At 50.2% G+C, this 461,373-nt stretch carries 391 protein-coding genes, 4 pseudogenes and 1 other annotated feature (1 of these 396 cut by a window edge); of the genes and pseudogenes, 72 read left to right on the forward strand and 323 right to left on the reverse strand.

What is annotated here, in order from left to right; genetic code table 11:
* The 3 genes from NNL21_RS01295 to NNL21_RS01305 form a co-directional block, all read right to left on the reverse strand.
* Window positions 1-329, reverse strand: the start of a protein-coding gene (locus tag NNL21_RS01295; protein WP_204815594.1) for a phosphotransferase enzyme family protein. Its footprint begins 679 nt before the window's first position; only the first 329 of its 1,008 coding nucleotides appear in the window; the start codon lies at window positions 327-329; its stop codon lies beyond the left edge, outside the window.
* Window positions 330-579: 250 nt separating this feature from the next.
* Window positions 580-2,421 carry an ABC transporter ATP-binding protein gene (locus NNL21_RS01300; protein WP_204815595.1) on the reverse strand — a complete coding sequence of 614 codons (1,842 nt, stop codon included), beginning with the start codon at window positions 2,419-2,421 and terminating at the stop codon, window positions 580-582.
* 73 nt (window positions 2,422-2,494) lie between these two features.
* Window positions 2,495-4,276 (reverse strand): ATP-binding cassette domain-containing protein, encoded by a 1,782-nt coding sequence (locus NNL21_RS01305; RefSeq protein ID WP_204815596.1) that lies wholly within the window; start codon window positions 4,274-4,276, stop codon window positions 2,495-2,497.
* A 724-nt stretch (window positions 4,277-5,000) separates the two neighbouring features.
* Here NNL21_RS01305 and NNL21_RS01310 point away from each other — a divergent pair.
* On the forward strand, window positions 5,001-5,768 hold the full coding sequence (locus tag NNL21_RS01310; protein WP_204815597.1) for a class I SAM-dependent methyltransferase: 768 nt from the start codon (window positions 5,001-5,003) through the stop codon (window positions 5,766-5,768).
* 8 nt (window positions 5,769-5,776) lie between these two features.
* Here the strand turns inward: NNL21_RS01310 and NNL21_RS01315 are convergent, their stop codons facing one another.
* Entirely contained in the window at window positions 5,777-6,667 is an 891-nt protein-coding gene (locus tag NNL21_RS01315; protein ID WP_204815598.1) for a LysR family transcriptional regulator, read from the reverse strand.
* A 119-nt stretch (window positions 6,668-6,786) separates the two neighbouring features.
* Here NNL21_RS01315 and NNL21_RS01320 point away from each other — a divergent pair, with 119 nt between their 5' ends.
* The 6 genes from NNL21_RS01320 to spoVB all read left to right on the forward strand — a co-directional run bounded on the left by NNL21_RS01320 (window position 6,787) and on the right by spoVB (window position 12,850).
* A complete protein-coding gene (locus NNL21_RS01320; RefSeq protein WP_204815599.1) occupies window positions 6,787-7,671 on the forward strand; it encodes a 3-hydroxyacyl-CoA dehydrogenase family protein in 885 nt (294 codons plus the stop codon).
* Window positions 7,672-7,679: 8 nt separating this feature from the next.
* The gene (locus NNL21_RS01325; RefSeq protein WP_204816717.1) at window positions 7,680-8,882 is read left to right on the forward strand and encodes an acetyl-CoA C-acetyltransferase; all 1,203 of its coding nucleotides are present in this window, start codon (window positions 7,680-7,682) and stop codon (window positions 8,880-8,882) included.
* A 38-nt stretch (window positions 8,883-8,920) separates the two neighbouring features.
* Window positions 8,921-9,610: a CoA transferase subunit A gene (locus tag NNL21_RS01330; RefSeq protein ID WP_204815600.1), complete on the forward strand. Its 690-nt coding sequence runs from the start codon at window positions 8,921-8,923 to the stop codon at window positions 9,608-9,610.
* 24 nt (window positions 9,611-9,634) lie between these two features.
* Window positions 9,635-10,300 carry a CoA transferase subunit B gene (locus NNL21_RS01335; protein WP_204815601.1) on the forward strand — a complete coding sequence of 222 codons (666 nt, stop codon included), beginning with the start codon at window positions 9,635-9,637 and terminating at the stop codon, window positions 10,298-10,300.
* Window positions 10,300-11,088, forward strand: a complete 789-nt coding sequence (locus NNL21_RS01340; protein WP_204815602.1) for a 3-hydroxybutyrate dehydrogenase — start codon at window positions 10,300-10,302, stop codon at window positions 11,086-11,088. The genes NNL21_RS01335 and NNL21_RS01340 overlap by 1 nt, the downstream gene beginning before the upstream one ends.
* A gap of 205 nt (window positions 11,089-11,293) precedes the next feature.
* Entirely contained in the window at window positions 11,294-12,850 is a 1,557-nt protein-coding gene (spoVB, locus tag NNL21_RS01345) for a stage V sporulation protein B (RefSeq protein WP_204815603.1), read from the forward strand.
* A gap of 51 nt (window positions 12,851-12,901) precedes the next feature.
* Here the strand turns inward: spoVB and NNL21_RS01350 are convergent, their stop codons facing one another.
* Both NNL21_RS01350 and NNL21_RS01355 read right to left on the reverse strand, forming a co-directional pair.
* Window positions 12,902-13,372: an SIS domain-containing protein gene (locus NNL21_RS01350; RefSeq protein ID WP_204815604.1), complete on the reverse strand. Its 471-nt coding sequence runs from the start codon at window positions 13,370-13,372 to the stop codon at window positions 12,902-12,904.
* Between the two features lie 173 nt (window positions 13,373-13,545).
* Window positions 13,546-15,378 (reverse strand): glycoside hydrolase family 127 protein, encoded by a 1,833-nt coding sequence (locus tag NNL21_RS01355; protein WP_256554998.1) that lies wholly within the window; start codon window positions 15,376-15,378, stop codon window positions 13,546-13,548.
* Between the two features lie 182 nt (window positions 15,379-15,560).
* On the opposite strand from NNL21_RS01355, the gene NNL21_RS01360 reads away from it, so the two are divergent.
* A complete protein-coding gene (locus NNL21_RS01360; protein WP_204815605.1) occupies window positions 15,561-16,457 on the forward strand; it encodes an AraC family transcriptional regulator in 897 nt (298 codons plus the stop codon).
* A gap of 244 nt (window positions 16,458-16,701) precedes the next feature.
* Here NNL21_RS01360 and NNL21_RS01365 read toward each other — a convergent pair whose 3' ends face one another.
* Together NNL21_RS01365 and NNL21_RS01370 are read right to left on the reverse strand one after the other, a co-directional pair.
* Window positions 16,702-16,827 carry a hypothetical protein gene (locus NNL21_RS01365; protein ID WP_256554999.1) on the reverse strand — a complete coding sequence of 42 codons (126 nt, stop codon included), beginning with the start codon at window positions 16,825-16,827 and terminating at the stop codon, window positions 16,702-16,704.
* Window positions 16,828-18,156: 1,329 nt separating this feature from the next.
* Entirely contained in the window at window positions 18,157-19,089 is a 933-nt protein-coding gene (locus NNL21_RS01370) for a DMT family transporter (protein ID WP_204815606.1), read from the reverse strand.
* A 245-nt stretch (window positions 19,090-19,334) separates the two neighbouring features.
* Here NNL21_RS01370 and NNL21_RS01375 point away from each other — a divergent pair, with 245 nt between their 5' ends.
* The gene (locus NNL21_RS01375) at window positions 19,335-19,808 is read left to right on the forward strand and encodes an oligosaccharide flippase family protein (RefSeq protein ID WP_256555083.1); all 474 of its coding nucleotides are present in this window, start codon (window positions 19,335-19,337) and stop codon (window positions 19,806-19,808) included.
* Between the two features lie 63 nt (window positions 19,809-19,871).
* On the opposite strand, the gene NNL21_RS01380 is transcribed toward NNL21_RS01375, so the two are convergent.
* Window positions 19,872-20,093, reverse strand: a complete 222-nt coding sequence (locus NNL21_RS01380; RefSeq protein WP_256555100.1) for a hypothetical protein — start codon at window positions 20,091-20,093, stop codon at window positions 19,872-19,874.
* Here NNL21_RS01380 and NNL21_RS01385 point away from each other — a divergent pair.
* Window positions 19,986-20,702, forward strand: coding sequence for an MATE family efflux transporter (locus NNL21_RS01385; RefSeq protein WP_256555084.1), 717 nt, complete (start codon window positions 19,986-19,988; stop codon window positions 20,700-20,702). The two genes, NNL21_RS01380 and NNL21_RS01385, sit on opposite strands and share 108 nt — an antisense overlap.
* Here NNL21_RS01385 and NNL21_RS01390 read toward each other — a convergent pair.
* The 3 genes from NNL21_RS01390 to NNL21_RS01400 all read right to left on the reverse strand — a co-directional run bounded on the left by NNL21_RS01390 (window position 20,686) and on the right by NNL21_RS01400 (window position 24,111).
* Window positions 20,686-22,155, reverse strand: a complete 1,470-nt coding sequence (locus tag NNL21_RS01390; RefSeq protein ID WP_204815607.1) for a hypothetical protein — start codon at window positions 22,153-22,155, stop codon at window positions 20,686-20,688. The genes NNL21_RS01385 and NNL21_RS01390 overlap by 17 nt on opposite strands.
* Window positions 22,156-22,220: 65 nt before the next feature.
* Window positions 22,221-23,126 (reverse strand): GNAT family N-acetyltransferase, encoded by a 906-nt coding sequence (locus NNL21_RS01395; RefSeq protein WP_204815608.1) that lies wholly within the window; start codon window positions 23,124-23,126, stop codon window positions 22,221-22,223.
* Between the two features lie 121 nt (window positions 23,127-23,247).
* The gene (locus tag NNL21_RS01400; RefSeq protein ID WP_204815609.1) at window positions 23,248-24,111 is read right to left on the reverse strand and encodes a phytanoyl-CoA dioxygenase family protein; all 864 of its coding nucleotides are present in this window, start codon (window positions 24,109-24,111) and stop codon (window positions 23,248-23,250) included.
* Window positions 24,112-24,284: 173 nt separating this feature from the next.
* On the opposite strand from NNL21_RS01400, the gene NNL21_RS01405 reads away from it, so the two are divergent.
* Window positions 24,285-25,178: an AraC family transcriptional regulator gene (locus tag NNL21_RS01405; RefSeq protein WP_204815610.1), complete on the forward strand. Its 894-nt coding sequence runs from the start codon at window positions 24,285-24,287 to the stop codon at window positions 25,176-25,178.
* Here the strand turns inward: NNL21_RS01405 and NNL21_RS01410 are convergent.
* The 18 genes from NNL21_RS01410 to NNL21_RS01495 all read right to left on the reverse strand — a co-directional run bounded on the left by NNL21_RS01410 (window position 25,162) and on the right by NNL21_RS01495 (window position 48,311).
* Complete coding sequence (locus NNL21_RS01410) at window positions 25,162-25,320, reverse strand: hypothetical protein (protein WP_204815611.1); 159 nt, start codon at window positions 25,318-25,320, stop codon at window positions 25,162-25,164. The two genes, NNL21_RS01405 and NNL21_RS01410, sit on opposite strands and share 17 nt — an antisense overlap.
* A 142-nt stretch (window positions 25,321-25,462) precedes the next feature.
* Entirely contained in the window at window positions 25,463-26,248 is a 786-nt protein-coding gene (locus NNL21_RS01415; RefSeq protein ID WP_204815612.1) for an endonuclease/exonuclease/phosphatase family protein, read from the reverse strand.
* Between the two features lie 39 nt (window positions 26,249-26,287).
* Entirely contained in the window at window positions 26,288-26,665 is a 378-nt protein-coding gene (locus NNL21_RS01420; RefSeq protein ID WP_204815613.1) for a VOC family protein, read from the reverse strand.
* Window positions 26,666-26,682: 17 nt separating this feature from the next.
* Entirely contained in the window at window positions 26,683-27,270 is a 588-nt protein-coding gene (locus NNL21_RS01425; protein ID WP_256555000.1) for an effector binding domain-containing protein, read from the reverse strand.
* A 13-nt stretch (window positions 27,271-27,283) separates the two neighbouring features.
* Window positions 27,284-28,234, reverse strand: a complete 951-nt coding sequence (locus NNL21_RS01430; protein ID WP_204815614.1) for a VOC family protein — start codon at window positions 28,232-28,234, stop codon at window positions 27,284-27,286.
* A gap of 15 nt (window positions 28,235-28,249) precedes the next feature.
* Entirely contained in the window at window positions 28,250-28,624 is a 375-nt protein-coding gene (locus NNL21_RS01435) for a GyrI-like domain-containing protein (protein ID WP_204815615.1), read from the reverse strand.
* A 33-nt stretch (window positions 28,625-28,657) separates the two neighbouring features.
* Window positions 28,658-29,593 carry a helix-turn-helix domain-containing protein gene (locus tag NNL21_RS01440; protein ID WP_204815616.1) on the reverse strand — a complete coding sequence of 312 codons (936 nt, stop codon included), beginning with the start codon at window positions 29,591-29,593 and terminating at the stop codon, window positions 28,658-28,660.
* Between the two features lie 126 nt (window positions 29,594-29,719).
* Window positions 29,720-30,793, reverse strand: coding sequence for a VOC family protein (locus tag NNL21_RS01445; RefSeq protein ID WP_204815617.1), 1,074 nt, complete (start codon window positions 30,791-30,793; stop codon window positions 29,720-29,722).
* Window positions 30,794-31,377: 584 nt separating this feature from the next.
* Window positions 31,378-31,893, reverse strand: coding sequence for a GNAT family N-acetyltransferase (locus tag NNL21_RS01450; RefSeq protein ID WP_204815618.1), 516 nt, complete (start codon window positions 31,891-31,893; stop codon window positions 31,378-31,380).
* A gap of 70 nt (window positions 31,894-31,963) precedes the next feature.
* On the reverse strand, window positions 31,964-34,285 hold the full coding sequence (locus NNL21_RS01455; RefSeq protein WP_204815619.1) for an AraC family transcriptional regulator: 2,322 nt from the start codon (window positions 34,283-34,285) through the stop codon (window positions 31,964-31,966).
* Between the two features lie 158 nt (window positions 34,286-34,443).
* Window positions 34,444-39,999 (reverse strand): NPCBM/NEW2 domain-containing protein, encoded by a 5,556-nt coding sequence (locus NNL21_RS01460; RefSeq protein ID WP_204815620.1) that lies wholly within the window; start codon window positions 39,997-39,999, stop codon window positions 34,444-34,446.
* Window positions 40,000-40,058: 59 nt separating this feature from the next.
* A complete protein-coding gene (locus NNL21_RS01465; RefSeq protein WP_204815621.1) occupies window positions 40,059-41,627 on the reverse strand; it encodes an ABC transporter substrate-binding protein in 1,569 nt (522 codons plus the stop codon).
* Between the two features lie 64 nt (window positions 41,628-41,691).
* Window positions 41,692-42,570 carry a carbohydrate ABC transporter permease gene (locus NNL21_RS01470; protein WP_204815622.1) on the reverse strand — a complete coding sequence of 293 codons (879 nt, stop codon included), beginning with the start codon at window positions 42,568-42,570 and terminating at the stop codon, window positions 41,692-41,694.
* 87 nt (window positions 42,571-42,657) lie between these two features.
* Window positions 42,658-43,572 (reverse strand): ABC transporter permease, encoded by a 915-nt coding sequence (locus NNL21_RS01475; RefSeq protein WP_204815623.1) that lies wholly within the window; start codon window positions 43,570-43,572, stop codon window positions 42,658-42,660.
* Between the two features lie 267 nt (window positions 43,573-43,839).
* Window positions 43,840-44,853, reverse strand: a complete 1,014-nt coding sequence (locus tag NNL21_RS01480) for a S66 family peptidase (RefSeq protein ID WP_204815624.1) — start codon at window positions 44,851-44,853, stop codon at window positions 43,840-43,842.
* A 16-nt stretch (window positions 44,854-44,869) separates the two neighbouring features.
* A complete protein-coding gene (locus NNL21_RS01485; protein ID WP_256555001.1) occupies window positions 44,870-45,346 on the reverse strand; it encodes a GNAT family N-acetyltransferase in 477 nt (158 codons plus the stop codon).
* 125 nt (window positions 45,347-45,471) lie between these two features.
* Window positions 45,472-46,476: a phosphotransferase enzyme family protein gene (locus NNL21_RS01490; RefSeq protein WP_204815625.1), complete on the reverse strand. Its 1,005-nt coding sequence runs from the start codon at window positions 46,474-46,476 to the stop codon at window positions 45,472-45,474.
* A 362-nt stretch (window positions 46,477-46,838) separates the two neighbouring features.
* The gene (locus NNL21_RS01495; RefSeq protein ID WP_204815626.1) at window positions 46,839-48,311 is read right to left on the reverse strand and encodes a DUF6298 domain-containing protein; all 1,473 of its coding nucleotides are present in this window, start codon (window positions 48,309-48,311) and stop codon (window positions 46,839-46,841) included.
* A gap of 285 nt (window positions 48,312-48,596) precedes the next feature.
* Here NNL21_RS01495 and NNL21_RS01500 point away from each other — a divergent pair, with 285 nt between their 5' ends.
* The gene (locus tag NNL21_RS01500; RefSeq protein ID WP_204815627.1) at window positions 48,597-49,466 is read left to right on the forward strand and encodes an AraC family transcriptional regulator; all 870 of its coding nucleotides are present in this window, start codon (window positions 48,597-48,599) and stop codon (window positions 49,464-49,466) included.
* A 14-nt stretch (window positions 49,467-49,480) separates the two neighbouring features.
* Here NNL21_RS01500 and NNL21_RS01505 read toward each other — a convergent pair whose 3' ends face one another.
* The 5 genes from NNL21_RS01505 to NNL21_RS01525 all read right to left on the reverse strand — a co-directional run bounded on the left by NNL21_RS01505 (window position 49,481) and on the right by NNL21_RS01525 (window position 53,541).
* On the reverse strand, window positions 49,481-50,020 hold the full coding sequence (locus NNL21_RS01505) for an AAA family ATPase (RefSeq protein ID WP_204815628.1): 540 nt from the start codon (window positions 50,018-50,020) through the stop codon (window positions 49,481-49,483).
* 21 nt (window positions 50,021-50,041) lie between these two features.
* A complete protein-coding gene (locus tag NNL21_RS01510; protein ID WP_204815629.1) occupies window positions 50,042-50,440 on the reverse strand; it encodes a VOC family protein in 399 nt (132 codons plus the stop codon).
* Window positions 50,441-50,474: 34 nt separating this feature from the next.
* Window positions 50,475-50,837, reverse strand: coding sequence for a VOC family protein (locus tag NNL21_RS01515; RefSeq protein WP_204815630.1), 363 nt, complete (start codon window positions 50,835-50,837; stop codon window positions 50,475-50,477).
* Window positions 50,838-50,862: 25 nt separating this feature from the next.
* Entirely contained in the window at window positions 50,863-51,717 is an 855-nt protein-coding gene (locus tag NNL21_RS01520) for a VOC family protein (protein WP_204815631.1), read from the reverse strand.
* 597 nt (window positions 51,718-52,314) lie between these two features.
* Window positions 52,315-53,541 (reverse strand): cellulase family glycosylhydrolase, encoded by a 1,227-nt coding sequence (locus tag NNL21_RS01525; protein ID WP_204815632.1) that lies wholly within the window; start codon window positions 53,539-53,541, stop codon window positions 52,315-52,317.
* Between the two features lie 273 nt (window positions 53,542-53,814).
* Between NNL21_RS01525 and NNL21_RS01530 the strand changes: the two genes are divergently transcribed.
* The gene (locus NNL21_RS01530; RefSeq protein ID WP_204815633.1) at window positions 53,815-54,843 is read left to right on the forward strand and encodes a LacI family DNA-binding transcriptional regulator; all 1,029 of its coding nucleotides are present in this window, start codon (window positions 53,815-53,817) and stop codon (window positions 54,841-54,843) included.
* Between the two features lie 135 nt (window positions 54,844-54,978).
* On the opposite strand, the gene NNL21_RS37000 is transcribed toward NNL21_RS01530, so the two are convergent.
* A complete protein-coding gene (locus NNL21_RS37000) occupies window positions 54,979-55,185 on the reverse strand; it encodes an AlkZ-related protein (protein WP_444875336.1) in 207 nt (68 codons plus the stop codon).
* A gap of 34 nt (window positions 55,186-55,219) precedes the next feature.
* Window positions 55,220-55,636: an AlkZ-related protein gene (locus NNL21_RS01535; protein WP_204815634.1), complete on the reverse strand. Its 417-nt coding sequence runs from the start codon at window positions 55,634-55,636 to the stop codon at window positions 55,220-55,222.
* Window positions 55,637-55,978: 342 nt separating this feature from the next.
* On the opposite strand from NNL21_RS01535, the gene NNL21_RS01540 reads away from it, so the two are divergent.
* Window positions 55,979-56,962: a cation diffusion facilitator family transporter gene (locus NNL21_RS01540; protein WP_204815635.1), complete on the forward strand. Its 984-nt coding sequence runs from the start codon at window positions 55,979-55,981 to the stop codon at window positions 56,960-56,962.
* Between the two features lie 87 nt (window positions 56,963-57,049).
* Here NNL21_RS01540 and ribF read toward each other — a convergent pair whose 3' ends face one another.
* Together ribF and NNL21_RS01550 are read right to left on the reverse strand one after the other, a co-directional pair.
* Entirely contained in the window at window positions 57,050-58,027 is a 978-nt protein-coding gene (ribF, locus tag NNL21_RS01545; protein ID WP_204815636.1) for a riboflavin biosynthesis protein RibF, read from the reverse strand.
* Between the two features lie 69 nt (window positions 58,028-58,096).
* Window positions 58,097-58,450: a HesB/IscA family protein gene (locus NNL21_RS01550; RefSeq protein WP_204815637.1), complete on the reverse strand. Its 354-nt coding sequence runs from the start codon at window positions 58,448-58,450 to the stop codon at window positions 58,097-58,099.
* Between the two features lie 305 nt (window positions 58,451-58,755).
* Here NNL21_RS01550 and NNL21_RS01555 point away from each other — a divergent pair, with 305 nt between their 5' ends.
* Window positions 58,756-60,135 carry an MFS transporter gene (locus NNL21_RS01555; RefSeq protein ID WP_204815638.1) on the forward strand — a complete coding sequence of 460 codons (1,380 nt, stop codon included), beginning with the start codon at window positions 58,756-58,758 and terminating at the stop codon, window positions 60,133-60,135.
* A gap of 102 nt (window positions 60,136-60,237) precedes the next feature.
* On the opposite strand, the gene NNL21_RS01560 is transcribed toward NNL21_RS01555, so the two are convergent.
* Window positions 60,238-60,654: a VOC family protein gene (locus tag NNL21_RS01560; protein ID WP_204815639.1), complete on the reverse strand. Its 417-nt coding sequence runs from the start codon at window positions 60,652-60,654 to the stop codon at window positions 60,238-60,240.
* A 196-nt stretch (window positions 60,655-60,850) separates the two neighbouring features.
* Between NNL21_RS01560 and NNL21_RS01565 the strand changes: the two genes are divergently transcribed.
* Window positions 60,851-61,705, forward strand: a complete 855-nt coding sequence (locus tag NNL21_RS01565) for a phytanoyl-CoA dioxygenase family protein (protein WP_204815640.1) — start codon at window positions 60,851-60,853, stop codon at window positions 61,703-61,705.
* A gap of 142 nt (window positions 61,706-61,847) precedes the next feature.
* Here the strand turns inward: NNL21_RS01565 and NNL21_RS01570 are convergent, their stop codons facing one another.
* From NNL21_RS01570 to NNL21_RS01585, 4 genes are all read right to left on the reverse strand, one after another.
* Window positions 61,848-66,458 carry a glycerophosphodiester phosphodiesterase family protein gene (locus tag NNL21_RS01570; protein WP_204815641.1) on the reverse strand — a complete coding sequence of 1,537 codons (4,611 nt, stop codon included), beginning with the start codon at window positions 66,456-66,458 and terminating at the stop codon, window positions 61,848-61,850.
* A gap of 409 nt (window positions 66,459-66,867) precedes the next feature.
* The gene (locus NNL21_RS01575) at window positions 66,868-67,206 is read right to left on the reverse strand and encodes a thioredoxin family protein (protein ID WP_204815642.1); all 339 of its coding nucleotides are present in this window, start codon (window positions 67,204-67,206) and stop codon (window positions 66,868-66,870) included.
* Window positions 67,207-67,221: 15 nt separating this feature from the next.
* Window positions 67,222-67,587: a MerR family transcriptional regulator gene (locus NNL21_RS01580; RefSeq protein ID WP_204815643.1), complete on the reverse strand. Its 366-nt coding sequence runs from the start codon at window positions 67,585-67,587 to the stop codon at window positions 67,222-67,224.
* Window positions 67,588-67,728: 141 nt separating this feature from the next.
* On the reverse strand, window positions 67,729-68,640 hold the full coding sequence (locus tag NNL21_RS01585; protein ID WP_256555002.1) for a L,D-transpeptidase family protein: 912 nt from the start codon (window positions 68,638-68,640) through the stop codon (window positions 67,729-67,731).
* A gap of 310 nt (window positions 68,641-68,950) precedes the next feature.
* Between NNL21_RS01585 and NNL21_RS01590 the strand changes: the two genes are divergently transcribed.
* Together NNL21_RS01590 and NNL21_RS01595 are read left to right on the forward strand one after the other, a co-directional pair.
* Entirely contained in the window at window positions 68,951-69,871 is a 921-nt protein-coding gene (locus NNL21_RS01590) for an AraC family transcriptional regulator (RefSeq protein ID WP_204815644.1), read from the forward strand.
* Window positions 69,872-70,007: 136 nt separating this feature from the next.
* Complete coding sequence (locus tag NNL21_RS01595) at window positions 70,008-70,817, forward strand: phytanoyl-CoA dioxygenase family protein (RefSeq protein WP_204815645.1); 810 nt, start codon at window positions 70,008-70,010, stop codon at window positions 70,815-70,817.
* A gap of 381 nt (window positions 70,818-71,198) precedes the next feature.
* Here NNL21_RS01595 and NNL21_RS01600 read toward each other — a convergent pair whose 3' ends face one another.
* The 11 genes from NNL21_RS01600 to NNL21_RS01650 form a co-directional block, all read right to left on the reverse strand.
* Window positions 71,199-72,281: a Gfo/Idh/MocA family protein gene (locus tag NNL21_RS01600; RefSeq protein WP_204815646.1), complete on the reverse strand. Its 1,083-nt coding sequence runs from the start codon at window positions 72,279-72,281 to the stop codon at window positions 71,199-71,201.
* Window positions 72,282-72,440: 159 nt separating this feature from the next.
* Window positions 72,441-73,274: a carbohydrate ABC transporter permease gene (locus NNL21_RS01605; protein ID WP_204815647.1), complete on the reverse strand. Its 834-nt coding sequence runs from the start codon at window positions 73,272-73,274 to the stop codon at window positions 72,441-72,443.
* 22 nt (window positions 73,275-73,296) lie between these two features.
* Window positions 73,297-74,124, reverse strand: coding sequence for a carbohydrate ABC transporter permease (locus tag NNL21_RS01610; protein ID WP_373567530.1), 828 nt, complete (start codon window positions 74,122-74,124; stop codon window positions 73,297-73,299).
* Window positions 74,125-74,351: 227 nt separating this feature from the next.
* Entirely contained in the window at window positions 74,352-75,701 is a 1,350-nt protein-coding gene (locus NNL21_RS01615; protein ID WP_204815649.1) for an ABC transporter substrate-binding protein, read from the reverse strand.
* A 211-nt stretch (window positions 75,702-75,912) separates the two neighbouring features.
* Window positions 75,913-77,484 (reverse strand): response regulator, encoded by a 1,572-nt coding sequence (locus tag NNL21_RS01620; protein ID WP_204815650.1) that lies wholly within the window; start codon window positions 77,482-77,484, stop codon window positions 75,913-75,915.
* On the reverse strand, window positions 77,462-79,234 hold the full coding sequence (locus NNL21_RS01625) for a sensor histidine kinase (protein WP_204815651.1): 1,773 nt from the start codon (window positions 79,232-79,234) through the stop codon (window positions 77,462-77,464). Before NNL21_RS01625 ends, NNL21_RS01620 begins: the two co-directional genes overlap by 23 nt.
* A 273-nt stretch (window positions 79,235-79,507) precedes the next feature.
* Entirely contained in the window at window positions 79,508-80,887 is a 1,380-nt protein-coding gene (locus tag NNL21_RS01630) for an ABC transporter substrate-binding protein (protein WP_204816722.1), read from the reverse strand.
* A 41-nt stretch (window positions 80,888-80,928) separates the two neighbouring features.
* Window positions 80,929-81,798: a carbohydrate ABC transporter permease gene (locus tag NNL21_RS01635; protein WP_204815652.1), complete on the reverse strand. Its 870-nt coding sequence runs from the start codon at window positions 81,796-81,798 to the stop codon at window positions 80,929-80,931.
* 159 nt (window positions 81,799-81,957) lie between these two features.
* A complete protein-coding gene (locus NNL21_RS01640; protein WP_373567531.1) occupies window positions 81,958-82,905 on the reverse strand; it encodes a carbohydrate ABC transporter permease in 948 nt (315 codons plus the stop codon).
* 247 nt (window positions 82,906-83,152) lie between these two features.
* The gene (locus tag NNL21_RS01645) at window positions 83,153-84,718 is read right to left on the reverse strand and encodes a response regulator (RefSeq protein ID WP_204815653.1); all 1,566 of its coding nucleotides are present in this window, start codon (window positions 84,716-84,718) and stop codon (window positions 83,153-83,155) included.
* Window positions 84,715-86,454: a sensor histidine kinase gene (locus NNL21_RS01650; RefSeq protein WP_204815654.1), complete on the reverse strand. Its 1,740-nt coding sequence runs from the start codon at window positions 86,452-86,454 to the stop codon at window positions 84,715-84,717. The genes NNL21_RS01645 and NNL21_RS01650 overlap by 4 nt, the downstream gene beginning before the upstream one ends.
* Before the next feature lie 359 nt (window positions 86,455-86,813).
* Between NNL21_RS01650 and NNL21_RS01655 the strand changes: the two genes are divergently transcribed.
* The 5 genes from NNL21_RS01655 to NNL21_RS01675 all read left to right on the forward strand — a co-directional run bounded on the left by NNL21_RS01655 (window position 86,814) and on the right by NNL21_RS01675 (window position 91,938).
* Complete coding sequence (locus NNL21_RS01655; protein WP_204815655.1) at window positions 86,814-87,491, forward strand: hypothetical protein; 678 nt, start codon at window positions 86,814-86,816, stop codon at window positions 87,489-87,491.
* A gap of 290 nt (window positions 87,492-87,781) precedes the next feature.
* On the forward strand, window positions 87,782-89,368 hold the full coding sequence (locus tag NNL21_RS01660) for a spore germination protein (RefSeq protein WP_204815656.1): 1,587 nt from the start codon (window positions 87,782-87,784) through the stop codon (window positions 89,366-89,368).
* Window positions 89,369-89,371: 3 nt separating this feature from the next.
* Window positions 89,372-90,574, forward strand: a complete 1,203-nt coding sequence (locus NNL21_RS01665; RefSeq protein WP_204815657.1) for a Ger(x)C family spore germination protein — start codon at window positions 89,372-89,374, stop codon at window positions 90,572-90,574.
* Window positions 90,575-90,579: 5 nt separating this feature from the next.
* Window positions 90,580-90,813: a hypothetical protein gene (locus tag NNL21_RS01670; RefSeq protein WP_204815658.1), complete on the forward strand. Its 234-nt coding sequence runs from the start codon at window positions 90,580-90,582 to the stop codon at window positions 90,811-90,813.
* Window positions 90,814-90,855: 42 nt separating this feature from the next.
* On the forward strand, window positions 90,856-91,938 hold the full coding sequence (locus tag NNL21_RS01675; protein ID WP_204815659.1) for a GerAB/ArcD/ProY family transporter: 1,083 nt from the start codon (window positions 90,856-90,858) through the stop codon (window positions 91,936-91,938).
* A gap of 189 nt (window positions 91,939-92,127) precedes the next feature.
* Here the strand turns inward: NNL21_RS01675 and NNL21_RS01680 are convergent, their stop codons facing one another.
* The 7 genes and pseudogenes from NNL21_RS01680 to NNL21_RS01710 form a co-directional block, all read right to left on the reverse strand.
* Complete coding sequence (locus tag NNL21_RS01680; RefSeq protein WP_204815660.1) at window positions 92,128-93,027, reverse strand: amidohydrolase family protein; 900 nt, start codon at window positions 93,025-93,027, stop codon at window positions 92,128-92,130.
* A 360-nt stretch (window positions 93,028-93,387) separates the two neighbouring features.
* Window positions 93,388-93,777: a VOC family protein gene (locus NNL21_RS01685; RefSeq protein WP_204815661.1), complete on the reverse strand. Its 390-nt coding sequence runs from the start codon at window positions 93,775-93,777 to the stop codon at window positions 93,388-93,390.
* Window positions 93,778-93,803: 26 nt separating this feature from the next.
* Window positions 93,804-95,297 (reverse strand): annotated as a pseudogene (locus NNL21_RS01690) (UDP-N-acetylmuramoyl-L-alanyl-D-glutamate--2,6-diaminopimelate ligase).
* Between the two features lie 487 nt (window positions 95,298-95,784).
* Window positions 95,785-96,135, reverse strand: coding sequence for a stage V sporulation protein AE (spoVAE, locus tag NNL21_RS01695; protein ID WP_204816724.1), 351 nt, complete (start codon window positions 96,133-96,135; stop codon window positions 95,785-95,787).
* The gene (spoVAD, locus tag NNL21_RS01700) at window positions 96,135-97,148 is read right to left on the reverse strand and encodes a stage V sporulation protein AD (RefSeq protein WP_204815662.1); all 1,014 of its coding nucleotides are present in this window, start codon (window positions 97,146-97,148) and stop codon (window positions 96,135-96,137) included. Before spoVAD ends, spoVAE begins: the two co-directional genes overlap by 1 nt.
* Window positions 97,149-97,150: 2 nt before the next feature.
* Window positions 97,151-97,636 (reverse strand): stage V sporulation protein AC, encoded by a 486-nt coding sequence (gene spoVAC, locus NNL21_RS01705; RefSeq protein WP_204815663.1) that lies wholly within the window; start codon window positions 97,634-97,636, stop codon window positions 97,151-97,153.
* 14 nt (window positions 97,637-97,650) lie between these two features.
* A complete protein-coding gene (locus tag NNL21_RS01710; RefSeq protein ID WP_204815664.1) occupies window positions 97,651-98,511 on the reverse strand; it encodes a DUF421 domain-containing protein in 861 nt (286 codons plus the stop codon).
* A gap of 214 nt (window positions 98,512-98,725) precedes the next feature.
* Between NNL21_RS01710 and NNL21_RS01715 the strand changes: the two genes are divergently transcribed.
* Window positions 98,726-98,932, forward strand: coding sequence for a DUF1657 domain-containing protein (locus tag NNL21_RS01715; protein ID WP_204815665.1), 207 nt, complete (start codon window positions 98,726-98,728; stop codon window positions 98,930-98,932).
* A gap of 75 nt (window positions 98,933-99,007) precedes the next feature.
* Here the strand turns inward: NNL21_RS01715 and NNL21_RS01720 are convergent, their stop codons facing one another.
* The 7 genes from NNL21_RS01720 to NNL21_RS01750 form a co-directional block, all read right to left on the reverse strand.
* Window positions 99,008-99,379 (reverse strand): VWA-like domain-containing protein, encoded by a 372-nt coding sequence (locus tag NNL21_RS01720; RefSeq protein ID WP_256555085.1) that lies wholly within the window; start codon window positions 99,377-99,379, stop codon window positions 99,008-99,010.
* A gap of 54 nt (window positions 99,380-99,433) precedes the next feature.
* On the reverse strand, window positions 99,434-100,813 hold the full coding sequence (locus tag NNL21_RS01725; RefSeq protein WP_256555005.1) for a vWA domain-containing protein: 1,380 nt from the start codon (window positions 100,811-100,813) through the stop codon (window positions 99,434-99,436).
* A gap of 1 nt (window position 100,814) precedes the next feature.
* Window positions 100,815-101,873, reverse strand: coding sequence for an AAA family ATPase (locus NNL21_RS01730; protein WP_204815666.1), 1,059 nt, complete (start codon window positions 101,871-101,873; stop codon window positions 100,815-100,817).
* 174 nt (window positions 101,874-102,047) lie between these two features.
* The gene (locus NNL21_RS36420; RefSeq protein WP_204815667.1) at window positions 102,048-102,455 is read right to left on the reverse strand and encodes a pentapeptide repeat-containing protein; all 408 of its coding nucleotides are present in this window, start codon (window positions 102,453-102,455) and stop codon (window positions 102,048-102,050) included.
* A gap of 27 nt (window positions 102,456-102,482) precedes the next feature.
* The gene (locus NNL21_RS01740; RefSeq protein ID WP_204815668.1) at window positions 102,483-103,121 is read right to left on the reverse strand and encodes a zinc dependent phospholipase C family protein; all 639 of its coding nucleotides are present in this window, start codon (window positions 103,119-103,121) and stop codon (window positions 102,483-102,485) included.
* Between the two features lie 42 nt (window positions 103,122-103,163).
* Entirely contained in the window at window positions 103,164-104,126 is a 963-nt protein-coding gene (locus NNL21_RS01745; protein WP_204815670.1) for a ComEC/Rec2 family competence protein, read from the reverse strand.
* A 205-nt stretch (window positions 104,127-104,331) separates the two neighbouring features.
* Window positions 104,332-104,757, reverse strand: coding sequence for a hypothetical protein (locus NNL21_RS01750; RefSeq protein WP_204815671.1), 426 nt, complete (start codon window positions 104,755-104,757; stop codon window positions 104,332-104,334).
* 124 nt (window positions 104,758-104,881) lie between these two features.
* Between NNL21_RS01750 and NNL21_RS01755 the strand changes: the two genes are divergently transcribed.
* Window positions 104,882-105,043 carry a hypothetical protein gene (locus NNL21_RS01755; RefSeq protein WP_204815673.1) on the forward strand — a complete coding sequence of 54 codons (162 nt, stop codon included), beginning with the start codon at window positions 104,882-104,884 and terminating at the stop codon, window positions 105,041-105,043.
* A 64-nt stretch (window positions 105,044-105,107) separates the two neighbouring features.
* Here the strand turns inward: NNL21_RS01755 and NNL21_RS01760 are convergent, their stop codons facing one another.
* From NNL21_RS01760 to NNL21_RS01845, 18 genes and pseudogenes are all read right to left on the reverse strand, one after another.
* Window positions 105,108-105,317 carry a hypothetical protein gene (locus tag NNL21_RS01760; protein ID WP_204815674.1) on the reverse strand — a complete coding sequence of 70 codons (210 nt, stop codon included), beginning with the start codon at window positions 105,315-105,317 and terminating at the stop codon, window positions 105,108-105,110.
* A 25-nt stretch (window positions 105,318-105,342) separates the two neighbouring features.
* Complete coding sequence (locus NNL21_RS01765; RefSeq protein WP_204815675.1) at window positions 105,343-106,539, reverse strand: MFS transporter; 1,197 nt, start codon at window positions 106,537-106,539, stop codon at window positions 105,343-105,345.
* A gap of 150 nt (window positions 106,540-106,689) precedes the next feature.
* Entirely contained in the window at window positions 106,690-108,054 is a 1,365-nt protein-coding gene (locus tag NNL21_RS36425; protein ID WP_204815676.1) for a PDZ domain-containing protein, read from the reverse strand.
* Between the two features lie 187 nt (window positions 108,055-108,241).
* Window positions 108,242-109,060 carry an SPL family radical SAM protein gene (locus tag NNL21_RS01775; RefSeq protein ID WP_204815680.1) on the reverse strand — a complete coding sequence of 273 codons (819 nt, stop codon included), beginning with the start codon at window positions 109,058-109,060 and terminating at the stop codon, window positions 108,242-108,244.
* A gap of 50 nt (window positions 109,061-109,110) precedes the next feature.
* A pseudogene (locus tag NNL21_RS01780) lies at window positions 109,111-109,823 on the reverse strand (2OG-Fe(II) oxygenase).
* Between the two features lie 441 nt (window positions 109,824-110,264).
* The gene (gene allD, locus NNL21_RS01785; RefSeq protein WP_256555006.1) at window positions 110,265-111,278 is read right to left on the reverse strand and encodes an ureidoglycolate dehydrogenase; all 1,014 of its coding nucleotides are present in this window, start codon (window positions 111,276-111,278) and stop codon (window positions 110,265-110,267) included.
* Window positions 111,279-111,473: 195 nt separating this feature from the next.
* Window positions 111,474-112,256 carry an MBL fold metallo-hydrolase gene (locus tag NNL21_RS01790; RefSeq protein WP_204815683.1) on the reverse strand — a complete coding sequence of 261 codons (783 nt, stop codon included), beginning with the start codon at window positions 112,254-112,256 and terminating at the stop codon, window positions 111,474-111,476.
* Window positions 112,257-112,271: 15 nt separating this feature from the next.
* Window positions 112,272-113,039: an SDR family NAD(P)-dependent oxidoreductase gene (locus tag NNL21_RS01795; protein WP_204815684.1), complete on the reverse strand. Its 768-nt coding sequence runs from the start codon at window positions 113,037-113,039 to the stop codon at window positions 112,272-112,274.
* 39 nt (window positions 113,040-113,078) lie between these two features.
* A complete protein-coding gene (locus NNL21_RS01800) occupies window positions 113,079-114,020 on the reverse strand; it encodes an aldose epimerase family protein (RefSeq protein ID WP_204815685.1) in 942 nt (313 codons plus the stop codon).
* Between the two features lie 76 nt (window positions 114,021-114,096).
* A complete protein-coding gene (locus NNL21_RS01805; RefSeq protein ID WP_204815687.1) occupies window positions 114,097-114,879 on the reverse strand; it encodes an SDR family NAD(P)-dependent oxidoreductase in 783 nt (260 codons plus the stop codon).
* A gap of 61 nt (window positions 114,880-114,940) precedes the next feature.
* Window positions 114,941-115,561 (reverse strand): GH36 C-terminal domain-containing protein, encoded by a 621-nt coding sequence (locus NNL21_RS01810; RefSeq protein WP_256555086.1) that lies wholly within the window; start codon window positions 115,559-115,561, stop codon window positions 114,941-114,943.
* Window positions 115,561-115,824, reverse strand: coding sequence for a hypothetical protein (locus tag NNL21_RS01815; protein WP_204815691.1), 264 nt, complete (start codon window positions 115,822-115,824; stop codon window positions 115,561-115,563). Before NNL21_RS01815 ends, NNL21_RS01810 begins: the two co-directional genes overlap by 1 nt.
* Window positions 115,825-115,878: 54 nt before the next feature.
* A complete protein-coding gene (locus NNL21_RS01820; RefSeq protein WP_204815695.1) occupies window positions 115,879-116,898 on the reverse strand; it encodes a zinc-dependent alcohol dehydrogenase in 1,020 nt (339 codons plus the stop codon).
* A gap of 362 nt (window positions 116,899-117,260) precedes the next feature.
* Complete coding sequence (locus NNL21_RS01825) at window positions 117,261-117,746, reverse strand: GlcG/HbpS family heme-binding protein (RefSeq protein ID WP_204815696.1); 486 nt, start codon at window positions 117,744-117,746, stop codon at window positions 117,261-117,263.
* An 89-nt stretch (window positions 117,747-117,835) separates the two neighbouring features.
* Entirely contained in the window at window positions 117,836-119,056 is a 1,221-nt protein-coding gene (locus tag NNL21_RS01830; RefSeq protein WP_204816725.1) for an MFS transporter, read from the reverse strand.
* Window positions 119,057-119,204: 148 nt separating this feature from the next.
* Window positions 119,205-119,396: a hypothetical protein gene (locus tag NNL21_RS01835; RefSeq protein ID WP_204815697.1), complete on the reverse strand. Its 192-nt coding sequence runs from the start codon at window positions 119,394-119,396 to the stop codon at window positions 119,205-119,207.
* A gap of 87 nt (window positions 119,397-119,483) precedes the next feature.
* Window positions 119,484-119,930, reverse strand: a complete 447-nt coding sequence (locus NNL21_RS01840; RefSeq protein ID WP_204815710.1) for a GyrI-like domain-containing protein — start codon at window positions 119,928-119,930, stop codon at window positions 119,484-119,486.
* A gap of 81 nt (window positions 119,931-120,011) precedes the next feature.
* The gene (locus tag NNL21_RS01845; RefSeq protein ID WP_204815712.1) at window positions 120,012-120,959 is read right to left on the reverse strand and encodes a DMT family transporter; all 948 of its coding nucleotides are present in this window, start codon (window positions 120,957-120,959) and stop codon (window positions 120,012-120,014) included.
* A gap of 176 nt (window positions 120,960-121,135) precedes the next feature.
* Between NNL21_RS01845 and NNL21_RS01850 the strand changes: the two genes are divergently transcribed.
* A complete protein-coding gene (locus NNL21_RS01850; protein ID WP_204815714.1) occupies window positions 121,136-122,023 on the forward strand; it encodes a LysR family transcriptional regulator in 888 nt (295 codons plus the stop codon).
* Window positions 122,024-122,097: 74 nt separating this feature from the next.
* Here NNL21_RS01850 and NNL21_RS01855 read toward each other — a convergent pair whose 3' ends face one another.
* From NNL21_RS01855 to NNL21_RS01900, 10 genes are all read right to left on the reverse strand, one after another.
* On the reverse strand, window positions 122,098-122,844 hold the full coding sequence (locus tag NNL21_RS01855; RefSeq protein WP_204815716.1) for an SDR family NAD(P)-dependent oxidoreductase: 747 nt from the start codon (window positions 122,842-122,844) through the stop codon (window positions 122,098-122,100).
* Window positions 122,845-123,177: 333 nt separating this feature from the next.
* The gene (locus NNL21_RS01860; protein ID WP_204815726.1) at window positions 123,178-123,561 is read right to left on the reverse strand and encodes a VOC family protein; all 384 of its coding nucleotides are present in this window, start codon (window positions 123,559-123,561) and stop codon (window positions 123,178-123,180) included.
* A gap of 453 nt (window positions 123,562-124,014) precedes the next feature.
* Complete coding sequence (locus NNL21_RS01865; RefSeq protein ID WP_256555007.1) at window positions 124,015-124,143, reverse strand: hypothetical protein; 129 nt, start codon at window positions 124,141-124,143, stop codon at window positions 124,015-124,017.
* 223 nt (window positions 124,144-124,366) lie between these two features.
* Complete coding sequence (locus NNL21_RS01870) at window positions 124,367-126,856, reverse strand: glycosyl hydrolase family 28 protein (protein ID WP_204815728.1); 2,490 nt, start codon at window positions 126,854-126,856, stop codon at window positions 124,367-124,369.
* A 140-nt stretch (window positions 126,857-126,996) separates the two neighbouring features.
* The gene (locus NNL21_RS01875; protein WP_204815730.1) at window positions 126,997-128,454 is read right to left on the reverse strand and encodes a glycosyl hydrolase family 28 protein; all 1,458 of its coding nucleotides are present in this window, start codon (window positions 128,452-128,454) and stop codon (window positions 126,997-126,999) included.
* Window positions 128,455-128,479: 25 nt separating this feature from the next.
* Window positions 128,480-131,347: a sensor histidine kinase gene (locus tag NNL21_RS01880; RefSeq protein WP_204815732.1), complete on the reverse strand. Its 2,868-nt coding sequence runs from the start codon at window positions 131,345-131,347 to the stop codon at window positions 128,480-128,482.
* 3 nt (window positions 131,348-131,350) lie between these two features.
* Window positions 131,351-132,706 carry a response regulator transcription factor gene (locus tag NNL21_RS01885; RefSeq protein ID WP_204815733.1) on the reverse strand — a complete coding sequence of 452 codons (1,356 nt, stop codon included), beginning with the start codon at window positions 132,704-132,706 and terminating at the stop codon, window positions 131,351-131,353.
* A gap of 6 nt (window positions 132,707-132,712) precedes the next feature.
* Entirely contained in the window at window positions 132,713-133,555 is an 843-nt protein-coding gene (locus NNL21_RS01890) for a carbohydrate ABC transporter permease (RefSeq protein WP_204815736.1), read from the reverse strand.
* A gap of 1 nt (window position 133,556) precedes the next feature.
* Window positions 133,557-134,531, reverse strand: a complete 975-nt coding sequence (locus tag NNL21_RS01895; RefSeq protein WP_204815738.1) for a carbohydrate ABC transporter permease — start codon at window positions 134,529-134,531, stop codon at window positions 133,557-133,559.
* A gap of 82 nt (window positions 134,532-134,613) precedes the next feature.
* On the reverse strand, window positions 134,614-136,041 hold the full coding sequence (locus NNL21_RS01900) for an ABC transporter substrate-binding protein (protein ID WP_204815746.1): 1,428 nt from the start codon (window positions 136,039-136,041) through the stop codon (window positions 134,614-134,616).
* 307 nt (window positions 136,042-136,348) lie between these two features.
* On the opposite strand from NNL21_RS01900, the gene NNL21_RS01905 reads away from it, so the two are divergent.
* The gene (locus tag NNL21_RS01905) at window positions 136,349-136,594 is read left to right on the forward strand and encodes a hypothetical protein (protein ID WP_204815748.1); all 246 of its coding nucleotides are present in this window, start codon (window positions 136,349-136,351) and stop codon (window positions 136,592-136,594) included.
* Window positions 136,595-136,659: 65 nt separating this feature from the next.
* On the opposite strand, the gene tatA is transcribed toward NNL21_RS01905, so the two are convergent.
* The 7 genes from tatA to NNL21_RS01940 all read right to left on the reverse strand — a co-directional run bounded on the left by tatA (window position 136,660) and on the right by NNL21_RS01940 (window position 142,281).
* The gene (gene tatA, locus NNL21_RS01910) at window positions 136,660-136,848 is read right to left on the reverse strand and encodes a twin-arginine translocase TatA/TatE family subunit (protein ID WP_204815750.1); all 189 of its coding nucleotides are present in this window, start codon (window positions 136,846-136,848) and stop codon (window positions 136,660-136,662) included.
* Window positions 136,849-136,873: 25 nt separating this feature from the next.
* On the reverse strand, window positions 136,874-138,061 hold the full coding sequence (locus NNL21_RS01915; RefSeq protein WP_204815752.1) for a ZIP family metal transporter: 1,188 nt from the start codon (window positions 138,059-138,061) through the stop codon (window positions 136,874-136,876).
* Window positions 138,062-138,076: 15 nt separating this feature from the next.
* Window positions 138,077-139,117: a multicopper oxidase domain-containing protein gene (locus NNL21_RS01920; protein ID WP_204815760.1), complete on the reverse strand. Its 1,041-nt coding sequence runs from the start codon at window positions 139,115-139,117 to the stop codon at window positions 138,077-138,079.
* A 248-nt stretch (window positions 139,118-139,365) separates the two neighbouring features.
* Window positions 139,366-139,713, reverse strand: coding sequence for a DUF2512 family protein (locus NNL21_RS01925; RefSeq protein WP_204815762.1), 348 nt, complete (start codon window positions 139,711-139,713; stop codon window positions 139,366-139,368).
* A gap of 113 nt (window positions 139,714-139,826) precedes the next feature.
* Window positions 139,827-140,105 (reverse strand): hypothetical protein, encoded by a 279-nt coding sequence (locus tag NNL21_RS01930; protein ID WP_204815764.1) that lies wholly within the window; start codon window positions 140,103-140,105, stop codon window positions 139,827-139,829.
* A 238-nt stretch (window positions 140,106-140,343) separates the two neighbouring features.
* Entirely contained in the window at window positions 140,344-141,159 is an 816-nt protein-coding gene (locus NNL21_RS01935) for a nucleotidyltransferase domain-containing protein (RefSeq protein WP_204815769.1), read from the reverse strand.
* Between the two features lie 204 nt (window positions 141,160-141,363).
* Window positions 141,364-142,281 carry an AraC family transcriptional regulator gene (locus NNL21_RS01940; RefSeq protein ID WP_204815770.1) on the reverse strand — a complete coding sequence of 306 codons (918 nt, stop codon included), beginning with the start codon at window positions 142,279-142,281 and terminating at the stop codon, window positions 141,364-141,366.
* A 148-nt stretch (window positions 142,282-142,429) separates the two neighbouring features.
* On the opposite strand from NNL21_RS01940, the gene NNL21_RS01945 reads away from it, so the two are divergent.
* Complete coding sequence (locus NNL21_RS01945; protein ID WP_204815771.1) at window positions 142,430-143,854, forward strand: hypothetical protein; 1,425 nt, start codon at window positions 142,430-142,432, stop codon at window positions 143,852-143,854.
* Window positions 143,855-144,066: 212 nt separating this feature from the next.
* Here NNL21_RS01945 and NNL21_RS01950 read toward each other — a convergent pair whose 3' ends face one another.
* The 12 genes from NNL21_RS01950 to NNL21_RS02005 form a co-directional block, all read right to left on the reverse strand.
* Entirely contained in the window at window positions 144,067-145,656 is a 1,590-nt protein-coding gene (locus NNL21_RS01950) for a right-handed parallel beta-helix repeat-containing protein (protein ID WP_204815772.1), read from the reverse strand.
* 121 nt (window positions 145,657-145,777) lie between these two features.
* Window positions 145,778-150,478 (reverse strand): sugar-binding protein, encoded by a 4,701-nt coding sequence (locus NNL21_RS01955; protein WP_204815773.1) that lies wholly within the window; start codon window positions 150,476-150,478, stop codon window positions 145,778-145,780.
* 89 nt (window positions 150,479-150,567) lie between these two features.
* Complete coding sequence (locus NNL21_RS01960; RefSeq protein ID WP_204815774.1) at window positions 150,568-153,390, reverse strand: fibronectin type III domain-containing protein; 2,823 nt, start codon at window positions 153,388-153,390, stop codon at window positions 150,568-150,570.
* On the reverse strand, window positions 153,353-154,336 hold the full coding sequence (locus NNL21_RS01965; protein ID WP_204815775.1) for a carbohydrate ABC transporter permease: 984 nt from the start codon (window positions 154,334-154,336) through the stop codon (window positions 153,353-153,355). The genes NNL21_RS01960 and NNL21_RS01965 overlap by 38 nt, the downstream gene beginning before the upstream one ends.
* Window positions 154,336-155,244 carry a carbohydrate ABC transporter permease gene (locus NNL21_RS01970; protein ID WP_256555008.1) on the reverse strand — a complete coding sequence of 303 codons (909 nt, stop codon included), beginning with the start codon at window positions 155,242-155,244 and terminating at the stop codon, window positions 154,336-154,338. The genes NNL21_RS01965 and NNL21_RS01970 overlap by 1 nt, the downstream gene beginning before the upstream one ends.
* On the reverse strand, window positions 155,241-157,463 hold the full coding sequence (locus NNL21_RS01975) for a DUF5696 domain-containing protein (protein ID WP_204815776.1): 2,223 nt from the start codon (window positions 157,461-157,463) through the stop codon (window positions 155,241-155,243). Before NNL21_RS01975 ends, NNL21_RS01970 begins: the two co-directional genes overlap by 4 nt.
* Window positions 157,456-159,579: a YIP1 family protein gene (locus NNL21_RS01980; protein ID WP_204815777.1), complete on the reverse strand. Its 2,124-nt coding sequence runs from the start codon at window positions 159,577-159,579 to the stop codon at window positions 157,456-157,458. Before NNL21_RS01980 ends, NNL21_RS01975 begins: the two co-directional genes overlap by 8 nt.
* Window positions 159,580-159,706: 127 nt before the next feature.
* On the reverse strand, window positions 159,707-161,116 hold the full coding sequence (locus tag NNL21_RS01985; protein ID WP_204815778.1) for an ABC transporter substrate-binding protein: 1,410 nt from the start codon (window positions 161,114-161,116) through the stop codon (window positions 159,707-159,709).
* Between the two features lie 113 nt (window positions 161,117-161,229).
* Window positions 161,230-162,087 (reverse strand): carbohydrate ABC transporter permease, encoded by an 858-nt coding sequence (locus NNL21_RS01990; protein WP_256555009.1) that lies wholly within the window; start codon window positions 162,085-162,087, stop codon window positions 161,230-161,232.
* A gap of 2 nt (window positions 162,088-162,089) precedes the next feature.
* Window positions 162,090-163,058 (reverse strand): carbohydrate ABC transporter permease, encoded by a 969-nt coding sequence (locus tag NNL21_RS01995; RefSeq protein ID WP_204815779.1) that lies wholly within the window; start codon window positions 163,056-163,058, stop codon window positions 162,090-162,092.
* The gene (locus NNL21_RS02000) at window positions 163,030-166,002 is read right to left on the reverse strand and encodes an extracellular solute-binding protein (protein ID WP_204815780.1); all 2,973 of its coding nucleotides are present in this window, start codon (window positions 166,000-166,002) and stop codon (window positions 163,030-163,032) included. Before NNL21_RS02000 ends, NNL21_RS01995 begins: the two co-directional genes overlap by 29 nt.
* Window positions 165,999-167,132, reverse strand: a complete 1,134-nt coding sequence (locus NNL21_RS02005; protein WP_204815781.1) for an ABC transporter ATP-binding protein — start codon at window positions 167,130-167,132, stop codon at window positions 165,999-166,001. The genes NNL21_RS02000 and NNL21_RS02005 overlap by 4 nt, the downstream gene beginning before the upstream one ends.
* Before the next feature lie 613 nt (window positions 167,133-167,745).
* On the opposite strand from NNL21_RS02005, the pseudogene NNL21_RS36145 reads away from it, so the two are divergent.
* Together NNL21_RS36145 and aspS are read left to right on the forward strand one after the other, a co-directional pair.
* Window positions 167,746-168,073, forward strand: a pseudogene (locus NNL21_RS36145) (sensor histidine kinase); the annotation flags it as partial.
* Between the two features lie 153 nt (window positions 168,074-168,226).
* Window positions 168,227-168,466, forward strand: a binding site (T-box leader).
* Window positions 168,467-168,669: 203 nt separating this feature from the next.
* Window positions 168,670-169,977, forward strand: coding sequence for an aspartate--tRNA(Asn) ligase (aspS, locus tag NNL21_RS02015; RefSeq protein WP_204815782.1), 1,308 nt, complete (start codon window positions 168,670-168,672; stop codon window positions 169,975-169,977).
* Window positions 169,978-170,125: 148 nt separating this feature from the next.
* On the opposite strand, the gene NNL21_RS02020 is transcribed toward aspS, so the two are convergent.
* The 3 genes from NNL21_RS02020 to NNL21_RS02030 are packed head-to-tail and all read right to left on the reverse strand — an operon-like array spanning window position 170,126 to window position 173,282.
* Window positions 170,126-171,103: a sugar phosphate isomerase/epimerase family protein gene (locus NNL21_RS02020; RefSeq protein ID WP_204815783.1), complete on the reverse strand. Its 978-nt coding sequence runs from the start codon at window positions 171,101-171,103 to the stop codon at window positions 170,126-170,128.
* 44 nt (window positions 171,104-171,147) lie between these two features.
* A complete protein-coding gene (locus NNL21_RS02025; protein ID WP_204815784.1) occupies window positions 171,148-172,218 on the reverse strand; it encodes a Gfo/Idh/MocA family protein in 1,071 nt (356 codons plus the stop codon).
* A 38-nt stretch (window positions 172,219-172,256) separates the two neighbouring features.
* On the reverse strand, window positions 172,257-173,282 hold the full coding sequence (locus NNL21_RS02030) for a LacI family DNA-binding transcriptional regulator (RefSeq protein ID WP_204815785.1): 1,026 nt from the start codon (window positions 173,280-173,282) through the stop codon (window positions 172,257-172,259).
* Window positions 173,283-173,736: 454 nt separating this feature from the next.
* Here NNL21_RS02030 and NNL21_RS02035 point away from each other — a divergent pair, with 454 nt between their 5' ends.
* Complete coding sequence (locus tag NNL21_RS02035) at window positions 173,737-174,525, forward strand: IclR family transcriptional regulator (RefSeq protein ID WP_204815786.1); 789 nt, start codon at window positions 173,737-173,739, stop codon at window positions 174,523-174,525.
* Between the two features lie 74 nt (window positions 174,526-174,599).
* On the opposite strand, the gene NNL21_RS02040 is transcribed toward NNL21_RS02035, so the two are convergent.
* The 5 genes from NNL21_RS02040 to NNL21_RS02060 all read right to left on the reverse strand — a co-directional run bounded on the left by NNL21_RS02040 (window position 174,600) and on the right by NNL21_RS02060 (window position 181,128).
* Window positions 174,600-176,159, reverse strand: coding sequence for a glycosyl hydrolase family 28-related protein (locus NNL21_RS02040; RefSeq protein WP_204815787.1), 1,560 nt, complete (start codon window positions 176,157-176,159; stop codon window positions 174,600-174,602).
* A gap of 135 nt (window positions 176,160-176,294) precedes the next feature.
* The gene (locus NNL21_RS02045; protein WP_204815788.1) at window positions 176,295-178,124 is read right to left on the reverse strand and encodes a hypothetical protein; all 1,830 of its coding nucleotides are present in this window, start codon (window positions 178,122-178,124) and stop codon (window positions 176,295-176,297) included.
* 4 nt (window positions 178,125-178,128) lie between these two features.
* The gene (locus NNL21_RS02050; RefSeq protein WP_204815789.1) at window positions 178,129-179,295 is read right to left on the reverse strand and encodes a Gfo/Idh/MocA family protein; all 1,167 of its coding nucleotides are present in this window, start codon (window positions 179,293-179,295) and stop codon (window positions 178,129-178,131) included.
* A gap of 310 nt (window positions 179,296-179,605) precedes the next feature.
* Complete coding sequence (locus tag NNL21_RS02055; RefSeq protein WP_204815790.1) at window positions 179,606-180,121, reverse strand: GrpB family protein; 516 nt, start codon at window positions 180,119-180,121, stop codon at window positions 179,606-179,608.
* A gap of 59 nt (window positions 180,122-180,180) precedes the next feature.
* The gene (locus tag NNL21_RS02060) at window positions 180,181-181,128 is read right to left on the reverse strand and encodes a helix-turn-helix transcriptional regulator (RefSeq protein WP_204815791.1); all 948 of its coding nucleotides are present in this window, start codon (window positions 181,126-181,128) and stop codon (window positions 180,181-180,183) included.
* Window positions 181,129-181,237: 109 nt separating this feature from the next.
* Between NNL21_RS02060 and NNL21_RS02065 the strand changes: the two genes are divergently transcribed.
* The gene (locus NNL21_RS02065) at window positions 181,238-182,422 is read left to right on the forward strand and encodes an MFS transporter (protein WP_204815792.1); all 1,185 of its coding nucleotides are present in this window, start codon (window positions 181,238-181,240) and stop codon (window positions 182,420-182,422) included.
* A 108-nt stretch (window positions 182,423-182,530) separates the two neighbouring features.
* Here NNL21_RS02065 and NNL21_RS02070 read toward each other — a convergent pair whose 3' ends face one another.
* The 6 genes from NNL21_RS02070 to NNL21_RS02095 all read right to left on the reverse strand — a co-directional run bounded on the left by NNL21_RS02070 (window position 182,531) and on the right by NNL21_RS02095 (window position 187,967).
* Window positions 182,531-183,439, reverse strand: coding sequence for a sensor histidine kinase (locus tag NNL21_RS02070; protein WP_256555010.1), 909 nt, complete (start codon window positions 183,437-183,439; stop codon window positions 182,531-182,533).
* 23 nt (window positions 183,440-183,462) lie between these two features.
* Complete coding sequence (locus NNL21_RS02075) at window positions 183,463-184,221, reverse strand: ABC transporter permease (RefSeq protein WP_204815793.1); 759 nt, start codon at window positions 184,219-184,221, stop codon at window positions 183,463-183,465.
* Window positions 184,221-185,138 carry an ABC transporter ATP-binding protein gene (locus tag NNL21_RS02080; protein ID WP_204815794.1) on the reverse strand — a complete coding sequence of 306 codons (918 nt, stop codon included), beginning with the start codon at window positions 185,136-185,138 and terminating at the stop codon, window positions 184,221-184,223. Before NNL21_RS02080 ends, NNL21_RS02075 begins: the two co-directional genes overlap by 1 nt.
* A 90-nt stretch (window positions 185,139-185,228) precedes the next feature.
* Window positions 185,229-185,918 (reverse strand): response regulator transcription factor, encoded by a 690-nt coding sequence (locus NNL21_RS02085; protein ID WP_204815795.1) that lies wholly within the window; start codon window positions 185,916-185,918, stop codon window positions 185,229-185,231.
* A gap of 165 nt (window positions 185,919-186,083) precedes the next feature.
* The gene (locus tag NNL21_RS02090) at window positions 186,084-187,028 is read right to left on the reverse strand and encodes an aldo/keto reductase (RefSeq protein WP_204815796.1); all 945 of its coding nucleotides are present in this window, start codon (window positions 187,026-187,028) and stop codon (window positions 186,084-186,086) included.
* Window positions 187,029-187,130: 102 nt separating this feature from the next.
* Window positions 187,131-187,967, reverse strand: a complete 837-nt coding sequence (locus NNL21_RS02095) for a helix-turn-helix domain-containing protein (RefSeq protein ID WP_204815797.1) — start codon at window positions 187,965-187,967, stop codon at window positions 187,131-187,133.
* Window positions 187,968-188,117: 150 nt separating this feature from the next.
* Here NNL21_RS02095 and NNL21_RS02100 point away from each other — a divergent pair, with 150 nt between their 5' ends.
* Entirely contained in the window at window positions 188,118-189,539 is a 1,422-nt protein-coding gene (locus NNL21_RS02100; RefSeq protein ID WP_204815798.1) for an endo-alpha-N-acetylgalactosaminidase family protein, read from the forward strand.
* A 111-nt stretch (window positions 189,540-189,650) separates the two neighbouring features.
* On the opposite strand, the gene NNL21_RS02105 is transcribed toward NNL21_RS02100, so the two are convergent.
* From NNL21_RS02105 to NNL21_RS02115, 3 genes are all read right to left on the reverse strand, one after another.
* Complete coding sequence (locus tag NNL21_RS02105; RefSeq protein ID WP_204815799.1) at window positions 189,651-191,312, reverse strand: extracellular solute-binding protein; 1,662 nt, start codon at window positions 191,310-191,312, stop codon at window positions 189,651-189,653.
* 61 nt (window positions 191,313-191,373) lie between these two features.
* The gene (locus tag NNL21_RS02110) at window positions 191,374-192,261 is read right to left on the reverse strand and encodes a carbohydrate ABC transporter permease (RefSeq protein WP_256555011.1); all 888 of its coding nucleotides are present in this window, start codon (window positions 192,259-192,261) and stop codon (window positions 191,374-191,376) included.
* A 14-nt stretch (window positions 192,262-192,275) separates the two neighbouring features.
* A complete protein-coding gene (locus NNL21_RS02115) occupies window positions 192,276-193,205 on the reverse strand; it encodes an ABC transporter permease (protein ID WP_373567514.1) in 930 nt (309 codons plus the stop codon).
* 337 nt (window positions 193,206-193,542) lie between these two features.
* Here NNL21_RS02115 and NNL21_RS02120 point away from each other — a divergent pair, with 337 nt between their 5' ends.
* Window positions 193,543-195,705, forward strand: a complete 2,163-nt coding sequence (locus NNL21_RS02120) for an AraC family transcriptional regulator (protein ID WP_204815800.1) — start codon at window positions 193,543-193,545, stop codon at window positions 195,703-195,705.
* Between the two features lie 111 nt (window positions 195,706-195,816).
* On the opposite strand, the gene NNL21_RS02125 is transcribed toward NNL21_RS02120, so the two are convergent.
* From NNL21_RS02125 to NNL21_RS02180, 12 genes are all read right to left on the reverse strand, one after another.
* The gene (locus NNL21_RS02125) at window positions 195,817-196,698 is read right to left on the reverse strand and encodes a hypothetical protein (RefSeq protein ID WP_204815801.1); all 882 of its coding nucleotides are present in this window, start codon (window positions 196,696-196,698) and stop codon (window positions 195,817-195,819) included.
* 82 nt (window positions 196,699-196,780) lie between these two features.
* Window positions 196,781-197,692 (reverse strand): DMT family transporter, encoded by a 912-nt coding sequence (locus tag NNL21_RS02130; protein WP_204815802.1) that lies wholly within the window; start codon window positions 197,690-197,692, stop codon window positions 196,781-196,783.
* A 91-nt stretch (window positions 197,693-197,783) separates the two neighbouring features.
* Window positions 197,784-198,644 (reverse strand): NAD-dependent epimerase/dehydratase family protein, encoded by an 861-nt coding sequence (locus NNL21_RS02135; protein ID WP_256555013.1) that lies wholly within the window; start codon window positions 198,642-198,644, stop codon window positions 197,784-197,786.
* A 468-nt stretch (window positions 198,645-199,112) separates the two neighbouring features.
* Window positions 199,113-199,520 carry a hypothetical protein gene (locus tag NNL21_RS02140; RefSeq protein ID WP_204815803.1) on the reverse strand — a complete coding sequence of 136 codons (408 nt, stop codon included), beginning with the start codon at window positions 199,518-199,520 and terminating at the stop codon, window positions 199,113-199,115.
* Window positions 199,521-199,537: 17 nt separating this feature from the next.
* Window positions 199,538-207,112, reverse strand: coding sequence for a SpvB/TcaC N-terminal domain-containing protein (locus NNL21_RS02145; RefSeq protein ID WP_204815804.1), 7,575 nt, complete (start codon window positions 207,110-207,112; stop codon window positions 199,538-199,540).
* 33 nt (window positions 207,113-207,145) lie between these two features.
* A complete protein-coding gene (locus NNL21_RS02150; protein ID WP_204815805.1) occupies window positions 207,146-207,484 on the reverse strand; it encodes a nucleotidyltransferase domain-containing protein in 339 nt (112 codons plus the stop codon).
* 108 nt (window positions 207,485-207,592) lie between these two features.
* A complete protein-coding gene (locus tag NNL21_RS02155; RefSeq protein ID WP_204815806.1) occupies window positions 207,593-218,194 on the reverse strand; it encodes a Tc toxin subunit A-related protein in 10,602 nt (3,533 codons plus the stop codon).
* 525 nt (window positions 218,195-218,719) lie between these two features.
* On the reverse strand, window positions 218,720-220,828 hold the full coding sequence (locus NNL21_RS02160; protein ID WP_204815807.1) for a hypothetical protein: 2,109 nt from the start codon (window positions 220,826-220,828) through the stop codon (window positions 218,720-218,722).
* A 176-nt stretch (window positions 220,829-221,004) separates the two neighbouring features.
* Complete coding sequence (locus NNL21_RS02165; RefSeq protein ID WP_204815808.1) at window positions 221,005-222,855, reverse strand: ABC transporter ATP-binding protein; 1,851 nt, start codon at window positions 222,853-222,855, stop codon at window positions 221,005-221,007.
* Window positions 222,836-224,581, reverse strand: a complete 1,746-nt coding sequence (locus tag NNL21_RS02170) for an ABC transporter ATP-binding protein (RefSeq protein ID WP_256555014.1) — start codon at window positions 224,579-224,581, stop codon at window positions 222,836-222,838. Before NNL21_RS02170 ends, NNL21_RS02165 begins: the two co-directional genes overlap by 20 nt.
* Window positions 224,582-224,860: 279 nt before the next feature.
* The gene (locus NNL21_RS02175; protein ID WP_204815810.1) at window positions 224,861-226,015 is read right to left on the reverse strand and encodes a DUF3626 domain-containing protein; all 1,155 of its coding nucleotides are present in this window, start codon (window positions 226,013-226,015) and stop codon (window positions 224,861-224,863) included.
* Between the two features lie 158 nt (window positions 226,016-226,173).
* The gene (locus tag NNL21_RS02180; RefSeq protein ID WP_204815811.1) at window positions 226,174-226,710 is read right to left on the reverse strand and encodes a hypothetical protein; all 537 of its coding nucleotides are present in this window, start codon (window positions 226,708-226,710) and stop codon (window positions 226,174-226,176) included.
* A 156-nt stretch (window positions 226,711-226,866) separates the two neighbouring features.
* On the opposite strand from NNL21_RS02180, the gene NNL21_RS02185 reads away from it, so the two are divergent.
* Window positions 226,867-227,382, forward strand: a complete 516-nt coding sequence (locus NNL21_RS02185) for a Crp/Fnr family transcriptional regulator (RefSeq protein WP_204815812.1) — start codon at window positions 226,867-226,869, stop codon at window positions 227,380-227,382.
* Between the two features lie 33 nt (window positions 227,383-227,415).
* Here the strand turns inward: NNL21_RS02185 and hmpA are convergent, their stop codons facing one another.
* The 18 genes from hmpA to NNL21_RS02275 all read right to left on the reverse strand — a co-directional run bounded on the left by hmpA (window position 227,416) and on the right by NNL21_RS02275 (window position 247,983).
* A complete protein-coding gene (gene hmpA, locus NNL21_RS02190; RefSeq protein WP_204815813.1) occupies window positions 227,416-228,633 on the reverse strand; it encodes an NO-inducible flavohemoprotein in 1,218 nt (405 codons plus the stop codon).
* Between the two features lie 1,180 nt (window positions 228,634-229,813).
* Window positions 229,814-230,155 carry a hypothetical protein gene (locus NNL21_RS02195; protein WP_204815814.1) on the reverse strand — a complete coding sequence of 114 codons (342 nt, stop codon included), beginning with the start codon at window positions 230,153-230,155 and terminating at the stop codon, window positions 229,814-229,816.
* A 77-nt stretch (window positions 230,156-230,232) separates the two neighbouring features.
* On the reverse strand, window positions 230,233-230,931 hold the full coding sequence (locus NNL21_RS02200; RefSeq protein ID WP_204815815.1) for a DUF4274 domain-containing protein: 699 nt from the start codon (window positions 230,929-230,931) through the stop codon (window positions 230,233-230,235).
* A 196-nt stretch (window positions 230,932-231,127) separates the two neighbouring features.
* Window positions 231,128-231,856 carry a DUF6081 family protein gene (locus tag NNL21_RS02205; RefSeq protein WP_204815816.1) on the reverse strand — a complete coding sequence of 243 codons (729 nt, stop codon included), beginning with the start codon at window positions 231,854-231,856 and terminating at the stop codon, window positions 231,128-231,130.
* Between the two features lie 64 nt (window positions 231,857-231,920).
* Window positions 231,921-232,838, reverse strand: coding sequence for a prenyltransferase (locus tag NNL21_RS02210; protein ID WP_204815817.1), 918 nt, complete (start codon window positions 232,836-232,838; stop codon window positions 231,921-231,923).
* Between the two features lie 255 nt (window positions 232,839-233,093).
* Window positions 233,094-234,473, reverse strand: a complete 1,380-nt coding sequence (locus tag NNL21_RS02215) for a Glu/Leu/Phe/Val family dehydrogenase (protein ID WP_204815818.1) — start codon at window positions 234,471-234,473, stop codon at window positions 233,094-233,096.
* Between the two features lie 215 nt (window positions 234,474-234,688).
* Window positions 234,689-237,817 carry a copper amine oxidase N-terminal domain-containing protein gene (locus tag NNL21_RS02220; RefSeq protein ID WP_204815819.1) on the reverse strand — a complete coding sequence of 1,043 codons (3,129 nt, stop codon included), beginning with the start codon at window positions 237,815-237,817 and terminating at the stop codon, window positions 234,689-234,691.
* Between the two features lie 199 nt (window positions 237,818-238,016).
* Window positions 238,017-238,592 (reverse strand): DUF3267 domain-containing protein, encoded by a 576-nt coding sequence (locus NNL21_RS02225; RefSeq protein WP_204815820.1) that lies wholly within the window; start codon window positions 238,590-238,592, stop codon window positions 238,017-238,019.
* 29 nt (window positions 238,593-238,621) lie between these two features.
* Window positions 238,622-238,915, reverse strand: a complete 294-nt coding sequence (locus NNL21_RS02230) for a hypothetical protein (RefSeq protein WP_204815821.1) — start codon at window positions 238,913-238,915, stop codon at window positions 238,622-238,624.
* Window positions 238,916-238,957: 42 nt separating this feature from the next.
* Entirely contained in the window at window positions 238,958-240,055 is a 1,098-nt protein-coding gene (locus tag NNL21_RS02235) for an NAD(P)H-dependent flavin oxidoreductase (protein WP_204815822.1), read from the reverse strand.
* A gap of 216 nt (window positions 240,056-240,271) precedes the next feature.
* A complete protein-coding gene (locus NNL21_RS02240; RefSeq protein WP_204815823.1) occupies window positions 240,272-241,009 on the reverse strand; it encodes a glycerophosphodiester phosphodiesterase in 738 nt (245 codons plus the stop codon).
* A 24-nt stretch (window positions 241,010-241,033) separates the two neighbouring features.
* Entirely contained in the window at window positions 241,034-241,894 is an 861-nt protein-coding gene (locus NNL21_RS02245; protein WP_204816732.1) for a carbohydrate ABC transporter permease, read from the reverse strand.
* A 75-nt stretch (window positions 241,895-241,969) separates the two neighbouring features.
* On the reverse strand, window positions 241,970-242,842 hold the full coding sequence (locus NNL21_RS02250; protein ID WP_204815824.1) for a carbohydrate ABC transporter permease: 873 nt from the start codon (window positions 242,840-242,842) through the stop codon (window positions 241,970-241,972).
* Window position 242,843: 1 nt separating this feature from the next.
* Window positions 242,844-243,914: an ABC transporter ATP-binding protein gene (locus NNL21_RS02255; RefSeq protein ID WP_204815825.1), complete on the reverse strand. Its 1,071-nt coding sequence runs from the start codon at window positions 243,912-243,914 to the stop codon at window positions 242,844-242,846.
* A 44-nt stretch (window positions 243,915-243,958) separates the two neighbouring features.
* Window positions 243,959-244,858 carry an HAD family hydrolase gene (locus NNL21_RS02260; protein WP_204815826.1) on the reverse strand — a complete coding sequence of 300 codons (900 nt, stop codon included), beginning with the start codon at window positions 244,856-244,858 and terminating at the stop codon, window positions 243,959-243,961.
* 79 nt (window positions 244,859-244,937) lie between these two features.
* Complete coding sequence (locus NNL21_RS02265) at window positions 244,938-246,275, reverse strand: ABC transporter substrate-binding protein (RefSeq protein ID WP_204815827.1); 1,338 nt, start codon at window positions 246,273-246,275, stop codon at window positions 244,938-244,940.
* A 213-nt stretch (window positions 246,276-246,488) separates the two neighbouring features.
* Entirely contained in the window at window positions 246,489-247,130 is a 642-nt protein-coding gene (locus NNL21_RS02270) for a glycerol-3-phosphate responsive antiterminator (protein WP_204815828.1), read from the reverse strand.
* A gap of 10 nt (window positions 247,131-247,140) precedes the next feature.
* Window positions 247,141-247,983, reverse strand: a complete 843-nt coding sequence (locus NNL21_RS02275) for a metallophosphoesterase family protein (protein ID WP_204815829.1) — start codon at window positions 247,981-247,983, stop codon at window positions 247,141-247,143.
* Window positions 247,984-248,307: 324 nt separating this feature from the next.
* Between NNL21_RS02275 and NNL21_RS02280 the strand changes: the two genes are divergently transcribed.
* Window positions 248,308-249,684 (forward strand): ABC transporter substrate-binding protein, encoded by a 1,377-nt coding sequence (locus NNL21_RS02280; protein ID WP_204815830.1) that lies wholly within the window; start codon window positions 248,308-248,310, stop codon window positions 249,682-249,684.
* 47 nt (window positions 249,685-249,731) lie between these two features.
* Here the strand turns inward: NNL21_RS02280 and NNL21_RS02285 are convergent, their stop codons facing one another.
* Window positions 249,732-250,220, reverse strand: coding sequence for a hypothetical protein (locus NNL21_RS02285; RefSeq protein WP_204815831.1), 489 nt, complete (start codon window positions 250,218-250,220; stop codon window positions 249,732-249,734).
* A gap of 171 nt (window positions 250,221-250,391) precedes the next feature.
* Here NNL21_RS02285 and NNL21_RS02290 point away from each other — a divergent pair, with 171 nt between their 5' ends.
* From NNL21_RS02290 to NNL21_RS02305, 4 genes are all read left to right on the forward strand, one after another.
* On the forward strand, window positions 250,392-250,982 hold the full coding sequence (locus tag NNL21_RS02290; protein ID WP_204815832.1) for a class I SAM-dependent methyltransferase: 591 nt from the start codon (window positions 250,392-250,394) through the stop codon (window positions 250,980-250,982).
* A complete protein-coding gene (locus tag NNL21_RS02295; RefSeq protein WP_204815833.1) occupies window positions 250,979-251,665 on the forward strand; it encodes a phosphatase PAP2 family protein in 687 nt (228 codons plus the stop codon). Before NNL21_RS02290 ends, NNL21_RS02295 begins: the two co-directional genes overlap by 4 nt.
* Before the next feature lie 178 nt (window positions 251,666-251,843).
* Window positions 251,844-252,539, forward strand: coding sequence for a response regulator transcription factor (locus tag NNL21_RS02300; protein ID WP_204815834.1), 696 nt, complete (start codon window positions 251,844-251,846; stop codon window positions 252,537-252,539).
* Window positions 252,529-253,620, forward strand: a complete 1,092-nt coding sequence (locus NNL21_RS02305) for a sensor histidine kinase (protein ID WP_204815835.1) — start codon at window positions 252,529-252,531, stop codon at window positions 253,618-253,620. The genes NNL21_RS02300 and NNL21_RS02305 overlap by 11 nt, the downstream gene beginning before the upstream one ends.
* Here NNL21_RS02305 and NNL21_RS02310 read toward each other — a convergent pair.
* From NNL21_RS02310 to NNL21_RS02405, 20 genes are all read right to left on the reverse strand, one after another.
* On the reverse strand, window positions 253,591-254,181 hold the full coding sequence (locus NNL21_RS02310) for a GNAT family N-acetyltransferase (RefSeq protein WP_204815836.1): 591 nt from the start codon (window positions 254,179-254,181) through the stop codon (window positions 253,591-253,593). The two genes, NNL21_RS02305 and NNL21_RS02310, sit on opposite strands and share 30 nt — an antisense overlap.
* A gap of 163 nt (window positions 254,182-254,344) precedes the next feature.
* Window positions 254,345-255,727, reverse strand: a complete 1,383-nt coding sequence (locus NNL21_RS02315) for a sialate O-acetylesterase (protein WP_204815837.1) — start codon at window positions 255,725-255,727, stop codon at window positions 254,345-254,347.
* A 146-nt stretch (window positions 255,728-255,873) separates the two neighbouring features.
* Window positions 255,874-256,935: a M15 family metallopeptidase gene (locus tag NNL21_RS02320; RefSeq protein WP_256555015.1), complete on the reverse strand. Its 1,062-nt coding sequence runs from the start codon at window positions 256,933-256,935 to the stop codon at window positions 255,874-255,876.
* 53 nt (window positions 256,936-256,988) lie between these two features.
* Entirely contained in the window at window positions 256,989-257,693 is a 705-nt protein-coding gene (locus tag NNL21_RS02325) for a histidine phosphatase family protein (protein WP_204815839.1), read from the reverse strand.
* A gap of 215 nt (window positions 257,694-257,908) precedes the next feature.
* A complete protein-coding gene (locus tag NNL21_RS02330) occupies window positions 257,909-259,129 on the reverse strand; it encodes a GNAT family N-acetyltransferase (RefSeq protein WP_204815840.1) in 1,221 nt (406 codons plus the stop codon).
* Between the two features lie 60 nt (window positions 259,130-259,189).
* Window positions 259,190-260,701, reverse strand: a complete 1,512-nt coding sequence (locus NNL21_RS02335; RefSeq protein ID WP_204815841.1) for a glycoside hydrolase family protein — start codon at window positions 260,699-260,701, stop codon at window positions 259,190-259,192.
* A 169-nt stretch (window positions 260,702-260,870) separates the two neighbouring features.
* A complete protein-coding gene (locus tag NNL21_RS02340) occupies window positions 260,871-262,631 on the reverse strand; it encodes an ABC transporter ATP-binding protein (protein ID WP_204815842.1) in 1,761 nt (586 codons plus the stop codon).
* Window positions 262,624-264,378: an ABC transporter ATP-binding protein gene (locus NNL21_RS02345; protein WP_204815843.1), complete on the reverse strand. Its 1,755-nt coding sequence runs from the start codon at window positions 264,376-264,378 to the stop codon at window positions 262,624-262,626. The genes NNL21_RS02340 and NNL21_RS02345 overlap by 8 nt, the downstream gene beginning before the upstream one ends.
* Before the next feature lie 262 nt (window positions 264,379-264,640).
* A complete protein-coding gene (locus NNL21_RS02350; RefSeq protein WP_204815844.1) occupies window positions 264,641-266,866 on the reverse strand; it encodes an ABC transporter ATP-binding protein in 2,226 nt (741 codons plus the stop codon).
* 40 nt (window positions 266,867-266,906) lie between these two features.
* Complete coding sequence (locus NNL21_RS02355) at window positions 266,907-267,461, reverse strand: DUF1854 domain-containing protein (RefSeq protein WP_256555016.1); 555 nt, start codon at window positions 267,459-267,461, stop codon at window positions 266,907-266,909.
* Window positions 267,458-269,755 carry an ABC transporter ATP-binding protein gene (locus NNL21_RS02360; RefSeq protein WP_204815845.1) on the reverse strand — a complete coding sequence of 766 codons (2,298 nt, stop codon included), beginning with the start codon at window positions 269,753-269,755 and terminating at the stop codon, window positions 267,458-267,460. Before NNL21_RS02360 ends, NNL21_RS02355 begins: the two co-directional genes overlap by 4 nt.
* A gap of 346 nt (window positions 269,756-270,101) precedes the next feature.
* Complete coding sequence (locus tag NNL21_RS02365; RefSeq protein ID WP_204815846.1) at window positions 270,102-270,698, reverse strand: AAA family ATPase; 597 nt, start codon at window positions 270,696-270,698, stop codon at window positions 270,102-270,104.
* Window positions 270,699-270,845: 147 nt separating this feature from the next.
* Window positions 270,846-271,034 carry a hypothetical protein gene (locus tag NNL21_RS02370; RefSeq protein ID WP_256555017.1) on the reverse strand — a complete coding sequence of 63 codons (189 nt, stop codon included), beginning with the start codon at window positions 271,032-271,034 and terminating at the stop codon, window positions 270,846-270,848.
* Window positions 271,035-271,203: 169 nt separating this feature from the next.
* The gene (locus NNL21_RS02375) at window positions 271,204-272,172 is read right to left on the reverse strand and encodes a 2-hydroxyacid dehydrogenase (RefSeq protein WP_204815847.1); all 969 of its coding nucleotides are present in this window, start codon (window positions 272,170-272,172) and stop codon (window positions 271,204-271,206) included.
* A 174-nt stretch (window positions 272,173-272,346) separates the two neighbouring features.
* Complete coding sequence (locus NNL21_RS02380; protein ID WP_204815848.1) at window positions 272,347-272,964, reverse strand: hypothetical protein; 618 nt, start codon at window positions 272,962-272,964, stop codon at window positions 272,347-272,349.
* Between the two features lie 175 nt (window positions 272,965-273,139).
* Complete coding sequence (locus NNL21_RS02385) at window positions 273,140-273,934, reverse strand: SDR family oxidoreductase (protein WP_204815849.1); 795 nt, start codon at window positions 273,932-273,934, stop codon at window positions 273,140-273,142.
* Window positions 273,935-274,426: 492 nt separating this feature from the next.
* Entirely contained in the window at window positions 274,427-275,257 is an 831-nt protein-coding gene (locus NNL21_RS02390) for a sugar phosphate isomerase/epimerase family protein (protein WP_204815850.1), read from the reverse strand.
* Between the two features lie 94 nt (window positions 275,258-275,351).
* Window positions 275,352-276,338 (reverse strand): zinc-dependent alcohol dehydrogenase family protein, encoded by a 987-nt coding sequence (locus NNL21_RS02395; RefSeq protein ID WP_204815851.1) that lies wholly within the window; start codon window positions 276,336-276,338, stop codon window positions 275,352-275,354.
* 21 nt (window positions 276,339-276,359) lie between these two features.
* Complete coding sequence (locus tag NNL21_RS02400; RefSeq protein ID WP_204815852.1) at window positions 276,360-276,812, reverse strand: GNAT family N-acetyltransferase; 453 nt, start codon at window positions 276,810-276,812, stop codon at window positions 276,360-276,362.
* Window positions 276,813-277,023: 211 nt separating this feature from the next.
* Window positions 277,024-277,803 (reverse strand): squalene/phytoene synthase family protein, encoded by a 780-nt coding sequence (locus tag NNL21_RS02405; protein ID WP_204815853.1) that lies wholly within the window; start codon window positions 277,801-277,803, stop codon window positions 277,024-277,026.
* A 242-nt stretch (window positions 277,804-278,045) separates the two neighbouring features.
* On the opposite strand from NNL21_RS02405, the gene NNL21_RS02410 reads away from it, so the two are divergent.
* Window positions 278,046-279,119, forward strand: coding sequence for a M42 family metallopeptidase (locus tag NNL21_RS02410; protein ID WP_204815854.1), 1,074 nt, complete (start codon window positions 278,046-278,048; stop codon window positions 279,117-279,119).
* Window positions 279,120-279,211: 92 nt separating this feature from the next.
* On the opposite strand, the gene NNL21_RS02415 is transcribed toward NNL21_RS02410, so the two are convergent.
* The 9 genes from NNL21_RS02415 to NNL21_RS02455 form a co-directional block, all read right to left on the reverse strand.
* The gene (locus tag NNL21_RS02415) at window positions 279,212-280,576 is read right to left on the reverse strand and encodes a UDP-N-acetylmuramoyl-tripeptide--D-alanyl-D-alanine ligase (protein WP_204815855.1); all 1,365 of its coding nucleotides are present in this window, start codon (window positions 280,574-280,576) and stop codon (window positions 279,212-279,214) included.
* Between the two features lie 40 nt (window positions 280,577-280,616).
* Window positions 280,617-281,558 (reverse strand): phosphotransferase family protein, encoded by a 942-nt coding sequence (locus NNL21_RS02420; RefSeq protein ID WP_256555018.1) that lies wholly within the window; start codon window positions 281,556-281,558, stop codon window positions 280,617-280,619.
* 54 nt (window positions 281,559-281,612) lie between these two features.
* Window positions 281,613-283,067, reverse strand: coding sequence for a serine hydrolase domain-containing protein (locus tag NNL21_RS02425; RefSeq protein WP_204815856.1), 1,455 nt, complete (start codon window positions 283,065-283,067; stop codon window positions 281,613-281,615).
* A 182-nt stretch (window positions 283,068-283,249) separates the two neighbouring features.
* Window positions 283,250-283,519 carry a CD3324 family protein gene (locus tag NNL21_RS02430; protein ID WP_204815857.1) on the reverse strand — a complete coding sequence of 90 codons (270 nt, stop codon included), beginning with the start codon at window positions 283,517-283,519 and terminating at the stop codon, window positions 283,250-283,252.
* A gap of 340 nt (window positions 283,520-283,859) precedes the next feature.
* A complete protein-coding gene (locus NNL21_RS02435; RefSeq protein WP_256555019.1) occupies window positions 283,860-284,060 on the reverse strand; it encodes a hypothetical protein in 201 nt (66 codons plus the stop codon).
* A gap of 513 nt (window positions 284,061-284,573) precedes the next feature.
* Complete coding sequence (locus NNL21_RS02440) at window positions 284,574-285,263, reverse strand: DUF4367 domain-containing protein (RefSeq protein ID WP_204815858.1); 690 nt, start codon at window positions 285,261-285,263, stop codon at window positions 284,574-284,576.
* Window positions 285,244-285,807, reverse strand: coding sequence for a sigma-70 family RNA polymerase sigma factor (locus NNL21_RS02445; protein WP_256555020.1), 564 nt, complete (start codon window positions 285,805-285,807; stop codon window positions 285,244-285,246). The genes NNL21_RS02440 and NNL21_RS02445 overlap by 20 nt, the downstream gene beginning before the upstream one ends.
* A 260-nt stretch (window positions 285,808-286,067) precedes the next feature.
* The gene (locus NNL21_RS02450) at window positions 286,068-286,214 is read right to left on the reverse strand and encodes a hypothetical protein (protein WP_204815859.1); all 147 of its coding nucleotides are present in this window, start codon (window positions 286,212-286,214) and stop codon (window positions 286,068-286,070) included.
* Window positions 286,215-286,297: 83 nt separating this feature from the next.
* Window positions 286,298-286,909 carry a serine/threonine protein kinase gene (locus tag NNL21_RS02455; RefSeq protein ID WP_204815860.1) on the reverse strand — a complete coding sequence of 204 codons (612 nt, stop codon included), beginning with the start codon at window positions 286,907-286,909 and terminating at the stop codon, window positions 286,298-286,300.
* A 328-nt stretch (window positions 286,910-287,237) separates the two neighbouring features.
* Between NNL21_RS02455 and NNL21_RS36730 the strand changes: the two genes are divergently transcribed.
* Window positions 287,238-287,618 (forward strand): LysR family transcriptional regulator substrate-binding protein, encoded by a 381-nt coding sequence (locus NNL21_RS36730; protein ID WP_373567532.1) that lies wholly within the window; start codon window positions 287,238-287,240, stop codon window positions 287,616-287,618.
* A 187-nt stretch (window positions 287,619-287,805) separates the two neighbouring features.
* Here NNL21_RS36730 and NNL21_RS02460 read toward each other — a convergent pair whose 3' ends face one another.
* From NNL21_RS02460 to NNL21_RS02485, 6 genes and pseudogenes are all read right to left on the reverse strand, one after another.
* Window positions 287,806-288,375 (reverse strand): SF0329 family protein, encoded by a 570-nt coding sequence (locus NNL21_RS02460; protein ID WP_204815862.1) that lies wholly within the window; start codon window positions 288,373-288,375, stop codon window positions 287,806-287,808.
* Between the two features lie 548 nt (window positions 288,376-288,923).
* A complete protein-coding gene (locus tag NNL21_RS02465; protein ID WP_204815863.1) occupies window positions 288,924-290,090 on the reverse strand; it encodes a DUF4317 domain-containing protein in 1,167 nt (388 codons plus the stop codon).
* Between the two features lie 229 nt (window positions 290,091-290,319).
* Window positions 290,320-290,843, reverse strand: a pseudogene (locus NNL21_RS02470) (VOC family protein).
* 28 nt (window positions 290,844-290,871) lie between these two features.
* Window positions 290,872-291,498, reverse strand: a complete 627-nt coding sequence (locus NNL21_RS02475; RefSeq protein ID WP_204815864.1) for a type 1 glutamine amidotransferase family protein — start codon at window positions 291,496-291,498, stop codon at window positions 290,872-290,874.
* 113 nt (window positions 291,499-291,611) lie between these two features.
* Window positions 291,612-292,574, reverse strand: coding sequence for a helix-turn-helix transcriptional regulator (locus tag NNL21_RS02480; protein ID WP_204815865.1), 963 nt, complete (start codon window positions 292,572-292,574; stop codon window positions 291,612-291,614).
* Between the two features lie 205 nt (window positions 292,575-292,779).
* A complete protein-coding gene (locus NNL21_RS02485) occupies window positions 292,780-293,097 on the reverse strand; it encodes a hypothetical protein (protein ID WP_204815866.1) in 318 nt (105 codons plus the stop codon).
* 423 nt (window positions 293,098-293,520) lie between these two features.
* Between NNL21_RS02485 and NNL21_RS02490 the strand changes: the two genes are divergently transcribed.
* Window positions 293,521-294,879, forward strand: coding sequence for an MFS transporter (locus tag NNL21_RS02490; protein WP_204815867.1), 1,359 nt, complete (start codon window positions 293,521-293,523; stop codon window positions 294,877-294,879).
* A gap of 546 nt (window positions 294,880-295,425) precedes the next feature.
* Here the strand turns inward: NNL21_RS02490 and mnmH are convergent.
* The 5 genes from mnmH to gap all read right to left on the reverse strand — a co-directional run bounded on the left by mnmH (window position 295,426) and on the right by gap (window position 301,137).
* The gene (gene mnmH, locus NNL21_RS02495; RefSeq protein ID WP_204815868.1) at window positions 295,426-296,460 is read right to left on the reverse strand and encodes a tRNA 2-selenouridine(34) synthase MnmH; all 1,035 of its coding nucleotides are present in this window, start codon (window positions 296,458-296,460) and stop codon (window positions 295,426-295,428) included.
* A gap of 26 nt (window positions 296,461-296,486) precedes the next feature.
* A complete protein-coding gene (gene selD / locus NNL21_RS02500) occupies window positions 296,487-297,539 on the reverse strand; it encodes a selenide, water dikinase SelD (protein WP_204815869.1) in 1,053 nt (350 codons plus the stop codon).
* A gap of 135 nt (window positions 297,540-297,674) precedes the next feature.
* The gene (locus NNL21_RS02505) at window positions 297,675-298,751 is read right to left on the reverse strand and encodes a hypothetical protein (RefSeq protein WP_204815870.1); all 1,077 of its coding nucleotides are present in this window, start codon (window positions 298,749-298,751) and stop codon (window positions 297,675-297,677) included.
* Window positions 298,752-298,851: 100 nt separating this feature from the next.
* The gene (gene aroC, locus NNL21_RS02510) at window positions 298,852-299,910 is read right to left on the reverse strand and encodes a chorismate synthase (protein ID WP_204815871.1); all 1,059 of its coding nucleotides are present in this window, start codon (window positions 299,908-299,910) and stop codon (window positions 298,852-298,854) included.
* 198 nt (window positions 299,911-300,108) lie between these two features.
* On the reverse strand, window positions 300,109-301,137 hold the full coding sequence (gene gap / locus NNL21_RS02515) for a type I glyceraldehyde-3-phosphate dehydrogenase (RefSeq protein ID WP_204815872.1): 1,029 nt from the start codon (window positions 301,135-301,137) through the stop codon (window positions 300,109-300,111).
* A 322-nt stretch (window positions 301,138-301,459) separates the two neighbouring features.
* Here gap and NNL21_RS02520 point away from each other — a divergent pair, with 322 nt between their 5' ends.
* Window positions 301,460-302,086, forward strand: a complete 627-nt coding sequence (locus NNL21_RS02520; protein ID WP_204815873.1) for a DedA family protein — start codon at window positions 301,460-301,462, stop codon at window positions 302,084-302,086.
* 103 nt (window positions 302,087-302,189) lie between these two features.
* Here NNL21_RS02520 and NNL21_RS02525 read toward each other — a convergent pair whose 3' ends face one another.
* Window positions 302,190-302,489 carry a hypothetical protein gene (locus tag NNL21_RS02525; RefSeq protein WP_204815874.1) on the reverse strand — a complete coding sequence of 100 codons (300 nt, stop codon included), beginning with the start codon at window positions 302,487-302,489 and terminating at the stop codon, window positions 302,190-302,192.
* Between the two features lie 124 nt (window positions 302,490-302,613).
* On the opposite strand from NNL21_RS02525, the gene NNL21_RS02530 reads away from it, so the two are divergent.
* Complete coding sequence (locus NNL21_RS02530) at window positions 302,614-303,717, forward strand: PRK06851 family protein (protein WP_373567515.1); 1,104 nt, start codon at window positions 302,614-302,616, stop codon at window positions 303,715-303,717.
* Window positions 303,718-303,798: 81 nt separating this feature from the next.
* Here the strand turns inward: NNL21_RS02530 and NNL21_RS02535 are convergent, their stop codons facing one another.
* A complete protein-coding gene (locus tag NNL21_RS02535; protein ID WP_204815876.1) occupies window positions 303,799-304,230 on the reverse strand; it encodes a CBS domain-containing protein in 432 nt (143 codons plus the stop codon).
* 130 nt (window positions 304,231-304,360) lie between these two features.
* On the opposite strand from NNL21_RS02535, the gene NNL21_RS02540 reads away from it, so the two are divergent.
* Window positions 304,361-306,034, forward strand: coding sequence for a ribonuclease J (locus tag NNL21_RS02540; RefSeq protein WP_204815877.1), 1,674 nt, complete (start codon window positions 304,361-304,363; stop codon window positions 306,032-306,034).
* A gap of 834 nt (window positions 306,035-306,868) precedes the next feature.
* On the opposite strand, the gene NNL21_RS02545 is transcribed toward NNL21_RS02540, so the two are convergent.
* Window positions 306,869-307,834 (reverse strand): ribose-phosphate diphosphokinase, encoded by a 966-nt coding sequence (locus NNL21_RS02545; protein WP_373567516.1) that lies wholly within the window; start codon window positions 307,832-307,834, stop codon window positions 306,869-306,871.
* A gap of 291 nt (window positions 307,835-308,125) precedes the next feature.
* Between NNL21_RS02545 and NNL21_RS02550 the strand changes: the two genes are divergently transcribed.
* Window positions 308,126-308,788, forward strand: coding sequence for a phosphatase PAP2 family protein (locus NNL21_RS02550; RefSeq protein ID WP_204815878.1), 663 nt, complete (start codon window positions 308,126-308,128; stop codon window positions 308,786-308,788).
* Window positions 308,789-308,818: 30 nt separating this feature from the next.
* Here the strand turns inward: NNL21_RS02550 and NNL21_RS02555 are convergent, their stop codons facing one another.
* The 13 genes from NNL21_RS02555 to NNL21_RS02615 form a co-directional block, all read right to left on the reverse strand.
* On the reverse strand, window positions 308,819-311,011 hold the full coding sequence (locus NNL21_RS02555) for a heparinase II/III family protein (protein WP_204815879.1): 2,193 nt from the start codon (window positions 311,009-311,011) through the stop codon (window positions 308,819-308,821).
* A 92-nt stretch (window positions 311,012-311,103) separates the two neighbouring features.
* Window positions 311,104-312,771: a type 2 periplasmic-binding domain-containing protein gene (locus NNL21_RS02560; protein ID WP_204815880.1), complete on the reverse strand. Its 1,668-nt coding sequence runs from the start codon at window positions 312,769-312,771 to the stop codon at window positions 311,104-311,106.
* Window positions 312,772-312,886: 115 nt separating this feature from the next.
* The gene (locus NNL21_RS02565) at window positions 312,887-313,804 is read right to left on the reverse strand and encodes a carbohydrate ABC transporter permease (protein WP_204815881.1); all 918 of its coding nucleotides are present in this window, start codon (window positions 313,802-313,804) and stop codon (window positions 312,887-312,889) included.
* Window positions 313,805-313,986: 182 nt separating this feature from the next.
* Window positions 313,987-314,955: an ABC transporter permease gene (locus NNL21_RS02570; RefSeq protein WP_256555021.1), complete on the reverse strand. Its 969-nt coding sequence runs from the start codon at window positions 314,953-314,955 to the stop codon at window positions 313,987-313,989.
* A gap of 95 nt (window positions 314,956-315,050) precedes the next feature.
* Window positions 315,051-316,208, reverse strand: a complete 1,158-nt coding sequence (locus NNL21_RS02575; RefSeq protein WP_204815882.1) for a trans-sulfuration enzyme family protein — start codon at window positions 316,206-316,208, stop codon at window positions 315,051-315,053.
* A 108-nt stretch (window positions 316,209-316,316) separates the two neighbouring features.
* A complete protein-coding gene (locus NNL21_RS02580; RefSeq protein WP_204815883.1) occupies window positions 316,317-318,194 on the reverse strand; it encodes a heparinase II/III domain-containing protein in 1,878 nt (625 codons plus the stop codon).
* A 28-nt stretch (window positions 318,195-318,222) separates the two neighbouring features.
* On the reverse strand, window positions 318,223-319,299 hold the full coding sequence (gene bglB / locus NNL21_RS02585; protein ID WP_204815884.1) for a beta-galactosidase BglB: 1,077 nt from the start codon (window positions 319,297-319,299) through the stop codon (window positions 318,223-318,225).
* A gap of 146 nt (window positions 319,300-319,445) precedes the next feature.
* A complete protein-coding gene (locus tag NNL21_RS02590; protein WP_204815885.1) occupies window positions 319,446-321,230 on the reverse strand; it encodes a sensor histidine kinase in 1,785 nt (594 codons plus the stop codon).
* A gap of 32 nt (window positions 321,231-321,262) precedes the next feature.
* Complete coding sequence (locus tag NNL21_RS02595) at window positions 321,263-322,339, reverse strand: glycoside hydrolase family 88/105 protein (RefSeq protein WP_204815886.1); 1,077 nt, start codon at window positions 322,337-322,339, stop codon at window positions 321,263-321,265.
* A 127-nt stretch (window positions 322,340-322,466) separates the two neighbouring features.
* Window positions 322,467-324,113, reverse strand: coding sequence for a response regulator transcription factor (locus NNL21_RS02600; protein WP_204815887.1), 1,647 nt, complete (start codon window positions 324,111-324,113; stop codon window positions 322,467-322,469).
* A gap of 209 nt (window positions 324,114-324,322) precedes the next feature.
* The gene (locus tag NNL21_RS02605) at window positions 324,323-324,574 is read right to left on the reverse strand and encodes a YolD-like family protein (protein WP_204815888.1); all 252 of its coding nucleotides are present in this window, start codon (window positions 324,572-324,574) and stop codon (window positions 324,323-324,325) included.
* Between the two features lie 116 nt (window positions 324,575-324,690).
* Complete coding sequence (locus tag NNL21_RS02610; protein WP_204815889.1) at window positions 324,691-325,311, reverse strand: class I SAM-dependent methyltransferase; 621 nt, start codon at window positions 325,309-325,311, stop codon at window positions 324,691-324,693.
* A 139-nt stretch (window positions 325,312-325,450) separates the two neighbouring features.
* The gene (locus NNL21_RS02615) at window positions 325,451-326,509 is read right to left on the reverse strand and encodes an LCP family protein (protein WP_204815890.1); all 1,059 of its coding nucleotides are present in this window, start codon (window positions 326,507-326,509) and stop codon (window positions 325,451-325,453) included.
* A gap of 218 nt (window positions 326,510-326,727) precedes the next feature.
* Between NNL21_RS02615 and NNL21_RS02620 the strand changes: the two genes are divergently transcribed.
* Window positions 326,728-327,915: an AI-2E family transporter gene (locus tag NNL21_RS02620; RefSeq protein WP_204815891.1), complete on the forward strand. Its 1,188-nt coding sequence runs from the start codon at window positions 326,728-326,730 to the stop codon at window positions 327,913-327,915.
* Between the two features lie 85 nt (window positions 327,916-328,000).
* Here the strand turns inward: NNL21_RS02620 and NNL21_RS02625 are convergent, their stop codons facing one another.
* From NNL21_RS02625 to NNL21_RS02640, 4 genes are all read right to left on the reverse strand, one after another.
* Window positions 328,001-329,425, reverse strand: a complete 1,425-nt coding sequence (locus NNL21_RS02625) for a glycosyl hydrolase family 28-related protein (protein WP_204815892.1) — start codon at window positions 329,423-329,425, stop codon at window positions 328,001-328,003.
* 308 nt (window positions 329,426-329,733) lie between these two features.
* Window positions 329,734-330,060 (reverse strand): AzlD domain-containing protein, encoded by a 327-nt coding sequence (locus NNL21_RS02630; protein ID WP_204815893.1) that lies wholly within the window; start codon window positions 330,058-330,060, stop codon window positions 329,734-329,736.
* Window positions 330,051-330,785: an AzlC family ABC transporter permease gene (locus NNL21_RS02635; RefSeq protein ID WP_204815894.1), complete on the reverse strand. Its 735-nt coding sequence runs from the start codon at window positions 330,783-330,785 to the stop codon at window positions 330,051-330,053. Before NNL21_RS02635 ends, NNL21_RS02630 begins: the two co-directional genes overlap by 10 nt.
* 226 nt (window positions 330,786-331,011) lie before the next feature.
* A complete protein-coding gene (locus NNL21_RS02640) occupies window positions 331,012-331,551 on the reverse strand; it encodes a GNAT family N-acetyltransferase (protein WP_256555022.1) in 540 nt (179 codons plus the stop codon).
* Window positions 331,552-331,858: 307 nt separating this feature from the next.
* On the opposite strand from NNL21_RS02640, the gene NNL21_RS02645 reads away from it, so the two are divergent.
* The 5 genes from NNL21_RS02645 (at window position 331,859) to NNL21_RS02665 (ending at window position 337,781) form a co-directional block, all read left to right on the forward strand.
* Entirely contained in the window at window positions 331,859-332,431 is a 573-nt protein-coding gene (locus NNL21_RS02645) for a response regulator transcription factor (RefSeq protein WP_204815895.1), read from the forward strand.
* Between the two features lie 39 nt (window positions 332,432-332,470).
* Window positions 332,471-333,898: a sensor histidine kinase gene (locus tag NNL21_RS02650; RefSeq protein WP_204815896.1), complete on the forward strand. Its 1,428-nt coding sequence runs from the start codon at window positions 332,471-332,473 to the stop codon at window positions 333,896-333,898.
* Window positions 333,899-334,242: 344 nt separating this feature from the next.
* Entirely contained in the window at window positions 334,243-334,830 is a 588-nt protein-coding gene (locus NNL21_RS02655; RefSeq protein WP_204815897.1) for a hypothetical protein, read from the forward strand.
* Between the two features lie 72 nt (window positions 334,831-334,902).
* On the forward strand, window positions 334,903-336,336 hold the full coding sequence (locus NNL21_RS02660) for a sensor histidine kinase (RefSeq protein WP_204815898.1): 1,434 nt from the start codon (window positions 334,903-334,905) through the stop codon (window positions 336,334-336,336).
* Window positions 336,337-336,581: 245 nt separating this feature from the next.
* Complete coding sequence (locus NNL21_RS02665) at window positions 336,582-337,781, forward strand: right-handed parallel beta-helix repeat-containing protein (RefSeq protein ID WP_204815899.1); 1,200 nt, start codon at window positions 336,582-336,584, stop codon at window positions 337,779-337,781.
* Window positions 337,782-338,130: 349 nt separating this feature from the next.
* On the opposite strand, the gene NNL21_RS02670 is transcribed toward NNL21_RS02665, so the two are convergent.
* The 5 genes from NNL21_RS02670 to NNL21_RS02690 form a co-directional block, all read right to left on the reverse strand.
* Complete coding sequence (locus tag NNL21_RS02670) at window positions 338,131-339,255, reverse strand: aminotransferase class V-fold PLP-dependent enzyme (protein ID WP_204815900.1); 1,125 nt, start codon at window positions 339,253-339,255, stop codon at window positions 338,131-338,133.
* A gap of 27 nt (window positions 339,256-339,282) precedes the next feature.
* On the reverse strand, window positions 339,283-340,185 hold the full coding sequence (locus NNL21_RS02675) for a carbohydrate ABC transporter permease (RefSeq protein WP_204815901.1): 903 nt from the start codon (window positions 340,183-340,185) through the stop codon (window positions 339,283-339,285).
* A 13-nt stretch (window positions 340,186-340,198) separates the two neighbouring features.
* The gene (locus NNL21_RS02680) at window positions 340,199-341,134 is read right to left on the reverse strand and encodes an ABC transporter permease (RefSeq protein WP_256555023.1); all 936 of its coding nucleotides are present in this window, start codon (window positions 341,132-341,134) and stop codon (window positions 340,199-340,201) included.
* Window positions 341,135-341,281: 147 nt separating this feature from the next.
* Window positions 341,282-342,913 (reverse strand): type 2 periplasmic-binding domain-containing protein, encoded by a 1,632-nt coding sequence (locus tag NNL21_RS02685; protein WP_204815902.1) that lies wholly within the window; start codon window positions 342,911-342,913, stop codon window positions 341,282-341,284.
* A 228-nt stretch (window positions 342,914-343,141) separates the two neighbouring features.
* Window positions 343,142-343,900 (reverse strand): DeoR/GlpR family DNA-binding transcription regulator, encoded by a 759-nt coding sequence (locus tag NNL21_RS02690; protein WP_204815903.1) that lies wholly within the window; start codon window positions 343,898-343,900, stop codon window positions 343,142-343,144.
* Window positions 343,901-344,219: 319 nt separating this feature from the next.
* Here NNL21_RS02690 and NNL21_RS02695 point away from each other — a divergent pair, with 319 nt between their 5' ends.
* From NNL21_RS02695 to NNL21_RS02705, 3 genes are all read left to right on the forward strand, one after another.
* Window positions 344,220-345,080 carry a phytanoyl-CoA dioxygenase family protein gene (locus tag NNL21_RS02695; protein ID WP_204815904.1) on the forward strand — a complete coding sequence of 287 codons (861 nt, stop codon included), beginning with the start codon at window positions 344,220-344,222 and terminating at the stop codon, window positions 345,078-345,080.
* Entirely contained in the window at window positions 345,077-346,201 is a 1,125-nt protein-coding gene (locus tag NNL21_RS02700) for an amidohydrolase/deacetylase family metallohydrolase (protein WP_204815905.1), read from the forward strand. Before NNL21_RS02695 ends, NNL21_RS02700 begins: the two co-directional genes overlap by 4 nt.
* 181 nt (window positions 346,202-346,382) lie before the next feature.
* The gene (locus NNL21_RS02705; protein ID WP_204815906.1) at window positions 346,383-347,426 is read left to right on the forward strand and encodes an alpha/beta hydrolase family protein; all 1,044 of its coding nucleotides are present in this window, start codon (window positions 346,383-346,385) and stop codon (window positions 347,424-347,426) included.
* Between the two features lie 71 nt (window positions 347,427-347,497).
* Here NNL21_RS02705 and NNL21_RS02710 read toward each other — a convergent pair whose 3' ends face one another.
* The 7 genes from NNL21_RS02710 to NNL21_RS02740 all read right to left on the reverse strand — a co-directional run bounded on the left by NNL21_RS02710 (window position 347,498) and on the right by NNL21_RS02740 (window position 357,501).
* Window positions 347,498-347,827 carry a four-helix bundle copper-binding protein gene (locus NNL21_RS02710; protein ID WP_204815907.1) on the reverse strand — a complete coding sequence of 110 codons (330 nt, stop codon included), beginning with the start codon at window positions 347,825-347,827 and terminating at the stop codon, window positions 347,498-347,500.
* A 90-nt stretch (window positions 347,828-347,917) separates the two neighbouring features.
* The gene (locus NNL21_RS02715; RefSeq protein WP_204815908.1) at window positions 347,918-351,580 is read right to left on the reverse strand and encodes an S-layer homology domain-containing protein; all 3,663 of its coding nucleotides are present in this window, start codon (window positions 351,578-351,580) and stop codon (window positions 347,918-347,920) included.
* A 163-nt stretch (window positions 351,581-351,743) separates the two neighbouring features.
* Complete coding sequence (locus NNL21_RS02720; protein WP_204815909.1) at window positions 351,744-353,015, reverse strand: Gfo/Idh/MocA family protein; 1,272 nt, start codon at window positions 353,013-353,015, stop codon at window positions 351,744-351,746.
* 68 nt (window positions 353,016-353,083) lie between these two features.
* Window positions 353,084-353,932, reverse strand: a complete 849-nt coding sequence (locus NNL21_RS02725) for a carbohydrate ABC transporter permease (protein WP_204815910.1) — start codon at window positions 353,930-353,932, stop codon at window positions 353,084-353,086.
* A 21-nt stretch (window positions 353,933-353,953) separates the two neighbouring features.
* Entirely contained in the window at window positions 353,954-354,916 is a 963-nt protein-coding gene (locus tag NNL21_RS02730; RefSeq protein ID WP_204815911.1) for a carbohydrate ABC transporter permease, read from the reverse strand.
* A gap of 28 nt (window positions 354,917-354,944) precedes the next feature.
* A complete protein-coding gene (locus NNL21_RS02735) occupies window positions 354,945-356,333 on the reverse strand; it encodes an ABC transporter substrate-binding protein (protein ID WP_204815912.1) in 1,389 nt (462 codons plus the stop codon).
* A 268-nt stretch (window positions 356,334-356,601) separates the two neighbouring features.
* Entirely contained in the window at window positions 356,602-357,501 is a 900-nt protein-coding gene (locus tag NNL21_RS02740; protein WP_204815913.1) for a nucleoside hydrolase, read from the reverse strand.
* 138 nt (window positions 357,502-357,639) lie between these two features.
* Here NNL21_RS02740 and NNL21_RS02745 point away from each other — a divergent pair, with 138 nt between their 5' ends.
* Window positions 357,640-358,518 (forward strand): AraC family transcriptional regulator, encoded by an 879-nt coding sequence (locus NNL21_RS02745; RefSeq protein ID WP_204815914.1) that lies wholly within the window; start codon window positions 357,640-357,642, stop codon window positions 358,516-358,518.
* Window positions 358,519-358,716: 198 nt separating this feature from the next.
* Here NNL21_RS02745 and NNL21_RS02750 read toward each other — a convergent pair whose 3' ends face one another.
* Window positions 358,717-359,424: a hypothetical protein gene (locus tag NNL21_RS02750; protein ID WP_204815915.1), complete on the reverse strand. Its 708-nt coding sequence runs from the start codon at window positions 359,422-359,424 to the stop codon at window positions 358,717-358,719.
* A 133-nt stretch (window positions 359,425-359,557) separates the two neighbouring features.
* Here NNL21_RS02750 and NNL21_RS02755 point away from each other — a divergent pair, with 133 nt between their 5' ends.
* The 4 genes from NNL21_RS02755 (at window position 359,558) to NNL21_RS02770 (ending at window position 362,791) form a co-directional block, all read left to right on the forward strand.
* On the forward strand, window positions 359,558-360,538 hold the full coding sequence (locus NNL21_RS02755; protein WP_256555024.1) for an ABC transporter ATP-binding protein: 981 nt from the start codon (window positions 359,558-359,560) through the stop codon (window positions 360,536-360,538).
* Complete coding sequence (locus tag NNL21_RS02760) at window positions 360,535-361,338, forward strand: ABC transporter permease (protein ID WP_204815917.1); 804 nt, start codon at window positions 360,535-360,537, stop codon at window positions 361,336-361,338. Before NNL21_RS02755 ends, NNL21_RS02760 begins: the two co-directional genes overlap by 4 nt.
* Before the next feature lie 5 nt (window positions 361,339-361,343).
* The gene (locus NNL21_RS02765; protein WP_204815918.1) at window positions 361,344-362,126 is read left to right on the forward strand and encodes an ABC transporter permease; all 783 of its coding nucleotides are present in this window, start codon (window positions 361,344-361,346) and stop codon (window positions 362,124-362,126) included.
* A 140-nt stretch (window positions 362,127-362,266) separates the two neighbouring features.
* On the forward strand, window positions 362,267-362,791 hold the full coding sequence (locus NNL21_RS02770; protein ID WP_204815919.1) for a DUF420 domain-containing protein: 525 nt from the start codon (window positions 362,267-362,269) through the stop codon (window positions 362,789-362,791).
* Window positions 362,792-362,899: 108 nt separating this feature from the next.
* Here the strand turns inward: NNL21_RS02770 and NNL21_RS02775 are convergent, their stop codons facing one another.
* From NNL21_RS02775 to NNL21_RS02835, 13 genes are all read right to left on the reverse strand, one after another.
* Complete coding sequence (locus NNL21_RS02775; protein ID WP_204815920.1) at window positions 362,900-364,027, reverse strand: cytochrome P450; 1,128 nt, start codon at window positions 364,025-364,027, stop codon at window positions 362,900-362,902.
* A 41-nt stretch (window positions 364,028-364,068) separates the two neighbouring features.
* Window positions 364,069-364,644 (reverse strand): TetR/AcrR family transcriptional regulator, encoded by a 576-nt coding sequence (locus NNL21_RS02780; RefSeq protein ID WP_204815921.1) that lies wholly within the window; start codon window positions 364,642-364,644, stop codon window positions 364,069-364,071.
* A gap of 60 nt (window positions 364,645-364,704) precedes the next feature.
* A complete protein-coding gene (locus tag NNL21_RS02785) occupies window positions 364,705-365,346 on the reverse strand; it encodes a TVP38/TMEM64 family protein (protein WP_256555088.1) in 642 nt (213 codons plus the stop codon).
* Between the two features lie 222 nt (window positions 365,347-365,568).
* Window positions 365,569-366,318 (reverse strand): nucleoside phosphorylase, encoded by a 750-nt coding sequence (locus NNL21_RS02790; protein WP_204815923.1) that lies wholly within the window; start codon window positions 366,316-366,318, stop codon window positions 365,569-365,571.
* A gap of 1 nt (window position 366,319) precedes the next feature.
* On the reverse strand, window positions 366,320-366,991 hold the full coding sequence (locus NNL21_RS02795; RefSeq protein WP_204815924.1) for a sulfite oxidase-like oxidoreductase: 672 nt from the start codon (window positions 366,989-366,991) through the stop codon (window positions 366,320-366,322).
* Window positions 366,992-367,011: 20 nt separating this feature from the next.
* Window positions 367,012-367,929, reverse strand: a complete 918-nt coding sequence (locus NNL21_RS02800; RefSeq protein WP_204815925.1) for an ABC transporter permease — start codon at window positions 367,927-367,929, stop codon at window positions 367,012-367,014.
* The gene (locus NNL21_RS02805; RefSeq protein WP_204815926.1) at window positions 367,913-368,983 is read right to left on the reverse strand and encodes an ABC transporter permease; all 1,071 of its coding nucleotides are present in this window, start codon (window positions 368,981-368,983) and stop codon (window positions 367,913-367,915) included. Before NNL21_RS02805 ends, NNL21_RS02800 begins: the two co-directional genes overlap by 17 nt.
* The gene (locus NNL21_RS02810; RefSeq protein WP_204816741.1) at window positions 368,970-370,478 is read right to left on the reverse strand and encodes an ABC transporter ATP-binding protein; all 1,509 of its coding nucleotides are present in this window, start codon (window positions 370,476-370,478) and stop codon (window positions 368,970-368,972) included. Before NNL21_RS02810 ends, NNL21_RS02805 begins: the two co-directional genes overlap by 14 nt.
* A 106-nt stretch (window positions 370,479-370,584) precedes the next feature.
* Window positions 370,585-371,649: a BMP family lipoprotein gene (locus NNL21_RS02815; RefSeq protein WP_204815927.1), complete on the reverse strand. Its 1,065-nt coding sequence runs from the start codon at window positions 371,647-371,649 to the stop codon at window positions 370,585-370,587.
* Window positions 371,650-371,852: 203 nt separating this feature from the next.
* Window positions 371,853-372,797 carry a VanW family protein gene (locus tag NNL21_RS02820; RefSeq protein ID WP_204815928.1) on the reverse strand — a complete coding sequence of 315 codons (945 nt, stop codon included), beginning with the start codon at window positions 372,795-372,797 and terminating at the stop codon, window positions 371,853-371,855.
* Window positions 372,798-372,842: 45 nt separating this feature from the next.
* Window positions 372,843-373,946 (reverse strand): hypothetical protein, encoded by a 1,104-nt coding sequence (locus NNL21_RS02825; RefSeq protein WP_204815929.1) that lies wholly within the window; start codon window positions 373,944-373,946, stop codon window positions 372,843-372,845.
* 137 nt (window positions 373,947-374,083) lie between these two features.
* Complete coding sequence (locus NNL21_RS02830; protein ID WP_204815930.1) at window positions 374,084-374,278, reverse strand: hypothetical protein; 195 nt, start codon at window positions 374,276-374,278, stop codon at window positions 374,084-374,086.
* Window positions 374,279-374,328: 50 nt separating this feature from the next.
* Window positions 374,329-375,615: a hemolysin family protein gene (locus NNL21_RS02835; RefSeq protein ID WP_204815931.1), complete on the reverse strand. Its 1,287-nt coding sequence runs from the start codon at window positions 375,613-375,615 to the stop codon at window positions 374,329-374,331.
* 246 nt (window positions 375,616-375,861) lie between these two features.
* Here NNL21_RS02835 and NNL21_RS02840 point away from each other — a divergent pair, with 246 nt between their 5' ends.
* A complete protein-coding gene (locus NNL21_RS02840; protein WP_204815932.1) occupies window positions 375,862-376,608 on the forward strand; it encodes a DUF1836 domain-containing protein in 747 nt (248 codons plus the stop codon).
* A gap of 97 nt (window positions 376,609-376,705) precedes the next feature.
* On the opposite strand, the gene abc-f is transcribed toward NNL21_RS02840, so the two are convergent.
* From abc-f to NNL21_RS02945, 21 genes are all read right to left on the reverse strand, one after another.
* Window positions 376,706-378,457 (reverse strand): ribosomal protection-like ABC-F family protein, encoded by a 1,752-nt coding sequence (abc-f, locus tag NNL21_RS02845; RefSeq protein WP_204815933.1) that lies wholly within the window; start codon window positions 378,455-378,457, stop codon window positions 376,706-376,708.
* Window positions 378,458-378,940: 483 nt separating this feature from the next.
* Window positions 378,941-379,399, reverse strand: a complete 459-nt coding sequence (locus tag NNL21_RS02850; RefSeq protein ID WP_204815934.1) for a hypothetical protein — start codon at window positions 379,397-379,399, stop codon at window positions 378,941-378,943.
* Between the two features lie 225 nt (window positions 379,400-379,624).
* Complete coding sequence (locus NNL21_RS02855; RefSeq protein WP_204815935.1) at window positions 379,625-380,686, reverse strand: LacI family DNA-binding transcriptional regulator; 1,062 nt, start codon at window positions 380,684-380,686, stop codon at window positions 379,625-379,627.
* A gap of 307 nt (window positions 380,687-380,993) precedes the next feature.
* Window positions 380,994-381,908, reverse strand: a complete 915-nt coding sequence (locus NNL21_RS02860; RefSeq protein ID WP_204815936.1) for an aldo/keto reductase — start codon at window positions 381,906-381,908, stop codon at window positions 380,994-380,996.
* A gap of 57 nt (window positions 381,909-381,965) precedes the next feature.
* Window positions 381,966-382,865, reverse strand: a complete 900-nt coding sequence (locus tag NNL21_RS02865; RefSeq protein WP_204815937.1) for a dihydrodipicolinate synthase family protein — start codon at window positions 382,863-382,865, stop codon at window positions 381,966-381,968.
* Between the two features lie 46 nt (window positions 382,866-382,911).
* Window positions 382,912-383,901, reverse strand: coding sequence for a 2-hydroxyacid dehydrogenase (locus NNL21_RS02870; RefSeq protein WP_204815938.1), 990 nt, complete (start codon window positions 383,899-383,901; stop codon window positions 382,912-382,914).
* A gap of 40 nt (window positions 383,902-383,941) precedes the next feature.
* Window positions 383,942-385,234 carry an aspartate aminotransferase family protein gene (locus NNL21_RS02875; protein ID WP_256555025.1) on the reverse strand — a complete coding sequence of 431 codons (1,293 nt, stop codon included), beginning with the start codon at window positions 385,232-385,234 and terminating at the stop codon, window positions 383,942-383,944.
* Window positions 385,235-385,286: 52 nt separating this feature from the next.
* Window positions 385,287-386,276 carry an aldose 1-epimerase gene (locus NNL21_RS02880; RefSeq protein ID WP_204815939.1) on the reverse strand — a complete coding sequence of 330 codons (990 nt, stop codon included), beginning with the start codon at window positions 386,274-386,276 and terminating at the stop codon, window positions 385,287-385,289.
* 127 nt (window positions 386,277-386,403) lie between these two features.
* Window positions 386,404-388,125, reverse strand: coding sequence for a dihydroxy-acid dehydratase (locus tag NNL21_RS02885; RefSeq protein ID WP_204815940.1), 1,722 nt, complete (start codon window positions 388,123-388,125; stop codon window positions 386,404-386,406).
* A 51-nt stretch (window positions 388,126-388,176) separates the two neighbouring features.
* Window positions 388,177-388,950, reverse strand: a complete 774-nt coding sequence (locus tag NNL21_RS02890; protein ID WP_204815941.1) for an SDR family NAD(P)-dependent oxidoreductase — start codon at window positions 388,948-388,950, stop codon at window positions 388,177-388,179.
* 38 nt (window positions 388,951-388,988) lie between these two features.
* Window positions 388,989-391,037, reverse strand: coding sequence for a hypothetical protein (locus NNL21_RS02895; protein ID WP_204815942.1), 2,049 nt, complete (start codon window positions 391,035-391,037; stop codon window positions 388,989-388,991).
* Window positions 391,038-391,101: 64 nt separating this feature from the next.
* Window positions 391,102-392,853: a sialidase family protein gene (locus NNL21_RS02900; RefSeq protein ID WP_204815943.1), complete on the reverse strand. Its 1,752-nt coding sequence runs from the start codon at window positions 392,851-392,853 to the stop codon at window positions 391,102-391,104.
* A 13-nt stretch (window positions 392,854-392,866) separates the two neighbouring features.
* Window positions 392,867-394,357 (reverse strand): sialate O-acetylesterase, encoded by a 1,491-nt coding sequence (locus NNL21_RS02905; RefSeq protein ID WP_204815944.1) that lies wholly within the window; start codon window positions 394,355-394,357, stop codon window positions 392,867-392,869.
* 83 nt (window positions 394,358-394,440) lie between these two features.
* Window positions 394,441-395,688, reverse strand: a complete 1,248-nt coding sequence (locus NNL21_RS02910; protein WP_204815945.1) for a DegT/DnrJ/EryC1/StrS family aminotransferase — start codon at window positions 395,686-395,688, stop codon at window positions 394,441-394,443.
* Between the two features lie 112 nt (window positions 395,689-395,800).
* The gene (locus tag NNL21_RS02915; protein WP_204815946.1) at window positions 395,801-397,009 is read right to left on the reverse strand and encodes an exo-alpha-sialidase; all 1,209 of its coding nucleotides are present in this window, start codon (window positions 397,007-397,009) and stop codon (window positions 395,801-395,803) included.
* Window positions 397,010-397,052: 43 nt separating this feature from the next.
* Complete coding sequence (locus NNL21_RS02920) at window positions 397,053-398,840, reverse strand: type 2 periplasmic-binding domain-containing protein (RefSeq protein ID WP_204815947.1); 1,788 nt, start codon at window positions 398,838-398,840, stop codon at window positions 397,053-397,055.
* Window positions 398,841-399,016: 176 nt separating this feature from the next.
* Window positions 399,017-399,961 (reverse strand): carbohydrate ABC transporter permease, encoded by a 945-nt coding sequence (locus tag NNL21_RS02925; RefSeq protein WP_204815948.1) that lies wholly within the window; start codon window positions 399,959-399,961, stop codon window positions 399,017-399,019.
* 55 nt (window positions 399,962-400,016) lie between these two features.
* The gene (locus NNL21_RS02930; RefSeq protein WP_204815949.1) at window positions 400,017-400,943 is read right to left on the reverse strand and encodes an ABC transporter permease; all 927 of its coding nucleotides are present in this window, start codon (window positions 400,941-400,943) and stop codon (window positions 400,017-400,019) included.
* A gap of 444 nt (window positions 400,944-401,387) precedes the next feature.
* Window positions 401,388-401,804, reverse strand: a complete 417-nt coding sequence (locus NNL21_RS02935; protein ID WP_204815950.1) for a GNAT family N-acetyltransferase — start codon at window positions 401,802-401,804, stop codon at window positions 401,388-401,390.
* A 28-nt stretch (window positions 401,805-401,832) separates the two neighbouring features.
* Window positions 401,833-402,345 carry a DUF6886 family protein gene (locus NNL21_RS02940; protein WP_204815951.1) on the reverse strand — a complete coding sequence of 171 codons (513 nt, stop codon included), beginning with the start codon at window positions 402,343-402,345 and terminating at the stop codon, window positions 401,833-401,835.
* A 31-nt stretch (window positions 402,346-402,376) separates the two neighbouring features.
* The gene (locus NNL21_RS02945; RefSeq protein ID WP_204815952.1) at window positions 402,377-403,240 is read right to left on the reverse strand and encodes a helix-turn-helix transcriptional regulator; all 864 of its coding nucleotides are present in this window, start codon (window positions 403,238-403,240) and stop codon (window positions 402,377-402,379) included.
* Window positions 403,241-403,392: 152 nt separating this feature from the next.
* On the opposite strand from NNL21_RS02945, the gene NNL21_RS02950 reads away from it, so the two are divergent.
* Window positions 403,393-404,223 (forward strand): phytanoyl-CoA dioxygenase family protein, encoded by an 831-nt coding sequence (locus tag NNL21_RS02950; RefSeq protein ID WP_204815953.1) that lies wholly within the window; start codon window positions 403,393-403,395, stop codon window positions 404,221-404,223.
* Window positions 404,224-404,260: 37 nt separating this feature from the next.
* Here NNL21_RS02950 and NNL21_RS02955 read toward each other — a convergent pair whose 3' ends face one another.
* A complete protein-coding gene (locus tag NNL21_RS02955; protein WP_204815954.1) occupies window positions 404,261-404,854 on the reverse strand; it encodes a DUF4269 domain-containing protein in 594 nt (197 codons plus the stop codon).
* A gap of 276 nt (window positions 404,855-405,130) precedes the next feature.
* Here NNL21_RS02955 and NNL21_RS02960 point away from each other — a divergent pair, with 276 nt between their 5' ends.
* The gene (locus tag NNL21_RS02960; RefSeq protein WP_256555026.1) at window positions 405,131-406,084 is read left to right on the forward strand and encodes a hypothetical protein; all 954 of its coding nucleotides are present in this window, start codon (window positions 405,131-405,133) and stop codon (window positions 406,082-406,084) included.
* 71 nt (window positions 406,085-406,155) lie between these two features.
* Here the strand turns inward: NNL21_RS02960 and hprK are convergent, their stop codons facing one another.
* The 12 genes from hprK to NNL21_RS03020 form a co-directional block, all read right to left on the reverse strand.
* On the reverse strand, window positions 406,156-407,064 hold the full coding sequence (gene hprK, locus NNL21_RS02965; RefSeq protein ID WP_204815955.1) for an HPr(Ser) kinase/phosphatase: 909 nt from the start codon (window positions 407,062-407,064) through the stop codon (window positions 406,156-406,158).
* Between the two features lie 94 nt (window positions 407,065-407,158).
* On the reverse strand, window positions 407,159-408,559 hold the full coding sequence (locus NNL21_RS02970) for an MFS transporter (RefSeq protein WP_204815956.1): 1,401 nt from the start codon (window positions 408,557-408,559) through the stop codon (window positions 407,159-407,161).
* Between the two features lie 251 nt (window positions 408,560-408,810).
* Window positions 408,811-409,104 carry an NUDIX hydrolase gene (locus tag NNL21_RS02975; RefSeq protein ID WP_204815957.1) on the reverse strand — a complete coding sequence of 98 codons (294 nt, stop codon included), beginning with the start codon at window positions 409,102-409,104 and terminating at the stop codon, window positions 408,811-408,813.
* A 44-nt stretch (window positions 409,105-409,148) separates the two neighbouring features.
* Window positions 409,149-409,751, reverse strand: a complete 603-nt coding sequence (locus NNL21_RS02980) for a hypothetical protein (RefSeq protein ID WP_204815958.1) — start codon at window positions 409,749-409,751, stop codon at window positions 409,149-409,151.
* A 36-nt stretch (window positions 409,752-409,787) separates the two neighbouring features.
* On the reverse strand, window positions 409,788-410,057 hold the full coding sequence (locus NNL21_RS02985; RefSeq protein ID WP_204815959.1) for a hypothetical protein: 270 nt from the start codon (window positions 410,055-410,057) through the stop codon (window positions 409,788-409,790).
* Between the two features lie 20 nt (window positions 410,058-410,077).
* Window positions 410,078-410,524, reverse strand: a complete 447-nt coding sequence (locus tag NNL21_RS02990; protein ID WP_204815960.1) for a GNAT family N-acetyltransferase — start codon at window positions 410,522-410,524, stop codon at window positions 410,078-410,080.
* Window positions 410,525-410,726: 202 nt separating this feature from the next.
* Complete coding sequence (locus NNL21_RS02995; protein ID WP_204815961.1) at window positions 410,727-411,275, reverse strand: DNA topology modulation protein; 549 nt, start codon at window positions 411,273-411,275, stop codon at window positions 410,727-410,729.
* A 23-nt stretch (window positions 411,276-411,298) separates the two neighbouring features.
* On the reverse strand, window positions 411,299-411,826 hold the full coding sequence (locus NNL21_RS03000) for a GNAT family N-acetyltransferase (protein ID WP_204815962.1): 528 nt from the start codon (window positions 411,824-411,826) through the stop codon (window positions 411,299-411,301).
* A gap of 149 nt (window positions 411,827-411,975) precedes the next feature.
* The gene (locus NNL21_RS03005; protein WP_204815963.1) at window positions 411,976-412,410 is read right to left on the reverse strand and encodes a GNAT family N-acetyltransferase; all 435 of its coding nucleotides are present in this window, start codon (window positions 412,408-412,410) and stop codon (window positions 411,976-411,978) included.
* A 26-nt stretch (window positions 412,411-412,436) separates the two neighbouring features.
* On the reverse strand, window positions 412,437-413,135 hold the full coding sequence (locus tag NNL21_RS03010; RefSeq protein WP_204815964.1) for an HAD family hydrolase: 699 nt from the start codon (window positions 413,133-413,135) through the stop codon (window positions 412,437-412,439).
* A gap of 45 nt (window positions 413,136-413,180) precedes the next feature.
* Window positions 413,181-413,603 (reverse strand): GNAT family N-acetyltransferase, encoded by a 423-nt coding sequence (locus NNL21_RS03015; RefSeq protein ID WP_256555027.1) that lies wholly within the window; start codon window positions 413,601-413,603, stop codon window positions 413,181-413,183.
* A 429-nt stretch (window positions 413,604-414,032) separates the two neighbouring features.
* On the reverse strand, window positions 414,033-414,503 hold the full coding sequence (locus NNL21_RS03020; protein ID WP_204815965.1) for a DUF4362 domain-containing protein: 471 nt from the start codon (window positions 414,501-414,503) through the stop codon (window positions 414,033-414,035).
* 119 nt (window positions 414,504-414,622) lie between these two features.
* Between NNL21_RS03020 and NNL21_RS03025 the strand changes: the two genes are divergently transcribed.
* Window positions 414,623-414,826 (forward strand): hypothetical protein, encoded by a 204-nt coding sequence (locus tag NNL21_RS03025; protein ID WP_204815966.1) that lies wholly within the window; start codon window positions 414,623-414,625, stop codon window positions 414,824-414,826.
* A 75-nt stretch (window positions 414,827-414,901) separates the two neighbouring features.
* On the opposite strand, the gene NNL21_RS03030 is transcribed toward NNL21_RS03025, so the two are convergent.
* Entirely contained in the window at window positions 414,902-415,393 is a 492-nt protein-coding gene (locus NNL21_RS03030; protein ID WP_204815967.1) for a GNAT family N-acetyltransferase, read from the reverse strand.
* A gap of 211 nt (window positions 415,394-415,604) precedes the next feature.
* Window positions 415,605-417,758, reverse strand: coding sequence for a transglycosylase domain-containing protein (locus NNL21_RS03035; protein WP_204815968.1), 2,154 nt, complete (start codon window positions 417,756-417,758; stop codon window positions 415,605-415,607).
* Between the two features lie 297 nt (window positions 417,759-418,055).
* On the opposite strand from NNL21_RS03035, the gene NNL21_RS03040 reads away from it, so the two are divergent.
* Complete coding sequence (locus NNL21_RS03040; RefSeq protein WP_204815969.1) at window positions 418,056-418,700, forward strand: metal-dependent hydrolase; 645 nt, start codon at window positions 418,056-418,058, stop codon at window positions 418,698-418,700.
* Window positions 418,701-418,826: 126 nt separating this feature from the next.
* On the opposite strand, the gene NNL21_RS36430 is transcribed toward NNL21_RS03040, so the two are convergent.
* The 5 genes from NNL21_RS36430 to trhA form a co-directional block, all read right to left on the reverse strand.
* Window positions 418,827-421,589: a cohesin domain-containing protein gene (locus tag NNL21_RS36430; RefSeq protein WP_204815970.1), complete on the reverse strand. Its 2,763-nt coding sequence runs from the start codon at window positions 421,587-421,589 to the stop codon at window positions 418,827-418,829.
* 33 nt (window positions 421,590-421,622) lie between these two features.
* The gene (locus tag NNL21_RS36435; RefSeq protein ID WP_204815971.1) at window positions 421,623-422,825 is read right to left on the reverse strand and encodes a beta-galactosidase; all 1,203 of its coding nucleotides are present in this window, start codon (window positions 422,823-422,825) and stop codon (window positions 421,623-421,625) included.
* Between the two features lie 97 nt (window positions 422,826-422,922).
* Window positions 422,923-424,332, reverse strand: coding sequence for an extracellular solute-binding protein (locus NNL21_RS03055; protein WP_204815972.1), 1,410 nt, complete (start codon window positions 424,330-424,332; stop codon window positions 422,923-422,925).
* 29 nt (window positions 424,333-424,361) lie between these two features.
* On the reverse strand, window positions 424,362-425,363 hold the full coding sequence (locus NNL21_RS03060) for an N-acetylglucosamine kinase (RefSeq protein ID WP_204815973.1): 1,002 nt from the start codon (window positions 425,361-425,363) through the stop codon (window positions 424,362-424,364).
* A 407-nt stretch (window positions 425,364-425,770) separates the two neighbouring features.
* Window positions 425,771-426,415: a PAQR family membrane homeostasis protein TrhA gene (trhA, locus tag NNL21_RS03065; RefSeq protein WP_204815974.1), complete on the reverse strand. Its 645-nt coding sequence runs from the start codon at window positions 426,413-426,415 to the stop codon at window positions 425,771-425,773.
* 133 nt (window positions 426,416-426,548) lie between these two features.
* Between trhA and NNL21_RS03070 the strand changes: the two genes are divergently transcribed.
* Window positions 426,549-427,034 (forward strand): hypothetical protein, encoded by a 486-nt coding sequence (locus tag NNL21_RS03070; protein WP_204815975.1) that lies wholly within the window; start codon window positions 426,549-426,551, stop codon window positions 427,032-427,034.
* Between the two features lie 107 nt (window positions 427,035-427,141).
* Here the strand turns inward: NNL21_RS03070 and NNL21_RS03075 are convergent, their stop codons facing one another.
* From NNL21_RS03075 to NNL21_RS03100, 6 genes are all read right to left on the reverse strand, one after another.
* The gene (locus NNL21_RS03075) at window positions 427,142-427,720 is read right to left on the reverse strand and encodes a peroxiredoxin (protein WP_204815976.1); all 579 of its coding nucleotides are present in this window, start codon (window positions 427,718-427,720) and stop codon (window positions 427,142-427,144) included.
* Window positions 427,721-427,758: 38 nt separating this feature from the next.
* Complete coding sequence (locus NNL21_RS03080; RefSeq protein ID WP_204815977.1) at window positions 427,759-428,007, reverse strand: glutaredoxin family protein; 249 nt, start codon at window positions 428,005-428,007, stop codon at window positions 427,759-427,761.
* A gap of 40 nt (window positions 428,008-428,047) precedes the next feature.
* Complete coding sequence (gene trxB, locus NNL21_RS03085) at window positions 428,048-428,992, reverse strand: thioredoxin-disulfide reductase (RefSeq protein WP_204815978.1); 945 nt, start codon at window positions 428,990-428,992, stop codon at window positions 428,048-428,050.
* Window positions 428,993-429,201: 209 nt separating this feature from the next.
* Entirely contained in the window at window positions 429,202-429,972 is a 771-nt protein-coding gene (locus NNL21_RS03090; RefSeq protein ID WP_204815979.1) for a winged helix-turn-helix transcriptional regulator, read from the reverse strand.
* Window positions 429,942-430,346: a Fur family transcriptional regulator gene (locus NNL21_RS03095; RefSeq protein ID WP_204815980.1), complete on the reverse strand. Its 405-nt coding sequence runs from the start codon at window positions 430,344-430,346 to the stop codon at window positions 429,942-429,944. The genes NNL21_RS03090 and NNL21_RS03095 overlap by 31 nt, the downstream gene beginning before the upstream one ends.
* A gap of 183 nt (window positions 430,347-430,529) precedes the next feature.
* A complete protein-coding gene (locus tag NNL21_RS03100) occupies window positions 430,530-431,423 on the reverse strand; it encodes a helix-turn-helix domain-containing protein (RefSeq protein ID WP_204815981.1) in 894 nt (297 codons plus the stop codon).
* A 160-nt stretch (window positions 431,424-431,583) separates the two neighbouring features.
* Here NNL21_RS03100 and NNL21_RS03105 point away from each other — a divergent pair, with 160 nt between their 5' ends.
* Window positions 431,584-431,922: a L,D-transpeptidase gene (locus tag NNL21_RS03105; protein WP_204815982.1), complete on the forward strand. Its 339-nt coding sequence runs from the start codon at window positions 431,584-431,586 to the stop codon at window positions 431,920-431,922.
* A gap of 88 nt (window positions 431,923-432,010) precedes the next feature.
* Here the strand turns inward: NNL21_RS03105 and NNL21_RS03110 are convergent, their stop codons facing one another.
* From NNL21_RS03110 to NNL21_RS03215, 22 genes are all read right to left on the reverse strand, one after another.
* Window positions 432,011-432,955, reverse strand: a complete 945-nt coding sequence (locus NNL21_RS03110; RefSeq protein WP_204815983.1) for a DUF4871 domain-containing protein — start codon at window positions 432,953-432,955, stop codon at window positions 432,011-432,013.
* Between the two features lie 4 nt (window positions 432,956-432,959).
* Window positions 432,960-433,508, reverse strand: a complete 549-nt coding sequence (locus NNL21_RS03115) for an RNA polymerase sigma factor (protein ID WP_256555028.1) — start codon at window positions 433,506-433,508, stop codon at window positions 432,960-432,962.
* A 254-nt stretch (window positions 433,509-433,762) separates the two neighbouring features.
* Window positions 433,763-434,065, reverse strand: a complete 303-nt coding sequence (locus NNL21_RS03120) for a Dabb family protein (RefSeq protein ID WP_256555029.1) — start codon at window positions 434,063-434,065, stop codon at window positions 433,763-433,765.
* A gap of 245 nt (window positions 434,066-434,310) precedes the next feature.
* A complete protein-coding gene (locus NNL21_RS03125; protein WP_204815985.1) occupies window positions 434,311-434,961 on the reverse strand; it encodes an amino acid ABC transporter permease in 651 nt (216 codons plus the stop codon).
* Between the two features lie 23 nt (window positions 434,962-434,984).
* Window positions 434,985-435,638: an amino acid ABC transporter permease gene (locus tag NNL21_RS03130; RefSeq protein ID WP_204815986.1), complete on the reverse strand. Its 654-nt coding sequence runs from the start codon at window positions 435,636-435,638 to the stop codon at window positions 434,985-434,987.
* A gap of 6 nt (window positions 435,639-435,644) precedes the next feature.
* Complete coding sequence (locus tag NNL21_RS03135; protein WP_204815987.1) at window positions 435,645-436,529, reverse strand: transporter substrate-binding domain-containing protein; 885 nt, start codon at window positions 436,527-436,529, stop codon at window positions 435,645-435,647.
* Between the two features lie 18 nt (window positions 436,530-436,547).
* Entirely contained in the window at window positions 436,548-437,276 is a 729-nt protein-coding gene (locus tag NNL21_RS03140) for an amino acid ABC transporter ATP-binding protein (RefSeq protein WP_204815988.1), read from the reverse strand.
* A gap of 232 nt (window positions 437,277-437,508) precedes the next feature.
* The gene (locus NNL21_RS03145) at window positions 437,509-439,650 is read right to left on the reverse strand and encodes an Ig-like domain-containing protein (RefSeq protein WP_204815989.1); all 2,142 of its coding nucleotides are present in this window, start codon (window positions 439,648-439,650) and stop codon (window positions 437,509-437,511) included.
* A gap of 171 nt (window positions 439,651-439,821) precedes the next feature.
* Complete coding sequence (ytxJ, locus tag NNL21_RS03150; RefSeq protein WP_204815990.1) at window positions 439,822-440,157, reverse strand: bacillithiol system redox-active protein YtxJ; 336 nt, start codon at window positions 440,155-440,157, stop codon at window positions 439,822-439,824.
* Window positions 440,158-440,305: 148 nt separating this feature from the next.
* Window positions 440,306-440,620, reverse strand: coding sequence for a cold-inducible protein YdjO-related protein (locus NNL21_RS03155; protein ID WP_204815991.1), 315 nt, complete (start codon window positions 440,618-440,620; stop codon window positions 440,306-440,308).
* Window positions 440,621-440,774: 154 nt separating this feature from the next.
* Entirely contained in the window at window positions 440,775-442,040 is a 1,266-nt protein-coding gene (odhB, locus tag NNL21_RS03160) for a 2-oxoglutarate dehydrogenase complex dihydrolipoyllysine-residue succinyltransferase (protein ID WP_204815992.1), read from the reverse strand.
* Window positions 442,041-442,083: 43 nt separating this feature from the next.
* Window positions 442,084-444,945, reverse strand: coding sequence for a 2-oxoglutarate dehydrogenase E1 component (locus NNL21_RS03165; protein ID WP_204815993.1), 2,862 nt, complete (start codon window positions 444,943-444,945; stop codon window positions 442,084-442,086).
* A 354-nt stretch (window positions 444,946-445,299) separates the two neighbouring features.
* Window positions 445,300-445,902, reverse strand: coding sequence for a nitroreductase family protein (locus NNL21_RS03170; protein WP_204815994.1), 603 nt, complete (start codon window positions 445,900-445,902; stop codon window positions 445,300-445,302).
* A 209-nt stretch (window positions 445,903-446,111) separates the two neighbouring features.
* Entirely contained in the window at window positions 446,112-447,563 is a 1,452-nt protein-coding gene (locus NNL21_RS03175; protein WP_204815995.1) for an immunoglobulin-like domain-containing protein, read from the reverse strand.
* A gap of 94 nt (window positions 447,564-447,657) precedes the next feature.
* The gene (locus NNL21_RS36440; protein ID WP_204815996.1) at window positions 447,658-448,869 is read right to left on the reverse strand and encodes a DUF4362 domain-containing protein; all 1,212 of its coding nucleotides are present in this window, start codon (window positions 448,867-448,869) and stop codon (window positions 447,658-447,660) included.
* 170 nt (window positions 448,870-449,039) lie between these two features.
* Window positions 449,040-449,693 carry a spore cortex-lytic enzyme gene (gene sleB, locus NNL21_RS03185; RefSeq protein WP_204815997.1) on the reverse strand — a complete coding sequence of 218 codons (654 nt, stop codon included), beginning with the start codon at window positions 449,691-449,693 and terminating at the stop codon, window positions 449,040-449,042.
* 149 nt (window positions 449,694-449,842) lie between these two features.
* Window positions 449,843-450,064 carry a hypothetical protein gene (locus NNL21_RS03190; protein ID WP_204815998.1) on the reverse strand — a complete coding sequence of 74 codons (222 nt, stop codon included), beginning with the start codon at window positions 450,062-450,064 and terminating at the stop codon, window positions 449,843-449,845.
* A 28-nt stretch (window positions 450,065-450,092) separates the two neighbouring features.
* Complete coding sequence (locus NNL21_RS03195) at window positions 450,093-450,524, reverse strand: GNAT family N-acetyltransferase (protein ID WP_204815999.1); 432 nt, start codon at window positions 450,522-450,524, stop codon at window positions 450,093-450,095.
* A 46-nt stretch (window positions 450,525-450,570) separates the two neighbouring features.
* Window positions 450,571-451,092: a GNAT family N-acetyltransferase gene (locus NNL21_RS03200; protein WP_204816000.1), complete on the reverse strand. Its 522-nt coding sequence runs from the start codon at window positions 451,090-451,092 to the stop codon at window positions 450,571-450,573.
* Between the two features lie 5 nt (window positions 451,093-451,097).
* Complete coding sequence (locus NNL21_RS03205) at window positions 451,098-452,270, reverse strand: FAD-dependent monooxygenase (protein ID WP_204816001.1); 1,173 nt, start codon at window positions 452,268-452,270, stop codon at window positions 451,098-451,100.
* 73 nt (window positions 452,271-452,343) lie between these two features.
* Complete coding sequence (locus tag NNL21_RS03210) at window positions 452,344-453,138, reverse strand: hypothetical protein (protein ID WP_256555030.1); 795 nt, start codon at window positions 453,136-453,138, stop codon at window positions 452,344-452,346.
* A gap of 215 nt (window positions 453,139-453,353) precedes the next feature.
* Window positions 453,354-453,752 carry a hypothetical protein gene (locus NNL21_RS03215; protein ID WP_204816002.1) on the reverse strand — a complete coding sequence of 133 codons (399 nt, stop codon included), beginning with the start codon at window positions 453,750-453,752 and terminating at the stop codon, window positions 453,354-453,356.
* A gap of 171 nt (window positions 453,753-453,923) precedes the next feature.
* On the opposite strand from NNL21_RS03215, the gene NNL21_RS03220 reads away from it, so the two are divergent.
* The 3 genes from NNL21_RS03220 to xerS all read left to right on the forward strand — a co-directional run bounded on the left by NNL21_RS03220 (window position 453,924) and on the right by xerS (window position 455,783).
* A complete protein-coding gene (locus NNL21_RS03220) occupies window positions 453,924-454,163 on the forward strand; it encodes a DUF3951 domain-containing protein (protein WP_204816003.1) in 240 nt (79 codons plus the stop codon).
* 101 nt (window positions 454,164-454,264) lie between these two features.
* Complete coding sequence (locus tag NNL21_RS03225) at window positions 454,265-454,399, forward strand: DUF4023 domain-containing protein (RefSeq protein ID WP_204816004.1); 135 nt, start codon at window positions 454,265-454,267, stop codon at window positions 454,397-454,399.
* A 301-nt stretch (window positions 454,400-454,700) separates the two neighbouring features.
* Window positions 454,701-455,783 (forward strand): tyrosine recombinase XerS, encoded by a 1,083-nt coding sequence (gene xerS, locus NNL21_RS03230; protein WP_204816005.1) that lies wholly within the window; start codon window positions 454,701-454,703, stop codon window positions 455,781-455,783.
* Between the two features lie 56 nt (window positions 455,784-455,839).
* Here the strand turns inward: xerS and NNL21_RS03235 are convergent, their stop codons facing one another.
* Window positions 455,840-456,589: an SDR family NAD(P)-dependent oxidoreductase gene (locus NNL21_RS03235; RefSeq protein ID WP_204816006.1), complete on the reverse strand. Its 750-nt coding sequence runs from the start codon at window positions 456,587-456,589 to the stop codon at window positions 455,840-455,842.
* A gap of 22 nt (window positions 456,590-456,611) precedes the next feature.
* Entirely contained in the window at window positions 456,612-458,324 is a 1,713-nt protein-coding gene (locus NNL21_RS03240; protein WP_204816007.1) for a proline--tRNA ligase, read from the reverse strand.
* Window positions 458,325-458,787: 463 nt separating this feature from the next.
* On the opposite strand from NNL21_RS03240, the gene NNL21_RS03245 reads away from it, so the two are divergent.
* On the forward strand, window positions 458,788-459,078 hold the full coding sequence (locus tag NNL21_RS03245) for a DUF3817 domain-containing protein (protein ID WP_204816008.1): 291 nt from the start codon (window positions 458,788-458,790) through the stop codon (window positions 459,076-459,078).
* Window positions 459,079-459,144: 66 nt separating this feature from the next.
* On the opposite strand, the gene NNL21_RS03250 is transcribed toward NNL21_RS03245, so the two are convergent.
* Complete coding sequence (locus tag NNL21_RS03250) at window positions 459,145-460,023, reverse strand: NAD-dependent epimerase/dehydratase family protein (protein ID WP_204816009.1); 879 nt, start codon at window positions 460,021-460,023, stop codon at window positions 459,145-459,147.
* A gap of 135 nt (window positions 460,024-460,158) precedes the next feature.
* On the reverse strand, window positions 460,159-460,989 hold the full coding sequence (locus NNL21_RS03255; protein ID WP_204816010.1) for a TrmH family RNA methyltransferase: 831 nt from the start codon (window positions 460,987-460,989) through the stop codon (window positions 460,159-460,161).
* Window positions 460,990-461,373: the final 384 nt, after the last annotated feature.

Raw genomic sequence — 461,373 nt, forward strand, 5'->3', positions numbered from 1 at the left:
CCCGACTCTGATTGCAAAATGAATTCACCACCGTTGCTCCAGACGTTCGGACAGACCTTCACCTCTTCATGGAGCACCTGTTGAAAGAATAGCGAGCGTCCAATTCTTGTTCGACGGAGCGGGTCAGACAGGTTATACCGTTTGGGATGGTAGCATTTGACGAATAGCTCATGCCTATCTGTCGATATAGACCACTTCAAATTGTACAATCCCAAGAAATTCGGTGAATGACGGTGAACATGTATACCGAAGGTATTATGTATGTGAGTAAATATGTCTTCACGAACCATCGCATCGTCTGTATAGCGCACTTCTTTATGAACGGTCAAATAAATTCACCTGTTTCTCTATGTGAAGTTTGGAATAGATTATTCATTCTTCTTATGTATAGAAGGCCGAAGATTGGATAGGCAGCGAATCGATCTTTAACTTTTCCATATAGGATGGCATCAGCTCCCTCATCATTCAGGACGATCCCGCCGTTCATAAAGTTGCAATTTTATTCCATTTATTGAATAAAATAATCAGACAACTTTAGGGGCCGCCCACTAGCAGCCCCTTATCCTTATTAATCCAATATCAGCTTATTTCCGTTGTCGTAACGGGGCCGCTGTACCACTCCGCTTGTGTGCGAAACATGTCGGCATACTCACCGCCGGCTGCTAGCAGCGATTCGTGAGACCCTTCCTCTACGATCCGTCCTTTCCGCATCACGATGATCCGATCCGCATATCTCGCCCAACCAAGACGATGGGATACGAATAATGTCGTACGGCTTTGCGCTAGCTCACGGAAAGACCGGTACAGCTCAATCTCATGCTGCGGATCAAGAGCGGCCGTCGGCTCATCAAGCACGAGCAGTCTTGGACTGCGCACCGCTGCCCGGGCGATAGCAAGACGCTGCCATTGGCCTCCGCTGAGCTCCCTTCCACCTTCGGTCAGCAGCCCAACAGGTGCATCCAGTCCGCCGCACTGCGCTTCCAGATCAGCAGCTCCTCCAGCCCTCATGGCGCTGCGTATGAAGCTGTCATTGCCGATCTCCTCCTGCTGTCCGAAGCCGATATTATCCCGCAGCGACGTCTCATAGCGCACAAAATCTTGAAATACAGCAGACATGCTGCTGCGCAGCTGTTCTTGGTTTATTTCTCTCAGGTCGGTTCCATCCCATGTAATACGCCCGGCCGTCGGCTGGTACAGCCCCAGCAGCAGACGGACCAGCGTCGATTTCCCCGCTCCGTTCTCCCCGACAAGCGCCACCGTCTCACCAGGGTTCAGTGTCAATTGGATGCTATGCAGCACGGGCCCATGCTCGTCGGAATACTGATAAGTTACATCGTCAAACTCGATCCTGCATGTTGTACCCGGAGGCGGTAGCTCTGGGGCAGTCTGTTCGTTGTCAGTCGTTTCACGCTCTGGCGTTTCTCTCAAAAAATCGGCCAAATCCATGATTTTGGTGCTCTGAATATAGATTTTGCTAATAGGGTGAGCCATTCTTCCAGATATGCTGTAGGCTTGCCTCATAGCCAGAAATACGATAACCAGCGTACCGGCTGTAATTCCGCTTGAATTCAAGTTGAACACCATCCACGCGATCGCGCCGAACAACCCTGTAATTTGCAAGGCTGACACGACGATTCCGCGCCTGATTTCCCTTCTTCTTGCATTCATCCGCAGCGAAAGGGAATGCCGCATGGTTTCATGCCATTTGTGAATCAAGTAATCCATCGATCCGAATATGCGCATTTCCTTCACCGTCTCCGGTCGTGTCACCACATCGCGCAAATAATCGGATTCCCGTCCTGATCTCGTCAGGTCTCGATTCAAACGGCGTACAACAATATCGGATTCCACACGGATGATGAACGATATGGCAAAGACAATGATCAACAATATACAAACAATGGGATGAGCTAATGAGACCACGGTTAGAAGACCGAACAACTCGAACAGAAGGATCAGAAATCCGATTACATTCTGCAGAATGCCGCAAACATCCGTGCTTGCAGCAGCCTCTGCTCTCTGCAGCCGGTCATAGTATTCGGATTGATCCATCCGTTCTAACGGTACCTTAATTGCCCGCTGATGCACCTCGGACTGAAGCAGCATCGATGACCGGTCCCGCAATCTGGGATCAGCTAGATTCTGACAAGCAGTGAGCAGAACCCGAAGGAGCGCAATGACAGAAAAAATAACAAGCGGCGGCCATGCAGCCCTGAGCATGGCTTCCCAATCACGCTCCTCCGTTCCCCCCACGAATAAATCCAGCAGATCCTTCTGAGCCGTATAGCTCGGTATGATTAGTACACCAAGCAACAATGGAATACCGAGCCAGACCAACGTCAGCATAGGCATCGCTCTTGATATTCGGTAAATCAGCATTCCAATGCTGCGAACTGTCGAAGTACGTGCATTATTGTTCATCCGTTCACCCCAGCGCTTCGTATTCGATTGCGGAAGCTCCTCAAACCTCCACCCTTTCCGTGGGCAAGGTCATTCACCCATACCAAGATGCCTGCAGCTGGAACATTCGGCTGTATTCACCCTGTTGCGCTATTAACTCGTTGTGGGTCCCTTGCTCCACAAGCCGGCCATCCTTCAGAACGAAAATCACATCCGCCAGCTTCGCGGCCCCAAGCCGGTGTGTAACGAGCAGTGCCGAACGTCCTTCCGTCACACGCAAGAACAGATCGAATGCTTTCTTCTCGGCTAGAGGATCCAAGGCTGCCGTCGGTTCATCGAAAAACACGAAGCTTGCATTACGCAGCAGCGCTCGAGCAGTCGCGATTTGCTGCCACTGCCCGCCGGAAGGCTCAATCCCGTCAAAAGGCGAACCGATCTGCATCTCCAAGTCGGAAAGCCTGCTTCCCGCAGCGCGAAGCGAGTTTTGCAGCTCCGAATCCTGATCCATCGCCGCCAGGTTGCCAAGTGCCACGTTCTCCCGAAGGGTTACATATAAACGGGTAAAATCTTGAAACACCGCGGATAGATGCCCTTCCGCGGAATCCGCTGCGGGGATCCTCTCCCCCTCACGGCTCCAGATGATTTCGCCGCAACCCGGCATATACATCCCGGTTAACAGCTTGACCAGTGTCGATTTTCCGGAGCCGTTCTCGCCGACTACCGCAGCTCGGCAGCCGCTCGGGATCGACAGGCTGATATCCTTCAGCGTATCGCATACGGCACCAGGATAACGGTAATGAAGCTTGCGAACTTCCAGCTTCATGCCACCCGGCGCCGCAATGGATCGACTGCCGTCAGCGTTACCTTCACTGATTCTATCCATCACCACCGAAGTATCATCCTTCACAACCTTGGATGTTTCCTGTCGTCCTGCACGTGGATCATCTTCTAGATTCATATAGGTGCGAAAATCTGCCCATCTCATGTATTGCGTACGCATAGAGACTGCACGGTGGATTAGACCCTGAAGCTGCGATAATAACATCGTCAAGACCATAAATAATAGCGTGAATTCTCCAGCTGTCAGTTTGTTTGCTCCTGGCTGAAGCACCAGGAGCGAGACCAGTAATCCGCCGATCAGAACCATCAGCAGCTCTGGACCTATTTTTCGCAGCTCAGACGAACGGGCGATATCCCACTTTTCTTTGGATTGGCTTCTATACAATGCCGACCAGCGCGCGGCCAGCAGTTGACCGAAGCAGAACAAGCGGATTTCCTTGGCTGCTTCCCGCTTCGTCATCAGTCCGGCATAATGCCGGAGCAGTCTGCTGCTTGGTGTCTGCTTACGGTTAAGCCGTTCGAGACTTGCTGCCGATTTACTCATGACGTAAGTTTGGAGGAGTGCTGCCGCGCAGATCGCGACAACGGGAAGCCACTGGCCATATGCCAGCATTACGATAATCAATACGGCCGACTGCAGAGAGCCCTGCATGAAATGACTGCCTGTATCGTAGATGGCATATAGGGAGACTTGAAGGGCTCGTTCCCGGAGTTCCTTGATTCGAGGCGCTTCGACCAACGTGAGAGGAAGCCTTGATGTTTTGTGCATCACCAGCCGTTGTTCCTCTAGCGTGCCAATCTCGTTCAAGCGTGTCATGGCTAACGGAACCGGAACAAAGCCAATATTGTTCATAATCAATAGAGCGGCTAACCATGCTGCAGCTGCAAGTATGGAATCGATTGGATCCGGAGTAATCCATGCCTGGATGCGGTCGACAAGTGTTTTGACCAGCCAGAGCTCTGCAGGCATGATGAATACAGCTAGAAACAGCATGACGGACAAGACCGTAATTGGCCATCGTTCCACCCGAAACATGATGGATGACGCGTCCCAGAAGCAACGAGCATATTTGTTAATATTCCATCCCCCTCCAACCCATCGATAGGATTACGTAATCGCAATAGATGTTGTGCTTCAGCTTATCTCAGAACAGTTATTTGACCGGTATGACTTAGAATATAGAATTTTTTTCCACAAGTATAGACTTATAATCATCCGCCGTTTATAATACGATTATAGGGAGCGAGGATACGTGCCCTTAATTTAAAATCACCCAAAAACAGCTCCACACCGATGAGGTGTTTTTTTATTTCCTTCAAACGGATAAGAAGAGCTCCAGAAGTGAATTCTGGAGCTCTTCTTATTAGATGGAATAAACCTCATAGGACATATATTGCGTTCTGTCTGTATACCTTGACCTCGCTTAAACAGCCCTGCCTTTGATTCCAATGCTGCTTCGATGCATACTTTGATAAATCTATGACAGCAGGATGAGCCATCACTTCAGCTGGGGATAGGTGTCATTCATGATCAGTACGCCGCCAACAGATAAAGATGCTGAATTCGCCACCCCACATCATCCCTCTTCAATACTACAAATGGTTTATACTTCTAGTTTAATCATGATGATGTTTGATCTATACCTATAACGATTTGGAGTCCATCGCAGCCTTCGCTTATAGGGCATGCTGTTTTTTATGTTGCTAATCTAATATATGAACTATACTTAGGGGTATATCAAAAGATAGGAGTGAGAGGCATGAGCGACTCCGTTCTAACCTTCTATGATGAACTTGCAGAAGACTATCATCTCATATACGCGGATTGGAATCATGCGATTTCAAGGCAAGGCGAGGTACTCCATAAAGTCATCCAATCCAAACTGAACTCTGCACCGAGCAACATCTCACTGCTGGATTGTTCGTGCGGTATTGGAACGCAAGCCATCGGATTGGCGAAATATGGGTATAACGTCCGTGCGACAGATCTAAGTCCTGAATCCGTTCGAAGAGCTGGCCATGAAGCCTCATCCATCGGTGTTCAGATCGATTTTGGAGTAGCTGATTTCCGCTCGCTGGATACCGATGTACCAGGATCATTCGATATCGTGCTATCGGCGGATAATGCGATCCCACATCTCCTTACAGATGAGGATTTAGATAAAGCTCTTCTAAATATACATGCAAAACTAAATCAGGATGGCCTGCTGATGTTTACGATAAGAGACTACGATACGCTGGTACATGAGAAGCCCTCCTCCACACAACCGCGTGTGTTCGATGAGGGCAAGCGGATTGTTTTTCAGGTATGGGATTGGCCGGAAGATGGCACAACCTATACGGTAAACCAATTTATCGTGCAAGAAATCAATGGCGCCTGGGATACAAAGCATTATAAAACCGTGTACAGAGCACTTCTTCGGGAGGAACTTAGCGCAGCATTACATGCGAATGGTTTCTCCGAGATAAAGTGGCATCTGCCCGTGGATACCGGCTATTACCAGCCTATTGTAACGGCGCAGAAATAAGATCAGCATCAATTGCGATTCGTAAACACGCCCTTAGCGAACTCAATCCAGCCTTGCGCCGCATGGGAAACATAGCCGCCCTTCTTCCAGATGATGGCCAAATCCCAGTGGATGCTTGGCTCGATGAGTCGTACGACACGAACCTTCTCCGGATCAAGCCTCGCGCAGATCGTCTCCGGAAGCAGGGATATCCCTTGGTTGGCGCAAATCAATTCATAGATGAAATCCCACTGTGTGCTTTCATACGCTACCCGCGGCTCAAACCCTTCACGAATACAAGCTTCCTTCACACGATCATGCAAATTAAATTCCTGGCGGAACAAAATGAATGGCTCGTCCCTCAGATCCGTGAGCCGAACCTTGCTGCTATGCTGCATCGGGTGTGTGAGCGGCAATACGAGATTCAGATGCCGCTTCACAATCGGTACGGCCTCGAATAGTTGTTCATCTACTGGAAGAACGATAACGCCGAGATTGATTTTTCCCTCGATCAGCAGCTGTTCAATCCGTTTGCCCCCCTCCTCCACGATTTGAATCTCGATGTCCGGATGCAGCTGATGAAAATCTGCGATAACCCTCGGGAAGAAGCTTGCTCCGATTACGGGAGGCAGCCCGAGCGTAAATTGCCCCTTCCTCATCTCTTTCAAATCCACTACTGCCGCCAGCAGCTGCTGCTGGGCATTAATAACGGCTTGGGCATGCGTTTGAACCAGCTTGCCCGCTTCCGTCAACACTACTTTGCGCGTGGAGCGATCCAGCAGTACAACGCCCAGTTCATCCTCCAGGCTTTTGACCATTTTACTCAAGGTAGGCTGTGAGAGATGAATGGACTGGCTGGCCTTGGAGAAGCTGGCGTGCTGAGCGACCTCTAGAAAGTAGCTTAATTGCCGCAAATCCATCGTCTTGTCATCACCCTTATATATAGATAATTAGAATATATAGTATTCGATATATGTATTTTACTCATAGATATCCCGTATGTACAATGAAATTAATGATTCGTCTAAGGGGGCTTCATATGATTACAGCCATTACCGTTCTAGGAGCTGGAACAATGGGGCTGGGAATCGCCCAGCTGTTTGCTGAACATGGCTGTCAGGTGACTTTGTATGATCCGAAACTCCAATCACTCAACGAGCGATCGCTTGACGCAGCCGCATCACCATCCATCGTGTTCATGAGTGATTTCGAGAAAGCGGTTACAACGGCGGATCTAATCGTCGAAGCCGTTCCGGAACAGTTGGATGTCAAACGGGACGTGTATGCCAGGCTTGAACCTCTCATTAAACCGCAGGCCATTATCGCCTCCAACACCTCTACCTTCGCTCTGCGGGAGCTGGCTGCAAATTTATCGTTCGAGGATCGTATGATTGTCACTCATTTCTTCAATCCGGCGAAGCATGTTCCATTAGTCGAGATTGTTGGTTTGCCGTCAACTTCCCCAGCCATCTTGAATGAGGTGATATCTTTACTGCAGCATTGCGGCAAATCGCCCGTTGTATTAAACAAAGACATTCCTGGATTTATCGCCAACCGGCTGCAAGCCGCGTTAATGAGAGAAGCCTGTTACCTGTTGGAGAACGGAGTGGCCGATGCCAGGCAGATCGATACTGTCGTAAGTGATGGACTCGGCTTGCGCTGGGCGCTTAAGGGTCCGTTCGAGATCGCGGATCTTGGCGGATTGGACATCTGGGCGAAGGTAACCGGCCACCTCTTCCCGGAGCTCTCCAGAAGCTCCGAAGCACCGCAATCCATTCTGGAAAGAGCGGGCAGCGGCGAGCTTGGCGTTAAGAGCGGACGGGGCTTCTATGAGTATGAGGACGGCCCACATGCCTCCGAGCAGCTGAGCGACCGCATGAAGCAATTGGTATCATTCAGAACGAAACTCGATCAGGAGGATTGATGGCCTTGATGAACAGCAGCGCTGCTGCGACGAACAATGTAGTGATTGCCAGTGCAGTTCGTACACCCATTGGGAGCTTTAACGGAATGTTTAAAGAGGTCACCGCCATTCGGCTAGGCTCCATCGCCATCGCCGAGGCGATCAGTCGTGCGGGCATCGATGCCAAGCAAGTTGACGAGGTCATTATGGGCAACGTCCTTCAGGCCGGCCTCGGTCAGAATCCTGCTCGGCAAGCCGCCCTTGCCGCAGGTCTATCGGTCGACATCCCTGCATTGACTATTAATCATGTATGCGGTTCCGGTATGAAGGCGGTTAGTATGGCATACAACGCCATCCGATCCGGGGATTGCGAAATTATCGTAGCGGGCGGTATGGAAAATATGTCACTTGCCCCCTATCTACTGCAGGGTGCCCGCTCCGGTTACCGCATGGGACATCAGACCATGGTGGACACGATGATCCAAGACGGACTATGGTGCGCAGCGAATAATTACCACATGGGCATGACTGCCGAGAACATTGGGGATCATTATGGCTTTACGCGCCAGCAGCTTGATCAATTTGCTTGGCAGAGCCAACAGAAAGCAAAAGCCGCCGTCGATGCCGGAAGATTCGACGATGAATTGATTTCCGTGAGCATCCCCCAGAAGAAAGGCGAAGCGCTCCTTGTAACGAAGGATGAGTATCCGCGTCCCGATACAACACTAGAAGCTCTAGCCAGATTGCGCCCTGCATTCAAGCATGACGGCATTGTGACGGCCGGCAACGCCTCTGGCATTAATGACGGAGCAGCCGCGCTGGTCATCCTGTCTGAACGGCGGGCAGTCTCACTTGGCCTTAAACCGCTAGCCATCCTTCGTTCCCATGCATCGGCAGGTGTGGAGCCGTCGATGATGGGGATCGGCCCAATCCCCGCTACGGAGCGAGCCTTGGCGAAGGCCGGTCTGGCCATGAATGAAATCGATCTGCTTGAAGTGAATGAAGCCTTCGCGGCACAAGCACTCGCATACGGCAAGCATTTTGACTATGATCCCGGGATATTCAACGTCAATGGCGGAGCCATAGCGCTCGGCCACCCGATCGGCGCCAGTGGAGCGCGGGTGCTCGTCACCCTGCTGCATGAGATGCGGCGCCAAAGCTCTCGTCTAGGACTGGCTTCCTTATGTATCGGCGGCGGGCAAGGTATTGCAACGATCGTAGAAGGCGCGTGACGAAGCTAGCAAACCAATAAGGAAAGGAGACTACTCCTATGAAGGAAATATTGAATTCGTTTGCCGATGCGGTCAAGATCATTCCCGATGGCGCAACGCTCATGGTAGGCGGGTTCGGTCTCGTTGGCATCCCTGAGCAGCTGATCGCCGCATTGGCTGACAGTGGAGTCCGCAACCTCACCGTCATCTCCAACAACTGCGGTGTTGACGATTGGGGTCTAGGCCTGCTGCTCAGAAACAAGCAAATCTCCAAAATCATCGCCTCCTACGTCGGTGAGAACAAAGAGTTCGAGCGTCAGGTACTCAGTGGGGAGATCGAGGCGCAGCTAGTGCCGCAAGGTACGCTTGCCGAACGTATCAGGTCTGGCGGTGCAGGCATCCCTGCTTTCTATACGCCGGCCGGAGTTGGAACCCCGCTAGCCGAAGGACGGGAGACGCGTCTTTTTGACGGGAAGGCCTATATTCTTGAGCATGCTTTAACTGCCGACTTCAGCTTAATCCGCGCAGCTCGCGGGGATCGGATGGGAAATTTGGTGTATAACAAGACCGCCCGCAATTTCAACCCGATGATGGCAAGCGCAGGCAAAGTGACGATTGCAGAAATCGAGGAGCTCGTAGAGATCGGCGACATCGATCCAGAAGCTGTCGACACCCCGGGGATTTTTGTGCAGAAGCTCATTGTGGGTGCGCAAGAGAAACGAATTGAGCGGCTTACGACACAAGCCTAATACGCTGGAGAGGAGATCGATATAATGAGTGAACAATTGGGGATTCGGGAACGTATAGCCATGCGTGCAGAGAAAGAAGTGCAGGACGGTTACTATGTCAATCTTGGTATCGGGATTCCCACGCTGGTAGCCAATTACATCTCCCCTGCCAAGCAGGTCGTGCTGCAGTCGGAGAATGGTCTGCTCGGGATAGGTCCCTATCCCACACCCGACCGGGTCGACCCCGATCTGATTAACGCCGGTAAGGAAACGGTGACTGCCATCCCGGGCGCTTCCTATTTCAACAGTGCGGATTCCTTCGCTATGATACGAGGCGGACATATCGATCTGGCGATCTTGGGCGGCATGGAAGTATCTGAAGCCGGAGATTTGGCCAATTGGATGATACCCGGCAAGATGGTCAAAGGGATGGGCGGCGCAATGGATCTGGTGCATGGGGCAAAGAGGATCGTCGTCATCATGGACCATGTCAATAAAGCCGGACAACCGAAAATATTGAATACCTGCAGCCTGCCCTTGACGGGCAAGAACGTGGTTAACCGTATTATTACGGATCGAGCAGTGATCGATATTACAGGTGAAGGCCTGCTTCTGGTCGAAGTTGCCGAAGGGTATACAGTTGACGAAATCCGCCATGCAACCGAACCTCCCCTACTAGTATCTGATCGCGTGCAGATGGGAGCTTATTAATGGACAGCACTTCGTTCGCGGGTCGCGTTGTCATCGTGACAGGTTCTGCACAGGGCATTGGTTTTCATATCGCCGAATCCTTCGCCCAGCATGGCGCAAACGTCGTCTTATCGGATAACAATGGCACGAAATTGGAAGAAGCTCTGCAGCGGCTCGTTCGTTCCGGCGGCAAGGCTGCTGCCATACAAGCAGACGTAACATTGGAATCGGACATCGCCCGGCTTATCACCCAGACCGCCCAGCGTTTCGGTCGTTTGGACGTTCTGATCAACAATGCAGGCATCCAGCATGTTGCTCCTATTGAGGATTTTCCGACCGAGAAATTCGAGCTGATGCTCAAGATCATGCTCACCGCCCCCTTCATCGCTATGAAGCATGCACTGCCTCATATGAAGCAGCAGGGCTATGGCCGAATTCTTAATCTCTCTTCCATTAACGGATTGGTCGGCTTTGCAGGGAAAGCCGCTTATAATAGCGCAAAGCATGGCGTGATCGGCTTAACGAAGGTCGCCGCATTGGAAGCCGCCCCCTTCGGCATTACCGTTAATGCGCTATGTCCGGGATATGTGGATACGCCTTTAGTTAGAGGGCAGCTGCAAGAACTGGCTCGGACACGTCAAGTCCCGCTGGAGAAGGTATTGGAAGAAGTCATCTTCCCCCTTGTCCCTCAACGCCGCTTGCTGGAGACGAATGAAGTCGCCGACTATGCCCTGTTTCTCGCAAGCGATCGGGCCAAAGGCGTGACAGGGCAAGCCGTCGTACTTGACGGAGGCTATACCGCACAATAAGGAAGATTCACGCTTAATCTCAGGCCCTTGACACAAGGGTCTTTTTTATATGGAGTACATCATTCATCCTCCGTTCCTTAGAACATTCAGGTCTTAGTCGAAGAGCTCTTCATTCGTTCGCTGCTAGAATTACTGTGACAGGTTGTACATGTATAGCTTTCTTACGCGTATATATAAGTAGTAAGAAAGCGAGATGATCGTCGCCATGCAGAAACAATCTTTTATACGAGGAACATTCATACTCACGAGCGCGGCATTCATTAGCCGGATTCTTGGCTTTATGAATGGAATCATTTTGGCTCGTATTCTGGGGACAGAGGGCGTCGGCTTGCTAATGATGGCACAGCCGCTGGTTCCGCTTGTCATTACACTTACCAGTCTCGGTTTACCGGTTGCCATTTCGAAATTAGTCGCAGAGGCCGAAGCCCAGGGTCAGCATCATAAGGTGAAAAAGATTCTAATCGTGTCCCTCACCGTGACGGCAGCGTTAAGCCTATTCCTGACACTTCTCACCTTTATTGGTGCGAAGCTCATATCCCATCATCTCTTAACCGATCAAAGAGCCTACTACGCCATGCTCGCGATTACACCGATTGCACCGATCGTGGCGATCTCTTCCGTTCTGAAAGGCTACTTTAGAGGCAGACTGAATATGAAGCCGCTCGCTTTCTCGCAAGTCATTGAACAACTCGTGCGGATCGGCTTCATCATCGCATTAGTCCATACCCTGCTGCCTTATGGGATTGAATTTGCAGCAGCAGGCGCTATGGCGAGCAGTGTGATCGGCGAGGGCGTTTCGTTGCTGTACTTGATTTCTATGTTTAAGCTGTATCGAAGGAAGAAACCATCCGGCGAGAAGTGGAAGCACAATCTACAGCATGGGAGAAAGACCCTTCATGAGCTGCTGCGAATCGGACTGCCAACCACCGGTAATGGGATCATCGATTCTATCTATAGAGCTTTCCAACCTATCTTGATCACACAAAGCTTAATCGTGTCCGGGACAAGCACCGTCATGGCGACCAAAATGTATGGACTGCTGGCAGGCTATACGTTTCCGCTGTTGTTTCTGCCCAGCTTTATTACCCAATCGATTTCAACGGCTTTACTTCCAGCGATTAGTGAAGCCAAGGCCCAGAATAATCAAGTATTGATTCACCATCGAATCGAACAAGCCCTTCGAATATCCCTTATTGTTGGAGCACCTAGCACGGTCATCCTTTTCATATGGGCCGATCCCCTGACTACCGTTCTCTATCATGCTCCTGAAGCAGGGAAGCTTCTGCGGATGATCGCTCCTATATTTATTCTCCATTACTTCGAGGGTCCGCTCCATGCCGTGCTGCTCGGATTAGGAAAAGCAAAAACAACGATGGTGAACTTCATTGTTTCAACACTGATCAAAATAGGATGCATTATCCTCTTCGGAACCAAGCTGGGTATTGCCGGCGTCATTCTTGGCATCAATATTGGTATTTGTTTGCTGACCCTCTTTAATTTCTACTCGGTATCCCGTTCGATTGGTTTGTATGTCAATACTCGAATCTTGGTTAAAGTAGGATTCTGTACGCTATTCATGGCGATCAGCGGGCACTATTCATTGCTGTATATGCAGCAATCAGCCTACCCCCTCCTACTAACGTTAACCGTTACAATAAGTCTCTCTTTACTCGTGTATCTAGCAGGGTTATTCGCGACTAGCCTTATCAAGAAAACCGATCTCCACAGAGTTCCCCTCCTGCGTCGCATCACGCCGAAGTAACCATGAGAAACTGCCGCAGCTCCCTATCGTTCATACGCAAATAGTGGTTGGTCAGGATTGCCGCTCCGATGACGGCTCGCTACCGTTTCCGAATGACGTCAGCGCGACGACTTTCACGCCGCGCTCGCGGGCCCACAGCGCCATCTCCACCGGGACGTCGTTGCGGCCGGAAACCGAAGCGATGACGAGCACGTCGGATTCGCGGATCGGCGCTTCGGACAGCACCGCTTCAGCGATGCCCGGTATCCGCTCAAACTTCGACGTGCGGGTCGCCGGCGGCGTCTCCAGCGTCATGCCGGGCAAAAAAATCGGATTCATCAGCAGAAAGCCGCCGGCCCGGTAAAATACCTCTTGGGCGAATATGTTCGAATGGCTGCAGCCGGTTAGCAGATCGTTCTCATCCACGATAAGCCGGTCGAGATAATACTCTCCGATGTCAAGCGCGGAAAACGCATGTTGCTCCGAATTTTTCACCAGCTTGTCAGCCGATATCCGGTAGAGGGCAAAGCTGACGTACAGCATTGGGATGACCGTAGGATCGTAGTCAGAATAAAAAATTTACTGCGGATCTTTTTTAAACTAAACAGCTCAAAAAGGATGTGCATCGCTGCATGCCTCCCAACAGCCTCATCACCCTAATAGAAAGAACTAACTCCACCGCTTCAAAGGGAAAGGGTGGAGTTTTCTTGGTACGCTTACCTATATAAATCGCTGCTTCTTTCACGCTCCGTCAGCCATACAGCCATGCCGCCAGGTTGGCGGTTATCCCAAGCATAATAGGGAATCGCCGTAATTCCGCCTTGCCCGTTAACGTCCTGTCCGTGAAGGATGACGGCTCCTTCCAGTACATGTTGATGACGCTCAGCCAGGAACATCGTGTGCGCGTCGATCGATATCGATTCGAGCGGAGCAAGCTGATCGGTTTCTTCTAGGCAGTACACGACGGGCCCTCGCTGCAGCGCTACTTTGCCCACGTTCTCCCCGACTTTCGGATGAGCCTTCACCCGCTCTACCGGCATATCCAGCTGCAGCGAGACGATATCGCCGGCCTTCCAGACCCGATTCAGGCGTATGTAGCCTTTTTCGATTTCAAAATTCTCCTGCGGTTCGCCATTGACAGAAAGAACGGCACCTTTGCACCAGCCCGGGTAGCGCAGAAGAATCTCAAATTCCCCGCTTCTCTCCGGATTCACCGTTATCGCAACGTTTCCGTTCCACGGATATTCCGTTTGCTGCGTCAGTCCAACCGCGCCTGATGCTATTGGAATCGTGCCTGATCCCTGCATGTACATGTTGACTACAACTCCTCGTTCTGAAGCCGCATATACATAGTTCCCGATAGACGGCAAGAACCGCGCGATTTGCGATGGACAGCAAGAACAATCAAACCATTCTACACGGTGATGATGTCCTTGGGAAGCTAGCGGATTCACATAAAAGAACTTGTCACCGCTCAATGATACGCCGGCTATGGCCCCGTTGTACATCACTCTCTCTACGATATCCGCATATTTGCTGTCTCCATGCAGCAAATTCATTCTGTGGTTCCACAGCACCATGCCCACCGCTGCGCAAGTTTCACAGTAAGCCTCTTCGTTCGGCAGATCGTAATCCACTGTAAAACCTTCATTATGCTTGGAAGGACCGATGCCCCCGGTAATATACATATTGCGCTGCACGACGCTTTCCCACAATCGGTCCAGAGCAGCTTTGTATCCGAGATCCCCGGTCACCGTAACGACATCCGCCATCGCCGTGTACAGATACATCGCGCGAACGGCATGACCGCTCACATCGGTCATATCCCGAACCGGTTTATCATCCTGGCAGTACTTCGGCCCAAATTCTTCTTTATCCCAAATCGTGCCGACGCCGTGATCGTGCCCCCGCTCCTCAAGCAGCCAATGGGCAAGCTTCCAGTAGCGTTCCTCCCCGGTTTCATGATACAGCTTGATCAAGGCAAGCTCGATTTCCTCATGACCATCCACCCAGTGGCGCTTACCAGGACCGAAAATCGCGTCATAATGATCGGCTAGCTTGCAGGCCACATTCAGCAGCTTATCTTTACCCGTCGCCTGCTTGTAAGCCACCGCCGCCTCGATCAAATGTCCGCCGCAGTACATTTCGTGCTTTTCCATATCGGACCACTTTTTATCAGGGGCCGCCAAGGTGAAATAAGTCATCAAGTAACCGTCTTCCTCTTGAGCCGCAGCGATCAGATCGATAATCGCGTCCACGCGCTCTTCCAATTCTGTATCGGGGTGCGTCATTAATGAATAAGCGGCTCCTTCCAATACTTTATATACATCCGAATCGTTAAAAAATATGCCTTCAAATTCACCTTCCGTCAAACTTGCGGCCTTGGCAAAATTCGAAATTCTGCCCGTCTGTTCACACTTATCCAGGCAAACTGGAAGTGTGACGGACTTATGCGCCCGCAGCCGCGGCACCCAGAAAGCATCATTCATTGCCACCTGCGTAAATGGAACGGGAGTAAATCTTTGAAACGCTTTTGCAACGGATCCCACCGCTTAACAACTCCTTCTCAATCATTCATTTACCATACAATTCCATACAACTTTTGCATAAGATAGATTGTGAGAATTAACCTTTCTAAGCCAAATATACATGCTACAATAAAAGAAAAACAGGCAGCTTTCGCACCTGTTTATCATACGATTTGAACTTTTTGATAAGGAGAACTCATGTGATGGCCAACTTCCGTTTTATAGCCCCGCCGCTGCCTCATTATATTGTGGGAGGTGAAGATACCTACGAAATCGGACAAGTCCACCCGAATCGCAGCAGCATTTCCGTCTTCGACATGGTTATCGTCACCAAGGGGGCTCTCTTTTTCCAAGAAGAAGACCGGCAATGGAGCGTGAAGCCGGGAGAAGCGTTGATTTTGCATCCGGATCGCCGCCATTTCGCCTATCATCCTTGCACCGCAACTACTCATTTTTATTGGATTCACTTCCAAAGCACAGGGGAATGGACAGAGGTTTCCGAAATCGTCCCGGATATGAATAAGCGCACCAAGCAATTGTATCAGAGAATAGAAGAATTCCCCATCCATCTCCCGCGGTTTTGCAGCTTTACGAGTCCCGCGAGCGCTTACGAGAAATTGAAAACACTGCTGCAGTTGGAAGGAAATCCGAGCACGGATTCCAAATGGCGGCAGCAAGCCGTGTTTCAGAGTTTGCTGTTTGATATGAACGAAAAGCAAAAGCAGCAGGCTTCGCCTATCGAGCGGCTTGCGGAAGCGGTGGAAACGTACCTTCGCCAAAATTACCGCAATCGCGTCTGCTATGACGATTTTCGAAATCGGCTGCATTTCCATCCTACCTATATCACCCGTTGCATGAAACAGATATATGGCTGCACGCCCCTGGAATATTTAACCCGCTACCGCGTCGAACAATCCAAGCTGCTGCTCGTAAATACGGATATGTCGATTTACACCATCGCCCAAGAAGTCGGCTTTAGCACCTCCACGTACTACATACGCTGCTTCGTCAAAATCGAAACCGTTACGCCGAAGCATTACAGGCAGCGTTTCCGCAACATCAAAGCAGCAGCGTCGAAAGAAGTCGTGCATCCGGAGTGAAACAAAAAAGTTGACATTGTGATTGAATGTACAGGCTGGCGCTTCAGTTCAGCCACGGTAACCAAGCTCCGATATTATGATTAAGAGCGCAAAACTTGTGCTCATTGGAGTAACGGAGGAGCTTGGACCGATCAATACGAGAGATGTTTTAAAAAAGAGCCTTGCTCTCATCGGCAGCAGCCGCAGCTCGATTCCGGATTATCCTCCATAGTGGGAGCTATGAGAAACCCTGATTTTCAAGGAGCTATCCAAAGGCTGCTTCCGTCTCAAGCAATGAGCATTCATTCCATTGCCCATTGCCGACCTGCGGATGGTTTTCGATGAAGCGGCCGAACATCGCGGCTGGAAAAAGACGCTTCTCAACTTTCATTGGCAAAGTCCAATTCCAGGAGTTGGTGCGAAAAAAAGATTATCCCGAATGCTTCTCTTGCGAGCTTGAGCGGGATAATCTTTTTTGATTACACAATATTAAAATGAGATCGGACTTCTGAAGCAGCCGCAGCACATTGCAGCTACCTCAGCTCTTGATATAGGACCATCACTTGCTCCCGATGAGTTTATCATTCGGGCGTACGGTACCATCTTCAAAACCACCGATCAGGCGGTACGAATATGCCGTTCTGATCCGTAAGTATGGCTTACGGACAGAGAATCGTTATTTGGAGAAATTCCAGCACAATTGATTTTCTGCCGGCGCTCTCTTACGGTTCGATTACCATCTTCGGTGCCATCTGGACTGCGCGATCACGTATAGCTGGGATACTTAACGGGCGAAACTTTCCATCCCCCTTGGGTATCTTTTTGCATCTGGCTAGCAACGGATGTTACGTACCCGTAATCAATTGTTCACGAATTTCTTCGACGAATCGTTCTTCTCCATATTCATTTACAATATGATCGATGGTGACTCCATCGATCCCTCCACTACCTCAGTTTACTCTCACCTGTCTCCATGCTTCCAGATTTGTGAAATTCAAATAGCACCTCCGTCATTATGGGTGCGAACTCGGTGTTAAAAGTTACAGGAAATAATGATGATGATTTTAAACTTAACGAAAACGGGAAATTGCTGAATAGTAACTCTAATACAATAGTTTTTGTATGGCTTTGAATGGGACCATTTTTTTGTCACTGAACAGAAAAGATACCCCCGACGTCGGATGGAACGAACTCACCGAATGAATCGGATAAGCCTTTCTACAATTGCTAAACAAGCAACTTAATCCTATTTTGAAGGCTACCGAATAAGTAACAAAGAAAACAGCTGATCTCCATACCCGAAGATCGTCTGTTTTCAGTATTTCATACTTCCAGGCTTGTGCAATCAAGGGAGCAATCACACTCAACATATATGTTATGGTACGGGTGTGGTTTAGAGGGTTTTGAATCGAACTCAGGCCGAGGTTCTACTTGAAATAATCCCGTAACGATAGCAAGACCGGCCTCCACCCCTTGGACAGGCGTAACGAAGGAATGAGAGGGCAATGACCCGTTGAGACATGGGAGTGAGAACCTCCAGGGGCGGCGTGGAGAATGCGTGCAGCAGTTGGAAGGATATGGGGCTTGCAACCTCCCCCTCTATTTCCTCGGGTCTTCATATTGTCCTGGTCTTCAATTAGGGTTCTTTAGCTATCTTTCCGCATTCTGGCAAGGGTGAAATCCTGCGAATAAGCGAGCATTCGTGAGAAAACTGAATTTTTTACCTTTCATCACTGGTTAATAGCATTTTCCTTTTAGTACCTTTAACGGTTTTCTTTCTTTGAATAGATGTAAATAAAATACCGAGGCAGATACAAACAGCACCAATTAGAATATTACTGGTGATCTTCTCATCTAATTGAAGCCAGCCAAAAATCAATCCGAGTATTGGAACCGTCATTAAAGAGATTGATGCAATAGATGCTTGAATTTTACCCAATACCCAATTCCATCCTACAAATGCTACTGCTGTTCCCAAAACACCATTATATAACAAAGCAAGTATAGATGAAGTAGATAATGTCATCTGAGAAATAGCTTCATGTTCACTTCCTAAAGAAATAATAAGGATTAAACTACCACCCATTAATAATTGCCACAAGGTCATTTTCAATTTGTCATGAGATTGTCCAATTTTTTTTGTATAGATACTTGCACAAGCCCAGAAGAAGGCAGAAGCTAAAATAATAATCTCACCTAACAACGAGTCATTCCAAGATAGATGCTTTATCGTTGGACCTAAGATGAATAAAAGACCAATTGCTCCAACAGTGAGACCAATAACTTTATTTAGAGTTAAATATTCATTTAAGAAGAAATGTGCTAACACACTAATAATAATAGGCATCGTATAAACAAGTACAGACGATAGGCCTGAATCTACAAATTGCAATCCATAAGTGGATAGAGCATAATAACCAACACACATAAATAAGCTTAGATAAAAAAATGGAAGCCATTCTTTTTTATTTGGTAAGATTTTTTGTCTTTTTGCTAATAAAAGTAAAAATAAGGTTGTTGCTCCTATTAAAAGCCTTGATGCTGAAAATAGAAAAGGAGGGATATCCTCTAGCCCCATTTTAGCTGTAACCCATAAATAACCCCATATTAAACTAATAAGTGTAATCACACTAACAACTTTTAATTGATTCATTCTTAATTCGATCCTTTATAATTTATTATTAGATTCTTTTGATAAACCAATTTTTTCGAAATTGTATATAAGGATTAAAGCCGTTCTCTGGTCATATGTACAAAAGACAGATTTATAAGGTAGCGCGACAAAGCATTTATTGCGGTTGTACATGACTTACTTACCGGCGCCGCATTCATCAGCCGTGTTCTCGGCTTCATGAATGGATTATTCTGGATCGAATGCTTGAGGACGTCGGCTTGTTAATGATGGCCCAGCCGCTAATACCGCTTGTCATTACACTCACCTGTCTTGGCCTGCCGGTCGCTATATCGAAATTAGTCGCAGAAGCCGAAGCTCAAGGGCAGCATCATAAGGTGAAAAAGATTCTTATCGTATCCCTTACCGTGACGGCAACGCTCAGCCTATTCCTGACCTTACTAACCTTTATTGGTGCAAAGCTGATTTCCCAGTATCTATTAACCGATCAAAGAGCGTATTATGCCATGCTCGCAATCACGCCGATAGCACCGATTGTTGTAGCGATTTCTTCCGTTCTGAAAGGCTACTTTAGAGGCAGACAGAATATGAATCCGCTCTCCTTCTCGCAAATCATTGAACAGCTTGTGCGGATAGGCTTCATCAACGTTTTAGTCCACATCCTGCTGCCTTATGGGATCGAGTTTGCCGCTGCAGGCGCTATGGCAAGCATATTCAGCATGGGAGAAAGACTCTCATGATTTGCTGCGAATCGGATTGCCGACCACCGGGAATGGTATCATCGATTCCATCTACAGAGCGTTTCAACCCATCTTGATCACACAGAGCTTAATCGTGTCCGGGACAAGCACGGTCATGATATCACGGCTTTGCTCCCCGCGATTAGTGAAGCCAAGGCCCAGAATAATCAGGTGTTGATTCATCATCGAATCGAACAAGCCCTTCGAATCTCGCTTATTGTTGGAGCACCGAGCACGGTCATCCTCTTCATATGGGCCGATCTTCTGACTACTGTACTCTATCATGCTCCTGAGGCAGGGAAGCTTCTTCAGATGATCGCTCCAATCTTTATTCTCCATTACTTCGAGGGGCCGCTGCATGCCGTGCTGCTCGGAATCGGAAAAGCAAAAACTACGATGGTTAATTTCATTGTTTCAACGCTGATTAAGATAGGGTGCATCATCCTCTTCGGAACCAAGCTGGGTATTGCCGGCGTCATTCTTGGCATCAATATTGGGATATGTTTGCTGACCCTCTTTAATTTCTACTCGGTTTCCCGTTCGCTTGGATTGTACGTCAATACTCGAATTTTGGTTAAGGTAGGATGCTGTACGCTATTCATGGCGGTCTGCGGGTACTTTTCATTGCTGTATATGCAGCAATGCGCGTATCCCATTCTGCTAACGATAGCCGTTACAATAAGTCTCTCATTACTTGAGTATCTTACTGGATTATTCACGATGAATCTCATAAAAAAAAAACGATCTCCACAGAGTTCCCCTCCTGCGCCGCATCACGCCGAAGTAAAGATGCAAAATTCCAGCAGCTCCTGGCATCCATACACAAATAATGGTTGGTCAGGTTTACCCTCCTGCCCAACCACTATTTCATTCCTCGTTATTCATTCCCCATAAGACCATGGATCGTTTCGGATATATGATCAGCTAACACCTGACCGCTCTCGGGTCCGAGGTTATTGCTGGCCGGCACGGAACCATAGCCGCCGCCGGCTACCGATCTGGGGCTCGGAAGATAGGTTCCGGCTCCCGCAAGCTGAACGATAAAGGTTTGCTTAGCGGAGCTGCGCACCTTAATTTGACTGCCAAAGTCAAGGTACAGTTCATAGGGGACGGTGGCGTATGCTACTTCTCCCAATCGCAGAACATGGATCTCCGCAGGAAGAGTGCTGCATGTTCTCTGCTGCTCATACCGGGTTCCCACATTCAAATACCAATGCCGTCTGCGGTACAGGTAACTCGCATGCACATACCAGCGGGCTTGCTTGCGCAGCTCCGGGTTCTCGTCGAGACGGCGCTGTTCCTGTTCAAATTCGGCCAGCAGCTTCTCCGCCTCTTGATTGGCATCGCGGACATCTTCCTCGGTCAGCTTATTCGCCGGCAAATCCAATTGGACGGAATGCAGCTGAATGACCGGATTAGAATCGCGCGTAGAGGCGATATAGGGGAGTATGTCCCCGACCGCATCGGCGATCTGGCATGCAATCTCCTCCCGCATCGTCCGGCCTTTGAGCATCAGCATTCGCTCATAGGCTTCGCGGTCGAGCATCTGATGTGGTGATAGATCCCCGGCAGCACTGCACTGCGGAAGAATATAGAGATGCTCACCGAAGCGGCTGCGAAGCTGCTGGCGGGTTTCGCACCACCAGTCCGCACTCACTTCATACAACATCTCGCTTGCTTGGGAAGGACAGGGGAGATTAATAATTAGCCCGGTTAGCTCCCCTTCCGAATCGTACGTCGCCATCAGGTTTAAGCTGTGATCCTCATATCCTTCTATATGCCGGAATGGACTGCTGATGGATGTATCCAAATTGTACATGATCGAATGGCCTGCGGCATCGACCCACCGACGGTTGCGGCCGATTACCGCATTCCCCCAGCCATACGCAACGGCGCCAGCCGCTCTAGAAGCCCATGCCTGCGAGACCGCATCCGCAATCCGCTCTATGGCGAATGCATTATATGCCTCGACCGGCATCGAGTCCAGCTCAACGCCCGACCCCCGGCTTGCCATATGTTCAATCGTCTGTGTTGAAGTACGAATCTCAGGCGCTGTATGGGTATGAGTTGCATTAATAATGACTTTATGCGGATTTAATCCGATTACTTGCTGCCGAACCCGTTCACGAACCGCATCGCGAAATTCATCGGGAATGGAGACAAGATCGCAGCAGACGAAGACTGCCTGCTCCTCTCCCGATTCAATCGCCCAGACGGTTACCGACAATGGATCCAGCACACCCTCTGACAGCCTCGTATGGAATTGTCCTGCAAGCGAAACCGGCTGCTCAGGCGTTATATCCGCTTGAGCCCAGCCTTGTAGGAATTTCGTCGTATCCTTGTCCAATAAAGACGCCCCCAATTCATAGTCATAGTCATGCACACACCGTTATAACGACACGGGAGATGCGGCTAGAAGTCCAGAACCATCATGTGTTCAGCGAACACGGTTTGGAACCCCGCTTCGCGCAATGCTTCCATCGCAAGAACATTGCTCTCCCTTAAATAATGAACTCGACGGGTGTACGGTCCGGAGAGCGGCGTGAAGACTTCACCCAGCATAAACCGCACGATATCACCCGCATCACTGCGCATCGGATCAGCTTCGCAATGAGTAAGCATGACACTCTCCACTGTCCCGTCCGCTCTGCAGCTCTTACTGTACAACACATACCCGACGGTCGTGCTATTGCGGTCTAACACAATAGCAGCTTCATGGCCTTGAGCATTGAACCACTCGGTTGTCCAGGATTTTGGCGTGTCGGCATAGAATGCCAGTCTGCCGACAATGTCCGGGGTAACCGGGAACATACGATAATCCGTGCTGTAGCTTCTCAGGAAGGGTAAGCTCGTGAATGCGCCCTCTCTGCGCATCACCTGAAGGGTTTCTCTAATCGTGAATCCGACACTAAGATAAGAGCGAATCGCACGATCGTTATCCGTCCGCGTTTCCAGGGACAGCGATTCCGCCCCGGCGGCTTGTGTTCGCCGAATAGCCTCCTGCAGCAGCAGCTTGCTAAGCGAACGTCCGCGGAATTCCGGGTTGACTCCCGTCCCCCCGTTCCATGCCTGTTTACGTCCGCCGACATGCGCTATGCCGATCATCACGAAGCCCGCGGGAATCCCATCGATATACCCCGCAACCGATAATTCCGGGTGAATGTTCAATCTCCCTAACCGAATATTCATATTCTCGATTGATAGATTCATATCGTTAAAATAAGCTAGAAAACCGGTGTTCCATTGTTCTGTAATTTCACGAATTGTACAATCGCCTAGCGAACGTATTTCGAGCTGCCGCTCCAATTTCACTTCCATTTGGTTCACCTCATCACGTTGCGCACACAATGGAAGCGCATACTTCTGCCATTCTGCGGAACGAATTACAATCATACCCATTATACTTGGAACACAACGCGGCTTCCATAATAATCGGCAATTATGAATCGGAGCTGCTTATCCACTGCCGGTTTATGCCCAAATATTTCTCGACCAACGGTTTCACTTCATCCGAACAGGAATCTATGAACCGCTGCGCCGACTCCGGCAGCGGCCAGGTCTGCTCGGCTTCATAGCTCCTCGGACAGAAACTCATACCGCAGCTCAATCTCGTCATGGATCCGCGGTGGGCGTATACGCCGTGATACGTTCTTTCTGCGAAGATAATCAGATCACCGGGATCTGCAATAACCGGTATAGCTCCTGGTACATCCTCCATTTGGCCATGGGCGATCGGATCGCTGCCCTTTCTATGAAACGAACCTCTTCTAGCGGTAAATTCGAAGCCGTCCGGAGCAGCCCAGTTTTCCGTATGGGAGTCGGGAATAATGGCCAGCCCGCCTCGAACGGAGTCAATTCCGTTCAAATAGAACCACATGGAGGAAGCGCCGGAATTATTCAGAATCGCATCGGCTCCATATGGATGCTCCAGAGGGCCCCAATCGGTATGCCACTGCATCGGACCAGCACCGGGCTTCTTATAGATGGCTGCTGAACGATTCAAGGTCATCGGCACATGATGATGAAGCTCGCGGGCAATGCTCATGAACGGCTCGTGCGTCATCAGTGAAGCGAAGACCGGTGAAACTTCAATAAAGTTAATGGAAACATGAGTTGCATCGTTCGAAGCTTTGGCCTGGTCCTCCAAGACGCGGCGGACCTCAGCCTTTAACATCTCAATCATTCCGAGCGGCAGCAGCTGTTTCACAATGGCAAATCCATGCTGCTCAACGCACGCCCTAATCTCCGGCAGTTCAGTCTGGTTAAACTCATAACGGTAAGGTAGAATGGATGTGTTCAACATATTCAATGCCCCTTTTCCGAATTTTGAATAACCTCATATTACGGTCTATCTGCCATAGAAACAATAACAGTAACGTCCGAATTATTCCCAGAAACGGCTATTTCCTGAGCAACGCCACAGAGCTTGATCCCTGCTTGATCAAGCAAGTAATCTCTACTAAGAAGGTGCTCTTCGTGAATATCATACAGCTCGTTGAAGCCATCCATATCAACCATAGCACGAATCCGGAAACAGGGATCGCACTCGTTCCATGGACACTTGCGACCATTCCGGAGATTCCCCATTGGCATTATGCATTGGAAATTTGCTACTGTCTGTCCGGGCGGGGGGCCTTCTATTTCAAAGACAGGGAATATGAGATTCGTCCGGGAGATCTCATTATCGTGAACAACGTAGAGAGACATACGTCCAAGTCCTACCGGGGGGAAACATGCTCCAATTTGTTTCTATTCTTCAATGCCTCTACCCTGGAACAAACGGACTTCAATCTCCTACGCCCCTTTTTCTTCGACCGTAATCAGTTTAGCCACAAAATATCGGCCGACCTCCCGGTTGCCCGGCAAATCGGACGTCTGATCCAGGATATGCAGGATGAACTTGCAGGCCAGAAGGCTGCATACGGTCAAATTGTAAAAAGCCTGCTGTTTCACATTTGTTCCTTGCTGCTGCGGCATTACCACGTCGAAGGCGATGCCGCGTGGCATCGTATGTATAACAAATACACAACGCTCAAGTCAGGTTTGAACTATATCCAGACCCACTATCAGGAGAACATTAGTCTGGATGATGTTTCCAAAGCCATGTCTCTTAGCTCATCGCGAGCGCGGCATCTATTTACCGAGGTGATGGGGGAAGGCTACAAAACGTACTTGACCCAATTCCGTGTTCAGGCTGCTCAACGAATGCTGACGCAAACCGAGCTGACGGTCACAGAAATCTATGAGCAATGCGGATTTCAGAGCTCCTCTTCCTTTTACCGGGATTTTCAACGACTAACCAATCTGACACCTCTGCAGTATATCAAAAAGTATAGCCCCAAGCGGAACCATACTAGCGATCCTCTATGATGCTCGAAGCTTGATCGTGATGGCTGCTCACCTTTTTGACGAAACGGCATCCGGTCACTTCATAACCTAATTCGATATAGAACCGGTGAGCTTCGTCGCTTCGTCCAAAGCCGCTTATCGGATAGACTCGTAACTGTAACACAGCTCTCAACCATCTGAATCCTGTTCTTCACATCTTCTTGTGAGATCGGACTGCCGCTTAACAAAAAGAGAACCATGATCGATCTTTCAACAGATGAAAGATGATCATGGTTCTCTTCGTGAACGCAGCATTGTCCCGGGTATTAGGTTAGCGTCACGGATACAGCAATGGAATAGTGATCGGACGGATATTTTCCATTACGCAGCTTTCGATCTACTAGGGTATCTGTCAGCTTGACATCCGATGTTGCGAATATGTAATCAATGGGCTGACCTTCCACACCGCCTTCGAAATTATGGAATGTGCGGCCCACAGGCTCGCTCAAGATCGAATAGGCATCGGACAATTGCTCCCGAAGTAACTTAATCGCGTCATTGTCCGGATGCGCGTTAAGATCACCCATCAGCATAGCAGGGAGATGCTCTTCCTCGCGTAATTGCCGGATGCGAGCGATAATCAGCTTGGCGCTTTCTTCCCGAGCCTGTTGTCCCATATGATCAAAATGCGTATTGAAGGTATAGAAGCGGGTTCCAGGCCGCTGTTTAAGTTCAAAGCAAATCCACGTGCAAATTCTTGGCAGGCTGCTATCCCAGCTCTTACTCCCGGGCACTTCTGGAGTCTCCGATAGCCAAAATTGGCCATGTCTAATAACGGTCAACTCCGCATGCTTATAATAGATGGCGCATAATTCATCCGACTGCGATTGGCCGCTCTCCAAGCCTAGACGCCCTTCGCCGATTCGGCTGTATGCGGGCAGCAAGCCATCCAAGTCATTGAGCATGCCGTACGAGCCTTCTTGTGTTCCCAGTATAACCGGGTTCGATTCTTGAATCAGATCCGCAACAGCATGCACGCGGTGTGGCCATGCGTTGTCGCCGTCGCTTGGAACATGAATGCGTAAATTCAACGTCATCACAGACATTTTCATAACGGAAAATCTCCTTACTTGGTTTATTGTATAATCCCCTTAGCTCTGATTGGCTAAACTCCATATCTCGATAAAGTTCCCATCCGGATCATAGACGGAAAAGGATTTTCCTTGATAGTCAAAAAACTCGCCGACTTTAACACCTTGACCTATTAAATAATTATAGGCCGATTCAGCATAAGACACAAGGAACCCGTAAGAGGATTGAACCGCCCCACCCGGATAGATGAAATGAGAATGCAGGTTATGATCATTTTGCTGGAATAGAATTCGAATTCCGGAATCGCTTATCAATTCAAGATAATTAGGATCCTCTGTAATGAGCTTGAATCCGAAGTGTTCTCCATACCACTGCGCAGACCGCTTCAGATTGCTAACCGGTATCGTAAGGTAAGTGCTGTTCAGTTGAATACCCACTGGACTTGTCCCCTGTCTCATTGTGAAGTAGAAGAAGATTGAATCGGAAGCGAGTATCGGGCGAAGCCCTCCCCTTCATAATTGTACCGCTCACAGATGATGTACTTCCTGTCTTCAGCGTCTACGATCAAGTCGTTATCCCGAATATATTGGTCAACTTCGCCGCTGGCCGCATCAAAATTACCGTCCTTGTTCGAGACGACTACACAGTTCTGCGGCGGCAATATGGTCTTGAAATACCATTCTGGAATATTGTCGAAGGATTCCACCTCTACACATAGGATATAGGCATGCATCTCCGATTGCTCCTGCGTCGGAACCTGAGGCCAGATGCCGAACTGTACGGAAGCATTCTTCACGGATGGAAGATGCTTCGCCGATGACAGCAGCGCCTCCTTTGCATGATGGTATTTCCCTCCCATATCGTTCAAGCTAATGCATGGAATGCCAATTAACTTTAACTCTTCGTGTTCCACAATGTAAGGCTTCATATCCTCGATGACCATAGCTTTCACCTCTCTTATCAGTTGTTGCTGCTGAATCATTCTCAACACCTGAGGGATTCGGATCGGTCGATATCCTTCCCGATTGGCCTGCTGTCCCATTATTATTCCTCCGTCAATAATCGCAGTAGCTGCGATCCTGATTAACCCAGATGTAATGCCCGTCCGGCGTATACAGCTTGAGATAGCCGCCGCACCCGGTGAACTCGAGCTCTTCCTTCATACTGCCGCCCCTTGCGATCACCTGTTCCTTCAATGCCCCAATGTTCTTCGAATGAAGCTCCAAGGCATGCTTCGGCTGGCCATCCAGCATCCAGTGCATGAATAAAGGGTGATCTGGATCCGCTGCTTGCACCAATCGAATCATCGGCTGATTGACCTCGCCGCTATTCACCTGCATATAGATGGCATCCATATGGGAGGCAACTCTAGCAAATCCCAGCGCATCCTCGTGGAAGGCTGCCGCTTCCAACGGATCTCTAACGTGCATCTGAACATGCCGAAAGCCGGTCATATTGGATTCGAACCGATCCTTCATCTCAGAGTCTGACCGTTCATAGGCTCCGATGAGATGCCCCTCAGGGTCAAAGAAGGACATGTAGCCCGCTTCGGGTTCCGTTACAATCTCAGCTCCCGCTTGCTGCAGCCGACTTCGAAGCCGATCCAGACTTTGAATGTATAGTGCAGCGTATTCTTCAAGAACACCATTCACGCTGCCATGCAGATGCCTGAATTCTGAATCCGGAGTTTCCAGAATATGCAGCCCTGGTCCTATCCGCGGCACCGTCTGTAAGAACGCATGGCTTTCAATCGGCCGCTCAGGATATTCCAGCCCCATTCCCACTACTTCAACATAGAAGGCAACTGCTCGCCTAAGGTCGCTGGCAGGCAGCTGAACCAGAGTCATCCGATCAATTCCCGACTCAAGTCCGTTCGAGAGACTTGCTGGCTGATTGTGTCCAGGTTCGGATGACACGCCTTCATGTCCCTTAATTACTTTTAATGCGTTGGTAACGTAGTTTGGTTTGAAATTCTCATCGCCGATCCATCTAGCGGACTTATTCAATATGGACCACACTCCTTATTTCACTGGAATATAAATTTTCACAAGGGTGTCCCGCTCAATATTCATGCCGTCAAATGTGTGATATTCCGCGAACCATTGCCGCTCTTCATCCAGCTCATAGCTATTGTTTGTCGTTATCCAGCGGTGCATCTTATCCAGTACGCCAGACAACAACCCATAGGTCTTGGAGACGCAGCAGGCATACGATCCCGCACCGATTGGCTTCTGTTCCAAACCTGCAAGCTTCGAAGCCTCGGGTACGCGAGTGACAATACCATTCTCCCACCAATATTCCTCGGAATCCTGACACCCATAATGGAAGGACATGTAGTACTTCCCTTGTTCAACGATCCGGCTTGAGTCAGAGCTGCTTCTGAACCATTCAATCAATCCCTGTTCGGCTGCTACTTGAGCCCGAGGACCTTATCCCCGGCAGAAGAAGGCTTGTACTTCAGGCAGCTCCACGACTTCAATCGGTTCATTGCGGTACTTTCGCTGCACAGGCAGGAACAGGTTCATTCTCGTTACTTTACCGTTGTACGCGATGAATTCCTCGATGCAAGGATGTGGGCCAATCTCGAAGGTGCTTTTCGGCAGCCATTCAGACAGGAGCCGGTTCCATCCCTCCTGAACAACCTCTGGCGGTGAAGCGGCGATTTTTCTTACAGCATACAATCCTCCAATGAATGGCTCCTCGACAAAAGAATCCGGATCGATCCATTCTTCACCACCTGCAATCAGCATCCGATACCCAAATCGGGACTCTCCTTCTTCATCCAGGAGATCTACGTTATACCCAAAGATCCGCAGCTTCGGCTTCATTCCTCTTGCCGCCTGATGTAGACCGAGTTTCTCATATACCATCCGGAAGGCCTCGAGCTCTATGCCCGCTTCTTGGCTGCTCATGTGGAGGTAGGCATGCATCTTGACAGGCAGGAACCGGATGACTTTGACATCTGGAAACAGCTCTGCTTGCTCCTTGTCTTCCTTGTAGGCTACTTGCTCATGCAGGCGGATCGGTTCGAAGCTGAAATAGAAATCGGCGCTGCGATAGGCAGCGGGAGTCACGCCTACGATCTTCTTGAACACTTTGGCAAACGAATGATATGACTCAAACCCGCTGCTCCATGCCAGCTCCTCCACGGAATAATTGGCGTTCCTTAGGTGATTGGCCGCGACGCTCATCCTTCTCTTCCGGATGTACTCTTTGACGGGATGTCCGGTGAGCGCGTAGAACACCCGGTACAATTGGGCGACCGAAATATAAGCCTCCTCTGCAATGCTGGAGAGATCCAGCTCTTCCTCCAGATGCTCCTCAATGTAGTCAATAGCCCTTTGCACGGATTCGATATAGCTCATTCACTCACCTATTCTTGATGACGTCTTGCTAATCATTATAACAGCGTGACATGGGCCAGCTTTGTTCAAAATTATCAGAAATAAGCACGTCAAGCCGTACGTGCTATCGGAACATTACCAGAGAATTCAAAATATGCTAGGCCCTTCCCGAAAATCTATGTCTACCGCCCATTGCGGATATTGCTTGCCAAACTGCTCCAGTGCTGCCACTAGCTCATTCAAGCCTTCGGGATCGGATTCACGAATAAAAGCCGTGTCCAGAATCTGAAGACGTTTATGTCTGGAGCCAGGAGCGCCCTCGATCATTTTTTGTACAAACTCGTCCATCCCGACATGGAAACAGCAATTGAAGAATGCAAATCGATCCTTCCAGTCCGGGCTGTTTGATTGATCGGGGATATGAACGACCATCGTCTGCAGATCCCATATATCCAACTTATTGCCATCCGGATCATAGAGCTGGAACTGGTAACCGCAGCCTTCCCGATCCAGAATTTCTTCCTGCACCCGCTGTCTACTGTCGATCATCCGTCGATGGAACGCTTCAACTCCGTTCATCTGCACCATAGCGATCGCCATATGCTGAATTTCTCCAGCACCCGTATAGAAATTTAAGGTTCGTCCTGGCTCAATGGATCGATAGAAATGAAACTCCTGCCCTAAACTCGTCATGGGCTGTCCTGAAACACTCCTTTCAATCCCAAGAAAATCTGTATACCAACTATAGGTAACTGCTCGATCCTTAACAGGAAAGAATAACGCGGCCACCCCGATTAAAGCCGGCACACCTTCACGTAGCGGTTGTGTTTGCGTATCAGAGCGCTGCCACACTTGAAACTTGTTACCTTGCGGATCGGTATAAACAAACATAAGTCCCGACTTGTCCACATCATGAAGAGGTTCCAATTTCACATGAGCAGCCGACAGACGTTCATATAACTCTTCTATTGCATCCGTTTCGAAGCGGACAGCAAACATTTCATAAGTTTCACCAGGAATCCATTCATCCGTCCAGAAATTGCAGGTCAATCCTTTCTCTTGGGTCGTCTCCCAGAACAGAGACAGGTTTCGCGCACTTGCAGAATTGAAATATTTCTCGTACCACTGGCAGATCTCATTGCCGTTATCGACCGGCAAGTAAAGGCTTCCGATATTGTTGAATATCGTTTGGGTCGTTACGGATTGTATGGATTCACTCATTTTCAATTCGCTCCTATTATCTGGATTAAGATGCTTCGTCACCAACTACATTACCATATTTAGTCATTTACTGGGATATTTTCTTGTATCAGCTAGATGATTCATAAGATCCGCTTTATATCGAGCTCGCTCTTCTTTGCAGGTCTCAATACTTTCCAGGAGATCAGCTTTATACGCTGCCTACAGTGGATGCTGACAAACCTATTTATCGATCATGATTATGGGGGATGTGTCTCCTTACGGTTGCTGTTGGAATCGTGAAATTGGGATTAAGTAAACTCGCGTCAAGGAGATTTCACGATTCCAAAGGCAAACGCTGTCGCTCCTACAGAAGATACATCCTCTCATTTCTTTATCGATATAATGAGAAAAGAAAAATGATGGTACAGGAATAGTTCCCTGCACCACCATTACTCCAATTGAGGCGGATACCTATGGCGTGTTGCCTGTTCAAACCCGTATGCTATTTTGAACAACGTCGGCTCACTATAGGCTTTGCCTGAGAAGCCAACGCCAATCGGACCTTTTATAACATGGAGAGAATGATTATAGTCATTTGGAGATCAATCTAGCCCTGCGGTTATTCAAACACGCTTCAGATAGAAATAGATCAAGTCATCTCGCAGCTCGACTTCCCTTTGAAATCCGAGCTGGTTCATGAGATGTATGGATCGCTCATTCTCGGGTTCAACCGTTGCATCGATAACATCCAGCTTCATCCCCGTAAAACCAAATTCAATAACGGTTTGCATGGCCTCACGCATGAATCCATTGCCCCAGTAGAGCTTAGACAAATCAAAGCCGACCTCTGCAGTAAACGCGTCATTCGTATTTCTCAGATAATGGAAGCCGCATGTACCCAGGAAGGTATGATTCATCTTGTCATACAGCCCCCATCGGCATCCAGCATCATCCAGATGATATTGGATAATTTCTTCGGCTTCCTTCCTATCCTTACATGGTTCAATATCCATATACCGCGTCACTTCGCTGTCCGAGAAATGATGATAGACCTTTTCTGAATCTGCGAGAGTTAGCAGCCTTAACCGGATTCGCTTTGTCTCTAATTCAGGAAACGCTATTTTTCTATTGCTTGACATGATATAACCCCATTTTTCCAAAATAAGTCAAGTTGTCTGATCTTAATCATGTGTACGACTACCAGTTCCTCTACGAGGATTTCCTTTTCATCTGCCGGTATTGATTCGGAGACGAACCGCAGTTTTTTTTGAATACCGTTATAAAATATGAGCTGTTCACGAACCCGATCCGTTCTCCGATTTCCTTGATGTTCAAATTCGTTGCAAGCAGCAGATTCTCCGCTTTCTTCATGCGCAGACATGTCACATAATGGGTGAATGAAACGCCTAAATTCTCATTAAACAGCTTACTGAAGTACGGGGCGGTAATCCCAATCTGTGCGGCGACTGAATCGGCTGAGAGATCGCTGTCCGTGTAATGCTGTCCGATATATTCACAGGCTTGATTGACCAAGACACTCGTATCCCTGTGGCGATCGTTCCTTAACAGCGCAATGATGAAATCGACAAGCTCGGTATAGAACGACTCGACTCGTTCCAGTCGCAGAAGAGTGCTCACGACACCTTCAAGTGTGCGTTTGTCATAGCTCTCCAGCAGCGGCGTGAAGTCTACTAACCCCCGAAACTCGTTCTCGAATCGGAAGGCGGATTGATGCAGCGCACCGCGAATATCGGCTACCGAATACTTCGTCATCTCATCGAACCATTCACGCAGGATCCGGTGTGCCGCTGTCACATCATTCAGCTTAATCACATCAAAGAGCGCCCGTTCCATCCTAGCCGGGTAAAGGTATGGAACCTTAATCCGATCCTGGATAGAGTCGTAGTCATACAGACTGAGGCCGGGCTGGACAAATTCATAAGAAAGGGCTTCCTTGGCTGAAGCCAACGAGTCAGACAACTTATGAAGAGTCTCCGCACGACAACCGATTCCGATCTTCATGTGAATCCCCATCATCCGTTCTACCTGCTGAATGAAACTATTCATCAATTCACTCGGCGCATGCTCCTGAAGATCATGCATAATGAGGACGAATGAGTGGTGGCCGATATCGACCTTCTCCATGCCGTCATACTCATGGAATACCCGGAGTGCAAGCTCAAACACGGCTTCCGTGACCAGCTTCAGCCGTTCGTCCGGCTCCTCCTCCCCGCTTCGTTCGCTCCCTTCCAGCGCCATTACAAAGACGCGCAGCGGATGGTGGCCGAGCCGGACGCCGTGCCGTTCAAGCAATTGCGGCAAATCACGGTGATCCCCCATTGTTCCTTGATCCATGAGCAGATCCTTCAATACGCCTTCCTTCAAACGCTTCCGGTCTTCGGATGTCGTGTCCTCGAGCGAAGTGACTCTACCGATTAAACTCTTGAATACGCCGCTCAAATATTCGGCATCGTCTGCTTCTCCGGGCGGGCTTTGAAGCGGAGCCGTCCCCTTCACCATCTGAATGACATTGCCGATCGGTCCATATATTCTTCTATTCATGAAAACGGTTGCAATTAAACAAACAAGCAGCACAAGCAGAGACACGACAACAATATTGCGTTGAAGAATAAAGCTGTCCTTGGTTAGATACGCATAGCGGGTCGCATTCGCCAAATACCAATCCAGCTTATCATTATAGATGTAGGTGACCAGCGATTTCGAGCCGTTCATCGTATCGTCCACGAAACTATCACTTAATTCGCCATCCTGTATGACCTTCTCTACAAAGGATTGGCTCGCCGTGGAATCCAGGAAGGCATTCGGCTGGTCGCTGCGGGCAATGACGACTCCGTTCTTATCTGCAATCATGAAGCTCGAATCCGGTGATTGACCCATTCGATCGAACAAATCCTGCAGGGAAGTCAATTTTAAGTTAATAAAGATTGCATATTCCGACTTGGAATCCGACTCGGTAAAAATAAGCGACAGGATTGGATTTTCATAGCGCTTGCCGGAATAGACATACTCCTGTTTGTGAGGGAGAAAGATCATTTTGCCTAACTGGTTCCGGATCTGTACCAGGCGGCTGGCCTCCGGATCGATAACTGAGATGTCGACGTCCTGCGGAATCGTATGAATGAACCGCTTCGTCGTTCCATTGTATAGATAGACGGAATTGATGAATTCATTCGCGTTTACAACATCGCGGAGCTTGCGGTCCAGCGTGAGGGAGTCGCTTGGATCGAGTCCGGTGGAATACAGCCCTTTGATCACATCCTTGTCATTGAGCAGCTGCTCGCCGATCTGAAACACTCGTTCATATAACGTTTCAATGTTGGTATCGGTTTGATAGAGCAGCTTCTGGTGCGCTTCCGATATTTGCTTCTCGCTGATCATGTTCGTAAACGTATAGTTTACCGCAGCAAGAATGAACAAACATAATACAAAAACCACGGTATTCGCCGCAATTAATCGAAACAAGTAACTGCCTTTTGGCAATGAAGGCTTCAGCTTCAATAATTTCAACATACCTTCACCTCCCTGGTCATCGAGTCTCTTCCTATTTGACATCGATCCGTGAATTTCCTTCTTATCGAAAGATACTGTTACGGTAAATAAGGCCCGGTCCTCCTCTGAACGAAGAAGACCGGGCATTACAAGCTGCATCATCATGTATCAAATTCCTATTATCTATGCGATTTCAGGAGCTTTGCGTCAGCCCAGTCAGCATGGTCGCTTGCTTGGCCGTCTCCGGCATCCAAGGCGACGAGCTTCAACTCACTTCTGCCGGAAAGACTGACATCGACTTGTTTTGCCGGCGTTTTGTTGCTCATGATTCCGCTGTCAAACAGCTTGACGCCATCTGCCCAAACCTGGAACACGACACTTCCTCCGGAGTTCTCCTGATCGACGCCAACGGTTGCGGTGAACCGTTTATACCCTTTCCCGCCAATCGCGTACTTGATTTCCGACTGCGCATGGGTGCCGATGCCTTTGTCATACGAATGGCTGCCCTTACCGTCATACAGAGTCAGCACATTGCCGCCGATACTCAAGTCTTTCCTCACCCTGCCCCAGCCCGTTGTTGCGCTGGACCATTCCAGATCGCTCACGTATTGAGGTGCATCGACGTACTCGAAATCGAAATCATCGCGGTCCGTCATTTTCATGCGAACCGTACCCGTATAGCCGGAATTGACTATTATCGGCTTCTGAACGGGATTCGCTTCCACCCACCCTGGAAACCCTGCCGGATGGGACCAATTGTTACGAATGCTGAATCGTACCGTTCCGTCCGCGTTCAGCGAAGCCTTGACTGAGCCTGTTCCGTCGCCTTGAGCGGTAATACGGTTGCCCGTCTTCCCATTGATCAGCGAGGCGTAATAGAAATTCGTCTTGGAGGAGCGGAAATCGGTCGTTCCCAAGCCGCTGCGCTCATCTTCGATCCAAGACCATGTAGGCTCGATTCCGTACTGCTCCACACCCTTGGCACGATTCTTGTAAGCTGTACCCGCATTTCGACCAAGTTGATTATCCGGATAATAGGACCAGGTTCCATCGCGATCCCATGTCATTCGGTCGGCACCTGCCGCTGCGTCGAAGGAGACGCCTACGGCATCATAGGATGACGGCGGGTTCGTTAGGGTATACGTTGTCGTAATGAGCCCTTTACCGTCTATACTGACCTTGAACGTTACGCTTGTTTGGCCATAGTTCCCGGAGATCGTTACAACGGCCTCTTTATCTGTCCGGGTATGGCTGATTCCTGACAATACCCATGGATCAAGCTTCGAGGTGTATCCCATATCCAGATAAGGCCCTCCGGTTATAACCGTCTTCCCTTCAAACTCGCCCTTCCGGATCATGCCTGTGGTCTTGTTGAAGATAACGTTGAAGTCTTTACCGGTTATCTTGATTTCACTTCCGTTATCATCCACCTTAGGCGCTTTCCCTTTAACTTCCCAAGCTTCCACTGTTTTTTGGCCAATCGTCAGCACATATTCGTCCACTAATGGATTCGCTACTGTACCGTCATTCCGTTTAATCTTCAATCGAATCGAATCTCCGTCTTTCCAATTCCTCGCTGGGAGCGTGAATTGGCCTTTGCTCATCGGCTCGATGGAAGGACCCTTGATCGTCCCTTTGTTCTTGCCGACGCTCCATTCGATTGTGATCTCGCTGAGATTCGTATGATTGTAGCGATTCTCGATCGGTATCGTCAGCGGCTTGTTCGAACCTGGATTCGGCAATGCTTCAATGTTGATACGGACCGGTGAATAGCCCTTCTTGACGTTCCAGTATTCCGGCTTCTCCCGATTCCATTCGTCGATAATGCCCCAGCTGACCACGAAGCCCTGCCAGATACCGTTCGGGCCATAGAAGCGCAAATCCCTGGAGTGCCAGATGGCACCGCCCAATACACCCGGCGTCTCGTACAAGTCGTTCCACAAACGGTTGATCGCAACGCCATAGAAATCTCTGTAGGCTGGATCGGCATCCATCCAGTCGCCATAATAGGTATAATCATGCGCATATTCGTCATACAGCTCAGGTTTGTCATGAGTGCCGAATAGATGGCCGAACGGCGTGTAATGGGTACTGAACAGATCCGTATAGCCGGCTGGAGCATTGAATCCCCAGCTGAACTTGACCGGTCTTGTCGGATCAATCGCCTTGACATAATCATGGCTGGCCGTCAGATTGCTGCCCCAAGCACTTTCATTACCGATCGACCAGATCGCGATACTCGGATGACTGCGATCCTTCTCGATCGTCTCCGATAATTGCCCCATATAGTTGTTCAAATATTTGGGATCACTGGCGCGCGAGTCGCTCACGAACATGATGGAGTTCTCCTGTTCGACATAGAAGCCGAGCTCATCCGCGATATCCAGCACGTATTCGTACTGCGGCCAATGGGCAGCCCGAATATAGTTCACATTCGCTTCTTTCAGCTTGATCAGCGATTCGCGATCATGCTCCGGGTCGGCTGCAATTCCGATCAGCGGTGAGGATTGATGCCAATTCACGCCGCGCAGCTTAACTTCCTTCCCGTTGACGAGCATTTTATTCCCCTCAACCTTGATCGAACGGAAACCAACCTTCCGAATGACAGACTCTCCTGCAATTCCATTGACCTTGGTGGTCGCCTTGAGCGTATACAGCCTTGGATGCTCGGCATCCCATTTTGCAGGCTGCTCTACCGGAATGTTAACCGTCACCTCAGGAGCTTCCTTCGACAAGGAAATAACTGAAGGCTGGATGGAAACCGGCTTGCCGTTGGGATCAGTTAGCTTTAGTTCCACATTAGCCTGATTCGCTTCACCGAGCTCCATACCAACGGTCACGCTCAAAGTGGCATTCGTATAAGTCGCGTCAAATTCAGTATTCGTATGCAGGCGTGTCACATGATCGACCGGCAGTGCAAATAGCTTCACTTGTCCGACCAATCCCCGAACATGCTGATACTCGACAAATCCCGTCTCTGCAGTCAGGCCGACCGTGATTATTGCGGTCTCGCCTGGCACCACATAATCCGTGATGTCGGCGTCGAAGGTCGTAAAGCCTCCCCGATGCTGACGGACTAAGTGGCCGTTCACCCATACACGGGAATAACTGAAGGCCGCTTCAAACCGCAGCATCACCTTGTTCCCGTCGAAGCTTTCCGGAATGAGAACCGATTTCTGATAGGCATTCTCGATATTGCGAACCGGGAACCAGTCTCCGCCTTGCGGTCCGCGGATATCGAATCCGAGCACCTCCAGATTGGCGGGTACCTTAACATCAGACCAATCTGACGTACTCGCGCCTTCCTTCCAGAAACCCTGCGCGGGACTTTGCTTAAACTTCCACGTTCCGTCCAAGCTGACGATCGGCTTGACTACACCGTTCACCGTTGAAGGAAGCGGCACGATAACCGGTCTAGGCCAGCCGTTCGTTTCAGGACCGACCGGAACTTGAGGCATCGGCTCATTCGGAGCGCCCCAAATATTGAACTCACGGATGCCAGCCTTGGTTCCCGGCTCCAGACCCGTAACGGATATGCGCACATAACGCCTTGCCGTCTCGAGGAATCGGTCTCTGCGTACTTGCTGACGCCCGACAACGTCTGTCCGATCCGCTGCCAAATACCAATGAAGGGCATCGGAGGACACTTCCACTTTATATTTGTAATTCTTTGCTTCATTCCAGGTTATCTGCGTTCCTGTCAGCTCATAATCGCCGCCCAGGTCAATTTGCAGCCAGTTGTTGGCTTCTCCGTTGCCGGCTAACCATGCGCTGTTCGTCTCCCCGTCAACCGCGCTTGCAGGCGGCTTTGAAGCTTCCGATGACGATGCGGTCGCCGTTTTATTCAACGCTGCATTCGTCTCATCCCGCAGAATGAAGTACGAGATTGCAACGGAATCACTCGTCTTGATTCCATCAGTAACATATGCACGAATCTCCGTGTCATCCGTTATTACAATCGGATTCGCATAGGGAAGCTTGGTCGGCGATGTTTGCGGATCGGTGCCATCCAGCGTATAGCTGATTGCAGCGCCTTGCATGCTGCTTGCTAAAGTAACAGCTGTCCCCTGCTCAATGTCACCGCCTGGAGGTGTGGCCGACAGCGGAACGACTTGATACGCGAATGCCCGCACCTCGCTATTTTCTTTGCCTTCCAATGCGGCATAAGCTTGCAGCTTAACTGTCGTACCGATGGCATTACTATGAAGAATAACTGGACCCTCATAAGCAGCCTTCGTCTCCGACGTTATCGGATCGGTGCCATCTGTCGTGTAATAGATCGTTGCACCCGGCTGTTCGCCGAACAGCTCGACAGCCGTTCCATCCAGCACAGTCCCCGGCTGCACGCCGGCGTCCACCGGCAGCGCCACCGCCGAGTTGTACAGCTCGAACTCCCAGATCGCCGTGGCGATCCCGACCTTCTCCAGCTGATGCAGTCTCACGTAGCGGGCTTTCGTTGGCGTGAAGCCGTAAACTTGATCCTTCAAGTCGTCATTGGCCGTTTCCTCCGCCACCGTTGTCCAGTTCTGTGCATCATCCGAGACGTCGATCGTAAATCGGCTCATGTAATTGACATGATCCGGGTTTTTACGAAGCACGGCATAGTTGACCGGCTGACTGGACCCCAGATCAACGATCAAATCCCATAATACATTCTGCTCCGGCTGTGCGTAAGTCCACGCATTGCCATCAATAGCGCGTCCGGCTACATTGCCCCAGCCGGCTGCTGCGGTCATCGTCGCGGTAGCGCCAAGTGCCAGATTGGGATACTCAGAGAAGTCTTCTTGCGGCATGCGGTATGTGTACGTGCCTGCCTCACTTAAGCCGCCTCCCCTTTCATCAATCGCAACGGCCTTGATTTCGGTATCGGAATCGATCACGATCGGATCGGCATACTTGACCCGAGTCGGTGACGTTACCGGATCCGAACCATCCTTCGTATAATAAATCGCAGATGTGCCAGGCGAGCTGCTAAGCGTTACTTGCGTACCCGGCAGTATTGTTCCTGAGCCTGGAACTGCTGACAGAACAGGAATAATTTCAGCTTGCGCGAACAGCTCCAATTCACTGATTCTAACTGCCGGCCAATCTACCCCTTCAGCCGTTTTCTTCGTGACATGCACCCGAACGTATCTAGCCTGAATTTCACTGGCCAGAATACGGTCCGTTATGGTATCCGTGTTACCGATGACTGTATCCGCCGTTTCCCAAGGACCATTCCCGTCACCGGTGCTGTATTCCAAGGTAAAATCCTTCGTCGCCCAAGTTCCGGTTGACCCATGATAGACCGTCCAGCGCTTTACGGTTTGAACGGTGCCAAGATCGACCATCGCCCATTCATCCGTAATCGGGCTGCTCTGCCAGCCGGTATCGCTCGTCGACCACATCCGGTTCAGCTGACCGTCGGTTAGATAGGAAGGCAGATGCTGCGGCAGCGAGCTGCTGGCCGTAACCGGTTTGCCCAATGCTAAGTTCGAAGAGGATGCAGCAACAACCGCTGTGCCTGAATCGGACCCTATGACAGGCTCCACTTGCACCGTGGACGGTTCGCCTGCCGGCGGCTCTGTCGCTTCCTGCAGCTCTTCCATAGGCAGCACAGCGGTTCCGGTCGCAGCCGCTGTCCCTGTCCCTTCATTGCCATAAGCCGTATTGGCCGAAAGCGGCATGTAAGCCATCTGGCTGATCAGTACTACCGCGCATAGCACGGGAAGTATGACGGACTTGATCTTGCGCATACTTTAGATCCCTCCTTGATATTCGAGTTTCGTATCCTTTCATCTAACCTCGCTTTTGTTTATTTCTTAGCTGCCAGAAATTCATCCAATTGCTTCTGCATCTCTGCAATGACCTTATCGATGCCAGCCGATTTCAGCTTGCTTTGGAATTTAGGGAAGAATTGATCGTAATCCGTGAATCCCGCATAGGCCGAATCGACATATTCCTTCTCGACCGCGCTGATTTGGGCGATCTCGGCTTTAACAGGGTCCGCATTGAAGCGGAATCCGAGTGTCGGCGCTTCGGCCGCTCCGTCATCCCACTTCTGCAGTGTCTCAACAAACTCCGGACTGATATGCTTGCTGAAGTGCTTCAAACGGATATCATCCCATGCCCAATATACCTGATTGTAGGATTGCTGCTCGCCAATGCCCTCGACCGAGATGGCGCTGCCATCCATAATATAGTTGACGTCCTTGACCCCATAAGAGAACAAATCATAATTCTCTTGGTTGCTGCGGAACCAGTTGATGAATGCGACCGCACCCTCGGGATTCTTGCTTGTTGCGAAGACAGACAGCAGATTCGATGCCGCATCGAAGACATACTTCGGCTTATCCGGATTCAGGAATACATCTTCCAGCGTTCCGTCCGGGAGCGTTTTCTTGAAGGCGTCTATACGTTCAGTCGTCTTGAGCACGTTGGACCATATGGCTCCGAGCTTGCCATTGTTCAGTGCGGCTTCTGGATCTTTGATTTCTTGTGCATCCTTCGGCATCCAGCCGTTCACATACCATTTTCTCTTCGTATTCACAATGTTTTTGAAAATGTCGGAGTCGTAGAAATTACGAACCTTCAGCTCCGGATCGGCCGGATCAATATATCCCGGTCCGGCTCCCATGTCGCCAAGCGGCAGGTACACGTTACCGAATTCCCGCAGCAGCGCCCGGCTGCCGTCGTTAGCGATCGGTACCATACCCTTCTCGTTCTTCTTAATGGCATCCAGGTAGGCTTCGAAATCAGCCAACGTCTGAATTTCCGGCAGATTGTACTTCTTCCGCAAATCCCCGCGAATCGCGAAGAAGTTATTATTCTCGGCTGTCGGAACGAGCGTCGGAATGCCATAGATCTTGTTATCAATGGAGGAACTCGACCAATTGGCAGATGGAATGCTCTCCTTCAGTTCCTTGCCATTCGTCTCAAGCCAATCGTCCAGCGGCGCTACCACATGCTTCGAGACGATTTGAGAGAGCCAGCTCACATGTGTCCAAGCCAGATCATATTTTTCTCCCGAGGCAGCGATCAGATTAAGCTTGTTGTTGTATTGATCCCACGGAAAGTACGTGAATTCAAGATTAAGATCCAAACCATCTGCATGCATCTTATCTTCGATGGCCTTCTTCACATTCTCCAAATCCTTCGGAGCATCGCCGGGAAGCACCACCTTGACGGTTCCGCTAACCTTCTCTTCTTTTCCTGCAGATTCGCCTTTATTCTCTTCTTTTCCTGCAGAATTCCCTTTGTTCTCTTCTTTCTGCGTGTCATTCTTCTTATCCGGCGTGTTCTCTTCTTTGCTCGAGCATGCCGCAAGCAGCCCGGTCAACATAAGAGCCAAGATAAGAAGCGATACCATTGTCTTTCTTCTCACTGATCATAAACCTCCCTTTTGATGGTTAAATCTGTATGTTGAACCGTCCTGGGACGGAGACAACCTATCCTTTGACTGCTCCGATCATGATGCCCTTCACGAAATATTTCTGAATGAACGGATAAACAAGCATGATGGGTCCAATCGTGATAAGCACCATTGCCATCTGTGCCGTTTCCGAGGGCAGCGTCTGACTGCCGGAAACCATATTCCCACTCGAGCTCATAAAGTTGATCATGGACTGAATCTTAAACAGCATGAACTGCAGCGGATACAATTCCCGGCTGTCGATCAGCCACAAGGCGAGTCCCCAGTCATTCCAGTAAGCAAGGGAAATGAACAAAGCGACTGTAGCGATGATCGGCCCCGAGAGCGGGAGCAGAATTCTCGTGAAGGTGTAGAACGGGCCTGCACCCTCGATCTCCGCCGATTCCAGCAAGGCAGGAGGCAGCGATTTGAAGTAATTCCGAATGAGAAACACATTGAACGGATTGATCAGCATCGGCAGAATTAAAGCCGCAATCGTGTCCTTCAGATGCAGATATTTGGTAATGAAGATATACCACGGGACCAGGCCTGCATTGAAGATCATCGTAATGAAAATAAATAGGGCAATGCCGTTGCGGTACTTCACTTTTGGCATAGCCATGGCATTGGCCAGCATGGCGCTTATTAACAGCCCAAGAACTGTTCCGCTCAGCGTCACGATAATGGAAATCAGGTAACCGTTCCAAATTTCGTCGCCGGAGAATATAAGCCGGTAAGCGTCTAAAGAGAAGGTCTCGGGAAAGAGGGAATACCCGTTCTTGAATACCGAGGACTCACCTGAAATCGATACCATGACCGTAAGCAGAAACGGAATCGTCGTAAACGCACAGAATGCAATGAAGATCGTATGGAAGATCGCTTGCGAGATGGAAACTCTTTTTTTTGGGGCTGTCATAGGACCCTCCGCTATGAAAGTTGTTGTTGTACCAGGTTCGGGCTTCTCAAACAACGAACCTGATACGTTCTCTTGTTCACCGCTATATTAGAACAGCGCATTGTCGTTATTGACCTTCTTGACCGCCCAGTTACAGGCGAGAACGAAGAGGAATCCGCATAACGACTGGTATAATCCGACGGCTGCCGGCATGCTGATGTCACCGACATTCTTAACGGCCCGGAACACGTAAGTGTCGATCACGTCGGTCGTTTCAAACAGCAAACCATTATCGCCTACAATGGAGTAGATCGTCTGGAAGTCACCGTAAAAGATTTTACCGGCGGCGAGCAGCGTCACAATAATGACGGTCGGTACAAGCAGCGGCAGTGTAATATAGCGGATTTTCTGCCACCGGTTCACACCATCCAGTGCCGCCGCTTCATATAATTCATCGTCGATGCCGACGATTGTGGCCAAATAAAGAATAACGGCATACCCCGTATTTTTCCATATGAAAACACCGACGAGAATGGTCACCCAATAGCCGGCTGCGGAGTACCAATCAATCGCAGCTTGATTCATCATCTGCAGAAGCTGATTAAACATGCCGTATTTGGAGCTGAAAATTAAGTAGACGAAATTACCCACGACGATTGCCGAGAAGAAATACGGCAGGAACATCAGACTTTGATACATTCTGCGAAAGAAGCTCTTTCTAATTTCATTCAATAAGATGGCGAATGCCACAGCTACGATCGTGCCAAAAACAATGTAGTTGGCGTTGATGAATAGCGTATTGAACGTTGTTCGCCACGCGTAATCGCCTTGAAAGTAGAACGCGAAGTTCTGCAGCCCGACCCATCTGCTCCCGAATATGCCATCCGCAAAGTTATAATCTTTGAATGCAATCAGAATGCCCGGCAGCGGCAAATAGCAGAATACCAGGAAGAATAACAGACCCGGCAGCGCCATGAGGTAATACCATTTGTTTCTTCGCAGTTCTTCGAACATGCCGTTCATACCATTGAATCGCTCCCCTGAATTACGTTTGTTGTGTAAGCGTTGTCACCTTTCAAATCATATAGGCTGCGCCCGAAAAATGGAATTTCAGTTTGTTAAGATGATATTAAATTATTAAGAAACCCGTGTTTGAACTGTTCATTTCATATCAAAATCTTTTGATCCCGCTGTTGACCAAGCCCAGCCGCCGTGTACAGAAACAAGAAAACCGGCCCCCTTGCTTAAAGGGAACCGGCTTGCCGTTCACTTTCTTATAGCAGATGACTGCTAACTAAAGTGTTGTATAATCGTTCCTTTACCATCCTCCACATGAACTTTGGCATATGCGCCATTAATCAATGTGATTTGCGGTGGAACATGACCGCAATCGATGTCATAGACGATCGGGACTTGAAGCTCATCCGTCAGATCATGATAAACATCTTCAGCCGTATAGCCATTGACCGCTTGATTGGCACCGCTTCTGCCGATCAGAATACCGGAGCATTGCTCGAACCATCCGGCCAACTTCATTTGAACGAATGATCTGCGCAGATCCGTTGTCGTTAATTCGCAATTCTCGAAATACCAGATCACGGGATCACCACTGACGAATTGTTCTCTGAATTCGCGGACATCGCCATACGGCGTACCGATCAGATGCCGGATCACGTCCACACATCCGCCAAGCAATCGCCCCTCCATCCTCACTTCCCTGTTGGTTACGGATTGCCAGCAGGTTGGTTCAGTCAGATGAAAGACACAAGGCGACGGGTCATGATGATCCCATTCCTTCTGATATTTCGTTGAGGAATGTTGAACGATCGATCCGTCGGCTTCAGTAGACAGCACATTCTGCCACATAGCTGTCGTAGCATCCTGATACTCTCCCCGCATGTCAATCAAGTTTACTCCATGCGCAGTGGCGATACCCGTTCGCAGGGTGATCGCGAGCAGCAGCAAGCTGATATCCGAATAACCCAAGATCCATTTTGCGCTCATATGTTCAAACTCCAGCGCTTCCAATATCTCAATCAATAGCTCCCCGCCCCAAGGCGGAATAATGGCATGCACATCTTGGTTTCGCATCATTTCATTAAATTCGTCTGCGCGCATTCTGGCTGGTGCAGATTTGGCTTTGCTTTGCGTCCAGACTGTATCGCCATAAGCGATCCGATATCCCTTATTTTCCATGCGGCTGCATGCAAGCTTTAACAGCGGATGCAATTCATCCGGCAATCCGGACGAAGGGGCTGTCACTCCGATCGTGGCTCCTCTTGATAGCAACGGGTATCGAATCATATTCATTTCTCCTCTATTATACCGACGTAAACTCCTGTACGATTGTCGTATCTTCTACCTTATCAGTGAACTTGCCCTCCGTAAACGATGAAATGACCGATCGCCAGAACGTTTGAGCCGGGTAGTTTCTCTCCACTTGAACCACACGCCATCTGCCGGGAAATGAATGAAACATCTTGAGCGCCGCCTGTTTGCCGATACCCTTTCGGCGATATTTGCGAACGATGAAAAACTCGGCAATGGAGTGAATCGGCCCCAGATCCGAATCAACGGTTCTAACCAGGACGAATCCGGCCAGCTTATCCGACACTTTAATCAGAAATGGATGCCGGCCCGGCTCTGTCCAGTACAAATCCAAGTATGGATAACCATATAAGCCATTCTCATCTAAGTCGAACTCCAAATATTCCGAGAAATCATGCATATATAACTCAAACATACGTAGAAGGAGTATCTTGTCCTGCGGTTGTACCCGATATATGTCGATAATCATATGCAATCCTCCTGTAAGATTATAGATATCACTCCATACATCCCTCAGTTACCAGCTGCGTTTATCGAAGCTGCCCTTGTGCTTCATCATACACCAACAGGCTGCCCTGCGGCAGCCTGTTATCATCAAGATGGATCAGGAATGAATGACAGCTTCGTCCCAAACGCCAAGGCGTCTTTCTGCAAGCCAGCAGCCCATCTTTCCCTTAATTGTTGCAGCCATTCCGGCTCATTCTCCCATTGTTCGGCAGAGGATCGGACCAAGCGGGCATAGCCGTATAACGCGGCGAATCGCTTGCATGCCGGCATGATCGACTGCATATCGTCGGATATCTCGTATTCTGTAAGATAGCCATCCATAAAGTGCCGCTTCTTATGCTCATATTGTTCCGCAGGAATGCAGTCTTGCAAGCTATCCAATGCCTGCACAATATCCATCACGTACCAGTGGTACATGGCATCGTCGAAGTCTATCACATGGCAGCTATCGTTTTCTTCATCATAGAACACATTGTCGTATTCGAAGTCGTAGTGGATCAGTCCGTAATTATCCGAGGTGACCGGAATTGACGAGAAATAATCCTGCAGCAGCCGGACTTCCGCAAGCGCCGCAGCTTCAAGCGGAAAAGTAGCAAGCGTATTTTGCACCCACTGTAAAGCATCCGTATAGGCCCATCTCTTGTACTTGCCGGATTCGTAGCGACTGGATAGCTGATGCAGCTTTCCCAATGCTTGACCATGACGGCGCACAATCGAATCGCTAAAGTCCGTATCGTTCATCGGTATACCCGATACTCGCTTAAATACGGTGGCGTAGTATGCCCCCCACGGCGTCTTTGCCTCGACCAGCTCAGTCCCCTTCTTGGATATTACCGGTTCTAATGCGTTATACCGGTTCGCTCGCAGATAGCCAATAAAGTCGAGCTCCGCTAATAGATGCTCGCTCTCTTTCTCCGAGGCCGGGGCAAATCGCAGCAGCTCGGTTTTACTTTCGAATTGGAACGGATATACCGCATTCGAGGATATGCGATAATATTGAAACAAATCTAGCGATTTCGGATCATACTCCCAATTACTCAACAGCATCTCGGCTAAATCAGTATTATTAAACAGATATTTCAGCTTCAACATGGGCATGCAGCTCCTCTTTGGGGTGAGTTAGGTCTATTATTGCGCGCAAAAAGACCGCAAGGCTATGCACCTGCGGTCCATGTCATTCTAGTGTAGAGGTTCGCAAGGCAAACAAGATCCCTCCGGAATGATAAGCAGCGATATCCTATTGAAATAACAGGCTCAGCAAGCCTGCCAGCGGTATTCAGTTCATATTCACCTTAATCGTAACAATCGCAAAAATAGCCCGGCGTTTCATGCCAATCACCCCTTCAGCAGAAGATATATACATGCTACATCAGATTACAGCTGGAAGCAAACGACAAAATAACTATAATGGTTTTTGACCACAACGCATTGATTCGAAGGTCGAGATGAACGGCTCACGGGGTCCTAGCCGTCAGTGTAAGCCGAACAAGCAGGTCATGCTGAAACTCTGGCAAATCAAGAATCAGGTCCCCGCCCCCTACCGTCACTGCCGGAGAATACAATCCAGATACCGGTGAATAGAAGACCATCGAATACTCGTTCTGAGGCAGCGTCAAGGCAAGCTTGCCGCCTTGAACCGGTTCACCGGCTCCCTCATTCAGTTCACGTTCGTCCGCCAAGTAGATCGCGATGTCATCTCCTTCAACACCAAACACAGCTTCCAATATATGCTCGGGAACACCTGTAACAAGAGATCTTAACGGACGAGCGTTCACGAGATCGAAAGAATGAACGAAGACCGAAAGATTGCGCATCCACGAGCGGAGATGCTGCTGCGATTGAGGTGTACCCGCCGGACAGTAATTGATGATGGAGAAATCAATTACATCGTAATGCGCACCGCTGAGCAGCGCTGTCCATGCGCGCTTGCGATGAATCGTCCAGCCATCTAGATCCTTATACTGGCTGGCAATGTTGTCCTCGTCCATATTCAGAGGCTTGCGCTCGCCGTAAACAGCCAAGCAGTAGTCCCGAAACGGACGCAGCTTGAGCTGCTTGGACATAAACTCGCCCATATGATAGTCTTTGCCGCCATATGTCGTATTGGGCAATGGATGAATATTAACGGTATCGAACAGTTCTCCGCGGAAGGACAGGTCCGATGATTGCTCCCAAGGGGTATATGTAAACGCCTCCTGCCCTACGATGAGATGCTTGTTCGGCAGCCCGGCCTCCGTATCGCGGATCGTTCGCGCAATCGCAGCCTGCCACTCGTTAACCTCGGACGGAACGGGAAAACGGGCATCGGCTGCGACAGCCCCACCGGGCTCGTTGCAAATCTCATAAATCAAATTATCGTATTTGTTCGTCTCCTCTACGATCTTACGAACATGATCCAGCTGCCTTCTGCGTAATTGGGGATGCCGCAATGACATATAATCCGGCCATTCGATCTCCTCTGTACCATTAATATTGTTTTTCGCGTTTAGCGGATTTAATGCCCACACATCGGGCCCGTAAGTATTGCTTAGCAGGACAAGCTCCACGACGATGCCGTATTCCGATGCCATCGACATAAACCCGTGCAAGCGATCGAAGAACTCCGGGTTCCATTGATCAAGATCGTATAGAGGCTGCCCATCCAAGGCCTTTCCTTGGCCGGTCCGGGCGAAGGGCGCAATATAATCGGGGGATTCCGGTTTGCAGGTCGAGTATGGATTCATTGCGCTCTGCAACTCGCGAAACAGGACAAACAGCCGGGTCAACGTTTGTTGTTTGTCACGGGCGTCCTTCAAATAGCTTGCATAATCAAACGGGCGATTCATAACCGCACCGTAGTGCTCCGTCGCACAGAGCAATACGAGCGGCTTGTCGCGAAATTCAAATAGTTTGGAATTGTCCGGATGAATTCGAATAGGCGTAGACATGATTGCAGTTGCTCCTCTCGTCTTCGTTTAATCGGTACGTTTGAGCTCAAACACCTTATATGCCGATGCCCAACTGCCTGGAGTCCAGAAGCTGCACCTCAACCACTCAGAACGTATGGCCCCGCGCAATGCCAGATGGCGATACAAAGTATGGACGTTTTACCTAGAATTGTAGAATCACTTAGAAGTGATATACTTCTATTGTAAGGCTTATACATCCATTGTCATTTACATCATCTTACCTTAAATATACGAAATATGACTTTATAGGAGGCGCCGGTTCATATGAAGACGAGATACCACTTCGATAATATTGAAGAGCCTATCATTATTCCATTTACGCCGCTGTCCGTCTCCAGTAAACTGCCCTATCAGTTATGCACGATCGGGAATGTGCATTTTGCCAAAGACTTCTATACTGAGCGGGAAGGACAAAAAAACTACCAGATCATCTACACAGATGCAGGCAGCGGAATCCTCACGTATAAAGGAAAGAGATACACGCTCGAGAAAAATCAGGTTATCCTGATCGACTGCAACGAACAACATCATTACTGCACAGGTCCAGCGGGGGAGTGGAAGTTTCGCTTCCTGCATATTAAAGGAGCCGGTTGTCCGGCTTTCTACGATACGATCAATTCGAACGGCTTGACGCCCGCATTGCTCGTTCATTCAACTGAATTTAACTACTGTTTTGATCAAATAATTAGTCATGTCGAAGAGGGAAACCATCGAAGTGACCTGGTCATCCCCGTTCACATTATGCGTATTCTGACCGAGCTCGCCTTGAATCGGAACAACCCGCATACCCGCAAATCGGAATATCATCGGCAGGTCATTGATGACGCCGTTCGATTCATGGAAAATCAAATGTGCCGCGCTGACTTCAGCGTCACGGAAATCGCGCGGCATGCAGGATTCAATGAAAACTACTTCTCCCGATTGTTTAAACGGATCACGGGTACGTCGGCGCAAGAATACCTCATCCGACTTCGCATCGACCGTTCTAAGCACTTGTTGAAGAAGTCTGCGAAGCAGGTCACTGAAGTCGCTTTCGAAGTCGGATTCGAGAACGTCAACGTCTATATTCGGGATTTCAAGAAGCTGACAGGTGTTACACCCCTGAAATATCGATTGTATGCGGAAGGTGTCTAATATTCTAGACCCAGCTAAGCGAGTCTTGCCTCTTCCAGTCGCTTCATTATTTCTTGAACGGTTTGTTCCGGCGTCCAGGCCGATGAATCGAGCCACAACCCAAGAGGTGGAGTCTCATTGCGGAGCACATCGTCCAAGGCGGACACCGTCCAGGAACCGTATCCTTTCTTGGCACGGTTCGCTTCCCTCTCGGCAACGGCAGCCGTATTAGGGCATAGAACAACGACATAGAATGGCCGGCTCTGAATAAAAGACACAAAATCATTCAGCATCTTACCGATTACAACGTCCTGAACAATGACCGTAAATCCGGCTTTCCTGTACGTATCTGCAGCTTGGGCGGCTAATCGGTACCGTAACCGCAATTGTTCAAGAACATGATCATCTGCATCCGGCTCTACTTCTTTGCGATTATTGACAATCATTCTCCGAAACAGATCACCGCGCAAATGCACCGACTGCTCGAACTGCTCGGCTAATAATTGTGCTACAGTAGATTTGCCGCTCGCCATGATCCCAGTAACAAGAATAATCCCAGGGTCATCTAGTAACATAATTATCCTCCAATTGGGATTTTAATAGATATCTGCACCTTCCCTGATCGGCCCCCCGAAGCAGAGCCGGTATCCATAGAGGTCCTCTATCAATAGATCCCGCATATTGTAATCCATATTCATCGGTCCGAAAATAATATTGGCGCCCTTGCTCCTTAACTCCGCATAGATTGCATCCACGTCATTAACCCATATGTAGGTGTCCAGAACCACATCTATGTGTGAATTCGGACGAACAGCTCCCACGGACCGGTTCTCTTTGAATAGAAAATGAACGCCGTCCCGCCTCACAAAATCGCCATCGATGGTGAACCCCAGTACATCCCTGTAATATTGCTGAGCTTCTGATAGATCCTTAACAACCAGCACTTGCGATGCGTACTTCAAGTTACTGTGAATCAGAGCAATCGGTTCTTTCACGGAAGACACCTCCAGGTGAAATAAGAAGCGCGAATTACAATTGAATCACACTGATCATGTTGCCATTCACATCTGTGAGATCAAACCGCTTGGGCTCGCCATGTCTTAGCTCTGAGACCGTAACCCCTCTGTCTATTAATCTCGTTCTCACCTGTTCAACATCTTGAACGACAAAGTTAAATGGCGTGTATTGATGAATCGGCTGAAAATCAGAAATTTGCACCAGATGGAAACCGCAATTAGGAGCAATGGCAAGGCCGCCCATTCTTTCGTTCTTCCAGCGCAACTCAAAACCGAATACCTCCTGATACCACGACAGCGATTCTTGAAGGTTTCGAACGGGCAGGAAAACAGCATCGATACGTTCGATAAATTTATCTACAACTTGTCCACTCATACTTTACACCGCCTCATATGTTTATTTAACAATGACTGATATCGAATCGATTGCCATCTGGATCATAGACATGGAAGTATACTCTTCCGCGCAACACGTATCCGCCCATCTCTGAAACAAGATTCCCGCTGTCCTTCAGGAATTGATAGTAGTTAAAGAATGCCTCTCGATCCGCGATAAAACTCCGTGTACGAAATAATCCATCGAGCGGGCCATGATCGGTCCAATTCGAGTCTTCCGCAAGCATCCATATGTACCGGCCTTCAGGGTGGTGGTTGATTCCCAGCGTCATCTCACAATAGGAATTCATAGCAGGCTCCGCAGAGACTGCCATGCCCAGGTATTGTTTATACCATTCTATGGATTGGCGCAAATGCTTGACCTTGATCCGGGTTACATTAGAATCGGAGAATACATCTCCATCTAATGAAGGATCTTCAATAGCCGATAACCACGTTCCGGAATTCATAAACCGGAAGTTAAAAACTTCATTACCCGCATGATCCGTATAGTTCTCTGAAGTCTGTACGCCCTGGCGATGGAGTTCTTGTTTCGTCGATCGTAAATTTCGAGTGCGCCAATACCATAGGATTGTAGAATCGAGAGGTTCACGAACCACTGCTGGTGCAGGGGTTCCATCCGCCGCTCTGCCGGATTCTATCCACAATCCCATACCCATATGGGTCATCTTACCGATGACTGCGTCCGGGCCCGGAGTCCAATTTTCCTGTTGGGTGATCTGGAGCCCCAGTACGCGTTGACACCATTCGATTGCTTCTTCATGCTCTTCCATCCTCACATTGATCGTACCACCATCGAACAGAACGGCGGGAATGGTATAGGAGTCATCCTGCTCGACTTTCTTAAGGAACCCACTCATCGACTGTCTCCTCCTTAGGTTCGACAACTCCGTTATGAAATTCATTAATAGAATACCGCACACATGTTCGTTTTTCAAGAAATATTTTCCATATTACTGCATGCCCTGTCACCATTGTGCAGCCGAAACGGCTATATGCAGTCGCTCACGACCACGGATTCCAGCGGCAGCCGGCAGATCTCAGGCGCAAACCCTTACTGGCTGTTTGTGGAGAACGAATCAGACCTATCGCGTACCGGCTATTACAAAAAGTATTATAAGGCCAAAACCGGCGGGGGCGTAAAGCAAGCGATCGCCTGGGCTTCAATTTATAAAGAGAGCTCCATATGGGTCGGTCTAACCGATACCGTAAGTGGACATACGACGCATGCCCGCTCAATGGATAATGCCTTCTCGCTCTTGCCGCATAATTTACTAATCGGGCGCTGGAATTACCTTAGACCCGCAAGGGGCAGTAGCATTGTAACTCTTCGAGACCTGCTTGCAAGGATTAGAACGCAACAAAGGAACCCGCCACGGACGGCGGGTTCCTTTGTTCGAATATTAGACTCCTATAGCTCATCCCAATAGCATAATAACATCACGGAATGGCTATCCTTAATGCCCGTGATGCCCGCTTCCAGGTGATTCATTGATTTCCTGGATCCGATCCAGCTGATAGGATCTATTGTTCGTAGGCGTGATCGTATTGGTAGGCTGGTTGGACAAGTCGAACACCCACACAGCTGCGAGAGGCACCTTCGCTTCATCGATCGCTGTAATTAATCGCTCGAAGCTTTGTTGTGCTGCTTCATGTCCTTGGTCTTCACCTGCACCGAACTCCCCGACAAACAATGGCTTCTTCGCCTTCTTCGAAACCTTCATTAATTTATTCAGCAGCTCTTCTACGGGAACAGTTCTGGAGAAGCGTGTTTCTTCCTTATCATAAATATGGACACTGATCGTATTCATCGGATTCGGGTTATCCTTATTCAGCATTTCGGCGAATTGTTCTTCCGTATCCTGCTCCCATGACAAGTACTGCTCTTGATGCCACTCAGAAGCCCGCGGAATGCTGTTTCCGGATATGATGATTCGATTTGGATCATATTTACGAACCTCTTTGGCAAATTCCGTGAATGCCGTCCGAATCATGGAATGCGTCAACTCATCCTCTGCACTGCGCGAAGTTGGGGTACCCAGCTCGGGAATCACCGGAGGACGCCAGTCGCTTGCATTCGGCAGATCAGAGGATAGATTGTATTCATTCCCGAATTCCCAGCCCCAGATAGCCGGCGAATCTTTGTAGCGAGTTACGACCTCGCGAACATACGTCTTCATGAATTGATGGAGATTACTGCTCGGGATGCCCCAGCGGTTCATAGGATCTCCCGCCAAATCCGCAGCGGCGAAAGACCAGAAGAACGACGGGATCAGACCGACATGATTATCCTCTGCCGATTGGACGACATCATCGAGAATTTGAAAATAACGCTCTTTGTCTTCTTTGTACATTTTCCATTGAATCGGCCAGTAGCCCCCTACTGAGAAACGTGCGAAAGGAATGTCATACTCCCCCAGCGCTTGAAAACCCTCGCGGTAACTTGTGGTGTTCGGATCATCTAAAGCCCGGATGAAAGCATCGAAAAAATTGACGCCAATACCTCTGTAAGGCTTGCCGTCCTTAATCAATATCCCGCCTTCGTTAACCTGCAGGCCCAGCTGCTTCTGACCAGGCTTGCCGCCTGATGATGCATAACTGACGCCTTGCACGAGGATCAGCATGACGAGTGCCAAGGCAAGTGTAAACAACATCGTTTTCTTCGTTTTCTTCGTTTTCTTCATTTTCAATTTCCTCCTCCACTTATGAATGTCTGAGTGATTCCATGATGTCATGTTACCTTTCAGACCCAATAACCACCTTCTCAGCATCACCTCCTGTCTGTTAATATTTTAGTTAATAAAATTTATTTTATTAATGTTACTTCGTTAATATTTTATTACCTCCCACCTTTCGTGTCAATTACATTATCAGGTCTAGACTCGTGAAATATTGATTAATTTCCTTTGGAATGTTAACATAAATTAATCTGAAGCGGATTGGAAAAGGAGTTCGAGATGAAGAAAAAGGTCACACTGCGGGATTTATCGGAGAAACTCGGACTATCGACAGCAGCTGTCTCAAAAGCGCTTCGCGGCCACCAAGGCGTGAGTGAAGCGACACGGAAGCTTGTCATGGAAACGGCTGCCTCAATGAAGTACGGAGGCTTATCCGAACCAGTCAAGAAGGAGCAGCGGGGAACAGATGCTTTCATAATCGTAGACCGCCGTGAATTGACGGAGCCCCACACGATGTCAACTTATTTTTTCATCGATAATGCGATGAAGGCGCATGGGTTGGAGGTTGCTATACATGGAGTTCCAATGGACGGAGACGACCGTGCCATCTTCAGATTAATTGAAAGTGCGAATCCGTCTGCGCTCTTTCTATTCGGAAGATTCTCCCAGAAGTTTGCCGAAGAGCTGAAGGCAACCGGCAAGATTACGATCGTCATTGATTACGATTACCCCGCTTTGAACGTCGATGTCGTGCTTCCCAACGATTATCAGGGCGCATATACGGCCGTGCAGCACTTGGTTCATGCGGGCCATCATCGAATCGGCTTTATCGGCGACAAGAGGCTGTCTCCCGGATTTCACGATCGATACAATGGCTTTATCGATGCATTGGAATACTGGGGGTTGGAGGCCAATTCGAAGCATATCTACGATATGAAGTTTAAAGATGCCTTTGGAGCTATCAATTTCAACCCGATAATACGTCAAATCGACTATGATGACTTGCCGACCGCCTTCTTCTGTGCCAATGACCCCATTGCCTTCGTATTAAACAACAGCTTGAATGCGAGAGGCTTCAAAACTCCCGATGACGTATCCATTGTCGGCTTCGACAATTTGGATTCCTCCCAGTGGCAATATCCTCCGCTGACTTCAGTTAATTATCCGCGGGAGCATATCGCCAGGAAAGCGGTGGACCTGATGCTGTGGCGCTTGGAGGATCGCGATTCCCCATGCAACAAAATATTAGTCCAGCCCGCGCTGGTCGTCAGGCAGTCGGTTGCCACGCCGAGGAAGATGAGTAACTAGATCATGTGAGCGAAACAATAAAGAAGCGGACTGAATAAGATTCATTCCGCTTCTTTATTGTTTATCAATAGGTATCGAAGAAACAGCGACCCGACCTGCGGGCCTTCGGCTCTACCTCCATCTTCATCTATGAGGTTATATGCCTAACTTCTTAGCAAAGTACTTGTAAGCCGGGCTTGAGCATGTCTTCGTTAATTCTTCTCTCATTATATCCTTGGCTTCCTCCATGGAGAGGGCCTGTCCACTCTTTCCGTTCGAATTCAACCATTGTTCCGATAATTCGTAGCACATGCTGCTCCAACCGGAATTCGTATCATTCTCTTTCGCGCCCGTAATAACCACATCACCCTGATTTTGCAGCTCAACTAATGACTTATCATACTCTGTTTTTTTCTTCTTTGGAATCTAGTCCCGACAGCATGCGTAAATGGCGTGAATCCACATTTCCCTGCTCCATTAAGATCTTATACATATGATAAGCGGTTGCAGACATCATTCCATCCTGATACCTTTCTTCTGCGCTGCGATCGGAAGTAAGAATCGACTTGACGACAGGGAATAGATCGACATGGATGAATGATAGCTTGCTGCCGAAAAATTTGCCGTAGGCAGCTACGCCGTCCTGAACAATTCGCAGCCGCCATAACCATGGATCCGTGTCTGTCCCGGTATGCCAGTCGTTATGGGATGCTGCAGTGGTAAGAGCCGGATATTCGGGAACAAAATCCGAGAAAGGCAGAATTCTGTACGCCTCCGCCAATTGAACAAATTCTTGATAATGAATCGGTTTCAATCTGATACCCCTTTCTAATGGAACCGCTCTCGTCATATAGCGGCTATAATCGTACCTTCTAATGGACGACCCCTCCGGTTGTGAATCAACTATGGGTCTAATGATAAGCTTACACTACCCCATAGCGATTATCCATTATAAGGTAAGCCCTCTCTACAGACTGTGCATCATATATGTATTGACTAACGATATCTTCAGATGTACTTCGAAAAAGACCATAACTATTATGAAAGCTCAACATATGAATCGCAACCGTTATGTGCATAATGAATATTGATTGTTTTATTTTTCGCATGATAAAATTACAGGTAAAAATTGTATTGCGGAGGTAGTATCAAACCAATGGAAGCAGAACCCCAGAAAGATTCATTCAGAAGCCTACTCAAAAAAGGAAATACCTCTTCCGCTGCCGCGGCGATCGGAAATACGTTTATATCGATCCTCAAAGGAATCGCGTATTTCTTCACCGGGAATGGAGCCATGTTCGCTTCTATGATGCACTCGATCGCAGACGCCGTCAACCAAGGCTTCGTATTTGCGGGGAGCGTACTTGCAGAGAAGAAGCCGACACGCAAATTTCCGACCGGATTCGGGCGGGTCATTAACATCTTCTGTATGATTGCCGTCCTCGTGGTTACGGTGATGGCCTATGAAACCATTCGAGAAGGGCTGCATCTCATTGCCCATCCAGCTGAATCTCATGGCTTTTGGTTAAATCTAATCGTCCTGCTCGCCTCTATTGTGGTCGATGGCATCATCTTGTTAAAAGCTATGAAAGAAGTCGTTCACGAAGCGCGGGCGGAAGCCAAAGGATTTGGTGTCATTCCCGGTGCGTTTCGGAATGTTGGGCGAGCCGCTCCCCCAACCCGATTGGTGTTCTACGAAGATCTTGTTGCCACGACAGGTGCTTTCCTGGCCCTAGTAGCCGTCGTATTCACGGCGCTTACCAATTTCAAGGCACTCGACGGCATTGTCTCGTTATTGATCGGCTCCCTCATGGTAGTTGTCGCCTTCAGAGTCGGCTACGATAACATGGTTGGGCTTATCGGTGTAGCTGCTCCCCGCGACGTAGAGGATAAGGTAGCCAATGTGATCCTGTCCGATCCTTCCGTAACCGATATCTATCAGATGCGCGTTCTTCAGGAGGGACGTTATTATCATATAGAAGGACTCATCGAGTTGAAGAAGGGTCTCTCGCTCGCAGATGCGGACGATATCAAGTTTAAGCTGCGGGATCGCCTGCTGCAGAATCCGGACATTACGGATGTAACGCTGGGGATCATTGAAGATGACGAGATAAAGAGCTGGAATCCTGACACTCGTTAGACGAATGCAGGGCAAACGCAAATAATGGATAGAGCCATCAGAAACCATCTGATTCTCTATCCATTATTTATTTCACGGCGACCTGTCTCATAATGGGCTATCAACAGGAACGCTTCTAGTTGTCGGCATGCCGAAGGCTTCTCTGGCTTTGCGTTCATCCTCGTGCATCTGCACAATTAGGGCATCGAGTGAAGGAAACCGGATTTCACCCCGCAGCCGCTCTACGAAGCTTACCGATATCGTTTGACCGTACAAATCTCCGGAGTAATCAAGTAAATAAGCTTCCACCTTATATGTCTTGCCGCCGACGGTCGGACGATAGCCTGCACTGATCAGACATTTCCAAGATTCCATGCGATCATTCTTCGAATCATATATTTCAGTCATTCCCATGTATACGCCTGGTGAAGGCTCGACATAATCGTCGATGTGATCCAAGTTCGCAGTTGGAAATCCGAGTGTTCGCCCAATTTTATTCCCATGCGCAACAATCCCTTGGATCGTATAATGACGTCCCAATAGTTCATTGGCAAGGCCGACTTGACCCGCTTTGACCTGTTCACGAATGGTAGTGCTGCTGATTGCTCTACCGTCATACTTGATAGCGGGAACTACGGTGACGGGCGTCCCAATCTGATTGCACAGTTGCTGCAGCATCTCAACACTGGAAGCAGATTCGTTACCCACACAAAAAGTTTCGCCTACCACGATCTGTCTGACATTGAGTAATGCTGCTTGTTCCAGAACGAAGGTTTCCAGTGAAAACTCAGCAGGGTCTATGAAGGATGGACCTTCGTAAAGCTTCTTCACGCCATAGCTAACGAGCAGGTTTCTCCTCTCCGCTACCGGAGTCAGCAAGGACAGACCGATCTTATCCTCTTCCTTCATAACGGGCGGGTGGAGATTGAAGGACCATACAGCGAGTGTATCGTCAAGCTCCAACAACTGGCGAGCTTGCTCCAATAGATATTGATGACCCCTGTGCAGCCCGTCAAATTGGCCAAGGCATAATACAAGAGGCTCCTTATTCACGGGCGGCAGGTTTGTAATGTTGATAACTTCCATGTCTTTCACCTCTTACTTGACTCATGGTTGCCGTTGAACCACTGCGCTGTAATCCCATACTTCCGATGATCAACATTTTTGGGCTTTACCCCGATAGGTCGCCGTTCGAAAGCTTGCCCCGCAGCCGCAGCTTGCTTTCACATTAGGGTTATCCATCGTGAATCCACCCGTCATTCCCTGCGCTTTGTAATCAATTTTCAAGCCTCTTAAGTATTCTTCACTGCTGGAATCAACCAAGACTTTAAGACCGTCGATCTCGTATATAAGATCCTCCGCGGACTGGCTGTCGTCAAATCGCAAATCGTAGGACAACCCGCTGCAGCCGCCGTCTACGACCCCAACTCGCAGGAAGAGGTCGGGGATATCATGATGACGGAGCATCTCATGGATCTGGGATGATGCCATTTCACTTATTTCAATCATGCTTAGCACCTCGAATTCGTAACCAGTCTTGGCATCGAGTCGTTCGATGGCAAGCTGGGCACGCTAGTTTTCAATTTATCGTTGCGACTTTACAAACCAATATGTTTGTAATGCTCAAGATCATTGTAATCCTGCTTGTGTACTTAGTCAATAATAGTATATAAAATGTATGTTATCTTCACCTTGCTCATGTCCACACAGAACCTCCACTGAGGAAAATCATTGCATTTCGTCTATAGCCATGATATATTTCGATAACAATCGAAATTAAGAAATTCAGAAATGAAAGTGAAATGAGGTCTATCATGTCCAACGTTGCCAGCACTGCCCTTCCATTACGTGAACAAATTCAACTCAGGGAAGGTCTGGTCACACTGCTGCTCGGTTTCTCGATCGTACTTGTTGTGATGAACACGATGATGTTCAATTTGGCACTCCCTGATGTCTCGCGTGAATTCTCGATTTCGCCTGCTTCAGTTTCTTGGATCGTTACGGGCTACTCGATTCTCTTCGCCATCTCATCCATAACATACAGCCGATTGTCGGATTTCATTCCAATCCGCAGATTGTTTATTACAGGTCTTCTATCCTTCGGAGCAGCGGCCATTATGGGTTTCTTCAGCAACAGCTTCATCCCCCTTCTGATCGCGCGTCTGCTTCAAGCTTCGGGAGCCGGCTCTCTGCCTGCCTTATCCCTCGTCTTGATAACCCGGTACGTCCCGATTGAAAGACGTGGTAAAGCAATGGCGATGATCATGTCCGCATCTGCGCTTGGATTAGGACTTGGACCCGTGGCGGGAGGTGTGATCGTCCAATACCTCGGTTGGCATTATCTGTTTGCCGTTACTTCGCTCACCTTGCTCTTAATTCCATTCTTTCTCACCTTTCTTCCACGGGAAAAACCGACACCGGGTTCATTCGATGTTCTCGGCGCTTTGTTCGCAGGCGTAGGGATCACCGGGCTTCTGCTGTTTTTAACCAACCAGAATTGGTTGGCCTGCTTGGTAGGCCTTGCTGCGCTATGCCTGTTCGTATTCCGAATTCGAATGGCTAGAGATCCTTTTGTTCAACCGGCTCTATTCCGAAACGGCCCTTTCTTGGTGCTCAGCGCCGTCGGAATCACCGCTTACTTATGCAGCGTCGCGACGCTGTTCATCATGCCGCAGGTGCTCATGCAGCAGTTCGGTCTTAGCGCAAGCATGTCCGGTCTCATTATTTTCCCGGGCTCCTTGCTTGCGATGTTCCTTTCCCGTGTTGTAGGGAAGATCATCGACCGCTACGGAAACCAAGCTATTATCCGGTATGCCCCCCTGCTTCTGCTGCTTTCGGTCGTCATGTTTGCCTTATTAGTCGGTACGTCTCCCGTGTCGATTCTGCTGATCTATATACTGGTGAGTGTCGGCTTTACGTTTCTGTCAAGCAGCGTATCTAACGAGCTCTCACGTATTCTTCCGGATTCGCAGATTGGATCGGGGCTCGGCTTATTCCAGCTGCTTCAATTCTTTAGCGGGGCTTTCGGTGTTGCGGCTATCGCGACTTCGCTCGTCTGGCAGCAGAAGCTGCCGCTTGCGTCCGCGTATGGCAATATTTTTTGGGGATTGGCCGTATTCGTACTCGCTTCAATCGGCTGTGCCTACCTATATAACCGGACAGCACAACAGATTCGGCATTCCTTTCATGCTTGATGAAGGGCTGTCCGCTCGTGCCTGGCAGGACCCAACCAACGGACACAAATAAACAAGAAGGCTTATCGCCATCGCGATAAGCCTCCTTGTTTATTCACACTCTTAACCTTGATCAGCGGCACTTTCATCCATATACATGATCTCCCATAGGTGACCGTCGATATCCTGGAAGCTCCAAGCATACATAAAACCATGATCTGCCGGATCATTAGAAGCCTTTCCTCCAGCTGCCAAAGCCTTATGTACCAGCTCATCGACCGCTTCCCTGCTATTGGCAGACAGCGCAAGAATCACTTCAGTCGTCTTGGTTGAATCCGAAATCGCCTTTTTGGTAAAGGTTTGGAAGAAGTCCTCGACAAGCAGCATCACGAAGATATGCTCGCTAATAACCATACATGTTGCATTATCATCCGTATATTGGGCATTGAATTCAAACCCTAGTGCAGTAAAAAAATCAATGGATTTTTTCAAATCTTTCACCGGTAAATTAACAAAAATCTTGTCCGCCTGTGTTCCCATTCCTCATTCACCTCATAGATAAAAGTTGGTCTTCATTATTCCCTCTCAGTATACCATGCTCCTCTCCTATTGAATTCTTATCGATTGCTATCTTCCCGTCCTAAAAAATAGTACTTGTACCTCCGTACTTCTATAGTATAATCAGGGTGTCTTCATAAAACTAGAAAAAACGATACCTATTGGAGGGTTTTCTAAAATGGAACATTTCCAAGTAACAAGTCAACAAAAGGCATTCTTCGACACCTTCGGCTATCTCATTTTTCGCGGACTCATGAAGGATCGGATCATGGAAATTACCGAAGAGTTTAATGCCGTATTCAACAAAATGGGCGGTAACTTCAACGGCAAGGAGCATGATTTCAAGAAGACGTCCACCATTGTCGCGTTTCTCGGCCACAGCGAGAAATTAGCTTCTCTGCTGGATGACGCAAGAGTAGTAGAAATTTGTTCGACGTTGTTAGGTGAAGACTATAATTACTTAACCAGTGCTGGCAATAAATATGTTGGCGAGACGGGCTGGCATTCAGACACCTCCATGGACAAAACATGGCCGGGCAACCTGAAGAGCATCAATCTCTCCTTTTATTTGGATCCGGTAACGAAGGACACCGGCGCGCTGCGCGTTCTGCCAGGGAGTCAATTTATCGGTGATCAGTATACCGAAATCTTGAAGGAACAAATCCACACGCCTCACATGATGGAGCAATGGGGGGTTGCCCGAGAAGAACTACCGGCGATCCCGCTGGATATTCGTCCGGGAGACTTGCTCGTGTTTAACAACTACTTGAAGCATGCTTCCTTCGGGGGCGGTAATAACCGCAGAGTTCTTCTTGTTAATTTCTCGAGACATTACACCGAGGAACATATGGATGAATTGCAGCAATACGTCAGCACGTTTGCACCCTACTGGGTGGAAGAGCTTCATGGTGAAGCTGTGCTGAAGAATGCTAGTCCGGAGCGTATGAAGCATCTTCGCCAAATTCAAGAGAATCAAGCGCATTTACCGGAATTAGCCCGCAAAGCGAAGGAAGCCGCTCTGAAGAAGATGTAATCGGTCTAACGGACAGTAGATAACAAAGCGAACAAGAGGTCGTCCGTTCTATCGGGTCGGCCTCTTTTCTTGTAAGCCCTTCCACGCAAGCCAGCAAAAGAAGCCTCCGCGGTATCAAACCGCGGAAGCTTCTGCTTACAAGCTATCTTCTGCCCAGGTTGTTCTTGACGACAGCCACATCGTGTTTGTCAATGTCTCCATCTTTGTCCGTATCATAGCGGACTCTGTCGCCTTCCGGCTGCTTACCAACGACTTTCGCGATGGCAGCAATGTCCAATAAATCGACGCGGCCATTGCGGTTGAAGTCTCCCACATACATGGTCATCGGCTTTACAGTTACAATGGTTTCTTTCTTGCCGGGAACGACATGACGCTCGCTCTTCACATATGAATTCGCATGGATTTCAACGGTGTACGCATGTCTTTCTTCGAACGGAATCGTATATTTCCCCTGTACATCGGTCACCGTCTCCGCAACGACCTGTTTCCCCTTCTTCAATCGAACCGTAAACCCGCTAAGATCATTCAGCTTATGAAGCTTCGGTACGACGACGGATCCTTGAAGCGTATATCTAGCCTCCGGCTCCTTCTCTTGAATCTCGATTGCGACCGGCTGCGTGTAAAGATCATAGCTGTTGCCCAGATCTGTTGTGAACGAATACCTTAGCAGGACATGCGCCGTGCCAGGCTTAACCGCCGTTACCCGATTACCGTCAATAGTCGCGAGATCCGCTCCATCGATCGCTAGGACCGTTGGTGTTACTTCGTTCTGATCGCCCTTGTACGTCTTTGTGATGGCGGTCAAATCGGCACTTTCGCCTACCTTCAATTGAATGCTCTCTTGTTTGGCCGCGATATCGGAAGCCCAGTTCGAAGCCCAATTCGCATAATCGGTCGTGAGTCCGTACGTGCCTAGCTGATAATATTGCACGAAGGTTCCTTGATCACGGTATGTCCATGGCCATATCGTAATCCCGCGATGTTTGGAGGCCTCCATAAAGTTCTTGCCGAGTCCAGGATAGCTCGTATTGAATGTCGCGTTAAGCGGCTGGATCGCCTGCAGCGTCGTTCGCAGGGATTTGCTGATATTCGCTTCATTCGCATAGCCGCCAGTCAGGTATCCGACCGACATGCCAGGCATCTTCTGACCAAGCAGCTTCAGCTGCTCGCCATTGAATGAAATGACAACGACCTGATCCTCGACTCCTTTCTCATTAATGAGCTGCACGAGTGCATCAATGATTTCTGGCTTATAGCTCTTGATTTCCACGAAATGAAGTAAATCCTTGCCTTTATACGTATCGAAAAATTCAGCAAGCGTCGGAATCTGTGCATTCGGATATTGAGCCGGGAATTGCTTATTCGCTTTCAACAGCTTCAACTCAGCCATCGTGTAATCCTCGATGTTGCCCGTTCCATTCGTCGTTCTCTCCAACGTAGGATCATGCATGATGACAATTTGATTATCTTTTGTCAGATAAATATCGTTCTCGACGACATCCGCGCCGTAATCATAGGCAAGGCTCGCACCTTCCAGCGTATTCTCCGGTGCAATTGCCGGAATTCCGCGATGGCCGATCATAAGCGGCTTGCGAATCAGTGTAGTCTGATTATCATATACGCTGAGGGCATTCTTCGCCATAGCCGGCCGATCGGTAACGATCCCGTTCGTACCTGCTGTAATGAGCTGATGAAGCTCCAGCGAACCGTCTGCTTGACCGGTAGTTTTCGCCCACACGGTTATTAACCGTTCCTGCAAATACGCCGTGTTCTCACGTGACACCGCGTCCGCAGGAAGTAATGCGATCTTGGCCAAGCTGGCATTGGTCGTACGACGAATATCCATCAATGCCTCATGACTGAGCGTGCCTGCCGATTGAAAATCGACAATGCCGCGAAGGATCGGATACGCCAATCTCGCCTTCTTCACGAGCTCGCCCTGGCTGGAGACAATGAACGCATCCTCCAGCTGCTGTGCCTTCATCCACGCGACCACTGCGTCAACCGCAGCTTCATCTTTCACGTAGAAAGCCGGGATGATTCGGCCGCTGATGATATCGACGACATCGGATACGGTACCAATGACATCGTTACCGGTTGAATCCGTTACATTCAGCGCAGCATCCACGTGCAGCATAACCGTAGCAGGTGTTGCATCACCCGTCAATTGGGCTAATTCAGCAGCACTATTAACCGCAGCGACGATTGAAGGCGCGAGCGAGATGGATGTCTGCGGCTCCATCACATTGACGAACCGTTCAGCGGGCAGTGGCGGCAATGAATTCAACTGAAGCGTTACCTTCACATTGTCCACTTTCATCTGGCTGCCGTTCGCTTGCAGTCCGATTGTACCTGAAGCATAAGCGGTTGCCGCTTCCGAATCGATCAGAACGGTACCGTCGATCGACTGCTGAACACGGTTTCCTTTTGCGATGACTTGATAATGATACATTTTTGCCGCTTGGATGGCTTCCGAATACGAAGCGGTCTCCATGACGTTCCAGCCATTGGCTGGTGTACGCTCAGCAAACTCCGTTCCATTGGCCGTGGTTGCATTCTGTCTAACGGCCATTTGATAGTAAGGATAATCGTTATTCTGGATGCGGTACATGATGGAGTTCCACCGCGACGAGTCGTTCACCGCCGCATGCGTAATGTCCGCTTCAATCCGGTAATCTCCGAACAAGCCCAAATAATCAGGCAGCGTAAGACGTGACGGATTATCCGGGCTTGTCCGCGCATCGAGCTCCAGCACGCCGCCGTTTACCGCTGCTTTGGCAGCTGTCGTTCCTTCAATTCGGGTCCATCCCTCCGGGAGAGTCCCATTCGGTACTGCGTCGAAATTCTCCTCGTACAAGACATATTCTTCATCGTCAGTATTTTTCGCCACGACGATCAATTGGGCGTTCGCTCCATCCTTCTCGGCTTTCACCTTGAAGATACCGGCCCGTTCTGTACTGGTTAGCATGCCATCAACGATGTCGACACCTTCATCGATCGCGGTCCACGTAAGAGCGTCGCCGCTTAGCTCCGCTGTCGTTAGATCGTTCATCTCTGCAGAGAAGACGAGTGCTTGCAGATCGATCGTTTCGCCTGCATTTGCCAATAGATAGCCTTTGTCATGCGCCAGCTTGACGACCTTCGCCCCCCCGGTAGTAGAAGGCGTTACTACGATCGTGGATTCTGCTGTCGCATTGCCGTAAACCGCCTTCACCTGAGCTTCCCCTTCACGGACCGGTACGATCTGGTTGTTTACGATCCGGATGACACTCTCGTCCGATGAGTACAGCTTCACCCGGTTAGCGGGGACGGATTCGTTAATGCCATCCGAGTACAAGGCTTGGAAGCTCACCGGCGCAGCTCCGCTCAATGCTTCGAGCGTATCCGCTGCGGTCATATCGAATTGGGTTACGGTTATCCGCGTTACCTTCACATTATCGAAGGCCACCTTGCTCTGATCGGCTTGCAGACCGACTTTCCCGCGGGAGAGTAAATTAAGATCTAAGATGTTCTCTGTCAGCAGCGTATAGGCTGGGTCAGATGCCGCTTTAATGTATTCCTTAACATTGTTGTCATACACTCTCAGTTTGAACGAGTACGCGGTATTCATGACAAGCGGGGTGCCCCAGGAACCCTTCACAGGAACGATCCAGCTGTTCTCCGGTGTTCGGTATGCAATCTCATAGCTTCCATTCTGCCTGACTGCCATTTGGTTGTAAGGGTGCTTGCCATTCGAAGGAACCCGGAACATCACCCCTGCCCATCTAGCGGAATCCAGCGCTTCCTGGAAAGTAACGTCTGCTTCCACCGTATAATTATCCCATTGCACGGGTGCGGTAATCCGGGCTTGCTTGCCGGCGCTGCTGCCGTCAAACACGAGCTGTCCGCCCTCCCCGTTTGCCCCCTGCACGACGGACATGGGCAGGCTGCCTGCATTGACATCGGATATCCATCCGAATGGCGTTTCTCCGTCAGCATATCCATCGAAGTTCTCATCCAGCAGAAGGTCGCTGACCGGACCGTCGACAGGACTGGACTCGTCCAGCAGCAGAGTGCCGTATCCGCTGGTATCATTCCAGAAGGTGTTGATCATGTTGTAATTGCTCCACATACTGCTCACAGCCGGCGTTTCTTCCGTATCGCGGTCGGTTACGCCGATCTGCATACCGAGCTCCTTCCGCTGTACCGGATCGAAGTCGAGCATGTCCCACGGTATCGCAATTTCAGCCGACCAGCCGCTGGCTGTCGTCTGAATCGCGCGCAGAATCTTCTTCTCGTCCTTGCCTGCGTGATTAGGTGCCGCACCGAAATAGAAGGCCGGAGTCGTCGTATCCGGCTGGTAGACGAGCCCGATCTGCATATCATTTGCGATGAACGGTGCCGATTGATGCAGCGTTGGATCGAAGAATAGTCCGATATGATCCTGATCGAACCAGTATCCGCCGCCATCGTGAATCAGCGCGTCATCCTCTATATTTACAGCTATGTATAGATAAGAATAGTCCCACATCATCCCGAAAGACGATGGCTGAACCGCGCCAGTGCCGATTTGAATCGGCATAGGTTGTGTTGCGTCCCACATGGATTCGTTTAACTGCCCATCGATTATCGGTGCTGTGAGCGTCTTCTGGATGTTCAGCGAGGTCCGCTCCGGATCGGCACTTACTTCGGCGGCAGCCATCGAGCCCGCGTCTAAAAACATAGAGCACAACAAAGACACCATTAATAAGGTCGCTATTATTTTCCTGCTCATTCTTCATATTCCTCCATTGTTCGTCGATTTGGCACAAATAGGCGGATTCGTTGCAAGGCTGTCTAGCCGTGATTTAATCCTGTTCACCCCCTTCATTCAAAAGCACCCTAAATTCACCACAAACTGGCATGAAAGGGGCTATTTACCGACAATTTCTCTATAAAAGACAAATGTCCTCCTTCTGTTCTGACATTCGACGAAACTTCCAATATCTTGTCTAGATCCTACTTTTGTCGACATCAGGAATGATAGATTCTAGCTGCAAGGACTTGGCAAGCTGGATGTCACGTCTACTCTATGAACATGACAGGAAACCGAAAAAAACGCTAGTTATGATTAAGTAAAGAACCCTTCATCATAACCACCGTTTTATTCAACATTCCTCGCAAGGAGGCTATTCCCTGTTCGATTAGCTGAGGCGGGCCGATCCGCTCACGTATTTCTCCAGCACAGCTTGATATTGAGATTTCGGCCGCAGCCCTACGAGCTTCTCAACGGCCTGCCCTTCGTGATACACAATAACCGTCGGTGTTCCCATAATACCTGCGTCTACTGCGGATTCAGGCAACTGCTCGCAATCCACTTTTACGATTCGCACCCTTCCTGTCATTTCCTCATCGATTTCTTCTAAGATCGGGAGCAAGGTTTTGCAGGGCGGGCACCATGCAGTGACGTAATCGACAAGAACGACACCCTCACGCACGATCTCTTTCAACCTCTCATTGCTTTCTGCTTGCATAAGCGCCATATTCCGTATCATCTCCTATTCTGTATTCAGATTCGCCTCCAATTGAACAAAAGCCATACGATCCAATAAATTGGCTCTAATTTGATTCAACTCCACGATTTGCCGCTCGATCTCGGCCAGCTTCTGCCGGTAAATCGGCATGACTTCTAAGCAGAATGCCTCTTTATTTTGAAGCACACAGGTTAGAAAACCTGCAATCTGCTCTGTGGATAGTCCAAGATTCAAATACAGCTTGATTGTTTTCACCGTATGAACAGTAAGAGGACTATAGTCGCGGTACCCATTGGTGAGGCGTTCGGGCGTAATTAACCCCTGCTTCTCGTAATAACGCAAGGATCGGATGCTAACACCCGTTAAAGTTGAAAGTTTACCGATCTTCATAATAATCCCCCGGGTCTATGAGAGTGGCTTATTGCTATAATAAACGCTGACATTAGTGTCAGAGTCAAGTGCAATTATACAGACACCAAAAAAAGCTTGATTGCTCAAGCTTCTCAGGTATCTGCATCACGAATCTAATCCTTAAGGATTGAGCGTATCCGCCGCCGCATTGGATGTGAGATGAATCGAATTGGTCGCTCCATCCCATTGTACGCCATACTGCGATAAGGCTGAAATATCCCTCAGCGGCAGCATGACCGTATTACCTACAAAGCGTGATGCTGTCATGCTCATGAGGTCTCCGTTGACGATCGCCTCGCTCGTCAGCGGCTTATGAATAATGATTCGATCGCCGACGAATGCCGTAACCGTCATGGTCTTGTTATCCCAATTCACTGTTGCGCCAAGCAGCTCGAATAATTCCCTCATCGGAACGAATATCCTTGAATCCGCCATAATGGGCGTGCTTTTCAACTGCTGCTCGATCCCGTTTACGTATACCGTTCCTTGGAACAGCTTCGGTCCGACGAGATAGCCATTCTTCTCCGCGATTTGTTCAAACGTCTCATCCGATGAAGTTACGATAGCATAGGAATTGATTTTGATTCGATCAAATAACCAATGGACGGAATCATTATGCATGCGGATACAGCCCGCGCTCACATACTTACCGATAGAGCGCTCATTGTTATTTCCGTGTATCGCATAGGTCGTGCCTTTCGTCCCATTAACGTCCAATCCGATCCAGCGGTCGCCCAGCGGGTTACTCGGATCTCCCCCGGGTATTTTTTCTTTATAATACGGTCGATTCTTAATTTTATTGACGATTTTAAATTTTCCTTCCGGCGTCAGCTTCGGCGTCTTTCCTGTAGCTACCTTGAATGTTTTGACCAGCTCACCATCTTCAAAGAAGGCAAGCTGATTCGTTTTCTTATTGACGATGATCAACTGATGTTCACTCGTCGCCGCACTTACAGATCCGGCCAATAAACCGATACTCGACAACAATAGAGCAAGCGTCAGCATGACACCGCGTTTCCATGTCTTCCCCAACTACAGCACCCCTCGTCCTGTTCATCCATGCATTTCACCGTAATATTCTATGATCACGGTACCCCCATATGACATAAAAACCGTTAAACCGCACCACCTTTAGTGAAATTTAAAGTATTGGAAGCTCGATACGAATCTGCTCACCTTCCATAAACTTATAAAATCAACGTTCTCCATGAGCATAAAGTTGCAGGTACCAGCCTCCCAATTGAAAATGTGTTGATGCGGAAGATGGTTTCTGCTTAGAATGGAGGTAATTCATGCAAACCTATCATATTATGAATCTATCAAATGGGAGCATTCCAATATCATGAGCAGCATTCATCCTTTGTCGATGGCATCGCCTTACATCCGAATCGCCCATGACTTTCATACGGAAGAGAATATGCGGATTGGACCGACCCGTATTGTCGATCATGCGCTCCATTATTTTAAAGAAGGAGACGGTGTATACACCGTAGGCAACAGGCCAACGACCATTAAAGCGGGATCCCTCTTCTTGATCCGGCCTGGGGTTCCATTCTCGTTCTCCGCTAGTCCCGGGACCCGGTTTCATATGTACAACCTTCACTTCGACCTTATCGAGCAGGAAGATAGCGCTGCTATAACCTTTCCATACCCCAAACAGGGGGAGCCGCAGCGTGTACCTCTGCCCTGCTGCCTGCCGGATGAACAAGAGATGCCCGTATCAGGTCTTCCATCTTCCGTGCCCTTGGTCGAAACCGCCACCTATGAGCAGCTGTTCTTCCGCATCCTGCAGCGATTCGGACAGCCTAACACGATCGCGCTGCTGCAATCCAAATCCGCCATGCTGGAACTGCTGGCGCTTCTCTTGCGGCAAACCGAGAATCAGCATGCTTCTTCCACATCTGACGGAACGTATGAGACCCATCTGTCCCATGCGGTCGCCTTCATTCAGTCCAGGCTGCATGAACCCATCTCTCTGGACGATATCGCGAAGGCCGCCCAAATGAGCAAATCGTATTTACTCAAATGCTTTCGGAATATATATCGGTTGTCGCCGATTAAATTTGTAATGAAGCAGCGAATTGAACGCGCCAAGTGCGAACTCCTGTACACAAGCAAGCCGATCAAGACGATCGCAGGCGAGACCGGCTTCGATAGCATCCATTCCTTCTACCATACGTTTCAACGTGAGGTCGGCACTTCCCCGGGCGCATACCGCGCGCTTGCCCATTCAACTGCGCTTCAGCAGGAGGAACCTGAATAAGCCGGTGTTTGTGCAGCTTTTGAATCATTTTGGACAAAAGCTGGATAGTTTGAAACAAAGAATTTATGCGCCTTCCCCGGTATCCTTAACCTATGGCAGATAAACATGATCATGTCCTGAAGGAGGAGAACAAGCGATGAATGAGATTGAACAATATGAGTTTGACCGATCGGGATACCTGATCATTAAGAACTTGATTACTCCGGAGCAAGTAGCAGCTATTGCTGAGGTAGTGGATCGATTGGAAGCGCATGCAGCTGAGCATGTTCACCTGCCCCCGCGCAAGCAGAGCTGCTGGGGCTCGGAACACCATTACAATGAAGAGCTGAGCTATCACGCATATGGGGAACAGGCAATAGGCAAAACGCTGGTCATCGAAGACTTTTTCAATACGGATCCCGTGTTTGATTGTCTGGTGGACCACGAGCCGACGATGGCTTACATCCGCCGAATCGTGCAAGGACCGATCCGTATTAACAACTCGGAAATCCGGATCCGCTACACAGGCAATGCATCAGGCACTCACATGGGCGGCCCTATCGACCACAAGTACCGATACAATTTTAATCAGAACGGGATCGACTGCATGATGGTGCGCATGGTTTATTTTCTACAGCCGGTTACGAACGATCAAGGCGCCTTCTGTGTCGTTCCCGGAACCCACAAGACGAACTGGCGCTCGCCTTACGGCAGCAACCCGGATGCGGAGCCGGGCATGATCGGGCTTGAGGTGGAAGCAGGTGACGCGATCTTATTCACGGAGCATCTGCGTCACGGCGGGTTAACCAATCATTCGGAACAGACCCGGAAGACGCTTCATGTCGGCTATGGGCCTGCATGGATGATGTCGCAGAACATCGCCACGATGGACGAACCGCAATTCATCACCGATACAGCACTCTCCCGTTATACCGAAGCTCAGCGCAAGCTGTTTCGCATTATGTAAACACTAAAAAAGACTTTCTCATTTATTCAATCAAGGTGAGGAGATGTATCTCCTTCCGGTTGCTGTTGGAATCGTGAAATTGGAATAGTTAAACTCGCAGCAAGGAGATTTCACGATTCCAAAGGCAAACGCTGACGCTCCTACAGGAGATACACTCTCTCTTTTTATCGATAAAGTTGTAACAGAACATGCCTTTCAAAAAAAGAAAAATGGTAGTTCAGGCCCTCGAGACCTGAACTGCCATTTTTGCTTAATTAATCTATTTCCGCATGAAGGTTTTAGCCAAACGGAGAGGGCGAATGATCGGAAACAACAGCGATCGGAACAACATTCGCATCACCGTATTTTGCTTAACCGTCATCCGAGCTTCACTGCTCTGCTCTACCTGCGGACTTGCGGAACATCCAGCCAGACATTGCCTCTTTCGACGGCTTCCTGTGCCAGGATCCCAGGCAGTGTATATTCGATTGCCCGGTAGACATCGATAGGCGGTGCAGCCGAACGGTTCAAGCTATCGATAAAATCACGGATCAGATAATACTCCGACGTCCCGTGCCCGCCTCTCGTCGCTTCTCTCGGCGCATTCGGATCGGTAATCGGACAAGGGAGCCGCACAGCACCTCTCTCATAGGCGGGATCTCCTTCAATATACTTCCATCCTTCGCTATCATAGCCCGTGCGGCCGTTCTCCATCTGGCCCTTCGAGCCATACACCACGTAATGTCCGATTGCCGGCAATCTTGATGCGACCGAGCTGCGAAGCAGTTTGATCGTCGTGCCCTTGGCCGTCTCGAATAAGGCTGCTTGCATATCGATGCAACCTGGTCCCCCATGCGGGATAATCGTTTGCGAATTGCCCGCGCCGGTTGCACGCACGATTCGGTCGCCGGTCATCTCAAGAATAGGACCAAGCGAATGGGAACAATAGTGAAGCGGCGGACGCTGGTTGCGCCAATAGAACGCTCCAGTATGAGGGTTTAGGATTCGATCCCGAATTTCATGCACGTATTCGCATTCCGCATGAAAGATCGTTCCCAGCTCACCGCTTCGAACCGACTTGATCCAATCCTGGATGAAATGAAAATAGACCGTATTCTCCGCCATCATATAGGTTAATCCCGTTCGTTCCACCGCATCGATGATACGAAAGCAATCTTCGACAGTGGAAGCCGCGGTCACCTCACTTAACACATGCTTGCCCGCTTCCAAGGCATCAATAGTCTGCTGCGCGTGGAAGGGAACCGGAGAACCGATCATCACGAAGTCCGTATCCGCATTCAAGAAATCCGCGTAGCTCTCGTAACGCGCATGATCCGGTATATGGAGTTCATCTCCGATCTTGCCCAGCACCTCAGCATCAGGATCACACAGCGCCGTCACGTTAATTTGGGAATGATGCATGTATGCGGCAGATCGATGGGAGCCTCCCAGCCCAACGAGACCCATTTTCCAAATCTTATCCACTTCTATCACATCTCCTCTTCCACTATCGAATCCCAAGACTTATAGATAATTCCATATTATAGCAGGATCTATATGATTACAATTACCTACAATTCTAGTGGAACGACTACAAAAAAGGAGACCTCTACGGTCTCCTTATGCTAGAAGCTGCTGCAGAATTTACCCTTTAATACCCGATAGCGTTACGCCTTCGATAATATAGCGCTGCCCGATGATATACACAATCAGCACGGGAATAAGCGCAATCGAAGCCCCGGCCATCATTAGCGTCCAGTCCGTCGCATACATGCCTCTGTAGAGGTTGAGCATCATCGGAACGGTAAACTGCTCCGGGGTATTGAGGAAGATAAGCGGATAGAAGAAGCTGTTCCACATGCCGAGAAAGGTGAATATTCCGAGTGCGGACAGCGCAGGTTTGATGAGCGGCAGCATGATACGCGTATAGATCGTAAAGCGCCCCGCGCCGTCTACGATGGCAGCCTCCTCCATCTCCTTGGGTATGCCTCTGAAAAACTGCCGGAGCAGAAACACGCCGAACGCATTCAAGAGCGACGCCGGCACAATGATCGCCAGATGCGAATCGAGCCAGCCGATATTTTTCATCATCAGGTAGAGCGGGATAATGGTCACTTGACCGGGAACCATCATCGTTGCCAGAAACATGACAAAGATTGGCTCGCGGAATGGAAATCGGATCTTGGCGAACGCATAAGCCGCCATCGAGCATGTGATGAGCTGCGAGAGAACGACGATAATATTAATGTAGAAGCTGTTGAAATAAGCGCGGCCGAACGGCAGTGCCGTCAGCGAATCTTTAAAGTTGGACCATACGAACGGTTTGGGAATCCATTGTGGCGGCACGATGAACACCTGCGATAAATCCTTCATCGCGCTCAGAGCCATCCAGACGAACGGTACCGCCATGATACAGGCCCCGATGATCAGTACGATATGCAGTGCAATCGTGGCTGGATTTATTTTTCTTGTACGCATCGGTTCTTCCCCTTCCCATTCATCATTGATCTTCGTAATGCACCCAACGCTTGGACATCTTCATCTGGAACAATGTAACGGTCAATATCATAATAAATAGGATGACGGCGGATGCCGTACTCTTGCCGAACGTGAAATCAACGAATGCCGTCTCGTAAATATGGAAGACGATGGTATAGCTTGCCTTAGCCGGTCCTCCCGATGTCATGACGAAGGACTGGTCGAAGACTTGGAACGACCCAATGATGGACATAATCGTAACAAAGAACGTTGTCGGCGACAGAAGCGGGACGGTGATATGCCTCATTTGCTGCCATTTGGTCGCCCCGTCGATTTGGGCGGCTTCATAATAGGAGGAGGATATGCCCTGCAGCCCGGCGAGAAACAGCACCATATTGGTTCCAAGCCCCATCCATATGCTAAGTAAAGCGATGGAAGGCATGACGATCCGCGTATCGGTCAGCCACTTCGGACCTTGAATACCGAACCATTCCTTCAAGTAGAGGTTAATCAAGCCAAAATCGGCGTTGAACAGCCACATGAAAACGACGGCTACGGCAACTGACATCGTAATGGTGGGCATGAAATAGATTAAACGATAGATGACTTTTCCCTTTACTTTATTTAAGCCAACCGCCACCAGCATCGCCAGAAGAATGCCGGTTGGAACCGTGAGCACAGTATAGTACAGCGTGTTTACGATCGCAGTGCGGAACTCCTCGTCTTTGAATTGCGAGACGAAATTGTCAAAGCCTGCAAATGTCTTCTCGCCGAAGCCGTCCCAATTCATCATGCTAATCGCGAACGCCATGATGAGCGGTATCAATGAAAAGATGATCAGCCCAACCATCTGGGGCAGAATGAAAAATGCTCCCCAAAGGGCGTCCGTTTTCTTCGTGTTCAGATAGTTCCTCTTCGGTTCTTCCTGGTGTAGAGCGGGAGCAGTCCCCACACGATCGGATAGTTTCCTATTCATAGCGACCCGCCTTTCCTCGTTCATCGTAAATGGGAAGGGCATTCGACCTTGCGAAGCCCTTCCCTTCTCAGACTTCTTGTGGTGCCTGTCCTGCGGATCGCTTATTTGCTCTTGTATTCGTCAATCTTCTTATTAGCCAAATCTTGAATCTCCTTGATGGTCTTATCCAGATCCTCGTTCTTCAGCCAGAGCGCCTCGAACCGGGAGTCAATGTCCTTGCTGAGGCCAGGAATGCCTGCTTCGAACGGCGTTAGCGCATACCCGACTTCGCGCGCATCGAGGAACAGCTGCGCGTGCTCCGGCAGATTGCCTTCCTTGACTACTTCGTCCACGCCTGCGATCGACGGAACGGCGTTACCGCCCCCTTGCAGACGGTACGTCTGTCCTTCCTTGCTTACGAATTCGGAGAGGAAGGTATAGGCTGCTTGCTTCTGCTTCGATGCTTTGTTAAGCACCATGTACGCCGTCGGGATGCCGGCCGGTTCAATCTTGTTGCCCGTATTGGTAGGCCAGGAAACGACATCGAATTCGAGTGATTCATTCTTCTTGAATAAAGGCAGGTACCAACGTCCGGCTCCTACGAAGCCGACTTGATTAGACATGAACATCGCATCGCCGCCTTGTCCTTTCGGGAGCGTGCCGGAGAACGTGAAGTTCTTCTTCTGGACATTGTCGTACAAGAAACGGAACGTCTCCATCGCTTTTTGATCGGTGTAAGCGACGTATTTTCCATTCTCGTCGTATACCTTACCGCCGTTCGAGGATACCCAGCTGTGGGTGCTGGCCCAACCATTATCCAGTACATAACCGTACTTGCCGCTTGCTTTGATTTTATCCGTTATCATCTGGAACGCTTCCCACGTCCATTCGCCTTTCATTTGCAATTCCGCCGGCATCTCGGTAATGCCCGCATCCTTCAGTACTTTCTTGTTATACCAGAGAACCATCGGGTTGCAGTCGACCATCACGCCATAAATTTGGCCATCGCGCTGCGCTGCTCCCCACAAGCCTTGGAAGAAATCATCCTTCTTGATGACGCTTCCCCCGCTATCCATCAGCGGAGTGAGCTCCTCGATGCTGCCGTTCTCGATCAGCTTGACGATGGTGGCATCGCCAGCATAGAAAATATCGGGCGCGGTTCCGCCACTCAACTGCGTCAATATTTTTTGCTCGTATTCGCCAGGAATCGGAATGAGCTCCGCTTCGATATCAGGATGCTTCGCGTTGAAATCCTTCGTGAATTCTTGAAATCGGGTCAACTCCCCCGGGTTGCCCCAGGTTGCCCATTTGATCTTTACTTTCTCCCCTTTTGTTCCGGTGCTGCCGCCTTCCCCCCCGGTTGATGTTTCTTTGTTACCTTCACCGTTGCCGTTGCCGCTCGACCCGCAAGCTTGAAGCAATGCCGCGGCAACCAATACCAGGACAAGCAAGGACCATTTAAGCTTCTTCATGTTCTCTTTTCCTCCTCAGATTGTAGTGTACCGCTTACGCTCCAACCGGTTTGAATTCGAACAACTTCCTGCGAAGCACAAGCTTAGTGGATATTTCCCATCTTGCTGCACATCTTGTAAACGCTTTAATTATAGAATTTACGAAATGTGTCTGAGTAGGGATTATGTTCCGAAAGGGTGTTTTGTTTTCGGCATTCTTGAGAAGGGGTCGTTATTTTCGCCACATGCCTTGATATTCAGCGGGCGAGAGCCCGGCGATTTTCTTGAATTGCTTACTGAAATGCTTGACATCATTGAAACCGGACTGCTCCGCCACCTCATATACCCGGAGCGATGAAGCTTGAAGAAGCTCCTTAGCACGTTTCACGCGCAGAGCGATAACATAATCGATAAAGTTCTGTCCGGTAACGCGTTTGAACATTTCACTGAAATAATTACGGCTGACATTCACTTCATCAGCCACCTGCTGCAGACTGATCGCCTCCGTATAATGAGCCTCCATAAAGTGAATCGCTTGCTTGACGATTCGCTGATGCAGCGTCGTATCCGGCTTCTGATACTCTTCTCCAACCCGGAGCTCCTCGAAGCATTCCAACACATGACGGATAACATCCTCGGCATAACGAAACTTGTCGGACCGACGGATTCGTCGAACATTCGCCGCGCTGACATCCTTACAGAGCAGGAATAGCGTAAATAGCTCCTCCGCCTCCTGCAGAACTTCAACTTTCGTACGATATCTAGGACTCCAATGGCCCACAATGATCCTAAGCTGTTCTTCCGCCTTGGAATGATAGCCCATTGTCAACGATTCCTTCAGTTCATTCAACGCCGCGGCATAGTTGTAATTCAGCGCAGATGGACAATCAGCTGCGGCAGTGTCAATCGCGGATAATTTACTGCCTGGTCCGCTGAAGAATACATGATCCAGCGCGCGCTTCGCTTCTAAGCAGGATTCCTGGATATCGGCGAACCCTTCACAATAGCCGCTGATACCAATCGAGATATGAATGAGCTCCGGATTGGAACCCGTTCGGAGACCGCTGAGCCATTCATTCAACTCTTCCGTATGGCACTCATGCGGTGTTCGTGCTGGGAGTACGGCCATAACCAGATCCGGACGATGCAGCGCGGCAACGTACGAACGGCAATTGTCGTACAGCTGCGTCTGGATAATTTCGGTCTGCTCGATCAGCAGCTCGGCTTTGTCAGTATCAGACTCCGCGAAGACATCCACACCGATGGCGACGAACCGGTATTTCTCATCCGGATAGGCGAGCTTCAGCCGTCCGATTGCATCCCGGTCTCCTCGCAGCGCTTTGCTGAATGTCTTCTCCAGCTCTTTCCGTTTGCTTGCGTGCAGATGATCCTTGAACAGCTCGACGATTTGCCGGTTCTCCCGCTCTTCTTCCTGTTTGCGGCGCATCTGATGCAGCACGGTCAAGAGTGATTCAGCATTAAGCGTGGGCTTCAGAATATAATCCGATGCGCCGAGGCGGATACCCTCCCGTACATATTCGAAATCATTATGACAGCTGAGCAGCAGCACTTTGATGAAAGGACACAGCTCTTTGGCTTTGCGGGTAAGCTCAAGACCATCCATAACCGGCATGGCGATGTCGGTAATCAGAATATCGACTTGCTGATCGCGAATCCAGTGCATGGCCTTCTCTCCGTTGGAGGCTTCACCAACCAGCTCGAACCCGTTAGTCTCCCAGTCCAGTACGGCACGCATCCCCATTCTCGCCATCTTCTCATCGTCAACCAGCAGCACTTTGCACATGTTGATCCCCCTTCTGCTTCGAGATGGTGATTTGAATTCGCGTTCCTTTCCCTGGCTCACTCTCCACGCTGACGCCGTAATTTGGTCCGTAGTACAGTTTGATAGTCTGGTGAACGTGATTAAGGCCGATATTGGTCATACCCCGGTTATTGCAGTCCCGGTCGAAAGCAAGCAGACCTTCGATTCGGCTTAATTCGATTCCGATCCCATCGTCCGTAATCGTAATCATCATATCCGCTCCTTGCTGCACGACTTCAAGATCGATTACACCATCAGCGTCTTTCGGCGCGATACCGTGAAAGATCGCATTCTCGACGATCGGCTGCAGCAGCATACGGGGGATCTTCACGCGGCTTAATTCATCCGGACAACGGATGTTCAAGCGGATCTGATTGTCGTACCGGTATTCCTGAATAATCATATATTTCCGAAGCAGCTCCAACTCATCGCCAAGCTGGATAAACACGCCATTGCGCTCTATGCTTCCCTCTAACAGATGAACAAGCGTGGTGACAGCGTTGTCCACGTCATGCGTACGGTTCAATTTAGCCATCCAACGGATCGAGTTCAAGGTATTGTACAGAAAATGCGGATTGATTTGATAGCGAAGCGCTCGAATCTCAGCCTTCTTCTTTTCTTTCTCCTCCTCCGCGATCCGATAAATCAGCAAATCGATCTGCTCGATCATTTTATTGAAACTTCGCCCCAGCTGGCCGATCTCGTTCCGGCCGACATTCCGGCTCCGGACATTCAAGTCGCCGGCTTCGCCCTTGCGCATGAGCCGACTCAATTGAACGAGCGGATTGCCGATTTTACGGGTCACGTAATAGCCCATTCCGATTGCCAGAATGATGCAGCAGAGCGCGATCCACATTGTGAAATTACGGATGCTGGCAGAATCAGCGGTCAGTTCAGCCAGCGGTACCACACCGACGACATGCCAGCCATTGTCCAGCCGCTCGGGAATCATAAGCGTGCTCTTGGATCCAATCTGAATCTCCGAGGTCCGTTCAGGGAGAGGTACCTCGGAAAGTACCCCGTATTGAAGCGGACTTGGATGATAGAAATAACGGTTATCGTCATTGACGACATACATGTAGCCGGTATCGCCGAATTGGACACGGTTAAGCTCCTGAATTAACGCGTCGCCCACGATTTCGAAAAACATGACACCGATGGTTTCGCCCGTATCCCAGCTGCGGATCGCGCGGCCCAGACCGAAAATGGGAAACCCCGTATCCGTTTTCTTCACGTAAGAGCTGCCGGACATGCCGAACCAGACCGTGTTGCCATTGGCGTCCGCAATTTTTTTGTACCAGTCGGAATCCCATTGATCGAGAACCGACATCAGCGAATCCGAGCTTAGAAGCGAATATTTTCGGTTGACGTCGAGGATATAGATATCGAGAATTTCCGGCGAATTGATCATGATGGAGGTCAGCATATCCTGACCCTCCTGCACCTTGAGCTCCTTATTGTATTCGTTCTTATCCCCTTCTTCCAATATTTCGCGAACGACCTTGCTGTTCAGCACCATCATGGAGGAATCATCCAGCTTTTTGAAATAAAGATTCAGCTTGTCACTCACTTGCGTAATGGTGAGTGAAGCGACTTTACTGACCTGCTCCTCGACGATGGTCGATGATTTGTTGTAGGACAGCAGGCCCATGACAAGCACGGGCAGCGTCATCCCAATAAAACAGAGTAAGAACAGCTGTACAACGATGGAATGAAATCGGCGAAAGCGCATGGTCGTTTCTCCTCTCGGTAGTGGGCTGGTTCCAGGGCTGATGCTATCATCATTGTAGCCAATGAATGTTAGCGCTTTCAATTAGATGTATTCGAAATCATAACATACACCGACATTTCGGAAAATAACACACCATTACTTTCCTAACATACTCCAAAGAGCAATAAGCCCGTTGAAGATGCCGCAACGACAAAATAGGAAGAATTGTGCATTACAGCCCGGCACAATTCTTCCTATTTAAGATTTTAGACGAGCAGGTCGTTTATGTTCCGATCACTTCAGGTTTGCCGTCCACTTCTCGGCCCGCTCCTGCAGATCATCCAGGAAGGTAGGAATATCCGGCGGACTGCCTGCGGCCGCTTTGCTAATAAACCCATTGATGGCCGGGGTAATGTCGCTCATGAAGAACGGATTGGCCTCATCCATCAGCTCCGAGTGGCCCACTGCGGCAATGTCGAGCGCCATCTTCACGAACTTGTCTTCCTTATCTACGAAATCAGCCTTGCTTAATGTCGGTGTATTCGCGTAATTCTCATACATATACTTCTGCGTCTCATAGCCGGTTAAAAATTTGAGCACTTCCCATGAAGCCTTCACATCATTGGCATCTTTTGACATAACAAAAGGATCAACAGCCACCCAGCCTTCGCCTTCGGGACCCACATTCATGACCGGTTCGAACCGGCTGAGCAGCGCTTCGTCTTTTTTTGTCCGGTATTCGCTCATCGTCGAGCCGCCGTTCTGGTCGATCCCGATCGCGATATTATTTTTGTCCAACCCGAAATTCTCGGCACCCTGTCCGGTTATAAATCCTTTGGGCGGAAGAAGTGAAGCCTTCTTCAACCATTCCATTACCTTGACCATCTCAGGCGTATTGAGCTTCCACTTGATGTTCTTGACATCGTTCAAGCTGCCCTCCGCACCCTTTGCACCGAATGCCAGCGTCAGCGCAACGAAGGTTGAGCCGTTCAGCGAATTGCCGCTCCAATGGAGACCATAGTTTTGCTCGCCCGTTTTCGGGTTCTTGCCCGTCATCTTCTCCCCTTTCTCCAAAATCTCTTCCGCCGTCGGCTTCTTGGCTAGAGGCTCCACTCCCCAGTCTTCGAACAATTTGGTATCATACACGATCATCCGGCGACCCAACGCGACTGGAATACCGAATTGTTTTGAGCCGTCCGGGGACTTCGTGCTGTAAGAGTTGTTCATGATCCCGGGTAGATAAATATTGGGATCGAATGAGGCATCCACCTCGATGAGATCGTCCAAATCACGGAGCAGGCCTTCCTGATACCATTGCGAGGCGAAGGCACCACCGGTATACAACACGTCGACATCCTTGGAGAGCAGCATTGCCGACTGCTTCGCTTTGGCGTTCTCCCATGGAATTTGATAGACTTCCAGCTTGATGTTCGGGTACATCTTATTGAACGTCGCTTTCAAATAATCGTTGAGCCCAATGGTTTCGTTACCGGTCAGCGGATCTATGCCGTTCTCCAGCTTCCAGCCTGCTAATGCCACCCGTACCGTCCCTTTCATATCCGATACTTTCTCTACATTAGAGCCTCCGGTAATTTCATTCTCCGTATTCGACGAACAAGCGATCAGCGTAAACACCAAAGCAAAGGATAGAATAAGCAGCAGCCATCTTCTCATCATATAACCCCTTTCCTATGGACCCCTGTTTTTTTGAAAACTTATTGCTTGATACCCGATAACGCGATGCTCTCGATGATATACCGCTGGAGAAAAAGATAGACGACGACGATAGGAATGAGACTGACAGTCGTAGCGGCCATAATAATAGCTGGCTGCTGGTTGATCCCGTTATTGTAAGTGAACATCGCAAGTCCAATCTGAATGGTGTACTTGGAAGCTGATTTCAATGCCAGAAGCGGCCAGAGCATATCGTTCCAAACGCCCAGGAATAACAAGATAATCATGGTGGCGATGATTGGCATGCACAAGGGCAGATAGATTCGCCAGAACACGCTGAGCTCTCGCGCCCCGTCGATAACCGCTGCTTCCCGCAGCGCCGAAGGCAGCTGGTCGATAAAAGCCTTGGCCAAGAATGTGCCGAAGGCATAATTGAGCGCTGGCAGGTAGAACGCCCAGTATGAATCAATTAAACCGATTTTGCTGAACAGCAAGTACTGCGGAATCATCGTCATTTCGAACGGAATCATCATTGTACTCAAAGCGAGCAGCAGAACCGCATTCGAGCCCTTGAATCGGAGCTTGGACAACGCATAGCCGGATAGAAGCGCTGATAGTGCGCTCACCAGAATAACGCCGACACTAATGAACAAGGAGTTGAAAATATACTTCGTCATTGGAATGTTCGTGAACGCTGCCCGGTATGGTTTCAGTGAAGGTTCTTCGGGCCATAGCTTAGGTGGAAACGAGATGTTCAGCCGGGCTCCCCAATCGAAGCTAGTCATGACCATCCACAGGAAAGGAATGATCATGACGAGAGAACCGGCCAAGAGGATCATAGCGATGAGCCATTGTCCGGCCGATCCTCTTCTCTTCCCCGGAACAGCAGCGAGCGCGCCTTGTTGTGTCATCACTTTCCTCCTAAAAGTTTTGTTTTGAGGTTAATCTCCTTTGACTCATCGACGTAAAACAAAACTTGCTTCGGAAGCATAGGCTTAGTTTTGTTGGAGCATTACTTCTTGAATCGACGTCGTAAACAAAACTTGCTTCGGAAGCATAGGCTTAGTTTACTAGTCGAAGCTGTTTTTGCGGCTATTCATGACCATCAGAAACATCGTTAGGATCAAGATAACGACAAATAACAAGTACGAGGCCGCTGTCGCCAGTCCCATCTGGGATGCGAGAAACGCGCTGCGATAAATGTACAGGACCGAGGTCATCAAGCTGCCATCCGGATTGCCTGCCGTGCCTCCAATCAGCCAGACATCCGAGAACCGCTTCATACCGCCGATCGTTCCCATAATAAACATGAACACGAAGATCGGACGCAGGTAAGGAATCGTGATATGCAGCCACTTGCGTATACCGCTGGCACCGTCAACCTCCGCCGCTTCGTACAGATCCCGGGGTACGCTTTGGAGTCCTGCCAGAAATATGATCGTGTTATAGCCAAGTGCGCCCCACATGCTCATCATGACGATACTGAACCGGGAATATTGCGAATTCGTAAACCAGCCGACAGGCTCGATACCAAACCAGCCGATCACATAATTTAATAAGCCGGCCTGATCCGGGTAGAACAGGAACGAGAACAATAAGCTGGTCGCTACCGCCGAGACAACATTGGGCAGAAAATAGATGCCCTTGAACATGTTCTTGCCCAAATCCCATTTCAGACTGTTAATAAGGCTTGCCAGAATGAAGGATACCCCGATTCCAAGCAGCATCGATAATACACCCATGTACATGGTGTTGGTTAAGGATTTCCAAAAAATCGGGTCATTCAGGATGTAGGTGTAATTGCTCAGTCCAACCCATTGCGCCGTCAACCCGCTGCCGCTGGTCTGTTGGAAGCTCATGTACAAAGCAGCAAGCATCGGGTAGATCGCGAATGCAAGCACACCGATAAGGAGAGGTGTACTGAATGCATAGCCCGCCCAATCGTTACGAGTCAGCTTCAAGCGCCGCTTGGCCGGTCCGTTCGCCGTATACGCTTCCACTTTGGTATGTACCGATATAATGATGTAACCTCCTTTGTTTAATGATCTACCGAAGCATTGAGCCTGTCCCGGGCAAACGCCGACCACTTGCGATTCCGCCCCTCGGCGAAGCCCGGATTTGGGTTCTTCTGCATTGTACAGCGCCTGTTAGGCCGAGCCCATGACCGGATTACGGGAGAATTTGCACAATTTTCACATGATTCTGACGATTTTGATTGCACTTCCTCCGGGTGTGGACATTGTTCAGAACCTGTTGGACAAATCTTCAGGATTTGGACGTCATCTTCGCTTTATAGTCCGTTGGACTGAGTCCGGTATGGTTGCGAAATACCCGGCTGAAGTAGCGAAAATCCCCGAACCCCGTCTTATGTGAAATTTCATGAATCGTCTCCTGGGTGTGAAGCACAAGCTCCTTCGCCTTCTCGATCCGGATGGCGTTGAGGTACCGGATAAAGTTCGTGCCTGTCTCGGCTTTAAACAGCTGAGAGAGATAATTTTTATTCAGGAAAAAGCGGGCTGCGGTATTCTCTAGCGTGACCTTCTCCCGATAATGATTTCTTAGATAGCGCTGGATCTCATGTACGATTCTGCTTCCACCGCGATCCTCTTGTTGACCGCGGCGCGTCATGAATAAATAACGGCAGTACGCGATTAGACGTAATGACGTTTGATGACAGTTCCACCGCAGGTGAACAGCCTGTCCATCGAACGATGCAAGCGGTGCATAGACCATCCCTCCGCACAGGGTGCTCATCTCCATTGCAGCTACACGAAGTATGGCGGCTGCTTTATCCACACAATCATAGGCCGTATCCAGGGAACAGCTTACAGACATGAGGTGATCAAAGTAATGGCTGATCGTCTGTACAGCCTCTTCTTCGGAACCTGTCAATAGAGCCTGCGTCAAGCGCATGCGGAAGGGATTGTCGAATATGGCGCGAATCTCGGCATCGCATTCTTGCGTATATTCCTTCTTGAAGTCATGATAATAGTGGATACCGCTTACGGGATGGAAGAATTGATGTTCCGCGGCTGCTTTGGCCTCACGATATGCCGGATGAATGCGATCGGGCGAGGTATGGATATCGCTAACACCGAAACGGAATTCAAGACCTGTTCTTCTACTAATGATGCCGCCAATGTGCTGCAAACGGGTTTTTATCCGGCTGAAGCAGTCCCTAACAGATTCATGCGGCCAATGATCGAAAAGTAGTGCCGGATCGCCATCCTCAACACGGACCAAGACGAAATCACTGCCCCGAGCCTCCACCTCCTCTAGCAAACGGATCAGCTTCAGAGCCGAATGATGTCGATATTCTGAACCAAGTGAAGCCGAAGAACCGCTGGGATTCACCTGTAATACGGCTGCCGCGAACCGTTCAAGACTGGATCGGAGACCACACATCTGCGCCATGTCCCCTTCACCCCCTAGTCCGCGTCCAGATCGGATGCGCTCAGCCGATCGTTTGGCCGTCATGTTCCGGATGCAGGCCATCAGCTCCTCGGGACGCACCGTCATTTTCAATAAATAATCCGCGGCTCCAAGCAGTAAGGCTTCCTTCACAAGCTCAAATTCATCCGCACAGCTAAGCACGATGCAGATACAGCCGGGATCCATTCTTTTGGCCTCGCGAATCAAGGCTATTCCGTCCATAACGGGCATCTTAATATCGGTCACAATCAGATCAGGTGCCCATTCGTCCCAGTTCTCCAGCACTTCCCGCCCATTCGATGCTTCCTCTACCCTGACAACGCCCATTTCATTCCAATCGACCGAATGGCGAATCCCATGGCGAACAATCGCTTCATCGTCCACAATAATTACATTCATGCATCATTCCCCCTAAGAAATGACTCTTTGATTGGCAGTGAAACCGTGACCGTCGTCCCCACATTCCGTTCGCTCGACCAATTCACCCCATATTGATTGCCAAAATAGAGCTTGATCCGCTTGTCCACATTGCGCATGCCCACATGCTCTCTCATCTCTGACCTTGTATCATCTCGACTCGCGTCCTTCACCGTTCCTACTCCGCTGTCCGCAACCTGCAGGATAACATGGTCCAGCTCGACCCAGCCTTTAATCCGGATTTGTCCAGGCTCATTCTTAGGCAGCACGCCATGAAAGATAGCGTTCTCCACAAGCGGCTGTAAACTCATTCGCGCGATGGGGCCGGAACGTATAGATTCTTCCAAATCATAAACAACATCAAATTTGCCGGGATGGATCATGGTTTGAATGGCAAGATAGGCATCCAGATGCTTCAATTCTTCTTCGATCGTAATGATCGGCTTCTCCAGCTGGAAGGCACTTACGAGGATAATGTTCATCGAGGTTAAAATATCGAAAATCGATTCGGATTGCCCCATTCGAGCGAGCCATCGGACATTGTTGAGCGTGTTATAAATGAAATGCGGGTTGATTTGCGCTTGAAGCGCCCGCAGCTCGGCCTTCTTCTGCTTCTCACGTTCATCATGGATTCGCCGGAACGATCGTTTCAGCCGCCGGATCATACGATTGAAGCTGAGGATTAAATAGCCGATTTCGTCTTTGTTGCCGCGTGTCTGGTAGGGAACAAGCTGTTGGTTGCCCACTGTTCTCATGAAATGAGCAAGTCTGACGACCGGTCTCAGAAACCGGTATGCCAGCACAAGCGCAAGCGTCATCCCGATGACGAGCAATGCAAAATTCATGACAAGCTGAAGGTTAAGAATGGCGGCCGCATCCTTCAATAAGGCTTTCTCCGGAATAATGCCCACGATATTCAGCGGTTGTGTTTGTCGGTTATTACCGGTTACAATCATATGTCCGTAACGGGTAAACGAAGGGAGCTCCCCGCCAGCCTCCTTCAGCATCTCTTCGCCGTCATGAGGAAGCTCACCTATGCTGGCCGGCTCCATTAAGATCCCATGACGATCAACCAGAAACAGCCGCTCATCATAACGTTTCTCCCCCTTTTTCACTATATCCGTTATTCGTTCTGCTGGTAGGGTGACAATGATGATGCCCTCGATTCGGTTTGATTCGGATATGATTTTGCGCCCTGCGAATAGAACCGGCCGATTCGCTTTCGATGGGTCTTGAACAAAGGTCGGGTAACCGATGGGACTAACGACCAACTCCCCATCGCTGCCCATGACCCGGCGATAGATGTCCGCTCGCAGAAGCTGATCCATTACGATTGGCATTGTCCCTGCCGCTTGCAAATCATTGTTCAGCACTAGAATATCCTCAATATAGTCCCTGCCGTTTCGAAGCCCGTCCAAATCTTCTCCTAATTCCAGCCTGCGAGTGTAATTATCCAGACCACTAAATAGATTCTTACTCATGTAAAATAGCGAAGCCGTCATCAAGTCAACATCGCGAAAGTAGAAATTGAGCTCGTTATTCATAGAACCGATGTAATGCTCCGCATAATAGGCCGTATTCTTCTTGATTACTGTGCTCGTGAACTTATAACCAGCCGCGCTGCTTACGATTAGAATGAAGCTGTTCATAATAAACAAGTACAAGGCAAGCCGGGTGGACATATTCCGGCTCGGCAGCATCCGTATGCGTTTGGCCATCGAGCTTCACTCTCCCATGCATAGGCTATTTGACCGGAATGATGTAAGTCTGGCCATCATGAAGTCAACGTAACATTGGTTTCCCTTCGCAATTGGTGAATGGAATCGGCGTCCCTCCTTTTCAATGTCCTCTCAAGCTAATCGATTCCAATTCATAGTATCAAACTATTGATCCAGGAGGCTCCTTGCAAATTTATGTTTCAGATCGATAGATAAAGTGTAATATAATCAGTCGGCCTGAGAAGCACCACAATGATGAGTTGAATTTTTTCGTTAAATTCCTTATACATAGCAACATCTCGGCTGATGGAATAACGGTGCTGCAAAATAATTAAAAGTAAAAGGTGGAGTAAATCAACATGAAACAATCTTTGCTGGCCATTCTCACTATTTCAACCGTAATCGCCCTCACGGCCTGCTCCGGCAACAACGCAGATCCCAAGAACAATGCACCTGCAGCGAATGCAGGCAATGGCACGAATGCAAGCCAACCGGATAACACAAGCAATAAGCAAGATGATCAACCGGATGAGAAGCCGGAAGAGAAGGCTCCTGTTAAGCCGGTTAACGATAAGCTTGAGCTTAAGAAAGTGCTGGATGATAAAGTCGGGATCTTGATTCCGAAAGGTTTCACCGTCATGTCAGAGGAAATGGCGGCGGTTAAATACCCTTCCGAGAATCGTCCAACGCTGATTTACACGAATGAAGAGGGATCGATCAACGTTTCCTTCAATCATACGGAAACCCCGATCTCCGATAATGAGATTCCTGATTTCACTTCACAAATGAAGCCTACCTTTGAAAGCATGTATCCTGATGCTGCTTGGAGTAAGGATGAGGTTGTAGACATTAACGGCAATAAAGTCGGTGTGTTTGAATTAACCACGCCAGCCGTTGACACCAAAATCTACAATCTCATCTTCTTCACCGAGCTGGATGGCAAGCTGCTTATGGTATCCTTCAACTGCACGGAAAGCTATGTGACCGAGTGGCAGCCGCTGGCTAACGAAATTCTCAACTCCTTGAAGACAAATTAAATCGCCAATCAACATGAGTTACAGTCGTCTTCCTTATAGGTATTGACCTCTCTGAGACAGCCTCCGATTCTACTGTTATAGTGGAACGGGGGCTTTTTTTGAGCCGATCGGACCCTTTCCTGATGGAGCTGTTTTCGACAGCTCTTTTTTATTTTGCGTACTGCTTTAAGGATTGGTAAAAAGTCCCGAAGTCTAAAGCACTCGTATTTGGTAAAAATAATGAAATAAGGGGCAATATAGGACTGAGTTACATTCAGGATGATAAAGAATGTGAGGCTTATGACCGACCTATGAACAATAAACAAAGCAGTCAACCATTACAACAAAACAAGCAAAGTTCGGATCCCCATAACAGCGCTCTACACTCGAGTCTCCAAGACAATATTCAACAGGTTAAGAAGATGCTCGGAAATAGCAGTGATATTATCATCAGAGAAATCGAGATCGGCTCAACTGAACTTATCAGAGCAGGGATTTTCTATACGGACGGATTAACGGATACGCCTTCTATTCAAAACTTTATCAAGGAATCACTTCTATGCGATATTCATGCCAACCTGGACCAATCGATTTCATCCGAGCAGAATGTTCTTGGGTTATTGAAAAACCGTTTTCTTGGTGTTGGGGAAATCCAAGATGTTACAGATATCAATTCATTATTGTCTTCCCTGTTATCAGGTGATGTCGTTCTATTGTTGGATGGATGCACGCAAGGATTCGCTATCGGTATGCGTGGAGGTAAAGACCGGGGCGTCATGGAATCCACGACAGAGAGCGTCATTCGCGGGCCCAAGGAAGGGTTTACGGAGAACATGCGGACCAATGCGGCATTGATCCGTCGAAAAATTAAGGATTCCCGTTTATGGATGGAAACGAAATCAATAGGCAGAGTGACACATACCGATGTGGCCGTCATGTATATCAAAGGAATTGTGAATGACAAAATATTAGAAGAAGTTCACACTCGCCTTGATCGAATAGATATCGATGGCATTCTGGAAAGCGGGTATATCGAGGAATTGATTCAAGACGAAACCTACACCCCCTTCCCGACGGTGTATTATTCAGAGAGGCCCGATGTTATTGCCGCGGAGCTTCTGGAAGGAAAGGTAGCCATTATTGTGGATGGGACGCCGAATGTTCTTATCGTACCGGCTCTGTTCATTTCCTTCACGCACGCAGCGGAAGACTATTATCAGCGAGCGGACATCAGCAGCCTCATCCGTATTATCCGTTATATTAGTATGTTTGTTGCCCTTCTAGCCCCTTCTCTATATATAGCGGTCACCACGTTCCATCAGGAAATGCTGCCCACGCAGCTGCTAATCGGTTTAGCTGCACAACGGGAAGGGGTTCCTTTTCCGGCATTTATTGAAGCATTAATGATGGAAGTGGCGTTTGAAGTTCTGAGGGAAGCCAGCTTGCGCATGCCCAAAGCGATTGCACAGGCGATTTCTATCGTTGGGACACTAGTCATTGGTACCGCGGCAGTTGAAGCAGGCGTCGTATCTGCCGTTATGGTTATCGTCGTTTCCATCACGGCAATTTCCAGTTTTGTGCTTCCAGCCTTCCCCATGTCAATGTCCTTCCGAATGCTCCGCTTCCCGATGATGGGACTTGCCGCTTCCTTCGGCTTGTTCGGGATCATCTTGGGAGTCATCGCACTTGTTCTTCACCTGTGCAGTTTACGATCATTCGGTGTTCCTTACATGAGTCCTCTCGCCCCTTTTATTAAGGCGGATAATAAGGATACGATTATACGGGTGCCTTGGTGGGGAATGTTCTCTCGTCCGCGCTTGATCAATCAGAAAAACATCGTTCGTGAACAAAACAACGCTCCTTCTCCGGAAGCTCCGCAGAACAACTCGGGAGGCTGACACATGAAACGAAAGCTCATCCTGCTTAGTTTGTTCCTTATAGCCCTCTTATTCGTATCCGGCTGTTGGAACCGGCGGGAATTGAATGATTTAGCTATTACTGTAGGTATGGGAATCGATAAATCTGGAGAGAATTACCGGGTTTCCACGCAAGTTGTTATCCCAAGTCAAGTGGCCGGTAAGAAAGGCGGTATTCAAACGCCGGTTACCATGTATAAAGAAACGGGCGAATCACTTCTCGAAGCGATTCGCAAAATGACAACGGCTAGCCCCCGAAAAATTTATGCATCCCATCTACGAGTCTTAGTCCTCGGAGAATCCTTGGCAAGAGAAGGAATTGGGGATGCCTTGGATCTCCTGTCGAGGGATCAAGAGCTTCGGACTGATTTCTTTATCGTCATCGCCAAGAAGACAACTGCTGAAAAAACATTGAAAATATTAACACAATTAGAAAAAATACCTTCGGTGAACATGTTTGCTTCACTGGAAACTTCCGAGAAATCATGGGCACCCACAACGACAATTACTTTGGATCAGCTGATAGCCGAATTACTTAGTGAAGGGAAACATCCCGTATTAACAGGAATTCAAGTCATAGGAAGTCAAGAAATAGGTGAAACCAGTGAAAATCTTGATCAAATTGACCCCTCTGCGAAGGTAAAATACTCCGGGCTTGCGGTATTCAAGAAAGACAAGCTGATCGGTTGGTTAAATGAAGAAGAAAGTAAAGCATACACCTATATTAATGACGAGATAAAAAGCACGGTAGGTGTTATTACCTGTCCTGAGGGAGGCAAACTTTCACTAGAGATGATGCATTCTAAAACAACTGTCAAAGGCAGCGTAACGGGCAACCAACCAACGATAAATATTGGTATCCGCGCACAAATGAACATCGCAGAAGTACAATGCTCGGTTGACTTGACAAAAACGGAAACCATTGCCGAGCTGGAGAAGCTGTCCAATCAAAAGTTGGAAGGATTCATTGAAGCGTCCATTAAAAAGGTGCAGCGGAAATATAAAGTCGATATTTTTGGATTTGGTGATATTATCCATCGTACACATCCAAAAGCCTGGAAGAAGCTCAAGAAGGATTGGGACCAAAATTTCACCAAAATGCCGGTAACCGTAAAAGTAGATTCGCGAATTCGACACCTGGGTGCCGTGTCGAGTTCATTGTTGAAAGATATGGAGAAAAAGGAGTAACCAGCATGCTTGCTATAGCAGGATTCATGGTCATTGTTGCGGGGATCATCGCGATTGATGCTCCCCCGCTGTGGAGAAAGAAACAAAAAAAAGAACTATGGATATTTTTCATTCTTCTCTTTTTCGGAACGACACTGGGCATCCTGCATTTCTCAATCCACAAGATACCCAACCCTGTAAATTGGATCATTATCGTCTACAAACCGTTTTCCGATATGATTGCAACCTGGTTGAAATAAGAATATCCGTTCAAAAACTGGAAACCAAGGAAGGATGTCATTATGTTAGATAACCGGAAGATAAGCCCACGACAATATTACATAATGGTGTCGCTGTATATTATTGGAAGCGCCATCCTGGTCATTCCCGCAACTTTAGCTATCGAGGCGAAGCAGGATGCATGGATCGCAGAGATTATTGCAGTAGCAGTAGGATTATTGATCTTACCTTTTTATATCCAGCTGGGTAATCGCTTTGCCCCGATGACGTTTGTGCAATATACCGAGAAAGTACTGGGTAAATGGCCGGGGAAAATCTTTTCCCTTCTATTCATCGCTGGTTTTCCATTCCTCAGCGCTTCGCTAACGTTACGTAATGTCGGGGACTTCATGACCACGCAAGTCCTACCGGAAACACCGATCGAAGCGATTCATATCTTTTTCCTATGTGTCGTCATTCTGGGAATACGATACGGTCTCGAACCTGTTGCACGTACGGCAGAATTATTATTTCCGTTCGTCATCTTATCTTTTCTGCTTCTGGTTATATTGATTGCCCCCCAAATCGAATTTAAGAATATCCTGCCGGTGATGGAGAATGGAATGAAACCTGTGCTAAGGGCCGCCATCCCGCACATTGCCTTCCCTTTTCTAGAACCGATCATACTCATTTTACTGTTTCCTTATATAAATCGTTCGCAAGAGAGCGGGAAAGCTCTCTTCACTGGAATGGTCATTGCGGGCGTCGTAATGATCGTCATTACGGTCTTGGCTGTATTAGTTTTAGGAATAAATACTGGTAGACTCGCCTATCCAAGTTATATATTGGGGAGAAAAATAAATATAGGCCATTTCTTGCAGCGAATCGAAATTATGATGGCGTTGATCTGGATGATCACGAATTTTATCAGATTAACCCTTTTGTTTTACATATCCGCTATGAGCATCGCCCAGACGTTTAAGGTCAAAGATTTTCGTTTCTTGACGTTTCCTTTGGCCATCATTATATTCATACTATCCATCGAAACCATCCCCAATTCGGTTTATCTTCAGGAGTTGGTCAAGATCTGGCCTTGGTATGCGCTGACTTTTGCGTTAGGTTTCCCTCTTCTTCTGCTAGGAGTCGCTGTTTTGCGGAAAAAATGAGCAGTATCTGAAGGGTAGGGTAATCAGCCCTTTCCCTATAGGAATGAGTAGAGGCGGATGATAGATAAGAACGATTTATAACCATTACTTGCACAGAATAAAAATCGGAACGCGAATAAAGGGCATAGTCGCAGCTGCCCTCTATTTATTCCTTGTTATATGAATCTTCAACGTTCTAGGAATCGTTAACTAACTCAATCCAAATAATTTCATGGCATTCTCCCTAGCAATTTTGTTGAATACCGTTACGCTAATTTTCTTCGTATCACGCCAATCGATGAGGAGATCGACCAACGGAACCGGCATGTCCACTGTGCAGATGTCGGTACCGAAGAATAACCGGTCTTGAAATTCGGTCAAGAACCTCGGACCGTAGACAGGATCCCTGGAGATTGCGTTGTGTGCGGTATAATCCGAAAGATCGCCATACAGATTCGGATATCTGCGGAATAGGATCGGCACTACACCTTCTTCCTTGATCGGGCCGCTGGGCAATCTGCCCACCTGTCCGCCTTTCAAATCGAAAATAATGGCGCGTTCACCCGGCGTCTCCAAACGGCCAATTTCCGCCCAGAATACCGGACCATGACCGAAGATGATTAAATTCGGAAACCTCTGTAAGGTATGCTCGAGCTGCGGCAGGCCAGGATCGTCATACAATCCGAAGTCCCCGGTAGTCTGGTCAGACCCATCAAATACAACGGGAAGGCCCACGCGTTCAGCATGCCGGAATAAGTTCTGAACCAGCGGATTCATCAGAGGCGCATTCAGCATGACTTCTCCCAGCCCTTTACAGCCTTTATCCTTGTAATAGGAAAGTACGCGGTCAAGCGGCGCATCTGCAGAATTGGTCATGGCACGGGGGTCTATATTACAGTACGGTATAAACCTGTCGGGATATTTCTCCGCCATATCCAGAATATCTTCATTGGCCTGTGGGAAATAGATCTCAGGGCTGACAACGGGAAGCAGGACACCCTTCTCGATCCCCAGATCATCATACCGCTGGATTAATTCTTCCGCTGTGCAGAATTGGACTACGAACGGTACCGGTTTTCTGTAGGCATGTGCATGAATATCGATAAACATAGACCATTGCCCCCTTAACAATTTTAGATCAAGAGAACGCCCATGAATTTCCAATCATCGTTTGTCATGAAATATGCTAGTCTTCTATTTACTGCTAGTCAAGATAATCTTTACTCATTCGCAAGAAATACCCCTGCATCGCTCGATGCGGGGTATCATGAAGGATTAAGACCGTTTGGAATAAATAATTTTCTTGATGCTGTCATAGGAAAGACAATACACATCGGACAACTGCTCGATCGCAGATCCTTGGCCGAATTCTCGCCGTATGTTCTCGTTACGCTCTCGCGTTTATCATCCAGACATTGCCGGGAGCGGTTATTGGTTAGCACCGCATCGTGAATCCCTCCTTTCTACGATTTACCCCTGATAGGGTTCGTGCGCAACGAGCATATTTCCACTGGGGTCGAAGAATTCGAAGTCCATCCCTTCTCCTCTTTCAACTCTTACCTCTCCAAGCTGAACGCCATTATACCTGAGAGTATGCAGCAGCTTTCTAATATCAGCGGCTTCAATTCCGATTACAGGTTGAATGCCATCTCTCAAATTAAAGTGGGCATAGGTATCATGCTCCGTCTCCCAGAGGAAGAAATGGGGACCTTCGGGCAGTGTGAGTATAGCCATCTTCCCGTCATTACGCTTCCAATGTAACCGAAAACCAAGATTCGCTTCATACCATGTAATCGATTCGTCGAGTTCTCTTACGGGAACCATAACATGAGAAACACGGTTAATTATGCCCTCTGACATTTATTCCTATCTCCTTTATCTCATTCTTACATTCGTGAACGAATAGCTGCCCGGGCTTCTTCCCGATCATCGCAATGAATGGTGCGGTCTCTTAGAATTTGATACGTCTAATGGCCTTTGCCGGCTAACAGAACGACATCTATAGGTTCAGCCCTGCGAATGGCTGTCTCAATCGCCTGTTTGCGATCCGCAATGAGTTCGTATCTATCCGCAGGATAACCAAATTCCTTCAATCCCTCTTCAATATCGATCAAGATTTGATCCGGATCTTCCGAGCGGGGATTATCTGAAGTTACAATGACATAATCGCTATAGTTGGCTGCGATCTTCCCCATCACGGGGCGCTTTCCTGAGTCTCTGTCTCCTCCACAACCGAATACGGTTATAACTTTTCGGTCCGCAAACCCTCTTATCGTAGACAGAACCTTCTCCAGACCGTCTGGCGTATGGGCATAATCGGCAAGAACAAGGAAGGGCTGACCTTCATCGACGACTTCCATTCGACCCGGTATCCCGTCCAAGTGTGCCAAACCTTCCTGGATGATTTCAAGCGGAATATTCTCCGCTAATGCTGCGGTTATGGCGGCAAGCGCGTTGTACACGTTGAAGGTTCCGACCATCTTCAGGTGAATCCGTATCGTACCGGCAAAGGAAATCAAGTCGAAGGAAGTCCCCTGTGAGGTCAATTGGATGTTGGCTGCCATCACATCGGCTTGATTCCGAATTCCATAGGTAAGAACCTGAGCCGCTGTTAATTGCCCAAGAACAGTGGACGCTTCTTCATCTGCATTAAGAACGGCAAACTTGCGCTTGGCTGGATCGGGTGAGAAGGATTGCGCGAGCCTGGCGAACAGCATTCCTTTTGCCGCCAAATATTCTTCCATTGTCCCATGATAATCCAGATGATCCTGCGTTAAATTCGTGAACACGGCTGTACTAAACTCACAACCCAGCACACGGCCCATATGTAACCCTTGCGATGAAACTTCCATCGTGCAGTATTCCACTCCGGCGTCGAGCATCTTTTTCAAATTCGATTGTAAGGAAGGAGGCTCCTGCGTATTAATATCGCTCTCGATCATTGTTGGACCGATCTTCGTTCCGAGGTTCCCCATTAATCCTGTCGTATAGCCAGCTTGAACGAGTATCGAATCGATCATATGGCAGGTTGTCGTCTTCCCATTGGTCCCCGTAACCCCAATTAAACTCAGACCCAGACTTGGGTAGCCATTTAAATGTGAGGCGAAGAGTGCCATCGCATAACGGGCATTCGGCACTTTAATGGTGGGTAAGTCAAGATCAACATCATACTCGATAACCAAGGCGGCAGCCCCCGCCTTTACCGCATCAGCTGCAAAGCGGTGGCGGTCTTCTTGAAATCCAGATATCCCGGGAACGCATACGAACAGGTCCCCCGGCTGCACATGTTGAGAATTCATACGAATCTCGGATATGTCCGTGTTCACATCACCGCGTATTTCAGCGATCATCAATAGATCCGCAAGCTCCTTTAATTGCATGACAACGCCCCCTCCATCTAGTCTTCCCCTTTAGTGTGTTCCATTCCTCAACTAGCGTATTCGACTTCTATCCACTTTTTTCCTACTCTGAGCTGTATATTCTTCCCCGATCAGGGCATCATATATGCGACGGTGTGAAGAGAGGTGTGGTTCCGTTGGGCCATTTGGTGCAAGGGCTGCATGAGGAATTTATTTAATCACTTAGCTTAGGAAGCGAGGGGTTGTGCTGCAGAGTATTTCTGAAACACACTCGCCCTCACGATCTGCTAAAAACAGAAAGTGAGCAAGCGGTGCCCAAGTTATTCTAATGATGCGAAGTGTGATATGTGAAGATACTCAACCATCAAACACCGTCGAAGGGGAGCCTGTCAAAGGGCTCTTTCTTTCTGTTAAGAGAAGCATGCAGGTTCATTCGCACAAAAAAGACTGCAAGCGTTCCATCGCTGCAGCCCTGCGTGGCATATCTAGTTGAATACAAGCATCAAACTCACCCTTTGGGCTTCACAAACAAGGCTGCCAAGAAGGAAAAGATGATCGCTGCAGAAATACCGGCGCTCGTTACTTTGAATATGCCGGTAATAATACCGATCCCGCCGTTCTTGTGCAGTTCCGATATAGCTCCATGGACGAGAGCATTGCCGAAGCTCGTTATCGGAACAGATGCGCCGGCACCTGCGAACTTAATGAGGGGATCATAGAGCCCCACCCCATCGGCAATTGCACCTAACACCACCAATAAGGTCATTGTATGGGCAGGAGTCAGCTTGAAGACGTCAAAACAAATTTGGCCCAACACGCAAATTGCCCCGCCAATGAGAAAAGCCCACAAAAAAATCATCATTCCACCCCGTTCTCAATCGATACGGCATGAGCGATACAAGGGATGCTTTCACCCTGCTGGAAGGATATCGGAGATAAAAGCGCACCCGTGGCCACGACCAGTATCCGTTTCAATTCGTTATTGCGCAGTTTTTTCAATAGATGGCCATACGTGACAACTGCTGAGCATCCGCATCCGCTCGCTCCGGCTTGAACCGTTTGCTTCTCATAATCATAGATCATCATCCCGCAATCCTTATAAACCGTCTTCTGCATCGGGATTTTATGCTTATGGAACAAATCATTCGCGATTTCATAACCAACCTTGGACAGGTCACCTGTTACAATCAGATCGTAATGATCCGGTCCAATGCGCAAATCGCGAAAATGCGCTTCGATCGTATCCACAGCGGCCGGTGCCATTGCAGCCCCCATATTGAATGGATCTGATATGCCCATGTCGATGACGCGGCCGATGGTCGCTGAAGTCACACAAGGTCCCTTGCCATGCGCAGAGACGACACATGCCCCTGCTCCGGTTACCGTGAACTGTGCTGTAGGGGGCTTCTGTGAGCCATATTCCGTTGGATAGCGGAACTGCTTCTCCGCCGTCGAGTTGTGGCTGCATGCACTGGAGAGCACATGCTTGGCTGAACCTGAATTGACCAGATTAGCCGCGATTGCTAAGCTTTCCATCGAGGTGGAGCAGGCTCCGAATACACCCAGGTATGGGATCGATAAGGTCCTCGCCGCGAAGCTGGAGCTAATAATCTGGTTCATCAGGTCGCCGCCAATGAAGAAATTGACTTGTTCTTTCGTTAATCCCGCATTCTCTACGGCAAGCTTTGTCGCTTCCTCTAGCAAGGTCCGCTCGGCTTCTTCCCAGCTGTCCTGACCGAGCCTGATATCACCGTGTATAATGTCAAAATCATTCGCCAACGGGCCCTGTCCTTCGAATGGCCCGACAACCGTTGCAGCTCCCCTAATTGAGGGGCGCTTCTCGAATAACCAGCTTTGATGACCCTTCAACATGCTTAGTGCCCCCCAGCTTCTCCAGGATTGAAGATCCAATGCAGAATCCCGATGAAAAAGGCTGCCACTGTACCGAAAACGATGACCGGACCGGATAGTTTAAACATCTTCCCGCCTACCCCAAGCACAAGTCCCTCACAGCGGTGCTCCAGCGCGGCCGAAGCCATGGTGTTCGCAAACCCCGTAACGGGAACCGCTGAGCCTGCTCCAGCCCATTGAGCGATCTTATCGTACACACCTAAACAGGTTAGAATAACCGAGATCAGTATCATAACGGCAACCGTCGGATTGCTCGCTTCGATTTCATCAAAACCCGCCCAATGGACGAACATTTCTGAAACACACTGACCAATCAAACAAATAACTCCTCCTGAAAGGAATGCCCGAATACAGTTTTGCCAAATCGGCCGTGCAGGCTCCCTTTTCTTTGCAAGCTCTTGATATTCCTGTTGAACCGGGGTCAGTTTTTTCTTTTTGCTGCTGGACACGATCGGTTCCCTCCTTATCGGTGTAATAAAGGTTTCACATTCGACAGAACATGCTGTAATTGCTTCGAGCATTCCTCATACATGCGTTTGGCCTCAACATTTTTTGTTGTGAGTGCAAACAGCTCGATATCCGCCTCGCACTTCTTTAATGTCGCATATAAGCTCGCCTTTTCCTGCGGCTTGGGCACCTTAATCTTGTCATCGAATAAATCGACATATAATTGGCCGTACGAATCGACCTGCGCCAGGAAGACATTCTCTAGCGCGACGCCGATCTTCTCCAGCTCCGTGTTTAACCAAGCGCGGTTCAAGCCGATCGTGGCCAATGGCTCATCCATGATTTTCCCGTCCATAATGACTGCTTGGGGTTCTTGCTCCGGACCAACAGTAATACCGAGATGCTTAGGTGTAAACGGCTGATTGGCTCGAGTAGGAAGGACATTAATTTCACCACTGGGTTCAATTAATGCGAATTCAACATCGGCAACCTTGAATATTTGCTTGCTGCGCAGCTGCTCCATCAACTCGTCTGCCGTCAGACGCTCTTTCATTAAGTTGTCTTCCAGTACTTTACCGTCCTTGATGAGCACCCTTGCTTTACCATCAATAAAGTTACGCGCCATTTTACTTTTTACAGTCAAGAACTCCATGCCGAGCGACACTGCTACCCAAACGGCCAACGAGACGATCCCCAGATACCATTGCGCCTCACTTTCCAATGAAATATAAGCTGCCAAGCTGCCAATGGTAATACCGGTGATGTACTCAAAGAAGGAAAGCTGCGATATTTGGCGTTTCCCAAGTACTTTGGTCATGAAAAAAAGGGCAACCACGGCCAACAAGGTGCGAAAAGCAACCATAATCCAATCCGGCAAAATTGAATCCCTCCTCCGCTTGTGTAGGATCATATCATCATTGTGTGTCATTATTGCAAAACCAACACGGTTGATCCTTTACCATAATCGAGAGGAAATATCAGAACTGGATGATCGCAGTAGAACCATTCGCCATGCATATAATTGGAGCTATTGTGGGATGTTATTTTTTGTGATTCTAACCGTACCGCGGTTATTGGAAGGAGGTGTGACCGTGACCGTATCCTCAGATGTAAAAACATGTCTCGCCTCATTAAAGAGTGCGCAAGCAAGTCTGGAGCAATTCGCACTGGCAACAGAAAATCAAGAGGCCAAAACGCTCTTCACGAATGCAGCTGGACAAACCGATCAAATTGTACAACAGGTACAAACTCGTGTTCAGCAGCTTGAGAATGAAGAACCACAATATAAAGGCTTCTAATAAAAATAACATCCATAACAAAAAATCTGCATCCCGACAGCGGGATGCAGATTATTTAAATATATAAGCGCACAGCTAATCCATCCGAAATACGGGTCCCTTCGGCACGAAGGGTAGATGCTGTCCTTTCGGTATAATATAAGCGTGATCCCGCTTCACATTAAGCTTGTCGCAATAGCCATCCGTAATGATCAGAATCGGGCCGCTCTTAGGAAAATCCTCCGTCCCTTGAAGCAGATCGATTCCCGGCTGCAGAATGGTTCCGCCACGTCCCTTAACTTTAACGCTCTCCAATATATCCTCAGGCTTCATAAAGCCTTGATCATAAGCGGCGGCATCGCAAAATATGACCCGCGCCGCATATACATCCCGGGCAAGACTATAACTGGCAATCGATCCAAGAGCCTTAGCTAACAGCTTCTTATCCATGGATCCGGATGTATCCAGAACGACTCCAAACGTTCTTCCTGAATCATCCCCGCCTTGATCTACCCACTTGGGTCAAACAATATCTGGTGTCGACGATTGCCTTCGACTCCCCCTTGCGTATGTACGCACTTTTTCAAGGGGTGAAAAATAATGATCAAACCACTTCGCGAGCTCGATATCCCATTTTATAGCTGGTTGACCCAGAGCTTTGATTTCTTCCACAAGGCCAGCGGGTATTAACCCTCTTCCCGATTCTTGATGATAAATCAGACCCTGCTGCAGTGCATTACGACAAAAATCATCGATTCCTGTTCCCTCTCTGGGGTCCCAGAAGCCAGCTTTTCCTTTATCCAGCATATCGGCTCCACCTACACCCCGGAGCGTTGTCAGTTTACGGTAGGTACGGATATCCGTCACGATGCGGTCATAGATGGACTCCGCAGACAGGCCTTTCATGGTATCATCAAGTAAAATGCCGACTACAGGAAAATCGCCAATTCGCATCTCGACTAACCAATGGTTGATAACATAGTCGCATGCTACATTCCACAGGTGATGATCCCTTCCCTGGCAGCGCTCATGATGCCTAAGCCCTGCATGCAGAAGCTCATGGGCAATAACGAACTTACATTCCTCTTCACTTAATCCAGCGCTTGGATTCAAGTATATTTCCTTCTCAAGGATATCAATCGCAGCTATTGATATATCCAGTCGATAACAGATTGCAGCGTCTTCAATTATTGTAAAGCCGGAAGCCAGTGCTCCCAACAGCGGATAGTGATCGATAAACCAACTCCTGGCTTTTTGAGCAGCCGTGAGTTGTTTCTCACTACCCAGCAAGGATATGTCATATCCCGCCGCTACACTTACTGCTTTAGTTACTGCCATTGACAATCCCTTCGCAAAGCATCCCTGCCAATCAACTTCCCTGAAGTGATGACGATCGTCAGAATGAAAGATCATATCAGGCATTTTCTCACCAGCGGTTCCATGGTACTTTAATTCTTCGGGAACACCGTGTTCTAGAAACTGTTCATACATTCGCTGCTCACTCGTTACAGACATTTCCACTCTGAAGCCTAAACTTTGGGGGCGTTTTCCGAGCTTCATGTCATATAGAAACTTAGAGTTATAAACATCACAAGCGATATTCCACAATACATGATTTTCTTTATCCTGAAAATGTCCAAATCCGAGATGCAGCAGGCAATGGGCAAGCACATACACCCATTCTTCCACTTCCGCCCGCCGCTTCGGATGAACATGGATGGAACCGTTCCTCGTAACAACAGCCCAACCATCCTCAGGACATAAATTATAATGATCGCTGCTGCGCCTGAACCAGGCATGATTCGCAAGTGGAGCAAACATAGGATGAGCGTGCATGAAGAGCTCCGCTTCAGCATAATTTTTAGTCGCAACATCGAGTGTTTTGACTCGTTTACTCGTCATATCATTTATCCCTGCCAGCTAGCCGCGGTAAATCACGAACAATCTCCACGGTAAACCAGCCAGGAAGCATTTGACCTTCTCCATGATCGGCCACGACAAGCTGCGCCATTTCGAGACTGATTTCACTTAACTCTTTGATTAATGCTTTCGCTCGATGGACAAAGCCTTTATGATCGTCTCTCAGCGAATCCTTCGTTTCTGGAAGAGTCTTAATCATTTGAGCCCGGAACGACAACGTTAGAAAGTAAAGCAAGTCTCGGTCCGCAGCATCAGAAGGAAATCTTGCATCCCCATTGATAATTTTATTCAGTTGATATTTTCCATTGAGATTTTTATGGAAGGCTTTGAATTGCAAGGCATGATCAGGCGTTAAACAGCCTCTAGCTAGCACCTCTATTTGCTGCGAGGTTTGGTCTGTCTTGAATTCATTCAGCGCATCGCTAAGCATGTGCCAAGAGCGTGGTGTTGAAAAGGGTTCCTCCGTCTTCGGCGGCTGTGTCCACAGATGATCCGGACGAGCCTGCAGGTATTCAATGACAAAGGGATGGATGGCATGGCTGTATGCCCAATCAAACCACTCTTTCGGAGAAACCTTCAATTGAACGTGGAACATTCGATTAATTAGCGCGGATGACATCGGCTTAACAATGGCGCTGTCTTGTGCACGATTCCCCGCTCCAATGACAATGGAGCCTTCTGGAAGATGGTATTCACCGATTCTACGTTCATGGATCAAGCTGTAGAATGCTTTCTGTACTTCCTGTGAACATGCGTTCAACTCATCAAGGAAAAGGCAGTAAGGCTCGTTTCTGGCAATGATTTTGGGCGGACAAAATTGGCTTACCCCATTCACGATCTGCGGCACACCAATGATGTCTTCCGGTGCAAGCTGACTGCCCAACAAAGACACGCATGGGAGTCCTAAATCCGCAGCGAACTGCTCAACAAGTGATGACTTTCCTATCCCGGGAGGCCCCCAGATAAACACAGGCCGCACAACGGCAACGTTTAAGAGAATATCCATTAGTTCTTTTTGAGACACGGTAACTCCAATATTCATAGATGCATAATTCCCCTTTAGTACTGTCCAAAGACACGATTTATCCTATTTTACATCAAGGAGATAAAGATTGGAAAAAAGTACAACCTATATGGCAAAACCGCCAGGGTCACAACCCTGACGGCCGCTTCACAGAAAACAATGAACCTGAATCCCTTCCTCCATCCACATCTATTACTCGGAAATAAGCTTCAAGAGGTCCTCGACGAGAATTCCATTAATCTTCATGCCCTTGACTTCACAATCCATGAGCTCTACGTTGCTTAGATCGCACTTTGTAAATTGAGCGCCATGGAAATCACAATGCTCGAACCGGACAGGAAGCTTCGCGATATCCGGATTATAATGCAGATCGCCTTCTTTGGGGATACCGATGTTATGGATATACGCGCCTCCCATTTGAGCACCGTCCACCTCAAAATGACTCATGTTGGCATTCATGATCTTGGTACCCACAAGGGAAACATCTTCCCAATGCATATGCTCCGCACCGCTAGCCTCGATCTTGGAATAATCCAAGCAAGCATGCTTGGCTTCGATGATTTTCCATGCCTCCACAATTTCCAGACGTTCGCACTCCACTATCGTTCACCTCCAATTCGTGTTGGTCTAATTTCTTGTTTTGCTGCCTTCAAGTTGAATCGCAGAACAGACTTTAGTCGCAAGCTCTGCCGATCGCTCTATATATGACAGGATCTCATCGAATGAAAAGACAAGTAATTCTTGCTCGAGCTGGTCTTCCCGGTAGGAGAAATCCATTAATGCCTCCTCCTTGAATCGCTCTAGATCATCGAGATGAATTTCGTCTAATTCAATCGTCGTGTGAGATGCGATCAGCTCATCTCTTAATCGGCTGCAGTCATATTGTATAATCAGGCGGCCGTTAAGCTTGCGGAAATCGCCATGCCATCGTTCATACAAACTTGGATCCCGATCGAGCCGGTTTTTAAAATCATGCTTAAAGTAAATAAACTTCATCCAAACATCATCTGCGATCAAATGTGACAGATAACCAAGCAAATACTCATCCTTCAACTCCGAACGGTATTGATCAATAAATCGGTCATAATTAATATGTCGGGTACCATCCTCCAGTGAACCTTCAAAATAGTGAGAGATGTTTTTTTGGTCGTGTGAGGTACACGCATCGGGTGCAATCCCGCCCAGTAGAAAGGCTGACCTATGATCGATATGCAAATTGCTGCAAACCTGATCTGAAATAATCAGATGCATCATTCGAGATCCCATATCTCATCTCCTTACATTATTACGTTTATTGATGCACGGTGTTCATCGACCATCTAAGTGGAACACTACCTGCTCTCTATACTGCTTTGTATTTCCGAAACACTGAACCTCTGTACCGTTTGTAACGATTTCAACATGCTGAAAATAATCGCAGCGGAACAGCTTGGCGCCATTATCTGCGAACACATGGGTATTCCCGATAAATGACGGTCGGTGTCGCGTGACTACCTCATTGCATGGAATAACGACAAGCTGCGCATTGCAATATCGGATGAATTCCTCCGAAGTGGATTCGTCTCCTCCATGGTGGGCGGCTTTTAGAAGGAAGGTATCCTTCACTTGATGAGCTTGATCCGAACGCAGCAGCCTACCCGCTTGACGAGGCCCGCAGTCTCCAGGGAACAAGGCACTGAACTGCCTGTAATGGAGCTTAACGATCACATTCATCTCATTTAGATTCGAACGCCCGTCTTCATTCACTATTAATTCATCCGGTATGGACAGGATCGTCAAGCTTGCCTCGCTGCCAATTTGAATCGTCTCCCCAGTATGCTCCTGATTAACATTCGTGAGAATTAGATCGCTCTCGCTCAGCAGACCTTCAAGTTCTTTCCACAGTACATAATTCAATTCGCCCGCATCATTATTTTTCATTGCGGCATCAGGCAGCGGTGAGTAAATCAGCTCCTTAATCTTTATCCGGGGCTCACGCAGCAAATCGATAATGCCTCCGAAATGATCATAGTGGAGGTGAGAAAGTATGAGCCGTTCAATGGTATCTATTCGATGCTCCAGCAAGTAAGGAATAATGACTTTCTCGCCGTGACCTTTCTTTCCCGCATCGATCAGAACATGCGTCTGATTATTCCCCGCTGCGGTCGAGATCAGAAAACTGTCCGCCGGATTCCCTTCTGGAATACCAAGGGCGCAGTTTCTCTCTGTATTAAGCTCGAACACTTGGATCCGACAGAATCCCTCTTCTGGACTGAACGTATGTAATGACATATGATTTCACTCCTCACGATTTCGTATTGATGGAATAACAACTTTATCAAAGAATTATAAAACGCTTACATTCATTTCGCTGCAGCTTGAGTCCATTGCCTCCTTCCTACTATAATTCACCTCTGTTTGTGATGTAAACCTTTTCCTTTCTGACTCTGAATACATGAATAAGAGCAGGACGCCGTGGCATCCTGCTCATGAGTAATCATCCGTTAATCAGATTGCGGATCTGCTCCAAATTGCTCTTGATCTTATCGAGACTCTTGTAGTCGATTTTTTGATGATATGCCTGCGACTGCTCCAGCTGATCCTCAAAAAATTGCGATTCGAAATGTTCAGGATTCCCGCCTGTTTCACTGCGGTAAGCACTCGCTTCCTTCTGTCGCAGCTCCTCCACGGATTGGTCTAATTGCGCAATGGCGCTGCTAAAGTCAGAAGTGATTGCGGATCCGCTTGAAATGTGGTCGATCTGATTGCGCAGCTCCTGCTTCATTTGATCCACCTGATTCTGGGTGAGTCCGCTCTCGTTCATATGTTCCGCAATTTGAATGCATGCATCAAGAAGCTCTTGTATACGTTCATTCTGCTGATGGATAGCAATCCCCTGCCTTCGTCGTCTATGTTTATTCATCCTTATTTTGTGTTAAATTCTTGAATATTATGTAAGTTTAAGGCGCTGATTATGATCACGCATAAAATTTCCTTGATGTGGAAAACTATCCCTTGTTGTTATGTTTACGAAGGAGGTGTTAGGAATGTCCCATCGCGATGAACAGCCAACCAAAGCGGAAGTGCAAACGACGAAGGCGAACAAAATGCCTATTCCAGGTGAAAACGATACGGAGTTTTCCGCCGAGGAAGCTGCAGAGATATTTACAGAAAACCAGTCTTACGAGAATGAATCGGAAGAAAATTAAGACGGCATCGATACGTAAAGCCCGGTTCTTAGCGGAACCGGGCTTCTTATTGATTTATGTTGGTTTACTTTGGTTTTCGCTGCAGTTTATGACTCCAGTAGAAGGAAAAATATCCTGCTAAGAACGCGGTTAGCGGGATTAAGACCATTGCCAATCGAATGTTCTTCACATTGACCGATTGTCCCCGATCTAATAGCGTCTCTCCAACCCACGAAGCCAAGAAACAGATTGCAACCATTAGAAACAGAGGTAATACGCTGGCCAGTTTCTTCATTAGTATTTCTCCTTTTCAGGTCGCCCTAAGCACTGCTCTCAACAGCAGCAGGCAGATGAGTTTTATCCGAGCTGACGCCGAACAGCTTGAGCTTCAGCAAGATCGACAACAAGGCGATAACCGTAAATAAGAGGCCTCCCCATATGATTTCGCGGGTTCCCATGTTAGAGATGCTCCATCCACCCATAAGAGACCCAACGGTTATTCCCAGGTTTGACGAAGACATGTACAGACTGCTTCCGAACTCCGGTGCAGCCGTCGTTTCTTTACTCAGCCAGGTCTGGCTTAAGATCATTCCACCCGAATGCAAGATTCCCCATACGATACTAACAATCACCATAGGAATCGTATAGGTTCCGAGGGTATAGACCAGATAGTAGATCATCAGTAATAAAAGCGGATAAACAATCACCGTTTTCTTTACATTCAAGTGCAAGAAATGACTAAGTATAAACGTTCCCATAATGCCGAAAAAGCCAAAAATCATCAGCATCACGCTAACTCCGGTCGGATTGATTTCCGTTACCTGACCGATATAATCAGCAAAGTAGCTGTAGACGGAAAACAACGCAGAAAACACCAGCATAACCGTAACCATGCTTAGCCATACAGGTGCTTTTCCCAGAATGCTGAACTGTTTCCCATATGAAGCCCGCTCGGCCACAGGCATTGAAGGCAGCCATAACATCATTCCTATTGCACCCAAACCGCTGACAGCAGCGCCGAACAAGAATGCCGCTTGTAACGAGAGCTGTTCAGCCAAGAATGATGTAATGGGAACGCCCAGAAGAAGAGCGACAGATGCACCCGCGAAGACGTTGGCAACAGCCTTCGATTTCTTGTCCGGCGGGGACAGCTGCATGGCGACGGCTATCGATAATGAAATCAATAACGAGAGAAGGAACGCAGGTAGAATCCGAAAGACAAGCATGAATGTAAAGCTGGATGAGAATGCGAAGGCAATATTAGAAAATGTAAACAACAGCATAACCGTCACTAACGCCTTCTTACGATTGATTCCCGAGCTGAACAACGTAACGAATGGTCCCGCAATCGCGACGACAAGGGCAAACACACTGACCAGCAAGCCTGCTTGTGAAGATGTAATATGGTATTTGTTCTGAACCTGGGGCAGGACCCCAATGACGCCCATTTCGGTTGTGATGGCGGCAAACACACTTAAAGATAGAAGAAAAATTAAGAATTGATTCCGTCTTTGCATAAGAAGTAAACCTGCTCTTTCACATGAAAGTTAGTTGTGGGCACCAGAACTTTGGTTATTCTTGGTACCCGCTTCATCATATCAAGTGATGGTTTATACCTCAAGACAATGCTGTTCTTCATCCAAAAGTTTTCATTAGTAATCAACATGTCATCGATTCACGCTCTTGGGGTTCGCCTTCAACCAATCCAACATCTCATCCAATGTATGTACCGGTACGATATTCAAGCTGGCTGCGCCCTTGCGCGCATCTGCTTCTTGACCCGCAGGAACGAAGAAGACATCCGCTTGCGACCGCTCAACGGCATAGGCTTTCTGCTCAATTCCACCAATCGGTCCCACGTTGCCTTGGGCATCGATTGTTCCGGTGCCCGCGATGCGATTACCGTATGTCACGCCGCCCGGCGTTAATTGGTCCATGAGTGTAAGAGCAAGAACTGCACCGTGCGAGGGACCGCCTTGGTAGACGAGATACGAACGGAAATGCACATCCTTCGGAAGGTCAACCTGAACATGATCCTCGATTTCAATGCCGAATACAGCCTTCGTGGGATCGTCGCCGCTTTCCTTGGTTTTCACCGTCACGCTTAACCTTTGTTCGTTCCGTATGAGCGTCACCTTAACTTCCTCTCCCGGTTGAACGCTGCTCATTTGGCCGGCCAGCTCGGCATAGGAGGATAGTGGCTGGTCGTTCATGGCAACGATCAGATCCCCAGGCTCCAGTATCCCATCAGCCGGGCTCCCGGCCGTGAGCTGAACAATCTGTACACCGGATGGAACGACTCCCCTTCCAATCCCTAGTTTGTGGAAGGCCAGTGCACTGCCGATCTGATTCGCATCGACTCTTTGCAGGCGGACCGCCTGTTGAATCTCTCCGATTGAAATACTTGTATCTCTTTTCTCAAGCTGCACATGAGGAAACAGAGCGGCATAGAGCCAATCGATCGGAAATGCCGGCCGCTCAATGACGAGTACGCCATCTATCGATCCTTTTGCCTCGCCGCCATCAACAGCAGCATACCGGTTCATATTGATGGTATAGCCGGGAGAGGTAACCTGATAGCTCGTAGGCCACAACAGCACTACTCCTGCACTGACGATCACAGCCAGCACCACGGTACTTCGCCATGGCCATCCCTTCCTTCGACGTCTCTCTTCATAGACGAGATCAATGATAGTCAGAAGCAAGGTTCCTCCGACGATGATCGGAACCGATATTAACTCGTAAGGATCACGAACGAGGTATACGGCTAGGCATGCACTGCCGCTGACGATCAGCCAGCGCAGAAGCTGGATCCACCAACGCTGTCCGCGGCCGGAGACCAGCCCGGCCAATGCGCCCAATAACCATAGAAGCGGTATCAGCACAAGAATAGCAGACAACCACTGGATTTGATCAATCCAGTACAGGTCCCCCCACCGGACCGGATCCCCTAACCAGCTTATTTCAACGCATACCGCTAGAGCACCAACCAGCACATAGCCGGTTATATATAAACGGTTCCCAGTCGTCACCGAACTCCTCCTTTATTGTTCACACGGGATATCCGAATTGTAACCTCTAATTCTTCGAATAGGAATAAAAGATTTCATAATGAAGAAAAGGAACAATCCGTGCTGCAGGACTGTCCCTTTCATTTGTTACCCTTTGCAAGAGAAACGTTACACCTATGCACCTAGCCATGATCAATGGGTTAATGGATTAGGGAGCAAACCCCTTCTGACTTAACAAGACCTGCCCCTTCGGAAATACGCGGTTAAATCTGTCATACACGACAAGGTAAGCGGACGGATCGTACCATTCCGTTAAGCCTTGTTGCTCATACAACGATCGCATCCCTAATCGGCTCGTACGCTTGCCGCCGCTGCCGTCTCCCATATAATAGTCGTCCACGCACACCCGGTTTACCAGTGGCAGCAATAGTTCTGGGAAGGCTTCACTGCTCGGCAGGATTGGGGCGATGGTTGCTTGGGTCGGAACGCCTGCATCAGCTAATAACTGAAGCGTCTTTAATCTGGCCTTGATTGGAGGGGCATCCGGTGTAAAATGTTTTCGGATATCATCCTGATCCGTTTCTACCGTCATGCTCACCCGGACTCTGTCCTTTAACAGCAGAAACAAACCAATATCTCTTCGGACAAGCGGACTTCGGGTCTGCACGAATAGAAAATCAGGCGGATCCTCGACCATGACCTCCAATAACGATCTCGTGACCTTCTCCTTCAACTCCACCGGCTGATAGGGATCCGTACTGGATGACATGAATATGGTGACCTTTCCCTTGTCCTTAGCCCGTCGAAGCTCTTTGCGAAGCAAATCGGCTGCACCCTGCTTAATGTCCACCCAAGTCCCCCACTCCTGCTTCCGAAATGCAGCTACCGGCATTTGACGGACGTAGCAGTAAGAACATCCGAACGCACAACCCGTATAGGGATTCAGAGAATGACTGTAATCAGCAAGAAAGCCGGTTCCTTTATTAAGAAGGGTCTTGGGATTTTTGTATAGAAGTTCACTTTTCATTCCGATCGCGAGATGCTGTCATCTCAACTCTTCCTCCTTCGGTCGATCTGCTATTTCGCATCATGGAATAGGATTCCAAGGCTATATCTCGTGCCCGATGTTACGGTGCTGACGCCGTGGCGAATCGTGGTTTTGTAATAGCCGCGGGAGCCTGATACAGGCCGGTGATTCGTTGGGAAGATAAGACCCTCCCCTTGCTCCAATGTAATCACATGCCCTCTACTTTGCGCCCTTGGCCGCTGCTCCACGAGCAGAAATTCGCCGCCTGCGTAATCCGCGCCTCTCTCATTCAAGGCAAATACGGCTTGGAACGGGAAGGCGACTTCGCCATACAAGTCCTGATGCAGGCAGTTGTATCCCCCCGCTTCATATTTAAGAATCAATGGGGTTGAGCGCTGCTGCCCCTGCTGATGACAGTGATCAAGAAACGACTTCAGATCGGCAGGATAGACGGGATCGCGCCCAAGCCGGCCCAGCCAACGATTGGCTGTGACCGCTAATTCCGGGTATAACCCTTCTCGAAGCAGCTGCAGCAGGTCAGGCAGGGGGCTTGATAATATTTGTAGGTTCCGATTCCAAACCGGTACCTCGCCATATCAATCGTATTTCGAAAATGAGCTTCTTCCTCGTAGGTGTCCATAATAGCACGGCACTGGTCCTTATCCAATAGAGCGGGAATCGGAGCATAGCCCTGCTCGTCCAATGTCTGCTGTATTGAATTCCAATTCAACGCAGCCAGCCGTTCTAGAAGCCGATTAGGCATGCTTCCTATCATCGTGTAGGCTCCTCCATCTGGATAATTATTTCTATAAAGTTTGTTGTATTCGATTGTCCTATTACAGTATAACCCTCCTATCGGCCATACGTACGCGTTTTCGAATAGGATAGCAAGATATCGATATTAGACTGGAATGATTAAGGGGTATAATGCTATGCTCATTGAGATAACCGGCAGTTTATGACTTTGGATATCGAGGAGGGTGAATGTGAATACAGTTAACGGGATAGACTTTACAATCGGAAGAATTTGCAAATAATAGCCGCGGTCAGGACTTATATTTCTCATCCTGATTCGCGGCCATTATTTTATGTATTCTTGACGCCGTCAATTAAGTAAGAGGGATCTTCCCTCTATTACTATATGTTCAGCAGCTTCTAGCGTTCAAGCTTCACATCGAGTGTCGCCTGTCCGGATACTACTCGTTTAACCGTTCAAATATGCATAGCATTCAGCCGGAATCGGAATGCCCTGCAACTTGCGCTTCGCTTCTTGCTGCAATTCCGGTTCACCGGGAACCAGGACACGGTTGAAACCTTCTGCAGGAGGCGCAGCATGGATATTATCGATCATCTGGTCGATCTGATCCAGGAAACATTCAAGATCCGTGAAGTAAGAAGGATTAACGACACAGAAATATTGACCTAATTTCCTTGGCTGGGCAAGGTTTCCGCCATACATCGGGTTCACATGAGGTCCAAAGGCTGCGCCAAGCAAGATCGAGGAGAAGATATCTACAACCATCGCGAGTCCGAAGCCTTTGGCACCTCCGAAGTGCAGCATCGACTCGACTAGATGAGGGTCGGTAACCGGCTTCCCCTCGCCGTCTACTCCCCATCCCGGCGGGATGGGTTCGTTCCGAAGCCGATAATCGAGTACTTTGCCGTAAGCAACCGTGCTTGTTGCCATATCCAGTATAATGGAAGGATTCTTTCTTGTCGGAAATCCGAATGCCATGGGGTTAGTGCCGAAGAACTTCGCCTTGCCCCCGAAGGGTACTACGGCTTTGTCCGTGTTCGACATCACAATGCCAATCAAATTCTGCTCCGCGGCCATCTGTACAAAATAAGACAATGCGCCGCAGTGGCTGCTGTTGATAGCTCCTACCATCCCTACGCCATGATCCTGTGCAAGTCGGATCGCCTCTTCCATCGCCTTATAGGCAACCACATGCCCCAGACCGTCATCGCCATCAACTATCGCGGTCACGGGACCCGTTTCTTCAACCGAGATAGCGGGATTTGATCTGATGCCGCCCTGAGCGATTTTATTGATGTAATGCTCCATACGCATAATACCGTGCGAATCAACGCCTCGTAAATTGGCATGCACGAGAACATTCGCGCTTATTCTCGCATGGTCTGCAGGCACATTCCGTTCCATGAATTTTCTGACACATAAATCAATCAAAGTCTGATAATCGACAACTGTATCTTCCAATGATGACACCGCCCTTATAGACTTGAAATGTATGGCTCTGCAACGTATGGATTCCATTCGGATGAGGCCCTCTGCTGGTTCGACTTACTGATGTGAGACCGTTAGCTCCTTGGCTATGGCTCCTCTCATTCCTGTTACTGCAGTTTGATCTCTTGCTGATATATATTCAACCGTGGAGTAGATCATGGCCGCAAATTAACGCAGCAGAGTTATTTCCCCTAGTGTCATAAATCGCGGCTGAATATGAGGCAATTTCTCACGCATTTGCTCCAAGAAACCTGCGACATCTCCACCGGAATTACCTGGAAGCATCCAGAAATGGCAGGGGATTATGCATTTAGGATTCAATATCTCCGCGGCCTTCACGGCATCCGTCTCATCCATATTGCCGAACTTCCCGTTAATTGGCGCAATGACCAGATCGATATCGAAAGTATCCGCGATTCGATGAAACGCTTCTGCATCATAGCAGGTATCGCCCATGTGGTAGATGGTTGTGCCACTCATCTCGATCACAAGGCCGACAGCATCCGGGGCTAGCTCCCCGTGATCGGCAAACACAGCATGGATCGTCAGATCGTCACCGATTCGAACCGTATCCCCTTCTGCAATTGGAATACATCTCGATGTGGGTATATCCAATTCCTTCAGACAATCAATCGATGCAGGAGGCGCGTAGAATGTGAAGGCTTTGTTATTCATCTGTACGATACCCACCGGGTCAAGATGATCCTCGTGATGATGCGTCATCAGATACGCGGCCAGCTTAAGCTCGTCAACTTGTTCGGGATCAATCAAAGACGGCATAAGCCGTTTGAATGCAGGACCGATACGCTCTTCGCAGACATTCGAGAAATAAGGATCGATGATGACATATTGCTCAGAAGCCGACTTGAACAAAAATCCAGCCTGGCCAAGAAAGCAAATCGCGACGGAACCTTCATCGACTTGGAGCTGCTGCAGCTTTGTCAATAGCATGGGCTAACGTCCCTCCTATTGTAGAAAGAATCGGGTGCTTGATCCCCCGTCGACCGTAATCACTTGACCCGTTATAAAAGCCGACTCTTCACTCGCCAGGAAAGCTACGATTGGAGCTACATCCTGCGGATAGCCGATCCGGCCTAACGGAATCTGCTTCCCAATCCGATCTTTATCATGGGTTGGATCCGTTAATGAGAACTTCTCGACCTCCGTCGCCCCTGGTGCAACCGCATTGACATTAATATTATATTGGGACAGATCTAAGGCAAGCTGACGGGTAAGCGCGTTAATACCGCCTTTCGTCGAGGCATAAGCTGCATACCGAGGCATGGTTAAGCTGCCGTGTACGGAGCTGATGTTAATGATCTTGCCGCCGCCGACCTTCACCATCTCTTTGGCACAAGCCTGCGAGCAGAAGAAGGTCCCTTTCAAATTCGTATCCAGGATTGAATCCCATATCGCCTCTGTTACGTCAAAAAAGTCATTCATCGGATCGATCGCCGCGTTGTTCACTAGAATATCGATCCTGCCGTACAGCTCAACGGTCTGCCGGATCATATCCGTAATGGCTTCAACCTTCGAAACATCAGCCTGGATCGCTTCAGCTTGACCGCCAGCTTGCTTGATTTGTTCCACAATCTCCTGCGCCCCTTGTTTTGAGTTCGCGTAATTGACGATCACATGAGCCCCTGATTGCGCTAAGTGAAGAGCGATTTGCTTACCAATTCCACGACCGGCACCGGTTACGATTGCTACTTTTCCATTTAATACAGCTGGCATTGCTTTCTACCTCCATCGTTTTCCCATGTGTATGATGCCTTAAGTCAAGTCAATATTAAGAAACCACTCGTAGGTTCCTTCTGCGGGAAGCACGCTGTTCCTTCCCAGTTTCTTGGCAAGATCAGGTCGATCCGCAATTCCGGTACACATTTCCAAGGCTACATTGTTATGCCCTTTAAATCCGCCCTCGTTGACCCAAATCCCAAGATACGGCAGCTTTTCCTTCGGATTAAAGGTAACTCCCGTTCCATCGGACCGATAACGGTATGAGCACCAGCCTTGCGGAACGGATTGTTCGTAATAGAACTTATAGGCACTTGAGGTACCTGGCGTTACACGCCCGTCGATCTGATTCGAGCCCGCAATCGCAGGCTCGTTCACCCAAGACAGCTCATCGGCCTGCTGCAGCATGTCTTCTTCCGATGCGAAAATCATCATGACCCTCTGACCATTCTCATAGGGCACGATGATTTCCCCGCCCTCTTCCATATTGATCATGGGATGAGCGGCCCATATGAAATCGAAGTCATAACCGCTGAGATTCGTGACTTTATATTGCATATGCAGTGATTTCGGAGAAGTAAAGCGTATCCGTTTCTCCAGCTTATAGGGAAAGCGGACCCCGTACACATGCATGATGAGCGAATCCGCTTCAATATGGTAATGCCACTTCTGCGAACAAACCTCGCCATGGTCCGGGATCTCGATCCCTTCCCAAGGATAGTCCGGGTATTCGCAGGCATCAATCGTCGGAAACATATCATCGAAGCCGCTGCATTCACTGTCAACGTAATTTCCGCCATATTGAAGCTCCTTGTAGGTTGTTCCGGATTCCTGAACCATATATTCCCGTGAAATATCCTTCTGGAACAGGGACGCCATCTTCCCGCCGCTGCCTGGTAAGAATTGAACGCGAAGCAAGTCTGTTTCAAGGGTAATTGCAGGTAGGTCCTTATAAGTAGAATGATAGATTCGCTGCAAGACCGGTCTTCCTTTCCCGCAAAATCAGCGGACAACATGCCTTAGCGCAGGCAGGCTGACACAGCCGTTATGTATGTCATAGATTGTAGGGTAACCGCTCTGGACCATGATAAGCGGAATATCCGCCATCCACGTATAAGGTTGTGCCCGTAATGAATTCAGCTCGGGAGGAGCACAGGAATAAGGCCGCATCTGCTATATTCTCCGGTGTGCCCAGATGTCCGAGCGGCGTTCTTCGGACCATGTCCTCCTGATTCAATGCCCCGGTATCGAAGGCCAGCTTCAACCCATCCGTTAGAATGTAACCCGGTGTAACGGTATTAACCCGAATGCCGTCCAGCGCCCATTCACATGCCAATGTTCTGGTAAAGCTGTCTACTGCCGCTTTCGATACCGAATAAGGAAGCCTGCGCGGAATGCCTCCCAGAGCGTGAATAGATGATATATTCACAACCGCTCCGGATTTATTCGCCAGCATGATTCTACCCGCTTCCTTCGCAAAGAAATAGAGAGATTTCAAGTTCGTATTAAACACATAATCCCATTCATCCTCTGTGAAATCAACGATAGGCTTGCGGATCGTCAGTCCAACATTATTGATCAGCACGTCAATACTGCCGTAGACTTCCTTAATCTGGAGTACCAGCTGCTTGACTTCACCTTTCTGAGAAACATCGGCCGTGTATGCGAATGCCTTCCTGCCTTGGCCGACGATCTCTTGGGCTGTGCGATCCGCAGCCTCTCCGTCGATATCAACTGCGATAACCGTTGCTCCGTCCCGGGCCAATGCTCCAGCGATGGATTTTCCAATCCCATTCCCCGCTCCTGTAACCAACGCTACCTTGCTTTGAAATTCCATGTGGAGCCTCCTCTAGCTGCACCTGCTCTAGCGTTCAATGTTTCTGCTCCCCAGCCGAAGCCTATTCCTCCAGTCTGTTTATCAGAATGACCGCACTTCCGCGCGCCGTTGGAATAACCGCTCGATATCCATCCTGCATGAGCTCCCTGCCGGAAGCCCTTGTCGTTCCTTGATCCAGGTCCTTCAACAGGTAGGTCGCGTTCTCATCAAGACCAAACAGCTTGAACCGCTTCTCCGATTCCTCGTTCAACTCTCGTCGGAACAGCTGGATAACGCCCTCGCCCTTCTCCGGGTTAATGAACTCCCAGCCTTCCCATTCACGTTCTGAACGGTTCCATTGCGTCAGCGGGTAATAGTCCTCATAGAACAAATGATTGAACTGCTTCCACTCGTCGAGGCAGTCTTTAACGAATGCATAGTCGACATTATCCTTGCGCACATCAAAGCCAAGCGCAATCCAAGGGACATAAGCCGAGCGCATCGCATATTTGTCTGAAGGGTCGGGATATCCCGGCCCGGTAACAGGCGTCCCATAATACGGAAACCAATTATAGAGCGATTGATGCATGCAATGCTTGAGTGTGAAATCGGAATAATCGGCATCCGTCTTGTGAAGCGGCACCGAACACCGCATACTTTCCAGATCGTTCCGGCGTCCGCCTGATGCGCAGGAGTCGATCATCACTTGCGGATGTACTCGGGATACAGCGCCGTATGTATCGTAACTTGCAGCCCGGAATCATGCATTGCCGTAATGACAGCTGTTTCCTTGTCGCCGGCTTGACCGATCCGTTCTACCTCGATTGAAAATTGCTCATTCAGACCGTGATGGGCTTTGCCGTCATATACGAAGGAAATCGGAAATTGAGAAGCATTGGATAATAGGCTGTTATAAAATGCTCCAGCGCGCTCTTGTTCAGCCGCGGATGACCTGACTCTGTTCAAGATGGACTTCCCTCTTCGGATTGGAACTCTGAATGGATACAGCTGGTTGTGGATTTAGAAAGTAACAATAACTTTAAGCGCGCTCCGGTCTGCCGTCATTTGTACCGCTTGCTCAATCTCTTCAACCGGCATCACATGAGAGTAGTAATCCTTCGGGTTGATGTCACCCTTGGCGATCATCTCCATCACCTTATCGTGGTAATTATGCTCTCCGTAAGGCAGCATCAGCATGTGGATATTCGTATGGCTAGGGATGTCAAATAGATTCAGCATGCCATCATTCTGATCCAATACGCCGTATACGCCAAGCTTGCCGCCTCGCTTGAGAAGATTTACCCCTTCCTTAATGATGGATGTGCTTCCTACAGCGTCGATGACAAGATCAAATCTTCTCCCGCCAACGGCAGCGTTCACATCCGTTTCATGAGAATTAATGGCCAGATCGATCGCGGCTCTTGTTCGAATGATCTCGAGACGGTCATGATGATGTCCCACACTAGCAATATAAGACGCGCCTTCGAGTCTTAGAAACTTTGCGATGCTTAGACCGACTGGGCCATCCCCATAAACGAGGACCTCCATACCCGGTCGAAAGCCGAAATTATCCAGACAGCTGTACGTTTCTTTCAAGGTAAGCAGCATACCTGCGTCAGTATAATCAAAATCGCTGGGGATTTGGCGGCATGCGCCCAGCTCCAGCGGACTATCGGCAAGCCCCATCTCGAACATGGCTTTTCTGTCTTGTACGAATCCATACTCCATAAACCCTCCGAACGCGGAGTGAAACGGCGAGTCTTGGGGAAGCTTCGTCAGCGGATTTACGAATCTGTCGCCCACCTTGATGTACTTGACCTTATCCCCAACCGCCACAACTTCGCCAACATTCTCATGTCCCAGAATCGCAGGGTATGTAATAGAGAGGAAATTGATTTTGTTCTTGATGATCTTAAGATCCGTACTATTGCATATCCCGCAAGCCTTCATCTGAATGAGACATTCATAATCGCCAATTTCGGGCATCGGCAGATCAACTCGATTCACTTCGCCGTTTCCATAGACTACAACCGCTTTCATTGCAAGATCACCCTCACTAATCGGAATAGAAACTAAGCTATAATACTAGCCGCATGCCTTACATTGAAAAACAGCCCTTTCAGGACGGTGGTTGAATCAATTGACCTATAACGACCGGTTGAGCGGCAGGTAACTGATCCCAATAGAACAAAATAGAGTAGGTCAAACTATTTTAGTCTACAATTTCTATTAAAAGTTTACAATTATATATCTTGGTCGTCAACTACGCGAAGCACTTTTTTTCATGCAAAAACACTGAGGCCGATGGTTTATTCGCCATCGACCTCAGTGGGTTTGCAAACTGCTATTCGTGTTTCAGCTCAGCCACCCGCTGTGTTCTTCAACACTATTCCTTAACTCAATCAGTAGTTGCCCATTTCACTGTAAGGATTGAAGGATCCGATGCGCACCGTAGCAATCTGTGGGCCGCCATATCCCCTCATGCTCTCAAAAGCAAGAACAACAGCGTTCGCGATTTCGACATCCTGCGCGCTCGAGCCGCCGCTCACGCCCACGCCTCCGACGATAACGCCATCCCAGGCAAGCGGGATTCCTCCCCCTAGGATGACAATTTTCCCTTGATTAGTCGTATTGATTCCGAATGAGGGTCCGCCGGCTTGAGCGGCCTGGGCCAAATTAGCGGTCGGCATCTTCATGGCGACACTTGTCCATGCCTTGTTCTGTGAAATCTCAATGCCTGCAATACGTGCATTGTCCATACGATGGAACGCAATTAGGTGAGCACCGTCATCTACAATGGCAATATCAGCTGACAGCCCCATTTCCTTTGCTTTTCTTTCCCCAGCTGCAATCAACACTTTCGCTGCTTCTAACGATAATTTAGTCAAGCTCCTCTTCACTCCTTAGCCGTTAACTTATGCATTGTATGGTCATCTCCCCAGATGAGTGATTAACCATGCTCGCATTTTGTTAGAGGTCAAAGAATTTCGTTTCTCTTGCGAAGATTGACATACATATAGGTGCAGCATGCGGAGCACAGCAAGGCTAATAGACCGATAAAGGCATACCCGGCCTGAAGGCCGATGATCGGACTTTCCATTGCTCCGGGCTTAGCAGCTATTTTATTGACGAGCTCGATAATGAATCCAATGACCAAATTTCCGATCACGCTGGCAATCCCCATGAGTGTTACCGTGAAGGTAATAGCCGTGTCGGTGCCTTTCGGGTAGCGCTTGGCAAGCAGCGCCATCACCGTCGGGTAGATCGGGGCGATGCCAATGCCGGCTATGGCAAATAGAATCGCCCCCCCTTCGCCGATTATTACACCCGCCAAGCTGCATATTCCGGAGAAGGCTGCAAAGATCATGATGGAGACCGTATAGCCGATTTTATCCGTAATCGGTCCTAGGAGAAGTCTGACCAGCATGAAGAATAGAAAGAAAATAGACAGCATCCCCGAGGCGTCATCGATCGACCAGCCGTAGGCTTTCTCCAGAAAATTCACAAGCCAGCTCCCAATGGCCAGCTCGGAAACCACACCGAAGGACAGAATCGTCACGATCAGCCAAGCAATTGGATCCCGTATCATTTCTTTATAGGAGACCCGTTCGCCTCTCTCCTCGGTTCCTATCGGAAATTTGCCGAGTAGCGATGGAATAATCGGCAGAAGCGAGAGGGACAGCATAATCAGATACATCCCGTGCCATCCCAGTTCTCCTCCAAACACTTGCCACCCCATCATCGAAGCGGCAAAGATTGGTGCAACCGTCGAGCTCAGCCCATAGAAAAAATGCGAGAGGTTCATCATCGTTCCGGTGTTCTTCGTGAAAATACGAGCGGCCATAATAGCCAGACCGATCTCAAGCATGCCGTTGCCGATGTACATCAGAAAATAAGAGGCGGAAAGTGATGTATAGCTCGTCGATTGATACATCAGGAATCCAGCGACCGCCATCGATGTGAAGGCGGCGATGCCAGTCCACTTAATCCCGATTCGATTCGATAGTGCCGATGTGAACATACAGGCTACCAGATAGCCCAGGGAATTCAGCGCGAGCAGCATGCCAAGCTGGGCTTCACTCAACTGAAAGTCAGCTTGCATTTTGGGAATAGCGGGACCTTTAATATTTTCTGAGAAACCAAAAATAAGAAATCCGCCGAATACGACGAGTAAGAGTACAAAATAATTGGATTTCATTCGATTCAACAAACAAACCGTACCTCCCGCTTTATAATCTGGCTCAAATTAGGATCAGAGAAAAGAAAAACCCGCTTGATTAGCGGGCCGAAACCGATCTATATATGTGCCATTCGTTAGACATTGATCATCCATTGGCCTCTACAGCTTACAGCTTACTGGCCGCCCTGGCTTTCCTCATCCGATCGATCTCTACTAATTGCAAGCTCAAGAATAACATGACCGATGAGAACATGAGGCAACCTGCGCTAACAACCTGCCCGCTAGCAAAAAAGACGACGGAGAATACTAACAACAAATACGTCGCAACCTTCAACCACTTCGTATTCCATTTATCCAACCGTTTAACACTCCTAAACAAAAGATTTACTTTTGAAACATCGTATCATACTTGGCAGCAATTGCAAATGAATTTATAGGCGGAAATCTACTTCTTCTTCAGAGGAAACATTAAGGTTACCTCTTCTTGAGAACGATCGAATTCGATACTGTACGTCTCCGCTAATTCGAAATGCGGTGACGCATTCACCCACTTCATTAAGAACCCAAACGTTGAATCACCTGTTTTCTTCACAGAGGCATAGGTATAGGACGGGAGCTCAAGCGACACCATTCCAAGCGGAACATCATTGAGATCATCGACTTCCGCTCCGATTATAAAAGTGAATTCATCGGTTTCCACATGATAATCTGGCGGGTCGATTGAAACCGCATAGTCAAATGACGAATGAACCTGGTTGTTAATCTCAGCTATCCTCTTGTTATAGCTGTCATTCAACGGGACGAGGTTCGCCTCGGCATCCTGTAGTTTGGTTTGCACGGACATCCCTATAAGCCGAATCGCCTCTTTCTCAACCAGGTACACTTCCATCATACATCACGCCTCCTTGATCACGATTCAGCTGCACTTTTTGGCTTCATCTATGGATATTCGCGAGATGACATTCATTTCCTTTTATACGCTGGTCGAAATGTTCGGTTGAAGACTGCTTCTGCGGCTTATGACATTGTTTGCCGCAACGGCAGCAATGATGAGAACCATCCCCAGCCATTCCTCGAAGCGGACGTGATGTCCTGCGGAGGCAGCGATCAAGAAGGTCGTTACCGGTACGAAGTTAATGAACAAGATCCCGTTGACTGACGTTAGCAGCTCGATCCCTTTGAACCAAGCGAGCAGGGCAACAACACCGCCGATCACGATTAGGAATGCCAAGTATGGCAGCGTAGGCACTATCTGCGCCGCAGTCGGAAAGGTGAGTACGCCGCTCCATGTCATGACACTGTTCAGAATAAGCGATACGAGGGAACCCAATATACAGGTCATCGTGGAATACCTAAGCGCCGACCAGCCTTGAAAATACCCGCTGCCCACCGTATATACTACCCAGCCTGCAACACCGATCAGAATCGATAGAAGCGGTAATATTCGCAGCTCGCTGCTGCCCAGCATACTTAGATCGCCTTTCGTGATGACGAACAGTACGCCAATAAAGGCCAATCCGATACATGACAATGTTCCGGCCTGAGGCCGTTGCCGCGTCGTACTCCATACCAGAAGCACAACAAGAAGCGGCATGAATGCTTCCATGATGGAGGTAAGCAGCACCCCCGATGGCCCTAGCTGTTTTTGTCCCCAGAACAAGCCCATACTATTAATCGTAAAGCCGCATGTACCGAAAGCGACCAGCTTGCGCCCGCCACGTTCAAGCTTAAAGGCGCTTCGCCCTTCTTTATAATACAGAATACCCCCTAACAGGAGTGCTACTGTACCATATCGGAACGTGGTCATCCAGAAGGGATCCATATGATGCAGCGCACGCTCGGCAATCGGAAATACGGCTCCCCATGCTACCGCGGCAATGAAGCAATATAATGCGCCGATCCATAGCTGTAATTTACTCATGATGCTCCAACACTCCCATCCCCATCTACCTCGAATATATCCAACTCATCCTCGTACATAATCGGACCGTGACTATCGTATCCCGATTATGATATCTTGTACAATAGTTAGATATGATCTTATCCATCAATCGATTTGATAGATAAACTCCATTCATTGGGTAAGGAGCAGCAGGTATGAATATTGGAGATATTCGAATCTTCATGGCCGTCGTCGAACAGGGCAGCGTGAGCCGTGCCGCCGAACAATTAGGTTATGTTCAATCGAATGTTACGGCACGTATCCGTTCACTAGAGCAGGAGATTGGGCGCCCGTTGTTTCATCGCCATCGCCGCGGAATGACCTTGAATGTTGAAGGGCGAAAGCTCGTCACCTATGGGCAGCAGTTGATGCGGTTGATGAGCGAGATGAATAAAGCCTTCCAGGATGAGGATGATCCCGCAGGATCGCTTCGGATCGGATTGGTCGAAACGGTGGTTGGTCTGCCCGACATCCTATCCGCCTATTACCGTCAATACAAGCAGGTTGAGCTCTCGATTGTTACCGATGTGAGCGGCCGTTTAATGGAGGATGTGCTGGATTGGAAGCTGGATGGAGCCTTCATTGCCGGACCGGTCGATGTTCCTATTCTTGAACAAGTGCCGGTGTTCGAGGAGGAGCTTGTACTTGTGTGCGGTACGATCCGAGAAGAATCCCATACGGTACAAACAGGCAGGGAGCTGCTCGGCCTGCCCATGCTCGTGTTTAATCAAGGATGCGGGTATCGGGCAAGACTTCAGAGGTGGGCATTGGAAGAAGGTCTTCCACCTTTAAAGATCATGGAATTCGGTACGCTCGAGACCATTATCGGCACGGTTGTTGCCGGGCTCGGCGTTACGCTGGTGTCGCGTGCTTCCGTTGAGAAGCTGGAGCGTGAAGGTTCTGTGCGATTATTCGCCATCCCGGAGCCTTATCGCCATATTAGCTTCATCTATATACGTCGTTCCGATGCCTATCTCGGTGAGGCGGAGCGTAAGTTTATACAGCTGATCTCCGAGACGAAGCGTTCTAAGATGACGATATAAGAAAGAACAGGCTAGGAGCTGCCGCGGCAGCCCCTAGCCTGTTCTTAAGTTTATAGTGTTCGATATCTGATAGGCTATCTTGCTGTCCAGCCGTTGTCCACCATCATATTGCTGCCTGTTACGAATGTCGATTCATCGGAAGCCAGGTACAGTGCGGCATAGGCAATGTCAGACGGCTTGCCGATTCTTCCGGTGAAGCATCTTTCCGTTAAGTTATTGAACTTCTCAGGATCTTGCAGATCTCGCTGGGTCAACGGAGTCTCAATAATCCCAGGACTGATACAGTTCACCCGTACTTGATGCTTCCCGTAATCGAGGGCCAAATTTTTAGTCAGCAGATTAACACCCGCCTTGGCCGCATTGTAGGCCGGATGCTTGTAGAATGCACTTGTTCCTCCGACAGATGAGGTATTAATTATCGAACCACCGTGCTTCATCATCTCTGGAAGCACATATTTACAGCACAGGAACGGTCCTGTCAAATTAATATCCAGCGTCTTCTGCCAATCGGCAAGCGGCATGTCGGTTGCTGCTGCAATGGTGTACCACGTCGCATTGTTAAATAGCACATCGATTCGCTGATAATGCTCTATGACTTGGTCTACCATTCGAATCACATCGTCTTCTTTCGAGACATCCGTCCGAATGAAGATCGCTTCCCCGCCCTCTTGTTGAATGAGCTCTACCGTCTGCAAGCCATGCTGCTCATTAATGTCGATTACGGCAATCTTGGCCCCTTCTCGTGCGAACAGCTGACAGGTTTCTCTCCCGATTCCAGAGGCTCCGCCTGATATGATTGCTACTTTGGATTGTAACCGCATGTTCTCTCTCCCTTATTGATTTGAAATACACAACTGGATTCAAAATCCTAGTCTTCATGTGAGATCCGAATCCGGTACCCGCCCAGACCATTATGTAACCTTGCGATTCTGCGTGAAAGCACTTACTCGCTCCTCGCTATTATCGCATACCGCAACACGCTCTGCACCAAAAAATTCCAAGCCTATCACAACAGAAAACACGACTGCGAGAAAAGACCGCAATCGTGCTTGCATGTGGATTGTTGCTGTACGAGTGGTGATTGTTGGAGCTCTAGCAGTTGTTTAATCGGTCAGTAATAGATGACATGATTGCAGATTGATTCCGATTTGGAGCTAACTGTTCTTATCGCAAGCAAGCTCGATGAGATGACCATCTGGATCGCGTATGTAGATTTGAGCAAACCCGGCCACACTGTCCGGATACGAATCGTACGGAACCTTGCACTGCTCGAGCCACTGGATCGTCTTCTCATAGCTTTCCATCCATAACGCAAAATGCTCCGAATGCTGCGGTCGATCCAGCACATCCGATCCTGGCTGCAATTCCATCAGATGCACCTGCGCCCCGGATTCTCCTACCTCAAACCAAACCCCTGCGCTCGAGAAAGGAGGACGCTCCATCCTTCGGATGCCTACAACGTCCGTATAGAACCGAGTGGAGATTTCTAGATCCTTCGCAAAGATACTGACATGATGAATACGTTGACTTGAAAGCATTTGGCAAGCCTCCTCGGGTAAAGCTAGTTTTACCAATTTGCTCCATTGTAACATCTGTGATTGTGTTTGGTTAGAGGAGTTTGAAATTAGATGATTTTCATTCGGCTCCGGGCAGCCCCCCGCCAAAAAGAAACCTTGAATGGCTGCAGCCAATCAAGGTTTTCGGTCAAATCATGTCTTTTGAGATACTAGTCATCGCTCTCTTATTTCATGTTTAGTTGTACTGCTAATAAGAGCCCTTGTGCATGAGCAGCCCGATGCATCGAGGATATGGAAGGCTTCGGGAGGTTCTAACTTCGCATGAAGAACATTCGTTCGCATACCATGATACCCTATTTGTCTAGGTGGAGAAACATGCGTTTCATACTTCTCTAGCAGTGTCACTGCCGCATATCGGCGGGTTCGATCTTGAGGGCTTGCCTTGTGTCATGCTGAAGGTAAGGCTATTATCGATTACCGGGACGGTAAGCCCTTCCCGTCTCCAGCCTCTATCAGCGGCTCGCCGCCTCTCTTGATTCCCCAGCCTGCTTCGTTTGCATAAAGCTCAAACGTATTGCGAATTTCTTCCCCCGAGTTGTGCAAATGACTCTCCCCTTCTCTAGGAAACATCACCCGTTAGATGGTGTTTTTTATCTAGATTTTCCAGTATAGACACGATTATAGATCGGGGGAGTCCCCCGGACAACGCCGTGAATTTTTTGATTTGTTCCACTTTTTTTAGCAATTCTGCCTTTAAGAATCCTTGAACGAAAAAAAGGCTCCGCAGGATGTCATTCATCCGCGGAGCTTGGGCTTACATCAAGATTTAATAGGTAATGATCGGGTTCCAGGATGTAGAATCATAAGCTGAATTGGCGCGTTGATCCACCCGGAAGGAAATCGTATCCCCCTGTGCGAGGCTCAAGATGAAATCGTGGTTGACGCCGGTTGCATCGTTGTAGCCAATGGTCTGCCACTGTCCGTTGGTTGGCCATACCATCGAACCGTTCTTCCATATGCTCACATTCACGCCGTCTCCGCCTTGGGTATTCGCCTTCTTCACCAGTCCCTTCACGCGGACGGTTCCCGCCTTGGGAGCTGCCCACTCCAGCATCGCCTGACTATTATCAGGGTGCAGATACATCGTGCCGGGACCGTTCCATATCGCATCGTAAGTGCCGGGACCCCGCCAATGGTTGGAGCCATCCGGATTCCAGCTCATCGGGGTCGTACCGATCCCGCTCCGCCACACGCGATAGTACCAGCCTCTCGTACCTTGGAGATACCCCATATCCCATGCGGCATTAAACACATTATTGAATTGATAGTTGATCTCGGGATTCCATGAAGTGGTGTCATAAGCGCTATTCGTGATCTGATCCACCCGGAACGACAGCGTATCTCCCTGCGTCACGGCTGCCGTAATAACGTGAGGGATGCCGGTTGCATCGTTATAGGCGATCGTCTGCCACTGTCCATTGGAAGGCCAAATCATCGTATTGTTCTTCCATAGGCTGACCTTCACGCCGTCGCCCCCGCCGGTCGCCCCTTTCTTGACCCGTCCGGTTATCCGAACGGTACCCGTCTTGGCCGCTTGCCACTCCAGTACGGCCTGATTATTATCGGGATGCAGGTAGATGCTGCCGCTATCATTCCAGATCGCGTCATACGTATTCGGTCCTCTCCAATGATTGGAGCCGTCCACATTCCAATTCATATCTACAGCCGTACCTCCGCCTGTGCGGGTACTATAATGCCAGCCATCGCTTCCCTGCGCAGCCGTGAACTGATCCGACGCGTTGAACCGGGTTTTTGCCGTTCCACTCGCGCTTTTCACTTGAATCCGATTGGCATAGCCATTGATATTGAAATGCGGATCATTGAAATCGGCGACCTGATTGCCGTTGATGACCACATTCTCGAACAAGACATTGGATATTTGATGCTGATTATCCCAGCCCGCAAGCTTGATTTCATTGGTTCCGTCCGAATACGAGGTAATATTCCTATACGTGATTCCGTTCATCTCGCCCGGCCAAGACCAATTCCCCTGAAGCCCGCCAAAATAAAAGGAGGTGTCCATCTGAGCATTAATCAACCGCTTGGCCTTCTCCACCCGGATATCTTCAAAGACAATATCACTAAAGTGCGTGGCGTTCAAAGCAAAGATATTAATCGCGGAACGATCCGGCAGCACGTCGGGATGATACCGGTCATCATAATTATAGAGGATATCCATATTCTGAAACCGGATGTGCTTCACATAGGCCGCTACCGTCTCGGCTCCAATTCCGATCGCGTTATTCGCATCGGACCAGAGCTGCGAGTGCTTGAATTCAATATTATAGATCGGAAGCGCTCGCGCGGGCTCCGTCTCATCCGACAAGCCTTTGATGGCTACGGAATCGTCTGCGGAGCGAATGAACAAACCATCGAACGTAAGATCATGGCTGCTGTTGATGTCGAAACCGTCGCTGCTCGCGAATTTGGGACTGATCCCTTTGTAGTTGGTGATGTTCAAGAAGCTGCTGCCATGGACGGCCGACGTCCAGTTCGCGGTATTATTGTTCACGATGATATCCTGGACCTTCGAATTAGCAGCGAAATTCAACGCCATCGTAATATTGCCGTGCGCATCATTGGCTGTGTAGTCGTTCAGAAGAATGCCCCGGCCTCTTATCGTCACATTTGAAACGTCATTGGCCCTTACACGACCTCGGACCACCGCGCCGGCCGCGATATACAGCGTTTGGTTGGAGGCGAGATAGATCGGCGTCGACCCGGGACCGCCCAAATCATGATAACCGGGACCGAAATAGATGATATTCGGGTCGGAAGAGCCCGGTATATTCGTCTCGGGAGCTTGCGCGAACAAGTGCAGCACCTTGCCCTGATAATTCCCGTCCAATACGAGCGACACGTTAGCTGGATGGTCCAGTGTAAACGAAATCGTATTCCCGCTTCGGGTTCCGGTCAGTCCCAGCGACTGAGGGACCAGCTTATAGGAACCATAAGCGGCGTTCGGCGTGATGGAAACGGTTACACTTCCTGACATGTCGAACGCTCCGTAACTGACAGCATTCCCCCAAGCGTTGCTGCCTGCATTGTACACGGCCACCTGGCTGCCCTGTGCCGTTACGGCAAAATCCGACGAGGCATAAGCTGAGGGCAAATTGGCCGGAGCCGGATAAGCCGTTATGGTTCCCGACGCCTCGGCCATAGAGCCGGATTCCAGAATAAGCATGACGATGGCTGCGATCAGAAACATATAGATGATCTTTCTTCCCTTGCTTGCATGGACGTTAGACTTTACCATCTTGCCCACTCTCCTTCAAGGATTGTCGATTCTTAACGTGAACCCTACCCTCACTCACCTCCCTTCCGGAAGAATGCGGGATTGCGTCTTCGATCGCAATGAACGAGGGAAGTCACCGTTCATGCTTAAACACGCTGCCACTATCGGACGTTGATCGTTTTCGTATACTTATTGATCGTAAAATACGGTTCTTTTGTATTCTTGACCTTCTTTCCGTTGATGGTAATATTCTGAAAAGCGACATCCGAAATCAGATGCTTATCATCCCATCCAGCCACCTTAATCTCATTAGTCCCGTCCGAATAGGAGGTAATATTCTTATAGGTAATCCCGCTCATTGAGCCGTCCTCCACCCAGTTGCCGAGAAGGGCGCCGAAGTAAAAGGTGGTGTCCATCTGAATGTTGATGAGTCGTTTGGCTTTCTCCACCCGGATATCCTCGAAGGTAATGTCGCTGAAATGCGTCGCGTTTAACGAGAAGATGTTGATGGCAGACCGGTCCGGAAGCACATCGGGATTATTGCGGTCGTCGTAATTGTACAGAATATCGATATTTTCAAACCGGATGTTCTTGATATAGGCCGCGACCGTCTCCGCTCCGATTCCGATTGCGTTATTGGCGTCGGCCCACAGCTGGGCGTTCTTATACGTAATATTATAGATGGGCAATGCTTTGGCCGCTTCCTTCTCATCGGACAAGCCCTTGATGGCTACGGCATCGTCTGCGGAATGGATGAATGAACCGTCGAACGTAATATCATGGCTGCTGTTAATATCAAAGCCGTCGCTGCTCGCGAATCGGGGACTGATGCCCTTGTAGTTCAACACCTCCACGAAGCTGCTGCCGTGAACCGCTGACGTCCAATTATTCGTATCGTTGTTCACGATGATATCCCGAACCATGGAATGAGTAGCGAAGTTCAGCGCCAGCGTAATATTCCCGTGCTCGTCATTGGCGGTATAATCGTTCAACAGAATGCCCCGGCCTCTAATCGTAACGTTCGATACGTCATTAGCCCGTATACGCCCCCTGACGATCGCCCCGCCCGCGATGTACAGCGTCTGGCCGGATTTCAAATAAATCGGCGCCGAACCGTAGCCGCCAAGATCGTGATAACCCGGTTCGTAGAAGATGACGTTCGGATCGGTACGATCCGGGATATCAGTCTCTTCCGTCTGAGCGAACAAATGAAGCACCTTGCCTTGATAGTTGTCATCGAGCACTAACGTCACATTCGCCGCCTCTTGAAGCGTAAAGGTGATGCTGTCGCCCTTTCGCTTGCCAGCAATCCCCAGCGATCGCGGCACCAGCTTGTAGGTTTCGAAGGCATCGCTCGGCGTAATCGTGACCGTAACGCTGCCGGACATGTCGAAGGAGCCGTATGTCACCGGATTATTCCAGCTATTATAGCCTCCATTGTACATATCAATTTCCTTGCCTCCCGCTGCGACCGCAAAATCCGTAGAGCGCAAATGAACCGGCAAATCACCGGGCGCAGCATACGCGGTTACCTCACCCACAATGCGGGAAGATTCGCTGCATCCAACCATTAGCTGAAGAAGGATGGACATGATCACCACACGGATCAACTGCTTCATTCTCAAAACCTCCCATCGTTATCAATCATCGTTGAAGGGGAATGCGAAGCGTAATCGCCGTTCCTTCAAATTCCTGGCTTTCAATCGTCATGGCAAACGAATCGCCATAATAAATTCGCAGCCGATAATACACGTTTCTAAGACCGACCCCGGAGGAACGCTTGCCCGGCTCGTCATCGCTCTGTGCGCCTGCTTCATAATTGTCGTTCAACGAGCGAAGAATCTCACGAAGTGCGATGTCGCTCATACCGAGTCCGTTATCGCGAATTTGAATGCGGATTTCGTCCTGGAGCATCTTGACCCCGATATAGATTTCTCCTTGCTCGTAGAGCTCTTCGATTCCATGCTGAAGCGCATTCTCGACAAGCGGCTGCAGGATAAACTTCAATACAGTAATCGTAGGGGGAACCTCGTCATCGATGTCCCAATTCACGATGAACGCATCTTTGAAACGCAGCGCCTGAATCGTTAAATAATTGCGGACATGCTCAATTTCCTCAGAGAGCAAGACGACCTCGCTTCCGGTATTGATCGTAAACCGGAATATATTAGCTAAGGAATTCACCATTGCGCTGACCTCCATCGCTCCGTACTGCCTGGCCCTCATATTGATCGCTTCCAGCGTATTGTATAGAAAATGAGGATTGATTTGCTGCTGCAGCATGCCAAGCTCGGCTTTCATCTTGGAGGTCACCAGTTCCTTCTCCCGAATCTGTTTATTGATATTTTCTTCCATGAGATCATTGATTCGGGTGATCATGTTATTGAAGCTTAGGACCAGCAATCCGATCTCATCCCTCGGGTTACTATCCGTCATAACGGCCTCGCCGAGCGCTGCCCCTTCTTCCATCGCCCGCTTCAACCGTTCGATCGGCTTCACCAGATACAAGGAGAGATGCCACACCATGCCGAATATAGCCAGCAGAATCAGGACGATTAACAGCAAATAACGGTAAAACATTTCATTGATTTTCAAATAGATGTCATCGATCGTATAGAACAGTACAGAGGTCCATTCCGACTCGGGTATCGCTCGTTCCAGGATGACCTGATTGCTGGCCTCCACCTTCCCGAAATGGGCTTGCTCCTGCTCGAGCGCGCCAGCATTCAACTCTTGAATCGCCGCTTCCGTGAACCCCGGCTCCGACGTGCTGGTATACACGACCTCCCCGGATCGATCCATCAGGACCAGGCTTTCCCTGCGGCCCGAGGTGACGGATTGAAACGCATCTTCCTTGAGGACGACTTGAAGATAAGCATCCATCGACGTGCCATCCGAGGTCGGCAGGCTCACCTTCTTAATGAGCATGAGCGCCGTATGGTTATAGACATCCTTTTTCCCGGTAATCCAGATGATTTGCTCCGGCTTCAGCTTGCTTAGTGAATTCAACTCCGATGTCGAAAGCCGGAACAACGTGATATTGTTAATGAACGTGGAGGAAAACCGGGCAACCCCCTGGCTGTTGTACAGAACGAAATAAGATACATCTACAAGACCCGGATAACTGGACACCGGGAATTTATCGTCCATGATCGGGGCGTATTGATAAGAGAGAAATAAGTTCGTTAATCGTCCGTCGGCCGATATGCCGTTGGTCAGGCTCTCATAGTTGTCCATTCGATTGCGCATTTCCTTGACGAGCTGATCGGAGGATTGCACCGTCGACTGCACTAATTTGTTAAACAACGAGTGATACGTCAACGAAACATGAAGCGCTACAGCCGCAATGAACGGAATCATGACCGATGTGACTAACAGCAGCAGAATTTTTTGCCGGATTGATATCTTGGACAGCGCAAACTGTTCGAATCGTTCCTCCGGTATGTGCTGAAAATCGATATCCTTTTCCTTCTTCCAGGAAATTCGGGCAAGAACATTGAAGGGATACATAATCATGTTGGAGATTTTATAGGAGATGAGCAGGTTTACAACTAACATGATTCCAAACAGAATCACGCAGATTTGCAGCAAGCTTTGATCCCAAATGACATTACTTGCTTTTCTCTCGAAAAACATGAAGTCGATCCCGTAAGGCGCGATCGTTTCCGTTCTGACCTCATAATCGCTGCTCAGCCCTTGCGACCAATTCGCCAGCCCCTCTTTCCGCTGCTCTACGGCTTTCCGGATTGTCGCTTCATTCGAGAAATTGGACCAGAGCACATGAGAATTATTATCCAATACACCAATGTAACCGTCCCAGCTGTCCCGGTCAGGCAGTGCCAACGTGAATAATCGATTGTCCAGCACGATAACCGTCAATACGTTCAAATAATTGACGCCATTGTTCATAATCAAACGGCCCTCGATGCTTTCGAAGAAGGCTTTCAACCGGCTGCGCCGTTCTTCCGGTATCGATAGATCGTTTAATTTATCCGTGAACATCCCCTGCGGGATAAAGGAAGGCATGCCATAGTAGCGCGTGAATAAATCGATTAAACCGACGGCCCTCAGGTCATCGATCCAAGGTATTTCCTGTTCAGGGATCAGTCCTTGTTCTTCGAATGATTTCCCTAAATTTTTCTGGTTCTTGTTCTCGCCGATGATATAAACCCGCTCCACCATGTCCGGCTGTAAGTGAAGCTTGTTTAGCCGCACGTTTAGATCTCTGCCGATGCGCTCCGCCTCGACGGGCTCCCGAAGGTTATAGTACTCTCGGGAATAATTCATATAATCGGCAGATTCAAGGTGGGCAGCCAATGCGCTAATATCGTTAAATTTGGTTACCAACTGGCTTTCCGCATGTTTGGTTATATTTTGCTGGGCTGCATGATGGATTTCCAGGCCAACGCCGCTCGTATTCCAATAGCTGATGCAGATGAGAATACTTCCCGACAGTACACTGAGAAGAAATGCGATTAGGATCAAGCGGTTGCGATGGCGTTGGAACCTCATGTGTTATCCGTCCTTGGCATGCGATTTGTAGGTTGTATTTCGGTATTCAAGCGGCGTCTGACCCGTATACTTCTTGAAAATAAGCGTAAAATAGCGCGGATTCTCATACCCGACCATTTCCCCGACCTCGTAAATTTTCCAATTCGACTCGGACAGGATGGTCTTCGCTTTCTCGATCCGGAACTCGGTCACATAGTCGATATAATTCATGCCCGTTATCTCCTTGAACAAATAACTTAGGTAACTGGCATTCAAATGGACATGCTTGGCGACGTCGTCCAGCGTAATCGTCCGATCGTAATTGTGCTCGATAAACCGTTTGACTTCGAGAACCATACGTTTTCCATTCGTCTGTCCCGTTTTCGTCTCATTGCCAGCCGACGGGTTCTCGGAAACTACCCGAACGGCCTCTTCATTCGCGGGGCCATCTTCGAACTTGAATTCAGCATCGAGATAGGAATGGCGAATCCGCGTCGCTCTATGTACTATCGGGCCGATTGTATACGCAAGATGCGACTTGAACAGTCCGCGGAAGCGTCTCAGCGCCTTCACGATCCGATCCAGTTCCCCCTCCAGGTCCGTTCGGCCGGCCTCCAAGCTTCCGATCCACTCGGCATTGGCAACGATCAGAGCACATTGGCCATTATATGGATCTACATAATGGTACCCGTACCCGTTCTCGTCCCATAGATCCTGCAGGAGATTATCCAGCGTAAATACGATCAGCCCCCACTCGGAATCCTTGTCATAGCTTGGTCTTGGGGGATGGGACTGAAAGCGCAGCACGCACACCGCATACGTTCCATCCATCTCTAACATGACCTCAGCCGAGGCGCTGTCCAGCTCGATCGTTTCTTCCGTCAAGGAGCTCCGTAGAAGCTCGCCCAGGAAGTTTTTACGCAGCAGATGGGCGGATAGCTTGGCCTTGCGTTCCAAATTGGCTTGACGAAGAAGCTTCTCTCTTTCCTCGTTTAGAATGGCGGTTGTTTTGGCTAGAACACCATAATAATCTTCGAAATCAAGCGGCTTCAAAAGATAGTCAAGAACGCCGTACTCGATTCCCCTCTTGGCGTATTCAAAGTCTCCATAACCGGACAAGACGATTTTCTTCGTATAGGGATGCCGCTGAGACACTTTCTGAATCAGCTCAAGGCCATCCATCAGCGGCATTTTGATATCGGTTAATAGAATATCGACGGGCGATTGGTCCATCGACTTTAACGCTTCTAATCCGTTCTCGCACACATCCACGACCTCGATGTTGAGGGAAGCGTAATCGGCGTTTTTCAAACCTTGCCGAATTTCATGCTCATCATCGACAATAATCATCTTAAAACAATCACGGCTCGGATTCATCATGTTCTATCATCCTTTAACTGCAGAGGATACGACACCTTCAACCAAATAACGCTGTCCGATGAAAAACACGACGATGATGGGAAGTACGAACATCACAAGCCCTGCATTTAAAACCTGCGTCATTTCGATTCGTTGATCGCCCGGAAAAGCATATCCGACCGAGAAGAGCGCCGTTGCCAGCGGGTATTTGTCATCCTGGAGGAACATAAACGGCGTTAAATAATCGCCCCCCCATGAACCATTAAAGGATAAAATTGAAACGGTTGCAATAACCGGGAAGGAAATCGGCATAAAGATGTTCCAAAAAATCCGGAAGGTCGAGCAGCCGTCAATCCTCGCGGCTTCCTCCAAATCCTTCGGGAACGAGGAGAAAAACTGGCGGTATAGAAATATACTGAATGCGCTTCCGCCAAGCGCCCAGAATAACCAGGGCCAATACGTATTCAGGAAGCCTAGCTTGAAAAAGATGACATACGTCGGAATTTGCGTCACGATGCCAGGAAGCATCATAGTCGACAGCATCATCATAAATAAGAATCCTTTGCCCGGCCCGCGCAGCCGAGCGAATCCAAACCCGACCAATGCGCTTGTAAGCGTAGGAATAACAACGGAAATGCTCGTTAGGATGATCGAGCTCTTAGTATAGCTCCAATAATCGATCAAGGTTGCCGCGTAATAATAATTTTCAAAATGTAAGCCTCCCGGCAAAAAGCTGGAGGATGAGCCGACAAGCTGCAAGGAATTCGTTACAAGCCAATACAGCGGCATGACAAAAATGATCGACAATAGGATCAGCAAGCCATAGACGGTTACTCTCCCCAGCGTACTCCCCGTGCTTTGACCTACCATCTTATTTTCCCTCCTGCTCGACTTCGTAGAACACCCAAAGCTTACTGGTCGTAAAGATGACAATCGTGAATAGCAAGATCATCAAGAACAATACCCACAGTAAGGCCAGGCCGTATCCGAAACGGTTGAATGCGAATATTTGCTGGAAAGCATGAACGGAATACACATAATTGGGGCGGATCGGCGTCGACAATAAGCTGTTCGAGTTTGCTGCGAGCAAGACAGGCTGCACGAAAATTTGCAAGGACCCGATAATATTCATAATGAATTGAAAGAATAGCACGGGCGTGATCAATGGAAGCGTTATGCGGCTAAATCGCTGTGCGGTTGTCGCTCCGTCGATTGCCGCGGCTTCATACAGCTCTTTGGACACCGCCTTTAAACCCGCCAAATAGATGAGAATCCCTCCGCCAACTCCCCACATCAGCATAATGAACAAGGGAAGCATGGCATAATCGTAGCCGAGCCAGTCGACAGGCTCGAGTCCTGCTTGCACCAAATACTGATTAATGACCCCCTCCTTGGTAAACAAGGATCGCCACATGGTGCCGACTGCCACGATCGGAATAATGGAAGGAATGAAGAACAACGTCCGGTAAAGCCCAATGTTTCTAACGTTCTGATTCAATAGAATGGCCAGCAATAAACCGATTGCCATGCTTGCCGGAACATTGATGCAAGTGATCAGCATCGTGCGTCCAAGCGAATACATCGCATCATTATCGGTAAAAACCTTGATATAGTTGTCGAAGCCGACGAACTTCAACCGGTCCATATTAAACCCGGCGTAGTTGGTGAAGCTTAAATACAGGCCGTAAAACAAAGGAATCAATCCAAGCAGCACAAACACGATAAACCATGGAGAGATGAAGAGATAAAACTCAAGGGCGGCTTTAATGGATCTCCTCTTGGATGCAGGGCGCATCCGGGCTGTTTGCTCGGTTATGATCGCACCCGTAGATTTCGCTTGACTCATACTTGCCCTCTTTCCTATGTCGTATTTGAATAAAGGTTACCGGAGCTCCAAGATCGCTCCGGTAACCCCTACCCTCGATTCGTCAGTTCGTGCCGATCAGCTGCTTACCTTCATTGATGAGCGTATTGATTTCTTCCGTCATTTTTTGGCCCGCTCCATCCACGGTATCCTTGCCGAAGTAAACCGGTGTGAAATGCTTATCGAATACGGCGTTGACGGCTTGATAAGTCAAGTATGGATTGTATTTCAGATACCCTTCACTGTACTTCAATTCATTCTGAACAAAATCATAATTCATCTTATTGAATGGCGTATCTTGAGGAAGCATGTTCATGAGCGTTTTGGTCGCCGGCAGCCCATATCCGGCTTTCGCGCGATCTTCAGCCGGCTTGCCGCCGAAGAACCATTCGAACACTTCCCATGCTTCTTTCGGATGCTTCGTTTTACTGGAGATGATCGCACCCGTTCCCGAAGCTGACGGTGAGATCCGGGTTCCGCCCTCCATCATCGGCGCGGGCGATACGGCAAACTCGTCGATGCGGTCTTTCGTCAGCTGATTATCCTTCAAGAATCCGGAGAACCAGTAGCCGGCAATGATCATGGCCGCCTTATTATCCACGAACAACTGTCCGCCCCAATCCGTCTCCTGATGCAGCGGACTTGGTCCAACACCCGATTGCGCCGCATCTACCCAGAAGTTCAGCAGCTCTTTCATGACGGGAGTCGTCAAGTCAGAGCCTCCGAAATCTTCGCTGAACATGCTTGCTCCGCTCTGAATTAGCTGCAGGTTCAATAAATCCTGCTGTGCGGCAATGTTACCGTTATAATAGACCAAGCCATAACGCGTCACCTTCTCACCGTTCTTCTTGGTCAGCTTCTTCCCAAGCTCGATGAGCTCCTTCCAGGTCATCGCCTCCGTGCTGCTTGGCAGTGGGATGCCCGCTTCTTCGAACATTTTCTTGTTGTAATAGATCGTGAAGTCCGGTGACCAGTCTTTCGGGTATCCGTATATCGCGCCTTGGCCATGCGTGCCGGTCGCTTTGTCGAAACGGAATTGATTCACGATGGGCAAGAAATCGTTCTGCTTGAATACGGTGCTGGAATCAAAATACGTCGTTAAGTCGAGCGCCATATCCTTCAATACGTATCCCGGCACCTCGGTTACGCCTGCCGCCCGGATAATATCCGGCGCATTGCCCGCCGCCATCATGGCCATCAGCTTATTGTAATCGGCCTCGACTCTTTCGATTTTAATATTGGTATGTGTTTTTTCGAATTCAGCAATCATTTCGGATGTCATTTCCGGCTCGTACATGGTCGATCGAATAACGACACGCTTTCCGCTCGGTTTGACATCTTCACCCTTTTCTCCCCCATTGGACGAGTTATCCGTTTTGGATGAATTGTTTCCAGATGCGCCGTTATTGTTGCCGCCGCCGCATGCGCTGATCAGAAGCAGGCTGGATACGACGAGAACGGACAGCATTGTTGACCAAATCTTTTTTTTCATTTTGATCCCCCTATGTTTGTTTGCTAGATTAGTTCTTACATATGAAGTATAGATTTGATTGTTTATCTCAACAACGCGTATTCTTTTTCGATTCATTCCAATATTTTTAGGAATCGTGGTTTCTGATGTCCACTAACGGCGAGATAGGTTATAAAGAGGATAACAAATAAGCCAGCCAGAAATCTCTGGCTGACCGGTTTACCCGACAATAAAGTTGTAAAGCTTACATGCGCAATATACAATATTAGTTAATTAACCCTTTATTATGAATGTGAGGTGCACGTCATTGGAGGAGAAAGAACGGTACATGATGGCGGTCATATCCGTCCTGATTTCCTTTTCATCCTTCTTTCTGTTCATGTACCCGATAGCCGGAATCGTACTTGCGGTATTCTCTGGAATCATCGGCCACAAGAGCCGTTTCACGGAGGTGGAGCGCCACATGTGGGTTGGCGGCAATCCGGGACGAGCAGGAAGGGATTTAGCGATTTGCAGCATTCTTTTTAATTTGTTTATGTTCTATGTGCTCAACGAGGTGAATCCTCTATCATGAATACATCAGCGTGTATGCTCACCTGGAAACAGCATTATCACAGCCGATATTGATGAAGTTCACCATTACGTCTTCTCCTCCGCTTCCTTCTTCCTCTCTTCCTCTACATTCATAAATTCTCTTGTTCCTCTACGAAACTCGGACAAGGTTGAGCCAATCGCTCTGCCCAGCTTCGGAAGCTTGGATGGCCCGAATAATAAGAGACCTGCCACGAGGATGAGCAGCAGTCCCGTTACGCCGATTCCATAAGGCATCTTATCACCTCCTGTTCATTAGGAATTAGAAGTTCACCAGCAATGCAGTCGCATACATCAACACGATACCTAAAGTCACGCCGCCCAGGTTCAACCAGCTGACCGCAGGCAGCTCGAATCGGCGGGCATCCCGCACAATCATTTTACTGATGACAAAGATAACCTGTACAATTGCTCCGGCCCCAATACCGAAGAACAGTGCAGCCAACGTATCATTAAAGACGAATCCGCCGGTCCATGTTCCTAAGATAGCAGGTGCTCCGGCTACGCATGCCAAACTGAGGAAGGTTTTCCACGTGGGACGATCCTTCAAGAGCGGCGCTGCTATGCCCACTCCCTCCGTCACATTGTGAAGCGTAAATCCAATAATAAGGAAAGTACCAAGTGAAGCTTCGCCTGCAGCGAAAGCAGCACCGATCGCCAATCCTTCGCCAAAGTTATGCAGTCCGATTCCGCCGGCGATTTTGTATGAGACCCGTTTGCCCCCAATCTCGGCGAGGCTGCCGGATGTACGCTTACCACTCTGGTCCATAGCCATTAAGAAGAGAAAGCTGAGAATGGCTCCGAACCATACGAGTCCGGTTCCTTGAAATACACCCGGAGCCTCAGCTCCAAGCTCAAGTCCCTCCTGAATCGTATCTACGGCTAGAAAGAATAGTAAACCCACTGTAAAAGCCAATATCGTTTGTATGCCCTTGGTAGTGTATCGGCGCATAAACGGAAACCATAACAAGCCAAGACCCACCGGTATAACGCCGACGTAGAAGCCGATCAAGGCATATTGGAGAAAACGATTCGCATCCGCCTCAGGCGTCTTCATCGCAGCCGCTACTTCTCCGGAGAATAGCAATCCGTTCGTCGTAATCAAACGAATTTCATGCGGATCTCCTTCAACCCAAGGGTAAGGAATGTAAATGGTTGCTAGCTCGAATCGCTGCAGGGTTGGGCCGGGATCAAATTCGGCGTTCCAGAATGCATCATCCACAACAACCTGGGCAATCTCGACCTCCTTCGGTCCAGAGTTTAGAACGGTAACCTGAAATCCATCATCCTGTAGAACAATCCGTTCAATATTGAGAACCTCGATCGGAGCAGCCTGTTGATCTTTAACACCCGTTCCCACATTCGAAATGAGCAGAATGACAACGGCCAGAAGCAGCAGCGGAGCTATGCCCCACAGCCATACCATTCTCTTGTTCGGTTTCGGATTCATGCAGTTTCCTCCTCTCTACTCCGCTACAAAGAAGCCCATCCAGCCGAGCTCGGTAAATTCACTCTGATGCGCATGGAACATGTATCTTCCAGGGGCCGGGAACACCATTTCGACAATTCCCCGTTCCCCTTGGCACTGCATAATAGTATCCGTGAAATAGGGGCGTGCCTGAGGATCCGCACCTGTCGCATAATAGTTGAAGAAGTTCGCGTGCAAATGAAACGAGTTGAGCAAATCAAATTCAGTCATATTGCTAATATAAACACGTATAAGCTCTCCCGCTTTGACCTTGATCGGCCGTGACATATAAGCGAATGCGAAGCCGTTGACCGTATATATTTCGTTCTCCCCGTCTAAATCCAGATCAAAGCCGTTCATGACCATACTGAATTCCTTGGCTGGTTTGCGGGGAATCTTCGGATCGATGATAAAGTTGCCGTACAGCCCCTTATGAATGTGCCTGGTGAAGGGTTGGACGTGGCAATGATAGACCTGCATCCCCGCTGGCTTAGCTTCGAATTCGTAGATGAACGTTTCTCCCGGTGCAACGGGCTCCAAGCCGTCCATATCCGTTGGATGAATGCCGTGAAAATGAATCGAATGCGGATGGGCCGAACCATTGCGGAATGTGACACGAACGATGTCGCCTTCCGTACATCGCAGCGTCGGTCCCGGTATTGTACCGTTGAACGCCCAACCTGGAAACCTGATGCCTTTGGCAATTTCGAGTTCCCAATCGGCGGCGATCATGTCATAATCCCGCACTGTTCTCCCGTCCGCCCGCATACTTGCCTTCCCGTAATCGAACTGAGTTAATGCCTTCACAGCACTCTCCAGCCCTTCCGATGAATCCGTTCCAGGATCATACCCATGTGTCATACTGTGCTGCCGCATGTTCTTCAGTTTATCGTGCATGTCATGGCTGGGCTCCGATTGTGAGGATTTAGTAAATGCGGAAACGGGATTGACCAGCGTACTTCCAAGCACCCCCAAGAAACCCGCTGCTCCAACCTTTAATATATGGCGTCTGGATATTTTCTGCTTCGGATCTAACAAATGAAAGCCTCCTTTGTTTTTGAATGCAGGAAAATAAGTTTACCTAAGGCAATTTTGTGGACAAAAAAATATTATTTTCACTTCTGACAAAATGTTTCTCGAAGGAAACTTGAATTAAACTAACTATATGACACCTACCCTTCGTTGTAAACCATTTATTTCCATTGGTTGTCCTTGCCGGATACATCACACCTAACATGTACACAAGAAAAGAGGAGCTGCAATCCAAACTGCTGCTCCCCTTCGTATTAAGACTGATGTGCTTTCCCTAAATCATCTTGAAAAATATAGCGGTGCATGAAAAACTCCCCTACCGCGACCACGACCGAAATCAGCAGGATTTCCCCATTCGACAATCCCCAAGCGAACCATACTTCGGCCACATACAAGTATAGCAGCGTTAATAACCCGTCCGTTAATGTGGCGGCTGTATTGTTATACTGTCTGAGTATGAGCTGATCGCCGATGATGTACGAGATAAGCGTCAACAAAGCAGAAGCGATAAACGCCGTCCAGACTGAAATTCCCGTAAAATATTGAAGCATGAAAATCATAATGAGACTGTTTAACACCCATTTCAAAAGGTATTTAAACATGTGTCACCCGCTCCTTATTCAATTATTTTACGGTTATTGTTTCCTCCCAGTCCAAATTTTACACACACATCAACGGGGTATGACGGCGTTCTGATCCTGATGTGCCTTATGAGTCACTTCAACCCTTTGAAGATCTCTATAAAACCCGAGGGATCTTCTTTGACGGTGTACGAATACACGCCACGATTCGTATGCAAATATAAAATCCCGTCTTGACCGCCCATCCTTCGATACGACAGATCGAAGACCTGCTCGATTCCAAACACCCGAAAGCGGGTAACGATTTTATCCGGGTATAAATACATCTCGCGGTCCTGTAAGACCGTTCTTTGTTCATTGAAGATGATTTCCCTATGTACCTTGTAGTAGGGCTGCACGGCAATCCAACTCATTATATCCCCCCTGCTGATCATCATGTCCATATGAAACAATCATGTATTCACACTCATCCAGTCGCTCTCACGTTATGCAGCCGCATTCATTCCGTTCTATCTAGAGTAACAATAGCAAGGGACAACATCAATTCGTATCATTAATATTTAATCTCATAAACTATATATCAGCAGCAAGCCCCCATTACCTTAGAAGGGTATTGAGGACTTCTGCTTCTGCTTACATCACTCAAACTGCCTACCGATCACTAAGCGGCGGTTCACTCTCCAGCCAGTTCCACTCATTGTTTACCACAAAACGACTTACAGCCTTGTCCTCAGGAAGACCCCAATCGTAGAAGGAAGTAATACAGTCGACAAAGGCGCGGATCGTTTCCCCGGTTGGGGTGGCGAGCATCGCATTCATGAGGGCCAGGTAGCCCTCTGGTTTCTCCGGGGCTCCTTGAAGCACATGCATGAATGATTTATGACATGGGAACAGAATCCGATTATAAGCAAGAATCAGTCTGCCGCCGAACAGGGCGACCTGACTCACCGCGTGAGAGAGCAAATAACTGTTATTTAACGCCAAAGCACGTTCTGAGAAATAGCCGCCATACAAAGCCACTTGGGCATAGAAGTCTGCAAAATTTCGAATTCGATTGTGTTCCGGATACACCGCAATCCTGCTTACTACCTCGCTAAGTTCAGGTATACGGGAGAACGCGACGATTGCCCCATCGAAGGATGCGCGCGTCGGCTCGCTTCCCCGATCGGCAGCCGCTTGAACAAAATCGTAGTTGATGATTTTACCGTCATAATAACCGCCTTCATAATTACAGCCCTCTGTCGCATAGTAAAATAAATCATCCTGCTGCTTACGCATCTGAAACACTTCATCCGTTACGACCAGATAGCAATCCACGTCGGAATCCTCACGCGCAATTCCTTTCGCGACTGAGCCCGCAATGATAACGGCCAGATAATCGGGATTTTCTTGAAAGCGTTCAACCAAGTTGTCTATCGCTTCCTTATGATGCGCTCTTAAGCCGCTGACTTGTAGGGGTTCGTTCAAAGCAACTCCACAACCTTTCAACAATAGGAATGAATCGTTTCTTATGACCGTTGCGATCCTCTTTATCATGGCATATTTCTCTACCCTATAAAAGCCGACTCTTCCTTTTTTCAATAGGACATTAAAAAAAACCGCGGGATCGCGGATTTCATAGCATGCTAATGCTGTCATCTTATCAATGAGGTTACGATTCATCAACGAAAGCTATCGCAGTGTTAGACGGCTTGACTGTTGATGAATCTGCCGGAACACGCGAGGGGTCATCTTATACTTGCTCTTGAACATCGTATAAAAGAAGCTGAGATCTGAAAACCCGCATTCCAACGCGATTTGGGAGATGGCCATCTCATCTTGTTTGAGCATGTCCGCAGCAGCCTCCAGTCGAATACGGTTGCGAAACTCTATTAACGTCTCCCCTGTCCGTTCTTTGAATTCTTGGGAGAAGGCAGTCGGACTCCTATCGCTGATTCTGCTGGCATAGCTCAAGGTGAACGGCACCGTATAATTATGCTGAATCAGACCGATTACCCAATCTAGACGATCCACACCGGCTGGCGGCTGGCCATGGTTAGAAATTAAGGTCTGGTTAGCCGAGCATTCCGCCAGAATCAGCATCCACTGCCATAAGACGATCTTGATCCGTGCACGATTCATCGTCAACTCCCGGCAATGATCGGAGGCATCTCTTAATTGATTTTCTAAGCCCGATAGTATAGCCATAGACATATTCTGCTTGCGCCTCGGCCAGGATCGCGTCCAATCGGTCCAATAGGACCTGTCCAACGTTTCAAGATCTAAGGCCGACAGCGTGCTAAAGCAGGTCAGCAGCTCCTGACGATAGAAATTGACATCGATGAGAATGTTGTAGTGGTACAGAAACTGGTTGGCTTTCGTCCGGAAGGAATGCCATTCCCCAGGCCACACGATTAAGGAATCCCCTGGTCTCAGCTCCAGAACTCCTCCTTCTCCTTCATGGAAGGCTTGCCCGTCTATGACCACAATGCCTTCTATAAAATCATGCTTATGCGGCTCGACATGATCGCCTGCTTCTAAGTAATAAGGATGAATGGAAATGGGATACTTTGGATCCGAGGCAAATGATTTCATTTTATACGTATCCACATTAACAACCTCCCGTTGTCCCCAACGAATTCGTTAATATCACATGGATGTAAGAATCTCCAAGAAGTAAGCGCTACCATAATATTACTTTAAACGTGTACGTGAAGAAAAACAAGAAGCATTTCATCTCAATGGAGGAGGCTTAGTAATGAGAAGAAGTTGGAAAATGGCGCTTGGCGTAAGTTTGTGTACGGGGGTGCTGTTAGCGGGATCGCAGGGCTTAACCTCAACATCGGCCGATGGCACGCTGATCAGCAACAACATTCGCAGTCAACAGACGGATCTGAATTTACTGTGGGAAGTACAGGCAAGCAGCACGAACAAAATGACGACTTCGAGTTCTGCAGAAGCGGCACTGTTTCCGATGGTTGGGCAGGTTGCCTATGTGCCGAAGAGTTCAGCGACAGGCCGCAGCCCTCTCTATCGTCTGTATAACGGCTCGAGCGATCACATGGTTTCATTGACGGCCGGCGAAGGCGGTTATACGACTGAGGCCACGATTGGATACCCTTGGAACGCTGCAACGAAGCCAGCGGGAACGACGGCTATGTTCCGCGGACTCAACTCCTCTGGCGACCACGCACTGATGTCCGATCATCAGCAGTACTCGGGCTATTCCGTCGAAGGCTTGGGCAATGCTTATTCGTACCCCCGGTTTGGCAGCCAAGTTCCGTTGTTGACGCTGACCGGTTCCGCAATGACAGTGAAGTCCAATCTTGCAGCAGGCGGCGTGATCTGGGAGCTGTGGTGGAATGGCAAGCAGATGATCGACAACTATGATTACGGACGTGAAATCCAAGCTTCGATGAGCTTCCAAGACTCCAATGCCCTTCCGACCGAAGGCGGCGATTTCGTCTCGAATTCCAATAAGAATTATATGCATGGCTCGCCGATCGCATCATCCGGCAATACCATCACGACGACCTCCAAGAAACAAAGCACGCGTGCCGTCCCTTTAGAGTGGAACTATACGTCGTTTAATGGCGGATTGGCCGATGTCCCGGTCATCTACAAAGACTGGAAGCTAGGTAAAGACATAACCCTTGACGATCAGGGCATGGATCTTGGCACCGGGTTTAATAATTTACGTGCACAGATCATGCGCTACGATACCGTTCTGGATATTCCACAGACGTTATACGGATCTAATATTGAGATTCCTACCGCTTATCTGAGCAATGATCTCCGGCGCGGCTTCACGTTCGACGCTACTCAATCTGATATTAATGCAGGTTTATCGGAGAAGACCGTCAGCGATTATACGCAGCTGGATTCCCAGACCTACCATTTGCAATACAGCGTTGATGCCGGAGGCGTAATCTATGCAACCGATAATTTGCAGTATGCCCTTGGCATCTACGGCTCTCAGCCGAGTATAGGCGGGTCGGCCACATACTTCACGTTATGGAAATTCGGCAGCTTTAGCAGCCCGTTCGTCACCAAATGGTCTGCCGGCAATGGATGGTCCACGTTTAATGCAGGCGAAAACCGTTTCACGACGTATGTCATTGCAGGTACGCTGGACGATGTCCGCACTGCGATGAGACGTATGTATATGATGGGCTACCGTTAAGACCGGTCTGCATTCACCGTCTAACAAAGGAGAAAGCGGGGCGCTATTCCGATGGAATAGTCCCCGCTTTTCGGCTGTTATCCATTCATTCGAGACTTCAGCGGTGACGACGAGCATCGCCATGACATCGGATGCTGCAGTCTATGGCGAGTATGCTGTAGGCACGGTTTCAAATCGCTTCTTCCTTCATCCGGGGATGGACCTCAGCAATTTTAGCTTAAATTGTTGGCGACCACCTTGTGGGACCCGCCAGCGTCGTTTATGGCAGGGAGCGGACAGGAACTGGTATCATTCCCCGTTATGAGGTAGTAATCGATCGCTGGGTTAGTAATGCTGATGCCCCGGCCTACACCGCTGACATTCGAAGTAGAGATGACGTTGCCCGTGACGGAGTAGCCGCACTTGGCCGGGCCCGAGCCGTCGATCAGAATCCCCGTATTTTTGAATTGGACGATATGATTGCCTTCGATCGTAACTTTGCTCAATCCCTGATTGGCGATAATGCTGATCCCGTTGTCGTTGGCGCCGGAAATCTCGTTATTGCTGATGATATGGCCGCCCGAAGCGCCGGAGGTCGGGGCGATTCGTATGCCGGTGCCCCCGCCGATGATGTTGTTGCCGGCGATTTTCACACTGCTCGCGTTGGCAATGTCAATGTGCTTCTGAGGGTTGGTAAGGAAGTCATTGTTGTTGATCTCGATATGCGACCCGCCGGTTAGACGGATCACGCTGTCTTTGCCGTCATGATTGGCAAACGTGTTCCGGGAGAAAATGATTCGCCCGCCGGCGGAAACGACGAACGGCGAAGGTGAACCGACCCAGGAGTTGTCGATGCGGACGAAGGTCGCGTTCGTATCGCATTCGAAGGCTGCGACCGTCGCCGTTTCCAGATCGCAGTCCAGCAGCGAGACCCAGAATATCGAGGTGCAATCGGTAATCTGCACGCAGCGGGAGAAGCCGTTGTTATTGGCGATAATGAGCCGGTAAGCAGAAATGCTGTCGCACATGCCGGTTACCTTAAGGCCGGTTCCGCGCGCGGTGTCGTTGCCGTTCATGCCGATACGCCCGCCGTAGAACGAAACGTCGGCCGCCTTGCGGGCGTGGATGCAGATGTCGCAGCCCGCGATATTCGTATTGACGAACGTAAAGCCCAATCCCTTATGCGGCGTATCGTCGGACCCCAGCTGGATGCCCGTGCCGAAGCCTTCTACATACAAGTCCCGGGAGGACGAATAGTAAGCGCTGTAGTACAAAATACCGGTCCCCGTAACTGCGCCGCCATTCGTGAAGCCCGCGCGTTTGACCGCCAGCCGGTCCAGTACGGCTGCAGAGATGAAGCCGGTTCCGCTCCCTACCTGGATCGCAATAGAGGCCGATGAGACAATCCACGTTCCGTAGGTCGGAAAATCCCAATTCGAGCTTGCTTCCCCCACCAGCCCCCCATTGCTCGGGATGTACAATGTCGCTGTCGTTTTGTACCGCCCGCTTGGGAGATAGACCATCCTGCAGCTGTCGAGCGCGCTTTGGATGGCGGCTGTGTCATCGGTTACACCATCCCCGACAGCACCGTAATCTTTGGCATTGCAGCAGCAGCCATGCGTCTCTTCAGCAGCGTCTGCGCTCCGAGCGGGGAACGGCCACTCGCCCGACTTGAGCGCCATCAGCCCCGCTCCGGCAATGGCCGCTGCGCCCGCGGTTTTCAGCAGCTGCCTGCGGCTTATTCCTTTTTCCTGAACAGGCGCCGTTTCGTTGTCGGAGATCGCCGCCTGCAAGTCTTGCTCGCGTTCTTTTTGCTCATCCACCGTTAATCACTTCCTTCCTCAGATTAGTCGCCTTCACGCCATGTTCATGTTAGACCCGAAAACCGGCTGGCGGCAGTCTTTACAGGTACCGCCAGCCTTGAGCGCCTTTATTGATTGCAATTCAGTTACGCTTGGCCGGGTGTACGAGCAGCTTCTCTGTCGCGCTCATCGCGCCGTTGCCGGATATCGTCGCCGTTATCCGCGAATTTCCGGGCTTCAATGCGCGCATCAGCCCCGTGCCGGACTCTACCGTTGCCACTTTCGTTTTCTCGCTGCTGAAGACGATCCCTTCCGTTATTCGGCTGTCGACGCCGTCATTGTAATGGCCGATTACGATCGCATAGGCCGTCTTGCCTACTTGCAAGGGGGACGGCAGCTTCAAGCTGATGCTTTCCAGAATTGGCTCGATGACGATCCGGAATTGTCCGGTTATGCCGGGATTGCTCTCCGATGCGACCGTAATGACCGCTTCGCCCCGTTTGATGCCCTTCACCATACCGGTACGGGCATCGACCTTTGCTACGTTCGCATCGCTGCTTCGAAACGTCAGATCGCCGGGCGCCGGTTTCACGGAGCCGTCGGTGTAGACCGCCTGCACGTTGGCATCGGCGCTCGCACCGACCGCAAGCTTGGCCGGCAGTGCGATGTCAAGCCTTTCCATGCCGTTGAACGTCATATCTGCCCATAGCGCCTGATTGTCGCCGTCGCCGACCCACATCACTTGCCCCCACTTCGTATGGCCGTCTTGATCATCGTTATCCGTGGCGAGCAGCGACATGCCGATGACGGCGCCCCCCTTCGGCGTAAACGGATACACGTTCAACACGCGCCAAGGAATCGCCGCTTCGAGCACATAACCGCTGTCCATGGCCTTAGCCGAGACTTCACCGTCGTCGAAAGCATACTCGCGGACGCCGTCGTCATGCCCTTCCCGGATGAAGATTCTCGGATCCTCGGCACCCTGCTCGCCGCCGGGCGTGAACATGATCGCATAGTCGCCGTCACGGTAACCGCTGCCGGTTTTGTTGCGGTCGATGTCCAGGAATAGCATGGTTGCATCCGATAAATACATTTGCGCGCCGGTATTCGTGAAATGGATAACGTTATCCGACCGCTGCTCCAGCAAATACAGATACTCGTCGTCCCATTTGATTTTATAGCGGCTCGTCAAGTCGGCGGCGTCCGCGATCGCGCCCCATACTTTGCCATATTTCATGACCATCGGCGAATCGGGGGCAATCGTCAACTCGTCGGCGTCGTCCCATTCGCCGGCGGCCGCTTGCCCGTCGATCGTAATGGCGGGCGACGCCTGCTGCGCCCGATACGAAGGAGTCCCGTTCCTGACGCTGATCGGCAGCGCGTGAACCGTCTCCTCCGCACCGGCCGTCGCCTTCAGTTTCAGGCTGTATTCCCCGGCGGGCGTATCATCCGCCGCCGCCAGCGTAACCGCGACGACTTTCGATTGCGAGGAACCGAGCGCGAATTGCGAAGGCGCAGCCGTCACGTCCAGCGGCACCGTCCGCTCGCCGGACAGACTCGCTTTCGAAAGCAGGGCGCCATGCCCGTCTTCCGGGAAACTGTCGGCGATTTTAACATACAGCTCGCGATTGCCGGAGACATAGTCGCCAATGTCATAGACACGTTCCTTGCGGTTTCCCAAGTCGGTTACCGGTTGAAGCTCCCGATCCGCGACCGTCCAATCGGACGCGACGAGCGCCCACTGCGGATCGTCCGGCTGAATGGTCAAGCCGCTTGCGAATGCGACTTCGAATTGATTGCCGATATCGAGGGACAGCCTCGGATCATTGATCCCTTCCGGCAAGACGAATTTATAGATGGCATACCGGTCTCCGTCGGTATAGCGGAAGTTACCCGCGTTGACGCCAGACAGATGGTCCTTGACCAAATAAGGCGATTCGTCCGCGGTACCCGGAACGAAGGAGAGCAGCTGCTGCGGTTGGCTAATCGGCAGAGCTTCCAGGTTCACCTGCTGCGTCTGCCCGCTCCGGTTCGTCACGAGCACGTTCATCTGCGCAGGCCGTTCGCCGGTCAGATCCGCCCGGTCCGGTTGATGCGACAAGCCGAGCGGCGGCACCTGCTGCATATAGCGGACATAGATGCCGAACAGCGCGCCTCCCCATCCGTCGCCGGGCGAAGCGTCCCCGATGCGGACATAGAGCGTTCCGTCGGCGGCTTCATGCCCCTCCGTATCTACCGCGTATTTATCCCGGTTGCCCATGTTGTGCTCATCGTGTCCCGTCATCGCCTGAGCGTTCAGAGTCTCTTCCCAGGCAACCCCGTCCGGCGACAGCTCGACCGTGAAGTTGTTGGCCAGTTCCAGCATCAGCTCGCCTTGCGGAAATTCGTTCATGTTCAATCTGTAGACCATCTTGCTCGTGCCGTCGGCGAAGCGGAATTCGTTCGTTGAACCGACCTCACCGACGAAGGCGACCTTGTAGGGAGCATCCTCGTTGCCATTGTTCGTGCGGATGACGAATTCGCCGAGCTGCTCTTGCGGCGTATCGGGGACTGCCTGCGTCGACCAATCGACGCGCACCGTTACGCCCTTCGACTGATGCTCGAACTGCACGAGCAGCGTACGACTGGCGTTCTCCCACTCGGCGCGAACGGCTGCCGGTTTCCCCTCGGCGTCGGTTGCCGTCACTTGCTGCGGATACCGGCTCACCGAACCCAATCTCACGGCCGCTTGCGCATCCTTCGGCCCTGCCACCGTCAGCACGGTCTCGTCAGCCGTCTCCCGTTTGTCCGTTATTTCTCCATTGGCGAAATAAACTCTGGGTGCCGCGGACGTATCGATGTCGGCAAAATCGTACAACAAAGCGCTGGAGCCGGCCAGAATCGTCTTGTCGGCGACGACGCCGAGCCTCGGATCCCACAAATCGATATAGCGGCCTGGAATGACGGCCAGCTGCTCCATAGATTGCACCGCAACGATCGGACCGCGGTAAGCCGTCATCGTATTCGACTCGGCATAGGCGACTCCCGCTTGGCCGAGCGCATACTTGGTCAAACCGCGCAGTAATCGGGCCGCCTTGTCACTGGAGGAGAAGTAACCCGGCGACGCGCCGAAATAGATAACCTGTCCCTGTCCGGCCGCTTGCCGGAAGGAAACGGTATGCCCGTCATGCGTATACAACGGCTCCGCGTTGCCGGGCAGTACGTAAGAAGTGAGCGCGTACCGCTTCGGGACGCTCGCCGCCCCACCCCCGTCGATCGCCAGTGCGGCCGCGGTCGGCTGAAGCGTAGCTTCACGCTGCGCGACGGCCTCCGCAATCGGATTCGAGATCGCAAGCCCGAGCTTGTTCCACAAATCCTGCTGCGGGCTTCCGATGCCGGAGTCGTCCCACCATTCGCTTACGTTCTGGAAATTGTTCTCGCCGCCCAAATAGAGCAGCACGCCGCCCTGTTTCACCCAGTCGGCGATCGCTTGATTGTACGACGCTTTCAGCGGCTTCCACGAATCGTAGCTCATGACGAGCACCTTCGTATCGGCCAGCGCCGCTGCCGACACCCGTTCGACGGGGAGCACCCGGACCGGGACGCCCTTCGCGACGAGCGGCGCCGTCGGGCCGTACATAGCCTCGGAAGCCGCGGTCGGCCCAGCGCCGCGCTGATACGTCATCGTATCGGAGATCAAGAAGGTGACGCCGGGCGAACCGGCTTCCATCCGGTACGGCTGCCCGTGAATCGCTTTGGACGCTTCGAATATGTTCATCTGAACCGTCTTATAAGCCATCGGTGCCGGCACGAACGCGCGGGACGGCCATGGCATGATTTCGAACTTCTCGATTTTCGGCTGCAGGAATTGCGCGGAGATTGTCTGCTTATAGTACGACTCGACCTGATCCCAGTTGTTCGCCAAATTCGGGTCGTCCGCTTTCGGATCGGCCAGCGCGTACAACGATTTGCCATCCCCGGGGGTCTGCAGCTCGCTCAGCGACGAATATTCCAGATAAGCCGAATCGAATACGCGTTCTTGCTGTGCGCCTTCGAACGGGATCGGATAACGGGCCGTATCCGACCAGGCCTGGCCGATGAAACCGTCGATGCCAGGCAAGTCGTAGTAGGCCATGTTCGCGGCAACGATGCCGTAGCTGTTGTAATTGATCGTGCTATGCGAAGCAACCCATACTTCGATGCCGGGCTTGTAGGCCTTCAGCTCCGACGAGAGATAATCGAGCGAACGGGTATACAAATACGATTTCAGCTTCTCGCTCTTGTATCTCGCCTGATCGGACGAGGCGGGATCTTCCCACGGTTCCCCGTAGTAGGTCTGCCATTCACTTTTGAAAGCGCCTTCGTAACCGGCTTCGGTCCAATATTCCGGCTCTTCGAAGACGATCGCATGCGCGCCCTCGTCGACCGTTCGTTTCGCGATGTCGAGCACGTAATTGTTCCACCCTTGCGTCGGCGTCACGTAACCGGTGCGAGGATCGACATGGCGGAACGAACTTCCGTCCTTACGCGTTTGCACCACTTCCGGATGCGGCTCGCCGCTCAGCGTTCCAAGCTCGTAGATGCCTTCCCAATCGTGGCTGATCGAGATCATCGCATCCACACGATAGCCTCTGTCCCGCCAGGAACGGATAAGATCAGCCAAGCCTTCGGCTTTGGTCGCATACACCATGACGGCGTCCGACTTTACATCGTATTGATCGGCGTAGCCCGACTGGGTTTGAAATGTCGTGCGGATCACGGACGGCGCGCCCGTCCCACTCCCTGCATCGTCGGCCAGGGCGGCCGGGGTAAGCAGCGACACAAGCAGCATTACCGCCGACAGGCCAGAAATCCATTTTTTCATCCTTTGATAAACCTCCTATAATTCGGAATGGCGCATGATTCATCGCGACGCTAACCGCTTGTCGGATCGATTTACGCCGCGACGGTCGTTCACTGCACGACAACGTCATCGAACGAAGCGCTGGAGCTGCCCGTTCCCGTCTTGGCTGCGCCTCCGTTCAGTCCGGGCACGCCCGAACGGCCGCTGCGCATCCACGAATACGGCCATGTCGCCGGTTCCGTCGCACCGTCGGCCCATACTTTGCCGTATAGCGTCCCGCCGTCGGCCTTCAGCTTAAACCAGTACCAGACGCCGCTGGACCAGGTGAACGGATAAGAAGGTCCCCAGGCGACGCCGTCATCGAGAAATTGCACGGTGGAATGATTATTGTGAAAGACCAGATTGTAACCGCCGCCGTCTTTCATGTCATTGAACAGGCTGACGCCCGCACGGGCAAAGTCGCCGCCCGTCCAAGCGTCCACCCGAACTTTGGCCGTAATCGTTAAGGGGGAAGAAGGGAAATCGAATCCCGTCCTCCCGATCAGCATTTTCTTGGGATCGCCTTCCAACAGTGACGTTTGAGTGAGCGTGCCGCCGGTCTCGCTCCAGCTGCCGCCGAACGCGAACCAGGAAGGCCCGCGCTGGGCATCGGCGAACGCATCACTGAACAAGCTGCCGCTGCCGACCGTCTTCACGCTCCATCCATTCGACAAGCCCGACACGTTCCCGGCGGCATCCGAGGTCTTCACGGCGAAATAATAATCCGTTCCCGGACTAAGCCCCGATACGGTGAAGCTCTGACTGTTGCCCCCGACAGCCGGTGCAGGTTCGCCGACCGCTTGCATCGCCGAAGCCCAGTTCGCGCTTGTGATCGGCGAGTTCGAATAGCGGATGTCGTACGCCGCGGCCGTTCCGGCGTTGCCGTCATTGCCCGGCGCCGTCCAGGTCAGGGCGACCGTTCCAGACGTTACCGAAGAAGAACGCAAATCCGTTACGGACGTAGGCGCGATCGTATCCGTAAACGACGTTTGTATATACATGTCGTCCGCCCGGAACGTGACATGGTCGGTACGCAAATAAAATTCATAGCGCAGCTTGGTCGCCGTCGCCAGAAGCGGCACCGATCCGCCGTAGGACGCCCAGCTCGTTCCCGTGGCGATCGGCAAAATATCCGTCTGCACAATCGTTCCGGCCGCATTCATCTGACGAATCACCAGATCGACCGATCCTGCGCTGCCCTCCGACAAGAACTTCCCGCCGAACTGCGCCGTCCCCGCCGTTCCGCCGGGTATCGTTACATCTTGATAGATGCTGTTCGTTCCCGAGCACACACCGCCGCAATTGGTCGCCAGGTATGGCGTGCCGTCCGGCGAATTGTTGGGCAGCCGGTATGCAACCCAATTCGTGTTCGGCCCCAGCCTGTTCCAATTGTCGGTATTCGCCTTCCATAGGTTGGCGTTCAACAGCAAATTGCTCGATTTCTCCAACCGGTACCAGTACAGCCCGTCATAGTTCGGATCGGACGATCGCCGGCCATAGGCCAAATAGATGAAGCCGTCCGTCGGATCCTTAACCAGTCCGGCGTACTGGACGTTACAAGGCGGGATGGCGCCTCCGCTCTCCGCCGATTTGCTCGAATAGATGATCGGATTGCCCTGCGGATACTGCGACCAGGTCGTATTCGTCAGCGACGTGCTGCGGTAGAGACCGTAATCCCAGTTTTGGCCCGCCGTGCAGCCCAGATTGATATCGGAGGATTCGACCAGATGGTAGTAATAGCTCCCTTCGCGAATCATGCTGCCCGCGCCTGCGCCAATCGAGCCCCCGCTGTTCCAGCTCTCGCGCCAGCCTTGCGAATCGTTGCGGTCGTGAACGGCATCCGCCGGAACGCCCTGCGTGGGATTGCCGGCGATCCAGGTTTGGAAGTCCGACGACTTCGCGATGCCTCGGTAACCACGAACGCCGTCATAGCCGTGGAAGCCGATCCAGTAATGCGTCCCGTCATAGTCGAAAATATTGAATGTGCCTTCGTCGAATACTCTGCCGGATCCGCCCGCCAGGCTGGAACAGTCGTCAGAGGAGACATTGCAAATTTGATTCCAGATTTCGCCTGGCGTAATGACAGGATTGCCGCCGGCCGGGGCGATCGTGAACGGTCCCATCGGATCGGCGCCGTCCCGCGACAGCATGCAACCCTGCCACGGACCGCTGCCACCGAGGCATTGGAATAGGTAATGCCATTTGTTCTCGGCCGCGTTGTACCAGGCGTCCCCGTCCGTGGCGAAGCAGGAATAGGGTGTTCCGGGCACATGCGGAATGATCGTCGTCGGTGCGGACCAGGTGACGCCCTTATCTGTTGACCTGCGTACCTGTGTCTCCAGGGCCGTCCCGCCGGAGCATGCCGAATCGGTTACGTATTTGCGGTTGAACAGATACCAGGTCCCGTCGCTCATCATCTTGACCTGCGTGCCGTCGAAATAGCTCGGGAACCCCGTGCTCGCAAAGGTATCCTTGCGGAGATAAACCCACTCCGCGTTTCCGTTCCAGTATTCATCCAGCGTGCCGGGGACGCCGTCCGCGGCCTCGGCGCGCTGCAGGGCGGTCAAGCCCGCCGACATGGCCAGCATGTAGGCGCAAGCAAACAGCAATACCGTCGCAATCGTCTTTCGGAAGAACGTCTTGTTCATATCAACCTCTCCCTTATTCGGTTTCCCTTGCGCGGTCGGTCCAGGCGGCCGCAGCGCACGGATTGCTTCTTTCCCCCGAATCGCGATTTCTCGCCATTCGGCGGCGGACGTATGCCTTGCTTGCCGGTATCCGTCCGCGCTCCATCCTGTTACGAACTCCCCCCTTTCGTCGCTTGCCTGATCGCCCCCGACTTGCCAAGGTGCGTTTCTATTCAACCAGACCCGTACGGTCGATACTTTCGACAAACCACCTTTGCGCAATCATGTATACCAAGAGAGGCGGTGCAATAATCATGAACGCCCCTGCCATCTTCGTACCTTCGGTGATCGGATTCTGCGCCGAAATCTTCGCCCCGCTCATATCAGGTCCGAGCAGGACCGCCTCCAAATTATTCAGACGTATGGACAACGGCGTGAAGCTGCTGTTCAGAAACATCGAAGGCTCGTAATACATGTTCCAGTACCAGATGAACGAGAACAGAAAGACGACAAGCGCAGCCGGCCGCGCGAGGGGCAGCATGATCCGTGTGAATAGATAAAACCCCGAAGCTCCGTCCACCTTGGCGGCTTCCTCCAACGCTTTGGGAAGCGTGGAGAAGAACTGGCGAAAGATAATGATGAATAAGGCGCTTCGCAGCCCTTGGCCGAATAAGGCTGGAATAAGGAAAACGAGCGGCGTGTTCAGCCATCCCAGCTCGCCATAGATCGTGTATAACGGGATGATGATAATTTGAGGCGGTACCATGAACGACAAGATAATCAGGAAGAAAGCCAGGTTCCTTCCGAAGAAACGCAGCCGTGCCAGTGCATATCCGGTAATGGCACAGATGCCGACCTGGAAGATGGAGCAGCATAACGCGATGATCAGTGTGTTGCGGAAGGCCTCCGGATACTGCAGGCCGTACCATGCTTTCCGCAGATTGGACCAATCGATGCTTCTTGGAATCCACTTGATCGTCGGATCGAGCAGGTCACTGAGCGGCTTGACCATGGTCGTTACCATATACAGCAGCGGCTGCAAATACAGATACGCAATAAACGACAGCATCATGCATATGATGGCCTTGGCCATCAAGCCATCGTTGAGATATTGGCCGATGACCATACGCTTCACCTTCTGCGCTTTACGTCCGATCCAAACCTTACGAATTCTAGCCTTTGCTGCCGTCCAATGCTGAACGAATACGGCCATTACACTCGCCTCCTTCGGCGTGCAGCCTTGCGCAGCAGCAGGAAGACTACGCTTAATAAAATAAATATGATGGCAAAATAGATCCACGCCAGCGCGCTCGCATAGCCGTAACCCGTATCCGGCTTAAACATGTTGTTCTTAATCTCCTCAAGCACCGGATTGAGCGGGAACGTGAACAGATCCACAATGGTATAGATCGCATTCAGCCCGATAAAAGGTACGGCACCGGGCAGCGTTATTTTCCAGAAGCTCTCCCAAGGGGTCGCGCCATCGATACGTACGGCTTCATATACGGATTTGGATATCGTCTGAAAGCCGGCAATGAAGATCAGAATCTGCACGCCCGAATACCACAAGATGATAACAACCTTGCCCAGTATTCCCAGGATCGGCTCGGCAAACCTCGGGCCAAAATACTCCATTACCAGTGGTTTCACGTTGTATTGGTCGATGAACGGCAGCTCCCCCGCTCCTTGGCTGAACAGCTCTGTCAGCACCTGACCCGTGGCGAAGATCACCGGCAGGAAGAAAATTGCCCGGAACAGAAATCGGCCGGGAAAGCTTTGATTGAGCAGAAGCGATACGAATAGAGCAAAAATAATAATAATGGGGATCATGAGAATAACTTCCTGCAAATAGGTCAGCAGCTTAACCGGATAAACATGATCCAGCAGTATCGCATCGCGGAAATTACCCAGTCCCCGCCATGTATAGTCAAATCCATTCGGGGTCAGCTTCACTTTATTCAAGGTGAGGTATAAGGACCATCCAAGTGGAATCGCCATAAATACAAGAAAGCCTACTGCCCACGGCGCCATAAACAAGTAGCCCAGACCCTGCTCGCGCAATACCTCCAGCCACCGCTGCCGTCGCCTGCGCCTATGCTCCTCGATCCGTTCGGAACTCAATGAACGCTCCCTCCTCTCACCTTGAATGTCCCGCTGGCGTAATCGACTTCGACCTCGGTACCGTCCGCGTAAGTAGTTACATACACATCCTTGCTGATACGGCGGTGATCAATCATCTCCTGATTCAGAACCGGCGCCAGCTGCGCGAACATGGCCATCTCTTCTTGCACCCGCTTCTCCCACACCGCGAACTCGCTGCTGTACACACCCCATGTCGGCGTATTCTTCAATAATCTGGGCGCTTCATAGGTCAGGAGGAAGGAGGGGATCGCACCATATTCAATCGCCTTGAGAAGCTCTTCCTCGAACAGATCCCTCATATTCCCTGGTGGTCCGCTGTAGGTCACATAGCCATGCACCGCCATCGGCAAGAAAGGCACCGTCTCATCCATAATGAAATCATGGCTCGAGCTCATTGGCATATTCACGATATGATCCACACCGGAGAGCGCATAAGCATTCGTCCGGCGTGCCGACACATTGACGCCCTCGCTCTTCAGATGATTAAAGATACCCGCGTATAAATACGCGGTATCTTCGCGTTCAAGCGGCTGATCGTTGTTGTAATCGCGAAATACCCGGCGTCCCATCTGATCGAAGTAGATGCCGTCCACGCCCAGCCTGCTCATAGCTGTCCACCAAGCATCGGCTTGACGTACGCCTTTCACCGGATTCAGGACGAACTCGCCCATATTGCTGTAATACACGGTACCGTCTATGCTCCGAATGCCCTCTGCACGTGCCAACGCGCCCGTCCGGGAGTTGATCATGCTTACAAGATCCGCTTCCAGGCGGAAAGCCGTAACCCCCATCTCCTTGAAGGCTTCAGATAGCTTACTTAGCCCCGAGGAGCCTCCCAGTTCAGACGCTACAGTGAAGGCAGTATCCGCTTGATAATCTCCTTTAGCCTGCCATCCCGAATAAGTCACTCGAAGATCAGCAGCACCGGCTTCTATGAAACGCTTGGCAATATCCGAAGCTTGTGAGAACGTCGTTACAGGGATGAATGAAGTCCCGAATGCGGTCTTGCGTGCATTACCGCCTAGCAATGTCAGCTCGAGCGGCATGTTCTTCGCAGGAGCAAGCGGCTCACGAAGCTGCTGGGTCTCCAGCAGATACGTACGGTATGCTTGTGCCATGCCGACGTAACCCGCGGATTTGCCGCTAAGCAGCCGATATTCGACGACGCGGTCCCTCTCAATCCGCTCCTTCTGAATCATAGAAACCGGAGCGGATAGTCGACTCATCCGCTGTCCATATTCTTGGCGGTAAATAAATTCAACGTTAGCCGAATGGAAGGTCGATACTTCGCCCGAAGGCATTGCCTTAATGTTTGCGGTCATTTCACCCTTGTCAATAATTGCAGCATAAGCCTGCTCGCCGTCCTTCAATCCGAATACCGGATAACTGATCAATTCACGCTGCGATTCACTAGTGATCCGATTAGCCGTTTCGAACCCATAGATCGGCTGTGAATATCGCTTGCCTTCGGTAACGGTTCGTTCTTTGTTGAAATAGATCAGCCCGCCGGGACCATCCGGTACGAACAGGTACCCCTCCTTCGAGGTGACGGGTGCCGCCCCGAAGTAAGGAAGCAGATTGAGGGTTAATAATTTCCGATCCCCGGATTCGACAATGCCATCGCTGGGAATTCGGACGACCAAGCCATGCTCATTGAGTGCATACTGGATTGCAATGCTCAACCCCAGCTTCGTGAACCGGTAGGTAGCCTGCACCATACCCTCTTCCACGTGATAGTCGACTTCCAAATTCTTATTCATCGTATTGGCGATTTCCCGCTGGGTCTTCCCATCCTTGGAATACTCGAACGTGAAGGTCGATTTCAAGTTGGTCAGCAGCAGACCCTTCACCGTCTCCCCTGCCAAATCCGCTTCCCGCGGGTTGCTTCGCCAGCGCAATCCAGTCGCCAGTTCCTCCACTGCGATCTGACTCGTCTTCGGGTGCAGCCAGAGTCGGAATTGCTGATTCTCCAGAACCAATCGGTAGCCTTCTTGATCTGATCGTGCCTGCTTGGGCAGCCCGCCGCCTTCCGTCCAAGCAGGCAGTAAAACAGGCTTCGCAAGCTCAAGACCGAGGGAATCCAAGCTTGGAAGCCTCTTCTGCGGGAGAAGGAATAGAAGCATAGCGGATACGACGACGACAACAGCAGCAAGCAGCAGCCATCTAGACCGATTCGTATGCGGCAGCCATTTAACCATACAGCTTCACCTCCCGGAATAACTGGCCGAAGAAATCGAAGAGATTATAGCCAAGACCGGCCATAATCGTGACGAACAGCCAAATCAAGAGGATGGTGACGATGCTGATCATCATATTCCGTGCCGTTTCCATAAATTCAAAATTATGAATGACCTGCGTCATAACGAAGAACATCAGGATGACCCAATACCAGACGATTTGTACACCCGCATCGTAGATGACGCGTTCTTCCAGAACGAGAATATGCGAGATCGCGGTGAGCAGCGGCATCCAAACCATATATGGCACCATCGCATAGATGCTCGTCTGCAGCACCTCGTGGAATCGTCCTTCACCATCCTTAATGGTACTGATCAAGTAATTGGCTATGACCCATGTTATCCAAGGAATGATGAAAACACCCAATGTCCACACGAGACTGATTTGACTGCGGTCAACCGGTTTAAATACGAATCCAACCCCGTATGTAGAAGCCAGATGCACGCCGACGGTCAGGATAACGAACATCGCCAGCACCGCAAACGAAATCTTGCGGTCCTTCAGCCTGTAGAATCCCTCATAGGGATGGAACAGCAAGTACCAGGCTGCGCTGATCTCCGAGCCATAACGAGCTAGCCTCGGCGGCCATTCGCGCGACGCAATCCATCTCTTCAACAACCGGATGCCACGCAGAAGCAGCCATAAGCCAATCACCAACGTACCCAATACATAGACGAAATTGTGCTGTATCCACAGGAGACGTATATTCCAGTATGCGCTAGAGAACCCCTTGGCGTCGTATGCGATCCGGTAATAATCCAGCGCACCCTTATAGTCCTCTTCACGATTCAACGAATGTCCGAGACCACGGTAAGCCATGGACATATTGTCGTTCTGACTGATTAATTCCTGCCAGTATGGCTTACTCGCGGTATAATTGCCGTCCAGATCATGCTTGACTGCCTGCAGAGCCGTCTGCCCGAATGCGGTAGGTCGAAAAACTTCAATTAAATTCAAATGGGAATCGGCGATCCACACATCACTGCTGCTGTTTACGATAATGCTGGTGGGCTGGCTCAATACACCGAATTGCAGTGTTGTCGACTGACGGTCTCCAAAAGTAAATAACGGCATCCCCATCGCAGAGTAAATCGTCGTCTTGCCCGTATCAAAATCCAAGGTGTACAGCATGCCGTTACGATCTGTCGCCACATCGGTAACCAGCCATGCATTGGCCAGCGGTGGACCTCCCAGCATATTGACTCCGCTGGCATTCAACCGTTTCACCTGACCAGCATATTGCTCTTGCGTAGTCGTGTAGATGAAGCCTTCCGAGTCCATCGCGATGTTGCGCACTTCAGGTGGGCGCTTCGCCACTTCCTTCTCGAGCTGTTCCTTGGTCAGCCATGTGCTCTTCAGTCGGTCAAGCACGGTTAGCGGTGTTTTGTTCGCCCCGAAGAAGCCGGTAAATTCCCCTTCGGCATCCATTCGGAATATGCCCTGATAAGAGCCTTTCACAACGACATACATCACCCCGCGCGCATCCACCACGATCTTACTCGGTACGAAGAAATACTCTTTCGAATCGGGGAGCAATGGCGACTCCGGCCGCACATATTCGCGTAAATATGCACCATCTGCACCAAATACGGCTATTCGGCTGTTCCCTGTATCGGCCACATAGATTTGATCGGACGGGTCAACGAATACACCTTCCGGCTCCTTCAGCTTACCTGGGCCATCCTCCGTCCCGATAACCGAAAGGACGGTACCTTGCCGATCCAGGACGACGATTCGGCTGTTACCCGTATCCGCTACAAACACCCGGTCATCCCTGGTGATGTACAAATCGCTGGGTCCCGAGAAGGCCGGCCCCAGATCACTGGCGCCCGTGATATACGTATGTGGCACATAAATAGGCTGTACATAGATCCATTCGCTGCTGTTATATTCGTAATACTCCGTATCGTACGGCATCATGGCCAAGACCGGCGTCGATACCGTCACGCCTGCCACGATCCACATGCACAACATCACCGTAAGGCGGATTAGCCATCGCCTCGATCGCTGCCGGCTCATCTTCTGCAGCCAACTGCGATCCTCGTGCTGATTCCAGGAATGGCGGGCTCTGACCATCGTTTGTAGGCTCCTCCCTTCAGTGGATAGATACGAGAACGTATCGTATTGAACGTGCTCCTACAGATAGCCGGCAAAGGGAATGTCAGCACATGCCATCCATTCCCCCTGCCGGGCTGAATACGAGCTACTTCATAACGCCTATACTCTTCCAATACTCGGCAGCCCGTTTGTTGTAATCCTCAATAGCGGGCACAATAGCGCTTATATCCTTGTTCTCATTGAACATCGCCGCTATCGCCGGATCGACCGTCCCATAATAAGTGGAACCGTCGAACAATGCCGGCCCAATCCCCGTACAACAAGATGAGGTGCTGATGGTCAGCGCTTCGTAATTCTGGCCCTCATACTTACTTTGAAGCAGCTTATCCAGTTCATCGTTCTTGACCATGGACGGAAATCCGATATTCTCGATCCTCCACTTGTTGGCCTCGTATTCGAATTGGAACCGAATGAACAACCAAGCCGCATCCTTATTCTTCGATGCGCTTAGCATGGCGAGCGGAGACGTGTTGCGAATGCCTGGCTGTGAGACGGTCCCCCGCGGTGCAGGCAGAATATCCCATTCAAAGTCAACCATATCATCCAGCTGCTTGAGCGGTTGTGCGATGCTGAACAGCGCTTTGCCTGCGTGGAAATCCGCCATGTCGGCATAACCGGATTTCGTGAAGGTTTCAACGTCCATCATGACTTTATCCACGGTAAACAGATCCTTTAACCACTTCAAATCGGCCAATACTTCAGGCGTGTTTAGCATGCTCTGGGTATAATCCTCGTTCATGAAATCCCGGGCTCCGGCATGACCGTTCGCAACCGGCAGCAGATTCGCGAACGCCGATTTGAATACACCGTTATAAGATACGCCGTATTCGCCCGCACTGGGGTCGGTTGCTTTCTTCGCCATATCGCGGAAATCCTCATAGGTCCAATCATTCGGCGGCATTTCCATGCCGTGCTTCTCCATCAAGTCCTTGTTGATCACGATCGGCCACGGATCATCCGTCCATGGAATGGCATAGATCTTGCCGTTCATCTCCCAAGATTCCAGGAACCCGTCTTGGATGCCGAGCGTAGGCAGAATGGCGTCATTCTCCATATAAGGCTTCAAATCCTCCAGATTGCCGCCGTCCATCCATTTGGAAATCGTCTGCGGCCATACGATGTCAGGCGGTTCACCGGAGGACTGAAGCGCCGCCAGCTTGGACAGACCCTCGACGTCACCGCCGCCGGAGCCGAATGCCTTCACCGTAATCCACGGATATTTCTTCGTAAACTCTTCATACAAGGTGGTGAAGAAATCGAGGTCCCCGCCCCAGTTCATGACGGTTAGCGTAACCGGATCGTGCTTCTCCTCTACAACCGGCTCCGGTTCATCAGGCTCGGTCGTCTCTTCCGGTTCATTCGTCGTCGTCTGCTCCTTGTTATCCGGAGCTGCTCCTGAATTACTCGGTGTATTATTGCCGCTGCAAGCTGCGAGAAAAACGCTTAGAAGCATCGAAATACAGAGCAGGAGCACGATTCTTTTGTTAAAAGCCATGTTTATTCCCCCAATCGATAGGTTTGAATTACGAGTACCGGTTGAAGCAGATTATGGATTCTTAGCTCCTTGCTTGAACACCACCTCCTCTATGAGAAACTCGCTTTCATCGGTTATTTGACACCGGAATGGAGCATGGTCTGCATCACCCTTTTCTGGAAGACGAGGAAGATAATCAGGTTCGGCAGGAACATCAGCAAGGATGCGGCAGCCATCAGCCCTTGGCCGGCGACGTTATTTTGCGCTCCGCTAACGAGCGTCTGCACATAATAAGCGATATTCTTCAGCGCCTCATCCTGGACATATAGCGTCGAAGCTTCTACGTCACCCCACACCCCTTGAAAGGTGAGAATCGCTATTGTTGCAACCGCCGGCGCAGCAAGCGGCATGACAATCCGGTTGAATATGGCGACCTCCGATGCCCCGTCCAGCTTCGCAGCCTCGATGAGATCATTCGGAATTTGTCCGATAAACGCCATCATTAGGAACACCGCAACCGGTGAGGCTAGAAACGGCAGGATATGAGCGAAATACGTATCATTGATACCCAGCCCGCTGATGATCAGGTACCTTGGAATCGATACGGTTTCTGCTGCGAACATGAGTGATATGTAGATGAGGCCCATGATCAGACCCTTCAACCCGAATCGCAGCTTCGCAATCGCATAACCGGCCATCGAGCTGACCGTAATGACACAGAAGATCGTGATCACGGCAATGATGATGCTGTTGAACAGATAGCGGGTAAACGGAACCACATCGCCCGAAGTCGCAAAGAACAGCTTCTCGAAGTTTACGATCGTAGGCTCCTGCACCAGAATACGGGGTGGAAACAGGAACATTTCGTCAAGCGGCTTGAAGGCATGGTTGAAAATATACACGATTGGAATGAGCATGAATAAGGCGAGTCCCGTCAATCCGGCGATCAGCAGGACGCTCGATAGCGACAACCTTCTCATTCTGCGCCGCATGATTATTCATCCCCCTTCGGCGCGAATAAGTGGTAGCACAGCTTCATGACGGCATAGCTAATGATCAGAAGCACGACACAGAGTGAAGACGCGTAGCCGAGCTCGAACCGGATGAAGGCATAATCATCGATATGATTGATAAACAGATGCCCTGCGTAGGATGGCGTGATGACCGCTCCTGTGAGTTGGGTAGAGATCGCCCCCGCCTTAAGCGTACCGACAATCGTCATGACGGCACTGAACAGCATCTGCGGCTTCATGGAAGGAACCGTAATGTAGAACACCTCTTGCAGCGAATTCTTGATGCCATCGATTCTCCCGGCTTCATAGAGCTCCGGGTTGACGGTCTGCAGCCCGGCGAGCATCGCCAGAAAACCGACGCTGAAGCTGGTCCATAGGCTGACGATAATCATGATGGTCATCAAGTATTTGGGATTGGCCAGCCACAGCTGAGGAGAATCGATAATGCCAAGGCGCAGCAGCAAGCTGTTGACATAACCAACTTTATCACCGCTGAATGCCGCTACCCAGACGACAGCCAGGGCAACGCCGCCTGCAAGCGAAGGGGTATAGAAGGCCAAGGTATACACATCCCGAACTTGCTTGGGCAGCCTGGTGATCATCCAGGCGAAGAAGAAGGACAACAGGTAGCCGCCCGGCCCCACGAGCAATGCGAACTTAAACGTGTTGGGCAGCGCATATTTCATAAACACGAAATCCTGCGTAACTAAGGAAATATAGTTATTGAATCCGATAAACGTAGGAAACGAGAAGCCGTTGAATGAGGTGACGCTAAGCAGTCCAGCCATGAGGACCGGCAGCAGAATGAATACCGCGAAGCAGATGAGGAAGGGAGCTATGAACAGATACCCGACCCGATCTCTCCATACATTGCTCAGCATCTTCTCCAAACGGCGGATTAACAGGGGGGCGGGCTTGCGGTTATGGACGACGGTTTTCAGCTGACTCATGCCCTTCTCCCCCCTTCTCGTACGTATATGGCTGCACATATGGCTCCAGATCGAGGTCTGTGTCCGCCGGAATGCCAAGATCCTCCTGCTTCCGTCTCATTTCGCGCTGTAGTGCGATACGCGCTTGCTCCAGCGACTCCATGAACGGCATTCCTGTCAACACGGTACGGTTCCAAGCAAAGCTAAGCTCTCGTCCAAGGAAATAATGACCGGGAACGAGCGGAACATTCTTTACCCATCGGCCTTGTTCGTACAGTGCTGCCAGTTCTTCATCCGACCACGGGATATCTGCCATCGCCTCCACGTTAGCGGTATTCCAGCGATACTCGAGTCCGTACAACGATTCCATGCTGTTGCCGAACTCCGACTGAACGGCGGCAGATGTCCACCAATCCAGAAACTTCCAAGCCTGGTCCTGCTTATCGCTCTTCTCCATAATCATGCCGCTTACTGCACCTTGCGGCTGCCAACGCGCTACTGTCCCGTCTGATTGGCGAATGCCCGGAACCGGGGCTACGCCCCAATTTCCGACGATATCCGGCGCTGCCACCGTGAGCTGAACGTAGGTGGACAAATCACCGATACCGATCGGCAGATCTCCCAGCCGGAAGTGCTCGAAGAAGGCCGGTACTTCCAAAGGCAAGCTGTGCTTAACGAACATATCCGTCCATTGCTTGAAGGCCTTGACGGATTTGGCTTCGCCAAGCATGTTCTTCATCCCGGTCTCATCCCAGAATTCAGCGCCATTCTGATAGAAGATGGTCGTGAAATCAGCCGGCGGGTAGTAGAAGGTCATCCCCTTCTCCAGCAAGGTCGGCATAATTCGGAAGACATCCTCCCACGTATCCGGGGGTTTAATGCCTAGCTGCTCGAACACATCCGTCCGGTAGAACATGAGCTGGAAGTTCTGCAGCTCCGGCAGCGCATATGTGCCGCCGTCATACTTGTGTGCCAGAAGGACACCAGGGTGAAACCGCTTCACGATGTCATCAAAGCCCTTCATCTTCGACAAATCGGCAACGGCTCCGCGCATGGCGTATTCTACCGCCGTCTCTGAAGGGATACCGAGGGCAACGTCAGGCTGATCCCCTGCAGCATTGCCAAGAATGAGCGCATTCGGATTCGGCATCAGATTGACGTTGACCTGAATGCCTGTTTGCGGCGTGAATTGCTGCTCAATCATCTCTTGCATAATATCTACGTAGTCTCTGCCACGGCTTACCCACACCGTAATGGCCTTTTCCTTGTTTAGCGACTTACGGCTGTAATCCATATAGAAGGTACGGAAGAAATTCATCCCCATATAAGCCGTACGTTTGAATGCGCCCGATACCTTGAGCCCGGTTTCCGCCTCCGGTGTACGCAGCACGATATAGTCAAGCATCAGCTTCTGTTCGGACATCTGCGTAATCCAAGCTCCCAGTCTGCTCTGGGTGCTGGAGAATTCCTTCATTTGATTCGGGATATCATTGACATCCTCCCTCATCTCCTCGAAGGTGTACTTGGCCGTATTCAGGATAGAGGATACTGCCGTTTTACGTCCGCTCAAGCCGTTCACATAGTCGGATATCACGTTCATCTTGTCGATTAGTGATGTGAGCTTTTGCTCGATGTCAGGATCATAACGTTTGATTTCCCACGTGCGGTTCAAGTCCTGATCCGCACCGGTTACGCTGTAATTGCCCGTAATTCGGCGCATATCCTTATCCATCACACTGAGCTCCCTCAGTAGATTCTGAAGGGCATACACGGCTGGTGTTATTGGGGATGCATCTGCAATGATCCGCAGGGTATGTCTGCCTTTGGTCAAATAAATCCGATAGGCGGTACCGTCCTGAGCCTGCAGTGTATGCAGTTGAAAATGCGAATTCGTTGCCGTCTCATAGCCTTTCAGTTCCTGGAAGGGAACTTCTCCATCGACCGTAATCGTATGATAGACGCTCGATTGCTGCATGGATTGCAAATATTTCAGGTCCAGCTCATAATAGCTGTCCTTCGGTACCTCAATATCCCATTCCAGCCATTCGCCGGCTTTCTTCCAACGATCTCCCCCGATAACGTTATAGGCAATGCGCCCCTTGGGGTCAGGAGAGATGTATGGCTCCGAGTAGGAGGCCGTCTGGATGCTGGGGTCTGACTTGCGTGAATAGCTTTCTGCTTCGTAAAGTTGAAACCAGGTGCTGCTTTCTTCGGCTGTTGGTTGATTCTGTGTGTAGTGGACATAGTCCGGAATATCACGTGATGGTGTAAGTGTGAGGGTGTCCAAGGCTACCGGCTCGCGCCAGCCAATCATTCGAATGGTGTGCTTGCCCTTGGTGAAGTGCCATTGCAATGGCTCAGAGGAAACAGAATAATCTGTGATGGTTTCGTTCTTTAAGCCTTCCAGCTCGACTTGTACAGGACGCAGCTCGTTGCCAAGCTTGTCACGTTTATAAGGGTAGACGGCATCTTTCCAATTGCGCTTTAACATAACTCGCTGCGCTTCGGCGAAAGGATATTCCCCGTCGATTTGAATGCCTCGTATGATACCGGAGAAACTGCCTTTCAAAGGAATATAAGCGATACTTAGCGTATAGAGACCTTCTTCCGGGATGTCTGCAACCCACTCTACCCATCCCGCTGCATGGTCCCAGTGAAGGACCTGCCTGCCTAGCTCTTCATTGCGTGAAACCTTGATCGAAGCCTCGTCGGATCGGCTGGAAAATGAAGCGGCTTCTATCGTAACGGCGTCACCGCCAGCCGGCATTTTCGCTTGATCCCATCCTTGCAGATAGGTGAAGTAATTAGGCATTCCAACGGCCTGCGAATGTTCATCAAGCGCACTGCTCGCTACAACGGGATAATGCTGCCCGCTTATGAAGAAGAGACGGTAAATCAAGAAGAGTGCCAGGACTGCTGCGACGGCAATAACGGTCAGGAGCTTCTTGTTTCTGACGAACCTCATAGGCTGGTAACTCCTTGCGAAGTCAAGCTGCCCCCCTGCTCGGCATCGAAGAGATGGATGCGATCCAATCGGAAAGCAATCTCGATCTGATCCCCTGCCGCGAAAGGACTGCCCGCCTCCGTTCGGACGATAACGGTGGATTCTCCGATATTGACGAACAGGAACGTGTCCGAGCCCATAAGCTCGATCATCTCAATCGTCCCTGCCGTCATCCCACACGGATACTTCTTCGGCATTTCGCGATCAGCACCGATATGCTCCGGTCGAATGCCCAGCACAACCTGCCGAAGATTAGATGTGGCGGCCTTAAGCGAGTCCCCGTATCGCTGCGGCAGTTCCCATAGAACCCGCTTCGTCTCGAAGTAATACTTGCCCTCCCGCCGGTTGACAGATCCCGGTATTAGGTTCATTTGGGGACTCCCAATGAAGCTGGCGACAAATAAATTGCAGGGCTGGTCATACATTATCTGCGGTGGCGCCACCTGTTGGACTTCGCCGTCCTTCATCACAACGATCCGCGTGCCCATCGTCATCGCTTCCGTCTGATCATGGGTCACATAGACGGTTGTCGTCTTCAACTGGCTGTGCAGCTTCATGATTTCCGCACGGGTTTGCGCACGCAGCTTCGCGTCGAGATTGGATAGAGGCTCATCCATCAGGAATACCTGCGGCTCGCGGACAATTGCCCTTCCTAACGCAACGCGCTGCTTCTGCCCGCCGGAGAGCTGGCTGGGCAGCCTGTCGAGTAAGTGTGAGATCTCCAGGATCTTCGCTGTCCGGTTCACTTTAAGCTCTACTTCATGCTTCGCGACCTTGCGCAGCTTCAGCCCTAATGCGATATTCTCATAGACAGATAAGTTCGGATACAAGGCATAATTCTGAAACACCATGGAGATATCCCGGTTCTTCGGCGAGACGAAGTTAACGTAACGGTCGCCAATGTAGAGATCTCCTTCCGATATCGGCTCCAGTCCTGCAATCATACGGAGCATCGTCGACTTCCCGCAGCCGGAGGGACCGACCAGAACGAGAAATTCGCCCTCCGACACTTCGAGATTAAAGTCTTTAACTGCCGGTCGGTGCTCGCCCTTATAATATTTGAAAATATGTCGACAACTTAAGCTGCCCATATCTATGGTTACGCTCCTTTCATGACTTCCTTATGGATCTGAAATACGAATCCGCCTGCTCGCTCCCCCTATTGTATTATTTGTATCAAATAAAGCATTATTATCCACATCAACTACCTACTACCTTTTATGTAAGCACTTTCATGAAAGACAATACTATAGAACAATACATTAGTCAAGGCATTTTTTGTTCAAATAAGTCCTTGTATACCATAGGAAATTCGTCATTTTTTGCAGTTAATAGGATAAGAGACTCAAGTCATATGAAGTAAATTAGAATATTAGATCATTTATTTTAAATCCATTTTATCGGATGCCCTTATTCGTTGGAGATTCTATTCGAGGAAAGCTGCAGCGTGACATCATGCTACAAATCCCTATATAACGACTGTTAATGAAGAGAGAAACCGATCGGCTTCATAGCGAGGCTTATTCGAGAATGTAGATGCAAGAGAACTCTTCCAGAAGAATCCAGTAACAAGATCGCTGCAGATGCGTCTGTTAGCATGTAGCTGAAAGAGCTTTAGATTAATATTTTCGTTGATGGAGGATGCACGGATGAAGAAAATTGCTGCTGCTTTATTGGGGCTCGCATTGTCTGCGGCCGCTCTAAATCAAGCAGGTGGTCATGATCCTCCTAGACAATGGCATCAAGTATACCAACTCTAAGGGCTCGATAACCTTCACCCTCAAGAAGCGGCATAACGACAATTCTGCTGGCAGTGACCAATACCGGCGAAGGCATCGCAGCCGAGCATCTGGAACGGATCTTCGATCGCTTCTACCGCGCCGACCCTTCCCGGTCGCGCAAGCAAGGCGGATATGGCCTCGGGCTTGCTATAGCCAAATCGATCGTCGAGCAGCATAAAGGGAAGATCTATGCCAAAAGCGTGCCGAACGAGGCAACGACCTTCTATGTTCAGCTTCCAGGGATGAGTTAACCTGCTAGAAAGAAATCGGGTGCTCATCAGGTTAATCTTATGGAATCAGGCAGTGATCCCGGTAACTTGACCGCCGCTTGGGTGCCGATCAAATAGATCGCGTTATTTTCATGTTTGACAAATGCACGCAAAGTGGATAATATATGGAAAATGACGAAAACGATGAACCGGAGAAGTACCCGGCGCGCGCAGCACACAGAGAGCCGTCCCATGGCTGGGAGGACGGCGGCTGCGACCGGAGGAAAGACACCGGCGAGTTCTGCCTGAACGACCGCCCGGCTTACCCGGTCCAGTAGGAGCAGACGTACACCCCGCGTTATGGGGTCCGAGCCGATCGCGCTGTATGGCGCGATAATCAGGGTGGTACCGCGAGCGTTCAACCTCGTCCCTTTTGGGGACGGGGTTTTTTATGTTTTTTTATTGGAGCTGCAGCCGTGGAGGCTGGTACATAATTCAGATCGCTGTCAGCACATATGGGGTTGTTTGGAGACGAATTAAGGAGGTGATGCATATGGACGACGGTAACGATTGTGATGATGACGATAATAACAACTTCGTTTTGCGAAATACCCAATCGAATACAGGGAGTGTTATTCATGGAAACTCATTCAACGCAGCAAGTTCGTGTGCTTTGCGCCCGTGTCTCCGAACATATGGGACATCTTGTAACCGTGCACGGGTGGCTGCACAGTATTCGCCATCTCGGCCAGTTGGCCTTTGTCAACGTGCGCGACCGGAGTGGAATTGTACAATGTGTCCTCGAAGGGGAGCTAGCCAAGACGCCTCTTAGCCTGGAGTCGGTCGTCTCCGTCACCGGCTCTGCCGCTCACGCGCCTAAAGCGCCTGGCGGGATCGAGATCCACGCAGCGTCGGTTCGTTGCATCAGCGCAGCTGCCCCGCTGCCTTTCGAGATCAACAAAAAGACGATCGGCGCAAGGCTGGACACCTTGCTCGATCACCGGGTTCTGTCGCTTAGGCATCCGCAGCTGCACGCGACTTTTCGGATCCAAGCCGCCTTGGCGGGGGCGTTCCGCGACTACTTGTGCCAACACGACTTTACCCAAATTTTCACACCGAAAATCGTCGCATCCGGCACCGAAGGGGGATCCAATCTGTTCCCGGTCGACTACTTCGGCCGGCAGGCGTATTTGGCTCAGTCCCCACAATTTTATAAGCAAATGATGGTGGGCGCCGGTTATGAAAGAGTGTTCGAAATTGCGCCTGTATATCGGGCCGAGGAGCATCATACATCCCGGCATTTGAACGAGTATGTGTCTTTGGACGTCGAGATGGGTTTTATCCGCTCGGACGAAGAGCTGATGGATATGGAGCAGGAGATGCTGCGGTACATGCTGGAGAAGGTTGCCGCCGAATGCGAAGCAGAGCTGGCTTTTCTGGGCGTAGACGTCCAGTTGCCTGCGGATATTACGCGAATTCCAGTCGCGGAAGCGCAGCATATTTTGCAGCGGAAGTACGGCAAAACGTCCCCGAAGGGAGATCTCGACCCGGAGGGCGAGCGGCTCATTTGCCGGCATGTGGCGGAGGACGGCAAGCCGGCGTTCGTCTTCATTACGCGTTACCCGCGCGAAATACGCCCGATGTATGCAATGCCGGCACCAGAGAACGGCGCACTCACCGCTTCGTTCGACTTGATCTATAACGGCCTCGAAATAACGACTGGAGGCCAGCGGATTCACGATTACGAGGAACTGACCGCCTCGATACGCAGCCGAGGACTGAACCCGGACCATTTTGCCGGCTATCTCGACGTTTTCCGTTACGGCATGCCGCCGCACGGCGGGTTTGCCATCGGCCTCGAGCGCCTTACCTCGCGTCTGCTCGGACAACCGAACGTACGCGAAGCTTCGGCGTTTCCGCGGGATCGGACGCGGCTTACTCCTTAAGCGTTGGTTGTAGTGAATTTTTAGCCAAGAAAGAGACTTTGCATCCCTGCCTGCCTGCAAAGTCTCTTTCTTCCTGCATTTTACCTTTTCATCGAGTCTGAGCACCGCAAACAATCATGGGCCTTCTTGCGCTCGGGATAGCCGGACGCTATAGGTTCTGCTTATTAATAATTTCTTTTAAATGCTGATAGCCGAATGTAAGGCGTTCTTCCATCTGATCCAGATAAGGAATCGCCTCGTACTCCTCCACATTGGGAAACTCGCCGCTTGCCAGCTTCTTCTCGGTCTGCCATGCCAATTTAACAAATTGACCAAGCTCAACCGGGGTCAAGTCCGGGTTCTTATCGATCCATGCTGGATCAAATATGCTGACTTCAAACAACCATTTATGATCTTCAATCGATAGCGGCAAATGAGGGCTGTATTCACCCAAGATCGGGATGATTTGTTCAAAATCAACAATTCCCTGACCCGGGGCTTTACCTTGCCGCATCACTCCATTGTCGCTGAAGTAGATGATACCATCCTTCGTATGAGTCAGATGCGTATAAGGTGCAACCCGCTTCGCCGCGAGAACAGGATCTTCACCGCAAACCAGCATGTTGGCGGTATCCAGGCATATACCGCATATATCAGCTCCAACCGCTTCGACCACCCTGACCAGATCAAACGTACCGTCGCCATGATTCTCCAAGTTAATCCTACTCCCGCACTTCTCCAGAACGGGTCTTAATGATTGGATGAAATCGATACTCTGATTCAAATGGGTTTTCCACGGAACGGGATGGTTATAATTCTCGTCAGAATAGCAGATGACGCTTCTGAGCTCATGCCAGCCGGCCTCCGCATACGCTTGAATATGTTCGACGAGGGTTTCCTTATGCTCTTCCAACGATCCGTTCACTAATACCGGATTGCATGTTCCGACGCCGGAATAAACATACATCCCCAGCATTTCGGCATACTCTCGTATATCTATGAGTCTGCCGACATCCGCTTCTCGGCTGAGCTCAGCCATATCGCCAAATAGAACCCCTTCTAATCCCAGCTTCTTCACGTAATCAAGGGTTTGATACGCATCCAGCTTCAAATCTCTAATTGTAAAGCTGTCGATACCCACTCTCATGTCCATTCCTCCTTCCTCGCTATCCAACTGTAATGAGGCCGCTGTTATTGCCACGGTTGGGGTTCAATCGGGATGTTCACAACCCTGCCTGTTGACTCGGATCGATAGGCCGCCTCAGCCACTTCAACTGTTTTGCGGCTATCCATGCCATCCGTTACAATATTGGCATCCTCTCCCCTGAGACTCTTGACCCACTCCTCGATACATTGCTGATGTCCGGTTATCGTGTTATCGGTCTCCATCTTCACGAAGCTTCCTTCGCCTTTCATGTTATATTCGAATAGCTTCGATTGATTATCATGAATTTTCACATAAGTGCCTTTGCCGCTCATGAAATAAGCTTCACCCTTGGTGCCGGTAACATGGTTGAATTCATACCATAATCCATCCGGGGCTTGATGAGATTGCGTGTACCAGTTAATCGACAGAAGGGCGAGCGCTCCTGATTGCATCCGCGCGATGATGGCCCCTATGCTTTCTCCTTCCATTCGGCTTGCTTCCACCTTGGACATCGAGGTAACGCTTTCAATTTCACCGCCATACCAACGAAGAGAATCGATTTGATGCGTCAGACAGCTCATGATGGCGCCGCCCCCGATATTGTCCCGATATCGAACCCAGCTGTTCTCAGGAAATACAACATTCTGGTTATGCTCCAGCTTCCAGAACAGAATCTCTCCGAGCTCCCCTGAATCAACTACTTTCTTAAGCGCCTGCCAATCCTTGTCGTAACGTCTGTCATGGCAGACCGTCAGCGATACACCTGCCTGGGTGCAAGCCTCTATCATTTGGTCGCACTCATACACATTCCTGGCCATAACCTTCTCAGTCAGTACGTGCTTACCTGCTTTGGCTGCAGCTATAGCCGCTGGCGCATGCAGATTGTGGGGAAGAATGATATCCACGGCGTCAATGTCTTCTCTCTCCAATAGATCCATATAATCACCGACAATTTCAACTTCTTCGCCTAACAGCTGACGAATGTGGGCATGGCGTTCCGGGTTCGTCTCCGCCACAACCACCTCGCAAATATCCTGGAGACGAGTAAAGCCCGGGGCGTGAGCATTTAATATTCCGCCTCCGCCTAGAATTCCGATTCTCAACTTTTTCTTCATGATCATTTCTCCTTCGTCATAGGTTATCATCTATTGTTTCATTGCCTTGGAACACTAGTGGATTGCCTGATCACCAATTCCGGATAGAGGATGGTCTTCGCTGCCGTGTATTTCCTGGCGGTCTTATCCGTGTCTTTCTTCTCAATTTTCTCGATCAGCATATCCACTGCCCGGTCAGCCATCTCCGTAATGGGCGGGAATACCGTGGTAAGGGCAGGAATGAGATATTCCGACTCCTTAATATTGTCGAATCCGATGATCGAGACGTCTTCAGGAACCTTCAATCCCGCTTCATGCAGGGCTTTCATCGCTCCGATCGCGATATTATCATAAGTAGCAAACACGGCTGTAGGCATTTCTCCCTCCGCTAGAAGCTCTTTCATCCTCAAATAACCGCCTTCTTCGAATCTTTCGGTTCCATCCGTCTTAATAAAGTTCTCGTTGTATTCCAGCCCCCATTCGGCAAGCGCTTTCTGGAAGGGAGGCAGCCGGACCGGCTTGGATAACTTCTCGCCGATGAAACCGAAGGACTTATGTCCAAGTTCGATAAGATGACGAATGAGCAAGGATATCCCATGGGCATCGTCGACCGCTACGCATTCATGACCCGTATTATCGCCCGCAGAGCCAAGAAATACGATGGGCGTTTTTATTATATCCCTGACTGCAGCGGCATTCACTTCATCCAAGTTATCACCTGCAAAAATGATTCCGTCCACCGCTCTTCCAATGAAGACCTCCAGGTTTCTAAGCCCTTTGTCCGCATTAAAGTCGGTCGTGCCTATAATCAGGGCGTAGCCCTTGGCATACAGCTCACTCTCCACACGATTGACAATCTGAACGTAGTGATTGCTTGTGATCTCCGGAACGATTAGACCAATTAGCTTCGTACCCTTGCCTGTTAGAGCTCTTGCCGATAGATTCGGCGTGTAATGGAGTTCATTGGCAATTTTCTCAATTCTTTGGATCGTATGTTCACTGATCTTCTTATTGCGGGCCAAAGCGCGCGATACGGTGGAGGCGCTTACACCGGCTATCTTGGCAATTTCCTCTATCGTCGACATAAACATCTACCTTCCAGCCTCTTATTATGTACGTGTAGCTGTATACACCAAATTACCTGCTGATAATTTTAGAAGTCATGCAAACGTTTGCACTACCGTCACAATAACATGTTGTTTTTTGGAAATCAACATAAAATTTGAAGGGATGTCCGGAAAAGGAGATTCAACGCTGTTAGGGTAAGACTTTGATAGATACAATGGTGTTTGACGGTTCCTGCAGTTTGATAAGCATTCATGCTGAGAAAGATTGAACGAAGCCAACTGGAGCAATAAATATGAATCTACTTTATGCAAACGGTTGTCTTAAAAGGAATGAACTTGTCCTCCTGAATATGTTCTGTATTCAGAACGTTTCCGTTGCTTGAAATGGGTAAATAACATATTATTAGTTGAAGAAATGAAGTAAAAATGTGGATTGATCATAAACCTATTTCAATTAAAGAAGGTGTCGCAGATGGATGAGAAATCAAAAAAAGGAAGTTATATCGTTCCTGCTATTGATAAATCGATTGCAATTCTTAATTTCTTATCGCTTTCCGGTGAGGGGCAGACCATGTCAACCATTGGAAAAGAATTAAACATAGCCAAAACAAGTGTTTTTTCCATTCTACATACGCTCGAAACCCATAATTTTGTCAGAAAGGATCCGGACGGTTTGTATACATTAGGGCTAAAATTGTACAGCCTGGGGATCTTGTCAGTCCGAAATATAGATTCAAAAGCCATATTCGTTCCACATATGGAAGTATTAAGGGCGGAAACTGAATTTACCGTGCATATGGTTGCTTATGACAATGGGGAAACGGTCTGCCTGGAGAAGCTGGAAGGTCCTGGATCCATTCGTTTCTTATCTTATGTGGGAGAGCGCAAACGGCTGAATACGTCCGCGTGCGGCAAGGCGATCGCCGCCTATTTAACCGAGAAGGAATTGCAAATTATGTTCTCCAAGGGTCTTAATCACCTGACTCCCAATTCAATCTCAACCGAACCCGCGCTGCGCGAGCACCTGCATGAAGTTCGACAATCAGGCTATGCCATTGATGATGAGGAAGGTGAAATTGGCATCCGCTGTATTGGTGCTCCCATCTTTATGAACGATGGCATTGTATATGGCGGCATAAGCGTATCTACATTAAAGACCAATTTGCCCTTTCAAAGAATCCCCCACTATGCAGAAAAAGTATTGACTGCTGCCAAAAAGATTTCCAATGAACTCGGTTATACTGGCGACGCTTATTCCTAAATTCATCGAACCTGTATACAACCGCGAAGGGCCGCACCACATGCATTGTGGCGCGGCCGTCCTGCCAAAGGAACTTACCACATATCAAGATTATTCGAATACATAATGGTTACTCGATACCTTTTGTTAGCTGCTCCGCCTGCAACGCCGATATTTACACCATCCACATAGGAGACGGTCAACGGAACCATCTCGCCTGAACTGCCTTTGTACCAGGCCTGCACAATCAGGCCGGCTGCATGGGCGCTTGGAATGCCGTGTGCGATGTATCCGTTGCCGCTGGCGTCCAACGTCCCCGTGTATCTTTTAATTCCGAAGGGGACACCCCCGTCACCGAGCTGCATGTAATCTTCATTCACCAGATTTTTGTTCACAACCCCGGAGGAAACATTGCCAAATATTGTCTTGTTGCCGGTTGCCAAGTCCATTAAGGTCTGCCCCGCTCCATCGAAAATATTGCCCATAAATACTAGGTTATTAAAATGACCGGTTACTTTCCCTCCAGAATAGAAGCTGTTGCCGGTTACAGTCGCCGAGTTAAGCGCCAGATGAAATTCCCCGGCAAACCGGTTGCCTGTTATGGAGACAGGCCCCCCCTTCGTTAAATTCAGTTTTCCAGTAACCTCATTGTTTGCCAGCTGCCATTCCGTCACTGCCGTATTGGGGTGCAGATTAATGAAGTTCAACGACGTTCCGAGATTGATCGTCGAATTGGATATTAACAACCTCTGAATTTGGGATGTAGTCGCGCTGCTTGAAATTCCATTCAGGACATTCTCCATATGCGAATCCGTGATATAAATAATGCCGTTCGGGTTGTTGAATCCATCGAAAGTAATCCCGTTAGTCGGAGTCCCGCCAGTCGAATTAAATTGGCACCTCAGGAACGTAATCGTGTCCGCTGCTCCTTTAATAAGCACTTGGGAGATCGGGGTAAGAGAGAGCTCTCCCCCATTTCGGCCAAAGCTGGAATCAATGAATGTAGCCTGCGGCGTATCCACCACTTCCAAATAAGCTTCCGTTGCGCTTGCAGATATAACGCGGTTTGCCTTGACGCCCAGTTGACCTGTTATTTTATAACCAATCGCATGTCTGAATATATAGAGATCCTCAAGCACGGTATAGTCTGTAGATCCGACCAACAAACCAATAACACCTGCAGGGATCGTACCGTTTGCCCGCGTTATGGCCAGCTTCTTCAGAGAAGCGGAGGAAGAACCCGGCGAGCCGTTAATTTGAACGACAGGGCTAAGCGCCAGTGAACCCACTATGCTTACAGCAGCATCAGCCACATTCGAATTTCCGTTCACACCTTCCATGGATACGAAAGCAGGAATCGTAATGGTTGATGTGACTCTGTATTTGCCCGTTGGCAGATAGACAACTCCTCCGCCGGCCGCCTGGGCGGCTGCTATGGCATTATTGATTGGAATGGTATCGTCGGCTACGCCGTCTCCAACGGCACCATATAGTGTTTTTACATTATAAACATTATCGGCTGCAGCGTGAGCGCTTACAGGGTTAGGGGGAACTTGAACCAACGTGATCAGCATGGCCAGAACGATTGCAGCTGGTGCGATTCTCTTCTTATCCTTCAGGAACCTGACAAACCCATCAACTAATCTCATCATCATCTCATCCTCTCACTTGTTTTTTGTCCATACAATGTAGTGGCTCACTCCTATATCCTGATAATAAACGCATCTTGAGCCTTAACCGACATCCGGCCTTGCAAGTAAGCAGCCACCCAAAATGCGCATTACTCTCCATTAATCAAACTTCACTGTAACGTCCTGCTTACCCATTGGAATGTGGCAAATCGTCCACAGCCGCCCGTTCTGCCACCGCAGCACGTTATTGCTGTGAAGCAAACCGCGGACCTCATACGAAGCAGCCTTTGCCTTCCCGGGAAGCGGCAGCTTTACCAGCACGCCTTCAGGACAGTCCGTTTCGACCGTAAACCGGATGGAAGAAGCCCCTTCCTCCCCGTTCAAGGCTGGTTTCCATTCCGCGATTTCCAGCGCCGTCTGCGATCTGTCAAACCACCATTGACATATTCCATTCGTAGACAGATGGCGGATGCTGTACCCTTTCTTCCTCGCATATTGCAGGATCTCTTCAATTGCCGGCAAACAATTCACACTTCCGGCTTCATCCGCAATATAGACAGGGTGGATAAATACGTTTAACGTCCAGCCGAAATAAGCCGCCCGATCCAACGCAGCATGTATCCGATTCACATCTTCTTGTCTAGTCTCGTCATAAATTCTCGGCTCGAAGAGATTAATTGGAATGTAAACGTACGGAATCCTTATGTTATCATGCTCGAAATCGTCATAGACAAAATGCGGGTAGGCAGAACCGAAGCCAAAGCCCAGCAGATTAATCGGATTGGCAGGCGGCGAGAAGACATGAACCCGGGAGTTGTCTCCCTTCATCCCCAGCGCCGAAGCCCATCTGGCCATCTCCGCCCAGCCGGTTGCCATCGTCCAGTGATTAACCGTTGCTATCGGCATAATTCCAAACGCAGCCACGTATTGTTCAGCCTGCTCTTGCAGCTCGGCTTCCGTAAAAGGAGCTAGCGGCTTGACGAAATCAAAGTGGAGCGACAAATCATGTCCGTTCTTATTGACAATCTCATCATACTCCGCCGTGTTGATTGCGAAGTTCCCGTTCTTGTCGGGCATCAGATTAATATGATAGGGCAATCCCTTATCCTTCATGTAGTCCGACGCTTTCACCTGAATTCCCGGCTGGCATTCGTCATCCCCGCCGTAATGGAGCACCATATCAGGCACTGCCCCGTCCGGCTGCGGGGGAAGCTGGTGAATGAAGGGCTGCGGAATCTTGATTAGCGCCTGCTCAAGTACTTGCAGCCAATAGTCTGCATACGGTAATTCAAGATCAAGAGAACGGCCCAGCACGATATTATCGCTGGAACGAAAGTAACCATCTCCGTCCAAATCCGCGACAACGGGCCTGCCCTGATGAATAACCCATATCGTCTGCGGGAGATCAAATGCGAAGTAACAGGACTCCCCTAAGCCGACCTGCCTATGCACCACAGCGGAATATTCCGTTTCCTGACCCTTGGAATCCATTAATATCGTCGAGTCGGCCAACTCACCGCCAACTGGCTTCACCAATTCCAGATCGGAGAAAATAGGAAGCGATGCACCCTTAAAGTCATACAACGGATTAAGCTCTTCAGGGACATTCGCCGCGAAACGGCAAAATCCCGAAATCGTAAATTCATCATCCGGCTGTTTCATCGTTCCGTGGTTAACAATCCCAAACAGCGCTTCCGCTTCCCGGGTTGCGAACCCGATCAGTACTCCCCCTCCTGCCATCCAGTGCTGCAAACATTCCTTCTCGTGCGCGGACAAGCGAATGTCCCCGATAACGATGAACGTTAACCCTGCAAGAATATCGTTATCGAGTAGGTTCCCTCGTGATAGCTTAGCAGCCCGCAAGCCAAGCTCATCGAACAGTTCTTCTACATATCGATACCAATAATTCCGACCTTCCGCGTTCGCCTCCCGGCGATACTCATCCTCGTATACATAACCGGTTAGAGAGCGACCTGTTCCGTTTCCCATGCAATCACCTCTTCTCCCTAAAATCAGGTACGATCTTCAGCGTCCCGCCTTCATTCGACGATTCCGCTGCCAGAATAGCAGGCGCGGCTGTCTCCACTGCCTTATACACATCCATCTCCAGCTTGGCATCCGTCAGGATCGCTGAGATGAAATTATCTACAGGCCAGCCGTCAGCTCCGCCATGCTCGCTCTGCCTTGTGAAGTCTGTTGCCCCTTTAGCCGTAAGACTCCAATCCATGTCCTGCCAATCACCGTCATTTTCATTGACCGACCACATCTTCGGCTTATCTTGAAGCGAACGCGACCATTCAACCGTTCGATGCGAGCCTTTCAAATGGTACCAATGCGCACCTGTTCCTCCGCGGGGACCATGGGGCGACGTAAATCCGGCAGCCACCCTTAATACGGTATCATTGTCCGTATGCATCAAGGCGATTTCCATATCCCGGCCTTCATAATTCGGCACATAATAGCTCTGCGGTCTCGTGCCCATACAAGATACGCGTGTGACACGTCCTCCTATGATGCTCAGCAGCGGACTCAACGTATGCGGTAAATAGTATATGGGATTATAGAACCGCTTATTTCTCCAGGTTTTCTCCACTGCGCGGCCTTCCGGTGCAGTGGCCGATCCATAAAATCTCTCGCCCGACTTCGGATCGATGAAGTAATCCCATTCCGCATAATGCAAATACTCTCCTTCGGCAAACAGAATATGGCCGAATTCTCCCCGGTGGGCCATATCCCGCCATTCCTGAATAAAGCCCCAGTACCTCGTCTGTTCCGACAGCTGGTATTTCACTCCGGTTTGCTCCACCTTATTCACCAGCTCCCAGCACTGATCGATCGTGTAAGCCGCCGGTACGTCTGTCGTCACATGGATCCCCTTATCCATTGCATAACAGGCGAGCTGGACCTGAACATCCGGAGGAATAGCAATATATACCGCATCCAGCGCTTCCTTTGCCAGCATAACCTCATAATCGCTGTAGCAATGAATATCAGGATTGCCAAGTTGCCCGGCAATTGTCTCAGCCGTAGCGAGAACATTGTCACACAACGCAACAATGCTGCAGTTCGGATGTCCCGCATACAGATGTGTCATGTACTGCCCTCTTGGCCCCAATCCGATAATGCCGAGCCTTACTTTCCCGTTCCCCATTTCCACCATGCAGCTCTCCTCCATAATCCCTTTATTTCATTTGAAAGCCTCATTTGTAGTTCTATATACGGAACTTAAGATATATATAGTTCCATGAATAGAATAGTAGAGACTTCTTTATATGTCAATCATTTCTTTTTTTGTGCGCCTGCGCAGAGAGCAGCGAGGACAAAGTGAAAATCAGACCCGAACGGCGGGCTCCCATGGAATAACGTGTTCAGAAGTGAAAGAAACCTTTCCTTGTGAAGGTGTGAGTCCACCAACAAAGGAAAGGTTTCTTAACCATCCATCTCAAGCTATAGCATGCTCCGCGCACCATTCAATTTGTTTCTTTCAATATCTTCGTAATGAACGCGGTCTTGTTGTCACAGTAACGATCAACATCAAATCGGTGCTGCTCCGCTAACCTTATTTTTAATTTCTGGTATTCGTTACGTGCCGTTTCATTTTTCCGCAAATAATCTCTAAAGGCGATGTGTTCCAGATATCCTTTTCCATCCTTCGGACAGACGTACAAATGATACTTCATATGTTCATCCTGAAACTTTCGTCGGAATGCTTCTCTTCCTTCTATCCCCAACGATCCTTGGTGTTCGTATCCCTGTTCTTCCAAGCGTTGAACAATAATCGGCAGCTTATCATAGCTATCCATGACAACATCCAGATCAATAATTGGTTTCGCCGATAAACCCTCCACAGATGTACTGCCCACATGCTCGACTCCTATAATCACGTCACCAATATAACAGACTATCATCTCTTTGATCTGTTCGAACGCTGTTTTCCATTGCGGATCATACGGGACGATTTCAACAACAGCCGTTTTTTCTGCCACTCGACTCACTCCCTATAATCGGATAAGAATCCATCGTAATCCTGTTATACATGAACCCACTAGCATGGATATCGTTCCAGCAGCTCAGAGAGCCTTCTCCGGATCGCTTCCTTCAATTCCGCCGGCTCTTCCAAGGTAACCTCACTTCCAAGTCCGATGAAGAAGTCCGTGTAGAAAGGGATATCCCCGCGGGACACGTCCTTATCGATCTTGCCGCTTCCGTCCTCGCGTACAAGCAGCATAGGTGCCAGCCAAAGCTCGGCTTCGCAGCGCTGAACGCCGGTTCGGCTCAGCTCTGCGCGAAGACGTACAGGCTCCCTTGGCTCTGAAGCTTCCCGCCTGCTGAGGTGAACGTCGCCCAAGTCGAGTGGTTCCGTCCCGGTCGCATCGTAGGCCGCATCACGAATCCGGTCGCACCGGAACACCCGGAATCCCTCGCGCAGAAAGCAGTAGGCCGTACAATACCAGAATCCATTGTTCGCGTAGATGCAGACCGGCTGAATCCGGCGGCTACTCACTCCCTCCTCCTTCGATTCGTATTCAACGAGGAGCACCTTCCGATGTACAGCCGCGTCAAGAAGAATGGCCAAGCAGGGGGCATCGCCCCGCCTTGTCGGCGTTATGAAGTCGACCCGGTTCTTCATGCCGTCGATTCGATCTCTCACGTCCCCGGGCATATGGAGATAGAACTTGCTCAGCGCCGAGGCGGATTCCGCTTCGAACGGCAGCGAGGCGTAATGACGCAAGGCATGCACCGCGAAGAACATCGCCACAGCCTCTTCCTCTGTGAAGGCGATGGGAGGCAGTACCCTTTCTCTTATGACCTGATAGCCCCCATGAGGACCCACCTCCGAGTAAAGAGGCACGCCAAGCTCGCTTAGCTCCTGCAAATCCCTCAGAATCGTACGCTTGGAGACGCCGAATTCGTCGGCGAGCTCCTGCACCTTGAACCGCCGTTTCCGGTTGACGGTCATCATCAGTTCCATCAGCCTTTTGGACTTGAGCATCCTGACTCCCACCTTTGTAATAAATAGATATATCAATGACAGGTTCTGTCACCATTATCCCTTACGATAGATACAGCAAGCAACATATAACCATTAGGAGTGATCAACCATGCGTAAATACACCGCACTATTCTTCCTCATCATGTTCATGATCGGAACCGATACGTTCCTTATTTCCCCCCTGCTCCCGACACTGCAGACGGAATTCGGCGTCTCGACAGGGATCGCCGGATGGATGCTCGGCGCATACACGCTCGGATCCGCCATATTTGCGCTGATTGCCGGACCTCTGTCCGACGGCTGGAACCGAAGAACCGTTCTGCTCTGCGGCTTGCTCGGATTCTCCGTCTCGACGATCCTGTGCGGCTTCGCGGACAGCTTCTGGACAATGTGCCTATTCCGCTTCCTGGCCGGCGTCAGCGCGGCGTTCACGGCACCTCAGGTATGGGCATCCATTCCCGCCGTCATGCCGGCGTCCAGCGTATCGAAGACGATGGGAATCGCCTTCGGAGGGCTAGCTGCATCCCAGGCGCTTGGCGTGCCGATCGGCAGCTGGCTCGCAGTCGCCCATTGGTCCGTTCCGTTCTGGACGATTGGAACCGCATCGCTGCTGCTCATCGCCGTTGCCTTCTACTCGCTGCCCGACATGAAGCCTAGCACTCGCGAGCGAACGTCAATCCTTGGGCGGTATGTCCCGCTGATCAAGAGCGGCAAGGCAAGGAGCGGCTTCCTAGCCTACCTGCTCCTTCACTTAGGGAGCGGTACCGCATTCGCCTTCGTTGGCAAGTGGATGGCCGATCGATTCGAGCTTCCCATTGGACAGATCGGTACTGTGATGATGTTCCTCGGATTCGGCACTCTGCTGGGAAGCATAATTAGCTCTTATGCAGCTCGAAAGCTAGGTCTAACAAACACGGTTGCAGCAGGAATGTCGATGCTTCTGGTACTTTACACGGTTATACCTCATTTTACGAGCCTCCCGATCGTGACGATCGTCTATCTGATCATTTTCGCGACGCTTGGGATCATCTTCCCTCTTGTCATGGGGGCGCTCACTTCACTGAACGCGTCCATCCGTGGCACGATCTCCAGCTTGGCCAACTCGACAATGAACGGTGCGAACACACTCGGAGCGTGGATAGCGGGCTTGCTCTATGTCCAGCTCGGCGGATATACGTCCATTGGTATCTTCTCCGCGGTCTGCCTGGCACTCTCGCTCGGTATGTTCCTGTACGGCGGCCTCTTGGGAAGTAAAACGGTGCAGACACGCGAGGAATCGGCATCTGCTTCTTAAGCTGAGCAAGACAAAGAGCAGTCCATCAGCGGTCATATACCGCCGAAGGACTGCTCTTGCTTTGCCACGCTGAACGAATGGGTTATTTCCAAAGCAGCAGCATCTAAATTATGCATCGTGATCCAGCCTCCACACGCATGTCATGGCAAGTTGATTCCCATGTAATTCTGCGGTCAGCTGGCCATTCATTTTCACCATCAAACTTTTGGCTATCGCCAATCCAAGCCCTGTTCCTCTGCCCGACCGGGAGCGGTCCGCCGTATAAAACCGGTCAAACAGGCTGCTCAGATCGCTTTGCGTCAAATGATTCGCTCTGTTGCGGATCGATAATGCAACCGTCGATTGATGTTTCTCCATACAGATCCAGATCGGTCCATCCGAATGTTGAAGCGCATTGGTTATCAAATTCTCGACCACGCGTTTAATGGCAGATTCGTCTGCAGTCAAGCGTATCTGTTCTTCGGATAGCTGGATAACCGCCTCTTCGCTGCGTTCATGAAGCCTGTCATAGAATCCCAGTAAGATTTCAGGGATCAGCACGTTCATATTTACCTTGTCCATGTTCAACTCGTAATCCACCGATTCGATGACGGATAACTCGAAAAATTCATTCAGCAGCGCTTGCAGCCTCTTCGTTCGGCTCTTGGCAATCGTCACATATTCTTGCTTCTCCTCTTCGGTTCCTTGATTCGATTCCAGAAGCTGAATATAGCCGAGAATGGACGTTAATGGCGTTCGCAGGTCGTGGGAGATATGGGAGATACTTTGTTTCAGCTCATACTCCGTCCGTCTTCGGAGCGCCTTGGCATCTGCAGCGGAATCCATCAGATGATTAATTTCGATAGCCAGCTGCTCAAGATCACGTTCAAAAAACCGAAGATCGACTTTCTTCCCCGTTAATCCCTGATTATAGGTATGTAGTTGATGATGAATTCGTTTCAATTCTTTCTTTAAACGATATAAACGGATGAGTGCAGCAACAGCTATCATACTTACAGCCACAACGAGATAAACCAATCTGCCCTCACCCGCTTCTCAAGTTACTTAATTTCTTTCCGTTGATATACCCATGCGTTCATGATTCCAAAACAGACGAATGTAATGATCGGGATGAGGATCATCCGAAGCAGCAGACTGCCATCAGGGGAAACGGTTCCGATATCGTACAGCAGCTTAAATACCGTGTAGCTATAGATCGTTTCAATAAAAGGAATATATCGGCCTGCTACGGCAAAGAACATGTCGATGAATAGGAAGAACACCATCGTAAACGCAATCGTTTTACCGCCCTCCGCCATGAACGTAGCGATCAGCGTGGCGATTGATGAAAACCCCGCCGCAAAAAGAACAAGCAAGCCAACCGTCCTTACGAAATACAACAAAATCGATTCATCGGGCAGCTCCCCAACCCCGGACAGCATCGTCGCAACAATACCATTGATTAAGGGAAACAGCAGGCCAAGAATGATGCAGCCCAGGGCGTACACAAGCTGCTTCGCTACGATTATCCTTCCTCTTGTATTGCCGCTTGCGGCGATGCCTTTCATCACGCCGGTCGTGTATTCGCTGGAAATAAAGAAGCCTGCCAGCACACACATCCCAATAATCATAATATAATTACCCAATAGCGCGCTCATCCACATTTCTATCCCGGTAGGTGGAGCTTCACCGTCCATTGTGCGGTCGATATGTTGAAAGATGGACCAGAATAAAGCGGAGGCCGAGATAATCAGGATGAGCGCCCGGAACGACCGATCCTTCCGCAGCTTATACCATTCCGATTGGATGAGATTATTCATTATCGCTCACCCCCGATCCGGCTCGTAAAATAAGCTTCCAGATCCTCGCCCATAGGCATGAATTGTTCGATCACCAGCCCCGCGGCCGTCAGTGCCACGGAAACTTTACCGGGTGTATCGACATATTGGTACAATTTGATCGTCCCGTCCGGCATGACTTCAAATTCGGCCGCTGCCAGCTCCCCTTCGATAACGGCAGCCGCCTTCGCAGCATCATTCACCTTAATATGCAGGTAGTGCTGGCATTTCCCGTTAAGCTCATTCGCCGACAGTTGTTCCAGCAATTCGCCTTTATGAATAATGCCATAATGGGTGGCCAGCAGATGAAGCTCACTTAAGATATGGCTTGATATGAGAATGGTAATACCATTTTCGCGATTGAGTTTTTTGAGAAGCTCCCTCATCTCGACGACCCCCATCGGGTCCAAGCCGTTCGTCGGTTCATCGAGAATCAGAAACTCCGGATCTCCAAGAAGGGCGATCGCAAGTCCCAGCCTCTGCTTCATGCCTAATGAGAAGTTTTTCGTTTTCTTCCTGCCCGTATGCTGCAGTCCGACCAAGGTCAATGTTTTCTCGATGCAGGCTTTGCCGGGGATGCCTCTCAGAAGACGGTGGGTCTCCAAATTTTCAAGTGCCGTCATATTCGGATATAAAGCCGGGCTTTCAATGATCGAGCCGATTCGTTTTCTCGCTTCGCTTAGATCCTGTGCATCCTTCTTGCCAAACAATTCGATGAAACCGTCTGACGGACTAGCCAGCCCACTGACGATACGGATCAATGTTGATTTACCCGCACCGTTCTGTCCGATAAAACCGTAAATCGCGCCTTTTCTGATCGACATGTTCACGCGATGAAGCGCATAGTCCTGCTTATAGACCTTCGTTAAATGATTCGACTTTAGTACATATTCACTCATGGCCTCACTACCTCTCTCTTGGGGATAGCTTCATTATGGGAGGTAAGACATAAGCGATTATAAAGCGATGATTAAGAAAACCTTAAGTTGCTATTTGAGCCGGTACCCCATACCCCATAACGTTTCGATATAATCCGCTTCGGGATTTGCCTTCGATAGTTTATTGCGCAGATTGCTGATATGGACGTTAATCGTATTGTCGTCCCCTACGAAAGGATCCTCCCATACGGTCTCGAATAAATTCGCCTTAGAGAATACTTTTTTCGGATAGGACATGAACAGCTCCAGAATGGCAAATTCCCTTGCCGTCAGTATCACTTCCGATTGGTTGATCGTTACGGTCTTGGAATCCTTGTCCAGCTGAATGTCTTTATATTCGATTCGATTACTGGGAGCCATGCTCGTCAAACGGCTGTATCTTCTTAGGTGGGAGTCGATTCTAGCCGACACTTCTTCGATATCGAAGGGCTTCGTAATATAATCATCCGCACCGATGCGCAGAGCGGCGACTTTCGTCTGCTGCTCTCCTTTAGCAGAAATGACGATAACCGGCGTCGAGCTCTTCTCGTTGATATCAGCTAGAAGCTCCTCTCCCGTCAGACCCGGAAGCATCAAGTCTAGCAGCACCAAATCCCATGCTTGTCTTTCCAGATAGAGCATCGCTTCCGTTCCGGAATAGGCTGCTTGAGGAGCGTAACCGCTGTTCTTTAAAATCCTGCACAGCAATTGATTGATGTCATTATCGTCTTCAACCACTAGTATGTGTATGGTTCTATCCAATACTCTCACCTGCTATCTGTATCATTCAGAAAAGATATTTTCGACTAGAAGCGTTGCTGACTCTTTCGCGGAGCTCGCGCGGAGCCACTTCCAAGGAAATTGGTCATTTCTTTACTTTACCACAAAGGCACCCGAATGGGTGCCTTTCATTCAGCGGGATAAAAGTTAACCGCGGCGTGCCGTGTTATATTCCGGGCGGCCGCTCACCCATGATTCATTGTGAATCGGCGCAAGCAAGTCAAGCACTTCCTGGAGAAGCCTGCTGTCGATCGGCTCGTCGGTCCACATAATATTTTTCAACATGTTGGCTGGATTCGCCGTGCTGACCAGCGTTGTTGGTATCCGATCGTTCATAGTGGAAAATTGTATCGCCAGTCTGGCAATATCCGAGCCTTGCGACACGCAGTAGTCGGCGGCTGTCTTGCATGCAGCCTTCAGATCCGCGCTCGCCAAATGCCATTCCGGCGTGCTGCGTGTGCTGAGCAGCCCCATGGATAGCGGCGAGGCGTTCACGAGTCCGACGCCTCGCGTTTCCAGCAGCGGCAGCAGTTTCAGCAGTGATGTATCGTTCAAGCTGTAGTGACAATACGAGAGGATCGTATCCACTTCGATTTGCGGAAGCAGCGTTTCGAACAGCTCCAGCGGCAGGCCGCTGATGCCGCCAAACCGGATTTTCCCTTGTTCCTTCAACCGATGCAGCGCGGGAACCGCTTCTTCAATTATGATATCTGCCGGAACGAACTCTATATCATGCAGAAACAGCATATCGACGTAATCCGTGTGCAGCCGGGCCAAGCTCTCCTCGAGGCTGACAACGATCTTGTTGGCGGTAAAGTCGAACATGTCCACGCCGTAACGCCCCGCCTTGGTAGACAATAGAAACTTGTCGCGAGGGAGTTGACGAATAGCTTTGCCCAATACGGCTTCGGCCTTGGTCAGGCCGTAATACGGTGAAACGTCGATATAGTTGATTCCGGCATCCATAGCGGCATGCACTGTGCGAATACCTTCGCTGTCATCCGTCTCACGGAACACCGATCCGAGGGAAGAGGCCCCGAAGCTAAGAACGGAAACGTCCAATCCGGTATTGCCCAATTTCCGGTATTTCATTATACGATCACCCCGTCTTAGATAATGGCGACTCGTGGAATCTATTCGTTTCCTTGCGCGTATTGACCTGCTGTGTCCTTCATTCGCCGGTCAAATCCTGAATCATCGGGCTGTCCTATCCGCCTTCATCATCAAATATTGTCTAGGGGTGCAGCCCCATCTTCGTCGAAACAGCTGTGCAAAATGATTGGGATCACGGAAGCCGACAAGCTCGGCGATATGCTTGACCGGCAGTCCGGTCCGCCCCATGAGCCGAACGGCTTGATCGAGGCGATATTCATTCAAGAAACGTCCGGGCGATTGCCGGAGTCCTTCTTTGAACAGCTTGGAGAAATAGCTTCGCTCCAAACCGACATGCTCCGCCATATCTGTCACTGTCATAGGAGCGCCGTATCCGGAGTGAATAAACTCAAGCGCTTGATGAATATAGTCGCTCTGAGTGGGCTGCTGCTCCTCGCCTGGCTGCAGCCAACCCTTCCCTGCTTGCAGGAGAAAATGAGAACAAAGATTGTATAGCAGCGAATAACAATACATGTCCGAAGAGATGGATTGCTGACGGCTGTGGTAGAACAGCTCGCGGAACCATGTTTTCATCCCGGCACTTCGGAATCCGCTTACGATCGGCGTTTGAGGCGTTATTCCGGCGGAGCGGAGCAGTTTATCTAATTCAAAGCCCTGAACGCCGAACCAGCACAGCGTGCTCTGCCGTTCTGCTATAAAACAGCCCATTTGATTCGGAAAAATGACGCAACCTTCACCTGAGCCAAGTGTATACCTAACTTGCTGTGACTTAAAGTGAATTTCCCCTTGTATGATGCAATAAATAACGTACTGACCGTTGGCTGGATATACCCAGCTTGTGCCGGCACTCCTTTTACCACAGCCCCAATGAGCAAGCTGAAGCAATAAGGCTTGCGCTTGCGGCAGCCACCTTTCCACTACATTCAACCTCCCCCGAGAACTTAAATTCAAAACACATTTGACCGCTATTTCCTCACAAATGGGGATTTGAATCCAATACCGGTTACGGTATGTTATCGATATACCCTTTCTTCCTTACCTATTCCACTATAAAGGAGAGAACCACGCATGACGGCTTACGAACAAACCGCCTCCTGGCAAGCGACCTCCGGCGAATATTACGACTGGACGCAAACACGCCTTCCCGAACGCCCTTATATACACGATTACAGTCGAACACTGACCACGAAATTGGCCTTGTCCGTCCCGAACCCCGATGGCGGTTCCCGTGTGTTTAACACCTTCGAGCAAGCACTTGGAATCATTCAGGAGACGGACCGTCTTACAAGGGGCATCCCCAAGATCCTCTACCTGGTCGGTTGGCAATACAACGGACATGATGACAAATATCCGGCGATGGATGAAGTCAATCCCGCCCTGAAGCGTGCTGAGGATGCGACTGCAAGGGACAGCTACCTATGGCTCGTTCGCGAAGCGAAACGCTGGAATACGACCGTCAGCGTCCATGCCAATGTGACGGATGCTTACGACGACAGTCCGCTATGGGACACTTACGTCCGTAACGAGCTCATATCCCGCAACGAAGACGGCGCTCTGATGCAGATCGGTTGCTATAATGATAAGGCCGCCTACCAGATCTGTTACAAGCATGAATGGGAGCTTGGCTTCGCCGTGCAGCGCATGGAACGGCTGATCGATTTGCTGCAGCTGGAGCAGGTCGGCACCGTTCATTTTGACGCCTATTTCCCGAGAGCGAATGTGTACCACAACATCTCGCAAGAAGAAGAAACGAGCTATATGCGCCGCTTGATCCGCTATATGCGCAATCGGGGCATCGACGTCACGAGCGAAAACTTCAATCATCTGCGCATCGATCCGCTGCTCGGCCTGCAGCCTTGGACGTGGTGGTTCGATCAGAACCAAGAAGAGCATTTTGTCGAGCGTCCGGCCGCTTTGTCATGCGGTGCCATCATACGCGACTATTCCCAGTCAGGCATACCTCTCCGGCATGATCTGATGTTCTTGTTCGGAGCATCGATGCACGGTGAAGATATTTACTCTAATCATTCGGGTGAGCCGTCGAGAGAAAAGTGGCATTCGGATTTCCTGGAGCAATTTTGCCTGACCACCCTGACCTACCAGTTTTTGAATACACATGACCGTCTGCGGCTCGAAGGCAAAGACGAGGAACGCGTCATGTATTATTCGAACGGCTTAAGCGTCCATCTGGCCGATCGAACCGTCCGGCAGGACGGACGCATACTGCGTGAAGGCGACGATGGATGCATGCCCGCACTTTGGGCGAAATCGCCGGAAATGATCGCCTACAGCAAAAGCGGCTATCTCTCCCGGCATTGGACATTACCGCCGGAATGGGACGATGTTACGGAAGCGGATATATACGCCATCGATGCTGCCGATAACGCCCTCCCCCTTCAACGTGGAGTACGGATTGACGATAGGACGATCGACCTCCGGCTGCCACCGGCTTCGGCAGTCTCTATCGTACCATCTGCCAATACCCGATAACGTGCCGAGCCAGGCTATTGTCTCCTTATCGATCGTTCTATCGTCTTGTTAGCGGATCCGAGAATAAGCCCGACAGCCGTTTAGTGAGCTGTCGGGCTTCCTTGTGTCACACTATTTGATTGCCAGTTCGTTCATACTGTCGACAATGGATTGATAGTCGCCGATTTTTGTCAGCTCATCCTGGAATGCACTCCATTCGTCGAAGTTTCTTTCGCCAAGAATGAATTTGGAGAGATTCTCGTCCAAATAGGTTTTCACGGCGGTCATCACTTGCGCTTTCTTCGCTTCATCTTCCTTGCTCAGACGAATGACCGGTGCAAGATCCCAAGTAGGAATCGCGGATTTTCCGCTATGGAATTTACCTGTTCCTACGAATGGATTCAAGCTCTCATACTGACCTTTTCCATAGAATGGCATATCCTTATAGCCAGAAACGTCCGGCGCATGGTTTTGCGGCGCAAAGACAAAGCCTTGACGCGTAACCCCTTCGCCATACCATTCTAGTTTGGCATTCTTCACTTCCTCGGAAGGATCCATAATTCGCACTCTCTTGCCATCCTTCACTTCGTAGTTCATCCCTTCAATACCCCATGTCATGAGATCGATCATTTCGGGAGAGTATTGATAGTCCAGCAGCTGCACCATAATTTCGGGATATTTGGTTTTGGCGGAAATCATCGTGCCATAATTCGGATATGCCGTTAAACCCGGCAATGCCGCACCTTGCATCCACGGTTCGCCGTATTTCTCATTCTTCGGCAGAATGGCTGCACCCCACTCGATTCCTTGTTCCGGGATCGAATATTGCTCCCACCACCCGAGCCAAGCGAACGGAATCATGAAGGATTTGCCTGTTGTCACCTTCTGCTTCAGCTGATCCTGTGATTGGGTCAAAAACTCGGGATCAAGAAGCTTCTCCTTATACATCCGATGAACATACATGATGCCTTCTTTAAACGCTTCTTCAGTTGGTCCATACACGAATTTCTCACCGTTCCAATAGATATCGCCTTTCGTGTGGTTCGTGTAGTAGAATGTTTCATGGAATGGCGGCCATTCCTGCGCATTCACAGGATACACGTCCGGGTATAACTCTTTCAGCTTGACCGCTGCATCGTAGAACTCTTCCCATGACTCGGGCACTTTAATATTATGTTTCTTGAATATATCAAAGCGGTACAACGATCCGTATGCCGAATCGACCATGCCTGTATCGTTCTGGAATCCGTCACCGAAGAAGAACATTTTGCCTTCTGGTGTCTGCAGGGTCTTCTCCGCATATTGGGTCGATTCCAGAAATTTCTTGTAGTTCGGTGCATACTCGTCAATGTATGGCGCAATATCGAGCAATGCCCCCTGATTGCCGAATTGAAACATGATTTCCGCATCCTTGGTACCGCTCAGAATGTCCGGCACGTCGCCGCTGGCCAATTGCAGCTTGAGTTTCTCCGGATAGTCATCGCTGTGAACATAAGTCCACTCGATATCCAGCTTTTTACCGATATGGGCCTCCATTTTTTCCAACCATGCCTTATAAAGCCCTGTGTTCGACGGATCTTCTCCAAAACTGGACTGGAACGCACGCAATTTGATGACTTCCGGCTCCGCGCCTGCTTCTGGCGCATCTTTGCCTGCCTCCTTCGTTCCTTCAGAGGCTTCACCGGTTTTCCCCGTGTCTTCTGCTGCCGGCTTGTCTTCCCCTTTGCTGCAGCCCGCCATGGCGAGCGATGCAATCAGCAGCAAACTAATTACGAGCACAATGGTTCGCTTCAAAACATTCCCCTCCTGCTTTCATTATAATTTGTTAATCTATAGGAAGACAGATTAACCCAGGTTAACCTTTGACCGAGCCGACGAGCATTCCCGTCACAAAATGCCGCTGCACGAACGGGTAGACGAATAGGATCGGCAGGATCGTGACGATAACCGTCGCCATCTTGATATTCTTCGGATTGACATTATGCATCTCCACATACCGCTGCAGACCGCCATGATCATTCATATCCTTGAGCTCGACAATCATCCGGCGCAGCAGCATCTGGATCGGGTGAAGCCTCATATCATTGAGATAGATCATGGCCTCAAACCACATATTCCAGAACCCCACCGCCCCGAACAGGGCAAATGTCGCGAGCAGCGCTTTGGACAAGGGCATATAGATCCGGAATAAAATCTTCATATCGTTCGCGCCGTCCAAGTAGGCGGACTCCCGCAGTTCTTTCGGTATTTCCTGAAAGAAGGTACGGAATATAATAATATTGAATGCGCTTAAAGCGCCGGGAAGCACGATCACCCATAACGTATCAAGCAAGTGCAAATTACGTATGAGCATATAGGTCGGTATAAGACCTCCGCCGAAAACCATCGTAATGATCACGAAGATGGTCAACGGTTTACGCAATACGAAATTGCCCATCGATAACGGATAGGAGAACAAGGATGTCAGCAGCAATTGCAATACCGTTCCGACCAAGACATAGATAAGCGTGTTCTTATACGCTCTCAGCAAATCGTTGCTCTGGAAAATAAAGCTGTAGCCATCTATCGTAAAGCCCTGCGGATACCAGCTTATTTTCCCCTGCGCGATCAAATCCGGATCGCTTAAGGAAATCGAGAACGTATTCAGCAGCGGATACAGCATAATGACACAGAGTGCGACCATCAGGGCATAATTGAACACATCGAACATTCGTGAACCCAGACCCTCGTTGTATGTTTTCAAGCCTTTTCACCTCCTCACCATAAACTGTTTTCTGACACTTTTTTGGAAATATAGTTGCCGCTCGTAATGAGCACGAAGGCAATCAATGACAGCATCAAACCGACTGCGGAGCTGTATTCGTACTGCGTGCCCATGATGCCCAGCCTGTACACATAGGTTTCGATGACATCTGCCGTCTCGTAAATATTCGGATTGTACATCAACAGCACTTTCTGAAAATCCGTCGATAAGATCGAACCCAGCTTCATGATCAGCATGACTGTCGTAGCGGGAACAATCGCCGGCCAAGTCACATAACGGATGCGCTGCCACCGGTTCGCACCGTCGATGACAGCCGCTTCATATAGAGCGGAATCGGCTCCGGTGATCGCAGCCAAATAAATAATGGCCCCCCAGCCCAACTCCTGCCAGATCGACGAGCCGATGAACAACGACCGGAAATTGGCGGAGAAGTTCAATAAGGGTACCGGATCGACGCCGAACCATCCCATTACATGATTAATGATCCCGTCCATGGAAGCGAATTCATGAACAAAACCAACGATGATGACCGTGGACAAAAAGTGCGGGAAATAGGTGATCGTTTGCACGGCTCTCTTAAATAGTGTGATTCGCAATTCATTCAACAGCAGGGCAAAAACGATGGGAGCCGGAAATCCGAAGATCAGCGAGTACAATCCGAGCAGCAGTGTATTCTTGATGATCCTCCAGCTCATCGGACTATCGAAGAAAGCCTGAAAATGCTTTAGCCCCGCCCAAGGGCTTCTCAGAATTCCGTCCATCGCGTTAAAATCCTTGAAGGCGATCAAAATGCCGTACATAGGAAAATATTTAAAAACAAGCATTAATACAAACCCCGGCAGCACCATCATGATTAAATAACGCTGCTTGATGCACCTGCGCCAGAAGCTGTTTTTGCTTACAACGTTCCCGTTCAACTTCACCCCTCCTGAATATTCGATCTATAGAGCCCCGGGTCATTGCACCCCCTTGGTTGTATGGGGCCGTGAATTCAACATAACCTTCGGTAAGCGCTTCCACAAGAATCACTATTTCATATCGTTTTCAAAATTTCAGATTGTGCCGGTAGTCATTCATTCATCTGCTTGCCGTTTCTTCAAGTTCCTGTTCTTGTCCAACAATGCGAATTTTTAATATCGTTTTCAATAATTCATATTTCCGGCTGCGCCCTGTTGAACTACGGTAATCCACTCCACTATAATGAGCGTAAACCGTATGTAACAACATAAATGGAAGCGGTTTCAAAAAAGGGGTAATGGCATGCATCACTCCGTAAGCTCGGTCATCCGCCGGTTTAGACAGAGCAGTGTGATCAAGAAGCTTCTGCTCGCCAATCTGGTCTTTATGCTGTTGTTATCCGGTATCATGGTGTACAACTATACCTATTTAAAGGAGGGCGTAAAACGTCAGGTCCTGCAGACAAATCAAGAGTTTCTCAGCAAGCTTTCGGGCGACCTGTTTGCAGAATGGCAGCAAATTCGCAATGCCGCATACAAATTGAGTGTAGATCCGAAGAGCAAGCTGATTGCCAATTATCCAAGACATGCAGGCTCTTACTACACCAAAATGTTAGATTTCAAGGAAACACTAACAGAGAAAAACCTTACGCTTCCTTTCCGCTCACAGCTCATGGTGTATTTACCCGGTCAGAATCTCGTCGTCGGGAGCGATGGAACGCGCGATCTTGACGTGTTCTATACCACCTTCGGCACAGTCAATCCGGATTTCTCTTGCCGTTGTTTCCATCAAGGGGATGACATGGAGAATGTATATTTCTACGATAAAACAATCATCTATACGTACAGGGTGTTCCCGGAGGGGTATATATTTGTCCAGATTGACAAGATGTCCCTTCAGCTCTATTTAAAAAATCAAACGAAATTGCTCGACAACGTCATTCTGCTGTCCAGCCCATCGAACCGAAGCATCGTCAGCACGCATGCCTTAAGCCCAGCTCTCATCAACCAGCTGCAAGGGAATCCGGAGCACATCGCGATCAACGATAAGACGTACACACCGATTCAGCAAGCGAACGACATGCTGGTATTGACCACCCTCTTCTCGGATAACAGCATGCAGAAGCAGCTCAATACAGCCAATGCCTATGCGTTCTGGCTCTTCTTCGTCTTTCTCGCCGTCAATCTCGGCTTTCTATTCGTGAATTGGTCGATGTATCGACCGCTGCGCCGGATTGCCCTGGCATTATCGGAGTATCAGCCTTACTTCTCAAGCCGCAACGAATTCGAAATCATCAACGATACTTTCACTCAGATGAATTCGGCTACGTTATCCATGCAGCAAACCTTGGCCGATCAGTCGTCCATCATGGAGCATCATGCCCTGCTTCGTCTCATGGCCGATCCGACACAAGACCTTCATCCAAACGTATCCCGGTCATTGAAGGAGAAGTTCGACAGTTATGTCATTCTCGTACTAATCGAAGAAAACAACAAAGGCGTCCAGCAATGGAAGATCGCACCGCAGCTGGAGATGAGATTAAACCGGTCCCATCCTTGCATCCGTCTGTACGACCGAAATGAGATGACGGTATATATAGTATCCTGCAATGATCCTCGGGACGTCGCCGATATCGTCGATACTATCATGGATACAGTGCATGTTGACGGTGAATTGTCGTTATGCGGCATAAGCGCGGTTCATGACCACTTGCAGGAGATTGGCTCCGCTTTTCGAGAATCCATTCACGCCATTCATAAATTTGTTCCGGACATCGACCGTTTGCGAAGTACCGTCCTTTACCGTGCGGGCGACCGCGACAAAGAGTCCATGGTCCAATTATCGATCGATAAGGAACAGGAACTCGTCAATTACACGCTTAAAGGAAATAAAGACGCGGTCTCCGTCTTTTTCAGCGGCATCTTGGGCACGCTGCATTCCCTCACTTTCGAGCAGGTACGTAACCGGTTAAGATACTTGCATGATTTGCTGATGGTACTCGCAGGAAGCAAGAAAATTGAGATCGAACAACTGTGGGACATACCGCCGGATTGCTTCCGGTCGTATCATATCGCGTACCTGTTCTATCGGATTCGGGAAGGGTACATCATCGTAGCCAAAATGTCCGAACGTCACTCTGCTACGCTGCAGCAGCAAATCGAAGCGTACATTCACTGCCATTATGCGAATCCCGACTTATCCTTAACACGTATTGCCGATCATCTTTCGATTACGCATGTATATCTGTCAACATATTTCAAGAAACAGTCCGGCTATAATTTGAACGCTTACATCCATTCCGTCCGGATTCAAGCGGCGATTCAATTGATGCAATCCCGGCCGGATATGACCATGAAAGACGTTGCCGATGAAGTAGGCTATACGAATGCAGGCACCTTCATCCGACATTTCAAGAAAATATCCGGGACGACGCCGACGCAGCATGTGAAGCTTCAACAGGAATGAGCATCTTAAGAGGAGGAGTCTTGATCCTAGAAAGAAAGACCATCCTACACAAAGGATGGTCTTTACTTTAAGGCAAATGCGGTAACGTTGACTGAACTGTTCCCGTTCGTTTTATCCCTGATCAAGCTGCTCTATCGAAATCTTGTGATAGGATGCTAAAGTGATCAGACTCCTTAGCGTTCTACAGACTCTCCATTCTAACCTCGCCATTTCACCAGGCGGCTCCCACAGAATGGGCCAGCCGCCATCTTCCTCTTGTTGTGATTCCAGCGCCTCTAAATGATCCTGAATGATCTTATCGGAGAAAATCCTTCTGCAGTAGGAATCTGAGGCTGGAGAGAAGTCTAGCGGAGTGAGCCCATAGGTTCGAGACGGGGCCTCTAAACAGAAGAAATCCGCTTGATAAAGTTCATCGGACAGTTTCGTGTAAATCATCTGTGTATCATCGGTTTGAGGTAAGCTTTCAAGAAGGCAAAATGCATTTAATAGTGTATGTGAGTCCTTGTATCGTGTGGAAGAGATATCACTCAAACAGATGTCTACTGCTTGCTCCAACCAAGGATGCTGAATGCCCTGCCATTGTAATAGACCAACGATGCTCGTAAGCCTGCTAAACGACGCTAATTCTGATTGCGGATTATTCCAATGCTCAGCCCGGGGATAGCTGCCTGAAGAAGCCGTTATCGTGACAATTCCCTGATTCAAATCTGCATGCCGTGATACGTAGTCGCAAACTTTGAAGGCTAAATCTGCATCTTGTATTTTCGCATCGTATAGCGTTCTCAGGCCAAATTCGACATAGAGAGGCTGACTTTCTGGTGTGCGCAAATCCGGTTCCAGCGCATGCCCGAATCCGCCATCTTCATTCTGATAAGCCTTCATGGCATCCAATACGCTGCTCTTGGATCCCCCATAAAAGAAATATTCGAAAATTCTTCTTTCTAAAAGTCTTCCATTACTCCAAATGAAATTTGCGGCCTTCTCTACGTTCATAAGCCACCTCCAAGAATATGGGTCATCACTATATTTTGCAGCAAGGCGCCCAATTAGGTGAGGCACCATCTTCGATGAAGCCTTATTGCTCTTTGGAATAATTATGCTTGTACCTCGGTGTTTTCCTGACTGTTCGGCGTGGTATCGAAAAATTCAACAGTAAGATCCCAGCCACAAATATGAATGTCCCGCTCATGATGTAAATGGTTATGGGGTCTTGGAAAAACAAATAGGACCACAATATTGTAAACAGGACGGTACAATTGCCCGCGATCGCGACGACCGCGAAGGGTACCCGTTTGATTCCTTCCGCGAACCAGAAGAAACTAAGACCTGTAATCACCCCAAGCAGCACCAGCGCCCCCCATGCCGACACCGTAATCGGACCGGTAAAACCGTCAGATTGGATCGGAATCGGAACGGCAACTATGATGGCACTCATGGCGAATATAGATAAGTTCATGTTACCGTTATCAATGGTCTCCAGCAGCATCCGCTGGCTTAATACGTGCACGGCAGCACCGATACCGGAAAGCGTGAACAGCAGCGTCGTTAATCCGCTTCCACTGGCAAGCTCGTCTAGCGGCGTACCATTCCAACTGACAACAATGACACCAACAACGCACAACGCTGCAGAAACCCAGCCCCGCTTCGAAATCTTTTCCTTGAACAGCAATCCCGCTGCAAACAATAATACGACGGTCTGAATAGGCTGAACGAGAATATTGCCATAGGAATAACCGATTTTCAAGGCTATATTTTCAAACACGTAATTAACCGCCTTAGCCACTGCCCCTATCCAAATCCATTTCATCCCCACGCGGATTTGAATTTTACCATCACGAATATAGAGAAAAATCGCAAGACAGATGATGCCGAAAAAAAAGCGCGCAAACGAAATGATGGCACTGTCCACCATCATCGATGCTGTTTTGACTAGAACTCCGACGAAGCTCCATGCTACTGTCGCCAGCAGGAGTAACAAATAACCCACGAAGGTGCACCTTCTTCACAGATAAATTCAAATAAAAAAAGAGAATCCCTCTCTAACAGCTGCGAGATCCGGGAACTCTCTTATCAATCGATTACTTGCCAAGCTGCTCGCGCCACGTGTATTTCGGCTCCCAGCCGAGTACTCTCTTGGCTTCATCGCTATTGAGCAGTGCTTCATACCCCTCAAGCGGAGCGCGGAAGTCGGTCACTTCCGGATATCGCGTAGCCATCAGTTCACGGCTGGGAACAGCCATGCTCGTCTCATTCGCCCCGAGATTAAGCGCAACGGAACCAAGCCCCTCCGCTTCAATCGCAAGACGGCAAGCTGCTGCCGCATCCCGGGTATCAATGTAACTCCACAGAATCCGTTCGCGCTCCTCTGGATGATGGATCCAGGACGGGAACCGCTCATACCACTCCGGTGGTATAACGTTGCCAAGACGCAGCGACACGACTTGAATGCCGGATCTGCGGAAGAACATATCCGCTGTCAACTCGTTGACGATCTTGGACAAGCCGTAGCTGTCCTGAGGCAGCTGCGGATGCTCTTCATCCATGGGCACATATTGCGGACCGAACGGATGCACGGCGAAGCAAATTCCGTACGAAGATTCACTCGAGGCGATAACCGCTTTCTTGATTCCGAGTCCGGCCGCCGCTTCCAGCACGTTGTATGTAGACATGACGTTGTTGCGAAACGTCAATTCAGGCGGTACCATCCCCGCTCTGGGAATTGCCGCCATATGAACGACTGCTTCCGCTCCGGCCAGCGCGCTATAGGTTTGGCCTAGATCTTCAAGATTCACAATCAGCGTGGAGCACATCGGCTCCTCCGGTTGGCGTGTATCGACGTTTAGCACCTCATAGCCGTGCTCGACCAGATCCTTGACGACCCATTGGCCCAGCATACCGCTTCCGCCAGTGACGACTACTTTCTTACCTTGATTAGTCACCCCAATCTTCCCCTCCCTATCTCAGCTGCTCGGCAGTTACCCGTAATCTTCTCTATTATCAACGTACGCCCTGACTAAGCCTAATAAATCTTTGCTCCAACGCTAACAGATCTAGCTTAACAGACTTTGTTTATTCGGTAAATCAATTCGAGCATTCTCAATCGCAGATGAACTCTTGAGCACGCCGAACCTATCAAGAATCTCCATCTCTGCACTGATTATCGGGCCCGGTCCCCTGAAACAGCCAAAAGCCCCCGGTCCGTTAAGGTCCGGGGGACTTCTGTGATTCAAGTAAGTGGAAGCCTTTTTAATGATCCAATTTTGCTTTTCCTCGCCACAATTAAACCCTTTAATAGAACACCATAAGTCGCTTCACTTGATTCTATTATATGCGACATCGGCTTGTTTCACAACTTAAATTTAACATTTTTGTTATTTAATACTATACCCATACAATGCTCCGACTGCTTAGGAAAACTTCGTTTCGATCGGTTGCAGCTGATTATTCACGACATAACAGACATTGGTTTTCTTGTCACAGATCGACCAATTCTCCTCCTGACCATTCTCGCACCCTGGTGTCAGATCGCACATCACTCGCAGCTCCCTGCCGCTTGCGAATCTCATGACGAAATCATAAAAACCGTCCATGTTCATCGATTGAATGCGGTCGCCCTCTAATTCTTTGATTCGGATCAGATAGCTTTCTTGATCGTTCCATCCGCATAGGATGGAATCCGAATCGTTCAATCGCCAGCAGCAGTATAAGAAAAGCACGTAATTATGGTCGGCCTCAATAACGACCATGGAGCCGTTCGATCCGCCTGCGATGACCTCATTGACTGTGGAGCCGATTAAGTTCTGGACAATCTCCATCTCTGCGTTGCCTCCTGCTAGAATTTATGAGGGAACAGCGAGCGAACAGCATCCTCTAGTCCGTGGTAATCCAAATCTTCGCCTTGAATGGCCCGGTGCAGCTGCTGCTTCTCATCCTTCGTTAAATTGTACTTCTTGACAATATCATTAAACTGCTTATTCTGTATTTGATTTCCGCGCGGCCGATTCCTGCCTCCTCCAGTCATTCGCTCGAAGGATGAACCGTCATCGTCGTCATCTCCGCGGGACATCATCAGCACATTCGGCCCCATGCCCACTCCTGCCGCGGTTACCGCCGAGGTGGTGCTTACGCTTCCGCTTGCCGCAACTGATATGGCTCCTCCTGTCGGGCCTATGGGTAAAGCGGGAACCAATAACCCCGTAGACATACTCTCGCCAATCTCGCTTACTCCTTGACCCAATCCTCTGCCAATCGGAGCTGCCGCAGCTGTAATTGGTTTAGCCAGTGCACCGCCGGCCAGAGATCCAACTCCGAGTCCGAGGTTGAAGTTGGCTTGTTCTTCCGAGATACGATTGTTCATCAGATCCCGCTGACGTATGGACTGCGTAATATTCGCAGCCGTCAGCACGCCCCCGGCTACCGCTAGAGCCGTACCGACTCCCGACGCGGCGATGGCGGAAGAAGCTGCAGGCGCGATTACCGCCAAGGCGGCGCCGCCCGTCGCTACCACGGCGATTACCGCAGCCGTGACGGCGATGCCGATGACTAATCCTTTGAAGAAGCTGCTCGTGAAGAAGCGTCTCTCTCCGGAATCGCCACTCCCTTCCTCCGAGCCTGAAGACGATTCATCAGGCGATTCCGGCGGGGACTCGCCAGGTGGCTGCTCCTCCGGCGGCGGTTCAGACGCGGACTCCTCTGACGGTTCCGGAGGCGGCTGGCATACCGGTGCCTCGGATGCTGCCGATCCATCCCCTGCCCCGCTTTCTTCCCCTGGCTGGATTCTCTCGAATCTTCCTTCGGGACTGAGCTCCCACTTATAACCGTTCCACCGCTGCTGTTCGGGATGCGGATCGACGATCCGGAACCCGTGCCGTCTGGCGAACGCCTCACGGTCTGCCAGCGTCGAATTTTCTGTCAAGTGATCCTCGGATGTGCCGGGTATATCTCGTGTTGTTAACCCCTGCGGGTCAATATGGGCAACCGGACTATTGCGGCAATAGATGAAGAGGTTCGCCCCATCGGCGAATCCGGCAGGGTCTGCACTCGTCCATCTCCCCAGCCACGTAGCGTAATAGCGGGCTCCATAATAATAGAGGCCGGTCTCGTCATCGCGCTCCTTGCCGCAGAACCGGTAACGCTTCAGACTGATATCGGAGCCCGACTTGGCTGAGCGGTAAGCTGTGGTTCCAAAGGGGTGGTACTCTTCGTACGACAGAATAACGCCGTTCACGTCGGTTTCGAAGACAGCCGATCCAATCAAATTACCGTGCTGATACCGGATCAAAGGCATATGGAGCGGGTTCGCCGGGTCTCGCCCTCGATCATCCCTAGTCTTCGTATCTACTTGTGCGATGGGTCCCGTATCGTCGGAAACGGTGAGTGTAAGCCGTTCCAGGTGAACCGCGTCTTGGAGCCGTTCGCGGTATATCTCGACGGAACCCAAATAGAGGCGTTCGGTAACGGCACCGCCCGGACGTTCAATCACCTTGCGAATTCGCCGCCCTCCCGAATCATAGACATAGTAGGCTGTGCCGCCGCCGCCTAAATCCACAACGCTCAGCTGGTCCATGCAATTCCAGGCGAGGGCTTGCAGATGCGGCATTCTTGTCATATTTCCGTATGCATCATAATCATAGCCTGAGCCGTAAGGCCCGCCAACCGTATCGCCGGGAAGACTGGTAGAGCCCAGCCGGTTCGTTCGATTGCCCGGCGAGTCCTCATGAATATATCGGTAGTGCCGCGTCCAGCCATTTCCGATTCCCGCCTGTGTTTTATACCGGTGCCGCATTGCCGTCATATTGCCAAGTAGATCATAATCGTATTCCTCCGTGTACGTACGCACGGCCTCGGGTTGATTGAAATCGGGCAGCTGCTGCCGATAGTCAAGGTCGCTTTCGCTTCGGATCGCATCATTGGCCATACCTGCATGTTCTCTGCCGGTTGCCGAGATCAATTGATAAATCGCATCATATTCATACCGATATTCCGGTTTGATCACCGCATTATTGAAATAATAGGTTTGCTGCGCTTGGTCCGCGGCATGCGTCAGGTTTCCGGCTGGATCGAAGGTATACTGCATGTTTTGCAAGGCATGAAGCTCGGGATTGCTACCGAGCGGATAAGTCAGCATGCCGGTCAAGCGCAGCGACTCGGGATCGTACTCATAGCGGGTTTCGATGTCATTGCCGTATCTTGCAGACAGCCGCCTTCCCTTCGCATCGTAATCCTGCCCCTTTAGACAATCGATCCAACTGCCTTGCCCGCGAACTTGCACGGATAGCTTGTTCCAGAAGTTCCCTTCATTATATTCAGGGACCATGACCGATCCGTCCGGAAGGCGCATCTGAATCGGCCGGTTCAAGGCATCATATTCCGTTGCGGAAGCAAAGACTTCATCCATAGCCAAGCTTGGGCTAGCTGCGTCTTGCACGGCCTGATAATCGGTCTGGCTGCAGGCCGCTCGCCAATCCGGCGCTTGCTTATAGTCCTTCGCCAGAATTCGCTCCACGCGTTTCGGATTGCCTTTGAAGTCGGATTCCGGTATCTCGATCCGGCCTGCTTGATCGTAGACCTGATGCGTCACGCCAAGCAAATTAAGCCGCCGTGCATCCGGATGCCGATCACCGTACAGCAGATACCGGAATAAGAATTCGCCGCGTCCCGGTTCTTCGGCGAATATGCCGACCGGGCGATGCAGCGAGTCGTATTCGGTACGAAACCTGCGCCCATGCTGATCCCAAGATTTCACCAGCGCGCCTAGAACATTAAAGAAACTCCAGCGGCGCCCTCTCTCCGCGCTATCGCTCCACATCGGAATCCCGGACATCCCATTGAATCCGCTTGCCGCCTCGCGACCGATCTGATCGAATAATCGGGAGAACCTGCCCGATAGATCGCTGTCCGACCGCACAGCCGCCGTCCTGCCTCCCCCATAATCAGAGACGGAACAGACGATACGTCCCAGGCTGTCGAGATGTGTGATGCCCGGCGTATCGGCATGCTTCGCAGCCAGCCAAGCCGCTCTACGCTTCGGATCTTGCAGCGGCTCCGGCTCATTGAGCGGATCCGGACTGCCCCGGTCAGAATACCAGCTGCTACCCAGAACCGTATCATTCTTATCAAAGGCTCTGTGCTGCCAGCAATCGAATTCCACCTTCGTCTCCGTGCCGTCGGGATAGACCGTCCGGATCGTTCGACCCACGGCATCATAGAAGATGAGCGGCGTTACGCCAATCTCTCGGAGCTCCCTCTCATCTTCGAATCGCTCGGTCGTACTGAAGTAGGGCTCATATTGCTTGACGGGACTCCCTTTATTGTTGCGAATCGTCCGTCCGCTGCCCACCCAACGGGGATTGGCATCCACAAGAATAGTACCGCCTGCTGCTGCAAGCTGCAGCGCCTTTCCCGGATGCGCTTGGGCTTTCACCATTGCAATGCTCCCGCTGCCGTTGGAATACACGCAGCTCTCCTGCCATCTCGGGTTAACCGCTCCGTGCCGCTCTCGCGCATATACGTGAACAAAGTTAGGCTTCCGCTCGTTTCTCCATTGAAAGAGGTTGTAATCGAGACGGATCGTCGGGTCGGCCAGCGTATCTCCATCCCCGTCTCCAGGCTTTCCCATGAAAGCCGTCCGAACAACCATGCCAAGTGAATCCACCTCAACGGCCGTTCGATTATCGTTAGGATCAATAACGATAGTCGGGCCGAGCGTACGATAATCATTATGCGCGCGCATGACGTTCCAGGCCGCCTGCTTGACACGCACCTCTTCGACGAGCAAGTCGTACCGGTCAAGCGATGCAATCGTCTCCGTCCCGAGCGGATCCTTCGCTCCGATGGCGATGTAATAGTGATCCGCCGGATTAGACGGATAGATCGCGGTCCCCGATGGGATCCACCAGCCAGGTTCGCCGCTTAACTGAATATATCCCGCCTGCTCCAGCTCGAGTGCCGATACGCCGCCCGCATAATGAATATCAATGACCTCTGGCGTGAAAGCCAGCCGATAGCTTTCATATTCGAGCCCCAGCGTATCCCGCTCCCCGAACGGCAGCCGATTAAACCCATTGTCTAAGAACGAAACCCGGTTGTGCGCAATCAAACGCTTCTTTAGCGAGGCTGGGCTTACCTCTTCTTCGTATGGAGTCAACGCTGCATGCTCCAAGGCGTCCAGGAGCTCCGTTATAGTAAACAGCTGATCTGCAGGCTCAAGCCCGGACACCTCATAGCTTCGAGATGCAAATGGCACCTTCCGGCGATAAGCGGCATCAGGCGCCTCCCTATCCATTTCGGCCGTATATTCGATCACGCGGCAAACGATATGCAAACTTTGCTGAGCGCGGGTTACCTCCACCGGGAGCAGAGGATTCGCGATTCGGCGGCCATATACGACTGTGCCCGATTGAAGAACGTGGCCCGTCTGATCGATCAGCAGATTCAATTGATGGGAAATATGCGGATCCTCCGGATTGCGTTCGCAATCCAGCGTAACCGTTTCGCTGCCTACGGGAAGAAAGACCGCATAGGCTTGCCCGCGGCGGGGTTGAATTCGCTTGATCTCGTAGTTGTGTTCCACGATGCGATACGGATGGGCTTGCACATCAGACCCGTCGAAGCTGTATATTTCCTGGCGCAAAGGCAAGCCCTTTAACGCCCGCAAGCATTCCTCCCATTCCCCTTCTTCCAGCAGCTGCGGCAGCATCGGCTCCGGAACATACTGGACACTCTCGTAATATTCATTGCGCAGCTGATGCACGATCCGGTCCTTCCCGATGGATGCTCCCGTATGGAACCATGTCCGGGTTGTCACAGGCGGCTGAAAGAATTCGGGCGCGAGCTCTCCGCTGCCGCCGCTGCTCGCCACGCCGGCCGCATAGTCCTCATACGCCTCCGAATCCCATTGCTCGACCATGCCGAAGCCGCGAAATTCGCGTTCTTTACCGTCATAGTAACCGTGATGGTAAGCATAGCGCGTGGTGAAGCGGCTGCGCCCGACGTGGTCGTATTTTTCGACATATGCCACAACTTGAACAGGGAACGGAAGCTTCGTCGCCCATGGACGGCCTGCTGCCTTGTCGGCAAGATAGAAGGTCGTCGACGATACGTAGCTAACTTTTGTTTCCGCGCCGAAATTATTGATCGATCTCACCAGCAAGTGCGGCTTTATTCCACCCATCAGGTCGATATAGCAAAAGGGCTGGCGGGCATGCCCGGGCAGCGGGGAGGACCATACCAGACATGATGTCCCATTCCCAAGCAAATCTACGGCTGTCATCGTTGATAGATGATCCGGTGCGGAAAGGTGAGTCAGCAAAAAAGGGTCGCTCCAGCGATTGCCGGACTGATTGAAGTATAGGTGGACACCCTCGGCGTTCGTATAGATCACGTCAGTAACGCCGGAACCATCGATGTCGCACAGTAATAAGCGGCGTTGGTTGAATTGGTCGGGGTAATCGAACCAGGGCGAATGATCCATCGTCACTTTATGACCGAATCGGCCGTAACCCTGATTAGGCCAATAGCAGATTTCACCGTTGCGAATGCGTACGATGTCGGTCAGACCATCGCCGCACATGTCCGCGAGGTAGATGGATTGCGTATCTTCGGACACGACCAATCTAACGCCGCGTTCATCGTCAAGCGGCGGTTCCATCCGGATTGCGGGACCGAAGCCTTCTCCCCCAAGCGACGGGTACCAGGTGAACGCATGATGCTCGCTAAGCAGAATATCGGCAAGACCATCTCCATTCAAATCGATGAACCGCAAGTTTTTCTCGTGCCAAGGGATGTTCGGCAGGTGAGCGAAGGCTTTGAACGGCTCCCAATTCTGCTCCTGCGAACGCTCGGAATACCCGGAGGTCTGTCCAGATAACCGGACGACGTCCAGCTGCCCACTTCCGTTCAGGTCCAGCAGCAGCTCCTGCCCCCCTCTTAGATCCGCATGCGATGGCTGCGCGGCAACAACTTGCTGCGGTCCGAAGCGGCCGCCACCCAGGTTCGGTTTGTAATACCAGCAATCCGCTTGCTCCGTAAGGATGCCCGATATGCCTTCACCGTCCAGATCCACCCACTGGCATGCGGAATCAAACAAGCCTGAGGGCAGATTGTTCAGGCTGTCGCCTTCCAGCTCCCGAATCACGCCGTTTATAGCTGCTCTGCTGTATTCGAACTCCAACGGCGGCATTTCTTTCCGGCGATATGCGGCATAACGAATGCCGTCCCTGACTATTCCCACCTCCGTATCATCACGTATGCAGCCTGCCTGCACGATCGCGCACAGGAATGAAGCCAACCGCGTGCTCCCTTGATAAGCAAGCTCCTCCTTCGCGGAGAACGGCCGTGAATAGTCGAAATCCGCATATTCGAACGAGGTCGCTCTCACCAAGCAGGGCTCGCTGCCCAATTCATCGAACCGGTGGAACATTAATAAACGGCGGCAGCGGCGGTAAGTGCGCACCTCGAAGCCGGCTCGATGCGAGGAAATCGGATCTGGGCGAGCGGCCCAAGCATTGCCCGGTGAAGCGGATGCATACACGAGCTGCTCCGTATCGCCATGAGCAGCTGTTCCTCCGTCTTCTACATAATGATTCTCGTCGTAATCGAAGACGGCCTCGAACATCCATTCCATGCTCGTTAGATCCGGCTGGACCAGACGCGAGAGCTTATTGCCGTAATGAATTCGCTTCAGATACCGGTTTGCGGTGATGACGCGGCTGCTTTCGTTCATCAGCGACCGGTCGATATTAAGATCGTTCTCGGACGCATACTCGTAGAGAATCGCATTGCCCTTATCGTCATAGCTTTCGGAAATCAGCCATGAAAACGTGCGGAGCGGATCATCCGGATCGGCGATCCGGCTGTTATCCGACTTACCATATACCGTCGTCATGTTGTCGCCCGTAATCGAACGCCAATGCATGCTGCCGGTCGCTGTATCCGTCCATCGCTCGATACGCGCGAACAGGCCTTCGATACGCGGCCGGTAACGGTGAACGACGAAGCCTTCCGCTTCGTTATTATATTCGTGCCTGCTGCCGTCCTGATTGAGAACGGGTACCAGATCCTCAGCGCCTGACAAGACATAGATGTCGGATTCCTCCTGATCCCGGTATTGCGGCAAACCTCCATCCGTCTTGCGGACGATAGCCGGGATGGATAGCGACCAGCCGTACCCGAACAATCCGCTGCCTGCACCGGAGTCATGCGTGAGCGCAAGCTCGGGGCCAAATCCGGAACGTGTCGGGCTGACAGCCAAAGGAACCGTCATGGTACCGTTTCCGGTTACCGTGTTGGCGGAGAATTTCTCGGCGATGCCTCTAATCGCTCCTCCGCCCTTGGGCAAGGTGATCGAAGGGGCGGACGGCGCCGCGCGATCTTCAGGGTTCCCGTTCATATGCCTATCGTCTGCCATGACTTGCCCTCCCTCGAATCATGCTTGGGATCTTTATCGCGCAGTCCTTTCCGCATGCTGCATCTCATAGAGGACGATACCGGAGAGCGAGACGGAATGCGCGAATGAATACGGTCTCCTCCGCTCCTCCTCGTACTCCTCCATGGTGAGGACGACCACATCTACGGCAATCGGATATTCAAGAAAAAGCTGCTTCAGCCCGATCGCCCGAAATGCGCGGGGAACTTCGGTATCGAGCAGAACAAGCAGGTCGATATCGCTTCCTTGCGTGAACGTCCCTTTGGCGCAGGAGCCGAACAGAACGATGCGCTCGGGATCGCAATGTTGTATGATGCGCTGCACCATTCCGTCTATCAATCGTTCCATGGACATTCTCACACCCCCGTATCCATTCATGCCCCGAACCAGATCGCAAGGCCGTCATACCGACTTACCCAGCCCTAATTCGGGGCATTACTGTTGATTTGAATGATAGCTTTCTTAATTTGTCCGGTATTGAACGATCAAGTATACGCCATCTACATCATCCGGCTGAAGGGAACGGTCATCCGCGGCATCATCCGCCTTCAGCTTGAATGTCCAAGCACCCTTAAGGTCGGGTTCGCTGCCGGCTGCGAACGTCTTCTCGCCATGGTGAGCCGCGCCGTACGAGTAATCTTTCGCAAGTGCCATTGCATCCATGCCCGCCCCGGAAGGCGGCATAAACGACAGCGTATATCCAGTCTCGCCCTGACAAGGAGCAATTACATGAAGTGCGGTCACTTTAACCGCTTTGTGGCGGTCGAAGAACGGCACATGCTTGCCCTCGAAGGTAATGTTCAGCAATTGGTCCGCTCCCTGCTGCACCGGATGAATGAAACGGTACCATTCACTTGGAAACTCCTGCTTCAGATTAAAGATGCGCACGCCCTGCTGCGGCAGGATCGTCTGCAGCCCGCTGCGGGCGGCAGAGGCGAGCGCCGCACCGCCGTCGCGAGCCGTGTAATGGACATGCATGACGACATCCGATACTGTCGAGAAGTCGATGGCATTGCAATCATGCGGCATTTCGATACGCCACAGGCTGACCGCGCCCGCACCTTCGAACGGCAAGTACCGTTCATCATTGAAACTCAACTCAAACACCCCGCTATCATGATCTCCGCTGCTCGTGGCGATCGCCCTCGACAATCCGTATTGATCCGTAAACCGGCCATCGTCGATGCCGGCTCGGACATAGGCGCTGCCCGCCGTGCCGCTGATTCTGGTGCTGCTGCTTACGAGCGATAACGTGCAGTTTACACTCGTAAGCGGACCGGTAACGCATGGAATGCTGATACCGACTGATTTCAAACGACGCATATAATGACCCGGATAATCCAGATCGAACAGCCATTCCGGCAATTCGACCAGACATGCTCCGGTCTCCTTCAGCTTCATCAAGCTGAATGGTGCCGCGATGGCTAGCGACACATGCTTCACGATTTCCAGCTGCCGTGCATTCTGTTCGTAATAAGCCGCGTCAAGACGGTTCAAATCATGAGCCAGCTTATCGCCGGCAAGGAGGCCTTTCTTCAAGCTGTCCCAATAGCCGAACTGGATATAAGACGAGTCCTGCAGTCCCAGCTCGTATCGGAAAGCTTTCTCCGCGCGCTTGGCAATATCGTAAGCAAGCTGATAGCTCTGGAAGTAAAGGGTTGCAAGCTGCCCCTTCATCCATTGATAGAGCTCCAGATTCGTAAATTTGCTGTGCATGAACTGCTGGACCGACTTCGCTTGCTCGATCTGCAGGTCATGATTGCCAAGCTCCCGCTGGGACATCGCAATCCGGATGCGGGAAGCTTCCATTTGTTGATCGATCTGCGCCCCCTCGATGACCGCGAGCGCCTTCTGCTGATCCCACTCTTCCTTGCGGCGGTGATAGCTGGCTACGGTTGAGGCCATGCCTGCCATCTTCTCGAGCGATTGGGCAATGGCCGACATTGTCTGTACCATGTTCTCCGCGGCATCGCCAAACTTATCCCCGCCGGTTTCCGCAGTCGCTGTCGGCGATCCGCCGAATCCGGAAGCGCCGATTGTGAAGTTCGGTATAAGCTTCAATCCCCCCGCCATGATATAGCCCGCCGCGATTGCGGTATCCAGGACCGTGGAAGCGCCTGAGAGAGAGAGCGCGGTTACTTCCCATGCATTCATGAACGGCAAATTCGTATAATAAGCGATCTTCTGGTCGGCTGCCTCCTTCGATTTCTCCAGGCTCAGCAGCGTCGCCTCCTGTTCCTTCACCGCTTGAAGCTTCACATGCCGGATTTGCTCGAGCAGCTTGGTCTCATGGGACATCCGCAGCAGAGCCAGCGCTTCGGCGTCACTCTTCTCCAGCACGGCGAGCAGCTGAGAACCAAGCGCCTTCACTTCTTCACACAGCTCCTTTGCCTTCTGCAGCATGATCGGGAACCGGTAATTTGGATGCGGTGCGTTCAGATCGTTCAGTACACTGCCGATATCGACGCCGGCGGCTGCCGCTTTCACGAGCAGAGCGGGATCGATCGGCGGCTCGAACAGCGGCAGCTGGCGGAATTTCCCGTCGATGTTGAGGCTGTGGCGGATCTTGAACAGCCGGTCCTCCACGGTGTTCCAGTATTCCACCAGTTTATCGTTGTGCGGGATGCCGAAATAAAAGGTTTCCAGCCGCGGCAGCTGTTCGATGCCTCCATTCCCCGGTGTCATCTGCACGGGCGGCGGAAGCAAATTCTCGACCTCCACCAAAGCGTTGCCGAACGCATCCAGCTTTTGTTCCAATTCTGCGTAAGACAAATCCTCGACCGTATAGGCTGAAGGAACCCGCTCCGGGCGCCTTCCTAATATTTCTTCTGCCAATACGTATAGCAGCGTCGCCTCGTTAATGGATTCAAGCGTATCCCTTCGGAACTCCTGATCCGCCCATGCAACGAGATTGTCGATATATTTCATGACCACGGTCCGCTGGTAAGCGATTGGTCTCAGTCTAGCGATAAGATGCGGCTTGAACGGATCCTCCCGCCACATCTCCACCTGCTTCTCATACTCCGGGCTTCCGGAATTGACGAGCTTAAGCAGATTGTCGATTCGCTGGTTGCGGTAATCCGCCTCATTGTACTCGTAGAATGGCTTCGTCTTCCAATATTTCTGCGGGACGGGCTGGTTGTCGGTGCAGGTCGGGTCGAAAATATAATGAAACCATTGCATCGCTTCTTCGAAGCGTTGGTTCTGGCTGAGCCTTGTCGCGATCATAAGCGGCGCATGAAAGAATAGCTCCCAATTATACAGCGCATAAGCGCCCCCGATTGAGAAATCGACAACCTCCTTCCTCGCGCTTTCCCATGGCACCGTAGTTTCCAGAGGCCGATATTCATAGTCAAAATCAAATGAATTCACCGGCGGGATCGTCTGCGGCTCGGTCTGGACCTTACGGCTGAGCAGTCCCGGAATTCCCGTCCGGTTCAGTTCACGGATAAATAGCGTTGTGTACGGATGGTAGAAGGGATACATGGTATACCGGATCCGATATTGCGTATTGCCCGGATCCGACGGCAGATCGGTCGTGAAGTAATTGCCTGCCCTGTATTCCGTCATCGGTTTTATAAAGTAAGAGCGTTCAAGGTCCTGATAGAAGAACGGGCGGCTAGCCGAATCAAATTGCGTATCCTGCTGGGTAATTACGAGCGAGAACGGCGCATTCGCACTGTCCAGCAGGCGGCCGTCGTCCACGCGGAGCCCATGATTCGTCAATACGTTCAGATCGTCCAGGTTCAGCACTTGCGTATTGTTCACCAGATGCGTATTCCGGTAATGCATGCCGGCGGGAAGCAGCTGATGCGGGCTGCGGTGGTCAAAGCCGAGCAGCTTGATCAGGCGGCCATCCTCGCCGAAATGACGGTTGATCCCATCGGATACGGAACCGACTAAATTTTTCATGTATACATCAATGACATCTCCGTTATAAACGAACGATGAGGAATGCCACGGACGCGCCGTTTCATTAAATCGGATACTCGTCTTCGTTGCCCATTTGTTATCATCCGGATAGTAGAATTCCGTATCGTTGAACTCCCGGGAGGTAGAAATAAAGAGATCGATCCACAGATAGCCGCTGCGGAGGCGGGGCTTCAGATGATACGACGTTGTCGGACGCTCCCACGGATGAATGAGCTTCCGCTTCGATAGTTTCTTGGGCGTCCAGGCCCCGTTCTTCTTCACCGACCAGGCAAGCTTGATCTCCCAATATTTAGGCGACTCAGGTGCTCGTTTGGGTGCGTTGAGCTCCGTAGCCGGCGGCTGAATTTGACGCTTGGGCAGCATCTCGGTAAAGACCGGCCAGAAAATATGCAGCTTCCGGTTATGGACCGCGAGCGTCGCATGGTCGGTGTCGATCTCGAGATCGATTTTCTCCCAGCCGGTCCAGTAGCTGTTATCGATGTATCGGCGGTAATAATACACCGCAGGCGTCGCTTTGGTGCGCGCGAGGACATGAACGACGTTGCGGGTGCCCTCCACTTCATGGTACATCGAGCAAATATCCAGCCGTGCGACTTCGTCCAATTTATCCAGATAAGTCAGGTAAGCAGTCTCAACATGGTCGGATGTGATATCATTCTGCGAAATATCGCTTTCCAGCGCCTTGAAAAATTCCGACTTGTCGTCCCGCAGCTCGGGCTCCGTCCAGTTCTCCGGATAGAGAAATACTTTACGGTTCGCTTCCCATACGCGATAATTCTTCATCCACTTCCATTGATCCCAGCCATCCGACTCCTTGGCAATCACCTCGCCGCCCTCGAGATTCATCAGGCATCTTTGCACGAACAGCTGCACGGAGCTGATCGACTGCTTCAGACGCGAGGTCATTTGCTGCGGACCCATCTCTACATCCAACAGGAAATAGGCATACAGATCATTCACGCTATCCCAGGCAAGCGGATGCTGCGCAATGAGATAAGAAACCAACGCGTCTCGCTGCTTCTCGCGCAGCGGATCCCGCAGCGTTCTGGCTATAGTCAGCCACTGGCTGTCCTCGTATTTCGCCTTAACCGCCTGTTTGAGCGATGCAGCTTCAAGCGGACCGGGGTTTGCATTCGTCCAGGACCGGGCCGTTACGGGTTCTACGCCCAGCTTCTTCGACCATTGCATCACTTCGCATAGGCGCAGCAGCGCTGCCGGTTCACGGAAGCCTGCCGGGAATGCGATACCAAGCATGCCGTTATCCGCCAGATTATCCGGTTGTCCCAGCAGTTGCGCAAGATCGGCTGCCGGCCATCCTGCCGCTTCCGTTAGCATGCGCTGACAGCTGCGCTTCGCGGATAGCTTCTCTTCTTCGGACGCACCGCCGTCGAGGGCGAATACGACCGACATGACCGCGATCAGCTCGGCTTCCGTTATCGGCAGCCGGTCTCTCAGCTCAATCACCGCGCTCAGCTTTAACCACGCTGTGAATGCGGCGGTCGCGTCCGCTGCGGCTGTTTCCGTATCAGAACCAGGCAGGCTGCCGGGATGCAGCCATCCCCCGGCATTGGCACGGTCGCATACGAACACTATCAGCTCAGGCGTGAGCTTCCATCTAAGAATGACCGCTGCGAACTTCGCAAGCAGCGTATAGGTTTGGAATACGCCGGGATGGCCAGCCGGCGTAAGACGCGTATTCGGGCTGCTGCCCACATAGGACGGCTCCAGGAACGCGGCGATTGCCGGGCGCTTCAGCGCGGGGTCCGCTGCCGGACCCGCAGGCGATTGAACATACCGCGTGAGCAGCAGTTCCGTTATGGCGCTATCCAGCTTCAAGGCTTCGCCAAGCTTCTGCTTGACCGCCATTACGCTTAACGAGCCGCGGATGTGCGGAAGCAGCTTGCCGAGCACATAACCGTAGCGCTCGGCGGGCGTCCGGTCGCCATCGAACAGGCTGGCGATGTCGCCTTCTGCCAGGAACGGCTCTTCCGCGGCACGCGGTTCCACCGACTTGACTTGCAGCGCTTCGACCGCCGAACGAAATGCATGATCGGCCGGCTGTGCGAGCGTCAAGAGCATGCTCTTCTCCGCATCCGACATCACGCCGAGAAACCGGAGCTGCTTGGCAGTGAGATCATAATGCAATTTAGGCCGCAAATTATCGGGAAAGACCACATGCTCCGGCAGCTCGCTGAGGTAGACACTCGATTGGATGAAGGTGCCGGAATCCGGCCATGACTCAAGCTGCATGACTGCGCGTGCGTAATTCTCTTCGGCATACAGAGCAAGCAGCTGTATGCGTTCCGATGCTCCGATAGCCCCAACCGATCGAAGCTGGCTCGACGGCGCATCGTAGTAGAGCTTCGAACGAAGCGAGGCCGGAAATTCCAAGCCTGCGGGCTTCGATTCGAGGAAGGCTGCGTAATGCGTCAGACGAAAGCTGCGCAAATTGCGTCTGACGAATGACCTCGGCTCATTGAAGAGCTGCTGAACAGCCGTTTGATACAAGGCATCCGCTGAATTCTCCAGCAAATGTGACCGGCGAGCCTCCGTCATTGCGCCGGTGAACCGCAGCTTCTTGTTCGCCGCGTCATAGCTGATCGCTCCCCGTAATCGTGCTGGCTCGGAAGCGAGCGCCCCGATGGCCTGCCGATATGGAGCGTCGGCCGACGCATCCAGCAGCAGCTGCTTCTCATCAGGCGTCAATATGCCGACAAGGCGCAATTTCCGGCTGCTATCGTCATAGCTCAGCCGGCCCTGGAGCGATTCCGGAATAACGATTCCCTGCGGCATCGCATTCAGCTCCGCTTCATAGGCTCCGTTATCGTTGCGAAGCCTTATAGCAGAAGGTAAGGTATCAAGTGATGCTTCGAATACCGCCGCATCGCCCAGCATCGCCATGAACGGATCTGTTACCGCCGGGCTCCATGCCAGCTGCTCCAGCTTCTTGCGTGTAACGTCGCCGTTTGGATCGAGCGCGCTGCCGTCGCTGTCCGGATTTTCATCCGCTATGGTACGCAGCGCCCGGAGAAGCTCAATTAAGATTGCGGCTATACGGTCATTGGATGGCGCTAAGGACGACTCTAGCGGCCGTTTATGACGCAGCAGCCAGTCGAGATCCGCAGCGCTCATCCCGGATAGCCGCATTCGTTCGGACTGTTCAATGAACGTTATCGCTGAAGCAGTGCTCGGGAAGGCAAAAGGATTGACGGCGGATAACTCCCGTATGGTTATATAGTCACGGATTGATACCTTCAACACCTTGGCCATCGACACATGCCTATACAGCAAGGACAAATTCCCGAGATTCATCTCATCGGCAACTTGGATTCTCTCGATAAACAGATTCAAATCGGGCTCCGACAATCCGAAAGCCGCTAACAGCGCCGGTTTATGAGCGGTCAATGGATTCTCGTTTCCTACCGCATGCGGATGAAGCAGCTCGGATCTTGCGGCATTGAGCTCGAACGCCTCGTCCAGCGGGTTCATGACGGCTTTATTCCGCAGCAGCCGGTCGTAGATCGGCGTTTCTGCCGCTTCTCCGTCAAGAGAAGCATAGATGGAGGTCTCCATGTTGTTCCACCAGCTCAGGATAGCAGGCAGCGGAACGCTCCATTCAAGCTGCTGCCGCTTCACATGGGACAATCGAATGAGGAACGGGTCGCTTAACCCGTCCGACTGCATCAATACGCGCATGACTCGGTCGAGCTCACGGAAACCGCAGCCGGTCGTTCCGGCCAGACGGACGAATCGGTGCATTCGGTCTAATGCGGCAATGATTCGCAGCTCGCGTTCGGCAGCCGTCGGCGCGTTTGCTTTGAGCACCAGCTTTCTGAGCGTACAGGTGAGCGGATCGGCGGGGTCGAGCGACTCGATCACGAGCTGGCGAACGGATGATCCCGGTTCCAGCGGATTCACATAATGCGTATCGAGCAGCTCCAATAACCGCTTATAACCGCCGCCATTCTCTTTCAGTCCCCCCATGAACCCGGACCGCTGCAGGAGCAGATCGACTCTCGTTACCAGCTGATGCCATTTGCCTGCAAGCGTTGTATCCGGATCGGTCGGATCAGCCAGCGTGACATCCTCTGAGGGAAAGCCCCAGAATGACCAAGGCGGAGCGACAGATAAATCCACACCATCGACTACGGTGCGGGCACCCGTAACAATCGCCCAAGAGACGGGCGTCAGGCCGAGAAATTCCCGTGCATGATCTTTATCATTCAACGCCGCGTTACGCTCGGCATGCGTTGAGAATGCTTCCGCCAAACGATCCCGCTTCGTGCCCAGATGCGCAAGATAGACGCGTGTTTCCTCCTGCCACAGATGAAACGGCAAGCTCCATGGGTAGACTTGCGATAACAGCTTCTTATAAGCCTCGGCACGAACGTATTGCGGATTCGCAGCCAGCTCCACAGCCGAGCCGGATGTCTGCCTGCTTCGGGACATGACGCGAAGCACGCCGTCCTTCAGCTTTAATTGGTACCGAAAAGCGGTTTCTGCAATGGTCCATCTGACGCCGGGTTCCTTCGTTTCGATCGAAGCCGCATTCGTAAGCGGCGGAACGAAAGCATTTCGCAGCGGAACCGTGATTTCTCTGGCATCCAAGGCTGCAACCAATCCGCCCGGAAGATTAAACGGTACGAATGCGGCCAGAGGCGCGACCGCCTCTTCCAGAAGCTCGTTCACGAGGTCGATATAAGGCAAAGCAATGTTCGTATTCTCGCAGGATAGCTCGAGATCTCCGATGTCAGGGCGGCGCTGCAGCAGCACATGCTTGGCGCTGGACCCTGCCTTGACCGCGTCCTTCTCATTCAGAAAGCGGATAATATCGACCATGTAGGCTGCGGGACTGTAGACCGAGCGGCAATCCTTGCAAGCGCAATAATCCAGCGAGCCGAATAGCGCCTCTAGACTCGGGAAGTCCTGAATCTGCTTCTGCTGGTCCTGCGTCATTGTCCACGGCAGGATCGCCTTCGGCGTTAATTGCTGGAACTCAGCTCGATACTCGCTTGCTTTGGCTAGCAGCATGGCATAGTTTCGCGATGCCAAATCGTAGACCTTCCTCGACTCCAGCTTCGTGAACCCCTGTGCGGCGAACTTCTCTGCAAACCGGTTCTTTCCTTGAAAATAAACATGCGCCGAGCTGTGCCAGCTTTGCTTTAGCAGCGCGATGCCCGTATTCACGTTCGGAGCCATCTTGAACGCGCGCTGCATCTTCTTCAGTTCGGTAACCGCTTCTTCGCGCAGCTCGGCTTCGCGGCCTTTTTCTTTTAAGAATTGGTCGATATTCGTGCGCCGCAAGTCAAATTCCGGCTGCTTATCGGACATCGTCAGCAGCTCATCGCCATACTTAATCGTATCGACGGCCGGACTGGCTGCCGCTGCCAAGAACGACACGGTCGGATATAGATCCTCGGCCTTGCTCTTTAATATGGCAGCGAATCCGTTGATTTTCTCCGTCTCGTCTCCGCCATCGACATTGTCCGGATAGCCCTGCCCGCCCCGTGCCATATTCGCCCGTATATGAGCAGCCCAATCCTCACGGCTCAGCTTTGCCAAGTCGCGGGGATCTGCAATGATTTGCTTCATATAGTTGACCGTCGGCAGATGGTTCTTCGCGACAGCCGCAACAGCGAAGGTTTTCTTCAGGTCACTCACGACCGGTTCGGGGAAGGTGCCTGCATCGCTCTCCAGTGCCAGCCAGAACTCCCCGGTCGTACCGCGATGCTCCGCATAGAGCTCGGAGAAGCGGTTAAACCCCGCAGCCTGCAGCTTGGAATGCTCCAATACGGACTTCAAGTTGGCATTTCCGGTAAGAAAAGCACTATTCAGCGTATAGTTCGTCCGCAGCTGATTCAGCTGGATGATGACAGCTGCAAGATTAACTAGCAGCGTACGCGGGACATAGTTGCTTCGAACCGCCGATTCAATCGCCTGCTTCTGCAAAGCCTCATCCATGAAAATGACGCCGGCCAACGTATTTTCGACGAGCCGGTCGATCAGCTGCCACTGCTGCGTACTCTCGATCAGCGCGCCGGGCAAGCTGACAGGCAAGTTCTGACGGAGAAAGGCATAACAGATTTCCGGCGCTAATCCGCTCTTGGCCCCCATCCTGCTGGACAGCGCTAGCTTCATGATCTCCTCCGCCGATTTGCCCGTATGCTTGGCTAGGTAGGTCAGATCTTGATGTACTGCGCTTTCCTCCAGCTGTTCCAGCTTCAGCTCGCCAAGCTCGGGCTGGAGCGCCTTGACCAGCTTCTCAATCTCCGAGATTCCGACGAAAGGCAGATTGCCTTCGGTATAATTGACCCAAGCGACCTTGCCGGGATTTGCGATCGTTTCCGTTTTCAATACGTTTCCTTGCGAATCGATCAGCTTGATGACGACCGGCTTAACCGTTTTTCCGTTCTTCGGCGGCTCATATTTCAGATCATAGAAGCCGTTGATCAGCGATTCCCGTTCTCCTAGCAGCTTCTCGCCGCGTATGGACTTTTCGTACAGTTGAACCTTAATACCCTGCCGGCCTTGCCACAGCTCGTTGCGAATGGAGCCGCGGATGCGATAAGCGTCTTCCCCGCTAAGCGGAGCGGGATTGCCGGCTACAATGACCTGATTCAGCTTCTCCGCGGTTCTTTTATCCACTTCTCCCGTTATGGCTAGACCCTGCTGTTCTTGAAACTTCTTGACGGCTTCCCTCGTGCTTGTGCCGAACCGCTTCTGCTCGGCCTCGCGCATATCGATGTCAATCTTCAGGAAGCTGAGCGTCTTCTGAAGATCCCCGACGGTATCCTTCGCCATATTCAGCCGGACAGGATATCGAATCCTCGCGATATCATTCAGATAATCGACCTTCAGATGCCTGATAGCGGGCTGAACAGGCTTGGCGGCTTCCCTCGCGGCAATCGCTTCCTTCAGCTTCGCAAGCGTTGATTCGTCCAGCTCTCCGGTCTGCTGCAGGCGATGCGTCTTCTGAAATTCGGCGACGGCTTGCTGCGTCGTTGCTCCGAGAATGCCTTGCGCGTGCTCTTGCTCAGACACCGGAAATTTAAGCTTTCCCAGTGCCCGCTGCAGCAGTTTGACATCGTAGTTTTGTACATTCTTCGATAATTGTCGGCCTGGAAGTTTCATTGTCTTCCCCCTTGTGGCCAGGCGGTCGCCTGAACCCGGTATGCAACGCAAATATGGCCGGATGAATATTCGTAGCTGCCGGAATCGGATGGGCCATTCTAGCAAAGGGCACAGCAAATGCAGTGTTCATTCTGAAGCTGCCATTCGAATCCGTTTCGTTTCATCGTGTTTCTCGGTGCGTATGTCGTACAGGGAGTATGGGTGTGTCTATGGACGTCATTGAGGATGTTTCAGCTTTATTGGGGTGATGGTTCACATGGATGACGCGGCAAATTCATCCCCCATCTTATCAAAGCTTTCAGGTTGTTAACAATAGGGAAAAGGAGCCATGACAGCACGCGCAGTTCTCGTTGGATTTATGCGAAATTTGTAGGAATTTTGCATTGCTGCGCGGGCTTCAGCCATTCGGGTTTCGCAAGCGGACAATATAAAAAGCTTGATCGCTCAAGCTTTTTATAGGCTTCCTCCGCTATGTCATCTCCTACCGCGGACACGGTACTGATTGCTTGTATGCAGCTTCGCAAGCTACTTGACCGCTCTCACATGGTCAATGAAATATTTGCCCCCCCAGGCTTGATTGCCCCCGATTGCGCGGTGTCCGATTTCGATCTTCGTAATTCGGCTGCGATGAGCCCAGCTTCCAATGGATAAGGTATAGGGATTGAATTGATCCCAGTTGCCGACCGTATACGTCTGTGTCAATTGTTCACTATTTGATGCTGTCAGACGTATCGTTAATTGATAGGAAGTCGCCCCCGGTGCGCCGCCCCATCCGCTGGCTGACCAGCGCAGCTGGGAGAACTTCTCCAGATTGAGCGGCGTTGCGAAAGTGCGCTGCACCCACTTCTGCACATCACCGTTTACCGCGCTCATCTGAATTTCCAGCAGCTTGCTGCCCTGTGAAGGATTCGGCGTATAGGCGCTGCTGTTTCCTGCCGATGACAAGATCTGTGAGACGCCGTTACCGGCCGCCCAGCTGTCTGTGCCGAATTCAAAGTCGCCGAGCGTATAGCTGTCCGCAATGGCGGTTACATTGTCGACATGGAAGCGTCCTGCCCATGCCGTGGTGCTGCCCGTCGCGCGGAAGCCGATATCGATCCGGGTCACTTGATTCCGATAAGGCCATGAACGCATATCGAGATCAACCGTCTGCCACCCGCCAGTATAGGACACGGTGCGCTCCAGCGTCTGATTCGTGCTCGACGTCAGACGAATGAAGGTTTCATAACCCGCTGCTCCCGGCGCGCCTCCCCATCCATTGAAGGCATAGCGGATGATTTGATGCTGTGAGAAATCAACCGGCTTCTCGAATTGACGATACACCGAGCGCCATGCGTTCGCGGCAACTCCCGTGCCCGCCCCTTCCAGCATGCGGTAACCGCTGGAGGCTGCGGGAACCGTCGTATCCTGCTGCGAGAATTTCACGGAAGCGCTGCTTACATTCGTGCCCGCGCTCCAGGCTTCATTGCCAATCTCGAAATCCCCCAGCTTCACCATGTCATGGACAAGGCCTTGAGGTATCGGACGATTATTCTTGTAAGCATCAATATAACCCTTCATATACGTGAAGTACGCACTGCCGCTGCCGCCATCCTGCGGCTCGATATCCCGGCTGTATTCATCCGAATATCCGTCCACGAATCGTGTGTTGCCGCTTCCATCTTCGAACCGCTGCATGATCCACTCATTCCACCAGGTTAAGGTAATGATCTTCGGTCGAACCTCGAACGCGCGCTTCCACTGCTCGTAGAACGTTATTCCCCCTCGTTTTGGCGTTGCCGTATTGAAATAGCTTAAGTACGTGCTCTGCTTAGCCGTAATGACCGGCATTTGTTCCGGAACAGAGCCGGAATACGAAACTAGCTGCGGATAGCCTTGCAGGAACGACCACTCCTGCGGGGCTAAAGTCGATTGGAGCCCCCACATCTTGCGGACGGTGAATAGATTGGTCAGCGTGCTTGTAATTTGATCCGTGACGAGCAGCAGCGGCTTGCCGTTGTAATACACGAATAAGTCGTCATACGCTCCGCCGTAATACCGGTTGTAGATATCCGTTCCGGTGAAGGAGGGGTTGCTGTCGCTCGCGGCGGAACCCGTCCAGAAGACGATATGCGGGGTTGCGATGTTGCTTTGCTTCATCTGGAGCACCGTATCCAGCAGCACCTGGGTCGGATTGCGGAATATCTCGTTGTAATAGCTCTCCGGCCATCCGCTGCCGGCGTTCGTATTGTCCACGATGATGAAGTCGACCCCTGCTTCCTCCAGCTGGGTCATATGGGTTTGTATAACGGATACCGCATCGGAGCGGTAATAGCCCAATGCCGGTTTGCCCCAGAAGTGAAACGCGTTAAGGGGACCCCATACCGGGGCAGTCTTATTCATGCCCGATTGCGTTAATATTTGCGAGGTGTCATAAATAGGCAAGCCGGTTTTAACGACGGGATTAAACCAATTGGAGTAATGAATGCCCACCAAATTACTCTGATTCGTAATATCGAGCCCCGCTTCCGCGTCCATGATTTCCATCTCCCCCTCCACCGCTGAAGCAGCAGCTGGAAGCATGCCCATCAGCAGCATGATAGACAACAATGCCGCTAATACTGATGTATGCCGGTGAAATCCCGACTTGGTCATCTGCTCATTCCTCCATTCTCGTCATGATACCGATACACCTCATGTATCCGCACACCCAAATTATGTGGAATGGTCCGTTTCTATGACAATCCAGCTCAGATTGCATGCATCCCGTAAAAACCGAACAAAGGAGCTGCCCGTAAACCGGACAACTCCTTTGTTTCATCAAGCTCCTATCAGGAACCGAGGCCCATCGATTCTCCCTTAAGCTGGCCTTCATATAAGCTGCTGTAAAATCCTTCTCGCTTCAACAGCTCTTCATGCGAGCCTTGTTCCAGCAGCCGGCCATCCTTCAATACCAAGATGCGATCGGCCTTTCGGATGGTATTCAACCGGTGAGCGATGACGAAGCTCGTCCTCCCCTTCATCAGCCGCTGCAGTCCTTCCTGAATCTTGATCTCCGTTATCGTATCGATGCTGCTGGTTGCTTCATCTAGTACGAGTATGGACGGATCCGCCAGGATGGCCCGCGCAATGGCCAGAAGCTGTTTCTGCCCTTGACTGATCCCGCTGCCGTCGGCGCTCAGCTTCTTGTCATAACCTTCGGCAAAGCGAACGATGAACGAATGGGCATTAGCCAGCTTGGCCGCTGCTTCTACCTCGCTATCGGTTGCATTCAGTCTGCCATACCGGATATTCTCCCGGATGGTTCCCTCGAATAAGAATGAATCCTGCAGAACGAAAGACATGTGCGATCGCAAGCTCTCACGCCGTATCGAGGTCATGTCCCGGCCATCTATTCTGATTGTGCCGCTGCTGGGTTCATAGAAACGGGAAAGCAGCTGAATCAATGTCGTTTTCCCTGCTCCGGTCGGACCGACGAGGGCAATCATCTCGCCGGGCTTCGCTTCGAAGCTTATTCTTTCCAACGTGGCGCCGCCTGCCTCATACGCGAAGGAAACCTGGGAGAAAGACACCGCTCCTTCCACATGATCCAGTGTGACGGATGAGCCTTCATCCTTGGCTTCAACGTCCTCATCCAATACCTCGAATACGCGTTCAGCGCCTGCGATGGCGGACAATAACGTATTCCACTGATTCGCCAGATCATTGAGCGGCCGCGTGAATTGTCTCGCATATTCGACAAACATGATGATGACCCCGACCGTTATGGAGCCTTTAATGACCAGAATCCCGCCTATGCCCGCAATGATCGCAAAGCTTAAATTGTTCAAGCCGTTCATCAGCTTCGGAATGAAGCTCGAGATCGTCAACGCCCAGAAGCCCGAGCGATAGATTTGGTCATTGCGCTGGGTAAAGCCTTGAATCACGCGTGCTTCTTGAGAAAAAGCTTTGATCACCCGCTGGCCGGATAGCGTCTCTTCAATGTAGCCGTTCAAGTCGCCCAGGTTGCGCTGCCGCTGCTTGAACAGCGGGCCGGTACGGCGCGTAATCCAGCGCATGCCCAGCGCCATGAGCGGTACCACGGTAAAGGTAAGAACCGTTAGCAGCGGGCTTAGCCACAGCATGACGGAGATCGTTCCGACCAAGGTCAGCATGCTCGAGAAAATCTGGATCGCGGAGCTGTTCAGCGTCCCGCTCACATTCTCGATATCATTGGTCACGCGGCTCATGATCTCGCCCTGCTGCCGTTTACCGTAATAAGGAATTGGCAGCCGGTGGAGATGGGCGAACAGATCGGTGCGCATACGATAGACCGTTTCCTGCGCGATCCCGATCATCCATATATTTTGCAGCCAGCTCACGAATGAGAAGAGAATATAGACCGCCGATAGGAGGAGCAGGAATTGAATCCATGATTGTCCTCCCGTTCCTTCGATGTAGTCATCGATCGCAACGCCAATCAGATAAGGCCCGAGCAGCGCTAACGCCGAACTGAGCACGACCATGACGAGGACAAGGGCAAGCTTGCCTCTATGCTTGGCCAGATAGGTCCATATACGGCCCAAGGTGACTGTCCAGTTCTTCGCCTTCGCCTTTGCCTTCTTCCCCTCACTATCTTTCGCCGCGCGAAGATTCAACTCCGGGGAAGGATGGCGGAACGGCTCAATAAGTTCTTTGAACATGCTGCGCCTCCTCCCCATACTGGGATTGATAAATTTGCCGGTAAAGAGGCGAACGGGACATTAAATCATCATGTTTCCCTTTCTCAATCAATCGTCCCTCATCCAGAAGCAGGATCAGATCAGCGGACATCGTGGAACTAATCTTCTGTGTCACGAGGAAGGTCGTGCAGGACAGATCGGTTAACGAATCAAGCAAGGCAGCCTCCGTTCGAACATCGAGTGCGCTGGTGCTGTCGTCTAGGATGAGAATCGATGGATTCCGGACCAGCGCCCTGGCGATGGAGATCCGCTGCTTCTGACCGCCGGACAGATTGACGCCACGCTGTCCGAGCATCGTATCGTAGCCTTGCGGCAGCTGTTCAATCGTTTCGTGAATTTGCGCTCTCTTGGCAGCTTCCATAATCTGCTCCAACGTCGCATACTCATTGCCCCATGCAATATTGTCCCGCACGCTTCCTGTGAAGAGCAGCACTTCCTGAGGAACGTACCCGATTGCATCGCGCAGGTTCGGCGTGTCCAGCTTGCGGGCGTCGATTCCGTCGATTCGCACGGTTCCCTCATTCTCTTCGTAGAGGCGGGTAATCAGCTGCACGAGCGACGTTTTACCCGATCCAGTTGCCCCTAAGATCGCGATCCGTTCACCGGGACGGGCGGTGAACGAGATTCCTTCCAGCACATGAATCCCATTGTTCGGATAGAAGAAGCTAACGTGATTAAACTCAACATGGCCTTGTATCAGCGGCGTCTTCTGCTCTGCTTGCGTGTGACCAACAGCGTCATTGTCCGTGGAAAACAATTCTTCAATCCGCATGGCGGATGCTCTCCCCTTTGAGAAGGACACGACGAGCCAAGAGATTGCCGACAAGGCTCCTATCGTCCGCAAGGAATAGTTCACCACCGCGACCACTTCGCCCACGGATGCGCTGCCTGCTGCGATATCCCTGCGGCCAAACCACAGAATGGCGATGATGCCTGCATTTCCGATGAGGAAAATAAACGGCATCGTCGTTTCCGTCAAACGAAGGACCGACACCGTTCCTTTCATTAAATGAGCGCTAGCCTTGGCGAAACGGCTGACCTCATGACTCATTCGCACAAAAACACGGATGAGCCTGATGCCCGTCAGATTTTCTTGAATGACGCCATTTACGCTATCCAGCCGGGATTGAACAACCCGGAACAGCGCAGCCGACTTCTTGATTACCCATGTGATGAACAAGAGAAGGATCGGAACCGTGCAGACCATCAGCAGTCCGAGCTTCAGATGTACGACGAGTGCCATAATCATGCTGCCTATCACGATTAGCGGCACGCGCGTCATGAAGCGCAGACTCATGAAGACTAAATCCTGCACTTGGCTGACATCGCCCGTTAAGCGGGTAATGAGCGATGAAGTTGCAAACCGGTTAAATACCGGATACGTGAAGGATTGCACCTTCTCATACAACTTGTCGCGAAGATCATATCCGAATCCCATACTTGCGTGGGATGCATAGAAGGAACTCGCGATCCCGGATAAGAAGGCCAAGACAGCGCTAGCTGTCAGCACCCCTCCCCACAGCCACACGACCGATAGATCCGACTTCATAATGCCTTCGTCGATAATTTTGGAAATCATCAGAGGCTGAACCAGCTCTACAGCAAGTTCGAACAGCAACATGCTAAGAGCCACAATAGCCGCAACCCGGTATTTTTTTAGAAAAGTGAAGATTAAGCCCACTCTCATTCCTCCTGCCGTCCGGAGGGCTGCAAAGCCGACCTCATTCATTACCTGTTGGTTTTCATTTCGTTTGCAGCCCTATGATTAATAACCCGACTTTATCGATTTTTGACCGTTTGTCTATTATACCTTATTCAGGCAGGGTTTCGTAAACCGTTTCCATGACTGAAAACATGCAGGATTGCGCCAACTGCATCATAATACGGACATACACCGATACGGCTGCTCGCTGCATATTGACAATGTCAAGATTCCGTTCGTATCCAGAAACGAATCGGACTGCTCTTAGATACCGCTATCTTTCTCAGGGATTGTTTTATACTGCCGGTTGTATGGGCCGCCAAACTTAACAAGCACATGCCAAAGCTGTTTCAAATGCTGGAAAGTCTCGCTCTCCGTTCCCCAATCACTCCACTGCTTAGGGTTAGCATGCAGCGAGGCCGCCGCCCTACCTATCGCTGCTGCATCAATCAGGCCGGGAATACCGGTGAATTTCCAATCCTCCAATCGGCGCGCAAGCGGCGGCATTGCGGGGCCACGAAAGTAATCCGGTACGGCATCCGCAGCCAGCTGGAATCCCGAATGCCAGTGAAGCTCGATAGCGCATTGCGTACATAAACGCTGCAGCTGATCACCCGTCATTGTTCCTGCGAACGACGGATCCGCGACAAGCGCTTCTACGTCCTCAGCCAGATCGAGTCGTCCATGGACTTGGGCTTCAATATAATCATTGAGTGCCCGTCCGATTACACCGGTGGATGGTTCTTTGGCTGCATTGGGCCAATCAAGTATCCGCTTTGTGAATGTCTTGATATCTACGTCGTTAGAGCCGAGCGCCTTACGATCCGAATTTATTTCTTCTACTATTGAAGCAAGCAGCGGCTCGAACACATCATTGGTCCCTATGTAGGCCGGACCTATGTGACTGTCGCCAAATGTAAAGGTGCAGCGATCCGACAGCTGCGGGCGCAGCTTGAGATAGCACGAACCAAATCGCGGCGCAGCCCCGTCCGCATAATTCATTATATTGAGCGCACCATACTTCGGTCTCTCATCCAGCCGTACTTCGGGCATTTGGTACGCATTTGCGAAAAGCAGCTTCTCCCAATTGTCACGGTCACCGCCTGGATACGCCGTGCGGCTGCCGCTTGTAACCTGGGTTTCAAATTGGCTTCGGTAGATTCCATCCTGCAGAAGACCTTCCACGACCGTGATTCCATGCGGCAGAACCCGATCGGGATGAAAATTGACGGTTACGGGTGCATACGTGCAGATACAGGTTAAGATGGCCGTTATCCATGTTGGCGCAGGCATTCCGCTTCTGTTAACAATACTTTCTATCCTCTGGCGACTGTCATCCTGCATAAGCTTCGCGGCATCCCTTACATGCCGAAGCGCCAGCCGCTGCGCAGCCATTAAGATATTCCTTTCCTCCGTCATGTGGATGCATTCCTCTCCTTTGGAATCTGCCGTTCCAGCAGTCTATTCCAGTTCATATTTATGCTCAAGTTTACTGGCCCAGCAACTAAAAAAACCGCCCTCACAGGCGGTTTCGTCATTAGAATGGGGCTCTTGACAACCTGGTTGCCGCTTCAGCTTCATTCCTTGCGCTCATCCATCGACTGGACGAACTCATGCGGGTGCTGACGAATATACCGGGCAAGCCGAGCAATGGTTATGGGAGCAGCTTGTTGAAGCCTGATGTATAACGAGCTGAACGTGTTGAATAATTCCGAATCATACTCCAGATCCTTGGCCGTGTGATTGAACCGTTCCAAGCTTTCCGGGTAATTTCTTATTGAGAGCTCCCGCTCAATGTCATGTAGGAGCACTGTCGCTTCTTGATCCGTAAGATGGAGCATTCCGGCTTTCAGTGACGACCACTTAACAGGTTGAGCGTAGAAATAAGCACTCCACCAATATAAGTCTTCGATTGACTGACTTACGTGATCGTAATAGACCCGAAATATAAACAACATTTGCTGTCCGCCCGAAAGACCTTCATAAAACGTGCCTTCGTCTCCGCCTTGAACGCGTAATTCCTTGAAGCCTGCAATAAGGGGATTAAAGCACGCCGACCCTAGGGCCATGTCATCAAGCTCTTCAAATTGATGACGCATAATATTTACCATCAACTACACAATCACTCCTTCAACATGATTATATGGGAATTTACGGTATAGTCAATCCTTTATCCATTCCTCAACCTGGTTTGCTATAATAAAAATAAAACCGCAAGCCCACTGATTATCAGGGACTTGCGGTTATTGGGATTAGGAGGCCAAGCCAACATGATATTGCATAAGGGCGAGACTTTATTTCGCCAAGGCGAATCTGGTCCCCTCTTCCATCTGAAGAGCGGTCTATTAAAGATCATGCGCATTCATAAAGACGGCACAGCTATTCTTGTCAATATTATTACGCCGGACGAGGTCATACCCCATCATTCCTTGATTAGTCCGCATCCCTATTACGGCACTGCGATTGCGCTCATGACGAGCGAAATTGAGATTCTGCCTGCCGCTGAATATTATCAGCAGCTGGAGAGAGATCCACACAAATGCCGTCATATCGCCTTGGTTCTTCAAGAGAAGCTTCGCATGATGCAGCAGCGTATTGACCAGTTGTCGGAGGTTGCACCTGCAGAGAAGCTTCGTAAGCTGCAAGCTTGGTTCCAAACCTATATAGCGCCGGCAACCTTAACCGAAGTTCTCACACAAGACGAGATCGGGCAATTTATCGGACTTCGTCGAGAGACCGTGAACCGGCTGCTTCGCGCTCAGAAGGCGGCTTCGGATACCCGATAGCCGCTCCGTTGCCGCTAATAGCTAATGAGCCGTCTACTCCAAACTACCGGCTGGACCGAAGAATTCATAATGAATATCTGCGGCGGCAATGCCCCATGTTTGCAAAGCGCGGTTCATAGCCTTCATGAATGGAACCGGTCCGCAGAAATAGAAGCTCGCTTCCGTCGTCGGGACCTTGCTCTGCAGCCATTCCAGATCGATATAACCTTCTTTGTGGAACGTCTGGTTAGTCCTGTCCTGTTCCGTAGGCTGATTGTAAACCCAATAGGCCGACACCTGCGGATTCTTCCGGGCAAGCTCCTCCACATGCTCCTTCATGGCGTGAACATTCCCATTCTGAGCGGCATGGATGAAGGTCACCTGACGATCCGGCGCCGTCTCTGCCAATGTGTTGAGCATACTGATCATCGGGGTTAAACCAACACCGCCGCTAATGAGTACAACGGGGCGGGTATCCTTCTGGTTGAGCGTAAAGTCCCCTGCCGGTGCCGATAACCATAGAACATCGCCTGGTTTGACCTGTTCATGCAAGTATACGGATACCTTCCCTGCTGTGCGATTCAGATCGCCGGATTCTTCCTTCACCGAGATCCGATAATAGGGTTTTCCCGGGGCATCGGAGAGGCTGTATTGCCGGATATGGGTATTGCGCTCTCCGGGAATATCCATCTTCACACTAACGTACTGTCCCGGCTCGAACCCTGCCAATGCTTGACCGTCCTGTGGAACGAGATAGAATGAAGTGATGACATCACTTTCCTTGATTTTCTTCGCAATATGGAATGCCCGATAACCCGCCCAGCCTCCGGCCTGCCGTTCGGCCTGCTCATACATCTCCGCCTCTACACCGATGAAAGCATCCGCTATGACGCCATATGCTTCCGCCCAAGCCTGTAGGATTTCCTCTGTAGCCGCATCGCCCAATACTTCCTTAATCGCAGCAAGCAAATTTTCGCCGACGATCGGATAATGCTCCGGGAGAACACCAAGACTTCTGTGCTTGTGGGCAATTTGTTTGACGACTGGCAGAATTGCTTCCAGCTTGTCGATATTCACAGCCGCGGCATAAACCGCATTCGCGAGAGCCGTCTGCTGTCTTCCTTGCTTTTGATTAGCATGGTTAAATATATTCAATAATTCAGGATGATTCGTGAACAGCCTTTCGTAAAAACGCTTCGTGATGGCCGTTCCATGAACCTCCAACACCGGAACCGTGGACTTAATGATATCAATCGTATTCTTATTGAGCATGATCGTTCCCCTCTTTCGTTTATACTTGGCATGAATCAAGTATAAACCATGCTGCCCTGCTGCTCGTGTGATTGCAATCACACGAAAAATCAACGATTTGTGACTATTGAATAATCGCTTATGTCGACTCTTCTGGTAAATCGACGATCCAACGCATGAGCTGTGCCACAATTCGGCTTTACATTAACATTCGCAAAACATACGGTTACGATACTTACTGCACATCGTGCAGATCGAAACGGGCGGCGTGGCGATATCGTTTGGCAGTCAACCGTTCCAGCTAGTTAGACAGAACAGCTGAAGTGCTGAAGTGCCGATGATAGCACCTCTTGTCCATACCAACAACTCCGCCGCGGCCCATCCCGACTGTCAGCCCCACCTTCTACTGCTGTAACGCCAAAAACGGTCTTACAACTCGCATCCCACCGCCACGGCACGGCTGTAACGCCGTTTTTTACCCTCACAGCGCCGATTCTGACTGTCAGCCTCCACTTTCTGCGACTGTAACGCCAGAAAACGGTCTTACAACTCGCATTCCACCGCCGCGGCACGCTGTAACGCCGTTTTCTACCCTTACAGCGCCGATTCCGACTGTCAGCCTTCACTTTCTACTTCTGTAACGCCAGAAAACGGTCTTACAACTCGCATCCCACCGTCGCGGCACGGCTGTAACGCCGTTTTCTACCCTTACAGCGCCGATTCCGACTGTCAGCCTTCACTTTCTACTTCTGTAACGCCAGAAAACGGTCTTACAACTTGCATTCCTCTGCCGCGGCACGGCTGTAACGCCGTTTTCTACCCTTACAGCATCCATCCCAACTGTCAGCTTCCACTTTCTATTACTGTAACGCCAGAAAACGGTCTTACGTCTCGCATCCCACCGCCGCGGCAACGCTGTAACGCCGTTTTTACCCTCACAGCGCCGATTCCAACTGTCAGCCTCCACTTTCTATTACTGTAACGCCAGAAAACGGTCTTACAACTCGCATCCCACCGCCGCGGCACGCTGTAACGCCGTTTTCTCCCCTTACAACGCCCTTCCCGTGTTACTACCCCTGCCGTTTTCCACCGTTACAGCGCGCGTGGAGCCAGTACCGTCGAATCTCCACCAGCCGTCTGAACGACCATCTTAACCCACAATCACAGCTTGAACTCCTGCTTTAAATCCGCATAGAAACGCTCAAGGATACTCTTGCTTATGATGAAGGAACACTTCAACCTTGCCTTTGTAAAAATAAAGTCGAACAAGATAGCCTGAAGCGCCCAGACAATCCATTTCCCACATCCATTCGGACTCTTGATCTATCAAGGGGAACACAAATGAATCGCGCGCACCGTTCAATAAATCTGCCATTAATTCAACGAATTCCCTCTTGTTCTTAAACAAGAAGGAATCCTTCAGTTCCAGGCGTTCTATCCCGGCACCACGATTCGATGATTGTATGAAACATACCTCGATCGTATTTGTTCTTTGCCTGTGTAGAATCAGCTTAGTTCCGCCATCCGTATTCAATACAACCATCGCAGCTATTCCTTTTGTACAAATAGTCAACTCGGGTGCTGTCATCACCGCGAGGCACGCAACTCTGGATCCTTACTCTACTTCGATTCTCCAATCCGGGGAAACCTCGCCTGAATAACATCAATCAACTGGATGTATTTGCGCTCTTCCTCCGTGACATTCTCTTTCTGCTGCCAGTAGTCACCCTCCAGCAAATCATACATCTCATAAGCCGTAATTTCTTTGCATTCTGGATGACGAATTACAATCTGCAGCGGCTTAATATCATCATCCCAGTTAAAATGCAGCACAAAGGCATGTAAAAGTTCGGGTGTATTCAATAAAGGCAGCAGCGCCATGCGCTCCTCTTGATCCGAATAGATGACCTCCTCGACCAAGTCCTTCTCCGCTCGAGTCAGGGTCAAACGCAGCGAGCCTTCGGTTGCGAGCATTTTGTCCGCCATGGCAGGATAATGCCGGGCAATGAACCAATGGGTATGCGTAATGCCCTTTGGATGATTAAACTCAACACCGCGCGAGAGGAGAAGATCGACAGCACCCGAATTCCCGAACTTGATTGCCTTCCGCAGCACGGTAAGGCCGAGCTTATCTTGCAGCTCCGGATTCGCGCCATGCTCCAACAAGGCGGCAAATAGCTCAATTGGTGCTCTCTGGGTAATGACATAATGCAGCGGCGTTCTGCCAAGAGCGTCTTGTGCGTTGATGTCATGACCTTGATCAATAGCAGCAGTAAGTTCATCTAAGGAGTTGTTTTTGATGGCTTCAAATAGAGACATTAGCAAGTTCCTCCCCCTAAGCTGTCTGATTATGAATCTCTGATTTCAAGCTGCATCTGCCAGTGCCTAAAAACTGGCTAATTATCCGTACATTCCAGATGTATCGTGAACAGCCGGCCATTAGGATCATCATATGAAAAAAAGGCCGCAGCTTATGCGACCTCAATCATGACAACGGTCCTGCGGAGTAAACTTATTACTCCGTGTATGTCACCGTTACGGGAGACCATTCCCCGATCACAGTCTGTCCATGAACAGACACGCTACCTTCGGGCGTCAGATCCTTCTCCGTCATGATGCCGAGCGCAATGGTGAACCGGTTAAATTTAATTGGAACGCCCTTCTCACGACGCACTTCCTCTCCATTAACGAAGAAGACGACCTCATCGTTCCCTCTGTTGTAGGTAATCTTATAGGTATTGAATTCTCTTGCCTTGAAATTCGTATCTTCCTTAAAGACGCAGAAATAACGCGTTTTGTCCGACGGCGGTACTTGTACGCCGGGGAATGGCAGGACCGCGTATACACTGGCATACTTATCGTTGCCGGCAAAGAAATCAAGCGCGGCTCCCGTCGAGAAATCGAGTAAATTCAACGATACGTACCCGTCGTACAAATCCCCCGGCGCTGTATTCTGCGAACGCGCCCTAATTTGCAGCTCGAAGCTCACTTCACCCGCTTCGGGCACCTCTACTTGCTCAACCGAGTAATACATATGCTTCGCGTTGTCGAGAATTTGGACTTTATCATGAGATCTGCTTAGTGGAGCCCGTACATATAGAATGCCATTGCGGACGATTACGACCGCATCCGGCTCGCGGTAAGACCAGAATGTGCCGTCCTGCAGCGGGAATCCGCCGATTTTCCAAACATCTTCCTCGGACAAAATCGTATGAAAATCACCAAAGACCTGTTGTTTCTCCATGATACGCCACCTCTTCATTGTTGCTATCATAATGTATTCGTGATATAGATGAATCGGATATTTATTAAAGCAGTCCGTGCACCAGCAAAGCGATCCCCATCAATCCACCGCAGCGGACCGATGCTTTCAGCGATGCTCCCATCAAAGGAAGGTACGCTCGTGAGTCATTCTCGGCACCAAGCGTTCCGTACACGCGAAACAGCGGTATGATGGTAATGATTGCAATCAACGCATACCAGGGCAGAACTTGCAGCAGCACACATGCGATAAGCGATACATAGGCCAATATGGCCAGCATTCTCGAGAAAACAAGCGATTTGCGTTCTCCCCATACGACAACGAGTGTTTTCTTCCCAGCCTGCCGATCAGCCTGCCAGTGAAGGAAATGGTGATTGAACAGAACAAGCGTCGTGAGCAGCCCGACTGGGAGCGACAGCATCAGAGGGCGATATCCAAACAGCTCGACCTGCACATAATACGTGCCAATAACAGGCAAAATACCAAAGGAAAGCAGAATGGCAAGTTCACTATAGCCTTTCCCGCGATATCCAAACTTAAGCGGTGGTGCGACATAGAAGTAGGCAATTAATCCGCCCAACGCTCCAAATACCAAGGCCCACCAACCGCTCGCCAAGCTGACTGCGATTCCGCTGACAAGGGCAATAAAGAACATCAACCATGTCATGAGCCCGAAGGTTCGTTCTGACATAATCCCATTAGCCAAGAAACCGGAATTGGTCGAGATAGCGGCGGCTGTTTCTTTCGCAGCTACATCCACTCCGCTCCGGTAATCCCAGAGATCATTAATCATGTTCGAGAATAAGTGAGCCGCTCCGGCGCCAAGCAGCGTTATGAGAAAGAGCACAGGATGAAAGGTACCGTTCCACGCGAATGCTCCCAAACCGCCCAGAACGACGGGGATGAACATGACAGGCAGCACTCGAAACCGGGAGGCTTTCATCCACAGCTTCAGCTTGTCCATGAATGCATTCCTCCTTCCGAATAGATTGTGAAAAAAATTACATCATCATCTATCTTATTATAAAGCAATCCGTCCATGTCCGGGAATATATATTTAATGGTTTCGACGAATTTCGACTGTCAGTTATGGAAGGATTCCACGGTTTATTCACATTTGGAACATCATAAAGCCTCCAGTATGCACCGATACTGGAGGCTTCTCTACAGATATTATCTCTCAAGCGAGTTCATACATCCTTGGACCACATCCCCGATATCAATACAATTTCCCTTGAATATACAGATTGGTCGACAGCTTCATCACCGCATGATTATAGCAAATTTGACGCAGAGACCTGGCACTTTCGAAATAGGAGGGATAGACGGCATCCATGGTTGCTTGCATCTTGGCTTGTAAGAGCTGGAACACTTGGTCTTCCGTATAGAACTGCGTTTCCCGACCTTGCATCCATTCAAAATAAGAGACGATCACGCCGCCCGCATTAGCCAGAATATCCGGAATGACAATGCTGCCTTTATTCTGCATGATTTGATCCGCTTCACCGGACACCGGTGCATTCGCACCCTCCACGATGATCCGCGCTTGGATTCGATCGACATTATCGATGCGAATCTGGTCCTCCAGCGCGGCTAAGACCAGAACGTCCACATTCAAATAGAGAATATCTTCCCTGCCCAGAATACGGGCATTCACCCCAGCCTCGGAGAGTCCCTCCAGAGTCGTAGGCAGATCGCCATTATGATTGTTGGCATACGTAATAAGCGCGGGGATGTTGAGCCCTTCTGAATGGAATAACGTAATATTGCGGTCGCTGACGGCTACAACCTTATTCGTAAGATACTTACAGCTGAATGCTTCCAGAGCTACAACCGATCCCACATTCCCAAAGCCTTGAACGGCCATCGTTAACGGACGGTTCGCATAGCCTAGTGCCGTATGTGCGAAGGCATTACTACTCACCAATAATCCCTGTTGATTTTGACTGATGAAATCGTGAATCAGATAACGGAAGGTCAAATATACCCCCTTACCCGTCGCTTCCCTTCTTCCCAATGAACCGCCATTGATTACGCTCTTGCCTGTGAAGCTGCCGCGGTACGGCTTGCCGGGGTTAATGCTTTTATACTCCGCCATCATCCAGTCCATCTCGCGCTGGCCTGTTCCTACATCTGGTGCAGGAATGTCCTTGTCGGGACCCAGAATATCGCTGAAATATTGGACATATTTCTTACAGATCAAATACAACTCCCGTGCGGAATAGTTGCGCGGGTTAATAGCCACCCCGCCTTTGCCGCCGCCAAAAGGAACCTCATGCAGCGCATTCTTCAAGGTCATCAACGCGGCTAAATTAACGACCTCCTCTTCATTGACGGATTCGTGGAAGCGAATGCCTCCCTTATAAGGTCCCAACGTATCATTATGCTGTGTGCGAAAAGCTGGAATTCGTACAACCTCGCCACTGTCGAGTGGGATGCGCAGGAACGACTTGTGAATTTTATTGGGCGTCGAGAGAATAGAAGCTAAGGAGTGAAAGGCTTTAATTCTAGCCTCCTCCTGCAAATTCGGCAGGAAAGCAGGATCATCGAGCAAGTTGTGCAAGGAATTTTCAATAATAACACTGGTCTGGTTCGCCATATGTACAATCACCTCTGTAAATTATTAGTTGTCCATACATCCACCCACTCTTACAGTATAACCATACCGGTCATTCACAAAGCAAGCGGGATATGAACGGCAGCTGAACTATTCAGAAATACCGGTCTTTTCTTACAGCTGGGCATAAAAAAGAGGAATTTGTTGTACCAGAGACCGCTGGCATAACAAATTCCTCTAATCCATTATACGTTCTATTAACTCTGAGCCGGTGGTTCCTGCGTATTAGATGGTGCAAGAGGCGCCGTTTCGAGCAAGGTCACTACTGGTGCTGAGGAGGAGAGCTTATTCGCAGTTGCCCTAGTTCCGTCTGCAACAGACAGCACGTATACTCTGTACTCTACGTTATAAGCGATTGGAGCTCCGTTCACATCAACAGCCGCACTCGATAGATTGATTTGTCTTGCTGATTTAGCAACTTGTGTATAGTTGCGTTGGTTGTAATAGTTCGTTGCTTCTGCCTCCGATAAACCGTTAGCCGGCTGCGGCACAAGCAGTACGGCGTAATGTGCGATTCCGTTCTCATCCGAATTGGTGAAGGTAACATTCACACCAGTCGTTGTTCCGATCTGGTTCGCTGTCACATTCTGCACCTCAGGAGCAGGAATTGCTGCCGGTGCAGCTAAAGTGAATGAATTCGACGAAGCACTAGAGAGCGCGTTGTAACTGGAACCGTTGAGCGCTACAGCGAGTACGAATACACGATAGGAGAAACCTGCTCCTCTAACGAGCGTATTGCCTTCCCAATCTTTCAGATTCGAAGTCAAGCGCTGGTTAAAGTCGCTCCCATTCTTCGGCACCAATAAGGAATTGCCGTTGGCAACGGCTCTATTGGCATCAGTTAAACCAAACGAACTCGATATGCCCGAAGGAACGAGAATGACACGATATTCCTTCACAGCAGCTTCTGTTGCCGACCTGGTGAAGTACAAATGAACGTCACTAGCATCCCCATTGGTACCCATCAAGGTCGGTGTTACATTCGTTACTGCCGCAACAGTGGAATTATTCTTCAGCGTAATTTCTGGCGATGCTGCCGACAGGGCATTGGTTCCGGAATAATTCCCACCCCAGACGGACAATACGAAGACACGGTATTTCTCGTCGTTCTTGATCTGTGCTCCGTTCACATCTCTCGACGCGGAATTCAATTGTTGAGTAAGGTTTCCACCTGTTTTACCTACCCAGGTGTAGTAGGCAGGATTCGTGATCGCATTCGCGGTCTCCAATTTGAAGCTGCCGGCGTTGGCCGATTTAACGACGAATATGCGGTAATGATTAATATTGTTCTCATTTACAGCTTTGTTAAAGGTTACCTGTAAATCCCGGCCATCGTTATAATCACTCACATCACTGACGCCTAGATTCGTAACAGCGGATATGCTATTTTTGTTGGTCAATGTGATGTCAGGGGAGGATGCAGACAGTGCGTTACTTCCCGTATAGGTACCTCCGCCTACTGACATGACGAACACACGATAACTTACGCCTTCTTGGATCAGTGCGCCATTGACATCACGTGCTCCGTTTGACAGCGGTTTGATTAAGTTACTACCATCCTTGTAGAAGGTCGTATAGTTATTCGAATTCGTAATGGCATTTGCCGTTGCGAGACTAAAGCTTCCCGCGTTCCCGGATTTCACGACGAATATGCGATAGTTACTAATATTCGTTTCATCTGCAGCTTTGGTGAAGGACACCCACATATCTTGACCATTATTAAAATCCGACATATCGGTGACAGCAACGTTTGATACGGGGCTAACACCATTAGTGGACAGGGTTAGGCTGGATGAAGCGGTTGACAGCAGATTCGGAATAGAGGCATTGCTGGTGACAACACCCATGACGAATACGCGGTACGCGACTCCACTCGTAACGGTATTCCCCTTCACATCTTTCATGCCTGAAGGCAAGTTTACAATGCGGTTACTGCCGTTCTTCGACACATCATAATAGCGGCCTGAAGATACTTTGTTTGCCTCGGTGACATTGAAGCTTCCATAGTCGCCTGCTCTAACAACGAAGATCCGGTACGTGCTGATACGCGATTCATCCGATGATTTGTTGAAGCTGACCTGCACATCACGGCCATCGCCATAGTTACTGACATCCGCTACCTTCGTGATGACAGGTGCCTGTGTAGAAGTACCCAGTGTAACTTGAGCGGAAGCGGCCGACAAGCTGTTCATCGACGCGACCTGTCTGTCGCTTACGGACAGAACATACGCCGTATATGCTACGCCGTTCTTGATCAGTTCACCCGATGTGTCTCTGGAGGTCGAGCTGAATACGGAAGTCAGCGTGCTGTTATTATTTTTGGAAACGGCATTGTAATAAGCGCTTGTTACGGCATTCGCAGTGGTCAGATCGAACCTGGACGCATCCTTGCTCTTCACGATCATCACGCGATAGCCCGAGATGTTATTGTCATTCGAGGCTTTGGTGAAGCTAACCGAGAGATCGCGGCCATCACCGTAATCGTTAATATCGGAAATTTTCACATTCGATGCTGCATTAACGGTCGGATTGCTCAATGTCACCGTTGGAGATGAATCCGAGAGCGCGTAGCTGTCTTTGCCCACCGTCAAGATGAATACTCTGTAGGCTTGGTTGATCGTCAGCAAGGCTCCATCCACATCGCGTGCTTGAGAAGAAAGTGCTGTGCTTTGATTCGCATTGTTAGTCGAGACAACGGTGTAATTGGCTGATCCAACGAGCTGGGCCTTGGCCAGATTGAAGGAGGACGCGTTGCCTGCTTTAGTAACTAGAATCCGGTAATGATTCACGTTCGACTGATCAGACGGAGGAGCGAAGTTAACGTACAGGTCACGTCCGTCACCGTACAGATTGCCTGCAGCTGCACTCACATATTGTGCCGCGGCAACATCTTTCGAACGTGAGGTTGTAATAATGACGCTGCGAGAACTTGGATCCCACAAGACATCCTCGCCGAGCGATTCACTTACGAATCGGGTCGGCACCATGGTACGTCCATTGATCGCTCGTGCCGGAGCATCAAGGGTAACCTTCTGATTGTTAATCGTTGCTGTTGTGGCGCCAAGTTTCATGACTACCGTAATGTCTCCCTTGGTGGCAGTCACGGTCTGTGCCTTCTGGTTCCAGTCAACACTCGCGTTCAGTGCTTCGAAGATCCCGCGCAAAGGTACGAATGTACGTCCGCCAATCGCGACCGGCGCTTGATCGGTGACAAGAATTTCCCCATCAATGTAGATTTTTATTGCTGAAGCAGCGTGTGCCTGAGGTAGAAGAAAAACAGTAAACATCATGACAAACGCGATAAGTGTGGCTAGTGTCTTTTTCAATAGGTTCATCCTCCATTTTATTTTCACTTGAACATCTCGGATTCTGATACTTTGACGTAAAATGGGGCACAAATGTTTCTCAGATAATGCTAAATTTATAAATATATTTTTGCAGCTGAATGAACGCAAACAAAAAGGAGGCAGCGGTTCTATCCGCCACCTCCCATCCACGACTTGATAAGTCACTTAATGAATCTAATTATGGATTCCAGGCTGCATCCGATCCGCCTGAAACGTCCACAATCTCACACCCAAGTTTACTTGGATGATCCTTCACCATCGTATAATGGGGCAGCTTCCTGAGCACCCATAGCATCAATAGATCTCCATAGGAAGCGAGGAGCATGATAACCCCGAGAAGATAGACAAGCTTGACGTCCGCCATTAGTCCGATAACCACGGGGACTATGCCATACACAACAGGCAGCAATCCGACCATTCGATAGACTTGAACACCAACCGCTACCCGGCAATGAACATATGGAGTTAGCGATTTCCAGAGTACCCCAACCTTCACGTCTTTCCACGGCACCTTGCCAATATACACATATCCTAACGCATGGGTAAGCTCGTGCAGATAAGCAAGCACTAGAATCGAGAGCAGAAAGATGGCCATTTGCCCAACATCAAATCGCAGACGCAAGCTGCCATTATCGATCAGCCCCCAACCGTTGACAACTTCATACAGGACATAGAATACAGGAACGGAAAAGGCACATAGTAGAATAATGAGTGTGTAAGCTATGCCCTTATGTATGGTTATATCGTGATTCACAGGATTGCCTTCTTTCTTAAACGCGGAATTTACGCCCCAGGATCCAGAGGATCGAAGACGACGATAACCGGCATGGATTTCGAAGCGACTTCGAAGGCATACGATTGATGATCCTTATCGGTGTACCTTACCATATAGCTCCCGAACTGCGGCGAGAATTCAATCTGATCATATTTTAAATCTTTCTCGTTATATTTGAATGTCACATATACGAAGCTCGTAAATCGCGCTGTCGCTTGCTGCACAATGGTAAATTGGTTCGCTATCAAGACTAAAGCGATAAATGCGATCAGCAGGATGGATGTTCTTCTATACTTGACCATCTCCCTTCACTCCCGACCCAGAAACACCCGTAAATAAACGCTTCAGATTGTCTTACCTGACACAAGAAGCCCAGCTTCCTCCACGATCGCCCTTATGATTTCATCCGCAGTTTCATCGACATGATTCAGCTGCGCAGCACCTTGCCCTGCCCAAAGAGACATATAATCGGCTGCTGACAACCTTCCTGCCGCAGCACGAATCTCCCGTGTTAACTGGTTATGCAGCGGATATGGTAGAGGAGATAGATTCCTCTCCGCAAATGTGCGGGTCATGCGATTGGCGATTCCTCGAGCCGGACGGCCCGAGAATGCCCGCGTAAGCGTCAGGTCCGTCTCCTTGGCATTCCATACACTCTTCTTATAAATGGGATGGGCCAGGCTTTCGGTGCATGCCAAGAATCGCGTTCCCAGCTGTACACCGTCTGCGCCAAGCAGCAGTGCAGCCGCTAATCCGCGCCCGTTCATGATTCCTCCCGCGGCTATAATCGGAATATGAGGCAGCGCCTCACACAGCAGGGACACGAGGGGCAGCGTGCCGATAACCGCACCGTCCTCGCCGGGCTTCAGGGCAATCGTCCCCCGGTGCCCCCCTGCTTCACCGCCTTGCGCAACAATTGCATCGACACCTTCTGCTTCTAGCAAGCGCGCTTCTTCCAGGGTGGTAGCCATTCCGATCAGCTTCATGCCCGCTGATTTCGCCGCAGCCCCATACTTGCCGGGCAAGGAGAAGGCGACGCTGAACACGGGCACCTGTTCATCAAGAAGAACGTTAAAGCAGCCGTCAAGCGGCTCTTCATCGTCCGGAATGGAGCCGTCCCACGAATTAAGCCCGACCTCGGAGCGCATCAGATTGACCCATTCGATTAACGCCGGAGACGCAGCCAGCGGCCGTTCAGGGGGATCATACACGAGCATATTCACGCTGAACGGCCGCTGTGTTCGTGTCTTAATCTCCCGAATCGCCTGGCGCAGCGCATCTTTACTCATATAGGCCGCACCCAAAGTTCCCAATCCTCCTGCTTCCGACACGGCCGCAACCAAGGAAGGCGAAGTGATCCCTCCCGCCATCCCTGCTTGTATGATAGGTGCATGTATACCTAAAGTTTCGCACAATCGAGTGCGCATCTGAATGTGCTTCATCGTACCCTCCTTGTTCAACCGTAACCGCGGTTTGGCAAATCATTTATGATTTGAGCTTGCATGGGATATGGCAACTATTTAAGCATACTTGTATCTATTGCGCAAACATAGTGACCTGAGTAAGCTAGATACGTCATGGACTGGTTACGGCCACATACCATGCATACATGCCAAAAAACCGCGCAGCGCGCGGCTCATGAATGTCCTATCCTTTGGCTATACCGACACATCGCTCCGGATGAGTTTCAATAAACGATCCGGGTAATTCGTCGTGATTCTGGCCTCGGGATAGCGATGCAGGATTTCTGCCAATGCTGCCGGATCATCCACCGTCCATACGCCGATGTCAATGCCATGCGCATTCATCTGTTCCATTAATTCCATCGTGACATAAGCATGATGAATGGACACGCTCTTTGCCCCCGTATATTGCAGCTGTTCTACCAGAAGCGTTGGTTTGCCCAGGAAGATAAGACCGGTCGTGAAGGCAGGGTCGATTTCGTTGACCTTCTTCATCGATTCATGATCGAATGAGGACAGAACCACCTGATCCTTCATATCGTAACGAAGGATCAGATCGATCACCTTCTGCTCGATACCCTCGTACATATGCAAGGCCTTCTTTAACTCCACTGCAAGCTTACAGCGGCCTTTCGTCAGTTGAAGAACCTCCTCCAGAGAAGGAATCTTCTCATTGGAGAATTGCGGTGCGAACCAGCTTCCCGCATCCAAGCTTTGCAGCTCTTCATAGGTTAAGGATTGGACGAAGCCTGTACCGTTCGTCGTGCGGTCGAGCGTATGGTCATGGATGACAACAGGAATGCCGTCTTTGGATAGATGCACATCAAACTCGATGCAGGCAATGCCGGGTTCCGTTAACGCCAGCTTGAATGCGGCTATTGTGTTCTCCGGTGCGGCTCCCGACCATCCGCGGTGTGCGACGATATACGTCATTTCACATCTTCCCTTCGATAGTTATTATTTAACGCCGTTGTATACGAAAGCACGAATAATTTGCCGCTGTGAGAAGAAGAACACAATGAGGATTGGCGCGACCAAGATGAGGTTGCCGGCCATGAGGATATTCCATGTGGCAACGCCTTCGACTTCTCTGATCTTAGCAATGCCCAAGGGCAGCGTTCGCGCTGTCTCGTTCGTCGTCATGACGAGCGGCCAGAAGTAATCGTTCCAGTGGGCAATAAAGCTGAATAGGGTGAAGGTAACCAATACCGGCTTCACGAGCGGTACCATCACTCTCGCAATGATCTTCCATTCGCTCGCCTGATCTAGCCTCGCCGCTTCGATAAGCTCCTCGGAAATTTGCATGAAAGCCTGTCTGAGAAGAAAGATCCCGAAGGCGCTGGACGCAAACGGAAGAATAAGACCCAGATGTGTATTCAGCAGCTTCAATGCGCTCAGCTCCAGATAGACGGGCAGAAATATGAGCTGTGCGGGAATCATTAAGGTGACCATGACAACACCGAATAACAGCTTGGACCCTGCGAATTGATAACGCGCGAAGGCATACGCCGCTGGGATAATCGTGGCCATCTGCAGAATGAGAATGCCGACTGCAATGATCACGCTGTTCGTGAAGTATTTCAGGAAAGGACCTGTATTCCAAGCATCGATGTAATTGTGCCAAACCGGATTGCTTGGAATCCATTCAGGCGGAAAGATCATCGTTTCCGGCATCGTCTTCAGGGAAGTCGATATCATCCAGACGAATGGTAAAGCAAAGATCAACACCAAGGCGAGCAAGCAGATCACGTTCGCCGCTTGAAGGATAACGTTGACCGCTGTCTTCCATGCCGCTTGTTTCTTGCGTACAACCGTCATAGAACCGCCGATGACGGCCCCTTTTGCTGGGATACCGACGGTTTCGTTTGCTGCTTTCAAGAGATATCCCCCTTCCTACCGGTAATGGACGCGCTTCGACAGAAGCTTGAAGTAGATGATGGTCAATATGCCAACGATGCCCAGCAATATGACGCCGGCCGCGGATGCGTAACCGATTTTGAAGAAACGGAAGCCGTATTCGTAAATGTAATAAACAAGCGTATTGGTCGAATTAATCGGACCTCCCTGCGTCATGATCGCAATCGTCTCGAAGACTTGGAAGGAGCCGATCATATTGATGATGACAAGGAAGAAAATCGTCGGCGACAGCATTGGCAGCATAAGCTTCATGAAGGTCGTCCATGGCTTGGATTCATCGAGCGCGGCAGCTTCATAGATATCCTTCGGAATGCTCTGCAGGCCGGCGATGAATACAAGCGTGTTGTACCCGACCCCTTTCCACACGGCAACAATCACCAAGGAAACAAGCGATGTGCTCGGGTGGGACAACCACTCCAGCTTGCCGAATCCGAGCAGCCCGATGGCCCAATTAAGCAAGCCGTACTCGGGATCCATCAGCCAGCTCCACAGCAGGGAGATGGACACCAAGGAGATGATATGCGGACTGAAGATCGCTCCCTGCACGAAAGCATGGAACACGCCCTTCCTATTCAGCCAGAGAGCGAGCATAAGAGCAAGACCCGTCGTTAATGTAACCGTCAATAGTGTATAAATCGTCGTATTGGACAGCACCTGACGAAAATCGGCATCCAGCAGAAGCTCCTTAAAATTTTGCAGACCAACGAAGGTCTTGGTCGGGCTGACGAAATTCCAGTCGAACATGCTCAGATAGATCATGTAAAAGATCGGATAAATAAAGAACATGGAGAAGATGATGATCGATGGAGCAACCATGCTGTAGGGTCGCAGCTTTTCCCATACCGTCATCTCACAATCCCCCGGCGCTTACAAGCTGCTGCGAACGAATATAGACCTCGCGAATTCGTTCTCCGTCCGATTGAAAATAATAAAGATGCTCGTATGGGATTACAACGCTCACACGGGATGTTTTCACTAAAGACTCTAAAAAGGTTTTCACGAAGAACACGCCGCTTCCCGTTTTAATTTGATAAATATTCTCTGCACCCAAGCTTTCACTGGTGATGATTTCACCTTCCAGACAATAACCCTCCGTGTTCTTGTTGACTCCAATCAACGCTTGCTCCGGCCGAAATCCTACGAAGCCGACTCGATCGGCTGCTTCGAGCTCTAAGCCTTGAACATCACGGATGTTCATCACATTCATCGCCGGAGTGCCGATAAACTGGGCGGTAAACAAATTCACCGGATCGTGATACAGCTTGAGCGGAGAGTCCGCTTGCTGGATCATCCCTTTATCCATAACGACGATTTCATCGCCCATGGACATCGCTTCCATCTGATCATGGGTCACATAGACAAAGGTCGTCCCTAGCCTTTTGTGAAGCTGAATGAGCTCGGTGCGCATCTGATTCCGCAGCTTCGCATCCAGATTGGACAACGGTTCATCCAGAATAAATACCTTCGGCTTCTTCACCATGGCACGGGCGAGGGCAACCCGCTGCCGTTGTCCGCCCGACAAGTTCTGCGGCTTCTTATCCAGATGCGGTGTCAGGCCGACGATCTCCGAAATATCGCTTATGAGCGTTTGCCGCTCCTGCTTTCCGATTCCTTTATTCTTGAGGCCGAATTCAATATTGCCGCGAACTGTCATCGTTGGATACAAGGCATAGTTCTGGAACACCATCGCTACTTCCCGCTGGCCGGGGGCCGTATCGTTCACGCACCTGCCGCCGATCCAGATTTCGCCGCCGCTCTGCTTCTCCAGTCCGGCAATCATGCGCAAGGTCGTTGATTTCCCGCAGCCCGACGGACCGACAAGTACCGTGAACGATCCATCCTTAATAGTCAAATTCAAATCCTCGATTACGACATCATCCTTGAATTTCTTGCTTACATGCTTAAGCTCGATCTGCGCCATTTGCTGATCCTCCTTAAAGTTTTGTGAAGCTCAGCTTCCTCAAGTTACTTCGCAGCAAAATTAGCTTCGGAAGTATATTCAACTGGTGAAGTCACAGCATTTCGTTTGACCTGTTGAATGCTGAGCAGCAGCATCTCTAATTCCTCAAGCGTCGTTAATCTCAGATCCCATGTCTCGGTATCCACACTCTTGTACGGGGAGATAAAACAGGTTCGGCCTCCCAGCCGCTTCACGGGATGCAGGTCGTTCCACGTGTTGTCCCCGATGGACAATATTTCATGCGGCTGGTAACCCTGCTGAATCAGAGATTCCATATAACGTGCAATGCCGTCAGGCTTCTCCGCGCCGCAATGGACTTCATCGAATACGTGGTGAATCTGCATGTAATGGAGGAATTCCAGACCGGATTCCAGGTACGTGTTTGTCATGACGACTTTTCGCTCAACCGCATCCAGCTCTTCGAGTGCTTGGAACAGCTCGCTGCGGAACGGGAAGCGATACGGCTCGCATATCATTTCCTTGCGCACCCGCTGGAAAGCCTGTTTCAATTTCTGTTCAGGGATGCGGTATTTATGAGCAATAACTGCTGCAATGCACCATGGATCGCCGATATGGATCAGATCTGACATGGATTCATGAGAAAGCCTGCCATCCAGATCCGCCAATGCAGCGCCTTCCCAAGACAAGCCATGGACGAATGCGCCGTCCTGACGAACCAGGACCATGTCGTCCTGCATGTGATAGAAATGCCCGAATTGAAACGGATGCACCCCCGATCGAATAGCTTTGCCGACATGGACCGCGGCATCCGCTTCAAGCTCGTGATCCGTTTCCTCCAGCAAATAACGAATGTAGCGCTCCATGTACGTATCTTCCTGGTACAACGTGCCGTCCATATCGAATACAATTACTTTAATGGCCGACAGCCATTGTTCGCTCATCATGATGCACCTCTCCTCCTGCTATACCTTGATGAGAGATAACCTCCAGATCGGAGGTTATCTCGAAGCACAATGAAGGCTGTTACTTACTAAGCAGCTTGTTCGCCTTCTCAGCCGCTGCATTCATGGCATCCTGCGGCGCAACCTTAGGATCCAGGATCGCTTTCTCAATCGCTTCCTTAATAATTTTGGCTACTTCCGGATACGAGGTTTCCATCGGACGCGGTCTCGCGAATTCCAATTGATCGACAGCCACCTTATACTGTGGGAACGCCTCGAAGTGCGCTTTAATCTCGTCACTTTCGACGGCAGACATACGAGTTGGCAGGTAACCGACATATTTATGCTGATAAATCGTATTTTCCTTCGATGTCATGAACGTGATAAACTCCCACGCAGCTTCTTTCTCTTCGTCACTACTCTTAGAAGTCATGACGAGCTGGCAGCCGCCGGTCGGTACGCCATAGCTTTTGTTAGCCGGCATAAACGCGGTCATCAATTCGAATCCATTGCCCTTGGCAATTTCCAAGCTGCCGGATACGCCGGCGGTGGAAGCGAATTTGAATGCGGACATCTGATTCGCCCAGTCTTTATCCGCAGTAGCGCCTGCTTCGTCGCCTACCGGAATCTTGATCAATCCTTCGCTGGCCAGCTTCTTCCAGAATTCAACGGGAGCCACACCCTCGGGTGAGTTAAACGCAGCTGCTTTGCCGTCTTCGGACAGAATCGTGCCTCCGCTCTGAGCGACCAAGCCTTCATAGAACCAAATATCGGCCGGCAAGGTCATTCCAATCTTCCCGTTTTCCTTGAGTACGCGTGAATATTGCTCCAATTCATCCCATGATTTCGGCCCTTCTGGATCTAGACCGACTGACTTCAGCAATGTGATATTCTTGTATAGAATCGGGGTGCTTCTCATGAAAGGCAAGCCATACAGCTTGCCATCCACGTAGGCGTTCCCCATCAGCCCCGGATTAAAATCATCCAGCTGAACCTTATCCTTGTCGCGGTCGGCGAAAGCCGTCAGCTCTTGCAGCATGCCGGAGCGGGCGAATACGCCGGTAGATGCGATTTCCAGATCCGTAACAGCAGGAGCGTCGCCCGCAGCGAAAGCGGCCTGTACCTTTGCATGCAAATCATCATAATTCCCTTGATGCTCGGCGATGACTTCGATACGGTCCTGCGATGCGTTAAACTCCTTGACCATGTTTTGTTTGGCTTCCTCAATCTTCTCGCCGAACGCATACCAATACTTGATGGTGATCTTCTTCGCCGGGGAAGGATCTGCTGCTCCGGATTTGTTGGAGCCTGTCGAGCCGGTGGTGTTCGTCGTCCCTTCATTCTTCCCGTTCGCCCCGCATGCCGCCAATACAACAACCATCATGACCGTAAGCGTGAGTAAAGCAAGCTTCTTCACCATTGTCATTTCCTCCACCTTTTTTTGAATTCGTTTGGCCACAGCAAAAAGAAACCTGAATCCAGCTGCAGACGTTGATGTCCGCAGCTTGATCAGGTTTCTCCCATACTCCAACCTATTGCTATTTACTTTTCTTCCTCATCATAAGAGACAACTATTAATGCTGTGTTACCGATTTGATAAGATAATATAAATTCGTATTCGTCAGCGCTTCAATTATAAATTGCTGCAAAGCCGGTTCTCATTCCGTTGTTGACCTTGAGATACATTCAGGTGCTGCCAAAGCTCCGGCTTGGAGGTTGTGACGGCCGTGGCCCCATTGTTCAGGCATTCCACTGCCTGGCCCTGCTCGAATAACAATCCGCCTGTCAGGAGCGGGAGCGAGGTGAATGCTCTGACACTGCGAAGCATCTCCGGAATACGGGCAGGCATCACTTCGACGATGTCAGGCTCCACCTGGGACAGACTCTTGGCGATGTTCTCCAGTCCTTCTGTATCGATGAGGAAGAACCGCTGTATGGTGAGCAGTCCCATCTTCTTGGCCGTTTTGACCACGCTCGTCTTGGTCGTAATGATCCCTGTCGGTTTGATCGCCTTGGCCAAATAATCAAGACCGAAGAAATCCGTACTCAACCCGCCGATTTTCTCAAGATGAAGAAACACCGGCAGCTGATGCGCATGGAATACGTCAACATAGCCCTTCACGACCCCGATATGACCCGTTAACAGAAAAACACCGCTCAAACGGTTACGCTGCGCTAAAGCCTGCTCGATATGCTTGGGTTCTTTAATGGAAGCAATCATTCGATGCATCTGAAGCCCCTTGTAGAATCTGTCATGGTTGCTGCTCATCTTCATCGTAATAACCTCATTCCGGCTGTTTCATTTGCATAAGAGGAACGTGATACGCCCGGTCGGAATCCATTCCGCGCGCATTCGGGTTATGGGTGAAATGCTTCATATTCGCATATAATGTGGATGCATGCTCGATAAGTCCCGCTTCATCCAAGTCTATCGTGGAGAGCTGAATGGACTCTTCGGTAAATTCAACGATTCGAAATCCGTGCTGATCCAGACAGGCTGATAGCTGTATAAACAGCCATCCGCTTTGTTCAACGATGGAATCCACATGCGTGTGCCCATTGAAATAAATGCCGATTCCCTGCTTCTGGCTTAATATGCGCCACATATCGATATCCGGGTGAATCGACATCTTGTCCAGCTCGGATTTCGTCGTCGTGTTGTAAACCGGATGGTGGCCAAAAACGAGCAGTGGCTTCGTGCCTGAGGCCTGAACCATGCCTTCCAGCCATTCCAATTGTTCTTCATCGATCCTGCCTCCCCAATCATCTGGCGTCATCTCTTGGCAGGTATCCAGAAAAACAAGCATCGCTTCATCCGTCACGATCGCGTGATAACGCTGTCCGCCAGTGATAGCCAGTACATTCGATCTGGGCTGTGCGTATAAATCGTGGTTTCCCAATACGTGAATGAACGTTCGGTTCTCGCGTCGAAGCAGCTGATACACGTCTTGAAGCTCCGTGATCGATCCGAGATTCGTCAAATCGCCCAGCGATATGTGAAAATCGGCCTCCATATCCAGAAATCGTGCCAGCACGGTTTGATAGTAGGCTTCACGCGCCTCTGACCATCCCGGTAGTGCCTCCTCGATATCGTGATAATGCAAATCTCCCATCAGAACCAGTTTCATGCTCGCTCTCCTCTCGATTATCGACGATTTGTCGTTCCTAATCATATTACTAACCGCATATTGCATAATTGTTAAATAGAGAAGTTTTTTTTGTAAATATCAAATAAAAAAGTTATTCACCATCCATTCTCCTAGACATCTGTCTAATATGGATACAAACAGGATAAATCCCGTTATTTACACCTTCCCTGACGGATTGTTATGGTACGTGTATTAACCTTATGTTTCATGAAAGCAGGTGAGTGCCGCACATAGGGACGCGTTTGAATCGGCATCTTGCACAAGATCTGACGGCCATTACACTAAACTGGAGGGGTTTATACCATGCATAAGTCTAAGGCAATATTATTCCTGGTCCTATTCGTTCTGCTCGTTGTAAGCGCATGCAGCAATAATACTCCGAATCCAACCACGGATACGCCCGCCAACAAACCAACAACGGAGAATACGGATAAAGAGAATCCTGTCAAAGAAGAACCGCCCTCCGAGGAACCTGTCTTGGATATGAAGGGCGAACCCATCAAGATCATGCTGTGGTACGGAGAACCAGTAGCGGGTACGGAGGAAGGCGATCTCGTTATAGCAAGACAGAAGGAAATCGAGAAGAAATACAATACAACCATCGAGTGGGTCAAGGTGCCTTGGGGTGAACCGATCCAGATGATTACGGCCGCTGCCCTATCGGGGACTCCGGTTGCCGATATTGTGGCACTGGACAGATACCATGCCATACCTGCCATTAATCAAGGTTTGGTGCAGCCGATCGACGATTACTTTGACTTCGCTGATACCAAGTGGCCGAAGGGCATCAAGGACTTCGGTTCCTGGAACGGCAAGATGTACGGGTTTACGGAGCGGGTAACAGGCAGCGCTGGACTTTATTACAATAAGACGCTGTTTGAACGCGAGGGCCTGCCGGATCCACATGATCTGATTGCAGAGGACAAGTGGACGTGGGACACCTTCCTCGATATCGCCAAAAAGGCGACCAAGGATACGAACGGAGACGGGGTCACTGATCAGTGGGGACTTGCGAACGAAGCCGGTACGCTTGCCCGCATTATGGTCTACGCCAACAACGGCTCTATGATGGAGCAAAAGGATGGCAAGTGGGTGTTCCCTGCCGAGGATCCGAACATGATCGAAGCGCTCCGCTTCATGGGCGATATGTTTACGACGCATAAGGTCATTGCTCCCAATGACGGGAATGATGATTACAATGAATCGCAGACCCTGTTCAGCAGCGGGAAAGCGGCTATGGTAACCGGCGAGCTGTGGGAAGGTGCCGAGCGCAAGACGATGACTGACGAGCAAGGCTTCGTCTATTTCCCCAAAGGGCCGAAGGCATCGGAATATGTAAATAACGTGGCTAACTTTATTATGTGGTATATGCCAGCGAACGCCACAAAACCGAAGGAGGCTGCCACGATCTGGCAGGACTTGATTTTATGGGACCGCATCGATAAGCTAAAAAGAGAAGATGCCGAGAAACAGAATTTAGCCAGCGAACAAGATATCGAAATGATGATGAAGATCACGGACATCGTTCAGCCGGTCTTCCTGCCGCTCGGAGGATTGTTCGGCGAAATTACCAATTCCATCGCCATCAAAGGCGAATCGCCGGAAACGGTATTACAGCGATCCAAGCAGACTGCCCAAGAAGGGCTCGACACAAACCTGAACACGGCTGCAGCCAAATAAAGCAAGACAACATAGAAGAGGAGGCGGCCGCAGGGCTGTCTCCTCTTCTATGTCGTGATATCGATCCGCTTGGATTTGGTTAATCCAAAATAGCTGTACGTGACGGTCACATCGCTAACATTGCTGCCGTTCGTGATTCGAATCCCATAAAAGACCGGTTTCGACAATCTTTTCTTCACAATATCTTGATTATCCTTAGCTTTTCGCGCAGGCGTAATCGGTTGTTGATCAATGGCCATAAATGCAGCTTGAGGCGAGCTCTCGATTCCACCCAAGACGAGCTGAAGCGTATAGCTGATGCCGAGCTCCGCTTTCTGAGGCGCGTGATCGCCGTTGACCTCGACTCTCTTCAGATGCAGGTTGCCCTGCCCCTCGTTGATCACCGATAGGATAATCTGCTTCTGCTCGTTATTATAGGTCGTTACCCCATCTACACGCAGCGGATCGCTCAGGTACACATAGAGAAATCCAACAACGACCATGAGAGAGATGATTGTGCCGATTGCAAGCAACAAACGTTTATTCCTCTTCTTCATAATACCTCCGACGGACTGTTGTTCTTACTTTACCACAAGCCGCCTTTGTCACGGAAATTAATTTCTCCTCCCCTCCCTAACCTTTTCTTCAGAAATAATTCAGATTCTCCCTTGCTTGATCCAAAGATCTTCCCGTTAACATCGGAAGAGTAAGTCAAGGGAGGAAACCACATGACATTGAATATAAAGGCGCAGGTTCAGGAAAGATTGCTGTTTATCACTCGTTTCTTCAGCTCGCCGGGGCAGATCGGGAGCGTAACGCCAAGCTCGAAATTTCTGGCCAAAAAAATGATTGACGCCGTTCCTTGGAACGAAGTGCAAGCCATAGCCGAGCTGGGGGCCGGTACTGGAGCAATTACGAAGTATATTCCTTCTAGCGCACAAACATCTGCTAAGGTCATTCTCTTCGAGAAAGATGCTTTACTGCGTAATCAATTAAAGCGGCAATATCCAGCCTTCGCTTGCCATGCGGACGGCTGCGAGCTTCAGGTCGCTATGCGCCAAGAAGGCATCGAGCAGCTGGATTGTATTCTTAGCGGCCTGCCTTTCTTCAACTTTCCCAAGGCCGTTCGGGATCAATTAATCGAACAAATTCGGTTATCGCTCAAGCCGAGTGGACGATTCATCGCCTTTCAATACTCGCAGCAGATGAGAAAACAGCTGAGCGAACATTTTTTGCTGAGAGAAATTCACTTTGTACTGATGAACGTTCCTCCGGCATTCGTATATATATGTCAGAATAAAGGAGGATCATCCGTATGAAAAACAAAATCGCAGGGCTTCTCCCGCTGTTATGGCTGCTCGCTATTCCGGTCTTGAACCTTTTCTATACCATCTTGAATCATGGAGAAACCAACGTACGGAGCCTAGTGACCGGATTGGATGAGAGAATCCCTTTTGTACCCGCCTTTATTATTCCTTACGTGATATGGTACCCTTTCATCATTACCATGCTGATCGTTCTATTTCTGAAGAATCGGCGAACTTATTATCGAACGCTGCTCACCTTATGTCTTGGCCTAATTACGTGCTATATCATCTACTACTTCTACCAAACGACTGTTGGACGTCCGATTATTACTGAGAATGGACCGCTGTACGGGTTGGTTAAGCTGATCTACGCAACAGATCGCCCCTACAATTGTTTCCCAAGCATCCATGTGTTCACCAGCTATTTGATGCTGAAGGGAATGTCGGACTGTGCGAATTGGTCCAGGACAGCGCGTCTAGGATCGACTGTGATTTCGTGGACGATTATCGTTTCAACCCTCTTTGTGAAGCAGCATGTGTGGTTGGATATTGTGGGAGGTATCGTGGTGGCGGAAGTGCTATACGCGGTTGTACGCAAATGGATTATCATATCGGAAAAGAGGATCCCGCCTGCGATTTCTCCTAGTGAGGATCATCTGCCGGCATCAAGGCCATCCCGTTCATCTCACCGGTAAGGACCATTTGGAATCGATATAGCTCATAGTGGAAATCAAATACAAGAAGACGGCCTTCTGATTTATAATTAGGGAATGATGTCTTCAAGGGATTCTTTCATCCTACTCGTTGTTGTGTGTGTCCTGAAGTGATCAGCTTTTGTTTAGAATCGAATCGTCTTAGGAGTGACCCCTTATCATGAAGAATTCCATCTTAATTGTTGATGATGATCCGGAAATACGAGATGTGCTGCACATCTACCTGCGCAATGAAGGCTATCATGTGGAGGAAGCCGAGGACGGGCTGCAGGCTTTGGAAATTCTGCAGAATGAAGGGATTCATCTGATCATACTGGATATCATGATGCCTCGTTTGGATGGCATTATGGCCTGTCTCCGAATAAGAGAGGAGTCCGACATTCCGATCATCATGCTCTCGGCGAAGGAAGAGCCTCTGGACAAAATCACAGGGCTCTCCACAGGGGCAGATGATTATGTGACCAAACCGTTCAACCCGCTGGAGCTGCTTGCACGGGTGAAGGCACAGTTAAGGAGACAAAGCTTTACAGCCTCCAGTCCGGCGGTCAATGCAGCAGAAATTATTATCGATGATCTCGTCATCAACAAAGATCAGCATTCCGTGACCGTTCGAGGGGCAGACGTATCCTTAACCCCTATTGAATTTGCCATCTTGGAGCTCCTCGCCACTCATCGCGGACATGTGTTTAATATCGATAAAATCTACCAGAATGTATGGAAAGAACAGCATGCCTTCTACTCCGATAATACAGTGATGGTTCATATTCGGAATATTCGCGAGAAAATCGAAGTCAAGCCGCGTGAACCGCAGTATATTAAAACCGTCTGGGGAGTGGGATACAAGATTGAGAAATAAAATCTGGAACTTCATCATGGGAAAACGGAGCATCCGCATCCAGATGCTTTGGGCCTATGTGCTTAGCTTGATTTTCACCCTAATCACGAGTTTCTTAGCGGACCTCTTCCTGAAGACCTTTCTGTCTGAAGTCCTCCTGTCACTCGCATCCGGAGCATTATTTTTCTTCTTCTTCATACTCTTCTTCTTCTTATGGACCCGCCCCATCATGAGATATTTCCGAACGATTACCGATGGGTTAAAGTCGATTGCCAGCGGGAATTTAAGCCAGCGGATTCCTCTGGCCAGACAGGACGAGCTTGGTATCGTCGCGCACAACATCAATCATATGGCAGAACAATTACATCAACAGCTGGATAAGGAACGCCTCATTGAAAAATCGAAGATGGCGTTAATTACGTATGTATCTCATGATTTGAGAACACCGTTGACGAGCATTATGGGCTATTTGGACTTGTTGAAGAACCCTGCGCTGTTGAGCGAGGAGGAACAAGAGCGCTTCATTGGCAATGCCTATAACAAGACGCAGCAGCTGAAAAAGCTGATTGATGACTTATTCGAATATACGCGGTTAACGAATGGCGACGTGAGGCTGGTCTTTCAGGAGGTCGATTTCACCAGCCTATTGGAACAAATTATCTCTGAATTCGAACCCGTTGCGAAGGAACAGCACATCGCGGTCATCCCGCTTATCATACCCGTGCCCGTCAGGCTTCGTTTGGATATTGAAAAAATGGTGAGAGCCATCGATAATCTACTATCGAATGCACTGAAATTCTCCATTCAACCCGGTCAGATCAAGGTTCAGCTCACCGTGGTCAAGAAGCAGGCCGTATTGTCGATTGAGAATCTTAGCAGCCCCATTACCCCAGAGCAGGAGCAGCAGCTGTTTGAACGCTTCTACAAGATGGAGCCCTCCCGTAATGATCACAAGTGGCCATCCGGTTCCGGACTCGGTCTGCCGATTGCCAAGAATATCGTGGAACAGCATGGCGGACGGATTTGGCTTGAACATGCGAATGGGCATTACAAGTTCTCGATCGCAATCGACTTAGCTGCTAATTCGCAAGAAGCCTTCTAGTCTCGATTGAACGTCCGGCCACTCTTCCCTTATGATACTGTGCACACAGGAATCGCGAACATAACCGTCACTTAGTATTCGATTCCGCCTCAAGACACCTTCGTGAACGGCACCCAGTCGTTGAATAGCCCGATTAGAACGCTCATTCCGAATATCAGCAATAAACTGGACGCGAACCGTCTGCAGGGTATCGAAGCAATGCTTGAGGAGCAGGTACTTGCACTCCGTATTCATGCGCGTCCTCCAGACGGAAGGATGATACCAGGTCCATCCGATCTCCAGATGGCGATCTGCCCGTGAGATATTGCACAAGCGCGTCGATCCCACAATCCGGTTGGAGTCTTGATCGATAATCGTAAAGGGCAGTTCCTTGCCCAGCTCTTGATTGCGAAGCGCGTCTTCAATAAAGGTATGGGCGTCCGCTAAGGCGTGAATCTTCGTTGGCAGATACGTCCAGATTTCCGGGCTTTTGGATGCTTCATACAAGCCCTCCCCATGCTCCCTAGCTAGAGGGATAAGCTTGGCTCGAACGCCGATCAGGTCAATCGATTCTATGTTCATACACGCTTCTTCCTTTCCATATCAGTGTGTCTGCAATAATAAAAGAAAAATTGGATATGTCAAAGAGCCAATTTTTCCATCTTATATAGGACCACTTGCAAACAGAAAAAAGGCGTCCAATATCCATTGATTTGGACGCCTTACACGAAGCTATTCCGTTCAGTTAGATGGAAATCGGACCGAATACGGGCAGCGGAATACCCAGCTCATCCCTGACATTAACAGTCGGATTAAGTCCTCGTCCATGCCGCAGCTGGCAGGATTCCGGCGCCGGCTGCTCCAGCTTGAGCACGATACGCTGTCCGTCATTGTCCATATGGCCTATCAGCGGCAGAACCTCATTCCCGCTTGTGACCTGGAAGGCAAAGGCTCGCTCAACTGGCCGCAACCGGCCGTTAATACCGGAGAATTCCAATGTCAGCTCCGTGCGGTCATCATTCCAAATCGCCGCAGCCAGTCTTGGCCCGGTCTGAGTGGGAGATTTATCATGAACGAGACGTAGTGCCGCCCACGCCATGCGATGACCGATATCACGCAGCGAGGATGCATCGGGATGTATCGCATCCGCCAGCACCGCATCGATTGTCGGTACGAGCTCAGCGTTGCCGAGTACACTCTCAAGGAGAAGCTGATTGTCCTGAATGCGATTCCACGCTTCTTCACTGCCCCAATTCATTACGGTCGCGATTTGCGCGTAGATGAAAGGCAGTTCTGCATCTCCTAAATCCCGTCTCAAGCTGGCGACCCATCGAACCATTCGGTCATAGTAGAGTCCGACGACCGAGTCGTCCGCATCGCTCTCACCTTGATACCACAGGCAGCCCTTCACCTTACCTCCGCTTGCTTGTATGACACGAAGCATCGCGCCATACAACGAGCGTCCGCCTTCCTCGGCCAGCTCTTCACTCCATTGGCTCATCGAAGTACCGCCATGAGCGACCATGAGCAGACCGACCGGAATACCGGTGTGCTGCAGCAGCATTTTGCCAAACGGAATACCGAATCCCGCCCCTTGCACACGGTCTCTGCGGTACGCTGCCGCATATTCCTTCAGCCGCTCTTCGGAAGCTCCCTCGGGAAGATGCATCCAATGAATCGGATCGGGTGATTCGAACACCCAGCACAGTGGATCAACCGCCAAGTCCCATCTGTCCCCCATATAGAAACAGCTCACGCCCGACTGCGGCTCCTCGACATCGATCAGCTTGCCGCAGCCCTCCGCATTGGATTGACCGGCCACGATCCACAGATCGCCGACGAATACCGGACCGACTTCACCTTCAGCGAGCAGCTCCTTGCTGTCGGAAGATAGGATACGTATGTACAGCGTATGCTCCCCGACTGGTACCGCTTCCAATACGCTAGCGAAAACGGGCTCATTCGCCAGTCCCAGCGTTCTCCATGCACCTGCTGATATCCTGGCTTCCACGCGTCCGTTGACCTGTTCCGGTACCTGTACCGAGAACGCAATATCCGCCGTATTCCGCTCATCCCGTTGATATACGTGATGAGCGGCCGGACCTGAGAATTCTAATTTAAACGCCATCTGCCAAGCCACCCTCCTCTTCTTCTCGAATTCGATCCGCACAAGTTCCAGGGGCAATCGAATTGTTCTCGATATACATTCCACACTTCCCTAAATATTCCTGCTCCCTCTGATTCAACTACGGCATATAAGTCAAAACAGAAGGGTCACTCAACATCAAAGTCAAAATACTGCTTCGGGAATGGCTCGTTATGGAGGGTGAAGTGCCACCATTCCTTCGAATACGGATCGAAGCCTTGCTTGACCATCGCATTCTTAAGTATGTTCCGATTGGCCGTCTGCTCTGCCGTAATTAGAGCGGTACCATGATGCGAGATTTCACCAAGAAAATCAAAATCGCTGCCCATGTCGATTTCATTGCCCGTCTTCTTATCCACGATCGTCAAATCAATTGTACTGCCTCTCGAGTGCCCGGACCTCTTGGCAATGTAGCCGCGCTTAAACAGCGTTGCCTTCGCCTCATCGGGATAGAAGGTTTCTTTCATCAGCGTATCCCCGCTATCCTTCGACCAGCTTATAAAATGAGCGACTGCCTTCTTCGGACGATACGCATCGAACACCTTGAGCAGATATCCTTGACTGTCCAGCTCCTCACTAACAGCCTTCAGCGCCGCGGCCGCCTTGCTTGACATAATGCCAAGCGGCGCTTTATAACCATCGATTCGTGTCCCGATGAAATTATAGTCGCTATAATAACGAATGTCATAGACAGCGGAAGGGATGACTTCATCCAAATAGACGAAGCCTTTCGGTAATAGATGCTTTTTGACGACAGGCTCCTCCTTTAACTCTGATTTGGTTCCCGGGTCCGTTTCGCTGACGTCTGCGTTGACTGCTTCACTCTCATCTTTGATTTGGGGTTCACTACTAGCATTAACTGGCGGTAATGCAGCTTCACCTTGGATTGTATGCTGGTGTTCCGTATCGGCCCCCTCTATGAGAGCCTCTTTCTTATCATCTTCCTTATGATCGGTACGGCTGACTTCACCATCTTGTTTTGAATGAATAACGGTCTTGATTTCCTGTTTCAGAATGTGATCATGCGTATACGAGATGGCAAACATGATAAGACCATTAATTAAGAAGACTAATGCTATACTTCCGATAACGCGGAATCGATTCTTTCTATTTAAAACGGCGGTGATCATACCGGATAGAAGAACGAGAATGAATATTCCTTTGAGTACATAAGTCAGTGTGAGCATCATACGTTCCTTTCGTCGGTATTTTCCTAGATGCAATGCGGACCAGACTCCGATCTTTAATCGAAGTTGGCCATAATTCCCTGACTGCTTGTAGGCAGCTCGGAGCCAAACAAGTGTGAAGTATCGCCTAGCCCGAGGCAGCGGGGTACCGCCCACTGATCCGTTCTTTCATCCATGAGGATTGTCGTTACCGAGCTTGGCGCTTTCCAGAAGCCGACCCACATCGAAGGCACCGGAATTTCCAATAGATGCGATAACCACGTAAGGCCGAATCCAAGATGACAAAAGATCGCGATTTTCTGCTGATTCGGCTGTTCAATCCGGTATCGTCCTCCATCGCGCACATATCCCAGCGAAGCCAGAAAATGATCCGAATTCGCCTTCAGTTGATCGTAACGAGCGGCGAAATCCTGGTTGACGAATGGTCCAGACTCGCACCAATTGTTCCTCTGCGGGAATGGCTCGGACTCCCTGACAATCTCGCCATCCACATTCCACGCCGCCTTCAGCTGTCCATCGGCTCCATCGACATGCCAGCCGCCCAGCTCGGCCATCCATGGCTCAATCACAGGCTCCAAGTTCATCAGCTTGGCCGTGTATTCCATCGTATGAAGAGCCCGCGGTACCGGCGAACTGTATATTCGTTCGATCCCTTCCCGCTTCAATCGTTGCGCCAACGCCTTCGCTTCCAGATGCCCCGGCCCCGTTATGGTATCGTTCGGGTAATCCGGGTCAGCGTGACGAATAATATATAGCCGCATGAGAATATCCCCCTGTACATCCATCAATATAAACAGCACTTCCCTTATTTCAACAAGTCAGGTCGATTACCCTCCCTCATCGTCGAACATTCTTTCTAAGCTCTACAACTTCTACCACTAACGCGCCTGTTGGTCTCAACAAACACGTTAATAAACCGACGCTTGGCAGCAGTCGGTTTATCCTTGAATCGTATGTTATCCACCCGGACCATATGTTAGAAATAATCCGAGAAGTAGGGATGCTCATTCGGAATGATTTTCTCCAATAGTTGAACGCTGGCCCCGTCGGATTGAATCCGGCCGATTCTCGCGAGATAGGCAGGCCGCTTGTATCCCATTAGCATGCTCGTCAATGAAGGAATATCGGCAATAACCGAAGGCTTCCCGCCGCCTTCCTGCAAGCTGCCCTTTCCCTCCTTATTCACCGACAGCGTGAAGGTCCCTTGGTTCCATTCCAGCATAGGATCGTGCAAGCTGAATACCAGCTCGCAATCCGATTCCTGCGCTTTGAACGGGTACTGTCCGATGAAGAGAGTGACGTCCACGATCCGGGCCATGAAGTACGGCGCAATGGTTTCCTTAATATCGCCGTCATCCAAGATGAACGCCAACGGCTCATTCTTATAGATATCTCCTTTGACCAGCGTGATCATGGAGAAGTGCGCACTGACGAAGTTCCATAATCCTGTCCGCGCCTCTTCATCCAGGTACACCATCTCTTTCATATGAAAGATTTCTTCGGCCACCCAATATAACAGATAGCCTGTCGGGTGATCGTCGCTGTCATAGTATATGGCAACGGTCATATCATCCAGATCCCAGCGCAAATACTCTTCCCATGCCAGTTCGTTGCGGAGCATCGCTCCATGGTTTTGCAAGGCGAACTGCGTGTAGATCGTTCGGATATCCGGATGCTCGATCGTGACGCGTTCCACATTGCCGGGCACCATCCTCAGCTTCGGCAGCTGCGTATCCTGTACTTCAAAGGAAATTTTATCGGAAATGATCTCCCAGCCCTTGCGTCTATAATAAGGAATCGAGTAGGGATACAGATAGGATATCGATTGCTTCCGATCCCTCATATTACTAAGCGCATGCAGCATAAGCTTGTTCATTAATCCCAGATTCGCATACTCGGGGTAAGTGCCTACCCCCGTCAGTCCCCCCATCTCATAGATATGTCCGAATAGGTTCACTTGAAAAGGGTACACCGCCAGCTGAGAGATCAGCTTGTCGCCATCAAACCATCCTAACACATTCGCATGCTGCAGAACGGGCAGCTTGGATTTGGCGATCTCCCTATTCTCCCAGCCGAAGGTCTGCAGATCCCGGTTGGTGACTTGAAATACATAGCGCAGCAAGTCATTAAACTGCTCCCCATGACTCGTTTCGACGTTCTTGAGCTTGAGTCTGTCTTGCAGCTTCCGGCGACTCATCGGTCTTCTTCCTCCATTGTTAACCATAATATCCATTAGTTTCTGTTTCTAGGCTGCAAACTATGCATCTGGAGCAAGCTTTCCAATCGCAATCTCCACCCACCCCAAAGTAACCTCATGATCGGTGGAAACCTCAATCACATGAAACCCATCCTTCATGGCATGGTCTGGTATATGAAATCCAAAGACAGCTCCCTCCGGACACGGCTTCTCTAGAATTCGTTCACCTGCCCATTCGCATAACTGACCGTTCAAATATACCCGGCAGCCAGACTCCAACAGCCCTGCCCCATTCTCCATACCGATGAGGATCATCGCGGCTTGTTGATTCGGCTTCTCCCCGATATGTATTCGGATGCTCCTGCTTCTACCGGCTGCACAATGCACGGGCAGTATATTCGCGCTAGCCTCACCGGGCGCCCATGTATCGGCATACGTGACAATATGTCGCCGCGGCTTGCCGCGAAGGGTTTCCACATGCCCGGCTTCACGCAATAAATTCGGATAGTTGTGGAGGTCAGCCATCGCCGTCTGGGAATCCATGTAATTAAATAGATAAATCCGGTCCGCACCCCGATTCAAGAACGACATCGCGGCTCCCCTTACCGTTTCCAAAGTATTCATCTGACGCAGCTTGGATGCTGGATAGGCACGGATGAGAACCTCCAGACCCGCTGCGAGCGTAACCGTGGTGCCGCGGAGGAGCTGCTTCCATATCTCAATAGGCATATCGGTCTCAATGGTTTCCCAGAATGGCGTCACAACCAGCTGGTCTATGAGCCCTTGCTGGGCCCATTCCGCCGCGTCCATCCCAAGCGCCAATGCCGTTTCTGGACGAGAAGGCACGCGCGCTGACAGCTTGATTCGATGGCCGCGTTTCATCTCCCATTCATCCAGCAGCTTGCGGACGGAAGAGGTGAACTCGGTGAGGATGACAGCGCCTTCACTTTCGAAGCCGGGACGAAAGTGATAACCGAAGCGCATCCAATCCAGCTCGATGCCATCAACATCATATCGCTCCACAACTTCCCGGATCAGCTGGAAATGATACGCCCGCACCTCCTTGTGCCCATAATCGAATGCACGATCGGTCCACTCTTCGAACCTGCCGGTTATCCGGCGCAAATCCGGCCGCTCCCGCCACAGCCGATTATGCAGGTAATGCGACTCGTCATTCACATTGTGTACGTCATTCATTCGAATCGATATCCATGGAGAGATACCCAGCTGCCTGCTCCGCGCAATCCACCGCTCATACAAATCAATACCCTTCATGGACAGCTGCCAAGCCATGTGAATCCATTGATAAGCGCCGTTTCGTTCCGCTGGGCCAGCTGAGGCAAGCAAGGGCTGATCCTCTCCTCCTTCCGGGTCAAATCCAGACCACACAGGCTCCCATACCTCGCTTGCATAACTGGTTCGCATACAGTTCACATTGAGTACGAGTTCCTTCACTTGAGTCCCTGCATATTGATCCACCCATGCATCCACCTCAGCTGCGGTGATATCCGGGTTTCGGCGGGAGTTATAATAATGAGTGTTATCTTCATTTAAGACCAGTTCGCCACGCATATAAATGTCCTCCTCTTGATTCAATCGTTATGATCATCATCCCCGATTCCATCCCCAGAGGAAATATGAACATCTTGTTATTTTAGTAGGATTTATGCGATATGGCTTTCCTTACTAACTAGTCCTGAGACGAAATAGGTTATCGCATCAGCAGCCTGCAGCTTGCTGCTCAACTGAGCAAGCAGCTAAATTCTTCGCTGTTCTCGCCATTCATAAGCTCCTTGTATGTCCCCTTCATCTTGATTTGGCCATTGTCCATCACAATGATTTGATCGGCGTACTGCATCGCTATCCTTTTCTGCGTGACGACCAGACAGGCCGCCTCACTCCTTTGCCTCTCCTGATGCAATCTCTCCCACATGCGAGTCTCCGTTGTCCTATCAAGAGCGCTTGAGATATCGTCCAGAACCAGCAGCTCTGCGTTTCTAACGAACATTCGAGAAGCTGCAACCCGCTGCTGCTGCCCGCCGGATAGCTTGACTCCCTTCATGCCTATTACGGTATCAAGACCGAACTCCAATGATGCGATATCGTCATCCAATACCGACAGATGCACAGCATGGGCAAGTTCTTGATCGGAGGCTTGCTGGCCCAGCTTTATATTCGATTGGATCGTATCATTAAATAGATGGGGAATTTGAGGCGTATAGGCTGCATTAGGCGGAACGAAACATTCCGAATCGTCAGAGACGCGCCTTCCATTCCAATAGATATCACCGGATGTTCGGGGCAGAAGCCCGAGAATCACGCGCAGCAGCGTTGTTTTTCCAGAACCTACCTTCCCGCTAATGACCGTAAATGATCCCCTGGGCACTGTAAAGGTGATGTCGCGAATCCCTTGATTAGAACCGGGATAGACGAAAGCAAGTCCGCTCACCTCGATTCGTTCTAATCGTTCTCTCCGGGCACCCGCCTCCTCCTGCGGCAGGTCTTCTTTGAGGTAAAGCGTATCGCTGTCCGTAAGCTTATTGACATGATTGTCTCCTATGACCTCTTGAATTCTGGCCAGCGAAACAGCTGTATTGCGGAACCCCGCCCATGTCGTGCCGAGTAATCGGATCAAATTGGACACATATCCCAAGAAGTAGACATACAGAGTTAAATTTCCGATGGTGAATTGACCATCACGAATTTTCTGGCTGATCAATAACAATAAGAAGGCCGTTCCGAGGCTGACAATATTGTCATAGATGCTATCTAGCGTAGTTCTAAACACATCATTGCGCCTGTTTGCAGCTGCCCGCGCCTCATTGAACCGTTGCAACCGTTTCAAGAATGATTCCTCGGCATGATTGACTTTAATCGCCTGCGAATAGTTGAAGATGTCCGATAGCAAGCCCGTGACTCGGTCGGAGGTCTTCTGCTGTTCTCGATAGAACACGGTAATCCGCTTATTAAACCAATTCGTAATGATAACGGCCAGCAGCAGTGGGGTGAATAAGACAACGGTCACCCTCCAGTCAATGGAGCTAAGAATAATTAATCCGCAGCAGGAGAAGATGGCATAAGCCAGAAAATAAGGAATGCTCCACATCACAGACTCCGGGTTGAGCGTATCGGTGCGGATGACATTCATCAGCTTACCGTGATCAACGGATAAGGGGGACGCGCCTGGTTTGCGCAGAATTTCCCGAAAGATATTGCGGCGATAGTATGCGCGTATAATTTCGGTCCAGCCATAGCTTAAGGACAGATCGATAGAATAGCTTACGGCTTGGACAAGAGGGACTACTATTAATAACGCCGTGACGCCGTACAGACTATTCAACGTAAGTGTATGACCGGATACTTGATTGAAAAACCGCTGGATCAGTAAGCCGGAAAGAATCCCTAACCCTGCGTACCCGCCGATCCGCAGCAGAACAACCACCGAATAATTCAGGGGATAATACATGAAGACTCTTCTGAGGACGATCATCACATCACGCATATAATTCGGATCCGCCTTCTCTGATCATCCGTGAATAGGCCGAGCTCGGATTATGCGCAAGACATCCCGTTTCATCAAATTCCAGCACGCTGCCTTCCTGTAGAACGAGTGTATAATCGGTGTTCCTGACAGTCGATAGACGATGGGCAATAATGATGCAGGTCCGATTCTTCATTAATACGGCAATCGCCTTCTCAATTCTTCTCTCTGTTATAGGATCGATTCGAGAAGTCGCTTCATCGAGTATGAGGATCCGAGGGTTGCATAGAAATACACGGGTGAACGCAATCAGCTGGGCCTCTCCCCCTGACAAATTGCTGCCATCACGCTCAATTCTCGTATCCAGCCCATCAGCCATGCTGCGGAACCAGTCACAGAGCCCCAATCGATCGATGATCTGCACAATTTGTTCATCCGTTATATGATCTTTGTACATCGTGATATTGTCTCTTAACGAACCGGCGAACAATTCAATGCTCTGCGATACAATGCCAATGCTCGCCCGGAAACTATCAAGCGCATACTCCCGGCTATCTGTTCCATTAATCCGGATGGCTCCCTCTTGCGGATCGCACATACGGAAGAGCAGTCGGGCCAGAGTAGATTTACCGCTCCCGGTCTTCCCTAATAACCCGACTGTCTTATTCGCAGGAATTTGAAAGCTGACGTTACGCAGGACCTGATGCTGATCATCATCATAACGGAAAGACACATGATCGAATTGGATTGAAATTGCCGGATCCATAAGATGTGCACGGCCCGATGTGTCCACCTTGCCGGTATAATCGAGCAATTCATTCATTCGCAGCAGTGCCGCATGGACGTATTGCAGGTCTGAGATCTCGGCAACCATGCTCTTAAGCGGAATGAGCAGGATCGTGATGTAATAATAAATGAGAAATATCGTTCCGATACTCATAGCTTTATTATGAAGATGAAGGAGCCCCATAGAGAGCAGAGTTACAGCCAATACGAGAGCGAGCATCACTTCACCGGTGTTAATCACGATTCCAATCCGGAATCCGGTTTGCTTGCGGGTCCGATATAAGCTTTTCAATTTTGCGTAATACGAGTGAAGGGTATAGGTCTCTGCCTTGAATGCCCGAATATCCTCCCGTCCTGCAATCCGCTCATCGATAAAACCGACAGTATCGGCAGAATCCGCCATATAGTTCCGAATCGTCTTCGAGCCGAACTTGCCCATTCGAGTCAATACAACCAATCCGGTGATGGATAGAGCTAATACTACAAACCCCATGTAGAGATTTATGTAGAAGATGACGACAACAATACATACAATCAACAGATTATTGCTGATCATCTTCAAAGCAAAGGCCGATAAAAAATTGTTGAGCTTACCGACGTCTCCATCAATCCGCTCAACCATCTCCCCGGGTGTATGCCGGCTGTGAAAAGACAAGTCATAATTCAAGCATTGTCTCATGAGATCCAGTCTTACCTTATTGGTGATCTTCCAGGTTACATCGCTAGTAATGAATTGCATGACAATCGTTACCAGCTGCCTGATTACCGTCAGTCCGAGAAAAAACAGCGCAATCGTGAGAAGCTCCGCGGCTGCCTTCCCAGCTTGTGCGCTGTCTAGAAATCGCTGTATATATAGCGGACTATAAATTTGAAGAGCTATATTCCCGAAGATGAAGAGGAGAAGCAGCAGTAATTGAGCGCGGTGCGTATACAGATAACCATACATAAATTTGAACTGGGCTCTGTCTAGTCGAATAAACATATCCGGCCTCCCTTTGAGATGAACGATCGTCATAAATAAACTATAGGAAATCCCAAAAAAAGTATAGACTTAACCTTTTCTGTGAGATATACTACTATTATGGAAGGCGAGGACGCCTGAGTTGTATTAACTTATGTCAAATTCAAAGACTCCTATACGAAAGCATGATGCCACAGGCATTGTGCTTTTTTTTGTTCCGCTGCTCCTTCCACTTTGGACGAATAAAAAAACTCTCCTCCCCTTTCAGGGACGAGAGTTCTCGTTATACCGCGTGCTCAACCTTGTGCTGTTCCGTCTTCTGCTTCGACATGTCGCGCTGCGCGTTAATGAGATTATAATAAATGCCTTCTTTCTCCATCAGCTCGCGATGCGTACCGACCTCAGCCACTTCACCTTTGTTCAGTACTAGCAGGCGGTCCGCATTCCGCAATGTCGCAAGCCTGTGGGCGATCGCAATGGTCGTGCGGTTATGCGTAACCCGCTTCAACGCTTCTTGAATGGCCATCTCCGTATCGATATCGAGCGAGGCGGTCGCTTCATCCAGAATTAGAATACGCGGATTGTTCATGACCGCTCTGGCAATCGCCAGACGCTGTCTCTCGCCGCCGGATAAGTTGTTCCCGTTCTCCTCCAGCTTCGTATCGTAGCCATCCGGGAAGTTAATGATGAAGTCATGGGCATTGGCGATTTTCGCGGCTTGGATGACCTCCTCCTGGGTGGCATCCGGCTTGGAATAGCGGATGTTCTCCATAATCGTCCCGCTGAAGAGGAAGGTCTCCTGCAGTACGACACTAATCTGGGACCGGAGATCCTCCTGCTTAATGTCGCGAATATCAATGCCATCGATCTTTATCGTGCCTTCCGTAACATCGTAGAAGCGGGACAGCAGGTTAATCAGCGTTGACTTACCCGAACCCGAATGACCTACCAGTCCGATCATCTCGCCCTGCTTCACGTCGAAAGTGATCTGCTTAAGGACCGGCTCATACGATTTGTAGCCGAAGAACACATCGTTGAATGCTATGGTTCCCTTAATGTCATGCTTCAGCGACACCTCTTTATCGAGCACCTCAGGCTGTTCGTCGATCACCGAGAATACACGGTCAATCGAGATCACCGCATTGGCTACCCAACGAGGCATGAACATCATCCATGCGATAGGCCCGAATATCATCCCGGCATAGCTGCTGAATTGAATGAGCTCACCCAGATTCATTTCTTTGCCGATGATCATGTTGCATCCGATAAGAAGCACCAGATATTGTCCCAATTGGATCAAGTAGTTCGTGATGGGCGACAGAATACTGAACAGCTTCTCGGATTTAATCGCGGCATCCATAAACTGGCTGTTATACTTTCTGAACTTCAGGATTTCTCCATCTTCCTTGCCGAACGCTTTCACGACGCGTATGCCGCTTAATACGTCATGCAGGAACGAGTTGGCTTTGTCATAGACCCGCCACTGCTTGTGGAATAGCTTCCACAATACGTATTTCCAAATATACATGTGCATGTAGGCGACGATTGGCGCAGGAAGCAGGACGACTAACGCCAGCTTCCAGTCCGCATTGAAGAGCAGAATGCTCGCCGAGATCAGCATAATCAGCTGAAAGATGGCTGTTGTACACACTTCTTGAATGAGATGGCGGATTCGATCCGTATCGGAGGTGATCCGGTTCATAATATCACCCGAGCGCTGCGATGTCAGAAATCCAAGCGAGAGATTCTGAAGCTTATCGTAGACGATCTTCCGCAGATCGGCAGCGATTCCCGAGCTGACTCCGGCCATAATCCGGCCTCTGATGATGCCGAACAGCTCCCCGAGCACAAGTGCAAGCAGCATTGCGCCCAGGACGTAGAAGAATATCGTCTTGCTGGCGTCCTGCCCCTCCGGCGGCTGCAAGGAGGAGTTGATCAGGATCTTCTGCAAATACGGACCCACCAATGCAACCGCTGATGAGGCCAACAGGACGATCAACCCCAGGCTCATATTCTTCCAATGAGACTTGGATACTGTGAACAGCCGCTTGAAGGCTGCCGCTTTATTCATGCATCTAGGGCAAACTCTAGTGCCGTGCACGAGTGATCCGCCGCATTTGGTACAGACCGGCTCTACTTCGTTGTTGAAGATCCGGATTCTTCTCTGTGCGGACATGTCGTTGAGAATCTGCGCGATATAGCCGTATCTCGCCGCATGCTGCATCGTAACCCTGACCAGAATCCGTTTGGTCCCGCCCTCTTCAGCTTCCAGAACGGAATTACCGATAAGAGGGACAATTTTGTAATCCTTCATGGCAGCGATCAGTCCGCTGTCTAGAACCTTGCCATGCTCCACATAAGCCCATTTATCTTGACCGACGACAAAGTAGCCCGGCATTCTTTGGCCTGTTAAGGATAAATCGGCAGGCACCCCGTACCGGATTTCCTCGCCAACGGCTCGCTGAGCCGCCTGCAAATCTTGCTCTGACAGCGTAAAATTGAGATTCATCGAATCCTCCATCCCCTATTTGAAAGATGCCGCAGCAAGGCTACATGCACATTTCAACCATCCGGTATTCCCTGTCGCTCAGACGTTCCAGATCGGCGATAATGAAGCGGTTCCCGTCCACATCTGTAATCAGAAGGCGCTTATCCGATACCATCTTCGCATTGCCGCCGCCGTCCCGAACTGTAAACCGGCAGAGGCCCGCAGTCGTCTCCGCCTCCCAGTACGAATAGCCGAACTCTTGCTTCACGGCAACCACATTCGTGATCTCCGGCGCAAAATAGCGGATTTGAACCTGCTCTTCAAGCAGGTCGGCCATTTCCTTCGAAAAATCATCCAACGAGCGAATCATGCCGATTTCTTTATTCTCGATCGTACGGATCGAGAGATAAATTCGTTTGTTCGTGTGAGGGAAGGAGCAGTGGACATAGACGGTTGGATGCTCCTCTTCCGCCACCTTGACGGACAGCATATTGCCGGGTGTCTTACTGAACACGGTATTGTCCGCCGACAGATATCGAATCTTGGCCGCATCGGCTAAGTCTGACTCTGTCTTCACTTCTTCGTTCACGACCGGATTGGCTACAGATTGCATCATGCTATAATCACCTCATTCATTTTGAGCGCCTCATCGTGCTTCTTCACCAAACCATGATAGATGCCTTCACGTTCCATCAGCTGATCATGCGTACCATCCTCAACGACCTTGCCATGCTCCATAACGACCAAATAATCGGCATTGCGGAGCGTAGATAGGCGATGGGCGATCGCAATCGTCGTTCTTCCCTTGATCAACGAATCCAGCGCCTCTTGAATTTGCAGCTCCGTCTCCGTATCGAGCGAAGCTGTGGCTTCATCCAGAATCAATATCTTCGGATTATGAAGAATGGCCCTTGCGATGGATAGCCGCTGCTTCTCCCCGCCCGACAAGTTATGTCCGCCCGTGCCAACGATCGTGTCGTAGCCATCCGGGAGCTTCTCGATGAAATCATGAGCATTGGCGATCTTGGCGGCGTTAATAATATCGTCAACCGTACAATCAGGATCTGCATAGGCGATGTTCTCGGCGATGCTCCCCGAGAATACATACACATCCTGGGATACAATCCCAATGTTCTTGCGCAAGGATGCGGTCGTGAGATCCTTAATATTGATATCATCGATCAGGATCTCTCCTTCCGAGACGTCATATAGACGGGAGATCAAGTTCACGAGCGTCGATTTTCCGGCCCCCGAATGTCCGACGACGCCAATCATCTGGCCAGGCTTGGCATGCATCGAAACATTCTTCATAATCGGTTTATTCGGTTCATAGCCGAAGACCACGTTCGATACCTTGATATCACCCTTCATCGCCGAGAGTTCAACCGCATCGGCTTTCTCCGCGATTTCCGGCACCGTGTCCTGAATTTCGAATATGCGCTGTGCCGCCGTCATACAGTGCGACCACCAGTTCACGATGTTGTTCATGAATTGAATGGGGCCGTACAAGAGGTACATGTAGTTGACGAAAGTTAGAACCTTACCGAAGGAGAATTCTCCCTGCATTACCATCCAGCCGCCGAACGCCCAGATGAGAATGCCGCCCGTCTGTGTTAAGAAGTTAAGTACCGGGAAGACCGTGCTGCCGAGCTTGTTGACGGTCTGCTCCGCATCGGAGAACGATACATTGGACCGGTGAAACCGTTCCATCTCCTTCTGTTCCTTGCCAAAGGCTTTCACCACGCGCGTGCCGCGAATGGTATCGCTGATGATGGAATTCATGGCACTTACTTTGCGATGCCGTCTCCAGGATAGGCGCCACAGCCTCGGAAATACTTTCTTGACGATCAGAAATACGAATGGAAGCGGAATGAAGCACAGCAGCGTCAGCTTCCAGTCCATGTACAACAGAATCGCAGTGATACCGACAATGTTCATGGCATTGACAATAAAGTATGACATTCCGTCGACAAAGAAGAACTGCAGCTCGGTCGCATCGTTATTGACCCTCGTCATCAGCTGTCCGGTCTGCTTCTTCTGGAAGAAGTTGAGCGACAGCCGCTGCATAGCCGAGAAGACGCTTGACTTCAGATCGAAGGCGACGTTCGCCGCCAATCTGGCATTGATAACCCCGAACCAAACCCCGAATACGAGCGATAACGTTCGGAATGCAATGATGAGCAGAATAACAAGACCAATCTGGCCTGCGAACGAGCCTTTACCGCCCAGAGCCTGGTCGAACAGCACCGTACCCTGCAGGTAGGGGATGACGAGTCCCGTCGCAGAATTGAGCAGCATGAAAAGGACGATAAGGAACATGGAGCCTTTGTATTTGCCGGCGAAGGACAGAAGCCTTGCGAATATAGCATGCTTCTTCATACACTTCGGGCAAATCTGCCTGCCCTCCTCGGGATAAATCATCCCGCACTTCGGACAGGAGGTATGCTCCTGCTCATCGTCCAAATCCTGACTGTTTAATTCCTCGCTTTTCTTCAGCTTCGTGAAAAGTGATACCAGCCTTGCTGCTTTCCCCATGTGTCCGTTCGTGAACGCAGCTGCAATTCGTTCCTCCGTCTCCTTCACCACGATCAGCCCGGAAGCGACGAGGTTCACAATGGAAACGGATTCAATTCGTTCAAGCGGGACAGCTTCTACCGTCCATTCACCGGACTGGACAGGCTCCACGCTCTTTTTCTTCCGGGGCATTGCGTACCCCTTGTAGATCTTTTCTTTGGAAGGCTCTCTGCCGCTGCCGATCGTGATCAGCCGATCACGGCACAGAATCAGGTACGTATCGACAAATCCGCCGTCCGGCGTTCGGTCGCAGACCATCCAGAACAGAATATCCTTATCGAATACCTGCTCCTTCTGCAACAAGGTGGAAATTTCATTAGGAAGTATCTTCATCATCTCTCCGACCATATCAAATTGGTTTTTTTACAAATCCGGCACAACCAATCATACACCTTACTCACTTACCATAAAAGATCAAATTTAATAAATTTTAGATTCTTTTTTGCTCTCTTTGAGACCACTTCGTTTCGTGCAAAGACCACCATTCATTGTTGACAACTTGTAGGTTTCGACCCTGCTGGAAGCTCTGTCCTCCTATCTCTATTGAAAGCACGATAATTTCGCCCATATTGTACAATACATTTTATTTAATAACAATCATTATAATTTTATCCTTTTTTATAGGAAGGTTGACTGCATATGACAAGGATTTACCCCACCATTGCCACGCTGCCAATTACGGTTAATTAAAGAATCGGATATGCCGAACTTGCGTGATCAGACGGTCGAATGCTTTCCTAACGAGCCCCCTATCATCTGGCTGTAAGTCCAGGCCAAGCAGCCTGGCAATTGTTTCTGCGACTTCTGGGGTCGTTAATGGATCCGTCTCTAGATGCGGCTTGAATCGGTCATCGGACAGTCCTGCCATACAGCGGTCGATCTGCTGGACAGCCCAAGAGTGTTTGCCTTCTCCCCTGCTTCGAAGTCTACGCTGCAGCACGTCCCTGGATGCCCACAGTGTAAAATGATGAACGTTCACATTATCATTTCTTAATTTTCCGATCAACTCATCAAAAATCTGCGGGTTTACGATCGACATCGGTACGAGGATCGTCCCTTCATATTCACGATAGAGATAGGTCAGCATGGAATAATTGATCTCTCTCCACATCGTATAGTTCTGAAAGTCGTCCTCCGCTATGGCTTTGGGAATATTCTTTCTTATAAAATAGCCGGCATTCTCAGGATCAAATACGATAGAATCCGGCAATCGCCGGTGCAGCTCATAAGCCGTTTGTGTTTTCCCGGAGCCGAATGCCCCATTAATCCATATAATCACGATGTTCCCCCCCGCGCAGCGTAAATGTACCATCAAGACGAGCGCGGATGGAAGAATGTTGCTTTGGCCGGCATAATTGCCTGCAAGATCAAAGAAAACACTCCCGGAGTAGGCGAGTGTCCTTCCAACCTTTGGCTTCCATATCACTTAGCCTGTTATTGTGTCTACTTTTACTTGCGGCGCATTCACGCATCTCTTGCATACTTTGTGCTGTGTTCCATCGGTCTTCGCCCGCGGATACAGCAGCTTAATTCGTGTTGCGCTGCAAACCGGGCAAGTCCCCCGCCCTCGCGACGGTAAATTCCAGAGAGGCCGGCCTCTCTTCGTTTTTGCCATTCATGGTTTCCTCTTTTCCGGATATAGGATCACTGCTGAATCTTCCGCTTAAGTGTAATCCCTCTGACGCGGACCAAGATAGGGAGAGAATGATTGTAATCAAACTATCCCTTAAGATAGAACAAAACCGGTCTTAACGACCGGCTTTGTCTCATGCTGTAACTAAGGTTTATTGAAATTCCTCGAGCAGATTCGGGGGCGTTAAGCCGCTTAAAGCCGCAACCAGGTTCTGTGCCGCGAGCATACCCATATCGAATCTTGTCTTGGCAGTGGCCGATCCAATATGCGGCAGTGTCAGCACATTGGGCATCTGGAGGAATGGATGTGCGGGATCGATCGGTTCATTCTCGTATACATCAAGCCCTGCCCCGCTGATGGTTCCTTCCTGAAGAGCCTCGATAAGCGCCTCCTCGTCCACGGTTTGACCGCGTGAAGCATTGATGAAGATGGCTGACGGTTTCATAAGCTTAAATTCATTGCGTCCGATCATCCGCCGCGTTCCTTCGCCGAGGGGAGCCATCAATACGATGAAATCCGATTCAGACAACAGTTCCGTCATGGGCGAATAACGGACGCCAAGCTGCTCCTCCGCACTCGGCTTGCGGCTGCGGTTGTAGTAGCTCACATCCATATCGAAGCCGAACCTCGCCCGTTTGGCGATGCATTCCCCGATACGGCCCATTCCTATTATCCCGAGGGAAGCATGATGTACATCGGTTCCAAACCAATTGGCACCGTCTCCAGGCTTCCATTGGCCATCCTTCACATAACGGTCCAATTCCGCGACTCTTCTAGCTGTACCTAACATGAGGGCAAGCACCAGATCCGCCACGGTATCGTTCAACACATGGGGCGTATTCGTACCGACCACGCCTCGCTGCTTCATAGCCGCCACATCAAAATGGTTATAGCCGACGCTGATGCTGCTCACCACTTTGAGATGGGGAGCTTGCTCCAGCAGCTCGGCATTAATTTTGGAATTGGAGGTTAGCAGCCCGTTCACATTCTTGAGCTTCTCTAGCAGCGTCTCACGAGGTATCGGAGATTCACTTGTCCATTTGTCGACCTCGCAATACTCGGCAATATAAGCCTCGACCTCGGACGGGATTCGTTTATCAATAAATACGGTAGGCTTCACGAACGATGCTCCTCCTCTTCAGATCTTTTCCAGCAAGTTCCATACTGCGCAAACTTATTATAAAACCTTTTCAAGATAAGCCATAGCATTATTATTATTGCATGATTTCGCGGATTGCGGAGTCGACCAGCCTCGTTGTCTCGGTTATGAAGGAAACATGATCACCATCATCAATCAACCGGTACGCGTACGCGATGGGACCATCTGTATAGAATACCATGATATAGCTGACTGGAATACCACCTTTATTGCCGGGTTCATATCTGCTTGATCCGTTCCGCTATTCAGCAATTGTATGAACCGATCCATTTCGCTGCCTGTCAACGACTTATACGGCTTCACTTCATTCTCCTTGTGGAGATCTAAACGAATGACCTTCTTCTTTAACATATCTTGATAGTGTAATCCCAAGTTGGATTCAAAGTCTTTGCCTGCAAATAATCGGTATCCCCCAATATGCTTCCTATCCTCAGCGGCAATTAAATCCGTCTCCTTAAAGCCTTTCACACGATACAGCCTAGACCCCTTCTCCAAGGAACTGGAATCGCCGCTCTTCGTCCGATATTTCGGATTCGAAACATTGCTTACATTAAATTTGACTTCTCCCACGACCACATCCGTTACGTCATCCGGGTTCTTTACGACATTTTCTCTAAACCCCGTGTACATCTTTCCATTCATCTTCACGAAGTCGATCCATTCAATGCTCGCCTTCCCCGTGAAAGGATTCTGCGAGCAGCCGCACAGCAGGACGATCACCAGCGTCAGAGCGAACAGAAGCTTACCCTTCATAATGAAGCCCCCTTTACGCTTCAGACATTCCTTATTACATTTTTGTTCCTCCATTCCCTATTTTTGTATTGACTCTCCTTTCGTTATAACGTCTCCACTTTCCTGTTCATGCAAAAAGCACAAAAGCTGCCGCGGCTCTCCCGCGGCAGCTAGCTCATGTGTACAACCTTTGGCTTTATCCTCGTATGAGGGATTCCGCTCCATCAATGTATATTTCCGTTCCGCTTATATGCGATGAGGCGTTGGAGGCAAGGAACAGAACAAGATCGCCGCATTGCTCAATACTGCCCGGATGTCCCGATAGCGGCTGATCACCCTCCGGGAATTCGACCGGAATTTTCACCTCATCCAGATTCGGCGATATTTCGGTGTTCTCATCGATATTCGTCTCGATAGCCCCCGGGCAAATGGCGTTGACGCGAATCTTATACGGCGCAAGCTCCAGTGCCGTCATCTTCATTAAAGCGACCTGACCTGCTTTGCTTGCGCTGTATGCGGTGGCACCGGTGTTGGAAAAGATCCGGTTGCCATTGACGGAGCTGGTAATAATGACGCTCCCGCCATTCTTCTTCAAGTAAGGGACCGCATATTTCAAGGTCAGGAAGGTGCCTCTTAAATTAATGGACAGCGTCTCATCCCACTCATCCACAGACAGCTCTTCAAGCGGTGCCCACACGCCGTTAATGCCTGCATTGGCGAACACAATATCCAGCCGTCCGAACTTCTCCACAGCCTTCTTGACTCCGTTCTCCACCATTTCCGGCACGGAGACATCGGTTTCAATGACCTCGGCTCGTCCGCCTATACGCTCAATCTGCTTCTTAACCTTCATGGCGTTATCCGGGGTTCGATCCAGAAAACAAATACTCGCTCCGTGCTCGGCAAGCCGCAATGCAGCTCCCTTGCCAATACCGGAGCCCCCGCCAGTTACAATCGCTACCTTGCCTTTCAAGCTTTGTTCGATTCCCATATGCAATTCCACTCCTTCGATAACGAATGATGCTTATTGTTAACACCAAAGAGAACGGGTTGAACCACCCCACTTAAGCTGCCTGTCTAATCATTCATTCCCCAGGAATGATAGCTTGATTCATCGGATCTGCCTGGCGTTTATATTTAACCTACGTGTCTGCTTTATGAGCAGCAGATGAACGGGGCACTTGTTGTTACTCAAATTTCTTCATAGAATAAGTCGAGCCCTAACAAACTACCCTGACCTGAGAGTCGCTTCCACGCCTGCTTATGTGGTTTCGTATGATGCGGGGTCTAACGAGGATTTGCAAGACAAGATTCGCAATCGGTTCTTCATGTCATCGGCATTGAGTCAGATTAAGAACCTTTCTTGAGGCTGATCATATCAACAGGCAGAGTCCCAGTGCGGGCAATCTCTCTATGTAGCTGGCAAGCGCAAACGCGCAGGCCGGGAGCTTCATCCCGCCTGCGCGTTTGCGATTCGCCTCCATCAACCGAAGCGTTGGATGAGTTCGATCGTCCTGCGGGCGCCTTCGATCTCATCGCCATCTGCCGGAACGCTCTCTACTCCCCATATTCCATGAAAGCCATTCGACTTCAAAAGCTTGATGAACGCGGGAATATTCTGCGTTAATTCTTGACCCTCATCCGTGAAGTGGAAGGTTTTGATATGCGTGGCTTCCGCATACTTGGCACATTTCAGCCATCCTTCCGCCTGTTTGCCCGGCGCCCAATTCCATGAATCAAGGAGAAGCTTCAGCTTAGGTACGGCTTCGAGCAGTTTCACAAGTTGATCCGGAAATCTCGTCGGCCCCCAATGATTCTCAACGACGACCTTAACACCTGAATCATGTGCACGTTGTATAACATCCTCATAACCTTTAGCAATGACCTCGAACGCTTGGTCATCAGGCGCTTCCGGGCCTCCGGAATCGATTCGAATATGAGAAGCACCCAGCCGCTCGGCAATCGAAATCCAGCGGTAAGCTTTTGCCCGGTTGCGCTCCCTCGCTTCAATCTCTTGTTCATAAATATGGGCACCGTCCACAGCGATACATCCGAATGGCAATCCCGCTTCATCGGCAGCTGCCTTCACCCGATCCAAGTAATCGTCATCCATAGCCGTCAGATGGTGGGATTGCTGAGGGTTCGAGCCGGCGTGGAGAACGTCCTGTCCTTGATCGATATTAGCCAGATGAGCATTCCACGGCTCCAGATGGGTACAACCAAGCTTCTTGCTGTCTTGAATATATTGAAACATATCCTGCTTGCCAGCTGCCAATAACCGGTGAAAACTGAACGAACAAACACTGATTTCCATAAATCAAGACCTCCTTTGAATGAACAAGCTTGTCATTTCATAGATAAACATGGTTACATCTACACACGAGCGTATGCCAATGTTCCATCTGCCATCAGCTGGTCAACACAATCTTCCCCACTCCACTTCGAGTCTCCACGGCTTGAATGGCCTTAATTGCATCATGAAAATGATAGTGCTCCCTAATCGTCATGAGTTTCAACTGCTCGCGTTCAATTAAAGAAATCACTCTCCGAAACGTTTCCTGCCATCTATCAGCCGTTACCGTCTGCATCCAATTCCGGAGATGAAACAGCCGGACATGGACTCCGGTACCAAGCGCGTGCTTCGCGATATTGACCGAAATGCCCGATAAGAGGCCCATGCTGATCAATGTCCCGCCAGGCCGAACGCAGCGAAGAAGTGCTGCACCCTCTAGTCCACCTACACAATCGATTGCCGCGTCTGCACGTTGTCCATTCGTAAGCTCCAAGATGGCCTGTTTGGCTTCGGTTTGCGAACCATCCACCACATGAGAGGCGCCCAGTGCTAACAAATCCTTCGTATGTACGTCATTTCGGGTAATGGCGATGAGCGAAAACCCTATGATCGAGGAAAGCTGTGCGAAGATACGCCCGATCGAGGATCCGCATGCATTCACAATCACAACATCTTCCGCATGCAATCCGAGCACGTCCGTACAGAGGATCCATGCCGTTATGGGATTGATATACAATTGACAGGCATGATCGTCTTCAATAGAATCGGGTACGGCAATGGCCCATTGTGCCGGAGCTGTAACGAAATCCTGCCACGTCCCCTCTCCGCGCAAAGGAAGCACGCGTTGTCCAAGGAGCGACTGCGATACAGCAGGACCTGCTTCCTCTATAATCCCTACCCCTTCATAGCCCGGTATGGAGGGCAGCGGCGTCCGATGGGGATAGGCGCCCCTGATCGGAATCAAATCGGATGGGTTAATAGAACGCGCTTTCATTCGCACGCGTATTTCACCGGCATTCAGATTCGGCAGGTCCCTGCTCTCGATTCGCAGAACCTCCGTTGGCTCACCGAACCGGTGATACCGTATGGCAGTCGGATGCATTAGTTATGATCCCCTTCCGCCTTACAAATCCTGAGACAGGCGCACCATATCGATCACCTGTATGCCGTTCTCGTAAATTTCCTCGTCATAATGGCGAATAAAGAAATCCCGGTCAATTCCAGTCATCCGAAATCCGCATTTCTGATACAAGGCAAGCTGGACGACACCTGAATTTCCCGTGCCGATCTCAATGGTCTTATACCCCATCACCCTCGCCTGTTCGACGGCATGATTGACGAGCTGCTTGCCGATTCCTTGGCCGTGATGGCTCTCTTCGACGGCTACATTCACGATTTCAATCGTATCGGGCCTTGTGGGCAGCAATACATAAACCCCCACAACCTCATTATTCATTTCGGCGACATAGCAATATCCCCGCTGCAGATATGCAGTGACCAGCCGCTCGGATGGATCCGCGAGCAGCAGCAATTCCATCGGAGGCATTTCGTTCGTGCCTAATTGTCCGATAACCATGTTGTACTCCTTTCATTAACTTTCGAGCTTTCCTCGCCGAATGATCCTTTCAAGACTCGTGCATCGAATACTAGCCCAGTTATTATGATAGCATAATTCTCCAATGGACTTGAGCAGGTTTTCTTGAACCTGGCTTCGAATCGGCTTGATGAGAACAAAAAAAGGCCAGAACTCGGGGGCGAGCAGCGGCCTTCAGGTATGGTTGTGCCGATTAATTCAATTTGCTCACAATTTTCAATACCGCGTCTCTTGTTAGCTTATTTCCGCCTGCTGCAATGAGTTTCACGGTAGCGTGGGCGAGCGCCAGCGGTATTTTGCAGAATTCAAGGGCCGGCCCCTTCTTCAGCTCTGCCGTATATTCGTCGGCTACCTTCAAATTACGCCGTGTGTAAGCCAGCATGTCCTTAAATTCCCAGCCGTCCGGGAAGAAGTCTACCCCGCGCCTTAAGTCTTCCGCACGATTACGAACGATGTTGACCGCTTGCAAGCCTCTTCCGAAAGCAACGGCTTTCACCATGTCCGATTTGGTGCCGTCGTACCACAGCCACAGCTCGGACAGCATCTCGCCTACCATACCCGCAACACTGTACGTGTACCGGTCCAGATCCTCTTCTGTCTTGATGCTGAATCCTCGATCGACCCAGTCGGCCATCTGCTCAGACATCTTAGTCGTGTAACGAATCACGGTTGGTACTATAGAAGAAGGGCAGAGAAGCACCCATTCCGGGAGCTGCATCGTCACGGCCGGTAGTACCGCCGCATGCGGAGACAGTAGTTTTTCGGTTTCTTTGACAGGATCCGCGGTTTGGAGCGTATCACGAATACCATTCAGAAGCTCCACTTTTAACTTATCAGGCAGATCAACATGATCCTCAATTTCATCTATAGCACGCATGCACAAATAGGCAGAAGAAACGGCTTCCTTCAGGCCAGCTTCCATGCGGCTAATAGGAATATAGAAAGTCCGGCTCGTTTTCTGTAACATGGTCATTGCATCATTCACGGCGACGTTAGTAATGAGAATTCCCTCCAAAAGGTAACTTGACGTTCAACAATATTTTCGCTTTTAAATCATGATACCATACGTTGATATGTTCAATCTACATTACGCCAATTGATCCAATGAAAGATCTTTGAAAATTCTAGGTTCCTGCTAGCGGTATAACGTTGACAGCCGGTTATGGAATGATTAAGGTAGGAGCATATACAGCTTAACCTTTGAAGGAGGATACAATGAGACAGGAAACGATGGAGATGTTTCGCATTCTGACTGAGCTGCCCGGCACTTCTGGCTACGAGGACGAAGTTAGGCGCTACGTGCGCGCTCAGCTCGAGCAGCATACAGAAGAAATCGTAATGGATCGGCTCGGTAGTATCTTCGGCGTCTTACGTGGCGATAATGCGGGACCGAAAGTGATGGTCAATGGACATATGGATGAAGTCGGATTTATGGTAACGAAGATCACCGATAATGGCATGCTGAAATTTCAAACGCTCGGAGGCTGGTGGAGCCAGGTTCTCCTCGCGCAGCGGGTTGAAATCTGCACGAAGGACGGGAGAATTCCGGGTGTGATCGGCTCAACGCCGCCGCATCTTCTGGAGGAGTCTCAACGCAGCAAGCCCGTTGAAATCACTGCGATGTTCATCGACATTGGCGCAGACAGCCGCGAGCATGCCATCGAGATGGGCGTCAAACCCGGTCTCTCCATTGTACCTGTCTGCCCCTTCACGCCGCTGGCAGAAGGCAAGAAGATTATGGCCAAGGCCTGGGATAATCGCTTCGGCGTCGGACTCGCCCTCGAGCTGATCAAGGAGCTGAAGAATGCGTCTCTGCCTAATGTGCTGTATGCGGGCGCAACCGTTCAAGAAGAAGTCGGACTTCGGGGCGCACAGACAGCCGCGGCGCTTATTCAACCGGACATCTGCTACACGCTTGATGCGGGTCCAGCCAATGATGCGAGCGGCGACAAGACAGCATTCGGCCAGATCGGCGGCGGCACCCTTATCCGAATACTGGACAGCTCGATTGTACCGAATCGCAAGCTAATGGAGTTCATCCTGGATACCGCAGAGACGAATCGCATTCCGTATCAATACTTTATCTCTCCGGGTGCGACCGACGCCGGCCGGGTCCATCTCTCTGGACAAGGTGTACCGACAGCAGCTCTAGGCATCTGCGCGCGTTACATCCATACTTCCGCTTCTATGATTCACACCGACGATTATGATGCCGCCAAAGAGCTCATGATCCAACTGATCAAACAGACAGACCATTCCCTGCTGAAGACCGTAACTTCGTTCGCATAAAAATAACAAACGGGTGTATACAGATTATCCTGTATACACCCGTTTCATATGTTCAAGTTCATAAGAACGCTCCCGCTCGATGATCGCCATGCTCAGGTAAGCGCAGATACGATTTGCTCGAACGCCATTCCCCTCGATCCTTTGATCAAGATTGCATCGGAAGGCTTTAGCATGCTTCTGAGCTCTTGAATGAGCTCCTTGGTGTCATCGCAAGCCCGTACCCGTCCTTCTGGAAAATGCTTTGCCGCTTCATTTGCAATTTCCCGCCCAAGATCCCCTAATGTATACACATAATCAATTCGCTCCGGATTGATAGAGCTTCCGATCTCCCGATGAAACACTCGTTCATGCTCACCGAGCTCAAGCATATCTCCGAGCAGGACTATTTTACATGGATACTCGCTTAGTTCTTCGAATGTCTGAATGGCTGCTTTCATCGAGACCGGACTTGCGTTCCAGGCATCGTTAATAATCGTAAACCCCGATGAGGCTCTGATGACCTCCATCCTCATGCCGGACATGGACAGCTGCTGCAAGCCCCTCCTCACGTCCTCTACATGCATGGACAGAACATCCGCAACGGCTATGGCAGCAAGTGCGTTAAGAACGTTATGCTTGCCAAGTAAGGGAACCTGATAAGAAGTCCTACTGCAGGTAAAATGAGTGCTCGTCGCATCCATGGATATGGAGACTGCACGATAGGTATTGGATTCCTGTTCCCCGAAGCAAATAGAAGAAATCGATTGTTTCAACTCTTCAATTCGTTTCATAAGCAGGGGTTCATCTCCATTAAGCAGGAGCACTCCGCCCGGAGGCATCCCCTTGATGATCTCCAGCTTGGCAGCGGCGATCGCCTCGCGTGAACCGAGCGTTGATAAGTGCGATACGCCGATCATCGTAATGACAGCTAAGTCAGGCTTTGCGATTCGTGATAGACGTTCGATTTGTCCGCGCTCACTCATCCCCATCTCAATTACGGCAAACTCTGTATCAGCGGCTATGTTCAGTATCGTCAGTGGAACACCCACTTGGCTGTTTAAATTTCCCTTGGTCTTATGTACCTTATAAGTCGTTCGCAGAATGGAATCAATCATGTCTTTCGTCGTTGTTTTCCCGTTGCTTCCGGTAATGCCGATCACTTTCACAGGCAATTGATCCCGGTAGGCGCCTGCTAGCAATTGCAAAGCTTCCAGGCTATTGTCAACGAAGATAAGCGGCGTATGAAGCGGAGGATTCGGATGATCGTTTTGCCAGAGGGAGGCTGCTGCCCCATTTGCGACAGCTTCGGCAGCATAATCATGGCCATCCTTGATTCTAACAATCGGGATAAAGAGATTTCCCGGCTCCACGGACTTCGAATGAATCGAGACGCCACGAATCTCGATTTCATCCCATTGAGATTGCAGGCCGCTGCCGCCTGACATTTGCTCGACTTCCTTGAGTGTCCGGGCAAACATATCATCATCGCCTTCCTGGATTAGAAGTAGGTGCCGCCGGCTATCCGGTTACACGTTTAACAAGGCTCAGCAAATATTCGTCCAAGCGCCTTTCCATCATTTCATCCGTGAGACCGGTAATTCCGAATGCCGCCCAGCCCGAGTACACGGTTGGAGGTCCGAAGAGGATATCCATGAACGCTACCAAGTCCCAATAAGGATCATAGCTGAAAGCTTCACCAGCATAGCTCACGTAAGCACATAAGAATGCGTCCGCTGTGGCTACGTCGAACAGCTGGGCCAGATCCACCCTGCAGTGGCCGACATCGACTCCCCTCGGCCCCCGGCAAGCATTCGCCCAATCGACAACACCGCTGACCCTGTCTCCCGTCCACAGTACATTAGCCGGATGATAGTCCCGATGAATAAAGCACGGTTTCACGTGAGGACGCGGCCCCTTTACGATGTCGAAAGCAATGGGCCACAGCTCCGGGTGACGTGACCATGAAGGTATCTCCAGCGCAGACAATTCCTTATAGGTGAAATAATTCCACTTGAACCCGTCCGCTTCAACGGCATGAATCCGGGTAAGCGTCTGTGCGAGACCGCTCAACCAATGACTCCTGCTGACCGGCTGTAAGTCCACGGTTCCCGCTAGCTTCGTCATCAGGACAGCGGGAATACCACAGATGCTTCCCGTTTCATCCCAAGCAATGATTTCCGGTGTCGGTATATCTGCACTCAAGGCAATCTTCAGGCTCTCTGCTTCGTGCAGCGCTGCATCCGGTTCCTCGCTCAGCCATTCTGCGTTATCAATCTGCCGCAGCACTACGTTCTGAATGCCTTGTGCATTACGAAGCGTAACGTTATGCATTGAAGAGGCGGTACCGCCATGCAGGCGCTGAACGGATGTTATGCTGGCATCCGAGCCGACAGAATCTACGACCCAATCCTTAACGCGGCTCGTCAATGTGTTTTCTGCGGCGTTCATTGAGTGATTCATAGTGGACATCCTTTCTTCTGTTGGTATATAGATTTTATTAGCAAAACCACGGAATCACGAATTTATGGGAAACGCAACTGCCTCATAAACAAGTTTTGGAATTCTTTCTTCTATTAAATCAGTCCCGATATACATGCCCATCGCGTCTGTCCACGCATTCTCTTCACCCGAGTGATAACCGGCATGAACAACGGTATAGTCCGTGGCACTCACACTGGCTTCAATATGATAAGTAGCCGCTGATGAGAACCTTTCACCAAGTATTTCTTGTAAATCGAGGTGATAGAGATGACCTTCGTTCACACTGAATGTTTCTGCTTCCGCAGGCTCCCCTTCGTTCTTGAGCGACCAAAGTACTTCCTCTTCCGGATCGCCTGCTGGCGTTCGACCCACGGAAGCAAGGAGTGTTCCCACTGATTCATCATAGATATCTACCGTATACATGTGAAATTCAGCACCTGAATTCATCATCGCAAGCTTAATTTTAACGAGACCCGTTGTGGGTGCCGCTGCTTTAAATTTATAAAAAATCGATTCACCCGGACGCCTGCCGCTCGGAATGTTGGCCGTCATTGCAATGGCCAGCTTCTTCTTGAAGCAAATATACACATAAGCATCATAACCTAAATCTCCACCATCGTGACAATACCAGCATCCATCCTGATGCCAACCAAATCCGTACGCATTGTGAACTATTTCAAACGTTTGTCTCCAACTGCTCTCACTTAGTATTCTTCCATCCAATACCGCGTTAAGCCACAAGGATAGATCCTCCGTTGTGGTAACGATACTGCCATCGCCTGCACAGAGCTCGCCGCGTCCAAGCCGCACCCGCTCCCCATCGAAATCATCATAACTAACCGAAGTTGAGTGCTGCGACCCCACACAGGTATGCGTCATGCCTAGGGGTTCGAAGATATTTTCACGCAGATAATCGTCAGTGGATTTACCGCTGACACTCTCGATTACACGGTCAAGAAAAACATAGTTTGTATTGGAATATTGCATCCTCTCTCCCGGTGTAAATTGCAGCGGAAGCTCGTTTACCATAGGCAGAACATTCTCCACTGTAAAGTATTCACCTTTGCTCTTCTTACTGTATATAAAGAAATCGCGTGAGGAGCGTGTTGTCGCTTTCTCTTCCTCGCACAACCGGTCGTTGATCACATCGTTCAAGTAGTCTGGAATACCCGATGACATATTCATCAGCTGGCGAAGGGTGATTTCCTTGGCATGAGTATATTCGGGCAAATACTTGTCTAACGTATCCTCAATATCAAGCAATTCTTTTTCGTACAGCAGCATGATGCAGACCGCAGTAAACTGCTTCGTGACAGAGGCGATATAGAAGGTGGAATCCATCGTATTGGGAATATGATCTTCAAAGTCAGCAAGGCCATAGGCGCCTTCAAACATTTTTTCACCCATGTGCGTAACATAGATGATACCGTTGAAGCTCCATTTTTTCATGGCATCATCAATCTTCATGGATAGGGACGGATTCATCATTTCCTCCGCCCATAAATCGCCGCGAGTTGCTCCTGCACTTATATAACAAACCTCCTTAATGATTGTATCCTATTATCATATGAGCCCCATAACCCGGTTACAATTCCCAAAACAGTTCTGTATGAAAATAGAAAAGCTGCACCGGTATTATCACCAGATGCAGCTTTTCTGTGAGTGAATCATCATTTTTGTCTTTCAATCGCTATAATCTTTCGGATCGTATTCTCGGAGAGGAAATATTCATGGACCAGATCCGTTACCTTCTTGCCGGCATAATAAGCTTCATAGATTTCTCTATTGCGCAAGACATACCTTCGCTTGCTGCCATTGATTTCGCCCCACGATTTTTCATCGCCTTTTTTGCGGGGAATATACAAATATTCACCACTCACATATTCCTGGATCTGAGCTAGCAATTCAGCAGGAAGAAACTCCGCATTCTTATACCTCATCTATCTATTCACTCCTTATCGCTCCTATTTATCGTAAGTCCATGAAGGACTTTACTGATAAAAGATAAGCTTGAGAATGAAAATATAGATTCGGACAAGAACACCAATTACATGTTACCCTCGGCGGCACCTACCGTAGATTTTGATCATGAATAATAGCCTCCTTCGAAGGAATAATTTTCCTTTTTATTATAGGGTTATATGGGTGATTGTCAAGTCGTTTCATGTTCTTATGATTTGATTCTAGTTGGTGGCAGCACGTGACCTCATTGCTGTCAGCGAAGCCGCGGAAATTCCCTTACACTAGGATTTATCTAGCGGTTGAAGGTTCCTCTCTCCCCTACCTTCCGCCTCCAGACTGGAGCATTTCGACTTGAAGATCGAGTTGCTTGTTAAGCGATATGGGATCTCCTGGTCCGAATAACCGAATATCAACCTCGTAGACGCGATAGGCCTTAACGGCCGGAAGACGATCCCAGATACCGCTTTGTTTTACCTCGGTTGCCCGTTTATCACCGCCTCCCTCAGCATTTATCGTCAAGAAAATGTGATCGCCGGCATACTCCGGAAGCTGCTCCAGCGAAATAAATCGAAAAGGCTACTTGTCAATAAAATGCCGTAAGACCAATTCGGGGGCTTTTAATTCCAAAGCGTTGTATAAATTATAGCCGCCTCTTCCCCAGTTATTGCCGAATACGAATGGGCAAGAAAGGTCGACTGCAGAATGATGTTATATGCGGTCATGTAATTATACGATACCTTATACAAGTCGAGGTCATTCCGTTAATAGATGTCTACAGATGTCCTCTATTTTTGAAAGCATAATGTCGTCTGATTGAACACCTTGATCACTACCATGCTGTATATATACTTGATTATGTCATTTTCCTTATTACATCCTATAACAGATTACTAGGGGAGGGTGCAAGTCCCGCCATAAGCCCCTCTGGAGCAGCGAGACAAGGATCTATAGTATAAGAAGCTGTCCCTCAGGTCAAGTCTACGACCTTAGGGACAGCTCCATTTTTTCTGCAACCTTTTGGCAGGCGAATCGTTAAGGCTCGACCGATTCGGCGACCTTCATGGCCTCGTCGCCCGAGATCGGGCCGGCTACGCCATACTGAATCCCGTCAACCACCCAGAACAACTCCGTGAACGCGGCTTGCTCGAAAATATAGCCCTCCGCTCCCCCTACTTGCGTCGGTGTGAACATGTCCGTCGGGAATGCCGCTGGCATGCGGCTCGCGCTGAACGTCACCGTCTTTTCACCCGAAGCGTAAGTGAAGTTCAAATCCCTGAGCGGTTCACCTTCCATTCCCACGCCGACCATCTCCGCCAGCTCGAAGCCTTCCGGTGCGACTCGGGGAACAAGCACCCCGGCTCCGAATGCCGTCTTCGCATCCTCCACTGAACCGAACTGTGTTGTAATCAATTGGGATAACTCCGAACCTGCTGCACTTCCGTTTCCGGGCAGGACGGTTCCCGCCGAATTATCCGTTGGTGCCGGTACTGCCGCGGGTTGTTGCAGCGACGGCAATCCCGTCGCGATGACAACCGCCGCGACCAGTGCCGCCGCTCCCGCAAGCCAGACTTTCGGAAGAACGAATCGGCGGCTTTTCTTCTCCGCGGCGGCTTGCTTCTTGATCCTCTGTTTAATGCTATCGCTCAATTCCATTCCGGAAAACAACATATCATCCGACTCCTTTCGCAAATGTTGATGCAAATTACGCTCCATGTCCGTCATCGGCTGTCTCCTCCTTGCGCATTTCACGGGCTAGCGCCTCGCGCGCCCGGTGCAGCCTGTTTCGCACGGTACCCTCGGGCGACGACGTCGCTTCCGCAATTTCCCGTGTGTCCAGGTCCAGATAGTAATACAGATACAAAGCCTCCTGATACGGCAGAGGCAAGCGCAGCAAATGTTGTAAAATCTCGCTTTTCTGCAATCTTCTTAGCGCCTCGTCTTCTACGTCGAATGTCCGTCCCCGCTCCATCCGGCTGGGATCGGTCGGCTGTTCCGCAAACATCCGCACGCCCATCTTGTCCCGGCAGACGTTGATGGCGATCGTCGTCAACCAGGTTTTGACTGCGCTATCTCCCCGAAACGAGTTCCAGCTGCGATAGGCGCGCAGGAATACCTCCTGGCTGATATCCTCGGCAAGATGCCGATCGCCGGTATAAAAATAAGCGGTGCGAATGATCGTCGAGCCGAAGCTTTCCATGAGCTGTTCCAGCGCTAGAGAGGGATCCTTCGGGAATTTTTCCTTGTTATTCGAGCCGGCCGGCTTCACTGGATTATCACCTCCGCCTTATTAGACGGCCTGAACGCATTTTTCGCTGCACTGCACGCTTAAGAAATTTTTATAAAAACAACTCCCGTGTTGAGATCGCCCTGTTGTACGACACTTGATCCGCAAGGAAAGCGCCATCGGTATGCTCTGACACAGAGAACGGGAAAAAACCGCCAGTGTGCCCTGACGGTCCATTAAAGCTTCCACCTTCCATGAATCCACGATTGTTGTTATTGCTGAAATTTCCATCAAAAACTCATTCACATCACTTCTGTAATAAAGTACTCATTCTCATGGGTCCATGCTTCTATATATTCATCAATAGATTGGTAGCGATCTTCTTTATTGGGATTGATGGCTTTCAATGCAATCCTATACCGCTCTTCATCCGCTCTCCATTGTTCCAACGAACGGTCACGTCCTCCGCCAAACAACTGGAATGCGGCAGCCCCCATAAGAAACACATTGGATCTTTCATCGATTTCTGCACCTAATTGAAATTCTTCAGTGACATATACCGGCTTGACCCCCACATCCGGCCTAGCGTATTCATGACCGGTTTTTTGCTGTAAAATTCGATATCGCAAATCATAGTCTGGCATGAACTGAATTGATACATGATGCAACCATCATAAAAATCTATTGCGATGTATTCACGCTCGTTAACATGTTGATGGAAGTTAAGGATATCCTGATACATATCCATCTTTTCTTCTAACTGCAAGTTTACAAATTTATCGAAAGAATCATATTGTCTGCCCATACATTCGCCTTCAAACCACTCAAAGACGGTTAGATACCCCTGATTGATCTCTTTGTGTTCGATGATTTCAATGAGCTTGGGATGACGTAAATCTTTGTAAATAGAAACGGTCGATTTCAGTCGTTCTATTGCTGTTTCTTTAGTGATACTGCTCCTTAACGTTGCCGCGCCCGCCATCTTTAAGAACAGCTTATTATTTTCATTCTGAACTCCAAAACATAAATAGCCAGAATCCTGCTTATCGAACACAGTAAATACTTTTCCATATTGGGATAGAAAAGAAAAATCAAAATCCTCTTTCAGCTCAAATGACACGCCATCGATGTTTTTTTCGACCATCTCAACCCTCCGCCATTTGCTCTAAATGATTGTTGTATTAAAAGTGGAACCAATTCAATCTATAACGATGTGATTGAATTAAACCTGCCTTCTCCGCTGTTTTTTGCGAAGCGATATTGCTCTCCATACAATCCCACCACGCAGCCATATTGTTGAACGTGCCCCAGTGTAAAAACTTTAGCCGGTTTTAAAAAGGATTTCCCAAGTATCCAATTCGACCTTGCTATGAACAGCTCCAAAGCCATTTTGGAAGACATCCATTTAAATAAAATCGATCTTGGCTTGGTATTTGTTAATACGGACACATTAAGAACGAATGATACCAGATATGTATTCGAGCCATTTTTCAAGAGAGAAAATTTTCGTTTGCGTAGGCAAAAATAATCCACTCGCATCGAAAAAAAACGTCATACCGGAAGATTTACTCCCTTACTCTTTCGTTCTATATAGTGATGAGACGCATCACGTTTTCGATAAACTCGTTGAGCAGGTCGGATCTTTACATGTATTGTTTACAACGAATAATACGGATGCGATGGTTAATGCGGTGGTTGAAGGGCTAGCGATTACGATAGGGTATCGATTTCCTAATCTTAACCATAGTTATGTAACAAGCGGGGAAATCGTGTTTCTGGACTTAAACCAGTTTGGGCAACCCTCGATTTCACTCGGTTGGATTAGGACCGAGGATAGATGGAACGGCTACTAGGCACTCTTCAAACAAAGGATCTCCCCATAAGACGATCGTTCTGTCCAACTTCAACGCCAGAGAGAAACCACGTCCTGCAGCAATAGCCGTCACCTCGCTCAGCCCCTGCGGGACACTGGGTTTCATTTTACAGATACTGTATTCGTTTTCCAGGGCTCTCGATTGGAGGTGAATGAGTTATTTATTTTCATAATGTACTAAGCCGTAGTTTATAGAAATACTGCACAATTGGATGCTTTAACTTCATCTTCTCGGTCATGTTTAAAATCCGCTTTTTTCCAACTCGTCTGTCCACCAAAGCTAGAATATTCAATAAGATATCATTGCTTTCAAGGCTTTCCTCTATAGAAATGGATAAAAACTTATTAGCTACAACGATAAAATTTGATTTACTTAATGAGGACTGTGCTGACAGAAGTTCCTTTGCATATTCTGATATTTTTCTACTTCTCGCAATTACTTTTAGACGATCCTCCGGAACGACCCCCTTGGTATCTTTTCTGACCGCTTCAATTTCTTCATTGTTGATAGGTATTTGGATATCTGAATCATTCTTAATTTCCAGCTCCGTCTGATACCATCTGATTAAGGTAGTTATATCACTCATATTGAATACGTTCTTTTTATCTACCGCAATATAACAAAGTCCTGCTTTATCAGGTAAATAACGGTAGCTGGTTGCACGATATTCGACCCTTCCATATAACGCAGGACAGAGAAAACTCTCCAGTTGCTGCTTCAATTTACTCCAGGACATGTTTCCTCCTATGTTCATATTATTAATACCTATTGAGGCAGTCGTTCTATTATCCATAATACAATAACCAACGTATCGATCATACTAAATACAAGTATTTGCATTTCTCAATTTTCTTCTGGGGGATATGGACACTTAACTATAACTTAAAGACTGATACTATAGGGATTTATTTTCAGATGCTTATGGAAGTAGTGATATTGACAGTGACAGACTGAATTATTTTACAAGACTGATTAAAGTCACCAAATTAACAGTCTTTGTTCAACAAAAAAGAGGGGTTCGCCGCCCCTCTTTACTATTTTCGCCACTACATCTCCGATTTAATTGTTCTGCCACACTAACAGTGAACAGCACTCCACATGTGTCGAGTAGACAGTGTGAACAAACTTTATACGATGAGCACCATCCCGGTGACTTATCCTCTAGCAAGACGATCTCCTCTCCTCGCTGTTGTCTTATTTTAATATTTTCTTTCCCTCAAGAACACATTATGCGCCGACCTATTCAAAGGCTGCAACCGCATTAACCAACGCTGTCAACTGAGTCTATAACGTCTCTGTATTGAGCGTAAATCCTTCGATTACGGCATCTTCGTCGATCTCAATCAGGATGCATCGTTTCCCTTGATAATTCACCTGTCTCACATACTTTAAATCCTGCGGGCTGACCGAAATCGAGGCTACCTTTGTATCGATCTTAATCGATTTTGAAGTGAATTTCGGCATAACGCTGCTTGCCTTCATTTCATAGTTCCTATCGTCGACGATCGTTTGAAACGCGCGTTCCACTTTTTCCGTCGTCACGTTCTCTATGCCGCTTACTGTCAGCACACGTTCCACATCTTTATAATCCAACTTTGGGGGTTCTTCCTCATCTTCGTTGGTTTCGATTACCTGGTGGATCTCCTCGTACACCTGTGCGAGAGTGGCTACGTCGAGTTGTTCGCCCACCACTTCCTTCACGATGTCTTCGAAAATAGCCCTCTCTTCCATTGCCGTCATGGATCTTTCGGCATTTAAGACCTGTTCGATGAAATGCGGATCTGGATAATTCGATTTTGCCGTACAATACAGAATGCGGTTCACATCGGAATAGTTATCCGTCACGCTAGGATAAAAGAACCCGTGCTCCGGCGAACTTAACTTGATAATCGGATCTACAATGACATTGTACTTAAATTCCCTCTCCACATAATCGAACAAGAGGGTTTTCTTTTGCTTCTCCGTGGAATTCACGCTGCATAGAATGAACGGATGCGCGAACAGTTCGTCCTTCCCGCTCTCTTCGGCTTCTTCATTTCTGCCCTTGGTCGGCCGGAAATACTGTCCACGAACGAACGTGACTACTGTATCCTGTTCATACTTGGCATCCACCAACATTTTATCCACCAACAGCAGCATCAGGTCCTTCCATTCTTCAGGATCGCCTGTCGCCAAACCTTGGTGAAGCAGCACTCGCGTTGGATCCTCTGCTTCCTCCTGAAACTTCAATTCGAACAACTTCTGATCCAATTCTCCGGTCAGCAGTTTTTTGAAATTCCCCATATACAGCTCCTGCTTCTCTCTATCCACCAGAGCAAACGCCTGGCGCTCCCAATGATAGACCTCGTTGCTTTCCTTCATAATATACAGGTTGAGAATGTCGTTAATAATCATCATATCGTGATCCAGCTTAAATTGCTTGCGTATATGCGCGACTTCTTTCTTTATCATGATTCGCTAGACAACTCCTAAGAAGTAAATTGGTTTTATCAGTATAAACGATATAACAGCCCTTCACTAGAAGGGCTGTTAATGTTACTTCTCTTCAGTTCCGTTCCAAACCAACACCGCCACACACTCAACATGCCTTGTGGCGGTGATAATGATGCCGTATGAAGCTGGTAGCCCCTTGGCGACATGGTATATTTTCGAAAGATTGCTTTTTCAACAGTAATTGCATTTATTCTCTACTAAAGCTTTTGGCCCATTCAGCAACCCTCCGACTACTTTCTTCTTCTGACAAATCCTCAATCCTAGTCATAATAGACCATCTTACTCCAAAAGGATCCAATATACTTCCGAATCGATCACCTGAAACAAAGCTTGCAACCGGTTCCCTTACTTTTGCTCCTCTTGCTACCGCATTTTCAAATACCTGGTCAACATTAATTACGTAAATTCCTAAAGAATAACACGCATTGGCTTCATCTGGCGGCATGGCCAATTTATAAGTCGGATTCGCTGCTCCCAGCTGTAAAAAACCATTTCCAATATCTAATTCCGCATGAACAATTATTTTTTCCCATTTCCATCAGGATACTCAGTAATATCCTTAACCCTTGCATTGAAAACAGTTTTATAGAACTCTATTGCTTCAGAAGGATTCTTCACTGTTATAAATGGGGTAATAGATGTAAAGCCGTTGGGTGTTCCATTCTTTGTATATTTACCTGACACTCCCATATCTTTTATGCTTTCAGTCATTTTTACTCCTCCTTAAATGCTGATACCTTCATTGTATTGAATTCATCAACTCATAGTAATATTTAGAATCACTAGTCTTATTAAGGCTATACCAGGCGTCTAATGCTTTTGGAGAAAACACATCCAAAGCTTTCAAGATGTGTACAGAAAATTCCAACGGAGCTATTCCAGATGCTGTGATCAGTTTTCCATCAGTTACAGCAGACTCCATTTTGTAATACTTTTCTCCTGTATAAGTGGGACAGATCATTTTAAGGTATTCTAGATCATTGCTTGTATGCCCACGTGAATTCAGCAATCCTGTTTGGGCAAGTCCCATTGTAGCACCACAAATCGCTGCAACCCATATACCTTCCCTTAAACACCTCTCAGCGATTTTTAAGAGGGGGTGGTGAATGGTTTCTGTCCATGTATCTCCACCGGGTAAAATCAATAGATCTGATCTTTCAATGCTGCACTCATCCAATTTGATGTCAGGCAGTATTTTCAATCCGCCCATTGTAGTTACTGGAGTCTTATCAATTCCCACGGTAACTATTTTTGATGGGGCCAGCCCCTTTTTATAATATCTTCCCGAGTGCAGTTCGGCATTTAAGTAACCTATTTCCCAGTCTGCCATTGTGTCAAACACATAAAGATATACCGTATTATTCATTTGCAAGTTCTCCTTATTTTACAATTCATCAAGTGATACCAACCATCCATCGGTAATCAATGATTATCATCATTATAAAATGACTTCACTGACATCCGCTGTCAGTGAAGCTATTAAAGTTGATAATATTCCATTAACTCCGACACAACACCAACAAGTTTTTCCTTCAAACTCTGTGGTTCGATTACTTGAATGGATTTCCCGTAGGATAAGAGAAAATAAGGAACATAGGTATGAATTGATTTTTCCTCAAGTAAAAAGATTGCTTGATTTGATGTACGCTCTTTCAGATGATGCCCCAAAAACCAATGCAGGCATAAGTCATCCAACGCCTCTGACCTACCTTCGATAATTAAAGAAATTAACCCGTCCTTGCCGACTAAATCAGGTAATAGATTTCGCATAAAAAATTCCCGGGCCGAAAAAGCTTCGGAACGCTTAAATATGATTTGAGTACGCTTGATTTGTAAAATCCGTTCTACCCGAAAGCTGCGGATCTCATTCCTCAGGTGGCAAAATGCAACAATATACCATTTATTGTTCCAGTAAACCATTCCATAGGGATCTATCACCCTAGTCTTGGGTTGATCATCACGGCGTGTGCGATAATCAATTTCTACAGAGAATTCGTTTGCTACAGCTTGCTCCAATTCCGCCAATACTGGCTGAATAGAAGGGTCTCCCATACGGTTTATAACTTCAAATCCGGCTAAATGACGGATGAGAACACTTTCCTGTTCCTGATTCGAATACATTTTCAATTTGGATGTCGCATTACCTAATGCCTCACTCAAAGGGTATCCGGCTTCTTTTGCAAAAACAGCAGCATGAAGAAGTGCTTTTTTTTCTTCAATATCAAATAGCAGAGGTGCTCTGATAAAATTATTCAGCAAGCTATACCCGCCATTATGACCAGTGTCGGATATTATAGGCACTCCACTGGCACCTAGCGCATCAATATACCGATAGACTGTCCTTATATTTATTTCTAACTTTTCGGATATTTGTTTTGCGGTCATTTTAACGCCCGAATTCAGCATCCATAGGATTGCCAACATATTATCGTTTTTTGGCATAACTTGAACCCTCACCTTTTATTAAACCTCAATATTAATAAATATCTTTTTTATCTTATCAAAGATCGCACTAAATTATTAGCTTTGCGAATCGCCTGCATCCCTTTATTCATCAATCTTTCAGCCTTTCAATCCTCACGCAGCATTCAACGTGACTCGTCTGCCTATCTTTCAACTTCCTTGAGCGGTACTGTCACATCTCTTTTCATACCATCAATATTATACACTCCACATGTGTGGAGTGCGTGAAATTGACGTAAAGACAGTGGCACATTACGCCCCCGACGACAACGGACTCCCAACGGAGCTTGAACGCCACCTCAACCCGGTCATGGTATACACGGATACCGCCGATGATCGTGCGAAGCATCATCTTCCTTTTAGCAATGCTTGCTGCCTCGAGTACATCCCGCCATTTCGGGATGTACTGCTGGGGCGTCTCCATTTCAGCACGTTCAACCTTCTTAGCCGCAAACTCCTGTTCCAGCTTATCACGCTTCGTTTTGATTCCTGCAATTTCCATGTTCCTTCTTCTTGATCAGACCGTTAAACAAATCCCGGTCGAAGGAGCTTTCTCCCCTCATTACCATAAGCCCTTCCTTTGCAGGAAATACTTGATCTTTCTCTGGCTCGTTCTTGCTTCAACCATTGAAATGAATTGAGTACATCAGACGCTGTCTTGATCCATTCTGGTAAAGGCTGTCGCTCCAAAATAAAATCCCCTCCCAAGGTAAAAGTACGGATTTGACGGATGATTCCAATCAAGAACGCTTTCGCAATTTCGTCGGATTTATGATACGATTGGTTCGGTTTATTTCCTTATTTTTTCGAATCTGGGAGGCTATCATGCGGCAAAACAATTTGGCAAGGGTACAACATTTAGGGGAAGGCGCATCATTGACCCTATAAACTGCGATTCCCCTTTCATATAAGGGGTACTATTCGAGTGAAACACCACAATGAAGCTCAGGCGTCACGTTTCATCCTGTGGCTCTGCGTTTTGACGTTTTTCAGCGTAATGAACGAAACTATGTTTAACGTTTCACTTCCAGACATTTCTATTTATTTCCACATTACTCCGTCAGCGGCCAATTGGATCAGCACCTGTTTTTCTCTATCATTCGCCATTGGCGTCGCAGTGTACGGCAAAATATCGGAACATACAGGCCTAAGAAAGCTGCTGTTATTCGGTATACTGACCTACGGCTTCGGTTCGGTCCTCGGTCTGTTGAGTCATGCCTGGTATCCGGGCGTGCTGGCAGCGCGCTTTTTTCAGGGCATTGGAGCTTCAGCCGTTCCGTCGCTAATTATGGTGATGATCGTCAAGATTGTCGAACCGGGAAAACAGGGCAAGGCTTTCGGCCTGATTGGCACAGTTGTGGCATTTGGCGAGGGGCTCGGTCCGGTCATCGGAGGCGCGGTTTCCGGCTATATGCATTGGTCGCTGTTATTTGCGTTGCCATTGCTGTCGTTGCTGGCTCTGCCGTTCGTACTCCGAACGCTGCCTGACGAGACTACTCCGGGAAAAGCATTCGATATAACCGGAGCGGTACTGTTGTCTGCGGGTATCTTGTCATTTGCGCTGTTTACGACGCTGTACCATTGGGTTTATCTGACTGCAAGTCTGGTGCTGGTCGCGCTTCTGGTCCTTCATCTCCGCCGGCACCGGGAGCCGTTCCTGGAACCGTTTCTGTTTCGGAAGAAAAGGTATCTTTCCGGTGTGTTCCTGGGTGCATTGCTTATCGGCACGGTTGCCGGTTTTATTTCCATGGTGCCTTATTTGATGAGAGCGGTTTACGATATGCCGACCGGCCTGATCGGAAGCGCTATTCTGTTCCCCGGCACGTTGAGCGTCATCTTGTTCGGGATGCTTGGCGGGATGCTGGCCGACCGCCGGGGCCATACCGCCGCGATGTTGTCCGGATTAAGTATGGTTATTGCAGGTTTTCTGATCATTCTGCTTTATACGGACCGGGTGCCTTGGTTGATTGCTGGATCTATGATTTTGACTTTTGGCGGCCTGTCGTTTATAAAAACCGTCGTTTCCGCAAGTGTCGCAAATACACTAGAATCGGATGAAGCCGGTTCCGGTATGGGAATGCTCAACTTCGCCTGCTTCTTCGCTGAAGGAATTGGCATTGCCGCTGTAGGCGGACTGCTGACGAAGCCCTGGATAGACTTTCCCCTTGTCGGAACCGTAAAAAGACAATCAGCCGCGCTTTACAGCAATATGATGCTGATTTTTATAGCTCTTGTGACGGCTGGCGGCATCCTCTTCGTCATACTGCATAAGCGAAAACGTTAAAAAGTTTATTGATTCTACCGTAAGAGGGAAATCAATATCCACTCTCGGCTCATCCGCTTGATCGGGACTTAAGCAAATTAATTTACTGTTTTCGCCATTCCGCGATTAGATCGCCGCGGATCGAACGTAAGCTCTGAATTTCTTCGATGATTTCCTTACGCAGCTCCTGGGTCGTACTCTCGCTTGGCTGCTATGCTCAAGAGTGAGCTTGCAATGCTTTCGGGCGCTGAATAGGAGCATCTGCGTCTGGGTATCGTCCAGTTCGATGTCGACCAGTGAACTGCGGTACGATTCGCGTGTATCATTACAGATATGAGCAACAGTGTCATGTCATATGAAAACCTCCCAAGCACGTTAACTTGCTTGGGAGGTTTTCCGCAATCTCTCATGGAGCTTCAAGTTTTTCAATTCTTTCTTTGAGCCATACCGTCACATCTCGACTATCCCTTGTGACCCATCAATATTAAGCACTCCACATGAGTGGAGTGCATGACCTAAATCTCAACAAAAAAACCGCGCAATGCGCGGCTCTCACTCCATCCTCTATCAATTCAACTTCGGCAGCTGTTTTATAATATCCTTCAACGCTTGGTCCAGATTCGATGCACGAACCGTGATCCGTCCACTTGCATACTGGTCCATCGCGAATTGATAACGCGGATCATAGTAATGTTCTAGCAGCAATCGAGCTGCATCGTCGTAACGCTCGCTCTCCAGCGATTGGCGGATTTCAGCCGCGACTGGCGTGTGGATCCGTTTCTCGATGCGTGCAAAGGATTGGAGATAATCCTCTTTATGCGCCTTCGGATCATAGTCGGTAATCAGGTTCGCTACCCTGGCCTCGAATGGGACTTCAACAAACAGCGCTGTCCCTTTTTCCTTGGCTTGCATGAGAAAATCTGGTACAACAGCTTTCCCCACCCGCTTGCTCTCACCCTCCAAGATCAGGTAAGGCGCGTTCTCATATCGAATCAGCGCTTGAACGAGCAGCGACTCGAATGATTTCTGATTATGGGGCCGAAGTCCGATATGCCCGAAGATCGATCCCCGATGCTGTGCCATCGCTTCGAGATTAATAACCGGATACCCCAGCTGCTCCAGCCGGTTTAACAGCTCCGTCTTGCCCGTACCCGTATAACCGTTGATCACGTAACAGGGCGGCAGCTCCGTGTAGCTCTCCAGCATCTGAACGACCCATTTGCGATAGGCACGAAAACCTCCATTCAGCTTGTACATGCGCAGCCCCATCAAGGAAGCAAGGGTCGCCGATGTTTTGCTTCGCATACCGCCGCGCCAACAAAAGACGACCTTGCGCGAATGCTCGGTATCGCCGATGGAGCGTATAAATTCAGGCAGCTTGCGCGAGACGATTTCCAACCCTCGATCCTTGGCCGCATCCACACTTTCCTGCTTGTACAGCGTACCGACCTCCGCCCGCTCCGCGTCGTCGAAGAGCGGGATATTCACGCTGCCGGGTATCGTAGAATCCGCATATTCAGACGGAGAGCGCACATCAATCAATTCGACTTCACCTTTACGTTGAAGTTCAAGCAGCTCTGCTACGGTGAGATCTTGAAACATAGTGTTGACAGCTCCTTTAGATTAACCTACGCCGTTACCGTAATATGTCCCGCTTGCCCGGACGTCACTTCGCCGATCAGATGCGCATCGACGCCTGCACCGCGCAGCTGATCCAGCAGCGTATCGGCCTGCGCCGAATCGACCGAGATGAGAAGTCCGCCTGAGGTGACCGCATCACACAGAATCCATTGATCGATCTGATCCAGCTCCTCTGCGAAAGTAACCGAGCCCTCCAGATGGGCATAATTGTTCTTCGTCCCTCCGGGCACGAAGCCGGCTTCTGCTAATTCACGCACGCGAGGCAGCACGGGAACGAGCGATCGGGATATGCGGATGCCGGCGGAGCTGCCCTTCGCCATCTCCGAAGCATGGCCCAGCAGGCCAAACCCCGTCACATCGGTGCAAGCATGAACGTCATAAGGCTCCATAGTCTCAGCAGCCGCTTTGTTAAGCGTCGTCATGACCTTGGTCACCCTCGCAATCTCTTCATCATCCAGCTTGTTGTTCTTAATGGAGGTCGTCAGAATCCCGACGCCGATCGGCTTGGTCAAGATGAGCTTGTCTCCTGGCTTCGCTCCTGCGTTCGTCCTTACTTTATCCGGATGGACAAGACCCGTTACAGCAAGGCCGAATTTGGGCTCTTTATCGTCGATGGAATGCCCGCCGACTAGCGTGGCTCCCGCTTCCTTCACTTTATCGGCCGCGCCGCGCAGGATGTCGGTCAAGACCTGCTTGTCCAGCGTATGGATCGGGAATGCAACGATGTTCAATACCGTAAGCGGTTTTCCGCCCATCGCATAGATATCGCTGATCGCATTGGCCGCAGCCACTTGGCCGAAATCGTAGGGGTCATTGACGATCGGGGTGAAAAAATCGACCGTCTGCACAATGGCCATTTCATCATTTAATTTATATACGCCTGCATCATCGCTTGTGTCGAGTCCGACTAATAGATTCGGATTAGGCTCTGCTGCAGGAAGATTACGGAGCACCTGAGACAGATCGGCCGGCCCGATTTTGCAGCCGCAGCCCCCTTTACTTGATAGGCTGGTCAGCTTGATCTTGTCGCCTTGAGACATACACGTCAATCCCTTCTCCAATAGAATTATTCCGCTCTCAAAATAATACGTTTGCCATATGGATTCAATTATTCAGATTACCATAGTTACGGCCAAAAACAAAGAAATGATGCCCGGGTTCAGGCATCATCAGATTTATTGCGATTGCGATCTATCTTCAGCAGACTTCTCGGTCGAACGCCGATTTCTTCGCCTCACACGCGTGTACCCGAACATCAGCATGGCGCCTGCCATCACGTCGGTGATCCCCACGAAGATCCCGTTAAACGGATAACCGCCCATCTTCGTGATGTAATATACGATAAAGATGAATATTCCTGCGGCACTAACGAGATAGATACTGTTTCTTCTTAGCAGCAGCGCCGCTCCTGCCGCAAGTATCGCCCCTACTGCCGACGTGCCTAATACAAGAAGATTATGATCCTTCTCCATATTCGTCGGGAAGAGGATCCGGCTCGATTCCGCATAGGAGAAGTACCACTCCCCTTCAGGCAGATCATTGAAGTCCGCCTTGTATGTGACCGAGTCCACCTTCACCAACGGTAGGTTCGAGTGCAGCGTATTGCCTAAATCCGGAAGCCGAATTTCAAGCTCGACAAACGGCTTTCCTTCCCAGAACTTCGCAGGCGACAGATAGTACAGGTGAGAGTAAATCGTGTTTATGACGCCTCGATCATACATTCCACCACGATCGGTATAGCGGATCACAATCGACTTCGTCTCGTTTGGTTCGAAGGTCAAGGAGAACTGGGTTCCAACCGCTTCTTGACCATAGCTGCTCCCCCGCATTGGGAGCTGCTTGCCGCTGATCGGCTCGATTACATTATCCTTCATCCCGGGTGCCCAATTGACCAGTCGTGGATCAGCCGCCTCCGCCGAAGGTAACCGCTTCGATCCTTCTGTTACCATCAGATTCCCCTGTGCGGGTGTTAGAAAAATAATATCCACTGTCGTCCTGACTTCGTCTTGGTTGTGAAGCTCGTACGCAACCGACACATTCGCTTCCGTCTCGTAAGGATTGGTTCGTTGACCTATATCGAAGATGACCTTCTCGCGGACTAAGCTGATTGCAGACTGTTCGTCCAGCTGCAGCAGCCCGTAGCCGCCGGCAGCATTGACTAACGGTCCTCCGTTCGCACTCGCCATAATCGGCTGCAGCATCAAGAGGGTGATGAAGGTCGCCGCCATCGACCGGATCCATACCAAAGACATCGGAATGCACCTTCGTTTCTACATAAAGTCACTTGGTACATTTTACCTCTAAATCAGCTTATAGTGAACCTCCCTAACCAAGAATGTACTCATTGCCAGTTTAACGATCATGCATCGCCGCCTGGCGCTTCAATTGATCCTCCAGGACGATGCAGGCCATCGCCTCGACGACGGGGATAATCCGCGGGCAGATGCAGGGATCATGTCTGCCTTCGGTTACGATGGTTTGTTCCTTCCCTGCGATGTTCATCGTTTGTTGAGGAACCGTGATTGAGGAGGTCGGTTTCACGGCGACTCTGAACACAATCTCTTCGCCATTGCTTATGCCGCCCACAATACCACCAGCGTTATTAGTCAGGAAGCCGGTTGAATTCATCTGATCATTGTGCTCGCTGCCCAGCATGTCCGCGGCGGCAAAGCCCGCCCCAAACTCGATGCCTTTAATCGCTCCGATCGAGAGCATCGCCTTAGCCAGCTCGGCATCCAGCTTATCGAATACAGGTTCGCCAATCCCCGGACGCACCCCTCGAATTCGGCATTCCACGATACCTCCACAGCTGTCGCCGACGGATGATAAATATTCGATTTTCTCGACCATGCGCGCAGCCGCATCCAGATCGCAGGCTCGAACTGGATTCTGCTCAATAACCTGTTCGTCGAAGGTTACGCAGCGAATGCCGCCTATTTGCTTCGTATAGGCTACGACGCTCACACCTCGATGCTCGAGCAGCTTGCGTGCAACAGCCCCGGCCGCCACTCTGCCTGCCGTCTCTCTACCGGATGCTCTCCCGCTGCCGCGGTGATCCCGAATGCCGTATTTCATCAAGTAGGTGTAGTCGGCATGTCCCGGACGAAAGGAATGCTGAATATCGTTATAAGCTTCAGGCTTCATATCGGTATTATGCAGCATAATGAATAATGGCGTTCCTGTCGTCTTTCCTTCGAAGACGCCTGACATAATGTTGATCCTATCATATTCTTTTCTTGGCGATGTCACGGAGGATTGCCCCGGCTTTCTTCGGTCCATCTGAATTTGAATGTAAGGCTCATCGATTTCTACACCGGGGGTAACGCCATCTACAATAACACCGACGGCCGCGCCGTGTGACTCGCCGAATGTGGTGATTTTAAAGTTTTCTCCGAACGTATTTCCAGCCATAATTGATTTCCTCCTCGTTGCCCTCAACCCTGAACGTATTAGTTCCATTATAAATTCCGGTTTGGAATAAATGAAATCGAAATACAATGGTCTTATCATAGATGGATTCTATGACAAAAAACCGCGTAAACACACGGTCTCGGTCAAATTAGATTCACTCCAGTATTAGGATATCCACAAGATCAATGCAGAGTACGTTTAGGCTGGCTGGGGTGTCTTTGCTTTCTCCAGCATCAGCTGGGCCAATTCCACGACACGGCTGGCATATGCCCATTCATTGTCATACCAGGCCAGCACTTTGATCTGATTATTCATGACCATCACCGAGGGACCATCTATTACGGCCGATTTGGGGCAGCCAATGTAGTCGGACGATACCAGAGGCTCGTTCGTGTATCCCACATAGGGGGATAATTTAGCCGATTCAGCCGCCGCCTGTAGAACGGCTTTCACTTGCTCCATAGAGCTCGCGCGAGATACTTGAACCGTCAAATCGACCAAAGACACATCCTGCGTGGGTACGCGCAGTGAGATGCCTTGAATATGGGGAGCCAGGTTCGGCAGCACGTCAACGAGCGCCTTCCCCACCCCGGTCGACGTAGGCACGATGGATGACGTGCATGAGCGTGCCCGGCGTAAATCTTTATGCGGATTATCCAGATGATTCTGATCGGACGTAAAGGAATGGATCGTCGACATCCAGCCCGTCTGAACCCCGAACGCTTGATCGAGAATATAAAGCAGCGGCGACAAACAATTCGTGGTACATGAAGCTGCCGATACCAGCTTATGTTTATTCGGATCGAATAAGTGATCGTTAACCCCCATCACAACAGTCAGGTCCATTTGTTTGCCTGGTGCGGTTATGAGAATACGTGAAGCGCCGGCTTCCAGATGCTTGCCGGCTCCTTCCCGATGATTAAATTTACCTGTCGCATCAATAGCAAGCTCTACGCCATGCCGGCTCCAAGGAATGATCGACGGATCGCGTTCGGAGACAATTTGAATTGGATTTCCATTAATGATGAGCCGGTCGTCGTTAACGGTGATATTGGCGTCCCATCTTCCGTGAACCGTATCATACTTCAAAAGATGAGCAATTGTTTCCACGGGATAACTGCAATTAATCGCTCTCAAATCAACCAACTGCTGTTTCTCTGCGAATATTTTTCTGACCAGCAGCCTACCGATTCTACCCATACCGCTTATACCTACGCCAATTCTCACCAAAATTCCTCCCCAGTTCAATATACAGTGTGTATGATTAGATATAGTATACACTATATGTTTATATTATGACCACTAATAAAGCGTAATTGTTTTGGAAAACGGGTTATATGCACGATATTCGCATTAAATAGGTTGCACTAAATTAAATATGTTGTATTTTATGTCTAATATGACATCCTTTTACCAATCCCCCCTTCATCCGCCAAGTCGCGACCAAGGTCTAGTATAAAACCTAAACCCCGGTCAGTTTTGGATAATCCTGATCTCCTCTACACTTAAGAACATATTGATAGTCCGGTTTGCCGTGAGGAGAGAGTACATGGAATGGATTAGCACCCTGTTTGAACAGTATGGATATTTTGTTCTTTTTGCCGGCTTGTTTGCCGAATCGCTTGCCCTCCCGTTTCCCGGAGAGCTGGCTATGGCCATATCTGGTCACATGAGTACGATCGGAAGCTTTCATATTCCGGCGATCATCATGATCTCCTATTTCGGGGCAATTCTCGGTACGGTTGTCACTTACTATCTCGGCTCCAAGCTGGGCACAACCTTATTCGAACGAAACGGTAAATTTCTATTCATGAACAAGGAACGCCTCGATAAAATAACCCGATGGTTCGATAAGTATGGCAATAAGCTCATTCTTGTCAGTTACTTCATCCCCGGCCTGAGGCACTTTACAGGCTACACAGCAGGTATTCTTCAAATCCGTTTCCGCACCTTTCTGCTTTATAACTGTTTGGGCGGATTCGTATGGGTATTGACTTATGTCATGATTGGCAATTTCTTCGGTCTTCATATCGAGCAGCTGCTGCATACCTTCTCGCAGTATTCGATCGCCGCATTTATTCTCTTGGCCGTCATCTTGATGATCATTGTTCTGCTAAGACGCCATAAAGAAGCAGTTGTTCAATGGATCCTGAAGCGCAGACGCCGCCATAGGTAGTCCATATTCGATAGAGCATCGTACACACATAAAAGCGGCCTCGCCTGGACATCAGTCCGCAGCGAGGCCGCTTTTCGTATGGTATGTAGTCCATTCTGCTGAACTAGTTGTTCTCGCTTCGTTTCTTGCGGCGTGACAGGGAAATGCCTCCAAACCCGCTTATGACGGCGATATAAAATCCCAAATCATACCACCAACCCGTATTATGGATTTCATAAATTCGAATCGTGCCTTTAAATAGGCCGATAATTAAGGAGATGGGCGCTACCCATCCATGCCAGATCCCCCAGAACAACCCGGCCGGATTCTCCGACGTATTCGTTCCGTCACCAGGAACACAGCCGGTTAATGATATACACATGAGAACGAGTCCGATTATAACCAACCACGATTTTCTGTTCATACGCGATTCACCTCCGATCCTATAATAAAGTATATTCTACAACCAACCGGATGCACCCTTCCGCCAAGTCTTCCATACAATGGACTAAAACACCATGACATTAGCCTAGAAAGGTGTGACGGCTGTGAAGACGGGAAACATATTAAACTTTTATGCAGGCGGCAATACAGCTCAAGGCTTTACAAACCTGTTCGATTCGTCATTGCAGGGTTTGGATCGGATCTACATTCTTAAGGGCGGTCCCGGTACAGGGAAGTCAAGCCTAATACGGACAATCGGCAATGAATTGGTTAAAGGCGGTTATGATATATGGTTTATTCACTGCGCCTCGGATAATGACTCCCTCGACGGATTAATTGCTCCAGAGCTGAAGATCGGTATCGTGGATGGGACGGCTCCGCATGTCATCGAGCCCCGGCTTCCGGGAGCCGTCGAGCAATATGTGAACCTGGGTGCAGCCTGGGATGCGGATCAGCTGAGCGACCGCAGACTGGAGATTGAAAGCTTGAATGCCGGTATGAAGGAGGCCTACGAGCGCGCCTATGCCGGATTCGCAGAGACGCTTCGTATACATGATGATTGGGAAAAAATCTATATCGCGAACATGAACTATAAGGCTGCCGATGAGCTCACGTTAGAATATTCGCAACTCCTATTTGGCGTTAAGAAGCAGGATAAGAAAAGCCGGGTCGACCACCGGTTTCTGGGAGCGGCCACGCCTAGAGGTGCTGTCGATTTTGTACCGAATCTGACAGAGGGGCTCGCCAAACGTTACTTTATTAAGGGCAGAGCCGGTTCCGGTAAGTCCACTTTATTGAAGAAGCTTGCCGCCACGGCCATAGAGCGCGGCTTCGATGTCGAAATCTATCACTGCGGCTTCGACCCCAACAGCCTGGATATGATCATTATGAGAGAGCTGGGTATCGCCATGTTTGACAGCACAGCCCCGCATGAATATTTTCCAGACCGTGACACGGATGAGCTTGTAGATATGTATGAGCGCTGCATCAAGCCCGGAACAGATGAGCTTCACGCAGACGCTCTGAAGGCCGTTAAGGACCGCTATGCCGCCAGTATGAAACAATCCATCGCATACCTCGCAGAGGCGAAGTCCTACCATGATCAACTGGAGGAAATCTACGTGCAGGCTATGGATTTCAGCATTGTGGATCAAATTACGAAGAGCATTCGTCAGGAGATTGCCAGCTTGGTCATCATTAGCGATTAAACTGGCGGGAAGTTGTCCGACAAAGGAAGAAGGGCTGTCCATGGTCATCTTTCGATGACTTCTGGGACAGCCCCCTGCGGTTCAATGATACGATTGTGTCGAATGCTCCGAAATTTCACTTAGAGCTTCTCCGGCTTCATTCACGAAGATTTCACGTACAGCCAGATCACCCAATGAAATAACCCCCAATAATTGGCCATTCTCCACAACGGGAAGACGGCGAATCTGCTCTGAAGCCATGATATTAGCTGCTTCGTCAATGGACATATCGGGTTTTATTGTGCGTACATCGCTCGTTAACACATCATTCACAGATGCAGAGCCCGGCTGATTGTGTGCATACCCCCGGATCACCAGGTCACGATCCGTAATAACGCCAATCAAAGAACGGTTGTCCACGACTGGAACGAAACCAATGTCATGGTCTTTCATTAAGACAGCTGCATCATGGATGGAGCTCTGACTGTTGACTGTCACACAATCCGGTGACATAATATCAGTAATTTTTCTCATGGTAGCCTCCTTTGTGAACTGTATGTAGAATATCCATACGCGAATAATCTATACATGAACGAATCGTTATAATATTGATCATTCCAGCAGATAATACCTTTCAATATGCTACATATTGGAGGGCAGCACTATGATCACGAAAGAGTCGTTACTGTCGGTTGTTGCTTTAGGCGGCGTCAATGAAATCGGGAAAAACATGTATGTGATTCAATATGGGGATGACATTATTGTCATTGACTGCGGCTCCAAGTTTCCGGACGAAAGCCTGCTCGGGATCGATTTAATTATCCCGGATATTACCTATTTGTTAGAGAATCAGAGCAAGGTCAAAGGCATTATAGTCACTCATGGCCATGAGGACCACATAGGCGGCATTCCATATATATTGAAACAATTGAATATGCCTGTGTATGGTACCCGGCTGACGCTAGGTTTAATTGAAGGGAAACTCAAGGAGCATGGTCTTCTTGCCAGTTCCAATCTGATCATCATCGATTCCGAATCCCAATTTTCGTTGGGTGCGATTGGCCTGCGTTTTTTTAGAACCAATCACAGTATCCCCGATTGCCTGGGAATTGCATTCACGACACCGGAAGGCACGGTTGTACATACAGGCGACTTTAAATTCGACTTAACTCCGGTTAACGAGCAATACCCGGATTTGCACCGGATGGCCGAGATTGGCAGGAATGGCGTCCTGGCTCTTCTGTCGGAAAGCACTAATGCGGAACGTCCCGGCTTCACCCCTTCTGAACGGCTTGTCGGCGAGCATATTGAAGAAGCCTTCTTTCAAGCGCATCAGAAAATCTTCATCTCCACCTTCGCTTCCAATGTGCATCGCCTTCAACAGGTGATCGATGCGGCTGAGAGAACCAACCGAAAAGTCGCTTTGCTGGGCAGAAGCATGCTCAATGTGGTGTCTATTGCAAGTGAACTTGGCTATTTGAAAATTCCGGATACGATGCTGGTTGAGGCAAGCGAAGTGAATAAATATGCCCCCGAGAAGATTGTTATTCTGTGCACAGGAAGCCAAGGGGAGCCGATGGCTGCCCTATCCCGCCTGGCTAGCTCCAGCCACCGGCAGGTTAAGGTGCTGCCTGGCGATACGGTTATCATTGCCGCTACGGCTATCCCGGGGAATGAACGAAATGTAGCGCGTGTCGTGGACAATTTATATCAGCTAAAGGCGAAGGTCATCTATGGATCAGGGACCGTAACAGGAATGCATGTATCCGGACACGCCAGCCAAGATGAGCTGAAGCTCATGCTTTCCTTGATGAAGCCCAAGTATTTTATTCCGATCCACGGCGAATTTCGCATGCTCCATCAGCATCGTTTGTTGGCGGAAGCCGTAGGCGTTGCGAAGGATAACACCTTTATTGTGAATAACGGGGATGTTGTCGATTTTTTGCATCATAAAGCCTATCAATCCCGTAAGATCCCAAGCGGCAATACGTTTGTCGACGGGCTGGGAATCGGCGATGTCGGGAACATCGTACTGCGTGACCGCAAGCTGTTGTCTGAGGATGGCATTCTGATCGTGATCATCACGCTCAGCAAAATGGACGGTACGATTCTATCGGGACCCGATGTGATCTCACGCGGGTTTGTATATGTTCGCGAATCGGAGGGCTTGCTGGATGAAGTGAGCCGAATCGCCGTGAAAGCCATCGAACAGCAACAGGAAACCGACGTGCATCAATGGGGCGCCTATAAACAAACGATTAAGGATTCGATCGGACGATTCTTGTATTCCCATACGAAGAGAAGACCGATGATTCTCCCCATCCTCATTGAGGTCTGACTTACAGCCGGTCACCGCCGCTTGGTACTTCTGCTTGTCCCGTCTATCCGTTTCTCTAGTGCGCTGACTGCTGGTGTGCAGGACTTCGATGCTGTTAGTGTAACGGTACTTTACGGAGTTACAGGGTACTGAAGTTGCCCGCCTCTCCGCTGTAAGTCTTAGTTATGGGCGTTACAGAGTGCCGAGGTGGACCACCTCTCCGCTGTAAGTCCAGTTATGGGCGTTACAGCTGCTGTTTCTGGTACTGGACCGAGTTTCTGGACCTGTAACGGTACTTTGTGGCGTTACAGAGGTGCCGAAGCGGCCCGCCCCTCGCTGTAAGTCCAGTTATGGGCGTTACAGCTGCTGTTTTCTGGGGCTGGACCGAGCTTCTGGACCTGTAACGGTACTTTTCGGCGTTACAGAGCGCCGAAGCGGCTCACCTCTCCGCTGTAAGTCCAGTTATGGGCGTTACAGCTGCTGTTTTCTGGGGCTGGACCGAGTTTCTGGACCTGTAACGGTACTTTTCGGCGTTACAGCCCCCTCCGCTGTAAGTCCAATTATGGGCGTTACAGCTGCTGTTTTCTGGTTCTGGACCGAGCTTCTCATCCTGTAACGGTACTTTGTGGCGTTACAGGGTACCGAAGCGGCCTCCCCCTACTCTGTTAGACCAGTTATGGGCGTTACAGCAACGGCTGGCTGTTACTATGCGGACTGACTGGATGCAGAGGTTCACATTAGACGGCTAATCCACTCAGCACTACATCTTATTCGACACAGCAAAGCACCGCAGAACGAATTCTGCGGTGCTTTGCTGTGTTTCCGCCATATGCTGCCTTCATCCTCAGGCAAGCACTAGACGCTTTTAATTTTGAACAATCTGCTGATGGATCCCCCGTGTATGTTCGTACGAATCGCCTCAGCCAGCAAGGATGACACGGTTAGAACCTTCACATAATCGGGACATGGCTCCTGCAGAGGAATCGAATCCGTGATGATGAGCTCCGTGATGTTCTTGTGATTCAGACGCTGCAGCGCCGAGCCCGAGAATACCGGATGGGTCGCGCAGACATAGGAATCATGCGCTCCTCTTTCCTTCAGCCCCTCAACAACGTTCACGATGGTAGAACCGGTATCGATCAAATCCTCGATGATAATCGGAGTATGGCCTTCGACCTCGCCGATAACATGCGTAATGACCGACTCATTATGACTCGGACGTTTCTTAACCATAATGGCAAACGGATAATCCAAGTAGTTCGCCAATTTCTCCGCGGTTTCCGCGCGTCCCGCATCCGGCGAGACAATAATCGGGTTCACGATATTCTTCGATCGGATATACTCGCAGATCAGATCGAGCGCCGTTAGATGGTCGACTGGGATGTTGAAGAATCCTTGGATTGCAGAGGAGTGTAAGTCCAGTGTGATCACTCGGTTCGCACCGACGGTGGTGAGGACATCGGACAGCATTTTCGCTGAGATTGGCTCACGTGGAGCGCTTTTCCGTTCCTGCCTTGCATATCCGAAGTATGGAAGGATAATATTTATCGTTTTTGCAGAAGCCCTCTTGGCGGCATCAATCATAATGAGGAGCTCCACAAAATGCTCGTTAATGGGATGGGAAAAAGATTGGATCAAATATACATCACGGTTACGAATGCCTTCTTCATAATGCACATAGATCTCGCCGCTTTTGAAACGGGAGCGTTTCATCTTCCCTAAGGGCTGATCTAATTGCTGGCAAATTAGCTCCGCTAGCTCTGGATTCGAAGAACCCGTAAAGATAGCAATTTTGTCGTTCAACAGATTTTCCTCCTTCATTTCCGAGCAAAACCATTCTGCCGGATTTCACTACTCAAACACCATATGTATTCATTGTACACGCTATATGAATTCTGTCCAAGTTTTTATACTTTAATCGGACCGGCTGCGAACTTGTTTCCAAACGCGGTATATGCGGCAAACCCGCTATTCCCGCTGGTTTGATGGGAAGGCACGGTTTATGTCGAAAAATGTTCACAGATCACAAGCGAGTGTTTATATTATAATAGCCTATGTGTGTGTTTTGAGAACATCCACAACTAGACCTACTTATAATGGAGATTAATGATCATGCTATTACGACTGAAGCGCTTTTGGCCTTTATCCACCATGCTTGTTTTCCCTGTGCTCGGCATGCTGTACGCGATGTTTAACCAGCCGCTCGAAACCGTATACAGCCTAGAATCCGGATTCGACCGAGCCATACCGTATATCAAATACTTTTCCGTTCCGTATTCGATCTGGATTTTTTACATTTATGTGTGTCTCATCTATTTCTTTATCAAGGATCCGAAGTTCTACTACCGCTCACTTCTTACCTACACGTTATGTGCGTTAATCTGTTACGCGATCTACTCCGTCTTCCAGACGACGGTCGCGCGGCCTGTGCTCACGGGTGATGATGTATTTACCGCCGTAACGCGCTTTATCTATAATCGCGACCAGCCGTTCAACTGTTTCCCGAGCATTCATTGCTTCTCCAGTTATATGGTCATGAAGGCGTTGTTTACCAGCGGTTTCCGCAACAAGTGGAATCAAATTCTGATTTATGGCATGTCATCCCTGATCATCGTGTCGACCCTCTTCGTCAAGCAGCATGTCATTATCGATGTGCTGGGCGGTATACTGATCGTTGAAATCGTGTATCGCGGTATCGTTTATGCGGAGCGTACCTTCTTTAACCCCTCTGCATTGTCCAAAAAGAACCCCGTCAGCAAAAATGCGGACGCCTGATAAGGCGATCCGCTTTTTTTGTTTGCTTATTTATCCAAAATGACCGTCCCAGGCTCTCCACTTATGATCCGCCCTTAGGAAGGATGATGATTGAAATTGATAGGCGGACATCTGCGGCGTACGAAATAGCGAGACTCCATTATAGACAACTCCGCAGCCGTTGACGAATCCGTACCGGTTGGTTCCGGTTCCGCCCTCCCGGACGAATGAGAAGTCGGCATCCGTCCCGATTATTCCGTAATTGATGCACCCTTGCTCCCAGGTGTATTTCGGATAACCTCCGTACTCCCCTATTCCTTTATCCAGATCAAGCTTATATGTAAGATGTATCGATTTCCCATTGGCCGTGTAATGAAGGGCTAGAAGGTCGTTCTCAGGTGAAAGCTGGCTAATCTGCACACGGTCTCGAATCGGTATCACGCTATTAGCGAGTGCATAGGGAGTCAGCACGGTTACGAAACAATTCATCGAACCTTGAGTCACGCGGCGGGTGTCCAGCTCGTAGACCATCTCACTATCCGCGTAGCAGCGTTTGATTGTTTCCTGACCGTTACGGCGGGTGCTGCCTGGAAACTCAATGAGCAGCGCAAGTTCGGTTCGATTCGCGAGCGGATTCGCATCACCTGGACCCTTATGAATCTGCTGAACCTGACCCACATAGTGGCGATCGCCCGATTCCAACACGGTACCTGGATGCCATAAATTTAAGGTACTCAGCACTTTATCGCCCTGTGACTGGGTCCAGTCCACTAGGATGAATATGCCTTCCTCCTTTAAATAGGTAATCGCGCGGTCCCATGTGACATTGTGAAAAGGCTCCCGCATACGGGTACGGCTGTAGTCCAGCTCGCCATAGGACTGAAAATGAAGCTTCTCCGTGGAGACACGCTTATAGGTACCATCATCGTGGATGAAATCGAAGACGGAGCCGTCCCCATCCGGGACGCCATCCCGAAAGACGAGACGATTGTGATAAATATCCGCACGATACCGACCGTTGGGCGCTCCGTCCCGGTACCCGCCGTCATGCAGAAGGATTTGCTGCTGCTTGGCAAAGAAAACGATTGAATTCTCATCCGCGTGCCCATGGTGAGCCTTCTCCGCGGGAGCATTGATCGTGCGCCGCAAATATTCTCTGGGAATGTACGCGTAGTCACCCTCATCGCGATAATTCAACAGCATGTAGGTTGAATCGTCCTCCCAGCCATCGCGGAAGGCAAGCTTCTTCCCGATGACGTCCTCCAGCAGCTCTTCGCTCTGCCAGCTTGGCTTAACGGATTCCAGCTCATCATCCGACCAGAGATAGGCGTTGGAGAAATAGGCGGCGAGATAGACCGAGGGCGGCCCTTCCTCATGAGCAAGAAAGTACTCGTGAATTTTGCGGGCGGCATACTTCATATGTCCGCATTGATAGTAAGACGCCCCCTTCTCCAAGCAGGCCAGCCATAGATACCAATAGGAATTGTAGTTGGAATCACCAAAGTCCGGCAGTTGACCGAAGGGTGCTAGAGCATGCGTGATGTAATCAAAATAATACTTCGTCTGCGGCTTCGCGAAGTAATCGTTCTCCCGGCCGGTCTGCTCGGCGTAGGCAATGCAGGAGGACAGCCATAAGGGCAAGTACAGCTCAGCGTCTTCAATCGACCATCCGCCGTATGATTCTTCTGCCAAATAATCACGCAGCTTCGCCCACTCCCGCGTCTCCTCCGTATCCCCAAGCGCCGAGATGGCCAATGACATCGTGTAGACGCGAAGCATGGATCGGTTATGTGCTCCCCACTCCGGGTAATGGATCATCGCTTGTACGCTGCTTCGGATCGATCCTTCAATTTGCCGCTTATCTTCCGGCGATAGAAGCGCTGAATCCTTCATAAACAGGTAGCCTTGAATATAATGCGTACCCTGAAAGAGCGGCTCGAAGGACGTAACCCCATGGGTATATTCAACATGGCGCTCCTTGATGAAATCAGGCACAATGTCCTTGAATGACTCGACGGACAGAAGGATCCGTCTTGCATGTTGACCATACTCTTCCTCGCCGGTCACATGATAGAGGAACCCTTCAGTTTGTGCGAGAATAGGAATATTTCCCGGCGGGGCATACATGCCTAGGAACTGATCCGGTCGAAACGACTGGCGCCATTGCTCGATACCCGCTTCATAATGAGTCCTCCCTTCAAGAACCGCCGCTTTAATATAAGCTAAATAGGTTTGTTTGTTCATATCTTCTCTCCTCCTCCAATTCATTTCCCATTCGAATGAGTTTGCACAATCAATAGAAGAGAAGACCGCTGAGCATTCAGCGGTCTAATCGTTTATTCAGGCTGGAAGTTAATGTTGTTATAAATTTCAGTCAATTCCTTATCGTATTCTTCGCCGCCGAGCTTCTTCCAGCCTGCGATCATGGCATCGTATTCTTTGTCAGGATCGGAGGATACGATGATTTTCGTGATCGACTCATTGATGAATTTCGCAATGGCATCCTGATTCTTCTGTGCGAACGGTCTTGGCTCCGATAGAATCACATGCTTCGGCGTGTACGTTTCGAAAATCTTCCACCAGTTTATTATAGTCGTTGCGTAGTATTCAGGATCGAATACCTGCTGCTTAACTGCATTATTCTTAAGCTGCTCATAGGTCGATTTTGGCTGCCCCTGCTGAATAAGGGATAGATCCCCGGGACCTGCGTACCATCCCACCTCTTTAGCGGTCTTATCCGGATCGATATTCTCCCACGAGCCATCGGCAGCCTTCTGGCGATGGACGCCTTCAATGCCGGATTGCATCGTCAGAATAACATCGGGATCAGCCATCCAGTTCAAATATTTCACCGCCGCGATCGCCTGCTCTTCTTTACTTGCCTTCGGAACCATGATCAGCATCCCGTAGTCAGCCGAGCCTGCCGCATACCGCTTGCCATTCGGACCGATAAGCGGCTCCACCGGTACCCATCTGGCTTCCGGAACCGCCCCTCTCGACGAATCCGTCGAGGCTAAGCTCGAATCATTGTTCTCCATGAAGCCAGCTACGCCTTGTGCAATATACTGGTTAAACTGCTGATTGTTCACATCCGTGCCAAATTCCCTTGGGATTAAGCCTTCCTTATACAGCTTATTCAAAAACTTGAACATATCGCGTCCGCCCGGTGAGGCAATATTCGATACAAACTTGCCGTCGAGCCAGACCCCGCCATACATATCCGTGCCGTTGCCCACCAACTGCGGACTAATACCGAATGCACCGGAGAGGTTATACATGAATGCTTTGCCGATTGCCGGGAACGCATATGGAACGACCTTGTCCTTGCCCACATTGCCCGGATCCTTCTCTTTGAACGCTTTCAGAACCGTATACAGCTCATCGGCCGTGGTCGGCGCTTTCATATTGAGCTTATCCAGCCAGTCTTGACGGATTTTGATCGTCGGACCTCCGAATGGATTCGCTCGAATGGCCGGTATCGCATATCTCTTCCCTTTGTACGTACCTGCCAGGTCAAGCGCCTTCTGATTGTTAGCCTTGATTTGCGGGCCGTACTTCTCCAGCAGCTCATCCAGCTCCCAGAGACCGCCCTGCTCGGCATATTTAAACAGCGTATTGGTATCGTAGGAGTAGATAATATCCGGCGCTTCGCCGGAGGCCAGCCAGACGTTGAGCTTGCTCTCCGCTTCACCGCGCGGAACGGCAACCATCTCAAGATCGATCCCCAGCGGCTTCACTTGCTCCTGAGCCCATTTGACGATTGGGGCTTCCGTCAGCTTCATTCCTTCCGGCGTATTCCCACGATCATAAATCATAACCCGGAGTTTCACTTGCTTGACCGGCTCTTCGTTTCCTGATCCGCCTTGGTCTCCTGTTGACGGCTTGTTCGTGCTTCCCCCGGCATTTCCCGATTCTTTGTTGTTCGAGCTGCAGCCGGCCAGAAGCAGCGAGAAGGTGAGGATAATCGCCATCATGAACTTGACCCCATTATTACGTATTACCACATTCGTTCCTCCCTCGGTTTTCGTTTACAGGAATCTATATACGGGACAGCCGCCTTACTGCCAGCGGCCATCCGGTCCTGTCATGGTTCACACCAGCACCTGTACCACCACTTCATTACCCTTTTACAGAACCGAGAAATGATCCTTTGACAAAATATTTTTGCAGGAAGGGATACACGATGAGAATAGGCACGGTTGCAAAAACAGCGGTTGCTGCCTTCAACGACTCCTCGATCACCTGCAGCTTACCCTCCTGCTGCATGACCTCCAGCGAAGTATCCAGTTGGGATAGCAGTAAGATGTTCCGCAATCGAACCTGCAGCGTATAGAGGTCTGGATTATCGATCATGATGACAGCGCCCATGTAGCTGTTCCAATGTCCTACCGCGTAGAATAATCCGATCGTGGCCATTACCGCACCGGAGAGCGGAAGCACGATTCGCAGCAAGTAGCGGGTGTTTCCGCAGCCGTCAATAATCGCCGCTTCCCGTAATTCTTCAGGCATATTCTGAAAGAATGACTTCATAATGATGACATTGAATGCGCTGATCGCACCAGGAATCATAATGGCCCACAGCGTATTAAGCATGCCAAGGTTCTTAACGAGCAGATAGCCGGGAATCAAGCCTCCGCCGAACATCATCGTGAAGATCATATAATTCAAGAAATATTTGCGTCCGACCAAATCCCGTCGTGACAGCGGATACGCCATTAGAATGGTGAAGATCATATTAATGGCTGTTCCTACCAATGTAACGAAGATCGTCACAGCCATGGCGCGAATGACATTATCGTCCCAGAAGACGGATTTCATGGCATCCAGCTGGAACTCAACCGGCCACAGTACAACCTTCCCGGCTTGGATGGCATGACTGCTGCTGAACGCATTCGCAAATGTATTGACGAAAGGGAAGATGCAGATGAAGGCAATCAAAGCGATTAGCGTGTAATTGATGACATGAAAGGATGTATCCCAGAGTGAGTATCGCCGTCTCCGGATAAGTCTTCCACGTGTGGGGTTCTGTTCTGACATAGGCTCACTCCTAAAAGTTTTGTGGAGCTATACTTCATGGAATTCACATCGCAACAAAACTTGCTTCGGAAGCATCTACTTCGTTTTGTGGAGTTATACTTCATGGAATTCACATCGCAACAAAACTTGCTTCGGAAGCATCTACTCCGTTTTGTGGAGCTATACTTCATGGAATTCGCTGCTTACCAAATGCCTTCCCGGCCCATTTTATTAGCGGCATAATTTGCGCCAATGATCAGAAGGAGATTGACAACCGACTGCACCATGCCGATTGCCGTCGTCAGTCCGAAGCCGCCCTGCCGAATGCCCAAGTCGTAGATATACGTGCTCAGAACGTCTGCGACGTCCATGACCAGCGGGTTCATCAGTGCATAGGGCTGCTCGAAGCCGATTGACACCATATGGCCGATATTGAGAATAAGCAGGATCACGATCGTCGGCATAATGCCGGGAATCGTGATATTCACGATCTTCTTCCATCTGCCCGCCCCATCGATGGATGCGGCTTCGTACAAATGCGGATCCAGCGTCGTCATGGCCGCCAGATAGATAATGGTCCCCCATCCGACACCGGCCCATATGCCGGAGCTGATAAACACGGTGACCCACCAGCTGTTATTCGCCATGAAGTAAATCGGGTCCAAGCCGATCCATTGAAGAATGAGGTTCACGATGCCGAATTTCGGTGACAGCAGGGCATAGATCATGCCGCCCATCAGCACCCAGGACATGAAGTGCGGTAAGTACAACAAGGACTGCGTGATCCGTTTGAAATATTTGTTGCCTACCTCGTTAAGCATAATGGCGAGGATGATCGGCGCCGGGAAGCCTACAACAAGGCCCAGCACGTTGAGCATCAGCGTATTGCGGATGATCTTATAGAAGTCCGGCAGCTGGACCATTTCCTTGAAATAAGCGAAGTTGTTCCAAGGACTATCGAGCACGCCTCTGAAGATGTTGTAATCCTTGAATGCAATTAACAGGCCGAACATGGGGATATACGAGAAGATGAAGAAATAGATAATGCCGGGCGACAGACACACATATAAGTCCCAATTTTTACGGATCCTTTTCCACATCGTACGATCGCGTTTTGCTTCCAGGTCCAGGTCCATGGTCACCAAAGGGGCTGCTTTTGTTTGCGCTTTCATCAACTCACTGCTTTCCTTGTGGAATAAACTAATTGTAGCCTGAGATGTAAGCGTTTTACATGCGTGGATTTTTACATTTTATTAGTTTTCTTGACCTAGATTCGCTGCATGACCCGCAGGGCATCATCCAGATCGGCGAGCAGCGAATCCGTATTTTCTAGTCCGATCGAAAGCCTCACCAGTCCTTGCGGGATGCCGGTTCGCGCCGACGCATCCTCGTCGAGCCACAGCCCCGGCGTGTTAATTAAGCTCTCGAACCCGCCCCAGCTCGGCCCTTCCTCGAACAGCTTCAACGATTTCATGAAGCCCATGATTTGCTCCCGGTTCCCCTTCGGCACGAAGCTGAACAGACCCGAATACCCTGTCATTTGTCTGCGCCCCAGCTCATATTGCGGGTGGCTCGCAAGACCAGGATAATATACGCGCTGCACCATCGGATGCAATTCCAGGAAAGCCGCTGCTTTCATGGCGCTTTCCTGATGCTGCCGCATGCGGACGGGCAGCGTGCGCAATCCTCGAATGAGCAGCCATGCCTGATGCGGGTCCATTGCAGCTCCGAACATCCCTCTCTCCCGATGCGAGATTTCTTCCATGACCGATTTGCGGCCGATCATCACCCCGGCTAGAATGTCGCTATGGCCGCCCATATATTTGGTAGCCGAGTGCACCACGATGTCGATCCCCAATGCGATCGGATTCTGGTACAGCGGGGTTGCCCATGTGTTGTCGACGATCGTCACGATCCCCTTCGCCCTCGCTATGTCCGCAATGGCTTGTAAATCCTGCAGCGTGAATAGATTCGACAGAGGCGTCTCCAGATAAATCGCCTTCGTGCTTGGACGCAGCGCCTGCTCGATCTCACTCGTGCTTTCCCCGGAGACGAATGTCGTCTCGACGCCGAACTTCGACATGTAGCTTTCCAGAAACGCCTTCGTCGGTGCGTACACATTAGCCGGACAGATGATGTGGCTGTCTTTGTCCAGCACGCTCATCAACGCTGCTGTAATTGCCGCCATCCCGGATGAGAAGCACCGCGCTTCCTCCCCTTCCTCCAGAGCCGCAATCTTCTTCTCCGCTATCTCGGTCGTCGGATTGGAGACACGGGTGTAGGTATACCCATGATTCATGGTCTTTCGCGTAAACAGCGTATTCTGGAATATGGGCGGAACGATTGCGCCCAGATAACGATCATAATCATCGCCATAATGCGTGCAAATGTCTTCCTTCGTTAAGCTGCGTTGTAATTCATCCATCTGATTGCCTCCCATTGCCGATTCAAGCTCATTTCACCTTTCCATCGCATCCTATAAAGAAAAAGGCGCCCGTTATGATGACGGGTCACCTTCACATTCCATCCCAGCTTACTGCTTCTCCAAATTCCCAAAACGATGTACGGCCCTGAAGGTGGTGCTTCTGCCGTTACGACGTACCAGGACGCCCCAGCGCAACAAATCAAGCCGGTGCTCGTAACCTCTGAACAAATACACACTCGTTCCTGGGCAACCCTCCATCTGTAGAGTCAGCGTCTTGCCCGGCAGAACCCAGCTTACTTCAAAGTCCTCGTCGGTATCGCATCGGCTGACCTCCTGCATGAGCTGATAGCCGTCCGCATCGCCCGGCTGTTCAGACTTCTCGAAGACCAGATTCGATTGCACCTCTCCCGAGCAATGGAACAACCAATCGATCACATGATCTTCCGGCTGCTCGCCAGAAGCTTTCACCTCGAATTCATCCTCGAGCCGATCCGGGAATAATTGAAGCCGGCGGGCAAAGTCTACTCCCGGGTAGACATCCGCAGCGGACGCGGAGCAGCAGTTGCGCTCCTGATCGAACGCGAGCATCTGACCTGTCGGCCGGTTAGGCTGGGTGTGCTTATCCACCATAACCGAGTTATGGGCGACCGTCTTGCGCTGCCATTCCCGGAATAGATCCGAACCGTAACCGCTGTTCGATATATCGCGGGAAATTACCTCATCTCGCAGAAACAGTTCGATATTCATCATATCCGCATGCGAATGGCCGCGAAGAACGAATCCGTATTTGAGAAACACAGCCGCCTCCCCGCACTGCAGCAGTCCGAAATAAATATCGGGGTCATATCTGGACTTCCCATCCGGAAGTCCCGGATCGAGCTGACTGTCTTCGAAAGTCTCTTTACTCCAATCCCGTCCGAACAGCAGCCGATCAATGCCCCCGATACTCTCCGGGCGGTTGTAGCAATGAGCCAGCGCGTAACGGAAGGGTGCCTCGTCATGGATATGTCTAATCCATTCATATTGATGCGCATAGCTGTCGAAGGTCAGCAGCGGCCAGCCATCGTTCGGATTCGGGAACTCGCCGTTCCGGAATGCATATTTGACCGGATATCGGTACATGCGGAGCAGCGCATCCTCCATCTCGGGAAACGCATACCCGTATCGTTTGCAGAAGGCGAGGTAGTAGGTGAGTCCGTTCGCATTGTAGAAATGATAATGGAAGGATGCCTCATACCAGAAGCCTTCCGGCAGCAAGCCGTCAGAGAGCTTCTTCTTAATTCCGTATTCCCCTTCAGCGGCGCGCTCGCACCATATTCGCTCGTTGAAGAACAGCCCGATCATGCCGGCGGCGGCTTTCATCCAGATGATAATATTCGGCGTGCAGCCGACCTTCTCGATGAGAAACGCCGCCTCCGGCAAGAAGAATTGATGCTTGTAAGTGTCCAGCTCTTCCGCGGTCAGCTCATCCTTGACGAGCTCAAGACCCTTCAGCATGGAAATCACAGCTACAGCGTCGGTCAAGTCGGTTCCCGAGAACATCCCTTCCTGACCCGGCGGCGTCCGGACGAGGAATGTACCGTAATGTTTACAATAGAAGGCCATGACTTTACGAATGAAGGCCAGATAAGACGGATCTCCGTACAATTGGTATAGAACCGCCGCATGAAACACCTGGGAGCTGACTGTCGATCTATAGCTATAACACCACGCATCATCCACTTCCTGGGCGACACGCAATTGGCCGCAGCCGCTGCACCGGTGTTCGCTGGGTTTAGCCGCATCGAAGATCAACGATGCAAAGCACTTATCGCAGAAGTAGTGATGTCCCCAGCCGGCGACTCTGGCAGCGTCATCCTCATAGTGGGCAACCCACCAGTCGGTCTGCGACTTGATCGTATCCACGATTTGCTTTGCCCATGAATGCGCTTTAATTTTGTCGCGTATTGCCGGCCAATCCTCCACCAAACGCATCGTATCGTACATTCGCGCCCTTGCTCCCTTCGCTTTGCCGTTATATCTTCTGCGGATGCTTCAAGCTCTCCACCAGCATCAACAGCGTCATCGCCTGACCGTAAGGCATCGGACAGACCGAGATCCCCTTGTAATACTGCAGGGTGTCTCCAACGCAAGTGCCATAGGATACGTTCTGAACCATGCCGTCATCGTCAATGCGGCTTACGACCGCTTGAAGAGCCTTCCAGCCGCATGCCCGGAAGGAATCCGGCAAGTAGCCTTTGCGGACCGCCTTAAGGATTCCATAAGCAAAGCCGGCCGTTGCCGAGCTCTCCACATAGGAATCGGGATCATCCAGCAGCGTTCGCCACATGCCCTCTTCTGTCTGCAGGTTTACCAGGGCTTCCGCCTGACGTTCCAGAGATGTAAGCAGGAACCGCCTAACGCCATCCGGGACAGGCACGATATCCAAGTAATCGATCAACCCCGCCGTATACCAGGCATTGCCCCGGCCCCAGCGCGCGCCGGCAAAATGATGGTTTCCGAGAAAAGTCCAACCGTGAAAGAATAAGCCCGTCTTAACATCGGTCAAATATTTGAGATGAACCAAAAACTGATGGATGCTCTCCTGTACATATTCATCCTTGCGAAGCAGCACGCCCATCCGGCCGAGAAACAAAACGGACATATACAGCGTGTCATCCCACAATTGTCCCTCATTCGCGCTGCTTACCGTCAAATGGGAGATTCCGCCTTCAGGCGTGCGCGGCATCTCTTCATAGACATACTTGACCCACTCCAGGCAAATTTCGAGGTAATCAGGCCGGTTCAGCTCTTCGTACAGATAACTCATGGTCAGCAGGGGACACATCGTATTGACGTTCTTCCCCGGCAATCCCTTCTCGATCTGCCGGTCAAACCAGCTTGTCAGATTGTCCAGTATATCCTTGTTACCTGTTTCCTTATAGTACAAATACATGGCGAACAAGCCCACGCCCTGCGACCAATCCCATACATCCATCGAAATGATGCTGTCCTTGACGTTCTCCTTGATGGTTGGTTTCAGATTCTCCATAGCCTGCAATACTTTTGCGATTGCGTCCTCGGTATCCGCTGTGCTCATTGCGCCTAACATACAGATGACTCCTTCCTTCGTCTGGGTTGGTTTTTATTTTACAAGAATGACAAAGGTTTTCTATTGGAGTTTCTTGCTTTTATATTAGCTATTTTGACGAACGAGTCGCGAGACTCCACTTGCCAGGCGGTCGGCCCCAAGATGGCCTAACCTTGACCGTGCTCGCCATCCAAGAGGGGCAGCCGGATTTGAACCGTCGTTCCGACGCCGGATTTGCTTCGTATGGTTAATCCATATTTCTCCCCATATAAGATTGTTGCGCGCTTGTGCACGCTTATTATGCCTACATTCGTATGCTTGTTCGTGTCGTCCATGGAGCCATAACGCTCGGGGTTGAGCAAGCGCTGCACCAGCTCCGCTTCCATCCCGATGCCATTATCCGTTACTTCAATGATCAGATCCCCCTCCTCGGAGCGGCAGACGATATGGATCACACCCTTGCCGGGCTTCGCTTCGATTCCATGTATAATCGCGTTCTCGACCAGCGGCTGAAGAATGAATTTCGGTACGCGGCAGCCCATCAGATGATCGTCAAGCTGGTACACGACTTCGATTTTTTCGCCATAGATCATTTTGTGGATCGATAAGTAATTTTGAATAAACGAGATTTCTTCTTGGAGTGTGAGCACATCGCCCTTCTTGCCAATGCTCTCCCGAAGCAGCTTGCCAAGCAGGTAAATCATTTCGCCGATCTCATCTTCCCCTTTGATCTTGGCCATGCTGTACACCGATTCCAGCGTGTTATATAAGAAATGCGGATTCATCTGAGCCTGCAGCGCTTTGTATTCGAATTGGAGGGTCCGATACTCCGCTTTCTGCTTCAACAACTTCTCCCGGTAGACAGAGTTGAACAGGTCGTTTATCTTCTCCGCCATCGAATTGAATTTGGCCGCCAGCAGCCCCACCTCATCGCGGCTCTTCGGTACGATGACATGATGATTGAAGTCGAGCGAGAAGCTGGACATGCTCTGCAGCAGCAAGCGGATATTCGCGGTAATGTTCTTGGAAATGAATACAGCCATCAGGAAGGCGATCAACAGCGATACCAATATGGTACTGATCGTCCAATACGTAATGCTCTCGGTATCGCGGGTCAGCTGCCGGACATCAATGATTTGGACGACTTTCCATTTATCATATAGCGTCGAGATGACCGTCGATATATAATGGCTGCCGTCGTACGTAAAGCTATTCTTCGACTCGCTGGCGAGATACAGCTTATTGTTCAAGAAATAACGCGCGACCTCGCTGCGCCGCACGGTAGGGGCGAACAGCTCATTGTTCTCGTTCAGAATAAGCACGTCGCCATCCATTAATTGATTGACGTTCGTCACGATGCTGCTGATGTAGCTGCTATCCAATCCGATCACGATCATGCCCACATATTTGGCCGTAGGAATGTCGAACATCGCACGAGCCATGAACAGCGTCCCGTTCTCCCCCTGAAACCACAGCGGCTTGCCGCGTTTTTGCTGAACCTCCCGGGCATCCAGCCGCTGCATCAGCTCTTTATTATAGTTCTGAATCGTTTTGCGCTGGACGGAATAAGGTTTGCCGTCCAAATCGATGATCATCACCGTCAAGAAATCCTCTTTGATGAACATGAGCTCGCTCATATAATCATTGATATATTTGTTGCGAAAATAGATAGCCTCTTCTGTCGTATCGGTCTGGCTCAAGCGCTCGCTCAAGCTGGAACTGCGAAACTGCTGGAATGCAATCTCCTCGATATCCTTCGTACGCTTGTCCAGATTGATTCCGATTTGTCCGATGAGATACTCGGAGAACTCCCCCGAATTGCGCTTAATGGCGCCGACGGAAACAAAGTAATTAACAACACTAATCATTAACACCGTTACAAGAATAATGGCGGTAAAGGAAATGAGAAATTTCGTGCGAAGCTTCATGTTTACCAAATAATTCTTGATCATTCGCATGGTTTCACCTACAGCTCTAGATCGTTCTAGTCATCAAAATGATGCAGATACTCGACCAGCATCAACAGCGTCATGGACTGTCCATAAGGCATCGGGCACTGCGGAATTTCCTTATAGAATTGAAGCGTGAGCCCCATTCGGGTACCGTACGAAACGCCATGCACGATCCCTTGAGCATCAATATGACGAACAACCGCATGAAGCGCTTGAATGCCCGCTTCCCGATAGGTCTCACTGATATAGCCCTTGCGCACCGCCTTCAGAATGCCGTAGGCAAAGCCGGCTGTCGCGGATGTTTCCTCGTAAGCTTCCGGATCGTCCAGAAGCGTTCGCCACATGCCGTTCTCACTCTGCAGCTCGCTCAGCTTGCGAGCCTGCTGCTCTAGGGAGGACAACAGGAACAGCTCGATTCCCAGCGGTAAATCAATAATATCGAGATAGTCAACCAGCCCAGCCATATACCACGCATTGCCGCGCCCCCAGAGCGCTTGGGCATAATTATCTTTGCGTACGAAGGACCATCCATGGAAGAACAGACCCGTCTTCGTATCCGTCAAATACTTCAGATGGATCAGAAACTGACGAATGCTCTCCTGCACATAATAATCCTTCTTCAGCAATATCCCCATCCGGCCCATAAACAGCACTGTCATATACAGCGTATCGTCCCGAAGCTCGCCTTCATTCGCACTATCGATCGTGACATGCGTAATGCCGAATTCGGGGGTTCTCGGCATTTCATCTGCAGCGTAGCTGGCCCACTCCTCGCAAATCTCCAAGTAGAGCGGCTTCCTCGTCTCTTCATACAGATAACTAAGCGTGAGCAGTGGGCACATCGTATTTACATTCTTCATCGGGAGGCCTTCCCGGATCCGGTTGTCGAACCACTCCGTTAAGTAGTGCAGAATCTCCCGATTGCCCGTTTCTTTGTAATAGTGATATAACGAGAATAGCCCAACCCCTTGAGACCAATCCCACTTGTTCATATTAATAATGCTGACCGGTGTATCCTCTTCAATCGAAATCGCGAGATTCTGCATGCTGGTAATGACCTTACCGATCAAGGATTCGATCTGCTCCCGTTGTAATCGAGCGGCTGCCATAGTCTTTCTCCTCCTTCTGCTTCCAGATGTAACCGCTCCTGCGATACTTAATCGCCACAGAGCGGCATATACATCTCACCTTAAGACAGAACGACAACGTAGGGTAGAAGGCAAATTAACGGTTATATTAGTTTTCTTTACTTCTATTCTTATACTCCTTCGGGGATATGCCCTCGACCTTCTTAAAGACTTGATAGAAATAGGCATACTCTTTATAACCGACCATCTCTCCGACCTCATTCACTTTATACCTCGGATCCTTGAGCAGCCGCTTCGCTGCTTCGATTCTTGCTTTATAGACCAAATCGACGAAGTTAATCCCAGTTTCGGTTCGCAGCAGGCGGCTCAAATAACTCGGACTCAAGCCGAAGTGATCGGCTACGATGGTCAGGCTTAAATTCTCCGAAAAGTGACTGTTAATATAGTCGATGGACTTTTTCACTACTAGACTGTATTGCTTGTCATTTCCCTCCAGCTTGGATTTGATATTCTTCACAAAAGATGCCAGGTAGTCGGAAGCCTCCTTCATGTTCGGCAGCCGGTAGACATCCTCCAATATTTCGTCAATGCTTTTGTTCAAGCCGAATTCGTCTCCGGTTGCACGAAAATAATAGCGTGCCGCAACGAGGCATACATCGGACAGAAGCCCCTTGGCAACCAGTATATTCCCTTCGCAATACACTTGGATTTGCTCTAGAAACTGCTCCAGATGAGCAATCATCTCTTCACTGGTAGCGTGCTCGAGCATCTGGTTAAATTGCTCCAAATCACGAATGATGGAGAACTTACCGACTTCGTAGGAATTAGAGCCAGCCTCCGGGAAGAGAACCGGCTCCTCCGTGCGGAAGAAGCTCGATTCCATCAATGCCGAGGCTTCTGCGAACGCTTGGCTAAGATCGGTCAGCTGCTTATATGACGAGCTCACCGCAATACAGCAGAGGAGCCCGTACCGCATTCGGACCAGCTCGATAAAGTCATGGCAGAAGTTCTGCAGCTTTATTCTCAGTTCGCGCGGCGTTAAGACCTTCGGGAACAGGCAAGCGAACACGAGCTCATCGCGATGATGAGATTCGATGAGGTCGAACTCACGCTTGGCTGCGGCTGTTTGTGCCATCTCGGTCAGATTCGCATGTATGCCTGGATTGATCCGGTTGCTATCGACACCCTGTACCGTGGCAAACGTCTGCTTCGAGCGAATAATCACGACTGCGCAGCGGGAGCACGAGAGGTTCAAATTAGTGAAGGCTGCATTCAGATCCGGCTCAAGTGAAGCGCTTCCACCAATGAGCTCGGAGATATACTTGCTTCTCAGCGACGGAAGCGAGCTTTGATGCCGCGCTTCCAGCATGGTGCAGGTCGCGGTCATCTGCTCCAGTTGAGTGATCTCCATCTGTTTGTTGCTGAGTTCTTCTACGGCAAGTCCGATCACTCTTTGCAGCTCATCGTTTCGGACCGGCTTCACAATGAAATCATAGACCCCCAGCCGAACCGCACGCTGCGCATATTCAAAGTCCTGATACCCCGTGATTAAGATTGTTTTAGACAACGGGAAGGTCTCATTCATATAGGCTGCCAGATCAAGACCGCTTAACCCGGGCATCTTAATATCCGTAATCAGAATATCTGGCTGATGTTCGAGGATGACCCGTTTGCCTTCGATACCGTCCTCAGCTTGGCCGACTACGACACAGTTCAGCCCGTTCCAATCAATCGTCTGCACGATGGATTGGCGGATAAGTGGCTTGTCATCAATGACAACTACGGTTCTTTTCATTCATGTCCTCCTCCATTTTCATGCTGTGCTGCTGCTGTTGTCACACAACCATTCCTAGAAGATTCCACAGAAAATGAGCCAACTCCTTTAATTCTTCCCGATTTGTAAAGCTAGAGAGATCGAATACCTATTGTAATATCCGGTCAAAAGACAACAAAAAAAGCCGTGCATCACACGACTTATGCAAACCCGCTATATTATCGTCACACCTAATCTCTCGGATAATCCACCCGCATGATGTCCATGAACGGAACCTTCGTCGTCACTTCATTCGATTGAATATGTACGCGTCCTGTGCGGGGATCCATTAGTACGATCTGTCCGCGTACCTGCTCGTCCTTGCCCCATACCGTCAGAACAATTTCGGAATTCTCCTGCTTCGCTTCACTCAATTGATTGCCAATCTCCTCCAACACGAACTCATCCCGCGTTGGCCGCTTTGCTACCTTTGCCTTAGCCACATTGATTCCTCCTGAATAATACCCCTTGTTTCCAAAAGCTGCTTCTCACTCTCGTGTATCTTCCTAGTAATCATTCTATTATACGTTAAATAACGAGACGGCGCACTTCGCATATTTCATTCCCAGGCTTTAACACATACTGCAATTCCGATAAAATAGCGAACGCCGTCACGCGGCTTCTCGAAGGTCACGCCCCGCTGATAGTAAATGTCCACCTCTTTGAAATCGACGAACAGCTCCGGGAATTGCTCGGCCGTTAACTGGTGGACATGGAAGGGCTCGCCGCTCGGTATCCCCCTCCCACGACCGAAAGGGCTCGAGAGAACAAGAATGCCCCCTGGCTTCAGCAGCTGATATAAATTATCCATCACGGCACGTTCATCTGCTACATGCTCAATCGTTTCGAAGCATAGAATCGTGTCGAACGTCCCAAGACGCTCTGGAAGTGTACGATCGGTAATATCCCCTTGCTGATAAGTGATCTTCTGATGATTATATTCGACATTCGCATAATCCAGCGTTTCGCTGTCCAGATCAACGGCCACGATCTCCGTCACTTCCCGCTTCCGCTCTTTAGCCGTCATATGGGAGCCATAGCCTGTCCCGCAGGCAATATCGAGTACTCTCCCCTTCACGTAAGGTGTCGCAAAATAGTATCGTGCAAGATGCTCCAGCAGCATCCCGTTCATCGGCTTGATCAGCTTCGGAATGATTCGTTCTCCCGTATATTCAAGCATGCAGCTCACCTCTTCGTCATAGCTTGCGATGGTTGTGCTATCATACCATGATGGCATACTTGCATGCTATATCCGCTCCATTCAAGAAGAAATAACAAAGCCGCAGAGAGCTGAGCTCTCGCGGCATGCTTTGTGAACGTTATTCATTCGTCGTCTCTACGGTTCCGATTCGTTTGCTTACCCGCTTCGCTTCTGAGCTCCCGCCTGCTTCGCTTCTTATCTTGGTTAAAGCATCGGCAAATTGCTGTTCATCTACATACATATAAGGGCTGTCCCAAACACTATTCACTTGCTGAAAGGAAATCTGATTGGGTTTCATCTCTTTGTAGTTCATAATCCAATCCTTCAACACATCTTCCGGTATGTCCGTCTTCATGTTCTGACCCACAATGTCCAGCACTTTTCCCCATTGGGTAGCGCCCTGGAACGAAGCGAGCTTATCTAATAACTGCTGAAGAACCTGCTGCTGCCTTACGTTCCGAGCCGTATCCGAGGATTCACCGGTTCCTTGGTTAGACTTCCGGTAACGGACGAAATCCAGTACCTGCTTCCCATCCAGATGCTGAAGCCCCTTCTTCAAATTAATGTTGGTACCGTCGGCACGGTCGGTATATCTCATATTCATATCGACATCGATGTCCAGCCCGCCGACTGCATCCACAATTTGACGGACTCCGTCGAAATTAACGGTGACCATATGGGTGATCGGAATGTCCAAGAGCTCTCCGAACCACTGCTTCGTATTGGCTAGAGCCGTCTCCTTGTCTTTAATCGAATAATGAGCGAAATAATAATTCGCTTTATGTGCGCTGCCTTGTTCGGTTTCAATTCTCAAATCGCGCGGGATCGATAACAGACTCGCCGAGCGTGAAGCAGGGTTATAGCTGGCAACCATAAGGACGTCGGAATTCAATGTGCCTCCACTGCCCTCGCGGCTGTCTACGCCGGCTAACAGAAATGTCAGGGGCTCCATAGCTTCCGGCTTCTCCTCGCCCTCTTCTGCTGCTTCTTCTTGTCCTTCTTGCTTGGCAGGCGTTGGCTGCGGATCAGCGGCGATATTGCGGATCGCATTGTCCGCTTTCTGATACAAATAACCGGCATAAGCACCGACCCCGATTAAGGTCGATCCCAGTAGAACGAGTACGAAGATCATTATTCTTCGGATGATAGTTTGTTTCCTGGATCGTAAGACGGACATATGCTCCTCCATGATATGCATTGTAGGGAATGTTTTACCTATCCATTTTACGGGTATAGTCAACCGTTGAATAGTTAATTTTTTCTTAGAATTTGTCGAATGCGTCCCTTGAATCGACATAATCAGCTGCCTGCGTGCCCGATGATTCCAGCTCATGATTGAAGGTTTTCAATGTTGGAAAAACTGTTTGTATCCTTGTTCAACGGAGGTCTGTCATCATGAACACTGCACGAATATGGTCCGATCGGTTCAAATTCCTGTTCTTAAACAACCGGTTTGTCCTATTTCTGCTCATCCTTTTTTTGATCGCCATTAATATTTTCGTCTTAAGCAAGATTTCGTTTGTCTTCAAGCCCTTTATCGTGCTGTTCAAAACCGTGCTTCTCCCCTTGCTTCTAACGGGAGTCGTCTACTATTTGCTCAAGCCGCTGGTCGATTTCCTGGAGCGGAACAAACTAAGACGGATTTATGCGATCATTGCTCTATATCTGCTTATTATCGGTACCGTGGCCCTGCTGATTATTGCGGTCATACCGCTCATCCGGGTTCAAGTGACGAGCCTGATCGAGAACATACCGGTCTACAGCCGTGAGATCGAGGAGAAGTTCCGCAGTTTAATCGGCAGCACATTCTTCAATGATGCCCAGCAGGCGCTTGGTTTGGAGAATATGAATATCATGAGCAGCATTACCGAACGGGCTTCCTCGATTCTCAAGAACGCCTGGCAGCGGGTCGGTGGCGTGCTCGGTGCCGTAACCGAGACGATCCTCGCCATCGTCACCGTCCCTTTCGTCCTATTCTATCTGCTCAAGGACGGACGCAAGCTGCCGGACCATCTCTTGTCTTACGTTCCGACCTCGATGCGCGAGGAAACGAGGCGCATTCTGGAAGAAACCAATCATCAAATCAGCTCCTACATTCGCGGTCAAGTTCTAGTAAGCTTCTGTATTGGCGGGCTTCTCTATGTCGGTTACCGCATCATCGGCTTGGAGTATTCACTCGTTCTGGCGATTATTGCGGCCTGCACGAGTGTCGTGCCTTATCTCGGTCCTGCGATCGCCATAACGCCTGCTCTCGTTGTCGCTACCGTCACTTCCCCGGCCATGCTGCTGAAGATGATCGCAATCTGGACCATCGTTCAGCTCATCGAAGGGAAGTTCATATCGCCGCAAATCATGGGCAAGACGCTGCACATTCATCCGGTTACGATTATTTTTGTCATCCTGACAGCCGGCAATTTATTCGGCATCGTCGGCATAATACTAGCCGTTCCGGGCTACGCGGTGTTGAAGGTTCTCATGGCTCATGGATTCCAGTGGTTTAAGGTGCGTTCGAAGCTGTATCATGAACGTCACAACGCAAGCAGCAACGCATGGACCGCTCCTGCAAATGATGATCATACATAATAACATGGCAGAAAGGCTGCACCCCGCTGAAGTGAACGGGGTGCAGCCTTTCTGTCTTTCTACATGCGTTGTTGGATTAAGCCTTCTATGTGGTCAAATTATTAGTGACGACTTTGTTCGTCGAACCGCCGTCGGATATTTGCGCGGATGCATTGCCTCTTACAATATTCCCCATGAGGATGTAATTATTAACACCGGTATTGATTCGGATGCCCTGACCTAAGGTGGCATTGCCGTTCGCCGAAATTGTATTATTCGCAATATTGGCACCCAATACCGTGACATCCGTCAGAATAATACCGTGACCTCCTCCTGTCCCCCTTCCATTGTTGTGGAAGCTGCTCCCGGTGATGGTCCACTTGCCGCCCTTGGAATACACGCCCGAGCCGAAGGCGTTGAAGATGCGGCAGCCGCTTATGATAATATCGTTCAAGCCCGTCGACGTATTCTCATAGTGAAGGTTGCTTCCATTCGGGTACCCGCCGGAAGCCGTGCTGCCGCTGGATGCGAGCCACGTATTATTAAAATGCAGGAGTGCGACACCGTTCGATTTGACGTTAACGCCATGCTTCCCCGCGCTGTCAATAAAGCATTCATTGAAGAAAATTTCGCGGTTAAGCACACCGGACAGTGAGGTATCGATCAAGGCATTCGTCTCGCATATGATCACATCGGTAGATTCAACGACAATCCCCCCGCAGCTTCCTCCAAAATGCAGCCCTACGCTTCCGGCGATCGAATTTGTGCTGATTCGCGAACCATTCATGATCCATAAATTCGCCCCCCAGGATTGATCGGATTTACCTTGGGCGGTAATGCCGCTGTGCGAGCAAAATAATTGAACGTTAGACACGAGACAATTATCAAAATATTTGAAGTAAAGCCCATCATATAAATTATAGCTCGTCATACCCGGATCATCAGCCTTGACGCCTTCGATCACGCTTCGCTGTGCATGCTCGCCGAATATAGCTGCACCTGAAGTCTTCTTCACATTAGAAGTAATGGTGAAGTCCTTGAAATAGTTATTAATCGTACCTGTACTTGTCGTCGTACCGCCGAAATAGATGATATGTCCAGCAGCGAACGTGCCTTGAATAACGCTGGAACCGCCAACGCCCACCACGCCAATATGATGACCGGTTATATTCAAGGTTCCACTGATGGCATATGTGCCTTTCGGAAGGAAGACGACTCCACCGCCCGCGCTTTGGGCCGCATTGATCGCCGTTTGAATCGCGCTTCTGTCATCCGTTATTCCGTTTCCTGCAGCACCGTAGTCGGTCACATCATAATAGGAATTGACGCTTGTTGCAGCCGCAGCCGCTGCAGGCCATCCCACCGATCCCGCCGTGTACATCCCGATACCGGCAAGACTCGCAGCTCCCATTGTCTTTAGCAGCTGTCTTCTGCTAAGCCGACCATCCGGTCCTGTCATGGTATCGTGACTCGCTGTCTCCTTATTCTGCTCTTGCCCTTGCCCCTGTTCATGTCCGCGTTGATCTTCCATAATCCATCATCTCCCGATAAGTAGTCGATTCAGTATGTTTGGTGATCGTCTGCCGGTTACAACAGATCGGTATGTAATCGTTTTCAATAAAATGTTAATACGTTCCAATACATAAGTCAATACAAATTTAACTTACGGACTACATTTCGCCATAAATGTCGATTAACACTCTATTTAACGTTGATTATCTCTATAATCCGATGCATACATGATACACATAGGATACATACATTTGGCAATACTTTTTCTGTATTAATGCTATAACAAAAAGGATGCATCAATAATGCATCCCTGAGAATCACGATGGATTAAAAGAATAAGCGCAGCAGCATCATACTCACCATTCCCGTCAAGACGGTCATTAATAGGCTGCGCGACTTGATTGCGACGACTAGAGTCGGTAAGGCTGCGACTAGCTTGATATTATCCGCTAAGGATGAGAGCTCACCATCCTGTGTGAACAGCTCTTGTCCGACCAAGGCAGCCATGACCGAGATGGGCACATAATGGAGCCATCGCATCCCCCAGTCGGGCAGTTCAATGCGGCTGAGCGCCATGAGCGGCAGAACTCTGGGAATGAAGGTTACGATTCCGGCACCTATTATAATGACGAGAATATCCCATCTTACTTCCATTTATCTATCACCATCCCGATCGTGGCTGCGATTACGGTTGCGGTAATGACGGCGGTACTGCCCGATGCCAGCATACTTACCCCTACGACGATGGCAACGGCTGCTGCCGCTACGATAATATCGAGCAGCTTATTGCTTCGGCTTGCTATGGCAAGCGCGAGAAGCCCGATAAACATTGCCGGCAGGGCAAAATCGAGGCCATACCTCTCCGGATTGGTCAGCCATTGACCGAAGAAGGCTCCGGCCATATTGGCCGCAAACCAATTCAAATAGGCGGTAATGTTGAGACCATGCATCCATTTCTCGCTGATCCGTCTCTTCTTTACCGTTTCGTTTATGGCAACGCCGAACGTTTCGTCCGTAAGCAGCGATCCGATCAGCATATTTTTGAGCGGACTAAGATGGCGGAAATAGGGTGAAAGGGCTGCGCTAAGCAGTAGATGCCGCAGATTGACGAACAATACCGTCGTGATGATCGCCAGACTCGAGCTGCTCGCCGCAAGCATGCCCGAGACGATAAATTGTGCCGACCCTGCGTACAGCAGCAAGCTGATCAAAGCAATTTCCATCATACTCAGTCCAGCCGTTTTCTCCACGACACCCGCCGCAAAACCAATACTAAGATAGCCTAGAAGCGTAGGTATGCAATCCTTCACCCCTTGCCAGAAGCCTTCCTCCACTTCGGGAGCGGTTGGTCGTTCGATTCTCACATCCTGTTGATTCATCTGTATCGCTCCTATTGACGTTATGCCTGTCGGCGGACCTGGCCCATCTCCGCCGTTCTTGAAGTATTCTAACTACGATAAAATCAATGAAGCGGATTGTCAATCGATTCGGACCTGCGGCAGACCTGCCAAAATACAGAAATAAGACCCGTAATAGACGGGTCCGGTTGGACATCTGGAATAACAGAAACGGCAGAGAACCATTTGTTCACTAGCCGGGCAAGAGCTACCCTTGCAAGAATTCGCCTTTTAACAACCCCATAATAATCTCATCGCAAGGTTCTCCGTTCGTGTAAATCATATTCCGCAGCCGGCCTTCCTGCTTGAATCCAAGACGTTCATGCAAGCGTATGGAGCTTTCATTGAACGCATAGATATGTATGGTTACTTTCTCATAGCGCAGTTCACCGAAAAAATATCGAAGCAGGATCTTCACCGCATCGGATGCATATCCGTTACGCCAATGAGCACGAAATACAGCTACCCCATATTTGAACGTTCCGTTCCGGGGATCGCAGCTATGTGAATTAATACTACCCACATGCGTACCGTCTAGCGTTTCGATCGCAAGCATGATGTTATCTCCATCAGCCCCCTTCACGGCCTGCAGCTCAGCCCATGACTTCGTTCCTTCATCTGATCTTGGGAAATGGATGGCATCTGATAATCGAGCACCTTCCGAATCCTGATCGTTCTCATGAAACTTGATCCAGTCGCCAGGTACGATTGCTCGCAATCTGACCTTCTTTCCTTCCCAACTATTCATCGCTATTCCCCCTTTCCTAAAGTAACGAAGAGACCTACATGTTCTTCTTATTCGACATTGTGTTCTCACTGTCCTTGCTGCCCGAGATCGCGGAACTGCGCCCGGTCGTGATCCAAATACGTTGTCGCAGCGCCGTTGAGACGGTACAACCATTTGAATGGCGTGCCTGCAGGAGGAGGGACATAGAACCATTTTTGGTTGGCGCGTCGATTTGCTATTTACAGCATATGAGCCCCGTGTTAACGTATATCTGTATCTGAAATGGAAGTTCCAGGAAGAGATTTTCCAGAAGTAAGGAGAACAATTCATGACACCGATAAAGGTGATGCTGGTGGAAGACGATCCGTTCTGGCAGACCCATCTAGCAGACGATCTCTCTCACATATCCGATATCGAGGTCGTATGTACGGCAGCTAACAAGGAAGAATGCCTGCATGCCGTACAAACCTTCGATATCGATGTCATTTTGATGGATATCAACTTAACCGCGAATCACCTCGATGGCCTAGATGCCGCCCAGGAAATTTGGCAGATGCCAAACCCCGCCAAAATCATCATGCTAACCTCCCTGCAAGAAGCGGAAGTGATCGTCAAATCGTTTCAGTGCGGCGCCGCCAACTTCATCAATAAATCAAGCTTGGGCGATGTCGTGCAGGCGATTCGCGACGCGCATGCGAACAAGTCATCAATCCATCCCGACGCGGCTTCCTCCCTCATCCACGAAATTCAATTGATGGCTCTAACCCCTATGGAAAGACAAGTATATGAGCTCAAGAAGCAGGGAATGAACAAAATCGAAATTGCCCAAGCGCTGCAAAAATCATTCAATACGGTCAAAACGCAGTTGAAAAGCATTCGGAACAAGCTGAGCATCCGTTGATCGGCCGGTTCGAATTATAACGACGAGACGGGGTTCGCAATGATTGTTTATGTTTGCATGTTTCTTTCGCTCTGGACAATGGGCGTCATCATCATCCGCCTCAGCAACAGCCGTTACGGCCGCTCTCACGGTTATACCCTGCTTGCGGCCGGCTGCGGCAGCTTCGCCTTTTCGCTGGAACTCACCATCTTGCCCTTCCTCTCACAAATAAGCGAAGTCCCGTCCTTTCTAGCCGAATCGCTTCGCATCCTCAGCATCGCGGCATGCTACGTCTACTGGATCGTCTTCCCGTACTGCTACTGGCTGACAGCCGTTTATTTCAGCGAACTGAATAACCGGTCCCGCTGGCACCGGCTGCTCATGCTTCCTGCCTTCGTTTCAGCAATCTATCATCTCGCTTCTTATCCGCTGCATGAAATTCACATCGAATTTCTCCGTGTGCCTGCGGCTGTTTATTTCGCTTTTGGAATCTCTCTTTACATATGGGCTTATCTGAAGGAAAAGCAGCTCTTCATGAAACAAATCAAATTCCGCACCGTCGTCGTGTTCAATTCGGCGATCGTCTGGGCGTTCATTTCCGATTTTGCCGGCATGTCTTTGATCACGGCAGCGCCGTCCGCGTTTACAGTCGTGAGCAACGATGTCTGGAAGTACAACTATTGGCTCATTGCCGGACTCGTCGGGTTTCATCTTTATTTCGGGGCTCGTTATGGATTTCTCGGCGTGAAAATGAGACTGCAGCGGCAAAAATACAATTATTCCATGCGCGCCCTGACGATGGGAACCACCATACTCAATCAATCGCTGAAGAACGAAATTCAAAAGATCAATCAGCTCGGCGAACAATCCAAACGGCTGGCGGCCGAAGAGAATCGGGACGAAGCGCTGCAGACGGTCGGAAGTCTATCCGGCGTTGCCGTTCATCTTCTTACTGTTCTGAACCGGATCAAGGATAAGGCGGACGACATTCATCTGCAGGAAACCGAAGTGCCGATTTGCCCGCTGCTGCAGGAGCTGGTCTCTGAGATGCAGCTTCTGCTGCGAGAGCGGAATTTGCAAGTTCAGACCGATTTTCGCATCGACGCGACGCTGAGATGCGACCGTACCCATATCCGGGAAATGTTCAGCAACCTGCTGCTCAATGCGGCAGAAGCTGTGGAGCCGGGGAAGGGCTTGATCTCCGTACGTACGGAAAGTCAGGGAAAACGGGTCATCGTTGAAATTGCGGATAACGGCTGCGGCATACCGAAGAAAGATTTCTCGAGGGTGTTCGAGCCGTTCTATACGACCAAGCACGACTCGTCCCATTACGGTCTTGGGCTCAGTTATTGCAGCAGCGTCATGCGCAAGCATGACGGCAGCGTCTCGATCGCGGGCAGCGCAGCGGGAACAGGAACGACAATCGCCGTCGTGATTCCAGGCAGCCGGGTAATCTGCCGGACAGAACCTGGTGCCAAGGCAAAATAAGCCGCCCGCAGGGTGAAAAAAGTTCATCCTCCCGCATTCTGTTCCCTCCCCTTATAATTCAAAACAGAGCGAATGAGAGGAACGGATGGGCGGCTCGGAAACGGTGGCCGACCGGTAGGCTGACGCGATGTCCGGCAAACGCCCATCCGATTCTCGCATGATGATCTCCTTGCTTGATTGCAAAATGGACACTGGAGGTGAACAAGATTTCCGGAGGAAACGCGAAGCTTGCCGATGAACACGATTCGGCCGGACACCCCGGCCTGTGATGAATCGGAGCCAAGCTCGATGGCATGTTAAGTTTTTCAATATCAATGAACGATATGAAGGAGGATTTCATTACAATGTCCAAGATCAAACCTTTTCTGTTAACGATTATGATTGCAATCGCAGCGCTGGTAGCAGTTATACCTGCATCTGCACGTATGGGTGAGGATGTCGAGCCTGGTGGTGGAGGCGGTGGAGGTTCGTACCCGCCTCCGACTTCGACAAGTACCGGTAATTCCCTGACTCAGGAGTCCTCCTGGCAAAGCTCGAACGGCGGACGCTATATGTATACAAAAGCAACGCTGCAGCGCGCAGGGGCATTGGCGGGCCAACTGGATGTCGTCACCCGCACGAAGAACAATGTCAAACTGACCGGCTTTACCGGCGGCGTATTTATTTTGCTGCGCAATATCGACGGTGCCGTTATCGGCGCAACGTCCATTCAGAAATTCGGCGTGGACGGCCAATGGATCGGACGCTACGACCGCACGGATTACTGGTCATGGTCCTTCGATCCGCAAGTAGCCGCCGCAACACATTCGATCGAAATCATTCAACAGCATTCCGCCAAGGAGCTGGATGATCAGCTCGCTTATTGGCAAAGTACCATATGCGGCAATCTGGAACGGCTGGGATTGCCCAAACCTCCTTACGGCTGCCCATAAACAATGTCTGCAGCCGCGGTCAATAACCGCGGCTGCTTTACGTATTTTCTTAACCGAGGAGGCCGAACCGCTTTGCTAATTGTAGTCATGTTCGCATCATTATGGGCGACGGCTGTCGTTCTTTTGCTCATTTATCCTCGCGACGTCTATACACGCTGGGTCAGCGCCATGTTTCTCACCGGCGGCTGCAGCGGGTGTGCCGTATCGATACATGCCGTCATGATTCCCTTTATGCATCGTAACGGATTCGATACCGTAACAAGCGACGGTCTTCTGGGTCTGATCAGCTTCAACCTGATGTCCATCCAGCTTCATTTTCTCAGTTATGCCTGCCTGATGAGCTCGATTGTGTTCAACAAATCGCTGGCGGGCAGGCCGCTATGGCTGGCTGGCGTACTCCTGCTGCTGCCTCCTCTCGGCTTGCTTGTATTCGAGCAATGGGCGCCGGGCTTTGTAATCGAGCTTCAGATACTCCGTATATACGCTGGCGTATACATTGGAAGCAGCTTTATTCTTTATATCCTCGGCTGCACCCGGGAGATGAACCGGCGGGCCAAGTATAACCAATTCCGCACGACTGCTCTCTATATTCCTGTTCTATTATGGATCTACGTCAGTTATTATTTGAATGTCGATCGGATTCAACTGGATAACGGCGGACTGACGATCGTCGGCAGCGGATGGTGGCGTTATAATTATGCGATCATCTTTCTGCTGCTCGCCGCGATGGTCTTTTTTGGCCTTCGATACGGAATTCTAGGCATCAAGCTGATCTTCGAACGGCATCTCTACGATCATTCCATGAAGACGCTGACGCAAGGAACATCCATTCTGAATCATTCGCTCAAGAACGAGATCCAGAAAATCGTCTACTTGAGCGAGCGCATCCAATCGCAATTGGGGGACGATCATTACGACAAGGCTGTCTGGTCGATCGATCAGCTGTTCCCGATTACCAGCCATATGCTTCGAATGGTCGAGCAAATGAAGGAAAAGGCCGACATCATTACACTGCGCGAAAATAACGTGCGAATCGCCGAGCTTCTCGACGTTTCTCTGATGTCCTTGCAGCCGATGACGGACATCAAACACATCCGCGTCCACAAACAGTACGAGTGCGACCCCGTAGTACAATGCGACCCGCTGCATATTTCGGAGGCGTTCAGCAATTTATGCATGAATGCGTTAGAGGCGATGGAAGACGGCAAAGGTGTACTTTGTATTCGGCTGTACATGAGCAAAAAGATGCCTGTCATCGAAATAAGCGACAACGGTACGGGAATTCCTCCCGAGCAAGTCGACCGCATTTTCACACCCTTCTTCACCTCGAAGAAAGGCCCCAACCATTACGGTCTCGGCCTCAGCTATTGCTATGGCGTCCTTCAAAAGAGCGGCGGTTCCATCAAAGTCGTTCAAACGGCTCCCGGACAAGGAACGACGTTCGCCATGACCCTTCCTAAACGAAAAGTGATCGCCTGCCCCAGCCTTGAAACTATTTCTTCATGACGGTTTCGCACTTCTGTGCATGGTATGCCATCTTTCGCACGCAGCATGGCTTCCCCAAGCTTATCTGTCATTATCAGGCCTTCTAAATCCGGCAAAATGCGGGGTTCGGAAGGCTTGATGGGCGATCCGCGATGCTTGTCCAAAAAGACAATATCCATATCTGGATATATATTCTATAATAAGTTCTGAACCCTATTCTCCTATAGAAAGGATTGTGTATAATGACAAATGAAAGCGGTAACAAAATGAGCAGACGGCAGGCCCTCGCCACGCTCAGTGTCTCGACTGCCGCACTGGCCGCAGGGATGCTTCTCCCGCCGCAGACCGCCTCGGCAACCGTGCCGTCTACGGTTATCAATGTGCTGGATCATGGCGCGGTTGGCGACGGCGTGACGAACGACTCCCCTTCCGTCGCTGCGGCCGTTGCTGCACTGCCTGCCAACGGCGGGGTGCTCTATTTTCCTGCTGGGAGATACGTACTGAACCAGCCCGTGACCCTTGCGAACAAGGATGTTACCGTACGGGGTGACGGCATGCAGCTGTCGCAGCTGTTCTTCCCTGCCAGCAGCGGCATTGTGTACAGCACGACGAATCAGTTCAACGACGCCCTGCAGGTGGAGGATTTATGTCTGGTCACCGTCTCGGACAATCTGTATGTCGGCATTAAAGCGACCTATCCGAACAATGTAGGCAGCCCCTGGAAAAATACGATCATCGAGCGCGTTATGCTGTCCGGCACGACATCGATCGGCGAGTATAATAACGGCGGCAACAACTGCAACTCGGGGCCGCAGAATTGGCAGGCCGGCATCGAGCTTGAGAACAGCGCCGTCTCCCATGTCCGGGACTGCGTGGTGCGCGGGAGCGGAGGACACGGCATCCTCTTGAAAGGCTATACAGTGGATATTCTGATCCACGGCTGCAAATTTTACGGCGCATCGGAAGCCATCTATAAAGTCGGACCGTCCGAAGGTATCATCATCGACAACTGTATGGGCATCAACGTCGGCACATTCGTCTACCTGAACCCGAACGCCACGTCGAATGCCGGAGTCTATGCCTCGATCCAGAACTGTCATGCCAATTACTTCAACAATGGCATTATCATCAATTATCATCCGCAGATGTTCATGAGCAACTGCCTGTTCTATAAGAACGGCACCTTGAACGGCGGCTTCGATGTCCTATTGAACGGATGCGAACGCAGCCATATCACGAACTCGACGTTCATCGTTCGGGCCTCTACCGGATATGGCAACGGCATCGTCGTCCAGAACAGCAGCTCTGTGCTGATTCAAGGCAATATCATTCAGGAGCGGGAAACCGCCGTCTGGTTGCAGGCGTCGTCCTCCGATTGCATGGTGCAGAACAACCGGATCAGCGGGAATGCCTCGAACATTCTGAATCTGGGCACGAACAATTTGATCGGGCAAAATCTCCATTAGCGCGATAGAGGCAACGCATACAACCACAACGTTCGGCGAGAATGGATACGAAGTAAGAGATTCACCCACCTGATGCATTCGCTTCCACTTAGGGTTTGTAGGAGTAGAACAACCTTACCGGCCTGCCGGTAAGGTAAGAAGCGGCGTTACAGCGAGGCATGTCGGCGAATGCTCGAGCTGTAACGCCGTTTATGGGCGTAACAGCAAAACTCGCTCTACTAGCGGGCTCCGCTCCCTAACCCGCGAAAGAAAGAATCCGATGCGGCGTTCGTCAGCTCCGCGCAGCGGCTCACACAGGAAAAAACCACGATCAGCATCGTGGTTTTTTCACTCCAACTTCCAACAACAACTATTCCACAGGCCCAAGCTCCCTAAACCGCTCAATGATGATCGGAATTTCGTCATCCTTCACATGCAGCGGATTTAAGAAAAATTGATTCGATCCGTCCCTTGCGAGTCCGATCAGAACAGCGGGTTCTCCGCTCTTCATGCGCTGCATAATGCTCTCCGCCGTCCTGCCGGTTCCGCGCATATCGAACATCGCATACGGATAATCCTGTCCCGTCGGTCCGGGGTAGACCCGGTTCGTGCTGTATCCGAGAGCGGCGAGCTCGTTGCAGAAGGTCTCCACGACCCTCTCGTGCCGGCTGCGTATCTCCTCATGATCATGCTTCAAATACAGCTCGATCGCCGCGTACAGTCCAGCCATCTCTTCCCTGCCTACCTTCATCGGCCGGCCAATCGTATCGGAGGCAGGCCCTGCCTGCAAGCGGCACATCAAGACGAGCTCCTTCCTCCCGACAATGAGCCCGGTCGATTGAGGACCCATGAGCGTCTTCCCACCGGAGAAGATAACGAGATCGACGCCCCGCTGCGTGTACCTCCACAAATTATGAACGGGTGGCAGCTGAGCGGCCGCATCCACGATGACGGCCGTCCCTTTGCTGCGCGCGATGCGGACAACCTCATCCAACGGCAGCGCTTTGCGAATGAAGGCGCTCGTATCGAAGTAGAGGATGCAGGCGGTCCGCGGTCCAATCGCATCCTCAAGCTCGCGGGCAGTCGTACCCGCCTCGCTGCCGATTTCCACGATCGTGACACCTAGATGAGCCACCGTCATATCGAATCCGTTCCGCTGGCATCGGTGAATGATTACCTCATTGCGAAGCCCCTCCAGATGGGGAAAAGCCCGCCTCTTCGCAGGATCCTCACCGGCTATACAGGCCGCCACCGTAAGGGCAAGTCCGGCTGCCGCACCGCTGGTTACCATCGCGGCCTCGTTACGGGTCAGCTCGGCAATTCTCTCTCCGATTCGGTCATGCAATACATCGAGCTCGACAAAATGCTCGGCAGCTTGTCTCATGGCTTCCAGAACTGCTGGCGGCATTCGTGATCCGCCAATTGTCGTATAGGAATCCGCCGCATTGATGAAAGGACGAATTCCCAGCCGGCTGTAGATATGGTTGTCTTCCACATGAATCCCCCTCATGCTTTGTTGACCTTACCCTTTGATCGAACCGACCATGATTCCTTTAACAAAATAACGCTGCAAGAACGGATACACGCAGATGATTGGAATGACGACCACAATCATTGTAGCCATCCGAATCGTTTCGGCTGTGAAGGTTTGTGCGGCGTAGGTCGCCGCCCGTTCCGCATCTGCGCCCTGCACGGCCGTCAGATTGGCTTTATTGATCAGTTCCATGAGCATGAATGAAATCGTTTTCAAGTCTTTATCTGTGACGAAGAAAGCAGCATCCAGCCAGCTGTTCCAGTGCTCCACGCCCGCGAACAAAGCGACGGTGGCAAATACCGGAGCCGATATCGGAATGACGATACTGAAGAAGATCCGCATATCGCTCGCGCCGTCCATCTTGGCCGATTCCTTCAGTTCCTGAGGAAGCTCCCTGAAGAAACTCATCATGATGATCGTATAGAATGCATTAAGCAGCAGCGGGATGATGTAGACCAAGAACGAATTCATGAGATGCAGCTTCTTGATCAAGATAAAATAGGGGATGAGCCCTCCGGAGAAATACATCGCGATAATCAATAGTGTGATATAAGTCGTCCGAAAAATCAATTGATTATTCGCTAAACTATACGCGAAAAGCCCCGTGAACAGCAAGGTCGCAAAGGTGCCGACAACTGTACGGGAGATGGTAATGCCGAAGCCTGTCAGCAATTCATGATTCGAGAAGACGGCTTTGTAATTATCCAAGGAAAATACGCGCGGCCAGAAGTAAATCCCTCCGCGGGAAGCGTCGATTCCATGGTTGAATGAGATAACCACCGAATAATAGAACGGATAGACGGTCATGACGAAGACAACGATCAAGATAGTATAGATGATAATATCCATGATGTTGTCTTCCATCGTTCGCCTGATGCCCCTTGCACCCATCGCATAGCCCCCTTCAGAATAACCCGACGCCCGAAAACCGTTTCGACAAATAATTGCTTAGATAGATGAGAAGAAGTGAGATGACCGATTGGATGAGCCCGATTGCCGTTGCATAGGAATATCGGCCTTGCGCCAGTCCCATCTTTAACGTGTAGGTTTGCAAGATCTCGGACACGCCGTTGTTCACGGGATTGCCGAGCAGATAAGACTGCTCGAAGTTGGAGCCGCCGAGGCCGCCCCCGAATAGATTGCCGATGCTTAAGATCAGCACGATGATAATGGTCCCCTTAATTGTAGGTAGCGTAATATACCAGATCCGCTGCATTCGGGATGCGCCATCCACAACAGCAGCTTCATAGAGAGCTGGATCTACGCCGACGATTGCAGCCAGAAAAATAATCGTCCACCAGCCCATTTCCTTCCAGATATCGCTCAGAACCGCCATCGGCCAGAAGTAAGCAGGATCGGAGAGGAACGAGATCGGTTTATCCGCTAATCCCGTAGATACCAGAAAGTGATTCACAACGCCGGTCTGCTCGTTGAAGAATGAGAATATCATGCCGGATACCACGATCCAGGAGATGAAATGCGGCAGGTAGCTAACCGTCTGAACCGTCCTCTTCACGGAATGTTTGCGAACCTCATTCAATACCAAGGCAAACAGGATCGGAATCGGGAATGTGAAGAATAGCTTGAGCAAGCTGATGGCGACGGTGTTGCGGATAATTTGCCAAAAATTAATATCGTTATAGAACTCTATGAACCACTTGAATCCCACCCATTCACTCGTAATGAACCCTGGAATGCCGGATGTTAATTTGAAATTTTTGAATGCAATGATGAGCCCCACCATCGGCGTATACGCGAATACGAGCAGAAAGGCGATGCCCATCAGAGCGCAAACCTGATAAAACAGCTGTCCTCTCAGACGCCTCCAAATATTCGGCACTAGTCTTTCCCCCTTTCCTCCAAATTGAACGCTCTTGATGCAACGTTGGACGCGAGCCCGAACATAATCTTTCTTATTTTTACAAAACCGGTAAAGGAGCGAGTCGCCCCCTTACCGGCCCGGAACCGTCTTGCGCCCGGCCTATATTTACTCGGCTACGGCATCATATTTTTCTTTCGCTTTTAGATAGCGTTCCGTCATATATTTCTCCAGCTTCTCGACGCCGATTTTCTTCGCATCCTCCAGCATCTTCTTATATTTGGATATGGCTTCATCCTCGTTAGCTGCCGTAATGATCCCGACCTGCGAGTTTAGATAGAGCTCTGTCAGCTTGACATTGATGTTGAACTCGTCCGTGTCGGCCTGCGGCTTCGTGAAGGACAGGGCGGGATTCCGCACATAGCGGGTTTTTCGGAATTTCAGCAGCTCCACACCGCTATGATACTTGCTATTCAGCGCACCGGAAGAAACGGCTACACCTTCACCAAGACCGCTAGCTTGGAAATACCACGGTCCGATCCCGGTTTCGGTAACCTTCTTATTGATGAAGTCCGGGGAACGCTGGAGCAGCCCGTCGTCGTTCAGCGTATAGTGCTCGTTCTCGATTCCCCATTGGGTCAGGCTGTCGCCCTCGGGGCTCTTCAGAAATTGCATATATTGAATGGCCCGTGCCGGATCCTTCACCTTCTTCGAGATAAACAAGCTCGCCCAGCCGACGGAGGCATCGATGATCTTCAGCTTATCCTCGCCTTTATACGTAAGCGCCTTGGTAATGGGGACGAAATGTCCCTTGATCCCGCCATCATCGAAGATCTTATTCGTTTCATCCGCCAGTCCCGAGTTGTAGGAAGCAGCGAATACTTTGCCGCTTCGAACAATTTGGAAAAACTGCTCCGGCTTGTAGGCGAAGCTCTCTCCGCTTAAGAAGCCCTCCCGGTACAATTGATTCATATATTTGAAATATTCTTCGAAATCCGGGTGCATAAAGCCGAATCGGATGTTGCCTTGTTCATCCTCATACGGATTAGCAGACCTCAGCCCCAAGAAATCCATGAAAGCACTCGTCCAAGTCGGATGAGGAAGATAGACCACCATGTCCGGATATTTTTCCTTCACCATCCGAAATACGTTCAGCATGTCTTCAAAGGAATCCAGCGGCGGGTTCCCCAGCTCATTCAGAATATCTTCGCGAACGTATAAGCCCGGATCGCCCGGCGACGGAAGGTTGCGCGGGTCCGCCCATGCTTTCTCATTGTTGTAGTGCGTCTTCAGCGTGTAAAAGTGTCCGTCATCTGCCGTGTTGTTAATGATCTCGATGGGATCGATCAGATGCATGAAATCCGGCGCATACTTCTTAATCAATTCGTCCCATGCCCAGACCAAATCCGGATTATAGAACCGTTCCACCTGTTTGTCAGTGAAGATCAGATCCGGCAGTTCATCCGCGGCAACCAGCACCTGCAGCTGCTGCGGATCGGAGCTCTTGGTCACCTCCAGCGATACCCCGGTTCGTTTCGTAATTTCCTTCGAGACGTCGTCTTTCCCCCACGTATCGATCGGATACCAATCGAAGTCCAGGTAGGAGGTAAAGGATACCGGCTCCGTTGCCTTCTTCCACGAAATCTCTGGACTGTTCCAGTCGACGTTCTCGTACTTCTTCAGTTCTTCATCCGACATGGCGTTCGATCCGCTGTCGCCATTCTTGTTGCTGCTGCAGCTCGTCAGAAAGACGGTTGCGATTAATAATACCGATGTGAGCATCAATAAGATTCTCCTCATCTACGACTTCCTCCCTCTCTATTTCATTGATTTTGGCGATGCTGTATGCAAGTGATCATTGCTAACGTTTTCTATTTCAGTTGTTTTCGTTATGGAATAGTTCATCCTATGTCCTGATCCCATTTGTCATACGGAATTTCGATAAGTTTTTGAGACAGCTGTTCGGAATCGATGTATGATAGTCTTGTTGCCAGTTCCTTCCACTGTGGAACATGCAGTCACACGGGTTTACTCGGCAACGATCAGACGAATGTGATGTTTATCGAACAACTCCAAAAAGGGGGTCGAAGGTATACGATCGGTGACAACGGTGCTGACCGAAGTGAAATCATCGATACCGAACAGGGTTTTGTTGTTCAGAAATTTACTGTGATCGACCATGAGGATCGTTTCCGAGGAAGCGGCAATCATCGCCTTGCGAACCGATGCTTCGAGCATGCTGTTGTCGCGAAGCCCTTCGGGCAGGATGCCTTTCGGCGAGATGAAAGCCTTTGTCGCATACAGCCTTGCGATCATCTCCTCCGCGAAGGAACCGACGAACGACTGCGTAAGCGGGTTCAGAATACCGGGGATGCCAATCAGCATGCCCGCTTTATAATCTTTGAATAATTCAAATACGGGGATCGAATTGCTGATGGTCGTTACATTGCACAGCTTGCGCACCTGCAGGGCCAAGTGCGAGATGGTCGAGCTAGAATCGAGGAAGATGCTGTCCCCCTCTTCAATAAGAGACATGGCAGCATTTGCAATCGCTTTCTTTCGTCCGCTTAGAAGATGATTGGATCGCGGGAAAGGTACCGTTCCTTCTTCTTTCCATACGGCACCGCCATATTTCCGCTCAATCCGGCCTTGCTGCTCAAGCTCACGGAGATCAGAGCGGATCGTGACCTCGGATACGTCAAACAGCCTGCTCATTTCGGATACTTCAACAAAACCCCTTTCCTCAATCATCCGGATGATTTGCTTTTTACGTTGCGTCGCCAGCATATGTGGGGTAAGCCCTCCTCAAGACATAAATAATCGAAAGAAATAATAAGATATGGCAGTGGTAAAAAGACCGAGGTTTGCTGGGGAGAACCCCATTCATCGGGTTACTTACCATATTATTCTAGAAAGTGAGTTATGCGAGCGAAGGATATAATTCAGCAATCGTCGTGAACCGAAACCCGTCATCACAAGAAAACGAAGAAAAATGAAAGGGCCGCAGAAGTCAACGCGAAGGCAAGCCTCTGGCTTCGATTACATAGATGAACCGTATCATCGGCCTGTCAGACCTGAATTTATTCATGACGAGAGGGGTATGAGGATGATTACGAAAGAGCATGTGGCATTTTTTCGGGAGAATGGCTATGTCAAGATTGAAGGTGTAGTTCCGAAGGAGAACTGCGATCGCGTCATTGATGCGATGTGGGACTGCTTGGGGCTCGATCGCACGAATCCAGACAACTTGTATAATCCACCGAAGGGTGTCTTGGGCGGCGCAGGCATGCTGGAGATGTACCATCATCAATCGATGTGGGATAACCGGCAGCACCCTGCTATGTATCAAGCGTTCTCCGAGCTGCTGGGTGAGAAGAAATTGTGGGTCAGCCTCGATCGCGTCAATATGAAGCCGCCTGTTCGCAGCGATCACCCCGAGATGAATCATGGCTTTATCCATTGGGATACGGATACCTCCAAGCTGCCGGATCCTATTCCGAAACCATTCGGGCTTCAAGGCGTGCTGTACTTGGCCGATACAGCGGTCAATCAAGGCGGCTTCCAATGCGTACCGGGCATCTACCGGGAATTGGAGGGGTACTTGAAGGCGCAGCCGGCCGACCGTAATCCAGTCGTTCCTGATTTGACCGGCTATGAGGTGGAAGCTATTCCTGGCAAGGCGGGAGATCTCGTGATCTGGGACATTCTTTTGCCTCATGGCAATGGTCATAATTATGCGGAGTCTCCGCGGTATGCGCAGTACATTCTGATGTCCAAAGCGCGGCAGGAGAATAATGAAGTTCGCCAAGCTCGAATCGAACAATACCAGAAGCGCGAGAACCCGAGTGCCAAGGCATTCCCAGGCGATCCGCGCAGATGGGAGCAGACCCAATTCGACGGGCCGCCCGTCCTTACGCCTCTGGGCCGCAAGCTGCTCGGGCTCGATCTGTGGGAGGATGAAGCATGAATCCTTCGTTAACCGTTCAAGTCATCGATCCGCGCCATGCATCCAGCTATCCGGCGCATCTGATACCTTATAAAGACGGATACAAATTGGAGCGCAGCCACTCCTCGAGTACAGAATTGCAGCCGGAATTTTATTTGAGCCCGGGTTGGATCGACCTTCATACACATATCTACGACGGCGTCACGCCATTAAGCATTCCTGTTGACGAGGTCGGCTTGAATACCGGCGTACACTTGGCGGTAGATGCCGGCAGTGCAGGGGAAGCGACGATCAGAGGTCTGTACGAATATGTCGCTCCACGGTATCATACGCAGATCATGTCTTGGCTGAACATCAGCTCCATTGGGCTGGTTCATCTGAGAGAAGCTTCCGATTTAAGTTTAATCAACGTGGATCGTACGGTCCAAGCCGTACTGGCGAATCAGCCATTCGTCTGCGGAGTTAAGGTCCGCTCGAGCGGGATGATCGTAGGCACGATGGGTCTGCAGCCGCTGCAGCTGGCGCTGCTGGCCGCAAGGGAAGCCGGCGTTCCGCTCATGGTCCATATCGGGGAAGCGCCGCCATTAATCGAAGATGTGCTGGACCTGCTGCGTGAAGGCGATGTCATCACGCACTGCTTCCACGGCAAGCTTGGCCATCCTTGGGAAGCAGACGGACGTCCCGGACCGGCGCTGGAACGCGCGTTGGCCAGAGGCGTGCTGCTCGATGTCGGACATGGCGCTGCGAGCTTTAACTTTGATATTGGGGAGCGTGCATTGAACGCGGGTTATCCCCCATTCTCGATCAGCACAGACATTCACATCGGGAATATTGGCGGCCCTGTGTACGATCTTCCCGCGACGATGAGCAAATTCTTATCGATCGGAATGTCGATTGCAGACATTATAGCCGCTGTCACGATCGCGCCTGCGGAGGTGCTGCGTATGAAGCAATGGTGCAATCTGGATGGCATTCTGGAGAAAGCGACTTTGTTCCGGATCGCTGACGAACCGATTCCAGGCCGCATGTTCCGGGATTCGCAGAATAATGACCGGACCGCGGGGGATACGATTATCCCTACAGCCGTCATAACAGATCAGAAGCTTCACGATCTCTCTTATCCTGGCCGTCTTCTAATGTAATTGTCATAGGCTCAAGCCGATTGCGAGGCTGCCCTTGTCAGCAGTAGGACTGCTGCAGGGACGGCCTCTTTACTTCTCACCTCTTCATCACGGCGGTAAACGATTAATCGTTTACTAATGATAACGCAGCCCTTAATCTATACATAGAGGAATACGAGTAGGAATCAGGAGGGATTTGACCATGACAGCGAGGAACAGATGGCATCCAGATCATTATCTTGAGGCGATGTACCAGGAAATCACGCCGAAATTTCAGTTTCAGGCACGGAATGAACAGGAATGGCGAGCATGGCAGGAAGGACTTACAGCGCAGTTCATTCAGGATGTTGGCGGATTCCCCGCAAATGCTGCACCGCTTGAGCCGACACTCCTCGAGGAAACGGATTGCGGTGAATATGTACGGCAGCTCGTCGAATTCACGACCTATCCCGGACTCTCGATGCCGGCCTATGTTCTTGTTCCGAAGGCAGCCTCCAAGGCTGGCGATCGATTACCTGCTGTTATCGCATGTCATGGACACGGCGAAGGGAATACGGAGCTGGTGGGACTGCAGCCAGACGGGGTAACAGAATCAGCATCCCCTGGCTATCAGAAGAATTTTGCTGTCGAGTTGGTCTTGCGCGGCTTCATCGTCATCGCACCCGACATTCTCGGCTTTGGCAGCCGGAGGCTATGTGCAGAAGCGGAGAAGAACGCGCCAAACTCCTGTAACGCCATCTCGACCTTTCTGCTTCAGATGGGATTTACGATGTCTGGGCATCGGATCTATGAGACGATGAGAGTCATCGATTATTTGCAAACGCGAACCGACGTCGATCCTGAGCGCATCGGCTGCATGGGAATTTCCGGAGGCGGTCTTGTAGCTGCATTCACCTCCGCTCTGGACAAGCGGATCAAAGCGGCCGTAGTCAGCGGCTATGTCAATACGTTCAAGGCGAGCATCTTGTCCATCCATCACTGTATCGACAACTACATCCCTGGATTAAATCGACATGCGGAGCTGCCCGATCTCGTCGGCCTTATCGCACCTAGACCCCTTCTCCTAGAGATGGGCACGCAGGATACAATATTTCCGATCGAGGCTTCAATAGATGCTGCTCAGCAAATTCGCAGCATCTACCGGATCCTTGGCTCAGAGGACAAGTTCGATCATGATATGTTTGAAGGACCCCATGAAATCAGCGGGGCAAAGGCCTATGACTGGCTGGTTCGTTGGCTTGCCTGATCCAATCAAACAGCCTCCAGTCCCGGTCGGCGGGGCTGGAGGCTGTTATATTTGCTGCGTGATGCATTTATTTAAACGGCCATCGCCCGGCAGGCCTTCGCACATTCGAGGCATGCTTCTGCACAGCGCTTGCAGTGATCATGATCATGCTTGGCGCATTCATTGCCGCAGGCTTCACAGATTTCCGCACATATCCGGCATATCTCACTGGAATAGGAGCTGCGCATTGACATTGCATGCGCGGCAAACCCGCATAGATCCGCACATTCCCGGTCCAGGCGTATACATTCCTTCATGGCCTCGATATGGGATTCCTCCAAGCATGCATCATAGCAATGATTACAAGCTTGCATACATTTCAGACATTCATCGATACAGGCTTGATACTGTTCATGTGACATATGAAACGCCTCCTTGGTTAAGTATCACTTTGTTATTAACCAACTAGCCGCTTCCTAAACAAGCCCAGCATGGATACAGGCCTTCCACTACTAACTGCTCTCGGGCATCCTCATCAGCACGACGATCGCTTCCGCTCGGGTCATGATACCGCTCGGAACGAACCTGCCGTCTCCCCGTCCGGCTACTATCCCTAGCTTGCGGATGGCTTCCACAGCACCCTTCGCCCACTGCGGAATATCACCATTATCGGAGAAGCTTGCTGAAGCTTTCTCACTCATCGGTATGCCGAGTGCCCTTGCGATCATAATGGCCATCTCCGCGCGAGTCATCGGCGCATCCGGCCGAAAGCTGCCATCTGAATAACCTGTCACGATGCCTGACTGAACGGCCTGCTCGATGGCTGGTTTCGCCCATGCACCGATCCGCTCCGCATCTGTAAATACAAGTGCAGATCGATTCTCATTCATCCTGAACGCTTTCGCCAGCATGACGACAAATTCGGCTCGGGTCACCGGACGGTCCGGCTTGAACGTCCCGTCGGAATAGCCGCTTACGACGTGCCTAGCCGCTGCTTCCCGGATCGATGCTTCCGCCCAATGTCCAAGGATATCGGTCAACATCACAGGGTCTTCCGGTCTGCTCGGTTTTCCACCCGGCTCACTTGGCTCCAAGGCATCGGATTGCCGCCGGATTGTAACAGTATACGTCCTCTTCGTACCATTCTCGGCCTGAACGATCAGTTCAAACTCATTATCGCCTTCCTTGAGGTCGACCTCTGTCCCTCCAGTCAACGGCTTGCCCTGGAGGGTCAACTTCGCCGCCGGATGTGCCGCAATCCCTCCAATTTCGGCCTGAGCACTCTCGGTTAGAACGGTATAAGCTGTCGTTTCCGAAGCGAAAGAAGGCGTTAGAGGCAGCGACTTGCCATCCACCCGCACCTGCAAATCCTTCAGACCGGCGTCGCCGGAGAGGGGTTGAAGGAAGCCGCCTGATGATCCTCCGTCCGGCGGACGCGGCGTAGACGGTGGGGTTTCCAGCATGAAAATTGCCGTATCCCCGCGTTTCATCTCGTATTGAAATCCCCGAATTCCTTCGCCCATAGAACGATTGCCAATGATATCATATACGTTCGCAGCCCGCGGCAGCTTTATCGTCTTGATACCGTCCGCCACTGCATGCATACTCACCCACGATTGGCTGGCCTCCAGATTGTCGTAGCTCTCCGAATAGAGATGGACGCCGGCTTCATTATAGATGCGCTTCAACAGTGGTGCGGCGATCGGGGGCGCAGGTAGATAAACGGAGCGCCAATTCGGGAAGTCACGAACGACAACCGACGGCGCACCGTCAGGTGAAGAATAACCCCACACCTGAGCGCCCGCGGCTTCCGGACGGAAGACCGGATCCAGCTTCATATCGCCGTACACGGTCGTCGAGCCCGGGAACAGGCTGGCATCCAGTCGATACTGAACAGGAAGCTCGATCGGAACCGTCGCATCCTTCTTGATGACGATGTCGTCGACGGCCAGCGCACCGCCGTTATGCAGCCCCCATATCAAGTAGTAATCTTCATAGCCTTTCAGCGTAAACGTGAACGACTTCGTATATGGATCACCCGGCGCGTCCGTCCAGTTGTTCACGCCCACGTCCTGCGCATTGCCGCCCGACTTCGTCCTGGCCAGGAAATAGAAGCTCCCGGAGGCTCCAGGCGCAGCAAGTGTCTTTGCTTTGAAAGTCACCGTATAGGTCGCTCCCGGCTCGAGCTTGATTTTGCTTTTGTCCGTGAATAAGAATTCATGCCAGTCCACAGATGCATCCACTGTGCTGTACGCGGAGTAGCTGCCGCCGATGACCTTGTCCAAATCCGCGACGATGGCACCATTGCCGCTTCGCTCTCCGTCCGTATAGTCGGACTGCGGAAAGCTCCCACCTTCGAAGTTCTCCGTCCACTCGCCCGCTGCAGAACCTCCACCACCGGAAGGGTCGTCGCCGCTGCTTCCTTGCGTAAAGCTGATTCCCGTCAAGCTTTGCATACCCGCGGTGGACAAGCCCGACTCCGATACGTATCCCGGCGCCCAGGTCCATACCAGCGACCTGCCGCCGCCCTTCAGCTTCTCGACTGCAGCCCGCTGCGCATCAGTCAGATAGAAGGTATCGATGAAGATGTAAACCTTGTAATGGTCCGGAACCAGTCCCTGCTCCAGATCCTCGATCAGGTACCGGTCGAACGGCGCTCCCGCCTTGCTCAGCTCCCCTAGTCCCTGTGGTCTAGTCGTGGACGGACCTTCATAGAAGGCTGCCGAAGTATCCGTGCTGCCGCCCAGGTAGAATTCACTTTCATTCGATGAGATGACGGCTACCTCCGAATTTCGCTGACGGGGCAGCTTCATGGAATAGTCGCCCCACTTCTTCAGGTTCTTGAACTCTGCCGCGAAGGCCGAATCGTTGTACCAAAGTCCTGAGGAGTGATCCATGTACCACATACCGGTTGCATGAGTGACCGCCTGCCCGAAAGCCCGGCGCAGCAAACCAAGTGATTCGCTCATGTTGGTTGCCTGAACGAACGAGGTGCCCGGCGGTGCAAGATGCGTACGGTCATCCGCCTCGTCGATGAACAGCTTGCCATGCAGGGCAAGACTGTCCGGATAGGTGCGAAGTGCACCGTCATCTCCCGGCGCCCGCCGGTAATACGAATGCGGCGAGGTGAACAGATCGACGTTCGTCAGCCGATGCGCCTGCGCGACTGCACGGTGATGCACCTCTTTGGGCATATAGCTCATGTCCGGACTGTATCCGTAGAGAACCGAGGTTAGCAGCCTGCCCTCGCTCTCCTCCTTGACGATTCCGGCAAAGTGGTTAATCGCATCCACCGGCGCCTGTTGGTAGGCTTCGTAATAATCAATGACCCGCCGCGAGATCGTTGGATCACGGAATAGGCCGACATCGCTAGCCCTGCGTTCCTCAACAGTCGGAATCGAAACGCCTTCGAATGTAACGGCAGGATCACCCCAGCCGGCACGAAGCAGTGACAGATCATTGCTGTATTTGTCACGCAAATAGGCGATGAAAGACTGTCGCATCGGTTCGCTCGCATCGGGCAAATATTCGGCGTTCCAGTTATGCCATTCGCCATAGGTGCCGCCCGCCAGCGTCAATCCGAGCAGCCTGTCGGCATAAGGGCCATCAAGCAGATGGCGGACTAATCGCCTCAACGCCTCGCCCGCTTCCTGCCGCCATTGCTCGGATGCCATTGACGCATCTTTGGTCAGCGCTCCGGGATCCGGCGGCTGCATGGAATAACCCAGCTGCTCCGTTTCGTTGGCGGCAAGCCACCATTGAGGCGCCCACAAGTGAATGCGGGGCAGAGCCAGACCCTTCGGCACCCGTTCGACGAAGGTTTGCATAACGCGGTCGATCGTCGAGAAGTCCTGCTGCCCCGGTCCGATCCAGCCTAGATCGAGGAAGCTCGTTTTTTCGATGAATGAATACAGCTTCACGTTCGCATCTTGGAACACCTGTGCATCCTGCTCCGAAATCTCCTGCTCAAACAGAAACATCGGGAACTCCGGCTCACCGTTAACCAGCAGAGCCGGTGCGCCCCCATACGTACCGATTCTCAAGTCTTGCGTCACAGGGGGTTCCTGCCCGGAGCCCGAATCTTCGGCCCTCACGGGTTTACCTGGCGGAAGAACACTTGCGAGCAGCATAATAGTCATAACGATCAGGAGCAATTTGAATTTCCATTTCCCCATGGTTCGCGATCCCACTCTTTCTTATCCATTTTGCAGCAGGCACTCCCATTCCTCTCCTTCTATCTCTCTATCATCTACCGCTCAAGAGCTCCGTCAGGATCGCCCCCTTCCCCGCAGTGTGTTCGTGTGCAAGCTAGTACCAGCAATCAAGTCGAAAGGCGAATCACTTGCTCTGGCATGGCTTCCTCTTCTCCTCTGTAAACCTTCTCATATCAATTGTTCTTTTCTCCAACCGGGAAGCTTCCGCAGCAAAGGCCAGCAGATGACTTTGAATGGAGTTCTCCGCGGACGTTAGACCTTTCTCACTGCCGCCGCTTCTGACCAGACGAATGAAATCGCGCATCAGGTTCGTATCGCCGCCGCCATGGTTTCCAGCCGGGTTCCGCAGTGTAATCAGCTGCTCCTCTCCCGTATCGAACCGTTTGAGGATCAGCTCGTTCTTGTCCATCGCGGCCCGAATTTCGCCTTCTGTCCCGGTAAGCTGGATGAATCGGCCACCATCCCTAGAGAAGGCGCTCATCGTAAAGACGGCGGCCACTTCATTGGCAAACTCGAAGTTAACGACCTGATGATCAACGACATCATTATCGCAGTGATATACGCACCGGCCATAAGGTCCTTCCTCGAGAGCCTTCACCCTTCCTTCATAGGACAAGTCCGTGCTGATCACAGAAGTCGGCCAGCCGATATGGTCTGTCAAATATTGCTTGGGCGCATAATACGCGCATGAATCCGAAACGGGGCAGCCGTCGAGACATCTGGCCGGTGCTCCCGCAGGGGCATTGTCGGATCGGAAGTGGGACAGCGAGCCAAACGAGGAGACGTATCGGCATTCCGCGTCGATTAGCCATTGAATAATGTCCATATCATGACAGGCTTTGGCTAGTATCATGGGGCTTGATTCGGCCGAGCTGCGCCAGTTTCCTCTCACGAAGCTGTGGGCTTGATGCCAATAACCGACATATTCATTTAACTGGACGGTCATGAGCCTGCCGATCTTACCCTTCACAAGCAGCTCTTTTATTTTGTTGAAGAATACGGTATGCCTCAGTACATGGCAGATGGACAAGACGACGCCTGCATCCCGTGAACGTTCGCCCATGGCCATGCATTCTTCCGGCGACGGGGACATCGGCTTCTCAAGAAGAACATGGTAATTCTGCTCCAATGCTCTCATCGTATGTTCATAGTGATCACGGTCTTGCGTACAGATCACGACCGCATCTGCTAATCGCGCCTGCTCGAGCAGCGCAATAGCATCCGGATAGGCGTATGCGTCGCCGATGCCGTGCTTCTTTTGAAACTGCTGCCTTCGGACGGCATTCGACTCGGCGACTGCAACGACCTTCATTTCTTCCGGATGCTCGAGCGCATAATCGGCGTATGCCTCTCCTCGCGTCCCCGCTCCAATTAAAGCCACAGTAATCCTTTTCATAGCTGCGAAACCTCCGTTTGCAAATAAGTGCATCCCATATCCCTCGCATAATGCTCATGATCCATGGGTCAACCCTTGATCCCGCCCATCGTAAAGCCGTTGATCAGCTTCTCCTGCATCACCATATAGACGAGCAGAATCGGCAGCACTGCAATCCACATGGCTGCGAACAGAACGGTGTAGTCCGCACTGTACTTCTGCGCTTCGACTAGATAGGATAGTCCGACCGCAATCGTGTATTGGTGTTCGCTCTGCAGCAGGATTAGCGGTTGAAAATAATCGTTCCAGATGCCAATCAGCGCGAATGTCGCCACCGCCACGAGACCCCCTCTAACCAAGGGCAGCATGATGGAGAAGAACACGCGAAAATGGCCGGCGCCATCCATGAATGCCGCTTCGGCATACTCCCAGCTAATGCCTTTGAAGAACGAGTACAATACCAGCATGTAAAAGCCAATCCCGCCGGTATAGCCGATCAGCACGCCAGCCGGATTGAACAAGCTCAATTGCTGCATCAGCATGTACCAGGGGCCGAAGGTGCCGATGCTGGGAATGAGAAAACCAACGATCGCCAAGCCATAGACGGCGTTCGAGCCCTTGAACTTATATTTCGCCAGCACGTAGGCGGGCATAGCCGCAGACATAACCGACGTGAATGTGCCGACCGCCGTCATCCATATGCTGTTGAAGAAGAACCGGCCGATACGGGCCGATTCCCAGGCATCGGCATAATTTTTCCACGCCCACTGCTCGGGCAATGACCAAATATCCTGGAAGAACTCTTTATTGCTCTTGAGCGAGTTGATTAACATCCATACGAACGGATAAATCAAGGTGATCGCATAGAACAGTAGAATGATTTCCAAGATCAGGAGAATGATTTTGTTAAACTTACGCTGTTGACCGGTGGTGTTCAATTCGCCCTCTCCTTTACCGGATTAGTATTCAGCCGTGTCGAACCGTTCCGTCAGCCATTTCACACACCACACGATAACGAATCCGATCACCGTGAAGATAATGCCGTATGCCGATGCCATGCCATAGTCGTTCTTCTCAATGACCAGCCGGTACATCTCGAGCCCGACCGTCGTAGACGAGGTGAACGGCCCGCCGTTGGTCAATAGCATCACCTGCAGGAAAATGGAGAACGCCCCGCTCGTCGAGACGATGATTAACGTCGATAGCGTCGGCCATAACAAGGGCATGATGATATAGAATAATTCCTTCCAAAAGCCGATGCCTTCCAGCTTCCCGACTTCGAAATAATCATGCGGAATCCGCTGCAGTGCACCCGTCAGAATGACATTGCTGCCCCCGATTCCCGCCCATATGCAAAATACGAAAATCGAAATCAAGGCCGTCTGCGGATCACCGAGCCAGGCGCGCTTGAATTGTTCCAGTCCAACTGCGTCGAGGAGACCGTTGACAATCCCCTGTGTCGGATTGAGCGCGAACGAGAAGACCATCGTAATGACGACGATCGAGATGAGAGCCGGAAAGAAGTAGACGATACGGTAGAATCGTGCCAGAGGCACTTTATGATATAAGAGAATCGCGATCACGAGTGCTAGCGCTACGGCCAATATATTGACTGGTATAAAAAGCACGGTATTAAAAATAGCGGAGGTCCACACACCGTCGGAATTCATCGACCGGAAAGCGGTTATGTAGTTATAGAACCCGGTCCATGTCTGCCTGCCGGTGAGCGGATTCCACGACTGGAAGGAATAGAGCAGCGTTTGAACCTGCAAGTAAAGTCCGAACACCGCGTAGTGGATAAGCGGCCAAGCCAGCATTACGGCGATAAACAAACCTTTCTTTGTTAGTAAACCCTTCATGGCGTCCACCCTTTCCCAGTACTCGAAGAAGCTGCGGAACGTTCCGATATCATGAGATTTCATCGCTTCGGAACGTCCCGCTTTCATGCTGCTATTGGCTGTTCAACACCTTCTGCTGATCCTTCCATTTTTGAGGCGCTGCAGAAACATTGGTATCCATGACCTGCTGGACCGTTTTCTGACCGGATAGAAGGGCTGCATAGGCGTCAATCCCCGGGCTTTCGCCAATGGACTGCGGCTCATAGTTTAAGGTCAAATTCTTATAAGTGGACGTGACTTCGATGCAGCTCTTGGTGAATTCGGTAATATCCAATCCATCAACGGAATATTTCATAGCTTTAGCCGAGCCCGTCAATTCTGTGAATTTACGGTTGGCTTCCTCTGTCGAGGCGAACATGAGAAACGCTTTGGCTGTCTCGATATGCTTCGAATCGCTTGGAATGCCTCCGAAGCCGAGCAAGTCGACCGGGATGATGGATTCTTTCACAACAGCGTCTTGAGCAGGAGGAATCGGCGCCATCCGCATCTTAAAGCCATCTGGAATCGCATCCTTCATTTCGTTCTCCATCCAGCCTCCGTTTGGAATCATCGCCGCATTGCCGCGCAGAAACTCCATCTGCGACTCGGTATGATTGAGTGCCAGTGAACCGTCCAGGAACCATTTGTCCTGCACCATCTGTTCAATGAGCGAATACGATCTTTTTATCGCGTTGTCGCCGTATAGACCGGGAATGTCTTCCTCTTTCGTATTCGTCAGCTTCTCGAGGAAATCCAGGCCGCCATACTGCAGGTATCCGCTAATTCCGACCGGCTGCACGTAGCCCGGATATTTGCCGGGGTAGACGAAAGGCGCAATCCCCTTGGCCTTGATTTTCCCGACAAGCGTCTCCATCTCTTCCCATGTTGTCGGGTATTCCCAGCCGTTCACCTCAAACATGCCGACATTGTACACGATCCCCCGGGGCGATGCCGCCCAAGGCACACCGTAGATTTTGCCGAGCACGGTCATCGACTGGTTCACAAGCTCGTCGGCCGACTGCTCAATGGTCTTGCCATCCGGCAGCTTCTCGTTCTTGTAGGTTTCTGTGAAATCCACAAGCTTGCCGGAAGGCCCCCACATCTTCATAAAGCTGGCGTCCACGAAGGCAACGTCGGGAACATTGCTGCCGCTCTTGATCCTTGGCTGGAGAATCTCATTCATCTTCGGACTGCCTTCCAGCTCGACGGTCACATTCGTATGCTCCTTCTCGAACTCTTCCTTCAACCATTTGAACCACGAATCGCCATAACCGCCTTGGAAGAAAGCGACCTTGAGCGTCTCGGGTTCCTTTTCTTCGCTGTTGTTCCCACCGTTTGCGGTTATTGGCTCATTCCCGTTGTTCGCGTTCTTCGGCTCATTACCGCCGTTTCCTCCACAGCCTGCCAGCAAGCCAACCAATACCATCAAGACAACCGTTCCAAGCAGCATGTTTCTTTTCATGTGCAGAACCTCCCCATAATATTGTGAAGATTGTTTTATTGGAATTCGCACAACCAAACTCAACTTGGAAAGAGTGCGTATTTACGTCAATCCCCTGATGTAAACGCCACCAAATGGGTTGTGCTTGTCCCTCTTAATCTCATCCTAAGTATACAAGACAGAAATTCATATGATATAACGATTTGGCTATCTCGATATCATCGTCCGGCTAATTTATACCAACATTCGGCGGTTATTCATAAGGCAAGGCCCCCTCGGCATCCTTACATCAAGTCAGAAGTCCCCTCTTGGCGAACAGCTGCATGAGCTCTTCCCCTTTTACTTCACTGCACACTTTAACATGCGGGATTTCCGGCAATTCCTCGGAGAAAGGAGTCTCGAAGGAGAAGGTCATGCCTCTGGTGTGCTTGCCAGCCGTTTCGATTCTGACGACTCGTTCTTCCGTCTGGACGATTCCCTTATCCATCAAATAAACAAGCGGGATCGCGTCGAACATAATGATCGGCCTGTTGACTCCGACCTCCTTCCACCTTGCCACAAGGATGGCCAGGAAGCGGGATTGCACCGTATCGGCATCCTTCAGGACGCGGATCGCCTCGTCCGTATCGATCCTCAGATCCAGACATACCTCTAGCCCGGCAGCCGTAACCGGGATACCGGATTCGAATACGATTTCGGCAGCTTCCGGGTCACAGACGATATTGCATTCCAGGTAATGAAATGTAAAAGCGCCTCCCATCAGCACGATTTCCTTGACATTATCCCGGAAGGAAGGCGACCTCTCGATAGCACGGGCGACATTCGTAAGTGCGCCGATCGCAACAATCGCCACTTCACCTGGATTATGCTCCGTAAGGCGGATTAGCAAATCCACCGCATCTTCATCCGTGGTGATTGACGTATGGGCAAGTTCCTCGCCGTACTGGTTCGGCACATCCCACTCGTTCCATTCTCCGACGAACGGATGCTCGAAACCCGCCGCTACCGGCACATGTCCCATCCCATTCAATTCCAGCAAATGCGCAGCGATCTTGGCCCTTTGGTCCGAACGTCTGCCAACTGTCGTCACCCCTTCGATGACAAGCTCTGGCGAATGAATAGCCATGCTTAATGTGAGCACGTCGTCGATATCTCCCCCGACGTCCGTATCGATGATGATCCTTCTCAATTTGTCCCACTCGCCTTTCCCATTAATCGCTCGAATCACGCGATTTTCTATTTTCTTGCTTGCGAACAGTATATAATTAATCTACAATCGTCTATATAACGATTCGGCTATTTACTATCACCGAAAGGCTGATGAAGCATGAACTTCAATTTGAGCTTCTTGCAGTTTTACTTGCTCCGTGAATCTACCAGCGTTGAGTATCACAAGCATTCCTGCTATGAAATTGTCTACTATAAGCGAGGCACAGGCATCACTCACATCGACGGAAAGAAGTACAAATACGGTCCGAACACCTTCTCGATCATTCGTCCGAGGAGTCTACATGACGAGAGACATATCGAGGATACGGATCTGCTGTTCATTGGCTTCCACTATGACGAGGTGCCCGTCGAGCTGCCAAACGGTGTCTACAACGACGCTGCACACCGTCCGGTGCAGCAGATTTTCGAGAGAATGAGAGATGAAATCGTCAATAAGAAGAGCTATCATACTCTGCAGCTTAATCTGCTTGGCAGCCAGCTCATGCTGGAGATTGGCCGCACGCCGGGACTGAAAGCCGCTTCGGTCGAGCCGGATGACCGCATTCAGTACGCGCGCAATTTCATCAAGGAGAATTATATGCAGCCCATCCAATTGAAGACGCTCGCTGCACTTTCCGGCTATAGCACTGACCGCTTCCGCCACGTGTTTAAAGAGCGAACCGGACTCTCCCCTATGAATTTTCTGATGATGGAGCGAATCGAGCACGCCAAGAAACTGCTTGCCAAGCCGGATCTGAAGATCGCCTCGATTGCGATCGAATGCGGCTTTTCAACCGCCTCCCAATTCAGCGCTCTGTTCAAACATGAGACAGGGGTGACACCCAAGGAATTTCGCGAATTGCCTGCCCCACCTATTGAAGAGATCGTGGAGGAAGAATCCGTCGCATGGCCAGAACGGGCGGCGAGTTACGAATTGAATGGCAAATGGCTGGCATCCTCCTTATACAATAAGCCAACGATCGGAACGAATATTTAATGAGTTTTCTACTATGGAGAGGGCGAGTGATTCTATAGAAGCGTCTGCGTTCGCCTTTGTTTCCGGAAACAACAGCGATCGGAAGAACATTTGCCCTTGCAGTGCTTTTGCTTAACTTTTCACTTTCGTTTGTCCAAAAGAAGAGGGGCTGTCCCACAAGTCATCCATAGATGATTCGTGGAACAGCCCCTCTGCATCTTACTTATTACTTATTACTTCAACCACCTTATCCCACACGCTATCGAGTGTGACCGAAAGATTAGATCCTCGATCGGGATGGACATAGGCAGCATCGCTGCGAAAGTAATGCGGATGTCCTCCCAACAGCGTGATGTTTCCTACGTGACCAGGTGCGTACTTCAATCGATTCCAATACCATAAGCCGAAACGGCTTCGGCTCCAGCCCCCCCAGCTGCCGATGCGGGTGATCGGATCGCGCAGCGTTCCTTGTTCGTCGATGGCGGAGTAATAACTGACCCGCATGCGGTCATGGATGCGAATCGGCACCTTCGGAGATCCGACCTGCACAATGCGATAATCCGGGATAATACCTTCATCATGAAGCATGACCGCCGCTTGATACGCAGCGACGCCGCCGCCGCTGTGACCGATCAACAAAACGGGCCTGCCCGTAGAATGCTCGCGCACTTGCGCTGCAGCCGCTCTCCCACCGTTCCTCCCCGCACCGCTCAATCGCGATAGATCACCCCGAACTTCGATAATTTGACGCGTGAGCTTCTGTGTATGATCGCCATAAGGAAACAGCTCGCGAATCACAGGCGCATGACCTGTCTCTTGAAACCTTCGTTCCAGCTCGAGCTTGCAGCTGCGAAACAAGGTCAACGTCGAAGCTACCCCTGCAAGTAAATAGATATCCCAATCTGCATGGCGTTCTGCTGCCGTCATGCTTCATCACCACCTTGTAGTGCCCCTGAAGTTATAGATCAGATAGAATTCAGAAATTATAATTGACACAATACATGAACAAATGGTACCATCTTCTTCCTTTCACTTTAAAACAAATTCGGAGGAGACCATTGTGATCAAGGTTAACGGAATAAGTAAGAGCTTCAAGGTCGCGAAGCGATCAACGGGAGTCGGACATGCGCTCAAGGGACTCTTCCATCGTGAGTACACCACGGTCGAAGCACTGCGGGACATCAGCTTCTCCATCGAACCCGGCGAAATCGTAGGCTACATCGGACCGAACGGAGCGGGAAAATCGACCACAATCAAGGTCATGAGCGGCATCTTGGTTCCGGATCGAGGAAGCTGCTCGATCATGGGATACACCCCATGGATGGAACGCGTCCCTTATGTCAAGAACATCGGCGTTGTGTTTGGACAGCGCTCGCAGCTGTGGTGGGATGTTCCGGTCATGGATTCATTCCAGCTGTTGCGGGATATCTACAAGGTGCCTGAACCGGAATACCGGGCTAATCTCACTTTACTCATTGAAACACTCGATCTGAACGAAATTGTCAACACACCTGTTAGACAGCTCAGTCTCGGTCAACGAATGCGCTGTGAAATTGCCGCCTCTCTCCTGCACAGCCCGCAGATTCTATTCTTGGATGAACCGACCATCGGCCTCGATGCGGTATCCAAAATCGCGGTACGTCATTTCATTCAGACCATTAACCAGGAAAAAGGCGTAACGGTCATTCTGACCACACATGACATGAATGATATTGAAGCCTTGGCAAAGCGGATTATTCTAATTGGTAAGGGAAGTCTGCTGTATGACGGCAACCTGCAAGCATTGCGCAGCCGGTTCGGTACCCGGAAGACCATCACCGCCGATTATCGCGAGACCGACATACCGCTTGATATTCCAGGCGTCTCCGTCCTGTCTTGGTCAACGGAACGGGCTGTGCTCAGCGTGGATACGGAACAGGTCATGATATCCGACGTTCTCACCCAGCTGTCCAGGCAGGTTGAGCTGCTCGATGTCACGATCGATACACAGCCGATCGAAGACATCATCGTCCAGTTGTACAAGGAGTACCAAATATCATGAAGATGTATATTTCGGTATTCAAGCTTCGTCTCTACAATGGCCTGCAGTATCGTTCCGCGGCGTTGGCGGGAATCGCAACGCAATTCTTCTGGGGATTCATCATCATCATGGTCTTTGAAGCCTTCTACAGCCAGCTTGCCAATACCCCGCCGATCTCCCTCACTCAGCTGATTACGTACATATGGCTGCAGCAATCCTTCCTTGCTTTCATTATGCTGTGGTTTCGGGATAACGAGTTGTTTCAGTTAATCACGACCGGCAATATTGCCTATGAATTATGCCGGCCGAGTGAAATCTATGGCTTCTGGTACGCTAAGCTTCTGGCTCAACGATTAGCAAGCGCCATGCTGCGCAGTCTTCCGATTCTTATCGTCGCATTCTTCTTACCGCAGCCTTACCGCCTTTCACTTCCACCCGATCCATCCACATTGCTGCTATTTTCGATCACGTTGATTCTAGGGTTGTTCGTATTGGTGTCCATCTCCATGCTGATCTATATTTCCGTATTCGTCACGATGTCACCCGTCGGCTCGCTGCTCATGTTCGGTGTCATCGGTGAATTTTTTGCAGGAATGGTCATCCCCATCCCGCTAATGCCCGTATGGCTGCAGCATATCGCCAACCTGCTTCCGTTTCACTTGGCCGCGGATTTCCCGTTTCGGGTGTACAGCGGCCACATTCCTAAGGAGGAGGCGCTCACAGGAATCATCACCCAATTCATATGGCTCGCCGCCCTCGTCGGATTAGGGAGCTTCGCTATGCGAAGAGCGCTCCGAAGAGTTGTCGTGCAGGGAGGATAACGGTTATGAAGCTTTACTTTCAATATTTGGTCATTCTGTTCAAGTCACAGGTGCAATACCGCACCTCATTCTGGCTGCTAACGCTAGGGCAGTTTTTTATCCCCTTCTCGATCTTCGCCGGCCTGTACTTTCTGTTCGAACGGTTCGGGCAGATCAAGGACTGGAATTTCTACGAGGTCGCGTTATGCTTTGCCGTCATTCATATGGCGTTTGCGATCAGTGAATGCTTCGCCCGCGGCTTCGACGCCTTCTCCAGTCTCGTGGTAGCCGGAGATTTCGATCGTCTGCTTGTCCGTCCGCGCTCGACCGTCGTCCAAGTGCTCGGCTCTAAATTTGAGTTTACGCGATTCGGACGATTGGTTCAAAGCATCATCGTTCTCGTCTTTGCCGTTAGCAACCTGCCGATTGAATGGACGGTGCTCAAAGGAGTCGCTCTGTTTCTCATGATCGCCAGTGGAGTCTTCATCTTTACCGGCATCTACATGCTCGCCGCTACGCTGTGCTTTTGGACGATCCAGGGGCTTGAAGTGGCCAATATCTTTACGGATGGCGGAAGAGAGATGGCACAATATCCGCTTAATATTTATCACAAATGGGTTTCGCGGTTCTTTACTTTTGTCATTCCCTTCGGATGTGTCAATTATTTTCCTCTATTGTACATTCTTGGGAAAACCTCCGCTAACAGCGATCTCTACGTGCTAACGCCGCTTGCGGGCTTTATCTTCATTCTGCCCTGCCTGCTCGTATGGCAATTCGGCGTCCGCCGCTATAGATCGACCGGCTCATGACGAATCTTCAGTCAGCTCATTCCAAGATTCAATAATTTGTGACATCCAAACGCCGTATCATGTTGTATTTACGGCTGAGATTGTCTATTCTAATTGAATAAGAGCAAATGTGATGCTGTAGATCTGTCGGGAGGTAACCAATGAAGAAATCACGCAACTTCACACCTTTAATCATTGTTTTTTCTGTAGTCCTAATAGGCATTATAGCACTATTGTTTTTTCTTCCGGAATATGACGGGGAAATCCAGATGGATGTTACGATATTCCCATTGTTGAATGCGATTTTCAATTTATTCACCTTTTCGTTCCTGATCATTTCCCTCGTTTTCATCAAGAAGAAGAACATACCGATGCACCGGAATTTCATACTACTCGCCTTCGTGACGACATTCTTGTTCCTGGTGTCGTATGTCATCTACCACTTCCTTACCGAGCCGACCAAATTCGGCGGCAGTGAGTTCATGAGATATGTGTACTTCTTCATTCTGATCACACATGTATCGCTGGCAATCTTGAATGTGCCGCTCGCTTTGATCTCAGTAACGAGGGGCTTCAATATGCAGGTTGCCAAGCATCGCCGCATTGCCCGTTGGACAATGCCGATCTGGCTCTATGTCAGCTCTACCGGCGTAATCGTCTACCTGTTAATTTCCCCCTATTATTAAGAAATATAAGAAGCTTACGATCGGATTCGGTCGTAAGCTTCTTCTTATTGCGCACCTCAGGACGGTTGCTCATCTGAATCCGAATCCGAATGCCAGAATGGCCGTTCTCTATCTCAGGTTAAGCGGCAGCTGCTTCACGCCAAAAATAATTGAGCTGCTCATCCGTTCTAATCGGTGTGAACGATCGCGTTCATAATGAGGAAATCGCTCAAGCAGCGTTCGAATCGCGATCTTGCTTTCCATTCGAGCCAGCTGAGCCCCCAAACAGAAGTGGATTCCGTACCCAAAGGCCATATGAGGGTTAGAACTGCGGTGAATGTCGAAGCGTTCCGGATGATGAAAGATGTCTTCGTCGTGGTTGGCCGAGCCGATTCGTATTTGCATTATCTGATTAGGAGGCAGCAGATGACCACGAAGCACCGTGGCCTGCTTCACTCTTCGAATCATCATCTGCACTGGAGAGCAATAACGAAGCACCTCCTCGATTGTTTGAGGGATGAGTCCCGGTTCCTCCATCAGCTGTTCCTTCACGTTCAGTTGACTGTCCAAGCACAGAATAGCGGACGTAATCAGATTGGTTGTCGTTTCATTCCCGGCTACAAGCAGCAGTACGCAGAATCCGACGATCTCCAAATCGGTTAACTGCTGGCCTTCAACCTTGGCATGGACAAGGTTGCTAATTAAATCATCCTCCGGCTCATGCCGCCTTCGATCAGCGATGCTGGTGAAATACACGCTCATTTCATCCTGGCATTGAACGAAGGCCGGGTAGTCGTCTCCTACCAGCGCTTCCGACCATAGCTTGAACTTTTCCCTGTCCTCTGTAGGAATTCCCAGCATCTCGGCAATGATGATAATGGGAAGCGGACTTGCATAATCATGGAGGGCATCCATCCGTCCGGTTGCTTCCGCACGATCACATAATTCATGGGCGATCGACTCGATCTTCGGCGCCAACGATTCAATGACACGGGGTGTGAAGGCTTGAGAAACGAGCTTCCGCAGCTGCCGATGCTTGGGCGGATCCAGTCGTAGAATACTCGCATCCAGCGGTTCGGTTACATTCTCCGTCGTAACGGAGGAATAATGCTCATGATCGGCGAAAATCGATTTGACATCCTCATATTTGAAGACATCCCAGACACTATGCTCAGCATTGAATGTTACTGGTGAAGAGGCACGCATGTGTTTATACCATGATAAGGGTATCAGTTCATCATTCGTTTCCCAATTCATACGATACACCGCCGTTTTTTATTCTAATGATCCCGTAACGGCTACACGTTTATCTTGAACAAACCGGTTGTAATGATCGTATAGAGAAACTGCTCAAGATCGTCGCGATTCAACGCATCTGGGTGAGAGATATAATAATTGCAAGAGCTGTCCAGTAAACCTACAATTCCAGCTGCGGCCAAACGACAATTGATAGAACGGAGAACGCCATCCTTACACCCTTCCTCCAATACACCAGCCAGAAAATCGATGTATCCCTCCTTCAGCCCCTTCAGTTCCTCCAGAACATCCTGCTCAATCCCGTTGGATAGTTCGTTAAATACGATGTGCGCAAAACCGCGGGACTCCAGAAACAGATCCAGATTATGTGTAATGATTCGCTGGATCTGCTCTTCCAACGTGAGATCCGACTCCATGACAGAACGGATCCGATCGCTGATTTCTTGAAATCCATCCATCACAATCGTCTTGAACAGCTGCGCCTTTCCTGGAAAATGGTAATAAAGAGTCCCCTTCGCGACCTGCGCGCTCAGCGCAATTTCGTCCATACTTGCCCGGTGGTAGCCATGCTCAGAGAATACATGGATGGCTGCTGCGATAATCTTGTCTTTGCTCACATGGGATCTTTCCTTCATCTGAATTTTATTGTACTGACTAGTCAGTTTAGTTGTATGGTATCATATGGTATTTTGATTGTCAATCGTTCTCTTTCTCCGTTTCATGAGCGGCTTATAGAAGCTATAGACGAGGATTAAGAAGATGGCGTAGACAGCCACTGCAATCATCCATTTTCCTACCCCGTTCTGAATGTGATTCCCAATGTATGCGAACACCACCATAACCGGGATTTTCCCAAGCACGGTCGCGAGCAAGAACGGCTTGAAGGACAAACTCATGACACCCGCATAGATATTAATGAGAAAAGCCGGTACAATCGGTAGCATCCGGGCGAGGAGAATAAAGAGAAACGTATGCTCCACCCACGCTTGATTCCACCGTTTTAAACCCATAGAACGGGCAAGAACAGCGCTACCCCACGTTTGAAAAAGATATCGGACCGTTAAGTAAGCAACCCCCGCGGCGGCTGTCGATGCGGCTACGTTAAGCAGGCTCCCCCACATTAAACCGTATTTGGCGCCAATGATACCAGCTACGATACCGAACGGAATTCCCGGGACGGCCGCAAGCACAACCACAAGCAGGAACACGACAAGCAGATTTGCGGAGTCCCGCACTTCCATCCATTCCATAATCATTTCACGATTCCAAAGGACGACGAAGATAATAATGACATGAAGTGCAGCCGTCAACCATTTCATACTGCGCAAGTGCAAGACCGACTCCTTATGAGAAAATAATCGCAAACGTGATGATTCAGCGTCCATTATATCATTTCATCATTTCTATACCCCTGGGAGCCGCTTCATTAAGGCAATACGAGGAATCACGATCATGAGTTGGTATTGTTATAAAAAAGGCTCTCTACACTGCAGCAGCTGCCGCGGCGTAGAGAGCCTTCTGTCCAAACCATATCTATCCTGTCATTGAGCGGGTGTCTGAGACTGGCCTGCCAGCTTGACGAGCGCATTCAATGCCGCACGTATCTCCGCATCCACCGCTTCGGAAACAATGTTGCGATGCGGATCGTAGCCTTCATCCACGGCTGTCGAATCACCATCCAAGGCGAGGATTGCACCTGCCCGGATGCCGCGCAGCAAGGCAACGACATACAGAGCGGCAATTTCCATCTCGACTGCAAGCACGCCAGCCTTGCGGTACACCGCATGCGGCAGCTCGACTACGCCGCTGAAGAACGCATCCATGGTCAGTGTGATGCCTTTGCCTACCGCGCCTGGAGCATCCGCTTCTAATGCGGCTTCATACAAGGCATCCGTAACTTGGCTGTCCGCAATTGCGGGGAACGCGATTGGCACCAGTTGACGTGTGAGCCCCTCTTCCCTTACGGCGGCCGTGCTAATAATCAAGCTGCCCATCTTGTATTGATCCGACAGCGAGCCGGCTGTTCCAACACGGATGATCGTCTTGACCCCTGCCTTGACCATCTCTTCGAAACAGACCGCTGCTCCAGGCGAACCAACACCATGGCTAACGACGGCCATGGGAACACCTTTATATTCACCGGTAAACGTGCGGTATTCACGGGAATAAGCAAGTTCCTTCACCTGCTCCAGCTGACGGGAAATCATCTCGGCACGGAACGGATCGCCACATACAATGGCAAGCTCCGGCATATCTTCCGGATTGACTCGTAATATTGGCAGAAGCGCCATCTTAATCAAACTCCTTCTTCGTCCATTCATCTTCCGGTATCGGTAGGTTCTCACCGGAGAACCGCTGTTCCTTGAATGGATCTGCATAGTTATGAAAACCGTTGCGTTCCCAGAAACCAGGCCGGTCCTCCTTCATAAATTCGATGCCCTGCAGCCACTTGGCACTCTTCCAGAAGTACAGATGCGGCACAACCATACGCAGCGGATAACCGTGCTTGTCCGTCAGCGGCTTGTCGTCATAGCGAAAGGCGAGCAGGACATCATCATGAAGCAGGTCTTCCAGCGGTATGTTCGTATCATAATCTTGATCGGCGTGGAGCATCACATATCTCGCGTCAGGCTTAACATCGAGCAGCTGGAGAAAATCGCGAAACAAGATGCCCTCCCATGTCGTGTCAAGCTTGGACCACCGCGTCACGCAATGAATATCGCAGTTCACGCGAGTTCGCGGCAGCGCCAGAAGCTCATCCAGCGTGAAGGTTCTCTCGGTCTCCACCTCGCCGAATATGCGAAGGCGCCACTGGCTCAGATCGTAGACAGGCACTTCCCCTTCATGAAGAATGGGGAAGCGGTCCGTCACCATCTGACCGGGCGGAACGCGATCCTGAAGCTGCTCATCTACCTTCACTTGAGGAGCTTTCGTTTTCTTGAGCTTGTCTGCTTTATTATGCATGGCATGTCACCTCCTGTTCCTTATTTCCCCGCAATTCGGCCGGATTGGCGCAAATACGATTTGTCCTTGAAGAACAACATCACGATAATCGTCATGACATAAGGCAGCATCATCGTGAAATGAGTCGGCACGGAGAAGCCCTGCAGCCTGTTGCTCAGCGCATCCATTAAGCCGAACAGCATGCTGGAGCCCATAACCCCGAGCGGGTTGCTTTGTCCAAGCATGGTCGCGACGAGTGCAATAAACCCTCGACCTGCCGTCATATTCTCGGCGAACAGCGTAACCTGGCCGAGCGACAATTGCGCGCCTGCAAGCCCGCATAACACGCCGCTGGCGATGACCGCACCATATTGATAACGGCGGACACGGAGCCCAAGGCTCTTGGCTGCTGCCGGATTCTCCCCTACTGCATTCAAGCGGAAGCCGAGCACCGTTTTAAAGAGCACATATTGCAGTACCCCTACCAGCAGGAAGGCCGCATAGACGAGCGGCGTATGGCCGGAGATGATCTGGCCGACAACCGGAATGTCCTGAATCAACGGAATGTTCCACTTCGGCAGGCCGGTCATCGATTTGTCGTAGAATTGGCCTTTGACGTTGAATACGGCGAATAGACAGAAGGCGGTTAGCCCGGTCGCCAGAAAATTAATCGCGACGCCGACGACGATCGCGTTCGCCTGAAGATGAATACTTAAATATCCGAATAAGAGGGATACTGCGGCTACGCACAAGCAGGCGAATAAGAGCGCCAGCCACACGTTGCCAAACCAGTAGTTGCCAAGAATCGCCGAGAAGGCGCCGGTCAGCATCATGCCCTCCAACGCGACATTGAATATACCGACTCTTGCACAGAGCGCTCCGCCAAGCGCGGCAAGCAGCAGCGGTGCAACTACACGGAACATCGAGCTAAGCAGGGACCAATCAAGAATGGCTTCCATCGACAGCCCTCGCTTTCTTGCGTTTGATAAGGGATATAGTAATCCGCGCGGATACGAACAGGATCAAGCTCGCTTGAATAACACTTGATATTTCAAGGGGCACCTCCGTGTTCCGTTCCACACCCATTCCACCTGTTTGCAGCGCTGCCAGCAGAACAGCAGCAAAGGCGGCACCGATCGGATTGGAGCTGGCCAGCAGCGTCGCCATAATGGCAGACCAGGCGTAGCCAGGCGCTGATAACATGTTATCGATGTAACGATACTGTGTACCCAGCACCTCGAATGTACCCGCTAGACCAGCCAGCGCACCGCTTAACATCATGCTGAGGAGCATGAGCTTGCCGCGGCGAACGCCGCCGAATGCTGCGAACAGCGGATTGCTCCCGAGCATGCGAATTTCATAGCCCTTTGTTGTATAGCGGAAGAAGAGCGCCAGCAGGATCGTCGCCAGTGCCGCGATGATAAATCCGGCATGGAGCGTCATGCCCGAGAACAATTTAGGCAGCCAGGCGCTATTATCGATCATGGCCGTCTGCGCACCGCCTGAACCCGCCTTCTCCTTTAACGGAAAGGACACCATGTATCCCGCGAATAACACAGCAATATAATTGAGCAGCAATGTCGTAATGAGCAAATTCATGCGGAACCGCGTATCGAGCCAGCCCGCTAAAGCCGACCATAAACCGCCTGCCAGCATGCCCGCGATCATGGCGCTAATAATCTTCACAATACCCGGCCCCGGCACATACAAGGCAGCGATTGCCGCTGCGAGCGCCCCGAAGATCATTTGACCCTCGGCACCCAGGTTGAAGAATCCGGCCCGAAACGCAAGCGACACGCCTAGCGCAGCCAATATGATGGGCGTTGCTCTTGTGAGAGTGCTAGTTGTGAAATAGAAGCTGCCAAACGCGCCATTCCACATCTCGACATAGGTGGTGATGACGGATCCGCCTACCGCCCAGATCGCGATCGCCCCTACCAACAGACCGAGCAGTACGGCTATTAGGGGGTTCAACAGCGCTTGGGCCGATGCCGTCCAATTAATTCGTTTCAACGCCTGTTCCTCCTGCCATCAATATACTGATCCGTTCTTCGGTCGCTTCTTCCGCGCTGAGCTCGCCGGCGATCCGACCCTCGAAGAGGACGAGAATGCGATCGGACAGTTTCAATATCTCCGTTAACTCGGAAGAAACGAGCAGAATGGCCCCGTTCTCTTCCCGGCGCTTCAGCAGCGCATCGTGAATGGTTTCCATCGCTCCAATATCGACGCCGCGCGTCGGTTCAGCCGCAATGACGAACGGCGTACCGTGCGCCATCTCCCGGGCGACAATCAGCTTCTGCATATTCCCGCCTGATAGATGCTTGCCTCTCGTGTCAAGAGAGCCGGTCTTCACCTTGTAGGCATCAATCCATTGTGCGACCGTTTCCTTGATCTGTCCTTTGCGGAGCAGTCCGTTACGGCTGAACGAACGAAGATGGCCCATAATGGCGTTATCGGTAACCGTCTCTTCCTTAGCTGAACCCCACATGTACCGGTCTTCGGGGATATGGGCCAGTCCGGCATCCCGGAATGTTCCCGGCGTCTTGCCGGTAACATCCTGCCCGTCTAGCAGAACCTGACCTGTGTCCGTATTTCGAAGGCCGGAGATTACTTGCAGCAGCTCGGACTGTCCGTTGCCTGATACCCCCGCGATGCCCACGATTTCACCGGCTCGGACTGTGAAGCCAATCCGGTCAAGAACAGGCTTGCCGCCTTTACTGCCGGATAGCGTGACATCGCGGACCTCCAATATATTCTTACCCGGTTCCAGCCGCTTCTTCTCGGTCAGGACCAGCTCCCGGCCGACCATCAGCTGGGACAGCTTAACCGCATCTGTCTCTTCAGCCGTTACCGTACCCGTCACCCGTCCATCCCGAAGCACGGTGATCCGGTCCGAGGAATCCATAACCTCATGCAGCTTATGGCTGATCAGAATGAAGCTAATACCTTGCTTAGCCAACCGTTTGATCGCCTTCAACAGCCATTCGACTTCAAGCGGTGTCAATGCGCCGCTCGGCTCATCCATAATAATGATCTTGGCACCTTGGTTCAATACCTTCAAGATTTCGATGCGCTGTTGAATCCCGACCGGACAATCCGCCACTTTCTCCCATGGGTCAACCGGCATACCATACTTCTCGGACAATGCCTTGACTTGTTCAGCCGCCGCTTTCCTGTCGAAGCTCATGCCCGCCCGGGGTTCGCGGCCAATCACAATGTTCTCTGCGACAGTGAAGGAAGGGAAGAGCATGAAATGCTGGTGAACCATCCCAATACCCGCACGTATCGCATCCGAAGGTGAACTGAACGCATGCTCTTGACCGGCAATAAAAACATGCCCCTCTGTCGGCTGCTCCTCGCCGTAAAGTATTCGCATCAGCGTCGATTTGCCGGCCCCGTTCTCTCCGATCAGCGCATGAACTTCCCCCTCCGCCAACGTGAAGTTAATCGCATCATTCGCGGTCAGGCTGCCATAGCGCTTCGTAATCCCTTTCATTTGCAGCAGCATGACAAGCAGCACTCCTCTCTTCTCATTCATCCTCATATCAGGGCTGTAATGCGAGAAACCGGCTGCTTGTCGGCAACCGGTTCGATTCGCTATTGCGCTTTAGCTATTAGGGAGCCAGTGGATTCGTAACGACAATCGTACCTGCCACGATATCATCGCGAATTTTCTTCAGCTTGTCCACATTCTCTTGACCGATGAACGGGCTCAAAGCCGATTTGGATTCTGCAGTAACGAATGTAACGCCCACGCCGTTCTCCTTCAGACCATAGCTGACCGATCCGTAAGTGAACTTGTCTCCGGCAAAGTCTTTCACCGTTTCATACGTAACGGTGTCGGTTTCTTTCAACTGGGACAGAACAACATGCTCCGGATCTTCACCCGTGCGGTCCGTATCTTGTCCAGCTGTGTAGAAGCCCTTTTCTTTCGCGGCTTCGAATACGCCGGAATCGCCAACGGCTGCCATGCCAGCAATAAAGTCAGCGCCTTTGGAGAATTGCACCAGCGCAAGCTCTTTCGCTTTGGCAGGATCCGTGAAGCTGCCGACATAATTGACCAGAAGCTTCGCATCCGGCTTAACCGACTTCAAACCTTCATCATAACCAGACGTATATTTCTTCAGAATTGGAGCGTCCATGGCAACAATGGCTCCGACAGTTCCGGTCTTCGTGGAAAGTCCCGCTGCCGCACCAAGCAGATAAGCTGCCTCGTACTCGCGGAATTCGATGCTTCGTACGTTCTTCGCGTCAACGACTGTATCGATGATCGCGAAAGCTTGATCCGGGTTTTCGTTTGCTACTTTTACAAGTGCGTCTGCAGCCGTATATGCCGCTGTAATAATCAGATCGTATTTCTCCGCCACAGCTGCGCGAAGATTCTGTTCGACTTGAGAAGGGTCATTGGACTCAATGACTTTAGTCTCAACATTGAATTCGGCTCCTGCCTTGTCAAGCCCTTCAACCATCTGCGTAAAGAATTGGTTGACGCCGATTTTCTCCGGTGTAACCAATGCAATGCGTTTCTTAGGCTGCTCCGTTCCGTTGTTCCCCTCAGCAGCTCCTGAATTATTCGTTGTACCTTTATTCCCGGTTTCGTTATTGTTTTTTGCTCCGCAACCGGCAATAAGTGTAACCACAAGCACTAATGCAAGAGCTAGGGTTGTCCACTTTTTCACGTTCTCTCCACTCCTCTATTTTTAGGTGACAATAATTATAAATTTAGTAGGAAATAGAGCCCTTGTCAATGATATGTTGAAAATGTCGAATAATCGATTTATTTGCGCTAGCCCGCATAACTAGCGCTTTTTTCCTATAAATTCGCTTACAAAACAAATCCTGCCGGAAGGGGCTGGCCGTTCCCAGCCGCCCCCCACCTGTTTTATTCGTCATCATGCTCCGCCGCTCGATTCTGATTCGCTTCAATCGATACTTCCTCTGGCAGCTGATTGGACATTCCCGGCACTTCCCGCGGCTTGTATTCGATCACGTCGGAGGAGTAGATCGCCACAAACATCTTTCCCCCGCCCGCGGAAGCGCGAATCAGAACCGGTTGATTATACTGATTCTGAAAGACATAATCCGGGCCGTCCCAGCTTACGGTAGCATCGCGGCCAGGCAGCACATACGGAACATTCCTGCTGTGGGAATAGCGCTGTATAACCTTAAGGCCGGCACGGTCTGTCGCATTGTACAGCGTTGAGGAGACCTGGCAGATTCCCCCCCCAATTCCCTCCGACAGCTCCCCTCTGACAATAACCGGGGCCTGCAGATAGCCCCTTCCTTGCGTCCGTTCACCGACACTCTGATTAAAGGAGAACCGCTCACCCGGGAACACGACAAGATTATTGATCGCCTTTGCTGCAAGCGAGATGTTATGGGATCTGTTCGTATTGCGGGAATTATAGTACGTCACATATTGCCCGATCGGCTTTACCCTGATATTCGCAAGCAGCTCGCTGTCGATCCGCGGATACAGCACCGTTAACGGCGCATCGATGAAGGAGGAACCCTTGCCGTAATAGAAGGCATAGAACCGGTCCGTGAATGTACGCCTGTTCAGCTTATAACCGACCTGCTCGGGAACGATTCCCCCGTGATCGCCAATAAAGGCATTGCGGGGCGCTTGATGTATGTTTTTATCGAGCTGGCTCACGAAAGAATCGAATTTATCCAGATCAATCAAGGAAGATCCTGGAATTTCATAATCTACCCGATTGAGCGTCCCAGCCGATTGCCCCTTGTGAACGATCGATAATTGGTCAACGATTCCAACATCGCTTTGTGGGAACAATCCTATCGCTACGGCTAGCAGCAGCCATTTCATGAAGAGGCACACCTCGAATTTTGGTTTAGTTATTGGAGCATTGTATTATCGGAAGACCACGCTCTCCACCTTCCAAGGCTGCCATACCGCGCTGCGCCGCAGTTGGAATACGATCGTACAGTCTTCCTTCCGTAATCCAGACCGGTAGACGGTCGCCCGTACCGCTGTTTCATGAACCAGCATATCGTCTGGCTCTTCCATCTCATGCTCCGTTATTCTGCGTATTGCGGTTATATTTGATACTTCTTTCTTCACATCGACCAGCTGTTCATGCGCACGATGCGGGAAGATCGCCGTCATCATTTCCGGATCCTTCTGATTAATGGAAGTAAAGAAGAGCTCGACGATACCGCTTGGAGACGACTGGGTCAAATAGTGCTCCAGACTGCCGGCAGCCTTGTGCACCATGATTTGGTGGTCATGGTCAACCTGTCCCGATCCATGCGTGATACTGCCGGGAAAATGAATGCAGAAGTGACCGCTAAAGCCATTATCGGGTATTCCGTCTCCACCGTGCGGCATACCGTGCATCGACGCGGCAACGGCTTGTCCGTCCTTAATGACCAGAATCGCTTTTCTTCTCCAGCTCCATTTGCCATCATACATCCGTTTCATGATGTCGGTGTCCTTCTTGGTCAACGGTTGAACGTCAGCGTGCGTGCTTCCCGCCCTTCTTTGCCCTTGAAACCTTAAGCCCGTCTGTACATCCATAATCGTGAAGACAGACTTTAACGGCAAGAACGTTTTGGCTTCAGGCCAAGACAGCCGCAGGCCATAATGATTCCCCCTCAGAAATTGCACATAGCCTCTCAGCCGTTGGCGCTTCGAATCCTCCAGCCGGATCGATACCGATCGTGCAGGATCATACAGGTCGTAAGACGCGTCGACAACGTACATGGTCTGTTGAATCGTTACATATGTATCCGAATTGGGGTATTCGTGTGCCTCTCGCGCTGCACCCTTCCTCACAGCCTTATCCCAGGAGGCGACATCAAGCGGCAAGCTGGACTCATAAGCAGCGTCTGGAGAAGCTTTCACGATCAGCCGTGCCTCCTGGGCAGAAGGTGACGGCGAGGCATTCGCTTTGCCGCTGCTCCATATCGTCAGTACAATCAAGAACAATCCCATTTTCATAAACCTACCGTGCATCCTGCACCCCCTCCTGACTATAATGATGTCAAAAAAGGGCAGCGTCCATGCATGGAATCATTTTCTGTTCATTTCCATCCTGTGCCGGGAATGACGAAGAGGCCAGGGAAGCAGCTGATGCCTCCTTGACCTCTTGCTTACGTGGAATCCTCTTGCCCGTTTTCATCCAGCATATATCTCTTTATGGATGGCATCTTGATGAGTCCTACGATCGCGAAGTACGCAACTACGCTGCCCACCGCTGGCTGCAGGACACCGTGATGGGTCACTAAGGTCACCCAGATCAGCAGAAGCCACAAATTGAGATACATGTATTCAAACAGCTTTTTCATCTGATCACCCTGCGATATTCTATGCGCGAGAGTGCTTAAGTTGATGATTTTTACGTTTCTTCTTTAACGATTTCTATTTTGCGGATCCGATGCCTGTCTTTCTCGAGAATCGTGAAGGTCAGCTGCTCATGTTTCCAAGGAATGCCCTTCTCTAGCTCCGGTTGATGGCTGTACAGCCATCCGCCTATGGAGTCCACCTCTTCATGATCCAGATCAGCGCCGATGGTACGGTTCACGTCATCGATTAACGCGTTGCCAAGAACGACATAGTTATTCATCCCCATGGGCTCGATCTCGAGCTTCTCATCGATGTCGAATTCATCGCGAATTTCTCCGACAATTTCTTCTAATATATCCTCGATCGTAATCAATCCGGATGTACCGCCATATTCGTCGAGCAGCAGGGCAAGCTGAACCTGTTCCTGCTGCATCTTCTTGAGAAGGGACTTAATAGGCATCCCTTCGGGTACGGTCATAACGGGCTGAAGTAATTCTTTAAAGTTAAAATCAGGGTTATTGTCATAGTTCAAGAAAAATTTCTTGGTGTTCACGATTCCGATAATATTGTCCTTATTGCCCATTGCCACCGGGAAGCGCGTATATTGTTCTTTCTTAATCGTGCACATATTTTCTTCAAGGGAATGATTGGCATACAAACAGACCATATCCGTTCGCGGAACCATAATTTCTCTGGCGAGCAGCTCGTCGAAGGCGAAGATCCGGTTGACGTAGCTTAACTCGGTTTTATTGATCTTACCGCTCTCATAGCTCTCGGACAGGATGATGCGAATTTCTTCCTCCGAGTGGGCTTCCCCATGCTCGCTTGCAGGCTTCATGCCCAGAATGCGGACAAAGGCGTTAGCCGAACCGTTCAACGTCCATATAAAAGGGTACATGATCTTATGAAAGAAAATAATGATCGGCGCAGTAAATACCGAAATTGACTCTGCCCGTTGGATCGCCACTGTTTTCGGCGCCAATTCACCGAGTACAACATGCAGGAAGGTCATGACGACGAATGCAATACCGAAAGACAGAATGCTGCTCAAGCTTTCACTGATCGCGAAGCGTTCGAACAATGGATGCAGCATCTTCTCCACCGTCGGCTCTCCCAGCCAGCCTAATCCAAGCGCTGTGATCGTAATACCAAGCTGACACGCCGATAAATAGGCATCCAGGTTGGACGTGACCTTCTTGACAGCCTGTGCGTTCTTCAGTCCTTCCGCTACCATCTGATCGACCCGGCTCGGGCGCAGCTTGATGATGGCGAATTCAGTTGCTACAAAGAATGCGGTTAACAGAATAAGGACAGCGACCAAAAACAAATTTAATACCATTTAGACCTTCCCTCTACTCGATTTTTGAGTTGTTCTTGCTATAAGTTCATATGAACTATTCTAATAAACCATCAGACAATTCTCAAATGCGATTTGCGTTTAAAAATGGTGATTTTCGTTCTGATTTGCCCAAAACTGACCAACAATACCTTCTTTTTATGGATTATTTCCTTTTGACATCCTTGCACGGGCACTTTATGATAAGTTCATAAGAACTGTTCAGCAATTGAGGTGAGAAATTTGGAAATGTTAACATTAAGACGTAAAGATATGGCGGCACTCCTCTTTGCACTGAACGGACAATCGGATCGTCCACCCCTTGCCATCATCCAGGAAATATGGCGTGCCAATCATCAACAAGCCTTAGATCAGGGTAATTCGATGTCCGCTTTCGTTGCGACCTCATTGCCGCCGATTTTCGAGCGTATGATTAAGGCTCAAATTAAGCCGGCATTTTCCTTAAGCGATATTGTTTCACTAGGCACACAGATCGAGTATACCCAATTCAGCGTGACTTCGATCCAGAACTGGGTCAAACGCGATTTCAAAGATTTTATCGGCCAACCCGCTGAAGGCAAGAAATACTCGCTTCAGCAAGTCGCCTTATTCTTCATCGTCGAGGATTTGCGGTCTACGCTCGATTATGATTCCATTCGGAAGCTTATGGATATCGTATTCGGACCGACTGCGACCGATCAGAAGCTGTCCATCACGCCTATGGCGTTCTACGCCGCATACTCGGATCTTTATGAGATTCTAGATGAGCGTTATCGCAATTTCACCGGCGAGAGGACGGATTTCATTGCCAAGTGGGATCAGATGATCGATGAGCTGTCTAAGGAGTGTGTGATGGATCGGGGCAATCTGACTGCCAGCCAGCAGGATGCATTGAAGAACGCTCTGCATGTCTCGGTTATCGCCGTCCATACAGCGAGCTTCCATTCCCTGGCACGCCGTTATGTGAACGGCATGGTATTTCTCAACAATTTATGAAGCAAGAAGGCCGCTTACCGAATTTCAACTCGGTAAGCGGCCTTTGTCATGAAGCAGTAGAGGTCCGTCCCAACGTGCCTCTATTATCAAGTAAACATTACCGCTGAGAGAGCTGTTTCTTTTCGACCATCAGCTCTTTGAATTCCTTATCGAGCGCATCATACTGGGGGTCGCTCATCGAATACTTGCTAAGCTCTCCGAGCACCGACAAGATCCGGTTCTCCACAATCATCTTCTGTTCTTCGACCTCCTTGCTGTTGTTCCTCGGAGCTGTCTTCGTTTGTTTGGCCTTATCCATATATTCATTAAAGCCGCTCTCGAATTTACGAATCGTGCCGTCCTGAAATACGAGCAGCTTCTGACAGATTCGCTGGAGAAAATAACTGTCATGCGACACGACAATTAGCGTGCCTTGATACGAATCAAGCGCCTCCTCTAGCTGCTCCCGGCTTGCCAAATCGAGGTGATTGGTTGGCTCATCCAGAATGAGAACATCAATATCTCTGAGGATCAATTGAGCCAGCTTCACCCGCGTCCGCTCACCTAAGCTCAACTGGTTGATGGGCTTCCTCAGCATCGATTCATCAAATCCCATATTAGCAAGAAGCGTACGGGCCTTGCTGGCCTCGCTGCGAATGTGATGCTCCTCTTCAATGAGCTTCAGCACCGTCCGTTCCGGATTAAGATCGGTGACATCCTGTGTTAAATAGCCTACTTTGGCCGTTGGGCTCAGCCATAACTCTCCCTCATCGACAACTTCCTTGCCGGTGATAATCCGAATAAGCGTCGTTTTGCCGCAGCCATTCGGTCCCAGAAGTCCGATCCGGTCTCCGCGTTGAATCGCGAAGGAGCTGTCGCGGAATAAATTCCGATCCCCATAAGCCTTGGATGCCCGCTTAGCTTCGACGATCCGCCGCCCGCGCTTATCGGGGCTGTCTACCTCAAATTGAACCTTGGCTTCTTCTTTAGGCTTCTGAACGCCCTCGACTTCAATTTTTTCCAGCCGTTTAATTCTAGACTTTATCTGCTGATCCATCTTCTTCGCCTTGGTTCGATAAAACTCTTTCACGCCTCGCATCTCGGCCATCTTCCCTACTTTGCCTGCTTCGCGATGCGACTTCGACGACCATTTCTTAAGCCGCTCGATTTCCGATTCGATCTTCTGCTCTATTTTCTGTTGTTCGATATATTGATGGAGCTGGCTCTCATATCTGCGTGCCTTCTCCTCACGATAGAACGTGTAATTGCCTGCATAGGCATGGGCTTCGCCATCTTCAAGCTCAATAATGCGTTCCACCGTCTGATCCAGAAAGTATCGGTCATGGGAGATCGTCAGCACAGTGGCTCCGAACGTTCTCAGCTCGTGGATTAGCCATTCGACGCCTTGGAGATCGAGATGGTTCGTCGGTTCATCGAGAATAAGAATGTCCGGCTTGGATGCCCATATATGGGCAATGGCCAGCTTCGTCTTCTCGCCGCCGCTTAAGCCGCCGTAACGTCCTGCATCCCAATCCTGCACCTTCTTCAATCCGAGATGGCTGGCCAGCTCCAGGAAAGCTTCACCGTCACCTTCATCAATATAGTCATCCGCCATGGAAGAGAATGTGTGAACGGTATAGGACGTAGATTGCAGCAAATACCCGATTTTCAATCCTCGGTCATGTCGGGAGACAGAGCCCCCATCCGGCTGCAGGCTGCCGAAGATAATATTAGCCAGCGTCGTTTTGCCGGCCCCATTCATACCAACCAGTCCGATTCGTTCTCCTTGGGCGATATCAAGATTAACATTCCGAAGAACGGTCAAATCGCCAAAGCTTTTTGTTACATTGCGACAATTAAATAATGTCATAGGATCACCTCTTAGGGGTTCATTTGTACGCCGCCATTGTGCTAACTCTGCTTGAACGACATCAACGTACCTAAGCCGAATCCGAATTCGAATACAAAAAAACACCGCTCGGCTTCTGCCGGCGGCGTCGGATATGCGGAATGATGAACGTACTGAGCCCCTCTTCAATACCTAAGTAAGGCACAGAGATGGAGCTAACCCAGCAATTGTGTGCGAAAATAAAACCTTGTGCCCACAACAGACTCAGGTAAAGGAGTATTTCCCTTTAGACGTACGTATCCTATTCCGCTCCGCTTACGGGCAGAGCCTCTTCAAAGTCATTCATATTGAATTCATGATTGACTAGAAAGTTAGGACCACATCGCGTCTAATTGGATACCTCCCTTGACAAATATACACTCATTATAACATGGAGCAGGATATATACAACTCTAAAGTAAAGAAACGGGATCGAATTTAGGTCTGCTTCTATGCAAACAAATCTTAAATCGCGATTCTGCGCAATTCCGGCAAGTCTTCCAAGTAACCCGCGGCTTGGAGCTCAGCCAGCGCTTTACGGATGCTTTGTTCATCTTCGTCCGTCTGGTCGCACAGGACAAGCAGCTCTTCTATGCTGGACACCGGATTCTCCTTGCAGTAGGTCAACAGCCCTTTAGCCGCCCAAGATAAACGGTCATCCTGGAATTCATCGATCATTTGGCGATAGAACTTATGCGGAATCAGCTTGTTTTCGACGAGCCGCTGCATCGCATTCATGGCCTGCTTTGTAGTCATCCGGCCTTTCTGCGATAGTTCGGCTAAGCTCGGTTTATTGGATTCCGACATATAAGAACTAAGTACGATATAGATCATTTGAGCATAGATGTCTAAATTGGCATGCATGAAAATCTCGCTGGATAGCGTGAAGTTTCGCACACTGGTCGTGGATGGTTCGGTGTTCATTCAAGGTCTCCTTTCAAGATTGCATGTGAAATAGGATGCAGCGCATCTTTACAAGGATTCGAAGGTATGATCCGGTTTTGGGGGTTTATGAGAAACTTTTAACGAATGAGGCTTGGCTGACTCTCATGACAAATACCGAAGCTTTGTAGTATTTGAGCAAGTATGGAAATCGATATAACAAAAAAGTGTGCCCCGGTTGTGGGCACACTTTTTCTGTTCATTGAATTAATTTGGAGCCGGTCCCGTAGATTCGCGCTTAATAAGCATAGGACCGTTCATATTATCATGCGTGTCCATCTGCCGGTCGCTCGGGTCGTCCTCAGCCTCTACCGATGCAATAATCATCTCAACGGCAGATCGTGCCTTGTCGGCTATATAATGGTCCACCGTCGTGATATGCGGCTTCAGGATACGGGAGAGATAGATGTTATCAAATCCACAGACCGATATATCCTCCGGAACACGCAGGTCCGTTCGCAGAATGTGGCTAAGCGCTCCGAATGCCACCATGTCATTAACACCGATTATCGCCGTCACGCTATGCTCGCGCAGCAGTTCTTCGGTTAAGGAGAAGCCGATATCGATCTCAAAAGAGCTGTCATTGATTTCTTTCTCATCCTTGCCTTCCTTAACGACCAGACCGCTCTCGAGGCCAGCAGCCTTCATAGCTGCGATAACGCCGTCCAATCGCGATTTGCGTGAAAGCGAGAAGCCGGAGAGCGGCGAGGTTACAAACCCAATCCGTTTGTGACCTAGTTCAATCAGATACTTGGCCACGATTTCGCCTGCTTTGTAACTGTCGAGCGATATGGTCCTGAATCCTAAATTCTGCTCGTTCTCGCCAAAGATAACCATACGATCTGCCGGTATAACCTGACGTACCTTGTCCGGCAGAAGCGGTGCGAACGTATAGATAACGCCGTCTGCCGATTTGCTCTTAAGCAGCGATATATAGGACTCTTCTCTGTCTGCCAGACGGGAAGTGTTACATAGTAAAATATTATAGCCTTTGCTTGCCGCAAACTCTTCGATATGCTGAGCCAACGTCTGGTAATAAGGGTTGGAGATCGTCGGCAGCAGCAAACCAATCAGACGTGATTGATTGGTCTTTAAGCCCCTTGCGAATTGGTTAGGAACATAATTGAGCTCTCTTGCGGCTTCTCGTACTTTACGGCGCGTCGTCTCCGGAAAAGTCATATCGGTCCTGTTATTTAGGATGAGCGACACCGTCGTTTGGGATACTCCGGCCTTTTTGGCGACATCTCGCGAAGTTGGCTTTTTTTTCATCAATGACCCGGTAGCCCGGCATGGCCTAGTTTACGTTGATACTCGCTAATGCCGGGAACAATAGGTGTCCACCTCTTTCTTCGACTTGGACCCATCCAAGTGTTCCAATCCTAAACTGATGTTTGCAATCATGAAGCGTTATGTTAAACATCCGTCGGAAGGCTTACATCACATGTTAGTCACGTTTATTATACACTTCTCCCTGTATGACTGCACATCCTATTTTTCCAAGATATACAAATTGATGCGGAACAAGCCTAACGGACGGCTAGTCTCTTGTATGGCTAAGATCCAAGTTCTATGCGAATTATCGCTCACATGCCAAGACAGCTTCATCAATCTGCCTCTCGTTCTTCACGCCGACGATAGCCGAGACGACTGCTGGCTGCTCCAAGATCCAGCGTATGGCGAATTGCGTCATTGTAAGACCTTTAAGGGAAGCGTTAGCCTCGATCGCCTCGAGTTTGGTGAAGAGGGCATCGTCGAGCTGCCACAACCAGTCCGGCTTCTCCTCCTTGCGCGATCCTGCCGGAAGCGGCATTCCCCGCTTATACTTGCCTGAGAGCAGCCCTCCTTGCAAAATCTGATAGGGTGCGACCGCGATGTCTTCCTTGCTGCATAACGGAAGGAGATCCTGCAGTGCATCCTGCTTCAGAAGGCTCATTGGCGGCTGGCACATAACAGGCCTTGGCGCTCCACAGGCATCGGCAGCATGGAGCAGCTTCTCAAGCGCTGCCGCATCGTAATTACTTACGGCATAATGTCGGATCTTGCCTGCTCGAATCGCATGATGAATCTCGGTTACGATTTCCTCCAGAGGGGTGGCCGGATCCGGCTTGTGTAAATAGTAGATGTCGATATAATCCGTCGCAAGCCTCGACAAACTGATGTCCAACTGCTTGCGGATTGCCGCAGGACTCGTAAATTCATCCTCGGCTGCCAGGCCAACCTTCATCCCTACTTTCGTAGCGACAATCGCATCTGACCGTCGGCCGGCCAGCGCTTTGCCGATGATTTCCTCTGCAACTCCACCGCCGCTTCCGGCAACTCTCGAGTACCCCTCATACATATTGGCGGTGTCAATGTGATTGATGCCTTTTTCGAGCGCATAATGGATGAGCCGGATGGCCTCCTTCTCTTCCACAGGTGTTCCGAATGTCATCGTTCCGAGGCAAATTTCCGAAACCGACAGACCGGTACCCGGCACCTTACGCATATTCATTCCTATCATCCTTTCCTTGCGGCAGATATCCTGCCGTCACAAGCACCGGTCCGACTACTAAACAGCCGCAACAAGACGATTGACTGCATCCATTCGTGTATAAATATCAGGCAATATAGCGGCAGCTTCATCGGATGAAAGCCGTGCAAACGGCGCTCTGAAGCTTTGCTGAGCGAAATTCTTATCCTTCATGATGGCTTCGAACACGGCTATTACTCCATGCTTCCAAGCAAGCGCCAGAAAGTCCATGAAAGCATGCTGAATGCTCATAGCCTCGCTAATTCGTCCCGAACGTACAAGTGCATAGACCTTTACGTACATATCCGGAAATAAGTTGCACCATGTTCCGATGCTTCCGTGCGCCCCGTACTGCAGTCCTGCGGCTAACAGCTCGTCATATCCGTTATAGATAATCGCATCCGGCCGTTCTATGATCAGCCTGCGAAGCAGGAACAAGTTCCAGTCCGTCATCTTCAGGCCGGCTACTCCCTCGATCGATAAGAGGTCCAGAAACTCCTCGAAGGCCGGGGTATAATATGTCATAGCCGGTATATGGTAGATAATGACCGGAATGCCTGCCGTATCGGCCAAATGCTTGTAATAGTCTTGTAGAAGCGCGCCGGACAGGCCAACCGGCGGAATAGCCGATATCGCTGTGGCCCCAGCCGCAGCCGCATGTGCCGACAGCTCCTTTGCTGTTCGCAGCGACGGCGAGCCGACGTGAACAATGCTCTCTTTGCCATAAGCCTTGGCCAGCTCGACTGCGATGGAGCAAGCATGCTTCCGTTCCTCTGCCGTGAGCTTGAAGGCATCTCCTGTTCCTCCGCATACATACAATCCGTGAAGTCCGGCATCGAATAAACGCTTGATATTGTCGGCAAACTGTTGATCATTCATCTTCTCCGATTCATCGCACGGTGTAACGATTGGAGCGAATATTCCTTTGAGTTTATCCATCTGCATAACGTTCCTCCACAACCTTCATCGCATAATGTCTATCGGACTATCTTTTCACTTCGCTAACCCATGCATCTGGATTAACGCAATGCTTGGGCGGCAGCCCTTGAAGAACGAGATTCATATTATCGAGCGCTAGGAGCGCCATCGCATTGCGCGTCTCGAATGTCGCACTGCCGGCATGTGGTGTGATGATCACATTGGGAAGCCCAAGCAATGGATGATCTTGCGGAATCGGCTCCGGATCCGTTACGTCCATCGCAGCACCGGCAATGATGCCCTCTGCTAAAGCATGGTATAAGGCATCGGTGTCTACCACGGCTCCACGGGCCATATTGATAAGTACGGCCGACGGTTTCATGAACGATAGCCGTTCTGCGTTGATCAGATGATGGGTTTCCGCCGTAAGAGGGGCATGCAGGGAAACGAAATCGGCTGTCTGCAGGAGCTGGTTCAATGACGTGTATTCCGCCAGCTCCGGAGAGAGGCCCGGCTTAGGCTTGCGGTTATGGTAGATCACCTTCATTCCGAAGGCGGCTGCTCTTCGCGCTGCCGCTTCGCCGATTTCACCCAATCCGATAATGCCAAGCGTCTTGCCTCGTATATCCGTGCCGAGCAGCTGCGTCGGCGTATTCATCTTCCACTGGCCGGAACGCACGAATTGAATTTGCTCCGGCATTCTCCGTGTATAGTCAAGCAGCAGGGCAATGGTCATGTCGGCCGTCGCATCCGTCAGAACGCCGGGCGTATTGCATACGGCAATGCCTCTTGCCGTGCATGCCGCGATATCTATATTATCTGTGCCTACCGCTACGTGGCTGACCACTTTCAAGCGTGGCGCATGCTCTATTACCTTCTCACTCAGCGGATCGCCGGAGCCGTAATATCCATCGCAATCAGCGATCCATTCTTGAAGCAGCTCAAGTGGCATGGGACCGGGTTCTTTCCATTCACGCACATCGTACAGCTCTCTTAATTGGCGCATCGTGTCGCCAACGAATTGTCGTGATACGAGCACTTTCGGTTTACTATTCAAAAGCTCTCGCCTCCGATCTAAGTAGGGAATCCTGGTTTAATCAAGCTTCTCGTCCCATCGCTTTCATAACTTTCTCCGCCGCCTCAAGGGTATAATCCACATCGGATTGCGACAGGGCGTACATCGTATGGTTCCGTTTCATCGGAAGCGGGATCATCAGCACGCCCTGCTCAATCATGCCCCGTCTAAATTTCAAATCCGACTCCACATCGACTTTCATCAGATCTTCGTAATTTTCTATTGTGTCTCTGGTGAAATAAGGCACGAATACGGAACCAAATCCTTTGACGGTTACCGGCAATCCGTTGCGGTCCGCAATGTCCTGAATACCGGATCTCATCGTTGCGCCCAACTTGTAGATATGATCGTACACAGGCTCTGTTTCCAGAATGTCCAAAGTCGCCAAGATCGCCGCCGTACCAACGGCATGCCCGTTGTATGTTCCGGCAAACAGCGCATTTCCACTAGGATTCGTCGTGAAATAATCCATAATCTCCGCTTTGCCGCATACCGCAGCAATGGGATACCCATTCGCGATGGCTTTGCCAAGCGTCGTCAAATCCGGCGTCACGCCGCAAGCCTGCTGATAACCGCCGAGTCCGTGGCGAAAACCGGTAATCACTTCGTCAAAGATCAGAACAATCCCGTGCTGCTTCGTCAATTCTCGAAGTCCTTCGAGGAAACCGCTCTGCGGCAGCACGCAGCCGATATTGTGCGGAATAGGCTCCACGATAATGGCGGCAACCTCATCCTTGTTCTGCTTGATTGTTTGCTCCACATCGTCCAGATCGTTATACCGGCATACGAGGGTGCTATCCACCGCTTCATCGAGCATGCCTGCCGAGCCTGGATCACGCTTGCCGATGAGCTCCTTGGCACTGAGCATGTTCCGCGCTACGTAATCATGCCAGCCATGATAGCAGCCTTGGAATTTGATGATTTTCTTTCTACCCGTGATCGCTCTGGATACCCGGATAGCGTGAAACGTCGATTCCGTTCCGCTGTTGGTCAGCAGCACCTTTTCTGCCGAAGGTACATGCTCGACGATTTTTTCGCAGCATCTGATCTCGTATTCGGTTGCGCCGAAGCCGAACAAATCCTGTTCCTGCAGCGCCTCCGTTATGAAATTCGTAACCTTCGAATACGCATGGCCCAGAATGATCGGACCAAATGAAGCATGAAAGTCGATATATTCCTTGTTATCCTGCGTCGTTACTCTTGCGCCCTTACCGGACTTGGGCATCAGCTGGGGAGTGATGCGTCTTGTGTTCGAATGAACGCCCCCCGGCGCTACCCGCATGGATCGGGCCATGAGATCTTCAGCATGTTTCACAAATGTTACCTCCAATGGTGTTGTCGCTATCCTGTCGGACCCTATCTAGCAATCATTCGTAAGAAACGAGAATCGTACTATAGGCTTGCTTTTCTTCACCCGGCTGCAGAATCTGCACACCTGTCAGCTCGGCATCCATCGGCAAATTAGGCGCATTCGTCACCCAGGTGTACGGCTCTGGGCATACATAACCCTGCTTGCCGTCATCATTGTAGACCACCCAATGCTTGAACGAATCATCACAGCAATAAACCAGCTTAATCCCCACGTTACGGTCGTGCAGCACCGTCTCATTCTTCATCCCTCCATCCACCACGGATGATAGAAATACATCATCCAGACTGTAAGCGGACAAGTCCAAGCCTTCGTTCAAAGCTTGACGATAACCGATATCGACGATTTCACCCGTTGGCAAAAATCTCTCATTCAGTGTCCACTGGCGGTTCGCCGTAAGAGTGAACGTACAGTTCTCCACTGGGTCCCCTGGACGAAACGGGAAATTGAATGTCGTATGATAGCCGAGTCCCCAAGGGAAGGCCGAATCGCTCTTATTGATCACGCTGGCCGTCTTGTGCAAGGTCGAGCCTTCAAGCTTGAAGCTCATGCGGACGACAAAATGATGCGGGAATTGCTTCAACGCCTCAGGATGCTTCGCTGCGTCGAATTCCGTCACGATCTCGACTTGCCCGTTTGCCTGCTTCGTCTCGACCAGCTCCCATGGTTCCTCGAAGAGCAAGCCATGCGAATGGTTGTGCGTCTCCGGTTCATTCAGATTAAAGCGGTACGTCTTGTCTTCGAACGTAAACACGCCGTCTTCGATGCGATTCGGCGGGAATAGCACGGGAATCCCATATAGGAAAGGCATTTCCCAGAATTGCTCCGCCGATTCGGGCTTACGGAGCAGCTCAACGCCGGTCCTTCTGCACGTCAAAGAGACCAAATTACTGCCCCATGCCGGTACGAGAACCATCTCCAGATCGGTTGTCCGGGCCATAACCGCATGCTCACCGCAGAATTCAATTGACTCCACTGTCGTTTCCATTTCCTTCACGCTCCGTCCGTTTATCGGGATGGAACGAATGCTTCGAACGAAAGCCGCCGTGCAGCGGAATGTTCATCCGATTATCATTCGCCCTTCTCCGCTCTTATTTCTCATCCCTAATTAACCGCTAACTTCTGCCAACGACCGGCGGTATGAATGCGGCTTCCGCTTTACAGCTTGGCCGGAGAAAATCCATATCACAGCCTTGAGGTGCTTGGAGTACGGAATTCGCGAACAGCCTCGGATAACCGCGGGTATGGGCTGCATCCGGCTTGACCCACGCTTGAAGCCGCTCCGTGATGACCGCATCCTCAACCAAAATGTTGATGGTTCCGCTCGCGACATCCAATTCGATCCAGTCGCCATTCTGCACGACAGCCAGAGGGCCGCCGACCGCGGATTCCGGAGCGGCATGAAGGATGACCGTCCCATAGCTCGTACCGCTCATGCGGGCATCACTGATCCGCACCATATCGCGGACGCCTTGGCGAAGCATTTTTTGCGGAATCGGAATCGATCCCCATTCCGGCATACCGGCGCCTACGGGGCCGCAATTCTTCATGACCAGCACAGAGGATTCGTCGACTTCGAGATCCTCCCGATCAATGTTGTCGAGCATATGCTGATAGTTGTCGAATACGACGGCTCTCCCGCGATGCTTATGCATATGATCGGACGATGCCGATTTCTTCAGAATCGCGCCTGCCGGGGCGATGTTGCCCTTCAGCACGGCAATGCCGGATACGGGCTTGAACGCTTCCGCCAAGGAGGAGATGATTGCTGAATTATCAATTCTGGCAGCAGCGTATATGCTCGCAATACTCTCCCCGGTCGCGCCCAAGCATTCCCCGTTCAATACCGGAAGCAATTGGCCGATAACCGCGGATAGGCCGCCAGCCTCATAGAACTCATCCATGCTGCCGGTACCGCTCGGCTGAAGATTGACCAGCAGCGGAATCCTTTCTGAGCATCTATCGAACTGCTCCAGATCCAGAAAGATTCCCAGTCTTGCCGCAATCGCGGTCAGATGAATGACTGCATTCGTAGAGCCGCCAATCGCGGCCAGCAATTTCATTGCATTGTGGAACGCCTCTTCCGTCATCAGCTTCGAGGGCATAATTTCCTCCTCGACCATGGCTACGATTCTGCGTCCCGTTGCCTCTGCTGCTGTCTTCCGGGCTGAATGAGCCGCCGGAATGCTGGACGTTCCCGGCATCATCATACCCAGCATCTCCGACATGCTCTTCATCGTGGAGGCCGTCCCCATGACCGGACAGCCCCCAAGGCTGCAGTTCATGCAGGATTCAAGCTCTTTCCACTGGCTCTCATCCAATACGCCGGCCTTGTAATCGTCCAGGTACTTCCATAGATCCGTCCCGTAATTCACCTTCTTGCCACGGAAGGAGCCGGAAGAGCGATGACCAGCAGCGAGCTGCAGAGTAGGCAGATTACAGCTTGCAGCGCCCATCAATTGCGCCGGCGTCGTCTTGTCGCATTCGCATAGGAGCACGACACCGTCAATTGGCAGCGAACGGATCGTCTCCTCGACATCCATCGCCATCAGGTTGCGGTATGGAAGATCGGAGGGCTTCATCAACTCCGATGGAGTCGTAATGGTATGAAGCTCGACCGGATACCCTCCTGCCATATACACACCACGTTTGACATATTCCACGAGCTCTTTATGCGGATAATTGCAGCTGTTCAAGTCATTCCATGAATTCAGAATCCCGATGATCGGTTTGCCCAGAAACGATTCAGGCACATGCCCAAGAGCTCTCATTGCGGTCCGATGTTGAAAGGAAGTATCCTTTGCGCCTTGGAACCACTCTGCGCTTCGCAATTTCATGTTACATATCCCCCGCGCCTATTAATTGTCTGCCATACCCAGTGATATGGATCAGATCGCCGCCGTACAGCCGCCGTCGATATTAAGGCACGAGCCCGTGACGACGACCGATTCGTCCGAAGCCAGAAACAAGACGCCATATGCAATTTCCCGCGAAGTGGCCATCCGTCCCAGAGGCTGCTGCGCTTTGATCACGGGATACAGCTTATCCATACCGCCCATTTCCTCCGCAAGCTTCATATTCATATCCGTGTCCACCCACCCCGGGCTGATCGAATTGCAGCGAATGCCTTTCTCTGCATACGTGACGGCAATTTCCTTCGTCAGGCCAAGAATGCCTGCCTTCGATGCCGTATATGCCGTATATCCCGGCTCGGTCAGATGAGCCATGACGGAGGAGGTATTGATGATTGAGCCTCCGCCCCGCTTCAGCATCTCGGGAATCGCTTGTTTGCACATCAAGAACATTGACTTGAGATTCACGTCGATCACTTGGTCCCACGTCTCTTCCGTGCAGCCCAGGATATCGGCCGTCGGCATGATCCCGGCATTGTTGAATACGACATCCAGTCCGCCAAATTCGCGAACCGCGGTCTCTACGACCTCGGCTGCCGTACGTGTCAGCGACACATCACCGCATACGGTGCGGCAATCGCCGCCCTTCAAGCGAATTTCTTCTGCCGTTCCTTCCAGCTTCTCCATATCGCGATCGACGAGTATGAGATTGGCGCCTTCTTCTGCGAACAATATAGCCGTCCCTTTGCCGATGCCCGATGCTGCTCCTGTAATAATTACAACTTTATTCGCTAATCGTCCTTTTCTCACGAGTGTCATCTCCAAACTATGATTTAATCAAAGATCATTCATCCTTGGGAACGTTTGTGATAGATCTTCATGGACAATGCCGGAAGGTCGCTGTCAAACACGAGTCCGTTCTGATCCTGGCGAATCGTGACGGGGCGTCCGCTTGGATCGGCCCGGCTGTATTCGGTCCAGCCCTCCAGCTCCATGCCTATATCTGTCAGACTCAATTCATCCACATGATCCGCGGAAGCATTCACGATGGCTAACGTTTCTCCTCCTGCAGCATTGAATCGATAGACGGATACGTGAGGAGCATAGCTCGTTATCATTAATGGCGGCTGTTCAGACAGCTTCTGCAAGGACTCCTGTATGACCGCACGGCGAATCGGACTGAGCAGACCTTGATACCCGGCATCCCCTAATTGCCCATACGGCAAAATGAAAACACGGTCATTCACTAGGGTCATACCAGGACCTGCAGCATGGCCTTGACCATTATGGACATGCCCAATAACCTCAGCTTTCGTCCTATCCGAATATTCGATTTCCAGATAATTCCCAATCGAGATTTGAGCTGTCATCCGCCCTGAACCGATACCGACGTATTCACGGTTATTCGTTATCTCCTCATAGGATTGGAAGCCGCTCTCGTAATGATGCCAAACGGCTCTCATTACACCGCATAACATGCCAAGGCCCATCTCACAAAGGGTATGAACCGCCTCTCCTTCCAAGAGAACGGTATGATTATCGAACAGATCCCGAATCGCCGCCTCGCCCATATTGCGGAACGCTTGCCCCGACACGGCAACAATGCCATTGTCTTCCGGCAGCCCGGTTGTGAAACGATTCGCAATGCCGAAGGCCGAGAGGTAACTCGCCCATAGCGTTTCATTCGGATAGAGCTCCTCCATCCGTTCCCCTTGGGCGGTGTGCAGGGAGTATGATGAACGTTCATTAACCACAACATGGATCCCGGTCTGGTCCTTGACATGTAAATGAAGTGCGACGATGGCATTGAGATAATCCTTCTCGTCGTTCAGCCAGCGCTCATAATACTCTTGCGGATAAATACCATTGCCCATCATATCGAAGATATCTAAGGTGATTCCACGGCTGCCAATGATCAATGACGTTTCCAGCTGAAACTTCTGGAAGGCGATCGACTTGGAATACCGCGAGAACGGATAGTTTTCGAACTCCGGATAGGCTTCGGTATGCTCAGGGATAAGCGCAGCCGTGAATCGAGATATGCCATTAAACATCCACCAATATTTGTAGCCGGCTTCCTCTGTATAAGCAGGCAAATGCGTTCGGATTATAGCCGTGTTCCCGCCCTCGCCATCGAATGCGGTCATGATGCTATGCCAGTCTCGCCCTTCGGCGGCATGCACGCTCGGACTGCTCGTCATCAGGCCAATCCGGGTATCAGGGGAGACCTCATGTACCGCGTCGCTAATTTTGCGCGCCAGCTCCACCAGCGTATCCCGGCAGCTATCGAGCCAGATGCGGCGGAATTGATGAGGATCGCCAGGCTGCAGGAGACCTCGCTTGAAGGTTTCCCTGTCAAGCGATGCCACTCCGGCCTTACGGGCGAATTCGCGCATGTGCTCGTCACAGAAGCAGCCGCCCCATTGCAGCGGATCGTGATTATGGAAGCGGAAGTCGTCTTCTACCCATAGAACGGCCGGCTTAATCGAAGCGTAGAAAGCATACATTTCCGTTATATACTGCTGCCATTCCGGGCAGGTCGGACATACGACCGCCGTGGACTGATTGCCATACGGATCGACCATTAAGCGGAACCGGTGCCGCTCCTTCAATTGGCGCCCCCGTGCGCTGTGCAGCAGGGTAATCCAAGGATTGATAGAGGCCGTTACGCCGTAAGGTGCCAGAGATTTCTTCGCACTGTCAATCGTCTCCAGCCACGGTCTCGTTTCTTCCACGGTGAGATGCCCGTTGTTCAGCTCTTCCGCATTAATGAAGAACATAACATCCTCGACTCTCCCCTCCCGGCAGAACCGGGCCAGGTCGTTCAGCCGCCTTTCTTCCAGATGTCCTGGCGGCAAGCAAATGCGCAGCATATAAGCATAACTGGAACTTGTCATCGTTGACCTCCATCGTTCTTAATTACGGCACGCTATGTGTTGCATGAATGATTCTTAGATAGGCCTAATATTCTTTCTCTTTCATTGGTTTTCCGTCGAGAGATTTATAGGCATCTGCATAGTCTCCCCAATTCGATCGCAGCGGCATCGATTCTGATGCGATCTTCATGTTCTTGAAAGCGCCGGTGCTCCGGTTGGTGAACAGTCCCAGCTTGCCGGAAGAGAAAGCATCCTCCTTGATAACGACATATTTGGCAGGAGAATCTGCAGATTTCTTCACAGCCGCCTTCAGAACGCCGTCTTGCATATCCATCTGCATTCCAATCCATGCATGCGGTTGCATTCTCTCCAGCATGATTCTCCTCAGAATGGTGACAGCGCCATTCTCCTGCATGCCGATTAATAGATAGGCATCCTGTTCTTGACCCGCTGCTGCTCCCGGGGAGCGGAATTCATTACAAGGTATTACGATCGCGGCAAAATAATAACTGTCCCCGTTCACCTGAAAGGCGATTCCGGTTTCCCCATCTGCCCGAACTTCCGCATAAAGATGAAAGTCATCGTAGCTCTCTTCCCCAATAACGGAGACAGCCCCCAGTCTTACGGAATCGGTCTGTTCGATAACGGCTGTGCGGGCATATTCGAATGTCGTCTGAAGCATATAAGCATCATGTACATACTGGAAGGCGGCATCCCCAATGTTCCGCTGCGTGACGGCAAGCATCTTACCGGGAGATACCTCCGCGATCTGACCGTAATAGCTGTTCCCAATCTCCAGTTCGTTCCAACTCGCTCCGTCATCGCAGGTATAGAGAATGTTCTGCAAGGTGTAGTAGAAGATCGTTCCATCACTGGCACGGCGCATATACGGGTAGCCGCTATGCTTGAACAACGCATTGGTCGTCGGCGTGCTCTCCTTCCATTGCCCCGAATCCTCGCGTTCCAGATAAGTCTGCAGCATATGGGTGGACAAACCGTCCGTCCGCATAATCATGAGCAGTCTGCCATCGTCCAGCTCGACGAAGTCGAACTCCTCACACATTCCTTGCGGAACCAGATAGTCGTCATTCGTTAAGAGCTTCTGAACCGGCGACCATGTCTTGCCCTTGTCCCAAGATTCGGTAATGGAAACCCAGTTCTTATCGAATGCGTTCACATGCGACGGGTTGACCGCCCCGACCGCTAAGATGCTGCCATTGCGCAATGGATGAAAGCCGGTAATAAAGAAGTTGTTCTCGGCCGGAAACGAGTAGATTTGTTCCCAGGCTTCACCGCCATTCCCGCTGGTCCAGATTGTAGGCAGCTTCTTCAAGACCGGACTGTTCGGTTTCTCTTCGAAGGGAAAGGCTTCCCATGATTTCGCTTCATCATAGGTTGCGCGATTCCCGTTCACCGTGAAGCCTTCCTGCGTGCGGCAGAAATTGCGAATCAACTGTCCATTCTCGATTTGAAACACATGGCGGATATGATGATCGGCGTTAAGATCCCACCGTTCATCCAGCCTTTCCTTCCAGCCGGTATCTTCCCAGCTCTGTCCGCCATCGCTGGATTGCAAGGTTTTCAAGTAATATTCCATACCCGGCCTGTTGAAATTATAGGAAGGCGGCCAGCTTGTAAGGTCTCCTGCGACTTCTGTGAAGGAGAGCTTCAATGTCCCCTCCGCTTCCGTCCACAGGATTGCCCAGCATACATAGCTGGGCTCGGCTTCGGACCGATAGATCTCATTCTTGAGAATGTTCCACACATTTAATGTATCGTAGGACCGCCAATTCCCATGTACGGCCTGAACCTCTTGTCTTAAGTCAATCGCCCGCATCTGATAACACTCCTTATGAATGGGTACCTTGCTGCACTTCAACGCCATAGAACGATAAGATGGGCAATCGGCCCCAATCTGTCGGGGTCGGACCCGGCGGATTCATCTGCCACACGCCGTGGACGACGCAGTGTCCAATAACCGGTCTGGATGGCGTCAAATAGATTCGATTGTCTTCCGCGAACCATACCGCTATGTCATTACGGCCTGCTTCGTCCTCGATGGTGAACGGAACCGATGCCGGTGGAAGATCAAATAAATGAAAGCGATTATGAACATTCGCGAAGACGAGCGCAATTCGTCCGTCATCCTGCAGCAGCAAAGCCTGCTCGATATCCGGCACGCCATTCCATTTGCCTCTATCGTATAATTCGGTTAATGCCATTCGAGCCAGTCGTTCCCCCAGCATCATGTTGGCAGCAGCACTGTTATGAATAAGATCATAGAGCATACAGTCGGTCGCAGGTACGACATAAACTTCCGGCAATGACCTTGACGCCTTACGCTGCGCTTCCCGGATTCGGCCCCAATGCATGTCCATCTCCGGATCGGACTGGCGCGTACACCGGTTCAGCTGCACCGTAAGAAACGGCAGCTCCGGCAGCCCGAGCTCGGCTCTCGTACGTTCAACCATACTGCCGAAGCGCTCAAGGTAATCATCGCTTCGTTGCTCTAAGGCGTCCGTACACCCTTGATACCAGAGTACGCCCCGAATGCGGCCGCCGGCGGCATCTCTAGCAAGCTGAATCATATTATGGTAGAGCTCGCCTTCTTCCTCGACATCCCAGAACCGGAGCGGCATACCGCCCAAAGCGCTTTGAATGAGTCCAATCGGATAGCCCAATTCGCGCTTCAACTGCTTGGCAAAGTTGAGATAAGGACTATGAGAGGGATTGTGATACTCGTAATGAAGCGGATATATGGAACGCGTAGACTCGTTCAACGGATGCGTCGCCAAGGACCAATCTCCGCTGTTTCTGAACATGTGGACACCGATCTCGGGCGGATCCATGACCGGATCCTTCCCTCTGCCGGATGCATTGCTCTGCCCGGCAATGAGATAAATATCTCCAATTCCGATATGGTGTATCATATCCCCCCTCGTGATGACAACATCCATGTTATATTCACGGCTCGCAAGCATCGTTTCAATGCGATACAAACCGCCGGCGGGTATCCCTTCGATAATCGTCTCCCAATAGCCCGAAGGCGTTTCTCTCGATTCAAACCCGCGTTGCCGTGAAGAGAATCCATTATCGTCTTGAGTGCTCGTCCACTCCTCCTCTGAAAGTAACCGGGCTTGCTGCCACTGCTTAACAGGCTCGCCGGAATCCTCGCTCACGAGTCTTACGATTACATTCACGTTACTATCGTCAGGAATGTCTCTTTTCGCATATGCACCCGCAAGACGAATCGAAGCTTCGCCATTGATCTGCTGAATGATCTGCCAATCACCAGGTCCCTCATCGATGACGACACCTGCCATTCCGTATATACCCGGCATAAATTAATTCCCCCATGAGTGGCGGGCTGCACATGCATGGACCAGGATGGTCCATGCACGGCGACTCGCCGATTAATCAGCGTTTAGCTATTCTTTAATTTGTTAATGGCTGCTTTAAGTGAATCCACTACGTACTGAATCGTTTCGTCATCCGGAGCGCACCACCACGGAAAGCTGAAGCTGTTCTCCCAGAACTCGTCAAGAACGGGACAATTCGCTTCATCCAGGCCAAACTTCTGGAACAATGGGTAGCGATACAGCGGATAATACTGCACGATACAGCGGATCTTGAATTCTTCGGTTAAGCTGTCCATCAGGTCGTTGCGGTTCTTGCCGAAGGCGGAGCCGTCAAAGTGCATGACGAACTGATGCATCACATGGCGATAGCCTTCCGGAATAACGTTAAAGGAAATTTCCGGCGTATCGCTCATCCGTTCTCTGATTTTCAAGCCGGCCTCGATGATCTTGTCCGTATTGGCCGTTAGCGTATCCAGCATGACACTGCCGACTGCGCACTGCGCTTCCCCCATACAGTAGTTATATGGCCACACACCGTCGATATCGGTGTCGACATTACTCATGGCAGGCACCCAATAACGTTCCCGCTCGCCTTCGAAGCCACGGATTCCGCAGAAGCGCAATCCGGGAACGAGAGCTGCGTCCTCGTCGCTCTTCACGAGCAGGGCACCGCCTTCACCAAGCGTAGTCATCGTCTTCGCGCCATGGAAGCTGAAGCATGCATAGTCGCCGAACGAGCCTACATGCCGGCCGTTGATGCGGGCATCCAGCGCTTGAGCGCAATCCTCGACAACCTTCAAGTTATGCCTGCGTGCAATGGCCATGATCGCTTCCATATCCGCCGGCATCCCGAGCAGATGAACGGCCACAATGGCCTTGGTGTTGGCGGTAATCTTCGACTCGATGTCCTTGGGATCGATCACCCAAGTCTCCTTGTTGATATCCGCCCACACGACCTTAGCGCCCGTTCTTGCGAAAGAAATAGCGGAAGAGCAGAACGTATAAGCCGGAATGATAACTTCATCGCCGGGACCTACCCGGCACAGCGTTGCTGCCAAGCCTAGCGCATTCGTACAATTGTCAACCGCGAAGGCATGATTAGCTCCTGTATATGCCTTGAGGTCCGCCTCGAATTTCCTCATATGGTCGCCTTGTGTCTGGCATTCCGTATTTCGCATCACATCAACGACGGTTTGAATTTCTTCTTCGGAGTATGGCCGTTGACGCGCCGGGAAAGGAACCTTGTATCCGCTTAGCGAGCCTCTGCCTGATGGATCATCCATCTTTTTAATGACCTTTTTCTCTTTTTCCATTGGAAATAGCCTCCTAGCCTGTGTCTAGTTGTGTTTCAGAGCGGTTCGGTAAAACGTTGTCAATCAGAGCGGTTCGGAATTAACATTGTGTATCAGAGCGTTCAGAGCGTTCTTACAGCAAGGTCGTATCAATAACGTCGCACATGATCGTTTCTTTGTTGGCATCATACGCGACCAACAGCTTGTCCCCGTCTATCAGACAGCACGGATACTGCATGCCGTTGATCTTAAGCAGACCTTTGCAGCTCATTTCAGTCGGATCGTCGTTGACCATGTATACCTTGTCGAACGTGAAACCATCTTCACTGATGAGCAGCATCAAGGCACTGCGGTCAAGCAGCGTTCCAAGCGTATTGTTGCAAATGTAATACCGGCCATCCGAGAATCGGCCTGCATATAGACGGCTCATCGAGTCCGGGATGTCGGTCAGAATCGGCACCGAGAAGGTGCGTCCGCCATCAACGCTCCAGTTCACATACAACCGGCAGGAAGCCGCTTCGTCCCTCCAGAAAATAACGATTCTGCCTTCATCCGTCTGATACCACGTCGATTCGCCATAAGGGAAGCTCGCGCCATCCGGCTCCGGTATGCTGATAAGCTCCGGCTTCTCGAGAATATCGTCGCCCGGCCACAGCATGATAGCTGGCCCATTGCCGTTCGTGGTGCAGACGCAAAGGAGACGCCCTTCCTGCGTGAGGCGCGGTGCCTCGAATATCCACTTGATCTTGTTGCCGAACGTGCTGACGTTCTCCCAGTTCTTCGCATCCTCGGATACGAAGATGTCCATCGTGATCGTCTCCGGATTGATGCGGCGCATGCCGGTTGCCACTTCATCATGGATCGTCTCTTCCGTCATCACGATTTGATACAGCTTGTCTTCGGTAGCATGGAGGGCTACGCAGTTATGCGCTACGCAATCTTCCGCAGGGGAAGTCACGACGACCCATGGATCGGACCAATGGCTGCCGTCACTGGAAGTGGCCATCAGCACTTGCTGTCCGGCATCCTCTTCGTTACGGATACCATTGCTCCATGAATAATAGTATTGGCCTTTGAATTTGGCGATTTGATTGTGGTGGTTATACGAACCATTCGTACGGCTGCCATAATATACAACCGATCTGCGTGCTGATGGCGGATAAGGAATAAGAGGCGGATTCACGCCTTTCGGACCATGATCGTCATCCTTCATCAGACATTCGAAGAGCATGAAGTTGCGGCGCCAGAAATATTCACGCAGCTGATCCGCTAATTGCGGGCTTAGCATCTCTGCATGCTGCCGTGTCGTTACTTTTACTTTCTCATCCAGTTGTTTCGTCATATCGGTATCCCTCCAGCTTCAATGCTATTCTTCCATTTCAATCTTATCCAAGGTTCTCGAAATCCACTTTCAGCTTCGCTGCTTGTTCGTTCTTCGCATCGATCAGCTGTTGAATGCCAGCATCCTGCAATTCCGTAACGAATTTACTCCAGCTGCTCTCGACAAACTCAGGACCGCCAACGATGAATTTCATGTACCACGTATCTTGTACTTGCTTCACTTTTGCTTTGATGGTCGAAAGATTCTCGTCCGTGCTCCAGATCTTTTCAGCGAAAACTTCATAAATCGGCTGCAGCTTGGCTGCCGCCATATAGGCTTCGCCGTATTTCGCTAATGTTGGGTTGTTCTTGGCTGCCGCTTCCATTCCGAAGCTTCTGCCTTTCTTGATCGCATCCATCAAATCCAATGCGCTGTCGATCTGATAGTACATTTGCTTCTCCAGGTTGGAGAACGGCGCCCACTCCTGGCGATCTTCGCCCGGCATGTAGATTTGCGTGACTTCATCGCGGAATTTCTCGTAGTTGAAGCCTTCCACGGTACCGTCTTCCTTGATTTGATCGTAATGAACGCCTTGAATTCCATACCACTTCAGATTCTGGCCCTCATTAGACATGATGTAATCAATTACGTCTAGTGCGCGATCCGGCGCATCAGAATCAACATAGATCGATGTTGCGGCTTCCGCAATGGCTACTTCAGGCAGCAAGTAATTTGCGGAACCCTTAGGACCTGTAATCGGCTGCGTGTCGACCATCAAATCTTTGCCCAGCTCTGCGTTTGGATTAACCTTCTTCCATTCTTGGACGAACCAATCCGCACCGATTCCATATGCGCCTGGGGAGTTGCTCAGGAATACCGCATATTTGCCATTCGCGAAATTGCCGACTGCTTCAGGAATACGGTCGCTTCCGCGAGTCAGGAAGTCTTTCTCAATAATTCCGTCCGCATATAGCTTTGCGATTTCTTTCCACACATTCTTGGCGTCTTCACTTGTCGCGGTTTCTTCATACTTGGCGTCGCCGTTCCAATCCTCGATCGAATACGGGTCAACGCCATGCGTCCGGAAGAAGAGCGAGGAGAACATGATCCACAGGTTGTTACCGGCATCGATACGACCGCTGAGCGGTGTAACGTCAGGCTTTGCTTTCTTGACGTTATACAGATAGGCGATGAATTCATCATATGTCGTCGGCGTTTTACCGCCATTGACCTCATTGATCAATGCGCCGTTGTACATCGCCATGCCAGCAGGCGGGCTAACTAGACCCCAGAAATCCCACATCACATAGTTTTTGTTCTCGTCACCAAACATGAATTTATTCGTGAATTTCCACAATGGATCGTTGAACATTTTATTCAGCGTCTTGTAGCGTTCAGGCTCCTTGGCGACGATGGCTCCCATGTCGGTCAGCATATCTTCCTTGAATGCTTTCATCGTAAAATCGTTCAGGAAGTAGCCGTCGTTGACGATATCGGTCATCTCGCCGTCAGCCAGCATCATCGTCAAAGCTTGATTGTAACCAGGTTCTTTAGGGCTTTCGAATTTCAATTTGATGTTCAGGCGTTTTTCAAGTTCTGCTTTCAGCGGGTCCTTATCTTGGTTCTCTACGACCAGCCAACGGTCCGTCATCTTCAGATTGGCAGTTGGCAGCTTGCTGTAATCGACTTCCGTTGTACCTTCCGCGTTATTAGCGGATGCGACCGGCTCATTATTTGGTTTCTCTTCTTCCGCCGGTGTATTCGTATTTTTACTGCATGCTGCAACTGTTACCATCGTCAGGATGAGTACAGTTAACAAGAAAAACGTTTTGAAATTCCGACTTTTCCCCATGTAGACATTTCTCCCTTTTCATTTTTCAGCCCTCACCTACGCGGGAATTGGCTTCCCTGTCGCATAGCAAGGTGACTTTTATGTCAACCACACCCGAACGATAATCCGTTCAAATTATTGGCCCGCTTTACTCGTCAAAAAATAAAATATGTCTATTACCTAGCTCAGAATAGGGCTTATCCTTTTACCGCACCAATCAATATGCCTTTAACGAAATATTTCTGCAGAAACGGATAGAACAAAATAATAGGCAGCATAGAGAGAATAATCGTTGTCATCTTCAATCCCATTGGCGGGAATGCAGCGAGATCCCGGCTCATCTGATAGATGTTGCTCCCGGATGCCCCGGCGGAAGCGGCAGGGTCGGTCAGCATTTCCTTCAACACCCATACAAGCGGTTTAAGCATCGGCTCACGCTGGGCGTAGATCAGGTAGCTGTACCAATCATTCCATTGGGACACGGCCTCGAACAGAAACACGGCAGCCATAGTAGGCTTGGATAACGGGACGATTACGCGGAAGAACACGGTAATATCATTCGCGCCGTCGATCTTGGCCGCTTCCTCCAAGTCTTGAGGAATAGCCGCTACAAAGTAGTTCCGCATAATGATGAAGTTCGTGGCGCCAAGCAGCCAAGGAAGCGTGAGACCCCAGAACGTATTCAGCATGCCCAGCTCTTTGACCAGCATGTAGTTCGGAATCAAGCCTCCTGAGAAGAACATCGTGAGGATGACCAGCCAGTTAATCGTAGGCATTCCCCGTACATGGGTTTTGGATACCGCATAAGCCATTGTCGCCGTCAGAAGCACGGATAAGCTTGCGGCGAACAACGTCTTTGCGAACGATACCGTGAGCGCATTGTAGAACACGCCTGTCTTAAGTATGGCACCGTAATAACTGAAGTCGGGCACTAACGGCGGCAATACGGGAATTGTTGTCTTTGAGAAATCACTGTAAGGCGTTATCGAACCCAGCAGCACATACCACATGGGATAGAAGCATAGAAGCGCGAAGCCGACACAGAATACGGCGACGAACACGTCATAGAAGTTGAATCCCATTTTCATCCGCATAGACTTGCGATAGTTTGATTGGCTTTCCATCTCCATCTTGCTCAACAATCATTCACCTCCAAATAGGCGGAGTATGCGGCTTTCGAATGATTCGACCACATGCTCATACAATCCCGACTACATTCATTTTTTTGATGATCTTGTTGGCGATCACAAGTGTAATCAGACCGATTATATTAAAGACGAGACTCACTGCAGTTGATATTTCATACTCGCCTTTTTCCAAGCCCATCCGGTACAAATAGGTAGGAATGACGTCGCCCGTCTCATATACGAGCGGATTATACAGCGTATAGATGTGCTCGAAATTAGCGGAGAAGATCCCGGCAAGATTCATGAGCAGCATAACCGCGATAGTCGGATAGATGGCCGGCAGCGTAATGTGAAGCATCATATGCCTGCGGTTAGCTCCGTCAATCGTAGCGGATTCGTATTGCTGCTGATCGACGCTTGCTAGAGCCGCCAAATAGATGATCGTTCCGAAACCGGCATTCTTAATAATATTGGTTACGGTTACAATCGTGCGAAAGTAATCCTGCTCAATGAGAAAATACGTTTCTTTCCCGCCGAATGCCTTGATAATTCCATTAACGAGCCCTTCCGACGGGGACAGGAACAAGATGATGATGCCGCCGAAGATGATCCACGACAGGAAGTTAGGCAGATAGACCAGCGTTTGAAGAACGCGCTTCAGCTTGCTGCTCATCAGTTCATTCAGCATAAGTGCCAGGAAGATGGTGAACGTAAATCCAAACACGATGCCGTAGACGTTAATGATGAAGGTATTCCAAATGACTTTAAAGAAATACGGGTCCGAGAAGAGATTGATAAAATGCTTGAACCCGACAAAATCACTCCCAAGTACTCCGCGCCTCGGTCTATAATCCTGAAAAGCTATCAATATACCGTACATCGGCACATAGCGGAAAAGCAGAACGTACAGCAATCCGGGCAGTACGAGCAGGTAGATGAACCAATGTTTCTTTAAACTGGTTTGTAGGCCTAGTTTCTTTCCCTGCGCCTCTTTCATTGACGTTCCTCCCGATGCCTTAAATAACCGCTAAGCATGTTCACACGAGTTGTACAACAATTGGTCAGCGTCATTGTTACCCTTGCTTTCCCCCCTTTGCGTTGCGCGATACATGAACCAATCCGCAACTAATACGTATTACTGAAACGTATTACTAAAATAGGCAAAACTTTTAACGACTTCCTTTTGAGATAACAATTACAAAGCAGCGAGCGGTTATAGATTCCAGAGAACTTCTTCATTCTCTCGTCGCCAAAGCAAATCAGCTATCAAAGAAATATCGTTAATACGTATTAATAACGTTATTATAACCGCTTACATTAGGGCTGTAAATAGTTTTTTCTTGTATCGCGTTCGAATTGACTATACCCAATAACGCTCACCCTGCTTGCCTGCGGGTTCTCCACAGTTTTGCAATGTGAGCGCTAACAGTAAATCCCCCTCTTACTTGCTCTTATATAAACAAATAAATCTCTCGACACCCGGATACTTCTCGCCTATGCTTCTCGTCTGGAAGCCGATCTGTCTATAGAAATCAACGGCATCCCTATCCGTCTCGGCTTCCATCCGCCGGATCTGATTGTCTTGGATGTACGCCTGAATCATCGTTCTCCCTATTCCCTGATTGCGGTAAGGCTCTTTAACCGCCATGTGCAATAATAGGACCTCATGGGGTGCTTCATGCGAAATTCCGATAAGTCCAATCAACTCATCGTTCTTGGTGAAGCCCAGAAGACTTCGCGAAGCATCGGCTCTATATCTGCTGAACTCCTCCATGACCCTCAAGAAGCTAGGTCCCATGCAAGCAGCAAGCAGCTCAATCACATCCGCCGTATCTTGCGAGGTTTTCAAATCGATCATATTCTCATCCTCTTGTTTGTCAAAATAGTTAAGGACTGGCGTTCTTCATTCGAATCATAGAAAAATTGACTGTCGACGAGAGGATATCCGTCTGCAAATGCCGCAAGGAGGGAGTTATCCTCAGTTCAATGCCGAGTTCCAGGATACGTTCGAGCAGGCCATCCAGGCGATCAACCGATATGGGTTCCACCGTATCCAGCGACGTGTAATAGCCGGCCTCGGGACTATGACTATAGAAGGAGTCGGTCATGAAGCTGTAGCGATATATACTGGCCTTCTTCACTCTCTCGTACCACCATGCTGTCTCGATTGCAATGATATGCGAGGTTCTGGAATGGCCGAAAAACCGCCGCATATCCGCCTCGGTCGTATCCTCCTTCTTCCATACGCATACTCTTGGACATTCCCTTGGAAAATAGTAATGTGGAGCGTGGAACTCATCGATCGCCCACACCATGGCTGGCTCGTCGCTCCGGTACTCCAGCTTTCTTGGTTTGAATATGGCAATGTCAGACTCTTCGCTAAAGTGAAATAGATTCATCCCCTCGGACACCCTCTCTATTAATGCGCTTTCAGCGATCCAATTGCTGGGTCGGATTAGGGTGCTTCTCGGATAACACCCCTTTGAAACGGTAATACAGCGGGGAGACTCCATATACGTGCTTGAATAGCTTGGAGAAATAGAACAGCTCCGAATAGCCGACGGCCTCCGCAATTTGGGTGATCGTCATGGACGTCTCGGCAAGCAGCACGGTTGCCCGCTCCATCCGCACGCGGGTGATGTATTCTTTCAACGATATACCCAGATACTGCTTGAACAGCCTGCTTAGATAACGGGGCGAGCAGTCGAATGCATCTCCGATGTGCTGAGGCGTCAGCTTCTCGCGCATATTCAGGCGCACGTAGTCCGACGCTTTCTGAATGCGCTGACGGTTCATTCGGGATATAGGCGGTTCCTGTTCCAACTGATCCGCTTCCCGTATCAGTCTCAATAATGTCAGCTTAAGCAGCAGGTCAAACTCCTCATCCTTCCAACGGGTCACCCACTTGTCGACTTCCAACAGCCTCAGCAAAAACTGCTCCAGCCATTGCGGGTCTTCCAGGCGAACGTATCGCGGCAGCCGCTCCTCCTGAACGAGCTGTCCCTCAGCCCGCTCCATTGTGAAATGGATATAGACGACCGTTAACCGGTTCTCGGGATCATGGCGGGCTTCAACGATATCCCCCGGCATCAGCAGCATGCAGGTTCCTCTGGAAACGGAGTAATGTTCGCCATTGACTTCGATTTCCCCCTGACCATCCATAACATACCAGATATCATAATCCCTCATTGGAGTCCGGGGCTGCCATAACCATTCCGGCTCGCAGATCGCCTTGCCGCAATCCTTCGCATTGTGCAATTGATAACCTCTGAGCCAATCAGCAAATCCCTCCAAGACGCACCTCCTTCCGATGCCCAAACGGCCTATCGTGCAGCTTCCTACAAAAACAGCCCTTCTTCCGCCATTCGGATTCCTTTCGAAATCCGTTATCTTAAAAGGTATAGTACAGCATAATTCAAACGATAACCAAGGAGCTGATTCTGTTCATGAGCAAGCTTTCCATCGATCCGCAGGAAATCAATAAGCGGCTATATCCGTTATTTCACATTCACGAACCGCTGGCTTCCCCATCAGAATGGAAGGAAGAGCATATTTCACAGTTTCGCCAGCAGGGCTTCCTTGCCATCGAAGGCATCTTATCGGCAGCCGAAATCGAATCGGCCAAGCAAGCCCTCTCGGATATTATCGCCGCTCCCGATGCGAAGGGGCTCGTCGAATTCACCACGCCCCGAGGCGAGCTGCATACGGTGGAAGAGATGGAATTAGCCGTACGCAAAGTGTATAAATTCGTTGACGGAGAAGAGCGGCTGGCTCAGATCTCCAAGCATTCGACGATGTTGTCCATCGTTGAGCGGCTGCTCGGCGAATCCTCGAAGCTGGTCCAGGATATGGCGCTGCTCAAGCCTCCCCATGGCGGCGGCGAAAAACCGTGGCATCAGGACATGGCGTACGGTCCGCTGGCATTTGATAAGTCCGTACTTGGCGTATGGATTGCACTGGACGAAGCCGGTATCGACAACGGATGCATGCATGTTATTCCGCGCTCGCATATGGAGGGCGCAACCCCGCATTATGCCTTGCGGGACTGGCAGATCTGCGATGCGAATGTGCCCGTGGAGCGCAATATCGCCGTTCCGTTAAAGCCCGGCGGCATTCTTATCTTCCATGGACTTCTCTATCACGGTACCCCCTATAACTTCTCGTCCAAGCGCCGCCGTGCACTTCAATTCCATTACGCGCCGGAATCGGTCGTGAAGCTGGGGATGCAGGAGTACAAGCGAATATTCACCAATGAACTGACTAATGCGGAATGCTGAGATGGATCGGGTGTGAAAACCTGCCGGTATACGGATTTCACACCCTGCTATGTTTCGAGTCGGTATGCAAGAACGACAGCAGCTTGTCATCATCCCAGTCGTACATCTGCAATAGAGATTGATACGGGTCGCCTTGTATGCCCAGATACGAACCGAATGCCGGTTCGGTTTTGAGCCCGCTTTCCTTCAAGCCCCTGATTCTCGCTTTCCCTTCCTCATTCAGAGCTTCAAGAATTCGATGCTCGATCACCATATGTTTAAATCCGTTCTGCTGCATCGTCCTCACGGCTTGTCCGAATAGCTCAATCGGCCACCCCTCATAGTTAAATTCCACTAAGATTCGTTCGATACCCGCTGCGATCCGCCTGCGTACGTTAAAATTCTCATTCGCTCGATAGAGCTGTGTAACGATATCTTCAAATCGATCCATGTCCATGACTTCACAGATAATATCAAGGTCGCTGCCCGCCACATCGACTCCTATTGGGATCGTCCCCACTAATATGGGATAGTAAGGTTCCAGCCTTTCAAAAATTCGAAGCGCTTTCAATGCCAGATAGGCCTCTATCTGTCTAACGCTGCCACTTGATAAATAAGCAATGTTCAAGAACCGGCTTTCCAGATGATCCACAGTATGTCATCCCCCCTGACAATGCCCTTCATTACCGAAATATTTTACCACAAGATTCCTGCTTCAGGTATGCAATTCCTAACGGATGCGATACTAAGAATGGGAACTCAACGGTTATTATTTACACACCTATTTACCGGGTTATTGCCATGAGAAATAAATATTATGACAGGAAATAATAATAAAGATACCATAAAGAATGTATATACTAGGACTTATGACGGTTTATTTCTGATTGAAAACCCTAAATAATAACAAATGGAAGGAGAGATTTATTTGTTCAAGAAGCGGAAGCGGTGGATGAAGCGTGCCGCAGCTGCTCTGCTGGCAACTGCTTTCATGTGGGTCTCTGCAGCAGCGATTCATCCGGATGTAACGGAAGCAGCGACTACAAAGGCAAGCTACGGCGGCTTTAATGAGGTGTCCACCAAGGGGCCTGTTATTCCCGGTCTGACGGGCAGCAAGGAATGGGTACCGCAAGGGCTGGCCCTTGTACCCGATCAAAACTGGGTGATTGTATCCCATTATTGGGGCAAATCAAGCGCGAATCAGGCAAGCGTCATCTCTATAACGAGCACCACAACCAAGAAACGGCTGAAAACCTTCTACCTGTACGAAACCAGCAGCAAGAAGCATACCGGCCATGTCGGCGGACTTGCGGTGAGCAAGAATCACCTGTGGGTCGCCTCAGGTACAAGTGTCTATAAAATTTCACTCAGCACCCTGTCTGGTAAAAAAGACTTCAGCAATGTCGTCATGACCGAATATGCTCTCGGACACAAAGCTTCCTATGCTTCCTATTCGAGCGGCGTTCTATGGATCGGTGAATACATGGATGGCGCGGACAAAGGCAAGGCCATGTGCTCCTCGGGCCCAAAGGGCAAGGTTTATGGTTACAAACTGAATGCACAGGATGGGCTGGCTTCTAAGCCTAAAGCATCCTATACATGGAGCACGCCCGACCGTATTCAGGGCATGGCGTTAACCAAAGATCGAGTGGTGTACAGCCAGTCCTGTGGCCGTAATCATTCAAGCAAGCTGCTTGTGTATACACAAGGCGCCAGCGGCAGGCTGATCAAGCAATTGACCATGCCGCCGATGTCGGAAGGCATTGCTCTAACCGGCAATAAGCTGTATGTCAGCTTCGAATCCGGCGCGAGAAAGTATGCTAACGGCAGTTATCCGCTTAAAAATATGTACATCATCAATACCGGCAAGTTTAAACTCTAATGATCGGCTTGAGGAAAAAAGGCTGAACAGGTTGGAATGAACCTGTTCAGCCTTTTTCATCATTTCGATGCTTAATCCATTTCTAGCCGCTTCATAAAGTCTTCAGCCGCACTGTACCCTTGTTGACGCAAATACCAGTTGTTAGCGGCCGCTTCAATTAAACCCGCCACGTCCCGGCCTGGCTGCAGCTGAATTTCGATATGCGGTATGCTTACATTCATATACTCCGTAAAGCTCGGCGTAAGCTCGAGTTCATTATTCAAGCAATCGTTCTGCCACTGCGTAAGCTCAATGTCGAGTACGATCCTCGTTTCCTCTTGAAACGCCTTCCGTCCGTAAAGCCGGCTGACATTAACCAAGCCGATGCTGCGAAGCGCAAGAAACTCCTTCGTCTTCCCATCATGCGTGCCGAGCAGCGTTTGCGGGCTGAGCTTCTTCAATACGACGATGTCGTCCGCCACTAACCGGTGGCCGCGCCTAATCAAGGTATGAGCCGTCTCGCTCTTGCCGACACCGGATTTCCCTCTTAGCAGAATACCGATCCCTGCCACGTTGACACACACGCCATGTACGCTTATCTCCGGAGCCAGCATCTTCGTTAAATACGCGGTCATATTGCCAAGAAAGTCCGTTGTTAACGCACTCGTACGGAGCAGCGGGATGCCTTCTTCATTGCAATACTTTTTCAAATACTTCAAGCCCTCTTGTCCTGCTGTCACAATAAAGCATGGCGGATGATACTTGACGATATTACCTATATGATGATTCCGTTCCGCTTCCGTCAATGTATGCAAATAATTAATTTCCTTTTTGCCAAGCACTTGAACATGCTCCTGAGGAAAGAAATCAAAATAACCGACAAATTCCAGCCCCGGCCGATACACGCGCGATTTGGTGATCGTCCGATGAAGCTGCGTCTCTCCGGCCAACACTTCCAATGAAAACCGGTTCACTAATTGTTGTACATCAATCGCCTTCATGTGCCTTCCCCCCTGGATTCAAATCAGAAGCCTATTGTATCGAATTCATACATCCATATCAATGACGTTTCTGTGTTATTCAGCTATAAAATCATCAGGCCGATAGGGTGCTCGTATCCGGCCTTTCCTTTGGCAGCAGCCTACCGGCCAACGTAACCGTAAGACAGAATACGAAGCATATGGCGAATAAAATCCGGATTGGCATGCCGAAGGCTTCTCCTTCTCCCCCCGAAGTGCCCATAGAGCCCACCAGCAGTGTTGCCAGGCCGATGCCTGCAATTTGACCAAGATACCGAACAAGAGCAAGCAGGCTTCCCGCCAGGCTACTCTTGGATGCCGGCGCTGCGCTCATAATCTCGGCATTATTGGTGGCATGGAACAGCCCAATACCGATCCCGAAGAGCGCCAACTGCAAGCCGATACTCATTGCCGAGACATTCGGCATGAGGACGACGAATAGCATGGATAAGGCGCATAAGAGCGCACCTGCCGCAATCGGGAAGGATCCGCCATACTTATCGCGGAACCAGCCTGCGAACGGTGCGACGATCCCCATCATCAGCGGCTGCAGCATTAATAACGCGCCGGTCGTCCATGCCGAGTAGCCCAGCTGGCTCTGCAGGTAGAACGTGACCGGAATCAGCGTTGCGGTCTGAGCGAGATTGATCATGAACGAGCTTGCATTACCCAGCCAAACTTTCCGGTATTGGAACAGCTCACGGTCCACAATGCCGTAATCGATACGCCGGCCTTGCAGCCATAGCGCAATCAGGAGGAGGATGCCTATCGCGCCTTCCATCCAAGCAGCCGAAGAGATGGAGAACGCCCCGTCCTCCTTCACCGATTCGGCTGCCATCATAAGCAGACAAGCACCGGCTGCGAGCAGCGCCGTTCCTATAATATCGAAGCGCGTTCTAGCCGCGTTACTCTTGATCCGCGGGAACCAGCGAAACCCGAGCACGCAGGCAACCAAGGCGATCGGTACATTAATCCAGAACAACCACGGCCATTCGACGAATTCAAGCATGAGTCCGCCAATGGCCGGTCCCGCTAACGTGCCTACGGATATGACAACGGCATTGACGCCAAGAGCGCGGCCGCGTTCATGATCGGGGAATACTTCACGCACCATAGCCTGGCTGTTAGCCATGATCATCGTTGCGCCGATTCCCTGCAGGCAGCGGGACAGCAGCAGTCCGAGGAAGCCACTCGAGACGGCAATGCATAATGAGCCAATACCGAATATAAGGAAGCCATAGCTGTAAACCTTGCGCCGCTCCAAGCGGTCCGAGAGCTTGCCCATGAATGGCAGCAAGACGACCATCGTCAGCAGATAGATGGTGGCTACCCACTGGACTTGTGCGAGCGAGACTGAGAATTGCTTCGCCATGATCGGGAGCGAAACATTAACAATTCCAACATCAAGCGTGGAGATGAGCGTCCCCATATTGACAATATGCAGAATTCCCCATTTGTTGCTAGCTGTGGCAGTCATAAATCAAGTTCCTCTCTTAGATCGCCTTGATTGCATCTATCCTAAAATACGATTGGATCGATCAGCTCTATCCATTGCATGCTCGATTCCCCGTCGTGATGTCCAGTAACAATTCCAACGGTTACTACCTGAAGATGCGGATTGTCGCAATAGTGCTTGAACACGTGTTTCAGGGTTGAAGGCAGGTTTAAGGTCTGTACATCGTTGACTGGAATCCAATAAAGCTCGCCTTCCTCCGAGCTTACAACATCTTACGAAGACGTGCTACCAAAATATATAAAATGCTGCCTGACTTCATCAACCTTCTTTCTGAGCACGATGTATTTTAATTTCAAATCCATCAGATCATGCCGATGGATTCCAGCCTCTTCGAATACCTCCCTGTAACATCCAATCATCGGCTGATTAAGCCCCTCAGGCTCGAGATGACCGCCTATGCTGCTCCAGTGCTCGCCATTGAACAGCCTGCCGCTTGGTTTTTTGATTAGTAACACCTCATTTCGGCTGTTAAACAGAAATGCAGACGTCATCTGCCGAAATTCCATCGTAAGTTAGCCTCCCTGTTAATAAAGCACCGATATGTATTCATTTATTTCGTATTCGACGATACCTTATCAATGCCGTCTACCTTTTCAATGCATCCCTCTAAGAGTTTTACGCAATCATTGATTAACTCTTTTATCGTCTCTAAGGTTTGCTTATAGGATAAACTCTGATCCCGATTGTATTTATGTGCTTCCATCCTCATGAAGAAGCAGGCATGAGATACGGAGGAATATGTACCCCTTAGAATTCCTTGCAATTCAACAGGCAATAACGAAATGACATTAGCTCTTACAGCGGCTTCGAGGTTATCCGACTTCACGTGATCGACAGCCAGCAGCAAGCCTTCAAACACGATTTTGATATCTGCAAGAGTGTTTATCTTCTTATCGAACAGATCCGTCGAAACGCCCAGAAAGTGCCAGTTGTCAACAAGTTCGGATCTAATCAGGGATATATACGATTCTTTTGATTCATCCATCTGATTATTTTGCAGCTTCATGTTCTGTGAATAGCCGAATTTTGCACCTAACCAAGCACCTAGAAAGACCCCGATCGTACCAAGTATAGCGCCGATAGATGACCACATATCGTCAGTTAACACAGTATAAACTTGATTCCATTCTATTTCCGGAAGATTTTTTAGCATGATACCGTCCAACTCCAAATCTACGATGATTGTATTTTACAAATTGGCATCTGATAGCGGCTTCTCTCTTAACGTAACTCTCCATACAGGTATGCCATCCATCAGGTCAAGTACAGCATGTTCCACAGCAGCCGTTTTGCGTTTCTTCAACTTGACGTCGCCATGCAGCTTCGTAAACTCCGGATAAAACACCTCTTCGCTGTTGAGGAGAGCTTGAACCGCTGCCTCGTCGAATTCATAGGGCTTCACATCCGGATCGCGAGTAACTCCTTGGTTATCAATCAATTGGAAGAAAACTTGAATCATGAGCGCACCTCCGGTAGAAGTTATTTAAACATTTGAAAATACCACATACTGAATCCCAATTCCTCGTAAAACTTCGCTGTCTCTTTCCATCTGCGGTTGGACGATCCGACCAATAATCGAGTTACTTGGTTCTTCTCTGCTTGCTCCATTAAATGACCGACTAGTTTCTTGCCCATTCCTTCTGAGCGATGATCGGGATGTATATACACTTCGAAGATCTCGAGGTAAGATTCGTCTGGCGGAATAATCTGTCCCGCATTGCCAGACCTCACCTCCCCGAATGAATAACCTACTATTCTCCCCTCCGCTGCAACCACATAGAAATATTCATTCAGACGGTTCAATAATTTCTCTTCCGACCATTGTACATTCTCATAGCCCACAGTTATGTCTTCTTCCGCCCATTTCCTCGATAGTTCTACAATCTCAGTTAGATCTTTTCGTTCAGCTAATCGATAGATATACATGACCGCTCCTCTCCTATCAAGTTTTGAATGACCTGTACGACGATTTCGGGTTCATCCCGTTGAACATAATGACCGCTATTTTCCGCTACGATAAATGTGCTGCGCGATGATAACTTCATTTGATTCCTTTGCAATTGCAGCCAGAGCACCTGATTTTCACTGGAATAGTGCTGCTTTTTCCCCGCGCGATCTGTGGGATTTATCATTGTTGCGAATGCCCCACATTATTGAAATAGCTTCGCCCTTCGAGTTTCAACTGTTTTATGAGACCCTTAACCTGCTTTGTCGTGCGGATGACGATAATAGCCTTACCGTCCTTATAGGCATCCATTTTCTCCATAATCCCGGTTCGGCTTGTCTTCTTGAAATTCCATACCCATTTCAGAAAAGCCCAGTCCAGCCGTTCCGGGCAACCTTCGTTCAAATCAGGTCTCGTTATGCCATTATATTGTACCCGACGTTTAATCACCCGATAGGTTGTAATCCATCGCGATAAATCAAAATAGATGATCACATCCGCAGCATTCATGCGAATAGGAAGTGTTCTTCCATAGTTGCCATCTATAATCCATTCTTTCTGAGCAACAAGACGCTTCTGAATTTCATCCCACTCCTGTTTTGGGGTCGGTACCCAGCCCGGTTTGTAGTAATAAGCATCCAGATGATGCACAGGCAATCCAAGTATAGAACTCAGCTGACGTGCAAAAGTCGATTTACCTGAACCTCCGGAACCAATGATCATGATTTTCATGGGATGATTTCTCCTGTTATGTATTAACGATTGTCTATCCAGTATCTCCTCAGTACGTTTCCATCCTCTTCCACAACATCCACATCTGGAATTCCGCCATTATTCAGAATCGTTTTTTCCGAGGCGGCATTGCTTGCATCACACACAACAAGCACTTTGTGTATACCGAGTTCTTTAGCTTTTTCTAGTGATAATCGCAGCATTTTCGTTGCATACCCTTTCCTTCGTTCGGATGGTCGAATCCCGTATCCGATATGTCCCCCGCAGTTCAGAAGCTTCTCGGTTAATTGATGTCTGATATTGACGGCGCCAATGACTTTATCATCTTCGGAGACTAACCAAAAGGTAGAATCCGATACCCAGCCCTCAGGTAAATTCTCACCCTGTTCGTTATCATGAAGGGATTGAAGCATGCCTGCAAAATCGGTTGGATCCTTACTAATCACCCAAGGAACCATATCCTCGCCACTTGCTTTCCACTCTTGGTAAAAAGATAAATAGTGCTTCTCTAGGTGTAGAGTCGGTTTTGTTAAAAACACATTTTTCTGCATCGTACATTCCCCCGTGTAAAAACTGCTTAAATCCTATCCCATTTCACTCTATTCACTTCTTCTTTCAGAAAAACACTTTATTCAAGATTGACTCCATGTACATTAGCTATGGTGTCTATTTCCCCTTGGTTGATAGGTATCTCGAGCGCTTATTCACCTTGAATATCTTTCTTATAGTAATAATGAGTGCATCCCCTTGGTGCGTTCTCAATGGTTCCAATAACTTGATACCCTTGCTTTATATAAAAAGCTGGAGCTTGAAAACTAAATGTATTCAGTTTAATGAATGTGCATTTCTTGGCTCTGGCGATCTCTTCTATTTCGTGAAGGAGCTTCGAGCCATAATTCATCCCCCTGCACGTTTCATCAACCCAGAGAATATCCACTTCAATCCAGTTCCAGCAAAATACACTGTTCAGACCACCGATGATCACACCATCATTGCTCTTGATTACAAGATTGATTTCTTCATAATTACTTTTCAAATCATCCGGTACATGCTTAGCATTGTATTCAATCAGCTTGTTCCTGACAAAGCTGCTTTCTTCATGACTGCTTCTGCCAATACTCGAATTTGTCGACATAACTCATCCCCCTCATTTATGTATGCTCAGAAGTTCACTGACTTCCCCAAGGCATCGTCCACAATATCGATCAGTTCGTGTAAGTTATTGAGGACATGCTTCGGTGCATCTACACTCGCATCCCACTCCATGAATCCCTTCAGCCATGCGGCGTTGATGCCTGCCTCTCTAGCCCCTTTTATGTCATTGATTGGGTGATCACCAATGTACCATGTATGTCTAGCGCCCGCATCCAATTGATTTAAGGCCATTTCAAATATTCGTTTATCCGGCTTTTTAACCTGTACTTCATCTGAAACAAGAATGGAATCAAAATATTCTCTAATCATCACCTGATCGATTTTGGAGTATTGTGAACGTATGGAACCGTTTGTGATTAGACCAAGCTTGATCTTCCTCATCCTCAGATAATCTAAAACTTCCTTTGCGCCTTCCATCAGAAGGGTGCATTTGAAAAACTCATCAAACCAGAACGTTAACAGCTCGTCAACCGACGTTTCACGATTCTTTAGTTCTAAACTCGACCTTAGTTCTTCATAGAGCTCTCGTTTCTTGCGATAGCCATCTTGATCGGCAATTCGAATGTGCTCCATAACTTCGATTCTGTGTATTTCATCCTTTATAACGATAAATTGATCTATAAATCGCTCTGTAAACACCTTGAAGGCCTCTCTTCGGTTAACGAGCGTATTATCCAAGTCGAAAATAACGGCTTCAATCCTCATTCCACTGGTCCTTTCCAAGAAACTCCTGCACGATTAACTAGTGACTCACTTCAGTTCTCTCCAACCAAGAGCAGCTTCTATTAATAGATTATCTCCAATATGAATCTCTTTGCTCCTAATAAACTGTCCCCCTAGCTTTTCATAAAATGCCATGGAAGGGTTTTGTTCAAGTACCCAGACCATCATGAAAGTATAATGATCATTCTTTAATTGTTCGACCAATCGGTTATACAGTTGTCTTCCATATCCCTTTCCTTGTGCCTCTATAACCAAGTACAGAGCATAGAGCTCCGCGTCATAATCCATCTCCACCTCTCTGCTCTTCCCACCATGGATAAAACCAATAATTTCTCCTTGATCCTCAGCTACATAGATCACATCGGCCGGGTTCAGATGATGAAATACCCACTCCCAATTCTTTTTACGTCTTTCATATGAAAGTTGGTCTAAATATGCATCTGAAATCATTCCTTTATAGGTGGTTTTCCAGCTATCAACATGAACGAGCTATACCATCAACATCTTTGTAGTCTGCGAGTCTAATATTCATCGAATTGTTTCCTTTCTATGATGACCACTGACAGTGAACACAGCTTTCACAAACCCTATGAAAATCTTCAATGTCTGTAAATTTCTTCGTATTACGGATCCACAGAACGAGTTGTTGTGCTGTATCGATTGGACCTCCATTGTTAGCAAAACAATATTCCCAGCATAATCCTTCATCAATAACTTCCTCTACAGCTGGACAGAACCAGAAAAAAGTTATCCCGTTCCCACCTTTCAAGGGTCCATCGAATTCCGTAACCATTTTTGATTGTTGTACCACCTTTACCGACTTTTATGAAACCAAGACGTCGATATATTTTAAAGCTGCCCTGTTCTTTCTAGTAGCCATCAATCGAATACGGATACTTGAAACTTCTCAACAGCTTGGTCCCCATCACAATGTTGAGCTTCCAGCACCCTTCTTGTTCCTTCTTCTTTCGTGTGCTCGGTTTCAATAGAAATCCCTTTGCACACCACTTTTACAATTTCCCCAGTTGAATAAGCATCCCTGGTTGTATCTATTCGTATGATCACTTGTTTCCGTTCTATACTAAGATCATATATCCAATATCCCCCCTCCAATGTAGGAGAAATGATAAGTATATAATCTCCTTTACCTTCCTCAAATCTCGAAATAAATGCTTCTATTCTCTTGAAATCCGCTTCATTATTATGAATCAGGATATTATCCGAACTCTCTCTATTTGTCGGCTGCTCTTGTTGCATACAGCCACTAGTTATCAGCATAATAATCACGATAAGCACAACCGCTGCGTTATAGGTCATTATGTTCCCTATGCCGTTCACATTATGCTTCACAGCTTCACTCCATCTAGGAACGAATTCCAATAATCATCTGAGCTTTATTCTCCGCCAGCATTCATGGTAATATATGTATGACTGCGGTGTATACAAAATTAGGAAGAGGTGTCACTGTTATGAGTATCCTCAAGAACTTTTTTCTTGTTGTTCTGAATTTAGTCGGTGAGCTCTGGACTGGTGTTTTCCATCGCAATCCGGATTTCTATGATAAATATACCGTCACGAAGTCAAGAACTGGTTATGTGTTCTTTGTGGCCCTGTCCACGCTTGTTACGATCGGAATAGTCGCATGGTTTTATGTACGAATATATGGACCCTAGCTTATGATCTCTGATGATAACAGCTCGTGCGCTGTTCGAACGTTCCTTTTCTGCTCCTTAGCGCTAACCTCTCATCTAGGTGATATAGACATTGTTGCACAAGACCACCGAAGTCTCGATCTGCCTCGTTGAAACCTTCCAATATTTGCGAAGCAGGAGTTCCTTATCCTCGCTTGTGACGACCCGAAATCCTTCACGCTCATAAAAGGATATCGCCCATGCTGCCGCTTCCCATGTCCCGATCAGGATCGTCTTATCCGTCTGGCTAACGATTGAGCGCAATAATTGACCGCCGATTCCCTCTCCACGCCTCTTCGTCCTCACATAGGCATGCCTGATCAGCGCGACATCACCTTTATCCTGAATCCCCATTACACCCAACAGCTCACCTTCTGACTCATAGCCCCAGAACAGGACGCCATCGTTCACTTCACTCTTGAGCTCCTCCAAACTCATATAAGGGGTATGATAGCAATCATTCGGAATGGCGTTCTCATAAGCGGCTGCTGCGTCATTGATAATAATAAAGATCGTCTCCATGTCATGTTGTTCACAGACTCGTATCATAATGCTTAACTTCCTTTCATGCCAATCGGCGCTGCTAGATGTATCACCTGTACTCTTAATTCGACAAATGGACATATTTCCCTTTTCTTGTCCCGTTCTGGTTCCTTGGAGCTCAATACCCCCGTGATGCCAAGGTTATATTTATGGCCAAAAGCAGTAAAACAAAAGACAGCCCTGATAAGAGCTGTCTGTCGTTCCATCTTTATTCGCCTCAATCGTTATCCTCTTGGTTGCTATTCTTCCCTCCGCGTGGAGGGTTTTCGTTGTCCCGTTCCTTGCCCTTCTCTTTGCCTTTATCATTTCGGTTATCCCGTTTATCCTCTTCCTTGTCCTTCTGCTTGTCCTTATCCTTCTTCTCCTTCTTATCTTTCTTCTTCACCTCATCGTCCTTACGATCTTGATCCTCGTCCGTCAGGCCATCCTTCTTCTTGACGTTGACGCCTTTCGCGGCAGGAAATGCCAGAACGGGCTCGCCTTCAAGCGCTTCAGCCAGCAGGGCTTGGAACACAGCGGCAGCGGCCTTGGAGGATGTTGTTAAATAATGCTCGCTGTCGGTCTTATCGTAGCCGATCCACACCGCTCCGACGAGCTGAGGCGTGTACCCCACAAACCAGTTATCCTTCGCCCCATCACCGCCTGTTCCGGGCATCTCCGTCGTCCCCGTCTTACCGGCTAACTGCCGATCAGGCAATGCGGCAGCTTGCCCGGTTCCTTCGCGAACTACGCCTTCAAGCATGGCGGTCATCGTACGGGCGACCTCCGGTTCAATTATTTTCTCCCCAGCTGCGCCATTGACATCTGCCAGTACAACCCCATCCGCAGATTCGATGCGCAGGATCGTATGCGCGGGTATTCGCGTTCCATCGTTGGCATACACCCCGAATGCTTCAGCCATATCGAGTGGCGACACACCTTCTTGCAAGCCGCCGAGAGCTAGCCCCAGTGCACGGTCCCCGTCTGTCAGCTCAATTCCGAAGCGCTCCGAAGCTTCCATGCCGGCATCGATTCCTACCTCGTTCAGCAGTTTTACCGCAGGTACATTGTAGGAATGAACAAGCGCCTCATATAGGGTTACCTCGCCATGATAAGACCCGCCGGCGTTTCTCGGACGATATCCGCCAAAGTCCACAGGCTCGTCAACCAGAGTATCGCTGGGACGATAGCCCCGTTCCAATGCCGGGGTGTATGCGGCGATCGGCTTCATCGTCGAACCCGGCTGCCGCTTCAGCTGGGACGCGCGATTAAAGCCGCGGAAGGGCTGCTCGCCCCGTCCGCCTATCAATGCCCGTATTCCTCCATCGCGCGGATCGACCAGAACGGCACCGCTCTGAATCAGCTGATCCGCTTGACTTGGAGGGAATAACTCTTCCTTCGCATACACCTGCTGCGCAGCCTCCTGCATACGTGTATCCAATGCGGTATAGATTCGCAGACCGCCATGCAGCACCTCATTCTCCGTCAAACCATATTGGGCTCCCGCTTCACGAATCACTTGATCGACATAATACGGATATTTCATCGCTCCCGGCTTATTAGCTGAGATGCTGCGAAGCTTAACGGGCTCGCGGCTGGCAATATCGCTCTCGGCACTCGTGATTTTCCCTTGTTCCAGCATGAGCGAAAGCACCAAATTCCGGCGCTCCTTAGCCTCCTTCGGATGTTTATACGGTGTGAGAGCGGAAGGCGCCCGGATGAGACCGGCCAGCATGGCCGATTCCGGAAGCGTAAGCTTATCGACAGTTTTGTTGAAATAGGTGGCGGCCGCTCGTTTAATCCCCCATGCGCCTTCGCCAAAATAGATCTGATTCAGATACATTTCCATAATTTTCGGCTTATCATAGTTTTCTTCGATTTTCTTGGCTAAGAGAACCTCATTCCATTTGCGTGTCCACGTGCGCTCGTGGGTTAGAAAGACGTTCTTGGCCAGCTGCTGTGTGATCGTGCTCCCGCCCTGCACGGTTCCGCCTGCCGTCAGGTTCGTATAGAATGCACGCCCGATCGCCCACAGGTCCATTCCTTGATGATCGAAGAACCGCTTATCTTCCACCGCTGTCACCGCATCGACCAGCACTTGTGGGAGCTTACTGTATTCAACGGCTTGAATCTCGCTTTGGGATAACCGGTTTACTTCCTTACCGGAGCGATCAAATAATACAGTTGATGCCGGCAGCGGCTCATCGAGCTTGCTGATATCCTGCATGCCAACCATGATTCGAAAGAGAATCCATCCTGCCGCCACAGCCGCGATTATGATGATCACAACACTCCACAAGAGTGCTTTCCACGTCCATTTCTTTTTTGTTCCGCTCGTCTTCTTGCCTCGTTTCGTCTTCTTTATTGCCGGATCATTCCCGCTCGGCTGCATTTCATTTTACCCCCAAACTTACGTCTAATCCGCTCTCGATGTCTAAATTACACTGTTCGCAGCGAAGTCGCTTTTTGAGTACGTCGTGGGAAGCAGCTCGGCTGGGAATCTCTTGCAAAGCAGAAAGCAATGACACGCTTTTATTTCATATTTCTTTAGTCAGTGCGCTTAGCGGATGAACTAGTCGTTTCAGCTCATTTTTCAAGCGGACTGTTGTCTTGCAAGGTCCAAGTCTGTATAATAGCGAAGCAAACATATGTTTGCATGGAGGGACAACATGAGAGACGGAGGAAAGGTATGAAAGGATCAACGCATCTTACCATCGGCGTCGCGATTGGACTTGCCGCTGCCGCATACTATCCCTTCACGCCTAAGAGTGCTGCCTTATATGTAGCTGTTGCGGGCTTCTCCGCACTTAGTGCGGATCTGGATGGGAAAAGCATGCTCAGCAGCAAGCTTGGACAAGTATCCAAGCTGCTGCGTGAGTTTGGCTTGTGGGGCGGTGTGCTGCTCGCTATCGGAATCGCCTACTTCTATTACACGCAGCAAGTATTTCACCGCGAGCTAGCCCTCATTGCCGTTATCGTCTTTCTCCTCGGCTTCATTACCAAGGAAGGCATCATCCGCAATGCTCTCGTAAGCCTGATCGGAGGAGGGCTGATCTACTGGGGCTGGGTCACGGAGCTGAACTGGCTCATGGGCTTCGGATTGTTCGTTGCGTGGGTGCCTTGGCTGAACCATCGCGGAATGACCCATACCGTCTGGGCATTAATTGCATGGGCCGCAATCGGTGCGGGATTGGAGAATCATCTGCAGCAGGACGGAATCATGGAGGTCGCCGCAGCCGGCTATTTATCGCATCTCATTGCGGACACCTTGACACCCGCAGGGGTCAAATGGCTTTATCCCATCTATAAGAAATCGATCAAGTTTCCACTCTAGCAAATCTTACGCAATGTGTATCCGACAAAATAAGGGTACGATCCCCGAACCCGGGGGTCGTACCCTTACTACTCTCCCTATTTCCTTGAACGCACCGCCCTGCCTGGACGTCTCACATACTTACACCTACTCAACGAGCTTCTTTGCAATCTCCTCCAGATCCTTCCAATCTATTTTCCCGTTCGCTCGCATGTCTGCTCGTTTGACCTGCTCCCAGTCGGGGCTCTTTTTGTTCTTCCCATAATAGGCTGCTGCCAGCGAGAGATCGCCAACGGACACGGTACCATCTTGGTTGATATCGGCATCCAATTTCCGGTGTCGATTCGTCATCTCCCGTGCATCTAGCGTGGAAGGCATCGCTTGTATTTCATTCCCTTGGGCGTCTCCCAGAGCAGCACTGGAAATCGACACATAATCTGCAGCCGACTGCAAGCTTTTCTTAGCTTTGAAGGTCAGCTCCATCACCTCTGCCTGAAGCGTCACCGGATGGGCGGTTCCTTCGCTAGCCAGCACGAGCCGCAGCTTTCCTCCTGGCTCCTTTACGATACGGACAAGCTTGACTCCTTCTGCAATTGGCTTAGCGGAAACAAACTCAACGGCTGAAGGATCATAATTCAACTTGATATCTTGGGCCAGAACTGGTTCAGTCAGGTTGTTCAGCTCATAAGTAAGATTGAACTTCTTCCCGGCCTGGGAAGAAGCCGATCCTGTTAACGCAGCCTCCGGACGATTCGATGCTGGGTTGAAATCCAGTGCATACAGTCTGCCTTCACCCGGAGCAAACGCAGCGGAGAAGCTTCCGGTTCCCGCATTATAGCCGGTTGCTATTTCAAGTCCAGTCGCTTTGGATACCTCTGTGACGGATTGCGCTCCATTGGATAACGTAAAGGTCTGGGTATGGGTCTGCACCAGATCCTTATTGACCACCATCACATATTCCCGTCCGTCCTCATCAAGGAAGGACGAAATAATCATCGGCATCTGCTCATCGGCGCTTGAAGGCTGCCAGAAGAAAGAGGACGGCAGCGCAGTCGTACCTGATGGCAGCACATCCGTTTCCGCATGGTAGACAGCCTGCGAAGTAAGCTTCAGCAGCGTTGGGCCAAGGTTCAGTACTTCCGCATTAATATCTCTGGCCCATTCGTAGGAGATATTCTTGCTGCCATCCGGCAGTATAAGGCCATCGCTGAATTGTTCTGCACCTTGATTCTGAGGTGTTGTGTACGTGAAGTAAATATACCCCTTGGCCCCATATGCCAGACTCGTATAGATATGATAGTTGAGATCGCCTTTCGAAGGAGGACGTAAATAATTGTCGATTCCAACCGACTGAATATAAGTCCAGAAATCAACATCGCCTGCTAACGACTGGCGGCGAATCACTTCCATATTGTCGTAATAGCCGCTGCTAAAACCATCATTAATACGAAACGGATAATGATCGTATACCAGCACGTCCGGATTCGCTCTCACCCACCGGTAAACGTAATCCTCATAGGTTCCGGATTGAAGGTTCTGATTAATCGTATACCACAGATCAGCATCGATCGATGCCCCATCGATATAGGCCGTTCCATCGTAGAAGGCCTTCTGTCCGATACCGGAATGGACGACCCATCCGACGGATCCATCTCCCCCGCCTGCATGCGTTAATTCCATATAATAAAGGGTATCCGGTGTGACTGCCGTATTCAGTGCAAACTGGGGCCAGCTGTATCCGGTTCCGGACATTGTCGTTGTGGCGACTGCCGTAGTTTTAGCCGGGGAGTCCCACAATGTCAATGTTAATTGTTCATTAGCCGTCCACTGCACCGGATCAATCCACAACTGGATGGTGGAAATATACGATTCGTTCTCGCCCGTCTTGAATGTCTGCCCCATCGTCTTGGTTGCTGTGACGTAATTCCCATCATTGGGAGTCGTACCAAAGAGCTGGGATGTGGACGCATAATTAGGAAGAAGATTGACGAAGGACATCCGATCCGGGTCATTCGCTCTCAGACGCCTCGTCATTTCCTCGAGCCGGGACATCTTCTCCGCATTCGGCTCATCGTACAGACTGTATCCGAGAACGGCCGGTTTCGTGCTGTAATGAGCGGTTATAGCATCCAATGTGGCGTCGGATGGTCTTCTGCCGTCATTGTAAGCAAACTGCTCGAAGTGCACCTCGAAGGACAAATCTTTGCTTAGAGCGCTGCCGCCCGCATACAGTTGACCTCCAGCGTAGACATCGCTGGATTGAATGGCGACATTCCCGTAGGTTCCCAGCGGACTTCCGGACAATTCCATATAATAAGACTGGTTCCCTGCCGCGGGAATGCCGAAGCTGAATGCAGCCCGATTCGATACGGTCGGAACGGGAAGCTGGGCACTGCCCAGCAGGGTGGTTTTCGCTGGATTATCATATAGCTTGAGGGTAAGCACGCCGCTAACCGGACTAGCCATCGGCTCGATGTTCAAAGCGATATACCCCAGATAGTATCCCGTCCCCGCAGGAGAGGTGAACGTTTGTCCGATCGTGTCCGCATCTTGAAGAGGCATTGAGCTGTCGGTATCCGGTTGCTTCACGAAATCAGACCGCCAAGAGAAATTCCAATCGCTGACCAGCATTGACAGGTCATTCGCATCGGCCTGCACCAATGCGGGATCGATACCTCCCGGATCCACGAGCCCATTGCCCGCTACGATAAAGTTTGCGTTCATATCTTTGATCTCTTCGTACTTGCTGAATGAGGTTTCTTGGGGACTTGGCGGCCAGAAGATGCCGATCGGGAACGTATCTGACGCAGACCGCGCAGCCGATTCATCAGCGGACACGTTAATGCCGGTCAGCAGTGTGATCAATAAGCTGATCGCAAGAAGTGAAACCGTTATTTTTTTTCTAAACACGATCCATCACGCTCCTCTTATTCTGACTGCCGATTAATCCTGTTCAAGCTCCAATAGCTTCCCTTCCCCCGGCTGCAGCGATAATGCGAGAATGCCGTTCGAATCGATATTCACGCTCGTTCTGCTGCCCTTCGTCCATATCGCCGCATATCTTCCGGCTTCTGCACGAAAGGTCAAGCTGATCTCGGCCGGTTGACGGAAGCTTTGATTCACCACAATCAGCTTCTCCTTACCTTGCGTGTCTTCGAATCCTCCGATTATGACAGGGTCTCCGCTCAGTGCTTGGATTGGTGCTACCGTCCCTGTCAGCACGGGGATAGACTCCGGCTCAAATCCGTGAAACCGGATCCCTGTAGACCGAAGCCCCAGCAAGATAGGACCGATCGCATGCAGCTCCCTGTTAACGGCTTGAACCTCTCCATAATGCCTAGTCTTGTTCCCGTCACGATCAATCATGGCATCTCCGAACGTCTCCACCCCATTCTCAGGCGTCCAGTAGGTAAAATATTGAATGCCCTTCGCACCGTAAGCCAAGCTTGTGTACACCTGCCAACGGATTTCTTCTTCCACGGGATCGCGATTCGTATTATTGAAGGATAAAGTCTGAATGAACAACCAGAATGGGACATCGTGCAGGAGCGCTTGCTCGCGAATGAGATGCAGGTTATAGAAGTATTGAGGGGAGATATCCGGGCTGTCATCGTGCTTCGCAACTAGAAAAGGATAATGATCGTAAGATAATACCTCCGGCTTATAACAGGACATGAATTGTTCCAAATAATCCGCATACGTTCCCCCCAGCTGCTGCTCGCTGGCATAGGTTGGGAACAAATTGACGAATGGCAGCGCATCAGGCAGATCCATTCTGTACCTCTCAGCCAAGTCGGCAAGCTCTGCGATTTGAGCAATCGACGGTTCATCGCAAACATTATGGCCCATGAATGCAGGGTGACCGCTGAATTCCTGCAGAATCTCTGGAAGCATGGAGGTATCCCTAGCCATTGCATGCCTGACCCGGGGATCCGCAATAATGATCTTCAGTCCATTTTCCTGCGCCATATCAAGCGACTTGCGTATGATGTCTAAACCCCCGGTCCATTCCGTGAACCCGGACATGAAGGTGATCCCCGCTTCCCTGATTTCCCGATACCGCTCGGACGAGATTTCGTCTACCGGAGGCGTGACCCATATCCCTACGGGGAACAAATCGTTTAACCAACGCTTCTGCTCTGCCACAACAACCACCACCTTATCTGTCTGGGTACATTCACACCAATAGGGTACCAGGGGAATAATGAATTTCCAAGTACCCCATTAGGTGTAATAAAGGCGTTTACCAGCCTAAGAGCTTCCGGCTCTCCAGCGTCTTCTTATTAAAAGCCTCGACTTTCGGTATAATCGCATTCAGATCGCTCCCATCATACATAGGCCCAATAATGGCGGTATCGATCGTCCCCTGATATTCGCTCCAATCCGGTACGGAGGCTCCCGGCATACCGCAGCACATTGTAGTTGTCATCTTGACCGCTTCTTTGTTCTTCCCCTGCCAGAGCGGCACTTGGTCGATGTAATCTTCCAATTCCGGATGGATCACCCACGTGTTCGAGCCGTTCCGCATCATCCACTTTTGCATTTCCAGCTCATACTGGAAGCTCAGCCACAGGAAGGCTTCCGCTTTATGCTTGGATGCGCTTAGAATGGCTGTCGGGCCTTGAATTTGCAGCGTGGCCTGCGTCGCTTTTCCCCTTGGCATCGGAAGTATATCCCATTCGAACTTCGCTTCCTTCTGATAGCCTGGCAGCAGCCAATCCAGCCCCATGGAGAACAGAACCTTGCCGGTCAGAAAGTTGTTCCCTCTCTCCCAGCCAAGCTTCTCTCCCTCCGCAGCCGTCGGCCTTACATGCCACTTGGTCGTCAGGTCCTGCAGCCACTTGAGATCGGCTATGACCTCCGGCGTATTGGCAACGCTTTGAGTCAAGTTCTTATTCATGAAGATCAGGTTATCCGCGCTACCATTGGCCACCGGATAGATCCAATTAAGGAAGTAGTACATCGTCTGATCATACGAAATGCCGTATTCACTGGCAGCCGGATCCGTTGCCTTCTTCGCCATCTCTAGAAAATCATCATACGTCCAATCATTGGACGGCATCTCCATGCCATGCTTCTTCAGCAGGTCCTTGTTCACCACAATCCACGCTGCGATTCGGGAGAATGGCATGGCATAGATTTTGTCTCCTGTCCGGAATGCATCCGTAAAGCCCTCCACAACCTCGGCATTCTGAATCGTCGGATCATTCTCTATAAAAGGGGTCAGATCCTCCAACAAACCGCCATTGGTCCAATCGCTTAGTCCCTGCAGCCAGGTTAAATCCGCCGGATCGCCTGCCGTTTGCATAGCTGCCGCCTTCTCGATCAAGGCATCATCGGAACCCCCGGTAATGATGGGCTCAATCGTGATCCACGGATACTTCTCATGGAACATATCGAAGGCTTCTTGATAAAGCCCTACGTTCCATGTAATCAGCTTTAACGTCACTGGCTCCTTCTTCTCATCGGCGGGCGGCGTTTCGTTTTCCTTGTCACCCTCTTGATTTGCCGGCTTATTTCCTTCTTTCTGCTCATTCTTTTGGCCGCTGTCTTCACTGGCCTTCTCTTCCTCATTACTGCCGCATGCCGAAGCAAATAACAAGAACGTAAGCAGCACGGATAACAGCAGAGCGAGCGTTCTTCCCTTATTCACAGCTATCAACCTCCTCTATTTGGGGACTGCTATGCAATAGACTCGCTTACGGTGTTATTCTCACGCGTTATTCGAGCCAGCATCGTTTCACTCCACGGTACATGGATATCCTCCAAACCAGCTAAGAACACGCCAAAGACAGGTTCGAGCCGGTGTGTCACGACCGTGAAGGGCTGCTTCATTCGTTCATGCAGCCTGCGCTCGAAGGACTCTTTCATCCGGCCTTCGATTTTCCAGCATCCTCCGGCACGCCCGATCGGTATCGGTCCAGTGCCGAACGCCAAATAATCGCATAAAGATACGGCCTGATCGGCCAGCTTCCTGCCTGCCTCCTGTAGAATGGAGATGGCCACCTGATCACCATCTTCCGCACATCTGGCAACAGTCCTGCTCAGCCCCGCAATCAAATATCGGTAATCGTGGGGCAGATGCCTTCTCGCGACGTCAGTCAATAATCGAGTGAGCGGATTCATTTCATCAGTTGGCCGAGCTTCGGGTGCGGTGACGTTCCAAGTCCCGGAAATATCCTCCGCAAGCCGCGTTGGCTCTCCCCATCCCTCAAGATAGCGCAGCGCTGCGCGTAAACCGTTCAAGCCGATCTCATATCCGCTTCCATCATCGCCAAGCAAATCCCCCAAGCCCCCAATTAGCCGGGACTGCCCATGATGGTTTTGGCCGTATACGAAGGATCCAGTCCCGCTTAACACCACCATACCCCGGTTGTTCGAGATCGATGCGTAGAGCGCTGCCCTCGTATCCGTGCAATAGCGCGACTTGCTCATGATACGGCACTGCTCCATCGCATCCTGAACGGCTTCAACTGGACCAAGCGTAGATAGAAACACGTGGGATATACGGTCCGGATTGATTCCGCCGGTCTTCAATGCTGTCATTATTGCCGTTCTATACGAGTGGGCGGCTTCACCGGTCGGCATATTATTCGCAGCACCGCCCATACCCCATCCCAATAGTTCACCATCCAGCTTTTGAATCAAGCACAGCACTTTGCTCCCTCCGCTATCAATGCTCATCACATGCCCCGGCAAAATGGCATCACCCCTTTACCTGTTCTCCGTCTGCTTGTTCTCTTCACTGATTCACTCGCTTCCCGCCAGTTCAGCTAAACGATCCCCCTATGCAATCATTCATTTCGGGACGCTCAACCATCTTGGTTCCTCTAACGACCCTATGCAAAAACAAAGATGAATCGAAAGTTATTCTTTCGTTTATAACCGATTAATAAAATCACACGTTCACCAGACTAGCATATGAAGCATTTTTCGTAAAAATTCCCTTCCTTCTTATATCTGGAGAAGCTTCAAACGAAAATGTTTATTTTCGTTATACTCCATTGCCGTAGGTTCTCATGCTGCTACGAAAACACAAAAAAATCCGCGATGAACTCGCGGATTCTAATAGTTGAATCTGTACGATGTTGTTATGCCGGCAGTGCATAGAGCAGAATCGCAAAGAAATGAGCCGTCGAGCCTGCCAGAACGAACATGTGCCAGACGGCATGGTGATAAGGAAATCCCCGCCAGACGTAGAATATGGTGCCTACCGTGTAGAAGACGCCGCCCAATACAAGCAGAAACAGCCCCCCGCTTGCAAAGTGCTCGGTCAACGGCCGCCAAGCGAAGACGATGAGCCAGCCCATCAGCAGATAGAAGAGCGTCGACGTCACAAGAAAACGTTTCGTATAGAATGCTTTGAAGGCAACCCCGACCAAGGCGATGCCCCATACAAGACCGAAGAGCGTCCAGGCCAGCGGGCTGCGGATGACGCCGAACAAGATCGGGGTGTACGTCCCAGCGATGAAGAGATAGATTGAGCTGTGATCGAAGATCTCGAACAGGTCCTTCACTTTGCCTTCTGGAAAACTATGGACAAGCGTCGAGGCTGTATAGAGCAGCAGCATGGTCGCACCGAAAATCGAGAAGCTGACAACATGCCACACCGTTCCCTTCAAGCTGGCGAAGACGATTAACAGAACAAGCGCGGCTATGCTGAGCAGCATGCCGATTCCATGGGTAATCGCGTTCGCGACTTCCTCCCTGCGGGTGTACGTATGCGTAAGGGCCAATGGTAACACTCCTCTTCTGCGTTCATTCGTAACCATAGTATACCATAGGAGGACCTCATTCGTTGATTTTGTCCAACCGTCAGCAGTATGATATAATCCGACCATCCCTATTACTATTCCCGCGGAGGCGAATATGCTTACAATTGAACAGAAAATCGAAATCCTGGATTCTTTCCCGGAGCTGCAGCGCAAAGACGTCTCGCTCGGACGTATCAATTATCATTATGAAGACAGCGCATATGACAAGAAGAATGTCGTCTACCATCTGCATAAGAACGGCAATGGCTATGTCTATGTCGGACAGCTTCCCGGATATTCCCCTGACGATAAGGGCTTCGTAAATATACGGGAATACGACGCAGATGAGCTGAGGGCTGTCGTTGAAGCTTCGATCAGCTTCTTATCGACCCCGCCAGTCGTCCCTGCACCCAAACGGCGCAAACCCAAATCCGGGCCGGAAACGTGGACCGGGCCGGATGATCAAGTGCTTGAGCTGAAATTCGAGGATGACTTGTGGTATCTGTACACCGGCTTGAACCTGGAGTCCGCTTTCGAAACGTATGAAGAGGCCGAACAATATTTGGCAGAGGAAGGGTTTGTGCGAACCTCAGCGCGCTAGCTCAATCCGGTTCAGGCCATTGCGATATGTAAAAGAACCTTCAATCCTACGATGTGTGGGTTGAAGGTTCTTCTTATGGGAGAAAGCCCCCGAATCACGACTATATTTTACAGCGTCTTTTGTCCTGGACGCCAGTTAGCCGGGCACAAGCCGCCAGCCTGAAGCGCCTGCAGAATACGCAAGGTCTCGTCGACACTGCGGCCGACATTCATATCGGTGACCACTTGGTAACGCAGAATGCCCTCGGGATCAATGATGAACAGCCCGCGGTGAGCAGCGCCTGATTGTTCGTCCAGAATTCCATATGCCGTTGCAACTTCTTTGGTGAAATCCGATGCCATCGGGAATTTCACTTCACCTATTCCGTTCTTGTCCACAGGCGTTTGGGTCCATGCACGATGCGTATGCACACTGTCAGCGGACGCGCCAACGATCTCGCAGTCCAGCTTTTGAAATTCCTCATAGCTGTCGCTGAAAGCCAGAATTTCGGTAGGACAAACGAACGTAAAGTCGAATGGCCAGAAGAACAGCACGAGCCATCTGCCTCGGTAATCCTTCAGCGATACCTTCTCCTCAAGAGTGTCCATGTTTTTCGTAGAGAGCATGTTGAAATCCGGGGCAGGAAGCCCTACTTTAGCATAAGGGAACGGTGTGTTATTAATTGCGCTTACTACGGTTTGCGTCATGTGATGTCAATCTCCTTCGATGTATGGTTGTCGTTCGTTTAGTTGTGAATGTCGGCTAAAGCTTTGTTCAGCTGAGTCTGATTAAAGCCCAGAATGTTCGTTTCTCCGATAACGGTGACGGGAACAGACCGCATGCCTGTGTTCCACAATTCCTCGGCGTATTTGTCGTCCATGTCGATGTTGCGTTCCTCATAGTTCACGCCGCGTGCTTCCAGGAAGCCTTTGACCTGTTTGCAATAATGGCAGTTCGAGCTCGAATATACGATTACGTTCGTGCTTTGGGACATGTTCAATCTCTCCTTGTCGTTGCTATTTTATTCATCCTTCTCAGGCATGTATCTTTTCGTTCATTTCGGCTGCTTCCAAATAACGCTCGCAGTCCAGTGCTGCCATACAGCCTGTTCCAGCTGCGCTGATCGCTTGCCGATAACGGCTGTCTTGAACATCTCCGCAGGCGAACACGCCAGGTATGTTCGTTTCGGTCGTACCTGGATTTACGAGGAGATACCCGTGGTCATCCGTTTGAAGCTGTCCGCTAAGAAAAGCGGTGTTCGGAGTATGTCCGATGGCGATGAAGATACCGTCAGTTTCAATCGTCTCTTCAAGACCCGTAACATTATTACGCACCTTCAAGCCGCGCACGCCGTTCTCTCCGCTGATCACTTCAAGCGGCGTACGGTTTAGCCCCCAGCTGATCTTCGCGTTCCCGCGGGCACGATCCTGCATAATTTTCGAAGCACGCAGCTCATCGCGACGGTTCACGACCACGACCTCAGAAGCGAAGCGTGTCAAGAAATTGGCTTCCTCCATCGCCGAATCTCCTCCGCCGATGACGATAATTTTTTTGTTGCGGAAGAAAAAACCGTCACAAGTCGCACAGGTGCTTACACCGCGGCCAATGTTATCCTTCTCGCCGGGAATGCCCAAATATTTAGCGGAAGCGCCCGTAGAGACAATGATTGATTCGGCTTGAAGCTCGCCCAACCCTTCAACAGTCAAGGTGAACGGCCGTTTCGACATATCCACCGAATTGACCCAGCCGGAGCGGAATTCAGCCCCGAAGCGTTCTGCCTGCTGGCGCATGTTCGCCATTAAATCAGGGCCCATTATGCCTTCGGGAAAGCCGGGGAAATTCTCGACCTCGGTCGTCGTGGTGAGCTGGCCTCCCGGCTCCGGACCTTCAATCACAAGCGGGTTCAAGTTCGCTCTCGCCAAATAGATTGCAGCTGTAAGTCCTCCCGGACCCGTTCCGATAATGATCGTTTTGTACATGATGATTTCCCCCATTTCGTAGTTACATTCCAACGTTTATGCAAGTTTATATTTAAACTAAGTTTACCTCTTGCTCATACATAAATGATATCATCCTTGTGCACCATGATCATGAAGGTACGATGAAGGTATGATGAATGTGTGATGAAGGTATGATGAGGATATAATGAAACCTTCATGAAGGCTTCATGAAGGTCTCAGATTAATGCTTATGAATCGGCAAATCGATAACCGACACCGCGAACGGTTAATATATATTGAGGATTCTTCGGGTTATCGCCAAGCTTCTGCCGCAAAGATTTGATATGAACGTCGACGGAATTGCTTCCTCCGAAATAACCTTCTCCCCAGATCTGTTCCATGACCTCTTGGCGGGACATGACGCCCCCGCCGCTCGTGGACAATACCCGAAGCAGATCGAACTCTGTCTTCGTTAGGCTAATGGGGCGGCCTGCGCGTTGAACGGTCATACGTTTCAAATCCATCCGTATGTCCTTCAATAACAGCTGGTCATCGGAGAACGCCTCGGTCGATTTCTGTGAAGATGGGCCTTCTTGGCTTCGGCTGGCCAACGCCTCGATTTGCTCCATAGCCAGGTCGATTGCGCTCGGCCATACGAGAACATCGCCTTCAACAGATGAATCGGCATACTTATCGGTGAGGAGAAGAAGCGCGGAATCCTTGCCGATCCCCAGCGGGGGCTTGCTGGTAGCTGTAACGGCCTTTCTCCGGTCAATTATAATAAGATCCGCTTGTATGGTTGTCAGAATCGGGTCATTCTCATTATGGAAGACCAATACGTCATAGCATCGTGTCGTTAATGCCGACACCAGCGTCCGCAGCGAAGCCGGCAAAGGACTGACGATGACGATACGGAGCGTAGAATCACAGAAGGCTCCTTCATCGATCGTATCCCATTCCTGCAGCGAGGGCGATAGTGGAAGATGGCTTATCGAGCGGCTGTTTTCTTCGCTCTGCATTCGGTACACACCCCCTTGAATAGAAATTGTTCTTCCTCGATGACGTATCCAGTCTCTTCGGCAATCCGCCTCAGCCATTCCTCCGGTGCTTGCACCATGACTTCATCGACTTTCCCGCACGATGTGCACAGAATATGCTGATGGTCCTCTACCCGCGCGTCATAACGGCTTGCATCCCCTTCAAGCTTCAATTCGCGAATCATCTTCTCTTCCGTCAAGTAACGCAGCGAGTTATATACGGTGGCATAGGCAAAATGACACCCGCGGTGCTTCAGCCGGTCCATGATATCCGATGCGGTCGGATGATCCGAGGCGTCAGTCACGATTTCATATATCGTTCGTCTGGGTGTCGTAAGCTGTCCCTTCCGACTCATAAGGATTCCTCCCATCCGATAATAATTTTAGAATTAGTTTAAGTTTAATAAATATTGCGCCATATGTCAAAGCGTTTCCTCTGATTTCCGCGGTAACAACGCAAAGAACCGCCATAGGGACACGTTCCCATGACGGTTCTCGATTATTCGAAGCTGCTTTCCGCAGAAGCGCTATTGCCAGAGCTACACGGTCAAACGCTGTTCTAATATGGCGGCAAGCTCCTCGCCTTTGTCCCAGACGACAGGCCGAATCAGCTTAGATGGCAGGGCATTCTGATTCGATTCGCCTCGCTTGATCGTCCATATAACCGGAATCTGCAAGCCTAGTGCCAATCCAGCCGCATAGTACACCTCCGGATTAGGTTCAGTCAGATCTGCGATCAGCAGCTTGCTCTCTGTAACAAGCCTGACAATATGATCGCCGTACATTTCTGTGGTTGACGGTTCCGGCAGCTGCGGCAAATACCCGCATTGCTCTATCTTAGGGGATACCTTCTCGTTCCACTCTACGCGAAGCTCTTCATTATCCGGAATCAGTACGAAGCATGGCTTGAGGCGTCTCCCGCCTACCGTAGCAGCGGCTTCCCGCCAGCCCTTCTCTGTAAGCTTGAATGTGGAGCCCGCCCGTTCGATCATCTCCATCTCCCGAAGCCTTTCGATGATATAAATGAGCTCCTGCAGATTCGGAGAGTAGGTTAAATTGTAGCGGACCGGCAGCCGGTGAATGATGACAGGCTCGTTCGGTCCTTTCGAATGACGGTGCAAATAATGAAGCAGGCGATTGCTTTTATCTTCGACTGTGATTGGAACGCGCGGCGAACGCTGAATCATCTCCAAGTCATCGAATGATAGTGCAACCGTCTCCTCGCAATCGGTTAATTCACAAATATAAGCAGATATAATTGGGAACATCTGCGCCTTGGTTGGATAAGATAGTTCATTATATAGGTCGTAGCTATCCTTACGAAGTCCATAATAAGCCCCTGTTGCACAGTAGCAGCCATCGAACCATTCGTAATCCCCTTGAGCACGAACAGGAACAATCTGGTCGCAGAATAAACAACGCTTCATATCCATCTGATTACTCACCCCTTACTTATCTATTCGACTATTCTACAAGAATATAGGGTGCTGTCAGGATTAGAATTTTCTCAGTACACTAATGTTTCTCTCAGATTTCACTGGCAATCAACCTCAAGCACTTAGTCGCATACGCTATCTAGAGGAGGGATATCGAGTGCCAAGATACCGCATCATCGTCGATTTATCGGATCGCCAGCTCTACTTACTTGACGTGAATACAGTCGTTCGCGGGTTTCCCGTCGGCATCGGCCGCATGGTGACCCAGACACCTACCGGCGAATATACCATCATCAATAAACAGCCCGATCCGGGAGGGCCCTTTGGTGCATTTTGGATGGGATTATCCAAGCCCCATTACGGCATTCACGGGACTAATGATCCTTCGTCGATCGGACGCCTTGTTTCGCATGGCTGTATTCGAATGTATAACGAGGATGTTCTTACCTTAGCTGCCCTTGTACCAATCCACACACGGGTCACCATACGTCCTTGATGAAGAAGCAAGAGAGCGGCCGCCCCCTTGGGTGACCGCTCCCTTTCATGAAACCTCAGATCTTTCGTTCCGTGCACCATTACTAACCTTACTTGGCTTCCACGACAATACTGTCGAGCTGTTGATCTCCAATGTAGGGAAGCAGCCGCCATACCCCCGGTTCCGGCAGTGACATCATCGAGACCACGCTGCGGTCCGCACCATTTAACGGACCTCCCAGACGATCGGCGGTGAAGACCTCCACGATATGCCGCTCCCCCTGCTTGACCGCTTTGACCGTAAATGCGCCTTCAAGCTTCATTCCGTCCTCCCAGAAATGCCATACATATTTCTGCTGCATCCCTGCAAGAAAACCGGCGTCGATCAATCCGACCTTTCCTTCGCTTCCCCTTAGCATGTAGGCACCCGATTTAAACATCGGGCTGATCTCCCAAGAAGGCTCCGGCACCTGCAGCACGACATCGCCGTATGCTTCGCCATCCAATTCAACCACATAACGCCACATGCCGGATATCGGAAGGTTGATAAAGGCCGTATACCTCTCCAATCCCTGATATCCGCTGCTGGGCTTTTGGATTTCCTCCGGTGCTACAGCAGTCATGCGCTGACCCGATTCGATATGCTCCGCCCGTATGGCTAACATTCGGCCCTTCAGCTCGGCGAAAGGCGCCGTCATGTGAAAGATATATCCGAACGGCTTACCGGCAACCAGCTCTGGATCGGGATAGACGGCCAGCTTCAGCACGCCATCCACTTCGTAGGCGAGCCGTTCCTTCACCTCCCCGGAAGTCCCGGTCAGGGAACGGTGATTCGGTGCAAAGCGCTCCATTACTCCCGAAAGTCCTATAACCACACAGAGTATAACGAGTGAGACGAGAGCAACAACCCATTTGCTGCGCCACTTTGTTCCCGTTGTTGCAGTCATGGCCTTCTCTTGCACCCGATTCATCATTTCAATGGTAAAATGCGCGCTTGCAAAAGGCGACGACACCATCTGTTCCGCCCAAGGCTCCCGCTGCCGTTCCTCCTTCATACGATCACTCTCCCTCCGTTTCATTGTTCAACAAGGCGGCCATCCTTCGTTTCGCGCGGTTCTCCCGCGATTTCACCGTCCCCTCGGAAATATGCAGCAGCTCGGCAATTTGTTTGATGCTCAGCCCATAATGATAGTCCAGAATAAGGACCTCACGGAACTTAAGCGGCAGCAGCATGACCCGGCTCCATAGCCGCTTCGCCTCCAAGTGCTTAAAGGTCACTTCTTCGGCCGAAGGGGAATGACCTGCAGGAGCCTGCACAGTGTCCCGCAGCGTGACCTTGCGAATGAACGCATTCCTGAGATAATTGAGCGATTTATTCCGAGTTATGCCGAGCAGCCAGCTCTTAACGGAGCAATCGCCGCGAAAAGCATACAGCTGCTTGTAAGCGGCCAGGAATGCATCCTGCGAAATATCGTCAGCAGCATCTGCTCGACGCGTCAGGAAGAATGCGAAATTCCAGACATCCTCCCCGTAATCCGCCATTAGATCGCGCAATACCCGATTGCGATCAAACCCTGGCGCCAAATCATGCAAGTAATGCCGATCCAAAATGAATCACCTCTATTAATAAGACCCGCTACCCCAAAAAAAGTTCCCGGTTTATTAATTTTTGAGCCGCTCAATTGCTTCTGCTCTGATCGCTCGAATTCAAGTTCCTTCGCTGACATGCAGCGAGCCGAGCTCCGGATATCATCCAGAGCTCGGCTCGCATGCGTATAGGTCATTCTCCACTGACAATTAAGGGTCTAATCTTGCCTGGACTGGATCTGATAATCTGACATCCCTGATCCGGTTATCTCTCCTTACCTGATCGCGTAGTCCACCACAACGACTTTATCCAGAATGCCGTCCAAATTTTTGACGAACTGTTGATGGATAGGATTGGGACCATATTGGCGAAGCGCATCAAGGCTCTCGAAAGTGACGCGCAGACCGATCGAATAGCCGTGAGCGTTCTGCGCCTCTTCTCTGAGGTTAACGCCTGCCGTTATGTCGATGATGCCAGGTATAACGCCCTTGAACGCATACAGCTCGTTAAGCAGCTCTTGCTCCTTCTCCGATGTCAGCTCACCTTTGAAGCGAAATGAAACCAAATGCTCGTACATATTCAACCGACTCCTCTCTTCATTACCCTATGAATGTCGTACTATCCACCCCATTATACGGAAGCCGCGCTAATAATTACAGTCTGTATATTGGCGGACACCGAATTTATCATGTTCATGATCTTCTGCGATGAAGCTCTAATCCGCCCTTCATGCTGACATGACGAAGGCAGCCGGGTACCTGCACCGGCTGCCTTCTGCCCACAACGTGAGTCACATCCTGCCCTGCTTTCTGATCAGCGGCGTCAGGTTGGCTTAGACTCCAGCCTGCGCGCAACAATGGAAAGCGCATAATTGACGGCAAAGTAGAGCGCCGCGACAAGCAGCAGCGTCGGAAGCACAATCGAGATATCCTGCCCCATGACGATATTCGCGTTATGCGTCAGTTCCGCCAAGCTGATAATGACCGCCAGGGAAGTATCCTTCAACAGAGAGATGAACTGGCTGACAATCGGCGGGACCATGCGTCTGAGTCCGATCGGAAGAATGATATGCCGCAGTGTCTGCATATAAGATAATCCCGATGCTCTTGCGGCTTCTATCGTTCCCTTCTCTACCGACTTCAGTCCGCTTCGCACGATCTCCGATATCATAGCAGCTTCGAAGATCGAGAGGGCCACGATTGCCGCCCAGAACGGCGACAGCTTGATCCCTAACTCGGGTAGACCGAAGCGCGCGAAGAAGATCAGCAGCAGGAGCGGCAAGTTTCGGATAATTTCCACGAGTATGCCAACCAGCTTAGACAAGACAGGGACCCGCGCATAGCGGATCACTCCTAGTACACAGCCGATGATGAAGCTCAGAATGATCGCAACAAGCGCAAGACGAAGCGTCATGCCTAACCCTTCCATGAGAAAACGCAGATTATCCGGCGAGTACGCCTGCCCAAAATCCATGGCTGGCCTCCTTTCCCATTCACTTAACCGCTTCTCGCGAACCTTCGCTCCATCAGACGGGAAGCGTAAGCAAGCGGCAGCGTAAGAATCAAATAGAACAAAGCAACGAACATGTACGTATCCACCGTATTATACGTATCGGCATTGACCAGATCCCCGTAATACATCAGATCGAGCCCGGCTACGACGCCGAGGATGGAAGAATTTTTGACAAGATTGAGAAATTGGTTCGTAATTGGCGGAACGACGATTTTGACCGCCTGCGGGAGGACAACATAACGCATGGTTTGTACGTAAGTAAGCCCTGATGAGCGAGCTGCTTCCGTTTGGCCTTGGGGCACGGCCAGGATTCCGGCCCGAATCGCTTCGGCGATGAAAGCGGAGGTATATACCATGAGGCCTAGCGTTCCGGACACGAATCCGTTCAAGGCAATCCCAAGAGCAGGCAGTCCCAAGAAAAACATATAGACAACCAGCAGCAGCGGAATGTTCCGAAACAGCTCCACATATGCGGTCCCACAAGCCTGCAGCACCTTAATGGGCGAAATACGGAAGACCGCAATGACCGTTCCGAGAGCGAAGCTGCCTGCCAGAGCCATCAGACTGGCAAACAGCGTATTCCGCAGTCCTATGAAGTAGGACTCCCAATGTTCGGTTAGGACAGTTAAATCGATCATAAGAGGTTATTCGTCGGCCGGCTTCTCGCCGATCCATTGTTCATAGATTTTGTCGTACTCCCCGCTCGCCTTCATCTCCTCCAGCGTTTCATTCACGAGCTTCACTAAACCGGCCTCGTCTTTCTTGATGGCAATGCCGTAAGGTTCATCGGTGAATGTACTGCCGACCACCTCATAGTTGTTATCCTGCTTCATCATCCCGTACAGAATGGAATTATCGGTGGTCAATACGTCCCCTTTGCCTGCCCGCAGAGCGGTGAACGCTTCTTGATAGTTCTCGTACTGCTGGACCTTCAGACCCGGGACCTTCTCTTCGATATTCTTAATGGAGGTTGCGCCTTTGACGCCCAATACCTTCGAATCCTTCGTGACATCGTCGATGCTGCGGATGCTGCTGCCTTTCTTTACGAGAATGGATTGGCCCGCTTTGAAATAAACATCCGAGAAATCGACCTCCTTCTTGCGATCCTCCGTAATGGTCATCGTCGCGATGATCAAATCGATTTCTCCGTTATTCAGCATCGGAATTCGAGTCTTCGAAGTAACTTCCTTCAGCTCCAGCTTACTCTCATCGCCAAGCAATTTTTTGGCAATCGCCTTGGCGATGTCGACATCGAAGCCTTCTACCTCTCCAGATCCCGGATCCTTCAACCCGAACAGCTTCGTATCGAACTTCACGCCGGCAACCAGCTTGCCGCGCGCCTTGATATCAGCAACCACGCCTTCGTCCTTACTGCCGGGGTTCTCAGCTTGGTTACCGCCCGCCCCGGGCTCGGCACTGTTATTCGTACCGCCACCCTTGCTGTCATTGGCATTATTCGCAGCTCCGCATCCAGCAAGAACCAGCATAACTGCAAGCATCAGTCCAATCACTCGACCTCGTGTTTTCATTATTCATTCCCCTTCCGATTAGTGGTTGATGACACGGCTTAAGAACAATTTCGCACGTTCCTCCTTCGGCTGTGCAAAGAAGTCGGCGGGTGCCGCTTCCTCGACGATCCTCCCTTGATCCATAAAGACGACCCGATTCGCGACTTCCCGCGCAAACCCCATCTCATGAGTAACGACTACCATAGTCATTCCTTCGCGCGCTAGCGATTTCATGACGTCCAGCACTTCGCCAATCATCTCAGGATCGAGTGCCGAAGTCGGTTCATCGAACAGCATGATCTCCGGCTTCATAGCCAGTCCCCGGGCTATGGCTACCCGCTGTTGTTGACCGCCTGACAGCTGCGAAGGATAGACGTCGGCCTTCTCGGGAATTCCTACCTTCTCCAGATAGTAGAGCGCCGTTTCCTTCGCTTCCTGCTCCGGAAGACCGAGCGCTTTGATAGGGGCAAGCGTAATGTTGTCAATCACCTTCATATGGGGATACAGGTTAAAATGCTGAAAGACCATTCCGATTCTTCGGCGGAGCTTATTGATATCCGCTGTTCTGTCATTCACTTTCACGCTGCCGACGGTTAATTCACCATCCGTAATCGTTTCCAATCGATTAATGCAGCGAAGCAAGGTGCTCTTGCCCGAACCGGAAGGCCCTACGACGACGACGACCTCCCCCTCATCAATGTGCAGATTGATGTCCTTCAGAACATGGAACCGGCCAAAGTGCTTGTTCACAAGCTTGAAACTAATCAAGGGCATCCCTCCGTTTGGATTGGAATCGTCTCTCTCTCTTAAAGACTGTGGTACGAAAGTCAACTGCTTACAAGCTGAAGCACTAACTTTCGCATGTATATTATGTAGGTGGGTATTTAATAACCTAAATTCCACCATTTCTAAACAAACAGAACGGCTCCAACTCGATGCTGGAGCCTCTATTTCGTTCATTTTATCGTTTATATTCGCATAGATCCTGCCAATACTTTCGTTATTTGCGCAGCTTGTAAAGATAATAAAAAACAGCAGCATCCTGCAAATCAATGATCCCGTTATGATCAAAATCGACTCTGACGTCATAATGCATCGATGCCGGTGTCGTCCCCAGAGCCCTCATAAATTCAATGAGGTCATTCGGCCCTACGATACCGTCGCCATCCAGATCCGCGGTAGGTTCGGATGGTCCGGGGGTATCCGGTTCAGGGACCACGACGGTAACAACCGCGGAGAGGTTCCCGTAGGAGACGGTAATGACTGTCTCTCCTTGCTCGACAGCTGTCAGCTCTCCCTTCGCAGAGACCGAGACAACGGACGCATCGGCAGATTCATATGAACTGCCCAGCGTGACCTCCTCGCGACTTTCATCCGAATAAACCCCCTCGACTTTCAGGGCTAGCAACTCTCCTGCTTCCAGCTCCAGCGTATCGGGTACGTTCAGCAGCAGGCTTTCCAATACAGGCTCCGGTTCAGGATCGACGCTATCGGCTGCCGTATACCAAGCTGCTCCTAAATAGATATTCCAACCGCCGCGATAGAAGCTCTTAGCCGCATCTAGCGTGAGTCGTTCAGGTTCCGAACGTCCTTGTTGGCCGTTCCGGCTCATATATAACGTACCGTTATCGGTGAATGTCACACTGCCGTCTGGTGCAATTGCATCAAGCCGGCTGCTGTCCGAATCGATCGCAGCAATCACTTCTTCTACGCCTTCCGGCGAGCGCGCCCAGTATTGCCGAATACCCGAATCATTCAACCGTGCAAACGCGATCCATCCCCCGGCCGTTAGATAGCCGCCTGACATGTTCGCGCCTTCCAGAACGGTTTCTTGCCCGTCCTTCAGCATGACGACGTCCCTCTCGTTCTTCGTGTACAGAACCGTTCCGCTATCAGCAACCGGGGACGAGAACAGCGCATTGTCCGCCTGGCTAATCGGCTCGGTTATACCGGAAACATAAGAATATCGGTGAATCTTCCCCGATTTTGCATAGAACAGCTCGCCTTGCTCCGTTAAAAAATAAGACCGGTCATCCGTCACATCAACCTCCCGCTCCTCATTCGTCAACAGATCACGAATCATAAGCCGATTCGTATCATTGCCCTCCTTGCTCGTCTGCTTGTACGCAGCGAATGTCCCTGTGACGGCCAGTCCGGTCATCGGCATATCGGATAACTCATCATTGTGCCATTCAAAGGCCCGAAGCTTTCCCATGGGATCGCGCCCGTTAGCGATGTAACCATCCCGGATCACCAGATAGGGAGCTCCTGCGACATCCCTCGCAGTCCCAATAACGCCTGTTGGGGTCAATCGGACAGATAGGTTCCATTGCTGAGCTACGACCAGCGGCAGCGCCTTCTCCTCCCCTGAGATCCGATCCTTCACGACGATGCGGTGGTAGTAAGCATCCCAATAGACGATTCTTCCTTCATCCGCATCGAGCAGAAGTCCTTCTCCTTGCTCGACAGGCTGCAGCTTTGGATTGCTCTCCACGTAGACCGGGTGAGTATTCAGAACCTTTTGGCTTAGCGCATCCAAGGCTTCAAGCTGAAAATCGATCTTCTTTCCGTCATAGGCCGTAAGATCGAGAGTCTGCTCCAGCCGGTCCACGCCGCTTGCCAGCGTGACTCCCTTTACTTTCGCAGTCAGCTCCCGGCACCCGCCTTCTTCATCGTCCGTGCAAGCTGCGGATAACGGCGCACTCGGCGCAACGACAGCAAACGGTAACGGGGAAGTGACCTGAATGCCCGGCGGATTATTAAGCGTGTACGTGACAGTGAGATCCGCATCGATGCCATTATCCGCATGGAATACCGCCTTCAGCGTGCCTCTAGGTAGATCGGACAATTTTAATACCCCACCATATTGACAGGTCGTCGAGCACACCGATGAGATTTTGGGCAGGTCATAACGCTTTTCCGCGATGATCACATACACGCTCGAGACGGGATCGAGTGAATATACGCTAACCCGCGGAAAGAAATCATCCGAGATGACCGAGCCGCTGCTTGGAATATCTACCGTAATGCGGGGAATTGATTGTGCGCTTGCACGCGACGGTGCGAGCTGCATGCATAGGATGACGGCCATAATCAATGACATACTCATTCTCATCCAGCTTCTTCGAGCAATAAATTCCATTATTTACCTCCTTATAGTCAAATAAATTCATGTTAAGTATGATTTTCGTACCATTAAATGTAAATAGGGACATTACCCTACGCCGCTGGGCCCTTTTTACAGCATAAAAAAGCCATTGGATCATTACCTGATCCAATGGCCCTGTATTTATGTGCTGAATGGCTCCATGCGTTAATCCAATACAGCCGTAATGTGCTTGTTCGTGATCGACCAGTGGGATGTGTTCCATACCGACTTCTGGTCCTTGAACAGAATAATTTGCGGCGATGCATGCTTCACGCCTAAATCTTCCGCGATTTGATTGGAAACCGGACGCGATTCAATAACCTTGACCAGGTAATAATCCGTATCTTTATTTGGCGCTTTGGACAAATAGTCGTCGTATTCCTCGAGTGCGCTTGCACTTACCGGACATGTGGTGCTGTGCTTAAAGATGACCGTTTGTTTCTCGTTTGATTGCTCGAGCATTTGCTCCCATTCTTGAAGCGTGGTGATTTCCTTCCACATATCAGCAACCCCTTTCTATCTTAGCCAACCTATCGATAACTCAATATACCATTAACCGCGGCGATGTTACAAGAACCACAGCAGCGCTGGCTAATCCAGTAAGCTGTAATTGATTACCGGGCGTTTCCTCGCCAGTCTTAAGAATGATTTAGAAGAGGCTCTTCTTCGCGGGCTGTCTCTTGATCTTCTTCTGCAGGGCTGGCAGATGCCGCATGCTCCGGTGCATCGGTCCTTTGCAGATCGGGCAGGCCGGCGTCGTCTCCGCAAACTCTTCCCTGACCCAGGCTTTGCATTCAGCGTCCTTGCATTTGTAGATCTTTGTTGGCAATAGCTTGGGCTTGTTTTCTTCTTCCGTCACGTATGACACCTCGCTGTGAAAATACTCATTCTCTGTAACCGTGACGAATTCGAATACATACTCTCTACGCAGAAAGAAGCTTTCTACGGTAATTGAATACAACATCGACTGCAACAGCTATACGATCAACCTGATACAAAACAACAATAAAAGAAGCTGTGCCGTGGGTTAGACGGCAAGCTTCTTCCCTATTACGCAGCGCATAACGACCCTTGTTGATGAGTATGGTGAGCCATTATGCGATCTTGACCTTCGGAACTTAACCTTCAAGAAGCAGAGTTTCGGGATCTTCCAACAGCGTCTTGACTGTAACCAGGAACCGTACGGCATCCGAACCATCGACAATACGGTGGTCATAAGACAGCGCGATGTACATCATCGGCCGGTTCTCCGATCTTTCTGCATCGATCGCGACAGGACGCAATTGAATCTTATGCATGCCGAGAATACCAACCTGCGGCGCATTCAGAATCGGCGTGGATAGCAGCGATCCGAATGTCCCTCCGTTGGTGATCGTGAACGTGCCGCCCTGCAGATCGGCCAGCGCCAGCTTGTTATTGCGAGCCTTGCCTGCCAGCTCGACAATCTGCTTCTCGATCTCGGCGAAGCCCAGACGGTCAGCATCACGTACGACTGGTACGACAAGACCTTCCTTGGCGGATACCGCGATGCCGATATCGTAGAACTTCTTGACGAGAATTTCTTCGCCTTGGATTTCCGCATTCAGCAGCGGGAATTGCTTCAGTGCGCCAACAACGGCTTTCGTGAAGAAAGACATGAAGCCCAGATTAACGTCATGCTTCTCTTGGAACGCTTGCTTGCGGCGTTTGCGCACATCCATAATCGCGGTCATATCGACCTCGTTGAAGGTGGTCAGCATGGCTGCCGTGTGCTGCGCTTCAACCAGACGGTTCGCAATCGTAATACGGCGGCGGGACATCGGCTGGCGGTCAACAGGCTTCCCGGGAACGGCCGGAGCCGGAGCAGCTGGCGCCTTCGGAGCGGCCGGCTGGCTTGTGCTGGCCTGAGGACGGTCCGTAAACTGCTTGACATCCTCCTGGCGGATACGTCCGATCGGATCGTTCGAGCTTACCTTGCTCAGGTCGATTCCGCGTTCTCTTGCCAGCTTGCGGGCTGCCGGGGATGCTGCGTAATCAGACGATCCGCCGCTCTCCTGCTTGCGCTCCTCAACAGCTTGAGCTGCTGGCTGCTGCTGCGACTCTTGCTTCGAGGCCGGCTGTTCTGCTGCCTTCGGCTCTGCACTGGCTTTATCCGCTGCCGGTGCCGCCGATCCTTCGCCGATCTGTGCGATAACCTCGCCGATTTGTACGGTTTCGCCTTCTTGTCTTAGAATTTGCGAGATGACGCCGTCTACTTCAGCGCTAATTTCGATATTGACTTTATCTGTCTCCAGCTCGGCAAGCACATCCCCCTGCTTAACCTGCTCGCCTTCTTTTACAACCCATTTGGCAATTGTGCCTTCTGTTATTGATTCGCCCATTTCGGGTACTTTAATATCGCTCATGCCGTAGCCCTCCTCGTAGTTAGGAATGATCGCCTCAGTTCTCTTAACGGTTCATTGCTTCCGCTATGATACGCTGCTGATCATGCTGATGGATTTCAGAAAAACCGCTTGCCGGGCTGGAACGCTTCGGCAGTCCCACATAACGGACGATCGTACCGCTAGGCGCACGCGAGATAATTCTTGGTTCCATGTAGTTCCAAGCTCCCATATTTTGCGGTTCCTCTTGGAGCCATACGATCTCTTTCAAATTCGGGAACCGTCCGATAATCCGTTCGATATCCACCTTAGGGAATGGATACAGCTGCTCAATCCGAGCCACATGCAGCCAGTTCCATTCACGCTGCTCGGTCTGTTCCATAGCGGCAGCCAGCTCGACGCCAATTTTTCCGCTGCATAGAATAAGCCGTTCCACTTGATCAGGCGTTTCGCCTTGGCCTGACGGCTCCAGCACTGGCATGAACACACCTTCGCTGAATGCTTGCGGATCCGAAGCAACCCGGGGATTGCGAAGCAGGCTCTTCGGCGACATGAGAATAAGCGGCTTCGCTTCTTCCGTCTCCGTTAATGCTGCTTGACGGCGAAGCAAGTGGAAATATTGAGCAGCCGTAGTCAGATTCGCAACGGTCCAGTTCTCGTTCGCCGCTTGCTGAAGGAAACGCTCCAGTCTAGCGCTCGAATGCTCGGGTCCTTGACCTTCATAGCCATGCGGAAGAAGCATAACAAGGCTCGATTTCTGCGACCACTTGTCCCTTCCCGCTGCGATAAATTGGTCGATAATAACCTGTGCGGCATTGGCGAAATCGCCAAACTGCGCTTCCCAGATTACTAGTGTTTCCGGCGAGTAGACGTTATACCCATATTCAAAGCCGAGTACCGATGCTTCGGACAGCGGACTGTTATAGATCGAGAACGAAGCCCGTGCCTGCGGCAGACGGTGCAGCGGACAGAATTTGCCGCCTGTTTCCGGATCGTGCAGAACCAGGTTCCGGTGTGCGAATGTACCGCGCTCCGAATCTTGGCCCGTGATGCGAATGGGCTTGCCGTCGGCGAGAATCGTTGCGAACGCCATCGTCTCCGCAAGACCCCAATCGACTTTACCGCCTTCTTCAAATGCGCCTTCACGCCGCTTGAGGATGCGCTCCAGCTTGCCATATACTTTAAAGTCCTCCGGCCATTTCAACAGGTCGCGGTTAATCGCCTGCAGGTTAGGCAGCGGAACGGACGTTACGATCTCCGGACTGCGCCGCTTGGTTTCGGCATTCGTGATTTTGGCCGGTTCTTGACGCTCTCCGGCATTCTTAACTTCGTCCAGCGCGCTTTGCATCCGTTCGAGTACTTCCTTCTTCAGCTGCTCGAATTGTTCCTCGCTGACAAGGCCTTTGCTGATCAGGTTATCCGCATACAGATTGCTTACGGTTTTGTGATCACGCAGTTTTCTGTACAGAATAGGCTGGGTCGTCTCTGGATCGTCCGTCTCATTATGTCCATGACGGCGATACCCGACCAAGTCGATCAGAAAATCCTTCTGGAAGCGGTAACGGTATTCACAGGCCATCCGAATAACAGCCAGACATGCTTCTGGATCGTCAGCGTTGACGCGGACGATTGGTATGTTGAAGCCTTTAGCCAAATCGCTTGAATAATATGTGGAACGCGAATCCGAGCTTTCCGTGGTAAAGCCGATTCGGTTATTTACAATGATATGGATCGTACCGCCGTTCTGATAACCGGCCAGCTTCTTGAAGTTAAGCGACTCCGGTACGATTCCCTCGCCTGCGAATGCGGCGTCCCCGTGCATAATAACAGCAGCTGCGGAACCATAATCCGACTGGGCGTAACCTGGAGCCGTACGATTATCTTGAGCAGCCCGGGTGAAGCCTTGAACGACAGGGTTCACATATTCGAGATGGCTTGGGTTGTTCGCCAAGGTAATGCGGGTCTCAATGGTTTCGCCTTCTTTAACCGAACGATGAGCACCCAGATGGTACTTCACGTCTCCCGTCCAACCGAAGCTGATACCGGAGGATCCTTCCGAAGGCATTAAATCTTTATTAGGTGCATGCTGGAACTCGGAGAATATCGTTCCGTATGGCTTGCCCAGAACGTGAGCCAGAACGTTAAGCCGTCCACGATGCGCCATGCCCATCATAATGTTCTTTGCGCCGTCATGAGCGATCTCGCGGACGATCTCGTCCAGCATCGGAACGAGCATATCCGTGCCTTCGATGGAGAAGCGCTTTTGGCCGACAAAGGTTTTCTGCAGGAACGTCTCGAATGACTCCACCTCGATCAGACGATACAGCAGCGCCTCGCGTTCCTTCGTATTAAGGGTTTTACCTTGCATGCCTGTTTCCGCATGACGATTCAGCCACAGACGCTCATCCTCGGCATGCACATGGCCAAATTCGAAACCGAATGATTCGGTATAAATATGTTTGAGCTCTTGAATGGCTTCCCAGCCGTTCTGGATCGTTGCAGGCGCATCCTCCCATATGAGTGTTGCAGGAATAGCCGTCAGATCTTCCTTCGTTAAACGGAATGTCTCAGGCTCCAGCAAGCGTGTGTCCGCTTTCTCTCTCATGCCGAGCGGATTCGTATCCGCGGCCAAATGTCCATACGTCCGGATATTAAGCACTAGCTTACCGGCATCCACTAATTTCTTATAGAAAGAGGGATCCGCCGCGATCGTGCCGCCCCCGCCAGCCGCTTGCAATCCCGCATTCTGCCTCGATTCGGTGTGCTGCGGCGCTGGCGGCGCCCCCCACTCACGAAACATGCTCTGATACGAGGGATCTACGGAATTAGGATCTTCCGTATAGCGCTCATACTGCTCCTGAATATAACCTAAGTTAGGACCGTAGTAGAGCTGCCAGGGCGACTGGCGGTTAACAATATCTGCCGTCATGTACGTTTTACCTCCGCCTTATCATTGTCATAACCTTACAATAGTTCTTCTATTGATTAACCAATTACAACTCCAATCATACATGCAACCTGCAAAAGTACATAAAAATGCGCAGGCTGGATCGATGATCAGTCATTAATCAAGTTTAAGAAAGTTCACACCGCATTACAAATAGTTAAATTCGATCTGATTCATCTCAATACTAGATCGGTTAAGAAGAATCATTACATTTAATGTATAATTCCACTCATTCATCGAATTTACCGCCGAACGGCTTTATCGAATACTGCAGAAAGCCGGGAATCCTCAATGGAGAGTTCCCGGCTTTCTTAGCAAATCATTCCGATAATACTATTATTTAAATACTTTGAGACGCTCATCGATCGGCTGGAACTGCTTCTCGCCCGGCTGTGCGGTCGGCTTGCCGAAAGGCATTTGCGCAAGCAGCTTCCATTCTGCAGGAAGGTTCCACTCCCGTTTCACTTCGTCGTCGACCAGCGGATTGTAATGCTGCAGCGATGCGCCATAGCCTTCCAGCTCAAGCGATGTCCATACGACGAATTGCAGCATGCCTGCGGAATGCTCGGACCAGATCGGGAAATTATCTTTATATGCAGCGAACTGCTCCTGCAGACCTTGGATGACGCGCTGATCTTCGAAGAACAGGACGGTACCGTAGCCGCTGCCGAAGGCGTTCATCTTCTCTGCAGTCGAGACGAATCTCTCTTCATCATTAACGACCTTGCGCAGCGTTTCCGTTGTAATGTTCCAGAACTTGTCGTGCTGCTCTCCCAGCAGGACAACGACACGTGCGCTTTGGGAGTTAAACGAGGAAGGCGTATGTTTAACGGCATCTGCGATCACTTCTTGAATCCGATCATCGGATACGACCGTTTCTTTGCTAATTCCGTAGATGGAGCGGCGCTGTTTCAATGCAGTATTAAAATCTTTAGACATGTATTTTGCAACCTCCCGAAGTTAAGTAACGTACTTTTTTATTGTAACATTGTTATTTAAAAATGCAACAGCTGCCATCATGACTCATTCAGTTTCTGAAATGAACGTTCGTTTTATCCTGCTCCCCCTCTGCATCATACATCCAAGTCCGGCCATAAAAAAAATGACCGCGAAACAAACTCGCGGTCAGATCATAACTGAAATTACTCTTAAGGCATTTGTTTGATTCGGATAACAAAGGACCTCATATCGCTTATTCCGCTATTGCTGATGACAGCCGTCATCGTAACGGTCGCATCTCCTTGACCTTGGGCCGGGCGGTTCAGAACCGCCCCCGTGTTGGAAATAATCGCTGGCATATTCGAATACCACATGATCGTGCTTCCATGGTAACCTTTCGTCGGCAGGCCGATCGGCTTCGTTACGCTGGCTGCCGTATCCTTCTCCGCGAAGGTGATCGCAAGCTCCGCTTTGTCAGCCGCAACCTTCTCGGCAATCGTAAATTCCTGCTTCACCGTTACGATGAAAACCTTATAGTCGGTTATACCGCCTGAAGTAATGCTTGCTGTGAATATAACCCCTATATCGCCAGCACCATTGGCAGGACGGTGAACGGTCTTGCCGTCATTGGAGATGATCGCGGGCGCGCTTGAGGTCCACGTGATTGTTGAACCATTCATGCCTCTTGCTGGTAGCGCATCGAATGGGCGGGTTACGCTTGCAACCGAGTCTTTGCCGCCGTAATCGATCTCCAATGCCGCTTTGTCTGCCGCTACGCGCTGTGCATCAGGCATCAGCTGCTTAACCGTCACCTGAAACATCTTCACATCGGCAGCGGAATTATATTGAATGACAGCCGTCAATGCCACAACCGCATCGCCTGTTCCTGTTACAGGCCGGTTAACGATCTTACCGTCGCTCGATATGATGTTCGGCGCGCCTGAATACCATTTAATCAACGAACCGTTCTTCCCTTTGACCGGCAGCTCTTTGAGCGGCTGGGTAACGCTCGCAGCGGTATCGGAACCATTGAATAGAATCTGCAAAGCAGCTTTGTCCAGCTCTACCCGCTGCACATCCGTTAATGCAGCTGCTGTTCCTTTAACGCGCAGCGTGAATGATTTAGTTGCTAGCGCTTGTTTGTATCGAATTGTCGCCGTCATGATAACGATCTCATCCGAGCCTGAAGGACGGTTTACGGTGAGCCCATTATGCGAGATGATGGCCGGTTTATTAGAGCTCCACTCCACGCTTGATCCGTTCTTGCCCTTCTTATCGAGCACGACCGGTCCAGTTACATGGCTTGCTGAATCACCCTTGCGATAGCGTACTTGAAGCGCGGATTTGTCCTTGGACACGCGCTGATTGTCCGTCCATTGATGATGGTTGTCATCATCGTCATCGTCATCATCGGCTTTACATTTCTGTTTAATGGCTTCGATGGTCTGCTTGATCGCTGACTTCGCTTTCTCTGTCTTGGCTTTCTTCAGTGCATGCTGCAGTGCTTCGACTGCATCCTCACAATCTTCCTTTTTTCCCTCACCTTGCTTGTGCTTCCCGTCATGTCCACCTTTATTGCCTTGTTTGCCATGAGCCATCGCGGCTGTTCCGCCGGATAATACAAGCGTCAATACGAGCAAGCCGACTAACCACTTCTTCATACATCATCGCTCCTGACCTTATATAATGAACCCGAATGTCTTGTAGATACGATTCGTTTCACTTTTCCAGTTTATGGGGGTGATGGAATGATTTTTAATCATGAGCTCCTTTTGTATCCGGCAACCTTTTGTATAGGTCTGTTGAAGTTGTCAATGCGATCATTTCACCTGCTATCTTCGTCATCTGAGCCCCATGCCTGCTGTCATCGCATTCACTCCAGCTAAAATCGCGAGCTCCTCCGTTAATTTTAACTTGCAGCTGATAGCTGACGTGCGGATCCTTATTGCATGCATTAGAGAGCTTCTTCTCACCGAGAAAGTTCGACAGCTTGAGCTGTTTATAGATAGCCTGCATCTGATCGGGCCCAAGCTTGAAATCCGATACCTCCGTCACCTCTCCGCTCTGCAAATCCTTCACCAGCCTTCCCTGGATGGTATCGATGATGTTCTTCTCCCCCACACCGTATTGAAGCTCGAATGCAAAGTAGTCCTGCTTGGTCAGATCGTAATCAATATCGAGCACCACAATATCCTTATACTCCCCTGTACAATTCTTCAAGGTATACGTTAATGAGGTATCCGTTTCAGAACGGTCGAGACGTCCGCAGGAATAGTTGTATACCTTCGGGGTGCCGAATTTATCTTCGGTCGTGTCGTACCGAAGCGCAATACCTTCTTGCGAAGCGGTCAAATCATGATAGATCGGATCGCCTTCAATCGTATAATGCGTGATTCTAAGCTGCTCCAGATCTCCGGCTATAAAGGAATCCAACAGCTCGATGTTCTCCACATTGCCGTGCATATCGATGACTTCGCCGGGCTTTCCCATCTTATCTGTGGAAGGCTCGGTAATCTCGATCTTCGTGCCATATGACGCGTGGCCTTCCTTCCATTCCGCGTTCAGCTCAATCATGTAGACGCCTGCCTCAGAAGGGAGCGTAATGGCATCCTGCTCTACAGGAACTTGAATTGCGCCTCCTTCTCCCTCCGACTGGAGAACGATCAGCTTCTGCGGTGGATAGCTGAAGGTTATGTTCAGCACTGCTCCGGGAGCCGCCTTCGCGGCTTTCACCTTCTCTAGGCCCTCCCTTACAGGAGCAGCATCGGTCATCGAGGTTCCATGCTCAGTGGTCCACGAGAATCCTCCGCCAATATAAGGTACAGCAACGCCATCCACTGTTAAGCTCGGTATTGGAGGTTCTGTGGGGCTTGCTCCCCCTTCGACCTTGCCGCCTTCCTTCGATCCGCAGCCCATGAGCAAGCCTACAAGACTGGCTACGATAAGCGCTTTCCATTTTATATTCACGTACATCCCCCTCACAGCTTGTTATGCAGCATTCCCAATGTTATCTTCAAGACGCCGGACTGTACGGAAGAGTTGCAGTTCCCAGGAAGAAAAGAAAAAATCCGCGATATTCGCGGATTTGATGGTCAAAGTATGTTTCGCAACCAAATTGATTTGGCGAGGGTACCCGATTAATAGGCAAAGACATGGTTGCCGATTTTTTTGATGATTTTCCGGGATCGGATCCAATCTGAGCTTGCCGTATCGGGATTATAGTAGAACAATGCGTTCCCGGACGGATCCCAGCCTTTGACCGCATCCTTGGCGGCCTTAAACGCCGTAGCATCCGGTATCAGCCAATATTGCCCGTCATTGATAGCGGTGAATGCCCACGGCTCGAAGATTACGCCTGCCAGCGTGTTCGGAAATTGGGAAGATTGCAGCCGGTTCATCACGACCGCTCCAACTGCGACTTGTCCCGTATACGACTCGCCTCTGGCTTCTCCGTAGATGACACGCGCCAGCTTCGCGAGCTCGGGTTTGCTGACGGATACCTTCTTCAGCTTGTTCCAAGTTCGAGGTCCGACGACTCCATCTACGGGCAAGCCATGATTAAGTTGGAATTGCCGGACCGCAGTTCGGGTTGAAACCCCGAAGGTCGTCGTTACGGCCGGTTTAAAAAAGCCGAGAAGTTGTAGTCTGTACTGCAGGTCCGGCACATCAGGACCCGTGCTTCCATATTTCAAGGTAGCCGGCGCTGCCGCTTCGGCCTTGCCTTGAACCGCCCCTGCCGCAGTTGCGATGACAAGCGCGAACAATACGAATATTTTTAGCTGTCTGATCATGTTGCATGAATCCCTCCGTTGCTAGCATTCCTAACGTCAACTCGACGTCCGAATCATTCTAGCATGCGGTAAGGGCTGACAAACCCATTACTAGAAACATTTAATGATATTAAAAGTTTCTCATATTAACCTTTGTTTTCTCCTGCTCCCTACCCTTGCGGGCCTTCTGCCATCAGTTTCTGAATTTCTTCCAATCGGTCGATCATTGTTCTGAGCTCGATCGCCAGGAAGTCTTCATCTGCCCGTCCGAACGCTTCTTTCAGGAGCTGAAGCTGGTTCATCGTATCCGGGAGAAGGGCATACGCCTGCTCGGCATGCCGGTAATAGTCATGGACAGGCTGCTCGCCTGCCAACTTGCGTAGGTCGGTCATTTCGCCACTCACTCCTTCATGCCTGTTATTATAGAGGCTTCACCATAGCCACGTGGGGAATATCCGCTTCCAAGAATAGATCGGATACCTGCTCATAACCCAGCTTGGTGTAGAAATCCTGAGCCTGGGTTTGCGCATGGAGCTTCGCCTGAGACAGCCCTTTACTGCGGGCGACCTCTTCTAGGGCAGCCATCACTTCGCGTCCGAATCCGTAATTCCGATATTCGGGCAGAACACAGATCCGCTCCAGCTTGGCTTTGGAATCGAGCACGCGAATCCGGCCTGTCCCGACAGGCTTGCCTTCATAATAGACGAGCACATGAGCGGAGGCTTCCTCATACTCATCATATTCCTCTTCTTCCGACACACCCTGCTCCTGTACGAAGACGGTTCTACGAATATCATAGACCGACTTCAGCTCTTGTTCACTTGTGGCAATTGCAGCCTTCGATATATTCATCAGCTTACACCCTTTCTTAGTTAGTGACCTAATAGGTCTGGCAGCCTTATACGCCTTCGAAGGATTCCGGATACCGAAGCTCTCCGGTCACTCCATTCAATCCGTTCAGCTCGCATACCATGAATACGTCATCAGGCACATCATACTGCTTCAGTTCCAAACCATACACCCTCCCCGGCTTGAATCCGAAGCGCGGATAATACGATGGATGCCCGATTAGCATAACGGCGGCATAACCGAGCTCATGACTTCTCCGCAGCCCTTCCTCCATTAACAGGGTTCCTACCCCGCTCTTCTGATGGGATGGCTTAACCGCAAGTGGTGCGAGCACCAAGACCGTATGCTGCTTATCCCCTTCTATGACCAGCGCCTCGCTGATCAAGAGATGACCGATGATTTCTCCATCACTCGACTGGGCAATAATAGACAGCTCGGGAACAAATTCCGGCGCACGGCGAATCCGCTCTACGAGAAGCGCTTCATCCTCCCTGTTATCGAATGCTTGAATGAGCACCTCCCTGACCTGATTTAGGTCTTCGACCGTCTCGTTGCGCACAAGTATCGACATCTATATCACACCTCCTCTCCCATAATCCAATCCAACTGCCTCACCTGAAAAGCTGCCGGAAGCGAGCGCAGCAGTCCATTGCGCAGCGCAACCGCAAGACCGTTCTCCAGCTGAACGAGCCGTCCCATCCTGCGTGATTGCCGAACCATCTTAGTCGTGCGGCCAATCCGCAACCGTTCGTACATCGCCAGCGCAGCCTGAATATCGGAGGGCATCTTCTTAAGACACCGTCCCAAGACCACTGCATCCTCCATCGCTTGAGCGCCTCCTTGTCCAAGATTCGGCAGCATCGGATGCGCGGCGTCCCCAAGCAGCGTAACACACCCGACGCTCCAAGAAGACAACGGCTTCCGGTCATAGATCGGGTGGGATAGAACGGCGGTCTCCTCCGTCGCCTCAATAACCGCTTCAATGGGCTTATACCAGCCTTTAAAATGATTCAACGCCGCTTGCTTCCGCATACCTTGCTCAACAAGCGCATCCGGGGGCGAATTTAGGGCGGCAAACCAAAAAACACGCCCTTGTCCGAGATGGGAGAAACCAAATCGCTTGCCGGGTCCCCAGGCTTCGAACCCCCCGCCGAGCTCTGCCCCGTACCGCTTATCTTCATAGGCCGCAATACCCCGCAGCGCCGTGAATCCGCTGTAACGTAATGCTTCAGGACCGAATAAGCGCTCGCGGACGACGGACCGGACCCCATCAGCGCCGATAAGCAAAGCTCCGGTTGACTTGCTGCCATCCTCGAAGGATGCAGACACGTAAGGCCCGTCCATCTCCCAAGAGATCAGCTCACACCCTAGCTTTACATCAGTTCCCGGAAGAAGCTGCTGCAGCAGCACCTGCTGCAATTCGCCCCGGTGGATCAAATAGCCGGGCGTACCATATCGCTCAGCTTGACGGGACGTAGGCAAATCCACAATCAGCCTTCCATTCCACGTGCGGACTTCAGCCTTACCGACAGCTGCTCCTCTGCTGCGAGCCTGCTCGGCAGCACCAAGGCGATCGAGCGCCTTCATTGCATTAGCAGCCAGAACGATACCTGCGCCTACGTCCGACAGCTTGGACGCCTTATCGAATATCTTCACCTGCCAGCCGATCTGCTGCAGCGCGATTGCAGCACTGAGCCCGCCGATCCCGGCACCGATGACAATCGCGGTCTTATCTATTGAATGCTCCATCCGTTATCATGCACACCTTTCCCCAATAAAGATACCAGCCTGTGGGCATCGGATCAGACGGATACGGACCTAATTATTCAAGGAGTCGGATCATCTGAAACACTTCACGGTGGTCGCCGTGCAGGATAGCTTCGGCACATCTCATCTGCGAGGAACCATCGCCGTCCAAGAAAATGCCATCCACCCATTGCCCCTTGCCGCCCAGCTCCAGCACGGCAGCCCGAAATTCACCGGCCGTCGCCTTCGTCTCGCTGACGATCAGATACAGGGTCTGCTCGGCATCGTATACGGCTCCTGTTCGCAAGCGACGTTCGCCCGGTGCTGGCAGCTGCTCTGCAGCAGTCTGCATCTCCCATGCAGCATCATTAGCCGGGAGCATGCTGACCCCGCCCTGCGCCCAATAACGGCTGCGATCCGTTACGATAATTTCATCGGTGTGCTGAACAACCTGTAGACTGAAGCTCCCCAGCGCTTCGTCCCAGACCAGCGTCCCCCGTGCATACTTGGCATTCTGACCACCGGAGCCATAGGCATTCCTATTCCCTTTGACCGGCACATCATTCACGACTGCCATGCTTAACAACGCTCCTTCATAGAAGAAACCGCCGTTCACGCCGAAATAGGGCGTATCCGCCACATTATCGGTGATGGCCTCAAGTGTCACATTGGATGGCGAGGTCCGAATGACATGCAGCTTCACGCCATGGGACGACTCAAAATTCAGATAGCTGTATGCGGATGGACCGACAGGCCTATTGCCGTCTTGAAGCCTGATGATCAGCAAAGCAGTGACCACCGCCAGCATAAGAAGCGCAATGGATACGGCCGTTATGACATTGCGTTTATGGTTGAGAACTTGGTTTGACACGACCGGCTCCTTCTCGCAGCAGACAATGTATTTCTTTTCACATTACTAGACTCTCGTATCTTGCATCATGTTTCGATGATTATATCATAGAAGCGACTCTTCCCGTTGTCACTTGGCCAATCATCTTGCATGGAATCAAAAAAAACCGGAAGCCTTAGGCTCTCCGGTTCAAGAGATCGTTAGATCGATAGGTGATGACGTCTTGGTATCCGCCATTAAGCGTTGGAAGACCAGTCCGCAGACCAATTCGTTTCCCAGCCTCTGAAGACCGGAGCCGAGATTTTATTCGAAGCTAACAGCTTCTGCGAATCATGAATCCAAGCTTCGATATTGGCGGCTTGGACGTAGGTGGCCAGCTTCTCAAGCGTTGTCTCCAGGCGCACCAGCTCATGCATATTGCCTCTTTCAACAACTTCATCCGTGAACTTATAGAGACAATCGAGAAAGAACTTGCGGTTCGGACAATTTCTGTCGCCCGCCAGCTCGATCAGGACAGGTAAGTTATTAAAATCATTCAGAGTTAATGCCCAATGCGCATGCGGAAGACTGCTGCCTTCGTATGCCCATCCTCGTATTTCGTCATGCGTAGGGTTCCATATATTATGCATCATCATTTGTTGTACTGCTCCTTCCTGTAGTGCCACTTGTTCCATTGCAGCCTTAGATTCTGTACTTAACCTATTCTATGCAACAAGTAACAACTCTATGTTAAATTGGTATTAATGATTTTCAAATATTGCGGGAGCAGTGCATGGACACCGCATCTCCCATGATGAGGTGAAAAAATGGACTTCGGTATGCTCATGATCTTGTCGATAACGGTCCCGATTGTTCTGCTTCTTGCCGTCATTATAGTCAAGATGATTACAAGGAAAGAAATCCCCGATAGCCGTTACACACCGTTCGACTATATTATGGGACAATCCGTAGTTGAAATTCACCAGCATAAAGACGAGAAAGAAGACAACGCCGAAGAAGGCGACGACAAGGACAAAAATAATCGCAAACCATTTGGGACAACCTAGTAAGGCAGCCGGCGGACACGATGCAAGAAATTGGGATTCTGACTGGCCGTCACAGAATGATAAGTGAAATTCAGCCAAGGCTTGGAGGTCGTGTTACTCAGATGAACGAATCAACGGGTGAATTTGTTGCGAAGACGAAAGACACGCAAGAGAAAGATAAAAAAAACCGGGAGCATTACGGTAAAGGTACGCCCTCATCTAAGCTTCCCACTAAGCAGCACAGCAATAACCCTTAATGGTAGCGACCTTCGAAGGCTGCATATATGCAGCCTTCGTTCTTTATATAATCTTCAGGCAGCGGACGCGCTACCGAATTCCTTCGTACATCTAGAACAAGCTTTGGCCGAAATGCAGCATGCCCGTGAGAGCGCTAGCTGCTAATGGTTAACTATTCTAACACACAACTATACGTTTGTAAATAATTAGGACGAATATGCGATTCACTTTTCATGTTTGAATCACCTCTGCTACAATAGAAGCATTGCATGGCTAGCAGGATTGGCTTTTCGCCATTAGTGCTTCGGAGGTGAATCGGCTGTGAACATTATTAAGATCAAAGACCGGCAAGAGCTCGACCGCAAGACGCCGTCGATGCCATGGTATGTCGAGAAATTCATCAATTATAAGCTGCCCGACCTGTCTCCTTCCTCCCTGTTGGAATACGTGAGAGATTACGAGACTTTCTTCTCCTGGCTGCTGGCTGAAGGCTTGTCCAAGGGTACAACGCTGCGTGAAATTACGCTCGATGAGCTGGAGAAGCTTCATATGGACAGCATCGACAACTTTAGGATGTTTCTGGCCACCCACCCGGATCATATGAATGTCAAAACGACGATTTCCCGCAAGCTCGCCTCCCTGCGCTCGCTCTTCCACTACTTAAGCCAAATCGCAGAGGACGAGGAGTTCTACCCGCTGCTGAAGCGGAACGTGATGGCCAAGGTGTCCATTAAACGGAGCCATAAACCGAAGGATACCGCAGCCAAGCTGGAAGGTAAACTGCTGCAGGAGCAGGAGATCGATGAGTTTATTCGTTATATTAATGAGGATTATGGGACAGATGTCGCGACAAACAAGCAAGCGATGTACGCCTACACGCTCAATCGCATCCGAGATACCTGTATCGTCAGTCTGATTCTTAATTCCGGCCTGCGCGTATCGGAGGTCGTCAACATGAACGTCGATGACTTCGATCTGAAGAAAAAGCTGCTGTATGTGTACCGCAAAGGCAAGAACGACGACACATTCAAGACGCCCGTCTATTTCCGGACGGAAGCGATTCGCGAGCTTCAGCTTTATTTGAATCAACGAGAGTCGCAATACAAGGCGCCCAAACGGGAAAAAGCCCTCTTCCTCGCCATTGCCAACGGCAAGAAAGAAGGCTCGCGCATGACCAAACGCGCCATACAAGAGATGGTCATTAAGTATGCCAAGCGGTTCGGCAAACCCTACCTGTCCGTACATAAGCTGCGCCATTCCTTCGCGACGGACTATTATCTGCGCAATGACTTGTATAAGACGCAGGAGCAGCTCGGCCACGCATCGCCGGAAACGACGCAAATCTATGCGCATTTGACCGACCGCACGATGGCAGAGGCGATCGACCGACAGAAGGAGTCCTAGCTCTACGACAGATTATAACCCAACTTCTATGTGATTCATGACATTAATGATTAACCTTATGGCTCATAGATCATCTTTCGTGTCATGCCGCCGTCAACCGTCAGATTGGTACCGGTCACAAAACCATTATCCGGGTCGGTGAAATACATGCACGCCCGCACAATATCTTCGGGCCGGCCTACCCGGCCCGACGGGTGCTGCTCATGATCGACTGGTCTGAGCGATGCGTAATCGCCGGTTTCGATCCATCCCGGACTTATGCAGTTGACGGTAATGCCATCTGGTCCAAGCGATAGGGCAAAAGCATGAGTCAATGAAGCTATACCGCCTTTTGACGCAGCATAGGCTTCACTGAATGGCTCAGACATGGCTGCCCTTGTCGAGGCGATATTGACGATGCGCCCCGCTCCCCGTTTCTTCATCCGTTTCGCCGCCTCCCTGCTGCATAAGAAGGTTCCGCGCAAATTTACGTTCATGACGCTGTCCCACTCGTCCACGGAAAGTTCGAGGGGGGATTTCCATATTCCGAATCCGGCATTGTTTATCAGAATATCGGCTAAGCCGCATGTCTGATCCACCCGTTCGAACAGCTGTTCAATCTCCTCCGGCCGGCTCAAGTCAGCCGCTATGAACCGCGCATACCCGCCTGCTGCTTCAATTTCGTTCACTAGCTGGTCCCCGCCCTTGTCTTCACGGTCTGTGGCGGCAACCTGTGCTCCTTCTGCGGCATACGCCTTAGCCAAGATTCGGCCGATCCCTCCTGCGGCACCGGTCACGATTACGGTCTTTCCTTCATACGCATTCATAATGCTTGCCTCCTTTCGTCTTCTATGACAACAGCTTCTCCCGGATTTGCCCGATTACTTGCTCTGCCGGCACCTGTTCCACGGTTCCAGTCCGCGCTTTCAGCTCAACTCGACCTTCCGCGATAGCCTTGCCGACTACAACGCGCAGCGGCAGCCCGATCAGATCGGCATCCTTCAGCTTTACGCCGGGCCGCTCGTCCCGGTCATCGAGCAGCACCTCGATGCCCGCGGAGCGCAGCTCCTCATACAGCTTCAGCGCAGTTTCCCGTTGTGTATCGTCCTGCATCGACATCACGATGATGTGAACCTGATAGGGTGCTATCGACTTCGGCCAAATCATACCGTGCTCGTCCTGATTCTGCTCGATAATAGCAGCCATCAGTCTAGTCACCCCGATCCCGTAGCAGCCCATAACGAAGGTCTGCTCCTTGCCCGCAGCATCGACGAACGTCGCCCCCAGCTTGCCGCTGTATCGACTGTCCAATTTGAACACATGTCCAATTTCGATCCCGCGGATGGTCGACAGCTTGTTTCCGCAATGCGGGCAATCATCGCCCTCCTGAACATTACGCAGGTCGCCGGTGAGATGCGCAGTAAAGTCCCGGCCTGGCACGACATGCTTCAGATGATAGTCCAGCTCATTGGCGCCGGTTATCGCTTCCTTCATCGCGCCGACATGCTGATCCACAAGTAGCGGCGCCGCCAGCCCGACCGGCCCTGCGAAGCCGGCGGGAGAGCCTGTCAACGCCTGCACGGTCGCTGCATCGGCAAGCTCAACCGTCTCTGCGCCAAGCAGGTTTTTAATCTTCGTTTCATTCGCTTCATGATCACCGCGTACAAGAACAGCCGTTGGCTGCCCGTCTGCCATATAGATCAGTGTCTTTACGATATGTTCAGCCCCGCAGCCGACCGATTGGACCAACTGCTCAATCGTCTTCCAGCCTGGCGTATGAAATTTGACACAGGATGCCATTGTGCCCACATTCGAATTACTTTCATCGGTCGCTGCCGGAAGCATCGATTCCGCTTTTTCCAGGTTTGCGGCATAGCCGCAGGATTCGCAGGACACGATAATATCTTCGCCGGATTCGGAGAAAGCCATAAATTCATGTGTTCCGCCTTCGCCACCGATGGCGCCGGCATCGGCTTCTACGGCTCGGAATGCTATACCGCACCGCGTAAATATCCGATGATAGGCTTCATACATCGCATCATAATGACGTGCGAGCCCATCCCAATCCGTGTCGAAGGAATAGGCATCCTTCATGATGAATTCCCTGCCGCGCAGAAGCCCGAATCTGGGCCTCCGTTCGTCGCGGAATTTCGTCTGAATTTGATAGAGCGTCACCGGCAGCTTCCGGTAGGACGTGATCTCTTGCTGAATCAACGAAGTAATGACCTCCTCATGCGTCGGTCCGAGAACGAATTCTCTTCCATTGCGGTCATTCAGGCGAAAGAGATCCTGCCCATACATATCATATCGGCCGGATTGCTGCAGCAGCTCCGCCGGCTGCAGCGCCGAGAGCAGCATTTCTTGTGCTCCGGCACGCTCCATCTCTTCCCGGATGATCGTCTCCACACTGCGCAGCACCTTGCGTCCGAGCGGCAGGAAGGAATAGACGCCCGAAGCCAGCTGGCGAATGAAGCCTCCCTTCACCATCCACCGATGGCTTACGGCTTCCGCCTCCGCAGGCATCTCGCGAAGCGTTGGTGCAAATAACTGACGTTGTCTCATCCTTACCCTCTCCTTCATCACCTTAATGATTATTTTTGAAATCCGACTAATGGGTATACAAAAAAACGCACCCATCCCCGGCAAGGGACGAGCGCGCTCGTGGTACCACCCATAATTCAATCGCTTGCTGTGTAACAGTACAGCTTGCGATCCTCATGTTATCGGATAACGGGGGTCTCCCGGCCGCAGATACTGTACGCATTCCTACGTTCCCTGCGGCAACTACAAGGTGGGAAACTTTAACCGCTACGAGAAGTCTCTCAGCCGTGGACTCCTTCTCTTTGCGTAGACGACGTCTAAAGTTTATTTCCTTGATTTTGGTTATTTTTGCGAATAGTTTCATTTAAAATACACCAAATCGTCATACAAGTCAACGTGATCTCCCGTTACCGGCCCGTCCTACTTAAGGTATACTCATAGAGGACAGTGATGAAACAATCCTATTACGGAGGTCATACACAAGATGTTAAAAACTGCTGTCGGACGCTTTCGATTGGTCAGCTTGATCGAGGGCGTATCCTTCCTGGTCCTGTTATTTATTGCGATGCCCCTCAAATATTGGGCTGATATGCCAACGCCGGTCACGATCGTCGGAGGCATACACGGCGCGTTGTTCGTCTTATATGTACTAACGCTCCTTCATGCATGGCTCGCTGCCCGCTGGTCATTCCTGCGTGTGGTTATGGCCTTCATTGCATCCTTTCTCCCATTCGGCACCTTTGTTATGGATTCGCATATCCGCAAAAACCCATAAGCAACGAAGCCAAACAGGCGCAAGGCCCCCATACGGCCCTGCGCCTGTTCCATTATTCCTGCAATTTCATTCTTCCCCAGCCATCTCACGAATCAATTGAGGCAGCCAATCCTTCCAATGGTCAAATGTGAAGCCCGCCGACTCCGCAAAGGATGTGTCCATATACCAGGATTCGGGAACACCGTATGGTGACCGGTCCGATTCATCGGATTCTGAAGCGATAAGTGCCGGTTTGCCTGTCGCTTCCGAAATAAGCGCCATGATTTGACCAGGAGAGATTTCACCTCTGGAGCAAGCATTCACAGGCCCTTCCAAACGGGAATGAGCCAGCCAAGCGAGAAACCTCGCCGCTTCGTCGGCGTGTATGAAGGAAAGCATGGCATCCGGGTTCGGCATTCCAACGGTCTTTCCGCTTTGAACATGCTCCACATGGAAGTGCAGCCGCCTTGTATAATCCTCATGCCCCATGACAATCGGGAAGCGAACCGCCACCACCGGGAAAGACGCTTGCTGGAACAATACCGCTTCGACGAGCCGCTTTCCTTCCGCATACTCGACTTGTGTGGCATAGGGCTGCGGAATAGGGCAGCTGTAGGGGTCGAAGTCGCCCTCTTGCTTGCGCGGCTCGCCGAACGGATAAACGCTAAGTGAAGAAGTCACGATATATTTGCCCGCTTTGCCTGCAAACAAGGTTACGGCATCAGCCGCCTCGGCTGGTGTATAACAAATGTTGTCGTACACAACATCATACGAATCATCCCCTATTGCGCGCGCAAGCGCAGCCAGTTCGGTACGGTCCGCCTGCAGCCGTTTCACCGAATTACCGAATGAATCAGGCGTGTTACCCCTCGTGATCATGGTGATGTCAGCCTGCTGACGAATAAGCCGTTCCACAAGCTTCTTACCAAAAAACCTCGTACCGCCCAGTATGAGCACTTTACTCACCAAGAGCACCTCCATCTTGATTTCGCTAGTTATTCGTCCCTTCCGAAGCCAGCGCTTCGAATGAACCAATTGAATGAATATTAAATATTACGATGAAAGGCAGCTGAGCTGCTGCGAATCCTTCTTCTTGATTGGTTAATCCGCAGAGCCTAAACTCTTCTGCCTATTGATTTCATAATAGATAATAGATGTCGCGCATGCAACATTCAGGGAAGAAGCCGATCCCCCCATGGGTATGTTGATCATCGTTTCTCTCATCTCCTTAAACTTATGACTGAGTCCATCCGTCTCGTTCCCGATAAGCAGAACAGTCGGCTTTCTAAAATCGCAATCATACACCTTCCGGCTTCCCGAAACACTCGTACCTACTACTTGTAGTTGAACATGCGTCTCTCTAAGCCCAATGATCCAATTCCGCACTTCATCGGGCGACTGCATTCGGATGATGGGGACATTGAAGAACGAGCCCATAGATGCACGGATCGTCTCAGGGTCGTACAAATCAACTCCATGTCCGGTTATTATCAATCCATGGCATCCTAGCGCGTCGCAGGAGCGGATGATCGTTCCCAGATTCCCCCGATTGGAGGGTCTGTCAAAGACAGCCACCAGCAATGGATCAGCAGCTTGGATCCGTTCCGGCTCATCCCTCGGCATGGAGACGATCGCGATCAGCTCGGAGGTATCTTCTTTATCGCTTAATCGTTCCAGCAAATCTCCTTCCAGTTCATAATGATTCATGGCTCTGGAGCTTGCTAGAATCCCTTTCGCCCAATCAGACAGAGGCTTGTGCCTGGCATAGAGAAATCCATTGATCACCCAGTTATTTCTTACGGCCTCATTGATGCTGCGAACGCCTTCAACAAAAAACTCCTTATACTTATGTCGCTTGTTCCGGTTTCTCTTCAACACTTCGAATCGTTGATAATCGTTATTTTCCGAATAAATTGTGATGATCCTTGGCATAAGTTGTTAGTCCTCCCATCCGTTCTTCAAAGTAAAATAAGATGAAAATAGAAAAAAGCCGCGAGTGAACATAGTTCACCCACGGCTCATTGCGTGTAAAGACGCTTAAACAAGACATCGCTTGCCCGGCTCTTTACACGTATGCAGTGATGATATCGTTCCAAACAGAAGTACATGATCATAGACGCAGTTAAAGAAGCCCCGCTCATGAGCAAGGTTTCTCCGGTCGCAATCATGAGTTATTCGGTTAAATAAACGAACCGTTAACTTCTGTCAAGAACACCGTCATCATCACTGCACGTATCCCACTTTCAACATTTTTTTTCCAGTATAACCCATTTATAGGCGGTGTCAATATCATTTTTCTTGTATCGTTACAGCTTC

The sequence above is a fragment of the Paenibacillus mendelii genome, assembly GCF_024498075.1.
Classification (GTDB): Bacteria; Bacillota; Bacilli; order Paenibacillales; family Paenibacillaceae; genus Paenibacillus_Z; species Paenibacillus_Z mendelii.

What these genes read in the sequence shown, in the direction of transcription:
- NNL21_RS01300 (WP_204815595.1), bottom strand. Translation starts at nt 2,421, where the DNA reads ATGAACAATAATGCACGTACTTCGACAGTTCGCAGCATTGGAATGCTG.
- NNL21_RS01305 (WP_204815596.1), bottom strand. Translation starts at nt 4,276, where the DNA reads ATGTTTCGGGTGGAACGATGGCCAATTACGGTCTTGTCCGTCATGCTG.
- NNL21_RS01310 (WP_204815597.1), top strand. Translation starts at nt 5,001, where the DNA reads ATGAGCGACTCCGTTCTAACCTTCTATGATGAACTTGCAGAAGACTAT.
- NNL21_RS01315 (WP_204815598.1), bottom strand. Translation starts at nt 6,667, where the DNA reads ATGGATTTGCGGCAATTAAGCTACTTTCTAGAGGTCGCTCAGCACGCC.
- NNL21_RS01320 (WP_204815599.1), top strand. Translation starts at nt 6,787, where the DNA reads ATGATTACAGCCATTACCGTTCTAGGAGCTGGAACAATGGGGCTGGGA.
- NNL21_RS01325 (WP_204816717.1), top strand. Translation starts at nt 7,680, where the DNA reads ATGAACAGCAGCGCTGCTGCGACGAACAATGTAGTGATTGCCAGTGCA.
- NNL21_RS01330 (WP_204815600.1), top strand. Translation starts at nt 8,921, where the DNA reads ATGAAGGAAATATTGAATTCGTTTGCCGATGCGGTCAAGATCATTCCC.
- NNL21_RS01335 (WP_204815601.1), top strand. Translation starts at nt 9,635, where the DNA reads ATGAGTGAACAATTGGGGATTCGGGAACGTATAGCCATGCGTGCAGAG.
- NNL21_RS01340 (WP_204815602.1), top strand. Translation starts at nt 10,300, where the DNA reads ATGGACAGCACTTCGTTCGCGGGTCGCGTTGTCATCGTGACAGGTTCT.
- spoVB (WP_204815603.1), top strand. Translation starts at nt 11,294, where the DNA reads ATGCAGAAACAATCTTTTATACGAGGAACATTCATACTCACGAGCGCG.
- NNL21_RS01350 (WP_204815604.1), bottom strand. Translation starts at nt 13,372, where the DNA reads ATGCTGTACGTCAGCTTTGCCCTCTACCGGATATCGGCTGACAAGCTG.
- NNL21_RS01360 (WP_204815605.1), top strand. Translation starts at nt 15,561, where the DNA reads ATGGCCAACTTCCGTTTTATAGCCCCGCCGCTGCCTCATTATATTGTG.
- NNL21_RS01365 (WP_256554999.1), bottom strand. Translation starts at nt 16,827, where the DNA reads ATGAAAGTTGAGAAGCGTCTTTTTCCAGCCGCGATGTTCGGCCGCTTC.
- NNL21_RS01370 (WP_204815606.1), bottom strand. Translation starts at nt 19,089, where the DNA reads ATGAATCAATTAAAAGTTGTTAGTGTGATTACACTTATTAGTTTAATA.
- NNL21_RS01375 (WP_256555083.1), top strand. Translation starts at nt 19,335, where the DNA reads ATGATGGCCCAGCCGCTAATACCGCTTGTCATTACACTCACCTGTCTT.
- NNL21_RS01380 (WP_256555100.1), bottom strand. Translation starts at nt 20,093, where the DNA reads ATGATAGAGTACAGTAGTCAGAAGATCGGCCCATATGAAGAGGATGAC.
- NNL21_RS01395 (WP_204815608.1), bottom strand. Translation starts at nt 23,126, where the DNA reads ATGGAAGTGAAATTGGAGCGGCAGCTCGAAATACGTTCGCTAGGCGAT.
- NNL21_RS01400 (WP_204815609.1), bottom strand. Translation starts at nt 24,111, where the DNA reads ATGTTGAACACATCCATTCTACCTTACCGTTATGAGTTTAACCAGACT.
- NNL21_RS01415 (WP_204815612.1), bottom strand. Translation starts at nt 26,248, where the DNA reads ATGAAAATGTCTGTGATGACGTTGAATTTACGCATTCATGTTCCAAGC.
- NNL21_RS01425 (WP_256555000.1), bottom strand. Translation starts at nt 27,270, where the DNA reads ATGGGACAGCAGGCCAATCGGGAAGGATATCGACCGATCCGAATCCCT.
- NNL21_RS01440 (WP_204815616.1), bottom strand. Translation starts at nt 29,593, where the DNA reads ATGAGCTATATCGAATCCGTGCAAAGGGCTATTGACTACATTGAGGAG.
- NNL21_RS01445 (WP_204815617.1), bottom strand. Translation starts at nt 30,793, where the DNA reads ATGAGTGAATCCATACAATCCGTAACGACCCAAACGATATTCAACAAT.
- NNL21_RS01450 (WP_204815618.1), bottom strand. Translation starts at nt 31,893, where the DNA reads ATGTCAAGCAATAGAAAAATAGCGTTTCCTGAATTAGAGACAAAGCGA.
- NNL21_RS01455 (WP_204815619.1), bottom strand. Translation starts at nt 34,285, where the DNA reads ATGTTGAAATTATTGAAGCTGAAGCCTTCATTGCCAAAAGGCAGTTAC.
- NNL21_RS01460 (WP_204815620.1), bottom strand. Translation starts at nt 39,999, where the DNA reads ATGCGCAAGATCAAGTCCGTCATACTTCCCGTGCTATGCGCGGTAGTA.
- NNL21_RS01470 (WP_204815622.1), bottom strand. Translation starts at nt 42,570, where the DNA reads ATGACAGCCCCAAAAAAAAGAGTTTCCATCTCGCAAGCGATCTTCCAT.
- NNL21_RS01475 (WP_204815623.1), bottom strand. Translation starts at nt 43,572, where the DNA reads ATGAACGGCATGTTCGAAGAACTGCGAAGAAACAAATGGTATTACCTC.
- NNL21_RS01480 (WP_204815624.1), bottom strand. Translation starts at nt 44,853, where the DNA reads ATGATTCGATACCCGTTGCTATCAAGAGGAGCCACGATCGGAGTGACA.
- NNL21_RS01485 (WP_256555001.1), bottom strand. Translation starts at nt 45,346, where the DNA reads ATGATTATCGACATATATCGGGTACAACCGCAGGACAAGATACTCCTT.
- NNL21_RS01490 (WP_204815625.1), bottom strand. Translation starts at nt 46,476, where the DNA reads ATGTTGAAGCTGAAATATCTGTTTAATAATACTGATTTAGCCGAGATG.
- NNL21_RS01495 (WP_204815626.1), bottom strand. Translation starts at nt 48,311, where the DNA reads ATGTCTACGCCTATTCGAATTCATCCGGACAATTCCAAACTATTTGAA.
- NNL21_RS01500 (WP_204815627.1), top strand. Translation starts at nt 48,597, where the DNA reads ATGAAGACGAGATACCACTTCGATAATATTGAAGAGCCTATCATTATT.
- NNL21_RS01505 (WP_204815628.1), bottom strand. Translation starts at nt 50,020, where the DNA reads ATGTTACTAGATGACCCTGGGATTATTCTTGTTACTGGGATCATGGCG.
- NNL21_RS01515 (WP_204815630.1), bottom strand. Translation starts at nt 50,837, where the DNA reads ATGAGTGGACAAGTTGTAGATAAATTTATCGAACGTATCGATGCTGTT.
- NNL21_RS01520 (WP_204815631.1), bottom strand. Translation starts at nt 51,717, where the DNA reads ATGAGTGGGTTCCTTAAGAAAGTCGAGCAGGATGACTCCTATACCATT.
- NNL21_RS01525 (WP_204815632.1), bottom strand. Translation starts at nt 53,541, where the DNA reads ATGAAGAAAACGAAGAAAACGAAGAAAACGATGTTGTTTACACTTGCC.
- NNL21_RS01530 (WP_204815633.1), top strand. Translation starts at nt 53,815, where the DNA reads ATGAAGAAAAAGGTCACACTGCGGGATTTATCGGAGAAACTCGGACTA.
- NNL21_RS01540 (WP_204815635.1), top strand. Translation starts at nt 55,979, where the DNA reads ATGGAAGCAGAACCCCAGAAAGATTCATTCAGAAGCCTACTCAAAAAA.
- ribF (WP_204815636.1), bottom strand. Translation starts at nt 58,027, where the DNA reads ATGGAAGTTATCAACATTACAAACCTGCCGCCCGTGAATAAGGAGCCT.
- NNL21_RS01550 (WP_204815637.1), bottom strand. Translation starts at nt 58,450, where the DNA reads ATGATTGAAATAAGTGAAATGGCATCATCCCAGATCCATGAGATGCTC.
- NNL21_RS01555 (WP_204815638.1), top strand. Translation starts at nt 58,756, where the DNA reads ATGTCCAACGTTGCCAGCACTGCCCTTCCATTACGTGAACAAATTCAA.
- NNL21_RS01560 (WP_204815639.1), bottom strand. Translation starts at nt 60,654, where the DNA reads ATGGGAACACAGGCGGACAAGATTTTTGTTAATTTACCGGTGAAAGAT.
- NNL21_RS01565 (WP_204815640.1), top strand. Translation starts at nt 60,851, where the DNA reads ATGGAACATTTCCAAGTAACAAGTCAACAAAAGGCATTCTTCGACACC.
- NNL21_RS01570 (WP_204815641.1), bottom strand. Translation starts at nt 66,458, where the DNA reads ATGAGCAGGAAAATAATAGCGACCTTATTAATGGTGTCTTTGTTGTGC.
- NNL21_RS01575 (WP_204815642.1), bottom strand. Translation starts at nt 67,206, where the DNA reads ATGGCGCTTATGCAAGCAGAAAGCAATGAGAGGTTGAAAGAGATCGTG.
- NNL21_RS01580 (WP_204815643.1), bottom strand. Translation starts at nt 67,587, where the DNA reads ATGAAGATCGGTAAACTTTCAACTTTAACGGGTGTTAGCATCCGATCC.
- NNL21_RS01590 (WP_204815644.1), top strand. Translation starts at nt 68,951, where the DNA reads ATGAGCAGCATTCATCCTTTGTCGATGGCATCGCCTTACATCCGAATC.
- NNL21_RS01595 (WP_204815645.1), top strand. Translation starts at nt 70,008, where the DNA reads ATGAATGAGATTGAACAATATGAGTTTGACCGATCGGGATACCTGATC.
- NNL21_RS01605 (WP_204815647.1), bottom strand. Translation starts at nt 73,274, where the DNA reads ATGCGTACAAGAAAAATAAATCCAGCCACGATTGCACTGCATATCGTA.
- NNL21_RS01610 (WP_373567530.1), bottom strand. Translation starts at nt 74,124, where the DNA reads ATGGTTGGGCTGATCATCTTTTCATTGATACCGCTCATCATGGCGTTC.
- NNL21_RS01615 (WP_204815649.1), bottom strand. Translation starts at nt 75,701, where the DNA reads ATGAAGAAGCTTAAATGGTCCTTGCTTGTCCTGGTATTGGTTGCCGCG.
- NNL21_RS01620 (WP_204815650.1), bottom strand. Translation starts at nt 77,484, where the DNA reads ATGTGCAAAGTGCTGCTGGTTGACGATGAGAAGATGGCGAGAATGGGG.
- NNL21_RS01625 (WP_204815651.1), bottom strand. Translation starts at nt 79,234, where the DNA reads ATGCGCTTTCGCCGATTTCATTCCATCGTTGTACAGCTGTTCTTACTC.
- NNL21_RS01630 (WP_204816722.1), bottom strand. Translation starts at nt 80,887, where the DNA reads ATGAGAAGATGGCTGCTGCTTATTCTATCCTTTGCTTTGGTGTTTACG.
- NNL21_RS01635 (WP_204815652.1), bottom strand. Translation starts at nt 81,798, where the DNA reads ATGACACAACAAGGCGCGCTCGCTGCTGTTCCGGGGAAGAGAAGAGGA.
- NNL21_RS01645 (WP_204815653.1), bottom strand. Translation starts at nt 84,718, where the DNA reads ATGAATGTAATTATTGTGGACGATGAAGCGATTGTTCGCCATGGGATT.
- NNL21_RS01650 (WP_204815654.1), bottom strand. Translation starts at nt 86,454, where the DNA reads ATGGCCAAACGCATACGGATGCTGCCGAGCCGGAATATGTCCACCCGG.
- NNL21_RS01655 (WP_204815655.1), top strand. Translation starts at nt 86,814, where the DNA reads ATGAAACAATCTTTGCTGGCCATTCTCACTATTTCAACCGTAATCGCC.
- NNL21_RS01660 (WP_204815656.1), top strand. Translation starts at nt 87,782, where the DNA reads ATGAACAATAAACAAAGCAGTCAACCATTACAACAAAACAAGCAAAGT.
- NNL21_RS01665 (WP_204815657.1), top strand. Translation starts at nt 89,372, where the DNA reads ATGAAACGAAAGCTCATCCTGCTTAGTTTGTTCCTTATAGCCCTCTTA.
- NNL21_RS01670 (WP_204815658.1), top strand. Translation starts at nt 90,580, where the DNA reads ATGCTTGCTATAGCAGGATTCATGGTCATTGTTGCGGGGATCATCGCG.
- NNL21_RS01675 (WP_204815659.1), top strand. Translation starts at nt 90,856, where the DNA reads ATGTTAGATAACCGGAAGATAAGCCCACGACAATATTACATAATGGTG.
- NNL21_RS01680 (WP_204815660.1), bottom strand. Translation starts at nt 93,027, where the DNA reads ATGTTTATCGATATTCATGCACATGCCTACAGAAAACCGGTACCGTTC.
- NNL21_RS01685 (WP_204815661.1), bottom strand. Translation starts at nt 93,777, where the DNA reads ATGTCAGAGGGCATAATTAACCGTGTTTCTCATGTTATGGTTCCCGTA.
- spoVAE (WP_204816724.1), bottom strand. Translation starts at nt 96,135, where the DNA reads ATGATTTTTTTGTGGGCTTTTCTCATTGGCGGGGCAATTTGCGTGTTG.
- spoVAD (WP_204815662.1), bottom strand. Translation starts at nt 97,148, where the DNA reads ATGTTGAAGGGTCATCAAAGCTGGTTATTCGAGAAGCGCCCCTCAATT.
- NNL21_RS01725 (WP_256555005.1), bottom strand. Translation starts at nt 100,813, where the DNA reads ATGACGAGTAAACGAGTCAAAACACTCGATGTTGCGACTAAAAATTAT.
- NNL21_RS01730 (WP_204815666.1), bottom strand. Translation starts at nt 101,873, where the DNA reads ATGAATATTGGAGTTACCGTGTCTCAAAAAGAACTAATGGATATTCTC.
- NNL21_RS01740 (WP_204815668.1), bottom strand. Translation starts at nt 103,121, where the DNA reads ATGGGATCTCGAATGATGCATCTGATTATTTCAGATCAGGTTTGCAGC.
- NNL21_RS01745 (WP_204815670.1), bottom strand. Translation starts at nt 104,126, where the DNA reads ATGTCATTACATACGTTCAGTCCAGAAGAGGGATTCTGTCGGATCCAA.
- NNL21_RS01750 (WP_204815671.1), bottom strand. Translation starts at nt 104,757, where the DNA reads ATGAATAAACATAGACGACGAAGGCAGGGGATTGCTATCCATCAGCAG.
- NNL21_RS01755 (WP_204815673.1), top strand. Translation starts at nt 104,882, where the DNA reads ATGTCCCATCGCGATGAACAGCCAACCAAAGCGGAAGTGCAAACGACG.
- NNL21_RS01760 (WP_204815674.1), bottom strand. Translation starts at nt 105,317, where the DNA reads ATGAAGAAACTGGCCAGCGTATTACCTCTGTTTCTAATGGTTGCAATC.
- NNL21_RS01765 (WP_204815675.1), bottom strand. Translation starts at nt 106,539, where the DNA reads ATGCAAAGACGGAATCAATTCTTAATTTTTCTTCTATCTTTAAGTGTG.
- NNL21_RS01775 (WP_204815680.1), bottom strand. Translation starts at nt 109,060, where the DNA reads ATGAAAAGTGAACTTCTATACAAAAATCCCAAGACCCTTCTTAATAAA.
- NNL21_RS01790 (WP_204815683.1), bottom strand. Translation starts at nt 112,256, where the DNA reads ATGCTATTGACAAAGCTGCAGCAGCTCCAAGTCGATGAAGGTTCCGTC.
- NNL21_RS01795 (WP_204815684.1), bottom strand. Translation starts at nt 113,039, where the DNA reads ATGCCAGCTGTATTAAATGGAAAAGTAGCAATCGTAACCGGTGCCGGT.
- NNL21_RS01805 (WP_204815687.1), bottom strand. Translation starts at nt 114,879, where the DNA reads ATGGAATTTCAAAGCAAGGTAGCGTTGGTTACAGGAGCGGGGAATGGG.
- NNL21_RS01810 (WP_256555086.1), bottom strand. Translation starts at nt 115,561, where the DNA reads ATGATCGACTCCTGCGCATCAGGCGGACGCCGGAACGATCTGGAAAGT.
- NNL21_RS01820 (WP_204815695.1), bottom strand. Translation starts at nt 116,898, where the DNA reads ATGAAAGCGGTTGTAGTCTATGGAAACGGCGAAGTGAATCGAGTTGAT.
- NNL21_RS01830 (WP_204816725.1), bottom strand. Translation starts at nt 119,056, where the DNA reads ATGAAATCCAATTATTTTGTACTCTTACTCGTCGTATTCGGCGGATTT.
- NNL21_RS01840 (WP_204815710.1), bottom strand. Translation starts at nt 119,930, where the DNA reads ATGATGGAAGTGTACCTGGTTGAGAAAGAGGCGATTCGGCTTATAGGG.
- NNL21_RS01845 (WP_204815712.1), bottom strand. Translation starts at nt 120,959, where the DNA reads ATGAGTAAATTACAGCTATGGATCGGCGCATTATATTGCTTCATTGCC.
- NNL21_RS01850 (WP_204815714.1), top strand. Translation starts at nt 121,136, where the DNA reads ATGAATATTGGAGATATTCGAATCTTCATGGCCGTCGTCGAACAGGGC.
- NNL21_RS01855 (WP_204815716.1), bottom strand. Translation starts at nt 122,844, where the DNA reads ATGCGGTTACAATCCAAAGTAGCAATCATATCAGGCGGAGCCTCTGGA.
- NNL21_RS01860 (WP_204815726.1), bottom strand. Translation starts at nt 123,561, where the DNA reads ATGCTTTCAAGTCAACGTATTCATCATGTCAGTATCTTTGCGAAGGAT.
- NNL21_RS01870 (WP_204815728.1), bottom strand. Translation starts at nt 126,856, where the DNA reads ATGGTAAAGTCTAACGTCCATGCAAGCAAGGGAAGAAAGATCATCTAT.
- NNL21_RS01875 (WP_204815730.1), bottom strand. Translation starts at nt 128,454, where the DNA reads ATGAAGCAGTTGATCCGTGTGGTGATCATGTCCATCCTTCTTCAGCTA.
- NNL21_RS01880 (WP_204815732.1), bottom strand. Translation starts at nt 131,347, where the DNA reads ATGAGGTTCCAACGCCATCGCAACCGCTTGATCCTAATCGCATTTCTT.
- NNL21_RS01885 (WP_204815733.1), bottom strand. Translation starts at nt 132,706, where the DNA reads ATGATGAATCCGAGCCGTGATTGTTTTAAGATGATTATTGTCGATGAT.
- NNL21_RS01890 (WP_204815736.1), bottom strand. Translation starts at nt 133,555, where the DNA reads ATGGTAGGTCAAAGCACGGGGAGTACGCTGGGGAGAGTAACCGTCTAT.
- NNL21_RS01895 (WP_204815738.1), bottom strand. Translation starts at nt 134,531, where the DNA reads ATGAGTCAAGCGAAATCTACGGGTGCGATCATAACCGAGCAAACAGCC.
- NNL21_RS01900 (WP_204815746.1), bottom strand. Translation starts at nt 136,041, where the DNA reads ATGAAAAAAAAGATTTGGTCAACAATGCTGTCCGTTCTCGTCGTATCC.
- NNL21_RS01905 (WP_204815748.1), top strand. Translation starts at nt 136,349, where the DNA reads ATGATGGCGGTCATATCCGTCCTGATTTCCTTTTCATCCTTCTTTCTG.
- tatA (WP_204815750.1), bottom strand. Translation starts at nt 136,848, where the DNA reads ATGCCTTATGGAATCGGCGTAACGGGACTGCTGCTCATCCTCGTGGCA.
- NNL21_RS01915 (WP_204815752.1), bottom strand. Translation starts at nt 138,061, where the DNA reads ATGAATCCGAAACCGAACAAGAGAATGGTATGGCTGTGGGGCATAGCT.
- NNL21_RS01925 (WP_204815762.1), bottom strand. Translation starts at nt 139,713, where the DNA reads ATGTTTAAATACCTTTTGAAATGGGTGTTAAACAGTCTCATTATGATT.
- NNL21_RS01930 (WP_204815764.1), bottom strand. Translation starts at nt 140,105, where the DNA reads ATGAGTTGGATTGCCGTGCAGCCCTACTACAAGGTACATAGGGAAATC.
- NNL21_RS01945 (WP_204815771.1), top strand. Translation starts at nt 142,430, where the DNA reads ATGAGAAGAAGTTGGAAAATGGCGCTTGGCGTAAGTTTGTGTACGGGG.
- NNL21_RS01955 (WP_204815773.1), bottom strand. Translation starts at nt 150,478, where the DNA reads ATGAAAAAATGGATTTCTGGCCTGTCGGCGGTAATGCTGCTTGTGTCG.
- NNL21_RS01965 (WP_204815775.1), bottom strand. Translation starts at nt 154,336, where the DNA reads ATGGCCGTATTCGTTCAGCATTGGACGGCAGCAAAGGCTAGAATTCGT.
- NNL21_RS01975 (WP_204815776.1), bottom strand. Translation starts at nt 157,463, where the DNA reads ATGGTTAAATGGCTGCCGCATACGAATCGGTCTAGATGGCTGCTGCTT.
- NNL21_RS01980 (WP_204815777.1), bottom strand. Translation starts at nt 159,579, where the DNA reads ATGGTCAGAGCCCGCCATTCCTGGAATCAGCACGAGGATCGCAGTTGG.
- NNL21_RS01985 (WP_204815778.1), bottom strand. Translation starts at nt 161,116, where the DNA reads ATGGCTTTTAACAAAAGAATCGTGCTCCTGCTCTGTATTTCGATGCTT.
- NNL21_RS01990 (WP_256555009.1), bottom strand. Translation starts at nt 162,087, where the DNA reads ATGCGGCGCAGAATGAGAAGGTTGTCGCTATCGAGCGTCCTGCTGATC.
- NNL21_RS01995 (WP_204815779.1), bottom strand. Translation starts at nt 163,058, where the DNA reads ATGAGTCAGCTGAAAACCGTCGTCCATAACCGCAAGCCCGCCCCCCTG.
- NNL21_RS02000 (WP_204815780.1), bottom strand. Translation starts at nt 166,002, where the DNA reads ATGAGGTTCGTCAGAAACAAGAAGCTCCTGACCGTTATTGCCGTCGCA.
- NNL21_RS02005 (WP_204815781.1), bottom strand. Translation starts at nt 167,132, where the DNA reads ATGGGCAGCTTAAGTTGTCGACATATTTTCAAATATTATAAGGGCGAG.
- aspS (WP_204815782.1), top strand. Translation starts at nt 168,670, where the DNA reads ATGGAAACTCATTCAACGCAGCAAGTTCGTGTGCTTTGCGCCCGTGTC.
- NNL21_RS02020 (WP_204815783.1), bottom strand. Translation starts at nt 171,103, where the DNA reads ATGAGAGTGGGTATCGACAGCTTTACAATTAGAGATTTGAAGCTGGAT.
- NNL21_RS02025 (WP_204815784.1), bottom strand. Translation starts at nt 172,218, where the DNA reads ATGAAGAAAAAGTTGAGAATCGGAATTCTAGGCGGAGGCGGAATATTA.
- NNL21_RS02030 (WP_204815785.1), bottom strand. Translation starts at nt 173,282, where the DNA reads ATGTCGACGATAGAGGAAATTGCCAAGATAGCCGGTGTAAGCGCCTCC.
- NNL21_RS02035 (WP_204815786.1), top strand. Translation starts at nt 173,737, where the DNA reads ATGGATGAGAAATCAAAAAAAGGAAGTTATATCGTTCCTGCTATTGAT.
- NNL21_RS02040 (WP_204815787.1), bottom strand. Translation starts at nt 176,159, where the DNA reads ATGATGATGAGATTAGTTGATGGGTTTGTCAGGTTCCTGAAGGATAAG.
- NNL21_RS02045 (WP_204815788.1), bottom strand. Translation starts at nt 178,124, where the DNA reads ATGGGAAACGGAACAGGTCGCTCTCTAACCGGTTATGTATACGAGGAT.
- NNL21_RS02050 (WP_204815789.1), bottom strand. Translation starts at nt 179,295, where the DNA reads ATGGTGGAAATGGGGAACGGGAAAGTAAGGCTCGGCATTATCGGATTG.
- NNL21_RS02060 (WP_204815791.1), bottom strand. Translation starts at nt 181,128, where the DNA reads ATGCTCAAGTCCAAAAGGCTGATGGAACTGATGATGACCGTCAACCGG.
- NNL21_RS02065 (WP_204815792.1), top strand. Translation starts at nt 181,238, where the DNA reads ATGCGTAAATACACCGCACTATTCTTCCTCATCATGTTCATGATCGGA.
- NNL21_RS02075 (WP_204815793.1), bottom strand. Translation starts at nt 184,221, where the DNA reads ATGAATAATCTCATCCAATCGGAATGGTATAAGCTGCGGAAGGATCGG.
- NNL21_RS02080 (WP_204815794.1), bottom strand. Translation starts at nt 185,138, where the DNA reads ATGAGTGAATATGTACTAAAGTCGAATCATTTAACGAAGGTCTATAAG.
- NNL21_RS02090 (WP_204815796.1), bottom strand. Translation starts at nt 187,028, where the DNA reads ATGAAATACCGGAAATTGGGCAATACCGGATTGGACGTTTCCGTTCTT.
- NNL21_RS02100 (WP_204815798.1), top strand. Translation starts at nt 188,118, where the DNA reads ATGACGGCTTACGAACAAACCGCCTCCTGGCAAGCGACCTCCGGCGAA.
- NNL21_RS02120 (WP_204815800.1), top strand. Translation starts at nt 193,543, where the DNA reads ATGCATCACTCCGTAAGCTCGGTCATCCGCCGGTTTAGACAGAGCAGT.
- NNL21_RS02125 (WP_204815801.1), bottom strand. Translation starts at nt 196,698, where the DNA reads ATGAACGTAGAGAAGGCCGCAAATTTCATTTGGAGTAATGGAAGACTT.
- NNL21_RS02140 (WP_204815803.1), bottom strand. Translation starts at nt 199,520, where the DNA reads ATGGAGATTGTCCAGAACTTAATCGGCTCCACAGTCAATGAGGTCATC.
- NNL21_RS02145 (WP_204815804.1), bottom strand. Translation starts at nt 207,112, where the DNA reads ATGGCAGACGATAGGCATATGAACGGGAACCCTGAAGATCGCGCGGCG.
- NNL21_RS02150 (WP_204815805.1), bottom strand. Translation starts at nt 207,484, where the DNA reads ATGTCCATGGAACGATTGATAGACGGAATGGTGCAGCGCATCATACAA.
- NNL21_RS02155 (WP_204815806.1), bottom strand. Translation starts at nt 218,194, where the DNA reads ATGAAACTTCCAGGCCGACAATTATCGAAGAATGTACAAAACTACGAT.
- NNL21_RS02160 (WP_204815807.1), bottom strand. Translation starts at nt 220,828, where the DNA reads ATGACCAAGTCGGGATTTCACCGGCATACATCAGTATTAGCGGCATTG.
- NNL21_RS02165 (WP_204815808.1), bottom strand. Translation starts at nt 222,855, where the DNA reads ATGTTCAAAGAACTTATTGAGCCGTTCCGCCATCCTTCCCCGGAGTTG.
- NNL21_RS02170 (WP_256555014.1), bottom strand. Translation starts at nt 224,581, where the DNA reads ATGAGAGTGGGCTTAATCTTCACTTTTCTAAAAAAATACCGGGTTGCG.
- NNL21_RS02175 (WP_204815810.1), bottom strand. Translation starts at nt 226,015, where the DNA reads ATGACGGAGGAAAGGAATATCTTAATGGCTGCGCAGCGGCTGGCGCTT.
- NNL21_RS02185 (WP_204815812.1), top strand. Translation starts at nt 226,867, where the DNA reads ATGATATTGCATAAGGGCGAGACTTTATTTCGCCAAGGCGAATCTGGT.
- hmpA (WP_204815813.1), bottom strand. Translation starts at nt 228,633, where the DNA reads ATGCTCAATAAGAATACGATTGATATCATTAAGTCCACGGTTCCGGTG.
- NNL21_RS02195 (WP_204815814.1), bottom strand. Translation starts at nt 230,155, where the DNA reads ATGGTTGTATTGAATACGGATGGCGGAACTAAGCTGATTCTACACAGG.
- NNL21_RS02200 (WP_204815815.1), bottom strand. Translation starts at nt 230,931, where the DNA reads ATGTCTCTATTTGAAGCCATCAAAAACAACTCCTTAGATGAACTTACT.
- NNL21_RS02205 (WP_204815816.1), bottom strand. Translation starts at nt 231,856, where the DNA reads ATGGAGAAACAACAGGTCTTTGGTGATTTTCATACGATTTTGTCCGAG.
- NNL21_RS02210 (WP_204815817.1), bottom strand. Translation starts at nt 232,838, where the DNA reads ATGGACAAGCTGAAGCTGTGGATGAAAGCCTCCCGGTTTCGAGTGCTG.
- NNL21_RS02215 (WP_204815818.1), bottom strand. Translation starts at nt 234,473, where the DNA reads ATGGCGAACCAGACCAGTGTTATTATTGAAAATTCCTTGCACAACTTG.
- NNL21_RS02230 (WP_204815821.1), bottom strand. Translation starts at nt 238,915, where the DNA reads ATGGTCAAGTATAGAAGAACATCCATCCTGCTGATCGCATTTATCGCT.
- NNL21_RS02235 (WP_204815822.1), bottom strand. Translation starts at nt 240,055, where the DNA reads ATGAAGCACATTCAGATGCGCACTCGATTGTGCGAAACTTTAGGTATA.
- NNL21_RS02240 (WP_204815823.1), bottom strand. Translation starts at nt 241,009, where the DNA reads ATGACGTATATCGTCGCACACCGCGGATGGTCGGGAGCCGCACCGGAG.
- NNL21_RS02245 (WP_204816732.1), bottom strand. Translation starts at nt 241,894, where the DNA reads ATGACGGTTGTACGCAAGAAACAAGCGGCATGGAAGACAGCGGTCAAC.
- NNL21_RS02250 (WP_204815824.1), bottom strand. Translation starts at nt 242,842, where the DNA reads ATGACGGTATGGGAAAAGCTGCGACCCTACAGCATGGTTGCTCCATCG.
- NNL21_RS02255 (WP_204815825.1), bottom strand. Translation starts at nt 243,914, where the DNA reads ATGGCGCAGATCGAGCTTAAGCATGTAAGCAAGAAATTCAAGGATGAT.
- NNL21_RS02260 (WP_204815826.1), bottom strand. Translation starts at nt 244,858, where the DNA reads ATGATGAGCGAACAATGGCTGTCGGCCATTAAAGTAATTGTATTCGAT.
- NNL21_RS02265 (WP_204815827.1), bottom strand. Translation starts at nt 246,275, where the DNA reads ATGGTGAAGAAGCTTGCTTTACTCACGCTTACGGTCATGATGGTTGTT.
- NNL21_RS02270 (WP_204815828.1), bottom strand. Translation starts at nt 247,130, where the DNA reads ATGAAGATGAGCAGCAACCATGACAGATTCTACAAGGGGCTTCAGATG.
- NNL21_RS02275 (WP_204815829.1), bottom strand. Translation starts at nt 247,983, where the DNA reads ATGAAACTGGTTCTGATGGGAGATTTGCATTATCACGATATCGAGGAG.
- NNL21_RS02280 (WP_204815830.1), top strand. Translation starts at nt 248,308, where the DNA reads ATGCATAAGTCTAAGGCAATATTATTCCTGGTCCTATTCGTTCTGCTC.
- NNL21_RS02285 (WP_204815831.1), bottom strand. Translation starts at nt 250,220, where the DNA reads ATGAAGAAGAGGAATAAACGTTTGTTGCTTGCAATCGGCACAATCATC.
- NNL21_RS02290 (WP_204815832.1), top strand. Translation starts at nt 250,392, where the DNA reads ATGACATTGAATATAAAGGCGCAGGTTCAGGAAAGATTGCTGTTTATC.
- NNL21_RS02295 (WP_204815833.1), top strand. Translation starts at nt 250,979, where the DNA reads ATGAAAAACAAAATCGCAGGGCTTCTCCCGCTGTTATGGCTGCTCGCT.
- NNL21_RS02300 (WP_204815834.1), top strand. Translation starts at nt 251,844, where the DNA reads ATGAAGAATTCCATCTTAATTGTTGATGATGATCCGGAAATACGAGAT.
- NNL21_RS02310 (WP_204815836.1), bottom strand. Translation starts at nt 254,181, where the DNA reads ATGAACATAGAATCGATTGACCTGATCGGCGTTCGAGCCAAGCTTATC.
- NNL21_RS02315 (WP_204815837.1), bottom strand. Translation starts at nt 255,727, where the DNA reads ATGGCGTTTAAATTAGAATTCTCAGGTCCGGCCGCTCATCACGTATAT.
- NNL21_RS02320 (WP_256555015.1), bottom strand. Translation starts at nt 256,935, where the DNA reads ATGATGCTCACACTGACTTATGTACTCAAAGGAATATTCATTCTCGTT.
- NNL21_RS02325 (WP_204815839.1), bottom strand. Translation starts at nt 257,693, where the DNA reads ATGCGGCTATATATTATTCGTCACGCTGACCCGGATTACCCGAACGAT.
- NNL21_RS02330 (WP_204815840.1), bottom strand. Translation starts at nt 259,129, where the DNA reads ATGAGTCGCCGGAAGCTGCAAGACAGACTCAAGCTCAAGAACGTCGAA.
- NNL21_RS02335 (WP_204815841.1), bottom strand. Translation starts at nt 260,701, where the DNA reads ATGCGTGGCGAACTGGTCTTAAATGAAGATAACACTCATTATTATAAC.
- NNL21_RS02340 (WP_204815842.1), bottom strand. Translation starts at nt 262,631, where the DNA reads ATGCGTGATGTGATGATCGTCCTCAGAAGAGTCTTCATGTATTATCCC.
- NNL21_RS02345 (WP_204815843.1), bottom strand. Translation starts at nt 264,378, where the DNA reads ATGTTTATTCGACTAGACAGAGCCCAGTTCAAATTTATGTATGGTTAT.
- NNL21_RS02350 (WP_204815844.1), bottom strand. Translation starts at nt 266,866, where the DNA reads ATGAATCTCAATTTTACGCTGTCAGAGCAAGATTTGCAGGCGGCTCAG.
- NNL21_RS02355 (WP_256555016.1), bottom strand. Translation starts at nt 267,461, where the DNA reads ATGATGCAATCTGTAGCCAATCCGGTCGTGAACGAAGAAGTGAAGACA.
- NNL21_RS02360 (WP_204815845.1), bottom strand. Translation starts at nt 269,755, where the DNA reads ATGATGAAGATACTTCCTAATGAAATTTCCACCTTGTTGCAGAAGGAG.
- NNL21_RS02370 (WP_256555017.1), bottom strand. Translation starts at nt 271,034, where the DNA reads ATGGCAAAAACGAAGAGAGGCCGGCCTCTCTGGAATTTACCGTCGCGA.
- NNL21_RS02380 (WP_204815848.1), bottom strand. Translation starts at nt 272,964, where the DNA reads ATGAAGGGTAAGCTTCTGTTCGCTCTGACGCTGGTGATCGTCCTGCTG.
- NNL21_RS02385 (WP_204815849.1), bottom strand. Translation starts at nt 273,934, where the DNA reads ATGGGAATCGAACAAAGCTTGAAAGGCAAGGTAGCGATTGTAACTGGC.
- NNL21_RS02390 (WP_204815850.1), bottom strand. Translation starts at nt 275,257, where the DNA reads ATGGAAATCAGTGTTTGTTCGTTCAGTTTTCACCGGTTATTGGCAGCT.
- NNL21_RS02395 (WP_204815851.1), bottom strand. Translation starts at nt 276,338, where the DNA reads ATGCATCCGACTGCCATACGGTATCACCGGTTCGGTGAGCCAACGGAG.
- NNL21_RS02400 (WP_204815852.1), bottom strand. Translation starts at nt 276,812, where the DNA reads ATGGTTATCGGACAATTAGGCACGAACGAAATGCCTCCGATGGAATTG.
- NNL21_RS02405 (WP_204815853.1), bottom strand. Translation starts at nt 277,803, where the DNA reads ATGACCATGTTACAGAAAACGAGCCGGACTTTCTATATTCCTATTAGC.
- NNL21_RS02410 (WP_204815854.1), top strand. Translation starts at nt 278,046, where the DNA reads ATGAGACAGGAAACGATGGAGATGTTTCGCATTCTGACTGAGCTGCCC.
- NNL21_RS02415 (WP_204815855.1), bottom strand. Translation starts at nt 280,576, where the DNA reads ATGTTTGCCCGGACACTCAAGGAAGTCGAGCAAATGTCAGGCGGCAGC.
- NNL21_RS02420 (WP_256555018.1), bottom strand. Translation starts at nt 281,558, where the DNA reads ATGAATCACTCAATGAACGCCGCAGAAAACACATTGACGAGCCGCGTT.
- NNL21_RS02425 (WP_204815856.1), bottom strand. Translation starts at nt 283,067, where the DNA reads ATGATGAATCCGTCCCTATCCATGAAGATTGATGATGCCATGAAAAAA.
- NNL21_RS02430 (WP_204815857.1), bottom strand. Translation starts at nt 283,519, where the DNA reads ATGAGGTATAAGAATGCGGAGTTTCTTCCTGCTGAATTGCTAGCTCAG.
- NNL21_RS02440 (WP_204815858.1), bottom strand. Translation starts at nt 285,263, where the DNA reads ATGACGGACATGGAGCGTAATTTGCATCAACATTTGCGAAAGGAGTCG.
- NNL21_RS02455 (WP_204815860.1), bottom strand. Translation starts at nt 286,909, where the DNA reads ATGGTCGAAAAAAACATCGATGGCGTGTCATTTGAGCTGAAAGAGGAT.
- NNL21_RS36730 (WP_373567532.1), top strand. Translation starts at nt 287,238, where the DNA reads ATGTATTCGAGCCATTTTTCAAGAGAGAAAATTTTCGTTTGCGTAGGC.
- NNL21_RS02460 (WP_204815862.1), bottom strand. Translation starts at nt 288,375, where the DNA reads ATGTCCTGGAGTAAATTGAAGCAGCAACTGGAGAGTTTTCTCTGTCCT.
- NNL21_RS02465 (WP_204815863.1), bottom strand. Translation starts at nt 290,090, where the DNA reads ATGATAAAGAAAGAAGTCGCGCATATACGCAAGCAATTTAAGCTGGAT.
- NNL21_RS02475 (WP_204815864.1), bottom strand. Translation starts at nt 291,498, where the DNA reads ATGAATAATACGGTATATCTTTATGTGTTTGACACAATGGCAGACTGG.
- NNL21_RS02480 (WP_204815865.1), bottom strand. Translation starts at nt 292,574, where the DNA reads ATGCCAAAAAACGATAATATGTTGGCAATCCTATGGATGCTGAATTCG.
- NNL21_RS02485 (WP_204815866.1), bottom strand. Translation starts at nt 293,097, where the DNA reads ATGGAAATTGCAGGAATCAAAACGAAGCGTGATAAGCTGGAACAGGAG.
- mnmH (WP_204815868.1), bottom strand. Translation starts at nt 296,460, where the DNA reads ATGTTTCAAGATCTCACCGTAGCAGAGCTGCTTGAACTTCAACGTAAA.
- selD (WP_204815869.1), bottom strand. Translation starts at nt 297,539, where the DNA reads ATGTCTCAAGGCGACAAGATCAAGCTGACCAGCCTATCAAGTAAAGGG.
- NNL21_RS02505 (WP_204815870.1), bottom strand. Translation starts at nt 298,751, where the DNA reads ATGTCTTTGGTATGGATCCGGTCGATGGCGGCGACCTTCATCACCCTC.
- aroC (WP_204815871.1), bottom strand. Translation starts at nt 299,910, where the DNA reads ATGGCTGGAAATACGTTCGGAGAAAACTTTAAAATCACCACATTCGGC.
- NNL21_RS02520 (WP_204815873.1), top strand. Translation starts at nt 301,460, where the DNA reads ATGGAATGGATTAGCACCCTGTTTGAACAGTATGGATATTTTGTTCTT.
- NNL21_RS02525 (WP_204815874.1), bottom strand. Translation starts at nt 302,489, where the DNA reads ATGAACAGAAAATCGTGGTTGGTTATAATCGGACTCGTTCTCATGTGT.
- NNL21_RS02535 (WP_204815876.1), bottom strand. Translation starts at nt 304,230, where the DNA reads ATGAGAAAAATTACTGATATTATGTCACCGGATTGTGTGACAGTCAAC.
- NNL21_RS02540 (WP_204815877.1), top strand. Translation starts at nt 304,361, where the DNA reads ATGATCACGAAAGAGTCGTTACTGTCGGTTGTTGCTTTAGGCGGCGTC.
- NNL21_RS02545 (WP_373567516.1), bottom strand. Translation starts at nt 307,834, where the DNA reads ATGAAGGAGGAAAATCTGTTGAACGACAAAATTGCTATCTTTACGGGT.
- NNL21_RS02550 (WP_204815878.1), top strand. Translation starts at nt 308,126, where the DNA reads ATGCTATTACGACTGAAGCGCTTTTGGCCTTTATCCACCATGCTTGTT.
- NNL21_RS02555 (WP_204815879.1), bottom strand. Translation starts at nt 311,011, where the DNA reads ATGAACAAACAAACCTATTTAGCTTATATTAAAGCGGCGGTTCTTGAA.
- NNL21_RS02565 (WP_204815881.1), bottom strand. Translation starts at nt 313,804, where the DNA reads ATGTCAGAACAGAACCCCACACGTGGAAGACTTATCCGGAGACGGCGA.
- NNL21_RS02570 (WP_256555021.1), bottom strand. Translation starts at nt 314,955, where the DNA reads ATGAAAGCGCAAACAAAAGCAGCCCCTTTGGTGACCATGGACCTGGAC.
- NNL21_RS02575 (WP_204815882.1), bottom strand. Translation starts at nt 316,208, where the DNA reads ATGGATGAATTACAACGCAGCTTAACGAAGGAAGACATTTGCACGCAT.
- NNL21_RS02580 (WP_204815883.1), bottom strand. Translation starts at nt 318,194, where the DNA reads ATGTACGATACGATGCGTTTGGTGGAGGATTGGCCGGCAATACGCGAC.
- bglB (WP_204815884.1), bottom strand. Translation starts at nt 319,299, where the DNA reads ATGTTAGGCGCAATGAGCACAGCGGATACCGAGGACGCAATCGCAAAA.
- NNL21_RS02590 (WP_204815885.1), bottom strand. Translation starts at nt 321,230, where the DNA reads ATGATCAAGAATTATTTGGTAAACATGAAGCTTCGCACGAAATTTCTC.
- NNL21_RS02595 (WP_204815886.1), bottom strand. Translation starts at nt 322,339, where the DNA reads ATGGCAGCCGCTCGATTACAACGGGAGCAGATCGAATCCTTGATCGGT.
- NNL21_RS02600 (WP_204815887.1), bottom strand. Translation starts at nt 324,113, where the DNA reads ATGAAAAGAACCGTAGTTGTCATTGATGACAAGCCACTTATCCGCCAA.
- NNL21_RS02610 (WP_204815889.1), bottom strand. Translation starts at nt 325,311, where the DNA reads ATGCTTGAATATACGGGAGAACGAATCATTCCGAAGCTGATCAAGCCG.
- NNL21_RS02615 (WP_204815890.1), bottom strand. Translation starts at nt 326,509, where the DNA reads ATGTCCGTCTTACGATCCAGGAAACAAACTATCATCCGAAGAATAATG.
- NNL21_RS02620 (WP_204815891.1), top strand. Translation starts at nt 326,728, where the DNA reads ATGAACACTGCACGAATATGGTCCGATCGGTTCAAATTCCTGTTCTTA.
- NNL21_RS02625 (WP_204815892.1), bottom strand. Translation starts at nt 329,425, where the DNA reads ATGGAAGATCAACGCGGACATGAACAGGGGCAAGGGCAAGAGCAGAAT.
- NNL21_RS02630 (WP_204815893.1), bottom strand. Translation starts at nt 330,060, where the DNA reads ATGGAAGTAAGATGGGATATTCTCGTCATTATAATAGGTGCCGGAATC.
- NNL21_RS02635 (WP_204815894.1), bottom strand. Translation starts at nt 330,785, where the DNA reads ATGAATCAACAGGATGTGAGAATCGAACGACCAACCGCTCCCGAAGTG.
- NNL21_RS02640 (WP_256555022.1), bottom strand. Translation starts at nt 331,551, where the DNA reads ATGAATAGTTGGGAAGGAAAGAAGGTCAGATTGCGAGCAATCGTACCT.
- NNL21_RS02645 (WP_204815895.1), top strand. Translation starts at nt 331,859, where the DNA reads ATGACACCGATAAAGGTGATGCTGGTGGAAGACGATCCGTTCTGGCAG.
- NNL21_RS02650 (WP_204815896.1), top strand. Translation starts at nt 332,471, where the DNA reads ATGATTGTTTATGTTTGCATGTTTCTTTCGCTCTGGACAATGGGCGTC.
- NNL21_RS02655 (WP_204815897.1), top strand. Translation starts at nt 334,243, where the DNA reads ATGTCCAAGATCAAACCTTTTCTGTTAACGATTATGATTGCAATCGCA.
- NNL21_RS02665 (WP_204815899.1), top strand. Translation starts at nt 336,582, where the DNA reads ATGAGCAGACGGCAGGCCCTCGCCACGCTCAGTGTCTCGACTGCCGCA.
- NNL21_RS02675 (WP_204815901.1), bottom strand. Translation starts at nt 340,185, where the DNA reads ATGGGTGCAAGGGGCATCAGGCGAACGATGGAAGACAACATCATGGAT.
- NNL21_RS02685 (WP_204815902.1), bottom strand. Translation starts at nt 342,913, where the DNA reads ATGAGGAGAATCTTATTGATGCTCACATCGGTATTATTAATCGCAACC.
- NNL21_RS02690 (WP_204815903.1), bottom strand. Translation starts at nt 343,900, where the DNA reads ATGCTGGCGACGCAACGTAAAAAGCAAATCATCCGGATGATTGAGGAA.
- NNL21_RS02695 (WP_204815904.1), top strand. Translation starts at nt 344,220, where the DNA reads ATGATTACGAAAGAGCATGTGGCATTTTTTCGGGAGAATGGCTATGTC.
- NNL21_RS02700 (WP_204815905.1), top strand. Translation starts at nt 345,077, where the DNA reads ATGAATCCTTCGTTAACCGTTCAAGTCATCGATCCGCGCCATGCATCC.
- NNL21_RS02705 (WP_204815906.1), top strand. Translation starts at nt 346,383, where the DNA reads ATGACAGCGAGGAACAGATGGCATCCAGATCATTATCTTGAGGCGATG.
- NNL21_RS02710 (WP_204815907.1), bottom strand. Translation starts at nt 347,827, where the DNA reads ATGTCACATGAACAGTATCAAGCCTGTATCGATGAATGTCTGAAATGT.
- NNL21_RS02715 (WP_204815908.1), bottom strand. Translation starts at nt 351,580, where the DNA reads ATGGGGAAATGGAAATTCAAATTGCTCCTGATCGTTATGACTATTATG.
- NNL21_RS02720 (WP_204815909.1), bottom strand. Translation starts at nt 353,015, where the DNA reads ATGAAAAGGATTACTGTGGCTTTAATTGGAGCGGGGACGCGAGGAGAG.
- NNL21_RS02730 (WP_204815911.1), bottom strand. Translation starts at nt 354,916, where the DNA reads ATGAAATCTCATGATATCGGAACGTTCCGCAGCTTCTTCGAGTACTGG.
- NNL21_RS02735 (WP_204815912.1), bottom strand. Translation starts at nt 356,333, where the DNA reads ATGAAAAGAAACATGCTGCTTGGAACGGTTGTCTTGATGGTATTGGTT.
- NNL21_RS02745 (WP_204815914.1), top strand. Translation starts at nt 357,640, where the DNA reads ATGAACTTCAATTTGAGCTTCTTGCAGTTTTACTTGCTCCGTGAATCT.
- NNL21_RS02750 (WP_204815915.1), bottom strand. Translation starts at nt 359,424, where the DNA reads ATGACGGCAGCAGAACGCCATGCAGATTGGGATATCTATTTACTTGCA.
- NNL21_RS02760 (WP_204815917.1), top strand. Translation starts at nt 360,535, where the DNA reads ATGAAGATGTATATTTCGGTATTCAAGCTTCGTCTCTACAATGGCCTG.
- NNL21_RS02765 (WP_204815918.1), top strand. Translation starts at nt 361,344, where the DNA reads ATGAAGCTTTACTTTCAATATTTGGTCATTCTGTTCAAGTCACAGGTG.
- NNL21_RS02770 (WP_204815919.1), top strand. Translation starts at nt 362,267, where the DNA reads ATGAAGAAATCACGCAACTTCACACCTTTAATCATTGTTTTTTCTGTA.
- NNL21_RS02775 (WP_204815920.1), bottom strand. Translation starts at nt 364,027, where the DNA reads ATGAATTGGGAAACGAATGATGAACTGATACCCTTATCATGGTATAAA.
- NNL21_RS02785 (WP_256555088.1), bottom strand. Translation starts at nt 365,346, where the DNA reads ATGAAATGGTTGACGGCTGCACTTCATGTCATTATTATCTTCGTCGTC.
- NNL21_RS02790 (WP_204815923.1), bottom strand. Translation starts at nt 366,318, where the DNA reads ATGGCGCTTCTGCCAATATTACGAGTCAATCCGGAAGATATGCCGGAG.
- NNL21_RS02795 (WP_204815924.1), bottom strand. Translation starts at nt 366,991, where the DNA reads ATGCATAATAAAGCAGACAAGCTCAAGAAAACGAAAGCTCCTCAAGTG.
- NNL21_RS02800 (WP_204815925.1), bottom strand. Translation starts at nt 367,929, where the DNA reads ATGGAAGCCATTCTTGATTGGTCCCTGCTTAGCTCGATGTTCCGTGTA.
- NNL21_RS02810 (WP_204816741.1), bottom strand. Translation starts at nt 370,478, where the DNA reads ATGCTGCTGCAAATGAAAGGGATTACGAAGCGCTATGGCAGCCTGACC.
- NNL21_RS02820 (WP_204815928.1), bottom strand. Translation starts at nt 372,797, where the DNA reads ATGAAATGGCTGCTGCTAGCCGTAGCGATAGGATTGTTCCCACAAAGC.
- NNL21_RS02825 (WP_204815929.1), bottom strand. Translation starts at nt 373,946, where the DNA reads ATGCACGGTAGGTTTATGAAAATGGGATTGTTCTTGATTGTACTGACG.
- NNL21_RS02830 (WP_204815930.1), bottom strand. Translation starts at nt 374,278, where the DNA reads ATGAAAAAGCTGTTTGAATACATGTATCTCAATTTGTGGCTTCTGCTG.
- NNL21_RS02835 (WP_204815931.1), bottom strand. Translation starts at nt 375,615, where the DNA reads ATGGTATTAAATTTGTTTTTGGTCGCTGTCCTTATTCTGTTAACCGCA.
- NNL21_RS02840 (WP_204815932.1), top strand. Translation starts at nt 375,862, where the DNA reads ATGTTAACATTAAGACGTAAAGATATGGCGGCACTCCTCTTTGCACTG.
- abc-f (WP_204815933.1), bottom strand. Translation starts at nt 378,457, where the DNA reads ATGACATTATTTAATTGTCGCAATGTAACAAAAAGCTTTGGCGATTTG.
- NNL21_RS02850 (WP_204815934.1), bottom strand. Translation starts at nt 379,399, where the DNA reads ATGAACACCGAACCATCCACGACCAGTGTGCGAAACTTCACGCTATCC.
- NNL21_RS02855 (WP_204815935.1), bottom strand. Translation starts at nt 380,686, where the DNA reads ATGAAAAAAAAGCCAACTTCGCGAGATGTCGCCAAAAAGGCCGGAGTA.
- NNL21_RS02860 (WP_204815936.1), bottom strand. Translation starts at nt 381,908, where the DNA reads ATGAATATGCGTAAGGTGCCGGGTACCGGTCTGTCGGTTTCGGAAATT.
- NNL21_RS02865 (WP_204815937.1), bottom strand. Translation starts at nt 382,865, where the DNA reads ATGGATAAACTCAAAGGAATATTCGCTCCAATCGTTACACCGTGCGAT.
- NNL21_RS02880 (WP_204815939.1), bottom strand. Translation starts at nt 386,276, where the DNA reads ATGGAAACGACAGTGGAGTCAATTGAATTCTGCGGTGAGCATGCGGTT.
- NNL21_RS02885 (WP_204815940.1), bottom strand. Translation starts at nt 388,125, where the DNA reads ATGAAATTGCGAAGCGCAGAGTGGTTCCAAGGCGCAAAGGATACTTCC.
- NNL21_RS02895 (WP_204815942.1), bottom strand. Translation starts at nt 391,037, where the DNA reads ATGACAAGTTCCAGTTATGCTTATATGCTGCGCATTTGCTTGCCGCCA.
- NNL21_RS02900 (WP_204815943.1), bottom strand. Translation starts at nt 392,853, where the DNA reads ATGCGGGCGATTGACTTAAGACAAGAGGTTCAGGCCGTACATGGGAAT.
- NNL21_RS02905 (WP_204815944.1), bottom strand. Translation starts at nt 394,357, where the DNA reads ATGCCGGGTATATACGGAATGGCAGGTGTCGTCATCGATGAGGGACCT.
- NNL21_RS02910 (WP_204815945.1), bottom strand. Translation starts at nt 395,688, where the DNA reads ATGGAAAAAGAGAAAAAGGTCATTAAAAAGATGGATGATCCATCAGGC.
- NNL21_RS02915 (WP_204815946.1), bottom strand. Translation starts at nt 397,009, where the DNA reads ATGACGAAACAACTGGATGAGAAAGTAAAAGTAACGACACGGCAGCAT.
- NNL21_RS02920 (WP_204815947.1), bottom strand. Translation starts at nt 398,840, where the DNA reads ATGGGGAAAAGTCGGAATTTCAAAACGTTTTTCTTGTTAACTGTACTC.
- NNL21_RS02930 (WP_204815949.1), bottom strand. Translation starts at nt 400,943, where the DNA reads ATGAAAGAGGCGCAGGGAAAGAAACTAGGCCTACAAACCAGTTTAAAG.
- NNL21_RS02935 (WP_204815950.1), bottom strand. Translation starts at nt 401,804, where the DNA reads ATGATCGATTTGAAAACCTCGCAAGATACGGCGGATGTGATTGAGCTG.
- NNL21_RS02940 (WP_204815951.1), bottom strand. Translation starts at nt 402,345, where the DNA reads ATGAATCTATTTCACTTTAGCGAAGAGTCTGACATTGCCATATTCAAA.
- NNL21_RS02950 (WP_204815953.1), top strand. Translation starts at nt 403,393, where the DNA reads ATGAGCAAGCTTTCCATCGATCCGCAGGAAATCAATAAGCGGCTATAT.
- hprK (WP_204815955.1), bottom strand. Translation starts at nt 407,064, where the DNA reads ATGAAGGCGATTGATGTACAACAATTAGTGAACCGGTTTTCATTGGAA.
- NNL21_RS02970 (WP_204815956.1), bottom strand. Translation starts at nt 408,559, where the DNA reads ATGACTGCCACAGCTAGCAACAAATGGGGAATTCTGCATATTGTCAAT.
- NNL21_RS02975 (WP_204815957.1), bottom strand. Translation starts at nt 409,104, where the DNA reads ATGGAATTTCGGCAGATGACGTCTGCATTTCTGTTTAACAGCCGAAAT.
- NNL21_RS02980 (WP_204815958.1), bottom strand. Translation starts at nt 409,751, where the DNA reads ATGCTAAAAAATCTTCCGGAAATAGAATGGAATCAAGTTTATACTGTG.
- NNL21_RS02985 (WP_204815959.1), bottom strand. Translation starts at nt 410,057, where the DNA reads ATGATTCAAGTTTTCTTCCAATTGATTGATAACCAAGGAGTTACTCGC.
- NNL21_RS02990 (WP_204815960.1), bottom strand. Translation starts at nt 410,524, where the DNA reads ATGTATATCTATCGATTAGCTGAACGAAAAGATCTAACTGAGATTGTA.
- NNL21_RS02995 (WP_204815961.1), bottom strand. Translation starts at nt 411,275, where the DNA reads ATGAAAATCATGATCATTGGTTCCGGAGGTTCAGGTAAATCGACTTTT.
- NNL21_RS03000 (WP_204815962.1), bottom strand. Translation starts at nt 411,826, where the DNA reads ATGCAGAAAAATGTGTTTTTAACAAAACCGACTCTACACCTAGAGAAG.
- NNL21_RS03005 (WP_204815963.1), bottom strand. Translation starts at nt 412,410, where the DNA reads ATGTCGACAAATTCGAGTATTGGCAGAAGCAGTCATGAAGAAAGCAGC.
- NNL21_RS03010 (WP_204815964.1), bottom strand. Translation starts at nt 413,135, where the DNA reads ATGAGGATTGAAGCCGTTATTTTCGACTTGGATAATACGCTCGTTAAC.
- NNL21_RS03015 (WP_256555027.1), bottom strand. Translation starts at nt 413,603, where the DNA reads ATGATTTCAGATGCATATTTAGACCAACTTTCATATGAAAGACGTAAA.
- NNL21_RS03025 (WP_204815966.1), top strand. Translation starts at nt 414,623, where the DNA reads ATGAGTATCCTCAAGAACTTTTTTCTTGTTGTTCTGAATTTAGTCGGT.
- NNL21_RS03030 (WP_204815967.1), bottom strand. Translation starts at nt 415,393, where the DNA reads ATGATACGAGTCTGTGAACAACATGACATGGAGACGATCTTTATTATT.
- NNL21_RS03035 (WP_204815968.1), bottom strand. Translation starts at nt 417,758, where the DNA reads ATGCAGCCGAGCGGGAATGATCCGGCAATAAAGAAGACGAAACGAGGC.
- NNL21_RS03040 (WP_204815969.1), top strand. Translation starts at nt 418,056, where the DNA reads ATGAAAGGATCAACGCATCTTACCATCGGCGTCGCGATTGGACTTGCC.
- NNL21_RS03060 (WP_204815973.1), bottom strand. Translation starts at nt 425,363, where the DNA reads ATGAGCATTGATAGCGGAGGGAGCAAAGTGCTGTGCTTGATTCAAAAG.
- NNL21_RS03070 (WP_204815975.1), top strand. Translation starts at nt 426,549, where the DNA reads ATGCTTACAATTGAACAGAAAATCGAAATCCTGGATTCTTTCCCGGAG.
- NNL21_RS03075 (WP_204815976.1), bottom strand. Translation starts at nt 427,720, where the DNA reads ATGACGCAAACCGTAGTAAGCGCAATTAATAACACACCGTTCCCTTAT.
- NNL21_RS03080 (WP_204815977.1), bottom strand. Translation starts at nt 428,007, where the DNA reads ATGTCCCAAAGCACGAACGTAATCGTATATTCGAGCTCGAACTGCCAT.
- trxB (WP_204815978.1), bottom strand. Translation starts at nt 428,992, where the DNA reads ATGTACAAAACGATCATTATCGGAACGGGTCCGGGAGGACTTACAGCT.
- NNL21_RS03090 (WP_204815979.1), bottom strand. Translation starts at nt 429,972, where the DNA reads ATGCAGAGCGAAGAAAACAGCCGCTCGATAAGCCATCTTCCACTATCG.
- NNL21_RS03095 (WP_204815980.1), bottom strand. Translation starts at nt 430,346, where the DNA reads ATGAGTCGGAAGGGACAGCTTACGACACCCAGACGAACGATATATGAA.
- NNL21_RS03100 (WP_204815981.1), bottom strand. Translation starts at nt 431,423, where the DNA reads ATGGATATGAAGCGTTGTTTATTCTGCGACCAGATTGTTCCTGTTCGT.
- NNL21_RS03110 (WP_204815983.1), bottom strand. Translation starts at nt 432,955, where the DNA reads ATGAAGGAGGAACGGCAGCGGGAGCCTTGGGCGGAACAGATGGTGTCG.
- NNL21_RS03120 (WP_256555029.1), bottom strand. Translation starts at nt 434,065, where the DNA reads ATGTACGAGCATTTGGTTTCATTTCGCTTCAAAGGTGAGCTGACATCG.
- NNL21_RS03125 (WP_204815985.1), bottom strand. Translation starts at nt 434,961, where the DNA reads ATGGATTTTGGGCAGGCGTACTCGCCGGATAATCTGCGTTTTCTCATG.
- NNL21_RS03130 (WP_204815986.1), bottom strand. Translation starts at nt 435,638, where the DNA reads ATGATCGATTTAACTGTCCTAACCGAACATTGGGAGTCCTACTTCATA.
- NNL21_RS03135 (WP_204815987.1), bottom strand. Translation starts at nt 436,529, where the DNA reads ATGAAAACACGAGGTCGAGTGATTGGACTGATGCTTGCAGTTATGCTG.
- NNL21_RS03145 (WP_204815989.1), bottom strand. Translation starts at nt 439,650, where the DNA reads ATGGAATTTATTGCTCGAAGAAGCTGGATGAGAATGAGTATGTCATTG.
- ytxJ (WP_204815990.1), bottom strand. Translation starts at nt 440,157, where the DNA reads ATGTGGAAGGAAATCACCACGCTTCAAGAATGGGAGCAAATGCTCGAG.
- NNL21_RS03155 (WP_204815991.1), bottom strand. Translation starts at nt 440,620, where the DNA reads ATGTTGTATTCAATTACCGTAGAAAGCTTCTTTCTGCGTAGAGAGTAT.
- odhB (WP_204815992.1), bottom strand. Translation starts at nt 442,040, where the DNA reads ATGAGCGATATTAAAGTACCCGAAATGGGCGAATCAATAACAGAAGGC.
- NNL21_RS03165 (WP_204815993.1), bottom strand. Translation starts at nt 444,945, where the DNA reads ATGACGGCAGATATTGTTAACCGCCAGTCGCCCTGGCAGCTCTACTAC.
- NNL21_RS03170 (WP_204815994.1), bottom strand. Translation starts at nt 445,902, where the DNA reads ATGTCTAAAGATTTTAATACTGCATTGAAACAGCGCCGCTCCATCTAC.
- NNL21_RS03175 (WP_204815995.1), bottom strand. Translation starts at nt 447,563, where the DNA reads ATGAAGAAGTGGTTAGTCGGCTTGCTCGTATTGACGCTTGTATTATCC.
- sleB (WP_204815997.1), bottom strand. Translation starts at nt 449,693, where the DNA reads ATGATCAGACAGCTAAAAATATTCGTATTGTTCGCGCTTGTCATCGCA.
- NNL21_RS03190 (WP_204815998.1), bottom strand. Translation starts at nt 450,064, where the DNA reads ATGACCGACCTACGCAAGTTGGCAGGCGAGCAGCCTGTCCATGACTAT.
- NNL21_RS03195 (WP_204815999.1), bottom strand. Translation starts at nt 450,524, where the DNA reads ATGAATATATCGAAGGCTGCAATTGCCACAAGTGAACAAGAGCTGAAG.
- NNL21_RS03200 (WP_204816000.1), bottom strand. Translation starts at nt 451,092, where the DNA reads ATGTCGATACTTGTGCGCAACGAGACGGTCGAAGACCTAAATCAGGTC.
- NNL21_RS03205 (WP_204816001.1), bottom strand. Translation starts at nt 452,270, where the DNA reads ATGGAGCATTCAATAGATAAGACCGCGATTGTCATCGGTGCCGGGATC.
- NNL21_RS03215 (WP_204816002.1), bottom strand. Translation starts at nt 453,752, where the DNA reads ATGATGATGCATAATATATGGAACCCTACGCATGACGAAATACGAGGA.
- NNL21_RS03220 (WP_204816003.1), top strand. Translation starts at nt 453,924, where the DNA reads ATGGACTTCGGTATGCTCATGATCTTGTCGATAACGGTCCCGATTGTT.
- NNL21_RS03225 (WP_204816004.1), top strand. Translation starts at nt 454,265, where the DNA reads ATGAACGAATCAACGGGTGAATTTGTTGCGAAGACGAAAGACACGCAA.
- NNL21_RS03235 (WP_204816006.1), bottom strand. Translation starts at nt 456,589, where the DNA reads ATGAATGCGTATGAAGGAAAGACCGTAATCGTGACCGGTGCCGCAGGA.
- NNL21_RS03240 (WP_204816007.1), bottom strand. Translation starts at nt 458,324, where the DNA reads ATGAGACAACGTCAGTTATTTGCACCAACGCTTCGCGAGATGCCTGCG.
- NNL21_RS03245 (WP_204816008.1), top strand. Translation starts at nt 458,788, where the DNA reads ATGTTAAAAACTGCTGTCGGACGCTTTCGATTGGTCAGCTTGATCGAG.
- NNL21_RS03255 (WP_204816010.1), bottom strand. Translation starts at nt 460,989, where the DNA reads ATGCCAAGGATCATCACAATTTATTCGGAAAATAACGATTATCAACGA.